General features: G+C 58.5%; 299 protein-coding genes, 2 tRNA genes, 1 other RNA gene and 7 pseudogenes (1 of these 309 only partly in view). 133 read left to right on the top strand and 176 right to left on the bottom strand.

The features are described from left to right. From FS804_RS11040 to FS804_RS11065, 6 genes are all read right to left on the bottom strand, one after another. Window positions 1–340: the 5' end (the start) of an ABC transporter substrate-binding protein gene (locus FS804_RS11040; RefSeq protein ID WP_144576624.1), read on the bottom strand. 599 nt of this gene lie to the left of the window's left edge; 340 of the gene's 939 nt are visible here — the first part of the coding sequence; it begins with the start codon at window positions 338–340; its stop codon lies beyond the left edge, outside the window. A gap of 23 nt (window positions 341–363) precedes the next feature. After that, window positions 364–2,175 (bottom strand): amino acid ABC transporter permease/ATP-binding protein, encoded by a 1,812-nt coding sequence (locus FS804_RS25420; protein ID WP_144576625.1) that lies wholly within the window; start codon window positions 2,173–2,175, stop codon window positions 364–366. A 13-nt stretch (window positions 2,176–2,188) separates the two neighbouring features. Continuing rightward, complete coding sequence (locus tag FS804_RS11050) at window positions 2,189–2,734, bottom strand: GNAT family N-acetyltransferase (RefSeq protein WP_144576626.1); 546 nt, start codon at window positions 2,732–2,734, stop codon at window positions 2,189–2,191. 21 nt (window positions 2,735–2,755) lie between these two features. After that, window positions 2,756–3,943, bottom strand: a complete 1,188-nt coding sequence (locus tag FS804_RS11055; RefSeq protein WP_144576627.1) for a M20 aminoacylase family protein — start codon at window positions 3,941–3,943, stop codon at window positions 2,756–2,758. 82 nt (window positions 3,944–4,025) lie between these two features. Beyond that, window positions 4,026–5,366, bottom strand: coding sequence for an LLM class flavin-dependent oxidoreductase (locus FS804_RS11060; protein WP_144576628.1), 1,341 nt, complete (start codon window positions 5,364–5,366; stop codon window positions 4,026–4,028). Window positions 5,367–5,388: 22 nt separating this feature from the next. After that, the gene (locus FS804_RS11065; protein ID WP_144576629.1) at window positions 5,389–6,390 is read right to left on the bottom strand and encodes an LLM class flavin-dependent oxidoreductase; all 1,002 of its coding nucleotides are present in this window, start codon (window positions 6,388–6,390) and stop codon (window positions 5,389–5,391) included. A 299-nt stretch (window positions 6,391–6,689) separates the two neighbouring features. Between FS804_RS11065 and FS804_RS11070 the strand changes: the two genes are divergently transcribed. Continuing rightward, on the top strand, window positions 6,690–7,139 hold the full coding sequence (locus FS804_RS11070) for an Rrf2 family transcriptional regulator (RefSeq protein WP_144576630.1): 450 nt from the start codon (window positions 6,690–6,692) through the stop codon (window positions 7,137–7,139). 29 nt (window positions 7,140–7,168) lie between these two features. Here FS804_RS11070 and FS804_RS11075 read toward each other — a convergent pair whose 3' ends face one another. The 4 genes from FS804_RS11075 to FS804_RS11090 form a co-directional block, all read right to left on the bottom strand. Then, window positions 7,169–8,122, bottom strand: a complete 954-nt coding sequence (locus FS804_RS11075; protein WP_144576631.1) for an acyl-CoA dehydrogenase family protein — start codon at window positions 8,120–8,122, stop codon at window positions 7,169–7,171. A 47-nt stretch (window positions 8,123–8,169) separates the two neighbouring features. Next, the gene (locus FS804_RS11080) at window positions 8,170–8,715 is read right to left on the bottom strand and encodes a flavin reductase family protein (protein ID WP_063950462.1); all 546 of its coding nucleotides are present in this window, start codon (window positions 8,713–8,715) and stop codon (window positions 8,170–8,172) included. 144 nt (window positions 8,716–8,859) lie between these two features. Further along, window positions 8,860–10,029, bottom strand: coding sequence for an FMNH2-dependent alkanesulfonate monooxygenase (gene ssuD, locus FS804_RS11085; protein WP_144576632.1), 1,170 nt, complete (start codon window positions 10,027–10,029; stop codon window positions 8,860–8,862). A 212-nt stretch (window positions 10,030–10,241) separates the two neighbouring features. Next, complete coding sequence (locus FS804_RS11090; RefSeq protein WP_144576633.1) at window positions 10,242–10,859, bottom strand: alpha/beta hydrolase; 618 nt, start codon at window positions 10,857–10,859, stop codon at window positions 10,242–10,244. 370 nt (window positions 10,860–11,229) lie between these two features. Here FS804_RS11090 and FS804_RS11095 point away from each other — a divergent pair, with 370 nt between their 5' ends. Further along, window positions 11,230–12,300 carry an LLM class flavin-dependent oxidoreductase gene (locus FS804_RS11095; protein WP_144576634.1) on the top strand — a complete coding sequence of 357 codons (1,071 nt, stop codon included), beginning with the start codon at window positions 11,230–11,232 and terminating at the stop codon, window positions 12,298–12,300. Between the two features lie 5 nt (window positions 12,301–12,305). Here FS804_RS11095 and FS804_RS11100 read toward each other — a convergent pair whose 3' ends face one another. Both FS804_RS11100 and FS804_RS11105 read right to left on the bottom strand, forming a co-directional pair. Then, complete coding sequence (locus FS804_RS11100; protein WP_144576635.1) at window positions 12,306–13,328, bottom strand: LLM class flavin-dependent oxidoreductase; 1,023 nt, start codon at window positions 13,326–13,328, stop codon at window positions 12,306–12,308. 509 nt (window positions 13,329–13,837) lie between these two features. Beyond that, the gene (locus tag FS804_RS11105) at window positions 13,838–14,824 is read right to left on the bottom strand and encodes a GlxA family transcriptional regulator (RefSeq protein WP_144576636.1); all 987 of its coding nucleotides are present in this window, start codon (window positions 14,822–14,824) and stop codon (window positions 13,838–13,840) included. Window positions 14,825–14,953: 129 nt separating this feature from the next. Between FS804_RS11105 and FS804_RS11110 the strand changes: the two genes are divergently transcribed. The 7 genes from FS804_RS11110 to FS804_RS11140 all read left to right on the top strand — a co-directional run bounded on the left by FS804_RS11110 (window position 14,954) and on the right by FS804_RS11140 (window position 19,745). Beyond that, complete coding sequence (locus FS804_RS11110; RefSeq protein WP_144576637.1) at window positions 14,954–15,781, top strand: alpha/beta fold hydrolase; 828 nt, start codon at window positions 14,954–14,956, stop codon at window positions 15,779–15,781. 25 nt (window positions 15,782–15,806) lie between these two features. Further along, window positions 15,807–16,598: an SDR family oxidoreductase gene (locus tag FS804_RS11115; RefSeq protein WP_144576638.1), complete on the top strand. Its 792-nt coding sequence runs from the start codon at window positions 15,807–15,809 to the stop codon at window positions 16,596–16,598. 12 nt (window positions 16,599–16,610) lie between these two features. Continuing rightward, on the top strand, window positions 16,611–17,096 hold the full coding sequence (locus FS804_RS11120) for a hypothetical protein (protein WP_144576639.1): 486 nt from the start codon (window positions 16,611–16,613) through the stop codon (window positions 17,094–17,096). Between the two features lie 165 nt (window positions 17,097–17,261). Further along, entirely contained in the window at window positions 17,262–18,557 is a 1,296-nt protein-coding gene (gene blh, locus FS804_RS11125) for a bifunctional sulfur transferase/dioxygenase Blh (protein WP_144576640.1), read from the top strand. Next, a complete protein-coding gene (gene bigR, locus FS804_RS11130; protein WP_144576641.1) occupies window positions 18,551–18,907 on the top strand; it encodes a sulfite-sensing transcriptional repressor BigR in 357 nt (118 codons plus the stop codon). The genes blh and bigR overlap by 7 nt, the downstream gene beginning before the upstream one ends. After that, on the top strand, window positions 18,904–19,311 hold the full coding sequence (locus FS804_RS11135; RefSeq protein WP_144576642.1) for a YeeE/YedE family protein: 408 nt from the start codon (window positions 18,904–18,906) through the stop codon (window positions 19,309–19,311). The genes bigR and FS804_RS11135 overlap by 4 nt, the downstream gene beginning before the upstream one ends. Continuing rightward, window positions 19,308–19,745 carry a YeeE/YedE family protein gene (locus FS804_RS11140; RefSeq protein WP_144576643.1) on the top strand — a complete coding sequence of 146 codons (438 nt, stop codon included), beginning with the start codon at window positions 19,308–19,310 and terminating at the stop codon, window positions 19,743–19,745. The genes FS804_RS11135 and FS804_RS11140 overlap by 4 nt, the downstream gene beginning before the upstream one ends. Before the next feature lie 73 nt (window positions 19,746–19,818). Here FS804_RS11140 and gpmI read toward each other — a convergent pair whose 3' ends face one another. From gpmI to FS804_RS11170, 5 genes are all read right to left on the bottom strand, one after another. Beyond that, window positions 19,819–21,336, bottom strand: coding sequence for a 2,3-bisphosphoglycerate-independent phosphoglycerate mutase (gene gpmI / locus FS804_RS11145; protein WP_144576644.1), 1,518 nt, complete (start codon window positions 21,334–21,336; stop codon window positions 19,819–19,821). Between the two features lie 240 nt (window positions 21,337–21,576). Beyond that, window positions 21,577–22,872 (bottom strand): dihydrolipoamide acetyltransferase family protein, encoded by a 1,296-nt coding sequence (locus tag FS804_RS11155; protein WP_144576645.1) that lies wholly within the window; start codon window positions 22,870–22,872, stop codon window positions 21,577–21,579. A gap of 2 nt (window positions 22,873–22,874) precedes the next feature. After that, window positions 22,875–23,888 carry an alpha-ketoacid dehydrogenase subunit beta gene (locus tag FS804_RS11160; RefSeq protein WP_144576646.1) on the bottom strand — a complete coding sequence of 338 codons (1,014 nt, stop codon included), beginning with the start codon at window positions 23,886–23,888 and terminating at the stop codon, window positions 22,875–22,877. 3 nt (window positions 23,889–23,891) lie between these two features. Continuing rightward, window positions 23,892–25,130 (bottom strand): 3-methyl-2-oxobutanoate dehydrogenase (2-methylpropanoyl-transferring) subunit alpha, encoded by a 1,239-nt coding sequence (locus tag FS804_RS11165; protein WP_144576647.1) that lies wholly within the window; start codon window positions 25,128–25,130, stop codon window positions 23,892–23,894. A gap of 44 nt (window positions 25,131–25,174) precedes the next feature. After that, window positions 25,175–26,302, bottom strand: coding sequence for an acyl-CoA dehydrogenase family protein (locus FS804_RS11170; protein WP_144576648.1), 1,128 nt, complete (start codon window positions 26,300–26,302; stop codon window positions 25,175–25,177). 302 nt (window positions 26,303–26,604) lie between these two features. Here FS804_RS11170 and FS804_RS11175 point away from each other — a divergent pair, with 302 nt between their 5' ends. From FS804_RS11175 to panB, 8 genes are all read left to right on the top strand, one after another. After that, entirely contained in the window at window positions 26,605–27,078 is a 474-nt protein-coding gene (locus FS804_RS11175; protein ID WP_004445535.1) for an Lrp/AsnC family transcriptional regulator, read from the top strand. A 78-nt stretch (window positions 27,079–27,156) separates the two neighbouring features. Next, a complete protein-coding gene (locus FS804_RS11180) occupies window positions 27,157–28,329 on the top strand; it encodes an isovaleryl-CoA dehydrogenase (RefSeq protein WP_144576649.1) in 1,173 nt (390 codons plus the stop codon). 9 nt (window positions 28,330–28,338) lie between these two features. Continuing rightward, window positions 28,339–29,940, top strand: coding sequence for a carboxyl transferase domain-containing protein (locus FS804_RS11185; protein WP_144576650.1), 1,602 nt, complete (start codon window positions 28,339–28,341; stop codon window positions 29,938–29,940). A gap of 7 nt (window positions 29,941–29,947) precedes the next feature. Further along, window positions 29,948–31,939: an acetyl/propionyl/methylcrotonyl-CoA carboxylase subunit alpha gene (locus FS804_RS11190; protein WP_144576651.1), complete on the top strand. Its 1,992-nt coding sequence runs from the start codon at window positions 29,948–29,950 to the stop codon at window positions 31,937–31,939. 1 nt (window position 31,940) lies between these two features. Beyond that, entirely contained in the window at window positions 31,941–32,867 is a 927-nt protein-coding gene (locus FS804_RS11195; protein WP_144576652.1) for a hydroxymethylglutaryl-CoA lyase, read from the top strand. After that, window positions 32,857–33,627, top strand: coding sequence for an enoyl-CoA hydratase-related protein (locus FS804_RS11200; protein WP_144576653.1), 771 nt, complete (start codon window positions 32,857–32,859; stop codon window positions 33,625–33,627). The genes FS804_RS11195 and FS804_RS11200 overlap by 11 nt, the downstream gene beginning before the upstream one ends. Window positions 33,628–33,772: 145 nt before the next feature. Then, window positions 33,773–34,651 carry a pantoate--beta-alanine ligase gene (gene panC, locus FS804_RS11205; RefSeq protein WP_144576654.1) on the top strand — a complete coding sequence of 293 codons (879 nt, stop codon included), beginning with the start codon at window positions 33,773–33,775 and terminating at the stop codon, window positions 34,649–34,651. Beyond that, window positions 34,648–35,487, top strand: a complete 840-nt coding sequence (gene panB, locus FS804_RS11210) for a 3-methyl-2-oxobutanoate hydroxymethyltransferase (protein ID WP_144576655.1) — start codon at window positions 34,648–34,650, stop codon at window positions 35,485–35,487. The genes panC and panB overlap by 4 nt, the downstream gene beginning before the upstream one ends. Before the next feature lie 679 nt (window positions 35,488–36,166). On the opposite strand, the gene FS804_RS11215 is transcribed toward panB, so the two are convergent. From FS804_RS11215 to ruvC, 24 genes are all read right to left on the bottom strand, one after another. After that, a tRNA-Met gene (locus tag FS804_RS11215) sits at window positions 36,167–36,243 on the bottom strand. Between the two features lie 135 nt (window positions 36,244–36,378). After that, window positions 36,379–37,575 (bottom strand): tRNA 2-thiouridine(34) synthase MnmA, encoded by a 1,197-nt coding sequence (mnmA, locus tag FS804_RS11220; RefSeq protein ID WP_144576656.1) that lies wholly within the window; start codon window positions 37,573–37,575, stop codon window positions 36,379–36,381. Window positions 37,576–37,766: 191 nt separating this feature from the next. Continuing rightward, the gene (locus FS804_RS11225) at window positions 37,767–38,957 is read right to left on the bottom strand and encodes an OpgC family protein (RefSeq protein ID WP_063950396.1); all 1,191 of its coding nucleotides are present in this window, start codon (window positions 38,955–38,957) and stop codon (window positions 37,767–37,769) included. Window positions 38,958–39,386: 429 nt separating this feature from the next. Beyond that, window positions 39,387–40,469 (bottom strand): Tim44 domain-containing protein, encoded by a 1,083-nt coding sequence (locus FS804_RS11230; RefSeq protein ID WP_144576657.1) that lies wholly within the window; start codon window positions 40,467–40,469, stop codon window positions 39,387–39,389. A gap of 221 nt (window positions 40,470–40,690) precedes the next feature. Further along, window positions 40,691–42,286 carry a phosphoglycerate dehydrogenase gene (gene serA / locus FS804_RS11235; protein ID WP_144576658.1) on the bottom strand — a complete coding sequence of 532 codons (1,596 nt, stop codon included), beginning with the start codon at window positions 42,284–42,286 and terminating at the stop codon, window positions 40,691–40,693. An 85-nt stretch (window positions 42,287–42,371) separates the two neighbouring features. Further along, window positions 42,372–43,550 carry a phosphoserine transaminase gene (locus FS804_RS11240; protein WP_144576659.1) on the bottom strand — a complete coding sequence of 393 codons (1,179 nt, stop codon included), beginning with the start codon at window positions 43,548–43,550 and terminating at the stop codon, window positions 42,372–42,374. Between the two features lie 213 nt (window positions 43,551–43,763). Further along, window positions 43,764–44,609, bottom strand: coding sequence for an outer membrane protein (locus tag FS804_RS11245; protein ID WP_144576660.1), 846 nt, complete (start codon window positions 44,607–44,609; stop codon window positions 43,764–43,766). Between the two features lie 183 nt (window positions 44,610–44,792). Beyond that, window positions 44,793–46,145, bottom strand: coding sequence for a phosphoglucosamine mutase (glmM, locus tag FS804_RS11250; protein ID WP_144576661.1), 1,353 nt, complete (start codon window positions 46,143–46,145; stop codon window positions 44,793–44,795). 188 nt (window positions 46,146–46,333) lie between these two features. Next, complete coding sequence (ftsH, locus tag FS804_RS11255; RefSeq protein ID WP_144576662.1) at window positions 46,334–48,298, bottom strand: ATP-dependent zinc metalloprotease FtsH; 1,965 nt, start codon at window positions 48,296–48,298, stop codon at window positions 46,334–46,336. A 154-nt stretch (window positions 48,299–48,452) separates the two neighbouring features. Further along, complete coding sequence (gene tilS / locus FS804_RS11260; RefSeq protein ID WP_144576946.1) at window positions 48,453–49,787, bottom strand: tRNA lysidine(34) synthetase TilS; 1,335 nt, start codon at window positions 49,785–49,787, stop codon at window positions 48,453–48,455. Between the two features lie 27 nt (window positions 49,788–49,814). Beyond that, entirely contained in the window at window positions 49,815–50,822 is a 1,008-nt protein-coding gene (ybgF, locus tag FS804_RS11265) for a tol-pal system protein YbgF (protein ID WP_186376769.1), read from the bottom strand. Between the two features lie 157 nt (window positions 50,823–50,979). Then, complete coding sequence (pal, locus tag FS804_RS11270; RefSeq protein ID WP_063950387.1) at window positions 50,980–51,513, bottom strand: peptidoglycan-associated lipoprotein Pal; 534 nt, start codon at window positions 51,511–51,513, stop codon at window positions 50,980–50,982. A 210-nt stretch (window positions 51,514–51,723) separates the two neighbouring features. Continuing rightward, entirely contained in the window at window positions 51,724–53,031 is a 1,308-nt protein-coding gene (gene tolB, locus FS804_RS11275) for a Tol-Pal system beta propeller repeat protein TolB (RefSeq protein WP_063950523.1), read from the bottom strand. A 20-nt stretch (window positions 53,032–53,051) separates the two neighbouring features. Beyond that, window positions 53,052–54,221 (bottom strand): TonB C-terminal domain-containing protein, encoded by a 1,170-nt coding sequence (locus tag FS804_RS11280; protein WP_144576663.1) that lies wholly within the window; start codon window positions 54,219–54,221, stop codon window positions 53,052–53,054. A gap of 9 nt (window positions 54,222–54,230) precedes the next feature. Continuing rightward, window positions 54,231–54,692, bottom strand: coding sequence for a protein TolR (gene tolR, locus FS804_RS11285; RefSeq protein WP_003506238.1), 462 nt, complete (start codon window positions 54,690–54,692; stop codon window positions 54,231–54,233). Between the two features lie 59 nt (window positions 54,693–54,751). Continuing rightward, window positions 54,752–55,471 (bottom strand): protein TolQ, encoded by a 720-nt coding sequence (gene tolQ, locus FS804_RS11290; RefSeq protein WP_063950385.1) that lies wholly within the window; start codon window positions 55,469–55,471, stop codon window positions 54,752–54,754. A 261-nt stretch (window positions 55,472–55,732) separates the two neighbouring features. Further along, on the bottom strand, window positions 55,733–56,173 hold the full coding sequence (gene ybgC, locus FS804_RS11295) for a tol-pal system-associated acyl-CoA thioesterase (RefSeq protein WP_063950384.1): 441 nt from the start codon (window positions 56,171–56,173) through the stop codon (window positions 55,733–55,735). After that, window positions 56,170–56,706, bottom strand: coding sequence for an NUDIX hydrolase (locus tag FS804_RS11300; protein WP_144576664.1), 537 nt, complete (start codon window positions 56,704–56,706; stop codon window positions 56,170–56,172). Before FS804_RS11300 ends, ybgC begins: the two co-directional genes overlap by 4 nt. Continuing rightward, window positions 56,703–57,227, bottom strand: coding sequence for an NUDIX hydrolase (locus FS804_RS11305; protein WP_144576665.1), 525 nt, complete (start codon window positions 57,225–57,227; stop codon window positions 56,703–56,705). Before FS804_RS11305 ends, FS804_RS11300 begins: the two co-directional genes overlap by 4 nt. Further along, window positions 57,217–57,804, bottom strand: coding sequence for a DinB family protein (locus FS804_RS11310; protein WP_144576666.1), 588 nt, complete (start codon window positions 57,802–57,804; stop codon window positions 57,217–57,219). The genes FS804_RS11305 and FS804_RS11310 overlap by 11 nt, the downstream gene beginning before the upstream one ends. A 36-nt stretch (window positions 57,805–57,840) precedes the next feature. Continuing rightward, window positions 57,841–58,059: a DUF2945 domain-containing protein gene (locus FS804_RS11315; protein WP_063950522.1), complete on the bottom strand. Its 219-nt coding sequence runs from the start codon at window positions 58,057–58,059 to the stop codon at window positions 57,841–57,843. Window positions 58,060–58,111: 52 nt separating this feature from the next. Further along, a complete protein-coding gene (gene ruvB / locus FS804_RS11320; protein WP_063950380.1) occupies window positions 58,112–59,152 on the bottom strand; it encodes a Holliday junction branch migration DNA helicase RuvB in 1,041 nt (346 codons plus the stop codon). Between the two features lie 82 nt (window positions 59,153–59,234). After that, window positions 59,235–59,852 carry a Holliday junction branch migration protein RuvA gene (ruvA, locus tag FS804_RS11325; protein ID WP_063950379.1) on the bottom strand — a complete coding sequence of 206 codons (618 nt, stop codon included), beginning with the start codon at window positions 59,850–59,852 and terminating at the stop codon, window positions 59,235–59,237. Between the two features lie 27 nt (window positions 59,853–59,879). Further along, entirely contained in the window at window positions 59,880–60,392 is a 513-nt protein-coding gene (gene ruvC / locus FS804_RS11330) for a crossover junction endodeoxyribonuclease RuvC (RefSeq protein ID WP_144576667.1), read from the bottom strand. A 247-nt stretch (window positions 60,393–60,639) separates the two neighbouring features. Here ruvC and FS804_RS11335 point away from each other — a divergent pair, with 247 nt between their 5' ends. Beyond that, a complete protein-coding gene (locus tag FS804_RS11335) occupies window positions 60,640–62,949 on the top strand; it encodes a methyl-accepting chemotaxis protein (protein WP_144576668.1) in 2,310 nt (769 codons plus the stop codon). A gap of 141 nt (window positions 62,950–63,090) precedes the next feature. After that, window positions 63,091–64,092 (top strand): LLM class flavin-dependent oxidoreductase, encoded by a 1,002-nt coding sequence (locus tag FS804_RS11340; RefSeq protein WP_063950376.1) that lies wholly within the window; start codon window positions 63,091–63,093, stop codon window positions 64,090–64,092. Between the two features lie 52 nt (window positions 64,093–64,144). Here the strand turns inward: FS804_RS11340 and FS804_RS11345 are convergent, their stop codons facing one another. Further along, a complete protein-coding gene (locus FS804_RS11345) occupies window positions 64,145–64,891 on the bottom strand; it encodes a YebC/PmpR family DNA-binding transcriptional regulator (RefSeq protein WP_063950375.1) in 747 nt (248 codons plus the stop codon). A 195-nt stretch (window positions 64,892–65,086) separates the two neighbouring features. On the opposite strand from FS804_RS11345, the gene FS804_RS11350 reads away from it, so the two are divergent. Beyond that, window positions 65,087–65,590 carry a pyridoxamine 5'-phosphate oxidase family protein gene (locus FS804_RS11350; RefSeq protein WP_063950374.1) on the top strand — a complete coding sequence of 168 codons (504 nt, stop codon included), beginning with the start codon at window positions 65,087–65,089 and terminating at the stop codon, window positions 65,588–65,590. A 35-nt stretch (window positions 65,591–65,625) separates the two neighbouring features. Here FS804_RS11350 and FS804_RS11355 read toward each other — a convergent pair whose 3' ends face one another. The 7 genes from FS804_RS11355 to FS804_RS11390 form a co-directional block, all read right to left on the bottom strand. Next, a complete protein-coding gene (locus FS804_RS11355; protein ID WP_144576669.1) occupies window positions 65,626–66,468 on the bottom strand; it encodes an MBL fold metallo-hydrolase in 843 nt (280 codons plus the stop codon). 111 nt (window positions 66,469–66,579) lie between these two features. Beyond that, a complete protein-coding gene (locus FS804_RS11360; protein ID WP_063950372.1) occupies window positions 66,580–67,404 on the bottom strand; it encodes a TIGR00282 family metallophosphoesterase in 825 nt (274 codons plus the stop codon). Window positions 67,405–67,476: 72 nt separating this feature from the next. After that, window positions 67,477–68,094, bottom strand: coding sequence for a 5-formyltetrahydrofolate cyclo-ligase (locus tag FS804_RS11365; protein WP_144576670.1), 618 nt, complete (start codon window positions 68,092–68,094; stop codon window positions 67,477–67,479). Then, entirely contained in the window at window positions 68,094–69,356 is a 1,263-nt protein-coding gene (locus tag FS804_RS11370) for a hemolysin family protein (protein WP_063950370.1), read from the bottom strand. Before FS804_RS11370 ends, FS804_RS11365 begins: the two co-directional genes overlap by 1 nt. 227 nt (window positions 69,357–69,583) lie before the next feature. After that, window positions 69,584–69,742: non-coding RNA, 6S RNA (gene ssrS / locus FS804_RS11380), on the bottom strand. 77 nt (window positions 69,743–69,819) lie between these two features. Then, complete coding sequence (locus FS804_RS11385) at window positions 69,820–70,197, bottom strand: cell division protein ZapA (RefSeq protein ID WP_063950369.1); 378 nt, start codon at window positions 70,195–70,197, stop codon at window positions 69,820–69,822. Between the two features lie 10 nt (window positions 70,198–70,207). Then, window positions 70,208–70,480, bottom strand: a complete 273-nt coding sequence (locus FS804_RS11390; RefSeq protein WP_046799912.1) for a DUF4164 domain-containing protein — start codon at window positions 70,478–70,480, stop codon at window positions 70,208–70,210. A 324-nt stretch (window positions 70,481–70,804) separates the two neighbouring features. Between FS804_RS11390 and tkt the strand changes: the two genes are divergently transcribed. The 5 genes from tkt (at window position 70,805) to FS804_RS11415 (ending at window position 78,530) form a co-directional block, all read left to right on the top strand. After that, complete coding sequence (tkt, locus tag FS804_RS11395; RefSeq protein ID WP_144576671.1) at window positions 70,805–72,787, top strand: transketolase; 1,983 nt, start codon at window positions 70,805–70,807, stop codon at window positions 72,785–72,787. Between the two features lie 62 nt (window positions 72,788–72,849). Then, window positions 72,850–73,860 carry a type I glyceraldehyde-3-phosphate dehydrogenase gene (gap, locus tag FS804_RS11400; protein WP_144576672.1) on the top strand — a complete coding sequence of 337 codons (1,011 nt, stop codon included), beginning with the start codon at window positions 72,850–72,852 and terminating at the stop codon, window positions 73,858–73,860. A gap of 318 nt (window positions 73,861–74,178) precedes the next feature. Further along, the gene (locus tag FS804_RS11405; RefSeq protein WP_144576673.1) at window positions 74,179–76,044 is read left to right on the top strand and encodes a potassium/proton antiporter; all 1,866 of its coding nucleotides are present in this window, start codon (window positions 74,179–74,181) and stop codon (window positions 76,042–76,044) included. A 67-nt stretch (window positions 76,045–76,111) separates the two neighbouring features. Next, on the top strand, window positions 76,112–77,314 hold the full coding sequence (gene pgk / locus FS804_RS11410; RefSeq protein WP_144576674.1) for a phosphoglycerate kinase: 1,203 nt from the start codon (window positions 76,112–76,114) through the stop codon (window positions 77,312–77,314). A 190-nt stretch (window positions 77,315–77,504) separates the two neighbouring features. Beyond that, window positions 77,505–78,530: a class I fructose-bisphosphate aldolase gene (locus FS804_RS11415; protein WP_144576675.1), complete on the top strand. Its 1,026-nt coding sequence runs from the start codon at window positions 77,505–77,507 to the stop codon at window positions 78,528–78,530. An 82-nt stretch (window positions 78,531–78,612) separates the two neighbouring features. Here FS804_RS11415 and FS804_RS24945 read toward each other — a convergent pair whose 3' ends face one another. Beyond that, on the bottom strand, window positions 78,613–78,768 hold the full coding sequence (locus FS804_RS24945; protein ID WP_172801642.1) for a hypothetical protein: 156 nt from the start codon (window positions 78,766–78,768) through the stop codon (window positions 78,613–78,615). Window positions 78,769–78,904: 136 nt separating this feature from the next. Here FS804_RS24945 and FS804_RS11420 point away from each other — a divergent pair, with 136 nt between their 5' ends. The 3 genes from FS804_RS11420 to FS804_RS11430 all read left to right on the top strand — a co-directional run bounded on the left by FS804_RS11420 (window position 78,905) and on the right by FS804_RS11430 (window position 81,298). Beyond that, window positions 78,905–80,194: an MFS transporter gene (locus FS804_RS11420; protein WP_144576676.1), complete on the top strand. Its 1,290-nt coding sequence runs from the start codon at window positions 78,905–78,907 to the stop codon at window positions 80,192–80,194. Continuing rightward, window positions 80,191–80,382, top strand: coding sequence for a DUF1192 domain-containing protein (locus FS804_RS11425; RefSeq protein ID WP_063950364.1), 192 nt, complete (start codon window positions 80,191–80,193; stop codon window positions 80,380–80,382). Before FS804_RS11420 ends, FS804_RS11425 begins: the two co-directional genes overlap by 4 nt. A 400-nt stretch (window positions 80,383–80,782) precedes the next feature. Beyond that, complete coding sequence (locus tag FS804_RS11430) at window positions 80,783–81,298, top strand: DUF1465 family protein (protein WP_063950363.1); 516 nt, start codon at window positions 80,783–80,785, stop codon at window positions 81,296–81,298. A 150-nt stretch (window positions 81,299–81,448) separates the two neighbouring features. Here the strand turns inward: FS804_RS11430 and rpmE are convergent, their stop codons facing one another. Beyond that, a complete protein-coding gene (gene rpmE / locus FS804_RS11435; RefSeq protein ID WP_003497640.1) occupies window positions 81,449–81,670 on the bottom strand; it encodes a 50S ribosomal protein L31 in 222 nt (73 codons plus the stop codon). 258 nt (window positions 81,671–81,928) lie between these two features. On the opposite strand from rpmE, the gene FS804_RS11440 reads away from it, so the two are divergent. Beyond that, complete coding sequence (locus FS804_RS11440; RefSeq protein WP_144576677.1) at window positions 81,929–83,728, top strand: ABC transporter transmembrane domain-containing protein; 1,800 nt, start codon at window positions 81,929–81,931, stop codon at window positions 83,726–83,728. Window positions 83,729–83,730: 2 nt separating this feature from the next. On the opposite strand, the gene FS804_RS11445 is transcribed toward FS804_RS11440, so the two are convergent. From FS804_RS11445 to FS804_RS11470, 6 genes are all read right to left on the bottom strand, one after another. Next, window positions 83,731–85,374 carry an FAD-binding dehydrogenase gene (locus tag FS804_RS11445; protein WP_144576678.1) on the bottom strand — a complete coding sequence of 548 codons (1,644 nt, stop codon included), beginning with the start codon at window positions 85,372–85,374 and terminating at the stop codon, window positions 83,731–83,733. 87 nt (window positions 85,375–85,461) lie between these two features. Continuing rightward, complete coding sequence (locus FS804_RS11450; RefSeq protein WP_144576679.1) at window positions 85,462–86,493, bottom strand: peptidoglycan -binding protein; 1,032 nt, start codon at window positions 86,491–86,493, stop codon at window positions 85,462–85,464. A gap of 2 nt (window positions 86,494–86,495) precedes the next feature. Continuing rightward, window positions 86,496–87,515 carry a flagellar motor protein MotA gene (locus tag FS804_RS11455; protein ID WP_144576680.1) on the bottom strand — a complete coding sequence of 340 codons (1,020 nt, stop codon included), beginning with the start codon at window positions 87,513–87,515 and terminating at the stop codon, window positions 86,496–86,498. Between the two features lie 200 nt (window positions 87,516–87,715). After that, window positions 87,716–88,516, bottom strand: coding sequence for an inositol monophosphatase family protein (locus FS804_RS11460; RefSeq protein ID WP_063950519.1), 801 nt, complete (start codon window positions 88,514–88,516; stop codon window positions 87,716–87,718). Between the two features lie 152 nt (window positions 88,517–88,668). Then, complete coding sequence (locus FS804_RS11465) at window positions 88,669–89,769, bottom strand: tetratricopeptide repeat protein (RefSeq protein WP_186376770.1); 1,101 nt, start codon at window positions 89,767–89,769, stop codon at window positions 88,669–88,671. Window positions 89,770–89,777: 8 nt separating this feature from the next. Beyond that, window positions 89,778–90,431 (bottom strand): thiamine phosphate synthase, encoded by a 654-nt coding sequence (locus tag FS804_RS11470; protein ID WP_144576682.1) that lies wholly within the window; start codon window positions 90,429–90,431, stop codon window positions 89,778–89,780. Between the two features lie 104 nt (window positions 90,432–90,535). Here FS804_RS11470 and FS804_RS11475 point away from each other — a divergent pair, with 104 nt between their 5' ends. Next, window positions 90,536–91,300, top strand: a complete 765-nt coding sequence (locus FS804_RS11475; protein ID WP_144576683.1) for a sulfite exporter TauE/SafE family protein — start codon at window positions 90,536–90,538, stop codon at window positions 91,298–91,300. A 99-nt stretch (window positions 91,301–91,399) separates the two neighbouring features. Here FS804_RS11475 and FS804_RS11480 read toward each other — a convergent pair whose 3' ends face one another. Continuing rightward, window positions 91,400–91,576, bottom strand: coding sequence for a YdcH family protein (locus FS804_RS11480; protein ID WP_006314700.1), 177 nt, complete (start codon window positions 91,574–91,576; stop codon window positions 91,400–91,402). Between the two features lie 233 nt (window positions 91,577–91,809). Here FS804_RS11480 and FS804_RS11485 point away from each other — a divergent pair, with 233 nt between their 5' ends. The 6 genes from FS804_RS11485 (at window position 91,810) to FS804_RS11510 (ending at window position 95,220) form a co-directional block, all read left to right on the top strand. Continuing rightward, window positions 91,810–92,013 carry a YdcH family protein gene (locus FS804_RS11485; RefSeq protein WP_003497661.1) on the top strand — a complete coding sequence of 68 codons (204 nt, stop codon included), beginning with the start codon at window positions 91,810–91,812 and terminating at the stop codon, window positions 92,011–92,013. A 47-nt stretch (window positions 92,014–92,060) separates the two neighbouring features. Continuing rightward, window positions 92,061–92,528, top strand: coding sequence for a 5-(carboxyamino)imidazole ribonucleotide mutase (gene purE / locus FS804_RS11490; RefSeq protein ID WP_186376786.1), 468 nt, complete (start codon window positions 92,061–92,063; stop codon window positions 92,526–92,528). Between the two features lie 11 nt (window positions 92,529–92,539). After that, window positions 92,540–93,616 carry a 5-(carboxyamino)imidazole ribonucleotide synthase gene (locus FS804_RS11495; protein ID WP_144576950.1) on the top strand — a complete coding sequence of 359 codons (1,077 nt, stop codon included), beginning with the start codon at window positions 92,540–92,542 and terminating at the stop codon, window positions 93,614–93,616. Between the two features lie 146 nt (window positions 93,617–93,762). Then, window positions 93,763–93,888, top strand: coding sequence for a type B 50S ribosomal protein L36 (gene ykgO / locus FS804_RS11500; protein ID WP_003497670.1), 126 nt, complete (start codon window positions 93,763–93,765; stop codon window positions 93,886–93,888). Between the two features lie 100 nt (window positions 93,889–93,988). Next, window positions 93,989–94,609: a tetratricopeptide repeat protein gene (locus FS804_RS11505; protein WP_144576685.1), complete on the top strand. Its 621-nt coding sequence runs from the start codon at window positions 93,989–93,991 to the stop codon at window positions 94,607–94,609. Window positions 94,610–94,650: 41 nt separating this feature from the next. Beyond that, the gene (locus FS804_RS11510) at window positions 94,651–95,220 is read left to right on the top strand and encodes a hypothetical protein (RefSeq protein ID WP_144576686.1); all 570 of its coding nucleotides are present in this window, start codon (window positions 94,651–94,653) and stop codon (window positions 95,218–95,220) included. 48 nt (window positions 95,221–95,268) lie between these two features. Here FS804_RS11510 and FS804_RS11515 read toward each other — a convergent pair whose 3' ends face one another. The 3 genes from FS804_RS11515 to FS804_RS11525 all read right to left on the bottom strand — a co-directional run bounded on the left by FS804_RS11515 (window position 95,269) and on the right by FS804_RS11525 (window position 96,785). Further along, window positions 95,269–95,523 (bottom strand): DUF2312 domain-containing protein, encoded by a 255-nt coding sequence (locus tag FS804_RS11515; RefSeq protein ID WP_035222733.1) that lies wholly within the window; start codon window positions 95,521–95,523, stop codon window positions 95,269–95,271. A 153-nt stretch (window positions 95,524–95,676) separates the two neighbouring features. Further along, window positions 95,677–95,982, bottom strand: coding sequence for a DUF1244 domain-containing protein (locus tag FS804_RS11520; RefSeq protein ID WP_063950354.1), 306 nt, complete (start codon window positions 95,980–95,982; stop codon window positions 95,677–95,679). Between the two features lie 14 nt (window positions 95,983–95,996). Further along, entirely contained in the window at window positions 95,997–96,785 is a 789-nt protein-coding gene (locus FS804_RS11525; protein WP_144576687.1) for an N-formylglutamate amidohydrolase, read from the bottom strand. A gap of 194 nt (window positions 96,786–96,979) precedes the next feature. Between FS804_RS11525 and FS804_RS11530 the strand changes: the two genes are divergently transcribed. Further along, a complete protein-coding gene (locus FS804_RS11530) occupies window positions 96,980–97,462 on the top strand; it encodes a DUF1036 domain-containing protein (RefSeq protein ID WP_144576688.1) in 483 nt (160 codons plus the stop codon). Beyond that, the gene (gene pyk, locus FS804_RS11535) at window positions 97,462–98,901 is read left to right on the top strand and encodes a pyruvate kinase (protein WP_063950351.1); all 1,440 of its coding nucleotides are present in this window, start codon (window positions 97,462–97,464) and stop codon (window positions 98,899–98,901) included. The genes FS804_RS11530 and pyk overlap by 1 nt, the downstream gene beginning before the upstream one ends. A gap of 78 nt (window positions 98,902–98,979) precedes the next feature. Here the strand turns inward: pyk and FS804_RS11540 are convergent, their stop codons facing one another. Together FS804_RS11540 and FS804_RS11545 are read right to left on the bottom strand one after the other, a co-directional pair. Next, window positions 98,980–100,884 carry a DUF882 domain-containing protein gene (locus FS804_RS11540; RefSeq protein ID WP_186376771.1) on the bottom strand — a complete coding sequence of 635 codons (1,905 nt, stop codon included), beginning with the start codon at window positions 100,882–100,884 and terminating at the stop codon, window positions 98,980–98,982. 176 nt (window positions 100,885–101,060) lie between these two features. Beyond that, window positions 101,061–102,608 carry a sigma-54 dependent transcriptional regulator gene (locus FS804_RS11545; protein ID WP_144576689.1) on the bottom strand — a complete coding sequence of 516 codons (1,548 nt, stop codon included), beginning with the start codon at window positions 102,606–102,608 and terminating at the stop codon, window positions 101,061–101,063. A gap of 169 nt (window positions 102,609–102,777) precedes the next feature. On the opposite strand from FS804_RS11545, the gene FS804_RS11550 reads away from it, so the two are divergent. Both FS804_RS11550 and FS804_RS11555 read left to right on the top strand, forming a co-directional pair. Further along, window positions 102,778–104,628: a M3 family oligoendopeptidase gene (locus tag FS804_RS11550; protein ID WP_144576690.1), complete on the top strand. Its 1,851-nt coding sequence runs from the start codon at window positions 102,778–102,780 to the stop codon at window positions 104,626–104,628. 99 nt (window positions 104,629–104,727) lie between these two features. After that, complete coding sequence (locus FS804_RS11555) at window positions 104,728–105,363, top strand: aminotransferase class IV family protein (protein WP_144576691.1); 636 nt, start codon at window positions 104,728–104,730, stop codon at window positions 105,361–105,363. On the opposite strand, the gene FS804_RS11560 is transcribed toward FS804_RS11555, so the two are convergent. Then, window positions 105,360–106,268: a GGDEF domain-containing protein gene (locus FS804_RS11560; protein ID WP_144576692.1), complete on the bottom strand. Its 909-nt coding sequence runs from the start codon at window positions 106,266–106,268 to the stop codon at window positions 105,360–105,362. The two genes, FS804_RS11555 and FS804_RS11560, sit on opposite strands and share 4 nt — an antisense overlap. A gap of 258 nt (window positions 106,269–106,526) precedes the next feature. Here FS804_RS11560 and FS804_RS11565 point away from each other — a divergent pair, with 258 nt between their 5' ends. From FS804_RS11565 to FS804_RS11590, 6 genes are all read left to right on the top strand, one after another. After that, window positions 106,527–107,972 carry a homospermidine synthase gene (locus tag FS804_RS11565; RefSeq protein WP_144576693.1) on the top strand — a complete coding sequence of 482 codons (1,446 nt, stop codon included), beginning with the start codon at window positions 106,527–106,529 and terminating at the stop codon, window positions 107,970–107,972. A 149-nt stretch (window positions 107,973–108,121) separates the two neighbouring features. Further along, entirely contained in the window at window positions 108,122–108,499 is a 378-nt protein-coding gene (omp10, locus tag FS804_RS11570; RefSeq protein WP_063950516.1) for an outer membrane lipoprotein Omp10, read from the top strand. Between the two features lie 218 nt (window positions 108,500–108,717). Next, window positions 108,718–110,643, top strand: a complete 1,926-nt coding sequence (locus tag FS804_RS11575; protein WP_144576694.1) for a 5'-nucleotidase C-terminal domain-containing protein — start codon at window positions 108,718–108,720, stop codon at window positions 110,641–110,643. Window positions 110,644–110,989: 346 nt separating this feature from the next. Continuing rightward, the gene (gene hemH, locus FS804_RS11580; RefSeq protein ID WP_144576695.1) at window positions 110,990–112,024 is read left to right on the top strand and encodes a ferrochelatase; all 1,035 of its coding nucleotides are present in this window, start codon (window positions 110,990–110,992) and stop codon (window positions 112,022–112,024) included. A 57-nt stretch (window positions 112,025–112,081) separates the two neighbouring features. Further along, window positions 112,082–113,134: an SPFH domain-containing protein gene (locus FS804_RS11585; RefSeq protein ID WP_144576696.1), complete on the top strand. Its 1,053-nt coding sequence runs from the start codon at window positions 112,082–112,084 to the stop codon at window positions 113,132–113,134. 2 nt (window positions 113,135–113,136) lie between these two features. After that, a complete protein-coding gene (locus FS804_RS11590) occupies window positions 113,137–113,601 on the top strand; it encodes an NfeD family protein (RefSeq protein ID WP_144576697.1) in 465 nt (154 codons plus the stop codon). Between the two features lie 71 nt (window positions 113,602–113,672). Here the strand turns inward: FS804_RS11590 and FS804_RS11595 are convergent, their stop codons facing one another. Next, window positions 113,673–114,668 (bottom strand): SIS domain-containing protein, encoded by a 996-nt coding sequence (locus tag FS804_RS11595; RefSeq protein WP_144576698.1) that lies wholly within the window; start codon window positions 114,666–114,668, stop codon window positions 113,673–113,675. 110 nt (window positions 114,669–114,778) lie between these two features. Then, window positions 114,779–115,144, bottom strand: coding sequence for a PAS domain-containing protein (locus FS804_RS11600; RefSeq protein WP_144576699.1), 366 nt, complete (start codon window positions 115,142–115,144; stop codon window positions 114,779–114,781). Window positions 115,145–115,556: 412 nt separating this feature from the next. On the opposite strand from FS804_RS11600, the gene uppP reads away from it, so the two are divergent. After that, window positions 115,557–117,050: a polysaccharide biosynthesis protein UppP gene (uppP, locus tag FS804_RS11610; protein ID WP_144576700.1), complete on the top strand. Its 1,494-nt coding sequence runs from the start codon at window positions 115,557–115,559 to the stop codon at window positions 117,048–117,050. 56 nt (window positions 117,051–117,106) lie between these two features. Here uppP and galU read toward each other — a convergent pair whose 3' ends face one another. Next, on the bottom strand, window positions 117,107–117,994 hold the full coding sequence (gene galU, locus FS804_RS11615; RefSeq protein WP_144576701.1) for a UTP--glucose-1-phosphate uridylyltransferase GalU: 888 nt from the start codon (window positions 117,992–117,994) through the stop codon (window positions 117,107–117,109). Window positions 117,995–118,189: 195 nt separating this feature from the next. Here galU and FS804_RS11620 point away from each other — a divergent pair, with 195 nt between their 5' ends. From FS804_RS11620 to FS804_RS11635, 4 genes are all read left to right on the top strand, one after another. Continuing rightward, window positions 118,190–119,413 (top strand): lytic murein transglycosylase, encoded by a 1,224-nt coding sequence (locus FS804_RS11620; RefSeq protein WP_144576702.1) that lies wholly within the window; start codon window positions 118,190–118,192, stop codon window positions 119,411–119,413. A 66-nt stretch (window positions 119,414–119,479) separates the two neighbouring features. Further along, a complete protein-coding gene (locus tag FS804_RS11625; protein WP_144576703.1) occupies window positions 119,480–120,715 on the top strand; it encodes an SGNH family hydrolase in 1,236 nt (411 codons plus the stop codon). A gap of 244 nt (window positions 120,716–120,959) precedes the next feature. After that, on the top strand, window positions 120,960–121,634 hold the full coding sequence (locus FS804_RS11630) for a response regulator transcription factor (protein WP_144576704.1): 675 nt from the start codon (window positions 120,960–120,962) through the stop codon (window positions 121,632–121,634). After that, complete coding sequence (locus FS804_RS11635) at window positions 121,631–122,986, top strand: HAMP domain-containing sensor histidine kinase (RefSeq protein ID WP_144576705.1); 1,356 nt, start codon at window positions 121,631–121,633, stop codon at window positions 122,984–122,986. Before FS804_RS11630 ends, FS804_RS11635 begins: the two co-directional genes overlap by 4 nt. 72 nt (window positions 122,987–123,058) lie before the next feature. Here FS804_RS11635 and FS804_RS11640 read toward each other — a convergent pair whose 3' ends face one another. Together FS804_RS11640 and gltB are read right to left on the bottom strand one after the other, a co-directional pair. Then, window positions 123,059–124,513 carry a glutamate synthase subunit beta gene (locus tag FS804_RS11640; RefSeq protein WP_144576706.1) on the bottom strand — a complete coding sequence of 485 codons (1,455 nt, stop codon included), beginning with the start codon at window positions 124,511–124,513 and terminating at the stop codon, window positions 123,059–123,061. A gap of 172 nt (window positions 124,514–124,685) precedes the next feature. Beyond that, window positions 124,686–129,353 carry a glutamate synthase large subunit gene (gene gltB / locus FS804_RS11645; protein ID WP_233282599.1) on the bottom strand — a complete coding sequence of 1,556 codons (4,668 nt, stop codon included), beginning with the start codon at window positions 129,351–129,353 and terminating at the stop codon, window positions 124,686–124,688. Window positions 129,354–129,800: 447 nt separating this feature from the next. On the opposite strand from gltB, the gene FS804_RS11650 reads away from it, so the two are divergent. Further along, a complete protein-coding gene (locus tag FS804_RS11650) occupies window positions 129,801–130,853 on the top strand; it encodes a low specificity L-threonine aldolase (RefSeq protein WP_144576708.1) in 1,053 nt (350 codons plus the stop codon). Window positions 130,854–130,883: 30 nt separating this feature from the next. Here the strand turns inward: FS804_RS11650 and FS804_RS11655 are convergent, their stop codons facing one another. The 9 genes from FS804_RS11655 to FS804_RS11690 all read right to left on the bottom strand — a co-directional run bounded on the left by FS804_RS11655 (window position 130,884) and on the right by FS804_RS11690 (window position 141,816). Next, window positions 130,884–131,573, bottom strand: a complete 690-nt coding sequence (locus tag FS804_RS11655; protein ID WP_144576709.1) for a response regulator transcription factor — start codon at window positions 131,571–131,573, stop codon at window positions 130,884–130,886. A 57-nt stretch (window positions 131,574–131,630) separates the two neighbouring features. Beyond that, window positions 131,631–134,333 carry a sensor histidine kinase KdpD gene (locus FS804_RS11660; RefSeq protein WP_144576710.1) on the bottom strand — a complete coding sequence of 901 codons (2,703 nt, stop codon included), beginning with the start codon at window positions 134,331–134,333 and terminating at the stop codon, window positions 131,631–131,633. A 54-nt stretch (window positions 134,334–134,387) separates the two neighbouring features. Next, window positions 134,388–134,954, bottom strand: coding sequence for a potassium-transporting ATPase subunit KdpC (gene kdpC, locus FS804_RS11665; RefSeq protein ID WP_144576711.1), 567 nt, complete (start codon window positions 134,952–134,954; stop codon window positions 134,388–134,390). A 12-nt stretch (window positions 134,955–134,966) separates the two neighbouring features. Beyond that, window positions 134,967–137,051, bottom strand: coding sequence for a potassium-transporting ATPase subunit KdpB (kdpB, locus tag FS804_RS11670; RefSeq protein ID WP_144576712.1), 2,085 nt, complete (start codon window positions 137,049–137,051; stop codon window positions 134,967–134,969). Window positions 137,052–137,095: 44 nt separating this feature from the next. Then, window positions 137,096–137,257: a hypothetical protein gene (locus FS804_RS24950; RefSeq protein ID WP_186376772.1), complete on the bottom strand. Its 162-nt coding sequence runs from the start codon at window positions 137,255–137,257 to the stop codon at window positions 137,096–137,098. 9 nt (window positions 137,258–137,266) lie between these two features. After that, window positions 137,267–138,970 (bottom strand): potassium-transporting ATPase subunit KdpA, encoded by a 1,704-nt coding sequence (kdpA, locus tag FS804_RS11675; RefSeq protein ID WP_144576713.1) that lies wholly within the window; start codon window positions 138,968–138,970, stop codon window positions 137,267–137,269. Between the two features lie 33 nt (window positions 138,971–139,003). Then, a complete protein-coding gene (gene kdpF, locus FS804_RS11680) occupies window positions 139,004–139,093 on the bottom strand; it encodes a K(+)-transporting ATPase subunit F (protein WP_063950325.1) in 90 nt (29 codons plus the stop codon). A gap of 330 nt (window positions 139,094–139,423) precedes the next feature. Next, the gene (locus FS804_RS11685) at window positions 139,424–140,362 is read right to left on the bottom strand and encodes an asparaginase (protein WP_144576714.1); all 939 of its coding nucleotides are present in this window, start codon (window positions 140,360–140,362) and stop codon (window positions 139,424–139,426) included. Further along, complete coding sequence (locus FS804_RS11690) at window positions 140,359–141,816, bottom strand: amino acid permease (protein WP_144576715.1); 1,458 nt, start codon at window positions 141,814–141,816, stop codon at window positions 140,359–140,361. Before FS804_RS11690 ends, FS804_RS11685 begins: the two co-directional genes overlap by 4 nt. 268 nt (window positions 141,817–142,084) lie before the next feature. Here FS804_RS11690 and FS804_RS11695 point away from each other — a divergent pair, with 268 nt between their 5' ends. Then, window positions 142,085–143,515 carry an aspartate ammonia-lyase gene (locus FS804_RS11695; protein ID WP_236734441.1) on the top strand — a complete coding sequence of 477 codons (1,431 nt, stop codon included), beginning with the start codon at window positions 142,085–142,087 and terminating at the stop codon, window positions 143,513–143,515. Here the strand turns inward: FS804_RS11695 and FS804_RS11700 are convergent. From FS804_RS11700 to FS804_RS11715, 4 genes are all read right to left on the bottom strand, one after another. Continuing rightward, on the bottom strand, window positions 143,484–144,200 hold the full coding sequence (locus tag FS804_RS11700) for a FadR/GntR family transcriptional regulator (RefSeq protein ID WP_063950321.1): 717 nt from the start codon (window positions 144,198–144,200) through the stop codon (window positions 143,484–143,486). The two genes, FS804_RS11695 and FS804_RS11700, sit on opposite strands and share 32 nt — an antisense overlap. Before the next feature lie 193 nt (window positions 144,201–144,393). Further along, on the bottom strand, window positions 144,394–147,465 hold the full coding sequence (locus FS804_RS11705) for an efflux RND transporter permease subunit (protein ID WP_144576716.1): 3,072 nt from the start codon (window positions 147,463–147,465) through the stop codon (window positions 144,394–144,396). Further along, window positions 147,462–148,547, bottom strand: a complete 1,086-nt coding sequence (locus tag FS804_RS11710; protein ID WP_144576717.1) for an efflux RND transporter periplasmic adaptor subunit — start codon at window positions 148,545–148,547, stop codon at window positions 147,462–147,464. The genes FS804_RS11705 and FS804_RS11710 overlap by 4 nt, the downstream gene beginning before the upstream one ends. Beyond that, a complete protein-coding gene (locus tag FS804_RS11715; RefSeq protein ID WP_144576718.1) occupies window positions 148,547–149,623 on the bottom strand; it encodes an efflux RND transporter periplasmic adaptor subunit in 1,077 nt (358 codons plus the stop codon). Before FS804_RS11715 ends, FS804_RS11710 begins: the two co-directional genes overlap by 1 nt. 294 nt (window positions 149,624–149,917) lie before the next feature. Between FS804_RS11715 and FS804_RS11720 the strand changes: the two genes are divergently transcribed. Further along, the gene (locus FS804_RS11720; protein ID WP_144576719.1) at window positions 149,918–150,532 is read left to right on the top strand and encodes a TetR/AcrR family transcriptional regulator; all 615 of its coding nucleotides are present in this window, start codon (window positions 149,918–149,920) and stop codon (window positions 150,530–150,532) included. A gap of 40 nt (window positions 150,533–150,572) precedes the next feature. Here the strand turns inward: FS804_RS11720 and rutF are convergent, their stop codons facing one another. The 7 genes from rutF to FS804_RS11755 form a co-directional block, all read right to left on the bottom strand. Further along, complete coding sequence (gene rutF, locus FS804_RS11725) at window positions 150,573–151,097, bottom strand: NADH-dependent FMN reductase RutF (protein WP_144576720.1); 525 nt, start codon at window positions 151,095–151,097, stop codon at window positions 150,573–150,575. A 26-nt stretch (window positions 151,098–151,123) separates the two neighbouring features. Beyond that, on the bottom strand, window positions 151,124–151,714 hold the full coding sequence (locus tag FS804_RS11730; protein ID WP_144576721.1) for a malonic semialdehyde reductase: 591 nt from the start codon (window positions 151,712–151,714) through the stop codon (window positions 151,124–151,126). Window positions 151,715–151,731: 17 nt separating this feature from the next. Further along, window positions 151,732–152,523, bottom strand: a complete 792-nt coding sequence (gene rutD / locus FS804_RS11735; protein WP_186376773.1) for a pyrimidine utilization protein D — start codon at window positions 152,521–152,523, stop codon at window positions 151,732–151,734. An 11-nt stretch (window positions 152,524–152,534) separates the two neighbouring features. Beyond that, on the bottom strand, window positions 152,535–152,921 hold the full coding sequence (gene rutC, locus FS804_RS11740; RefSeq protein ID WP_003492069.1) for a pyrimidine utilization protein C: 387 nt from the start codon (window positions 152,919–152,921) through the stop codon (window positions 152,535–152,537). Between the two features lie 23 nt (window positions 152,922–152,944). Next, window positions 152,945–153,685: a pyrimidine utilization protein B gene (gene rutB, locus FS804_RS11745; RefSeq protein ID WP_144576722.1), complete on the bottom strand. Its 741-nt coding sequence runs from the start codon at window positions 153,683–153,685 to the stop codon at window positions 152,945–152,947. Next, a complete protein-coding gene (gene rutA / locus FS804_RS11750) occupies window positions 153,682–154,773 on the bottom strand; it encodes a pyrimidine utilization protein A (RefSeq protein WP_144576723.1) in 1,092 nt (363 codons plus the stop codon). The genes rutB and rutA overlap by 4 nt, the downstream gene beginning before the upstream one ends. 459 nt (window positions 154,774–155,232) lie before the next feature. Continuing rightward, window positions 155,233–155,844, bottom strand: a complete 612-nt coding sequence (locus FS804_RS11755; RefSeq protein WP_144576724.1) for a biliverdin-producing heme oxygenase — start codon at window positions 155,842–155,844, stop codon at window positions 155,233–155,235. Between the two features lie 305 nt (window positions 155,845–156,149). Between FS804_RS11755 and FS804_RS11760 the strand changes: the two genes are divergently transcribed. The 9 genes from FS804_RS11760 (at window position 156,150) to FS804_RS11800 (ending at window position 165,025) form a co-directional block, all read left to right on the top strand. Then, window positions 156,150–157,034, top strand: a complete 885-nt coding sequence (locus tag FS804_RS11760) for a dihydrodipicolinate synthase family protein (protein ID WP_144576725.1) — start codon at window positions 156,150–156,152, stop codon at window positions 157,032–157,034. Window positions 157,035–157,054: 20 nt separating this feature from the next. Beyond that, a complete protein-coding gene (locus FS804_RS11765; RefSeq protein ID WP_144576726.1) occupies window positions 157,055–157,711 on the top strand; it encodes a GntR family transcriptional regulator in 657 nt (218 codons plus the stop codon). 52 nt (window positions 157,712–157,763) lie between these two features. Beyond that, the gene (locus tag FS804_RS11770; RefSeq protein ID WP_144576727.1) at window positions 157,764–159,092 is read left to right on the top strand and encodes an ABC transporter substrate-binding protein; all 1,329 of its coding nucleotides are present in this window, start codon (window positions 157,764–157,766) and stop codon (window positions 159,090–159,092) included. Continuing rightward, window positions 159,092–160,030, top strand: a complete 939-nt coding sequence (locus FS804_RS11775; RefSeq protein ID WP_144576728.1) for a carbohydrate ABC transporter permease — start codon at window positions 159,092–159,094, stop codon at window positions 160,028–160,030. Before FS804_RS11770 ends, FS804_RS11775 begins: the two co-directional genes overlap by 1 nt. Window positions 160,031–160,044: 14 nt before the next feature. Then, window positions 160,045–160,866 carry a carbohydrate ABC transporter permease gene (locus FS804_RS11780; protein WP_169538611.1) on the top strand — a complete coding sequence of 274 codons (822 nt, stop codon included), beginning with the start codon at window positions 160,045–160,047 and terminating at the stop codon, window positions 160,864–160,866. Window positions 160,867–160,898: 32 nt separating this feature from the next. Continuing rightward, window positions 160,899–161,957, top strand: coding sequence for an ABC transporter ATP-binding protein (locus tag FS804_RS11785; RefSeq protein ID WP_144576729.1), 1,059 nt, complete (start codon window positions 160,899–160,901; stop codon window positions 161,955–161,957). A gap of 20 nt (window positions 161,958–161,977) precedes the next feature. Continuing rightward, a complete protein-coding gene (locus FS804_RS11790) occupies window positions 161,978–162,937 on the top strand; it encodes a sugar kinase (protein ID WP_144576730.1) in 960 nt (319 codons plus the stop codon). Window positions 162,938–163,080: 143 nt separating this feature from the next. Then, window positions 163,081–164,139, top strand: a complete 1,059-nt coding sequence (locus FS804_RS11795) for a P1 family peptidase (RefSeq protein ID WP_144576731.1) — start codon at window positions 163,081–163,083, stop codon at window positions 164,137–164,139. Window positions 164,140–164,158: 19 nt separating this feature from the next. Further along, window positions 164,159–165,025, top strand: coding sequence for a D-amino-acid transaminase (locus tag FS804_RS11800; protein WP_144576732.1), 867 nt, complete (start codon window positions 164,159–164,161; stop codon window positions 165,023–165,025). 7 nt (window positions 165,026–165,032) lie between these two features. Here the strand turns inward: FS804_RS11800 and FS804_RS11805 are convergent, their stop codons facing one another. From FS804_RS11805 to FS804_RS11835, 7 genes are all read right to left on the bottom strand, one after another. Then, entirely contained in the window at window positions 165,033–165,929 is an 897-nt protein-coding gene (locus tag FS804_RS11805) for a LysR substrate-binding domain-containing protein (RefSeq protein ID WP_144576733.1), read from the bottom strand. Window positions 165,930–166,057: 128 nt separating this feature from the next. Next, entirely contained in the window at window positions 166,058–167,569 is a 1,512-nt protein-coding gene (locus FS804_RS11810) for a serine hydrolase (protein ID WP_144576734.1), read from the bottom strand. A 226-nt stretch (window positions 167,570–167,795) separates the two neighbouring features. Then, complete coding sequence (locus tag FS804_RS11815) at window positions 167,796–168,536, bottom strand: ABC transporter ATP-binding protein (protein WP_022556864.1); 741 nt, start codon at window positions 168,534–168,536, stop codon at window positions 167,796–167,798. Next, on the bottom strand, window positions 168,533–169,363 hold the full coding sequence (locus tag FS804_RS11820; RefSeq protein WP_144576735.1) for an ABC transporter ATP-binding protein: 831 nt from the start codon (window positions 169,361–169,363) through the stop codon (window positions 168,533–168,535). Before FS804_RS11820 ends, FS804_RS11815 begins: the two co-directional genes overlap by 4 nt. Window positions 169,364–169,366: 3 nt before the next feature. After that, window positions 169,367–170,269, bottom strand: a complete 903-nt coding sequence (gene nikC / locus FS804_RS11825) for a nickel transporter permease (protein WP_004433196.1) — start codon at window positions 170,267–170,269, stop codon at window positions 169,367–169,369. Then, window positions 170,266–171,279: an ABC transporter permease gene (locus tag FS804_RS11830; protein WP_186376787.1), complete on the bottom strand. Its 1,014-nt coding sequence runs from the start codon at window positions 171,277–171,279 to the stop codon at window positions 170,266–170,268. The genes nikC and FS804_RS11830 overlap by 4 nt, the downstream gene beginning before the upstream one ends. A 2-nt stretch (window positions 171,280–171,281) precedes the next feature. Further along, window positions 171,282–172,877 carry an ABC transporter substrate-binding protein gene (locus FS804_RS11835; RefSeq protein ID WP_144576737.1) on the bottom strand — a complete coding sequence of 532 codons (1,596 nt, stop codon included), beginning with the start codon at window positions 172,875–172,877 and terminating at the stop codon, window positions 171,282–171,284. 229 nt (window positions 172,878–173,106) lie between these two features. On the opposite strand from FS804_RS11835, the gene FS804_RS11840 reads away from it, so the two are divergent. Then, window positions 173,107–174,147 (top strand): dipeptidase, encoded by a 1,041-nt coding sequence (locus tag FS804_RS11840; RefSeq protein ID WP_144576738.1) that lies wholly within the window; start codon window positions 173,107–173,109, stop codon window positions 174,145–174,147. Window positions 174,148–174,202: 55 nt separating this feature from the next. Here FS804_RS11840 and FS804_RS11845 read toward each other — a convergent pair whose 3' ends face one another. Continuing rightward, a complete protein-coding gene (locus tag FS804_RS11845; protein WP_063950295.1) occupies window positions 174,203–174,496 on the bottom strand; it encodes a hypothetical protein in 294 nt (97 codons plus the stop codon). 277 nt (window positions 174,497–174,773) lie between these two features. On the opposite strand from FS804_RS11845, the gene mprF reads away from it, so the two are divergent. The 3 genes from mprF (at window position 174,774) to FS804_RS11860 (ending at window position 180,229) form a co-directional block, all read left to right on the top strand. After that, entirely contained in the window at window positions 174,774–177,374 is a 2,601-nt protein-coding gene (gene mprF, locus FS804_RS11850) for a bifunctional lysylphosphatidylglycerol flippase/synthetase MprF (RefSeq protein ID WP_144576739.1), read from the top strand. Next, window positions 177,371–178,741 (top strand): lysyl-phosphatidylglycerol hydrolase AcvB, encoded by a 1,371-nt coding sequence (gene acvB, locus FS804_RS11855; RefSeq protein ID WP_144576740.1) that lies wholly within the window; start codon window positions 177,371–177,373, stop codon window positions 178,739–178,741. The genes mprF and acvB overlap by 4 nt, the downstream gene beginning before the upstream one ends. 159 nt (window positions 178,742–178,900) lie before the next feature. Next, window positions 178,901–180,229, top strand: a complete 1,329-nt coding sequence (locus tag FS804_RS11860; RefSeq protein ID WP_144576741.1) for a telomere resolvase — start codon at window positions 178,901–178,903, stop codon at window positions 180,227–180,229. Between the two features lie 46 nt (window positions 180,230–180,275). Here the strand turns inward: FS804_RS11860 and FS804_RS11865 are convergent, their stop codons facing one another. The 7 genes from FS804_RS11865 to graD form a co-directional block, all read right to left on the bottom strand. Next, window positions 180,276–181,562 carry an aromatic acid/H+ symport family MFS transporter gene (locus FS804_RS11865; RefSeq protein WP_186376774.1) on the bottom strand — a complete coding sequence of 429 codons (1,287 nt, stop codon included), beginning with the start codon at window positions 181,560–181,562 and terminating at the stop codon, window positions 180,276–180,278. A 220-nt stretch (window positions 181,563–181,782) separates the two neighbouring features. Continuing rightward, complete coding sequence (locus FS804_RS11870) at window positions 181,783–182,121, bottom strand: YciI family protein (protein ID WP_144576743.1); 339 nt, start codon at window positions 182,119–182,121, stop codon at window positions 181,783–181,785. Next, window positions 182,114–183,004 (bottom strand): hydroxyquinol 1,2-dioxygenase, encoded by an 891-nt coding sequence (gene graB, locus FS804_RS11875; protein ID WP_144576744.1) that lies wholly within the window; start codon window positions 183,002–183,004, stop codon window positions 182,114–182,116. Before graB ends, FS804_RS11870 begins: the two co-directional genes overlap by 8 nt. A 12-nt stretch (window positions 183,005–183,016) precedes the next feature. After that, window positions 183,017–184,072 carry a maleylacetate reductase gene (locus tag FS804_RS11880; RefSeq protein ID WP_144576745.1) on the bottom strand — a complete coding sequence of 352 codons (1,056 nt, stop codon included), beginning with the start codon at window positions 184,070–184,072 and terminating at the stop codon, window positions 183,017–183,019. Window positions 184,073–184,075: 3 nt separating this feature from the next. Beyond that, complete coding sequence (gene tsdA, locus FS804_RS11885) at window positions 184,076–185,059, bottom strand: gamma-resorcylate decarboxylase (RefSeq protein ID WP_144576746.1); 984 nt, start codon at window positions 185,057–185,059, stop codon at window positions 184,076–184,078. Window positions 185,060–185,105: 46 nt separating this feature from the next. Beyond that, complete coding sequence (graA, locus tag FS804_RS11890; protein ID WP_144576747.1) at window positions 185,106–186,335, bottom strand: FADH(2)-dependent resorcinol hydroxylase oxygenase component; 1,230 nt, start codon at window positions 186,333–186,335, stop codon at window positions 185,106–185,108. A gap of 37 nt (window positions 186,336–186,372) precedes the next feature. After that, a complete protein-coding gene (gene graD / locus FS804_RS11895) occupies window positions 186,373–186,912 on the bottom strand; it encodes an FADH(2)-dependent resorcinol hydroxylase reductase component (RefSeq protein WP_144576748.1) in 540 nt (179 codons plus the stop codon). Between the two features lie 202 nt (window positions 186,913–187,114). Between graD and FS804_RS11900 the strand changes: the two genes are divergently transcribed. Both FS804_RS11900 and FS804_RS11905 read left to right on the top strand, forming a co-directional pair. Beyond that, window positions 187,115–187,546 (top strand): MarR family winged helix-turn-helix transcriptional regulator, encoded by a 432-nt coding sequence (locus FS804_RS11900; RefSeq protein ID WP_063950514.1) that lies wholly within the window; start codon window positions 187,115–187,117, stop codon window positions 187,544–187,546. Between the two features lie 132 nt (window positions 187,547–187,678). Continuing rightward, window positions 187,679–188,068, top strand: coding sequence for a hypothetical protein (locus FS804_RS11905; protein WP_186376775.1), 390 nt, complete (start codon window positions 187,679–187,681; stop codon window positions 188,066–188,068). Between the two features lie 114 nt (window positions 188,069–188,182). Here FS804_RS11905 and FS804_RS11910 read toward each other — a convergent pair whose 3' ends face one another. The 4 genes from FS804_RS11910 to FS804_RS11925 form a co-directional block, all read right to left on the bottom strand. After that, a complete protein-coding gene (locus FS804_RS11910) occupies window positions 188,183–188,809 on the bottom strand; it encodes an outer membrane protein (protein WP_144576750.1) in 627 nt (208 codons plus the stop codon). Between the two features lie 239 nt (window positions 188,810–189,048). Further along, window positions 189,049–190,446, bottom strand: a complete 1,398-nt coding sequence (locus tag FS804_RS11915) for a HAMP domain-containing sensor histidine kinase (RefSeq protein ID WP_186376776.1) — start codon at window positions 190,444–190,446, stop codon at window positions 189,049–189,051. A gap of 35 nt (window positions 190,447–190,481) precedes the next feature. Beyond that, window positions 190,482–191,156, bottom strand: coding sequence for a response regulator transcription factor (locus FS804_RS11920; RefSeq protein ID WP_144576752.1), 675 nt, complete (start codon window positions 191,154–191,156; stop codon window positions 190,482–190,484). A 170-nt stretch (window positions 191,157–191,326) separates the two neighbouring features. Then, window positions 191,327–191,959 (bottom strand): TetR/AcrR family transcriptional regulator, encoded by a 633-nt coding sequence (locus FS804_RS11925; protein ID WP_063950281.1) that lies wholly within the window; start codon window positions 191,957–191,959, stop codon window positions 191,327–191,329. A gap of 141 nt (window positions 191,960–192,100) precedes the next feature. Here FS804_RS11925 and FS804_RS11930 point away from each other — a divergent pair, with 141 nt between their 5' ends. Beyond that, window positions 192,101–194,137, top strand: coding sequence for an NADH:flavin oxidoreductase (locus tag FS804_RS11930; RefSeq protein ID WP_144576753.1), 2,037 nt, complete (start codon window positions 192,101–192,103; stop codon window positions 194,135–194,137). Between the two features lie 158 nt (window positions 194,138–194,295). On the opposite strand, the gene FS804_RS11935 is transcribed toward FS804_RS11930, so the two are convergent. Then, window positions 194,296–194,370, bottom strand: a tRNA-Val gene (locus FS804_RS11935). A gap of 81 nt (window positions 194,371–194,451) precedes the next feature. Further along, the gene (gene cpdR / locus FS804_RS11940) at window positions 194,452–194,814 is read right to left on the bottom strand and encodes a cell cycle two-component system response regulator CpdR (protein ID WP_003497910.1); all 363 of its coding nucleotides are present in this window, start codon (window positions 194,812–194,814) and stop codon (window positions 194,452–194,454) included. A 181-nt stretch (window positions 194,815–194,995) separates the two neighbouring features. Here cpdR and FS804_RS11945 point away from each other — a divergent pair, with 181 nt between their 5' ends. After that, the gene (locus FS804_RS11945) at window positions 194,996–195,880 is read left to right on the top strand and encodes an N-formylglutamate amidohydrolase (RefSeq protein ID WP_144576754.1); all 885 of its coding nucleotides are present in this window, start codon (window positions 194,996–194,998) and stop codon (window positions 195,878–195,880) included. A 312-nt stretch (window positions 195,881–196,192) separates the two neighbouring features. Further along, entirely contained in the window at window positions 196,193–196,969 is a 777-nt protein-coding gene (gene hisN, locus FS804_RS11950) for a histidinol-phosphatase (protein WP_144576755.1), read from the top strand. Window positions 196,970–196,990: 21 nt separating this feature from the next. Here the strand turns inward: hisN and FS804_RS11955 are convergent, their stop codons facing one another. Further along, complete coding sequence (locus tag FS804_RS11955) at window positions 196,991–197,932, bottom strand: alpha/beta fold hydrolase (protein ID WP_144576756.1); 942 nt, start codon at window positions 197,930–197,932, stop codon at window positions 196,991–196,993. Beyond that, a complete protein-coding gene (locus tag FS804_RS11960) occupies window positions 197,904–198,149 on the bottom strand; it encodes a hypothetical protein (protein ID WP_144576757.1) in 246 nt (81 codons plus the stop codon). Before FS804_RS11960 ends, FS804_RS11955 begins: the two co-directional genes overlap by 29 nt. Window positions 198,150–198,310: 161 nt before the next feature. Here FS804_RS11960 and hspL point away from each other — a divergent pair, with 161 nt between their 5' ends. Beyond that, window positions 198,311–198,793: a heat shock protein HspL gene (gene hspL, locus FS804_RS11965; RefSeq protein WP_063950275.1), complete on the top strand. Its 483-nt coding sequence runs from the start codon at window positions 198,311–198,313 to the stop codon at window positions 198,791–198,793. A gap of 62 nt (window positions 198,794–198,855) precedes the next feature. On the opposite strand, the gene FS804_RS11970 is transcribed toward hspL, so the two are convergent. Next, on the bottom strand, window positions 198,856–199,875 hold the full coding sequence (locus tag FS804_RS11970) for a bile acid:sodium symporter family protein (protein ID WP_144576758.1): 1,020 nt from the start codon (window positions 199,873–199,875) through the stop codon (window positions 198,856–198,858). 98 nt (window positions 199,876–199,973) lie between these two features. Here FS804_RS11970 and FS804_RS11975 point away from each other — a divergent pair, with 98 nt between their 5' ends. After that, window positions 199,974–200,834, top strand: a complete 861-nt coding sequence (locus FS804_RS11975) for a LysR family transcriptional regulator (protein WP_144576759.1) — start codon at window positions 199,974–199,976, stop codon at window positions 200,832–200,834. Window positions 200,835–200,840: 6 nt separating this feature from the next. On the opposite strand, the gene glpK is transcribed toward FS804_RS11975, so the two are convergent. From glpK to FS804_RS12075, 19 genes are all read right to left on the bottom strand, one after another. Continuing rightward, entirely contained in the window at window positions 200,841–202,340 is a 1,500-nt protein-coding gene (glpK, locus tag FS804_RS11980; protein ID WP_144576760.1) for a glycerol kinase GlpK, read from the bottom strand. 70 nt (window positions 202,341–202,410) lie between these two features. After that, window positions 202,411–204,132 carry an ABC transporter substrate-binding protein gene (locus FS804_RS11985; RefSeq protein ID WP_063950270.1) on the bottom strand — a complete coding sequence of 574 codons (1,722 nt, stop codon included), beginning with the start codon at window positions 204,130–204,132 and terminating at the stop codon, window positions 202,411–202,413. 74 nt (window positions 204,133–204,206) lie between these two features. Next, a complete protein-coding gene (locus FS804_RS11990; RefSeq protein WP_063950269.1) occupies window positions 204,207–204,500 on the bottom strand; it encodes a DUF2160 domain-containing protein in 294 nt (97 codons plus the stop codon). Between the two features lie 2 nt (window positions 204,501–204,502). Beyond that, window positions 204,503–205,417: a carbohydrate ABC transporter permease gene (locus tag FS804_RS11995; RefSeq protein WP_144576761.1), complete on the bottom strand. Its 915-nt coding sequence runs from the start codon at window positions 205,415–205,417 to the stop codon at window positions 204,503–204,505. 1 nt (window position 205,418) lies between these two features. Beyond that, complete coding sequence (locus FS804_RS12000) at window positions 205,419–206,285, bottom strand: carbohydrate ABC transporter permease (protein WP_144576762.1); 867 nt, start codon at window positions 206,283–206,285, stop codon at window positions 205,419–205,421. A gap of 2 nt (window positions 206,286–206,287) precedes the next feature. After that, on the bottom strand, window positions 206,288–207,358 hold the full coding sequence (locus tag FS804_RS12005) for an ABC transporter ATP-binding protein (protein ID WP_144576763.1): 1,071 nt from the start codon (window positions 207,356–207,358) through the stop codon (window positions 206,288–206,290). A 13-nt stretch (window positions 207,359–207,371) separates the two neighbouring features. Beyond that, window positions 207,372–208,442: an ABC transporter ATP-binding protein gene (locus FS804_RS12010; protein WP_144576764.1), complete on the bottom strand. Its 1,071-nt coding sequence runs from the start codon at window positions 208,440–208,442 to the stop codon at window positions 207,372–207,374. A gap of 37 nt (window positions 208,443–208,479) precedes the next feature. Continuing rightward, window positions 208,480–210,003, bottom strand: coding sequence for a glycerol-3-phosphate dehydrogenase (locus FS804_RS12015; RefSeq protein WP_144576765.1), 1,524 nt, complete (start codon window positions 210,001–210,003; stop codon window positions 208,480–208,482). A 107-nt stretch (window positions 210,004–210,110) separates the two neighbouring features. Then, window positions 210,111–210,884 carry a DeoR/GlpR family DNA-binding transcription regulator gene (locus FS804_RS12020; RefSeq protein ID WP_063950263.1) on the bottom strand — a complete coding sequence of 258 codons (774 nt, stop codon included), beginning with the start codon at window positions 210,882–210,884 and terminating at the stop codon, window positions 210,111–210,113. 118 nt (window positions 210,885–211,002) lie between these two features. Continuing rightward, complete coding sequence (gene cysG / locus FS804_RS12025) at window positions 211,003–212,481, bottom strand: siroheme synthase CysG (RefSeq protein ID WP_186376777.1); 1,479 nt, start codon at window positions 212,479–212,481, stop codon at window positions 211,003–211,005. After that, window positions 212,453–215,101 (bottom strand): nitrate reductase, encoded by a 2,649-nt coding sequence (locus tag FS804_RS12030; RefSeq protein WP_144576766.1) that lies wholly within the window; start codon window positions 215,099–215,101, stop codon window positions 212,453–212,455. Before FS804_RS12030 ends, cysG begins: the two co-directional genes overlap by 29 nt. Window positions 215,102–215,321: 220 nt before the next feature. Continuing rightward, entirely contained in the window at window positions 215,322–215,657 is a 336-nt protein-coding gene (nirD, locus tag FS804_RS12040; RefSeq protein WP_144576767.1) for a nitrite reductase small subunit NirD, read from the bottom strand. Window positions 215,658–215,662: 5 nt separating this feature from the next. Beyond that, entirely contained in the window at window positions 215,663–218,110 is a 2,448-nt protein-coding gene (gene nirB, locus FS804_RS12045) for a nitrite reductase large subunit NirB (protein ID WP_144576768.1), read from the bottom strand. 5 nt (window positions 218,111–218,115) lie between these two features. Then, entirely contained in the window at window positions 218,116–218,913 is a 798-nt protein-coding gene (locus FS804_RS12050) for an ABC transporter ATP-binding protein (protein ID WP_144576769.1), read from the bottom strand. Between the two features lie 13 nt (window positions 218,914–218,926). Then, window positions 218,927–219,820 (bottom strand): nitrate ABC transporter permease, encoded by an 894-nt coding sequence (gene ntrB / locus FS804_RS12055; RefSeq protein ID WP_144576770.1) that lies wholly within the window; start codon window positions 219,818–219,820, stop codon window positions 218,927–218,929. Between the two features lie 113 nt (window positions 219,821–219,933). After that, the gene (locus tag FS804_RS12060) at window positions 219,934–221,226 is read right to left on the bottom strand and encodes a CmpA/NrtA family ABC transporter substrate-binding protein (protein WP_144576771.1); all 1,293 of its coding nucleotides are present in this window, start codon (window positions 221,224–221,226) and stop codon (window positions 219,934–219,936) included. Window positions 221,227–221,604: 378 nt separating this feature from the next. After that, on the bottom strand, window positions 221,605–222,888 hold the full coding sequence (locus FS804_RS12065; protein ID WP_144576772.1) for a CmpA/NrtA family ABC transporter substrate-binding protein: 1,284 nt from the start codon (window positions 222,886–222,888) through the stop codon (window positions 221,605–221,607). Window positions 222,889–222,924: 36 nt separating this feature from the next. Beyond that, a complete protein-coding gene (locus tag FS804_RS12070; protein WP_063950510.1) occupies window positions 222,925–223,512 on the bottom strand; it encodes an ANTAR domain-containing response regulator in 588 nt (195 codons plus the stop codon). A 100-nt stretch (window positions 223,513–223,612) separates the two neighbouring features. Further along, window positions 223,613–224,278 (bottom strand): GntR family transcriptional regulator, encoded by a 666-nt coding sequence (locus tag FS804_RS12075; RefSeq protein WP_063950255.1) that lies wholly within the window; start codon window positions 224,276–224,278, stop codon window positions 223,613–223,615. A 266-nt stretch (window positions 224,279–224,544) separates the two neighbouring features. Between FS804_RS12075 and FS804_RS12080 the strand changes: the two genes are divergently transcribed. From FS804_RS12080 to amyA, 6 genes are all read left to right on the top strand, one after another. Beyond that, the gene (locus tag FS804_RS12080) at window positions 224,545–225,786 is read left to right on the top strand and encodes an NRAMP family divalent metal transporter (protein WP_063950254.1); all 1,242 of its coding nucleotides are present in this window, start codon (window positions 224,545–224,547) and stop codon (window positions 225,784–225,786) included. A gap of 26 nt (window positions 225,787–225,812) precedes the next feature. Continuing rightward, window positions 225,813–226,580 (top strand): LamB/YcsF family protein, encoded by a 768-nt coding sequence (locus FS804_RS12085; RefSeq protein WP_144576773.1) that lies wholly within the window; start codon window positions 225,813–225,815, stop codon window positions 226,578–226,580. 12 nt (window positions 226,581–226,592) lie between these two features. Further along, window positions 226,593–227,402 carry a putative hydro-lyase gene (locus tag FS804_RS12090; protein WP_144576774.1) on the top strand — a complete coding sequence of 270 codons (810 nt, stop codon included), beginning with the start codon at window positions 226,593–226,595 and terminating at the stop codon, window positions 227,400–227,402. 7 nt (window positions 227,403–227,409) lie between these two features. Then, entirely contained in the window at window positions 227,410–228,999 is a 1,590-nt protein-coding gene (locus tag FS804_RS12095; RefSeq protein ID WP_144576775.1) for a 5-oxoprolinase/urea amidolyase family protein, read from the top strand. 17 nt (window positions 229,000–229,016) lie between these two features. Continuing rightward, entirely contained in the window at window positions 229,017–230,747 is a 1,731-nt protein-coding gene (locus tag FS804_RS12100) for a biotin carboxylase N-terminal domain-containing protein (RefSeq protein ID WP_144576776.1), read from the top strand. A gap of 110 nt (window positions 230,748–230,857) precedes the next feature. Further along, on the top strand, window positions 230,858–232,345 hold the full coding sequence (gene amyA, locus FS804_RS12105) for an alpha-amylase (RefSeq protein ID WP_144576777.1): 1,488 nt from the start codon (window positions 230,858–230,860) through the stop codon (window positions 232,343–232,345). A 29-nt stretch (window positions 232,346–232,374) separates the two neighbouring features. Here the strand turns inward: amyA and soxR are convergent, their stop codons facing one another. Continuing rightward, window positions 232,375–232,830, bottom strand: coding sequence for a redox-sensitive transcriptional activator SoxR (gene soxR / locus FS804_RS12110; RefSeq protein ID WP_144576778.1), 456 nt, complete (start codon window positions 232,828–232,830; stop codon window positions 232,375–232,377). Between the two features lie 372 nt (window positions 232,831–233,202). Between soxR and asnB the strand changes: the two genes are divergently transcribed. The 3 genes from asnB (at window position 233,203) to nadE (ending at window position 236,524) form a co-directional block, all read left to right on the top strand. After that, window positions 233,203–235,188, top strand: a complete 1,986-nt coding sequence (gene asnB / locus FS804_RS12115) for an asparagine synthase (glutamine-hydrolyzing) (RefSeq protein ID WP_144576779.1) — start codon at window positions 233,203–233,205, stop codon at window positions 235,186–235,188. Continuing rightward, on the top strand, window positions 235,185–235,445 hold the full coding sequence (locus FS804_RS12120; protein WP_063950246.1) for an acyl carrier protein: 261 nt from the start codon (window positions 235,185–235,187) through the stop codon (window positions 235,443–235,445). Before asnB ends, FS804_RS12120 begins: the two co-directional genes overlap by 4 nt. An 83-nt stretch (window positions 235,446–235,528) precedes the next feature. Then, window positions 235,529–236,524, top strand: a complete 996-nt coding sequence (nadE, locus tag FS804_RS12125; RefSeq protein WP_144576780.1) for an NAD(+) synthase — start codon at window positions 235,529–235,531, stop codon at window positions 236,522–236,524. Between the two features lie 12 nt (window positions 236,525–236,536). On the opposite strand, the gene FS804_RS12130 is transcribed toward nadE, so the two are convergent. The 4 genes from FS804_RS12130 to FS804_RS12145 form a co-directional block, all read right to left on the bottom strand. Then, window positions 236,537–237,292, bottom strand: coding sequence for a hypothetical protein (locus FS804_RS12130; RefSeq protein ID WP_144576781.1), 756 nt, complete (start codon window positions 237,290–237,292; stop codon window positions 236,537–236,539). Between the two features lie 368 nt (window positions 237,293–237,660). Then, window positions 237,661–238,329, bottom strand: a complete 669-nt coding sequence (locus FS804_RS12135; RefSeq protein WP_144576782.1) for a HemK/PrmC family methyltransferase — start codon at window positions 238,327–238,329, stop codon at window positions 237,661–237,663. Window positions 238,330–238,761: 432 nt separating this feature from the next. Next, window positions 238,762–241,005 carry a polysaccharide deacetylase family protein gene (locus FS804_RS12140; protein ID WP_144576783.1) on the bottom strand — a complete coding sequence of 748 codons (2,244 nt, stop codon included), beginning with the start codon at window positions 241,003–241,005 and terminating at the stop codon, window positions 238,762–238,764. A 145-nt stretch (window positions 241,006–241,150) separates the two neighbouring features. Beyond that, window positions 241,151–241,540, bottom strand: coding sequence for an acyl-CoA thioesterase (locus tag FS804_RS12145; protein WP_144576784.1), 390 nt, complete (start codon window positions 241,538–241,540; stop codon window positions 241,151–241,153). A gap of 173 nt (window positions 241,541–241,713) precedes the next feature. Between FS804_RS12145 and FS804_RS12150 the strand changes: the two genes are divergently transcribed. The 16 genes from FS804_RS12150 (at window position 241,714) to FS804_RS12225 (ending at window position 259,038) form a co-directional block, all read left to right on the top strand. Then, entirely contained in the window at window positions 241,714–241,908 is a 195-nt protein-coding gene (locus FS804_RS12150; protein ID WP_063950240.1) for a hypothetical protein, read from the top strand. A 286-nt stretch (window positions 241,909–242,194) separates the two neighbouring features. Next, complete coding sequence (locus tag FS804_RS12155) at window positions 242,195–243,790, top strand: peptide ABC transporter substrate-binding protein (RefSeq protein ID WP_144576785.1); 1,596 nt, start codon at window positions 242,195–242,197, stop codon at window positions 243,788–243,790. A 52-nt stretch (window positions 243,791–243,842) separates the two neighbouring features. Continuing rightward, window positions 243,843–244,766, top strand: a complete 924-nt coding sequence (gene oppB / locus FS804_RS12160; protein ID WP_063950509.1) for an oligopeptide ABC transporter permease OppB — start codon at window positions 243,843–243,845, stop codon at window positions 244,764–244,766. Next, window positions 244,759–245,889, top strand: a complete 1,131-nt coding sequence (locus FS804_RS12165; RefSeq protein WP_144576786.1) for an ABC transporter permease — start codon at window positions 244,759–244,761, stop codon at window positions 245,887–245,889. Before oppB ends, FS804_RS12165 begins: the two co-directional genes overlap by 8 nt. 1 nt (window position 245,890) lies before the next feature. After that, complete coding sequence (locus tag FS804_RS12170; protein ID WP_186376778.1) at window positions 245,891–247,501, top strand: ABC transporter ATP-binding protein; 1,611 nt, start codon at window positions 245,891–245,893, stop codon at window positions 247,499–247,501. A gap of 677 nt (window positions 247,502–248,178) precedes the next feature. Continuing rightward, window positions 248,179–248,568 carry a hypothetical protein gene (locus tag FS804_RS12175; protein WP_144576787.1) on the top strand — a complete coding sequence of 130 codons (390 nt, stop codon included), beginning with the start codon at window positions 248,179–248,181 and terminating at the stop codon, window positions 248,566–248,568. Window positions 248,569–248,642: 74 nt separating this feature from the next. Next, window positions 248,643–249,683: an ABC transporter substrate-binding protein gene (locus FS804_RS12180; RefSeq protein WP_144576788.1), complete on the top strand. Its 1,041-nt coding sequence runs from the start codon at window positions 248,643–248,645 to the stop codon at window positions 249,681–249,683. A gap of 10 nt (window positions 249,684–249,693) precedes the next feature. Continuing rightward, window positions 249,694–250,578 carry an ABC transporter permease gene (locus FS804_RS12185; protein WP_144576789.1) on the top strand — a complete coding sequence of 295 codons (885 nt, stop codon included), beginning with the start codon at window positions 249,694–249,696 and terminating at the stop codon, window positions 250,576–250,578. 9 nt (window positions 250,579–250,587) lie between these two features. Continuing rightward, window positions 250,588–251,391, top strand: a complete 804-nt coding sequence (locus FS804_RS12190) for an ABC transporter permease (RefSeq protein WP_127757384.1) — start codon at window positions 250,588–250,590, stop codon at window positions 251,389–251,391. Next, window positions 251,388–252,467 (top strand): ABC transporter ATP-binding protein, encoded by a 1,080-nt coding sequence (locus tag FS804_RS12195; protein WP_186376779.1) that lies wholly within the window; start codon window positions 251,388–251,390, stop codon window positions 252,465–252,467. The genes FS804_RS12190 and FS804_RS12195 overlap by 4 nt, the downstream gene beginning before the upstream one ends. Before the next feature lie 110 nt (window positions 252,468–252,577). Beyond that, on the top strand, window positions 252,578–253,444 hold the full coding sequence (locus tag FS804_RS12200; RefSeq protein ID WP_144576790.1) for a TauD/TfdA family dioxygenase: 867 nt from the start codon (window positions 252,578–252,580) through the stop codon (window positions 253,442–253,444). Window positions 253,445–253,476: 32 nt separating this feature from the next. After that, the gene (locus FS804_RS12205; RefSeq protein ID WP_144576791.1) at window positions 253,477–254,127 is read left to right on the top strand and encodes an RraA family protein; all 651 of its coding nucleotides are present in this window, start codon (window positions 253,477–253,479) and stop codon (window positions 254,125–254,127) included. Then, a complete protein-coding gene (locus tag FS804_RS12210) occupies window positions 254,124–255,077 on the top strand; it encodes a carbon-nitrogen hydrolase family protein (protein ID WP_144576792.1) in 954 nt (317 codons plus the stop codon). The genes FS804_RS12205 and FS804_RS12210 overlap by 4 nt, the downstream gene beginning before the upstream one ends. Window positions 255,078–255,093: 16 nt before the next feature. Beyond that, window positions 255,094–256,467, top strand: coding sequence for an MmgE/PrpD family protein (locus FS804_RS12215; RefSeq protein WP_144576793.1), 1,374 nt, complete (start codon window positions 255,094–255,096; stop codon window positions 256,465–256,467). A 121-nt stretch (window positions 256,468–256,588) separates the two neighbouring features. Then, window positions 256,589–257,686, top strand: coding sequence for an ornithine cyclodeaminase (locus FS804_RS12220; RefSeq protein ID WP_144576794.1), 1,098 nt, complete (start codon window positions 256,589–256,591; stop codon window positions 257,684–257,686). Window positions 257,687–257,697: 11 nt separating this feature from the next. Then, window positions 257,698–259,038, top strand: coding sequence for an MmgE/PrpD family protein (locus FS804_RS12225; protein WP_144576795.1), 1,341 nt, complete (start codon window positions 257,698–257,700; stop codon window positions 259,036–259,038). On the opposite strand, the gene FS804_RS12230 is transcribed toward FS804_RS12225, so the two are convergent. Continuing rightward, window positions 259,039–260,439, bottom strand: coding sequence for an amidohydrolase family protein (locus FS804_RS12230; RefSeq protein ID WP_144576797.1), 1,401 nt, complete (start codon window positions 260,437–260,439; stop codon window positions 259,039–259,041). It lies immediately after the preceding gene. After that, entirely contained in the window at window positions 260,429–261,163 is a 735-nt protein-coding gene (locus FS804_RS12235; protein WP_144576798.1) for a response regulator transcription factor, read from the bottom strand. Before FS804_RS12235 ends, FS804_RS12230 begins: the two co-directional genes overlap by 11 nt. Before the next feature lie 781 nt (window positions 261,164–261,944). On the opposite strand from FS804_RS12235, the gene FS804_RS12240 reads away from it, so the two are divergent. The 4 genes from FS804_RS12240 (at window position 261,945) to FS804_RS12255 (ending at window position 265,303) form a co-directional block, all read left to right on the top strand. Then, the gene (locus FS804_RS12240) at window positions 261,945–262,664 is read left to right on the top strand and encodes a LuxR family transcriptional regulator (RefSeq protein ID WP_144576962.1); all 720 of its coding nucleotides are present in this window, start codon (window positions 261,945–261,947) and stop codon (window positions 262,662–262,664) included. Between the two features lie 158 nt (window positions 262,665–262,822). Further along, entirely contained in the window at window positions 262,823–263,587 is a 765-nt protein-coding gene (locus FS804_RS12245) for an acyl-homoserine-lactone synthase (RefSeq protein WP_144576800.1), read from the top strand. Beyond that, window positions 263,584–264,294 (top strand): autoinducer binding domain-containing protein, encoded by a 711-nt coding sequence (locus FS804_RS12250; protein ID WP_144576802.1) that lies wholly within the window; start codon window positions 263,584–263,586, stop codon window positions 264,292–264,294. Before FS804_RS12245 ends, FS804_RS12250 begins: the two co-directional genes overlap by 4 nt. A gap of 583 nt (window positions 264,295–264,877) precedes the next feature. Beyond that, the gene (locus FS804_RS12255; protein WP_144576804.1) at window positions 264,878–265,303 is read left to right on the top strand and encodes a hypothetical protein; all 426 of its coding nucleotides are present in this window, start codon (window positions 264,878–264,880) and stop codon (window positions 265,301–265,303) included. 945 nt (window positions 265,304–266,248) lie between these two features. Here the strand turns inward: FS804_RS12255 and FS804_RS25160 are convergent. Continuing rightward, window positions 266,249–266,455 (bottom strand): annotated as a pseudogene (locus FS804_RS25160) (nucleotidyltransferase); the annotation flags it as partial. A gap of 234 nt (window positions 266,456–266,689) precedes the next feature. Here FS804_RS25160 and FS804_RS12265 point away from each other — a divergent pair. After that, window positions 266,690–267,610, top strand: coding sequence for a LysR family transcriptional regulator (locus FS804_RS12265; RefSeq protein WP_144576805.1), 921 nt, complete (start codon window positions 266,690–266,692; stop codon window positions 267,608–267,610). Between the two features lie 261 nt (window positions 267,611–267,871). Here FS804_RS12265 and FS804_RS12270 read toward each other — a convergent pair. Together FS804_RS12270 and FS804_RS12275 are read right to left on the bottom strand one after the other, a co-directional pair. Further along, window positions 267,872–268,377 (bottom strand): annotated as a pseudogene (locus tag FS804_RS12270) (transposase); the annotation flags it as partial. Between the two features lie 200 nt (window positions 268,378–268,577). Beyond that, window positions 268,578–269,598 (bottom strand): annotated as a pseudogene (locus tag FS804_RS12275) (IS110 family transposase). Between the two features lie 729 nt (window positions 269,599–270,327). Here FS804_RS12275 and FS804_RS12280 point away from each other — a divergent pair. Further along, on the top strand, window positions 270,328–271,068 hold the full coding sequence (locus tag FS804_RS12280) for a hypothetical protein (RefSeq protein ID WP_144576807.1): 741 nt from the start codon (window positions 270,328–270,330) through the stop codon (window positions 271,066–271,068). 215 nt (window positions 271,069–271,283) lie between these two features. Here the strand turns inward: FS804_RS12280 and FS804_RS12285 are convergent, their stop codons facing one another. Further along, window positions 271,284–273,095 carry an ABC transporter ATP-binding protein/permease gene (locus FS804_RS12285; RefSeq protein WP_144576809.1) on the bottom strand — a complete coding sequence of 604 codons (1,812 nt, stop codon included), beginning with the start codon at window positions 273,093–273,095 and terminating at the stop codon, window positions 271,284–271,286. A gap of 292 nt (window positions 273,096–273,387) precedes the next feature. Between FS804_RS12285 and FS804_RS12295 the strand changes: the two genes are divergently transcribed. From FS804_RS12295 to glgX, 8 genes are all read left to right on the top strand, one after another. Further along, window positions 273,388–276,714 carry a DUF2126 domain-containing protein gene (locus FS804_RS12295; protein WP_144576810.1) on the top strand — a complete coding sequence of 1,109 codons (3,327 nt, stop codon included), beginning with the start codon at window positions 273,388–273,390 and terminating at the stop codon, window positions 276,712–276,714. A gap of 1 nt (window position 276,715) precedes the next feature. Beyond that, window positions 276,716–279,121, top strand: coding sequence for a circularly permuted type 2 ATP-grasp protein (locus FS804_RS12300; protein WP_063950233.1), 2,406 nt, complete (start codon window positions 276,716–276,718; stop codon window positions 279,119–279,121). Window positions 279,122–279,124: 3 nt separating this feature from the next. Next, complete coding sequence (locus FS804_RS12305; RefSeq protein WP_063950232.1) at window positions 279,125–280,003, top strand: transglutaminase family protein; 879 nt, start codon at window positions 279,125–279,127, stop codon at window positions 280,001–280,003. A 167-nt stretch (window positions 280,004–280,170) separates the two neighbouring features. Next, complete coding sequence (locus FS804_RS12310) at window positions 280,171–281,409, top strand: TadE/TadG family type IV pilus assembly protein (RefSeq protein ID WP_144576811.1); 1,239 nt, start codon at window positions 280,171–280,173, stop codon at window positions 281,407–281,409. A gap of 121 nt (window positions 281,410–281,530) precedes the next feature. Continuing rightward, a complete protein-coding gene (locus FS804_RS12315; RefSeq protein ID WP_144576812.1) occupies window positions 281,531–283,153 on the top strand; it encodes an ABC-F family ATP-binding cassette domain-containing protein in 1,623 nt (540 codons plus the stop codon). Window positions 283,154–283,502: 349 nt separating this feature from the next. Beyond that, window positions 283,503–283,769, top strand: a complete 267-nt coding sequence (locus FS804_RS12320) for a SemiSWEET family sugar transporter (protein ID WP_144576814.1) — start codon at window positions 283,503–283,505, stop codon at window positions 283,767–283,769. A gap of 110 nt (window positions 283,770–283,879) precedes the next feature. After that, entirely contained in the window at window positions 283,880–284,089 is a 210-nt protein-coding gene (locus FS804_RS12325; protein WP_144576815.1) for a DUF2934 domain-containing protein, read from the top strand. Window positions 284,090–284,219: 130 nt separating this feature from the next. Beyond that, window positions 284,220–286,295: a glycogen debranching protein GlgX gene (glgX, locus tag FS804_RS12330; RefSeq protein WP_144576816.1), complete on the top strand. Its 2,076-nt coding sequence runs from the start codon at window positions 284,220–284,222 to the stop codon at window positions 286,293–286,295. Between the two features lie 146 nt (window positions 286,296–286,441). Here glgX and FS804_RS12335 read toward each other — a convergent pair whose 3' ends face one another. The 6 genes from FS804_RS12335 to FS804_RS12360 form a co-directional block, all read right to left on the bottom strand. Then, complete coding sequence (locus tag FS804_RS12335; protein WP_144576818.1) at window positions 286,442–288,751, bottom strand: GAF domain-containing protein; 2,310 nt, start codon at window positions 288,749–288,751, stop codon at window positions 286,442–286,444. 26 nt (window positions 288,752–288,777) lie between these two features. Further along, window positions 288,778–289,203 (bottom strand): response regulator, encoded by a 426-nt coding sequence (locus tag FS804_RS12340; RefSeq protein WP_063950225.1) that lies wholly within the window; start codon window positions 289,201–289,203, stop codon window positions 288,778–288,780. A gap of 11 nt (window positions 289,204–289,214) precedes the next feature. Then, the gene (locus FS804_RS12345; protein WP_144576820.1) at window positions 289,215–290,324 is read right to left on the bottom strand and encodes a PAS domain-containing protein; all 1,110 of its coding nucleotides are present in this window, start codon (window positions 290,322–290,324) and stop codon (window positions 289,215–289,217) included. 73 nt (window positions 290,325–290,397) lie between these two features. Beyond that, window positions 290,398–291,465, bottom strand: a complete 1,068-nt coding sequence (locus tag FS804_RS12350) for a lipocalin-like domain-containing protein (protein WP_144576822.1) — start codon at window positions 291,463–291,465, stop codon at window positions 290,398–290,400. Then, window positions 291,455–293,863, bottom strand: coding sequence for an ABC transporter permease (locus FS804_RS12355; protein WP_144576824.1), 2,409 nt, complete (start codon window positions 293,861–293,863; stop codon window positions 291,455–291,457). Before FS804_RS12355 ends, FS804_RS12350 begins: the two co-directional genes overlap by 11 nt. Further along, a complete protein-coding gene (locus FS804_RS12360; protein WP_144576826.1) occupies window positions 293,860–294,519 on the bottom strand; it encodes an ABC transporter ATP-binding protein in 660 nt (219 codons plus the stop codon). The genes FS804_RS12355 and FS804_RS12360 overlap by 4 nt, the downstream gene beginning before the upstream one ends. 327 nt (window positions 294,520–294,846) lie before the next feature. Here FS804_RS12360 and FS804_RS12365 point away from each other — a divergent pair, with 327 nt between their 5' ends. Further along, window positions 294,847–296,007 (top strand): glucoamylase family protein, encoded by a 1,161-nt coding sequence (locus FS804_RS12365; RefSeq protein ID WP_144576838.1) that lies wholly within the window; start codon window positions 294,847–294,849, stop codon window positions 296,005–296,007. A 164-nt stretch (window positions 296,008–296,171) separates the two neighbouring features. On the opposite strand, the gene FS804_RS12370 is transcribed toward FS804_RS12365, so the two are convergent. Both FS804_RS12370 and FS804_RS12375 read right to left on the bottom strand, forming a co-directional pair. Then, entirely contained in the window at window positions 296,172–296,471 is a 300-nt protein-coding gene (locus FS804_RS12370) for a DUF982 domain-containing protein (protein ID WP_144576840.1), read from the bottom strand. Between the two features lie 70 nt (window positions 296,472–296,541). Further along, entirely contained in the window at window positions 296,542–297,018 is a 477-nt protein-coding gene (locus FS804_RS12375) for an Hsp20 family protein (protein ID WP_144576843.1), read from the bottom strand. Window positions 297,019–297,337: 319 nt separating this feature from the next. Here FS804_RS12375 and FS804_RS12380 point away from each other — a divergent pair, with 319 nt between their 5' ends. Beyond that, on the top strand, window positions 297,338–298,198 hold the full coding sequence (locus FS804_RS12380; protein ID WP_144576845.1) for an alpha/beta fold hydrolase: 861 nt from the start codon (window positions 297,338–297,340) through the stop codon (window positions 298,196–298,198). A 122-nt stretch (window positions 298,199–298,320) separates the two neighbouring features. Here the strand turns inward: FS804_RS12380 and FS804_RS12385 are convergent, their stop codons facing one another. The 3 genes from FS804_RS12385 to FS804_RS12395 all read right to left on the bottom strand — a co-directional run bounded on the left by FS804_RS12385 (window position 298,321) and on the right by FS804_RS12395 (window position 300,655). Beyond that, window positions 298,321–299,169, bottom strand: a complete 849-nt coding sequence (locus FS804_RS12385; protein WP_186376781.1) for a GGDEF domain-containing protein — start codon at window positions 299,167–299,169, stop codon at window positions 298,321–298,323. Window positions 299,170–299,486: 317 nt separating this feature from the next. Beyond that, window positions 299,487–300,083, bottom strand: coding sequence for a hypothetical protein (locus tag FS804_RS12390; RefSeq protein WP_246665875.1), 597 nt, complete (start codon window positions 300,081–300,083; stop codon window positions 299,487–299,489). 68 nt (window positions 300,084–300,151) lie between these two features. Next, a complete protein-coding gene (locus FS804_RS12395) occupies window positions 300,152–300,655 on the bottom strand; it encodes a PAS domain-containing protein (RefSeq protein ID WP_144576849.1) in 504 nt (167 codons plus the stop codon). A gap of 189 nt (window positions 300,656–300,844) precedes the next feature. On the opposite strand from FS804_RS12395, the gene FS804_RS12400 reads away from it, so the two are divergent. Next, window positions 300,845–301,174, top strand: coding sequence for a helix-turn-helix transcriptional regulator (locus FS804_RS12400; RefSeq protein ID WP_144576851.1), 330 nt, complete (start codon window positions 300,845–300,847; stop codon window positions 301,172–301,174). 21 nt (window positions 301,175–301,195) lie between these two features. On the opposite strand, the gene FS804_RS12405 is transcribed toward FS804_RS12400, so the two are convergent. From FS804_RS12405 to FS804_RS12415, 3 genes are all read right to left on the bottom strand, one after another. Continuing rightward, window positions 301,196–302,812: a GMC oxidoreductase gene (locus tag FS804_RS12405; RefSeq protein ID WP_144576853.1), complete on the bottom strand. Its 1,617-nt coding sequence runs from the start codon at window positions 302,810–302,812 to the stop codon at window positions 301,196–301,198. 152 nt (window positions 302,813–302,964) lie between these two features. Continuing rightward, window positions 302,965–303,663, bottom strand: a complete 699-nt coding sequence (locus tag FS804_RS12410) for an anti-sigma factor domain-containing protein (protein ID WP_144576855.1) — start codon at window positions 303,661–303,663, stop codon at window positions 302,965–302,967. Beyond that, entirely contained in the window at window positions 303,660–304,205 is a 546-nt protein-coding gene (locus tag FS804_RS12415) for a sigma-70 family RNA polymerase sigma factor (protein ID WP_063950506.1), read from the bottom strand. The genes FS804_RS12410 and FS804_RS12415 overlap by 4 nt, the downstream gene beginning before the upstream one ends. A 186-nt stretch (window positions 304,206–304,391) precedes the next feature. Here FS804_RS12415 and FS804_RS12420 point away from each other — a divergent pair, with 186 nt between their 5' ends. Continuing rightward, window positions 304,392–305,180, top strand: a complete 789-nt coding sequence (locus FS804_RS12420) for a DUF4394 domain-containing protein (RefSeq protein WP_144576857.1) — start codon at window positions 304,392–304,394, stop codon at window positions 305,178–305,180. An 81-nt stretch (window positions 305,181–305,261) separates the two neighbouring features. Here the strand turns inward: FS804_RS12420 and FS804_RS12425 are convergent, their stop codons facing one another. The 4 genes from FS804_RS12425 to FS804_RS12440 all read right to left on the bottom strand — a co-directional run bounded on the left by FS804_RS12425 (window position 305,262) and on the right by FS804_RS12440 (window position 308,303). Then, a complete protein-coding gene (locus FS804_RS12425) occupies window positions 305,262–305,819 on the bottom strand; it encodes a fasciclin domain-containing protein (RefSeq protein WP_144576859.1) in 558 nt (185 codons plus the stop codon). A 153-nt stretch (window positions 305,820–305,972) separates the two neighbouring features. Further along, entirely contained in the window at window positions 305,973–306,674 is a 702-nt protein-coding gene (locus FS804_RS12430; RefSeq protein ID WP_186376782.1) for an SDR family oxidoreductase, read from the bottom strand. A gap of 12 nt (window positions 306,675–306,686) precedes the next feature. After that, on the bottom strand, window positions 306,687–307,217 hold the full coding sequence (locus tag FS804_RS12435) for a lipocalin family protein (RefSeq protein WP_144576861.1): 531 nt from the start codon (window positions 307,215–307,217) through the stop codon (window positions 306,687–306,689). 153 nt (window positions 307,218–307,370) lie between these two features. Further along, window positions 307,371–308,303, bottom strand: a complete 933-nt coding sequence (locus tag FS804_RS12440) for an AraC family transcriptional regulator (RefSeq protein ID WP_144576863.1) — start codon at window positions 308,301–308,303, stop codon at window positions 307,371–307,373. A gap of 135 nt (window positions 308,304–308,438) precedes the next feature. On the opposite strand from FS804_RS12440, the gene FS804_RS12445 reads away from it, so the two are divergent. The 7 genes from FS804_RS12445 to FS804_RS12475 all read left to right on the top strand — a co-directional run bounded on the left by FS804_RS12445 (window position 308,439) and on the right by FS804_RS12475 (window position 314,328). Further along, entirely contained in the window at window positions 308,439–309,689 is a 1,251-nt protein-coding gene (locus tag FS804_RS12445; RefSeq protein ID WP_144576865.1) for a sugar ABC transporter substrate-binding protein, read from the top strand. A gap of 67 nt (window positions 309,690–309,756) precedes the next feature. Continuing rightward, on the top strand, window positions 309,757–310,620 hold the full coding sequence (locus tag FS804_RS12450; protein ID WP_144576867.1) for a carbohydrate ABC transporter permease: 864 nt from the start codon (window positions 309,757–309,759) through the stop codon (window positions 310,618–310,620). Then, window positions 310,617–311,429, top strand: a complete 813-nt coding sequence (locus FS804_RS12455) for a carbohydrate ABC transporter permease (RefSeq protein ID WP_144576869.1) — start codon at window positions 310,617–310,619, stop codon at window positions 311,427–311,429. The genes FS804_RS12450 and FS804_RS12455 overlap by 4 nt, the downstream gene beginning before the upstream one ends. Before the next feature lie 13 nt (window positions 311,430–311,442). Further along, window positions 311,443–312,489 (top strand): NAD(P)-dependent alcohol dehydrogenase, encoded by a 1,047-nt coding sequence (locus FS804_RS12460; protein ID WP_144576871.1) that lies wholly within the window; start codon window positions 311,443–311,445, stop codon window positions 312,487–312,489. Further along, complete coding sequence (locus FS804_RS12465) at window positions 312,489–313,538, top strand: ABC transporter ATP-binding protein (RefSeq protein WP_144576873.1); 1,050 nt, start codon at window positions 312,489–312,491, stop codon at window positions 313,536–313,538. The genes FS804_RS12460 and FS804_RS12465 overlap by 1 nt, the downstream gene beginning before the upstream one ends. Window positions 313,539–313,686: 148 nt before the next feature. After that, window positions 313,687–313,887 (top strand): hypothetical protein, encoded by a 201-nt coding sequence (locus FS804_RS12470; RefSeq protein ID WP_063950202.1) that lies wholly within the window; start codon window positions 313,687–313,689, stop codon window positions 313,885–313,887. A 207-nt stretch (window positions 313,888–314,094) separates the two neighbouring features. Next, window positions 314,095–314,328, top strand: a complete 234-nt coding sequence (locus FS804_RS12475) for a hypothetical protein (RefSeq protein WP_144576875.1) — start codon at window positions 314,095–314,097, stop codon at window positions 314,326–314,328. On the opposite strand, the gene FS804_RS12480 is transcribed toward FS804_RS12475, so the two are convergent. Continuing rightward, window positions 314,322–314,687: a hypothetical protein gene (locus FS804_RS12480; RefSeq protein ID WP_144576877.1), complete on the bottom strand. Its 366-nt coding sequence runs from the start codon at window positions 314,685–314,687 to the stop codon at window positions 314,322–314,324. The genes FS804_RS12475 and FS804_RS12480 overlap by 7 nt on opposite strands. A gap of 251 nt (window positions 314,688–314,938) precedes the next feature. On the opposite strand from FS804_RS12480, the gene FS804_RS12485 reads away from it, so the two are divergent. Continuing rightward, window positions 314,939–315,175 (top strand): hypothetical protein, encoded by a 237-nt coding sequence (locus FS804_RS12485; RefSeq protein WP_063950200.1) that lies wholly within the window; start codon window positions 314,939–314,941, stop codon window positions 315,173–315,175. Between the two features lie 108 nt (window positions 315,176–315,283). On the opposite strand, the pseudogene FS804_RS12490 reads toward FS804_RS12485, so the two are convergent. From FS804_RS12490 to FS804_RS12500, 3 genes and pseudogenes are all read right to left on the bottom strand, one after another. Continuing rightward, window positions 315,284–315,988 (bottom strand): annotated as a pseudogene (locus FS804_RS12490) (zinc-binding dehydrogenase); the annotation flags it as partial. Window positions 315,989–316,255: 267 nt separating this feature from the next. Further along, complete coding sequence (locus FS804_RS12495) at window positions 316,256–316,480, bottom strand: hypothetical protein (protein WP_144576881.1); 225 nt, start codon at window positions 316,478–316,480, stop codon at window positions 316,256–316,258. 33 nt (window positions 316,481–316,513) lie between these two features. Then, window positions 316,514–316,846: a DUF982 domain-containing protein gene (locus tag FS804_RS12500; protein WP_144576883.1), complete on the bottom strand. Its 333-nt coding sequence runs from the start codon at window positions 316,844–316,846 to the stop codon at window positions 316,514–316,516. A gap of 460 nt (window positions 316,847–317,306) precedes the next feature. On the opposite strand from FS804_RS12500, the gene FS804_RS12505 reads away from it, so the two are divergent. Then, window positions 317,307–317,666 carry a hypothetical protein gene (locus FS804_RS12505; RefSeq protein WP_144576885.1) on the top strand — a complete coding sequence of 120 codons (360 nt, stop codon included), beginning with the start codon at window positions 317,307–317,309 and terminating at the stop codon, window positions 317,664–317,666. Between the two features lie 135 nt (window positions 317,667–317,801). On the opposite strand, the gene FS804_RS12510 is transcribed toward FS804_RS12505, so the two are convergent. The 3 genes from FS804_RS12510 to FS804_RS12520 form a co-directional block, all read right to left on the bottom strand. Next, complete coding sequence (locus FS804_RS12510) at window positions 317,802–318,014, bottom strand: hypothetical protein (protein WP_144576886.1); 213 nt, start codon at window positions 318,012–318,014, stop codon at window positions 317,802–317,804. Window positions 318,015–318,160: 146 nt separating this feature from the next. Continuing rightward, window positions 318,161–318,817, bottom strand: coding sequence for a class I SAM-dependent methyltransferase (locus FS804_RS12515; RefSeq protein ID WP_144576888.1), 657 nt, complete (start codon window positions 318,815–318,817; stop codon window positions 318,161–318,163). Window positions 318,818–318,826: 9 nt separating this feature from the next. Next, the gene (locus tag FS804_RS12520; protein ID WP_144576890.1) at window positions 318,827–319,084 is read right to left on the bottom strand and encodes a hypothetical protein; all 258 of its coding nucleotides are present in this window, start codon (window positions 319,082–319,084) and stop codon (window positions 318,827–318,829) included. A 428-nt stretch (window positions 319,085–319,512) separates the two neighbouring features. On the opposite strand from FS804_RS12520, the gene FS804_RS12530 reads away from it, so the two are divergent. Then, window positions 319,513–320,373, top strand: coding sequence for a cytochrome c (locus FS804_RS12530; RefSeq protein WP_246665876.1), 861 nt, complete (start codon window positions 319,513–319,515; stop codon window positions 320,371–320,373). 2 nt (window positions 320,374–320,375) lie between these two features. Here the strand turns inward: FS804_RS12530 and FS804_RS12535 are convergent. Continuing rightward, a pseudogene (locus FS804_RS12535) lies at window positions 320,376–320,788 on the bottom strand (cytochrome c family protein). A gap of 70 nt (window positions 320,789–320,858) precedes the next feature. Between FS804_RS12535 and FS804_RS25375 the strand changes: the two are divergent. Then, window positions 320,859–321,395 (top strand): transposase, encoded by a 537-nt coding sequence (locus tag FS804_RS25375; RefSeq protein WP_210244449.1) that lies wholly within the window; start codon window positions 320,859–320,861, stop codon window positions 321,393–321,395. Between the two features lie 86 nt (window positions 321,396–321,481). Here the strand turns inward: FS804_RS25375 and FS804_RS12545 are convergent, their stop codons facing one another. Beyond that, the gene (locus tag FS804_RS12545; RefSeq protein ID WP_246665882.1) at window positions 321,482–323,053 is read right to left on the bottom strand and encodes a sulfatase; all 1,572 of its coding nucleotides are present in this window, start codon (window positions 323,051–323,053) and stop codon (window positions 321,482–321,484) included. Between the two features lie 140 nt (window positions 323,054–323,193). Here FS804_RS12545 and FS804_RS12550 point away from each other — a divergent pair, with 140 nt between their 5' ends. Then, window positions 323,194–324,090 carry a lysylphosphatidylglycerol synthase transmembrane domain-containing protein gene (locus FS804_RS12550; RefSeq protein WP_246665877.1) on the top strand — a complete coding sequence of 299 codons (897 nt, stop codon included), beginning with the start codon at window positions 323,194–323,196 and terminating at the stop codon, window positions 324,088–324,090. 124 nt (window positions 324,091–324,214) lie between these two features. Here the strand turns inward: FS804_RS12550 and FS804_RS12555 are convergent, their stop codons facing one another. Beyond that, complete coding sequence (locus FS804_RS12555; RefSeq protein ID WP_144576898.1) at window positions 324,215–324,979, bottom strand: CDP-alcohol phosphatidyltransferase family protein; 765 nt, start codon at window positions 324,977–324,979, stop codon at window positions 324,215–324,217. Window positions 324,980–324,998: 19 nt separating this feature from the next. Continuing rightward, window positions 324,999–326,105, bottom strand: a complete 1,107-nt coding sequence (gene ribA / locus FS804_RS12560) for a GTP cyclohydrolase II RibA (protein ID WP_144576900.1) — start codon at window positions 326,103–326,105, stop codon at window positions 324,999–325,001. A 153-nt stretch (window positions 326,106–326,258) separates the two neighbouring features. Between ribA and FS804_RS12565 the strand changes: the two genes are divergently transcribed. The 4 genes from FS804_RS12565 to FS804_RS12580 all read left to right on the top strand — a co-directional run bounded on the left by FS804_RS12565 (window position 326,259) and on the right by FS804_RS12580 (window position 329,509). After that, window positions 326,259–327,260 carry a zinc-binding alcohol dehydrogenase gene (locus FS804_RS12565; RefSeq protein WP_144576902.1) on the top strand — a complete coding sequence of 334 codons (1,002 nt, stop codon included), beginning with the start codon at window positions 326,259–326,261 and terminating at the stop codon, window positions 327,258–327,260. Window positions 327,261–327,273: 13 nt separating this feature from the next. Beyond that, window positions 327,274–327,672, top strand: a complete 399-nt coding sequence (locus tag FS804_RS12570; protein ID WP_144576904.1) for a 6-carboxytetrahydropterin synthase — start codon at window positions 327,274–327,276, stop codon at window positions 327,670–327,672. Window positions 327,673–327,920: 248 nt separating this feature from the next. Beyond that, entirely contained in the window at window positions 327,921–328,715 is a 795-nt protein-coding gene (locus FS804_RS12575; protein ID WP_246665878.1) for a glycosyltransferase family 4 protein, read from the top strand. Next, window positions 328,712–329,509, top strand: a complete 798-nt coding sequence (locus FS804_RS12580) for a class I SAM-dependent methyltransferase (RefSeq protein ID WP_144576908.1) — start codon at window positions 328,712–328,714, stop codon at window positions 329,507–329,509. The genes FS804_RS12575 and FS804_RS12580 overlap by 4 nt, the downstream gene beginning before the upstream one ends. On the opposite strand, the gene FS804_RS12585 is transcribed toward FS804_RS12580, so the two are convergent. The 4 genes and pseudogenes from FS804_RS12585 to FS804_RS12600 all read right to left on the bottom strand — a co-directional run bounded on the left by FS804_RS12585 (window position 329,438) and on the right by FS804_RS12600 (window position 333,017). Beyond that, complete coding sequence (locus FS804_RS12585; protein WP_144576910.1) at window positions 329,438–330,271, bottom strand: RibD family protein; 834 nt, start codon at window positions 330,269–330,271, stop codon at window positions 329,438–329,440. The two genes, FS804_RS12580 and FS804_RS12585, sit on opposite strands and share 72 nt — an antisense overlap. Before the next feature lie 12 nt (window positions 330,272–330,283). Then, entirely contained in the window at window positions 330,284–330,817 is a 534-nt protein-coding gene (locus FS804_RS12590; protein ID WP_144576912.1) for a cytochrome b, read from the bottom strand. Window positions 330,818–331,623: 806 nt separating this feature from the next. Next, window positions 331,624–331,809, bottom strand: a pseudogene (locus tag FS804_RS12595) (DUF992 domain-containing protein); the annotation flags it as partial. 125 nt (window positions 331,810–331,934) lie between these two features. After that, a pseudogene (locus tag FS804_RS12600) lies at window positions 331,935–333,017 on the bottom strand (IS3 family transposase). Window positions 333,018–333,247: the final 230 nt, after the last annotated feature.

Here is a 333,247-nt window from a genome sequence, read left to right on the forward strand (position 1 = left end):
CCGCCCAGGCAATCGGAACAAGCTGCAGCTCAAGCCCGAGACTATCTGCGACCAGCTGGGCGATATCCGGCTCCACACCGATAGGCGTCTTGGTGTCACTCGCATAATCCACAAGCGGCAGACGGAAGGGGACGGTCGCAACCGTCAGCTTTCCATCAGCGACAAATTTGTGGCCGGCAGGCAGAAGTTTGGTCGCCTCTTCTACCTTTTCGGCCCGTACTCGGCCCTTCTGCTCAGGCGACAGGTCTACCTCCTGCGCATTGGCGACCGGGACGAGGGAAGCGGTGGCGGTGAAAAGACCTGCCGCGAACAGCGACAATAGTTTCGATGAAAATGCCATGTGAGTGTTTCCCTGGTTTTTGATTAGAGAACTTTCGCGAGGAACGCGGCAGTGCGCGGATGGTCCGGCTTATTGAAAACCTTCTCCGGCGTGCCGATTTCGAGGATGCGACCCCGTTCCATGAAGACGACCCTGTCGGAGACCTCCCGGGCAAAGCCGATTTCATGGGTGACGATGATGAGCGTTACGCCGGAGCGCGACAGCTCCTTGATGACATCAAGCACCTCGTTCACGAGCTCAGGATCGAGCGCGGATGTCGGTTCATCAAAGAGCAGCACCTTTGGTCGCAGGGCGAGCGCGCGGGCAATGGCCACACGCTGCTGCTGCCCGCCCGAAAGCTGGCGGGGATATGCGCCTGCCTTTTCAGCCAGACCCACGCGGGCGAGAAGATCGCGCGCCTCGGCCTCGGCCTGTTCTTTAGAAATGCCGCGAACTGCGACCGGCGCTTCAACGATGTTTTCAAGTGCGGTGAGATGGGGGAAGAGGTTGAAGCTCTGGAACACCATGCCCACCTCGACGCGGCGTTTCAAAATGTCCTTTTCTTTCAGCTCGTAAAGCGTGTCGCCTTTCTGCCGATAACCGACCAGCTCACCATCGATCGCGATGAAGCCATCATCGACCCGCTCCAGATGGTTGATCGAGCGCAGCAGCGTCGACTTACCCGAACCAGACTGGCCGAGGATCGTGGTGACACTACCGGCGGGAATGGAAAGGCTGACATCGTCAAGTACCTTCAGCGTGCCGAAAGATTTGGAAACGCCGTGGATGCTGACCGAGCCGCCGCGGTTGCCAGGATGGAAATGGGCAGCGCGTACCGGCACCGTCTGCTCAGTCTTCGCAACAGCGGGCTCCGCCGCATCAGGTGCCGTCTTGCGCGGCAGGAAGGTGCGAACGATCGTGGCGAAGGGTGATGGCGGCGGATTGCGCAGCGCCCCGCGTGAGAAATGCCGCTCGATATGGTGCTGGACAATGGAAAGCGCCGTCAGGATCACCAGGTACCAGACGGTGGCGACCATCAAGAGCGGTATCACTTCCAGATTTCGCCGGTAGATGATCTGGATCGTGTAGAACAGCTCCGGCATGGCGAGGATATAGACCTGCGACGTGCCCTTGGCGAGGCCGATGATGTCGTTGAAGGCCGTGGGCAGTATCGAGCGCATGGCCTGCGGCAGAACAATCCGGGACGCCTGTCGGCGGCGGGGAAGGCCCAGTGCGGCGGCGGCTTCGAGCTGTCCCTGATCGACCGACAGGATGCCGCCACGCACAATTTCCGAGGCAAAGGCGGCCTGATTGAGGGTAAGACCAAGGACCGCGGCCGCAAAAGGCGTCATCAGCTGCGTGGTGTTCCAGCTGAAGAAATTGATACCGGTATAGGGCACGCCGATCGTGACAGTCTCGTAGAGATAACCGAGATTGTTAAGGATCAGTAGAAGCACGATCAGTGGGATCGACCGGAAAATCCAGATATAGGTCCAGGAAACGGCTACCAGCAATGGTGAACGGGAAACGCGGGCAAGCGCCAGCAACGTTCCGAGCAGGAAACCAAACAGAGCGCCAAGAGCAGTCAGCAGCAATGTCCGGCCGAGCCCGACCAAAACCGGCTCAGCAAAGAACCATTCGGCGAACACGTTCCAGCCCCAGCGCGGATTGCCAAAAACAGAATGCAGGACGGCCGCGATGACAAGAACAGAGAAAACTGTGCCCACCGTCCGTAGCGGGTAACGCGCCGGCACGATGCGGAAATGGGAATAGCCGCTTTTGGCCAACCCGCTCTCGACAGGAGGGGCCTTCGGGTCGTTCAACCCAACATGCGGAAAATCAGAAGCTATGGTCATCAGAACGGGCCTTTCACGGATGGGCCGGAGAAAGTTGCGTCTGGCCCCCCAATAGCGGCGTTCGATCCAGAACTGTGCCGGACAGCCATTTTTCGAAGGGCAGCGATTTGATCGTCTCGGGATCGGCGGTCGTGTCGAATAGAGCCCGATAGCCGTTGGTAAGGTAGAGACCCACCGCCTCCGGCTGGCGGAACCCGGTTGTCAGGTAGACGCGGGCATAACCCTGCCGCGCCGCCTGCTCTTCAAGTTCCCGCAAAACGAGTTTCGCGAGCCCCTGTCGGCGATAAGCGGAATGGGTCCAGACACGTTTGAATTCTGCGGTTTCATCGTCGTGACGCATGAAGGCACCACCGGCGATCGGCTTGCCATCCCGCAGGAGCAGCAGGAAATTCCCCGAAGGCGGGCTGAAGGCCTCCGGCGGATATTTGTTCAGTTCCGCCTTGGCGCCTTCCGCGTTGAAAAAGGTGCCGTAACGGCTGTCGTATTCGAACAGCAACTCCTCCAGAAGTGGGGTTGCGAGCGGATCTTTGACCGAGGTGTAGAGAAAACTGTCGCTCATGTCCTTATCCTCAATTTTGCATCAGGAGAGGTATGCTTCGGCCAGGCGCACCCAGAAGCGCGCGGCCGGCGCGATGACCGCGTCATTGAAATCGTAGTGAGGGCTGTGCAACGGTGCGCTTTCGCCATTGCCGACGAAGAGGTAGGAACCCGGCCGCTCCTGCAGCATGAAGGCGAAATCCTCGCTCGCTGTGCGCGGCTGGAACGTTTCGGCAGTCTGCGCGGACGGGAAATGCCTTCTGGCGACCTCACGGGCGAAGACCGTCTCCTGGGCGTGATTGATGACCGGCGGGAAACCACGGGAGTATGAGACATCAGCCCTTGCGCCGAAACTTTCCGCCTGCGCTCTGGCCAGCGCCGGAAGACGCTCCTCCAGCCTGTCGCGCACGGCGGGCGAAAAAGCCCGGGCGGTGATCTGCAGCTCGACACTCTCGGGAATGACGTTGGAGGCGGTTCCGCCATGGATGGAGCCGACCGTCAGCACCGCCATCTCGCGCGGATCGACATTGCGCGAAACGATGCTTTGCAGGGCGGTAATGAAGCTTGCCGAGGCAAGAACCGGATCGACCGTCTCATGAGGCGACGCTCCATGCCCGCCCCTGCCGATGATCTGCACCTTTGCCTTGTCGACGGAGGCCATCGCAGGACCTTCGACGAAGCCGAACTGCCCGGTTTCCACACCAGGCCAATTGTGCAGGCCAAAGACGGCATCGACGGGAAAGCGCTCGAACAGCCGATCCTTGATCATCGCCCTTGCTCCGGCTCCGATCTCTTCGGCAGGCTGGAAGATCAGGGTCAAAGTCCCTGAGAAATTCGATGTTTCGGCAAGATAGCGAGCGGCAGCAAGCAAGATCGTCGTATGGCCATCGTGGCCGCAGGCGTGCATGATGCCAGGTGTTCCACTGGCATAGGCAAGGCCGGTCTCTTCATGGATCGGCAACGCATCGATATCGGCGCGGATGCCGAGGCGTTTTTCACCATGGCCACGTCTGAGCGTGGCGACGACGCCATGGCCGCCGACACCTTCCGTCACCTCATATCCGAAAGACAGGAGATAACGGGCGATGAGCGCCGCCGTGCGCGTCTCCGTCAGCGAAAGCTCCGGGTGCCGGTGAAGATCGTGCCGGATGGCGATGCTTTCCTCGATGAAGGCAAGGATTCCCCGTTCGGCGTCGTCCTGCGGACGCGCGCCGTCAATGCGGATATTCATGGTTCTGTCTCCTGCGCAGCGTTTTTTTCGCCGCGCCTTGAAATCTGTGCCGGGCTGCGATCACCGCCGCCCGGCCGCAACCTTATGCGATGGCCTTTTCCGTGTTGCTTTCGCCGCTGGAATAGACACTTTCCTTGAAAGGAAGGCCGAGGTGATCGCGCAGCGTCGCGCCTTCCAGATGCGGATCGAAATATCCGCGGCCTTGCAGCACCGGGATGACGAGGCGGACAAAATCGTCAAGCCCTTCGGCGATCACCGGAAAGCCGAGGATAAATCCATCGGCGGCGTCATGCTCCACCCAGCGGATGATTTCATCCGCCACTTTGTCTGGCGTGCCAATAAAGCCTTCGCGCGGAGTGGCGGCTTCCAGCGCCGCCTCGCGCAACGTCTGGTTCTTTTCCTTCGCCCGGCGCTTGATGCGGTCCGTCGTCGAGCGAAAGCTGTTCTTGCCGATGTCCCCAAGTTCGGGAAATGGCTCATCCAGCGGATAAACACTGAAATCATGATGATCAAAGAAGCGCCCGAGATAGGCGAGCGCATCCTCAATGGTGATGAGGTCGCGGATCACCTCATATTTCGCCTCCGCTTCCTCCTGCGTCTCGCCGACGATGGGCCCGATGCCGGGAAAAATCTTGACGTCGGCAGCCGACCTGCCCTGCGCGACAGCACTCTGCTTCACGCGCTTGAGGAAGGTCTGGTTTTCCTCTAGTGACGCAGAATTGGTAAAGACGGCATCGGCGTGTTTCCCCGCGAGGCCGATACCGGCATCGGATGAACCGGCCTGAAACACCACTGGCTGGCCCTGCGCCGAGCGCTGGATGTTGAGCGGCCCCTCCACCTGGAAGAACCGACCTTTGTGGCTGAGGGTGCGGAGTTTGGCGCGATCGAAAAACTGCCCGGTCTCGCGGTTGCGCACGAAGGCGTCATCGTCCCAGCTATCCCAGAGACCCTTGACCACTTCGAGATATTCATCGGCAATCTCGTACCGCAACGCGTGTTCCGGATGATTGCGGCTATAGTTCTTCGCCGTGCCTTCAAGCGGTGTCGTCACCGCATTCCACCCGGCGCGACCGCCGCTCAGAAGGTCGAGAGAAGCGAACTGACGGGCAATGGTGAAGGGATCGCTGTAGGAAGTCGATACCGTGCCCGCGAGACCGATCTTCGATGTGACGGCGGCGAGCGCCGAGAGGATCGTGAGCGGCTCGAACCGGTTGAGGAAATGCGGGATCGACTTCTCATTGATGTAGAGCCCGTCCGCCACGAAAGCGAAGGCGATTCCGGCCGCTTCCGCCTTCAGGGCGCTCCTTCTGAAAAACTCGAAATTGACGCTGGCGTCCACCGGGCTCTTGGGGTGTCGCCAGGCGTTCATGTGCCCGCCTGGACCCTGAAGCATGATGCCGAAACGGATTTTCTTTTTCGTCATATCATAGGTTCCTGAAAGAAAATCACGCCGCCCGTGACAGGCGGTGCGTGGCCAAAAGTTCGATCGAGGCGAGCCTTTGATCGGCCCCGACGTGAGGCGGCTCGATGATGAATTCTTCAATCCCGTGCTCTTCAGAGAGGGCGCGAAGCGCCTTGTGGATGCCCTCAGGGCCGCCGTGCAGGATGTTAGGCTTGCGCTCTTCGATGCGGTAATCAGCGTCGCCCAATTGGCGGGCAAATTCCTCCGCCTGCTCGCGGCGGCCGAGATTGAAAGCCCTGCCGTCGCTCAAGAATACCCGATAGATGCGCTGACCCTCGACCTGTCTTGCCGCATGAGCTGGGTCGCTGGCGGCAAACACGGAGAGAGCAACGATTGGCGCCCGGCCACCGCTTTCCGCGCGAAAAGCCGAAAGGCTGCGACGGAGGACGTCGGTATCGCCATTCAGATGACCGGCAAAGACGAAATTCCAGCCCTTTGAGGCGGCAAGTCTCGCGCTCTCGGGACTTGCACCCAACAAAAACCGCTCAACCGCCACTGGCGGCACCGGGGTCGCCTGTAAGCCGGCCTGTGCATGTCCTTGAGGTGCTGCGCCCGACAAAAATGTCGTAAGCTCGCCGAAAGCGGCCTCAAAATCCGGCTTGCGGTCAGGATCGTAAGCCTGCTGGAGGGCCGACGTCGCCAGCGGCAACCCGCCCGGTGTCTTGCCGACACCAAGATCAACCCGGCCCGGCGCCAGCGACGAGAGCACGTTGAATACCTCTGCAACCTTATAGGGGCTGTAATGCTGCAGCATCACGCCACCCGAGCCGACGCGGATGCGGGAGGTCTTCGCGAGGACCCATGCGACAAGCGCCTCTGGTGCAGAGCCGGCAAGCTCGGGCGAATTGTGATGCTCAGCCACCCAGAAACGCTTGTAACCCAGCTCCTCTGCCCGTCTGGCGAGGTTGATTGTGTCGCGGAACGCGCTCGCGGCGTCCTCTCCTGTCGGGACCGGGCTTTTATCCAGCAAACTGAGCGTATACATCGTCACCTCGCGCTTTTGATGGATACTTTGTCTACCGATTTTATAGACTAATAAAGGATGTTCGTTCCACGTTGCGGGGTGATCAGAGAAAATCTTGTTTCTGGATGTCCTTTTCCGCATCGCGGCCGGTGAGCGTGCAACCGCTGGACCAAAAAAGTTAAAAACAGCTTTTGCGGTCGCTTTCGACACCAAACCCATTGGAACAGGCTTGCGCGCAAAATCGCTTAAAACTACTTAGTAACTAAGGAATAACGGTAGCCGTCATGCGGAGCGTGGCGGAACACTTCTCGGATCAGGCAATGTTGACCAAAAAAGGCAAATACGGATTGAAGGCCCTTGTCGACTTGGCGCGTTTGCCGCAGGGCGAAACCGCCTTCGTGACCGAAATTGCGGCTCGCAATAACATTCCGAAGAAATTCCTGGACACCATTCTGCTCGAACTGCGCAACACCGGCATTCTGCGATCCAAAAAGGGCCCGAATGGTGGCTACTCATTGTCCAAGACGCCATCTGAGATCATGATCGGCCAGGTCATCCGCACGCTCGATGGACCGCTCGCCCCCATTCGCTGCGCAAGCAGAACGGCCTTCGAAGCATGTGACGACTGTGACGACCCAGAAACCTGTCAGGTGAGGGTCTCGATGACGGATGTGCGGGACGCCATTGCAACCATATTGGACAACATGACGCTCGCCCAATTCGTAGCAAAGGGCGGGCACGAACCGTCGGTGCTTCCAGCCATCAAATAGAACGACGAGAAGCCTCAATCTCGCTCAGGCTAAAGATGCGCCTGCAAATGGCTGAGATCGTCGTTCAGGGAAGCGATCAGCCCTGCCTCGCTGCGCCCCTCGACAAGCCCGAGACGCGCCATCAAAATTTCAAGCGCAATGGCGTTGTTGCGGACGGAGCGATTTGTCACATTCTCCGCTCCAACCTGGGCGGCATCGATGTTGCCCGCCAGACTCGTCATCTGCGCCTTCAAGAGTTCGATGGCGAGAAATATTTCCCCAAGCATGGGTCGCGCGGCACCCTCATCCGCCAGTCGGTCGATCAGGAGCGCCTCAAGCTCACGCTGCTTCTGCCCGAGGACTACCGCGGCCTTCAAAAGTGTTGCAACGGAAGCGGCGAGGCTGCCTGCATCCTGCGCAAGAACGGCGACATGATCGGCGAGCAGCCCGTGTCGTAAGGACTTGCGGTGATGACGCATGACGACAAGACGCTGCTGACCCGCCTTGTTGACGGCCGGAACGACGATCCAGTGGGCCTCACCCGTTATTGACCCCGCGACCTCATCTGGAAGCGTCAGGGCGTCATCATCGTCGTTGACTTCGACCGCCGCATCCGGGTGCGACGCGAATTGTGCTGAGGCGAATGTCTCGCCCCTATCAAGACGGGAAAAAAGGGACTTGCGCTGTTCCTCACTCCCTGCATTCCGGATGAATTCAAGCGCAGTAAAATGTTCAACGAGGTCATGCGCAGCAGCCGTATCGGCCTTGGAGATGATGGCGATCGCTTGCGACAAAACATCGTTGGTTGTATCCGCCCCGCCAAATTCCTCTGGGACCGAAAGAGAAAGAAGGCCTGAACGCGCGATCCGAGCACGGATCTGCGCGCCGCTTTCGAAGACGCAGTGCGATGCAATCGACCGGGCAACGCCGAGAACATCGACGTCCGCGCCGAGGCGTGGAGGAACGAAACGACGTGTTTCGCCAAGAGGCGTGACAGATCCCATGCTCAACTCCCCTAAAAACGACTGAGCGACAGCGACCGACGATCGCGTCAGTCTACTGAATGATATCGCCCGTTCTGGTAAAGCAGCGAGTGACCGGAGCCGATGCGGATCGCCTCCACCTTGCCGATGACGATGACATGGCTATGGCGCTCGATCGCTTCTTCGATGGTGCAATCGATTGCAGCAACGGCATCTTCGAGGATCGGCGCACCGCTTGCTAGCCTTGTCCATTCCGCGCCACGATATCGCTCGGTTCCCTTTAGCCCGCCAATTCCCGCGAATTGATTGGCCACGAACTGATGGGGGGTGCCGACGATGTTGACGGCAAAATGGCCGAACCGCTCCACCACAGGCCATGTGGACGATGAACGGTTGAGCGCAACAAGAATCCGCGGCGGATCGACTGACAGCGCCGTTGCCGACGTTACCGTAGCGCCCGTACGCGCATCGCCCTCGCCCGCCGTAATAACGCTGACGCCGCCTCCGAGCGTTCTCAGGGCTGCCTTCAGGCTGTCGGCATCGGCTGCCCTGCCCGCCACCGGCTCCCGAAGATTGATGAATTGTTGATCCTTGGCCGCATATTGCAATGTCATCACATGGCTCCCGAAACAGCTGAATTCTCTACAGCTAACAGCCGGGAAGGGGACAGAAATAGACATCATTTTCCATAATACTATTAGTCTATAGAAATAATGTTTTTTAAGCCTGCGTCACGCCTTCCGCCACTCTGAAACCGCTCAGGACCCCGAGACAAGCTTCACATTACCGCCGTGGCCGCCGCCACCGAACGCCTGCTTGGCGCCAAAGGAAGATCGGATTTCATTTCGCGGTCCCGCAAGGCCGATCTCCGGAAACAGAAGTTCAGAGATGCGATAGGCTTCTTCCAGGTGCGGATAGCCGGAAGCAATGACCGTATCGATGCCGAGTTCCTGATATTCCTTAAGCCGCGCTGCCACCGTCTTTGGTGATCCGACCAGCGCGGTACCCGCGCCAGACCGCACGAGGCCAATCCCCGCCCACAAGTTGGGAGACACTTCCAGCTTGTCGCGCCGACCATTGTGAAGCGCCTGCATCCTCGCCTGCCCGACGGAATCCGATGCCTTGGAGAAAACCTCCTGAGCGGAGGCGATCGTCTCGTCGGAAAGCTTTGAAATCAGCTTGTCCGCATCGGCCCAGGCTTCCTCGTCAGTCTCACGCACGATGAAATGCAAACGGATACCGAAGGTCACCTTCCGTCCCCTCTTGGCGGCGGCAGCGCGCACCTTGGCGATTTTCTCCGCCACCTGCGCCGGCGGCTCGCCCCAGGTCAGGTACTTATCGGCAAGACCAGCCGAAAACTCGATGCCGGCATCGGAAGAGCCGCCGAAATAAAGCGGCGGGCGCGGCTCCTGCACCGGCGGCAGGCCAAGCTTTGCGTCGATCGCCTTGATGTAGTTTCCATCGAGGTGTGCCTTGCCGGTCTCGATCAGCGAATTGAACACCTGGAAGAACTCGTCGGCGTGATCGTAACGCTCATCATGTGGCAGGAAAATGCCGTCACCGGCCAGTTCCTGCGCGCTGCCGCCGACCACGATGTTGAGCAGCAGTCGGCCGTGGGAAACGCGATCGAGCGTGGAGGCAAGCCGCGCATAATAGGCAGGTGATGCCACGCCCGGGCGAATGGCGACGAGGAACTTCAGTTTTTCGGTGTAAGCGGCAAGATTAGCCGCCAGGATGAAGGATTCCTCACATGCAACGCCAGTAGGAATAAGGACGCCGGAATAACCAAGCCGGTCGGCGGCCTGCGCAATTTCACGGAAATAGCCAGGGTCAGAAGGGCGCGACAGATCGTCCGAGCCGAGATAGCTGCCATCGCCTGACGAGGGTATGAACCATAAAAAATCGAGAGGGGTATCGCGCGTGCTCATTGACTGGTCCTTTGCAAAATGCCCTCGGGCAATGCGACGTGTTGAGAAAAGGGTAGCCACTTACCCGTCGTATTGAAGAAATGTCTTTCCAATTTCGAACGGCGGAAGAGAGTTTCTCACCTATGCCGCTGCTGCCCTGAAGAAAGAATTGAGCTCTTTTTCTGGCGCCGAAAACACCGGATAGAGCCCGAACGTGCCCCAAAAAACCCGTTTCAGGACGCTCCAACGTCAGCCGGCAAATTCTCGCCCTGTCCCACCGTTCTTGAGAACGGCCGGGGCCTCGGCGTTGTCGCCTCCACGCTCGTCTTCAATCGCTCAAAAAGAGCATAACCTTCAGGCCACCGCCCATGGCCGCTTGCGATGTTGATATGCCCGGCCGCACCAAGACTGGTAACATTGCTGCCCCACAGTCGCGCGGTCTGCGCAAGCTGCTCGCCATTCATATATGGATCGTTCGTGCTACCCACGATAAGGCTTGGGAAGGTGAGCCGCCGTCTCGGAAAAACGCCAAAGCGGACGATGCAGGGATGCATCGTCTCAACGCGATCGAGATGGGCAGGCGCAACGAGAAGCGCTCCCTTGATCTTGGTGGCGAAGGGCCGTGAAGCCGCGTTCGCCACCAGCAGGCAACCAAGGCTATGGGCAACGATGTATGCCTTGTCCACCGTTGCCAGCGTTGTCTCCAGACGGTCTATCCAGTCTTCAAGAACAGGGCACTGCCAATCGTCCTGTTCGACCAGCGTGGCCTCGGGATTATCCCGGAGCCAGTGCCGTTGCCAATGCCCCTCATTCGAGCCGTTCAAGCCGGGAACAATCAAGGTCGTACACATGCCTGCTCCATGGATGTGAATGATGTCGCGAGCATCGCGAACTTTTCGCTGAAAGTACACGACGACAGTACTCAACTTGCTTCACGTCCCGAAAAAATGATCTAGAAATTATGGATAAAGCATAATTAGATTTTTTCAGAGGCGACGCATCCCCAACATATCGGAAAATATTACTCATAATTTGTATATAGAAAATATATGCAATATGGACCTCCTCGACAGAAAGCTTTTCCTCTACAGCGCTACAAAAGAAATATCGCGTTGTCGCGGCAGGACCGCCGGTTTGCCATTCTGATCACTGAGAGGACCGCGCGTTCGAACCGTGGCACGTGGGCTTATGGTCATGAAATGGTAAGTCGGGCGAATGGATATGAGCAGAACGGGCGAATTTCTCTGGTACATTCCCAACGACGTCACGCCCGGCCATCGCGGCGACGCCGTCAGCGAAAATCACAACAGCCTGGATACATTAACGAACCATGCCATCGCTCTGGAGGCACACGGGTGGAAGGGCGCTCTACTCGGCACGGGCTGGGGGCGACCGGATACCTTCACGGTCGCGGCGGCGCTTGCGGCCCGCACCACCACCTTCGAGCCGCTGATAGCCATCCGCCCCGGCTACTGGAAGCCTGCCAATCTTGCATCCGCTGCCGCCACGCTTGATCAGCTCTCGGGCGGAAGAGTGCGGATCAACGTCGTCTCCGGCCGGGACGAACTTGCGGCCTACGGCGACGAAGAGGGCGATCAGGCGCAACGCTATGCGCGTACGAAGGAATTCATGCGTCTGGTGCGGCGGCTTTGGACCGAGGAATCCGTTACCTTCAATGGTGACCATTTTCGAGTAAAGAACTCCACCGTCCTACCCCGCATCGCTCCACGCAACGACCGGCCGCACCCGAAACTTTATTTCGGCGGCGCCTCGGATGCGGCTGAGCAGGTTGCCGCAACCGAGGCCGACGTGCAGCTTTTCTGGGGGGAACCCCTTGCTGGCGTGCGCGAGCGGATCGAAAGGCTGAGGCACCTCAGCGCAGCACTCGGTCGGGATCTCCCGCCGCTGCAGTTCGGACTGCGTATTACCACACTGGTGCGGGAAACAACGGCGCAGGCGTGGCGGGATGCAGAAGCGAAAGTTGCCGAGATGGCCGCCAGCAACGGCGTCCGCTGGAACGACCACCTGCAGGCAATAGCGGTCGGCCAACGCCGCCTGCTGGAACTCCACCATCAAGGCGACGTGCTTGATGATAATCTTTACACGGCCCCGGGGAAATTCGGCGGCGGTGGCGCCGCAACGACGTGGCTGGTCGGTTCGGCGGAAGATGTCGCCGCATCGCTTAAAAAATACCAGGCGCTGGGCGTCAGCCATTTCATCCTTTCGGATACGCCCTATCTGAAGGAAATAAAGCGGCAGGGCGACGCCCTCCTGCCGCTTCTGCGGGACTGAGAGCGTCAGCCCGCTATCTTCAAGGGCGAGGTATTTTTATTGAGCTGTGGCAGGATCGACGCGAAGTCAGATAGGATCTGACGATAGTCCTCAGACTGGAACTCGTAAGGCAACTCCAGGCGGAACTCCGAGACATGCGGCAAGACCGGATCGCGCGAGAGAGTTTCCAGGATCTTTTCGGTAGAGCCGACGATATCGGGCAGGAAAAGCGTGCGGCGTGCACCATGTGGTGCGCGCGTGCGCTTGTCGCGCTCCGCAACGAACTCCGCGTACCGGCGCCGGGTCGCGGGGCTGGCGCTGTCGGTCGGCAGGATAACACGGCCGAGAGCGACACGCGGCGGGCGCTCATGGGCCCATTCTCGCCTGAAGCGGGAAAGGAGAGCAGCCTGGGCCGTCAGAAAATCGTCGGTGTCTTCACCACTAACGATATTTCCAGTCAGGAGATTAAACCCGGCCTTGCCGGCCCAGCGGGCGGAATTCTGGGATCCGCCGCCATACCACAGCCGGTCTGTTAGCCCCTCGGCAAAGGGCCGCAGACGCGGGACCTGCGCACCGGCCGCATTACCCGCCTCCGTATCGCTGGACAAGGGTTGCGACCTGAGCGCCGCGGCAAGCTTTTCGGCGCGGGCGTGGCTGTAATCCGCCTCGGGAGCGTCGTCTACATAGTCCGAGATGAGATGTGCGAACGGCGGCGGACCAACCGACACCCCAACATTCAGCCGACCACGCGAGAGAACATCAACTGTGGCCAGATCTTCGGCCAGTCGAAACGGGTTCTCATAACCCAGCTGAATGACGGCGGCGCCTAGTCCAATCCGTTTCGTACGCTGCGACGCGGCTGCAAGAAAGGTGGCCGCCGAGGATACGCCTCGCTCCAAGTGACGCTGCCGAACCCAGGCGCTATGAAATCCGAGCGCCTCGCCAACCTCGAAAAGCCCCAGTGTTTCCTCGATCCCCCGCCCCGGATCGTCGTCCAGATAATTGCCGGGCACGAGAAAGGCGAAGTGTGAAATATGGGAAAGTGGCATGGCGATGCATCCGAGTACGAGTGTAAATCTTCTGGGCGACACAGAGGCGGCCTCCTTGTAGCGGGACAACCTCGAATACGCCGACTAGTCTCCAAGCTTGCATCACGGCGCCCCCACTGGCGCGGCATGTTTGTTTATACTCCTCGCAACCGTTGAAAGATCGTTGCGCGATTTAATAGTCTACTAAAATTATCGATTACTGGCCGTCAGCCGGTGAACTCCGATATACGTCACCCGTTCAGGCCGGCCGTGTCGCTGCGCCTGAAAAGGCCTTTATTCCTCGCTCCACAGGAGGTTCGGATGCTCGCGAAAGCTTCCGACTTTCTGGTTGTCCCATAGGGTGCCCGGCTCTCAGGCTGTCGGCCTGCTACGGGCATCCGGGCCCTTTGGCTCGATCGTATCTGCGGCGGCGCCCTTCATGCCTCGCAGGCTCCCTCGCCTTCTATCGGCGGGCGCCCGCTTAGCCGTCAGGCTTCGCTACCCCAAACGAAAACCTTCGACGAGGACAGTCAGGCGGCAGCCATGGTGGAACTGCTTGAAAAGCGGTTTCGATATTCTCCCGGCGAAAGGCCGAGGACACGGTGGAAGACGCGGCGGAAGGCGGCGGCATCCTCATATCCGACTGACCATGCGATCTGGTCCACGGAACGACGGGTGAACTCCAGCAATTCCCGCGCCTTGCCAACCCGCAGGTGCTGTACGTATTCGATTGGTTTCATGCCCGTCGCAGCCTTGAAGCGACGCAGGAAAGTGCGCTCCTCCAGCCCGGCATGGGTCGCCATGTCGCTAACGCTTGTCGCGCGCCCGGCGCGGGCCTGCAACCAGTGCTGCACCTTCAGGATCGGTTCGTCGCCATGCGTCAGTCTCGGGGCGAAGCTGCTATAATGGCGCTGTTCCCGCCCGGCAGGATCGATCAGCAGGAACTTGCCCGTCTCGATCATCACCGAGGGGCCCAGCAGCCGGTCGACGATGCGCAGGCCCAGATCGGTCCATGCCATCAGCCCGCCGGCCGTGATGATATCACCGTCCTCGATGACGACCTTGTCTATGTCGAGACGAATATCGGGAAAGCGCTCCCGAAAGAGCTCCGCAAAAAACCAGTGCGTCGTGGCGGGACGGCCTGACAGCAGCCCGGTCGCAGCGAGAAGAAACGAACCGCCGCAACTGGCCGCCAGCGTGGCACCCTGGGCGTGGCGATCAAGCAACCAGCGGGCGTAAGGCTCGGCTTCGTCAATCTCAGCAGGTCCGGTCAACCTGCCGGGAACCACCAAGATATCGGGATGCCCCGCTTGTCCCGGATGGGTGTCATGACAGCGTGAAAACTCGCCGTCGTCATCCATGCTCCAGTGGCTGACCCGCAATCTCGGCCCGCCGCGATCCTGCGAAAAAACCGATGCGATCGCAAAAAGATCGGTGATGCCGTGAACCATGGCGACCTGACAGTCCCGATAGAGGACCAGCCCCACCTCCAGCGCGCTTCCCGAGATCCCCGCCATGCCCCTCACCCCCGTTTTGTCAATTTTGGCCCGCTTTCTGTCAGAAGCGCCAATCCAGTGCCCGCCGCCCAAAGAGTATCTCTATTCCCACGGGACGCAAGCAAGCTCCCTGCAACAGGAGAGAGAGCGATGACAACGATAACCACCAGAGACGGAACACATATTTTCTATAAAGACTGGGGCACCAGGCACGGCCAGCCCATCATCTTCTCCCATGGCTGGCCGCTCAGCGCCGACACCTGGGATGCGCAGATGGTGTTTTTCGCCAACAACGGGTTCCGCACCATCGCCCACGACCGCCGCAGCCACGGGCGTTCCGACCAAGTCTGGCACAACAATAACATGGATCAATATGCCGATGACCTGTCCGAGCTGATCGAGCAGCTTGACCTTCACGACATTATTCTCGCCGGTCATTCCACGGGCGGTGGCGAAGTTACCCGTTATGTGGGCCGGCACGGTACGGCTCGCATCGCAAAAATTGCCCTCATCGGCGCCGTACCACCACTGATGCTGAAGACGGAGAGCAATCCCATCGGCCTGCCGATCGATGTTTTCGACGGCATTCGCAAGGGCACCTACGATAATCGCAGCCAGTTCTTCAAAGACCTGACCATCCCCTTCTACGGCTACAACCGGGAAGGCGCCGTGATTTCGGAAGGCATTCGCGAGGAATTCTGGCGTCAGGGCATGATGGGCGGGCTGAAGGGTCAACTCGACAGCATCCGCGCCTTTTCGGAAAGCGATTTTAATCAGGACCTGAAGGCCTTCGACAAACCCACGCTGGTTCTGCACGGCGATGACGACCAGATCGTACCGGTCGGTGCTTCCGCCCTTTCGACCGTCAAGATCGTCAAACATGCGGTTCTCAAAATCTATGAGGGCGCCGATCATGGCCTCACCCAGACCCACCAGGATCGGTTCAACGCCGATCTGCTTGCCTTCATCCAGGACTGAAACCACGCACACAGGAGACACGGACATGTCGCAGAATACATTTCTCATTACCGGCGCATCCGATGGCATCGGCGCCGTCTATGCCGAACGTCTGGCAAAACGCGGCCATGATCTCGTTCTCGTGGCGCGGCGCGCCGAAAAACTGAAGGCACTCGCCGCGCAGCTGGAAAAGGATCACCCCATTGTTGTCGAGGTTCTTTCCGCCGATCTGTCACGCGCAGAGGACCTAGAAAGGGTCGAAAGACGGCTGCGCGAAGATCATGACATCACCGGCCTCGTCAACAATGCCGGCATAGCCGGGGACGGAGCGATTACGGCGCTGGACCCGGCCTATGTAACGACGATGATCAACCTCAACATTCTCGCCGTGACCCGCCTTGCGGCCGCCATCGCCCCCCGCCTTGCCGACAGCGGAAACGGCACGATCATCAACATCACCTCCGTCACGGCGCTGATGCCCGCGGCATTCACCGCAGTCTATCCTGCCACGAAAGCCTTCGTGCTGGCCTTCACCGAGGCGATGCAGGCGCAGCTCTCACCTTCGGGCGTGCGGGTGCAGGCGGTCCTGCCCGGCATCACCCGCACCGCGATCTGGGAAGAGGAACGGCTCGACGCCATTCCGGCCTCCATGGTCATGGATGTTTACGAGATGGTGGATGCCGCCCTTGCCGGTCTCGATCTCGGCGAAACGCTGACTATTCCATCGCTGCCGGATACGACCGATCTCGACAATTTCCTCGCTGCGCGTGCAGCGCTGCGGCCCAACCTGTCACATGCACGTGCCGCCAGCCGGTATCACGCCATAAAATCCGAATAGAGGAGGCGTGCCATGATCCTCGGCCTCACCATTCCCCAATTCACGGCATTGCACATCGGTTTAAGCTTGATCGGCATTGCTGCCGGGCTGGTTGCCCTGCCAGCTTACGCGGCGGGGCGGTGGATGCCGCGAGTGACAGCAATTTTCCTCATCACCACGTTCGCCACGACGCTTACCGGCTTCCTGTTTCCAATCGGTAATTTCACACCTGCCCTGGGGGTCGGCATCGTCTCGACGATCGTCATGGCTGTCGTGCTGATTGCGCTCTACGGATACGGCCTGAGGGGCAAGGCAAGGATCATCTACTCGATCACCGCCACGATCAGCCTTTACCTCAATATGTTCGTGCTGATCGTCCAGGCCTTTTTAAAGGTAGAAAGCCTGAACGCGCTGGCGCCGAACGGCAATGAGCCTCCGTTTCTCATTGCCCAGACGGTTCTGCTGGTTGCTGCCATCCTTCTTGGCTGGAGGGCAACGCGCCGCAGGCTTGCCGTTTGAGTAGGACGCGTCCCCAGCGAGCTGCCAGACCAGTACCCTGCGCCTGCTTTCAGGCACAGGGTACATTTTTCAATAAATACGCCCTCAGAAAAACATCAGCGCCGATTGCCACACTACAATATACATTATATGATAATATATATCGTATCACTGTAGGAGAGGCAGATGAAAGCCGTGAAGATCAATGAACGCCTGACCGTGGCGGACCAGCCAATGATCGCCGAATTCCAATCGCTCTCCGCACAGGGCTTTAAGACCATCATCAATGCACGACCGGATGGAGAAGAGCCTGCCCAACCGGGTAACGCGCAGGAGAGAACGGCCGCTCAGGCCGCCGGCATGGATTACGGCTTCATCCCAGTCACGGGTCCGACCATCACCGAAGCAGATATCCGCGCCTTTCAAAAGAAAATGGCGGAAGCGGAAGGTCCGGTTTTTGCCCACTGCAAGGGCGGCACGCGTGCGCTCACACTCCATGTGCTCGGAGAAGCACTCGACGGGCGCATCGAGCGAGACGCCATCGAAGCCTTTGGCAATGCGCATGGCTTTGACCTGTCGGGAGCGATCCGCTGGCTTGATCGCCGCGCGGCAGCGGCACCGCATGTCAAAGCCTTTTTCGATCCGCGCACGTCGAGCGTTCAATATGTCGTTTCCGACCCCAAGACGAGGCGATGTGCGATTATCGATCCAGTCTTAGACTTCGATGAGAAGTCCGGCGCGACAGGAACCATGAATGCCGACGCCATTCTGGCCTATGTCGAAAGCGAGAACCTCACGGTGGAATGGATTCTCGATACCCATCCGCATGCCGATCATTTTTCTGCCGCTTATTATCTGAAGGGAAAGACCGGCGCGCCGACGGCGATAGGCGCAAAGGTCAAACATGTGCAGAAGCTCTGGCAGGAGAAATATAACTGGCCGGACTTTAAAACCGACGGGTCACAATGGGACCACCTGTTTGAAGCTGGCGAGAGCTTCCGTATCGGCTCTCTTGAGGCGCGGGTCCTCTTCTCCCCCGGCCATACGCTTGCCTCCGTCAGCTATGTGGTGGGCAATGCAGCTTTCGTGCACGATACGCTCTTCATGCCCGATTCAGGCACCGCGCGTGCGGATTTTCCGGGCGGTAGCGCAAGACAGCTCTGGGCCTCGATTCAGGATATTCTCTCGCTACCAGATGAGACGCGGCTTTTCACCGGCCATGACTATCAACCCGGCGGCCGCTCTCCAAAATGGGAAAGCACGGTTGGCGAACAAAAGCGCAGCAATCCGCATATTGCCGGTATGACGGAAGATGGCTTTGTCCGCCTAAGGGAAGCGCGGGACAAGACTTTACCGATGCCGAAACTTATTCTCCATGCCCTCCAGGTGAATATTTGCGGCGGCCGCCTGCCCGAGCCGGAGGCGAACGGCGTCCGCTATCTGAAGCTCCCGCTCGACGTGCTTGGGGGCAGCGCATGGTAGAGAAAGCCACAGCCAACAAGCCGCACCATAGTGGTGAAATTCCCCTCGCCGCGATGGAGGAAAGGGCGGGCGAAGTCGCATTGCTCTTGAAAACGCTCGCTCATCCCGCCCGGCTGATGCTCGCCTGCACGCTGGCGCAAGGGGAGTTTTCGGTCGGTGAACTGGAGACCAAACTGGACATCCGCCAACCGACACTCTCCCAGCAGTTAGGCGTCCTTCGCGAAGCTGGGGTGGTCGAGACGCGACGCGACGCCAAGCAGATATTCTACAGACTGACGCAGGAGAAAGCGGCCCAATTGATCGAGGCCTTGTACGCCATCTTCTGCGCGCCGGGCGAGGAAACCCAATGAGCCCTTACTGGCATCCTCTTCTCGGCGGCATGCTGCTCGGTCTTGCCTGCGTTCTGCTTTTTCTCTTTAACGGTCGTATCGCCGGGATCAGCGGTATCATCGGAAAGACGCTGAGCAGGGAGCGGCGCCTCGCGGACCTCAGCTTTCTCGCCGGCTTGCTGACCGGACCATATATCCATGCCGCCGCCTTCGGTCGGCTGCCCGCCATCACCATCCTTGCACCCTTGCCGCTTGTTATCATTGCCGGACTGCTGGTGGGTTTTGGCACGCGAATGGGCTCCGGCTGCACATCGGGCCACGGCATCATGGGGCTGGCGCGCTTTTCCCGACGCTCTATCGCGGCAACGGCGACTTTCCTGATTGCGGGGATGTTTGCGGCGACAATGGTGGGGGCGCTGTCATGAGAAATCCCGCCTTGGCGCGTGTTGCCCTTGCATTGGCCGCAGGAGCGCTGTTCGGCTTCGGCCTTTCGCTGTCGGGCATGATCGATCCAGCCCGCGTTTCGGGTTTTCTCGATGTAGCAAGCGGCCACTGGGACCCGAGCCTGATGTTCGTTCTCGCGGGCGCTGTGATGGTGGCCGTGCCGGGTGAGCTGATCAGCAGGCACCTTGCCAAGCCTATCCTCGCCGAGGATTTCGGCGTGCCGGCAAAGAGCCGCATCGACCGACCGCTGCTGATAGGTTCGGCCATGTTCGCCATCAGTTGGGGGCTTGCCGGTTTTTGCCCCGGCCCGGCCATGTCGGCTTTTGGCCTTGGGCTTACGCCGGTCGCGTTTTTCGTCACTGCCATGATTGCCGGCATGCTGGTCCACGACCGGCTCTACGCAACCCGCTCATAGCGCAATACACGTGCGGCCGACGCGGAAAGGATCATCGCGCGGCGCTCGAAGGCCCCCGCGCGATGGAATACGATCAAAGATCGATCAAGCTCTTGCCTGTCATTTCCGGCGGCAGAGGCTGGTTCATGAGTTGCAGCAGGGTGGGCGCGACATCAGCGAGAATACCGTCGTGCACCCTTGCCCCATCGGGACCTCCAAAAAGGATCACCGGCACAGGATTGGTGGTGTGGGCCGTGTGCGGGCCGCCCGTGACCGGATCGATCATGGTTTCGCAATTGCCGTGATCGGCAATGACCAGCATCGCGCCACCCACTTTTTCAAGTGCGGCAACGACTTCGCCAAGACCGCGGTCCACGGCTTCACACGCCTTGATCGCGGCCTGAAGATCACCTGTGTGGCCGACCATGTCAGGGTTGGCATAATTGGTGACGATCAGATCATAACCCTTGCCGATTGCCTCCACAAATTTCTCGGTTACCTCGGCCGCACTCATCTCTGGCTGAAGATCGTAGGTCGCAACCTTGGGTGACTTCGGCATGAAGCGGTCTTCACCGATTTCCGGCTCCTCCTTGCCGCCGTTCAGGAAGAAGGTGACATGAGGATACTTCTCCGTTTCGGCGAGGCGAAACTGCGTGAGGCCCTGCCTGGCCACCCATGCACCCAACGTATTGACGATGTCCCGCTTCGGATAAGCCGTGGTCATGAACGTGCTGTGACGCGTGGAATATTCCACCATGCCAAGCAGCGCGGAAAGCACTGGCTTTTCGCGCGGAAAACCGTCGAATTCATCGGCACCGATCGCAAGCAGGATTTCACGCGCCCGGTCGGCACGGAAATTGAGGCAGAACAGACCATCGCCTGCCTTGAAGCCCTTATAGCCATCAATCACCGTCGGCAAGATAAATTCGTCGGTAATGCCGTTCGCATAGCTCTGCGAGACGGCGCTTACGGCATCCCGCGCATGTTCGCCCTTGCCAAGAACCATGGCGTCATAGGCTTTCTCGACACGCTCCCAGCGATTGTCGCGATCCATCGCATAATAACGGCCGATCACCGTGCCGATGGTTGCCCCCTGCGGCAGGCTCGCTACGAGCGCGGCGACGAAATCTTCTGCCGACTGCGGTGCGACATCGCGACCATCGGTGATGGCATGCACCACGACGTTCAGACCGTGACTGACCATCAGCTTCACCGCCGCCTGGCCGTGCAGGATATGACCATGGACGCCGCCATCGGAAACCACGCACATCAGATGCGCCACACCGCCAGCAGCCTTGACCCTGGCGGCGAAATCGATCATCGCCGCGTTGCGGAAAAAGCTGCCATCCTCAATCGCCAGATCGATCTGACCGAGATCCATGGCGACGATACGGCCAGCGCCGATATTGGTATGACCCACTTCCGAATTGCCCATCTGCCCCGTCGGTAGGCCGACCTTCGGACCGAAGGTTGTCAGCGTCGCATTCGGGCAAGTGGCGAAAAGCCGGTCCATGGTTGGCGTGTTTGCCAGAAAGGGCGCATTGCCGGACGTAACCTCGCTCAGCCCCCAGCCGTCGAGAATGGTCAGAACAACGGGTTTGGGAGTGCGCATGGGAGGACCTTCTTCTTCATTCGGTTGCCGGCGGAGAGCGGACCGCAGGGCACCGGAGCGCCCTCGTCCGCCACTATGTTCATGATGAGAAAACATGCTTCTCGTTCTTCTCTTCTATACCCGAAGATGACGAACGCAAGCCTATACCGACAGCGAAACAGCGGCATGACGACCGAAAAAGGGTCGGCCCAATCCGGCTCTCTCAACCCCTGGCGCAGGAATGAGAGAGCGTAAAGACGGTCACTCAATGAAAATCAGTGCCGGCTTCTCCAGCAACGCCTTCATCGCCTGAATGAAGACGGCTGCGTCCCACCCGTCCACGACACGATGATCGAAGCTGGACGACAGGTTCATGATCTTGCGCGGCACAAAGCGGGCCCCATCCCAGACCGGCCGGGTCATGATCTTGTTGACACCAATGATTGCCACCTCGGGATGGTTGATGATGGGCGTCGAAACGACTCCGCCTAACGCCCCAAGCGAGCTGATGGTTATCGTGGAGCCCATCAACTCTTCCCGATGTGCCGTGCCGGTGCGGGCGGCTTCGGCAACGCGGGCAACTTCCTCCGCACAGTGCCAAAGGCCGAGCGTTTCCGCATGGCGAACGACCGGAACCGTCAGGCCCGCCGGCGTTTGCGTGGCGATGCCAATATGGACCGCCTCGTAGTGGCTGACGACCCCTTTCTCGTCGTCAAAGGTGGCATTCATGCCGGGATGATCGGCAACGGCTTTCACCAGAGCGCGCATTAAAAACGGCAGGATCGTCAGTTTCGGCTGCCCGGAACGGCGGTTGCCGTTCATCGTGGCGCGAAGATCCTCGAGATCCGTGACGTCGATCTCTTCGACATAGGTAATGTGGGGAATGCGGGACGCCGACAGCACCATCTTCTCGGCAATCTTGCGGCGCAGACCCGTCAGTTTCACATCCTCGACGGCGCTGTCATGCGACGCGGTGGTTGAAGGACGTTCCGGCCGGCCACGCGCCGTCAGATATCCATCGAGATCGCTATGGGTAATGTGCCCATCCGGTCCCGTTCCCTTAACCTTTGCGAGATCGATATCGAGATCGTCGGCGCGCTGGCGCACGGCGGGGGCTGCGAGCGGTTTATGATGCGGCTCGGCAGCGCTTTCCGGTGAAGGTTCGCTGATGTCCCGGGCTGGATGGTGTGCTTCAACGGGTGGCGGAGCTTCGGTCATATCGGCTGGCGCTTCCGCCTCCGCGATAACGACCGGCGCTTCGGCAGCGGCTTCGCGATCAATGGCGTCCGCTTCGCGATCAATGGCAGCCGCTGCAGCATCCGTCTCGATGCGCAGGAGCGGCGCCTTCACCGGTACAGTGTTCCCGACAGTGACGGCGAGCCAGGTGACGACCCCCGCCACCGGCGATGGGATTTCCACGGTCGCCTTATCCGTCATGACGGCCGCAAGCACCATGTCTTCATGGACGATATCTCCCGGCTTGACGTTCCACTCGACCAGTTCGGCTTCTGCAACACCTTCACCCACATCGGGCATTGTGAGGGTAAATTCCGCCATAATCAGGCCTCCATGACATCGACGAGGGCGCGCCCGACACGGGCCGGACCCGGAAAATAGTCCCATTCCTGGGCATGCGGATAAGGCGTATCCCAGCCGGCGACACGCACGACGGGCGCCTCCAGATGATAAAAACAATGCTCCTGCACAAGCGACACGACCTCGGCGCCGAAGCCGGAAGTCAGCGTCGCCTCATGCACCATCACACAACGGCCGGTCTTGGAGACAGATTTCACAATGGTGTCGAGATCGAGCGGCAACAGGCTGCGAAGGTCGATAATCTCGGCATCGACCCCGGTCTCTTCCGCCGCCGCCAGTGCCACATGCACCATGGTGCCATAAGCGATGACGGTGACGGCGTCTCCGGGGCGGCGGATTTCCGCCTTTCCGATGGGGACCGTATAATGACCTTCCGGCACCTCCCCCATTTCGTGTTTGGACCATGGCGTTACCGGCCGGTCGTGATGGCCATCGAAGGGACCGTTATAAAGCCGCTTTGGCTCGAGAAACATCACCGGGTCCGGGTCTTCGATGGAGGCGATCAGCAGCCCCTTGGCGTCATAGGGATTGGAGGGGACGACGACTTTCAGCCCGCAGACATGGGTGAAAAGCGCCTCCGGACTCTGGCTATGCGTCTGCCCGCCGAAAATGCCGCCGCCGGTCGGCATACGAAGAACGATCGGGCAGGTAAAATCGCCGTTTGAGCGATAACGGATACGCGCTGCTTCCTGGGTGATCTGGTCGTAAGCGGGATACATGTAATCGGCAAACTGGATTTCGACACAGGGCCGCAATCCATAAGCGGCCATACCGATGGCGGTGCCGACGATGCCCGACTCACTGATCGGCGCATCGAAACAGCGGGTTTTACCGTATTTCTGCTGCAGCCCCTGCGTGGCGCGGAAAACGCCCCCGAAATACCCCACATCCTCACCAAAAACCACGATATCGTCGCTGCGTTCCATGGACACATCCATGGCGCTGCGGACGGCCTCAATCATCGTCATTCTTGCCATGTCTTACCATCCTGCCTTCTGGCGCTGGCGGACGAGATGCGGCGGCATCTCCTCGTAAACGCCCTCGAAAATATCCTTTTTCGGCGGTTTCTTGCCTTCATGCAGCGTGCCGTAGCTTTCCGCCTCGCGTTGCGCTTCAAGCACTTCATCAGCGATTTCTGCCTCCGCCTGCCGGTGCCGTTCCTCCGACCAGACGCCCCGCAGGATGAGATGTTTCTTCAATCTCAGAACCGGGTCGCCTAAGGGCCATGCCTCGGACTCGGTCTTGGGGCGGTAAGCGCTCGGATCGTCAGAGGTGGAATGCGCGCCGACGCGATAGGTCACATATTCGATCAGCGTTGGGCCGAGATTGCGCCGCGCCCGCTCCGCGGCCCAGCGCGCCACGGCATAAACGGCAAGATAGTCGTTGCCATCCACCCGGAGTGCAGGAATGCCGAAGCCCAGCCCGCGCGCTGCAAAGGTGCCCGAACCGCCGCGTGCGATGCCCTGAAAGGTGGAAATGGCCCATTGATTGTTGACGATATTGAGGATGACCGGAGCCTTGTAAGTGGAGGCGAACACCAACGCCGAATGGAAATCCGACTCCGCCGTCGAACCGTCACCAATCCAGGCGGCCGCGATCTTGGTGTCGCCCTTGATGGCCGACGCCATCGCCCAGCCTACCGCCTGCACATATTGCGTGGCGAGATTGCCGGACACGGTGAAGAAACCATGTTCTTTCGAGGAATAAAGCACCGGTAGTTGCCGCCCGTGCAGCGGGTCGAGTTCGTTGGAATAGATCTGGTTCATCATGGTGACGAGCGGATAGTCGTCAGCGATCAGCAGCCCCGCCTGCCGATAGGTCGGGAAGTTCATGTCGCCCTTCGAAAGAGCTTTGCGGAAGGCGCAGCTGACTGCCTCTTCGCCCAGATGCTGCATGTAAAAAGAAGTCTTGCCCTGCCGCTGCGCCATCAGCATGCGCGCATCAAAAGCCCTGAGCCGCATCATGTTTTTCAGGCCGACCAGCAGGTCGTCGTCCGAAAGCAGGCCGGCCCAAGGTCCGACAGCCTCGCCCTGGTGATTGAGGACGCGGATGATGGAATAGGCCAGATCGCGCATGCTCTCAGGCGCTGCATCCACCTCCGGGCGCGGCACGGAGCCGGCTCTCGGTATCTTTACATTGGAGAAATCCGGCTGGTCGCCTGGCCGCACCGCAGGTTCGGGAACATGCAGGCTGAGACGTGGCGTTTCTGATATGTCCATTCTACTCCTCCCGTCGCAGTCTCCTCCAGACCACGAAACAACGCTCAAAGGTTCCGCGCGATCACCATGCGTTGGACATCGCTCGTCCCCTCGTAAATCTGGCAGATGCGCACATCGCGATAGATCCGCTCCACCGGATAATCCGCCATGTAGCCGTAACCGCCGTGAATCTGGATGGCGTCGGAGCAGACACGCTCGGCCATCTCCGACGCGAAGAGCTTGGCCATCGATGCCTGCGAAAGACAGGGCTCGCCCGCCTCCTTCAACGCCGCCGCGTGCAGCACCAGCTGTCTAGCGGCCTCAATGCGCGTCGCCATGTCCGCAAGGCGGAACGCCACCGCCTGATGTTCGATAATCGCCTGTCCGAAGGCTCTGCGCTCGCGGGCATAATCCCGCGCCGCCTCAAACGCCGCCTGCGCCATGCCGACGGCCTGTGCGGCGATGCCGATACGGCCACCTTCCAGATTGGCAAGCGCGATGCGGTAGCCCTGCCCTTCTTCACCGAGCCGGAAATCGGCCGGTATGGCCATGTCGGTAAAGGCGATCTGGCAGGTATCGGACGAGTGAAGCCCGAGTTTTTCCTCCACCCGGATCACCTCGTAACCCGGCGTATCCGTCGGCACGATAAAGGCGGTGATACCCTTCTTGCCCGCGGCTGCATCCGTAACGGCAAAAACAATGACGACATCGCCGTTTTTGCCAGATGTGATGAATTGCTTCGCCCCATCAAGAATATAGCGATCACCATCGTGCCGCGCTTTGGTCTTGAGATTTGCGGCATCGGAGCCAGCCTGCGGTTCGGTCAGCGCAAAGCCGCCGATCCATTCGCCGGAGGCAAGCTTCGGCAAGAAACGCTGCTTCTGGTCCTCGGTTCCGAATTTGAGGATCGGCACGCATCCCACGGAATTATGGACGCTCATGATGGTGGAACAGGCACCGTCCCCCGCAGCGATTTCTTCCAGCGCCAGCGCGTAAGCGACAGCACCGGTTTCCGCCCCGCCATACGCTTCGGACACCAGCATGCCGAGGAAGCCGAGCTCGCCCATCGCTTTCAATTCTTCCTTGGGGAAACGGCTTTCCCGGTCACGGGACGCGGCGCCAGGCGCAAGCTTTTCCCGCGCGAAGTCGCGGGCCATGTCCCTGATCTGCTGCTGGGATTCAGTGAGCATCATCGCCGCCTCCCGCCAAAAAGCAGAAGCGCATTAGGCGCGTCGCCAGCTGGAATTGGTCGCGAGGGCTGCCCATGAAAGCACGGGCGGCCCCCTCGATCACGACAGGGTCATGCACAGCCAAATTCACCTCCCTTGGCCAACCCTGACGTGAGGAGCCGGCCCGCCGCAAATCTCCTCCAGACCGCGACTGATATGAACGCTATCACTATCTCGAATTCATTTCAAAGCTATTTTGATTGACAGTTTTCTGATTGGCGATATCTTTGATCCAACAAATAGATATATCATAGAGCAAATGATCCATGATTGAGCTTGACAGTTTCGACCAGAAGATTCTGCATGTTCTCGGCGATGACGGGCGGGTCAGCTGGCGGGATCTTGCGGCTCGGATCGGCCTATCCTTCACGCCGACGCTTCGGCGCGTGCGCAAGCTGGAAGAAGAAGGGATCATTCGCGGCTATACCGCCGTGTTTGACGAGAACCGGCTGCTCGGCAATATGGGTGTCTTCATCTCCGTCACGCTCGAACGCCAGATCAAGGAAGCATTGACGACCTTCGAGCACCATGTCGCTTCCATTCCGGAAGTCGTGGGTGGCTATCAGACGAGCGGCAGTTCCGATTATCTGATCCACGCCATGGTGCGGGATTTGCCCCATTACCAGCAGCTTCTGGATTTCCTGACCACGGTTCCGGGCGTGTCGCGCATCCAGTCCAACTTCGCCATCAAGACATTCGTGCGCCGTTCCGCCGCTTTCACCGGGGGTGACACGCCATAATCGCAGGGCTGCCGGCGCGGAGGAGGTGCCGGTAGCTGACAGAAGGGACGGTAAATACTGTCCGGAGGAGGAGACGCGATGAGTTTGAACCTCGCCGCCATTTTCGATGCCGATCTCGGCCCGGAAATCGCAGCATTGCGCGATAGCGCAAGTGCATTCGCAGACGATAAAATCGCCCCGCTGGCGGCAGAGATCGACAGGGACGACCGCTTCCCGCGTCAGCTCTGGCCACAAATGGGCGAGCTTGGCCTGCACGGCATCACCGTTTCGGAAGAATTCGGCGGCGCCGACATGGGCTATCTCGCCCATTGCGTGGCGATGGAGGAAATAAGCCGGGCTTCCGCTTCCATCGGCCTCTCCTATGGTGCTCATTCCAATCTCTGTATCAACCAGATCCATCGGTGGGGCACACAGGAGCAGAAAAGGAAATATCTGCCGAAGCTGGTCTCGGGGGAACATGTCGGTTCGCTTGCCATGAGCGAGACGGAGGCCGGTTCGGATGTCGTCTCCATGCGGCTCAAGGCAGAACGAAAGGGCGACCGCTATGTGCTGAACGGCGCGAAGATGTGGATCACCAACGGCCACGAAGCCGATACGCTGGTGGTCTACGCCAAGACCGACATGTCCGCCGGCCCCCGCGGCATCACGGCCTTCCTGATCGAAAAGGGCTTCAAGGGGTTTCGCCCGGCCCAGAAACTCGACAAGCTCGGCATGCGCGGTTCCCCCACCTCGGAACTCGTATTCGAGGATTGCGAGGTGCCGGAGGAAAACATTCTCGGACGCCTCAATGATGGCGTGACGGTGCTGATGAGCGGGCTGGATTACGAGCGCGCCGTGCTGGCGGCAGGTCCAGTCGGCATCATGCAGGCAGCCATCGATCTGGTGCTGCCCTATACCCGCGAGCGCAAGCAGTTCGGCAAGCCGATCGGCGAGTTCCAGCTGGTACAGGGCAAGCTCGCCGATATTTATTCGGCCATGAACGCGTCGCGCGCCTATGTCTATGCGGTTGCCCGGGCCTGCGACAATGGCCGCATCACGAGGCAAGATGCGGCCGGCGCGATCCTCTTCGCCGCCGAGCGGGCGACACAGGTGGCGCTGGATGCGATCCAGCTTCTCGGCGGCTCTGGTTATGTCAACGAAAGCCCGGCAGGACGGCTGCTGCGTGATGCCAAGCTTTATGAAATTGGCGCAGGCACCAGCGAAATCCGCCGGATGCTGATCGGCCGCGAGCTAGTCAAGGGAAACGGGTGAGAAGACGCGATGAAGCTTAAATCCACTCTCAACCGCGACCCTGCCTTCGCTGCCAATGTCGATTTCATGTCGGGCCTGGTGGATGACTTGCGCCAACAGGTCGAGAAAATTTCAAAGGGCGGCGGTGAGAAGGCCCGTGAGCGGCACCTTTCGCGCGGCAAATTATTAGCGCGTGACCGCATCGATGCGCTGCTCGATCCCGGCAGCCCATTCCTCGAGTTCTCGCAATTTGCCGCTCACGAGGTCTATGACGAACCCGTTCCCGCCGCCGGCATCGTTACCGGTATCGGCCGGGTCTCGGGACGAGAATGCGTGATCGTCGCCAATGATGCGACGGTAAAAGGCGGCACCTATTATCCGCTGACGGTGAAAAAACACCTGCGCGCGCAGGAAATCGCGGCCGAAAACTGCCTTCCCTGCATTTACCTCGTGGATTCCGGCGGCGCAAACCTACCCAATCAAGACGAAGTCTTTCCCGACCGCGATCATTTCGGGCGCATCTTTTATAATCAGGCCAATATGTCAGCCGCTGGCATCGCCCAGATCGCGGTGGTGATGGGCAGTTGCACGGCAGGCGGGGCCTACGTACCTGCCATGAGCGACCAGTCCGTCATCGTCAAAAACCAGGGCACGATTTTTCTCGGCGGGCCGCCGCTGGTCAAGGCAGCGACCGGCGAGGTGGTGAGTGCGGAAGAGCTGGGCGGCGCGGACGTGCATTCCCGTCAATCCGGCGTGACCGATCATTATGCCCGCGACGACCGCCACGCGCTGGCGCTGACCCGGCGCATCGTCTCGACCCTCAACCGTCGCAAGCAGGTAGAGCTCGATGTCCGCGAACCGGTGGAGCCGCTTTATCCGGCAGACGGGCTTTACGGCATCGTGCCAGCCGATACGCGCAAGCCCTTCGAAGTGCGGGAGATCATCGCCCGTCTCGTTGACGGATCGGAATTTAACGAGTTCAAGGCGCTCTACGGCACGACGCTGGTCTGCGGTTTTGCTCATATCCATGGCTATCCCGTCGGCGTTATCGCCAATAACGGCATCCTGTTCTCAGAGTCCGCACTGAAGGGTGCGCATTTCATCGAGCTCTGCTGCCAACGCGGCATTCCGCTGGTCTTCCTGCAGAACATCACCGGCTTCATGGTGGGCAAGGCCTACGAGGCAGGCGGCATCGCCAAGGATGGCGCCAAGCTCGTCACCGCTGTTGCTTCCGCCAGAGTGCCGAAATTTACCGTCATCATCGGCGGCTCCTTCGGTGCCGGCAATTACGGCATGTGCGGCCGCGCCTATTCGCCGCGCTTCCTGTGGATGTGGCCGAATGCCCGGATTTCCGTGATGGGCGGCGAGCAGGCAGCGTCCGTCTTGGCGCAAATCCGCCGCGACGGCATCGAGGCCGATGGCCGCCACTGGTCGAAGGAAGGTGAAGAGGCGTTCAAGCAGCCGATACGCGAAAAATACGAGCGGGAGGGCCATCCCTATTATGCCAGTGCGCGGCTTTGGGACGACGGTATCATCGACCCGAAAGATACCCGCCTCGTCCTCGGCCTCGGTCTGTCCGCCGCGCTCAATGCACCGGTTGAACCAACCCGTTTCGGCATATTCAGGATGTGAGGCGACGATGTTTTCGAAAGTACTCATCGCCAATAGGGGCGAGATCGCCTGCCGCATCATTCGCACCGCCGCCCGAATGGGCATTCGTACCGTCGCCGTTTATTCCGATGCCGATCGCGACGCCATGCATGTGGCGTTGGCCGATGAGGCTGTCGCCATCGGCGCTGCTCCTGCACGGGCCTCCTATCTCGACGGCGAAAAAATAATCGCCGCAGCAAAGGCAAGCGGTGCAGAGGCGGTCCACCCGGGTTACGGCTTTCTTTCCGAGAATGCCAATTTCGCGGAAGCCTGTGACGCCGCCGGGCTCATTTTCATCGGTCCTTCGCCGCAGGCGATCCGCGCGATGGGCGGTAAAAGTGAGGCCAAGGCGCTCATGGCAGAGGCGGGTGTCCCCGTCGTTCCAGGCTATCACGGCACAGACCAATCCGTGCACCAGCTGCAAAGCGAGGCGCAGACGATTGGCTATCCGGTATTGCTTAAGGCTTCCGCCGGCGGCGGCGGCAAGGGCATGCGGGTTGTCCGGAACGAGCGCGACTTTACGGCAGAACTTTCTGGCGCAAAGCGCGAGGCGCTGGCTGCCTTTAGCGATGACCGAATGCTGATCGAGAAATACCTTGAACGACCGCGCCATGTGGAAGTCCAGGTCTTTGCCGATGCACATGGTAATTGCGTTTCTCTCTTCGAACGCGATTGCTCTATCCAGCGCCGGCACCAAAAGGTGATAGAAGAAGCCCCTGCCCCCGGATTGTCCGACAGGCTGCGTCAACGCATGTACGACGCTGCTGTAGCCGCTGCCCGCGCAATTGATTATCGGGGCGCGGGAACGATCGAATTCCTGCTCGATCCCTCCGGCGAGTTCTACTTCATGGAGATGAATACGAGGCTTCAGGTCGAACATCCGGTGACGGAATACATTACCGGGCTCGATCTGGTGGAGTGGCAGATAAGAGTGGCGAATGGGGAGGCCTTGCCGGAAAGCTGGGCCAATCTCGGCATAAATGGCCATGCCATCGAGGCACGGATTTATGCCGAGGACCCCTCCCATGATTTCCTGCCGTCCATTGGCACCGTCAGCCATCTCGTTTTCCCCGATCAAGGGCCTCATGTGAGGGTAGATAGCGGTATCCGCGCCGGTGACGCCATTACCGTGCATTACGACCCGATGATTGCCAAGCTCATCGTCTGGGACGAAGACCGCCCATCCGCGGTGCGGCGTCTCCGACTTGCACTTGAAAAGCTGGCGATTTCGGGTGTGAGCAGCAATGCCGCATTCCTCACGCGTCTTGCAGGACTGGAGGCTTTCGCCAGTGCCGATCTCGATACGGGCTTCATTGCCCGCAACGAGCCGGCTCTTTTTGCTCCGCCCGCGACAGGCGACAATGAGATTGCAATGGCCGCGCTTGGCCTGCTGCTTTCACGGCACAAACAAGGGAAATCCTCCTCAGAGTCAGATTCCCATAGTCCGTGGAAAGCCACATCGGCATTTCGCCTTAATGCACCAGCGCGGGAAACGCTCTCTTTCTCGTTCGATAACAAGCCGATACAAGTTATTGCCATCGATGAGAAAGGCGGCTTTTCATTTGCCATCGACGGACGGACCATCGATGCCCGCGGCAGCCTTTCAGACGAAGGCAGACTTCAGGCGAGCTTGGACGGACGGAAAAAACAGGGACATTTCTTTGAGGGGGGCGGCAGTTTCGTACTTGTTCTCGATGGTGAGCATTATCGTATCGCTCAGCCTGATCCCGTCGATATGGAAGAGGCCAGCACTCATATGGGAGGTCTGGAAGCCCCCATGCCTGGCGTTATCCGGGCCATTCTGAGCGAGGACGGCGCCGTGGTGGAGGCCGGCGAGGCGCTTGTCGTGATGGAGGCCATGAAGATGGAGCACACCATCCGCGCACCGGCCAGGGGGACTGTGACGGCGATCAATTGTGCTGAGGGCGATATGGTGACGGCAGGCGCGGTTCTGGTCGATTTCGAGCCGGAGGAGACGTGAGGTGAGCTGGCCGCGAGCAGTAAAGATCGTCGAAGTCGGTGCGCGCGATGGTTTACAGAACGAAAGCGCCGAGGTTCCGACCGCTGTCAAGATCGAGCTGATCGAGCGGTTGGCCGACGCGGGATTGAAAGCGGTGGAGGCCGGCGCTTTCGTATCGGCAAAAAAAGTGCCGCAGATGGCCGACTCGAAGGAGGTGTTTCAAAGACTTAAACGGCTTCCTGGCACCTCCTATCCGGCGCTCGTGCCGAATATGAAAGGCTTCGAGGCCGCCGCTGAAGCCGGTGCAAAAGAGATCGCCGTTTTCGTCTCTGCATCCGAAGGGTTCAGCCAGCACAATATCGGCTGCTCGCGCGCGGAGAGTCTGGCGCGTTTAAAGGATGTCGCTGCGGCCGCGCAACGCCTCGATATTACCATGCGTGGCTACGTTTCCTGCATAGCCGGCTGCCCATACGACGGCACGGTGGCGCCGGATGAGGTGGCAGCTATGGCGGAATCTCTTATAGAGCTCGGTTGTTACGAAGTCTCGCTCGGCGATACGATCGGTATCGGGACAGCGGCGCAGGTTCGCGGCATCATCGAACGCGTATCAACACGCATTCCACGCGAAAAAATCGCCATGCATTTCCACGATACCTACGGGCAGGGTATCGCCAACGTCCTGACCTCGCTGGAACAGGGCATAAACGTGTTTGACAGCTCCGTTGCGGGACTGGGCGGCTGCCCTTTCGCGCCAGGTGCCACCGGCAACGTCGCGACGGAAGATGTTGTTTACCTGCTTCAGGGACTTGGCGTCGAAACCGGCATCGATCTGATGACGGTTGCGAAAACGGGGGACTGGATCAGCCGTAGCCTCGGAAGGCAAAATGCCGCGCGGGCCGGCAAGGCGCTGCTTGCATCGGAGAGAAAGGGTGACGCGCATGGTGGCTGAACTGCTGAGCGAAAGGCGCAAGGATGTGCTGTGGCTGACGCTCAATCGGCCGGAAGTGCACAATGCACTCAATGCGGCCATGACCGAGGGGCTTTGTGTCGCCATCCGTGCGGCGTCAAGCGATAGCGGCTTGCGCGCCGTGGTCATAACGGGCGCTGGAGACCGCAGCTTTTGCTCCGGCGCCGATCTCAAGGAAAGCGCGGGTGGCATGTTTCTGTCGCGGGATGGCGCCAACCCGATCGCCGAGGTGATCCGCGCTATAGAAGTGTGCGACAAGATTGTCATTGCCCGCATCAATGGTCGGGTACTGGCCGGTGGACTGGGGCTCGTCGCCGCCTGCGATCTGGCTTATGCCGCTAATAACGCGGAATTCGGTCTGCCGGAAGTTCGCGTCGGCCTTTTCCCGGCGATGGTGGCGGCGAAGCTTCTGACGAAGATTTCGCCGGCCGACCTTCAGGAGATGGCCTATCTCGGTACACCAATCAACGCTGTGGAAGCCGAACGGATTGGCATCATCAACCGTACCGTGCCATTCGCCGAGCTCGACAGCCTCGTCGATGACGTTCTTGCGCGGCTGCGCCAGAATGCGCCAGGCGCCATATCCGCCGGAAAAGCCGCATTGCTTGAGATGCGCACCATGCTCCCCGGCGAGCGTCTGGCTTTCGCAGAAGGCATCATCGCAACGATAAGCAAAAGCAACGAGGCTGAAGAGGGGCGCGCGGCCTTTGCCGAGAAACGAAAGCCGTTCTGGGTGGCGTGAGGCACGCTGAACGCCTGCGGGATTTTTCCAACGCTTCGGTGGTGTAATGGATATAATCCCTGACCGCGCGTTGACCCGGTTCAGCAAATCGCGTTCTATCCAGCACCTTTCACCGGACGGTGGTCTGGGGAGCCGGAGGAGACCAATGCAGCTTGTAACAACCGTCGCCGAATTGCGGGATGCCACCGCTGCCTTACGCCGCGCGGGCAAAACCATTGGCTTCGTGCCGACCATGGGCTTTCTCCATATCGGCCATCTCGCCCTCGTGGCCAAAGCGAAGGCGGAAAACGACGCCACCGTCACCTCGATTTTTGTTAATCCACTGCAATTCGGCGCGAATGAGGACCTGGCACGCTACCCAAGAAGTCTCGAGCGAGACCGGGAGCTACTGGAACGGGCTGGCGTCGATATTCTCTTTGCCCCGGATGTGAGCGAAATGTATCCACGCCCCATGGCCACAGTTGTTGATGTCCCAGAACTTGGCAGTCAGCTGGAAGGTGCTGTACGCCCCGGCCATTTCGCGGGCGTTGCGACTGTTGTGACCAAGCTTTTCAATCTCGTTCAGCCGGACGCCGCCTATTTCGGTGAGAAGGACTATCAGCAGGTGGCATTGATCCGCCGCATGGTCGAAGACCTCGCCCAGCCGGTGAGGGTCGTGCCCGTTGCCACCGTGCGGGAGGCTGACGGGCTCGCCTGTTCCTCACGCAATGTCTATCTCAGCCCCACGGAGCGGGCCGCCGCCGTCATCGTGCCACGCGCGCTCGCCGAAGCGGAACGGCTTTATGACGAAGGTTTGGACGACCCAGCCGCATTCGAAGCGGCCATTGGAAAATTCATTGCTACCGAGCCGCTTGCGCAGGCAGAGGTCGTTGCGGCGCGCGATCCAGATACGCTTGCGCCCGTGACCTCCGTTCAGGCCGGGCCTGTTCTGGTTGCGCTTTTCGTGCGTGTCGGCAGCACGCGGCTTCTCGACAATCGCGTCCTCGGGCGCGTCCGGGCCGATCAACCGGAGGCAGCAACATGAGCGCCCATGCGAAACACAAGCGGCTGACGACGGCTTCCATCCGGCAGATGAAAGGTGAAGCACGGATTGTGTGCCTGACCGCCTACACGACCCCGATTGCACGTCTGCTCGACCCGCACTGTGATCTGCTGCTGGTGGGCGATTCCCTCGGCATGGTGCTTTACGGTATGGATACGACTGTCGGCGTTACGATGGACATGATGATCGCCCACGGACGCGCCGTCATGCGCGGCGTCGAAAATGCCTGCGTCATCGTTGATCTTCCCTTCGGCACCTATCAGGAATCCAAGGAACAGGCTTTCCGCAACGCCGTGCGGCTGATGCAGGAAACCGGTTGCGACGGCGTGAAACTGGAGGGCGGCGAGGAAATGGCCGAAACCGTCGCCTTTCTGGTGGCGCGTGGCATCCCAGTGTTTGGCCATGTCGGGCTGATGCCGCAACAGGTCCACACCGCAGGCGGGTTCCGTTCGCTCGGACACTCGGATGCCGAAACCCAGAAAATCTGGCGCGATGCCATTGCCATAGACCAGGCAGGCGCCTTCGCCATCGTGATCGAAGGCACGGTCGAACCTCTGGCGCGCGAACTGACCGAAAAACTCGCCGCACCGACAATCGGCATCGGCGCCTCCCCCGCATGCGACGGTCAGGTTCTGGTCTCGGACGACATGCTCGGCCTGTTTTCCGACTTCAAACCGAAATTTGTAAAACGGTATGCAAACCTCGGATCAACCGTCTCAGAAGCAGCGGCAACTTACGCCGATGAGGTTCGTTCCGGCGCGTTTCCTGGGCCCGAGCATACGTTTCAGGTGCGGCCAAGGCCCTCGTCGAAGCAATAGCCCGGGAGAATCGGGATCATGTTCCAAGCCGTCAGGAAGGATGCCAGCAGCTGGTCTGCGGTAATGGACGTCTGCTCCGACAGCGAATAAATTGACTTTGCATCAAAGATTTTTTGCATCTTTGGAATGCAGCTGTGAAGCAAGAGGTCTGTGCCCGCACGCTTACCGCTTCGACCATTCCACATTGATGAGAGTTCGAAGCCTGCCCTCCACAAAGGGCAAATCATCTCGCTTCCGCCTCCGTGGGACACGATTCGCGATCTGCTTTATTCGCTAATCGAGCTAAGGAACTGAGACTTCCCGTCGTGAGGTCCTGCCTTCAAAGCTTTTAATCCGCACCAAATAATGCATGGCGAAAGGTCGGACTACGGAAACGCGGTAAACAATCTAAAGGCATCGTCGTTTCTAGTGTTTTAGGCTTGCACCTACCGCTGAACTTGGAAAGCCATGCCTGCCAAAATGATCACTTCATGATTTTCCGAAACCCGGAATTAGCGCCCTAATGCATTCATTTGATCGGGTTGAATTTGCAAGATACAGGTATTGGGCACAGGGATAGCGCTTTTGACAAGTACTCCGGAAATGTCAAAATTCCGATTTGCCGTGTCAAAATTTCGAAATCGCGCTATCGGGTATAGTGGGATACAATGCTCAAAACAGAAAGTCGAAATTAAAAAAATGGTAGCGGGAGAGGGACTTGAACCCCCGACACGCGGATTATGATTCCGCTGCTCTAACCACCTGAGCTACCCCGCCACAGGGAAAACGTAACAGTCATTTGACTGTCCGCTCCATCAGGATGAGCGGCTTATAAGGTGCCGCTCCCTAAAGTGTCAAGCGCAAGATGCGCAAATAATTCGCTTTCCGCATTGTTGCGAAAAGCGAATGGTTTCAGGCGGCAACCGGCTTTTCGAGAAGAGCCTTCAGCGATGCCTCGGCTTCCGCCGAGCGCTCGGAGCGCTCGATGAAGCCGCCGCCGTAAACGCGGGCATCGGCACCTGGGGCGGAATAGAGAACGCAGGCCTGACCGGGCGCGACGCCCGCCTCACCCGTCATCAGATCCACATAGATTCCGTTTTCATCGGCGTGCAGCACCGCTTCTGTCGGCGGGCGGGTGGAGCGCACCTTGGCGTAACAGGCAAACCCCTTCCCGGCATCCTCGGTCAACTCACCGTCACCCAGCCAGTTCATGTCACGGAGATAGACGCGGTGGGTCTCCAGGGCCTCACGCGGGCCAACGATGACCCGGCGGCCACGCGCATCGAGATGCACCACATAGAGTGGCTCACCTGTCGCCACACCGATGCCCCGGCGCTGACCAATCGTATAATGCACGATGCCGTCGTGGCGGCCGAGCACACGGCCGTCCAGATGGACGATATCGCCCGCAAGCGCCGCATTCGGCTTCAGCTTGTTGATGATATCGGTGTATTTGCCCTGCGGCACAAAACAGATGTCCTGACTGTCGGCTTTCTTGGCAACGACAAGTCCCATATCCTCGGCGAGCGCCCGGGTCTCGGCCTTGGAGAGACCGCCGAGCGGAAAACGCAGATAATCGATCTGTTCCTGCGTGGTCGCAAACAGGAACCAGCTCTGGTCGCGGTCGCTATCGATCGGCCGATAGAGCGCCCGCCGTCCCGGCTGGCCGGGAACCGGGTTGGGGCGCGAGCGGATGTAGTGGCCGGTCGCCAGCGCATCGGCGCCAAGTTCCTGCGCCGTTGCGAGCAGATCCGCGAATTTGACCGTCTGGTTGCAGGCAACGCAGGGTATTGGCGTTTCACCCATCGCGTAGGCCTCTGCAAAGGGATTGATCACGGTTTCGCGGAACCGCGCCTCATAATCCAGCACGTAATGCGGAATGCCAAGGGTTTCGCAGACCCTGCGCGCGTCATCGATATCCTGCCCGGCGCAACAGGAACCCGCGCGGTGCACCGCCGCACCATGATCATAGAGCTGCAGCGTTATGCCGAGGACATCATAGCCCTCGCGTTTGAGGATTCCAGCAACTACGGAAGAATCGACGCCACCGGACATGGCGACAACGATCCGGGTATCTTCCGGCCTCTTGTCAAAATCGAGCGTGTTCACGTTTTTTTCCCATCGTCAGTCATAACGGGGGTAAAGGCCCCGCCGCCTGTCGGTCATCCACAGCGAGCATATTGACCGTCATTTTGGACTGCCTGCCTGCGGATTTAAGGGCTGCATATAGAAAGGAATGGCCTCGCACGCAAGTACGGGGCGGAAAACCGTCCCGTACTGTCGCGAACTCTGAGACGACCCTACGCGCCTGCCGTCTTCTGACCGCTGCTGCCGAACCACTTGTCGCGTTCCCTCCACAGCGCCGGCAGGGCCAGCAATCCAATAGCGGTAAAGGCGATGAGCGTTTTGTTGAGCTGAGAGAGCTCCGCCGTGCGGCCATCCAGATAGTAGACGGCGTAGACGATAGCCACATGCCAGACGTAGACCTGAAGCGAGTGGCGGCCGAGCAGCTGCAGGAACTTCAGTGACAGGACCCAGATCACACCTTCGGCGATCGAACGCACGATCGGCCGGTGATGGTACGGACCTGCAATAACAAGCCATGTCACCCCTACGCCGACGGCGAGGAAGTTGATGAGGTAAACCGGGCCGAAGTCGGCACGGATTTCCATGGTCGAAAACTTGCCCATCATGAATTCGGGCATCAGGCCCCAGGCCGTGGCAATGCGCAGCGGCATGAAGAACAGGCAGATGAGAAGAGCAGCCTTCGGCAGCCACGTATGCTCCGGTGAGAAAATCTTCTTCCATGGAATGCGGTTCTGTGCGGTCATCGCGCCCATCACCAGCGCCGAATAAAACACAAGCTGCCAGCCAAGCAGATTGAAGCTCACGCGGATACCTTGCTCATCCGCACCTTTGACAAGTTCGTTCAGCGGCGTCGTCACGATCTGCTGCAGGCCGAGCTGCCCGGCCATCCAGACCAGCAACGAGCCAGCCATGACATAGGCCCACTTGCCATCAAGGCAAAGCTTTACAAGGATCGGCGCAAACAGCATGTAGACGATATATTGCGGCAGAATATCCATGAAGGTCGGCTGGAAAAGGAATGTCGCAATCGCTGCGAGACGCAGCGGATCGTCAAATGACGTCATGCCAAGCCAGTTGTACCAGATGTAAGGCGCATGGGGGATGACCATGCGGAAAAACAGGACCGCGATGACAAGACCCATCGCGTAGCGATAAAGCTCCATGGCCCTGTTCCAGATCATCTGCTTGCCGGCATCATAGCCGTATTTCATCATTTTTCGGGCATAGACCATGCCGATCAGCAGACCAGACAGGAACACGAAGCCCTGCGCATCCTCGACGAATGCGAATTGTCGGTGATTGATTTCCACCAGCCAGAAGCCGCCGGCAAACACCAGATGGTTGATCATCATGAAGACGAGGAAGTAACCACGCATCCCGTCGATCAGGTCGAAGCGTTTCATTTCGATAGCTCTCCGTTCTCGCGGGCCGTGCATTGCCCGGCCACCCAGCCCGGCCTGCGAGACGCCGGGAATTGGATTGTCAACGCGGATTTTCTGCTGAAGTTCCCTGCCCAAAGCGGTTTAGGACTATCGCGAAAATTCACATTGGCGTGTACAGAGCGTGGTTAGAATGTCGGGACTGAATGGCCGATGAATGAAAAAAGGCGATTCCGTGGAGGAATGAGCCATTGCGCGGGTGATATGCCTCGACTTTCAGGGTGTAAAGCCTTGCATAGCAACGCGAGACGAAAAACGGCCGTCAATCGCCCGGCGAGATGTCGTCAGTAAGATTTTGCCGCGCTTTCTCCTGTGAGGAAGGCGGTCCCCCGACAGAAAAATGCCCGGAGCAATTGAACCCCGGGCTTCTCGAATCATGCGTGACAAAAATTATCAGGCGGCGGCCTGAATCGCAGCGACCTGCCAATTATCATTTCCTGGACGGCGAACGAAGGTCCACATCTCGATCGCTTCGGACGGATGCGTCTCATCGCCCTCGATCACCTTGCCGGAATTGCGATCCCGCATCACGTCAATAGCGGAATAACGCATCGCAACGGTTGCATAATCCTGTCCTTCCTCGTGCCACGCCTCGGCTACATCGCCCTGAAGCAGGGTCACGTCACGCACGTCGTTCTTCACGCCGCTCGTCGCGTTGTCGCTCAGTTCCTCGGCGAGATAGGACATGGCTTCCGGCGTCGTCAGTTTGCGCAACGTGCCGTAGTCTTCGGCAGCATAGGCGGCCTGAACATCCTCCAGCATCTTCTGGAAGGTTTCGAGATCGCTCTGGGTAATCCCGATTTCATCGCCTTCGGACATGGCGTTGGCATGCGCTACAGGCTTGGCCGTCGCAATCGCCGCCGTGGCCGTCGCCGCGCCGGCGGTTGTGCCAGCCAGGGCTCCGATTTTCGGGATCTTGAAGGACGATGCTGCCGAGCCAGACTGGGGACCACCGTTGAAGGAGGAGCGCGCGTTATCAGCGCGCTGAGAATTGCCTGCAGAACCATAGGCCGGCTGGCCCTGACGGCGCGAGGCGAAGAAGCGCATGGCGAGCATGACGAGCAAGCCAATCAATGCCACCTGCAACAACATGCCGAAGAAGCCAGCCATGCCGCCGAAGCCGCCGCCAAGGAGCATGCCGAACAGGCCGCCCATGAGCAGACCGCCCATCAAACCACCCATCATGCCGCCAAACAGGCCGCGGCTCTGCTGCGGAGCCTGGGCGCCTGGACGGGCAGGCTGAGCCGTGCTCGGTGCAGCCTGATTGGTGTTGGGCGTCATGCTACGATTGATCGGCGCGGTCTGGCCGGGTGCCGTGCTGGTCGAAGGGGGTGCGGAGTAGGTCCGCGTTCCACGGCTGCCGAATCCGCCGCTGGCGCGGCGCGCCTCTGCCATGTCAACCGCAACGAAAGACACCGCGATACCAAGCGCGGCGACTGCAAACAAACCCTTGAAGCGCCGAAAGGCAGCAAACATCGTTATCTCCTGTTGGCCACCCTCCCATGAGCGGCATCTCGCCAGCTGATATAGCAACTCACGATAATCATTTTTAGACCGCCCGGCTTAAATTTTTTGTGATATGCAACCACCGCGCGATCCAGATTGCAAAAGCCGCAACAGCAACAACGGGAAAAACAAAAACCGGCACAGGGTTTCCCCCGCACCGGTTCGATTGTCCCCTTGGGAGGAACGATAGATCAGTCGACGTTAAACGTCAGCGGTTTGACCTGGCGGATCGCCGGGTTGGCGCGCAGCTTGTCCAGCACCTCTTCGGAAACCGGGCCGTCAACGTAAAGCAGGGCGATGGCGTCGCCGCCTTCCTTTTCACGGCCGAGCTGGAAGTTCGCGATGTTGACGCCAGCTTCGCCGAGTGTGGTGCCCATGAAGCCGATCATGCCGGGAACGTCCGTATTGGTGATGTAGATCATGTGCGCGCCAACATCGGCGTCCATATTGATGTTCTTGATCTGGATGAAGCGTGGCTTGCCGTCCGAAAAAACCGTGCCGGCAACCGAGCGGATCTGGTTTTCCGTCTTCACCGTCAGCTTGATGTAGCCATCGTAAACGCCGGTCTTGTCGCGCTTGACTTCGGACAGGATGATGCCCTTTTCTTTGATCATGACAGGCGCCGAAACCATGTTGACATCCGCAACCTGGCTGCGAATGAGGCCGGCCAGCAACGCGCTGGTCAACGCCTTGGTGTTCATGTTGGCGGTTGCGCCATCGTAAAGGATTTCGATTTCCTTGGTTGCGCTTTCCTGCACCTGACCAACGAAAGAACCGAGAACATCCGCCAGACGAATGAAGGGCTTCAGACGCGGTGCTTCATCAGCCGTGATCGACGGCATGTTGATGGCGTTGGAGACCGCACCCTTGACGAGGTAGTCCGACATCTGCTCGGCAACCTGAAGAGCGACATTCTCCTGAGCTTCGGTGGTCGACGCGCCAAGATGCGGCGTGCAGACGACGTTCGGCAAGCCGAAGAGCGGGCTCTCGGTGGCGGGCTCGACTTCGAACACGTCAAAACCGGCACCAGCGACATGGCCGGACTTGATGGCTTCGGCAAGAGCTGCCTCATCCACCAGACCGCCACGGGCGCAGTTGACGATACGAACGCCCTTCTTGGTCTTGGCAAGGTTCTCGGCATTGAGGATGCCGCGCGTCTTGTCCGTCATCGGTACATGCAGGGTGATGAAATCGGCCTGCGCCAGGAGCTCGTCCAGCTCAACCTTGGTGACGCCCATCTCCTGCGCGCGCTCCGGCGAAAGGAAGGGGTCGTAGGCCAGAACATGCATCTTGAGGCCAAGCGCACGCGAGCAGACGATGGAGCCGATATTGCCGGCACCGATGACGCCGAGCGTCTTGCCGGTGATCTCTACACCCATGAACTTCGACTTTTCCCACTTGCCGGCCTGCGTGGAGCTATCGGCTGCCGGAAGCTGGCGCGCGACGGCAAACATCAAAGCGATGGCGTGTTCCGCCGTCGTGATGGAGTTCCCGAAGGGCGTGTTCATGACGATGATACCGCGGCGCGAGGCGGCGGGAATATCGACGTTATCGACGCCGATGCCTGCACGGCCGATGACCTTGAGGTTCGTCGCAGCCTCGATCAGCTTTTCGGTCGCCTTGGTGGCGGAACGGATAGCAAGGCCATCATAATTGCCGATGATTTCGGCGAGCTTGTCCTTGTCCTTGCCGAGCTTCGGCTGGAAATCGACTTCGACGCCACGATCACGGAAAATCTGGACGGCGGTTTCCGACAGTTCGTCGGATACGAGTACGCGAGGTGCCATGGTTCACGGGCTCCTTGGAGGAAGGGATGGAAATGTGCGAATGGGGAATGCGCGGCCCTGCGGTGATGCAGGGCCGGTATCAAAATCAGGCTGCGGCCTTGGAAAGCGTTGCCTTCTGCGTCTCATATGCCCAGGCGAGCCAGGGCATGACGGCTTCCATATCCGCCGTCTCGATGGTCGCGCCGGCCCAGATGCGCAAACCGGACGGTGCGTCACGGTAAGCGCCGATATCGAGGGCGACATTCTCCTTTTCGAGCAAGGCGACGATGCCCTTGGCAAAATCTGCCTGCGCGGCCGCATCCAGCGCCTGTACCTCGGGATCAACGATCTTGAGGCAGACGGACGTGTTGGAGCGGGTTTCCGGCTTCACGGCCAGATTGGCAATCCAGTCGTTCTTCTCGATGAAATCGTAGATAACCTTGGCATTGGCGTCAGCACGGCCGATCAGCGCGTTGAGGCCACCGAGGTTCTTTGCCCAGAGCAGCGCGTCAATGTAATCTTCAACGCAGAGCATGGACGGCGTGTTGATGGTTTCGCCGGTAAAGATGCCTTCGATCAGCTTGCCGCCGGAGACCATGCGGAAGATTTTCGGCAGCGGCCAGGCAGGGGCATAGCTCAGCAGACGCTCAACGGCGCGCGGCGATAGGATGATGACGCCATGACCGCCCTCGCCGCCCAGAACCTTCTGCCAGGAGAAGGTGACGACGTCGAGTTTCGCAAAGTCCATGTCCTGCGCGAAGGCCGCGGAGGTGGCGTCGCAGATGGTCAGGCCCTTTCGGTCGGCGGGAATGAAATCGGCGTTGGGAACACGAACGCCCGAGGTCGTGCCGTTCCATGTAAAGACCACGTCACGGTCGAAATCGACGTCGGCAAGGTTCGGCAGCAGGCCATAATCGGCCTCGAACTTGCGAACGTCCTTCAGCTTCAGCTGCTTGACGACGTCGGTGACCCAGCCGGCGCCGAAGCTTTCCCAGGCCAGCATATCGACGCCACGTTCACCGAGCAGCGACCAGAGCGCCATTTCTACGGCGCCGGTGTCGGATGCGGGAACGATGCCGATACGATAATTGGCGGGAACATTAAGAATTTCACGGGTGAGATCGATGGCCTGCTTCAGCTTGGCTTTGCCGACCTTGGCGCGATGCGAGCGACCGAGCGGTGCGTAGGAGAGAGCATCTAGCGACCAACCGGGGCGCTTCGAGCAGGGACCAGAGGAAAAATGCGTATTGCCCGGACGAACGTCCGGCTTCACGATATCTGTCATTTAACTACCCTTTCAGATAGGCGCCTCTCGTTAGGGAGAGGTGTCCTGGCGCCGTTGCTATTCCTGTCGCCGGTTCCAGTCAAGCGGATAATTTCGCTGCGCAAAAGAATCTTGGCCAATATGCGTCATGCGCGGCATCAGATGCCGGTAAAACAAAACCGCCCGTAACCCGAAGGGTGCGGACGGTCTGAAACTACCAGCGGTGCGTGACGTTTATTTATAAACGGCAGGCTGCAGCGGAATATCGGCAGGCGGCATGTATTGTGCCGTATCGCAGCCGTTGAAGACATAACGACCGCCGAGACGCACTTCATGCGAATAGAGGCCCTTGTCGCGGCCGGGGCCGCCATTGTTCTCATAGGCGAACATTTCGCCCTTGTTGATGTGGCGGAAACGATAGCCGACATCGGCCTTCAGGTTACAGGTCACGTCGATCGACGCACCAGCCATGAGGGCATAAGCGAAACGCCACTTGCCACTGCCGCCGTGCTCCGTCGTCTCGTCGCAGTAACCCGACCCGTCGGTCGCGCAGGAGGTGTTACGAAGCTTGTCCCACTTGACGTAGGCAGCACCGACGCCGCCGCCAACGTAAGGCGTGACGCGACCATAGGTGCCGAGATCGACATAGGCATTAGCCATCAGCGTGTAGGCGCGCAACGCGGCCAGATCGGTAGAAACGCAGGGAGCGCCATTGCCACAGAACCCGCGGGTGGAGCCCCGGAAGTCCGCCTTGCCCATATAGTCGAAGGTCAGATCGCTGCGGAAATAGTTGTTGAACTGGTAACCGACACCCGCACCGATATTGTAGCTGTCCTTGATTTTCGCGGTTTCGAAATCCGCGAGATAGCCACCAGGTCCACCCTGATAATAATTGGCGCCACGAAGCTTGTTGAAGGAATAACCGATGTCGCCGCGCAGGTACCAGCCGCTTGCCTGAGTGACGGACACCTCGGGGGCATCGACATAGGCAGGTGCGGGCTCGGCTTGATAAAGATCGGCAGCGATGGCGCTTGTACCGGTCAGCAGGACGGCCAGAAATCCGGCCAGGACGTTTTTCATGACTTCCACTCCAGAAGAGGCACGTGCGGTTCGGCAGCAGATGCCAGTGAACTGTTCAGTCATGGAGATTGACGTAAAATGGTTAAGTCCCGATTAACCACGATGATTCACTATGTTTATTAGATAAACCTCAAAGAAAAAGCCGGCCTCCGGGGCCGGCTTTTTACATTCAATCCAGATCAGTTACGCCGCAGAGCGTGCGTTGGTGATGACGACGACGAGATCATTGACGATCTGCTCCACCTTGGCGCTGTCGTCCCCTTCCGCCATGACACGGATGAGCGGCTCGGTGCCGGAAGGACGGATAACCAAGCGCCCGTTACTGGCCAATGCACTTTCGGCATCCGCAATGGCCTGCTGCACCACAGGATTTTCGAGCGGCTTGCCACCGGAGATACGGACATTCTTCAGAAGCTGCGGCACAGGCTCGAACTTGCGGCAGACCTCGCTGACAGTGCGGCCCGAGCGCTTGACCTTCGCCAGAACCTGCAGGGCGGCGACAAGGCCATCCCCCGTCGTGCCGTAGTCCGACAACACGATATGACCCGACTGCTCGCCACCGACGTTGAAATTGTGGTTGCGCATATGCTCAACAACGTACCGGTCACCGACCTTTGTGCGCGCAAGCGTCAGTCCCTGATCGCCGAGGAATCGCTCAAGGCCAAGATTGGACATGACAGTTGCAACGATGCCGCCGCCGCGAAGCATGTTGTCGGCCGCCCAGCTATCGGCGATCGTTGCCATCAACTGGTCGCCGTCGACGATTTCGCCGCGTTCGTCGACGATAATAACGCGATCCGCATCGCCATCGAGCGCAATGCCGATATCGGCCCGCACCTCGTGGACCTTCTTCTGAAGGGTTTCCGGGTGAGTGGAGCCACATTCGAGGTTGATGTTGATACCATTCGGCTCGTTGCCGATGGTGACAACCTCGGCACCAAGCTCCCACAGAGCGGCAGGCGCTACCTTGTAGGCCGCACCATTCGCACAGTCGATGGCAATCCGAAGACCGCTCAGCGTGACGTCACGTGGCAGGGTGCGTTTGACGAATTCAATATAGCGATAGATATCGCCATCCACACGCTTCGCCCGGCCGATCTCAGATGGCTTGGCAAGCTGGGCGTAAATATCCTTGTCGAGGAGGTCTTCGATCTCCAGTTCGAGCTCGTCAGAAAGCTTGTAGCCGTCGGGCCCGAAGAGCTTGATGCCATTGTCAGAGAACGGATTATGGGATGCGGAGATCATCACACCGATATCGGCCCGCAGCGAGCGCGTCAGCATTGCGACGGCCGGCGTCGGGATCGGTCCGAGCAGAAACACGTCCAGTCCTGCCGCCGTAAAGCCCGCGACCAGCGCATTCTCAAGCATATATCCGGAAAGCCGGGTATCCTTACCGATGACCACGCGATGGCGATGATGACCACGGCGGAAAATCGTTCCAACGGCAATGCCCACCCGCATCGCCAGATCAGGCGTCATCGGGAAGACGTTCGATTGTCCGCGGATACCATCGGTTCCGAAATAACGGCGTGCCATTTGAACTCCAAATCTCTCAGGCTTGCCGGCAAAGACAAAAACAACCGGCAGCGTTTTTGGCTAGATGCCACAAACGAGAATAAACAGCACGTAAATTACCACGAAAATGGCTTATATCTTGTTACCAGAATGAAAAGGCCACCCGGAAATCCGGATGGCCTTTTACAATAGCAAATCTGCTGGAGCTGTTAGCGCGGCTGCGGCTCCATGCCACCCTCCGCCTCACCGTCGCCTTTGGCCTCGCCGTCACCCTTGGCCTCGCTCGGGCCGTCCTTCTTGGTGCCAGCCTTTGGCACTGCCGAGCCACGGCTACCGGGCGAATCATCGCCCAGATCGCGCGCGGGCTTCTCGCCCTTCAAGAGGGCCTTGATTTCGTCGCCCGTCAGGGTCTCGTATTCAAGCAGACCTTCTGCAATCGCCACGAAGCCATCGTGGTTTTCCGTCAGGATGCGCCGCGCTTCGGCGTAAGCCTCATCGATCAGGCGACGAACTTCGGTGTCGATCGTCTGAGCAGTGGCTTCAGAAACGTTCTTCGACTGAGACACGGAGTGGCCGAGGAAGACTTCCTGCTGGTTTTCACCGTAGGACACCTGGCCAAGAGCGTCGGAGAAGCCCCACTGCGTGACCATGGCGCGGGCAAGCTTGGTCGCCTGCTCGATGTCCGAGGACGCGCCCGAGGTAATGTTCTCCTTGCCGAAAGTCAGCTCTTCGGCAACGCGGCCACCCATCATGATCACGAGACGCGATACCATCCACTTGTAGCTCATGGAATAGCGGTCGCCTTCTGGCAACTGCATCACCATGCCAAGAGCGCGACCGCGCGGAATGATCGTCGCCTTGTGCAACGGATCGGCAACGGCAACTTTCAGCGCGGTGATGGCGTGACCGGCTTCGTGGTAGGCGGTCAGCTTCTTTTCGGCCTCGGTCATGGCGGAGGAGCGGCGCTCCGCGCCCATCATGATCTTGTCCTTGGCGTCTTCGAACTCCTGCATGGTAACCACGCGCTTGTTGCGACGGGCGGCCATCAGGGCAGCTTCGTTGACGAGGTTCATCAAGTCCGCACCGGAAAAACCGGGAGTGCCGCGGGCGAGAACCTTGAGGTCGACATTCGGCGCCAGCGGCACGTTGCGGATATGCACCTTGAGGATGCGTTCACGCCCGACGATGTCAGGGTTCGGCACGACAACCTGACGGTCGAAACGGCCGGGACGCAGAAGTGCGGGGTCAAGAACGTCAGGACGGTTGGTCGCCGCGATGAGGATGATGCCCTCATTCGCCTCGAAGCCGTCCATCTCGACGAGAAGCTGGTTCAGCGTCTGTTCGCGTTCGTCGTTACCGCCACCCAGGCCGGCACCACGATGGCGGCCAACGGCGTCAATTTCGTCGATGAAGATGATGCAGGGCGCATTCTTCTTGGCCTGCTCGAACATGTCGCGTACGCGGCTTGCGCCGACGCCGACGAACATTTCAACGAAGTCCGAGCCTGAAATGGTGAAGAACGGAACGTTTGCCTCACCCGCGACGGAGCGCGCAAGAAGCGTCTTACCAGTGCCCGGAGGACCGACAAGCAGCACGCCGCGCGGAATCTTGCCGCCAAGGCGCTGAAACTTCTGCGGGTCACGCAGGAATTCTACGATTTCCTCAAGATCCTGCTTGGCTTCGTCCACGCCAGCCACGTCGTCAAATGTGACGCGTCCGTGCGCTTCCGTCAGCAGCTTTGCCTTGGATTTACCAAAGCCCATCGCGCCCCGCGAGCCGCCCTGCATTTGCCGCATGAAAAACAGCCAGACGCCGAGGATGAGGAACATCGGCAAAAGTGTGCCGAGGTAGCTCAGGAAGCCGGAGGAGCCGTCACTTTCCGGACGCGCCACGATGGTGACGTTCTTGCTCTGCAAGCGCTCCATCAGGCTGTCGTCAATGACGGGGGAATAGGTCTGAAAGGCCGTGCCGTTTTCAGTATAGGTTCCGAGAACCCGGTTACCAGTGACGGTCACGTCACGAACTCGCCCGGAGTCCACATCACGAAGGAACTGGGAATAAGGGATTTCCCGCGAGCCAGTCTGCGTCGGCGATGTCTGGAACATACTGAACAACGCGATCAGCAACAGGGCGATCACGGCCCACAAGGCGAAATTTCTGAAATTTGGGTTCATCGAACTCCCCGAACTCACACGGACAAACCTGCTGCCCGCCATTATGTGCCCCTAACATAAGGACGACATATGCCCTTGCCAAGGCAAAGCGCACTTTCTGATGCGTTTTGGTGTAAAAACTCTTCCAAGGCAATTCACGAAAAAGAGGCCGGATTTAAACCGGTGGCTGTGGATAGGCAGGTCGCCCGAATAACGCAGCGATTGCATTTGCCAGTTCGAGGTCGAAACGCGGCAGGAAAAGGTCGAAAGGCGCAAGTCTCGGTGCGATGCTGACGGCATCAGGCGGCAGCGTCACACCAACCTCAGCTGCGGCAATTTGCGGCAGCCCCGCCACAGCCTGTTTCAGGACGCTTGATGGCGCCGTGGCAAAAGGCCCTACCAACCGAGCGGCATCGCCAGCGCTGCCCGCTTTGACAAGCACCGAAACGGGCGATCCATTCTTCACGGCGAAGCGGTCATCCCAAACCGCTGTCTTTTGCGAACCGACCAAAAGCTGCGGAAGGTTTCGTTGCTCGCGTAGCAGATAAAGGGCGTCGCGCCGTCGATCCAGAAGCACACGCCCCACCGTCATCCGTCCGGCGTCGCCCTCTCGCAGAAACTCCAGGACACGCTCCATGCTGCCTGCAGCCGGGAAAAACGCTCTGCCGCCCAGAGTGGCAATCAGGGCTGCCAGCCCGTGGCGAAACTCCGGGCGATCGGGATCTACGTCTTCATTGGCGATTCTGGCCAGTGCCGCATGCAAGATTTGGGCGCGATCCGCCAGAAATGCGGCCGTTTTCCGAGCAAGGACCTGTCGTTTGAGGGACAGCTCAAAATCGATTGGTGAGGGAGACCCGGAGAGGCTGTTGCGGACCCGCACGCGTTCATATCGTACGTTTTCATTGCTGGGGTCGTCGAGCCAAGTCTGCGCACGGGACAGGACATAGTCACGGATCGCCTGCCTCTCACAACGGAGGAAGGGCCGCATGACCCAGCATTGACCCTCGTATAAAACCGCATCTGCCATACCGGAAAGGCCGACAGCCTCGCTGCCGCCATTGCGGGCGGCACGCATCGCCACGGTTTCCCGCTGGTCGCCCAGCGTATGCCCGGTCACCACAAAATCAGCGCGGGTTTGCCGGAACACCTCCGCGACCAGACGGTAGCGGGCCAATCGCGACGCCTCGGAAATGCCGGAGGCGGGTTTGGCGCCCTCCCATCGGCGGATCATGTGGGGAACTGAAAGCTCAGCGCAAAGTTTCGCGACCCTTTCGGCCTCATAAGCCGATTCGGCTCTCAACGCATGGTCGACAGTGACGGCGGAAAGCTGGAGGCGCTCCCGCCCTGTTTCCGCCTGTACCTGACACAGCGCCAGCAACAGGCCTGTTGAATCGCTGCCGCCGGAGATTGCAACGAGGATGTGGGTGGGCTTGCCTAGATTTTCGACAAAGGACCGTGCCGCGGTGAGCGGCGAAACCGGCGCGTCCGGCTGGGTGCCATCATCAGGCATAGACATACCCGCCCTCGCAGGGGAAAATCAGCAGCTGAGACGCTTCTGTTCGCTGGCAACCTTGCTCAGCACGGTCTTCGACGCGTTGGGGTAGCGCTTCGGCACCTCTCGCAGGGTCGCGCAGGCCGTTTCGGTATTGTCGAGAGCCGCAAGCGACATGCCGAGCTTCATCAACATTTCGGGAGCCTTTGGCGATTTGCCGTAAGCCTGGTGGCCGTTCAGGAAAGTCTTGGCAGCTTCGTTGAACTTGCCTTGAGAATATTGCGCTTCACCCAGCCAGAAGCTGGCATCCGCAGCCTTTGAACCCTTCGGATACCCCTGAAGGTACTGCTGAAAGCCCTGTTCTGCCAACTTGTAATCACCGGACAGCACATGGCCATAGGCCGCCTGATAGATGTCGCCCTCGCTCGTCAGCGCGGCGGTATTGACCGGGTCCGTTTTACGCGGGGTGTTGCCCGTCGTCACACCCGGGAGGCTGCCGGAAGAATTGTTCGCGCCCGAGTTAAGCGTACCACCGATCGGCATCCCCTTCGAGTCGAGTTCGATCGAACCCAAAGTCGTCTCGCCCGGCGCGGCGGTCGGAGCATTGGAGGGAGCAGACGGAGAAACGGAAGCGCCACCCTGGGGTGGCGTTTCGATGATTGTTGCAACGTCGTCGGTCGGAGGTGTCGCCGGACTGACCGGGCTTGCTTCCGCCTTCTTTTTCGGCGCTGCTGCGGGACTTGCACCCTTGCCGCCTTCCAGTTCCTGGAAGCGGAATTCATTGTCTTCCTGCGCCTTGCGGATGGTTTCCTGCATCTGCAGAAGCTGGAAGCTCATTTCTTCGATACGGCCGTTGAGCTGCCGGATCTGCTCTTCAAGCTGCTGAACGCGATAGGCTTCATTGGCCTGAACCCGGATGACCGGGGGCTGCTGTTGAGAGTTGATCGTGCCGAAGCTACCCCCCGCACCGAACAGCGGACCCGAAACGGCAGTGCCGCTCAAGCCGGTGCAGGCTGCAAGCCCCAGCATTCCCGCCACGACAAGTTTCTTCATCTCATTCGTCCTGCCTTAACTGATTTGCATCGGAATGATGCAACCCGGATTTTTTCCATATCAACCGAAAAAGCAACTTAACTTCGGCCAAACTATGAAAAAATAAAAGGCGGCCCGAAGACCGCCCTTCATTCACGTTCACAATAACGTCAGACGATTACATGCCGGCGCCGCCGAGAACCGTCACAGCGCGACGGTTCTGCGACCAGCAGGAGATGTCGTCGCAGACAGCGACCGGACGTTCCTTGCCGTAGGAGATCGTCTTCATGCGGTTTGCCGGTACGCCCTGAGAGATCAGGAAGTCACGGGTCGCTGCGGCACGGCGGGCACCGAGCGCAAGGTTGTATTCACGCGTGCCGCGCTCGTCGGCATGACCTTCAACAGTGATGGCGTATTTCGGATAACGAGCCAACCACTGCGCCTGGCGCTGAAGGGTCTGCTGCGCGTCGGCGCGGATCGAGGTGGAGTCGGTGTCGAAGAAGATGCGGTCGCCGACATTGACCGTGAAGTCCTGCTGGGATCCCGGCGTTGCGGAGCCCGCGCCACCAAGGCCGAGCTCACCGGCGCTGTTCGGCATGTTCTTCTTGTTCGCGCAGCCAGCGAGAGCAAGTGCGAGCGTCATGGCGATGACAGCCGGGTTACGGGCCAGTTTCTGCATGGGGCTGAGTGCCGAAGTTTGTGTACGGCTCATCGCCGGTCTCTCCTTAGGATTTCAATAACGTTGCCGGACACTAACTGATCGCGGTTAACGGCCGACAAACGCTTATGGTTAACAGAAAGGAAATGTCCCACTTTTTTGCTCCCTCACAACACTTTGCGGCAAGAAAGAGGCACGGTTCCCTATGGTATCAATTAAAACACGATGGCGCCGGTTCAGACCGGCGCCATTGTGGCAGTCATATCAGTCCAGAAGCGGCGACCATGCCGGGTCCGAAGCGAATGTTGGCGTCTTGATGAGCTGTTCGTTATAGCCCGTCAGGTCGATCGAATAGAGCTGCGGGCCACCGGCGCCGGCGTTCTGACGGAAGAACATCAGCACGCGGCCGTTCGGCGCCCAAGTCGGGCCTTCATTGTGGAAACCGCTCGTCAGGATGCGTTCTCCCGAACCGTCGGTCTTCATGACACCGATCGAGAACTTGCCACCCGACTGCTTGGTAAAGGCAATCAGATCGCCGCGCGGAGACCATACCGGCGTGGAATAGGAACCATCGCCGAAGGAAATGCGCTGCTGGCCGGAGCCATCGGCATTCATGACGTAAATCTGCTGGCGGCCACCACGGTCACTTTCAAAGGCGACGCGCTGGCCGTCAGGCGAATAGGACGGAGCCGTATCGATCGCCGACGTATTGGTCAGGCGTGTCGTGGTGCGCGAGCGCAGATCCATAGTGTAGATATTGGCGTTGCCGTCCTGCTGAAGGCTCATGATGACCTTCTGGCCGTCAGGCGAGAAGCGCGGCGAGAACGTCATGCCTGGGAAGTTGCCAACGACTTCACGCTGTCCGGTTTCCAGCTGCAGAAGATAAACGCGCGGCTGCTGGCCTTCAAAGGACATGTAGGTGACTTCCTGGCGGCTCGGCGAAAAACGCGGTGTCAGGACGATGTCGTTCGAGTTAGTCAGGTTGCGGACGTTGAAACCGTCCTGGTCCATGATCGACAGCTGCCGCTTGCGGGCCGTCTTCGGACCGCTCTCGGAAACAAAAACGACGCGGGTATCGAAGTACCCCTTTTCACCGGTGATACGCTCGTAGATAGCGTCAGCAATGATGTGGGCCACACGGCGCCAGTTTTCCGGCTGGGTGAAGAACTGCTGGCCGGTCATCTGCTGGCCGGCGAAAGTGTCCCAGAGGCGGAACTCAGCCCGCAGGCGGCCATCGCTTTCACGCGTGACGCGTCCGGTCACGAGAGCCTGGGCATTGATGACTTTCCAGTCCTCGAAACGCGGCTGCTGATCCGGGTTGCTGATCTTTTCGATGAACGCATTCTTGTTGACCGGGGAAAAAAGGCCGGAGCGCTGCAGGTCAGCAGCGATAACCGCAGAAACCTGCGCGCCGATGCCGTCGCTCGACATGAAGTCGGTGATGGCGATGGGTAATGGCTCGACATTACCCTTGTTGATGTTGATTTCCACGCGGGCAAAAGCTGGTGCGGAAAAAACCGACATGATGGCTGCGACAGCGAGCACCAGCCGGATCGGCGAAAATATCTTCATGTTGCCAGGCCTTTCAGCATTCATAGCAATTCACTGGGATCGAAGTTCACGACGACTTCGCTCCATGCATCGTATTTTTCGGCAGGAAGGTTTGTGAACGGAGCAGAACGCATGATGGCGCGATACGCTCCGCCGGAAAGTGCACGGCGTGTTCCTTCAGAACCGCCGGTTGCCTCGATCTCGGGCCGGCCAATAATGGTGCCGTCACGATCGAGCTTCATGGTGACCCGTACGCGCACATCGGAAGCATCCGCCATACCGGGAATAATCTGCCAGTTCTTCTGGATCGCGCCGCGGAGCGCATCCATTTCCGTCTGGCTGAGCGTCGAACCGCCGGTCGATTTTTTGCCGCCGAGGGCTGCCGTCTGCGTCGAGCGCTTCGCACCGCCGCCTGAAGGCGCCTGTTTGTTCAACAGCGCGGCAATATCATCAGCGTTGAAATCGCTTTCTTTCGATGAAGCGGATTTCGCCGTTTCCTGTTTCTTCTCACCGGGTTTCTTATCCGAAGGCTTGTCCGTAGACTTGGCCTGATCGGGCTTCTTCTCAGCCGGTTTTTCGGCTGGTTTCTGCTCGGCGGGCTTCGTCTCGGCCTGCTTGGGCTCCTCCGGCTTTGGCGGCTCAGGCCGGGAATTCGGGCGGGGAACGTTCTGCGGCACGGGGATTTCGGCCGGCTCTTGCGTTGCCGGCGGCGGCTCTTCCGCTTTCGTCTCCTGCGGTGGCGGCTCGTTTTTTGGCTGCGGTGTGATCTCAGGCTTAGTTTGCGGCAAGGCGGCCATTTCCTGCGGCTTCGGAGCCGAGGTTTCTTCCTTGACGATTTCCTTCACCTCGTTCGCCTTGGTATCGACAACCGGCTGGGGCTTCTCCTGCTTGGGTGGAGCGGCGGCACTGATATTATCGTTAGGCTTGGCAGTCGGCGTCGGCGGCGCTTCGATATCGGCGGTGTTGTTGCCAATATTCTGCGCGTTTTCGATGATATCCGGACGAGTCGTGGGAACCGGTGCGGATTTTTCCGCCTTGGGTGCATTCTTGTCACCCTGTTGAATCTGAGTCAGTTCCTCAATCGGCACCAGCTCCACCGGCAGGGCCTCAGCCTGCGACACGTCGAGCGGTTCCGGCGAGCCCAGGGAGACAAGGGCGAAAGCCAGAAGCGACGCATGCACGATCGCGGATGTGGTAAGGCTGCCCTTCATTGCTTTACGTCAATTGTCCTGTTTCTGCTGGGTCACAAGGCCGATATTTTTGAAGCCGGCCGCCTGGATACGCGCCATCACATCCGCGACCACGCCATAGGCGGCAACGGAATCCGCGCGCACGAAAATGCGTTCATTGTAGCCCGTCGTGGCGATTGCCTGCAGCTTGTCCGCCACTTCGGCCGCCTGAATTTCTGTTTCCTGCAAATGAATCTGGCCATTGGCATTCACGGAAATCGTGATCGGCTGCGTGTCCGAATTCAAGGCATTGGCTGAGGTTTGCGGCAGATCGATCGGCACGCCCACCGTCATCATCGGCGCAGCGACCATGAAAATGATAAGCAGCACGAGCATGACGTCGACGAGCGGCGTCACGTTGATTTCGCTGATTGCGCCGCCTTTGCGCCGCCCGCCGCGCCCACCACGGCGTCCACCGGACCCGCCGCCGCTGCCACCTGCTGACATACCCATTTCATCTACTCCATTTTGCCCGACGGCAAATCATTCAACGGCGTTTCAGTTGTGGCCGCTTATTGGGCGGCCTGCCGTGTCTGAAGTTTTTCGTCGATCTGGCGCGACAGGATCGCGGAGAATTCATCGGCAAAGCCTTCCATACGCGCAGAAAGCTTGTGCGCGTCGGCCGTAAACTTGTTGTAGGCGATAACCGCGGGAATAGCCGCGACAAGGCCGATAGCCGTTGCCAGCAGCGCTTCCGCGATGCCGGGCGCCACAACGGCAAGGTTGGTGGACTTCGAACCGGCAATCGCCTGGAACGAGGTCATGATACCGACCACCGTGCCGAAAAGTCCGATAAACGGACCAGCCGAACCGATGGTCGCGAGCGAACCGAGGCGCGCCTCGTATTGTTCGCCTTCACGTGCAATCGTCACATCCATCGCCCGGTCGATACGCATCTGCAAACCAATGGGCGAACGCGCGCCGCGCTCGAATGATTTCTTCCATTCGCGCATAGCGGAAACGAAGATCGCGGCGAGGCCGCCATTCTGACGTTCCGCCAGCGTGCGATAGAGTTCCTCGAGCGACTGCCCCGACCAGAACACCTGCTCGAACTGGTCGAACTGGCGCTTTGCCTTGCCGAAAGTCACATATTTGTCGAAGACGATCGCCCACGTCCAGACCGAGGCGGCGATCAGTCCGATCATTACGAGCTTCACGATGAGGCCCGCCTGCATAAACAGTGCCCAGAGACTTACATCGTGCGTCGCCGCTGCCAAACCTGCCTGTTCCATAAAAATCCAATCCCCGAATCCAAACGCCCGGTACGGGACCGGGCGATTCAAACGCGTGTTAACGCTCGAAGCTATGCGACGGCAGTCGCCAACCCCTTTGCCATACCCCGATACTTGCCAGTGAGCCTTACTCGCCAATAAATTTGGTGAAAGGAAGGCGTGCACCGCACAAATGCCGGTCGCTAAAGTAAGACACCATTATGGTTAAAGGAGTGTTACGACCGCGCCACACCGGATTGATTTACTGGTTGAACAGCTCAATTACTTCAGGAATTTTTCTGCAACCGTCTCCGGCAAACGCCTTGGCCGACCGCTGGCATTGATGACAGCGATGATGACCTTGGCGGCGACAAGAAGCGTTTCGCCGCGCCGAATTTCCTGATTGAGCACCATTTTCGCGCCACCGGCCTTCTCGGTAATCGTCGTGATCGTCAGGACGTCATCCATCCGCGCAGGGCTTTTGAAATCGATCTCCATGCGGTGAACCACGAAGACGAGGCCCTCCTCATCGGCGGTCAGAAGCGCGCTTTGTTCGCAGCCGAGGCAACGCAGATAATCGGTCCGGCCACGCTCGAGAAAATGCAGGTAACGCGCGTGATAAACGAGGCCGGAAAAATCCGTGTCCTCATAATAGACGCGTTGCATCAGGCGGTGACCATGGTCAATCAGTTCACCCGAAAGTGAAACCAAAAGCTCGTTCATACTGTCTCCTTGGGATTTTCAGCAGCGCCAGCGCGGCCTTCGCGAACGATCAGATGCTCGTGCCGCGAGGGCAGCGCCTCTATCCGCTCTGCGATGAAGCGCGGGCGGAGGTCGTTCTCGATCAAGGCGGAAATGCGCGCGGGGAGCCAACGAAATTCGACTTCGATGCCATCCACCACACGATGGACTATATCGTTGTCATGGAACGGCAGGGGATGATCCAGCGAGACGAGATAATAAAACCCCAGCTCATGGGCCGAATAAACGTCATAGGCAAAAAAGTTTTCCGCCGACCATAAAAGGCGCTCCACCGAACACGCCCGATCAAGCTCCTCGCCGATCTCACGGACGATGGTCTGCTCGGAGCTTTCGCCGATTTCGGCACGACCTCCGGGCAGAGCCCAATAGTCGTCCTTCACGCCACGCTGTACCAAAAGATGTTCATTCTGGAAAATGAGGGCCGCCACACGCATGCTGAAGAGCTGCGGTTTGCGATCCAACCGGATCATATGGCGTTCGGGGGCAGAGGTCATTTATCGTCCAGATCGCCGTCATCCCACACGAGATGCCTGGTGGTCTTCGGCAGGTTCTCAATTTCATCGGCGATGAAATAAGGCGGAATATCAAGCTCGGTCAATGCCTTCCTGGTTGCAGCCACCCAGCGAAACTCAAGCTCGTTATCGCCGTCCTGGACCCGGTGGATGATGTCGGTGCGATGAAAGTTGAGCCCCTCCGGCAAGTCCATCAGGTAATAGAACCCGAGCTCATGCCAATCCTTGCCTTCGTAGTGGAAGAAATTCTCGACCGCCCAGAGAAGGCGTCCAACCTTTGCCTCAACGCCAAGCTCTTCCACCATCTCGCGCGCCAGCGTTTCTGCGGAGCGTTCGCCCATTTCAGCGCGGCCGCCTGGAAAGGTCCAGAATTTCTCATGCGTCGCGCGGTGCACCAGCACGTTGCCGTGGCGAAATGCAAGTCCCGCGACACGCATCTGGAAGATGCGTTTCGGCTTGAACTTGATGCGGATGCGGGTGTCCTGCTTGTTATCATGCGTCATGGTTGGGCCTGCGGGCTGGAAACATCAAATCGGTTTCCGTCCACCCTAGCGCATCCATTTCCGCTTTTCTCGCTCCTGCATCATCGCCCACAATGAATTCATCCAGTTGGGGCGGCTTGACCGACGTGCCCGCCAACATCGCATGTGCCTGGCCACGATGATGGGTCTGATGCTGGAAGAGGTGGGAGAGAACATCATCGCAGCGATCCTGCTGCACACGCGCGCCCCGATGTATATCAACGATCCCGGCAAGGCCGTCTTCATCGAGATCATCGACAAAGGCAATCAACGCTTTATCCAGCTGCGTCTGCGCTTCGTGTAACTCAGCAACCGTCGGGTAGGGCTCGCTCACCACGAAGGCTGCGTGTCCAAGCGTACCTCCCTGGAGAGCATCGATATAAAACCGGTCAACGATGAGAATGTGATTGAGCGTTGCCCTGAGGGTCGGGAAGAAACTGACGCGCTGCGCGACGAACGCATCCTCAGACAGCTGACGGCAGGCCTGATGCAGCCTGAAATTTGCAAGACGGTTGTTGCGGGCAAGTTTGCGGAAAACTCGCAGCGGATCGTAAGGCATCAGCTTCCCCTTTCTGACGCCTCCCCTGCGGCGCCTTCAACCGGCGTGTTCCAGCTCCGACTTGCTTTTCAGAACCTTCGCGCCATCGTCCTGCTCGATGAGATAGGCAGGTTCGTCCTTGCTTGCCTTGCGCTTAATCTTGGCGCCGGAAATCGTTTTCTCGACATCTTCAGTGAAGGTCTCGATGATTTTTCCTTCCGCTGTGCCCTTGCCCCATTTCCAGCGCACTTTCGTACCCTTGCGATATGCCGACATGATCCTCTCCGTGCCAAAGACGGTCAAATGCAACGGCGGCGGGCTTGTTCCCTCAATCGTCTTCCAGCGTCAGACGGAATTGCGCCGCCTCAAGATCCTTCGGCGGCTGCATCCCGAGATGTTTCCACGCCGTCCCCGTCAAAACGCGCCCACGCGGCGTACGCTGGATGAAGCCCTGCTGAATCATATAAGGCTCGATAATGTCCTCAATGGCATCGCGCGGCTCCGAAAGGCCCGCAGCGATGGTTTCGATGCCCACGGGGCCGCCGCCGAAATTAACGGCGATCATGGTAAGGTACCGCATATCAAGCTGATCGAGCCCCATATTGTCGACCAGAAGCCGCGTCAAAGCCTCGTCTGCAATCTCGCGGGTGACGGCCTGCGCCCTTGCCACCTCCGCAAAATCGCGGACGCGGCGCAACAGCCGACCGGCAATGCGTGGCGTTCCCCGCGCGCGTCGTGCCACTTCGCGCGCGCCCTCGTCGGTCATGTTCAGGCCCATCAGCCGCGCCCCACGCCGGACAATCAGTTCCAACTCGTCCACGGTGTAAAAGGCCAATCGAACGGGGATACCAAATCTGTCGCGCAGCGGCGTGGTCAACAGGCCGAGACGGGTGGTAGCGGCGACAAGCGTGAACTTGGAGAGATCGATCTTCACCGACCGCGCCGCAGGCCCCTCGCCAATAATGAGATCGAGCTGAAAATCTTCCATGGCGGGATAAAGGATTTCCTCCACCGCCGGATTGAGACGATGGATTTCATCGATGAAGAGAACGTCGCGCTCCTCAAGATTGGTGAGAAGCGCCGCGAGATCCCCCGCTTTGGCAATGACAGGGCCGGATGTAGACTTGAAATTGACGCCGAGCTCCTTTGCCATGATCTGTGCCAGCGTTGTCTTGCCAAGGCCGGGCGGGCCGACGAAGAGCACATGATCAAGCGCCTCGCCCCGATTCTTGGCCGCCTCGATGAACACTTTCAGATTGGCGCGAGCCTCTGCCTGGCCCGTAAAATCGTCCAGCGACTGCGGGCGCAGCGTGGTGTCGATATCCTCGCCGCGCTTCTCCGGGGTGATCAGTCTCTCCGCATCGCTCATTCAGGGCATTCCATTGTTCTAGTCGAATTCCTCAGGTGTCGCCGCTATAGCATGACTATCGCGACAACGCGCTTCACGAAATTTACCGCGAAAGCTCCTTGAGACCGAGCCGGATGAGCTTGGCGCTATCGCCGCCCTCCCCGCCATTTTTGAGCGCAGCGGCAACCGCGTTGGCAGCCTGGTCACGAGAGTAACCAAGATTTGTCAGCGCTGATACGGCATCCGCGACCGGCGCGGAAGCGACACCTTCTCCAAGCTCCTGCTTGAGCCCGATGGAGGCGGAAGCGTCTCCCGCAAAGGCCGGGGCCTTGTTGCGCAACTCGGTCACGAGGCGCACGGCCACCTTCGGCCCGACCCCCGGTGCACGCGAGATCATGGTTTTGTCTTGCAGGGCTATTGCATTGGCAAGTTCGGAAGGCGACAGCGTGGAAAGAACGGCCAGCGCCACCTTCGAGCCCACGCCCTGCACGCTTTGCAACAGATTAAACCACTCCCGCTCCAGCGCCGAGAGAAAGCCGAAGAGCTTCAGCTGGTCTTCACGCACATAGGTTTCGATGAAGAGCACCACAGCCTCCCCGACAGAGCCGATTTTCGACAAAGTGCGCGCCGAACAATAGGCGACGTAACAGACGCCATGCACATCCACCAGCACGTAATCCGCCCCGATTTCCTCGATGCTGCCTTTCAGTTTTCCGATCATGATGCCGCCCGCTCACTAAAAATGAAATTAACCGGCTGCCAGAAGCCGCCGCATCCTGTCACCACCGCGATTGTGCGCGTGGCAGATGGCGATGGCGAGCGCGTCCGCCGCATCGTTACCCTTGAATTCGGCCTTCGGCATCAGGATTTTCAGCATCATATGAATTTGCTGCTTTTCCCCATGCCCGACGCCGATCACAGCTTTCTTGACCGCATTGGGCGCATACTCGAAGACAGGCAACCCGGCGCGCGCCGGCACGAGCATGGCAATGCCCCGCGCCTGACCGAGTTTCAGCGTCGCAACCGCGTCCTTGTTCACAAAGGTCTGCTCCACCGCAGCCTCATCCGGCCGGTAGCTGTGTACCACTTCAGCCAGCCCATCATGCAACTGGCAGAGCCGGGAGGCGAGGTCCATATCACCATCCGACGTCACCGTACCGGAGGCGACAAATCTGAGGCTGTTGCCGAGGGTGTCGATGACACCCCAGCCGGTGCGCCGTAGCCCGGGGTCGATGCCGATGATCCGAATCGTGTTTTGCATGAGCTACCTTATCTTTCTGGCCCCGACCCTGCCAGCGATAAGTGAACAAAACGACAACATTCATTATATTTGCAGTGCAGCATTTACCACTGCTTAAGCCGCGTACCGCATTGTTCGCCCACAAAAACAAAATGGGGAGCTGCGGCCATGACGAGCCGCGGCGCAATATGTTCGCCAAATCAGCCGTCCAATGGCGCCCGTCATCCGAGGCGCGGGAACTGATCCGGCATTGGGGGCTGCATCGGCCATGCTCAACCGTTTTCATTCTATATCGACCAAAGTCCTGATTATTTTTTTAGCGCTGATGGCGATCTCGACCGGGACGCTCACGCTTCTCGGCTACCAGAGCAGCAGCCACGTTCTCGAAGAGCAGGCATCGAAGTCCATGGAAAGCGTTCTCGTCTTCCGCGGCGACATGCTTCAGGAGCGCCTCGAGCAGCTGAAAACCCAGGCGGATTCCATCGCCAAGATCGAATCCCTGCAAATGGCGGTCGTCTCCATGCGAAGCGGCTGGGGCACGGTTCAGAAAAACTCTGGTGACGCCAAGGCGGAGCTTCAGCGCGTTTTCGTCAAGGAAAACCCCTTCAGCGAGAAGGAAAAGCTGATCAAGCCGGAAAACCCGAGCGGCTTTTATTATTCAACCCATGAAAAGACCCAGACGGACATAGCCGGTTATCTCAAGGGGACTCCGTTCAGCGACGTGCTCTTCATCGATCCGGCCGGCACTGTCTATTACTCTTATCTTAAGGGGGCGGCCTTCGGGGAGACCGTCAATAACGGCGTCTGGGCGGAAAGCGGTCTTGGCGCCGCGTTCGCGCGGGGTGCTGCGAATGCCCAAAAGGCCGTAGACGATGTAGCTCAGACGAGCTTCTCCGGCCTTCGGATCGATGCGGCAACAAACGAGGCGGGCATCTATTTCGGTGTTCCCGTGGTCAAGTTCGGCGCCTTCAAGGGCATCGTTCTTTTCCGCGTGAAGGAGGATGTCTTCAGCCAAATCCTGACGAAGGGTGTCTCGGCGGGCAGCTCCGAGCAATCCGCAATCATTTCTGCCGATGGCAAGGTTCTCGGTGTGGAGGGCAGCAAACTCGTCAGCCTTGATCCGGCGATTTATGGATTTCACGGGCAGGCCCTTAACGCTGTGGGCATGACAGTCGCCACGATCGAACGCGCCGATGGCGAGGCAAACGCCTATGCCCGACCTTTTTCCTTTGCGGGGGAAAAATATCTTGCAGTGGAAAGCATGCTGCGCAGCGAATTGAATGCCGGGTCGATCTCGATTGCCGGGACGCTCGCTGTCATCGGTCTTTGCGTTCTGGCTGCAATGTGCGCGGCAACCGCCTTCTTCGCCCGGCGTCTTTTCGCGCCACTCGAAAAGCTTGCAGGCCTGACCGGCGAAGTAGCGGCAGGCCGTCTCGATGCGGAAATCGGAAATCAGGACCGCAAGGACGAGATCGGCCGCATGGCGCGGGCGCTGGGCAGTTTCCGTGAGAAGCTCATTCTCCAGCGGGAGATGGAAGAAACCGCTTCGCGCACACGAGAGGAAGCCGAAACGGCGCGTCGCGCGCATCTGGCGGAACGGGAGGCAGAGGCCGGGACTCTGCAGATGGTCGTCCATTCCTTGGATGAGGGGCTTGACCGGTTGGCGAATGGCAATCTGGCTTATCGCATAGAGACCGTTTTTCCGGCTGATCTTGAGAGCCTGCGCCACAACTTCAACACAGCCCTCGCCCGTCTGAGCGAGACCATGGAAGCCATTGGCGGCAATTCCGCTGCCGTGCGCGGCGGCTCGGAGGAAATGCGCGTGGGGGCCGATCAACTTGCGGAGCGCACCGAAAGACAGGCGGCTTCCATCACCGAGACGGCCAGCGCCATCAAGGCGATTACCGAGGCCGTCCGTGACCAGATCGAGCGCGCCGAACAGGCCACGCGCATTGCGCGCGACGCCAGTGCGGAGGCAACTGCATCGAGCCGCGTGATGGAACAGACGATCGCCGCCATGGAAGCCATCCAGACGTCGTCGCGCCAGATCAACCAGATCATCGGCGTCATCGACGAAATCGCTTTCCAGACAAATCTTCTGGCGCTCAACGCCGGCGTTGAAGCGGCGCGCGCAGGAGAAGCCGGCAAGGGGTTCGCAGTGGTCGCGCAGGAAGTCCGCGAGTTGGCGCAGCGGTCTGCCGCCGCGGCAAAGGAAATCACCAGCCTTCTCAAACGCTCCACCGACGAGGTTTCCGCCGGCGTCACGCTGGTGGAAAAGGCCGGCGCATCACTCACCGGCATCGGCAAGCACGTGCAGACCATCAGCGCACGTATCGAAGAGATCATGGAATCCACACGCGAGGAAGCGCACACGCTGTCGGAAATCAACAGCACCGTGGCAAGCCTCGACACCATGACCCAGCAGAATGCGGCAATGGTGGAAGAAACGACGGCAGCCATTCACAGCCTTGCTTCCGAGGCAGGTGAAATGGATGGCAGGCTCGGGCAGTTCGTGCTGCCTTCCACTTCTGACGCAGCAATGGCGAGAGGCGGCAGTCAACTCAGGCGCGCCGGCTAAGACAGAGCCGCCGGCAAAAAATCGGGGCCCCTTCGGAGGCCCCATTTTTTTTGAATCATCCTTCAATTCTGCGCGACCTGTCTGGTAAATGTCGCCAACCGCCTTACATCCGCAGCAACGACTTATTGCAGGAGTGTCGGCATGATCCCTTTTTCCATTCTCGACCTGTCGCCGATTGGCGAAGGCGAGAGCGTCAGTGCGGCGCTTGAAAATTCCCGCCGCATGGCGATCAAGGCAGAAGACCACGGCTACAATCGCATCTGGCTTGCTGAACACCACGGCATGCCAGGCATTGCCAGCGCCGCGACCTCGCTTGTCATCGCCCATGTCGGCGCGGCCACGAAACACATCCGTGTCGGCTCGGGCGGCATCATGCTGCCCAACCATTCGCCGCTCGTCATCGCGGAGCAGTTCGGTACACTCGCCGCGCTGCTGCCCGGCCGCGTCGATCTGGGTCTCGGTCGTGCCCCCGGGACCGATATGCGCACGGCAAGGGCGTTGCGCCGTAACCTTGATGCGGGCGCTGAAAATTTCCCACACGACATTGTCGAGTTGCAGCGTTACCTCGGCCCACCGCAGGCCGATCAGGCCATCCTCGCAGTCCCCGGCATGAACTCGAACGTTCCGATATGGCTGCTGGGCTCGAGCATCTACAGTGCGCATCTCGCCGCAGCACTCGGCCTGCCCTATTCCTTCGCATCGCATTTCGCGCCCGATATGCTCATGGAAGCGATCCATATCTATCGCGAGCGTTTCCAGCCTTCAGAGGTTCTGGACAAGCCTTATGTGATGGTCGGCGTGATGGGCGTCGGGGCCGATACGGACGAGGAAGCGCAGCATCTGTTCACCTCGTCGCAGCAGCAATTCGTGAACCTGCGCCGCAACGTTCGAACGCAGTTTCCAAAGCCGGTGGACAGCATGGACGACTACTGGAACGAGATGGAGCGTTTCTCGGTCGAGCACACGCTGCGTTTCGCGGCCGTTGGCTCTCCCCAGACGATCAAGCGTCATCTCGACGGCTTCCTTGCGGAAACGCAGGCGGATGAGCTGATAGTGTCGATGCCGATCCATGATATCGAGAAGCGGCTGCGCTCCGTGGAGATCTTTGCCGACGTGCGAACCTCCATAAAGAAGGCCGCCTAAACAAAGTCCCCGGAGCGGATCGCTACCGGGGCTTTTCGTCAGCCACGAAAGGTCAAGCTGAAAGCTTGGCCATGACTTCTTCTGAGACTTCGAAGTTCGAATAGACATTCTGGACATCGTCATCGTCTTCGAGATTGTCGATAAGCTTCATCAAAGACTGCGCCTTTTCTTCATCGACCGGCACCGTGTTCTGCGGCTTCCAGATGGCCTTGACGCTTTCGGCTTCGCCAAGCACCCCTTCCAGCGCCTTGGAGACTTCGTTCATCGCCTCGAATCCACAGATGATGGTGTGGCCGTCTTCAGACGATTCCACGTCGTCGGCGCCGGCTTCAATAGCGGCTTCCATGACCTTGTCGGCATCGCCGACTTCCGCCTTGTAAGTGATTTCGCCTACGCGGTCGAAGGAGAACGAAACCGAACCTGTTTCGCCCAGCGCGCCCCCAGCCTTGGTGAAGATGGAGCGGACGTTGGACGCGGTGCGGTTACGATTATCGGTCAAAGCCTCAACGATGACAGCGACACCGCCCGGGCCATAGCCCTCATACCGGACTTCATCATAGTTCTCGCCTTCGGCACCTGAGGCCTTTTTGATGGCGCGCTCGATGTTGTCCTTCGGCATGGACTGGGCCTTGGCGTTCTGGATGGCCAGACGCAGGCGCGGGTTCATATTCGGGTCGGGCATGCCCGTCTTGGCAGCAACGGTGATTTCACGCGCAAGCTTGGAAAACATTTTGGACCGCACGGAGTCCTGCTTGCCCTTGCGGTGCATGATGTTCTTGAACTGTGAATGACCAGCCATGGATAACCTGATTGTCGAAATTTGGAGATTGCCGGCCTTATAAGTGCGATAAGCGCATCGTTCAAGCCCGCAGGCGCTTTCTCTTAGCGTAACAATTGAAGGAACTGAATTAATCGCTTCTCGTTCTGATGGAGAACCGGCAGAGAAGAGCGCCAATTCTCTCCGCCGAGGGATCAAACCGGAAGGAGAGAACATATGGTCAGTCTGACTGAAGCAAGAGAAGCCCCGGCCCGCCAGCTCTGGGACGAAATCAATTCCGTTCATGCCGGCATGCTTGGCCTGGAGGGCCTGCACAGTCACATGCAGCCAATGGCACCCCACGCTGACCCAAAGACGAACACGATCTGGTTTTTCTCCAAGAGAGATACGGACCTCGTAAAATCCCTGAAGTCCGGCTCTCGAGCCCATTTCTGCGTCATTGGCAAGGACCATGATTATCACGCGTGCCTGTCAGGCGTTCTCGAAGTCCGTGACGATAAAGCAAAGCTCGATGAATACTGGAATTCCGTCACGGCCGCCTGGTACGAGCACGGCAAGAGCGATCCAGATCTGGTGATGTTGGCGCTTCACGTCGACGACGCCGATATCTGGGCCTCCACCGACAGCAAGCTCAAGTTCGGCTGGGAAATCGCAAAAGCCAACATGTCGGATGAAAAAATGCCCGACGTGGGCGTGCGCCAGCACCTCACCTTCGCCTGATCACAGCTCCCCCGGCCTTCCTCGCCCGCCACCAGTTACATGCCTTTTGGCACCAGTATCTGAGGCTGGCGGGGAAGGTTTCTCATTGATACGCGAATGACAGAATCGCCTGCATAGGCAATCTGGAAATTCCCTGCAAACATGCCAAGGAATTGCTCGAGCGGCGGGCCGGTTCGGTGCATCGGCAGAATGAGCGCGGAGCGCAGGCGCTTAACCACCCGGCTCATGCTATCCGCCCCCATGGTCAACCCGCCGTCAACCGGCACCATCAGCACATCCAGCCGCCCGATTTCCGCATAATGCGTGTCCGTCAGTTCGTGATGCAGATGGCCGAGATGGCCGATGCAAAGTCCGGCAACTTCGAAGATGAAGATGGAGTTGCCATTCTCCTGGAACGTTTCGTAATCGCCCCATCGGTTGCGAATATCGGTTGCAACATTACGAATATAAACATCGCCGACCAGTACCTTGTGATCTGCCTTCTCGCCGGGCGCTTCGCCCCAGCCGTGCAGGACATATTGGATTGCCGGGTCCGGATTAAGCGTGAAGTGGGTGGAATGAGCCCTGTTCATCGTCACCACAGTCGGCGTGACGGGTGGCCGAAAGACACCGTTATAATCCGTCGCGATGGTGACCCCGCCGGGACTCTCGATGAGGTAGGTGGAGTGACCGATGAAGCTTATCTTCACCTCTTCCTTCGCTGTCGCCTGCGCCAATTGAATATCAGGGGACTTGAAGCTTGCGAAGGTAACGTCGGGAATGTTGCTGGCGATCGCCTGGCATTGGCTGACAGGTGGTCTGCTGGCCGTTTGCGAGAAGGCGCCAGCCGTTGACGCGATCAGCCCGGATATTGCAAGCATTAGCACGCGCAGCATCATGCCACCCCCTTAACTTGCGAAGTTTAGGAAGATGCGGCAGGTTTTGCGGAGCGTCCAGCGACAACAGCGTGGGAACGTCTGCCCTCGCGTCATTGTGAACGCTTCAGGGGTTCAAACCCAGAAAGACGGGATAGTTTCCGAAAGCCTCGGGCCAAGACGCAGGGGCGCAATCTTTTCGGCGAGACCGGTGCGGTCGGATATTTCAACACCAACGCCGCAAATCGTCGCTGGGCCACTCGCGGCTTCGAAGCGTCCTTTCGGCATTTTGGAGATGAAGCGGTTGATCGGCTCCTCTTTCTCCATCCCGAGTGAGGAATCGTAGTCGCCGCACATGCCGGCATCGGACATGTAGGCCGTCCCGCCGTTCAGGATCTGTGCGTCGGCCGTCGGCACATGAGTGTGGGTGCCGACGACAAAACTCGCCCGACCATCCACAAAATGACCGAAGCACTGCTTCTCGCTGGTCGCCTCGGCATGGAAGTCGAAGATGATGGCGTCGGCCTGCTCTTTAAGCGGGCAGGCAGCAAGAATGGTCTCGGCGGATTTGAAGGGATCGTCCAGTTCCGGATGCATGAAGACCCGCCCCATGATGTTGGCGACGAGCACGCGTGCGCCGTTGCGGGCGTAAAACAGGCCGGAACCCTTGCCCGGCGTACCGTCGGGATAATTGGCCGGCCGTAGAAACTGGTCGTGCCGCTCGCTGAAGGAGACAGCTTCCTTCTGGTCCCAGACATGGTTACCAGTGGTTACGACATCTGCACCGGCGTTGATTGTCTCGAGATAGATGTCTTCGGTGATTCCAAACCCGCCGGCCGCGTTCTCACCGTTGACGATGACAAAATCCAGCTTCAAATCGGAAATTAGACCCGGCAATCGTTCCCAGACGGCCGTACGACCGGTCTTGCCAACCATATCTCCGAGAAAAAGCAGCCTCATTCACCCGCCCCGATCTTGCGCATGTTTCGATGTTTCGTCCCCTCTAGCGGGTAATCGATCTTTTAAAAAGTGCTAAACCGCGTTTTGCCCGCTACACGGAACCGACGACGGGACAGAGATCCAATGCAGACCGCTTTCGGTCAGGACGGCATGAAGCGGGACATCATGCGGCTCGGCGGGGATGGAGGCCGCTTCCTGGCAGTCGAACGCCACACCAACGAGAACAGGGTTTTTACCCTTTTCGTAAAGGCGGGCAATGGCGCGGTCATAATGCCCCGCTCCATAGCCGACCCGCTGGCCCTGGCCATCGAACACGGAGAGTGGCACGAGCAGCATATCGGGATCCAGAACGTGCGCGTCCTCGCCCGGGCCCGTCGTGCCGAAGCCGGTCTTCACCAGCGGCGTGTCCCCATCGAAAGCGCGGAAAACAATCGTCTCCCGATCCAGCACGACTGGAAGCACCAGACGCGCACCACGCCCACGCAACGCTTCCATCAGGGGACGGATATCAGCTTCGGAGCGGATCGGCATGAAACCGGAAATCACCGTGCCCGGCGCAAATGGCAGGCCGGTAGCACCGTGTTCTGTTATGGAAAGACTTTTCTGCTGCCGTTCCAAAGGCGTCAACGTGTCACGCGCGGCGAGTTTTTCGCCGCGCAACCGTGCTTTTTCGCCAGTGTCGCCGAGCATCAGGCGGCCCGGCTCACAAGAACCTTGTCAATGCGGTGCCCATCGAGGTCGATAACCTCGAAACGCCAGCCATTCCGCGTCACGTGTTCGCCAAGCTCTGGCAGACGACGGAATTCATCGAGAACCAGACCGGCGACGGTTTCGAACTCGGCATCCTCGGCAATCTGGAAACCCATGCGGTCGGCGAATTCATCCGCAGGCATCCAGCCGGCAACCAGGAACGAACCATCCTCGCGCTCGACCATGGCAGGCTCTTCATCGTCCTCTTCCTGGAAGGCACCGGTAATAGCCTCCAGAACGTCGCCGGAACTGATGATGCCTTCGAAATGGCCGTACTCGTCGTAAACCAGCACCATATGCACGGTGGAACGACGCAGGGACTGGATGACGTCGACCGCACTTGTCAGGTCGGAAACAACGGGAACCTCACGAAGCAGTTCGCGGATATTGAGTTCCTTGCCGGAAGCGAGGGCATCGAAGGCATCCTTGGCAAAAAGCACACCGAGGATCTCGTCCGAAGCGCCGTTTCGCACCGGCAGGCGCGAGCGCTGGGTCTGGCGCAACTGTTCGCGGATTTCGTCCGCCGTGTCTTCGATATCGACCACCTCCACATCGCGACGCGGCGTCATCAGTCCGCGCGCATTGCGGTCGGCAAGGCGCATGACGCTGGTAATCATGGCCGATTCCTCGGTTTCGATCACGCCAGCGCTGTGGGCCTCGGCCAGAACGGTTCGAATTTCATCGTCCGTGACAGACGCATTGGACTCGCCGCTGTGGCCAAGCAGGGCAAGGACCGCCTTGCCCGACCGGTCGAGCAGCCACACCAGCGGCGCGCCGATCTTCGAAAGCAACAACATGGTGGGAGCGACGCGCGCGGCGACCTTTTCGGGATCACGCAGCGCAATCTGCTTCGGAACGAGTTCCCCGACGATGAGCGACAGATAGGTGATGGCGACGACCACCGAACCGACGCCAAGCGCATCGGCGGCACGGTCCGGCACGCCCTGTTCCACCAGCCAGGCAGTGAACCGGGCGCCGAGGGTTGCGCCTGAAAATGCGCCGGACAGCACGCCGACCAACGTGATGCCGATCTGAACGGTGGAAAGAAAGCGTCCCGGATTTTCGGAAAGCGTGAGCGCCAGCGTGGCGCCTTTGCTGCCTTGAGCGGCAAGCACTTTAAGCCTCGCCGGTCTGGAGGAGACAACGGCAAGCTCGGACATGGCGAGCACACCGTTCAATACGGTGAGCAGGACCACGATCATAATTTCAGTAAACAAGTTTAGCTCTTTGGGCTGTTGAACGGCACGTCGCGGTTGTGACCGCAGCGCCCCTTTTTAAAGGGCATGACAGACATACCAATCCGGATAATAGGGAATTGTTCCGCCATTGCAATGACGACACAATAAAAAAGCCGCCTCCGGCAGCCATGAAAAATCACTGTCGACTATATCAGAAATGGAAAAAGCAACGGTTTGATCCGAAGCCTGAAGTGCGTTCCACGGCGACCGATGGAGAGTTACGATCCTGGGTGCCTACAAAAGTAGGTGGGCACCGTGTGTCCAGCCCCACGGGACTGGCCAGGGACAGCTCCCTTTGGATCGAGTATGGCCCCAGGGATTGTGGTTCCTGTCGGGAAGCGCAGAACGCAACCAAGATATAGGACGGATCAGCGAAAACCGCCAGAGGCGGGAAGCGAAATTTTACCGTAACAGAAGCATCAAACAGTCAGTGCGTCGCCGGCTTTGGCCGCGCCAGCAGTTTTTCGGTGATACCGTTCAGGCGGTCCGCCAGGTCGCCGATGGCAAGCGCCACCAGTTCATCCGATTTGGCCTTGTGCTCGGCCATGCCGTCACGGTTGCGCGAAAGGGATGCCACCTCGCCTTCAAGCTTCTCGATCTTGCGATTGAGCTCGGAAAGCTCGTCCATCACCATGATGCCGGCCATGACAGTCAAACGCAGATCGCCAATCTCCCCGAACTGGCTCTTGAGATGCCCGACATACCGGTCGAAACGGGTGGCGAGATCGGTCAGGTGTTCCTCCTGCCCTGCCTCGCAGGCCATACGATAGGCCTTGCCGTCGATCATAACTGTGACTTGCGCCATGAGCCCGCTCCTATCGATCCAGCACCGCGCGGATCGTTTCCATCGCCGTTACCAGCCGACGGGAAACCTCGCGATTGACTTCTTCAAGACGGTTGGCGCGAAACTCGGCCTGATCAAGCTCCTGCGCAAGTCTCGCTCGATCGACATGGACCCGTTTGACCTCATTGTCGATTTCGCCCGTCTCCCGCTGCCGCTCGATACGCATATCGATGGCATTTTCGAGATTTGTGATGGCAGCATTCAGCTCCGTCAGCGCAGATTGCACGGTCTTCTCAGCCGACATTGTTTTTTCCAACTCGCACGTCACCGGCCGAATCGTCCGGTTTCAGGCCACTTAAACGCTCACGAGGTTATTACCCGATTTACCATCCCGTCAATCAAACCAGTGCATTGTGGCGTTTTGCTCTGTGGATGAACGAAGAAACCAGGCTGGGTGGTACACCAAATCCGTTCCAGCCCCCGCTCTGCGAAACGATTTTTATCGACCGCAGAACCGCAATTGCCCGTCGATTTATTGACTTGCCTGCCTCACCTGCTATGGATCAACCCGCTTTTTGGATAGTTGCGTAAAACTATCTCCTTTCACCCGGAAACAGACGGAAAAGCCATGATTTCTCGCGACAAACACAACCGGATGGCCAATGCGATCCGCTTTCTTGCCATGGATGCAGTGGAGAAGGCCAATTCCGGCCATCCCGGTCTGCCGATGGGCGCCGCTGATGTCGCCACCGTTCTCTTCACCCGCTACCTGAAATTCGATCCGAAGGCGCCGCATTGGCCGGATCGCGACCGCTTCGTGCTGTCGGCGGGCCATGGCTCGATGCTTCTTTACTCGCTGCTCTATTTGACGGGCTACGAGGACATGACGATCGACGAAATCAAGCGCTTCCGTCAGTTCGGCTCCAAGACCGCCGGCCATCCCGAATATGGCCATGCGACCGGCATTGAAACGACGACCGGCCCGCTCGGCCAGGGCATCGCCAACGCTGTTGGCATGGCGATCGCCGAGCGCAAGCTCGAAGAAGAATTCGGCTCCGACCTGCAGAGCCACTTCACCTACGTCCTGTGCGGCGACGGCTGCCTGATGGAGGGCATCAGCCACGAGGCGATTGCGCTTGCCGGCCACCTGAAGCTGAACAAGCTCGTCCTCTTCTGGGATGACAACAACATCACCATTGACGGTGAAGTTGGTCTTTCCGACAGCACCGACCAGATCGCCCGCTTCCAGGCCGTTCACTGGAACACGATCCGCGTTGACGGCCATGATCCCGACGCGATTGCCGCTGCCATCGAGGCCGCGCATAAATCCGATCGTCCGACCTTTATCGCATGCAAGACCGTCATCGGTTTCGGCGCGCCGAACAAACAGGGTACCCATAAGGTCCACGGCAACCCGCTCGGCGCAGAAGAAATCGCTGCGGCCCGCAAGAGCCTGAACTGGGAAGCCGAAGCATTCGTCATTCCGGAAGACGTGCTGGATGCGTGGCGTCTTGCCGGTCTGCGCTCCACCAAGACACGCCAGGACTGGGAAGCCCGCCTCGAAGCGACTGAGACGGCCAAGAAGGCCGAGTTCAAGCGTCGCTTCGCCGGCGACCTGACGGGCAACTTCGACAGCTCGATCGACGCTTTTAAAAAGAAGATCATCGAGAACAACCCGACCGTTGCAACCCGCAAGGCCTCGGAAGACTCACTCGAAGTCATCAACGGCGTGCTTCCGGAAATGATCGGCGGTTCTGCCGACCTGACGCCGTCCAACAACACCAAGACCAGCCAGATGAAGTCCATCACGCCGACGGACTTCTCCGGCCGTTACCTTCATTACGGCATCCGCGAGCACGGCATGGCCGCTGCCATGAACGGCATCGCCCTGCATGGCGGCCTCATCCCCTATGCCGGCGGCTTCCTGATCTTCTCGGATTACTGCCGTCCGTCGATCCGTCTGGCTGCCCTCATGGGCATCCGTGTCGTCCACGTTCTGACGCATGATTCCATCGGCGTTGGCGAAGACGGCCCCACCCACCAGCCGGTGGAACAGATCGCAGCGCTTCGCGCCATTCCGAACCTGCTCGTCTTCCGCCCGGCAGATGAGACCGAGACGGCAGAATGCTGGCAGCTGGCGCTGGAACAGAAGCATCGCCCGTCAGCGCTGGCACTCACCCGCCAGAATCTCGCTCCGTCGCGCAAGGAATATGAAGAAAAGAACCTCTCTGCTTACGGCGCGTACGAACTCGTTTCCGCCAGCGATGCCAAGGTTTCGATCTTCGCTTCCGGTTCGGAAGTCGAAGTGGCTCTGAAGGCTGCCGCAACGCTGAAGGACAAGGGCGTATCCGCCCGCGTGGTTTCCGTTCCCTGCTTCGAACTCTTCAAGGAACAGCCGGAAACCTATCGCAACGCCATCATCGGCAAGGCTCCGGTCAAGATCGCGGTGGAAGCCGCCATCCGCCAGGGTTGGGATTACTTCATCGGTAACGATGGCGCTTTCGTCGGCATGCATTCCTTTGGTGCATCGGCCCCGGCAAAGGATCTCTTCAAGCACTTCGGCATCACGGCGGAAGCCGTTGTCGCCGCCGTCGAGGCAAAACTTGCGTGAGGGCTTCGAGAGCCCTTACCACTCAGCAAAGACCACGCCCATTTTTGTTCGGGAGACTGTAAATGACTGTAAAAGTTGCCATTAACGGCTTCGGCCGCATCGGCCGCAATGTTCTGCGCGCCATCGTCGAATCCGGCCGCACCGATATCGAAGTCGTTGCCATCAACGACCTCGGCCCGGTTGAAACCAACGCACACCTGCTGCGATACGATTCGATCCATGGCAAGTTCCCGGCCGAGGTAAAGGTCGAAGGCGACACGATCATCGTTGGCGGCGGCAAGCCGATCAAGGTCACCGCCGTTCGCGATCCGGCAACGCTGCCGCACAAGGAACTCGGCGTCGACATCGCCCTCGAGTGCACCGGCATCTTCACCGCCCGCGACAAGGCCGCTGCCCACCTGACGGCCGGCGCCAAGCGCGTCATCGTCTCGGCACCGGCTGACGGCGCCGACCTGACGGTCGTTTTCGGCGTCAACGACGACCAGCTGACGAAGGACCACCTTGTCATTTCCAATGCGTCCTGCACCACCAACTGCCTGGTGCCGGTCGTGAAGGTTCTCGATGACGTCGTTGGCATCGATCATGGCTTCATGACCACGATCCACTCCTACACGGGCGACCAGCCGACGCTCGACACCATGCACAAGGATCTGTACCGCGCTCGCGCCGCAGCCCTGTCCATGATCCCGACTTCGACCGGTGCTGCCAAGGCCGTTGGTCTGGTTCTGCCGCACCTTAAGGGCAAGCTGGACGGCACGTCGATCCGCGTTCCGACCCCCAACGTTTCGGTCGTGGACTTCAAGTTCATTGCCAAGCGCGCCACCACGGTCGGTGAAATCAACGAAGCGATCAAGTCCGCCGCCAACGGCAAGCTGAAGGGCATCCTCGGCTACACGGACGAGCCGCTGGTTTCGCGCGACTTCAACCACGACAGCCATTCGTCGATCTTCGCCAACGACCAGACCAAGGTCATGGAAGGCAATTTCGTGCGCGTTCTGTCCTGGTACGACAACGAGTGGGGCTTCTCCAACCGTATGTCGGACACGGCCGTCGCCTTCGCGAAGACAATCTAACGAATAATCTTCAATCAATGCAGGTCCGGCGGGAGCAATCCTGCCGGATTTTTTATTTCCGGATTTTTCCTCTCAAGTGCCGCCAAGTTTTCAAGTTCCTGCCTTTGTCTGGTCCATTTTGAAACGGACAAGGGACGCAGGGATAACGGTCGTGCGCAATGCACTTCGGCCCTGCCGTATCTTTCGATACACCCCGCCTTGCGTTACCTTTCAACGCCGCCGAACAAGCGCTGACAGATCGCAACCCGTGGCGCATTGACTGCGAACGTGCAGAGCAATCATTGCAGCGGCCAGCGCGGCGTGAAAGAGGCGGTGGACGTGGAATCATTTTATCTTCTGTTGCTGGTGGCAACTGTTCTTGTCCTCGTCGCTGCCTTCTCGAGCCTGATCGCCTACCGTTTCGGTGCGCCGCTGCTGCTGCTCTTCCTTGTGATTGGACTCGCGGCGGGTGTGGACGGTCTCGGTATTGAATTCACCAACAACCCTCTCGCTTATATGCTCGGTTCGCTGGTGCTCGCCGTCATCCTGTTCGACTCCGGGTTTGGCACGTCGATCCAGTCTTTCCGACTTTCCGCGGCGCCGGCAATGGCGCTTGCTACGGTCGGCGTCATTTTGACATCCGTCTTCTTTGCAGGCGCGGCCGCCCTGCTGCTCGGGCTCTCCTGGCTCGAAGGCCTGCTGCTTGGCGCTATCGTCGCCTCAACCGATGCGGCAGCGGTCTTCTTCCTACTGCGCATCGGCGGTATCCACATTCGCGACCAGGTGCGCTCGACGCTGGAAGTCGAATCCGGCACCAACGATCCGATGGCCATCTTCCTAACAGTCGCCCTGGTCGAGATCATCGCCAAAGGACAGGGCCTCTCCGGTATCGACAGCGGTTTTCTGCTGCTTTTTGTTGAGGAAATGGGGCTCGGCGTTATCTTCGGCGTGCTGGGCGGCCTCATGATCGCCACCGTCGTCAACCGTTTCGCCGCCGACCGCGGACTGGCGCCGATATTCGTGCTAGCCCTGGCGCTCCTCGTGTTTTCCTTCACCGGCACGATTGGCGGCAGCGGCTTTCTGGCGGTCTATGTCGCCGGCATCGTCGCCGGCAATCGCAGGATCTTTGCCAAGGAAACCATCCGTCGCTTCCACGAGGGGCTGACATGGCTTGCTCAGATCATCATGTTCCTGATGCTCGGCCTGCTTGCGACGCCGTCGCAATTTCCAGCAATCGCGATTCCAGCCATCCTGCTGGCGCTGTTCCTGATCTTCGTCGCCCGTCCGCTCGCCGTTTGGCTGAGCCTCATGCCTTTCAACTACACGCAACAGGAAACATCCTTCGTCGCCTGGGTCGGCTTGCGCGGAGCGGTCTCGATCCTGCTTGCCATCATGCCAATTCTTGGCGGGCTTGATGATGCGCAGATCTATTTCAATGCCGCCTTCATCATCGTGCTGGTATCGCTTCTCGTGCAGGGCTGGACCATCAAGCCGGTGGCGACACGGCTGGGGCTTATCGTGCCTCCACGCATGGGGGAAGTGGACAAGCTGGAGGTAGACCTTCCCGGCACGGCCAATCACGAACTGATTTCCTATCGCGTCGCCAGAGGCAGCGCCATCATGCAGGGCGAGCGCATTCCGCGCTGGGCGATGCCTTCACTCGTCGTGCGCGACGGCAAGTCGATCCGCTACCAATATGCCGGGCGGCTGCGTGAAAACGACCTCGTTTATCTCTTCATAGCGCCTGGTTACTCCCGGCTGATCGACCGGCTGTTTGCCAGCGCTCTGCCCGTTGCAGATGACGATGCCGATTTCTTCGGCACATTCGCGATCTCGCCCACCCGCCCGGCAAAGGAACTGGACGCAGCCTATGGTCCCGGTTTGCTGTCGCCTACCGAGCAGGCGATGAGCGTCGCAGAATTGATCGAGGCACGCCTTGCCGGCAAAGCTGATTACGCCGATCGGGTCCGTCTTGGCTCCATCGTTCTGATTGTGCGGGCGCTGGACGAACATGAGGCGATCACCGGCGTCGGAATTTCGCTTGAACCGGTTGAGCCGGCAACCAGCCTCCCGATCTTCATCAGCTTCTCGGAAATCCTCAATCGCGTTCGGGAATACGTGGCGCGCAGGCGCCAGCCACGCCTTCAGGACCACCAGGAGAACGTGCCTGCGCCTCCCAATACCGTGAGAGAAAATGAGGGTTGACCGACTTGCGTCGGCATTCAGGCATAGTATGTTCCCTGCCGAACTCGCAACAAATCAGGATCGACCCATGCCCGCTTTTAAGACCCTCGACGACCTCAACGACATTGCCGGAAAGCGCGTTCTTGTACGCGTTGATCTCAACGTGCCGGTCGCAGATGGCAAGGTGACGGACGCGACCCGTATCGAGCGGGTCGCGCCGACTATCCTGGAGCTGTCTTCAAAGGGTGCCAAAGTCATCCTGCTCGCCCACTTTGGCCGTCCAAAGGGCGAGCCGGTCGCCGAGATGTCGCTCTCGCAGATCGTGCCTGCCGTTGAAGACGTGCTGGACCATGCCGTTTCCTTCGCCAGCGACTGCGTCGGCGCACCGGCGGCAGACGCCGTTGCAAAAATGAATGACGGCGACATCCTGCTTCTGGAAAACACCCGTTTTCATAAGGGCGAAGAGAAGAACGATCCCGCTTTCGTCGAGGCGCTCGCAGCAAATGGCGATATCTATGTCAACGACGCCTTTTCCGCGGCCCACCGCGCCCATGCCTCGACCGAGGGGCTGGCGCGTCATCTGCCTGCCTATGCCGGCCGCACTATGCAGGCCGAACTCGAGGCGTTGGAAAAAGGCCTCGGCCAGCCCGTTCGCCCGGTGGTTGCCATCGTCGGCGGCGCCAAGGTTTCGAGCAAGATCGATCTCTTGATGAACCTCGTCAAAAAGGTCGATGCCCTCGTGATCGGCGGCGGCATGGCCAACACGTTCCTCGCGGCGCGCGGGACGAATGTCGGCAAGTCTCTCTGCGAGCATGATCTGGCCGAAACCGCAAAACATATCATGATCGAAGCGGCGACGGCCGGCTGCGCCATCGTGCTGCCGGAAGATGGCGTTGTCGCGCGCGAGTTCAAGGCGGGTGCCGCTAACGAAACCGTCGATATCAACGCTATTCCGGCCGATGCCATGGTTCTCGATGTGGGCCCAAAATCCGTTGAAAGCATCAATGCCTGGATTTCCCGCGCCGAAACCCTCGTCTGGAACGGCCCGCTCGGCGCATTCGAAATCGAGCCCTTCGATGCAGCAACCGTGGCTGCGGCGAAACATGCAGCCGAATGCACCAAAGCCGGCAAGCTCATCTCCGTCGCCGGTGGAGGCGATACCGTCGCTGCGTTGAACCATGCGGGGGTATCGGACGATTTCTCCTACATCTCGACCGCCGGCGGCGCGTTCCTGGAATGGATGGAAGGCAAGGAACTGCCGGGCGTTGCCATACTGACCGCCGCCAAGTAAACTTATCTCACTTGCCTGACACGAGGCCGGACAAGCCATGCTTGTCCGGCCTTGTCTTTTGGTAAGTGCACGCGGAGGAAAAGTTTCAAACGATTGAAATCATTTCAATCGTTTCAATGAGTTAGCGTGCCATTTCCCTGCCCTGGAACTTCTGTTATCGGGAATTTATTGTGCCTTGGGAGAATAGCAAATGACCGAACGTCTCGAAGACATCGCAATCAAAATGGTCGCCGACGGCAAAGGCCTGCTCGCCGCCGACGAATCCACGGGAACGATCAAGAAGCGTTTCGACAGCATCAACCTGGAATCGACCGAAACCTCGCGCCGCGACTATCGCGAGATGCTGTTCCGCTCCGAAGACGCCATGAAGAAATACATCTCCGGCGTTATCCTTTACGAAGAGACCCTGTTCCAGAAGGCCGCCGACGGCACGCCGTTCGTTGACATCATCAAGGCCGCGGGCAGCCTGCCGGGCATCAAGGTGGATATCGGTGCCAAGCCGATGGCCTTCCACCCGCATGAATTCATTACCGAAGGCCTTGATGGTCTTTACGAGCGCCTGCGCAAGTATCACGAAGCCGGCGCGCGTTTCGCCAAGTGGCGCGGCGTCATCACCATCGGTGAGCAGCGTCCGAGCTGGGGTTCGATCAAGGCCAACTCCCAGTCTCTCGCCCGTTATGCCGCGCTCTGCCAGCAGGCGGATATCGTTCCGATCGTGGAGCCTGAAGTGCTGATGGATGGCGAACCGGGCACGCATGACATCGACCGCTGTGCAGAAGTCACGCAATGGGTTCTCCAGACCGTCTTTGCAGACCTGTTCGACGCCCGCGTCAACCTTGAAGGCATGATCCTGAAGCCGAACATGATCATCGACGGCAAAAAGGCCCGCAAGGCTTCGGTTGAAGAAGTGGCGGAAAAGACCGTCAAGGTGCTGAAAGCAACCGTGCCGTCAGCCGTTCCGGGCATTGCCTTCCTTTCCGGCGGCCAATCATCGGAAGAAGCGACGGCGCACCTCTCCGCCATGAATGCCGGTTACGACCTGCCGTGGTCGCTCACCTATTCATATGGCCGCGCCCTTCAGGATACCGCTCTCAAGACCTGGGGCGGCAAGCAGGAGAACGTCGCTGCCGGCCAGCGTGCCTTCACGCATCGCGCCGCCATGAACAGCCTCGCCGCCAAGGGCAGCTGGAAACAGGAACTCGAAAAGGCAGCCTGAGGCTTCCCCCGCAGACATACCATAAAAGAAGCCGCCTCCCGGGGCGGCTTTTTCTTTAGAGTGATATGGCGTCAATGAAGGCCTAGGGCCGCAAGAGTAGCGTCGCCGACCAGATGACAAAAGCGGCAACCGCAATCTTCCAGCAATCACCCCTTTTCTTGAGGCCCGGCAGGCCCAGAGGCCGAATGATCTGAACCAGCATGGCCAGCAGTAAAAAAAGGCCGATCGCCTTCGTCATTTATTGAGCCTTTTCTTTATTTCTGCATCGTCACAGGCTGGACATTTTTACCGTTCACCAGAAGAGTGCAACTCATTCGGGTGACCCCGGTTGATTGGCTTGTCGGCTGTCCGTACGAACGCATGAGAGTGACTTTATGAGCAGAAATCTTCTACCTGTATTCGCTCTTTTATCCAGCACTCTGTTTCTTTTTCTCGGTAACGGCCTTCAGGGTCTCATCCTGCCGGTGCGCGGTTCGGCGGAGGGTTATTCCAACGAAATCCTCGGTTTCCTCGGCACGTCCTGGGCGGCGGGCTTTGTCATCGGTTGCTTCGTCGCCCCGGCCATCGTTCGCCGCGCGGGACATGTGCGGGCGTTCGCCTCTTTTGTCGCACTGGTGTGCCTGACAGTCCTGATGACCGGCCTGATCGTCGATGACATCTGGTGGATCACGTTGCGCGCGCTTACCGGCTTCTGCACCGCTGGCACCTCCATGATCATTGAGAGTTGGCTGAACGAACGCGCGACCAATGAGAGCCGCGGCATGATCTTTTCGCTTTACATTGCCATCACCCTGCTCGGCGTCGTCGCGGGTCAGATGATCGTGCCGATGGGCGATGTCAGTAATACGTCGCTGTTCATGATATGCGGCATCATCTATTGCATCGCCATTTTGCCGGCCACACTTTCGAAGGCCGCCAGCCCCCAGCCATTGCAAAAGGTCAAGCTGGATCTGCCCGCTCTTTACCGCAACTCACCCGTCTCCTTCGTCGGCATCCTGATGATCGGCATCGCCAACGGTGCGTACGGCACGCTGGGCGCCGTCTTCGGCGCCAGGGCCGGTCTCGATCCGACCATGATCGCCATCATGGTTTCGGTCACGATCTTCGTCGGCGCGCTCGCACAATTTCCGGCCGGACGCCTTTCCGACAGGATTGACCGGCGTTATGTCCTGGCGGGCCTCGCCGGTCTCGGCGCGGTTGCCGGTCTCTCCGTTGCTGCGGTCCAACCGCACAACGTTTATGTGCTCATCCCGATGATTGCCATTTATGGCGCCGCAGCAAATGCGCTCTATCCCATTGCCGTCGCCCATGCCAATGACTTTGCGGCGTCACAGGATTTCGTTAAGGTGTCGGGCGGCCTGCTTCTGCTTTACGGCATTGGCACAATCATCGGGCCGACGCTCGGCGGTGCGGTCATGACCTATTCCGGACCCTACGCCCTCTTCTTTGTCACCGGCCTCGCTCACATCTTGATCACCGCCTACGCCATCATCAGAAGCCGCAGGCGTGCCGCTCTTTCGACCGACGAAAAAGACAATTTCTCAACGATGATGCCGACAACACCCTCGCCGCTGGTGACGCCGGAAAGTATTGCGCTCGATCCCCGCGCACCGCAATATCCAGAGGAAGGGGACGGCCATGTTGAAAAAGGAGCAGGCATATGAGCCTCTTTGATGATGATCGTCCGCAGAAGCCGCGAGCACACGAGATCGGCAGCGATCTCAGCCTTCTATCGGTGGATGAATTGAGCAATCGCATCGAAATTCTGCAGGCAGAGATTGCCCGACTCGAAGACGAGAAAAAGAAGAAGTCTGCCGGCAGGGAGGCGGCGGAGAACCTGTTTCGCTCGTGACGAGTCGTCTGCAACTTCGCCAGCAGGAAGCTCAAGTTGGATTTCTACGGAACCAAGATTAATCAGACTAGTGATTTCGGTGCAGTCTTTCGTTTACCATTAACCAAAAATTAAGCTTTCTGAGAGATTACTATACATGTCCAGTTCTTCTGGACCTCAGGCATCTTCTCCATACGGCGAATTGGTCTGATTTTTCTCCCTGTTTTACCTTGAGAGCCGCTTTCGCGGCTCTTTTTTTGCCGTGCAACCTATTTGGTAAAACTGTGGGTATTAACCCTTCTTTAATAATTGCCTTGCGCATTTCAGGTAAAGATACGATCCTGAAAACACTAAAGGCCGGAACAAAATATCCGGATCGTCGTTGCCTGACAGTGTGGTGCGTGAGCAGGGATTTAAAGAAATGTCAGAACAGGTTTTAAATACCATAAGCTTTGCGGGTCGCGCGGCTGCTTCCAACCAGTTCAAGACCCTCTATACCGAAGGCATGACGTTGGTCGAGGAAACGGCCAGCTATCTCGACGGTGCAGGCCGCACCGCTTCCAAGGTTCTGCCACGTATGGCGTCGGTTCTTTACGCTGCAGAATCGATGCGTCTTACAACGCGGCTGATGCAGATGGCATCGTGGCTTCTTCTGCAGCGCGCCGTCAACAATGGCGAAATGACGCGCGACCAGGTTCTGAGTGAAAAGAACAAGGTACGCCTCGACAGCTTCAATGTTGACCGGAATGCGCCAGGCTGGAACGACCTGCCGGAATCCTTCCGTGATCTGATCGAACGTTCGCTGCGCCTGCAGAACCGGGTTGCCCTGCTTGACCGCGAAATCTATCGCCCGTCCGAAGCAGCCAAGGTGCCGGACAACGAGAACAGCGTCCAGGCACAGCTCAACCTTCTACGCACGGCTTTCACGATCAACTGATAAAAAGACATTATCCAGATGCTTTGAAAAGCAGGTCTCTCCAGACCTGCTTTTTTTGTTTTCAGGTCTTTTCTGATCGAAATGTCCAGATTTCGGCAACAAAAAAGCCCGGTTAAACCGGGCTTTTTCAAACGATCTGTTCGCAAGGGATCAGAGGCCGAGGCCGCCGAATCGCTTGTTAAACTTGGAAACGCGACCACCGCGGTCCATAAGCTGCTGGTTGCCGCCCGTCCATGCCGGATGGGACTTGGGATCGATTTCAAGGTTCATGACGGCGCCTTCCGAACCCCAGGTAGAGCGGGTTTCGTATTCGGTGCCATCGGTCATGACCACCTTGATCGTGTGATAATCGGGATGGATATCAGCCTTCATGACAATCTTCCTGGTTAAGTGACGTGCGGTCCATTTGCCGCAATTGCGTCAACTGAGCCAATTCAATAAATGAAGCCATAGTCCAGATGGGCTATGGCTTCCCAATTTGATGCGGAGCCTATACATGAAGGTCGCCGAGATAACAAGAGCCTGCTATCCCCTTGTGAAGGGAGATGGCCGCAGGGACAGGATTTTTAACCCCGGAGGGAAAAACCCGTCCAATATGACGCTCGAAAGGCGTAATGAGGAGCACACAGCGTGGCAGACAATGAAGCGCAGAAAGCGGCAAAACAAAGAAGCCTGAAGCCGCTTCTCAGCCTCTTTCCCTATCTCAGGCGGTATCGCGGGCTTGTGGCTGCAGCGCTTTTTGCGCTTGTGCTGTCCTCCGCGACGACCCTGGCCCTGCCGCTCGCCGTACGACGAATTATCGATCACGGTTTCCAGACACCCGATGGCGGCATGATCAACAGCTATTTCGCCATGCTCCTGGCAATCGCCGTCATCCTCGCGCTCGCCAGCGCCATGCGCTACTACTACGTCATGACGATTGGTGAGAGGGTCGTTGCCGATCTTCGTCATGATGTCTTTGCGCATCTCACGACCCTCTCGCAGCAGTTCTTCGATGCCAACAGGTCCGGTGAGCTGACGTCGCGGTTGACGGCAGACACGGTGCAGATTCGATCGGCGTTCGGCTCGTCGGCATCCGTTGCCCTTCGCAACATCATCATGTGCTGTGGTGCTGTGGTGATGATGATCTATACCAGCCCCGGCCTCTCCGGGCTTGCGCTCCTTGCCATCCCCTTCATTGTTTTTCCGCTGATCGCCTTCGGACGATCGGTCCGCGCCCGCTCGCGCACGACGCAGGATACGTTGGCGAATTCCGCCGCCTATGCGTCCGAAACGATTGCAGCAAGCCGGACCGTGCAATCCTTCAACGCCGAGGCACTGGCAAATGCCCGTTACGGCGCCTCCGTGGAAGCCGCCTACAAGGGCGCTCGCGCTGCGATCGGCGCGCGTTCGATTCTCACCGCGGTCGCCATTACACTCGTCTTTGGCAGCGTGGTTGGTATTCTCTGGTACGGCGCGCAGAGCGTCCTCTCAGGAAGCATGACCGCGGGCACCCTCGGGCAGTTCGTCCTTTATTCGGTTATCGCCGCCAGCGGTCTTGGTCAGCTGTCAGAGGTCTGGGGGGAACTGGCACAGGCGGGAGGTGCAGCCGAACGCCTTTCCGAACTGCTGACTGAGCGCTCGCCAGTCGCCGAGCCTGCGGCACCCCTCACCATGCCGCAGCCGCCACGCGGGGAGGCACAATTCGAAAATGTCGATTTCAGCTATCCGCTCGCAACCGGACGGGCAATCGTCTCCGGCCTTTCCTTCAAGGTCAGCACCGGCGAAACCGTTGCGATCGTCGGGCCATCAGGTGCAGGCAAAAGCACCGTCTTTTCCCTATTGATGCGCTTCTACGATCCGCAGCACGGTCGTATCACCGTTGATGGCATCGACATCCGTGATGTCACCCTTGCCGATCTGCGCGCGCGTCTTTCAATCGTGCCCCAGGATGTGGCGATATTCGCCTCATCCATCCACGACAATATCGCCTTTGGAAAACCTGACGCAACCCGTGAGGAAGTACGGGCCGCCGCGATTGCCGCGCAGGCCGACAGCTTCATCGAACGCATGACCGACGGATATGATACCCAGGTCGGCGAACGTGGCGTGACCCTTTCCGGCGGCCAGCGCCAGCGTATCGCCATAGCCCGCGCCATCCTGCGCAATGCGCCGATCCTGCTTCTGGACGAGGCCACCTCGGCACTCGATGCAGAAAGCGAAACGCTGGTACAGAAGGCGCTTGACGAGCTGATGAAGACCCGCACCACCATCGTCATCGCCCATCGCCTCGCCACCGTGCTGAAGGCCGACCGCATTCTGGTGATGGACGAAGGCCGTATCATTGAGGAAGGCACGCATCAGAGCCTCATTCGCCAGAACGGCCTTTATGCGCGGCTTGCCAGGCTGCAATTCCAGACCGGGCCTGAGGATCTGCGCGCGCAGGCGTAACCTCAACACATGACGCTGCGCCCCGCAACGCGGCCCGAAAACAGGCAGCCGCCAAGGAATGTGCCTTCCAGCGCATTGTAGCCATGCATGCCGCCGCCGCCGAAACCTGCCGCTTCGCCGGCAGCATAGAGACCCGGTACCGGCTGGCCCGCAACATCCAGCACCCGCGCTTCGAGGTCGGTGTGCAGTCCACCAAGCGTCTTGCGCGTCAGCACATGCAGTCGCACGGCAATCAGCGGGCCCATTGCCGGGTCGAGCAGCCGGTGCGGCTTGGCCGTTCGCATCAGGCGGTCACCGAGGTAACGTCGGGCACCATGGATCGCCGTCACCTGCGCATCCTTGCCGAAGCCGTTTTCGATCTCCCGGTCACGGGCTTCAATCTGTCGGCGGATGTGATCAGTGTCGAGCCTATTGCCGCCGATGGCATTCATTCCCGCCACCAGCTCTTCCAGCGTTTCGCGAACGACAAAGTCTTCGCCCCGCTCCATGAACGCCCGCACCGGCCCCGGCGGCTCCTTGCCAAGCCGTTTCAGCAGCAGCCGCACATCCTTGCCCGTTAGATCGGGATTTTGCTCGGAGCCTGAGAGCGCGAATTCCTTCTTGATGATCGCCTTGGTCAAAATGAACCAGCTGTGGCTGCTGCCACGGTGTCCCAGCATCTTCAGCGTGCCAAGCGTATCGAAGCCCGGCATGGCGGGAGCATCAAGCCGGTTGCCATCCGCATCGCACCAGAAGGATGATGGGCCGGGGAGAATTCGGATGCCGTGGTTCGGCCAGATCGGATCATGATTTTTCACCCCCTCGGTATAGTGCCACATGCGATCCCGATTGATGACGGCGCCGCCCGCGAGCTCGGTGATACCGATCATGCGGCCATCCACATGTGCAGGCACACCGCACACCATCTCTTCGGGTGGACTGCCAAGCCGCTCGACCGGCCAATTGCGCCGTACCAGTTCCTGATTGCCGCCGATGCCACCAGAACTGACGATGACTGCAGCGGCAGAAAGGCGGAAATCTCCCTCGGCATTGCGGCTGCTTTTTTGGCCACGAAGAACCGGATCAGCGACAAGCACGACCCCGGAAACGCCCGTTATGCGGCCATCCGTCAATTCCAGACGATCAACCTGATGGCGAAAGCGAATACTCAATCGACCGCTCGCCGCCATTGTCCTCGCTTTCTTCACGAAGGGTGCCAGGACACCGGGACCGGTGCCCCACGTGACATGAAAACGCGGCACGGAATTGCCGTGACCATCCGCCAGAGAACCGCCGCGCTCGGCCCAACCCACAATGGGAAACCAGCGCATGCCCATGCGATGCAGCCACGCGCGTTTTTCACCGGCGGCGAAATCAAGATAGGCCTCCGCCCAACGTTGCGGCCAATGATCCTCAGGGCGATCAAAACCGGCCGACCCAAACCAGTCCTGCCGCGCAAGATCGAGGCTGTCGCGAACGCGCATCCGCCGCTGCTCCGGACTATCAACGAAGAACAAACCGCCGAGCGACCAAAAGGCCTGCCCCCCAAGGTTCTGCTCGCCCTCCTGATCCAACACGCAAACGCGGAAACCACGCTCAGCCGCCTCGGTTGCCGCCACCAGCCCGGATAGCCCCGCCCCAACAACGATCACATCGTAACGTTCCATCAGCCCCTCCCAGATATGACGGAATTACTTTTACGCGAACGTAAGTTCAGTTTCGCCGGAAGGCAATCGCCATGGCGGAATCGCGATTCAGCGCTCAGTCAGCTTGAGTTCGATCCGGCGGTTCTGCTGACGTGCTTCAGGCGAATCACCTTCCGCGATCGGCTGATTTTCGCCAAAGCCGGCAGCAACCAGCCGGTTCGCCGGAACACCCCTGGAGATCAGGAATTTTACGACCGATGTCGCACGCGCGGAGGAAAGCTCCCAATTGTCCCGGTAACGGCCTGATCCAGACAGCTGAACATTATCCGTATGGCCATCGACGCGCAGAACCCAGTTGATCTCGGCCGGAATTTCCTTGGAGAGGTCGAGCAGCGCCGTGGCGAGCTTAGCCATCTCCGCCTGCCCTTCCGGATTGAGTTCATTCCCCCCCGAGGGAAAGAGAACTTCCGACTGGAAGACGAATCGGTCGCCGACAATGCGAATGTTTTCGCGATCCGACAGGATTTCACGCAGACGCCCGAAGAAGTCAGAGCGATAACGGTTCAGTTCCTGCACGCGCTGGGCAAGAGCCACGTTCAGGCGTCGGCCGAGATCGGCGATCTTGACTTGAGACGACGCATCCTTGGCCTCCGACGCCTGCAACGCCGCTTCGACCGAGGCGATCTGCGCTCTCAGTGCCGCGATCTGCTGGTTCAGCAATTCAATCTGTGCCGAGGCGCGGGAATTGGCCTGCCGCTGTTCGTCCAGCTCGCCTGTCAGACTGCCAATGCGGGCGTTGGCGCTCGCATTGCTGCCAGAGCCGGCATCGAGCAACGCCTGGAGGCGCGAACGCTCATTTTCGGACGCTGCGAGCGTGGACTGCAGGCTCGCCAGCGCATCCTCGACATCTTGCTTGTTACCTTTTTCCATCGCCAGAAGTTCGGTCAACTCGGCAATCTGGCTGTTGAGGCGGGTCAACACCTCGTCCTTGCCGGTAATTTCACGCGACAACACGAACTGCGCCAGCACAAAGACTGTCAGCAAAAACATGATGGCCATCAGCAGCGTCGAGAGCGCATCGACGAAACCCGGCCAGTAATCTACGCCCCTCTCGCGGCGGCGGTTGCGCGCGAGCGCCATGGCTACTCGCTCCCGTTATCGTGCCGGGTGCGTCCGGGGGGGTTTGACTCGCCATCGATCCGCGCCGACAGCCTGTCGAGCGTGCGGCGGAGCGATTTCGATTCCTCTTGCTGTGCCTCGATCCAGTCACGCAACATCTGCTGTTCGCTACGCATGTTCTTCACAAGACCCTGGATACCTTCGGCAAGGCTGGTCATGGCCGCCAGCGAACGCTCGGTGCTGACAACCGCGCCGGGTTCACCCTTGAACTCCCTCGGGCCTTCAGCGGAGGTATCTGTTACTGACGAGAGCCAATTTTCGAGTTGCGTGTAGAATCGGTTCTGAGCCCGGCCCGCCTGAAGATCAAGGAAACCGAGAATGAGCGAGCCGGAAAGGCCCAGCAGCGATGAGGAAAATGCGGTTCCCATGCCGGACAGGGGCGCGGTGAGACCAGCCTTGAGGGAGCCGAGAATATCATTGCTGTCACCCGCGCTCGGGTCGAGTGACTGAATGACGTTGCTGATGGCGCCGATTGTCCCGATCAGCCCCCAGAAGGTGCCGAGCAGACCCAGAAATACCAGGAGGCCGACAAGGTAGCGCGAGGTGTCGCGTGATTCATCGAGTCGCGTCGCAATGGAATCAAGGATCGTCCGCTGCGTGACTGTGGAAAGCCGGGTTTCTCCGCGCTTGCCGATCAGCGTGCTCATTGGCGCCAGCAGTTTCGGCGCGCGGCCCACCTTGTCGACACTACCGGCGGCGCGGAAGGCGTTGAACCAGCTGACTTCGGAGCGCAGGCTCATCGTCTGGGTAAAAACCAAGATGATGCCGATGACAAGCACGCCAAGAATGAAGCCGTTAAGACCGGGATTGGTCATGAAGGCCGTGTGTGCCTGCCTGTAAAGAATGGCCGCCAGAAAGCCTACAAGGACCAGAAACAGAACCATCGTCCAGAGAAACGGCGTGGGACTGGACAGCTTGTGGCTATATTCCTGTGTGGTCACCGGTTTCTCGACACCAAGATCGAGCCGCTCCGAATCCGCCATAACGTTCGCATTCCCTATGGTCACCTATCCAGCGGAAAGCTATTTGAAAATTGCGACGATTTGAAGCGAAAAGCCCGTCTTTCGTCACAGGCATTTCATGAAAAAAAGCCGGGCGCGGGTAACGCGAACCAAAAACGCCCGGCGATGGCCCGCCGGGCGTCCCAAACCTGAAGAAATCAAGGAGTTTCCGTTAAAATCAATCAACGGCCGGGAATGGGCCGATTTGCGACTTCAACGAGCGCCTTGTGGATATATTCATTACCGGCAGCCACAGTCCCGCTTCCGAAGATATCAGAGCCGCCCTTGATGTCGGAGGCAAAGCCGCCGGCTTCGCGAATCAGCACCAGACCGGCAGCCATGTCCCATGGCGAGAGGTCGGCCTCCCAGTAACCGTCGAGACGGCCTGCTGCGACATAGGCGAGATCGAGCGACGCAGCACCCATACGGCGGATGCCGGCAGCCTCGCCCATGACATGGCGAAGTTCCACCAGGAACTTGCCGTGGTTACCGCGACCGAGATGCGGCACGCCACAGCCGATGACGCAATCCGTCAGGGCCTTGCGCGCGGCAACGCGGATGCGGCGATCATTAAGGAATGCGCCACCGCCACGCTCGGCAGTGTAGAGTTCATCGGTCGCCGGGTTGAAGATCACGCCAGCGACAATCTCGCCGTTACGCTCCAGCGCGATGGAAACTGCGAAATGCGGAATGCCGTGCAGGAAATTAGTGGTGCCATCAAGCGGATCGACGATCCAGCGATGCGCGCCGTCTGTGCCCTTTTCCTCGCCGCCTTCCTCACCCAGGAAGTCATAGGTCGGGCGAGCCTTCATCAGCTCTTCGCGCACGATCTTTTCAGCTTTGAGGTCTGCCTGGGAGACGAAATCGCTCGGTCCCTTGACCGAAACCTGAAGGTTCTGCACTTCACCGAAGTCACGCGACAAAGACTTACCCGCCTTGATGGCGGCCTGAACCATGACATTGAGAAGGGCTGAACGGGCCATCGATGTTGTTTCCTGGAAAGCTTGCGAACCGACCGGAAGCTCGCCGGGCCGGCACGTCATTATTTTCTTGAATTGAAAGTTTGCGGTTCAAGACCACAAAACGCGCGGAAATTCAAGGTAAAAAGCCCGAACGCTGTGTCGCAACGGCAGCATCAGCTCGGGCGGAAACGATTTGCCGCCTCAATCGCCTTTTTCTGCTGCTCGTCGGTGATGCCGAGATAGAAGTCTTCCAGCTTCGGATCCTTCAGGCCCGCACGGCGGGAAAGCACGTACCATTTGGCAGCCTCGATGGGGTCCGGCCGAGTGCCAAGCGCCTGTACGTAAAGATGCGCGACCTTATTTTGCGCCACGATATTGCCGCGCTGCGCCGCGCCATAAAGCCAGCGGAAGCCCTCATCCAGATTGCGTTCACCGCCGAAACCATTGACCAGCCAGATGCCGAGATCGACCTGAGCGGTGTCATATCCAGCCTTTGCCGCGCGCATCAGCCAGTCGCGTGCCTTGGCTTTCTTATCCGCAGGCACGTCTTTCACTGACCAGTAGATCTGCGATACCGCATATTGAGCGTCTGCGATCCCCTGCTCGGCGGATTTTTCATAAAACGGCAAGGCCATCAGCAGACCCTTGGCGCCCGGATTTTCCGAAACCAGAATCTGGCCCCAGTTGAACTGGGCAGAGGCGTTGCCGGCTTCCGCCGCCCGCCGCATGTAATCGTCAGCCTTTGCCTTGTCGCGCGTGACGAACTTGCCCTCCATCAGGATCAGCGCAAATTTGAACATGGCAACGGGATCGCCGCCCTCTGCCGCCTGCTGGTACCAGAAGGCAGCGGTTTTCTCGTCGCGCGCGATGCCAAGGCCGCGCGACATCATTTCGGCAACCAGTGTCTGGGCGGCTGCGTCGCCACTCTGCGCGCGGGTCAGCGCCTTGTCGAGCGCCTGAACATATTCGCCACGCTGAAAATGGCCATAGGCCTCATCCACCCGGCCCTTGAATTCCTTCTCTGGCGGCAGTGCCGGTAACTCAGCGCCCATCCGCTGATAGACATTCACACCCGCGGAGGGCTGCAGGTCCTTCTGTTCTTCGGATTGCACCCGGCCCTGCCGGGTCGGCTGCGCCTCATTTTCCAGCTGGCGGGAAAGCGCGTTGCTTTCGCTCTGAGGCCCGGACTGGGCAAACACGCCACCCGCCGGCCCGCCGAAAGCGAGCGCCAGCAGCGAAACGGAAAGGCAGCGTGGAAGCGAGCGCATGATCATGGCCTGTATCAACCGTCAAACCGTGGCGCTTTTTCGTCAAGCAGGGCGTTGATTTCGGAAACCGCCTGGGCCGCACCGTCGGCATTGTCAAAAACGGCGCTGCGCATCGCCACAAACTCTACACCGGTTTCTGCCACGGCAACAGCCGTGGACAGATCGGTCCCGCCCATGACAATGGCAGGAATTTCGATCATCGACGCCCACCACTCGCCAAGCGCCAGATTTTTCGGGTGTGCCTCAGGCTTGATATCGCCCTCCAGCTTTCCGAAAAACACGTAGTCAGGGTTGGCTTCGCCCTGCTCAAGCGCTTTGTGACGATCATCCGCATTGCCGCCGCCGACGATCAACTTCGGCGTGAATTTTTCCACGGCCTCCGCAAGCGCCTCGCCATTGCCGATAACATGCAGCCCGTCCGCCTTCACCCGGCCGGCAACACGGCTATCGCCGGCGATAAGCGCTGCTGCACCGGCCTTCTGCACGACGGGCACGATCAGTTCGGCACGTTTCTGGAAAGCAGCGTCATCCAGACCATATTGCGGAATGATAACGGATGCGACGTCGCCGCCCCGCAACGCCTCCTCCACCGCGGTCGCCTGCTTTTGCGCATCGTCCATTTGCGGAACGATGAGGACAAGGCGGCAACGATCTTCAACTGGGGTCATCGGTTCGTCCATTTCAGACAGAAGACGCTTGCTGCGCAATCTGCACTCGTTTTCATATGACAAATCCGATAAACCGGACCGGCGAAAGGATCAACCGTCCATCCATGCTGACCGATTTTCATTTTTATCTCGTCGCCATTCCCGCAGTCGTCCTCGTCGGCCTTTCCAAAGGAGGTCTTGGCGGCGCATTGGCGCTCATGGGCGTGCCTTTGATGGCGCTTGCCGTTTCACCCGTGCAGGCAGCGGCAATCTTCCTGCCGATCCTGATCGTCATGGATCTCGTGGCGCTGTGGGCCTGGCGGCATCATAACCACCGGGAAACGCTGCTCATCATGCTCCCAGGCGCTATCGCCGGAATCGCGCTCGGCTGGGCGACGTCGAGCCTCGTATCCGCCGACGCCATGCGCCTCGTCGTCGCCTCGGTCACGATCCTGTTCGTGCTGCGGTATTTCCATGAGAGCTTCAAAAGCCGCAATGGCCAGGAAATTCCTGCCAAGCCGCAAAGACCTGCGGCTGCCACACTCTGGTCCTCTCTCTCCGGCTATGCCAGTTTCGTGGCCCATGCGGGGGGACCGCCCTTTCAGATTTACTTGCTGCCGCTGAAGCTCGACCCGAAGACCTATACCGGCATGAGCGTGCGCTTCTTCGCCATCATGAACGCAATCAAGCTCATTCCCTATTTTGCGCTCGGCGCACTTGATGCCACCAACCTCAAGACATCGGCGAGCCTGCTGCCGGTTGCGATGCTGGCGACGCTAGCCGGCGCACGGGTCGTCAAATATCTGAAACCGTCGGTCTTTTACCCGCTGATGTATTCCATGGCGCTGATTGCGGCGCTGAAGCTGTTATGGGACGGGCTGCCATTGTAAACCGCGCAATAAAAAGCCCTGGAAGCCGGTTGGGCCGCCAGGGCTTGAAGGCTCAGACCACCGACCCTTCGTTCATCGAGGATCGGTGGTCCGGCAAAATTAATGCCTTGTTGAGGCCTTGAGCCTCTGGAGTTCATCCTTCAGGCGCAGTTTTCGACGTTTAAGGTCCGCGATCTCTTTATCGTCAGACGACGGGGAAGCAAGAATACTTTCGAGCTCCTCCTCCAGAGCACCGTGTTTCTTTTCGAGCGATGCAATATGAGCCTGAATGGTCATGCGGCACGTCCTTCCTTTTTGAACCTACCTCCAGCTCTCCATCGCTGGAGTTTCAGGTTTACGACGGCAATGTGACACGGATCGCGCCGCTTGTCGAAGGCGAAATGAAGGCAATAAGTGGGCAATTTGGTCGCAAGGGATAACTTCCCGTTACCGCGATTTGATGATAGAGGCTCGTTTACGATCAGAGACACGCCGGAGCCGATCCGGCGGCATAAAATGGGGATGACGAGATGCCCGATCAGGACCAGGCGGACATCAGGCTCACGCTGGCGCGGCTGCGCCAGGAGCATGAGGATTACGACGCGGCGATCAACGCGATGATCCAGACCAGCTGCGATGCGCTGAGAATCCAGCGCATGAAGAAGAAAAAGCTGGCCGTCAAGGACAAGATGACCCAGCTTGAAGACCAGGTCATTCCCGATATCATCGCCTGAGCCGGAGAGATTACGTGACAGCAGAAACGCCCCCCGTCGCCATCATCATGGGCAGCCAGTCCGACTGGGAGACCATGAAGAACGCTGCCGACACGCTGGATGCGCTCGACATAGAATACGAAGCCCGTATCATTTCCGCCCACCGCACGCCCGACCGGCTTTATGACTTCGCCAATGGCGCGAAGGACGAAGGCTTCAAGGTCATCATCGCGGGTGCGGGCGGCGCCGCCCATCTGCCGGGCATGACCGCAGCCATGACCCCGCTGCCTGTCTTTGGTGTTCCGGTTCAGTCCAAGACCATGTCCGGTCAGGACAGCCTCTATTCCATCGTACAGATGCCCGCCGGCATCCCCGTAGGCACACTTGCCATCGGCAAAGCTGGCGCGATCAATTCCGCACTTCTTGCCGCAGCAGTGCTTGCGCTCAGCGATGAAGATCTGGCCGACCGGCTGGATGCCTGGCGCGCGCGCCAATCGGCCGCCGTCGCGGAATATCCCATGGACAGCGCCCAGTGACGACAGACGCCATGGCAAAGACCACCAATCTCACCATCGGCATCATCGGCGGCGGGCAACTTGGCCGCATGCTGGCGATGGCCGCCGCACGTCTCAACCACCGTACCATCGTGCTGGAGCCGCAGGCGGATTGTCCGGCAGCGCAAGTCTGCAACGATCAGATCGTTGCGGCATATGATGACGCGACGGCGCTTGCGGAACTCGCAAGCCGTTGCGATGTCGTCACTTACGAATTCGAAAATGTCCCGGTTACAGCGGCCGAAAAACTCAGCCTCTCCGTGCCGGTCCACCCGCCTGCAAAAGCGCTCAGCGCCTCGCAGGATCGGTTGACGGAGAAGCGCTTCCTCAACAACTGCGGCATTCCCACCGCCGAATTCCGCGCCGTGGATAGCCAGGAAGAACTGGAAGCAGCCTTGGCCGCCTTCGGTGGAAAAGGCGTGCTGAAGACTCGCCGCATGGGTTATGACGGCAAGGGGCAGCGTCTTTTCCGGGGCGGCGAAGACGCCGCAGGCGCCTTTGCGGCGCTCGGCGGCGTGCCGCTGATCCTGGAAAGCTTCGTAGCCTTCGAGCGGGAAATCTCTTTGATCGCCGCCCGTTTCCAGGACGGCACCGTCACCTGTTACGATCCGGCTGAGAACATCCATCTGAACGGCATCCTGCACACGTCGACCGTTCCGGCGGCACTGTCGGATGCCGCGAAGGCTCTCGCCGTTCAATCGGCGGAAAAGCTTCTTGCCGCGCTCGATTATGTGGGTGTCATCGGCATTGAGTTCTTTGTGCTGCCTGACGGTTCGCTGGTTGCCAATGAAATGGCGCCGCGCGTCCATAATACCGGCCACTGGACGGAGGCGGCCTGTGTGATCTCCCAGTTCGAGCAGCACATTCGTGCCGTGTCGGGCCTTCACCCCGGCAGCACGGAACGCCATTCCGACTGCATCATGACCAACCTGATCGGCGACGACATCAACGACGTGCCGACATGGCTGTCGAAAAAAGACTGTCTCGTGCATCTCTACGGCAAGACAGAAGCACGGCCAGGCCGCAAGATGGGCCATGTGACGCAGCTTCTGCACACAGGAAAAGCCTAGTCTTTTAAGGCAAAGACACGGGCAAGTGTTGACAGGCAGGGCTCAAACAGGTATCTGCCTGCCAACCGAAAAGAGCGCGCCCCGTTGCGCGCTTTTGATTGTTTGAATAGCACGGCCCAAACCGTGCAAAACTGCGGACCAGTAAAATGAAGATCAAGAATTCGCTTAAAGCGCTTAAGGCCCGTCATCGCGATAACCGCCTGGTTCGCCGCAAGGGCCGCGTCTACATCATCAACAAGCAGAACCCGCGCTTCAAGGCTCGTCAGGGCTGATTGACCGCGACTGCGGTTCGCGACGATGTCGTGGATCACTTTGTTGACAGTTCAGAAGTTTGCATTTGATATTGGGCGCAGCCGGGTTAAGCTTTAACCCATGCGCCCAAATCGTTTTTGCACCGCTGTTATTCTTGCTCAGGGCTTTCTGCTCTCAAGCCTTGCCTTTGCGGGAACGGCTGCTGTTGCCCATGCGGCAGACGGAAAACCAGCCACTACTGCCGAATCGGCGCCATCTCCGGCAAAGACCATCGACACGCTTTTCGCGTCGCTGAAAAAAGAACGAAATGCGGTCAAGGCGCGCAGCATCGCCAACCAGATCGCCGCCGAATGGAATGATTCTGGCAGCGCGACGATCAATCTCCTGATGCAATGGGCAGGTGAAGCTGCCGACGAAAACCGCAACGCCGCCGCTTACGATTTTCTCGACCAGGTTGTTTTGCTTGATCCCGACTATGTGCAGGCGCCCTATCGCCGCGCCATGGTTCATTTCGCCGATGGCGACACCCGCAAGGCGATGGCGGACATCAACCTGACGCTGGAAAAAGAGCCTCGCTACTTCCCTGCGCTCGCAAGCCTCGCCAATATTCTCGAAGCGTCAGGGCGAGACGAACTGGCGCTAAAAGCATGGGAACGGTATCTGGCGCTTTATCCCGCGGACAAGGACGCCCGCAAGGAAGCTGTCGACCTTTCAGAAAAGCTCGCGGGCACGCGCGGTTAATGTTCGCTGTTTTTATTTATGTGATTTAGCAGGGCCGTGTTTTGAAAGATCGGGACGAGTTCGAGGCAGCAAAGAGGCTATTAAACTCTATCGGAGACAAGCCGAGTTTCGACATTAGCGAATTTATCGACCGCATTTCGGTGACTGAGGATTGGGGGAAATTGGTCGTAGCCCATATCTACCTGGACCACATTATTACCGAAGTTTTGACCACGCACCTCAATCATCCGGAGGCTTACTTTAGTGGTCACAGATCATTTTCTGAAAAACTCAGCCTATGTCAGGCGATGGGCTATTTTCGCGATAGATTTGGAGACGTTCTAAAAGCCATAAATAAGTCGCGGAATAGATTTGCACACGAACTTGTATTCCACGTGTCTGACGAGGAGAAGCGCAACTTATTTCGCACCTTCACGACGGAGCGCCCGATATCTGAAGTCACAAAGCCCGATGGCTTTGGGGAGTTTTTGTTTACAGTCGTCATATTTGCGGAGATTTCACGTTCGGCAGAAGAGCGACAAGCCGAATTGTCAAAAGAGCGCGAGGCCGTAAGCAAAAAAATTCTGGAGCTCCTTATCGCCAACAAAGACATGTTGGGGAATGAAGTTTAGCTGTAGGGCGCAACAAGTACGCCCTACAAAAAAGGTGACAAGGCTCAATTATTCCATGCCGAGTGCAGCCATGTAGGTCTGCAGAATCGTCTCCTCCTCGATACGCTCATTCGCATCCTTTTTGCGCAAGCGGATAATTGTACGGATCGCCTTCGTGTCGTAGCCGCGACCTTTAGCCTCACCTATCACGTCCTTGATATCACCCTGGATGGCGGCTTTTTCTTCTTCCAGACGCTCAATGCGTTCAATAATCTGACGCAGTTCTGCGGCGGCGACGGTTTCGGTGGTGCTGGTTTCGTCCATCGTATATTCCTTTATTGGCGGCCCGCATGCGAGCGCTGTGTTCATTTCAACCAGACGAGGCCCTCGCCGGTCGCTGCCAGCCGGCAGCAAAATTCAGGCCTGTGAACTGCCCATTGTAAGGCGTTCCGTCAAGTCGTTTCCGTTAGCGAAGGCTTATTCCTTGGGCCGGTTCTGCTCGAAAGCGACTTTCTGGTCGCCGCTCGCTTCGCCCTGGTATTTGTCTTTCCAATCCTCGTAAGGCATGCCGTAGACGATTTCGCGGGATTGATCCTTGCTGAGCGGAACGCCAGCCTCCTCGGCGGCTTCACGGTACCAGTTGGAAAGACAGTTGCGGCAGAAGCCTGCGAGGTTCATCAGGTCGATGTTCTGTACGTCGTGGCGTTCACGGAGATGTTTGACGAGGCGTCGGAAGGCGGCCGCCTCGAACTCAATCTGCCCGTTTTCGTTTTCGGTCGTCATGGCGAACTCCTCGTTCAATAGGGGCCGGTTCTGGAGGCAAACTGCTGATACTCGTGCAAAACGGGATCGTCGTTCATTGCGGCGAAAATGGGAGCGAGCCGGTCAGACCACTCGCCAATCCCCTGCTCGTCCGCGATCAAGTCCTGCCGCACCTCAAGAAGCGCATGCGGTATGCCCTTCATCATGCAATGGCGGTACATGGTGTCGCCCTTGAGCGCGCCGTCATATGGTTCATTGTCGCCCACGAGAATGTCGCCAGTGGCGCGCAGATGCGCCAGAAGCGGATCGACCGCACGGTGATCGGTATCCCACAGAACGGCTGCATGCCACGGCCGCGGCGTTTCTTTCCAAAAAGGTGTGTAGGAGTGCAGCGACAGCACAAGCGGCGCTTCTTCAGACGCTTTCGCCACACCGGTCAACACACGATCCACGGCATCGTGATAGGGGCGATGAAAAACCTCGATCCGTCTCTGCCACTCCTCGTCGGAGATCGGATGGTTACCGGGAATGATCGCGCCATCGGAAATTTTCATGATGAGGGTTGGGTCGTCCTCGCCGCGATTCGGATCGATCAGCAGTCGAGAGAACCGTCCGAGCACGGCCGGAACCCCGAGCCGCGTCGCAAGGGAGCGGGTCAACCCCTCGATGCCGATATCAAATGCGATATGGCGATGAAAAGCGGTTTGCGGAAGGCCAAGATTGCCGTAGTGTGCCGGCAGGAGGTTCATGGCATGGTCCGCCAGAAGAACCATGCCTTTGTCATAATCGCCTTCTATGATTTCATAGGGTATGAAGTCGTTCATCGATGATTTTCTGGGGCAGGATTGAGGAGAGAAACTTGATGGCATGGCTTGAGGCCGGGCGCAAGTTCGGGCGGCATAACAGCCATCTACCTTACCGCACTCACGATCCCACGAACAATATAATCGATTAAACTCGCGTTGACTTTCTTGGGCGGCCACGCCAAGAAGTGTGTTCATTATAACATGGAATCCGGATGGAAGCCGTGACTCAGTCATCTCTCGCTCTTCCTCGCCACATCAGGCATATCACCCGTCTTATCTTCGCAGCGGCATTGTTTCTGACCCCGCTCATGATAGCAGCGCCCGCCCATGCGGATTTCCGCGTGTGCAACAGCACGCAGAACCTTGTGGGCGTCGCCATCGGCTATCGTGCAAAGGACGGCTGGGTCAGCGAAGGCTGGTGGCAGGTCCCCTCCTCGACATGCGCTACGCTGATCGAGGGTGAGCTGCAGTCACGTTATTATTATCTCTATGCCGAAGATGCCGCCCATGGCGGCCGCTGGACCGGTGACGTCAACATGTGCGTTGCAGAAAACGAGTTCAAGATCACCGGCGTGGACGATTGTTATGCCCGCAGCTTCCAGAGAATGGGTTTCAAGGAATATGACACGGGCAGACAGGGAAGCTGGATGGTCCAGCTTTCCGATACGCCAGGCACACAGGGAAATCAAAACTGATGAAGCGCAACCGGAAAGTCAAAATTCTTGCAACGCTCGGCCCGGCCTCTTCCGAAGAGGCAATGATCGAGAAGCTGCATCTTGCTGGCGCCGATCTTTTCCGGATCAACATGAGCCATGCGAGCCACGACGTGATGCGGACGCTGATCCAGCGCATCCGCTCCGTCGAAAGCCGCAATGGCCGCCCCATTGGCATTCTGGCCGACCTGCAAGGTCCCAAGCTGCGCGTCGGAAAATTTGCGGAAGGCAAGGTAGAGCTCGTTCCCGGCCAGACCTTTACGCTGGATAACAATGAAGCACCCGGCGACAACACGCGCGTTTTCCTGCCGCACCCTGAAATTCTCGAAGCCGTCAAGCCGGGCCATCGCCTGTTGATCGATGACGGCAAGCTGCATCTGCGCGCCGAAAAGAGCGACGGCAAGAGCATCGTGACGACAGTGGTTTCCGGCACCCGCATTTCGGATCGCAAGGGTATCAGCCTGCCTGACACCCTGCTGGGCGTTGGCGTTCTCACCGACAAGGATCGTGTTGACCTCGATGCCGTTCTTGAAACGGGCGAAGTCGACTGGGTTGCGCTTTCCTTTGTCCAACGTCCGGAAGACCTGGCTGAAGTTCGCAAGATCGCTCGCGGTCGCGTTGGTCTGATGTCCAAGATCGAAAAGCCCCAGGCTATCGAGCGCATCGAGGAGATCATCGAGCTTTCCGACGCATTGATGGTCGCCCGCGGCGACCTTGGCGTTGAAATGCCGCTGGAAGCCGTTCCGGGCATTCAGAAACAGTTGACCCGCGCCTGCCGTCGCGCTGGCAAGCCGGTTGTCGTTGCCACGCAGATGCTGGAATCCATGATCACGGCACCGGTGCCCACCCGCGCTGAAGTGTCCGACGTTGCCACCGCCGTCTTCGAAGGTGCGGATGCGATCATGCTCTCTGCCGAGTCCGCATCGGGCGATTATCCGGTCGAGGCGGTGTCCACCATGGCCTCGATTGCGAGCACCGTCGAACAGGACCCGCATTATTCCAACATCATCTACGCGCAGCGCGCCCAGCCGGAGCCGACAGGCGCCGACGCCATCTCGCTTGCCGCCCGCCAGATCGCCGAGACGCTGAAACTTGCCGCGATCGTCACCTACACCTCATCAGGCACGACGGGCCTGCGCGCTTCGCGTGAACGGCCGCAAGTTCCGATCATCGCGCTGTCGCCGATCATCCAGACGGCGCGCCGCCTGTCTGTCGTCTGGGGACTGCATTGCGTCGTGACCGGCGATGCCAGCGATCTCGACGACATGGTCAACCGCGCTTGTCGCATCGTTGTTTCCGAGGGTTTCGGCAAGCCGGGCGATCGCATCATCATTTCGGCCGGCGTGCCGCTGGGCACCCCCGGTGCGACCAACATGGTGCGTATCGCTTACATCGGCTCGGACGGCCAGAGCGGCGTCTGACAGACCATCGTCAAGCAACAAAAAACCCGCCGTCGCCGGCGGGTTTTTTGTTGGCCATTCGGCCATAGATAAACGTGCTCAGTGCATCTTTACAGGTGTGCTGAAGCGGCTGGACTCGATTGCAACGGCACCGGGCTTGAAGCTCGCCGACGTCGCTGATGCCGACCGATCGTTGCTCAGCATGCGGTTTGCGACGACACGTGGAGCCTTGACGGAGCGACCGGTCGTGCCCTTGTTCTGGTTAAGGGCCCAGTCCGAGATCAAGTCCTGCGTCAGGCGCCCGCCACCAACCATCGCCTGCTGGGACACGGCGGCATCCTGCTTGCTGGGACGCGAACCCTTGGTGGGCAGACCGGCGCTGAGACCGCCATTGAGGGACGGCTTCAGATCAAATGCATCACCGAAACCAGCCTGCGGTTCAGCCTTGGCCGTTTCTGCAGGAGCAACGGTGACCTTGTGATTAACGGCAGCAGGGAAGGGCGCGGCCGTCGGCGCAGCTGCTGACTGGACCTGCGACCGGGCAGCCTGTCCGCTCTGCTCAAGAGCGGCAACGACCGTCGGCGACAGCGTATCCTCGTTTGCTTCCGCAAGATCGTCCTCGCCTTCAGCGTCAGCGTTGGCTGCCGCCAGCAGGGCTTCTGCAACGGCCGGACGGTTTGCCGGGACAGGAACCGACGCAAGTTCGCCGGATGCAGCCGGTGTCGCACCGTCGGCAGAAGCGGTCAGGACTGAGCCCTCCGCATCACCCTTCATGGCGCGTGGGCCGAGAAGCGTGGGTACTGGCACGGAAACCTGAGCCAGGTCAGCAAACTGCTGGCGTTCGGCCGGCGCCGATGTCGGCGTCGGTGTGGTCGCCGCCTGCAGGGCATCCTGCGCGGCATTGCGGGCCGGTGAATAAAGCGCGGTCGCAAGCCCGGTATTGCCGGGCGGCGGGTTACCGAATGCCGGACGGGCGGTCGGCAGCGGTGCCTCGCTCACGCCCGGAAGCGGCTGGGCAGAAGCAACGGCGATCGTGGGTTCAGGCTCGGGAGCCGTCTGCGGCGGCGCGGCCGGGCGAGCAACCGCCGGACGTTCGGCGGGCTCGGGTGCTGCGATGCTATCGGGATCTTCATCCTCGTCACCGCCACCAAAGAGAGCCTGCAGCAGCGTCTTGCGTTTACCGCCTCCGGAAGATGCCGGGCCGGCGCCTGCACTGGAAGCGACCTGAATGGAAGACGAACTGACGCGCTTCTTATAATCCGCCATCGCCTGCTCATAACCGGGAAGCGGCTTTCCATCGGACGGAAGATGCAGCGTGTTGCCGTTCGGGAAAATGCGAACCAGTTCCTGACGGCTCATGCGTGGCCAGGCGCGAACGCCGCCGACATCCATGTGCACGAAAGGCGACCCCGAGGTTGGATAGAAGCCGACGCCGCCGATCTGCATCTGCATGCCAATCTCGCGAAGGCGGGAAAGTTTGACGCCAGGGATATAAAAGTCCATGGCCTTGCCGAGCATGTGCTGGCTTTTTTCCGCAACACCCTTGGTGCGCGTGCGCAGCAGACCATTCGTCTCCGGCGAGCGGAAAGCCGATACGACGTTGATGTAATCGGTAGCGCCGCTGCGGCGATAGACTTCCCAGACGAGATCGAAGAGACGCGGGTCCATCCGCGTCGGCTGATTTCGCCGCCAGTCACGCAGGAACCGGTTCAGCTCCTGCAGACCCTTCTGGTCGTACTTGCCATTGCGCTTGAAGGTGATGACCGCCTTCTCACGTGTATGGATGTAATACAGTTTAAGGCTGCGCGTTTCGGCGGCGGCTTCCGTCGCCGAAACTCCTACAAATGGCATTGCGGCAAGCATCAGGCAGGCAAAGGTGACAGCGCGCGCCGACAGCTTCGTGCATATATCCTTGATCAAGCCGCGCGCGATCTTTGTCGACGGCGCGTTATTCCGATGCAGATATGGCAATTCGATCCCCGCCTGGAAGACAATTTCTGTCACATTGCCTCAAATGAACGTCAAATACGGTGACACGATGGCAAAATTGCCACACACATGCAACCTTCCTCTATATAGTGAATCAGCCACTAACAAGAGGTTTATAGACGGTAAGCGGATATCCTTGCTCAGAAGTTAACGAATTTCACGATCTGCGATGGAATAAGTCGCTCAGCCCTTCATGCGGCGTCGCGAAGCGGATCATCAGGATCGATGCCATAATCCTTCAGTTTGCGGTACAGTGTCGAGCGGCCGATGCCGAGCTTTCTGGCAACCTGGCTCATCTGCCCGCGATAAAAGCGTAGAGCAAAACGGATGAGTTCTTCTTCGATCTCAGCCAGTTTGCGGATATTGCCCGAATCGTCGGTGCTGGAGATCAGGTTCCCACCCCGATAGATGGTGGTGGAAATATCCGAGGCGTCCTCGATCACCAGGTGGTTCTCGGCGGCCGGCGTCGGAGGCGGCGAATAGGCCGCCAGCTTCAGAGACGCACCGGAAGGCGACGGCGCGAGGCCATCAGCATCATTCCCGGTCGCAAATTCCGGCAGTTGCAGCGCGATCTGCGGGAAGTCGGAGTCCGCCAGATCCCCACCCTGCGACAGCACGACGGCGCGAAAAACGGCGTTCTCCAGCTGGCGGATATTACCCGGCCAGTCATAGGCCGTGAGCAGGGCTAGCGCGCTCGCATCAAGTCCAACCGGATTGGGCAACTTCTGTTCCGCCGAAAAGCGCTCGGCGAAGACCCGTGCAAGATGCGGAATGTCTTCCTTGCGACGGCGCAGTGCCGGAATGGTTATTGGGAAAACGTTGAGGCGGTAATAGAGGTCCTCACGGAAACGACCTTCCTTCACCTCTTCGATAAGGTTCTTGTTGGTGGCGGAGATCAGCCGCACATTCACCTTCTGAACCCGCGCTGAACCGACGGTTTCGATTTCGCCCTGCTGGACGGCGCGGAGCAGCTTTACCTGCACATCAAGCGGGAGATCACCGATCTCATCAAGGAACAGCGTGCCGCCATCCGCCTCCATGAACTTGCCGATGTGTTTTTCCGTCGCGCCCGTAAAGGCACCCTTTTCATGACCGAAGAGAATGCTTTCCACCAGATTATGGGGAATGGCACCGCAATTGACGGTGATGAATGGCTTGTTTGCCCTATCGCCAGCCGACTGGATGGCGCGCGCGACCATTTCCTTGCCGACGCCGGATTCGCCCTCCAGCACCACGGGGATGCTGGACTGGGCGGCACGCTGCGCCAGTTCGATGACCCTCAGCATGGCCGGGCTTGCTGAAACGATATCGGTAAAATTCACAGCATTGCTCCGTCCGCGCCTTCCCGTGCGGGCCTTTGCCTCTCTCCTGTCAAGCTTGAGCGCATTGGAGATGGCGGCGCCGATCCTTTCCGGCGAAACCGGTTTAACGACAAAATCGAAGGCGCCTGCGCGCATGGCCTGCACAACGGTATCGATGCCGCCCTGCCCCGTCTGGACGATCACGGGAACATCCGTTCCGAGTTCGCCGACAGCTTTCAGAAAGGCAAGCCCGCCCATTTCAGGCATCATGAGGTCGAGGACGATGACGTTGATCTCGCCGCTATATTGCTTGAGCAGTTCGAGCCCCGCCTTGCCGTTTTCGGCGAGCAAGGCGAGGTGCCCATAACGTTCCACCGCATTTTTGAGCAGGCGGCGCTGGACGGGATCATCGTCTATCACGAGAACATGCGCGGTCATTTTTAGCTCCGGTTTCCGGTTTATGGACCTGCTTCATGCGGTCCCTTATGCCGCACTCTGGCACGGGAGACTTGAACATCCAGTTTTGAGAATTGCTTGCATTTTATCCATTGCCGCGAGAAACAAGGTCCCCATATGCTTCGCACGCATAATCAGAAGGACACGTTCCATGACCCTCAACCGCCCCGCTTCGCACCCCGTCTTCTCGCTTGCCGAAACGTCCGGCCCTGCACTCGGCGACCTTCCAGGCTGGAAACTCTCGGATCTCTATCCGTCGGGAGATTCGCCGGAATATAAGGGCGATCTTGAGAAAGCGGCGTCGATGGCGGCGGCTTTCGAGAAGAAATGGAAGGGCAAGCTTGAAGCGGCCGCAAAGTCCTCCGGTGGAGATGGTATTGGCGCGGCCCTTAAAGAATATGAAGCACTCGACGATCTTATCGGCCGTATCGGTTCTTTTGCGGGCCTCACCTATTTCTCCGATACATCCAACCCTGCGAACGGCAAGCTCTACGGCGATGCCCAGGCGAAGCTGACGGATATCTCGGCCCATCTCCTGTTTTTTACCCTCGAGCTCAACCGCATCGATGATGCAGTCATGGATGCGTGCATGAAGAACGATCCTGACGCTGGACATTATCGTCCGTGGCTGGTCGATCTTCGCAAGGACAAGCCGCACCAGCTGGACGACCAGTTGGAACAGCTTTTCCTTGAAAAATCGATGACCAGTGCAGCAGCCTTCAACCGCCTGTTCGACGAGACCATGGCCGATCTGCGTTTTGACATCGACGGCGCGAGCCTTCCACTCGAAGTGACGCTCAACATGCTTCAGGAGCCTGAGCCGGAGACCCGAAAGAAAGCGGCGGAAGCGCTGAGCGCCACCTTCAAAAACAATCTGCGGGTCTTCACCCTCATCACCAATACGCTTGCCAAGGACAAGGATATTTCCGATCGCTGGCGCAAGTTCGAGGATATCGCCGACAGCCGCCATCTTGCCAACCGCGTCGAACGCGAGGTGGTCGATGCATTGGCCGCCGCCGTAAAGAACGCCTATCCGCGCCTTTCGCATCGTTATTACGCCATGAAGGCGAAATGGCTCGGCATGGAACAGATGAACTACTGGGATCGCAACGCGCCGCTTCCCGATACGTCCAACACGATCATTCCCTGGGATGAAGCGAAGGACACCGTACTTTCCGCCTACGGCAATTTCGCCCCTGAGATGGCCGATATTGCGCGCAGATTCTTCGATGAACAGTGGATCGACGCCCCCGCCCGCCCCGGTAAGGCGCCGGGCGCTTTCGCCCATCCGACCGTACCTTCCGCCCATCCTTATGTGCTGGTCAATTACCTCGGCAAACCGCGTGACGTGATGACGCTCGCCCACGAACTGGGCCACGGCGTGCACCAGGTCTTGGCCGGCGAACAGGGCGCGCTGATGTGCTCAACGCCGCTGACGCTCGCTGAAACCGCGTCGGTCTTTGGGGAAATGCTGACCTTCCGCAAGCTACTCGACGATACGAAAGATGTCCGCGAACGCAAGGCCATGCTCGCGCGCAAGGTCGAGGACATGATCAACACGGTCGTGCGACAGATTGCTTTCTACGAATTCGAAAGGAAACTGCACACCGCCCGAAAAGAGGGCGAGCTGACCTCGGAGCAGATCGGCGAATTGTGGCTCTCCGTTCAGGCGGAAAGCCTGGGCCCGGCGATCCGCATTTCAGAAGGTTATGAGACATGGTGGACCTATATCCCCCATTTCATCCACTCGCCTTTCTATGTTTATGCCTATGCCTTCGGCGATTGCCTGGTCAACTCGCTCTACGCGGTCTACCAAAACGCCGAGACCGGCTTCCAGGAGAAGTATTTCGAGCTTCTGAAGGCCGGCGGCACCAAGCATCATTCGGAGCTTCTGAAACCCTTCGGCCTCGATGCAACCGATCCGTCCTTCTGGGACAAGGGACTTTCCATGATCGAAGGACTGATTGACGAACTGGAAGCGCTGGATAAGGAACAGGCTTAATCTCCTCCGCCGGCAAAGCTATCCTACTTCGGACAAGCTTTGTCGGTTCATACTGCCGGCAGAGATTCCAGTGAACAACCCAGGCGACGAGCAAAGGCCATGAAACGCAAACCCGCCGATCTGACCCTGAGGGAAACGCTGCGCTGGGAACCGCAGACCGGCTTTCAGCGCATTGACCAGCATATGCGCCGACTATTGCGTTCCGCCGATGCGCTTGGTTTCCGTGCACCTGTCAATGCCGTCCAGCTAATGGAAAAGAAGGTGGGCGGCGAGAAGCCTCTCTGCGTGAAACTGGTCATGAACTACAAGGGCGAACTCGACATAGAGACCGCCGACTTCAAACCCTTGCAGCCGGCCACAGTGTGGCGGGTACGCATTGCGCGACAGACCAGGCTCGACTCCTCCGACACCTTCTATCGCCACAAATCGTCCCGGCGGGAGCCCTATGACGCAGCCCGCGCCGAATTCTCGGCTGACGAGGCGGATGAGGTGTTGTTGCTGAACGAGCGCGGCGAATTGTGCGAGGGATCATCAACGAGCATCTTCGTGGAAATGCCTGAGGGACCGATGCTGACGCCACCGCTGGATAGCGGCATTCTGCCGGGTGTGCTGCGCGCGGAACTCATCCGTGAACGCAAAGCACGCGGGCAGACCCTCAAACCCGACGAGATGACCGGCCGGAAGCTTTTCGTTGGCAATTCGTTGTATGGACTGATTGCAGCGGAGCTGATTTAGACGGTGACCGCCAGAAGCCGGTCACGGCCTTTTTCCTTCGCCGCGTAAAGGGCATGATCGGCGCGCATGAAAATATCGTCCGCGCTTTCCCCGATGCGGTAGGCCGTCAGGCCGGCCGAGCAGCTGTAGGAAAAATCCGGGAATGCAGAGAGAGGTCTGGAAAGGCGGACTCTCTGCAATAGTCGCTCCACAATCTCCCGGCCATCGGCGACCGAACTGCGTGGCAGGATGAGCATGAACTCCTCACCGCCGATCCTGCCGAAACAATCCACGCGGCGGATGACGGAATGAGCGACAGCAACAAAATCCCGCAACACCGCATCACCGCATTTATGACCGAAGCGGTCGTTGATCTGCTTGAAAAAATCGATGTCGAACGTGCAGAGGCAGAACGGCGCTTCAAGCCCTTTGGCGACCTGATCTACCTGCATGGCAAGCTTTGTAAAGACGAACCGGCGGTTTGCCGTTCCCGTCAACTCGTCGGTCTGTGAGGCCCGCACGGCCAGATCCCTGTCCTGCCGCAGCGCGCGATAACCCTGACGCAATTCGGTGACGTCGCTCGCGACGCATAGCATCCACCCATCCTGCTGTACCGTCTCGGTCATCCAGAACCAGCGACCGTCATAAAGATCCATTTCGAAGGCGCGATATGGCAGCTTGCCGCGACGGGACTGCGCCGAAAGCAGCCATCCCTCGAAATCATTTTTGCGGATCACGACGCCGGTGCGCAGCCGGTGGTTCAGCCGCATGATGTCCGCCCAGCTCGGGAAATCGTCAGCGGCCAGATGAAAGCTTTCCCGAAATGACGGATTGGCATGGCGCAAGTGGTCGCCGGAGTCATAAAGAGCGATCAGAACGGGCGTTTCATTCTGAAGCGCCGTGGCGCGCCCTAACAGATCATTCAACAGGTAGCTCTCCTGCGATGGCGAAAACTTCTTTTCACCATCTGACCAAAGCCCCTCCAAACCTGTGGACCCACGGACGAAAAGAAGAGCTCCACTATAAACGAACTTTCTTAAATTCGTAGTGGGAGAAATGGTGAAAAGATCGCGAGGATGGATCGTGCCGCGACCATCGTCATATGTCCGTCATCCAGCTCCCCTTTATTGTGGCACGCTTTTATGATCTAGCTTACTTATTGGCTAAAAAAGGAAAATTGACGAATGACGGATGCAGGCTACCCGATTTACGGCAATATTGACGGACCCATCATCATGATCGGCTTCGGCTCCATCGGGCGCGGTACTCTTCCGTTGATCGAACGTCATTTCAATTTCGACAGGGCCCGGCTCGTCGTTATCGATCCGCGGGAGGACATCGCCCCCTTTCTGGCCGAGAGAAACATTCGCCACATCAAGACCCATCTCACCAAGCAGAATTACAAGGACGTTCTCAAGCCGCTTCTGAAAGGCGTGCAGGGACAGGGCTTCTGCGTTAATCTTTCGGTCGATGCCGCGTCTGTCGATCTGATGCGGATATGTCGTAAGCACGGCATGCTCTATATCGACACCGTGGTGGAGCCATGGCCCGGTTTTTACTTCAATGGAGATGCCGACAACGCCTCCAGAACGAATTACTCCCTTCGGGAAACCATGCTGAAGGAAAAGGCGCGCAAACCTGGTGGTACGACGGCCGTTTCCACCTGCGGCGCCAACCCGGGCATGGTGTCATGGTTCGTAAAACAGGCCCTCGTCAATCTCGCGAGCGATGCCGGCCTTGATATCGAAGAACCACAGCCTGATGACCGACAAGGCTGGGCGACGCTGATGAAACAGCTTGGCGTCAAAGGTGTGCATGTGGCCGAGCGCGATACGCAAAGGGCGAAAGAACCGAAGCCATTCGGGGCGTTCTGGAACACATGGTCCGTCGAAGGCTTCATCGCAGAAGGTTTCCAGCCAGCCGAACTTGGTTGGGGCACCCATGAAAACTGGATGCCGAAGAACGCCAAAAAGCAGAAGAAGGGAAACAAGGCGGCGATCTATCTTGATCAGCCCGGCGCCAATACGCGGGTGCGCACCTGGTGCCCGGGCCTCGGGCCGCAATACGGTTTTCTCGTCACGCACAACGAGGCGATCTCGATCTCCGACTACTTCACCGTCCGCAACGATGAAGGCGACGTCACCTACCGACCGACCTGCCACTATGCCTACCATCCCTGCAACGACGCCATCCTGTCCCTGCACGAGCTGTTCGGCAATGGCGGCAACCCGCAGCCGATCCAACACGTACTGGCCGAGGATGAGCTTGTCGACGGTGCCGACGAATTGGGCGTCCTGCTCTATGGTCATGACAAGAACGCCTATTGGTACGGCTCGCGCCTCACGCTTCAGGAGGCGCGTTCGCTTGCCCCGAACCAGAATGCAACCGGATTGCAGGTGAGTTCCGCCGTGTTGGCCGGCATGGTCTGGGCAATTGAAAATCCGGAAGCCGGTATCGTTGAAGCCGACGAAATGGATTACCGCCGCTGCCTTGAGGTGCAACGTCCCTATCTCGGACCCGTTGAGGGGCATTACACCGACTGGACGCCGATCGACGGACGTCCGGGACTATTTCCTGACAATATCGATACGTCCGATCCCTGGCAGTTCCGCAATATCCTCGTCCGCTGACGCGGAAGAGTCTCATATTTGCCACGCTGGGGCTTTCGTCAATGCCATCGGGAACCGGTGGAAGCAAACAACGTTGCCTTGAAATGAAAAACGCTTCACGGCATGGTCGAAGCATAGAAAGTTTCATCGAATCGCAGGAGAACAGGCTCATGAACTTCAAGACAAGCGCTGCTTTGCTTTCAGCCGCCATCGCGGTGTCTTCATGCGTCGCGCCAGGTCCCTCCTCCCAGCAGACATCGATGGCGCCTTCGCTTTCCCGCGGCCCAGCCGTGGACGGTCGATGGATCGACCGCAACGGCATCGTATCGACGTTCCAGAACGGCGCCTTCTCCACCCGTTCCACCGACACCAATACGCTTCTCGCCTCCGGCACTTACGTGACGATTTCGCCGACGCTTTACGAAATCAACATGACGTCGCTGGTGCGTAACACGCAGTCGCGTGTCAACTGCGCCCTCGTATCGCCGTCGCAATTGAACTGCACGACTGACAGCAACAGCCAGTTCTCGCTCACCCGCCAGGGCTGATTACCTGGCCGATTCAACGCGATGTCTTTTTCAAGCGCACGCCTTCGGGCGTGCGTTTTTGTTTGTTTTACACCTGTCATAATTTCGCTTGCGGCAACTGTCGCTAAATGAAAACATTCTGCTTTCGAATGACTGACATGTTTTCGGATTAAAGAATACACCCGGTCGGGGGGTGATCAGCCGGCCTGGACTTCCGCTTTGAACAGGAGAGAGGGACGATGAAGAAAATTTTCGGAATGGGCATGCTGAGCGTTTCGGTGATCACGCTTTCAGCGGGAGCCGCGCTGGCAGATTACGAGCTCAACATTCTTCACATCAACGATTTTCACTCCCGTATCGAATCGATCAACAAATTCGACTCGACCTGCTCGGCGGAAGAAGAGGGCAAGAACGAGTGCTTCGGCGGCGCCGCGCGCCTGCTGACCGCAATCAACCAGACGCGCGATGCGCTAAAGGGTGAAGGCAAGAATGTTCTGCTTCTGAATGCCGGCGACAATTTCCAGGGATCGCTTTTCTACACCACCTACAAAGGCACCGTTGAAGCGGAAATGCTGAACGCCATGAAGTTCGACGCCATGACCGTCGGCAATCATGAGTTCGACGACAGTGAAGACGGCCTTGCCGGCTTCCTCGACAAGGTCCAGTTCCCGGTCGTGACCGCCAACGTTGTCGCCACCGCCGCGTCGAAAATTGGCGACCGCGTCAAGCCCTCCCTCGTGATTGACGTCGGCGGACAGAAGATCGGTATCGTCGGTGCCGTCGCCAACGACACCGCGGAACTGGCAACGCCCGGTCCCAACATCACGATCGCTGAGGATGTCGCGAAAATCAGCGAGCAGGTTCAGAAGCTGAAGCAGGAGGGCGTCAACAAGATCATCGCGCTCACCCATGTCGGTTACCCGCGCGATCTCGAATTCATCGCCAAAATTCCCGATGTCGACGTCGTCGTAGGCGGCCATTCGCATACGCTTCTGTCGAACACCGATCAAAAGGCTGAAGGCCCCTATCCGACGCTCGTCGACAACCCGGGTGGCTACAAGGTTCCCGTTGTGCAGGCAGGGCAGTACAGCAAGTATCTCGGCGACCTCAAAGTCGTCTTCGATGACAACGGCGTCGTGAAGGAGAGCAAGGGCGACCCGATCCTTGTCAATTCTTCTTTCAAGCCTGATGAAGCCACGCTGAAGCGCATCGATGAGCTGAAGGCGCCGATCGAGGCTCTGAAAGCCAAGGTCGTTGGCACCTCCGAAGGCCCGATCGAAGGGGACCGCAAGATTTGCCGTGTGAAGGAATGCTCCATGGGCAATCTGGTCGCGGATGCGACACTTGCCCGCGTCAAGGATCAGGGCGTCACCATTGCTTTTGCCAATAGTGGCGGCCTGCGCTCCTCCATCGATGGCGGCGATGTCTCTATGGGTGAAGTGCTGACGGTTCTGCCGTTCCAGAACACCGTCGCAACCTTCCAGCTGAAGGGCGAAGATATTCGCGCCGCCCTTGAAAATGGCGTCAGCCAGATCGACGACGGTGCGGGCCGCTTCATGCAGGTCTCAGGCATGAAATATTCCTTCGACCGTTCCAAGCCGGCCGGCAGTCGTATCGTTTCGGTCGAGGTCAAGGAGGGTGACGCTTTCGTGCCTCTCGATCCCGCCAAGACCTACATTGTCGCAGCCAATAACTACGTCCGTACCGGCGGCGATGGCTTCAAGGTCTTTGCGACCAACGCCATCAACGCCTATGACTTCGGCCCTAACCTCGAAGAGGCGGTTGCAGCCTATATTACCGCCAATAGCCCCTATAAGCCCTATACGGACGGTCGCATCAGCGAAGTGACCCCCGCCGGTTACGTCGCTCCGGCAAAGCCTGCGGCACCGGCGCCTGCGACAACTGCACCCGCCACTACCGCTGCTCCGGCACCTGCTGCCCCCACTGCGACTGCGCCCGCAACAACCGCGCCAGTAGCCCCGACACCTGCTGCAGCCGCTGCCGCGGCCAGCAAATACGTCGTTGAAAAGGGCGATTCCCTCTGGAAGATTGCAGCGGAAAAATACGGTGATGGCGCTCTATGGGGCAAAATTGCCAAGGCAAATACGCTGAAACATCCGAACCATATCGAGATCGGCGAAGAGCTGGAATTGCCCGCTCAATAACTCGCACGCTAACAGCAGGGCAATTTGCCGCATATAGAAGCCGGCCCTTGAAGATCGGGGCCGGTTTTCTATTTTTCTATTTAAAGCAACGGCTTAAGGATAAATTGTTGACGGCTGGCAGCCTGCGGCTGCGCCATTGCCGGAAATAGCATGTCACAGTGGTTTAATCCTGAAAATTTTCGTCTAGAACACATGAACAAAACTACTGTCGGAGCGTATAGCTCGGACATTTTCGGCCAAACCGTGTCACGGTCTGGTTCAGGCACAAACAGACGATGGAGCGTTAGCCTTATCCTTGGGCGAAATAACTCCTGACATCAGCAGTTCGAGTTTCAGGGTATCATTCATGGCGACAGACCTATCCCCCCTCCCCGCAAACCATCCTCGCGTAACCTTCGGCAAGGTGGGCGTGTTGCTCGTCAATCTCGGCACCCCCGACGGTACGGACTATTGGCCGATGCGCCGTTATCTGGCGGAATTCTTGAGCGACAAACGCGTGATAGAATGGTCCCGTCTTTATTGGTATCCGATCCTTTACGGCATCGTGCTCAACAAGCGCCCGCAGAAGGTCGGCAAGGCCTACCAGGAAATCTGGAACCAGGAGCGCAACGAAAGCTATCTGCGCACCTATACCCGCAGCCAGGGCGAGCTGATGGCCGAGGCGCTTAAGGATTTGCCCAATGTCGTGGTCGACTGGGCGATGCGATACGGGCAGCCATCGATTGCCTCCAAGATCGACGCGCTGAAAGAAAAGGGATGCGAAAAGATCCTGCTTTTCCCACTCTATCCGCAATATGCGGCCTCAACCACGGCAACGGTGAACGACAAGGCTTTTGAGCATCTGATGAAGCTGCGCTGGCAGCCAGCCATCCGCACCGTGCCGCCGTACCATGACGATCCCGCCTACATCGAAGCGCTTGCGGCCTCCGTCAACAACCATCTGGCAACGCTGGAGTGGGAGCCGGAGATGCTGATCACCTCCTTCCATGGCATTCCGCAATCCTATTTCAAAAAGGGCGATCCCTATTATTGTCACTGCCAGAAAACCGCCCGTCTCCTGCGCCAGGCGCTGGGTCGAACCGACAAGAACTTCATGATTACCTTCCAGTCCCGTTTCGGGCCGGAAGAATGGCTGCAGCCCTACACCGACAAGACGATGGAGAAGCTGGCCTCGGAGGGCATCAAGCGCATCGCCGTCATGAATCCAGGTTTCGTATCAGATTGTCTTGAGACGCTGGAGGAGATTGCCGGTGAAGCCGGGGAAATTTTCCTGCATCATGGCGGTGAGAAATTTACCCATATACCATGTCTGAACGATAGCGCCGAGGGCATGAACGTTCTCGAAGAGGTTGTAAGACGGGAGTTGCAAGGCTGGGTGTAATCTTGCCATAAGGCTGTTGGGATAAAACCCGGACGTTCTGATCGTAGGAGGAAAGTGATGATTGCATTGGGCGGTTTCGACATCGTCGTCATAGCGGCGGTTGTTCTGGTTATTCTGGTGCTGTTTGCCGGCATCAAGACCGTGCCGCAGGGGCATCGTTACACCGTTGAACGCTTCGGTCGCTACACGCGCACGCTTGAGCCCGGTCTCAATCTCATCGTACCGTTCTTTGAAAGCATCGGTTCGAAGATGAACGTCATGGAGCAGGTTCTCCATATCCCGACACAGGAAGTCATCACCCGTGACAATGCCAGTGTTTCTGCCGATGCTGTCACCTTCTATCAGGTCTTGAACGCCGCGCAGGCCGCTTACCAGATTTCCAATCTGGAAATGGCGATCGAAAACCTGACAATGACAAATATTCGCTCGGTGATGGGCTCGATGGACCTCGACGAGTTGCTGTCGAACCGTGATGCCATCAATGATCGGCTGCTGCGTGTCGTCGATGAGGCGGTTGGGCCATGGGGTATCAAGGTCACTCGCATCGAGATCAAGGACATCGCGCCGCCCAAGGACCTCGTTGATTCCATGGCGCGACAGATGAAGGCTGAACGCGAGAAGCGCGCGCAGGTGCTGGAAGCGGAAGGCGCCCGCAACGCGCAAATTCTTCGCGCAGAAGGTGCAAAACAATCTGCTATTCTGGAGGCGGAAGGCCAGCGCGAAGCAGCGTTCCGCGATGCCGAAGCCCGAGAGCGCCTGGCCGAAGCCGAAGCTAACGCCACCCGCATGGTCTCGGAAGCCATCGCCGCCGGTAATGTCCATGCCATCAACTATTTCGTCGCCCAGAAATACACCGAAGCGCTAGCCGAGATCGGCACGGCCAAGAATTCCAAGATTGTGCTGATGCCGATGGAAGCCTCGGCGCTGATCGGCTCGCTCGGCGGCATCGGCACGATTGCGAAAGAAGTGTTCGGTAACAACGGCGATTCGCCGAGCACGCCCACCGCAGCCCCTGCATCGTCCCGCTCCGTGCCACCAACCCGGGCTTCCGGCCAGAGCATCAATGTCGCTATCCCGGGTAATCCCTTCGGCTCTTCATCGGAGAAATAACGATGCTGCAACGGCTTGCGACAGAGCTAGGCCCCTGGAGCTGGTGGATCTTCGGCTTCGCGCTACTGGCAGCAGAGCTCATCGCCCCGGGCGTCTTTCTGATCTGGATTGGACTTGCCGCTCTGGTGATCGGCGCGTTGTCGCTGGTCCTTTGGGATGTCACTGTGTGGGCCTGGCAGTTGCAGCTGGTGCTGTTTGCAGCACTCTCCGTCATTTTTGCCCTGCTTGGCCGGAAATATTTCGGCCGGAACCGCGATACAAGCGACGAGCCATTCCTCAACCAGCGCGAAGCGAGTCTTGTCGGCCGCACTGCCACCTTGCAGGAGCCGATCGTTGAGGGTCGCGGACGCATCAGACTTGATGATACCTGGTGGCCGGTGGATGGCGAAGACCTGCCAGCTGGAACCCGCGTCAGGATTGCGTCGGCTCGCGGGCGCACACTGACGATCGAGCCGATCGACCGATAAGTCCGGCACCCGGTCGCCAGCATCGACGACCGACTTCTGGACGGCGATCGATGCAGCTGTCAGCAAAATTATTAAGCGACGCCGATCCGCAGGAGATCGTGGAAATGCACCAGTCCAATCGGCCGATTGTCGTCGTCAACGACGATGAGGGCGCCGATGTGGAATTTTTCCAGCGTCGCCAGCGCACTGGTGGCCAACACCGACTTTTTGACCGTTTTCGGGCTGCGGGTCATGATATCGTCGACAACCAGTTCGGCGAGGTTACGCGACAGGTTGCGCGCCATATCGCCCTCGGTGATGATGCCGCACAGACGCCCCTCCTCATCCAGAACGCCGACGCAACCAAAATGCTTGCGCGAGAGAACGCCAACCGCTTCCGGCATCACCGTTCCCTTTCCGACCAATGGCAGGCGATCGCCGGTATGCATGATATCGGCGACCAGCGTGAGGCTGGCACCCAGCTTGCCGCCGGGATGGAACACCTTGAAGTCACCCGCAGTGAAATTGCGCGCTTCCAGCAGAGCCACGGCAAGAGCATCCCCCAGCGCGAGCTGCATCAATGTGGACGTGGTTGGCGCAAGTCCAAGCGGACAGGCCTCCTGCTCATTGGGAACGAGCAGCACGATATCGGAGGCTTGCGCCAGCGATGATTTTTCCGAACAGGTGAGCGCAATTAGCGGAATGGAAAACCGGCGCGAGTAATTGATGATGCTGCGCAGTTCCGCACTCTCACCACCTTTGGAAATAGCCAGCACCACATCGTCGCCGCCGATCATACCAAGGTCGCCGTGATTGGCTTCCGCCGCATGCACAAAAAAGGCGGGCGTGCCTGTGGAAGCAAACGTCGCGGCAAGCTTTGCGCCAATATGGCCGCTCTTGCCAACTCCGGTGATGATGAGGCGACCATTGGATTCGCCGATGGTCTCGATCGCTTTGCAGAAGGGCTCGGAGAGGCCGTTCTTCAAGGCATCCTCAAGGGCGGCAAGGCCAGCCCGCTCCATCGAGATCGTCCGCAGGGCGGATTCAATGGCGTTGTCTTCAACCAGTTTGACGGCGCGCGTAATCATGCCCGACTGTTACTCTTTAAGCCGGAATAAGTCCACTCTTCGCCCCGCGCGCCGCATTTTAGAACGCGTCTCGGGGCAAGTATTCAACAGTTTCGGTAGCGCTCGTTCCCTCAGTGATGCGGCTCCGGGGGGGATATCTCCTCCATCGTCCCGAGCCGCTTGAACGGAATGTTGTCTTCATCGACCAGATATCGTCCAAGTGTCCTTACCCACGAAACAGACCCATCGGTGCGGCGCACCGCATATTCCTGATCATAAAAACTCGCATTCTTTAACGTGGTCAGCGCCGTTTCGATCACCCGGTTCCGGTGATCGAGGTCCACTTTCTCCAGCACCTGAAAAATGCTGATGCCAAGCATCCCCTGTTTTACAGGAATTCCGAAGAGTTCAGCGCAAATTGCGTCCAGATAGAAACGGTCATTGGTGATATCCCAACAATAAAAACCAACTTGCTTGATGTTCAAAACGGGCTTCATGAAACGACGTTGTCACACTAAATAAATTCAATACGATTTTTGACCGCTTTAAAATCGATCATCGTAATCATACGGCAAACGCGTGCCAAAATGAAACGTTTTAATCTTCGCATATTAGAAATATTTAGCAATTTGGGTGCGGACCCCGCGGCGATCATCGTCGATCTTTCGATCGGCAGGCTTGCGAGAAAATTGGCTCTATTTTCGCCTCTGCCGGATGGATGAAAATTCAGTGATCTTTATCAACTGTTAACCATAAAAAACCTATTGTTAAAGCGATGTTAAAACTTGCGTCGCCTGTCTGGTCACTGGTTTCTTCACGTCATGTCATCGGCCTGTCTCCCGTCAGGTCTGGTGAGATGCCCTGTTTGCCTTTGATCTGACGTCGGCCGGATCCGCCGGGTGAGAAGGAATGAATGTGAAGGGCACCGCCACACGTCTGCCGACGTCGCGGAAAGCAGCGACCCTGCTGCTCGCCTGTACTTTTTTTTGCCCGCTGGAGAGCGCTTTGGCGCAGACGGCGACACCTGCCGGTCCAACGCTGCGGCAGGCGACGTCTGCCGATAATGCAACGGCCTCGCCAATGCCAAGCACAGTTGACGCGGTGGCCACCGGCGCAGTCCAGCCGACGCCGACGCCCTCGCCCCCACCCCAGCTCTGGCGCCCCTCGAACAATCCGGGCGACCCGATTTACGAGCAGCAGGACGAGGCGGGCCAGCCCTTTGCTGACGCGGAAAACCCCTACGAGCCGACGGTGGATGGCGGTGAAAACCCGCGCATTCCTGCCGTGCCAGGACAAACGCCGGGAATTCGCGTCGGAACATTCGTGCTTCGGCCAGCAATCAGTCAGACGATCAACACGGAAAGGCAGACCAATACGGGTGGCCCTTCCAGACGCAATTATCTGACGACCGGCATACGCGGCACGCTCACCAGCGACTGGTCCCGCCACGCGCTTACGGTCACGGGCGACGGTGCCTGGGAAAGAAACTTCGGCAGCGACAAGGATGGCGAAGAACCTCGGGCGAAGATCGATGCGGATCTGCGTCTGGACCTCGGCGGACAGACGACCGCTAATCTCAAGGCCGGCTATGAATTCAGCCGCGAGGACACGACGGACCCGAATGCCCTGACCGGGGCAGCCGTCCAGGGCGGCGAGCACCGCTTCACGACCGGAGCATCGATCGAGCGGGATTTTGGCAAGCTTCGCGGTCTCGCGGCGCTCGATCTTTCCCGTACCGTTTACACGGATGCAAAAGGCATAGACGGCCGCCCGATCAGCCTCAGCGACCGTGACCAGAATGGCGCCAATCTGCGCGGTCGTATCGGCTATGAACTGTCGCCGGCGCTCATCCCCTTCCTTGAACTGAACGTGGGGACGACGAAATACGATAGGCGCCTCGACAATTCCGGCTATGCCCGTTCTTCCAATTCCTATGGTGCAAAAGTGGGTGCCGAGGTCGATTTGGGCGAGAAAACGCGGGGCGAAGCCGCCATCGGTTATCTGCGCAAGCAATATGATGATGACCGCCTCGATGCGATCGACGCCCTGACGCTGGATGGCACTCTCAACTGGTCACCCCAGCGCGGGACAAACGTCAATCTCGGTTTGCGCACGACGATCGAGGATTTTGCCGGCGGCCCTCAGGGTGGCTGGGTGTCCTATCGGCTTGATGCCGGCCTGACCCACGAGCTGCGCAACAACCTCGTCGCGCGGCTGACCGGGCAGGTGGTTCATCGCAAATTCCGTGCTTCCGAGGATGCCGTGGAATATACCGCCGGGGCCGGCCTGACTTGGGGTATCAACCGTTACCTCGACCTTACCGCTGATGTCAGCTACCAGTGGACCCCTGTCTATGACAGCAACGATCTGCGTGTCGGCGCCGGTCTGGTGCTCAAACGATAGATTTCCGGAAAAAGAAATCCCGGCGCGAAGGCCGGGATTGTCTTGGCTTTTATGGACTATTTCAGACCGTCGATCAGGGCCTTGATCGGCTCTTCAATTGTGGGCCTGATGTCACCGCGTTCCAGGGCAAAGGCGACGTTGGCGAGGATAAAGCCATCCTTGGCGCCACAGTCGAAGGTCTGGCCGCGGAAATGGTAGCCTGCGAACTCCTGCGACTTGGCGAGCGTCAGCATGCCGTCGGTCAGCTGGATTTCGTTACCTGCACCACGTTCCTGATTTTCAAGAATGTCGAAAATCTCCGGCTGAAGAATATAGCGGCCGTTGATATAGAAATTTGACGGCGCTGTCCCCTTCGCAGGCTTTTCGACCATTTCGGTGATTTTGAAGCCTTCGCCGACGGTCTCGCCAACACCGACGATGCCATATTTATGTGTCTGGTCAGGCGCACACTCCTGCACCGCGATCACGTTGCCCTGAGTCTGGTCGTAAAGCTCGACCATGCCCTTCAGGCAGCTTTTCTGCGAATGCATGATCATGTCAGGCAGGAGCACGGCAAACGGCTCGTCGCCAACGATATCGCGCGCGCACCATACAGCGTGGCCAAGACCGAGCGGCACCTGCTGGCGCGTAAAGCTCGCCGTGCCCGCCTTCGGCAGTAGACCAGCCAGCAATGTCAGTTCGGCATTCTTGTTGCGCTCGCGCAGCATCTGTTCGAGCTCAAACTGGATGTCGAAATAATCCTCGATCACCGCCTTGCCGCGGCCGGTAACGAATACAAAATGCTCGATGCCTGCTTCCGCCGCCTCATCAACGACGTACTGGATAACGGGCTTGTCGACGACGGTGAGCATTTCTTTCGGAACTGCCTTGGTGGCAGGCAGAAAACGCGTGCCGAGACCTGCGACCGGGAATACGGCCTTCCGAATTTTCTTATGTTCTACCACGTATCCCTCCTGAGAGATAAATCTTGATCACAATCCCCGCACGCTGTTGTTATTTCAAAAACAACAACGTTTTGTAAAGGGTGACGCTACCATCTATTAATGGTAAAGAATTTGTTGACGATCTTTTGTTATCCATGACGACGCCCGATGCGTTTTCGCAATCGAAATGACATTCGAGAGAACGAAAGACAGACGATGACAAAGATGATCCTTTCAGATGTCCGCAAATTCGGCTGCATGGTGTTTGCCGGCCTGGCAATCTCGCTGGCGCCTGTCTCGGCCAAAGCCGATCAGGGATTCCGTCAGTGGATCAACCAGTTCTATGCAACAGCCGCGAAAGAAGGCATTAGCAAGGCGACCTATCAGAAGGCCTTTGCCGGCGTCAGCGAGCCGGATCCCGACGCGCTTCGCAAGGCAACCTTCCAGCCGGAATTCACCACGCAGATCTGGGATTATCTTGACTCACGCGTCAATCCGTACACTGTGCGGATAGGCCGCGAGATGAAGATGAAACACGCGGCGACGCTTAACTGGATCGAGCGCAACTTCAACGTCGACAAACACATCATCCTCGCCATCTGGTCGATGGAGTCCAACTACGGCGCTGTTCTCGAAAAGCCGGAGCGGCTGCACAACATCCCGCAGGCGCTTGCAACGCTCGCCTATTCCGATCCCAAGCGCGCCAAATTCGCGCGCACCCAGCTGATCGCTGCGCTCAAGATTCTTCAAGCTGGCGATGTCACGCCCAAGCAACTGACGGGTTCGTGGGCGGGAGCCATGGGTCACACACAGTTCATTCCCACAAGCTACCTGCTCTATGCGGTTGATGCTGACGGTAATGGCAAGCGTGATATCTGGCATTCCGTGCCGGACGCGCTGGCGACGGCCGCCAACCTCCTTGCAAAGAACGGCTGGGAGCCGGGCCGCACCTGGGGTTACGAGACGGCGGTCCCGCGGGGCGGCGCCCGTTATGAAGGGCAGACGAAAACCATTGCAGAGTGGGCAAAACTTGGCTTCACCCGGCCGAACGGCAAAAGCTTCACGCGTGGTACGGACCGCGCGATGCTGAAACTGCAGGGCGGTGCCAACGGTCCGGGTTTCCTGATGATGAAGAACTTCTTCACCATCAAAAAATACAACGCATCCGACAGCTACGCTCTGGCCGTGGGCCTGCTGGCCGACGAGATTGCCGGTTATGGCGGCATGCAGCAGAAGTGGCCACGCCCGGACGGCACGCTGGATATCAGAGAAAAATTCGAGCTTCAGACCCGCATGAAGGAACTCGGCTATTATGATGGCGAAGTCGACGGAAACTTCGGCTCCGGCTCGAAAGCCGCCATCAGCGCTATCCAGTCGCGTATGGGTATGGAAACCGATGGCCAGCCGTCACAGCGTCTGCTGAGGGCTCTGCGCAACTGATAATGTCCCGGCACATTCGGCGGCACCCGAAATTCCGCCGCCGAAATATCCGGAAGGGTTGATGTGATGAGTGCGAAACCTGCGGCAAACCATGGAAGAACCGGCTGGCGTTTCTGCGCTGTCCTTCTTGGCGCGGTGCTTGCGCTGCCGCTTGCTCCCGCCGAAAGCATCGCGCAGGAGCAGCGGCGCACCCTGTTTGAGATGCTGTTCGGCAAGCCGGTGGGCCGCGACGGCGGGTCAAACCGCGAATACCAGCGCCGCAGCCGCCGCGATTTTCCATCTGCCCCGCCAACGAGATCGGTCACCCGGCCGCAACCAACCAAGAAAACACCGTCGGTTGTGCAGATGCGCACCGCAAAGCCGGAGCCTGCCGCCAAGCTCGAAAATGCGCGGCGCGTATTGGTCATCGGCGACTTCCTTGCCGGTGGCATGGGAGAAGAGCTGGTCAACGCGTTCGCCAACTCGCCGGCGATTGTCGTCGACGTGCGCGCCAACGGCTCTTCAGGTCTTGTTCGCACCGATTATTACGACTGGTTCAAGACCCTTCCGCAATTCATTACCGAGACGAATCCGGCAACCATCGTCATCATGATGGGGTCCAATGATCGCCAGCAGATGCAGATCGGCGATAGCAAGGAAAAATTCGGTACCGAAATCTGGTTCAAGGAATATGAACGACGCATCGACGAACTGCTGACGCTCGCAGGACGTCCAAAGGTTCCTGTGCTCTGGGTGGGACTGCCCGCCTTCCAGTCGCCGTCGCTCTCCGCTGATCTGGTCGGCTTCAACCGGCTCTATCGCAACCACGTTGAAAAATATGGCGGGGAATTCGTTGACGTCTGGGATGGCTTCGTGGATGAGGCAGGAAAATTCGTCGTCACCGGCTATGACATGAACGGTCAGCAAGCCCGCCTTCGTGAAGCTGATGGCATTGGCATGACACAGGCCGGCAAACGCAAGCTTGCCTTTTATGTCGAAAAGTTCGTGCGCCGTCACCTTGATGGCGCGGGCCCTGATCTGGTCAAACTCGACGGCAGCAATCTGCCAGCCCTCACCTCCCTGCCCGCACTCGGCATCGATGCCGGCCAGGTGCGTACCCAGCCGATCAGCCTCACCGATCCTGCTCTTGATGGGGGCGACAAATTGCTTGGCGATGTCCCTCCCTCTCCCACTCCGGCTCGCGTTTCCGTCGTGGAATCGCCACGCGAGAGGCTGACCAAACGCGGCGAGATGGCCGATGCGCCTGCAGGCCGCATCGATGACTATCGCGTGGTCACAGACACCACACAAGCGAAACAGTAAGCGCCATCTCCATCGAGCCGAGTCTCACCGGCGTAATGTTGATGCAACCCATCAATGACAGTCTTGACTAAGCTTTGCAGGAATGCTGGGTGATCGTCTATTAATTGCGATCATACTTTCTGCCTGGCGATATTTATTTCAAGCTAACGCGTCTGATGCACTGAGCATCGATGACGCAGTCCTTCTTATTCTGCGCGCGTGCCATTCCCCCGAGAAGTCACGCCTGTTAATGCCGAGATCGTTCATGCGCCTGCTTCTTGTAGAAGACGAACGCGAAATGGCGGCAGCGCTGTCAGCTGCGCTCCATCGGTTCGATATTATCGTGGATTCCGTCGGCACGCTCGATCTTGCCCGTCACGCCATCATGGACGGCGTTCACAACCTGGTCATTCTGGATCGGCAGTTGCCGGATGGTGATGGCCTTGACCTCATCGAGGATCTGCGTCTCCTGCCCGCCACGCCACCCGTCATCGTGCTGACGGCGCAGGGCGCGCTTGCGGACCGGATCAATGGCCTCAATCTTGGCGCGGACGATTATCTGGCCAAGCCTTTCGCCGTCGAGGAACTGCTTGCCCGTATTCGCGCCCTGATGCGCCGGCCAGCCGGCCCCGTGACGATGACGGCGAAACTGGGCAGCCTGGAATTCTGCTTCGAAACCCGCGAAGTGCGCATCAAAGGCGAATTCCTTCCCCTGACCAGACGGGAGCTGCTGATCCTCGAAGCATTGCTCCGACGACAGGGAAGAACGGTGCTGCGTCCGACGCTCGAGGAGGCAGTCTACAATTTCGACGATGAAATCCAGTCCAATGCACTCGATTCCCATATCTCCCGCCTACGCCGCAAACTGGCGGCCGCGGATGCGGGTGTCGAGGTTCACGGCATCAGGGGCGTTGGTTACCTTATGCGGGCAATCCCATGAAACCGGCCAAAAGAAAATCACTCAAACGCCGTCTGACCATTCAACTGCTGCTGTTCCAGATCGGCAGCATCATCATCGTCACGGTCGCATTCTTCGTCTACATGATGTCCGATGGAACCGGAAGTGCCCTTCTCAGCTCTGAGGCGGCACAAATAACAGCAAACGCTCTCATTCGCGGGCCAGATGGAAAAATCGTGCTCAGGGAGACACCTGAATATATAAAACTGCGTAGGGAGACTCCGGATTTCTGGTTTGTTGCGCTGACGGAAAATGACGATATTGTCCAGGGTGGGCAGGTGCCCGAAGCTTTCAGCAATATGGGCCAAACGCTGAACGACGTTAGAATCTCCAATATTCGCGACGCGGGGATGTCCTATTCGTATTTCGCCGTTTTGTACGTCGCGATCGTACGCCGGGTATCTGGTCCAGCTGGAGAATTTGCGATGATTGGACACGGCGGTCCGTTCAGCATGACCCTCCCGATCCTGCTATTCTCCAACATCCTTATCCTGCCGATTCTCGCTCTTGTTTCAATTGCGACGATCGCAGCAATTCCCTGGATCATCGGCCGGGAATTTCGCGCGCTCTCCGCCATTGCCCGAACGGCGGAGGCCATCGATATTGACAAACGGGGATACCGATTGCCGGATGGCAATATTCCAAGGGAGGTTCAGCCACTCGTGCATGCCGTCAACGGCGCATTGCAGCGGCTGGATGACGGCTATGAGAGGCACAAGCGTTTCATTCTCGATGCAGCCCACGAGTTGCGAACCCCCGTCGCCATTCTCCAGACCCGGGTTGAGACCCTACTGGAAGGCCCGGCCCGCAGCAGAATATTGTCGGATGCCAGCCGCATTGCCGTGCTGGCCGAACAATTGCTCGATCTGCAACGACTCGGCGGGCAGAAAGCACCGCTTGTTCCGCTTGATATCGTCGCCCTGTGCAGGTCTGTTGTCGCGGATATGGCCCCGCTTGCAATTTCCCAAGGTTATAATCTTTCTTTCGAGCCGGAAGAAGAGCCAATCCTCGCGCTTGCGGATTATGCCTCACTGCAGCGCGCCTTGATGAACATCGTGCAGAACGCCATCGAACATGGCGGCAGCCGGGGTACCATCACCATAAAGATCGCCTCAAACCGGGTGATCGAGATAGCCGATGAAGGCAATGGAATTCCGGAGGCGGAACGGGAGCTTGTTTTCGATGCATTTCACCGGCTGAAACCAAAGGATCACGGCACCGGCCTTGGGCTCAGTCTGGTGCAGGAAATCGTCCGTTATCACAACGGCGAGATCAGCATCAGCGATTCCTCCACCGGCGGCGCCTGCTTCCGCATCACGCTTCCCTTTTGCTGATCGCACGGCAATCAAACGAAAAGGCCTGTCGCTTCTGCAACAGGCCTTTCCATCTTTATCGATTTCGCGGGCTCAGCGCGGCAGAACCGTGGCGCCCATCAGCGCCTCATCGATTGCGCGGGCTGCCTGCCGGCCTTCGCGGATCGCCCAGACCACCAGCGACTGACCACGGCGAACGTCACCCGCAGCCCAGAGCTTGTCGACCGACGTTCTGTAGTCCGTCTCGTTGGCGACCACATTGGTGGAACCACGCCGGTCCGTGTTGAGCGTCAACTTGCCTTCCATTTCCTTCAGCACGCTATCCGTGAAGGGACCGGAAAAACCAATGGCGATGAAGGCGAGATCGGCTTTGATAATGAACTCGGTACCGGCGATTGGCTTGCGGCGTTCATCCACCTGACAGCACTTCACACCGGTCAGAACGCCGTCTTCGCCGACGAATTCCAGTGTGGCGACCTGGAACTCGCGCACCGCGCCTTCCGCCTGCGACGAGGACGTGCGCATCTTGGTCGCCCAGAAGGGCCAAACCGCAAGCTTATCTTCCTTTTCCGGCGGCATCGGGCGGATGTCGAGCTGTGTGACCTTCACGGCGCCCTGACGGAACGCCGTACCCACGCAGTCCGACGCCGTATCACCGCCGCCGACGACGACAACATGCTTGCCACCGGCGAGGATAGGATCGGCCGGCCAGCCGATGCTATCGATGTTTTCACGGCCAACGCGACGGTTTTGCTGCACGAGATATGGCATGGCATCGTGCACACCATGCAGGTCCGCCCCGCCGATGCCGGCTGGACGCGGGGTTTCAGAGCCGCCGCAGTAAAGAACCGCATCATGGTCGGCCAGAAGCGACTGAACGGTCACGTCGACGCCGACATTAACACCGCAATGGAAGGTAACGCCCTCGCCCTTGATCTGCTCGACCCGCCGATCAATGAAGTTCTTTTCCATCTTGAAATCAGGGATACCGTAACGAAGCAGGCCGCCGGGCTTTGATTCCCGCTCATAGACATGCACCTCGTGACCGGCGCGGCCAAGCTGCTGTGCCGCCGCCATGCCCGAAGGGCCGGAGCCGATGATGGCGACCTTTTTGCCGGTGTGGATCGTCGCCGGCTTCGGCACGATGAAGCCCAGTTCATAAGCCTTGTCGGCGATGGCCTGCTCGACCGTCTTGATGGCGACCGGCGTGTCTTCGAGGTTCAGCGTGCAGGCTTCCTCGCAGGGTGCTGGGCAGACGCGGCCGGTGAATTCAGGGAAGTTGTTGGTGGAATGGAGGTTGCGGATCGCCTCCTCCCAGTTGTTATTGTAAACCAGATCGTTCCAGTCGGGGATCTGGTTGTGCACGGGACAGCCGGTCGGGCCATGGCAATAGGGAATGCCGCAATCCATGCAGCGCGCCGCCTGCTTCTGCACCTCGGCATCCGACATCGGAATGGTGAATTCGCGGAAATGGCGGATACGATCGGATGCAGGCTGATACTTGCCCACCTGCCGGTCGATCTCGAGAAAACCTGTAACCTTGCCCACGTTTATGTCCTCACATCAAAGCGGAGCGCCTGTCGGGCCCCAGTACCAGGTGGCGAAACCTAAAGCCGCCCCCAGCACGATGAACTCAAATCCGGTCTCGCCGCTCGAGCATTAGATCGCCGTGGGAACGGCGACCGCGAGACCAGCTGGTGTAGTGTCCTCACGTGGCGGCTTACTCCGCCGCCACGCCCATGCGCATGCGCTCCATTTCCTCAAGCGCACGACGGTATTCAACCGGCATGACCTTGCGGAATTTCGGACGGAACTCGCTCCAGCGATCCAGTATATCCTTGGCACGCGACGAATTCGTGTAATGGAAGTGGTTGGAGATCAGCTGGTAAAGGCGCTCCTCGTCGTGACGCGTCATGTCCTCGGAGACGTCAACGCGTCCCTTGTGCATGAGATCGCCGCCGTGATGATGCAGCTTTTCCAGCATGTCGTCTTCTTCCGGAACCGGCTCCAGCTCGACCATGGCCATGTTGCAACGAGTGGCAAAGTCGCCCTTTTCATCGAGAACATAAGCCACGCCACCGGACATGCCGGCCGCGAAGTTACGGCCCGTTTCCCCGAGAACCACCACTATACCGCCAGTCATATATTCGCAGCCGTGGTCGCCCACGCCTTCGACAACAGCGACCGCACCGGAGTTACGCACGGCGAAGCGCTCGCCTGCCACGCCACGGAAATAGCACTCGCCGGTAATCGCACCATAGAGAACCGTGTTGCCAACGATGATCGAGTTTTCCGCGACGATCCGGGTATTTTCCGGTGGGCGCACGATAATGCGACCACCCGACAGACCTTTGCCGACATAGTCGTTGCCATCCCCCACGAGATCGAAGGTGATGCCGCGGGCAAGAAACGCGCCGAAGGACTGACCCGCCGTGCCGCGCAACGTCACGTGGATCGTGTCGTCCTTCAGACCCTTATGGCCCCAGCGCTTCGCCAGCGCACCCGACAGCATGGCGCCGGCCGACCGGTCTACGTTCTTGATAGGTACTTCGAAGACCACGGGTTCGCGGTTTTCCAGCGACGGCTGCGACTTCTCGATCAGCTTGCGGTCGAGAATGTCGTCGATCGGGTGCTTCTGGCGTTCGGTCCAGAAGGTCGCTTCCTTCGGAGCCTCGACCTTGTGGAAGATGCGGCTGAAATCCAGCCCCTTAGCCTTCCAGTGCGCCAGCATCTCATCCTTCTCAAGCAGTTCGGAAGCGCCGATGATCTCGTCCAGCTTGGTTACGCCAAGCGAAGCAAGGATTTCGCGCACTTCTTCGGCCACGAAGAAGAAGTAGTTGATGACGTGTTCCGGCGTGCCCTTGAAGCGCTTGCGCAGGACCGGGTCCTGAGTAGCGACGCCCACTGGGCACGTATTGAGGTGGCATTTGCGCATCATGATGCAGCCCGCCGCAATCAGCGGCGCGGTGGCAAAACCGAATTCATCCGCACCGAGCAGCGCGCCGATGATGACGTCGCGGCCGGTCTTCAGACCGCCATCCACCTGCAGGGCAACGCGCGAGCGAAGACCGTTCAGCACCAGCGTCTGCTGGGTTTCGGCAAGGCCGATTTCCCACGGAGAGCCCGCGTGCTTAAGCGACGTCAGCGGCGATGCACCGGTACCGCCATCGAAACCGGAGACGGTGATATGATCGGCGCGGGCCTTGGCCACGCCGGCCGCAACCGTTCCAACGCCCACTTCCGATACCAGCTTAACCGAAACATCGGCTTCCGGATTGACGTTCTTGAGGTCGTAGATCAGCTGCGCCAGATCTTCGATCGAGTAGATATCGTGGTGCGGCGGCGGCGAGATCAGGCCGACGCCCGGGGTGGAATGACGGGTCTTAGCAACCGTCGCATCCACCTTGTGGCCAGGCAGCTGTCCGCCTTCGCCGGGCTTTGCACCCTGCGCGACCTTGATCTGCAGCATATCGGCGTTGACGAGATATTCCGTCGTCACGCCGAAACGACCGGACGCGATCTGCTTGATGGCCGAGCGTTCCGGGTTTGGCTTGCCATTGAGCAGCGGCAGATAGCGGTCGGATTCTTCACCGCCCTCGCCCGTGTTGGACTTGCCGCCGATCTGGTTCATGGCAATCGCAAGCGTCGTATGCGCCTCGCGGCTGATCGAGCCGAAGGACATGGCGCCCGTCGAGAAGCGCTTGACGATGTCAGCCGCAGGCTCGACCTCATCAATGGACACCGGCTTGCGGCCGAGCGCTTCCGCCGACTTGATGTTGAACAGGCCGCGGATGGTGTTCATGCGCAGCGCCGTCTCATTCACCATGGCGGCGAATTCGCGGTAGCGATCCTGGCTGTTGCCACGCACAGCGTGCTGCAGCGAAGCGACGGCATCCGGCGTCCAGGCGTGGCTTTCGCCGCGCATGCGATAAGCATATTCGCCGCCGATATCGAGCGTGTTCGCGAGGATCGGGTCCTTGCCGAATGCTGCGGTATGGCGCGCCACGGTTTCCTCGGCGATCTCCGTCAGACCAACGCCCTCGATCGAGGTCGCAGTGCCGAAGAAATACTTCTCGACGAATTCCGAGGAGAGGCCGATGGCGTCGAAGATTTGCGCGCCGCAATAGGACTGGTAGGTGGAAATGCCCATTTTGGACATGACCTTGAGGATGCCTTTGCCCACCGCCTTGATGTAGCGATAGACCACTTCGTCATCGGAGACTTCCTTCGGGAAAGCGCCGTGCTTGTGCATGTCGAGCAGCGTATCGAAGGCGAGGTAGGGGTTGATCGCCTCCGCGCCATAACCGGCAAGCAGGCAGAAATGGTGGACTTCGCGCGGCTCACCGGTTTCCACGACGAGACCGACCGAGGTGCGCAGGCCCTTGCGGATCAGATGATGATGCACGGCGGCCGTCGCCAGCAGCGCCGGGATCGCAATGCGATCCGGTCCAAGCTGACGGTCGGAGAGAACGATGATGTTGTAACCGCCGCGAACAGCCGATTCCGCGCGCTCGCACAGGCGTTCGAGCATTTCAGGCATGCCCTCGGCACCGCGCTCCACATCATAGGTGAAGTCGAGCGTCTTGGTGTCGAAGCGGTCCTCCGTGTGGCCGATGGAGCGGATCTTTTCCAGGTCGCCATTGGTCAGAATCGGCTGGCGCACTTCCAGACGCTTAGCGCGGGCGGCACCTTCGTGGTCGAGAATGTTCGGCCGCGGACCAATAAAGGACACGAGGCTCATGACGAGCTCTTCGCGGATCGGATCGATCGGCGGGTTCGTCACCTGGGCGAAGTTCTGCTTGAAATAGGTGTAGAGCAGCTTCGACTTTTCCGACATGGCCGAAATCGGCGTATCGGTGCCCATGGAGCCAATGGCTTCCTGACCCGTCGTCGCCATCGGCGACATCAGAAGCTTCGTATCTTCGCTGGTGTAACCGAAGGCCTGCTGGCGGTCGAGCAGCGACACGTCGCGGCGCAACGCGCGCGGTTCAACCGGCTTCAGCTCTTCAAGAATGAGCTGCGTGCGGTCGAGCCAGGTGCGGTAAGGATGCTTCGCGGCAAGCTCGTGCTTCACTTCCTCGTCGGAAACGATCGAACCCTTTTCCATATCGATCAGCAGCATCTTGCCGGGCTGCAGACGCCACTTCTTGACAATCCGCTCCTCCGGGACCGGCAGGGTGCCTGCCTCGGATGCCATGATGATACGGTCGTCATCGGTGACGAGGTAACGCGCCGGGCGCAGGCCATTACGGTCGAGCGTCGCGCCGATCTGCTTGCCGTCGGTAAAGGCAACGGCAGCAGGACCGTCCCACGGCTCCATCAGGGCTGCATGATATTCGTAGAATGCCTTGCGTTCGGCAGACATGGACTGGTTGCCAGCCCACGCTTCAGGGATCAGCATCATCACGGCATGGGCCATGGAATAACCGCCGCGCACGAGGAACTCGAGCGCGTTATCGAAGCAGGCCGTATCCGACTGGCCTTCATAAGAAATCGGCCAGAGCTTGGAAATGTCATCGCCGAACAATTCGGACGAAACGGAAGCCTGACGCGCCGCCATCCAATTGACGTTACCGCGCAGCGTGTTGATTTCGCCATTATGGGCGACCATGCGATAGGGGTGCGCCAGCTTCCAGGACGGAAAGGTGTTGGTCGAGAAACGCTGATGCACGAGCGCCACGGCCGATTCGAAACGCGGATCGGCCAGGTCCTTGTAATAGGCGCCAACCTGATAGGCGAGGAACATGCCCTTGTAGACGATGGTCGAGGAGGAGAGGGAAACGGGATAGAAATCCTGCGTTTCCTTGCCGCCGCCTTCGTCATAGATGCGGTTAGACAGAACCTTGCGGATCAGGAACAGCTTGCGCTCGAAATCGGCATTGGTCGCGGCGTCGCGCCCAGCACCGATGAAAACCTGAACATGGTGCGGCTCGGTGGCAGCAATATCGGGCGCCTTCGACAGCGAGGAATTATCGACCGGTACGTCACGGAAACCGAGGAACTGCTGCCCCTCTTCGCCGATCACGTCGACAATCACCTTCTTGTAGTGCTCGATGCGCGAGGGATCACGCGGCATGAAGATGTGACCGACGGCGTATTCCCCTGCCTTCGGCAAGGTCACGCCTTGGCCCGCCATCTCTTCGCGGAAGAAACGGTCCGGGATCTGCACCAGAATGCCCGCGCCATCGCCCATCAGCGGGTCGGCGCCGACAGCGCCGCGGTGGGTCAGGTTTTCGAGGATGAAGAGGCCATCCTTGACGATCTGGTGCGACTTCTGGCCCTTCATATGCGCAACGAAGCCGACGCCGCAGGCGTCATGCTCGTTGGCCGGATCGTAAAGACCCTGCTTTTCCGGCAAACCACCCGCGAAACGCGCTTTCGCAGACATGGGCGCAGCGGCGGCCACGGAGGGACAGTCGTTGGTCAGGATTGCGGCGGCGCTTGCCGCCTGCTGCTCGATTTTCATTTTTGTCCCTCCTGCAAAATCACTTGCACGGTTTCATGCGAAGATCCGGCACCTTAAGAATTTTGCTGACCGCAAAAACCATCTGGACCGGCTGGATCAAATTTAGGACAGCAAGACTGTCTCAATTCCCGGTGATTTTGGCAGAATTGGTCGCCTTTAGCAAGTGTCCGAATCCAATTAGCGGGCACCCTGGCATTCAGCGAAGTTTCGATACTGACCTATTGCGTGAAACATTGTTACCTGGAATACCTTCTTGCCATTGCTTTCATTGCCGGATTTGCCAATCGCGGTCAGAGGTCATAGAACTTTTTCTGAGCGTAGCCTCACACGTCCAGACACAGACCCTCAGCCATCGGAAAGCCTTCGCAGATGTTTTTTGCTTCAGATAATTGGGCTGGCGCCCACCCGGCCGTCAATGAGCGGCTGTCTCGGGAATCGACACGTTTTGCCGCCGCCTATGGCACCAGCGAACTCGATCTCTCGATCGAAAGGCGCTTCAACGAAATCTTCGAACGCGAGGTTGCGGTGTTTTTTGTCGCGACCGGTACGGCGGCCAATTCTCTGTCGCTTGCCAGCATCGCCCGCGCCGGCGGCCTGACGTTCTGCCATTCGGAAGCCCATGTGATCGAGGATGAATGCGGCGCGCCGGATTTCTTTTCCGGCATGCGCATGGTCGCTGTTGAGGGGCCGAATGGTAAGATGTTGCCGGAAAACCTGATCGAGCGCATTGCCCGATATCCGCAGGATGCCGTTCACCACGGCCGCGCCGCCGCCATCACCATGACGCAGGCGACCGAAGCGGGCACCGTCTACACGCTCGACGAAATAGACGCCATTTCCAAGATCGCCAAGGAAAACGGCCTGCCGCTGCACATGGATGGCGCGCGGTTTGCCAATGCACTTACCGCTTTGGGTACCTCGCCGGCCGAAATGACCTGGAAACGCGGCGTTGACGTGCTGTCCTTTGGCGGCACGAAGAATGGCTGCTGGTGCGCGGAAGCAATCGTCTTTTTCGATCCCTCGCTCGCGCGGGATTTCTCGTTCCTGCGCAAACGCACGGCCCAGCTGTTTTCGAAGTCACGTTTCATCGCCGCGCAGTTTGAAGCTTATCTGCAGGACGACCTCTGGCTCGGTCTTGCAAGCCACGCCAACACCATGGCCAACCGGCTGCGCGCTGGCTTTGGCTCTCTGAACAGCGCGCGTCTCGCCTGGCCGACCCAGGCCAACGAGGTTTTCGCCATTCTTCCGAAAGCAGCCGCTGAAGCCGCAACTGAAAAAGGCGCGAAATTCTATGACTGGCTGGAGCCGCGAGACATGCCGGAAAAGGTCAGCAAGGACGAAGTCCTGATACGCATGGTAACGAGCTTTGCGACGACAGAAGCCGATGTGGACGAATTCCTGTCCATCTGCGCCTCCGTCTAAGACAGAGGAGGGCGTTGCTGTGCGACGCCCTCAAACCTCCTGCAACCGGTAGCCGACCCCGGTTTCCGTCAGGATATAGCGCGGCTGATCCGGAGTTTTTTCGATCTTCTGGCGTAGCTGTCGGACATAGACCCGCAGATATTGCACATCGGTCAATTCGTCCCACACATGTTCAAGCAGAAATCGGTGGGTCAGGACCTTGCCCGCGTGCTGGACGAGGACCCGCAGGATGTCATATTCCTTCGGCGAGAGTTTCACCTCCCGGCCCTCAACCTTCACAATGCGCCTCACCAAATCGACAGAGAGGTCACCGGTCTGAAACACGGGCTTCTCCCCCTGGCTTTGCAACCGATGACGCAGGGCAACCCGGATGCGGGCGACGAGTTCGTTCATGCCAAAAGGTTTGGAAACATAGTCATCGGCGCCAAGCTCCAGTGCCCTGACGATACCCGCCTCGTCCGTGCGGCTGGAAAGAATGATGACAGGCAGGGCAAGCCCCTCGCGACGCCATTTCGCAAGGAGATCGTGGCCCGACATATCCGGCAGGCCGAGGTCCAGAACGATCAGATCGGGCTGGTCCTGCTCCACCAGTTGCATGGCCACCTTCGCATTCATCGCCTCGCTCACCGCGTAATCCTGGCTCGACAGGCCCACGCGCAATAGCTTGCGAATGGGCGGTTCATCGTCGACGATCAAAATACGAACGGCGGAATTGGTCATTCCGATCTCCTTCAGCGGCCGAATGCGGCATCACCGTTTCTTATCAGCAATCGCGCCTTAATCATGGTCTATCATCGGGGCATCTGGAGGAACCGGCAGACTGACCGTAAACTGAGCGCCCGCCCGACCCGATCTGTTTTCCGCCCTTATCGAGCCGCCCATGGCCTCGATAAACCCCTTGCAGATGGAGAGGCCAAGCCCGGTTCCCGCCTGCACGTGATCCGTCTTCCGTACCCGGTAAAAACTGTCAAACACCCGCTCCAGATCGTCAGGCGGAATGCCCGGTCCGGCATCGGCGACAGCGAGGAAGATCGTTTTCCCCTGCCGCCAGCTGCGGATTTCAATTTGTGTATTTTCGGGCGCATATTTGGCGGCATTGTCGATAAGATTGAACAGCACCTGCTCGAACAGCACAGGATCGACTTTCAGCATCGGCAAGTCGGAGGGAATATCCAGAACAATTTCATGCCTCACGATAATTTTCGCCGCACGGGAAATTGCGGTGCCAACCATATCGCCGACAAAGTGCAGACCAAAATTCGGCTCCATCGCACCGGAACCGATCCGGGTCATGTCGAGAAGGTTGGAGATGAACCGGTTGAGCCGCTCGGATTCTTCGATGATCGTCGAGAGTAGCTCCCCGCGCGCGTCCGGCGGGATATCGTCGGCGAAATCCTTCAGCGTTCCGGCCGAGCCGAGGATTGCCGCGAGCGGCGTTTTGAGGTCGTGGGAAATGGAGGTCAGGAGTGCGGTGCGCAGCCGGTCGGTCTCCGCCGCTAACCTTGCCCGATCGACATCGGACACAAGTTGTATCCGCTCGATGGCGAGTGCCGCCTGATCGGCCAAGGCATCAAACAGCCGTTGCTGCTCAGGCGTCAGCAGCGGTCCGACGCGGTCATCGTCCAGCCCCACCACACCGACCGCACCGCTGCCGGTCCGCAAGGGGAGATAAAGCCGTTTGGCGCCAGGCAGTGTGTCAGCCCCACGGCCCGCGGCCTTGTTATGCTCCCAGGCCCACTGCGCGGCGGCAATATCGGCATCGACAAGTGTATCATCGGGCGGGTAGCCGGCCTTGACCGCGATCGTGTTGTTTTCCGGCAGAAGCAGAATGATGCGCACCCTCAGCATCGAGGCCATCTGGAACGCTGCGGCCCACAGGACGTCGTCCAACGTGGCCGTTACCGAAAGCTTCTTTGAAAACAGATACAGGTCTTCCGTGGTCCTGGCCCTCGCTCGCGCGGCGGCGGCCTGTCGCTGTACCGCTGCGGTGAGGTTCGAGGCGACCAGCGCCACACCGAAATAAAACAGCAGCGCCACCACGCTTTCGGGATCGCGAACGGTGAGCGTGTAACGCGGTTCGAGAAAAAAGAAATTGAAGGAAAAAGCGCCGAGAAGGGAGGCGTATATGGCGGGTCCCAAGCCGCCGCGGACGGCAGCCGCCAGCACCGCCATAAGGAATACCAGCGCCAGATTTCTCACATCGAGCGTCTGGTCGAGAACGATGCCTGCGACAATTGCCAAACCGACGAACAGCGTACTTGTCAGATATGGCCAGAGCGAGCGGTGCAATGGCGGCGATGCCGCCTTGGCGGCCTGCGCCGGCTTTTCTGTGGACTTATCGCCGGAAATCACATGCACGCTGATATCGCCCGCATGGTCGATCAGATCATGTGTCAGCGAACGCTGGAATAATCGCTGCCACCACGATTTTCGGGGGCGACCGATGATGATGTGAGTGAAGTTATTGGCATTGGCGTAAGACAGGATCTCGCGGGTCAGATCAAGCGCCGGCAACGTCACCGTCTCGCCGCCAAGCTGCTGCGCAAGGCGCATGGTGGAAGCCAACCGATCCTTATCGGCGTCAGACATTTGCTGGGAGCGCGGCGTATCGAGGTGCAGAGCCGTCCACGGCGCCCGCAGGCGATCCGCCTGCCTTCGGGCATATCGCACCAGCCCCGGGCCGTTGCCGCCGTGATCCAGGCAAACGAGGACCCTGTCTCCCGCCGCCCAGGGGCCGGAGATGGCGTGGGACTGCATGTGGTTGAGCAATTGCTCATCCACTCGCTGCGCGGTGCGCCGCAGCGCCAGTTCGCGCAACGCCGTCAGGTTGCCGCGTGAGAAATAATTTTCGATGGCCCTGCGCGCGGTACGCGGCAGATAGACCTTGCCATCCTGCAAACGCTTGATCAGATCGTCAGGCGTGATGTCGATGATCTCGACATCGTCCGCCCGGTCGATGATGCTGTCGGGCACGGTTTCACGAACACGGATGCGGGTGATCTGCGCGACGATGTCGTTCAGGCTTTCAACATGCTGGATATTCAGCGTTGTGTAGACATCTATCCCCTGCGCCAGAATCTCCTGAACATCCATGTAGCGCTTTGGATGACGGCTGCCAGTCGCATTGGTGTGGGCCAGTTCATCGACCAGAACAAGGGAGGGCCTGCGGGCAAGGATCGCATCCAGATCCATCTCCTCCAGTACCTGTCCGCGATATTCAATACGCCTGCGCGGAACAACGGACAGCCCGTCGACCAGCGCCTCGGTGTCTTTACGACCGTGGGTTTCGACGACACCGATGATCGTGTCGACGCCGTCCGCAAGCTTCGCCCGGCCGGACATCAACATCTCATAGGTCTTGCCGACGCCGGGTGCTGCGCCCAGAAAAATCTTCAGCCGGCCTCGCGCCTCACGCCTGGCGCTCTCCAGAAGCGCATCGGGCGACGGTCGGCTCGGGATATTGCTGATATCGTCAGGCATTTAACCACCAGTGGTCGAGGCTATGGCTTGCGGACAAGCCATAGCCATTTCAATTCATGAGCCGGCTGCGTCAAGCTCCATATTCAGCGCGAGCACATTCACCACGGGCTCTCCCACGAAACCAAGCTCCGGCCCTTCGACATGACGCTCGACGATCGCCCGCAGGGCTGCCTCATCCACGCCCCTGGCCTTTGCAACCCGGGGAATCTGGAAATAGGCAGCCTCTGGTGAAACATGCGGATCAAGGCCGCTGCCCGACGCCGTCACCAGATCGGCCGGAACCTCGGCCGCCGGGTTTTCGCCTTTTGCGGCCTCATAATCTTTCTTCACCCTGTCGATGAGTTTGCCGCTCGTCGGACCGAGGTTGGAGCCGGATGAAGACGCGGCATTGTAGCCATCACCTGCAGCCGATGGCCTGCCATGGAAATATTTCTCACTGGCAAAGGCCTGCCCGATCAATTGCGAACCCACAACCGCACCATTCTTTTCGATTAGGCTGCCATTTGCCTGAAAGGGGAAGATCGCCTGAGCGAGACCCGTCATGCCCAGAGGATAGGCCAGGCCGGTGATGGCGGTGGTGGCGAGGATGAGCACCAGTGCGGGACGAAGCTGCTTGAACATTGTCTTTACTCCTCAGGCGAGACCGAGCGCCGTGACGGCGAGGTCGATGAGCTTGATGCCGATGAAGGGGACGATGATGCCGCCAAGCCCGTAGATGACCAGATTGCGCGACAGGAGTGCGCCTGCGCCGATCGGACGGTATTTGACACCCTTCAAGGATAGCGGGATGAGCGCGATGATGATCAGCGCGTTGAAGATGATGGCCGACAGAATGGCGCTTTGCGGCGTCGAAAGCCCCATCACGTTGAGCACGCCAAGCTGCGGATAAAGCGCCAGAAACATCGCCGGGATGATGGCGAAATATTTGGCGATATCGTTGGCAATGGAGAAGGTCGTCAGAGCGCCGCGCGTCATCAGCAACTGCTTGCCGATTTCAACGATCTCGATGAGCTTTGTCGGATCGCTGTCGAGATCGACCATATTGCCCGCTTCACGCGCCGCCACCGTGCCAGTGTTCATGGCAACCCCGACATCTGCCTGCGCCAGCGCCGGCGCATCGTTCGTGCCGTCGCCGCACATGGCCACCAGCTTGCCCTTGGCCTGTTCCTCGCGGATGAGGTCCAGCTTGTTTTCCGGTGTCGCCTGGGCGAGGAAATCGTCGACACCGGCTTCCGCTGCGATGGCGGCAGCCGTCATCGGATTGTCGCCAGTGATCATGACCGTGCGGATGCCCATGCGGCGAAGCTCCGCGAAACGCTCGCGAATGCCACCCTTGACGATATCCTTCAGTTGCACGACGCCGAGCAGCTTGCCGTCGCGCACCACGGCAAGCGGTGTGCCGCCAGCCTTGGCGATATCTTCCGCTATCACGCGGATTGCCCGCGTGGCATCCGTTTCGGTTTTGAGGGCGAGCGCCGAATTGCCATGTTGCAGAGTGCCGCCATCGACATAGGCAAGAACCGCATCAACCGCGCCCTTTCGAATAGAGGCACCTTCGAAGTCCACGCCGCTCATGCGGGTCTGGGCGGTGAAGGGCACGAAGCTGGCGTGCAGCTTCTGCATGTCACGGGCACGGATACCGTATTTTTCCTTGGCCAGCACCACGATGGAGCGACCTTCCGGGGTTTCGTCGGCGAGCGAGGCGAGCTGCGCAGCATCGGCAAGCTCCTGTTCGGAAACGCCGGGGATGGGGCGGAATTCGGTCGCCTGCCGGTTGCCAAGCGTGATGGTGCCGGTCTTATCGAGCAGCAGCGTATCGACGTCACCCGCCGCCTCGACGGCACGGCCGGACATGGCGAGAACGTTGAAACGCACCAGCCTATCCATGCCGGCAATGCCGATGGCGGAGAGAAGTGCACCGATGGTGGTCGGGATGAGTGTCACGAACAGTGCCACCAGCACGATGATCGGGATGGAACCGCCGGCATAGGCCGCGAAACTCGGTATGGTCGCGGTGGCGAGAACGAAGATCAGCGTCATGCCCGCAAGCAGGATGTTGAGCGCGATCTCGTTCGGTGTCTTCTGGCGCTCGGCGCCTTCGACCAGCGAAATCATCCGGTCGAGGAAGGTAGAGCCGGCAGCAGCAGTGATGCGAACGCGGATCCAGTCCGACAACACCTGCGTGCCGCCGGTAACCGCTGAACGATCGCCGCCGGATTCGCGGATGACGGGTGCGGATTCGCCCGTGATGGCGGCCTCATTGACGGAGGCGACGCCTTCGATAACCTCGCCGTCGGAGGGAATGATATCGCCTGCCTCGACGAGAACGACATCGTTCACCTTCAAACTGGTGCCGGCCACCATCTTATATTGACTGCGGTCGTCACCGCTCAGCAGCTTCGCCTGGGTTTCGGTGCGCGTCCGGCGCAGCGAATCCGCCTGCGCCTTGCCGCGTCCTTCGGCAACGGCTTCCGCGAAATTGGCAAACAACACGGTGAACCAGAGCCAAAGGTTGATCTGGAACGAAAATCCGAGATTGGCGCCACCGGTGATGAGATCACGGATGAATAGCACCGTCGTCAGCACCGACACCGTCGCCACCACGAACATGACCGGATTACGCGCAAGCGTGCGCGGATTGAGTTTTTTGAATGCGTCGGCAATGGCCGGCACGAGAATGCGAGAATCAAGAATGCTCGCTTGTTTGGACTGGCTCATGAAGAGGCTCCAGCGTTTGAAACAGGGCGATCGATGAGGGTCGATCAGCCCGTGATAACTTCGAGCGCGACAACGGCGGCGAACAGAGCCGCCATCATCGCAAGAATGAGATTGGAGGCGCACCAGCCGCCCGGCGTGGCGTTCCCTTTAACGGGAGCGCCTTTGCGAGCGGAGACGCGGTCACGTGGGGACATGTCGTCAGTCATGGCATCACCTCAGAACAGCTGGCCTGCCGCCATCACCAGATGTTCGGCAACGGGGCCAAGCGCGAGTGCCGGCAGGAAGGTAAGGCCGCCGACAACCAGGATGGTACCAACAAGCAGGCCAACGAAGAGCGGTCCATCCGTGGGGAAGGTGCCGGCCGAGGCCGGAACCGTCTTCTTGGCGACCAGTGAGCCGGCAATGGCCAGAGCTGGAATGATCACCAGAAAGCGCCCCATCAACATGCCAAAGCCAAGCGTAATGTTGTACCAGCTGGTATTGCCGCTAAGCCCCCCGAAAGCCGAGCCATTATTGGCGGCCGCCGACGTATAGGCGTAGAGGATTTCAGAAAAGCCGTGCGGACCCGCCGTTCCTATCGACGCCACGGCCGAAGGCAGGACGGTGGCAATGGCCGTAAAAATTAGCATGGCGAGCGGCAGGCAAAGAATGGCCAGAACCGCCATCTTCATTTCCTTGGCCTCGATCTTCTTGCCCAGATATTCCGGCGTCCGTCCGACCATTAGCCCCGCCACGAAGATGGCAATGACGATGAAGAGCAGAATGCCGTAGAAACCCGCGCCCACGCCACCGACGATCACTTCGCCCAGCTGCATATTGATAAGCGGGATAAGACCACCCAGCGCCGTGAAGCTCCCATGCATGGCATTGACCGCGCCACATGATGCCGCCGTGGTAATCACCGCAAAGAGCGACGAGAGCGCCACGCCGAAACGGACCTCCTTGCCCTCCATGTTACCGCCGACAAGACCGAAGCCGTGCATCAGCGGGTTTCCGGCCGCTTCCGCCCAATAGGTGACGGCAACGCCGGCGACGAACAGCACACCCATGGCGGCGAGGATTGCCCAGCCCTGACGCTGATTGCCGACCATGCGACCGAAGACATTGGTAAAGGCCGCGCCGATCGCGAAGATCGACACCATCTGGATCATGTTGGAAATGGCGTCCGGGTTCTCGAAGGGATGCGCGGAATTGGCATTAAAGAAACCGCCGCCATTGGTGCCCAGCATCTTGATCGCCAACTGCGACGCCACGGGGCCAACGGCAATCGTCTGCTGCGCGCCTTCCAGCGTCTGCGCCGTGACGTAAGGCCCAAGCGTCTGCGGCACGCCGAGCGAGACATAAACCAGCGTCAGCACGATGCAGAGCGGCAGCAGCACATAAAGCGTAGAGCGGACCATATCCACCCAGAAATTACCGATCGCCTTGCCGGATGCCCGCGAAAAAGCGCGGATCAGACCAATGGCGATTGCCATGCCGGTTGCGGCGGAAACGAAGTTCTGCACTGTAAAACCGGCCATCTGGGTCAGGTAGGACATGGTGCTTTCGCCACCATAGTTCTGCCAGTTGGTATTCGTGACAAAGCTGACCGCCGTGTTAAAGGACAGCTCCGGCCCCACGGCCGGCATTGACTGCGGATTATAGGGTAGAACCGCCTGAAAGCGCATTAGCGCATAAAGCAGGGCAAAACCGAGAAGGTTGAAGAGAAGCATGGAGAAGGCGTAGGTCGTCCAGTGCTGCTCCTCACGCTCGCTTGTTCCAGCAAGCGCATAAAGGCCGCGCTCGACGGGTACGAGAACCGGCGACAGCACGGTCCGCTCGCCATTGAAGACGCGCGCCATATAGAAGCCGAGCGGCTTCACCAGCGCAAAGATGATCCCGCAGAAAAGCAGGACCTGAAACCATCCATTGAGGGTCATGGTATTTAACTTTCAATAGCCGCCGCTTCCCGATCAGAAGCGTTCGGGGCGAATGAGAGCGTAGGTGAGATAGGCGGCGATAAAGACCGTAACGGCGCCGCTCAGGATATAATCGAGGGTCATCGCAGCCTCCGTCTAAAGCCGGTCACAGGCGCGCGTATAGGCAAAGCAGATGGCGAAAAACACCGTGGCTGCGCCGACAAGAACAAGATCCATCATCGATGGGACTCCTTTTTAATCGAGGAGCCGGACAGGAAGAAAAGCGCCGTCATGTGGGACGTCGCTTTTCAATCTTTCTGGCTGGAAAGGGAACACCATCCCTTCCCGCACAGAAGATGCACCCGAACCGCATAAAGGTTCGAGACGGCCGCAAAGGGAATAAAATAGGAATCCTATAGGAATTTTCGAAGCCGGCCGGAGCGGGCAACGGGTCACGTCTTCACGAAAGAGCGGTCACGCGAAAGCGGAAATAATGTCCTCTGGCGCACTTTCGCTTGCCAGCAACGCCGCGAGCAGAATGCGGGCCTGGCCAGGACGAAGCGTGGACGAATGCACGGCACCCGCCGCGACGAGATCGTGGCCGCCGCCGCCGCCGCCATAACTCGCGACCAGCAGGCCTTCAGGGACACGGCTAGAAACCACGACCGGAACACCGCGATCTGCGCAGCGCTTCACCGCTTCAGCAATATGCGGATTGGCGTTGCCGGAACCGAGGGCGGCGAGGACGATGCCCTTTGCGCCGGCCTGTAGGCTCGCATCGATGTGGGTGGCTTCGCAGCCGGGATGGATGGCGACAATATCGACGCGTTGGCTGGCAACGGAGGCGGTAAGATGGAGCGCCCCATCGGTAACCAGCGGCCGGGCGGAGCGGAAGGCGTCCGCAGCGTCAGCGCTCAACTTATAAAGTCCCCACGCCGGCAACGAGCGACCACCAAAAGAAAGAAGCACACCCTTCGTGGCGTTCTGTTCATCGAGCGCCATCTCTATGGCGCGGCCGAGGTTCGCCGGTCCGTCGGCCTCATCATGGTCTGCGGTAAACTGCGCGCCGGTGAAGATGACAGGCTTGGTGAGGACATGTTGCAGATGCACAAGCAGGGACGTTTCCTCCATGGCATCGGTTCCATGCAGAACGACGACCCCCGCCACGGCGGGATCGTCAAGTTCGGCACCGACCGCATCGCTGATGCACTGCATGTCGGTCAGTGTCAGGCTGGAGGAATCCTTTGCCATCAGATCGATCGGCTTCAGCCGGGCGTTGACCTGCGGCACAAGCGCCAGCAGATCGTCACCGGAGAGGCTGGGCGTGCTGGCGCCATCGGCGCCTCGCCTGCTCGCAATCGTACCACCGGTGGCGATCACCGCCACCAGTGGAATTGATCCCTGCCCGATCAATGCGACGCTCCTGTGCCTGCCTGTTCGCCTGCAAGACGGTGGATGCGATCACGCAGGAGGTACCAGCCGATCACCAGTGCAGGAATGATGACAATCAGCGAGGCAATGGTCCAAGAGCCGACAGGATAATCAAACGCCATCAGCACAAGAACACCAAAAAGGAAGATGAGCGTGAGGATGCCGGTATAGGGAGCGCCGAACATGCGGAAATCCGGACGCGCAAGCTCGCCACGCTGCGACAGTTGCCAGAGTTTGAGCTGGCAAAGCACGATGACGGCCCAGGCGCAGATAATGCCGAGCGCCGACAGGTTGAGTGCGATTTCAAACGCGGCAGAGGGAACAACGGCGTTGAGCGCGACGCCGAACACGGTCACGACGGCGGTCACCGCGATGCCACCATAGGGCACGCCATTCTTGTTCATCTTGGCCAGCGCTGCCGGGGCCGAGCCTGAGACAGCCATGGAGTGAAGGATGCGGCCGGTGGAATAGAGCCCGGCATTGAGCGAGGAGAGAACCGCAGTCAGAACAACGAGGTTCATGATGACGTCTGCGCCCTGCACGCCGATGGAGCCGAAGAAGGTCACGAACGGGCTCTCACCGGCCTTGTAGGCCGTGTAGGGCAGAAGCAGCGTGAACAACAGCACCGAGCCAACGTAAAACACGACGAGGCGCAGGACGACGGCGCGGATCGCACGCGGCATGACCTTGCGCGGGTCTTCGGTTTCGCCTGCTGCCGTACCGATCAACTCGATCGAGGCATAAGCAAAGACCACACCCTGGATGATGACGAAGGCAGGAAGAATACCGTTCGGGAAGAAGCCGCCATTGTCCGTGATGAGGCTGAAGCCGGTGACATGACCCTCGATAGGCGTACCGAAAATGACGAAATAAACGCCGACAACGAGGAAGATGGCAAGCGCCAGGACCTTGATAAGGCTGAACCAGAACTCCAGTTCGCCGAACACCTTCACCGACAGCATGTTCATCGCCAGCACGACGACCAGCGCCGTCATCGCGAATACCCACTGATCGATGCCCGCAAGCCACGGTACGTATTGCTTGAAGAAATTCATGTAGAGCGCGACGGCGGTGACATCGGCCACCGAGGTCATGGCCCAGTTCAGCCAATACATCCAGCCGGCCGCAAAGGCCATCTTCTCGCCGTAGAACTCGCGTGCATAGGACACGAAGGAGCCGGAGCTCGGGCGGTGCATGATAAGCTCGCCAAGCGCACGCAGCACCAGAAACGCGAAAAAGCCGCAGAGCGCATAAACGAAAACCAGCGCCGGACCGGCCTGTGCGAGACGTCCACCCGCGCCCAGAAAAAGGCCCGTTCCGATGGCGCCGCCGATGGCGATCATCTGGATCTGGCGCGGCTTCAGGGCTTTATGGTAACCGAGGTCCTCTTCAACGAAGACCTCACGTTCGGCGGGCGCCGTTTTTCCAGAATGCATGGATTTATCCTCCCGATAAAATGCTTGTAATCGGCAATAAGCCGGAAATCAAAGTGGAACTGGCGTCGTCCCCAATGCTGGAAATGTGGCCAGCGAATGCGTGCAATCAGTAAAGCTGCATGACAGATTTTTGACCTCATAATTGCATGTCATGGCTTTCGTCAAGAGCGACGGACGATGTTGACCTTCCCCCGCCCTGGGAATATGGTGGATTAATCTGTATGACAGCTTTACAGATTTTGCAACGCTTAAGCCGGTGGAGGACATTGTGAGCGTGACGCGCAAGGAGCATGATTTGCTCGGGTCGAAAGAAATTCCTGCAGAAGTCTATTGGGGCGTGCACACGGCGCGTGCCGTGGAAAACTTCAAGATCACCGGGGTGACCATTGGCCACAATCCTTATCTCGTCAGGGGACTGGCCTACGTGAAGGAGGCGGCCGCACGCGCAAATCACGAACTAGGCCTGCTGGACAAGGAGCGCATGGAAGCGATCGCCGAAGCCTGCCGCGAAATTCGCGCGGGTTCTCTTCACGAGCAATTCGTTGTGGATGAAATCCAGGGCGGCGCCGGCACCTCGACCAACATGAACGCCAATGAGGTCATCGCCAACCGCGCACTCGAACTGCTTGGGCACGAGAAGGGCGATTATACTCATCTGCATCCAAACGATCACGTCAATCTCAGTCAGTCCACCAACGATGCCTATCCGACAGCCGTCAATGTCGGCCTGATCGAATCAATCGACGACCTCGCCGCCTCGATGGGCGTGCTGAAGGAGGCGTTCGACCGCAAGGCGCAGGAATTTGCCGGCTTCATCAAGATCGGCCGCACCCAATTGCAGGACGCCGTGCCGATGACGCTCGGTCAGGAATTCCGCACCTTCGTTGTGATGCTGGGAGAGGATCAGGCACGCCTCATCGAATCGGCAGCCCTTCTACACGAGATCAATCTTGGCGCTACGGCCATCGGTACCGGGCTCAACGCACCGCGCGGTTATGCCGAGCTTGCCTGCCGCCATCTGGCGGAACTGACCGGGCGGCCGCTGGTGACGGCTGCCGACCTCATCGAAGCCACCCAGGACCCCGGCGCCTTCGTGCACCTTTCCGGCGTGCTGAAACGCGTCGCGGTCAAGCTCTCCAAAACCTGCAACGACCTTCGCCTGCTTTCGTCAGGCCCGCGCGCCGGGATTGGCGAAATCACCCTGCCCTCCGTCCAGGCGGGCTCCAGCATCATGCCGGGCAAGATCAATCCGGTCATTCCCGAAGTGGTGAACCAGGTGGCCTATGCCGTCATCGGCAACGACATCACCATCACGATGGCGGCGGAAGCGGGACAGCTGCAACTGAACGCTTTTGAACCCATCATGGTGCGCGCGCTATCCCAGAGCATCAGCCAACTCAGCGCCGCCTGCCGTACGCTGGCAGAAAAATGCGTAGACGGCATTGTCGCCAATCCGGCAATCATGGCGCAGCGCGTGGAGGAATCGATCGGTCTCGCCACGGCGCTCAACCCGCTGATCGGTTATTATGCGGCAACCGATGTCGCCAAGGAGGCCCTTGCGAGTGGTCGCACCGTGCCGCAGGTAGTTCTGGAGCGTGGCTATCTCACGGAGGCGCAGTTGCAGCAGGCGCTGAGCCCGCGACACCTTGCCAACCTGCCAACGCTGGTCACGGCTGGCGAAGCCGATCTTCGCCAATGATGGTGGTCACAACCTGCTTCACCTGACCAAGGTGGAGTTCCATTGCCTCCCGCGCCTCGGGCGCTGAACCCCGCCGGATTGCCTCGACAATCCGGCGGTGCTCGAAATTCGAAGCGACGCGGCGACCGGCCATCAGGTTCACCATTCCCGATTGTTGGGCGACGGCTTCGCGGGCATCCGACACCACCTTCGCAAAGAGACGGTTGGCAGAGGCTTCCGCGATGGCACAGTGAAACTGGCCGTCCAGCAGCACCCAGGGATGCGGCCTCTCCTCGGTTTCCATGCGGCTACAGAGATCGAGCAAGACCTGCAATTGCGCATCCGTGCGCCTCAAGGCAGCCCAACCTGCGGCCGGGACTTCGATGAACGGGCGCGCTTCAATCAGATCGCGCGCGGAATAAGCGCCGTAATTCAATTCCGAGGGTGGCGCCAGCGTCATGACGTAGGTGCCGCTGCCGGTGCGCGTTTGCGTCAGGCCCAGCGTCTGGAGAGATCGCAATGCCTCACGGATGATCGGACGGCTGACGCCATAGCGCGTTGCGAGATGGGCTTCCGAGGGCAGGCGCGTGCCGACCCCAAGCTGGCCAGACGTGATGGCGGAACGGATATCTTCGAAGACCGCTTCTGCGGCGTTCTTGCGGTTGATCGGCTGCGCGTCTGCAAGCCAATCCGTCAATCCGCCCATATAAACATCCTCCACATTCTCGATATGTCCGCACCATTACGCCAGCGAGACCGTCCAAACGCGAAAGGTCGGCTGCCGCTCTCGCTGCTAAGCCGACCTTCCTATCATTATCCGGCCTGCCGGAACAACGAGGGTTGATATTTTTGTTGGGGCGAGCGCCGGGGCATCACCGCCCCCCAAACCAGAGGCGAAATTATGCCGTGACTTTAGATGCCTCCGGTTTTTCATCTTCACGCGGGATCCGGAACCACGCGACATAGAGCGCCGGAAGGAAGAGCAGCGTCAGCGCCGTGCCCACCACAATGCCGCCCATCATCGCATAGGCCATCGGCCCCCAGAAGATTTCCCGTGATATGGGAATGAGCGCAAGCGTTGCCGCTGCCGCCGTCAACATAATTGGCCGCATGCGGTGCTCGGTCGCTTCGATGACGGCATGCCATGCCGAGACGCCCTCGCTCCTCAAATGCTCGATCTGCACCACCAGAATGACCGAGTTACGAATGAGGATGCCGATCAACGCCAGGACCCCGAGAATGGCAACGAAGCCCATCGGCGCATTGGAGACGAGCAACGCCACCACGACGCCGATCAATGCCGTGGGCGCGACGGCGAAGACGAGGAACAGGCGGCTGAAGCTCTGAAGCTGAACCATCAGGATTGTCGCCATCGCAAACAGCATCAAAGGCACCACGGCAACGATCGGAGCCTGCGAATCCGCGCTGGACTCCACCGAGCCGCCGATTTCGAGCTTGTAACCGACAGGAAGTGTCTTTTCGAACGCTTCGAGCTTTGGCTTCAACTGTTCCACGATCGTGGCGGGTTGTGTCGGGCCAATAATGGCTGCCTTGACGGTAACGGTCGGAATCCTGTCACGACGCCAGATTGTCGGTTGCTCCAGCTCATAGCGGAAGTTTGCAATTGCGGAGAGTGGTACTGCCTTTCCATTTGTCGCCGGCAGTTGCAGGTTCTGCAACGTCTCGATCGAACCGCGCTCCGCCAGCTGCGCGCGCGCCACGACGTTCACGAGATAGATGTCATCCCTGACCTGGGTGACGGTGGAGCCCTCGACAATGCTGTTCATAGCATTGGCGATATCTTCCGACGAGACGCCGAGCTGGCGGGCCTTGTCCTGGATGACATCCACCTTCACCACACGCGTCGGCTCGTTCCAATCCATCACGAGGTTGGAAAGCAACTGGTGGTCTCCGACGATGCCGGACAATTGCTGGCCAAGTTCGCGGACCTTCTGAATATCAGGACCGCTCAGCCGATATTGAACCGGTTTCCCGACGGGGGGGCCGATATCAAGCAATTTCACGAAGGCATCCGTACCGGCAAATGTTCGGTTGAGATACTCCTGCAGGTCCGCGCGGACCTTGTCGCGCACATCCAACCCCTTGGTAACAATCACCGTCTGACCGAAGGTCACGTCAGGGGTCTGAACGTCGAAGGACAAGATAAAGCGCGGGGCGCCTTCGCCGACATAGGTTGTCCAATGGTCGACATCAGGATTGTTGGCGAGCATGTCCTGCTCGAACTGCGCCATCTGGCGGTTGGTTTCCGCAATCGAACTGTTCTGCGGCAGGTTCCAGTCGACGATCAGTTCGACGCGGTCGGATGAGGGGAAGAACTGCTGCTGGACCAAACTCATGCCCGCGATGGAAAGACCAAACAATGCAATGGTCATGATGATCGTGACCCAGCGCCAGCGCAGCGCCCGGCCAAGAAGCCATGAAAAAGCAGAAGCGAAGCGACCTTTCTTTTCATGGTGGGATTTCATTGTCTTCGGAAGGATTGTCACGCCGAGAAGCGGCGTGAAGAGAACCGCGACGATCCACGACACGATGAGCGAAACGGCAATCACCACGAACAGCGTGAAGGTGAATTCACCCGCGGCGCTATTGTTGAGGCCGACGGGAATAAAGCCCGCGACAGTGACCAGCGTTCCCGTCAGCATCGGAAAAGCGGTCGACGTGTAAACGTAGGTTGCGGCTTTCCTGAGATCGTCTCCGACCTCCAGCCGCGCCACCATCATCTCGACGGCGATCATCGCGTCATCAACAAGCAGACCAAGCGCGATGATGAGTGCACCAAGCGAAATACGTTGCAGCGAAATGCCCGTGTATTCCATGTAGACGAAGGTAATGGCCAGCACGAGTGGAATGGAGACGGCAACCACCATGCCGGCCCTGAGGCCAAGGCTGATAAAGCTGATGACGAGGACGATGGCGATGGCTTCAAAGAGCGCCGAGGTGAAGCCGGAGACCGCTTCATCGACCACGGCCGGCTGATCGGACACGCGGTGCACGTCGACACCAACAGGCAAATCCGAAACGACACGCTTCATCTGCGCATCCAGCGCTTCCCCAAAATGGAGAAGGTTCGCGCCGGTCTTCATGCCGATAGCAAGGCCGATTGCCGGCTGGCCGTTGAAGCGGAACAGCGAGGATGGCGGGTCGACATAACCACGCCGGATCGTCGCCACTTCTGTCAGCGGGAAGAAGCGGTTGTTGACCCGCAGATTGATGGAGCGAAGGCTTTCCTCGGAGGTGAATTGCCCGCTCACCCGCAACGCCACACGCTCTGGCCCGGCATTGACGAAGCCGGATTGCGTGACCGCGTTCTGGGATTGCAGCGTGTTGATGATCGACTGCTGGTCGATGCCGAGCGCCGCGATCTGCCGCGTGGAAAACTCCAGATAAATCGCCTCGTCCTGCGCGCCAATGACATCGACCTTACCGATATTGTCGACCGTCAGTACCTTGGCACGGGCATCCTCTACCAGATCACGCAATTGGCGCTGGCTGAGACCGTCGCTGGTGAAGGCATAGATATTGCCATAGACATCGCCGAAACGGTCGTTGAAAAACGGGCCGACCACGCCAGAGGGAAATTCACCCTTGATGTCGCCGATCATGTTGCGAACACGCACCCAGGTCGGCTCGACATTACGCGCCTTGGTTTCCGGCACCAACTCCACAAAGATCGTCGTGCGTCCGGCCATCGTCTGGCTGCGCACATAGTCGAGATTGTCGAGTTCCTCGAGCTTCTTCTCGATTCTGTCGGTGACCTGCTTGGCCACCTCCTCCGCGGAAGCGCCGGGCCATTGCGCGCTGATCACCATGGTTTTGATGGTGAAGTTTGGATCTTCCTCGCGGCCTAGATTGAGGTAGGAGAAAACGCCGGCGAGAACGAAGACCAGCATGAAATACCAGACAAGCGAACGGTGTTCGAGCGCCCAGTCGGAAAGGTTGAATTTCTTCACTGACGGACCTCCTGATCGATCCTGATGGCCTGTCCATCCTTGAGTTTGTGGACACCGGCGCTGGCGACGCGCTCGCCCGGCTTGATGCCGCCGGTGACGCGCACGCTTCCACTCTCTGCGGGATCGCCCTCAATCGTGACGGGCCTGAACGTCACTGTCGCCGTATCGACATTGACGATCCAGACGCCCCAGCCGTTGTCGGTTTTCAAAAGGGACGATGAGGGCAGCATGATGCGGGGTTCGGATGCAACAACGACGGAGGCCGTGACCACGGAGCCCAAGCGGAAGGCTGATGGTGCATCCTGAAGGCTGATCTTCGTGCGACGTGTCCTTGTCGCCGTTTCGGCTTCCGGCGCAATTTCGCGCACGACACCGGTGGTGCGAATTTTTGGATCAAGTTGCAGGGCGATATCGAAGACGGAGCCGATCTCCAGTCGCTGGGCTGCAAATTGTGGAACGTCGACCACCACATCGCGCACCTCCGGGCGGGCGATGGTCACGACAGTCTGACCGGCGGAGACGACCTGGCCAATCTCACCTGCCGTTGCCGTGACCACGCCGTCGAATTCAGCACGTAATTGCGCATAACCCAGCTGTTCCTCGGCCTTATCGAGATTGGCCCGGGCCTTGGCGACGGCGGCATTGGCAGTGCGGGTCGCCTGTTCGGCTTCTTCCAACGCCGCTTCCGTGCCGCTTCGGGCTTCGGCCAGCACGCGCTGGCGCTGTTCTGTCGTGACCGCATTGGCGAGTTGCGCTTCCGTATTGGAAAGATCGGACTGAGCACTCTTCACCGCAAGCTCAAGGGCAAGCGGATCGATCGAGGCCACGACATCGCCTTTCTTGACCAGATCGGCGACATCGACGTTGCGGGCGATGATGCGTCCCAGAACACGGAAACCGAGATTTGTCTGGATGCGCGGTTCAACCGTACCGGTCAGCCGCAGCGCATCCGCTGGCTTCTCTTCCACGACGACGGAAAGTACCGGACGCGGTGGCTCAGCGGCGGCTTCCTGCTGTTCCTGGCAGGAGGAAACGGCAATTACCACGGCTCCCAACAACAAGCTTTTGTATATCCTGAACATTATTGTGCTTGCCCCTTTTCATAGGCGACCTTTTCACCAGCGCGGAGGAACTTGGTCCCAACGGTGACGACGAGATCGCCGGGATTAAGCCCCTCAGCGACGACAAACTGGCCGGTCTCGTAATCGGCGACCTCAACACGCCGCATATCAACCTCCTGCGACCGCGGATCGACCACCCAGACGGCTGGAGAACCCTCTTGCGACGTCATCGCAGACCATGGCAGCTCGATCGCGTCGACCTGTTTGAAGCGGAAATGACCGGAGACGGGAGCACCGAGCGGCATTGTCATGTCACCATTCAGCCCGACCTTGACCCTTATCGTGCCATTGTCGGGGTCGATCGTCGGCGAAATCTCCCGCACCGGCGCCTCAATCGTGCGGGCAGGATCCGAGAGAAGACTGACATCGACGAGATTGTTGATATCGCGCTCTAGGAACAGGGATTCATAGACATCGAAAACCGCATCGCGCGGCCCGTCATGCGCCAGCGTGAAGACGAGCTGGGCTGCCTGCGCCACTTGACCCACTTCGACGTTGCGCGCCGTAATCACACCGTCTGCATCGGCTCGAAGCTCAGTATACGACAGCGCATCCCGCGCCGTATCCAACTGCGCCTGTGCAGATCTGACGGCACCCTGCGCCGTGAGCAGAGTTTCCTGGGCCTTGTCCACCGCCGAACGCGATGTCACCTGCGTCTTGAAGAGGCTTTGTTGCCGATCGAAGGCCAATTTAGCCTGCGTCTGCTGCGCCTCGGCAGATTGGAGGTTGGCAAGCGCGACGTCGAGATCAGCCTTTTGTTCTTCAGGATCGATACGGGCCAGCAATTGCCCTGTCTTGACCCTGGTACCGACATCCACAAGGCGCTCGATTATCTTGCCACTGACCCGGAAAGACAGATCCGTCTGAACCCGCGCCCTCACTTCGCCCGTGATAAGGCTACCGCGATCCACGGGCTTCTTTTCAGCCACAACCACGTCCACCGTGCGCAGTGGTTTTTTGGAAGGCGGCTCTTCGTTGCTGCAGGCCGAGAGGGCGAAAATGCCGCCGAGCGCCGCCGCGATGAGAATGGTTTTCATGGTGACCTCTTGATCTTCGCATCGTCCTATAATATTTGACTAACCGAATAGTCAATGAAATTCTTGTACCGTAGATCGGTTGTCTGCACACCATCAAACCGGACCTCCGAAGGACTCTCCTGTTCGCCCCGCACACGCCCGCGAGTGCGTCAGCACCCGTCCTTAATGGTGTCGAATGAGCAGCTTGGCAAAAATCCATTCCGGTTTTTACGCCGGTGCTGTAGGCACTGATCTCTCATTTCCGCCAATGCGACGGACAGAAGGGCACGCGCCAAAACATAGGAATCCCGGGCCATGGCAAAAGCAAAACTGACACGCGCTGAACAGAAGATACAACGTCCGTTGCAAATTCTCGATGCCGCATTCGAGGAATTCACCAAAACAGGATTTGCCGCCACCCGGGTGGAGGACATCGCTGAACGCGTGGGTGTCACGAAAGGAACTGTCTACGTCTATTTCGAAACGAAGGAGGCACTCTTCGAGGCCATGGTTCGGCATGCGTCTCAGCCATTCCAGCAGGCCTTCAACGCCTACTCACAAACCTCTGATGACCCTGTCGAAGCGCTTCGACTGCTTTTGGAATTTCTGTTCGACGCGCTTGTCGACAACAAGAAAATGCGGGAGCTGTTCCGCCTGATCCTCGCCGAGGGGGCGAAATTTCCGGACCTCATCGACCAGCATCATGATACGATGATGGAGCCGGTTTTCCAGCGCATCAACGCCATCCTGGAGGATGGCGTGGCAAAAAAAAGATTCCGGGCCAATCCGCCCGAACTCTGCAAGGTCGTGGCGTCGCCTATGGTCGGGACTTTAGTCTTTCGGCTGATTTTTAACGACCGGCGTAGCCTCGACCGACAGGCAGTTCTTAATATTCACCTTGAATTGATCATGCGCGGGTTGCTCGCATAGGTCTTGTCTGGTCAGGGCAAGACCCGAACCGATCAGCGCTTCACAGCATGCGATAGCGCCGGTTGAAATACATCAACGCTTCGTCGCCATCGTTGATCTTCATATCAACGACATCACAGATCAGAATATCATGTGTGCCGCCGTCATGGGCCTCGCGGATACGGCAATCGAAAGAGACAAGCGCGTCCTTGAGAACCGGCGCGCCGGTTTCAAGCAAGCCCCAGCTGCCAGCAGCAAAGCGTTCCTCCGCCGGCGTCTTGCCGCCGAAAAGCGTGCTCAGCACCTCGTGATGCGCAGCAAGCGTATTGACGCAGACAACCGCGTTAGCTTTTACCACCTTATAAGCGGATGAATTGCGGTTGAGGCAGACGAGAAGCGTGGGCGGATTGTCGGAAACGCTGCAAACGGCAGTCGCGGCAAATCCCGCGCGGCCTGCAGCCCCGTCAGTGGTCACGATATTGACCGCCGCACCAAGCCGCGCCATCGCATTTCTGTAATCCTGGCTGCGCTGCTCTGCAGTCTTCGTCTCCATACCCGCTTCCCTTTCAAGAGACATCATCTGCATCTAACCCATCCTTTCTTAACAGCCTATCAAGCCAGCACGCAGGCATCGTCAAAGGCAAGACGCGGCAGACGCCCGAAAAGCTTCGACGGATCACCATGGCCAAGATTGATCAGGAAATTGGATTTCCACGTCGTGCCGGCAAAAAAAGCCGCATCCACCTTGCCCTTGTCGAAACCGGACATGGCACCAGTATCCAGCCCCAACGCGCGGGCGGCGAGGATCAGATATCCGGCCTGAAGCGTTGCGTTGCGAAAGGCTGTTTCTTCGGACACGGCAGGGCTGGTTGTAAACCAAGAACGCGCATCCGCATGGGGAAACAGCTCCGGCAGCTTTTCATAAAATTCGCCATCGATCGCTGCGATGACGGTCACGGGAGCCGCCATCGTCTTTTCGAGATTACCCGAAGAGAGTGCCGGCCGCAGCTTTTCCTTCGCTGCGGCGCTGCGCACGAAAACGAAACGCGCTGGAGAGCAATTGGCCGACGTCGGTCCCATCTTGACCAGGTCGTAAAGCGCTTTCAGCGTTTCATCGCTGACCGGATCGTCCGTCCAGCCATTGTGGGTGCGTGCTTCGGTAAAAAGTGCTGCGAGTGCTGCATCATCGAGTGCTTTCGTCATCGTGCTTTAAATTCCTGTCAGATTGTCGCGTCGGCGGGCAAAAGGAACTGCAGCAGCCGCGTATTTAAAAGGTCGGGCTCGGTAATATTGACCGCGTGAGCCCCGAAATCGAAAAGGCAAAGCTCGCTTTGCGGCAAACCGTCGGCAAGACGCAACGAGCGCGTATAGGGCACCAGAAGATCGTCCTTCGTCGCCACCACCAGCACCGGATTCCCTATCTCGCCAAGCCGTGTGTCCACATCGAAGGTCCGAAGCGCGGCGATACGCCGGAGCACATTTTCCTTGCCCTGAAAATGCGCGACGCCATGCGCATCGTCCCGCGCCAGCCGCTCCTGATTGTCCGACATCCACGCCGCCGGATAAAGGAACAGCGGTTGCGCTTTGACAAAAGCCTCGACACCGGATTTCTCCAAAAGCTCGATCCGCACGTCAAAGCAGCGCCCGGAATGCGGATCGGCCTTGCTCCACGCGTTGATCAGCACCAGCCGGTCGATAAGGCTGGGCCGGCGCAGCGCGATATCGAGGCCGATCAGGCCACCGAGGGCATGTCCCATGAGGTGGAATTTTTCGAGGTTCAGGGCCGAGACAATTTCCAGCACATCATCTGCCATGGCGGAAATGCCGCCATCCTCCGGCACCTCGCCGCCGGTCCTGCCGGTGCCGCGATGATCATAGGTGACGACCCGGAAATGGCCGGAAAGAGCCTCGATCTGCGGTACCCAATAGGCACCGGATCCGCCAAGGCCCGAGGACAGCAGGATAGTGGTTGCCTCGGCATCGGTGCGACCATGAACCTCGAAATGCATCATCTGCTTTTCGCCTATTTGCCGATATGGGCGACGGTGGCGATTTCCACCAGCGCATCGGGTTTCACGAGGCCGCACTGGATGCAATAGCGCGCTGGCTTGTCGCCGGGGAAATATTCGGCATAGACCGTGTTGACGGCCTGATAATTGGCCCAGTCGGTGATGAAGATGTGGTTCATGGTCACATCCTCCATCGTGCCGCCCGCGGTTTCGATGACCGACTTGATGGTTTCCAGAACATGGCGGGTCTGCGCGCTGGCATCGCCCACATGCACGACATTGTTGTCCTTGTCGAAGGGCAGCGTGCCGGACACGTAAACCACGCCATCGGCAAGGGTGCCTGGCGAGAAGGGAGCGATGGGTTTGCTGGTACCCGCAGGCACGACGATCTTTTTCGGCATTTCGTTCTCCTCTTATGTTGAAATCAAGCGCTGACGGGTGCGGCCTGCGAAATGACGCCGCAGAAATCATTGACGGTGGCGACCCAGCCGAAAAATTTCTCGACATTATAGACCGTCGCCTGCTGGATATAGTCCGGCCCCAGATGATGCGTGGCATCCTCCAGCATCACCCCGAAATATTCGAGGTGGAAGGCATCGCGCAGCGAGCTTTCCACGCAGACATTGGTGGCGATGCCGACGAAGACCAGATTGCGGATGCCACGCGCGCGCAGCACGCTATCCATATTGGTGTTGAAGAAACCGCTGTAACGCGTTTTCGGCACGAGAATATCGCCGGGCTGCGGTTGCAGCTCATCGACAATGGCGTAGTCCCATGTGCCCTTGGCGAGCAGCTGGCCCTGCAGTTCCGGCCTTTTGCGCATGGTCTTCAGCGCATTGGACTTGTGCCAGTTGGGCGAACCAGGCCCGCCGGCCTCGACATAGTCCTTGTCCCAGCCATTCTGGAAATAGATGACCTGAACGCCTGCCGCCCGCGCCGCATTCAAAGTCTTCTTGATGTTGGCGATGGTCCCCTTCGCCCCTGATATATCGAAACCGGCAAGATCGACATAACCGCCCTCGGTTGAGTAGGCGTTCTGCATATCGACCACAACAACGGCGGTCTCGCTGGGTTTCAGTGTGATCGGCTCCGGCCTTGCAGGCAGCGTGACGCTTTGCGAGCGAGTTTCCGGGCCCTTGTAACCCGCCACGACGGCTTCGCTCATTCCGCTGCCTCCAGTGCCGCTTGAACATGCGCGCGGCTCTTCATCAGCGGCTGCACATATTTCCCGAATTTCTCGACCCCTTCGAGGAAATCATCGAAGGTCAGCATCACGCCGCCCGTTCCCGGCACCTCGCTCATTTCATCCAGCATTGCCGCCACTTCCTCATAAGAGCCGATTAAGGTTCCCATATTGATATTGACCGCAGATACGGGGTTGGACATATGCCGGACATTGGTGTCGGAGCCGGATTTGGTATCGACGGCGCTTTGTAGACCAAGCCATTTGATTGCGTCCTGATCCGCGCCAGCCTTGTAATGCTCCCACTTCGCCCAGGCATCCTCGGATTTTTCCTCGGCGAGCACCATCGTCAGCACAACAGATTTAACCTCGCGGCCGCTCTTTTCCGTTGCCGCCAGCAGGCGCTCGTTAGTGGGCGCAAAGGCCTTCGGCGTATTGACGCCCACGCCAAAGCAGAAGCTGTAATCCGCGAATTTGGCCGAAAACGCCATGCCGGAATTGGAAGAACCGGCGCAGATGAGCTTCACATCACCCTGCGGCACCGGCTTCATGCGGCAATCGTCCATCTGGAAGAACTTGCCCTTGAAATCCGACTGCCCTTCCGTCAGCAGCTCTTTCAGCACAGTCGTATATTCGCCGAGATATTCGTAACGATCGCCGAAATAATCGTCACCCGGCCAGAGGCCCATCTGGCTATATTCCGGCCGCTGCCAGCCGGTGATCAGGTTGATGCCGAAACGGCCACCGGAAATGGAATCGATCGTGGTTGCCATGCGCGCAACGATAGCCGGCGGCATGACCAGCGTGGCGGCGGTGCCGAACAGCTTGATCTTGGAGGTGACGGCGGCCAGCCCCGCCATCAGCGTGAAGGATTCCAGATTGTAATCCCAGAACTCGGTCTTGCCGCCGAAGCCACGCAGCTTGATCATCGACAGCGCAAAGTCGAAACCATATTGCTCGGCCTTTAGCGTGATCGCTTTGTTGAGATCGAAGCTCGGCTTGTATTGCGGCGCGTTTTCGGAAAGAAGCCATCCATTGTTCCCGATCGGGATAAAAACACCAACTTCCATTTTACTGTTCCCTTTTTGACGTCAGGTGCCTCCTGACTTGACAAAAGAGTAGCAGGTTCTGTGCCAGACCAAATAAAATAATTTTATCAAATGGATAAAATTTCGAGAGAGATTGAGCCCTGACCGAAAGGCAAATTTTTTATCATTTGGTAAAAATACTTGCCTGTTTATTCAGCATATATTGAGGGCGATACGTCGAAGGTGGGCGACCTTCACGGCAATCGCAGACCGATCTAAAAATTCGAAGGCTCTCCTCCGTTATGCCGGACCCGATCCGGCATCCAGCCACGGCGCGTCTGCGCGGTAAATAGAATCTTTTGCGATCAAGGACTTGATCGCACTGGACCCGGATCAAGTCCGTGGTGACGGCGGTAGGGAGTTAAGACTCAATCAAATGCGCACGCGCGAGGGGGCATTTCTGCCCGATGAGGACAACGACCGCGCAGTTATGCCAAAACCTCAATCCATCCGCTGCTGGGCATAGGCATGCACTGCCCGGAATGCCGCCTCGGCACCCGCGATAACCCGCTCTTCCTCTTCAACGGTCAGCGAAATGTCATCCAGTGCGGCAGTGAAAGTGCGCCAGTGCAGGCCGCGTCCTTCCGGTGCGCCGGCCAGATGCCGCGCACCGAATTCTTCACCAAGGCCGAGCTTGGCAGCGTCTTTCAGCAGGAACGCGGCACCGAGATTGGAGCCCTCCACGACATAGAGCCAGCCCATCGCCTGCGGCAGATCGAATGGCGTTTCATCGGTGAAACGGGCAGCCCCGGTTTCCGGAATGGCAAGGCCGAGATCGGCAAGGTCCTGCTCGATCATGGCGAGACGACGGCGCCCTTTCAGGTCGGGAAGCAGGCCGTCAAGCGTTTCATTTGCGAAGAAGACATCGAGATCGCGATGGAAAAGATACTGCGTTTCCACGAATTTGCCGAAGTTCTCCCGGCTCTCGAACGGCTTGGCAGCCATGATGAAGCTATCAAGACCACCATGCGCGTCGCGCGTCGCCGCCTTCAGGCGCTTGACGCGGCTCTGTTCGATCTGGTCCACAGGCGCTGCCTTCCCCGCAATGGTCATGATTATCGTCCCTTTATCCCTATATTCAGACTGCCTGATAAAAATCTTTACTCCAACAGTCAAATTTTATTTTCGCACATCTCCTGACCTCGCGCAAAGGCAACGGGAGGGACAGACGCGGCAAAATCGACGATTGTGTAAACCACGAAAATCCTTCTGGACATGCCCGGCCAGAGCAAAGCCCCCAGATCTTCACAGCAAATTTGCAGCGCCAAAAAATCCGAACAATCGCCATGCAATTACCTCTTTACAACTAACATGTCAGTATGCCATCAATTCGTAGTCACCTTGGAGGAGCATTTTAATTGACCCAGAAATTCGGCCTTTCGGCAGCCCTGACAACCCCTTTCACAACGGACGGAACGGTCGATATCGATGCCATGATCGCCCATGCCCGCCGTTGCCTGTCCAACGGCTGCGACAGCGTGACACTCTTCGGCACGACAGGTGAAGGGTGCTCGGTTGGGAGCCGCGAGCGGCAGGTCATTCTCTCACGCTTCGTCGAAGCAGGCATTGCCCCGTCGAGCATCGTCACCGGCGTTCTGGTGGATTCCATCGAAGACGCGGCCGATCAGTCGGCCGAAGCGCTGAAAGCGGGCGCCCGCAATATTCTGCTCGCGCCACCCTCCTATTTCAAGAATGTCAGCGATGACGGCCTGTTTGCCTGGTTCTCGGCGGTGTTCGCCAAGATCGGCAAAGATGCGCGGGACATTCTCGTTTACAACATACCGTCCGTAACCATGGTGACGTTGTCGGTCGAGTTGGTCGGACGGCTGAAGGCGGCGTTTCCGGGCATCGTCACCGGCGTCAAGGATTCCTCCGGCAACTGGAGCCACACCGAGCGTTTGCTGAAAGAACACGGTGACCTCGCCATCTTGATCGGCGATGAGCGCGATCTGGCGAAAGGCGTGCGCCTCGGCGGTCAAGGTGCGATATCAGGCGTTGCGAACTTCCTCACACAGGAAGTGCGCGCCATGGCCGTTGATGGCAAGGACGACCCACGCATTGTCGATCTTGTTGTGGAACTTCTGAAATTCCCGGTTACACCAGCCGTCAAGGTGCTGGTATCACACACGACGGGGGAAGCGATCTGGTCGGATGTGCGCGCGCCCCTCGTCGCCATTTCGGCTGAAGGCCGGCGGCAGATCGAAGGTGCATTCGACGCGCTGTTTCGCAAACAGGCCGCCTGAACGGAGCTAAAAGGTTGAGCATGGACGATACTGGCGAACAGACATTGCGGGAACGGGCGTATGAGAGCTTTACGCATCACCTTCTCTCGCGTGATGTTCGTCCGGGGCAATTCATCTCGCAGCGCCGCCTTGTGGAGCTGACGGGTCTGCCGCTCGGTGCAATCCGGGAGGCAATTCCGCGGCTGGAGGCGGAAGGTCTGATCAAGACCGTGCCGCAGCGGGGATTGCAGGTCGCCCACATCGACATCAACCTCATCCGCGAAGCGTTTCAGTTCCGCATCTTCCTCGAAAAGGAAGCCGTGGCGCTGTTCACCCGTTCTGCCTCAGACGCAGCTATTGCCAAACTGTTGAAACAGCACCGTGATGTCGCCGAAGCGGCTGAAAACGGTGGAGAGTCGCCCGAACTGGAGCAGCACGCGCAACAGGTGGACTGGGGCATGCACGATGCTTTCATCGATGCGCTCGGCAATTCGATCATCTCGAATGCCTACCGGGTCAATTCCATCAAGATGCGCCTCATCAATCAGGAGCGCTTTCGCATCGCCGGTCATGTGAAGTCGGTGATGAAAGAACATCTCGCCATTCTCGAAGCCATCGAGAGGCGATCCGCAGAAGACGCCGTGGAGCGGCTGACCGCCCATATCCGCAACGCAAGGGACAGGGCGCTGGCGGTATAAAATGTAGCAAGCCGGGGTGAGGAGAATTCCGGCACAAGGAGGAGAACTGGACATGACGAATTGGTTGCTCAACCCGACGCGCCGCGGGTTTCTTGCCGGTACGGCCGCGCTTGGCAGCAGCGCGGTGCTTGGCATTCGACCGGCATCGGCGGCGGTGAACTGGAAAAAACACGCCGGCACGACGCTTGAGGTCAACCTCGTCAAAAGCCCGCGCAGCGAAACGCTGATCAAATATCTCGGCGAATTCGAGGAGCTGACCGGCATCAAGGTCAATGCCGAAGCAACGCCGGAACAGCAGCAGCGTCAGAAGGTGGTCATCGAACTTTCCTCGGGCAAGCCGAGCTTCGATGTGGTGCATCTGAGCTACCACGTGCAGAAGCGCCAGTTCGAAAAAGGCAAGTGGCTGGCCGATATCAGCGGCTTCCTGAAAGACCCCTCGCTGACCGATCCGTCGCTCGTTGAGAAAGACTTTGCCGAGGCCGGGATGCTGTTCGCCAAGGACAGCGACGGCGTGCTGCGTTCGCTGCCCTTCTCGGTGGATTACTGGATCGTCTACTGGAACAAGGAGCTCTTCGAAGCCAAGGGGCTGAAATACCCTGAAACTTTCGAGGAACTGGTAACGGCGGCGGAAAAGATCACCGATCCCTCCACCAACACCTATGGTTTCGTGGCGCGTGGCCTCAAGAACGCCAATACACCGGTCTGGACCTCGCTGATGCTCGGATACGGCGCAAAGCCGATCGTCGATGGCAAGGTCAACACTGAATCCAAGGAGGCGGTTGAAGCGGCAAAGCTCTATCAGCGCCTGATGACGAAAGCCGCCCCTCCCGGCGTTTCCGGCTTCAACTGGGCGGAAGCACAGTCGGCATTCCTGCAGGGCAAGATCGGCATGTGGTTCGATGGCGTCGGTTTTGCGCCGCCGATCGAGAACCCGGAAAAATCCCGTGTCGTCGGCAAGGTCGGTTATGGCGTCATGCCGAAGGGCCCGGCAAGCCAGGCAGCGGGCACGTTCGGTGATGGCCTCGGCGTCGTCGAAGCCAGCAGCAAGAAGGAAGCCGCCTACCTCTTCTGCCAATGGGCGATTTCGCATGAAATGGGTGCGCGACTGCTGCAGGCGGGTGCAGGCGTTCCGTTCCGCCAGTCCATCCTCGAAGACCAGAAGGTCCGCGAGGGCGTCAAGATGCCGGCCGCCTGGCTGGACGCGGTCGTCGGTTCCGGCAAGGTCTCGCAGCTTGCGCTTCCCGTCATCATTCCGGTGACGGAATTCCGCGACATCTACGGCGTCGGCCTCACCAATATGATCGGCGGCGCGGATCCAGCAGCCGAACTCAAGAAGGCGACGGAACAGTTCACACCCGTTCTGGCGCGTAGCGAGGGATAATGGCCTCCGTGAGCATCGAAAACACCAAGACAGGCGTCAGCCGCAAAGAAGGGAGCAGGCCGGCAAGGCTTGCTCCCAACTACTGGCCCTTCGTCGTACCGGCACTTGTCGTCATTTCAGCGGTTATCGTTTTTCCATGGGTCTTCACCCTCTGGATGAGCGCGCATCGCTGGACGCTCGGGCAGGAGCAGAGCTTTATCGGTTTCGAGAACTACGTCAGGCTCGCCAGCGACGCAAGATTCTGGGAATCGCTGTGGCATACGCTCGTTTATACCGTGCTGTCGGTCGTTGCCCCGCTGTTTCTCGGAACATTGGCGGCGCTGGTTTTCGATGCGCAGTTTCCGCTGCGTGGTTTTCTGCGCGGCGTCTTTGTCATGCCGATGATGGCGACCCCGGTCGCCATCGCGCTGGTCTGGACAATGATGTTCCACCCGCAACTTGGCGTTTTGAACTATCTCCTGTCTTTCATCGGCATTGGCCCGCTGGAGTGGATCTATAATCAGTCGACGGTCATTCCCTCGCTGGTCCTTGTCGAAACCTGGCAATGGACGCCGCTCGTCATGCTGATCGTGCTCGGCGGTCTCGCCGCCGTTCCGCGCGAACCCTATGAGAGCGCCGAGATCGACGGCGCCAATGCCTGGCAGAAGTTCCGTTATCTCACCATGCCAATGATCGCGCCGTTCCTGATGATCGCCGTCATCATCCGCTCCATCGATGCCGTCAAGAGCTTCGACATCATCTATGCGATGACCCAGGGCGGACCCGGCACCGCATCGGAAACCATCAACATCTACCTCTACAATACGGCGTTTGCTTATTACGACATCGGTTACGGCTCGGCCATGGCAGTCGTCTTCTTCATCATCATCGTGGCGCTTTCCTTCGTGCTTCTGATGGTGCGCCAGCGGTCGCAATGGAACGAGATGGAGGATCGCTGATGTCCGCAAAAATCCTGAAACGCAGAAATCTCGACCGGCTCGGCCTGTTCTTCGTGGCGCTGGTGATGATTTCGCCGGTCATCCTGTTCTTCATCTGGATGATCTCGCTGTCGCTGAAATATGAAATCGACAACGGCGCTTATCCACCGATCCTCATTCCTGAACGTTTCGCCTGGTCGAACTATGTGAAGGTGTTCGAAGAGAACAATTTCTTCCTCTATTTCTGGAATTCGGTTCTCGTGACAGGGGCGGCCACCATTCTGGCGCTCGTCATCGGCGTTCCCGCCGGCTACGGCATTGCAAGGCTGAAGGCGGAAAAATCCGCCGTCGTGATCATGATCGCCCGCATGACGCCCGGTCTCTCCTTCCTCATTCCGCTGTTCCTGCTGTTCCAATGGCTGAACCTGCTCGGCACGCTCTGGCCGCAAATCATCATCCATCTTGTCGTGACGGTGCCGATCGTCGTCTGGATCATGATCGGTTATTTCGAGACGACGCCGAAGGAGTTGGAAGAGGCCGCAAGCATCGACGGCGCATCTTCCTGGCAGGTGTTCCGGCTGGTGGCGCTGCCGATTGCCAAGCCGGGCATCGTCGTCTCCTTCATCCTCGCGGTCATCTTTTCGTGGAACAACTTCGTCTTCGGCATCGTGCTGGCCAGCCGTGAAACGCGCACCCTGCCGGTCGCGGTCTACAACATGCTCTCCTTCGAACAGGTGAGCTGGGGTCCGCTGGCCGCAGCCGCGTTGATTGTGACGCTGCCAGTGCTGCTGCTCACCATGTTCGCACAGAAACAGATCGTGGCGGGCCTTACCGCCGGCGCCGTCAAGGGCGGCTGAACCATCAAACAAAGAAATACGGGAACCTGCACATGGCACCGGTCAATATTCAAAACGTCCAGAAGCGCTTTGGCGCGGTCAACGTCATCCACGGCATCGATATCGACATCAAGGATGGCGAATTTGTCGTGCTCGTCGGCCCTTCCGGCTGCGGGAAATCCACCCTGCTGCGCATGATTGCAGGGCTGGAAGAGCTGAGCGATGGCGAAATCCACATCGGGCCACGCGAGGTCAGCCACCTGCCCGCCCGCGACCGCGATATCGCCATGGTCTTCCAGAACTACGCGCTTTATCCGCATATGACAGTCAAGGACAATATGGGCTTTGCGCTGAAACTGAAGAAGATGAGCCCGGAGGAAACCAAGGCCAAGGTGGACCGGGCGGCCGCCATTCTGGGGCTGGAAAAACTGCTCGACCGTTATCCGCGCCAGCTCTCTGGCGGTCAGCGCCAGCGTGTCGCCATGGGCCGCGCTTTGGTGCGCGACCCGCAGGTCTTCCTGTTCGATGAGCCGCTTTCCAACCTAGACGCCAAGCTGCGCGTGCAGATGCGCGGCGAGATCAAGGCCATGCATCAGCGCATCGGCACGACAACCATTTACGTCACCCACGACCAGGTGGAAGCCATGACCATGGCCGACAAGATCGTGGTGCTGCATGATGGCGTCATCGAGCAGATCGGCGCGCCGCTGGAGCTTTACGACAACCCCGCCAACCTCTTCGTTGCCGGCTTCATCGGCTCGCCCGCCATGAACTTCATTCGCGGCCGGGTGGAGGAAGGTGTGTTCCGCACGGCGAAGGGCCTCAGCTTGCCGCTGCCCGCCCATGCCGATATCGGCAAGCTGGGCGGTCGCGATCTCGTCTACGGCGTTCGGCCGGAGCATATCCGCGCTGCCGAGACCGGCATCGAAGGCCGGGTGGAACTGGTCGAAGGCACCGGCTCGGAAATCTATGCCAAGCTGAATTGCAAGGGTGACGATATCGCCTGCCTGTTCCGCGAGCGCCTCAATGTCCGCTTCGGCGATACGATCCACATTGCCATCGATCCGGCAACGGTGCATCTGTTCGACAAGGACAGCGGCAAGCGCATCTGAACACGGCAGGAGCGAAGAGAATGGTGAGGGAACCGGCCAGCAAGCATGTGCTCTGCGTGGGTGCCGCCGTGCTGGACACCCTGTTTCGTGTGCATGACATGCCAAAGGGGGAAGGCAAGGTCCTGCCCTATGAGATGCTGCAGATCGCCGAAGGCATGGCGTCAAGTGCTGCCTATGCCGTGCATCGCATGGGCGGGCGCGCCAGCCTCTGGGGCGCTGTTGGTGACGACGAAACCGGAAGCCGTATCCTTCGCGATCTCAACGAAAGCGGCATCAACACGAGCGGCACGACGGTCGCAGCCGGCGCACGCTCGGCCCTGTCAACGATCATCATCGATAACAGGGGAGAACGGCTGATCGTGCCGTTCTACGATCAGCGGCTGCACGAGAAGAAGCGGTCCTGTACTCCGGAGGATATTGCCCCCTTTGATGCCGTTCTGGTTGATGTTCGCTGGCCGGAGCTGGCGCTGGATGTGCTGAATGTGGCACGCACGCTGGGCAAACCCGCCATTCTGGACGGCGACGTTGCACCCGTCGAAATCCTCGAGAAGCTTGCGCCAGCCGCGAGCCATATCGTCTTTTCCGAACCCGCCGCCGCCCGGCTGACAGGGCTTGAAACGATGAAAGACATGCTGCCGGTGCTGCATGCCCGCTATCCGCAGACCTTCCTCGCCGTCACCGCCGGTCCGCAAGGCTGCTGGTGGACGGAAGCCGGTGATCCCACGGTGCATTTCCAGTCAACGATGCAGGTCGAAGCAGTGGACACGCTGGCGGCGGGCGATATCTTCCACGGCACGTTTGCACTTGCGATGGCGGAACGCATGGAAAGCCGCGCCGCCATCCGCCTCTCCTCCGTTGCTGCCGCGCTCAAATGCACAGTCTTTGGTGGCCGGGCCGGCGCACCGACGCGCGAAGAGACGGAAGACGCGATGCGGCAATGGCTAGAGCGTGAAGGCGAACCCGCGCTACGCGCCTCCTGAGGGCATCCAATGCCCGCATGAAACTATTCCATTTTTGCGATGCCGTTTCCCGGCGAACTAGGCTAACGTCAAGTCAGAGCAAAGCTTTTTGCAAGCCGCGCTCGTTTTACATTTAGCCTGCATTCCGCAAAAGTGATCACCCGATGCATCAGACGACCCGCCCGAGACTGCGCGATATCGGTTTCCGGCCCGGCCATTTCGAAACCGGCCCGCTCAACGCCATCACCGATGTCGCGGGCGTAGCCGTTGGCCATTCGACCGTCATCGAAGGAGACAAAATACGCACCGGCGCAACCGCGATCCTGCCGCATGGCGGCAATCTGTTTCAGGACAAGGTGCCCGCTGCCTTCGCCGCCTATAACGGCTTCGGCAAGTTTGCCGGCTCGACCCAGATCGAGGAACTCGGCGAACTCGAAACACCCATCATCCTCACCAATACGCTGGCGACAGGCCGGGCCATCGAAGCGATCAACCACCATACTCTGGCACAGCCGGGTAATGAAAAGGTCGTCTCTATCAATGCCGTCGTCGGCGAGACCAACGATTCCCGCCTGAACGACATCCGCGCCGGCCGCCCGACCATTGAAGAAATTTCGGCCGCGCTAAAAAACGCCACTACAGGCCCAGTCGCCGAGGGCAGCATTGGCGCCGGAACCGGCACGGTGGCCTTCGGTATGAAGGGCGGTATCGGCACCGCCTCCCGTCTGGTCGCCATTTCCGGTGAGACCTACACGCTCGGCATTCTCGTACAGTCCAATTACGGCGGGCATCTGCTGGTCTGCGGCAAGCCCTATGTCAGCCCTGATCATAAGGACAAGGATGGCTCGATCGTCATCATTATCGCCACCGATGCGCCGCTCTCTTCCCGCAATCTGAAGCGCTTGGCGGCTAGAAGCTTCGGCGGACTTGCCCGCACGGGTGCCGCGCTCAGCAATGGCTCCGGCGATTATGCGCTGGCATTTTCCACCGATGAGCGGCTTCGCCGCACGCCGGCGCGCCGCAAGGCCGTGACGGACTACCCTGAGCTCTCCAACGATGCGATTTCACCGCTTTTCGAAGCCGCGATAGAGGCAACGGAGGAAGCGATCCTCAATTCGCTCTGCACAGCAACCACGACCACGGGCTTCAATGCCGGCACCGGCAAGGTGTCCACGGTCGAGGCCATTTCCATCGACGCCCTTAAAACCCTTCTTTCAGCCTGACCTTCCAGACGGAGTTTCCATGACCAGCCCATCCGGCCGCATCGTTTACGTCAACGGCGAATTTCTGCCCGAAGCGGACGCCCGCCTTTCCATCTTCGACCGCGGTTTTCTGTTCGGCGACGGTATTTACGAAGTCACCTCGGTTCTGGAAGGCAAGCTGATCGACAGCGATCTGCATATGGCCCGGCTGGAACGCAGCGCCCGCGAAATCGACGTCGCCCTGCCGGTCACGACGAAGGACATCGTTGAGGCCGAGCGCCGCCTGATCGCCGACAACAATCTCGTTGAAGGCATGATCTATCTGCAGCTGACGCGTGGCGCCGAGGACCGCAACTTCCTGTTCTCCGCCGATCTGAAACCGACGCTGGTCATGTTCACCCAGGCCAAAAAGCTGCTTGGCACCCCCGTCGAGGAGGCCGGCGTCTCCGTAAAGTCGGTTCCCGACCAGCGCTGGGCACGCCGCGACATCAAGAGCGTCTGCCTGCTGCCGCAGGTCATGGCGAAGCGTATCGCCAAGGCCGAAGGCTGTGACGAGGCGTGGATGATCGAGGACGGGTTCGTGACCGAAGGCGCGTCCTCCACCGCTTACATCGTCACTGCAGACAAGAAAATCATCACCCGCGGTAACAGCAACAAGACTCTGCCCGGCTGCACACGCCTTGCTGCTCTGCAACTGGCCAAGGAGGCCGGCTTCACGCTGGAAGAACGGCCCTTCACGCTGGAGGAAGCCATGAACGCCGATGAGGCCTGCCTGACGAGCGCGTCCAACTTCGTGGTTTCTGTCACGAAGATCGACGGCAAGCCGGTAGGCAACGGCAAGCCCGGCCCGATGGTAAGCCGCCTGCGCGAACTCTATCTCGAAAACGCCCGCCGCACGGCGATTTAAGCAGGTATCAACCTTCGAGAACCGCCCAGATGCGCTCGACAACGGGCCGGCGGTTCTCTTTGGAACGGTAGAGCCTGATATCGACGGAAATGTCGAAACTCGGATCGGCTGCGCGCACCAGCCCGCCGCTATCCATCTCCTGCCGCATCAGGCTTTCGGGCACCCAGGCCACACCCCAGCCGGCCATCGCCATGGCTTTCAGCCCCACCGACATGCTGCCCTCATGCACCCGCTCGAATTTGGGCAGCCGCGCGCTCAGGAGATCGCGCAATAACGGCCCGAAGAACGACGCTTTTTCATAATCCAGATAGGCGAAGGGTTTTTTCGCATCCTGCTGAAGCGCGTGCAGCGGTGAACCGTCTTTTGCGGGCGCTGAAACGGGAATGATCTTTTCCGCACCCAGCACCCGAAACTCGAAAAGCTGCGCATCGAGCAGCATCGGCACTTCGTGATGGGCATAGGTCAGCAGGAAATCGCTCTGCCCGTCCACCAGCGAATTGAGGTTTTCCTCCATGCTGCCGGAGTCGGGCCGCAGGACGGAAAACAGCGGGCCCGCCTTTTCGTTCACCCGTTTCAACCAATCGGGAAAGAAGGTGAAAGACAATGTATGCAACGCCGTCAGCCGCACGGTCTTCGCGTCCTCACCGTCTTCCTGCAACAGGGTGCGCCGTGCATGATAAAGCTGCTTCAAGGTCTCCTGCGCCACCGGCACGAACTTCACGCCCGCCTCGGTCAGCCGCGACGGATAGGACGCGCGGTCGACCAGCGTCGCGCCAACCCAGGCCTCCAACTGCTTGATACGCCGGCTGAAGGCGGATTGCGTCACATGCCGCTCATCGGCGGCCTTCGAAAAATTGAGCGTTCCGGCCAGCGCCAGGAAATCCTCGAGCCATTTGACTTCCACGGCTCACACTCCCAACAAAAAATCTTTCCGGTTATTCAGAAACGTCTTTATTAGGTGCAATGAGGCGTGAATGAAACCCTCCTGTAAGACGCAGACCTGCGACCAAATTGCCGGATCGGCCGGACGACCTATCGGCTGCGATAATATTCGATCATCCGCGCCCGGCTGGAGACCAGTTCGATCCGGTCGTTGCTGAGACGGTTGAGGCAGACCCGCTTCGTCCACGGCCCGTCAATCAGCGTGAAGAGGAAACGGCCATTGCCGAGCGCCTTCAAGGGCATGCTGCGACGCGTCGGGCCGATGCCCATCGTCAGCGACGGACCGCTGATGATAAATTCCGCGCCCTCATCCGAACGCCATGTTCCCGAAAGATCATTCGGCACCGTATGTTCTCCGACAGGCAGGAAACGGCGGGGGGCATGACCGGCCTCGCCGACAACGGCATCGCAATCTAACCTGAGACGCATCGGAGAAGATGCGGAGCGGGAAGAAACCCAGCCATCGACATCTTCATAGAGCGTGTCGTCGCCATCGATGAAGGTGGAGGTGCTGCCCTTGATTTCCAGCCACCACGGACCGCTTTCGGTCACATAAAGGCCTTCCGGCAGGCTGGCGGCCGGCTTGGGCAAAGGCAGGCCGGTCAAGGCCGCCATGCTTTCCAGCGCGATTTTGAAACCGTTGGTATCCTCGCGGTTCGAGACCACAACGAATCCCGTGCCATTTTCAGGGTCGAGCAGGAAATAGGTCTTGTAGCCCGGATGCGAACCGCCGTGACCGACGAAGCGCCTGTCTCCCAGATGCGACCAGCGCAGACCGAGGCCATATTCGCTCATCCGCCCGTCGGCGAGCGACCGCTCAGCCGAAAGCCTGCCGAGAACACCCGCAAAGCTGCCCTCGCCCCGCATCAGACCCTGCAACCAACGGGTCAGCGCATCGGCACTGCCTGCGAGGCTGCCGGATGCGGAGATATGCAGGCCGGCGGCGGAAAGCTGCCAGTTGTCTTCAGCCTTCCAGTAACCCGGCACCAGCCCGTTGACCGGATCGTTCCAGACGTCAGGCGCTTTCAGAAACACGTCGAACGGCGCAGCAATATACCGCTGCACGAAATCGTCGAAACGGAACCCATGGCGCTCCAGCGCCGCTTCCACCAGACGGTAACCGGTATTGGAATAGGACACTTCGCTGCCTGCATCGAAATTGAGCCGCGTCAGCCGGGACAGGTATTCGAGAAGCGGTCCGGCCTTCGTTTCGGTATAGACGGAAAGGCCAAGCAACGAGAGGCACTCGCGCATATCCGGCAGGCCGCCGCTCATATCCAGCGCCTGCCCAACCGTGACATCGCGCAGCGGCGATTGCAGCTCCGGCAGATGTTTGCCGAGCGGATCATCGAGACCGATCAGATCCGCATGGGCCAGAACCATCGCGCAGAAAACGTGTTTCGTGACGGAGGCATACCGCACCACGCTCTGCGGCGTGAAGGGCGCAAAAGTCGAAAGGCTCTCGACGCCGCCGGCATGGGCAAAACGAATACCGTCGAGATCGAAGCCGATCACTGCCCCGCCCGGCTCGTTGCCTGTCCATTGCGAGACGAAGGCCTCTGAAAGGGTTGACGCGGCGTTCCAGTCGAGTTGCTGTGACATTGTTCGATCTCGTCTTTCGGCTCAGTTATGGATGGACAAGCCTCGACGTTGCGGCTCGTTTCTTCTCCCCACCGGGGAGAAGGTGGCCCGAAGGGTCGGATGAGGGGGCACCGTTGCCGGATTTCGGAGAGCTTGCCCCCTCATCCCGCTGCCGCGACCTTCTCCCCTCGGGGAGAAGAAATGCGCGGTGCCCGCTCGATCAACAGGAAGACGTTCGACCCAGCCCTCAGGCCGGCTCCTCTAGCCGGATACTCAAGCTACGCAACTCTTCCGTATGCGGATGTTTCGTCCGTCCCTCGCGCAGATCACCCGCGCTCAGTTGTTCCACCATCTCGCCATTCAGCATCACGCCCACCTGCGGGCAAAGATGCGCAATGACAGCCAGATTGTGGCTCACAAGAATATAGGTGAGGTTGCGCGCCGCACGAAGGTCCTGCAACAGGTTCAGGATTTCCGCCTGCACCGAGACATCCAGCGCCGAAGTCGGCTCATCAAGGAGCAGCACCTGCGGGTCGGCGATCAGCGCCCGCGCAATCGCCACGCGCTGGCGCTGGCCACCGGAAAGCTGATGCGGGAAACGGAAACGGACCGCCTGCGGCAGCGCCACGTCGGACAAAGCCTGCTGAATGCGCTTTTCGATATTGTCCATGCCGTGCACCAGAGGCAATTCGCTGAGAATACGGTCGATGGTCTGGCGCGGATGCAGTGAGCCATAGGGGTCCTGAAACACCATCTGCACCTGCCGGAAGAATTCCGGCGTACGACGCAGAGGGGCATCCTTGCCGGCAAAGGCGATGCGGCCTTCCCAGCTTTCGTTGAGCCCGGCCATGGCGCGCAGGATGGTGGATTTGCCCGAGCCGCTTTCGCCGACGATGCCGAAGCTGCCGCCCTTCTCCACCGAAAAGGAAACGCCCTTCACTACTTCGCGGTCACCGAACTTGATACGGAGGTTTTCGACGTCGATCATTGGCTGGACCACGCTGCATCACGGTTGAGAACGGGAAGACGCTCGCGCGGATGCGTCAGCGAGGGAATGCAGTTCAGAAGTCCCTTTGTATAGGGATGTTCGGCTTTCAGCAGTTCGGAAGCCTTCAGCTCCTCCATCACCCGGCCGGAATACATGACGGCGACGCGGTCGCAGAAATGCGAAACGAGCGGCAGGTCGTGGCTGATGAGGATGAGGCCCATGCCACGCTCCGACACCAGCTCCTCGATCAGCCGCAGGATTTCCGCCTGCACCGTGGCGTCGAGCGCACTCGTCGGCTCGTCGGCGATCAGCAATTCCGGATCGGGGGCGAGCATCATGGCGATCATGACGCGCTGGCCCATGCCGCCGGAAACCTCATGCGCATAGGAAGAGGCGACCTGACGCGGATTGCGGATTTTCACCTGATCGAGCAGGGCGATGGCCGCTTCCATGGCGGCACGCTTGCTGCCGCCCTTGTGGGTGCGCCAGGCTTCAGCCACCTGCGCGCCGATGGTCTTTACCGGGTTCAGCGAATATTTCGGGTCCTGCAGGATGAAGCCCGCCCGCTTGCCGCGGATCTGGCGCATCTGCCTTTCGCTGGCGGACAACACGTCGATGCCGTCGAATGCGAGCTTGTCGGCGCGGATATCGGCATTGGAGGGCAGAAGCTTCATCAGCGCACGCGCCGTCAGGCTCTTGCCCGAACCGGACTCGCCGACGATGCCAAGCTTCTCAGTGCCGAGCTTCATGGACACACCGCGCACCGCCTCGAAACGGCTGGTGCGGGTCTGGAAAGCGATCTTCAGATTTTCGATTTCGACCAGCATGGCTCAATGTCCCTTCGGGTCGAGAACGTCGCGCAGGCCATCGCCGAGGAAGTTGAAGGCGAGCGAAACGAGGAAGATGGCGATGCCGGGAATGGTGGCGACCCACCATTGTTCGAAGATGAAGCGCTTGGCCGTCGCAATCATCGCGCCCCATTCCGGCGAAGGCGGCTGCGCGCCCATGCCGAGGAAGCCGAGGCTGGCGGCGGTGATGATGATCGAGCTCATGTCGAGCGTGATGCGCACGATGAGGCTCGGCACGCAGAGTGGCGCAATGTGACGTGCAATGATGCGCCAGGCGGAAGCACCAGTCAGCCGGTAGGCTGCGACGAAGTCGCTGCCGCGCACCGTCATCGTTTCGGCGCGCGCCAGACGCGCATAAGGCGGCCATGCGGTGAGCGCGATGGCGAGAATGGCGCTTTCGACACCCGGCTTCAGCGCCGCGACGAAGGCGAGCGCCAGAATGAGACGCGGGAAGGCCAGGAACACATCCGTCACCCGCATCAACACCGTATCGACGATACCGCCGAAATAACCGGCGATACAGCCGATGGCGAGCCCGATGGGTGCCACGAGAACGACGACAGCAATGACCATGCCGAGCGTGACACGGCCGCCATAGAGAATGCGCGAGAGAATGTCGCGGCCCAGCTCATCCGTGCCGAACCAGTGTTCGGCGCTCGGAAACGCCAGGCGATTGCCGAGGTTCTGCGTCGCCGGGTCGTAGGGCGCAAGCAGCGGCGCCAGCAGCGACAGCGCAATGAAGAGAACGATGATCGTAAGCCCGATCACCGCCAGCGGGTTGGACTTGAGATTGAGCCAGATGCGATACCGGTTGCCCCAGGCAGCCTGTGTTCGCGAATGCGGCGTTTCATCCAGCGCCCAGTTTCTGAAATTAGCTAACATCATCGAACGCGAGGATCCATAACTCTGTAAAGCACGTCTGCGAGCAGGTTGAGGGCGACATAGATGAAGCCGATCAACAGGGTTGCTCCGACGACGGGGTTCATGTCCGCGTTCATGAGCGAGACGGTGAGGTATTGACCAAGGCCCGGCCAGCTGAAGACGGTTTCCGTCACCACCGCACCTTCGAGAAGGCCGGCATAGGTGAGCGCGAGAACCGTGACGAGCTGCACGGCGACCGTCGGGAAGGCGTGTCCCCAGATCACGGTCATAGCCGAAAGCCCCTTGGCGCGGGCGGTGATGACATATTCACCCTTCAGCGCGTCGATCATAAAGGCGCGCGTCATGCGGGTAATATAGGCCATGCTGAAATAGGCGAGAATGCAGACGGGCTGCACCATATGGGCGATGGCGTCGTAAAAGGCGTCCCAGTCGCCCGCAAGCAGCGTATCGACCGTCATCAGGCCGGTAACCTGCGTGATCATGCCGTCATAGATGATGTCCTGCCGGCCCGGTCCCGGCGCGACGCCAAGCGTGGCGTAAAAGACCAGCAGCGAAATCAGCGCCAGCATGAAGACAGGCACGGAGTGACCGGCGAGGCAGACGACGCGGATGACCTGATCGGTGAGCTTGCCCTGCCTCACGGCGGCCCAGACACCAAGCGGAATGCCAATCAGTGCAGCGAGGATAAGCGCTGCGGTGGCAAGCTCGAATGTGGCGGGGAAAACGCGCTTGATATCGATCCAGACCGGATTGCGGGTCAGGATCGAATTGCCGAAATCGCCATGCAGAACCTGCGAGACATAATGGAAGAACTGCACGACCAGCGGCTGGTCGAGACCCATTTCGGCCCGGACCCGCACGATGACGTCTTCAGGCGCATTATCGCCAACCGCCGCGATGACGGGATCGACCGGCATGACGCGCCCGATCATGAAGGTGATGATCATCAAACCGAACAGCGTCAGGAGGACGCTGCTCAGTATCGACGATATGCTTTTAACGCGCTTGTTCAATGTCACGCTTTCTTCGCATCGTGGTAGGAATTGCCCTCGGAGAGCACGCCGAGTTCGAAACCGGAAACGCCTTTGCGGAAGGCGGCCGTCTTCGTGGTCTGGAACATGAACACGAAGGGGCTGTTTTCCATGTGCTCGCGCTGCAGGGCTTCATAAAGCTCCACGCGCTTTGCAGGATCCTTCTCGTCACGCGCGGCTTCCGCCTTGGCGGCAAAGTCGTCGTTCTTGAAGCGCGAACGCCACAGGAAGGGCTTCGACTTGGCGTCGTCGCCATTGTCCTTGTTGATGTTGAAGACATCGGCGTTGGAATGCGGATCGAAATAATCCGTGCCCCATGCGGAGAGCGCCATCTGGTGTTCGCGGGCGCGCATCTTGGTCAGGACCTGGCGGTTTTCGGCCGATTGCAGGCGCACCTTGATGCCGATATCGGCAAGGTTTGCCTGGATAGCCTGCGCCAGATCCGGATAAGGCTGGGCGGAATAATGGTCCATGCTAATCTCGAAACCATCGGCAAGGCCGGCTTGGGCCATCAATGCCTTGGCCTTTTCGACATCGCGCTGGAATGGAATGTCGTTGACGGCGCCGGGGAAGCCCTTCGGCTCGAAACTCTGGTGGATTTCGTGCGTCAGCGGCACGATGTTTTCCTGCATGCCCTTATAATCCAGCGCCCACTTGATCGCCTGCCACACCTGCGGCTTCGCAAGGTTCACATTGCCCTGGTTGAGCGAAATCAAGACCAGCGAGGCAATGGACTTACGCTCCAGCTCGATGTTGGCGTCGTCCTTGACGGTGCGCAGCTGCTCCGACGTCAGGTCGCGGGCAATGTCGATATCGCCCTTCTGCAGCATCAGAAGCTGGGAAGACGGATCGGTAACGTGACGCAGGATGACGCGCTTGATATTGCCCTTATAGGGACCATTCGGGTTGACTGTCAGCGCGACGCTTTCGCTCGGCTTCCAGGCCTGAAGCATGAAATCGCCCGAACCGGCGCTATTCTTCTGCAGCCAGCCATTGCCGAGGTCTTCACCGGAAGCATTGGCAAGAACGGCTTTCTTTTCGACGACCGCGCCGATATTGGCGGAGAGGCAATAGAGCAGGAAGGAGATGGCGGTCGGCTTTGCCGTCGTCAGCTTTACCGTCTTGTCGTCGGCGGCAACAATGGTCGTTTCGGCGTTTTCAGGCGTGAAGCCGAACTGGCCGATGATGAAGGCCGGGCTCTTGTTCATCTTGATGGCGCGCTGCAGCGAGAACGCAACGTCTTCCGCCGTCACTTTCGCGCCGCTCGCGAACGTCGCATCGTCACCGATCACGAAGGTAAACACCTTGCTATCGGCATCGGCTTCCCAGGATTTGGCGATAACCGGATCGACCTTGGTTGAATCCTCACGGTTGGCGCGCACCAGCTTCTGATACATGTTGGAGATGATTTCACCGCCCACGGCTTCGAAACCCTCATGCGGGTCAAGGCTCGTCATATTGTCAAGCTGCTGGGCAACGACCAGAATGTCCTTCGGTGTCGCGGCAAATGCCGGAATGCGCGCATAGGACAGGAACGGAACGGCAGCGCCGGCAATCAACAGGTTGCGTCTTGAAATCATCGAAAATCCCCTTTCGGACCTTATTTTTCGGAAAATGGTGGGTTTGCCCCAATCCAGTCGTTTTTTTTATGTTTCCCGCGATTACCATGAGCCAACGAGGCACGACCAATTCCAAATTTGGCAGAGCCTATGCACGGATTGCATTTGCTCCCGGCTTGACCTTTCCTCTACCAATTCCGAAAACTCTCCCGCAGGCGCGTCCGCGCAACCCCGTTTCCGAAGGATGACCATGACCGATCTAAAAACCGTACCCGTCTTCGACGGTCACAACGATGTACTTCTGCGGTTATGGAAATCGGGCAACGCCTCCCCCGAAACACTTCTGATCGAAGGCGACACCGTCGGCCATATCGATCTGCCCCGTGCAAAAAAAGGCGGCCTCGCCGGCGGCCTCTGCGCCATGTACGTGCCGTCGCCAAGCATGGAAAAGGATGCCAACGGTGATTTCCCGACACCGGCAGAAGCCGATGCGCTGAAAGCCACGCTTGGCATGGCGGCCCTGCTGTTCCGCGCCGAGAAACAATCCAATGGTGCGCTGAAAGTCTGCCGCACGGCCGCCGATATCCGCAGCGCCATGGCCAGAGGCGCATTCGCCTCCGTCTTCCATATCGAGGGCGCGGAAGCCATCGGCGCCGATCTGGATGCGCTGTACGTTCTGCACGAGGCGGGTCTGCGCACGCTCGGACCGGTCTGGAGCCGCCCGAACATCTTCGCTTATGGCGTTCCCTTCCGTTTCCCCTCGACACCGGATATCGGCCCCGGCCTCACCGATGCAGGCAAGCGGCTGGTGAAGACCTGCAACGAGCTGAAGATCATGGTCGATCTGTCACACATGAACGAACAGGGTTTCTGGGATATCGCCAGGATTTCAGACGCACCGCTGGTGGCATCGCACTCCAACGCTTACGCAATCTGCAATCACAGCCGCAACCTGACGGATCGTCAGCTGGACGCCATCCGCGATACGGGTGGCCTCGCTGGCATCAACTTTGGTGTCTTGTTCCTGCGCCAGGACGGCGTGAAGAACCCGGATACCGACCTCAACGAACTCGTCCGCCATGTGGACTATATCGTCAACCGCATCGGGATAGACCACGTCGCACTCGGTTCGGATTTTGATGGCACCACTATTCCCGCCGCCATGAAGGATGCGGGCGACCTGCCGTTGCTGGTCGAAGCCCTGCGCAAGGGTGGTTATGACGATGAGGCACTGGCCAAAATCTGCCACGGCAACTGGATTGGCGTATTGGAAAGAACCTGGGGCGCTTAACGCTTCCAGTTTTGCACTCCGGCGCTATGCGCCGGAGGTCTAGAGCGGCGAGGTCTCAGACCTTGGCCGCTTTTTTCTTGCCCGTGGCACGAAACGCAAAAAGTCCGGCAATAAGACCGATCAGCGCCCATTTCATCGGCAGTACGTCTGCTGTCTCGCTGCGGATCGGCCGCACCGTCACGGTACCCGGACGCGATTCATAGCCCGTCTGACCTTTCGCCTGCGCCTCGGCGATCTGTTGTGGCGAAACCACCCACTCGGCCCCACGCATCTTATCAAACGTCATGTAACCGCCTCCCGCCACGAGGGCGACGACGAGCGCGATCGCTATTCTAGTCGGCATGTTCATATGCATCTCCTTCCATCGAAAGGAGCGTGTAGTTGCATTAAATGCCACCACCAAGCAACCGCCGCGTTTAATTTATTGATGTTTTAGCAGGAGACGATACTTCCACATTTTCAAGTTGCATTCCGGCTGTTAAATTTGTCAAAATCTGGCGACAACCTGCACAAACTTCACATCGACACGTCACGCAATTCTGCTAAGCAAATTTCCTCAACCGAAACGAATTAGCGACACAATCCTGTGGTTCGCCAACCAACGGGACCGGCGCTGGAAAAAGTAGATGGCAGACAAGAGCGAAGTTATAGAGACGGATATTACAGAATCCCCGGTTGAAAGCTTTTTCGCCAGAAACCGGCCCTATCTGACGGCCATTGCCATAACGCTCATCTTCGTGATGATGACGTTTGCGATTTACCGTCTCACATCGGAAGTGCGATATGACGACGTGATAGCCGCTCTTCTTGGCACGTCGTTTTCCGCCGTCCTGCTGGCAATCGTCTTTACCGCACTAAGCTTCCTCGCACTGATCTTCTACGATGCGAATGCCATCGAATATGTCGGCAAGAAAGTCCGTTTTCCATCGATGGCGGTCACGGCCTTCGCGGCCTATGCCATCGGCAATACGGCCGGCTTCGGTCCGCTGAGCGGCGGCGCCATCCGCTTTCGCGCCTATTCCCGACTCGGTCTTTCGCCGGGTGATATCGCCCGTGTCATCGCTTTCGTCACGCTTTCTTTCGGCCTCGGGCTGCTCTCGGTCAGCGCGATCTCCACCTTCATCGTCGCGCCGCGCATCGCCTCGATTATCAACGTCGATCCCGCCGTTCTGCGTGGCGTTTCGCTCGCGATCATCGCCGTGCTCGTGACCACGGCCTATATCGGACGCAACGGCAAGGTCATCAAGCTCGGAAAGTGGCGGCTGCGCCTGCCCGATAGCCGAACCTGGTCACAGCAGTTTCTTGTCTCCGCGTTCGACATCGCCGCTTCAGCCTCCGTGCTCTATGTGCTTTTGCCGGAAACCCATCTCGGTTGGCCGACCTTCTTCGCCATTTACGCCACGGCCGTCGGTCTCGGCGTTCTCAGCCATGTGCCCGCAGGCCTCGGTGTTTTCGAAACCGTCATGGTGGCGGGGCTCGGCAATGCAATCAGCGTCGATCAGCTGCTCGGAAGCCTCGTTCTTTACCGCGTCATCTACCATGTGCTGCCGCTGGTGGTCGCGATTCTGGTCATGATCGTTTCCGAGACGAAACAGTTCGCGGCCAAACCCGTTGTGTCGGATATCAGCCAGCTTGCCGTCAGGCTCGCTCCACCGCTGCTTTCCACCTTCGCCCTCATCCTCGGCACCATGCTGATCTTTTCGAGCGTGACGCCGACGCCGGACAGCAATCTCGATTTCCTCTCGAATTTCGTGCCATTGCCCATCATCGAAGGCGCACACTTCCTGACGAGCATTCTCGGCCTCGGCCTTGTCGTCGCCTCCCGCGGCCTCGGGCAGAGACTGGACGGCGCGTGGTGGATCGCACTCGTTGCGGCCTCCCTCGCCCTTATCCTCTCCATCCTCAAGGCCATCGCTGTCTTTGAAGCGATCTTCCTCGGCCTCTTCATCGTGGCACTCGCCTTCAACATGCGTAGCTTCAACCGTCACGCCTCACTGGTAAAACAGGCGCTCGGTCCGAGCTGGATCGCCGCGATGATGGTGATCATTGCGGGCGCGGCAACCATTCTGCTCTTCGTCTACCGCGATACGGATTACAGCCACACGCTGTGGTGGGAATTCGAGTTTTCGGAAGAAGCGCCGCGCGGCTTGCGCGCCCTTCTCGGCCTCGTCCTTGCCTCTTCCACCATTGCCATTTTCAGCCTTATGCGCCCCGTCCGTTTCCGCCCGGATGCCGTCGAGGCGGACGATATTGCCAAGGCGACGGAGATCGTCATGACGCAGGACGCCGCGGACGCCAATCTGGTGCGCATGGGCGACAAGCATGTAATGTTTTCGGAAACCGGCAATGCCTTCATCATGTATGGCATTCAAGGCCGCTCGTGGATCGCCTTTGCCGATCCTGTCGGTGACGAGGAGGATTTCCCCGATCTCGTCTGGCAATTCGTGGAATCTGCCCGCGGAGCCGGTGCCCGTGCGGCCTTCTATCAAATATCGCCCTCGCTTCTGTCCCATTGTGCCGATGCGGGCCTGCGCGCCTTCAAGCTTGGGGAGCTCGCCCTTGTCGATCTCACCACGTTCGAGCTTAAAGGCGGCAAGCTCGCGACGCTTCGCCAGTCTCTGAGCCGTGGTGCGCGCGACGGACTGAGCTTCGAATTGATCGAAAAGGCCGATGTTCCAGCCGTTCTCGATGATCTGAAGCAGGTCTCGGACGGTTGGCTCGAGCATCACAATACCCGCGAAAAACGCTTCTCGCTCGGTGCTTTCGAACCCGCCTACATTCTTTCCCAGCCGGTCGCGGTCTTGCGCAAGGACGGCAATATCACCGCTTTCGCCAATCTCATGGTGACGGACACCAAAAAGGAAGCGACCATCGATCTCATGCGGTTTGCGCCCGACGCGCCGCGCGGCGCGATGGACTTCCTGTTCGTCAGCATCATGCAGCATCTCAAGGAAACGGGCTACCAGAGCTTCAACCTCGGCATGGCCCCGATGTCCGGCATGTCGAAGCGTGATGCCGCACCCGTCTGGGACCGTATCGGCAGCACGCTGTTCGAACACGGCGAACGTTTCTACAACTTCAAGGGACTTCGCGCCTTCAAGGCAAAGTTCCACCCGAAATGGGAACCGCGTTACCTTGCCGTGCAGAACGGCGCAGACGCCGCTCTGGCGCTGATGGATGCGACGGTTCTGATTAGCGGCGGCGTCAGAGGAGTGATCGGCAAATGATAAAAAGCAACCTGATGGGGGCATTCATTGCCGCCTCGACGTTACTCTCCTCGTCGGCCGCCTTTTCCCAGGATAAGCCGGCTTACGAAACGGGCATGATCCCGGCCGACCACATCATGGTGCCCGATGGGGATATTCAGGCCAGCATCTTCCTGATCTCCGATGCCAATGGCTGGACGGATGGCGACGAGACCCGCGCCAAGGCGCTCGTCGAAAAAGGCGCCGCCGTCGTCGGCATCGACTTCAAGGAATATCTGAAGGCGCTCGAGGCCGACGATGACGAGTGCATCTACATGATCTCGGACATCGAATCGCTGTCGCAGCAGATCCAGCGTACCGCCGGCACAGGCAGTTATCGCCAGCCGATCGTCACGGGCATCGGCAAGGGCGGCACGCTTGCGCTCGCCATGATCGCGCAAAGCCCGGTTTCCACCGTCCGCGAGGCCGTGGCGGTGGACCCGAAGGCGGGCCTGCCCCTGGAAAAAATTCTCTGCACCCCGGCAACCAAGGACAAGGTGGATGGTGAAACCGTCTATGGCCTCACAGATGGTCCGCTTCCGGCACCGGTCAGCGTCATCTTCACCCCTGACGCCGACCAGAAAGGGCGCGACCACGTCAATGCGCTTGTAAAACTGCATTCCGACATCGACGTCACCGACGTTACCGACAAAGCGGACGAGGTGCTGACCCAGACTCTTTCCGACAAGGTCGATGCGGCCGGAGACAGCGACAACCCGCTCGGGCTTCCAATCACCGTTCTGGAAGCGAAACCTGTGATGGACACCATGGCTGTGATCTATTCCGGCGATGGCGGCTGGCGCGACCTGGACGAGGAGGTCGGCAGCGCCCTTCAGAAACAGGGCGTGCCGGTCATCGGCGTCGATGCCCTGCGGTATTTCTGGAAGGAGAAAGAACCAAAGGAAGTGGCGAGTGATCTTGCCCGCATTATCGAGACCTATCGCAAGGAATGGAAAGTTCGCAATGTCGTGCTGATCGGTTACTCCTTCGGCGCCGACATCATTCCCGCCACCTACAACCTCCTGCCCGACCGGGTGAAATCTTCCGTTGCTCAGCTTTCGCTGCTCGGCCTTTCCAACGAAGTGGATTTCGAAATCTCCGTTCAGGGATGGCTGGGCGTGGCTGGCGAAGGCAAAGGCGGCAAGACCGTCGATGACATCGCCAAGATCGATCCCAAGCTGGTGCAATGCGTTTATGGCACCGAGGAAGAGGATGAAGACCCGTGCCCCGGCCTCAAGGCAAAGGGTGTCGAAACCATCGGCATCGAAGGCGGGCACCATTTCGACGAGGATTACGAGGCGCTTGCCAAACGCATCGTCACCTCGCTGAAAACCAGGCTGGCGAAATAATCCGCTAGTTCCCGCTGGCAGTGAAGCTTGCGGAATCGATCAAACTATTATTCAAAAGAAACCGGCCTGCGGCGAATGTTCATCACATTCCCGCAACCGTTCTGTCGTTGATCGCCAACCATGGATTTACATTTCCGGACCGGTTCAGGGAGCCGCCCCATGCTCGCCGCAAAACGAAAAACAAAAACACCGGTCCTCGTGGAACGCATCTATCAATTCGTCAGCCAGGTCAAAGAGGCGATGAAAAGCGACGACGCTTCGCGAAACAGGAAAATCCGCGATCTCTGGGATGCCGAAGTCCGCTATCATTTCGACAATGGCCGCACCGAAAAGACACTCGAACTTTACATCATGAAATATCGCAATGCGCTGAAGGCCGAGTTCGGCCCGAAGAGCACCCCGCTTGCCATCTGCAACATGAAGAAGCTGCGGGAGCGGTTGAACACCTACATCGCCCGCGGCGATTACCCAAAGACCGGCGTGGCGACATCGATTGTCGAAAAAATCGAGCGGGCGGAATTCAACACTGCCGGCCGCAAACCCACTGTTCTCCTTCGCATCGCCGATTTCATTGCCGCGATGAATGGCATGGGCGCGAAGCAGGACATGCAGGCCTTGTGGGACGCCGAAATCGCCATGATGAAGGGCCGGGCCCAGACGACGATCATTTCCTACATCACCAAATATAGGAACGCGATCCGCGAAGCCTTCGGCGACGACCATCCGATGCTCAAGATCGCTACCGGTGATGCCGCAATGTATGACGAGGCACGCCGGGTCAAGATGGAGAAGATCGCCAGAAAACACGGCGCGCTGATCACCTTCGAGAACTACGAGCAGGTTTTAAAGATTTGCGCCGACAAACTCCTGTCGGCCGATCCCCTGATGATCGGCATCGGCCTGATCGGTATGACAGGGCGCCGCCCGTATGAGGTCTTCACTCAGGCGGAATTTTTACCTGCACCCTATGGCAAGGGTGTTTCGAAATGGAGCATTCTCTTCAACGGTCAGGCGAAGACGAAGCAAGGCGAGGGGACGAAATTCGGGGTGACATACGAAATTCCGGTGCTTGCCCGATCGGAAACCATTCTGGCAGCCTATAAGCGCCTGCGTGAAAGCGGGCAGGGAAAATTGTGGTATGGCATGTCGATCGACGATTTTTCGTCAGAAACACGCCTGCTGCTGCGCGACACGGTTTTTAACCTCTTCGAGGATATCTGGCCAAAGGAAGAGCTCCCCAAGCCCTATGGTCTCAGACACCTCTATGCGGAAGTCGCCTATCACAATTTCGCGCCGCCGCACGTCACCAAGAACAGCTATTTCGCCGCTATCCTCGGCCATAACAATAACGACCTCGAGACCTCGCTGTCCTATATGACCTACACGCTGCCGGAAGATCGCGACGACGCGTTGGCGCGCTTGAAACGGACCAATGAGCGGACATTACAGCAGATGGCGACGATCGCGCCGGTATCCCGTCGGGGATGAGCGGCCAGCCGCGGATTTTCAGTCCCGCGGCCGGCAGTTCTATTCGTCAAGACCGCGCGTCGCCGGACGTGCGGTAAAGCAGGGTCAAAACGGTGAGCATCAACCCAACGAGCGCGACCGAGCCGAAAATGTAGAAATTCCACTCCGGCGCCAGCCCCCTTTGCAACACCAGCCCGCCGATCATCGGTCCGGCAATCCCGCCAAGCCGCCCGACCGCCAGCGAGAAGCCGAGACCCGTGCCGCGAATATGGACAGGATAAAGCCGTCCGACCAGGACATTGGCCAGTATCTGGGTTCCGATGGTGCCGGCACCCGCAAGGGCGACGAGGGCATAAAGAAGCGGACCCTTGTTGACAGTCAGGGCGAAGATCGATGCGGCGCCGATGGCAAACAGGATTGCCACCACCACCTTGACGTTGCCCTTGTCTGCAAAGCGTCCGCCAATAAGGATGCCGATTGCGGCGCCGACATTGAGCATGACGGCGAAGCTGAGCGCCGAGCTGATGTCATAACCCATCTTGTTCATGATGGTAGGCAGCCAGTTGACCATGCCGAAGGTGAGCAGCAGCGAGCAGAAGTGAATGCCCCATGCATTCAGCGTCGAGGCCAGTCTGCCTTCCGAGAACAGCGCACCGACGCCACCCTTCTGCATTTTTGCGTGCGGCACGATGCGTTGCAGACCATAACTGTCGCAGATGCCGTCAGCCTCCGCCTGCCGGCCTTTACTCGCCAGCCACTCCGGCGATTCCGGCAGGAACCGCATGAAGATCGGCAGCAGGATCAGCGGCAGGCCGCCGATCAGCATCAACGGTCGCCAGCCATAACTTTCCAGAAGCAGCATGCCCATGACGCCGGAAATGATGCCGCCGATAAGGTAACCCAGGAAGGACAGGGAATTGGCCTGCGCCCTGCGCTGCGGCGGCGAAAATTCCAGCACGAGCGCGGTCACCGTGGGTAACAATGCGCCAAGGCCAAGACCAGCGAAGAATCGGGTGATTTCGAAGGCCAAAAAATTCGGCGTCGTGGCTGAGGCAATCATCATCGCCGAAAAACCGGCGAGGCTGAGAAGCACCACCTTCCGCCGGCCGATGCGATCGGCCATGGTGCCGGCAAACAGTGCGCCGAGCAGCATGCCGACCAGCGTCAGGGCGGCCGCGCGCCCGACCATGGCCGGGTTGAGGGCCCAGGCGCCTTCTTTGAGCAGCGCCGGTGCGACCGCGCCATAAACGACCAGATCGTAGCCGTCGAACATGATCATGAGGCCGCATGTCGCGATGACGCCGGCCGGGTTCTTCGTCCGCACGGAAGCGGCGCTCAGATAATTCGTGGACATATTCCTCCCTTTCACGCATGAACGCGCCATCCGGTATGGATCAGCGTCTCCCCGTCCCTGCATTATCCTGCGTGAGTGCCCCGCCGGCTCCACCCTGATATGTGCCCTGCTCCTGTCAAGCCACACGTCGCCGATATCACTCACTGTCGATTAAATGTTGCATCTGCAAAAATTGCAAATGAAATACTGATAAATGCCAATCGCCGTGCGACGGCTGAAATCAGCGGGATTCCAGCCCGGAAATCGTTGACAGCGTCGGCGTCCACTTCAAAATGCGCATGCGATTATAGACCCCCTGAACAACGAAAGGATCGGCGTCGCTGAAGGCGATAACGTCCTCGAGAGAATGCGCCTCGGCGATGACGAGCGCAGCGGCCGGACCACCGTCACCAGCGCTCATCGGCCCCGACGCCAGGATACGAAACCCCTCTGGCTTCCCTTCGCCATTGCGCAAATGGGCCTTGTGCGCCTCCATCTGCGCCGCCCGCTGCTCAGCGGCGCCGGCATCGCTTTCGGCAAAGCGCACGTAGAGCCTTGGTAGATCGCTCCGTTCACTCATGGGCAAGCACGAAATCGTGGTTCACGGACCAGAACCAGTCACCGACAAAACCCAACTCCCGTGCCTTCCCCCGATCCTCGACCCGCTCGAAATTCGCCAGCAGGCTTTCCTTCACGCCGAACACTGCGTCAGAGCGGATGTACGGATCGTCGGGATCGAAAATATGGGTCACGAGCGTGGTGAAGCTTTCGGCCGAAACAATGTAGTGCAGATGCGCCGGCCGGTACGGATGCCGCCCCATCGCCCGCAACAGCCGCCCCACCGGGCCATCATCCGGTATCGGGTAATATTTGGGCTTCGCCGCTCGGAACCAGTATCGCCCGTCTTCGCCGGTAACAAAGACGCCGCGGAGGTTGAAATCGGGCTGGATACCCTTTTGCTGCACGTCATAAAAGCCCTCGTCATTGGCCTGCCAGACATCGATGCGCGCGCCCGCGACCGGCGCGCCTTCGGTATCGAGAATGCGGCCGGCGACGACCATATCCTCGCCCTTACCGTCAAGACAGATATTGGCGCCCATCGGCATTTCCGGCGCATCGGCCACATGGAAGGGACCAAGAACGGTGGATTCGGATGCGCCGCTCGGCTTGCGGTGGTTGATGGCATCGACCAGCATGGAAACACCGAGAATATCGGAAAACAGGATCCATTCCTGCCGCCACTCGTTACAGATCTGGCCCACTTCGGTAAGGAAATGAACGGCCTTCATCCACTCCTCCTCGGTCGGCTCGATTTCCTTCACCGCCTCATGCAGCTTGCGGGTCACGACCGCCATGATCTCCTTGAGCCGCGGATCGTCACAATCGCGCATGCGGGCAATCACGGTTTCGGCGGAGCGCTCCTCGACGAAATAGCCGTCGTCACTGGTCATCTTCATATCCATAGTCTCCTCCCGTCAGTCCGGCCGCGAGCCCTCGAAGGCGCGCTGCAGCAGGTCCCGGATCGCGTTTTTTTCAATCGCCCGCGGGCACCAATAAGGATTGGCCGTCGCAAGCTCGGCCATGGGGTCGAGATCGTCAGCCCCAACGCCAAGGGCCGCCAGGCTTGAAGGCGCGCCGAGCCGCGCGGCAAAATCGTAAAGCCCCGGTCCGGCCCGGCCGCCAACCAGTGCAGCCAATGGCGCGAGCAGATCCGGCGCGGCTTCCTCCACATAGGCGATGGTATGCGGCAGAAGCACGGCATGCGTTTCCGCGTGCGGCAGATCGAGACTGCCGCCGAGCGTGTGGCAAAGCTTGTGATGCAGCGACATGCCGACCGCACCCAGCACCGTGCCGCAAAGCCAAGCGCCATAAAGTGCCGTCTCGCGCGCGTCGATATCGTGCGGCGCTTCCCGAATGACCGGAAGCGCATCGATCATTGCCCGCAGCCCGTCCACCGCCATCAGGCTGGCAATGGGGTTACGATCCCGAGCATAAAGCGCTTCCGCCGCATGTGCCATGGCGTTGAGACCACTCGTCATGCTGATCGAGACCGGCAATCCAAGTGTCAGTTCAGCATCATAGATCACCACTTCCGGCAGGATTTCCGGCCCGCGTATAGTGGTTTTTACGCCGTTTTCCGTCTGGCCAAGAATGGGCGTCACCTCGGAACCAGCATAGGTGGTCGGGATCACGATCTGCGGCGCTTCCGTGCGTAGCGCAACGGCCTTGCCGAGACCGGTGGTGGAACCGCCTCCCAACGCCACAACGCAATCCGCACCGGCAGCGCGATAGGCATCGACCGCATCCCTCGTCACCTCGACCGGCGTATGCATGGTCGCATTGGAAAAGACCCCAGCAGCAAATGGGCCGAGACGGGCGGAAAGAGCCTCGGCGTCTCCCTTTTGCTGCGGTGTGGAAAGCACCAACGCTCGCTTGAGGCCGAGACGGCGGATCTCCTCCACCACATCCGCCAGGCTGCCCGCCCCGAAAACGATGCGGGCAGGTGCGGCCGTGTAGACGAACGGCTCCATGGCTCAGGCCGCGTCGAGCTTGAACAGGCGGCGCGCATTGGTACGACCGATCTTCACTCGATCCGCCTCCGCGATACTTGTCGCATGGAACCAGTCGGAGGCATGGTCGATATTCTCGAAGGGCCAGTCGGTGGAGAACAGAATGCGATCGGCACCGATTTCCAGAATGGCATCGATCAGCGTCTGGGTGCGGAAATTGCCCGATGTGGTAATGTGGAAATTTTCGTTGAAGTAATCCACGAAACGGCGCTTAGCCGGATAACGCGGCGGCAGCTTCACCCAGGCATTCCGATGGTCGATACGCCACATCATGTAGGGCAGGCCCTCGCCCATATGGCCGAGAATGATGTTAAGGCGCGGATGCTCATCGAACAGGCCTGATGCCATGAGGCGGAGCGCATGGACAGCTGTTTCCTGTGCAAAGGCCCAGGTGGGGCCGAGCAGCCAGGGATGGCCGTCATAGATACGCGAATCCTGCGGCAGCGGGTTGCGCGGATGCAGGTAGAAAGGCACGTCGAGCTTCTCGACCTCGCCCCAGAAGGGACGATATTGCGGCAGGTCGTAATAAAGCGGGGTCTGGCCATCCCCCTCCTGGCTGAATCCGTTGACGAGCGCGCCGACGAAACCAAGATCGTTGACGCAGCGCTGCAATTCCTGCGTCGCCGCATCGGGGTCCTGCAAAGGCAGGGCGGCGAAGGCGAGGAAGCGATCTGGCCGCTTGGCGCATTCTTCCGCAAGCACGTCATTGGCGCGGCGTGCGATCTCGATCGCCTTGCTCTTGTCGGGAATGGCCTGCACCGCCGGGGCATTCAGCGACAGGATCATGGTCTCGATGCCATGCGCATCCATCAGCTTCAGGCGCGTATCCTGAATGTCGAGCAGGCGGTGCTGCAGTTCCTTCCAGTAGTCGCCGGGCACGAAACCGGCCGAATCCTGAAGTGTTTCCGGGATTGCGAAATGCTCCTCGAGAGCGACCTTGCCTTGCATGTAGTTTCCTCCGAATTGCGCTGTTGGTTTGCCGCCTGAATGGCGGTCAATATTGGCCCTTGGGTTCGAGGCCGAGCATGCTCTGGCCGATCATGGTGCCGACGGCATCCCAGTTCATGCTGATGTGGCGGCCAACCGCATTGGCATCCCGCCAGGCGCGCTGCACCGGGTTCGCCAGATCGAGCCCGACGCCGCCGGTGGAGTCATTCAGCGCCTGTACCGCACGCAACGAGAGAGACACAGCAAAGGACTGGCCACGGCGGCTCAGAAGGCGATCGTCCACGGTAAACTCCGAGCGACCCTCGATGCGGGACTGTGCCAGCGCCTGAGCGCGCGAGACGTCGCGCAGCAAGATTTCGCAGGCTGCGTCAACACTCGCCGCCGCTTCCGCGACGCGCAGCTGGATGGTCGGGAATTCGGCCATGCGGTTATTGCCGCCCGCCACCGCGCCGCGCGTAACCCGGCCACCGACATGATCGACATAGGCGGCAAGCGCCCCCTTGGCAGCGCCGACGCCGGCCGCCGCGAGACAGGAGGGGATGCCGGTCAGAAGCGGCATGTTGAACAGGCCCTCATGCGCGTAATAGCGCCCACCCGGCGTGTGCCCGCTGGTTGCGTCCGGAAAGGTGAGAACCCGGTGTTCGGGTACAAAGACGTCATCGAGAACCAGCGTCTTGGAACCGGTGCCGGCCAGCCCAACCACATGCCAGGTGTCTTCGATCACATATTCGCTGGCGGGAACGAGCAGAAAGGCGGGAACCGGCTTTCCTTCGCCTTTCGGTGGCAGAATGGCGGCGCAGAGAGACCATTGTGCGTTTTCGCAGCCGGAGGCGAAGGCCCATTTGCCGCTGAGGCGATAGCCGCCATCGGCAGCCTCCGCCATCTTCACCGGCGCATAGGAACCGCACAGCAGAGCATCGGGATTTTCACCCCAGACATCGGCCTGCGCCTGTTCCGGAAACATCGCCAGCAGCCATTGATGGGCGGACAGCAGGCCGGCGACCCAGCCCGTCGATGCACAGGCCGCCGAAAGCTCTATATTGGCTTCCACCAACTCGGCAAAATCGCCACCCTTGCCGTTAAAGGCGCGGGGCTTGACGACATCGAAATAACCGATGCCACGCAGCGCCTCTATATGGCTCGCAGGCACGCGCCGCGCCTCCTCCGTCCGCCTCGCGCTGGAGCGGAAAAGATCGGCTATGCCGACAACGCGGCTGGCGAGGCGGACATGCGGGTTCGTTTGCACCGGCTGCGGCGCATGGCTCATATCGTTCATGATTGTCTCCTTGCGGGAATGCTCTGACCGCGGAAATTCAGGCGGGTTCGTGCGCGGGGCTTGCCGCGCAATATTGGGCGTTTTCGTAAAGCAGCGGCCGCGTCGTCTCACTGACATCGGCCGAGACCACCTGTCCGATGAAGACCGTATGGGTTCCATAGGGCATGGCCGCAACCCGGCGGCAGGCGATGGCGGCATGGGCCGTGGGCAAATAAAGGACGCCATTCTCGTGGCGCTGCCAACTGCCGTCACGGAAACGCTCCTCCGGCGGCAGCTTGCCGCTGAAGCCATCCGAAAGCGCGATCTGGTCCTGCGTCAGCACGCTGACGATGAAATCGGGCCGGCACAGCAGCAATTCATGCAGAAGGGTACGATTGTTCAGACAGACCAGCAGAGACGGCGGCTCCATCGAAACCGAGGTGACGGCCGTGACCGTCATGCCATGATCGCGGTGATCACCGGCGGCGCAGGCGGTGATAACAGTTACAGTTGCCGGAAAACGCCGCATCGTCGAACGGAAATTCTGGCCGACGCCTTCAGGCGCAAGACTGCTCAGGCCAAACAATGCTGATGTCATGAGATCCTCCCAAATCCTGTGTCTTGTTTATTTTCATTTGCAACATTTGTCAATGCAAATGTTTTCCGTCATTTTTATCGCCAGAGGGCCTGCTCTGCCCGGCGTTGTAGCGCGACACTATTGAAACCGATGGATTGTGCCGGTACAGCCGATAGGCGCACATCTGCGTCTGCGCGCATGGTTCTCAAACAGGGATTTGCTTGTGTCTTATCAGTTCACCGACTCGGTACCCTACCTGCTCAACTGGGTGGGCGTTCGACTGGGCGAGCGCTTTTCCGTGAGACTGACGTCCTACGACATCACGCTGCCCATGTACCGCGTGCTGGCGACGCTCCGACAACAGGAAAGCAAAACGCTGACCGAGCTTTCGGACATGGTGTCGGTGGAAATTTCCACCCTGTCGCGACTGGTAGGGCTGATGGTGCGGCGCAATCTCGTCAGCCGCGAGCGGCCGGCCGACAACGCCCGCATCGTGCGTATCACCCTGACGACAAAAGGCGAGGAACTTGCCGACGAGCTCATGCCTATCGCGGCCATGTTTGAAAAAACCGCGATCGAGGGCCTCGACCCGGCCGAGGTGAAGCTTTTCAAGAGCATCCTGCGCCATATCGGCCTGAATATCGCCGGTCTCTGAGAGCGGCGTCAGGGCGCTCAATCGCTGGAGGCGGAGCCAGCAAGCCAGAGCTCTCCAGGCCCAGGGCATGCAATGTTTCTGCAATGGCGGATTCCTATTCTTGCGAAACCTTACGCGGATGAAAGGAATCCCATGACCAAGCGATCGTCAGTAACCATCCGGTCTGCAATATTGGCCGTCGCCAGCACATCCGCGCTGCTTACCGCCTGCGCCTCGACGACCATGAAGAGTTACATCGGCGCGCCCATCACCAATGTGATGCTGGATTATGGACCGCCGGACAACATCTACAGCCTTGGCCCGGGCCAGCAGGCCTACCAATGGCGAAAAAACAAGACACAGGTCTTTCCCGGATCCTCGAACGGCGAAATGCGCACAACGAGTCAGGGCGAGCGGTATGAAGTCTCCGAAACGCCCGGCTATGTAGAGCGCATTGATTGTTTTTACACGTTCTACACCCGCAGCTCAGGCAGCGACTGGTATGTCACGGACTTCAGGCAGCCATCTCTAGAATGCGAGTGAATGTCTACGACTTTCAGGCCGCGGCTTGCCGCATAATTTCCGTTGGTCGGCCACCGCTTCCGCGTTGGACCCGGCGGCTTTCCGTTCTCCCTGTTCGCCTTCATTTTGAGCCGATCAGAAGCGATAGTTCACGCCGGCCTTCAAGACGTGATCGCTGATATCGGTCTTCGACCTGCCACTCGCCGTGGTCGTCGCCACATCTCCCGTATTCACATAATTATACTCGAACTTTGCCGAAAGACCGCCGCCGAAACTCTGCTCTACACCTGCACCCAGGAGATAGCCCTGTTTCCACCGATCAGGCCCGGTCACACCGTTGCCATCCTTGAACCTTGTGGTGATCAGGCCCGCGGTTCCATAAAGAAGCGTTTGATCCAGAGCCACACCTGCCTTCAGTTTGGCCGCACCCCGGAAACGCTCACGCAACCGGCCGTTCGGCACACGGGCATCGTTTCCGAGATAGGAGCCTTCCACTTCCGCACCGACGACACCAGAGCCGAACTGGAAATTGTACCCCGCCTGAACGCCACCCGTCAGGCCACGGCCGCTGGCCAGTGGACTGAACTTCGGAGAGGCGACACCGCCATGGGCACCGACATAGGCCCCGCTCCATGAGAAAGCCGGCTGATTGCCGTAGTCGAAGGATTGCTGATTGTAGTTGGTGAGATCGGCGGAATAAGCGTTGCCCGCGACCGCGACGGCGATAGTGACGGCGGCAAGTGATTTCTTGATGATCGACATGAATGACTCCAGACGAAACCGCTGCGCCAAGGCCTGGCGCCCGCAGGGTTTCAGTTCGCGTTGAAGAACCGGAAACCGGTTCCCATTCGTCTCCTGCGCCCAATCGGCATGACATGCCGATGAGCTCAGCAGATAAGGGCATCTTCCCCACGAGAATTACGCCTGCATTGCACGCGACCAATTTGACTATAAATAATTGATTTATTTAATATAGTTAGAGGATTTTATTTAACTGTATCTTAACCATTGTCGGACGCGACCGCTCTTGGAACGACCGAAAGGACTTCCAACCGAACGCAGAAGCCGGGGTTCAAATCAAGGAACAGAACACGGCCACGATGAAGCTCGGCGGCCTTCTGGACCAGATTTAACCCAAGGCCTGCGCCCGGCGAATTTGTGTTGATGCGATGAAAGGGCTCGAAGACCTGACCGCGCTCCGCAACGGGTATGCCTGGCCCTTCATCACAGACCTCGATAGCCCCGGCCGCGTCAATCCGAATTGTGATTGCACCCTTGCCGCCGGCATGATCGATCGCATTGCGAACGAGGTTGACGACCGCCATCTCGATGATCGACGCCTGCATGGTAAAAATGGCGGGACCCGCGCTCGGCTCGAAATCGAAATCGTAACCGGCGTCCAGCGCAATCGGGGCAAGGTCGGTCGCGATGCGCTCGACAAGTTGATTGAGATCGCACGGCTCCGCCGGCAGTTCGACAGCGCCCACCGCCTGCATTTCCAGCAGCTGATGCGCAACGCGGGTGAGGCGATCGATATCCGCCCGGATCTGACGGCTCAGCGCGTTATCCGGCAAAAGATCGGCTCTGGTCCGCACGATCGCAATAGGCGTCCTCAGTTCATGTGCCGCATCGGCAAGAAAACGGTTGCGGCGATTATAGCCGTCATCAAGCCGCGACAGCGCAATGTTGAAGGCATCCACCAGCGGAATGAGTTCAACGGGAACCTTCGACCGGTCGATCCGCTCTGACCGGTTGTCGAAATCGATGGACTCAGCCTGCCTAACCGTATCCATCAGCCCACCGAGAGAACGGCCGACTGCCCTCGGCGTCACCAGCAGTGTCGCGATACCCGTCAAAATCAGCATCGGCACAACAGCGATGAGAATGATGAAGCCCAGAGCGGGCAGCACCTTGAACCAGCGGATCGAGCCATTGGCATCCTTTTCCAGATCCAGCTGGACATTGATCCAGATGCTGAGGCCGTCATTCGGCATTCCATCCTCAGTACCCGCAATGAACTGGAGGCGGCCTGCCGCGGTATCGCGGTTCTCGACAGTGGCACGCAACGTCCCGGCCGCATCCAGACGCGCACGATCAAAGCTCAAGGGAAAGATAGCGGAAAGGGCCGGTGGCGGGACAGCGCCAAATTGCAGGACGACGCCGTTGGCGTCGCGCACGACGAACCAGAGGTTTGGATAGCGCCGCTTCAGCTCCGTCAGTTCAGGCGTCGCTGGCAGTTGCGGCCTGCCTTGCCCATCCTTCGTCGCACTCTCAGCGACTATCCGGGCTGCCTCTTCATTCGCACCTTCAAGACGTGGATCGATGATCCAGATCCAACCGATGAGGAGGATGACGAAGAGGATTAGCAGGGAGGCCTGTAACGCGAAAAGCCGCTTCATCAGCCCCCACCGCAGGGATCGATTGCGCGCCGTCTTCATGTCTTCAACCGGATGAGATACCCGATATTACGCACGGCTCTTATTTCCACCGTGGCCCCAGCCTGCAGCAATTTCTTCCTGATGCGGGAAATATGCGCATCGAGGGCATTGGACTCGATTTCGTCATCGAGCGTATAGACCGCGTCGATCAGGTTCGACCGCGTGACGATGCGGTTCGGTCGCCGCATCAGCGCTTCGAGAACGAGGTATTCGCGACGCCGCAATTCGATGATGGAGTTACCGATGCTCACTTCATTGCTGCGCGGATCAAGGCAGAGATTTCCGAACTGGGCGCATCTTTCAGACAGCGAGGGTCCGCGTCTGTGGAGAGCCCTGAGGCGCGCGAGCAATTCTTCGATGGCGAAGGGTTTGGCAAGATAATCGTCGGCACCGGCATCGAGGCCATCGACACGATGATCGACACTGCCGAGTGCAGTGAGCACAAGGATCGGTACGGACTGCCTGCTCTTGCGCAGCGAAGCCACCAGGTTCAGCCCTTCCCCATCAGGAAGACGGCGATCAAGCACAAGCACATCATAGGAGCCGTCCCTCGCCAACGCGTCCGCATCGCTGATTGTGCTGACATGGTCGGCGAGGACGTCGCGGCGGCGTAGCGCTTCCAGAAGCGCGCGTGCCATTTCCGGTTCATCCTCCAGAAGCAAGATTCGCAATGACGTTTCCCCGATGGACTTATGCCATCCCCTCCACTCATCCGTGAATGTTACAGCAACATTGCAGGATCATCGTCAGACAATCGATATCCTACCGCATGCCGACCAAAAGCCGATGGCGGAGCGGGTGGCAAGACCTGGAAATCATCAGAGGCGCTGAGACTTCCACATCACCTGACGGGCTTGTAGCCGTGCCTCGCGTGAAACCGGTCAAGCTCGCGCGGCTGCGGCTGTTCGCCGGTGTAGATGGCAATGTAATCCGGAATTCGTTGCATGCGTACCGAGATATCTTCTTCGGATTGCATGGAAATATAGCCGATCTGCACCAGATAGGTGGTGCGTGCGCGCACATCCGCCGTGCTTTCGCTGTGGCCGAACCGGACGAACATGCGGGAGAGTGCCCCCATTCTTGCCTCATCGGCCTTACGGACCTCCGCGAGAATTTCGTCGGATTGAAGAGCCCAGCTTCTTACCGCAAATTCAAATCGGCTATCAAACAGCGATGGATCGAGCCAGCAATCGAACACATTCAGCATGGCCTCCGCCAGTGTCTCCGCGTAGGCCTCCGACTGCCGGAGGATGCTGCCGGTATTTTTTTCCCGCCAGCGGGCGACGAGCGCAGCCAGTAATTCCTCCCGGTCCTTAAAGAACCAGTAAAAGCTTGTGCGGGACAAGTTGAGCTTTTTCGCCAGGGGCAGGATTTTCACGGAGTCGACCCCGGATTCCAGCAACGCCTGATAGGCGGCGCCTAGCCACCCCTCCTGCGAACCGCGCCAGCCGTTTTCGTTTATTGTCGCTTCCATGACAGGTTTCTAGCAAACTGGCCTCTGCGCGACAAGAAAAAGTACACCGACGTCAAATATATATTCACACATGTTTTGTAAATTGACATGGGTGTACATTCGCATTTAGCCTCGCTCGGAATATTCTCTTTGGAGCAGGTCATGTCGAGCGATCCCCTTCTGCAGCCCTATCAGCTGAAACACCTCACCTTGCGCAATCGCATCATCGTCACCTCGCACGAACCCGCCTATCCGGAAGACGGCATGCCGAAGGGTCGCTATCGCGCCTACACGGTAGAGCGCGCCAAAGGTGGTGTCGCGTTGACAATGACGGCGGGTTCCGCGGCCGTGTCGAAGGACAGCCCGCCCGTCTTCAACAATCTGCTCGCCTACAAGGATGAGATCGTTCCCTGGGTCCGGGACATGACCGACGCCGTGCATGAACAGGGTGCTGCGATCATGATCCAGTTGACCCATCTTGGACGACGTACCCGCTGGGACAAAGGCGACTGGCTGCCGATCCTTGCGCCGTCGCATCATCGCGAAGCGGCGCACCGGGCATTTCCGAAGAAGATAGAGGATTGGGACATCGAGCGTATCATCAAGGATTTCGCCGATGCCGCCGAGCGGATGAAGGCTGGCGGGATGGATGGGGTGGAGCTGGAGGCCTATGGTCATCTCATCGACCAGTTCGTCTCGCCGTTGACGAATGAGCTCGATGGCCCATATGGCGGCCCGCTTGAAAACCGGATGCGCTTCTGTCTCGATGTTTTCAGGGCAATGCGCGAACGCGTGGGCGACGATTTCATTCTCGGTGTCCGCTATACAGCCGACGAATGTCTTGAGGGCGGCACGGAAAAGGCTGACGGAATCGAAATCGCCAGACGGCTGAAGAACAGCGGACTGATCGATTATCTCAATGTCATCAGAGGCCATATAGACACCGATCCCGGCCTGACCGATGTCATTCCTATCCAGGGCATGGCCAATGCGCCGCATCTCGATTTCGCCGGCGAAATCCGCGCCGCGACAAATTTTCCGACTTTTCACGCCGCCAAGATCCAGGACGTCGCGACCGCCCGTCACGCCATCGCGTCCGGCAAGCTGGACATGGTGGGCATGACGCGCGCCCACATGACCGACCCGCATATCGTGCGAAAGATCATGCAGAAACGCGAGGACGATATCCGGCCCTGTGTGGGCGCGAATTATTGTCTCGACCGGATCTATCAGGGTGGCCTTGCCTTCTGCATCCACAATGCGGCAACAGGCCGTGAGGAGACCATGCCGCACGAGATATCAAAGGCGGCAGAACGCCGAAAAGTGGTGATCGTCGGTGCCGGGCCGGCAGGGCTGGAGGCCGCGCGTGTCTGCGCCGAACGGGGGCATGAGGTAGTCGTTTTCGAGGCTGCCAACAATGCAGGGGGGCAGATCCGCCTGACCGCGCAGAGCGAGCGGCGTCGGGAAATGATCAGCATCATCGACTGGCGTATGGCCCAATGCGAGAGGCTAGGGGTCACTTTTAATTTCAACAGCTGGGCAGAAGCGGACACGGTGCTTTCCGAAAAACCCGACGTCGTCATTATTGCGACAGGCGGATTGCCACATACGGACGTCCTGTCCGAAGGCAACGACCTTGTCGTCTCTGCATGGGATATCATCTCGGGAGACGTGAAGCCGGGCACGAACGTGCTGGTTTACGACGACGCCGGCGACCACGCCGGACTACAGGCCGCAGAATTTCTCGCAAAAGCCGGGGCAAAGGTGGAAATCATGACGCCGGACCGCGCTTTCGCGCCGGAGGTCATGGCCATGAACCTCGTTCCCTATATGCGCTCCCTGCAAAAGCTGGACGTCACCTTCACCGTAACCTATCGGCTGGAAGCGGCCGAGAAGCAAGGTAACCAGCTTATCGCCCATATCGGCAGCGACTATGGTGGCGTGATGAAATCAAGGATGGTGGACCAGATCGTCATCAATCACGGCACCGTTCCGCTGGATGACCTCTATTTTGAACTCAAGCCTGGTTCAAAGAACCTTGGCGAAGTTTCATACGACGACCTGCTTGCGGGGAAGTCCCAGAAGGTGGAGCGCAACCCTAAAGGCACATACCAGCTCTTCCGCATCGGCGACGCCGTCGCTGCGCGCAACACGCATGCGGCAATCTACGATGCATTGCGCCTGGCCAAGGATATTTGAGGCGGATCGGCGCGGCGCGAGAGGTGGAGATGGAGAAGGTTGGCCCGATGAGGACTGCCTACCAATCCACCGCGGCGCCGTTCGACTCATGGCTCGAGCCCACCAAGCAAAAAGGCCCTGCGATTTATCGCAAGGCCTTGATACATAAAGAATTCGGATGGTGGGCGTGACAGGGATTGAACCTGTGACCCCTACGATGTCAACGTAGTGCTCTCCCGCTGAGCTACACGCCCTCCGTTGCGGCGGATAGACCACAAAACCGGTTCATGCGTCAACTGCTTTTTTTCGGTTTTGTGAAGGTTTTTTGAGAGGCCTTACGCCACAAGGAGTTTGTTCACCTCATCCACGAGATCGCGCAGATGGAACGGCTTGGAAAGCACCTTGGCATCCTTCGGAGCCTTCGAATCAGCGTTCAGCGCAACGGCTGCAAAGCCGGTGATGAACATGACTTTCAGGTCAGGATCGAGTTCGGTCGCGCGACGTGCGAGCTCGATGCCATCCATTTCAGGCATCACGATGTCGGTCAGCAGTAACGAAAATGGCTCTTCGCGAAGCCGGTCATAGGCGCTGGCGCCATTGTCGAAGGAAGAAACCTTGTAACCGGCTTTTTCCAGCGCTTTCACGAGGAAGCGGCGCATATCGTTGTCGTCTTCAGCGAGAAGAATTTTCTGATTCATCATAAGTGACCGTAACTGCTCAATGTTTGGAATACCCTAGCCCGATTATAGGATTTTCACGGTAAATATCCTGTGAACGCGTGAATCGGTATAGCGCTGTTTGGGCGATAGTATGGACTTGCCGCACCGTAACTGGCAACATGAACCTCCTGATAGTTTACGACATGGTAAATGGCACTGAATGGACTGGGTGACGGGTGAATATGAGCTGTTTGAAGTAACGGAACCTGCCGTCCAGACCCTGCCATTTGTCTATAATTCACCCCATAGCGGCCGCTGCTATCCCATCTCCTTCCTCGAGTCGGCACGGCTCGATTCGCACGACATCCGTCGCTCCGAAGATCATTTCGTCGATGAGCTCTTTGAGGCGGCGCCAGAAATTGGCGCACCGCTTCTGAAAGCCAACTTCCCGCGCGCCTATCTCGACGTCAATCGCGAGCCTTACGAACTCGATCCGCGCATGTTCGACGGCACGCTGCCGCCCTATGCCAATATCGGCTCCATGCGCGTCGCCGGTGGCCTTGGGACGGTGCCTCGCATCGTCGCCGAAAACATGGATATTTACGCGCACCGCCTGCCTGTCGAGGAGGCGCTTTCGCGGATCGAGACGATCTATAAACCTTATCATGCCTGCCTGCGCCGCCTGTTATCGCGCACCCATGCCCATTTCGGCATGGCGGTCCTGATCGATTGTCATTCCATGCCCGGTAATATCCATGTCGCCGGTTCCAACCTCAAGCCGGACGTGATCATCGGCGACCGCTATGGAACCAGCGCGTCGCAGGAGGTCTCCCGCGCGGCCCTGCATTTCCTGAAGGAGCTGGGCTTCGTCGCCACCTGCAACAAGCCCTATGCCGGCGGCTTCATCACCGAGCATTATGGCCGGCCGATCCGTTCGCTGCATGCGTTACAGATCGAAGTCAATCGTGGCCTTTATGTCGATGAAAAAACGCTTTTGAAAAAACCCGATTTCCCCGTCATCCAGGCATCGCTGGAAATCTTCATGCGCCAACTCGGCGCGTTTGTTTCGGAATATGCGATCGAGACGTCTCTCGCCGCCGAATAACTCACCAGCTAACAAACTGTTTCAGGCCCCGCCTCTCTCGTCCGGTTCCCAAACCGGGCAAAAAAACCGCGCCTTGGCGCGGTCAAGTCTAGGGAGGAAACACCCAAGGAGGGTATTTACAGTCAAAGACTGTAGGATGAAGCTACGCCGCCCATGCCTAATTGTCAATCATTTTATTATTTGCCTATTTATTGACCTTTTGCTGAAAATTTAGAAACCGTGCGGTCCGAAGCATTCGGGTGGACGGCAGATGACATTCCGGTTTAAGGATGAGGCACCAAACTGATTACTCTTCCAGCGACGAGGTTTAGCATGCTGCCCGATCGGGATTTCTTCTTTAAACTTGCCGATGCCGCCAGCGCCGAAACGCTTCCTCGCTTTCGCACGGGCATAGCCGTCACGAACAAGGAGGATGGTGGCTATGATCCGGTGACGGAGGGCGATCAGGCAGCAGAAACCGCCATTCGTGCGCTTATCGAGCAGCGTTTTCCGCAGCACGGCATCCTTGGAGAAGAACACGGCAATGTCGGTCTCGACCGCGACCACATCTGGGTCATAGACCCGATCGACGGCACACGCGCGTTTATTTCGGGCGTGCCGGTCTGGGGCACGCTGATCGGGTTCCAGTCGGGTGGTCGCGCAAGAATGGGCATGATGGACCAACCCTTTACCAAAGAACGCTATTTCGCCGATGGCGAGGCTGCCTGGTATTTCGGACCGGATGGCGAACGAAAGATACGCACGCGCGATTGTACCTCACTTTCGGATGCCGTTCTGTTCACCACGACGCCGCACATCTTTACCGAGGAAGAAAAGCCCGTTTACGAGAAAGTCCAGGACCAGGTTCGGCTTTTCCGTTACGGCGTGGATTGTTACGCCTACTGCCTCCTCGCCGCCGGTCACGTCGATCTCGTGATCGAATCTGGCCTGAAGCCCTATGACGTCGGCGCCTTGATACCTGTCATCGAACAGGCCGGTGGCATCATGACCACGTGGGACGGGGGACGTCCGGAAAATGGCGGACGCATCGTGGCGGCTGGCTCAAAAGCGGTGCACGAACAGGCGCTCGCCATTCTCTCAAAACTCTGAGGCAGCCCGCTTAAGCGGCCATCACTCCGGCGCGAAAAACGCGTCGATGGCCGCCAGCGCCTGTTTGCGGAAAACGTCACGCTCATGCAGCAATTCGTGGCGCGCACCGGTGATCGGAAGAAGCTGCGCTGCCCGGAAATTGCGTGAGAGTTCCTCCTGCGCCTTATAGGGCGTGATTGTGTCCAGCATGGGCGCCAGAACGAGCGTCGGCACCATGATGTTTGTGAGGTGCTCCTGACGCGTTACACGCCGCATCGTCTTCAGCGCCTCGTAGACCCAGCGTGCCGTGGGCGCGCCGATGAATAGTTCGGGAAACTGCCGGTGCAGGGTCAGATTCCTGGAAAAACGCGTGGCGTCTGAGGTGAGCGGGTTGCCGTCAAAGTCGCGCTCCCGCTGGTCCCTTCCGAGTTGAATTCGACCCAGTCCAAGGAGGCTGAACGTCGTTGCAACCAGCTTGATGACCCATGAAGGGACGGACTGCTGGCTGTCGAGCTCGATGAAGGGCGAACACAAGGCCAGGCGGTCGATACGATTGGCCAAGCCGGGAGCGGCAGCAAGGGCCGCAAGCGCGCCGGTGGAGTGGGCGATCATGAAGAAGGGCAGCCGCGTATCCGGCAGCACAACCTGCTCAAGAAACAGGCTAATATCGCGCGTATAGTCCGAAAATCGCCGTACATGCCCGACACCCGGCTTGTTCAGGAGCCGTTCCGATCCGCCCTGCCCCCTTGTATCGAAGGTCGCGACCCAGAAGCCCATGGCCGTCAAGTCGGCGACAGTCTCGAAATATTTCTCGATACATTCGTTCCGGCCGTGAAGCAGTACCACCGTTCCGCGGGCAAGGGAGCGGCTGGAACGGAAGATCGCATATCGAAGCTGTTTGCCGCCATGTCCGGTAAAATATCCGACGGTATGGTTGCCGGGAACCGGGTTGTCTTCACTGGCGCGCAAGGTGGCTTCGATCATCGGTCTTTTCCGGCTTTTCTGCCCTTTCGGGATAGGTCGGCGGCGCGGGAAGGTCAAAGAAAAAATTGCCGGAACCGTCGGTTAAAGCAGTCGCGGTTCCGGCCAGTATGACAGAAGAAGAAGGGACGTTATTGCTTCTGCCGACGGAGCATGCCTCCGATGACCGCAGTTTTATGGCGCTCAAACTGAACGATCCCGGAACCGGATGTTCAGCCATGGTTCATATTGCTTTCGTCTTTTCACGCCTCTTGACGCCGCGTGTCAGCATTCCCATCTCATTCGTGCGGTCGCCAGATCGGGACCGCGCCAAATGTCCAACCATTGCCAGAACGGGGTGGTGGACCTAACCGCAAACAGTCGCTTCTTAAGGAGGACACCATGCGCCACGTTGATTTTTCCCCTCTCTATCGCTCCACCGTCGGCTTCGACCGTCTTTTTTCGATGCTTGACGGCCTTGGCCAGCCCGAGCAGGCTCAGTCCTATCCGCCCTATAATATCGAACGGACAGGCGAAAATACCTATCGCATCACCATGGCGGTTGCCGGTTTCGATGAAACCGAACTTAGCATTGAATCCCGCGCCAATGCGCTGACAGTGAAGGCCGAAAAGGCCACGGACGACAAAACGACTGAAGGCGAGTTCCTGTATCGCGGCATCGCGACCCGCGCTTTTGAACGCCGCTTCCAGCTTGCAGATCACGTCGAAGTGCAGACCGCTTCCCTGAAGAACGGGCTGCTTCACATCGACCTCGTTCGCAATATTCCGGAAGCCATGAAGCCGCGCCGCATCGCGATCTCGTCCGACAGCGCCGATGCGCCGAAGACGATCGAAGCTCAGGTTACCCCGGCTCAGGTCAACTAAGGATTCCGACAGGCAAGACGGACGGCCCCCTCGCGGGGCCGTTTTTGTTATGGGAGAGCGCTTTATCGAGCGGAGGCGACCGAGCCTTCTGCTGCAGCCGCTTCGGCTACCGCCGCCTTTTCATGCGCCTTACGGGCGTAACGCTGGGCGAGAACCGCGCAGACCATCAACTGGATCTGGTGGAACAGCATGATCGGCAGAACTATCGCGCCGATGCTCTGCCCTGCGAAGATTGCGCCCGCCATCGGCACGCCGCTCGCAAGGCTCTTCTTCGAACCGCAGAAGGTGATGGTGATTTCATCCGCCTTATCGAAACCAAGCAGACGGCTGCCGAACATTGTCGCGCAGAGAACCAACGCCAGAAGCACAATGTTGATGAGGACGACGACGCCGATATCCCTGATGGAAAACGTGTGCCAGATACCCTCGATGACCGCATCGGAAAACGCCAGATAGACCACCATCAGGATCGAACCGCGATCGACAGGTGACAGAAGCTTCTTGCGCGCCCGGATCCAGTCGCCGATCCAGGGCTGCAGCACCTGGCCGGCGATGAAGGGCAGAAGCAATTGCAGGAAGATTTGCAGGAACGCGTCCAGCGAAAATCCACCGCCGTGGCCCCCGACCGAAAACAACAGACCGACGAGGAGTGGCGTCAGGAACATGCCGAAAATGTTCGATGCCGAGGCCGAACAGATTGCCGCCGGCACGTTTCCGCCCGCCATTGACGTGAAGGCGATCGAAGACTGCACGGTGGATGGCAGCACGCAGAGAAACAGTACGCCCATATAGAGCGGTGCCGGAAGGATGCTTTCGGGAATGAAGCCGATCGCCACACCGAGAAGCGGGAAAAGGCCGAAGGTGACGAGCAGAATCGCCAGATGCAGGCGCCAGTGCAGAATGCCCGCAATGACCACATCGCGCGAAAGGCGCGCGCCATGCAGGAAGAACAGCAGGGCGATGGCAAGTTTCGTCGCAAGCCCGAAATATTCAGCCGGCTCGCCACTGATCGGCAGAATGGAAGCCAGAATTACGGTGGCCACCAGCATCATGGTGAAACGGTCGGGTAAGAAGCGGGTCATGGGACGTCTTTCCGGCATTGGTTTTGCTTGAAACGCCCGCCACTATCCATCATCATGATTTCGGATGCAAAGACTAACAGTTATCATGATTTGAGATAATGCTGAACCTTCAACATCTTGCCAGCTTCGTCATGTTGCAGCAAACCGGCAGTTTCACCCTCGCCGCCGAACGGCTCGGCATTGGGCAATCTACCGTCAGCCAGCATATTCAAAGGCTTGAGGCATCGCTTGGCCGGCGACTGATCGCACGCAACACGCATCAGGTGAAGCTGACTGGCGAGGGTGAGGCATTGCTTGGTTACGCCCGCAACATGCTCGAAATCGACAGCAAAGTGTCGTCGCTCTTCACCGAAAGTCGTCTGCGTGGGCGGCTACGGCTTGGCGTGTCAGAGGATTTCGTCGCGAGCCGGCTCACGGCCATCCTGGAGGAATTCATCCGCCTTTATCCCCTTGTGGATCTGGAGCTGACGGTTTCGCTGAGTGGGGTGCTTTACCAGATGCAGGATAATGGTGAGCTGGATGTGGTACTGGCAAAACGCCGCCTGGGCGACAAGCTTGGCCATTTCCTTTACCGTGAACCACTCGTCTGGCTGGCGCGTGACCCCGAACGCATGCTGAACCAGCCGGATGCCCTGCCGTTGATCGCCTTCCCGCCGCCGAGCATTACCAGAAAGGCCGCACAGGAAGCGTTGGACCGGGCCGGACTCTCCTGGCGAATCGTCTGCACCTGCGGCAGCCTGAGCGGACTTACTGCTGCGGCAAGGGCGGGCATGGGTATTCTGGTGCAGCCACGCAGCATGGCACCGTCCGGTCTTAAGGAGATTACCGCCGGCGTGCTACCCATCCTTGAGGATGTCGAATTTGTGCTTCAGCCGAGCAAGGGCGTCGATGCGAAGCTGGTGCGCGCCCTTTCCGACCTCGTGTCGAGCAAGAGCATCGCACCCGGCAGCTTCGTCTAACGCGCCTTAATTGTTCCGGTTTGACAGGCAGCGGCCGACGCTGTCACGCCAACCGGCGATCGCGTTTTTCCGCTCCCCATCGTCCATCTCGGGGCTGAAGCGGCGGTCGCGTCGCCAATGGTCAGCGAAAGCCTTGCGGTCCGGCCAGATGCCTGCGCGTGAGGCCGCAAGCCAAGCGGCACCCAGGATGGTCGTCTCCAGAAAGACAGGTCTATCGACGGGCGCAGCGAGAATATCCGCCAGCCGCTGCATGGTCCAATCGGAGGCGACCATGCCGCCATCGACCCTCAGCACCGTTTTGCCATTGTCACCCGCCCAGTCCTTGCGCATGGCATCCAGCAGATCAAACGTCTGATAGGCGACGCTTTCCAGCGCCGCGCGGGCAAATTCCGCCGGCCCGGTGCCCCGCGTCAGGCCGAAAATCGCACCGCGCGCTTCGGCATCCCAATAGGGCGCGCCAAGACCGGTGAAGGCCGGCACGAGATAGACCCGCTGCTTGGGATCGGCTTTTTCGGCAAGCGCGCTGACTTCAGATGCAATAGAGATGAACCCAAGCTCGTCACGCAGCCACTGCACGGCGGCACCGGCAATAAAGATCGAGCCTTCCAGCGCATAGGTCGTCACGCCGTCGAGGCGATAGGCAATGGTCGTCAGCAACCGGTTTGTCGAGGCGACCCGGTCGGTGCCGGTGTTAAGGAGCGCGAAACAGCCGGTGCCATAGGTGGATTTCATCATGCCCGGCTCAAAGCAGGCATTGCCGATCACGGCCGCCTGCTGATCGCCGGCCACACCCAGGATCGGAATTTCCGCACCCAGCAGCGACTTGTCCGTCACACCAAAATCGGCGGCGCAATCCAGCACTTCCGGCAGCATGGCGCGCGGAATATCCAGGATCGACAGCAACTCGTCATCCCAGGCATTGTCTTCGATATTATAGATCAACGTGCGCGAAGCATTGGTGGCGTCGGTCACATGGCGACGACCGCCGGTGAGGCGATAGATCAGAAAGCTGTCAACGGTGCCGAAGCAGATGTCGCCCTTCACGGCTTTTTCACGAAGGCCGCTGACGCTATCGAGAAGCCATTTCAGCTTGGTACCGGAGAAATAAGGGTCAAGCAGCAGCCCGGTCTTTCTTGAAAAGAGCGGCTCCAGTCCGCGGCGTTTCAGATCCTCGCAGATGGGCGCGGCGCGCCGATCCTGCCAGACCACGGCCCGGTGCACGGCCTCGCCGGTATTGCGGTCCCACAGCACCGTCGTTTCGCGCTGGTTGGTGATGCCTATTGCCGCAATATCGGAGGCGGCAATGCCGGCATCTGCAAGCGCCAGCCGGATGGTTTCGAGCACGCTTTTCCAGATATCCTCGGCATCATGTTCGACCCAGCCGGAGGCAGGGAAATGCTGCGGAAATTCTCGCTGGCCGACACCGATGACCCGCATGTCGCGATCAAAGACCATCGACCTCGTCGATGTCGTGCCCTGATCGATCGCCAGAATATAACCGCCCATTATGTAACTCCCTTTCAAACGCAATGACGGGGCGGCAGAGCCGCCCCGGTTTCAAGATTTTAGGCAGACATTACTTCTGCCAGCTTTTGACCAGTTCGTCGTAGTTGACGGTGACCGGCTTTTCCTTTTCGTTGGCAATCTTCAGTTGCGGCGCCAGATTGCCCTTCGAAACGGCGTCCTTGTTCCAGTATTCAATATCATGCTCTTCCGCCAGCTTAGGGCCGATATCGCCCTGCACGCCGGCACGTTCGAGACGGCCCATGACCTTTTCCTGCTCGGCGCAGAGCGAGTCCATCGCTGCCTGTGCGGTTTTGGCACCCGACGACGCATCGCCGATTGCCTGCCACCACAGCTGCGCCAGCTTTGGATAGTCAGGAACGTTCGTCCCCGTCGGCGACCATTGGACGCGGGCCGGCGAGCGATAGAACTCGACGAGACCACCGAGCTTGGAGGCACGGTCCGAGAAGCTCTTGTGATGGATGGTGCTGTCACGAATGAAGGTGAGACCGACGTGGCTCTTCTTCACATCCACGGTTTTCGAGGTCACGAACTGCGCATAAAGCCATGCGGCCTTGGCTCGGTCGTCAGGCGTGGATTTCATCAGCGTCCAGGAACCCACATCCTGATAGCCAAGCTTCATGCCGTCCTTCCAGTAGACGCCATGTGGCGAGGGTGCGACACGCCATTTCGGCGACCCGTCCTCGTTCACGACAGGCAAGCCCGGCTTGGCCATATCGGCCGTGAACGCCGTGTACCAGAAGATCTGCTGGGCAATGTTGCCCTGTGCAGGCACCGGTCCTGACTCGGAGAAGGTCATGCCCTGTGCTTCCGGCGGCGCATATTTCTTCAGCCACTCAAGATATTTCTCGATGGAATAGACCGAGGCCGGGCCATTGGTATCGCCGCCGCGCGCTACGCAGGAACCGACCGGCTGCGACTTGTCATTGACCTTGATGCCCCATTCATCGACCGGCAGGCCGTTTGGCAGGCCCTTGTCGCCGTTGCCAGCCATGGAAAGCCAGGCATCGGTGAAACGCCAGCCAAGCGAGGGGTCCTTCTTGCCGTAGTCCATATGGCCAAAGACCTTCTTGCCGCCGACATCGCGGCCGGTGAAGAATTCGGCGATGTCCTCATAGGCCGACCAGTTGACGGGAACGCCGAGGTCGTAGCCGTACTTGGCCTTGAAGTCCGCCTTGTTCTTGTCGTCGTTGAACCAGTCGTAACGGAACCAGTAGAGGTTCGCGAATTGCTGGTCAGGAAGCTGGTAGAGCTTCTTGTCCGGCGCCGTCGTGAACGCGCTGCCGATGAAGTCCTTGAGGTCGAGACCGGGATTGGTGACGTCCTTGCCTTCATTGGCCATGAAGTCGGTCAGGTTGCGGACCTGCTGGTAACGCCAATGGGTGCCGATGAGATCGCTGTCGTTGACCCAGCCATCGTAGAGGTTCTGGCCGGTTTGCATCTGGGTCTGGATCTTTTCGACAACGTCACCTTCCTGGATGAGGTCGTGCGTCACCTTGATGCCGGTAATGGCGGTAAAGGCCGGCGCCAGAACCTTTGATTCATACTCGTGGGTGGTGAGAGATTCGGAAACCACCTTGATCTCCATGCCCGCGAAAGGCTTCGCGGCATCGATGAACCATTGCACTTCCTTTTCCTGCTCCGCACGGGAAAGCGCCGACATGTCGCCGATTTCCTTGTCCAGAAACTGCTTTGCTTCCTCCATTCCGGCAAAAGCCGAACCTGTCATTGCCAGCAGCATGGCTGCCGTCGTCGTCATCAGATGCCGTCGCATGTCATTCCCTCCCAAAGGTTGCGATTGCATGAAGTCTGCAAGTGCGGTTTTCCTCGTCCGCACCATTTCCTGCTCTATACAAAACGGAAAACGCCGATGGCGTAGACCAGAGACAGAGCGAGAGCCCACCACAGGTTCGGGCCGACCAGCCCGAGCCATGCGAGATGAATAAACGCGCTGCCAAGCAGCGAGATGAACAGCCTGTCACCACGCGTCGTCTCGAAGCGCAACAGACCGAAGCGGGGATTGCCGCCGGGCGACAAACGTTCCCAGAGCCACATGCCGACCAGCAGGACGGCGATGGTGCAGAAGAAGGCCGCCGTCTGCCAGGTCCATGCCATCCAGGTGAAATCGGGCATCTTCGTCATGGTCAAACCCTCCCCAGCGCGAAGCCCTTGGCGATGTAATTGCGCACGAACCAGATCACCAACGCGCCCGGTATCAACGTCAGCACACCGGCGGCTGCAAGAAGCCCCCAGTCCATGCCGGCGGCGGAAACGGTGCGTGTCATCGTCGCGGCAATCGGTTTTGCGTCCGTCGTCGTCAGGGTACGGGCGATCAGAAGCTCGACCCACGAGAACATGAAGCTGAAGAAGCAGGCGACGCCGATGCCGGAAGCGATGAGCGGCATGAAAATCTTCACGAAGAATTTCGGGAAGGAATAACCGTCAATATAAGCGGTCTCGTCGATTTCCTTCGGCACACCGGACATGAAACCTTCGAGGATCCACACCGCCAACGGGACGTTGAACAGGCAATGCGCGAGCGCCACGGCAATGTGGGTGTCGATCAGTCCGAATGCAGAGTAAAGCTGGAAGAACGGCAGCGCAAAGACGGCGGGCGGCGCCATGCGGTTGGTCAAAAGCCAGAAGAACAGGTGTTTGTCGCCGAGAAAACGGTAGCGCGAAAAGGCATAGGCTGCTGGCAGCGCGACAGCGACGGAGATCACCATGTTCATGACGACATAGGTGATCGAGTTGATATACCCGGAATACCAGGATGAATCGTTGAAGATCGTCCGATAGTTCTGCAGCGTCGGCTCGTGCGGATAGAGCGTCATGGATGAGACGATTTCCGCATTCGTCTTGAAGCTCATATTGATAAGCCAATAGATCGGGATGAGCAGAAGCAGAATATAAACCGTCGGCACCAGCCAGGAAAAGCGTGATGGTCCATGGTGGCGGCGTGACCGCGCTGTCGCGGCGAAGCTCGGCCGCACCGACACCGCGGAGCCTGCATTCAGGCCATTACGTTCCACCCCGGTCGTGACATTGGAAGCGCTCATCTCAGGTCTCCGCGTCGTGGCTGGTCATCACGGTGTAGAACACCCAGGACAACAGCAGGATTATGAGGAAGTAGATCAGCGACATGGCTGCTGCCGGGCCGAGATCGAACTGGCCGAGCGCCACCTTGACGAGATCGATGGACAGGAAGGTTGTGGAATTGCCCGGGCCGCCCCCGGTGACGACGAAAGGCTCGGTATAGATCATGAAACTGTCCATGAAGCGCAGCAGGAAGGCAATAAGCAGGACCCGCTTCATCTTCGGCAGCTGGAGGAACCGGAACACCGCGAAACGCGACGCGCCGTCGATCCTTGCCGCCTGATAATAGGCGTCCGGAATGGAAACGAGGCTGGCATAACACAAGAGCACGACAAGGCTCGTCCAGTGCCAGACATCCATGATGACGACGGTAATCCATGCGTCGACGGGATCGTTGACATAGTTATAGTCAAGCCCGAGTTGATTGGCATAATAACCGAGGAGCCCGATATCGCTGCGGCCGAAAACCTGCCAGATCGTGCCGACGACGTTCCACGGGACCAGCAGCGGCAACGCCATGGTGACGAGGCAGATAGGCACGCCGATGCCGGACTTCGGCATTTTGAGCGCAATAAAGATGCCGAGCGGGATTTCAATGGCCAGGATGATGCCGGAGAATAGCAGGTTGCGCCCCAGCGCATCCCAGAAACGATCAGAGGCAAGAATTTCCTCGAACCATTGGGTTCCTGCCCAGAAAAATTGGTTATTGCCGAAAGTGTCCTGTACCGAATAATTCACGACGGTCATCAGCGGAATGACGGCGGAGAAGGCGACCAGCACCAGCACCGGCAGCACCATGAACCATGCCTTGTTGTTCCAGCTTTTTTCCATGGTCAGGCCCCCATCTTCACACGCCAGGAATCAGCGAAAACGCCGATGGCGGCCGGATCGAAGCGCACACCCGCCTCCGCCGGGATTTCCTCGTCCTCGGCAACGACAATCGCCAGTTTCTGGCCGGCAAAGCGGGCACGGACGATCTTCTGGCGGCCGATATCCTCGACCTTGTCGATGCTGATCGGCATGCCGCCGCGCTCCAGCCGGACGAATTCCGGGCGGATGCCGATTTCGATGCGCTGCGCTCCATCAACTTTTGGCGCACCTGCCAGCGGCACACCAAGACCGCCGACCACAGCCGTCGTCCCCTCAATATGGGCTGGCAGCACGTTCATGCCCGGCGAGCCGATGAAATAACCGACGAATGTATGCCCCGGCCGTTCGAATAGCTCGGCCGGCGTGCCGATCTGAACGATCTGCCCATCATACATGACCACCACCTTGTCGGCGAAGGTCAGCGCTTCGGTCTGGTCGTGCGTGACGTAGACCATGGTGAAACCCGATTGCCGGTGTAGCCGTTTCAACTGTGAGCGCAGCACCCATTTCATATGCGGATCGATGACCGTTAGCGGCTCATCGAACAGGATTGCGTTGACGTCGGAGCGTACGAGGCCACGCGCCAATGAAATCTTCTGCTTCTGGTCCGCCGTCAATCCGCGGGCCCTGCGTTTGGCCATGCCGGAAAGGTCGGTCATCTCGAGGATTTCCCGAACGCGGCGCTCCACTTCGGCTTCCGGCACATGCCGGTTGCGCAGCGGAAAAGCCAGATTGTCGTAAACCGTCATCGTGTCGTAAACGACCGGAAACTGGAACACCTGCGCGATGTTGCGGTCTTCAGTTGCAAAATCCGTCACGTCTGTTCCGTCGAAAGCGATGCGGCCTTCGGATGGGCGCAGGAGGCCGGAAATGATGTTGAGCAACGTGGTCTTGCCGCAGCCGGAGGGGCCGAGAAGTGCATAGGCACCGCCATCTTCCCATTCGTGATGGACTTCCTTCAGGGCATAATCGCCTGCAGCCTGCGCCTTGGCGTTATAGGCGTGGCGGATGTGATCGAGGGTGATGCGTGCCATGACCGATCTCCCCTTACGCCGCTTCGCCAATGGCGCGGCCATTCGCGTCAAAGGCCATCAGGTGTTTTGTATCGAGAAACAGCTCAATGTCCCTGTCCGGCTCGATGTCGTGGATGCCGTGCGCCAGCATGACCCATCGCCTGCCGGAAAACTCCACATGCACGAAGCTTTCCGACCCCGCGATTTCCGAAATCAGCGTGCGCGCCCTTATGGATTGCCGCGCTTCGCCCTTCGCCTGCGGGAAAAGATGATGTGGCTGGAAAGCGATGGTCAAAGGTCCATCCGGCACGGTGGCAAGATGCGCCGGCACGGCAACCACCGTCTGGTCGGCGCGCGTAAAAGCGTTACCCGCCTTGATGACCTCAATGGTGTTGAGCGGCGGATCGGCAAAAATTTCCGCGGTCACGATATCAACCGGCTGCCGGTAAACCTCGATCGTACGGCTGAACTGCGTCACTCTTCCTTCGTTAAGCGTTGCGGTATTGCCGCCCAGAAGCAGCGCCTCTGAAGGCTCCGTGGTGGCGTAAACAAAGATCGCGCCCGACTCCGCGAAGATACGCGGCAGTTCCTCGCGCAACTCTTCGCGCAGCTTGTAATCGAGATTGGCGAGCGGCTCATCGAGCAGCACCAGATTGGCGTTTTTGACGATGGCGCGGGCGAGTGCCGTGCGCTGCTGCTGGCCGCCGGAAAGACTGAGCGGTGTGCGGTCCAGATAAGGCGTGAGCCGCAGAAGTTCGGCGGCCTTCTTCACCTCCCGGTCGATTGTCGACTGATCCTTGCCGGCAACGCGCATCGGCGAGGCAATGTTTTCGTAAACGCTCAGCGCCGGATAGTTGATGAACTGCTGGTAGACCATCGCGACGTTGCGCTTCTGCACCGGCCAGCCGGTTACATCCTCTCCATTGAAGAGGATCGACCCGCTACTTGGCTTGTCCAGCCCCGCCATCAGTCGCATCAGCGACGTCTTGCCCGAAAGCGTCGGTCCGAGCAGAACGTTCAGGCTTCCGCGCTGCAACGTCAGATCGGTCGGGTGAATATGATAGTCACCCCCCACCATTTTCGAGACGTTTCGCAATTCAAGCATGGTGATCCAAAGCCTCCTCCGCTTTTCGATCGGATCGTCAGATTGCCTTCAAGCGTCCACCTGCAATGTCATCGATATAATCCTCCAGAGCACGCACCTCGTCGGCGCTCAAGAACAGCCCCTGCTTGGTGCGGCGCCACAGGATATCCTCCGCCGTCGCCGCCCATTCCCGCGCCATCAGCCAGCGAACCTCGACCTCGTAGAGCGTACCGCCGAAGTGCCGCCCCAGCGCAGAGGTGTCCGTCGCAGAACCGAGCATCAAAACTGCATCGGTACCGTAGCAGCGCACCAGCCGCTCGGCATGACGCTGATCGAGAAAGGGATAACGGGATCGTAATGCGGACACTTGCGCCGCGTATTCCTCCACGCCGAAGTTACCCCCCGGCAGATGGGAGCCTGCCGTCCATGGAACACCCTTTTCACCCAGCGCATCGCTGATTTTTTCAAGAGCATGTTCGGCAAGCCGCCGGTATGTCGTAAGCTTGCCGCCAAAGACGTTGAGCAGCGGTGCTTCGCCTTCCGTCCCCTCGGTTTTCAGCACGTAGTCGCGGGTTGCTTCCTGCGCCTTGGAAGCACCATCATCAAAGAGCGGGCGCACGCCGGAATAGGTCCAGACTATATCCTCCGCCTTCACCGGCTCAGCAAAATATTCACTCGCCGCATTGCAGAGATAGCTGATTTCCTCGTCGCTGATCTTAACGGACCGAGGATCGGCGGTATAGTCGCGATCCGTGGTGCCGATCAGGGTGAAATCCTGCTCATAAGGAATGGCGAAAATGATACGGCCGTCCGGGTTCTGAAAGAAATAGGCGCGCGGATCAGAAAACTTTTTGCGAACGATGATATGGCTGCCCTGCACGAGGCGGACATTGTGGACGTTGTTTTTACCGAACGTCCGCGACAGCACCTGGTCGACCCAGGGGCCGGCGGCGTTCACCAGCATACGCGACTTGTAGGACTCCGTTTCTCCACCTGCATTTTTTGTTTCAATCCGCCAGAACGCGCCTTCCCGCCGGGCGGAAACCACTTGCGTACGGTTGAGGATCAGGGCGCCTCGATCAGCGGCATCGCGGGCGTTCAACACGACAAGACGGGCATCATCCACCCATCCATCGGAATATTCGAAAGCGCGGGCAAAAATCGGCTTCAGCGGTTTTCCAGCTGGGTCACGGCGAAGGTCGAGCGAGCGGGTCGCGGGCAGGAGCTTGCGGCCACCAAGATGGTCGTAAAGGAAAAGCCCCAGGCGCACGAGCCAGGCGGGACGAACACCACCTTTCTGAAACGGCAGCACGAAGCGCATGGGCCAGATAATGTGCGGCGCCATGGCCCACAGAACCTCGCGTTCCATGAGCGCTTCGCGCACCAGACGGAATTCGTAATGTTCGAGATAACGCAGGCCGCCATGGATCAGCTTCGTGGCAGCCGAAGACGTACCGGAGGCAAAGTCGTTCATTTCCGCAAGCGCAACGGAATATCCGCGCCCGACAGCGTCTCGCGCGATGCCGCAGCCATTGATGCCGCCGCCGATCACGAAAATATCGTGGATTGCCTCGTCAGACATCGCCCCTCCCGTGCTTTCATCGATGCTCTCCCCATCGATATTTTGAAAGCAAGACCATCTAATTCGAAGATAAAACGAATGTCAAACGAAATTCCATGGTCGCTAGATCAGCCGTCCTGCGCCTCGGTTTCGATCAGGCGGACATCGTGATCTGCGCAGATGCTGCGGATGGAATCGACCGGACAATGGTCCGTAATAAATGTGTGGACCTGAGAGAGATGGCCAATCCGCACCGGGGCGGTGCGCTCGAATTTCAGTGAATCCGATACGAGAATCACATGACGGGCATTGGAGATGATCGCCTGCGCGACCTTGACCTCGCGGAAGTCGAAATCCAGTAAAGCCCCGTCTTCATCGATAGCTGAAACGCCGATCACGGCAAAATCGACCTTGAACTGGCGAATGAAATCCACTGCTGCTTCCCCGACGATACCTCCATCGGAACCACGCACGACGCCACCGGCAATCACCACTTCGATGCCCGGGAACACCCGTAACCTGTTAGCAACATTGATATTATTGGTGATCACCATCAGTTCGTGATGGTCAGCAAGGGCTTCGCCCACCGCCTCCGTGGTCGTGCCGATATTGATGAAAAGCGACGAGTTGTTGGGGATGAGCGCTGCGGCGGCAGCGCCAATGGCCTGCTTTTCAATAGAAGCAATCGCCCGACGCGCTTCATATTTGACGTTTTCGTTGCCGCTCGGGAAAAGCGCGCCGCCATGAATGCGGGTCAGCACGCGCGTATCGCAGAGATCGTTGAGGTCCTTACGGATCGTCTGGGGTGTCACCGAAAACCGCGCCGCCAGCTCGTCAACCAGCACCCGCCCATTCGCTTTTGCCAGCGCAACGATTTCATCCTGACGCGGTGTAAGCAGCATTTCACCCTCCCTCCTCTTTCAATTTTTTCGTTTTATTGAAGAGCGAAGGAAAAACCAATGTCAAGGTACGGTTGAGCGCCGGAGGCGCCTGCTTTTACCGGAACGGCCGAAAATCCCTTTAGCCAGCTATTCGTATTGGAGCGGCATCCGCCGTCTTTGCGTGTTCAGCCGCAGGCGCCGTACGTGCGGTATGAAACGTATCACCGATGCCGATAAGAACAGGCTCATTCACGCCTAATCCCGTCACGCCCTCTGCCAGTTGCGCAAGCGAACCGCACCAGCGTTTCTCGTTGTGACGACTGACGGAAACCATCACCACCACCGGCGTCGAGGCGGGCATTCCGTTGGCAATCAATGATGCCTGAATATCCGCCGCGGTTCGTCCGCCCATGTAGAAAATAGTTGTTACTGACGGGTTCGAAAGGGACGGCCAGTCGATATTGTCCGGCAGTTTTCCCTGTCGTGAATGGCCGGTGACGAAGCGGACCGACTGGGCGTGATCGCGATGCGTCAAAGAAACGCCGAGGCGTGAGGCCATGGCGCTTGCGGCGGTGATGCCGGGCACGACCTCGACGGGGATGTTTTCCGCTTCCAGCGCGGCGATTTCCTCACCGGCGCGCCCGAAAATCATCGGATCGCCTGACTTCAGTCGCACGACTCTCTTGCCGGCCTTGGCAAGCCTGATCATCATGTCGTTGATGTCTTCCTGTTTACAGCTTTCCCGGCCGCCGCGCTTGCCGACCAGCATGCGCTTGGCCTCCCGCCGCGCCAGTTCCAGCACCTCCGCCGAGACGAGATCATCGAACAGGATGACGTCGGCCGCCTGCAGGGCGCGCACCGCTTTCAGGGTTAAAAGCTCGGCATCGCCCGGCCCCGCGCCCACAAGCGTAACCGACCCGACGGTGGCCGCCGTCCCAGCAGCTTGTGTCCCGAGATCGGCGAGCAAGCGCTCCTCACTGTCGTCATCAAGACGCTCTGTGAAGGCCCTATCGACGAATTTTTCCCAGAACGAACACCGCGCGCTGCCAGGCGAGAGCCGCATGTTGACATGCTCGCGGATAGACGCCGCAAGTGCCGCCCAGTCCTTCAGGGAGCGCGGCAGCAATGTCTCGATCCGGCGACGAATGGCCTGCGCCAGGATGGGGGCTGCCCCATCGGTGGAAATCGACACCACGACCGGTGAGCGATTGACGATCGACCCAAACTGGAACTGGCAGAATTCCGGCTTGTCGATGATGTTGACGGGAACGCCTGCCGCGCGCGCCGCCCGGTAAAACCGCCCGGCCTCGCTCAGGGTCTCGCAATCCGCCAGCGCCAGTTCCGCGCCCGCCAAACCGTCTTCGTTCCAGCAACAGTCGTGCCATGTCAGCCTCGAGCTCTTTGCCATCAGCGAGATCAGGCATTGCGAAAGCTCGCGCTCCTCGCAATAAAGATGAAGTTCTGCGCCGCAGGCGAGCAGCAGTTCCGCCTTCCACGCGGCGGCATCCGATCCGCCAGCCAGCACAACGCGCTTGTTCTCTAGCCCCCAAAAAATGGGCAACGTCGCGAGCTTTTCCATGCGGGCCGGTTCATTCCGCCGCGGTTTTAAGGCATCCATCGATGATCCCCCTGATCTCGGCGCGGCAGGAGCCGCAATTGGTTCCGGCGTTCAGCGTCTTGCCGATGGCTTCGACGCTGCGGCAACCATCACGTATGGCTGCCGTGATCTGGTTCAGTCCGACATTGAAGCAGGAGCAGACGGTAGCACCCGGATCGGCACGACCGGCACCGGGACGGCCGGCGACCAGCGCAAAACGCAGGCGCAAATCCTCGTGGCGCTCGTTCAACTGCGATATCGCCCAGCTGCGGGCAACGGCCACCGGCTCTCTGGCGATAAACAGCGCCGCCAGAAGAGTGTCGCCGTCAAAGAAAGCCAGGCGCAGATCGCCGGTCTGCCGGTCGCTATATCCCAGCGGCTCGACCCGCGTTTCGATGCCGAAAACCCGCCGCGCCCAGAGCGTCCAGTCTTGCGGCACTTCAGCGAAGGCCAGCTCCAGGCGATAGCCGCCATCCGCCTTGGCAATCGCCCAATAGGCGCAATCGTGCGCAACGGGCCGGGTGCGGGAAATGGCGAAACCATAAGCTTTTGCTTCGTAACGCCTTGCCCGAACGCCCACATTCTTCGAAGCAGGCTGACCGGAATGCGGGTCCGTTACCGGCGCGACCACCACATCGATCCGCGCCTTCGAGGCGAACTGATCGTTCCAATGCATTGGCACGAAGACCGAGCCGCGCGCCTGTCTTTCGCTCACCAGCGCCCGCAGCAGCACCCTGCCATGCGGGCTTTCCAGTTCCACCAGATCGGCGCTTTTTATGCCCAGCGCCTGCGCATCGCGCGGGTGAAGTTCGGCGAACGGCTCGGCGATATGGGCGGTGAGGCGGGTGCTTTTGCCGGTGCGCGTCATCGTGTGCCATTGGTCGCGGATGCGGCCGGTATTCAGCGTCAGCGGAAAATCCGCCGATGTCCTGTCTGTCTGCGGCAAGGCAGTGGCGATGAGCCTTGCCCGGCCATCTTCATGATAAAACCGGCCGTTCGCGAAAAAGCGCGTCACCTCGGCCTTGCCGGCCTCGGCTTTTGGCCATTGGAAGGGTGTCATCCCGTCGTAGCCATCCCGGTCGATCCCGCCGATATCGAAATCGCGGCTTCCGGCATTTTCGAAAGCGGAAAGAGCGGCATGTTCGGCAAAAATTTCCGATGGCTGATGAAAAGCGAAGGCGGCGCCGAAGCCCATGCGCCGGCCCACTTCCGCCATCTGCCACCAGTCCGCTTTCGCTTCGCCCGGCGCATCGAGAAAACCGCGCTGGCGGGAAATGCGCCGCTCGGAATTGGTGACAGTGCCGTCCTTTTCACCCCAGCCAAGCGATGGCAAAAGCACATGCGCATGGCGGGCCGTATCGGTACTCGCCATGACATCGGACACCACGACGAAAGGACAGGCCTTGATGGCCGCCTCGACGGCGCCGGCATCCGGCATGGAAACCACCGGATTGGTGGCCATGATCCACAGCGCCTTGATGCGGCCGTCGGCCACCGCCCGGAACATGTCCACCGCCTTCAGTCCGGGTTTTTCCGCAATGGCGGGCGAGGCCCAGAAGCGCTGCACACGATCCCGGTCTTCGGCACTTTCGATGGCCATATGGGCGGCCAGCATGTTGGCCAGCCCGCCGACTTCGCGCCCACCCATGGCGTTCGGCTGGCCGGTCAGCGAAAAGGGACCCATGCCCGGCCTGCCGATGCGGCCGGTGGCAAGGTGGCAATTGATGATAGCGTTGACCTTGTCTGTGCCGCTTTGTGACTGGTTGACGCCCTGGCTGTAGCAGGTGACGGTTTTTTCGGTGCGTTCGAACAATTCGTAAAAGGAAATCAGTTCGGCAATCGCCAAGCCGGTGGCTTCGGCGATCTCCGGCAGGCTATGCTCGCTTGCTGCCTGCATCGCTGCATCAAAGCCGAGCGTGTGATTTTCCACATAACCGCGATCGATTGCAGGACTATCGGAAAGATGCGCCAGCAAGCCGGTGAACAGCGCCACATCTCCATCCGGGCGGATGGCGAGATGCATATCGGCAATATCGGCGCTCATCGTCCGACGCGGATCGATGACAACGACTTTCATGTCCGGCTGCGCCGCCTTTGCCGCCGCAAGCCTTTGGTAAAGCACTGGATGGCACCAGCCGAGATTGGAACCGGTGAGGATCACCAGATCGGCAAGCTCCATATCCTCATAGGTGCCCGGCACCGTATCGGCCCCAAAAGCGCGGCGGTGGCCGGCGACGGAGGACGACATGCAAAGCCTTGAATTGGTATCAATATTGGCCGAGCCGATGAATCCCTTCATCAGCTTGTTGGCGAGATAATAATCCTCGGTCAGCAATTGGCCGGAGACGTAAAAGGCGACCGAATCCGGGCCGTGTTCGGCGATGGCTTGAGAAAACCGGGAAGCGACGAGATCGAGTGCCTTGTCCCATGCGGCCGGTTTTCCGTGAATTTCAGGATGAAGAAGGCGGCCGTCGAGATCGATGGTTTCGGCCAGAGCCGAGCCTTTGGAACACAGGCGGCCGAAATTGGCGGGGTGATCCGGATCGCCTTTGACGGAAACGACGCCGGAATCATTGACGGTGGCGATGACGCCGCAGCCGACGCCGCAATAGGGACAGGTGGTTTTGGTTTCAGCGGGCATGGGACCGCCCTCTCGGTGCGAAGCGATTACCCCCCTCTGCCCTGCCGGGCATCTTCCCCTCAAGGGGGGAGATCGACACGCCGCAGGCTTTCCGCTTGATCTCCATAGTCGGTGACGCAAAATTTAGTGCGAAGTTCGTGCGACAATTAACCTCCCCCCTTGAGGGGGAGATGTCCGGCAGGACAGAGGGGGGTATCTTCGCCATCGCCACCATCGCCATTCACTCCGCCGCAATCATCAAAGCTTCAAGCGCGATGGAGACCCGTCCACCCATATTCCGCACCGGAATCGTCCTTACCTCGCCCTCATCAGCCCCCAGCGCCTTGCCGGTCTCCAGCGAAATAACCCAATTGTGCAAGGGACACGTCACTGAAGCCCCATGCACGATGCCCTGGGAGAGCGGCCCGCCCTTATGCGGGCAATGGTCCTCAATCGCGAAGACCTGATCTTCCGCCGTGCGGAACACGGCGATCTTGCCCATCGGCGTTTTTACGCAACGCGCGCCGCGCAGGGGAATGTCGGAGATATCGCCAATATCGATCCAGTTACTGTCCATCGTTCTCACTCCGCCGCCTGATTGAAACCGATCGCCGCCATGGGCCTGAATTCGTGCTTGTCGTGGCCGGATACGCGTTCCGACCAGGGATCGACCTGCGCGAATTTTTGGCTGAAGACGAAGCGGTCGAAATAGGCCTTGCGCTTTTCCGCATCGTCCATGATCTGGCGGCGGATTTCGTCGTAACCGATCCGCTTGGCCCATTTGTAGATGCGCTCGAGATAGCGGGCCTGTTCGCGATACATCTGCGTCAGCGCGACGATATGTTCCAGCGCCTCGTCCTCGGTATGGACGAGACCGAGCACTTCCGTGCCCTTGATATCGAGACCGGCGGCGCCGGCGAAATGGATCTCGAAACCGGAATCGACGCAGATGACGCCGATATCCTTGCAGGTGGCCTCCGCGCAGTTGCGCGGACAGCCGGAAACGGCGAGCTTCAGCTTGGCGGGCGTCCACGAGCCCCACATGAATTTTTCGATGCGGATGCCGAGCCCGGTCGAATCCTGCGTGCCGAAGCGGCACCATTGCTGACCGACGCAGGTTTTTACCGTTCGCAAGCCCTTGGCGTAGGCCTGACCGGAAATGAAGCCGGCCTTGCCGAGATCGGCCCAGACGCCGGGCAGATCCTCCTTCTCGATGCCGAGAAGGTCGATACGCTGGCCGCCCGTCACCTTCACCATCGGAATATCGAACTTGTCGACCACATCGGCAATCGCCCGAAGCTCGGAGGAAGAGGTGACGCCGCCCCACATGCGCGGCACGACGGAATAGGTGCCGTCCTTCTGGATATTGGCGTGAACGCGCTCATTGATGTAGCGCGACTGGTAATCATCGGCGTATTCGTCCGGGAAGTCGCAGACGAGGTAATAATTGAGCGCCGGCCGGCACTTGGCGCAGCCGCAGGAGGTTTTCCATTCCAATTCCTGCATCACGGCGGGAATGGTCTTCAGACCCTTGGCCTTGATAAGCAGGCGCACATCGTCATGGCCAAGATCGGTACATTTGCACATGGGCTGCACGGCGGCGGGATTGTAGCCGTCGCCGAGCGTTATCGTCATCAGCTGCTCGACAAGACCGGTGCAATTGCCGCAGGAGGCGGACGCCTTGGTGTGGGCGCGCACATCGTCGAGCGACGTCAGCCCCTTGGACGTGATTGCCGAGGTGATCTTGCCCTTGCAGACGCCGTTGCAGCCGCAGATTTCCGCATCATCCGGCAAGGCTGCAACGGCCGCCATAGGGTCCAGCGGCGACCCTCCCTGATAGGCCTGACCGAAGATCAGGGTTTCTCGCATGGCGGAAATATCGGTCGATTTCTTCATCAGGTCGAAGAACCACGATCCGTCCGCCGTCTCGCCGTAAAGCACCGCGCCGATGATGCGGTTTTCCTTGAGGATCAGGCGCTTGTAGACACCGGCCGTGGCGTCGCGCAGCACGATTTCCTCGCGGTCTTCGCCTTCGGCAAAATCGCCGGCGGAAAACAGGTTGATGCCGGTGACCTTCAGTTTCGTGTTGGTGACGGAGCCGTGGTATTCGGCCGAGCCGCCGCAGAGACGGTCGGCCAGTACCCGTGCCGATTCGTAAAGCGGTGCAACCAGCCCGTAGCACATGCCGCGATGCTCGGCGCATTCGCCGAGCGCGTAGATCGAAGCGTCCGAGGTCATCATGCCGTCATCGACGACGATGCCGCGATTGACGGCGAGACCAGCGTCCTTGGCAAGACTGGAAGCCGGGCGAATGCCGACCGCCATCACGACCATGTCGCCCTTGATGATCCGGCCGTCCTCCAGCTCGATGCCTTCGACCTTTTCCTCACCGAGAATGCATTTGGTGTTGGCCTTGGTGATGATGTCGATGCCGCGCTCGGTGAGCGCCTTTTCCAACAGATAGGCCGCTGCCGGATCGAGCTGGCGCTCCATGATCGTCGGCATCAGATGAATGACAGTCACATCCATGCCCTGGCGCTTGAGACCATAGGCGGCTTCCAGCCCGAGAAGGCCGGCGCCGATGACGATGGCACGGCCTTTTCCCTTGGCGATTTCGAGCATCTTCGTCACATCGTCGAGATCGCGGTAGGCGAGCACGCCCGGAAGCTGATGGCCGGGGACGGGGATGATGAAGGGCAGGGAACCGGTGGCGATCACCAGTCTGTCGTAGGAAACCGTGATGCCGTTTTCGCTGGTGACGGTCTTTTTGTCCCGGTCGATGCCCGTCACTTTGGCACCCTTGTGCAAGGTGACGTTATTGGCCGCATACCAGCCGTCATCATGGATGACGATGTCCTCGTAGCTCTTTTCGCCCGAGAGGACCGGCGAGAGCATGATGCGATCGTAATTGACGCGCGGTTCGGCGTTGAAAATGGTGACGTCGTAAAGGCCGGGTGCGGTTTCGAACAGGTTTTCCAGCATGCGCCCCGGCGCCATGCCATTGCCGATGATGACGAGTTTTTGCGTCATGATTGTTACTCCGCAGCTTCGACGAAGCGGTGACGTTCGTAAAGGAACTTCAGCACGGCCTCGCGGCATTTGAGGTAGGTCTTGTCGGATGCAAGCTCGATGCGGTCGCGCGGGCGGGCGAGCGGCACGTCCAGCACCTCGCCGATATGGGCGGCGGGACCATTGGTCATCATCACGATGCGATCGGAGAGCAGCACCGCCTCATCGACATCGTGGGTGATCATGACCATGGTGTTGCCGAGCCGGGCGTGGATTTCCATCACGGCGTCCTGAAGATGGGCGCGGGTCAGCGCGTCGAGCGCCCCGAAAGGCTCGTCGAGCAGCAGGATCTTCGGTTCCATGGCGAGCGCCCGGGCGATGCCGACGCGCTGCTTCATGCCGCCGGAAATTTCCGAGGGTTTCTTGTCCCTGGCATGTGCCATCTGCACGAGATCGAGATTACGCATGACCCAGTCATGCCGTTCGGCACGTGTTTTTGTCCTGCTGAACACCTTGTCTACGGCGAGATTGACGTTTTCATAGACCGAAAGCCACGGCAGCAGGCTGTGGTTCTGGAACACCACGGCGCGCTCCGGCCCGGGCTCGTTGACCTCACGGTTTTCGAGCAGAACGGCACCGGCCGAAACCTTCGTCAGCCCGGCGATGAGGTTGAGCATCGTGGATTTGCCGCAGCCGGAGTGGCCGATGACCGAAACGAATTCGCCTTTTTCGATGGTGAGGTTGATGCCTTTCAGCACCTCGGCGCGGGAGCCGCCCTTGTCGAAATATTTGTCGATATGATCGAGCTTCAGATAAGCGTTCATAATCGTCGCCCTCTCAATTCGCCGCAGCGCCGCGGGTGATGACCTTGCCGAGCGCCGCCACCAACTTGTCGAGCACGAAGCCGACGACGCCGATATAGGCGAGCGCCACGATGATGTCGGGCAGACGCGAGGAATTCCACGCATCCCAGATGAAGAAACCGATGCCGACACCGCCGGTCAGCATTTCCGCGGCGACGATCGCCAGCCATGAAAGGCCGACACCGATGCGCAGGCCGGTGAAGATGTAAGGGGCGGCCGATGGCAGCATGATCTTGAAGAAGAATTCGAACTGGTTCAGCCGCAGCACCTGCGCGACGTTGCGATAGTCCTGCGGAATGTTGCGCACGCCGACCGCCGTATTGATGATGACCGGCCAGACGGAGGTGATGAAGATCACGAAAATCGCCGATGGATTGCTGTCCTGAAATGCGGCAAGCGACAGCGGCAGCCAGGCGAGCGGCGGCACGGTGCGCAGCACCTGGAAGATCGGATCGAGACCGCGCATCGCCCAGACCGACTGGCCGATCACAGCCCCGAGGATGATGCCCGCGATAGCGGCAAGGCCGAAACCGTAAGCCACCCGCTCAAGCGAGACGAGGACACGCAGGCCAAGGCCGATATCCTGCGAACCATTCTGGAAAAACGGCGAGACAATGAGATCGTAGCTCTCTTCGAAGACCTGGCTCGGCGGCGGCAGGGAGGCGCCGGGGGCGGAACAGAGCAATTGCCAGACCCCGAGCAGAATGGCGAGGACGACGAAGGGCGGGACGATGTTGCGGGCCGCGATCGCACCCCAGTTGCGCAGATCGATGCGCGGCAACTGCTTCGGCGCGAGCGCCACGACATTTGCCTTGCGTACTGCCGGCTGCTGCGGCTCTTCCTTGAATTTTCGCGCTAATGCGGACATGGGCATTTCCTCTTGATTGCGGTTGCGGTCTGGGCTCGCCCTTCATCCGGTCTTCAGTCTCGGCCGCCGAAAGGCGGGCACTGGCGGATGAAGGGCGATGCCCGGTCTCCTCCTCAGGAGGCCGCCTTGATGGAAAGGCTTTCGAGATAGGCGGACGGATTTTCCGGGTCGAAGACCTTGCCGTCGAAGAAGGTTTCCTTGCCGCGCGAGGTGGAGGCGGGAAGATCGGCAACGCCGAGGTCCTTGGCCGCCGCGCGCCAGATATCCTCGCGGTTCACCTTCGCAACGAGCGCTTTCACGTCCGTGTCGGGCGCGAATTTTCCCCAGCGGATGTTTTCGGTGATGAACCAGCTGTCATGGCTGTGGAACGGATAGGAGGCATGGTCCTGCCAGAACTTCATCTGCAGGCCGGTATTTTCCATGACGCGGCCGTTGCCGTAATTGATATTGCCCTTGAGGCGGCCGAGAACATCCTTCGGCGGCACGTTGAACCATTGGCGCTTGCCGAGGATGGCGGACATCTCCTCCTTGTTGGCCATCTCGTCGCACCATGCTTGAGCTTCCATGACCGCCATCAGCACGGCCTTGGCGGCGTTGGGGTTCTTTTCCACCCAGTCGGCGCGCATGCCGAGCGCCTTTTCCGGATGGCCCTTCCAGAGTTCGCCTGTCGTACAGGCAGTAAAGCCGATGCCCTGATTGACCAGCTGCTCGTTCCACGGCTCGCCCACACAGAAGACGTCCATGTTGCCGACCTTCATGTTGGCGACCATCTGCGGCGGCGGAACGACGATGGTGGAGACGTCCTTGTCCGGATCGATGCCGCCGGCGGCGAGCCAATAGCGGATCCAGAGATCATGGGTGCCGCCGGGGAAGGTCATGGCCGCCTTGATTTCCTTGCCTTCGGCCTTCTTCTTCTCGAAAACCGCCTTCAGCTTGGAGGCATCCAGCTGAACGCCGGTCTCGGCATATTCCCTGGCGACGGAGATGCCCTGGCTGTCGAGATTGAGGCGCGCGAGGATGGTCATCGGCACGGGCACATTGTTCTGCGTCACCTTGCCGGTATGCATGAGATAGGGCATCGGCGTCAGGATATGCGCGCCGTCGATGCCGTTCGAGGCGCCTCCGAGCACCAGATTATCACGCGTCGCACCCCAGGAAGCCTGCTTTAGAACCTCGACCTCGGGCATGCCATGTTTGGCGAACAGGCCCTTTTCCGCCGCGATGACGAGCGGCGCGGCATCGGTGAGCGCGATAAAGCCGATTTTCGCGCCTTTCACTTCCGGCTCAGCGGTTGCCGCGAAAGCACCGGAGGGAAAGGCCACTCGTAAGGCGCTGACGAGGGCTGCCGCGGCTGTCGTCTGAAGTATCGTGCGGCGGCTGACATCGCCGGAGAATATCTTTTTCATTCGCATGTTCCCCTTATTGGGCCACCTCTGCGGGTGACGCTTTCGCTTGCGAAAAAACCTGAAAACAAAAAAACGCCGCTCGGTGTTTGCGCCTTGGAACGGGAGGTGTTCCGGGCAGCAAAACCTTGCGACGTCTATGTCTTTGAAAGCGCCTATGCCGCGCCCTGCTCGCTCCGATCGCCGTTGATCGGTGCAAACAATAGGAGGCAAGAGGCGTGCCAGTTTACAAAATTAAGTTTAAATAATTGAAAGTATAGGTTTATTTATCGAGGTCAACCGCATGATTAAATTTTAATCAGCGACATTCTTGTCTTTACTTTGTGCAAATTGGAGGAATGCGCGCTTGAAATTTGCGCAGATGGAACGGCGAAAGACCGATCATGCCTCGCCCGGAGTGGCGGAAACGGGTGCAAATGTGCGCACGGCAAAGCTGTTCACATAACTGGCTATATCGGCAGGATCGAACACGACGCCATCCACGAAACGGTCTCCCTCGTCTTGCCCCTCGATGCGGATGTCGGCATCGTCGGGCGCTTTCCCGTCACCTAAAGCCGCCCGATAAATATCCGGTCGATAGGCAGAGAGAGCGGCGTTGACACCGGCCTCAGACAATTCCGCCTGCCCCCAGCGGACCATCTGGCTGTAAATCCACAGGGCCTGGCTTTGGCGCGGATAATTGGCGTGGTCGCCATGGAAGGTGAAATATTTGTCGATGACCCGACGGTTGCCCTGGCTGTCGATGCTGAATTCGCCCGCTAGCACGCGGCGAATAATGCTTTGCGGCGCGCCGATATAACGCGGATCGGCGAGCGCACCACTCAGCGCGTCGTGATTATCTGCGCTATCACACCAGCTTGCGGCGGCATCGAGCGCCGTCAATAGCCTCCCCACCGTTTCCGGCTGGCTTTCCGCCCATTCCGGCCGCATGGCGATGACTTTTTCGGGAGCGGAGGGCCACAAATCCTGCTTGGCAGCCACGATCCGGCCGACACCACGCTCGGCAGCGACAATGTTCCATGGCGCACCGACACAGAAGCCATCGATGGCGCCCGCCGCCAGCGCATCCGAGGTCATGGGCGGCGGCACCACCACAAGCTTCACATCATGATCGGGATGGATGCCGCCAGCCGCAAGCCAGTAGCGAAACTCGTAATTATGCGATGAAAACGGATAGGTCATGCCAAGCGTCGGCGGCGCTTCACCGCGCGCTCGTCTGTCATCGAGTACCGTCTTCAAAGCCCTGGCATTGTCGAGTGCACCTGCCGTCTCGGAAAGCCCCGTCAGCGCTTTCATGCGCTCGAACAGCCGGGTCGACAGCGTAATCGCGTTCCCACCACGCCCGAGCGAGAACGGCGTGATTGTCGGCGATGGGTTGGAGCCCAGTCCGAGCATGGAGGCAACGGGCATCGGCGACAGCATATGGGCGATGTCGAATTGCCGGAACGCCAACCGGTCACGCACATTCGCCCAGGAAACGTCTTTCACGAGATCGAGCGTCAGGCCTTCGCGTTCGGCGAAACCGAATTCGGACGCAGCAATGAGAACGGACGCATCGACAAGAGGAATAAAACCTGCCCGCAGGATTTTTTGCCGGTCGCTGCCGACCATTGCCGGTGAACCAGGGGCTTGCGTTCCGCCGCCATTTGATTCCGTTGCCGCCATTTCACGCACTCCTTGACTGTCCGGCCGGCAGGTTCGTCACATCAACAGACCCGCCGCGGTGACCACGCTTTGCGCGATCTCGGAAATCTTCTTCTTCTCGTTCATCGCCGTTTGCCGTAGAAGTGCAAAAGCCTGTTCCTCGGAAAGGCCGCGCATCTTCATCAATATGCCCTTCGCCCGCTCCACGACCTTGCGTTCCTCCAGCGCCGATTTTGCATCGGCAAGTTCCCGCTGCAGGCGGCTGAAGGCATTGAACCGGCTGACGGCCATATCGAGAATGGGCTTGACCCGCTCCTTCTTTAGCCCGTCGACCACATATGCCGACACCCCGGCCTCGACGGCCGCCTCGATGGAGGCCGTATCGGAACGATCGACAAACATGGCGATGGGGCGGCTTACCGTGCGGGTCAGCTGGAAAAGATGCTCCATCATATCACGGTTGGGATTTTCAAGATCAATGAAGATGACATCGGGCTGCAGCGTCTCGATGGTGCGAGCGACCCCGTTCACCTCATGGATGACGGTGACGCGCTGATATCCAGCTTCGCGTAGCCCCTCCTCGATGATGGAGGCGCGGATCGCGTTTTCGTCAATGACAAGAATGGTGAGGTCGCGAAGCGTCATGGCAGCATTGATGACGCAGCGCAGCAAACTTGGCAATCGCCTCGATCTGCAAAAGTGGGACGGTACGGCAAGGAACGTTTCTAAACCTGCCGCCCGCACCTCAAGAGGCGTGTTCGACGGCGCGTTCGAGCGCCTTCAGTACCGTGCGCTCGGAAAGATTGAGATAGATATCCATCTCGTCGCCCGCCTCTTTCGCCTTGCCTTCCTCCATCAGCGACAGGATTTTGCTGTTCATGTCGACAAAGGGAGAATGAAGCTGTTCGGGATCTTTCAGGAGGCCGAAACATAGCCTCAGTTCCGCAGCGATACGCTCGTAAAAGTCGCTGATCCGGGCACTGTCGAGGAGATCGACCACGGCGGCGTGAAATTTCATGTTGGCGCTGCCCACGCCCAGCCAATCGGCGGCCTCGCGCTTGATTTTGGCGTCCTCGACCGCTGCGCGCATCGTCTTGATCGCCGCATGCTTGTGCCAGGCCTGGCGCAGGGCCCCACACTCAACCATGCGCCGCACCCGGTAAATGTCGATGACCGAAGACATGGTGGGCACGGCAACAAAGACGCCACGATTGGCTTCATGACGCAGCAGCCCATCCTTCGTCAAAAGGCGGAATGCTTCGCGCAGCGAGTTGCGGGAGACATCAAAACGTTCACTGAAGGCCGCCTCTGAAAGGCGCTGCCCCGGCGCCAGCTCACCAGATATCAGCAGGGTGCGAATACCCTTGGCCAATCGATCCGCAAGCGGCAGACCTTCTATCGTTTCCGTCATGGCGCTCCTTTCTGAAGAGCAATGCAGCATCGGGAATTCCGTGACAGGCATGTTCAGACACGGCTATGTTCTGCCCATAGCACAAAGCATTAGCAAAGCACGAAAAAAACGTGGTGAATTCATGCGCATAACGTCCAACAAATAGACAAAATGAGAGAACGATTATTATTTATTGTTGAACAATATTGACAATTTCACAGAACACGACAAACTCTTGCCATAAAGCATCCGCGAGGGGCGGATAGCGATAGGAGCGGAGAAAATCCATGGAGCAGAAAAAGCTCACCCCGACTGCCGATCTAAAAATGTCAAAACGAGCTTCGCTTCTGGGAGCGATCTTCCTGATGGCGACCTCCGCCATCGGTCCGGGCTTCATCACGCAAACGGCGACATTCACCACGCAGCTGGGCGCTGCCTTCGCCTTCGGCATTCTTGCGTCCATCCTCATCGACTTCGTTGTTCAGCTCAACATCTGGCGCATTGTTACGTTGACGCGTATGCGCGCATCCGACATCGCCAATGCCGCCATTCCCGGTTCCGGTTATCTCCTGGCCATCCTCGTCATTGTTGGCGGCTTGTTTTTCAACATCGGCAACATTGGCGGCACCGGACTTGGCCTAAACGCCATTTTCGGGCTTGATCCGAAAATCGGTGGCGCCATCAGTGCCGTTTTCTCCATCGCCATTTTCGTTTCCAAGCGGGCGGGCCTTGCCGTCGACCGTTTCATCATCTTCGCCGGCATCCTGATGATCGTGCTCACGCTCTACGTGGCCTTCGTTTCCGCTCCGCCGGTGGGCGACGCTTTCCGCCAGACCTTCCTGCCAGACACGATCAATTTCGCCACCATCACCACCATCGTCGGCGGCACTGTTGGCGGCTACATCACCTATTCCGGCGCACATCGGCTGCTGGACCGCGGCATGGTCGGCATCGAAAACCTGCCGGCCGTCAATCGGGCCGCTTTGACCGGCATCGCCGTCACCGGCGTCATGCGCTATGTGCTGTTCCTCGCCATTCTCGGCGTCGTCGCCAGCGGTGTCATCATCGACACCTCCAGTCAGGCCGCCAACCCTGCCGCACAGGCTTTTCGTTCGGCCGCAGGAGATCTTGGCTTCCGGCTTTTCGGCATCATCTTCTGGGCCGCAGCCATCACCAGCGTCATCGGCGCGGCCTATACCTCCGTTTCATTCCTGCCAGTCTTCAAGCAGGACATGACGGAACGCGCCCGCAACATGGCAACGGTCGTTTTCATCGCCGTCTCGCTCGTTTGCTACCTGCTGATCACGACCCCGCCCGCCGCCATGCTGGTCTTCGTCGGTGGCCTGAACGGTCTCATTCTGCCCATCGGCCTCAGCATCTTCCTGTTTGCCGCATGGAAACGTGAAGACCTGATGGGTGGCCACCGCTACTCGCGTGTTCTTCTGGTGCTCGGCGTTCTGACTTGCGCATTGACATGGTACATGGGCTACAAGTCTGCTGGCACCATCTTCGGCCTGCTCGGCCTGTAAGCAAGAAATCAAAAAGGGAGGCAAACATGGCCGCTATCGATCTCAACAGCGATCTTGGCGAAAGTTACGGCGCATGGCGCATGGGGGATGACGAGGCAATGCTCGCTATTGTTTCCAGCGCCAACATCGCCTGCGGATTTCACGCCGGTGACCCGGCCGGTATCTACCGCACCGTCAAGGCCGCTGCCGAAAAGGGCGTGGTCGTTGGCGCCCATGTCTCCTATCCGGACCGCGTCGGCTTCGGCCGCCGTGATCTGGACGCCACCTCGGAAGAACTGATCGCCGATGTCATCTACCAGATCGGCGCGCTGAAAGGCGTTGCCGCCGCGGCCGGCACCACGGTTCGTTACGTCAAGCCGCATGGCGCGCTTTACAATCGCATCGCCAATGATACGAAACAGGGGCAGGCCGTGATCGACGGCATCAAGGCCATCGATCCTTCACTGGTGCTGATGGGCCTGGCCAACGCGCCCATTCTCGATCTCGCCCGCAAATCCGGTCTTGCCGTCGTTGCCGAAGCCTTTGCCGACCGCGCCTATACGCCTCAGGGCCAACTCGTCTCCCGCCGCGAAGCCGGGGCCGTGCTGCATGACGCGACAAAAATCGCCGACCGCATGGTACAGCTTGCCCGCGAAGGCACGTTGGAGGCAATCGATGGCAGCGTCATAAAAATCGAGGCGCAATCCATCTGCGTGCATGGTGACAGCCCCGGTGCGGTCGCGATCGCCCAGGAAATCCGCCGTCGCTTCGAGGCTGATAGCATCGATATCCGTTCCTTCGCATCCGATCGCTGAAAGGGGTAGTCGATGACGATACCAACATCCTATCTCAACCATACGGATGCCGAGATAGCACGAAAGGCCCGTGCGACCTATCGCGACGGCCTTGTCGCCCCCACCTCAGGCATTGCACCCGGCTTCACGCAGGCGAACATGATCGTACTGCCGCGTGACTGGGCTTTCGATTTTCTGCTTTATGCGCAGCGCAATCCAAAACCCTGCCCGGTCCTTGATGTTTCCGATCCCGGCTCGCCGACCACGCTTCTGGCTCCCGGTGCCGACCTCAGAACAAACCTGCCGCTGTACCGCATCTGGCGGGATGGCAAGCTTGCCGAGGAAACGGCCGACGCAACCGCCGCCTGGGCGGAGCGCGACGATCTCGTTGCCTTTCTGATCGGCTGCAGCTTCACTTTCGAGACGCCGATGGTGGAAGCGGGCATCGAAATCCGCCACATGACCGACAAGAGCAACGTTCCGATGTATCTGACCAACCGACCCTGCCGCCCCGCCGGTCGGCTGAAGGGCAATATGGTCGTTTCCATGCGGCCTATCCCGGCATCGCGCGTGGCCGATGCTGCCACGATTTCCGGGCGTTTTCCGGCTGTGCATGGCGCGCCGGTACATGTCGGCGCACCGGAGGAGATCGGCATTTCCGATCTTGCAAAACCTGATTTCGGCGATGCCGTACGGATCGAACCCGGTGAGGTGCCGGTGTTCTGGGCCTGCGGCGTGACCCCACAGGCCGCCGTGATGGCATCCGGTGTTCCCTTTGCCATTACCCATGCGCCTGGCCACATGTTCATCACAGACATTCCCGACACCGCCTATCACGCGTGAGGATATGATGCGTTTTCTCCCCGTCAGCCTCACTACGATTCTTGTCGAACTCGCCGATCTCGATGAAACGCTGGCGCTGTTCGCCTCGCTTCAGAGTGATCCGGTCGAGGGCATCGAAGAGACGGTGCCGGCTGCCCGTACCCTGATGATCCGTTTCCGCCCCGAAAAGATCGGCGCGCAGATGCTGGCCGCGCAGCTTGCAAGCCGCGATCTCTCGGCAAAGGTCGCGCCTTCCGACAATCTTGTGGAGATTCCCGTCCATTATGATGGTGAAGACCTCGCCGACGTTGCCGACCTAACCGGCCTGAGCATCGAAGAGGTTATCCGCCGGCACACCGAAAGCGAATTCACCGTCGCCTTCTGCGGCTTCGCTCCCGGTTTTGGTTATCTGGTCGGAGGTGATCCCGCGCTGCATGTCCCGCGCCGGCAAAGCCCGCGCACCCGCATTCCGGCCGGCTCAGTAGCATTGGCCGGTGCCTTTAGCGGCGTCTACCCGCAAAACAGCCCCGGCGGCTGGCAAATCATCGGCACGACGCCGGTGAAGATGTGGGACATTGACCGCGATCCGGGCGCGCTCTTCCAGCCGGGCTACCGTGTGCGTTTCTTCGACATGGACAAGACCAATCGAACGGTCGATATCCCAGCTCCGGCACCGGACAGGAAATTACCAAAAAATGACCGCCCGCATTTCGAGGTGCTTGCCGCGCCGATGCCAGCCATCTTTCAGGACCTCGGCCGTTTCGGCCAGACCGGGCAGGGTGTCTCCGCGTCAGGCGCGCTGGATCGCGGTGCGTTCAATGCCGCAAATCGCATCGTCGGCAATCCGGTCAACACGGCCTGTCTCGAACTCACGCTCGGGGGTTTTTCTTTCAAAAGTGCAAGCCGCGCCGTTATCGGCATAACCGGCGCCCCCTGCCCCATCACCATAACGGCGGCAGATCGCAGTTTCGTGGCAGAGACCTATGCACCAGTTTCCCTTGAGGCCGGTGACGTGGTGACCTTCGGCCAACCGCCTAAGGGCATGCGCTGTTATCTTGCCGTGCGTGGCGGGTTCGATATCGAGCCGGTTCTCGGCAGTTTTGCAACCGATACTCTGGCTGTCGTCGGCCCCGATCCCGTGGGTGCCGGTGCCATCCTGTCGCTTAAGGGCGAAAAGTCAGGTCTATCCAGCGTATCGATCAACGAGGCTCCGGCTTTCGAGCCGCCGGCAACGGGCGAGATCGTGACACTGGACGTCGTCCTCGGGCCCCGAACCGACTGGTTTACGCAAGAGGGTATCGAGACGCTGACCGGCCAACTCTGGCAGGTCACCCCGCAATCGAACCGCGTCGGCATTCGCCTTTCCGGCGAGGTGGCGGTGGAACGCAAGGACAGCGCCGAATTGCCGAGCGAAGGCACGGCAACGGGCGCGATCCAGATTCCCCATAGCGGCCAGCCGGTTCTTTTCCTTGCCGATCACCCCCTGACCGGTGGTTATCCCGTCATCGGCGCAGTGGCCGAATATCATCTCGATCTTGCCGGGCAGATCCCGGTCAACGCCAAAATCAAATTCCGCCCGATCGGCCCCTTTGCCGAAATCGCAGCGAAAAACACATAGTTCGGAGGAGAAAAGCGATGAAAAAAGTGCTGATTGCCAATCGCGGCGAGATCGCGGTGCGCATCATCCGCGCCTGTCGCGATTACGGCCTGGAATCGGTCGCCGTTTATGCCGACCCCGATCAGGACGCGCTTTTCGTCCGGCTGGCGGATGAGGCCTACGCACTGGACGGCGTGCGTCCCGCCGAGACCTATCTCGACATTACCAAGCTGATCGCGATTGCCAAACGTGCCGGCGCGGACGCCGTGCACCCCGGTTACGGCTTTCTGTCCGAACGCGCGGAGTTTGCCCAGGCCGTCATCGATGCCGGCCTGATCTGGATCGGTCCCGACCCTCATGTCATCGAGGCGTTAGGCGATAAGGTCGAGGCACGGCGCATCGCCACGGGCGTTGGTGCGCCGCTGGTCGCCGGCAGTGACGGCCCCGTCTCTTCCGCCGCGGAAGTCATCGCCTTTGCCGAACAGCACGGCCTGCCGGTCGCTATCAAGGCTGCCCATGGCGGTGGCGGGCGCGGCCTGAAGGTCGCGTGGAAGATGGAAGAGATCGCCGATCTCTACGAATCCGCGGTGCGCGAGGCGACTGCCGCCTTTGGCCGTGGGGAATGTTTTCTTGAACGTTTCCTCGATCGGCCGCGCCATATCGAAGCGCAGGTTCTGGCCGACAAACACGGCAATGTGCTTGTCCTTGGCACCCGCGATTGCTCGCTGCAACGACGGAACCAGAAACTGATCGAAGAGGCGCCTGCCCCGTTCCTGTCCGATGAACAGCGGCAGAAAATCCACGCGGCCGCAAAGGCGATCTGCGCTGCCGCTGGTTATTCCGGCGCCGGCACCGTTGAATTCCTGCTCGGCGTCGATGGCACGATTTCCTTCCTTGAGGTCAATACGCGCCTGCAGGTGGAACATCCCGTCACCGAGGAAACCACCGGCATCGATCTCGTTATCGAACAGTTCCGTATTGCGGAAGGCCAGAAGCTGCGTGTCCTCGAAACACCCGAACCACGCGGCCATTCGATGGAATTCCGCATTAATGCCGAAGACCCTGGCCGCGGTTTCCTGCCGACGCCCGGCTCAATCTCGGTTTTCGATGCCCCCTCCGGCCCCGGCATTCGCATGGATAGCGGCGTCGTGAGCGGCTCCAGCGTGCCTGGTGTGTTCGACTCGCTGATGGCGAAACTCATCGTGACAGGTGTCGACCGCGATCAGGTTTTGCGCCGTGCCCGCCGCGCGCTGAAAGAATTCCGCATCGAGGGTATCGCGACCGTTCTGCCGTTCCATCGCGCCGCAATCGAGACGGACGACTTCATCGGCACGGATGGGTTCAAGGTTCACACCCGCTGGATCGAAACCGATTTCGCCGCCATGCCCGACGCCATGGAGCGCCCGGCACCGACCGACGACCCGTCGATGACCCGCACCTATCTCGAAATCGACGGCAAGCGTGTTTCGGTTGGGCTGCCAAACATTCTACTCTCCGGCCTCGGCGCCGTTAGCGGAGGCAATGCAACCACGTCTGCGGCCGCGACCAAGGAAAAGGAGGGTGAAATCAATGCCCCCGTTTCCGGTACCCTGCAATCCTTCAAGATAAAAGACGGTGACACTGTCTCAAAAGGCGATCTTTTGGCGGTCATGGAAGCCATGAAGATGGAGACGCAGATTGTCGCCACCAAGGCCGGCAAGGTTCGCCTCATCGGCAAGGAGGGCGACTATCTGCAGGCGGGAGCGGCGGTGCTCGAAATAGCCGGCTAATATATGCCGGCGCGTCGGCCTCCCAATCCCAGATCGCCCGGCACCGGCGGCGGAACCCTTTCGTCACCGGGCCGTTTATGGCGCGACCTGCTAACCATTGTGAGGGACATATGGCCGGACGCACCTTGCTTCAATTCTTCCACTGGTATTACCCGGACGGAGGCAAATTATGGAGCGAGGTTGCAGAGAAGGCCGAAATCCTTGCCAAAATGGGTGTCACAGACGTCTGGCTGCCGCCCGCCTACAAGGGCGCAGCCGGCGGCTATTCGGTTGGATATGACACCTACGATCTCTTTGACCTCGGCGAATTCGACCAGAAAGGCACCGTTGCCACGAAGTATGGTGACCGCGGCGCCCTTGAGCATGCTGCAAAGACACTGAAAGAGAATGGCATGCGTGTCATTCATGACGTCGTCCTCAATCACAAAATGGGTGCGGATGAAAAAGAAAACGTCCGTCTTCGCCGCGTCAATCCCGATGATCGTACCGAAATCGACGATGAGGACTTCCCCGCCCTCGCCTATACGCGCTTCACCTTTCCCGGCCGGGGCGGCACACACTCCAAGTTCATCTGGGATCACAGGTGTTTCAGCGGCGTCGATCACATCGAGGAACCGACAGAGAACGGCGTCTTCCGCCTCGTCAACGAATATGGCGACGGTGAGTGGAACGAGGAAGTCGATCAGGAGAACGGTAATTTCGACTATCTCATGGGCGCTGACGTCGAATTTCGCAACAAGGCCGTTTATGAGGAGTTGAAATATTGGGGCCGTTGGCTCTCCGAGCAGGTTGAAGTGGATGGCTTTCGCCTCGACGCTGCCAAACATATCCCGGCCTGGTTCTTCCGCGACTGGGTGGGGCATATGCGTGAGGCGATCAACCCCGATCTTTTCGTCGTAGCAGAATATTGGCACCCAGACCTGGAGGCGTTGAAAAGCTATCTTGAACTCGTCGACAAGCAGCTGATGCTTTTCGACGTCGCTCTTCATCATAGCTTCCATGAGGCTTCGAAACAGGGTGGCGATTTTGACATGCGCAGCATCTTCAATGGCTCACTCGTCGCCGCCTTCCCCGACCATGCTGTCACGCTGGTCGATAATCACGATACCCAGCCGCTGCAAGCGCTCGAAGCGCCGGTGGAACCCTGGTTCAAACCTCTTGCCTACGCGATCATTCTGCTGCGGGAAAATGGCGTTCCCTGCGTCTTCTATCCAGACCTGTTTGGCGCGAGTTATACCGACACCGGCAACGATGGCAGCGAATACACGATCGCTATGCCTGCGATTGAATGCCTGCCGAAGCTGATCGAAGCCCGCAGCCGTTTTGCCAACGGTCCACAGACGGACATTTTTGACGATGCGGACTGCGTCGCCTTTGTGCGACATGGCACGGCGGACGCGCCGGGATGCATTGTGGTGATGTCAAATGGCAAACCGGGGGAAAAACAGGCCGATCTCGGCCCCGAACGAGCGGGAACTGTCTGGCGCGACTATCTTGGCCACCGTGAGGAGCAGATCACCCTGGACGAAAACGGCAGCGGTGTCTTCCCAACCAATGGCGGCAGCGTCAGTGTCTGGGTTCCCGCCGACCTCTCGTAAGTTCCAACGGCCTTGGCAGAGATAGATGCTTATTCGATGGAAACAAGGCGGCGCGGTCCAGCGCCGTCATCGGCCAGTACATCATTCGGGTTACGCAGGGGACAATCCTCAAGCGAAAGGCATCCGCACCCAATGCAGCCTGTCAGCTGATCACGCAGCATGACAAGGTTGTTTATGCGGGTCTGGAGCATTTCCCGCCAGGACTGCGAAAATCTGCGCCAGTCCGCCGTCGATACCACCCGGTCCTGGGGCAGATCGGCCATCGCATCCCTGATGACGCTGAGCTGGATGCCGGCGCGTTGCGCGATCCGGATAATGGCAATACGCCGCAAGACCGCGCGATGGTAGCGCCGCTGATTACCAGCGGTCCGCCACCCCTCGATGAGGCCCTTCGCCTCATAGAAATGAATTGTAGACACGGCAATGCCGCTGCGCCGCGCAACATCTCCGACCGACAGACTGTGTTTAAAGAGAGTGCTTTCCATTCCTGCTCCTGCTTCCAGATCGTTGTCGCTGATAGATGCGACAAACGATCGAAGAGCAGCCGGTATAATTCCTCAACCAAGGTTGAGGTCAATAGAGCAGTGTGCCGAAAAGAGGCTTGACTGGCTACGATCCGATCTGTGTTTGACGACAGGTTTACAGTTACCACTTTTGCAATAGGATCAAATCTCTACCCTCTGATTGAGCGGATCGAACGCCCCATCTTTATGTTTGGGCCTTTCGGTTGTTTCAGCGCATCGATGAAATCGAAGCTGCAATTTAACCGGCCGTAAGCCTTTCCTTGCCATAGTGTTCGAATTTCAAGCGGAAATACTTTATTCTGGAAAATAAATCGCGGGTTTTGTGGGTTATTGATGTGCGGTTTTGCGGGTTTTTTTGGGAACGTTCGTGAGCCGGCGCGGCTGCTTTCCGCGATGGCTGACGCCGTTTCCCACCGTGGGCCGGATGATCGTGGTCATTTCATCGGCTCTTCGACTGGGACCGCCCCTCAAGCAGGATTGGCGCATGTCCGCCTGTCCATCGTTGGCCTCGATGATAGCCACCAGCCGATGATCTCCCCCGACGGCAAGCTTGTGATTGCTTTCAACGGCGAGATTTTCAATCACGTCGAACTCCGGAAGGACCTGATCGCACGGGGCCATGTCTTCCGCACATCAGGCGATACCGAAGTCCTGCTTCAGCTTTATGATCGCCTGGGTGAGAAGTGCCTATCGCTGCTTAACGGCGACTTTTCATTCGCTATCTGGGACGGTCGGCGCAATCGCGTGTTTCTTGCTCGCGATCGGATGGGCGTTCGCCCTCTGTTTTACATGCGCCACGCGGGAACCCTCTATTTTGCATCAGAGATTAAAGCCCTGCTGACGGTGCCCGGCTTTCAGGCTGCACTCGATCCTCTGGCGCTCGATCAGATCTTCACATTATGGTCGCCCATCGGTCCAAGAACTGCCTTTGCCGGCGTTTCTGTAATTGAACCCGGCACATCTATGGTGGCAAATCCCGACGGAGAGCACTTATCGTCCTATTGGCATCTCGATTTCCCGGATGCGGCGGATGCACGTGCCGACGAAGCCGGCGATACGAAGAGCACGGAAGAGCTGCGGTACCTCCTCGGTGACGCGACGCGTCTGCGTTTGCGCGCCGACGTTCCGGTGGGCGCATGTCTTTCGGGTGGCCTTGATTCGTCTATCGTCTCAGCACTTGCAGCCGAGCATTCTCCGCACGGCCTGAGAACATTCTCGGTGGCCTTCCAATCCCCTGAGTTTGACGAAAGTGCGTTTCAACAGGAGATGGCGCGCCATCTCAATGTGCATCAAGCGACGACCCTGTGCACGAATGACGATATCTCGTATCTCTTTCCCGAGGTCATTCGATTGGCGGAGACGCCGCTCATCCGCACCGCACCGGCACCAATGTTGAAGCTGTCGTCCCTCATCCGTCAAAACGGCATTAAGGTCGTGCTGACGGGCGAAGGCGCAGACGAAGTTTTTGCCGGCTACGATATTTTCAGGGAAGCCCACGTGCGACGGTTCTGTGCGAGACAGCCAGGGTCACCAAAGCGCCCTGCTCTCTTTCGCAAGCTCTATCCCTATATGCCGGCTCTGCACAAACAAACCCCTGAGAGCCTCGCCGCATTTTTTGGTGTCCACGCAACGTCGCTTGAAGACCCGCTTTTTTCGCATCGTCCGCGTCTCAACAACACCGCTGCGGCAAAAATGTTCTTCTCTGCTGACCTCAAGGAGACCCTTCGCGGCTACGATGCAGCCTACGACATGATTGGTTGCCTGCCCGAACGCTTCAGACGGTGGCATCCCCTGCATCAGGCGCAATATCTGGAAACGCGGTTCCTCCTGCCCGGTTACATCCTGTCGAGCCAGGGAGATCGTATGTCGATGGGCAATGGCGTTGAAGGGCGTTATCCGTTCCTTGACCACCGCGTCGTTGAATTTGCCTCGACGTTGCCGCCACAATCTAAACTGCGGGGTCTTCGGGAAAAACATATCCTACGCGAGGCACTGGGGCATCGCCTGCCGCAATCTATTGTGGAGCGCGCAAAACAACCCTATCGTGCACCAGACAGCCGTTCTTTCGTCGGTCAGGAAACGGCTGGCTATGTCGAAGAGGTATTCGACACGACGCGGCTCGCGGATCACGGACTTTTTAATCCGCTGGCCGTTAATAAGCTGGTCGAGAAATGCAGGAATTCGCATGCACCCGGCTTCCGATCAGACACGGCTTTCGTTGGCATTCTGTCAACCGGGCTATGGTTGGACGCCTTTACCAAACCGAAAAATATAATGGATGCCGCGAAAGCGGACGATATTTTGGAGACATTGGCATGACTGGAACAACATCTCTCGCAGTTCGCACATTCATTCTGGAAAACTTCCTGTTCGGAGACGAAGCCGCTCTCCCAGCAGACAACCAGTCCCTTATTGCCGGCGGCATCATTGATTCCACCGGCGTTCTGGAGCTGGTTGCATTTATCGAGGACGGCTTCGGCGTTCGTGTCGATGACGCCGATATTACGCCGACCAATCTGGACTCGGTCGATGCGATCGTCTCCTTCCTGCAACGCAAGGCGCAGCTTGCGGCCTAAGCGTGGAAGTCCCGGCACCTCGGTGGGAATTGCGCGCTTTTTGATCGAAGCGGCGCGTCGGAGCATTTGGAAAGGCGACGACTTTGGACGTTGAGAGGAAACCGCTATCCTTCGGTCCTCATGTCTTCGATCTTGATGTCGAGGCTGAGACCCTTCGCATCGTGGAGGCGCTCCGAGGGCAACTCCGCAGCCAGCGCAAACGGGGGCTGGTCCTCGGCCTGTCCGGCGGCATCGATTCGAGCGTCTGTGCGGCTCTGGCGGTTAAAGCCGTAGGACAGAGTAACGTCTGCGCGATTTTCATGCCTGAAGCGGATTCCGGTCCGGACAGCCTTCATCTTGGCAAGGCCGTCGCGACAAGGTTCGATCTTGAAGGCATCGTCGAAAATATCGGGCCGACATTGCTTGCCATGGGTTGCTATGAGCGCCGCGATGCATTTATCCGCGAGATCGTGCCGGATTACGGTGTTGGATGGGCCTCCAAAGTGGTGATCTCCAGCGCCTTGCAAGGCGGTTTCAGTCTCTCTTATCTGGTCGTGGCGGATCCTAAGGGAAAACAATCCAAGCATCGAATTCCGCACGCCGCCTATCTGGGCATTGTCGCAGCCTCCAATATGAAGCAGCGAACCCGCAAGCAGATCGAATATTACCACGCCGATCGTCTGAACTTTGCTGTTCTCGGGACCCCGAACCGGCTGGAATACGATCAGGGATTCTTCGTGAAGAACGGCGATGGCGCGGCCGATGTCAAACCCATCGCCCACCTCTACAAGAGCCAGGTCTATGCGCTGGCGCGGCATCTGGGCGTGCCGGACGACGTCCTCTCACGACCGCCGACCACCGACACCTACTCTCTGCCGCAGACCCAGGAGGAGTTCTTTTTTTCGCTGTCGTGGGATCGTATGGATCTGTGCCTATACGGCTTAAACCATGACATCCCGCATCATGAAATTGGTGCGGCCGCGCAGCTCACACCGCAAGAGGTCGAGCACGTGCTCGCGGACATCGTGGCAAAACGGCGCGCAACGCGCTACCTGCACCAACGCCCGCATTTGGTGGAGGACATCAGGGAAATCGGCTGAGGATAACCCATTTCAGGCTACGCCGCCGCCGAAAAAACGGTTCCATGTCTCTCCTGCCAGGCCATTGATGAAGCCACGGCCATCAAGAAAAGGCTCCGCGAGGGTTGGATCCTTTGCGTGGATGACGCTGGCCGACAGATTAGTAAACAGCATGGAGCGTCCAGGCGCCACTTTAAGAAGCGCGGGAATGCTGCGTCCGCGCAGGCCCGCCGCGCCTCGTCGAAACGCATCGGCGAATAAATGGTCGAGAATGAGACCGTAGTCCGACGTCGTCGATGCGATCTGCAAAACACGCGCAATAGCGTCCGGCTTCGTGTGATACAGAAAGCCGCCTAAAATCGCTCCATCCTTTCGACGCACGATGCCGATGACGGGCTCGCCATATACCGGTTTTTCCAAAGAAGCGTTCAACACATGCTCAAGATAGCCGTTGCTCCAGTCAGGACGCGCTGCAAATGAATTGCCAAGACGGCGGACGAGGGCGGCGAAGGCTGCAATGTCGCCAACCTCGGTAAAGACATTTGCGTTGATTGGCTCCGGAATGAAACCGGTCAGTCCCGATGACGTGCGACGCCTCTGCAAAAGCCCGTCCGCGTAACCGGCAACGGCGCCAACGGCTTTGAGAAACGGCAGGCGGTGTGAGCCAGCGGCAAGTGCGAAGCTGGCGGGCCGCAAAATGCGAAACCACTCGAGGCTTTGTTGACCGATCACGCCGCCGCGTAGCTTCTCCCACATTGTCTTGGTGACGGTGCTGGCGGTTTCACTCAAGGAAATATCCTGTGCCCCGGCCAGAAATCCCTTTAGCAGACGCGCCCCCGCCAGCGGATCTCTGCCTTGCCGTTCCGTCATGAGTGCGCCACAAAACGCAGCCCTGACGCTGCGGACCCCGGTCTCGAACGCTGCGTCATCGATGAGGTAGGGTACCGTATGGACACCGATAAAGCCGGAGACACGTCCGTTTTCAGTGACATGGACGAGCGAAGGAATATCTGCATCCCGGAAAGGTCCATCGAAATAAAATTCCCCAAGATAATTCCTGATAGATGCGGTCGTCCGGCTTCGTCTTCGAAGGAATGTTGCGTGATATAGGTCTGCGACATCCTCAAGGTCGCGCTCTTCGAGGGGGCGGACCGCACTCACGGGTTGTGACCCACGAAACGGGCGACAGCCACCCTTGGATTTCCATCATCGTCCAAAGCGAACTTTACTAGCTCGAATACGCCAGATCTTGAAAGAAGCGAGCGTACCTGGCGATCCTGGCCCAATCCGAATTCAAACAACAGATATCCCCCTTCTCGTAGATAAATTGGTGCTTCCTTAACCAGCCGTTGCTGGATGGAAATGCCGTAGGGGCCACCATCGAAGGCTTCGCGCGGCTCGTTGACAAGCAGGTGCGCGCTTTCGCCCAACAGCTTTCCGGTCGAAATATAGGGCGGGTTGCAGACGACCATCGTGCATCGGCCTTCGGGACCCTGATGCGCCAGTGCGGAGAATAGATCGCCCTGCAGGACTGTAACTCTGGCCGCAAAGCCGAGCCGCTCGACGTTTAAACGTGCCACGCGCACCGCATCGTCGGTTAGATCCGCGGCAAGGACCGTGGCATCAGGTGACGCCGCGGCCAAGGCGCAGGCGAGATTACCCGAGCCGCAACACATATCGATCAGAAGATGTTTTCTTTCGTGAAATTCTCCGAGGATCAATATAGACGTCCGCGCCAGCAATTCGGTCTCGACGCGCGGCGCAAGCACAGTGGTATCGACAATAAAGTCCAGACCCATGAAGTAAGGTTTATTCTCCGAAGCCATGGATATCCCGCCAAACAAGGCAGATATTAAGCCTCTTAATGGTTACCAATTCACCCCTCATTCAGGCGCCACTCAATATATGGATCTTGCGCTCAAACCCAGCGCAGCGAAATAAATATCATCCCGCCAAAAATTATTGTCGAGCCTCTAAAAATAATTCTTCCCTAGACGCTCTAGCACACATTTCGTGGGGCAACTTTTGGACCGTCCGTTCGGATCTCGGAAGCCGAAGCAACGCCACGGGAGGCAAAATGCAAAGTGTGCTGCGCCACGCAAACGAGCTCCCTCAATCAAGCACAATTTCGCTATACGCCGTCTACTCACCTCGATCACGCCGACGAGGAGCGCTTATAGTGAGCCGGCCAGCGGCTGGGAGCGATGAAATGGAGCCCAGCAGGAAGCTAACGCGGTCCTACGTCAAACGTACATGCATCAGAGGAACCGGAAAGGCAGCCCGGATATCAGCGCTTTGACGAAGCGCTTTTTTTGGAAGCGTCCGTTGAGCGAAACGCGGGACAACTGTGTCGGCCTCTCAAGGTTTTGGCGGCTGATAGTGCCGGCCTGCGTAGTCACAGCCACGGGATATCCAGCGTCGTAAACCGCCTTTGCTTCGCGCGCTCCCGCGGCCGTCACCCAGCCATAGGGGTAGGAGAACGACCGCGGCCTTTGCCCGGAATAGGACTCCACCCGCCGTGTCGACTCGGCGATCTCGTAAGCGAGCCGCTCCGCATCGATCTTGCACATATTCACATGTGTCATGGTATGCGCGCCGAGATGAACCAGGGGGTCTTTGGAAAGCATCCCGAGTTCAACGGCATCCATGACCAACTCGTCCACGATGGCGAGCGGGTCAATGCCGTGTCGGCTTGCCGCGTGGTCAATTCTTTTGACCGCCTCGTCCTCCTCTGACTTCTGGACGAAATCTTCCAGGCGCGTGAACGCTTCCGCTTTCTGCGACGGGCTCACGCACGGCACCTGCTCCGGCCCCATTCCGAAATCGAATTCGAAGGATGTGGCTTTCTCCGTCAGGGCGGCTGCTGTTTCCCACCACAGGCTGCGCGTTCGCTCGACAAAACCCGGCGTAATGAAAATCGTATAGGGCACCGCATATTTGCGGAAAATCGGCGCCGCAAATTGGGAATTGTTGCGATAACCATCATCCAGCGTGAAGGCGCAAAACGATCTGGTGTCTCGGGGGTCGGCCAGCAAAGCCGGCAGATCGTGGAGATGAACGGGCACAAGACCCGATTCAAGCGCTGCCTGAATAGCCTCTTCCAGGAATTCGGGTGTGACAGACAGTTGAACATTTGGTGCGAAGGCGGAGATGGCCGCGCCCGGCCGCACGTGGTGAAGTGTGAAAATCACCCCACGTCCGCCAAAGGATGGAAATGCTGACCGCACGGGCCGTAGAGCGCTTAACTCCAACCCCGCTCTTATCATCGCATATCTCGCGATTTGCCTGAGGGGCGGAACAAGACCAATCTTCGTCGTCGTCGTCGCTATTTGCGGAAGAATTCGTTTTTTGAGGACCCGCCAGACCGTCAGCGGCAGATCGATCAAACCCGGCATGGGATCGTTGAGGGCAAATGCGGCCCAGCTGCGGATTTTGATCAAGGAAGCGAAATAGTCTGTCATCCTCGCCTGTCCCCGGCGGGCCAGTGTGAAAGCCGCGACCGTGTCGCGGATGAGATAAGACCACGAAACGCCCTGCCGCGCAGTGGCAGATTGGTTCGTCGACGCCTCATTGGCAACCCGCCACAACAGCGCGCCAAGATCAACGCCAGCAGCTCGGCATAGGCCGAACCACGACCATGGCCGCGGGTTGACGTCGAGGAGTTTAAGTTCGCCGTCGCGGCTGTCGAATTTAAACTCAACCTCGACCAGCCCGCTATGGCGAGCCAATCGCAGTATCTTCCGGGCCGCATCGACCGCCTGCCGGTTATCTATGACCTCGACTCGGGTGCTCGTATAGCCGAAATTGACCGGATATTGCCTGGCGCGCCGAGCGGTAAATTCCGCGACCGGCTCTCCATCTAGCCATAGTGCCGCATAGGAAAACTGGCTTTCTCCGCCGCCGGGAATGAGTTGCTGTACGACGACGTTGCTAGCGCCAATTTCCGCGCTCGCATCGGCGAAAGCCGATCTCAGCGTCCGACGATCATCCGCGCGGACCACTTTCGCGCGCGCGATTACTGTATCTCCACCGCCCATGTTCGGTTTGAGAATGATGGGAAAGGCCACGTCGAGCGCCTCGATATCGGCAGCCGATGCCAGCGCGTAGGTGCGCGGAATGCTGACACCAAGCTCCAGCGCGCGCTGATAAAGAAGCGGTTTCTCGCAGAGCCACTTCAGTTCCGCCCAATTCGGCAGGATGATCCGATAGAGGGCCGAAAGCTCGTCACGATGCTGGGAAACGAGTTGAACCTCACCATCTCCGGACGGGACAAGCAGATATCCCTTCAAACCATGCGTCTCGGCCAGTTGGTTCAGGAAGAGAGCTGCGCCGGCATCGTGCGGGCCCGCCCATCGAATTGTCTTGCGCACGAAACGCGACCAGCGCGGCAAAGGGGAATCGTGGGTGAGGTAAACAACCGGCACATCAAGGGCACCGAGGCTGCGGGCAAGCGCAAGTGTGCCGTGAGCACCGCCTACGATAACAACACCTGGAATGGTCAAAGCCTGGTCCCCATCCTATTCCATGTCTTGATCGCAAAAATTGATAAATAAATTGGATATTTCTAAAGTATCGGCCTATGGAAATTGAACGGAGGGAAGGCCAACTCCCCCTCCCCTGCGGCGCCCTCTTCAACGGATCTGATCGTCATGCCTCTTTGCGCACAGGGCGTGGTTCACCCTTGTCATCCACGGCAACCATGATGAAAACGGCTTCCGTCACCTTATCGCGAGAATCCTGATAGTGCCTGCGGGTCCAGGCCTCGATCTTAAGCGTGATGGATGTGCGCCCGATTTTCTCAATCCTGCTGTAGACACACAGTGTGTCGCCGATCTTGACCGGCTTTTTGAAAATGATCTCGTTGACTGCCACGGTAACGGTGCGTCCGCCAGCCACGTCGTTGGCACGCACGAAAGCCGCAAGGTCCATCTGCGACATTACCCAGCCGCCGAAAATGTCGCCGGCCGGATTGGCGTCGGCTGGCATTGCAAGCGTTCTCAGTGTCAGTTCCATATCGGCGGGCGGTTGCTGGTCCATTTGCCAAGTCCTTTCATAAACCTCCCGCTGCCGGACTTAAACCAGCCGCCCCTGATCCGCCAATAGCCGATTTTTCGCAGCTGCCCTTCCAAAACAGCAAGGAATATCAGGCCATCGTAAGTTTCGGTTAACCATGATGAGGCACGATTCCAGCGAAACATGGGGGCGTGCGAATGGCCTATGACTGGAGTGGAAACAACACGATACAACAGCGCTACGACCGTATCGTCCTGGCGGTCGCGAGTGTGATTGCCGTCAGCCTCGCAACAGGCACGATTGCCCTGCAATCACAGCCGAAGCCTGACGCGCCGGTTCACATTGTCAAGCAGCAACGCCTCGCGTCGGACACATGGCACTTGCGCCTCTGATCCGTTCGATCTGACTTCCCGGGTCTGTCGAAAGACTCCACTGCAAAAGCCAGAGCCTCAGCAAGAACAACTGGCTCTTCAAAAGTTGTGGAGTACGGCTTTGCTTCCCCGTGTGTTTGCCAAGAAGCTGAAATACCGGAAAATGCTGATTTCCCGTGGCAATAACCATATCCCTTGAGCGAAGCGCTCCGCGCAATTCCCAGAACAAATCACAATTTATTGTGGTTGCACTTCGTCGCGATTTGGACTTGGTTAGCGGCTCAAAAAACTCACGGGGAAAGAAACAATGTCGATCACAACCAAGACTCGCGCCGCACTTCTGGTGGGAACGCTTCTTTTTGGTGCAAGCTCCGCGCTCGCAGAAACGGTCCTGCACCGTGGCAATGCCGGCGAACCACAAACGCTCGATCAGGCACAGACGTCCATTAACATCGAAGCCTTTATCGTCAAGGACCTCTATGAAGGTCTGACGATCTATGATGCAGCCGGAAAGATCATTCCGGGTACGGCGGAAAGCTGGACGCTGTCTGATGATGGTACCGTCTACACGTTCAAACTGCGCGCCGATGCGAAGTGGTCGGACGGTACGCCCGTGACGGCAGAAGATTTTGTTTTCTCCTACCAGCGTGTCGAAGACCCGAAAACCGCAGCGAAATACGCCAATATCCTCTACCCGATCAAAAACGCCGAAAAGATCAATAAGGGCGAAACAGCCGTCGACCAGCTCGGCGTAAAAGCGGTGGATGACAAGACGCTTGAGATCACGCTTGAGCGGCCGACGCCGTTCTTCCTGGAGCTCCTGGCCCATCAGACGGCTCTGCCCATATCCAAGGCGAGCTTCGAAAAGAACGGCACGAATTTCGTGAAGCCTGGTGTGATGGTCTCGAACGGCGCTTACAAGCTCGAAGCCCATGTTCCGAACGACAGCCTGACGGTTGTCAAGAACACCAATTTCTGGGACGCTGCCAATACCAAGATCGATAAGGTAATCTTCTACCCCGTCGACGATCAGGCCGCCTCCGTTCGCCGTTTCGAGGCGAAGGAAATGGACCTCGCGTACAATTTCTCCGCTGACCAGATCGACCGTCTGCGCAAATCCTATGGCGACCAGGTGCATGTTTCACCGACGCTTGCGACCTACTACTACACCTTCGATACGCGCGAAGCGCCTTACGACGATGTCCGCGTACGCCGGGCGCTATCCATGGCTGTCGACCGCGACTTCCTCGCCAAGGAAATCTACAGCGGCTCGCAGGTTCCGGCCTATTCGATGGTTCCCCCGGGTATGGATTCCTACGGTGAACCCGCCAAGGCCGACTTCGCGACCCTGTCGCAGCTCGACCGCGAGGACGAAGCGCTCAAGCTCATGAAGGAGGCCGGTTACGGTGAAGGCGGCAAGCCGCTTTCCGTCGAAATCCGCTACAACACCAACCCCAACCATGAACGCGTCGCGACGGCGATCGCCGACATGTGGAAGAACACGTTCGGCGCGAAGGTGTCGCTGGTGAACCTCGACGTCGCTTCGCACTATGGCTATCTGCAGGAAGGCGGAAAGTTCAACGTGGCGCGGGCCGGCTGGGTCGCCGATTATGCGGATGCGGAAAACTTCCTTGCGCTCTCCATCTCGTCCAACAAGACCTTCAACTACTCGAAGTTCAACAATGCCGAATACGACGCATTGATGAAGAAGTCCTATGAGGAAAAAGATCCGGCAGCTCGCTCCAAGCTGCTGCATGAGGCAGAAACCATTCTCATGAAGGAACAGCCGGTGGCACCGCTTCTGACGCAGGCCGATCTCTGGCTGGTTTCCAACCGCGTCAAGGGATGGGTGGACAATGCTGCGAACGAACACCTCAGCCGCTTCCTGAGCGTTTCCGAATAAGCAGCGCTGGCACGGTGGCAGACACCACCGTGCCATGCCGGAGCCCGAAAACATGATCTCGTTTATTCTGCGCCGTTTGGCGAGCGCCGTGCCGACGTTGTTCATCGTCGTCACGATTTCGTTTTTCCTGATGCGTTTTGCGCCGGGTGGCCCCTTCAATCTTGAACGTCCCCTGCCGCCGCAGACGATGGAAAACCTGATGCGGACCTATCATCTCGATGAGCCATTGTGGCGCCAGTATCTCATCTATCTCGGCAATGCCGTCACCGGCGATTTTGGCCCGAGCTACATCTACAAGGACAACACCGTCGCGCAGCTGATCGGCAAGGGCCTGCCCTATTCGCTCGAACTGGGTTGTTATGCCCTGTTACTGGCGCTGGTGGGCGGTGTGCTTGCCGGCACGCTCGCGGCACTCAGGCAAAACAGCGCCTTCGATTTCTCGATCATGTCTATCTCGACGGTCGGCGTGACCGTACCGAACTTCGTTGTCGCGCCGGTTCTCACGCTTGTATTTGCCGTGCTGCTTGGGCTTCTTCCGGCAGGCAGTTGGGGCGACGGATCGTTGCGCTATCTCATTCTGCCAATGATCGCGCTCGCCTTGCCGCAGCTTGCAGTCATTGCGCGCCTGACGCGCGGCGCAATGATCGAGGCGTTGCGTATGGACCATATCCGCACGGCCAAGGCCTATGGGCTTCCCGCGCGCAGCGTCGTCGTTTTCCACGCCATGCGCGCGGCAATGCTGCCGGTCGTTTCCTATCTCGCCCCCTGTGCGGCAGCCCTGCTGACGGGCTCCGCGGTCATCGAGACGATCTTCACCATTCCCGGTGTCGGCCGCTACTTCGTTCTCGGCGCCATCAACCGTGACTATACGCTGGTGATGGGAACCGTCGTTCTCGTTGCCATCTTCGTCATAATATTCAATCTCGTGGTCGATATTCTCTACGGCCTGCTTGATCCGAGGGTCAGACATGACTGATATCCCCGGCACGAACGCCCATACGCAACAAGTCAAAAGCCGCAGCCTGTTCCAGCTGGCAGCCCTGCGTTTCAGACGCAACAAGGCGGCCATGGCTGGCTCCGTCATGCTGCTCCTGATCACTCTGTTTTCGTTTATCGGGCCACATTTTCTGACGCACACCTATGATCAGGTATTTTCGTCCTATGTCTCGGTGGCACCGAGTCTGGAGCCGCGCCCGGATGTGAACAACCTTCAGGGCGTGATGGAGGGTGTGGCAAGCCGCGCCCGCGTCGAGCTGAAGGAATTTTCCGTTGAGGGCCAGACATTTACGGCGACCATCACCTCCAGCAGCGCAATCGATCCGCGTGCCACACGCTATTTCGACCGCGCCAACGAATTCGAAAATACCAAGGTGATTGCGACCGAAGATGACGGCCGCACGCTAAAGCTGGAAGGCGATGTCAACCGCGAATACTTCTTCTTCGGCACTGATTCGAATGGCCGGGACATGCTGGCACGCGTCATGCTGGGCGGACAGATTTCGATTGCCGTCGGTGTGCTGGCGAGCCTCGTTTCGCTGGGAATCGGCGTGGTCTACGGTGCAACAGCGGGCTATATCGGCGGGCGCGTCGACAATGTGATGATGCGCTTCGTCGAAATCCTCTATTCGCTACCCTTCGTTTTTCTGGTTGTGGTTCTGGTGGTCTTTTTTGGCCGCAGCTTCATCTTGATCTTCCTCGTCATCGGGGCGGTGGAGTGGCTGGATATGGCGCGTATCGTGCGCGGACAGACACTTGCCCTGAAACGGCGGGAATTTGTAAGCGCGGCACAAGCTCTGGGTTTGAGCGACTGGCAGATCATCCGCCGTCACATCATCCCCAATACAATCGGACCCGTGGTCGTGTTCGTTACGGTCGTCGTGCCCAAGGTCATTCTTCTGGAAAGCTTCCTGTCTTTCCTAGGTCTCGGCGTTCAGGCACCATTGACAAGCTGGGGCGCACTGATCTCCGAAGGTGCCAATAATATCCAGTCGGCTCCCTGGCTTCTGATATTTCCGGCGATCTTCTTCGTGCTGACCCTGTTTTCGCTGAATTTCGTCGGCGATGGGTTGCGTGACGCACTCGATCCCAAGGATCGTTGACATGAATACGACAACAGAAACTATTCTCGCCGTTCGCGACCTCAAGGTGGATTTCACCACGCCGGATGGCACTGTCCATGCCGTCAAGGGCATCGACCTTGACGTCAAGCAGGGAGAAACGCTCGCCGTCGTCGGGGAGTCCGGCTCGGGCAAAAGCCAGACCATGATGGGCATCATGGGGTTGCTTGCATCCAATGGCGAGATCAGCGGCTCTGCGAAATATCGCGGTCGCGAACTGCTTGGATTGCCTGTCGGCGAACTGAACAAGATCCGCGGCGCGAAAATCACGATGATCTTTCAGGAGCCGATGACCTCGCTCGATCCTCTCTACCGGATCGGCGCGCAGATTGCCGAACCGATCATTCATCACCGGGGCGGCACTAAAAACGAGGCGCGGGCGCGCGTTCTCGAGCTGCTCAAGCTCGTCGGAATTCCAGAACCCGAGCGGCGGATCGATAGCTATCCGCACGAGCTTTCCGGTGGTCAGCGCCAGCGCGTCATGATCGCCATGGCGCTCGCGAACGAGCCGGACATCCTGATTGCGGATGAGCCGACAACCGCCCTCGACGTCACGATCCAGGCCCAGATCCTTGATCTTTTGAAGTCGCTGCAGCAGCGTTTCGGGATGGCCATCGTCCTGATCACCCATGATCTCGGTGTCGTCCGCCACTTCGCAGATCGCGTCGCTGTCATGCGCCGAGGGGAAATTGTGGAGGCCGGGACAACGGAGGATATCTTCGAGCGCCCGAAGGCTGATTACACGCGGATACTTCTCGATGCTGAACCCCGTGGGCACAAGCCCGCAGTCAGCCAAGAAGCTCCGATTGTGCTTTCCGGCCAGAACGTGACGATAGACTACACAATTCCGGGCGGCTTTCTGTCGAAATCGAGCAAGTTCCGGGCCGTTGATGGCGTGAACGTCAACCTTCATCAGGGACAGACGATCGGCATCGTCGGCGAATCCGGGTCAGGCAAATCCACGCTCGGTCGTGCGCTCCTGCGCCTGATCCAGGCGGATGGCCGGATTTTTTTCGGGAAGCAGGACATTACCGGATTGGATCGAAAGGCCATGCGGCCGCTGCGGCGGCATCTGCAGCTGGTGTTTCAGGACCCGTATGGTTCACTTTCCCCGCGACAGACGGTGGGCGAGATCATCACCGAGGGTCTCTTCGTGCACGATCAGGGCCTCAGCCGCGCGGAACGGGAGAGGCGCGCGATCGAGGCGCTGAAGGAAGTCGGCCTCGACCCCGCGGCGCGCAACCGCTACCCCCACGAATTTTCCGGGGGACAACGCCAACGCATCGCCATTGCCCGCGCTATCATTCTGAAGCCCGAGGTCATCATTCTTGACGAACCCACGTCGGCGCTGGACCGATCCGTTCAGGGGCAGGTCATTGACCTGCTGCGCGACCTACAGAAGGCGCATGGCCTTTCTTACATCTTCATCAGCCACGATCTGTCCGTTATCAAGGCTATTTCAGATTACGTCATCGTCATGCGGAACGGAAAGATTGTCGAGGAGGGGGAGACAAACGCTATCTTCAACCGGCCGTCGGCTGAATACACCAGAACACTTATCAAATCCGCTTTTTCACCCGCCGTCGTGCCGTAGATAAAAAATGGAGCGCACGCAGATCGCAGCGCACCTGCTCCGCCCGTGCGAAACCAGTTGCTTTAGGGCAGGTGCTCATTAGACTGTGACGTCCAAGACGCGGGCGGCTGGTGCATATCGAGGTTAACATCTCCTTGGTCGCTCAATAGTGAGGCACAGGGGTCGCCACTTGCCGGAGCCTGCACGACCGTTGAGCGGTCGAAGCGCTCGTCTGGGCCCAGTATCGAACGTCGCGCACTATCGAGGAGCGCTGATTTCGCACAAACGTCAGGGCGCCTCGCTATTGCGGACGTGCGACCTGACGATCACGCACCACTCCCTTAGGAGCACAGGAGCCCATTATTAAAGGCCTGTCGCTGGTCGTTATCTGTTTACTCCTTCTTCGATTGTTTGATGACGTGGAAACGCCAGGAAAGACCGGCAGTCGGACCATGCAAACTTCCGCCCTCATCAGCCGTTGAACGACACTCGACCGACCAGAGACGATCGTCTTCCTCACTCGATGATCAATCGCAAGTATGTTGCCTGACATAAACTGGCTTCACCCAAGCGTCGAATTGATCTATCCTGTTGGCCGACATGACAGTCGATGTGCATCCGGACGGCGAGGGTCGCCAAGGCAATGTCCGGCCACAAGCGACTTCGAAACTCGGCCGGACTCTCAATGGAGAGTCGTCATGTCGGAACAATCTGCTGCATTACCGTCCCTGCCCTTTGCGCCCGTCGATGTTTGCGACGGAATCCATGCTGCTGTCGCCTTCGAGGTGCTGCGCGATCAATACTGCCTGCAGGCCGCGACAATCGCGGCGTGGTGCGCCATCGAAGCGCGCACCCAAGGTGATGAGCACCGCTACCGTTTCTGGTTCGGGGTGTTTTGCGACCTTCGCAAGGCCTCGCCTATCTTTTCTCTCGTGCTACCCACAGCCTCCAAACTGCGGCCGTTCTTCCCTGAAGGAACCGATTTCCTGCCTGCAAACGGCAGAGACGGCGATGTTGATCGCCTGCTTCACTCCAACAATATCGGTAGCGCTATTATTCGTCAAATTCAATCAATCATCGAAAACTAATATTGGAACTGGGAAGCAATTCTTTCGCAAAGTCTCCGAAACGCCAGTCAAGCAGACAAACGTGAGGGTGAACGATGAAATGGAAAATCCTGTATGTTACATTAAGTGTAACAGTGACTATGGCCGACAAGGCGAGTTCCGAGCAGTTGATCGTCAACAGCTACGGCGGACCGTACGAAGACATTATTCGCAGCCGGATCATTGAACCCTTCGAAAAAGAGTTCAATGTGAAGGTTATTTATGACGCCGTGGGGTCCGCGTCGCAAGATTACGCGAAAATCAAGGCGACACGCGGCCGGCCAGGCTTTGACGTGGTCGTCATGACTGCCTCTCAGTCGCTCGACGGGTGTCGCGATAACCTTCTCGAAAAGTTCTCAACCGAAACCGTACCGAACATCGCGAAACTGAATCCGGAGATCAGCGGCATCGCCGGAGCCTGCGGAGCCGTCCACGAGGTCCAGTATCTTTCTCTTCTCTGGCGCAAGGACAAGCTTGCGAAAGCGCCCGTCTCCTGGTCGGCGTTCTTTGATGAAGAACTAAAGGGAAAGGTGATCCTTCCAACTTTCCAGAACATCATGGCGGCATATCTCATGCAGATCATGTCCGTCGCGAATGGCGGCGATATCATGGACAACGTTGACCCAGGTTTCGAGGCCATGGGCAGGCTCGCCGGCCAATCGATGGGCTTCGAGCAGTCCTCGTCGATTATGGAAAATTACATCAAGGAGGGCGAGGTCTGGGCCATGCCGTTCTGGAACGGGCGTGCACAGCTCCTCGTCGATAGCGGCCTGCCGGTTGACTATGTGAGGCCGGCGGAAGGGACCATCCCCCTCGTCGCGACCTTGAATGTGCCGGTTGGTGCTCGAAACAAGGAGTTGGCATACAGGTTCGTCAATTTCTTTCTTGAAAAATCGAGCCAGGAAGCGTGGGTGACCGGCTATAACGTCGGCAGCGCCCGCACCGATATCGAGGTTCCCGACGCCGTCCGCGCGCGTCAAATCACCACCGACGCAGATCTGAAGACACTTCTTCTTCCTGACCTTTCAGAACTTGCAGCCAAGTTGCCCGAATGGGGTGCGCGCTGGGAGCGTGAAGTGATCGCGGTAGCGCGATAAGGGGGCGATCATGACAACAATCGAACTCCAGTCGCCAATCAAACCAAGCCGCCATCGGGGATTTACACTCAGGCCCTATGCCTCGCTGGTTCCCCCTTCAACCGTCCTTTTGCTCTTCTTCGCTCTGCCAATGGGTATGATGATCGGAATGAGTTTCCATGGGAGCGACGGCCAGGAGTGGACTATTGCCAATTATCAAAGGTTCTTTGCTGACGATTTGATGATGGCGGGTCTCGGGCGAACGATGCTGATGTCGGGACTCGTCGCGATTTGCGTCACTGTCATGGCGTATCCGCTTGCTTATTATCTGGCTCGTGCGACGTCCCGATGGCGCATGGTTGTCTTCGCCCTTGCAATTGCCCCGGAACTCGCCGGTGTTGTCCTGCGCACCTATGGATGGCTCGTGATCCTGGAGGACCGGGGTTTTGTAAACTCGATGCTCCTGTGGGCGGGATTGATCTCCGAACCGCTGCCGTTGTCGAGAAGCATGTTTGGCGTCGTCGCCGGTCTGACGCATGTCGTTCTACCTTTCGGCGTCCTCTCCCTGACGACAAGCCTGCAAGGCATCAACCCCAATCTTGAAAAGGCCGCGCAGGTTCTGGGGGCTTCCCGGCCAGCCGTGCTGCGCCACATTGTTCTGCCGCTTTCCGTTCCGGGGATCGTCAGTTCCCTGCTTATTGCCTTCACAATGGCGGCCAGCGCTTACGCGACACCAGCGCTGCTTGGCGGCGCGGGTTTCAAGGTTCTGGCAACGATGGTCTACGAGCAGGTGCTTTTCTACATCGACTGGCCGTTCGCTGCCGTGATGGCGAATGTGCTGCTTGTGGCAATGCTCATTGCTGTCTTCATCGGCTCGCGCATTGAGGCGCGGCTCCACAATAAACTGCATCTGTAGGAGACGGTCGTGAACAGGTTTTTATCGATGACGTTCAGGATCTCGCTTGGACTCATCCTCGCATTCATCACGCTGCCGCTGCTGGTCGTGCTTGTGGCTTCCGTCAGTCCGACGGCGAGGATTGTCTTTACGCCATCGCTCTGGACGACAAAATGGTACGGCGCCCTCATGTCCAGTCGCTGGATTGACCCATTTTTGCTGAGTGTCGAACTCGCATTGATCGTCACGGTTCTCAGCGGGCTATTTGGGCTGCTCGCTGCTTTTGCCGTCGCCTACGAGAAGTGCCCCGGCCATGCTGCAATCATGTCCTTCCTGTTGTCTCCCCTCTCCGTGCCGCAGATCGTCAAGGGGGTAGCACTCGTCCTGTTCCTGTCGTCGACCGGATTTTACACTCTCCTTGGCACGCCGGGCCTGATCATGGCCCACGTCATCCTCACCCTGCCATTCGTGGTGAGGATGATCGCAGGAGCGATGTTTAATGTCGACAAGAGGCTTGACCTTGCCGCCCGTGTTTTAGGCGCAAACAGGCTGCAGCGGATCCGCTACATCCTGCTGCCCTTGATCAAACCAGGTCTGTTTTCAGGAATGACGTTCGCCTTCATTCTCTCCTTCAACAACATTCCCTTGTCGGTCTTCCTTGTCCGGCCTGGCGAGACGACACTGCCCATCACGGTCATCAATCATCTTGAATACAGCCTCGACCCGGTGTTGGCGGCGGTCAACGTCGCCTCCCTCCTTTTTATTCTTGCAGCCGTCTTCCTGTTTGAGCGGATCGGCGGTTTTTCGACACAGATACATGGTGGAAGCAAATGAGCACAATGGACATAGAACTGATCGCGGTTTCCAAGAGCTATGGAGCCAATCGGGTCGTCGACAATATCGATCTTTCCATTCCGGCCGGAGAATTCGTCAGTATTCTGGGGCCGTCCGGATGCGGAAAGACAACCACGCTGAACATGATCGCCGGCTTTTCCGATCCTTCCGGCGGAGACATCCGGATCAGGGGACGGAGCCAGTTGGGTGTTCCGCCGGAGAAGCGCGGAATTGGACTGGTTTTTCAGAACTACGCCCTCTTCCCGCACATGACGGTCGCCGAGAATGTCGCCTTCGGCCTCAAGATGAAGGGTACTCCGCGCGCCGAGACCGAGACCGAGGTCCGATCGGCACTGAGACGCGTGCATCTTGAGGGGTTTGAACAGAGGTATCCGAAAGAACTGTCCGGCGGCCAGCAACAAAGGACGGCGCTTGCCCGGGCGATCGCGCCCAAACCATCCCTTCTTCTTCTCGATGAACCTCTGTCCAATCTCGACCTCAAACTGCGCGAGGCCATGCGTATCGAGCTCAAGGAGATACAGGAAGAGCTCGGCATGACCTTCATCTATGTTACCCACGATCAGGACGAAGCGATGGCCATGTCCGATCGCATCGTGGTCATGCATGGCGGCCTCGTGGCCCAGGAGGGCAAGCCCGATGATATCTATGATCATCCGCGATCGCGTTTCGTTGCCGACTTTATCGGAAAGTCGAATCTTCTGCCGGTTGCGTCCTTGAGAGCGGAAGGGGGATCGACAACTGTCGTGCTCGAAGACGGTCTTACCCTGACGGCGGCGGCGCCAGAAAATCCGGGCTCCGTCCACTACTGTTGCCTGCGTCCCGAGGCCGTTCGTCTCACGCCTGTGGGAGAGGAAGTGCCCTCGCCGGTCAACAGGATCGACGGGAACCTGACCCGGATCGTCAATCTCGGCGCCTACCGGGAATGCTTTGTTACCCTGCCAAATGGGACAGTACTCAAGTCGCTTATCCGCTCGACGAGACTGCCGGACTTGAGCGTTGGGCAATCGGTCGTTCTCTCCATCGGTCCCGACGCGGTGCAGCTTCTCGATAGCTAGGATTGATCGTGCACCCATATCAATGGACTAAAATTGATATTGGAGACGGAGTGATCGGTCGCGTTACTCTTCCCTTGCAGAGAAAAACTATCCAAGGAAGGAACAGACATATGCTCAATACTCGAAGGATTTCAGCGGTCCAGGACGGAAGCAACGTTTGTGCGGATATCGTTGGCTTCGACTTCAACGACTATGACGAGCAGGACATTGCAGAGATTCGTAAATACTGGCTCCACTATGGCGTGCTTCGCTTCCAGAGTGCCAATATAACAGACCAGCAGCAAGTCGACTTTTCCCGTCATTTCGGGGAGTTCGTCATCCACCCCAAGCAATTGCAGGAAGGCGGGCATCCCACGCACAAGGAAATACTGGTGATCGCCAACACCATAAAGGATGGCAAGCCATCGGGGGCCATGGGCAACAGCGAGGCGACCTGGCACACTGACACCTGGTTCTACGAACGTCCGCCCGCCGGCGCCATTCTGCGAGCCGTCGAAGTGCCGGCGGAAGGCGGAGACACCTATTTTCTCTCCACCTATCAGGCTTACGACACCTTGCCTGATGACGTGCGAAAGGAAATCGACGGTCGGCAGATATTCTTCCAGAATGTCTACGACAAGACCGGCAAGCTTCGGCTTGGCAAGCGCGAGCCGAGGACCAGCGATTTCCGTGAGTGGAGTGGTATAGTCCACCCGCTGGTGCGAACCCATGCCGAAACGGGGCGCAAAGCGCTTTATCTTGGAGGAACGGCTGAGGGTGCCTGGATTGTCGGCATGCCGCTTGATGAAAGCGACGATCTGCTGACGCGCCTTTGGCGCCATACGACGGATACGAAGGAGGTTTTTGTCCAGAAATGGACGAAAGGCGACATCATGATGTGGGACAATCGCTGCACCATGCATCGTCGGGATTCCTTCGATCCGAACACGATCCGGATCATGCACCGGACCACGACCGCCGGCGAACGCCCGGTCTGATCATTTCTGACGCCAGCAAAGCGACCTGATTCATGGAACAGTATCGGACAAAACCGGGAGAGCCCCCTCTCCCAACGGACCTCTGCGCCCTGCTGCGCGATGTTGAGACCGCAACCATCGGACATACCGAACATCTCGGCTTTCTCAGCACGAGCATCCGCCCGGTCTGCTCCGCGAAGGTCACCGGTCAAGCCCTTACCGTCGCGGCCCCGGGCCGCGACGGAGTTGTGATCTACAGGGCGATCGACCTTCTCCAGCCCGGCGACGTTCTCGTCATCTCGAGGATCGACGGGGATGACATCGCATGTGTCGGCGGCGGTGTCGCGACGGCGGCAAAGGCGCGCGGCGCCGCTGCCATCATTGTCGACGGCCCGTGCACTGACGTCGAGGAAATTGTCGCATCGGGTCTGCCCGTCTGGTGTCGCGGCGTTTCGGCAAAAACCACGAACCGGACATTCCGGATTGGTGGTTCCATCAACGTTCCCGTCGCTTGCGGCGGCACGGCGGTCCTTCCCGGTTTCGCGGTGCTCGCAGACAACTCCGGCATCTTCGTCGCAGACCGTTCACTGATGCGCAGCCTGGGTGAGGCTGCGCTGAAGCGTCAGGAACGGTCCGCGCGGCTGCGAGCCCATCTTGCGGCAGGCCATTCAATCTTCACGTATGATGAGGCGCACGCCCAATGAAAATATCGCTCATTCAAATGAACTCCCAGCCGGACCGCCGGGCAAATCTGCGTCAGGCGCAGGCTCTGATGCTCAAGGCCGTCAAGGAGGAAGTGCCGGATCTTATCGTCCTGCCGGAACATTTCGACTGGTCAGGCGGTACGGCCGCGGAAAAACTCGCGGCGGCAGACTATATGCCTGGCGGTGCGGCTTACCGGATGGCACAGGAATTTGCCTGCCGGCACGGATTATGGCTCCACGCAGGCAGCATGCTTGAGCGTGTTCCCGGGGAAGAGCGTATATACAACACCACCGTTGTGTTCGATCCCGACGGGAAGGAGGCTGGCCGCTACCGAAAGATTCATCTTTTCGACATTGTGGCGCCCGACGGCAAAGCCTATCGCGAGTCCGCCACAGTCGCACCGGGGCACGACCTGCTCGTCTATGAAGCTTGCGGCCTCCGGATCGGCGCCGCAATCTGCTACGACCTTCGGTTTTCCCGGCTGTTCGATCAACTTGCCGAAAACAAGGTCGATCTTGTCATTCTGCCGGCTGCCTTCACGATGCAGACCGGAAAGGATCACTGGGAGGTCCTGTGCAGGGCACGCGCCATCGAGTTCCAGGTCTATTTCGCCGCGTGCGGCCAATGGGGCGGTTACCTCGCGGCCGGTGGCGAGACCCGGCAGTGTTTCGGCAACTCGCTGGTTTGCGATCCCTGGGGGCAAGTGATCGCCCGCGCCTCGGACGGGATGGGCATTGCGACAGCACGGTTGGACAGCCAGCGAATACATGATGTGCGTCGGCTTATTCCGATGGCGCGCCATCGTCACCAGTTTCCGGCCGCAGCATCCCGGGCATGTCCCGCTGAAACGGCGGGGCTAGCAGCTCAACATTTGGCAGTCGATCATGCTGCCTGCGATGGGCTATGTTCGACTTGCCGCAGCAAGACAGGCCTGCCTGCCTCTTTTTGATAGTGGAGAGAGCATCATGAATGCCCCCGCAACGCTGACCCTTGCGGACTACCTCGTGAATACGACTTTCGAGAACCTTCCGTCCGACGTGGTAGAGAAAGCTAAGCTCTGCCTGATGGACTCGCTCGGGTGCTTTTTTGGCGGTCATCAAACCCCGGTCGCGTCGGGCCTGGAACGGCTTTTGGCGGATATCGCCGGAGGCTCCACCTCGGCGCCCTTTCCGGATCCCGCCTGGCAGGCATTTCATTACGCGACTTTGGCCAACGCCCTCGACCTCGATGACATCTACTGGAAGGGCCATCCGGGGGCGACAGTGATTGCTGCCGCGCTCGCAGTTGCCAACCGCTCGGGCTCTACGGGGCGCGACCTGATTGCTGCAATCGTCGCCGGATATGAGGTAGGGTGCCGTATTGGTATGTCGATCGTCAACGACACGCCGCGTAAGACAGTCCATGGCCACGGCACCTGGCAAATATTCGGCGCAGCCGCCGCATCGGCGAAACTGCTGAAACTCGATCGTCGGCAAGCGGCCCATGCCTTTGCCATCGCAGCTGTCAATGCCCCTGTCGCTTCAGTCATGAAGACGGTTTACGGGACCACACCGACAATGGCGAAGAACAATTTTGCGACCGCGGCAATGGGCGGTGTTAATGCAGCGTTTCTTGCGCGTGCCGGATTTGAGGGACCGCTCGACGTTTTCGAAGGAGACACCGGGTTCTGGCGGATGGCGGGCGCCGACGGCGCCGACCTGTCGCGGCTGAAGATCGGTCCCGATATGCGCTACGAGATACGAGACATCGGCTTCAAGGCGTTCAGCTGCTGCAGGATCATTCAGAGCAGCGTCGAAGCTGCTGTTGAGGCTTTCGCCGTCGGAGCGATTGAAGAGACCGGTCATGACGTCCGGGAGATCGAGGTCTTCGCGTCGGAGATTGTCTGCCGTCCTCCATTCAATGATCCCGAACCCCGCGATATCTGGGCAGCACAGTTCAGCGCACCGTTTGCAATCGCGATGGGCGTGCTCAGGCATGCGGCCGGTCCGGGATGGTTCGCACCATCGCGTTTTGCAGAACAAACAGTGCGCGAGCTGACGGCAAAAATCCGGCTCTTTCCTCTGAGGTCGGCCGATCGAGCGCATCACCACCACGCGGCAAGGGTTTGTCTTCACCTGCTCGGCGGTCGGGTCGTGGAGACCGCCGTCGAGGTTGCAAAGGGCGATGCTGCCAATCCGCTTGCGCCTTCATTCCTGGAGGAGAAGTTTTTGCGCCTGTCGGCGGGGCACTTAACCGGAAACGCAAGGCTGGAAATGCTGCAGTTCCTTAAACAGCTGCAGTTGAAAGATGACCTGCGGTTTCTGCTGGATGCGATCCGTGTACCAGGATGCTCATGTTAATCTGCAGACAGTCCCATGTAACCGCAATGCATATTGTTGCATAAAAGATAGCTAATCTTGGCTTTATTTCCCGCTGATTCCTGCTGAAATCATCTCGTTCGATGTTCGAGAAGGATCACGCATGAGCCGAGGATTTATCAGTCCAAGCCTGTCAGACATACCGTGTTACTCCGCGACCGCGATCGCCAGGGATGGAGCTCTGCTTGATGGAAAGATCGTCCATGCGGTCGCCGGGAAAGCATGGGACGACATTGCCCTTGGCTCCGCGTACGGCACGAAATCGGTGCTTTCCATCCCGCCCGGGGAGACTGACGGGCACCCCTTGATCAAGGAGGCAGGTTTGCTGGAGGAGCGCCTCGGCTGGAAGCTGTCCTGCCTTTCAAGCGTCAACAGCCGCTACGGGGCAGTGAAGATCGTTGGCGCAAACGCCCTCAATCGGCAGCTTGGTCTTCCACGCTCGCGGTCCACAATTGTCCTTATGGACAAGTTTACCCTCGTTCCTCTGTGCCTGCTGGATGGAACCGACATCTCCGCCGCCCGGACGGCGAGTTATGCGACGCTTGTTCTTGAGCGATTGCTGGCGCCCCGTCGGGATATGTCAGTCTTCCTGTTTGGCGCCGGGCCAATTGCCGAGAAGATTATCCTGGCGCTCGATCGATGCCATGGGGAGAGGGTGCGCGAGGTCCTTGTCCGTAGCCGGACAGGTGATTCTGCCATACGGCTCGCGGGATCGCTCGGAGAGAAGGTGACCTTCGACATCAATCCTGTTTTGGACAACCGCGATCTCGGTCGATGCGATTTTGTGATTACGGCATCGAACGCCAAAGCGCCCGTTTTTGAGGCCAGCGAGATCGGCGACGCTGCCGTGCTTCATCTCGGTGGAGATGAGACCCCGCCCGCACATCTGGAGCGGGCGCTGCGGTGCGGTCGCGTTCTATGTGACGACGTGGCAATGGTGTCGCGCCGTGGTTCCCAAAGCCTAGCGCTTCACTTCTCGCGAAAGGGGACGACGCTGGAGCAATTGGGATCCTTGCTCGGTATCGGCTCAATCACGACGATCCTGGATCCGTCGGAAATCGGGAAGGAAAAACCTGTCCACATCACCTGTGTGGGCCTTCCCATGCTGGACCTTTATGTGGCCGCCCATGTCTATGAGGCTTTGTCTGGCGTCACAAATGATAACGCCAGCGGAGCGCCGGTTGCAGAAGCAACCCAGTGAGAGATGCTCCCATGTATTTGACGACGCTTCTCGCCGAATGCATTGCCGACCGCGTTTTCCATGGCGCGCCGGTAGAGGTCAGGAACAAGGCGCTGGCCTGTCTGTTCGATGCCATGGTGTGCGCCCTCGCCGGAAAAAATGCCACGGGATCGACCAGCGCCAGACTCGTTGCAGCCCGAATTTTCGGCCCAGGACGCGCACCGCTGTGGTTTTCGGACGACCGCTTATCGACCGTCGGTGCCGCCTTTGCCAATTCTGCTTCTGTATGCGCCCTTGATTTCGATGATGGCCATCGCGCGGCGCGTGGACATCCAGGTGCTGCGGTTATCCCTGCTGTTCTCGCCGCCTGCGCGGAGAGCGCAGCTGACCCGGAGGACTTCGTCGCCGCAATTGTCGCCGGCTACGAGATCGCCATCCGGATCGCCGCCGCACAAAATCCTGACAACATAAAAAGCCGCCAGAGCGGGCTTTGGGCCGGCTACGGCGCTGTCGCTGCAGCCGGAAGTATCCTCAACACAAGCCGGGATCGCCTCGCCCAAGCCCTGGCGATCAACGGTGTTTGGGCTCCCAATCAGGCCGCAAACGGAAGTTCCGGCTATTCGAAGCTCACCGGAAATCAGGCGAAAGAAGGAATCCCGTGGAGCGTTGTTACTGGCCTTACCGCACTCGAATTGGCCGAAGAGGGGTTTACTGGTCCGGCAGACATTCTCGATTACGCATCTCATTTCAATGGGGAGCGTATCAGGAGCGGACTTGGTCTGACCTGGGAAATACTGGGAACCTATTTCAAGCCGTATTCATGCTGCCGCTATATCCATCCGGCCATCGATGCAACGCTGGACCTGATGCGAAGCCGGAGACTCGAGCCGAAAGACGTGCTGTTAATTGAAGTCCACACATTCCAATGGGCTCAGCGGCTGCAAAACAGCGTCATGCCGAAAACTCTTGTTGAGGCGCAGTACAGTTTGCCGTTTTGTCTGGCCGCAGCGGTCCGCCGCGGCGCCTCCGCGCTCGCACCCATCAATGAGCAGCTTCTCGAAGACGGGGACATCTGCTCCCTTGCTGGCGCCGTCACCTTGACGGTCGATGACCGGATCGACCATAAATTTCCGGCAGAAACCTTGGCGAGGGTGACGTTGACCACTCCTTCAGGCGAAATTACGTCCACCACCGCGACGCCACGTGGGGATGTGGGCCGACCGATGCTTTGGGACGAGCTCGAGAGGAAGTTTCATGAGGTCTGCAGCGGGAAATTGACTGCGGCGCGCGAGGAGGCTTTCGACAGGGCGATTGATCATCTCAAATTCGGCGATCCTCTGCCGTTCCTGCAAGAGATTTCGGCCGACCTGTGATTATCGGCTCACTCTCCCGACCGCCGAAGTGCTCCAACCCTTCCCACCAATCGCTCCATTCCAGACCACAACCTTGCCATGGATGATGACATGGCGGACGCGTCCCAGATTAACGTGATCGACGATCACGAGATCCGCGCGCCTGCCCTTCTCGATCAGACCGCGATCGCCTGCCAGTTGAGGAAAGGCGCGTGCAACGTTGCCGGTGGCCAAAGCGACAGCTGCAGCCGGTGGCATCTGCTTTTTGCGAACAATGCGCTGGATTGCCACGAGGATGCTGTCCCAATGCCCGCCGGCATAGTCCGTCGAAATCGTATCGACGCATCCCGCCTCGATTAGAGCGTCGAAATTCGCCGGATTATTCCGCCAGCGTGTCTGGATGCTGTCGAGCGTCGAAACATCGATGGTGACGCCGCGCTTTCGCAGTTCGCGCGCGAACGATACGGATTCATCCGGCAGAAACATGGGATGGTTCGAGTGACCCGCGACGATGTTTGCGCTCGGGAATTTTTCGGCGACTTCGATCAGACGTTCGACCGACGGCGCCGAATTATGAAAAATCGCCGGGAAGCCCACACGCGCGGCTTCTCGGGCCACTTCCTCAAAGCCTCTGAGCGCGAGAGCGACGGACGGCATCACGGAAGCAAGAATGACCTGACGGCAGGCTTGCGCGCTGCAGACATCGGACAGACCAGCTTCGTCGAGAATCGCCTGCAATTGCCCATCGGTGACTCCATCCTCGACTCTAAGGTAACGGCCGACCACCGCATTTCGCAACTGACGTGAAACCAGAGGTGAGACGTCCCGTCCCGTCGCCCGCTTCATCGCCTCGGGAATGAAGCGATATTCCTGCGCGCCGCCGCCCAACGTCTGTCCCCCGCCGACCTCGCCGAGCGCTTTTGCTCCCTGAAACAAAGCATCATCGATCGATGCGTGTCGATGCCGTGCGGTGAGGCCGGCGCCGTCAATTGCGAGTGCCGCTTCGATATTAGACGGCGTGTGAGCTGAGGAGATGTGGACATCTAGCGGATGTGCATCGCCCGCAAACGCCTCCTCTGGCAACGCCAGACCGCATACATTCAATAACGTTGTCGTCCCCTCGAGGAGATGCCTGTTCCGATTCCAGAGAATTACCCCCCTGTCAACAGGAGATGACCCGCTTGGCATTGATGGGCCGCTAATGCAGCCATGGGCATGCGCGTTGATCACGCCGGGAATGACCGTGTAGCCGTGGGCGTCGATGACGTCGACCCCGACAGGATCGACGGATATGTTCCCTGGCTGGACAAAAACAATTCTACCCTCACCGATACCGATGGACGCATTTTCGTGAAACGTGGTTCCGTCTCCCGTTATCACCGAAGCACCAAGGATGATCCTGTCGAGCCGATTATGGGGCATCGCGATCGCCCCCCAAACTGGCCGGAGCCTCACGCGCAGGAGATTCCAGGATATATCCGACACCGCGGACGGTGCGGATCAAATCGGGAAGCCCATTCTGGTTCAGTCTCCTTCGCAGTCGGCCTATGTGAACGTTCAGGGTGCGCTCCTCGACGTGATGCAGCCCGGGCCACACCGCGCTCACGAGTTCCTCACGATGGCAAATCTCGGTCGGCCGCTCCATCAGGAAGGACAAGACAGCAAATTCCAGTGGTCCCAGATGAATGTATTGACCGCCTCTTGAGACGCGATGATGCTCAAAATCAATCTCGATGCCGCCATAGGATAACTGACCTGTACGCGCTCGAAGCGGTGTCCGGCTGAGCGTAGACTTGCGCAGGTATTCGAGCAGCTTGACCGGCGCAAAAGGCCGGACAAAACACTCATCGGCGCCAGCGCGCTGCATGTCCACGTATTGCCCCTCGGCACCCGCACCGATGATTGCGAGCACAGGGACGGCCGCAGTGCGATGATTTCCCTTGGTCCTCGCGCACACCTCAACGGCGGGAAAGGGACCAGGCCGGCAGTCAAGGAGGACGGCTCTGACCTTGGGATCGTCGGCAAGATGGGACATCTCTTCAACGCCTCTGGCCATCAGAACCTGATAGCCCTCAACTTGCAGAATATGCGACAGGAGGAGAAAGAAGTCCGCGTCTATCGAACCGATCAGGATCAATTTTTTCATCAAATGTCCTCTACGCTGGCTGCAAGCCCTGAGAGCAGGGAGATTATTCCCCGACTTGAACCACCCTTTCTACGATCAATGCACCAATTTCCCGCAATTTTGTTTCAAAATCGACTACTAGAAGTAGTAGTCGTCAAACGCGGCGCATTGTGACATGTTTTGAATTTCGCTTTTGGTATCGGAGGAGACGGTGGCTGCCGGCACAGGTTGGCAGTTCACAAGAAAAGCATTGTAAGGGCGGACATTTGGCTAGATCGAAGAGGAAAGAGATCGGGAAGGTCGTTGGACTAGCTTCCTATCCAATGGATGGCGACAAAATCGCAAGCATGACGTCGTTATCCCTGAAATATCGTCGCATCATCCTGCCAGAGAGAAACGCCTCCGCAGGGCGACGCTTTATGCCGCCGAACCAGATTCCCCTACCAACCGGACACAGCACACTGATTGCTACGCCCTCGCTAGAGCACGGTTGGATGTTTTACCGTCGGCATCGGAAGGTTGCTCCTGTCAGACCATGTCGGTCGACCGGAGCGACTACTGAGAGACCGGCCATGGCGACCGAGCGCTAGACTTACCGAATTGCGCAGCTATGCAGGTATCGGTTTCGAAGCGACCATCCCGCCAAAGTCGCACCGATAGCGGCACGATAGGTCGAGACGAGCAACAGCCCGCCATGGCTTCTGCCGTCAAAACGCTGGCGGGTTGTCGTTTAACGACAATGGGGAACGATGCTTCTGATCTGCGCCGTGAAATTTTCCCACACACCGGAAAGGGTTACCGCATGAAAACAGTATCTGCGACTCTCGCTAGAGCTATCGAGACAATCACAGATGCCCCCACAGTCTACGAGGCTCTTTTATCTGTTCAGGAAATCTACGATGTAGATTTCGTCACCTACCACCTAACCGCAACAGTGATCACTGATCTTGATGCACCGTTTGTTCAGTCCACCTATAGTCCGGAATGGATCGCACGGTATTTTCTGAAACGATATGTCCAGGTTGACCCTGTCGTGCAACAGGGCTTTTTGCGGCAACTTCCATTCGACTGGCGTGAATTCGAGATGGCGCCCGAAATTGCAGCATTCTTTGATGATGCCTGGCAACATGGCGTCGGAGAGTTCGGTTACTCAATCCCCGTTACGGACAGGGTCGGCCGGCGCGCGATTTTTTCCCTCAGCGCGGTAGGTACCGTGAAGAAGTGGGACCGACTGGTTGCAGACAACCGATCAGACTGGATCGAACTCGCATATCAGATCCACATGAAGGCGATCAGCGAGATCCACAAGGGAGGAGACCCCGTTCCGGGCCTTAGCGCGCGTGAACGGGAGTGCCTGTCGTGGGTGGCACGCGGAAAGGATCATAAGGACATCGCGCTGATCCTCGGCATTTCCGAGCACACTGCACGAAGCTACCTTAAGTCAGGACGGCTAAAACTTGGATGCGCGACTATTTCCTCCGCCGCGGTCCAGGCGATGAAGTTCAGGCTGATCACTATCTGATGTTGCAGCAGGAGCCTAGCCCTTTCACTCTATCGCATAAACAGCCATAGACATTTAACTTTCGGCGCAATACCTCAATTGTTTGTGCCCATGCGTGGCGATGGGCAGCCCGGAATTTACGTGCAATTTGTGTCCGACAGATGATCGGAGATCGGCTCGTGTTCCTTCTTATCCAACCCCATCAATATGACCGGTACGGAGGCTTGCTGGAGCAATCGTTCCGATTGCGGAAACGGGTTTTTCACGATTGCCTTGGCTGGCAGGTCGATGTGCCTCACGGCCTTGAACGGGACGCTTATGACGGGCTGGGCGCTGTCTACCTGGTCTGGTGTGACGAGGACGAGCATCATCTCTATGGCGCGGTGCGGCTCATGCCAACAACAGGACCGACATTGCTGCGGGATGTGTTCAGTCGAACGTTGGCAGGAAAGGATATGGTGTCCCCAGTCGCATGGGAAGGCACGCGAATGTGTCTCGATGTCGACCTCCTTAAAAAGTCACAACCGGCGCTCAGCCCATCAAGGGCGTTTGGGCTCCTTTTGCTGGCGTTGTTTGAATGCGCCTTCGCCCACGGCATCAAAACACTCGTGTCGAATTACGAGCCGCCAATGGAGAGGGTATACCGGCGAGCGGGATTGAGAGTGAAGGAGATTGGCCGTGCCGATGGTTACGGCCGGCTCCCGGTGTGTTGCGGCGTGTTCGCGGTCTCAGCCGAAACGCTTCACCAAATGCGGAAAGTCCTTCGCGTTGCGCAACCTCTGTACAGGCGCATTCTGCCCGACCGGACGGAAGCGACGGACTGGCAAACGCCTCGACGCGCGGATCCTATCAAGCCTCTCAGAAGAACGAAGAACCTCTGGACCTGCAATGCAACTCACAGTCAGACGTGCAACTCCCGGGCGGGGCGAAAAGACCTGGGATGAAAATCTGGCTGCGCAAATTAATCGATACGACGTCCATGATGAAAACCAGCCAGGCGACGGCCGAACTGCTGGATCATCTGACCCGTGAGCTTGGGTTTGACTACTATCACGCGGTGACCGTCCGTCACCCCGGATTGGGAAACGCCATCTTGTCCAATGCCCCGGAGGAGTGGCTGGACAGATATGCGCAGGAACGTTTTGAACAAATCGACCCAATCCTCATTCGAGCCCGAGAAATAATGGCGCCATTTGTCGTTGATATTGAGAATGAGGGAAGAGGCGCACGCGGACAGCTTCAGGCATTCTATTCTAGTGCCGACCTAGCGGGCGTAAGGGCCGGCATATGCATGCCCGTGACAGCACCATTCAGCGAATTGTTCACCCTCTCACTTTTCACCGGTGATGTTACCGTGCCCCACAAATACCAACTGCAGCCCGTTCTGAGTGCAAACGCTGTCGCGCTACTCCATAAGCACATCGAAGCAACCGAGGCGGCGTCGACCAGAGCACCGCCCATCGAATTGACGGCGCGGCAGTCAATCGTCCTTAAATGGGCGGCTGAAGGAAAAACGACCCAGGAGATAGCGCTGCTTGAGAACATGACGCACCACACTGTCAATTTTCATATGAAGAACATTCGGCGGAAACTTAAGACCGTAACGCTCCCGCAGACGACGGCAATGGCCACAAAGTTGAAACTGATCTAAAAACCACGAGGTCGTCGACATTCGTCCACTATAACAACCTAAGCAGCGTTCGCTGAATCAACTCCACCGAAATCGATCAGTCGGCCGATAGCATAGCCGACATTTTTCCGCGCCGTGCTCAATTTTGCCAATGCACAAGATGAGGACGATCGTCGGTTCGCCCTTAGGTGCCGAAACTTAAGAAATTGTGTGTTTTGCTATGTACTATTTTTTCCTGCCGGGCTGTAAGAAGGTCTGCTATTCTGCGTTACGTCGGCTATGAGCCGCGTCTTCCCGCGCAATCAAATCGTGCACTACGGGGCTTTGCAAGGTAGATCAAAAGCAGCCACCAACAGGCCGCTTGTTGGTTGCAATTCTGATTGTAAGCACCGAACGGCGGTCTCCAAAGGGTTGACTTCCTGCACCGGCGCTGGCGCAATGGTGCCTAGGGGGCAAGCCATGAAATGACGGTTGAGGAGACTTTGGCCTCATTGGTCGAGGCGGTAAAGGGTTTCCTCAAGCAGGTAGAACTCGCCTATGCTAACAACGACGAGACGGCGCTATTGAGCGTCCTTTACGCTCAGATGTTTGGCCGATATGCGGGGTGGTACGTGAACGCGGATGGGACAAGCGCGAGCAAGACGGCAAATGGATGGACGCGACTGGCAAGGCCGACAGCGATCTGGTGACAAGAATTCAGCCGGACGTCGTCGCTCATATAGTCGGGAAGCGCAAAAACCTTCTGGTCGTGGAAAAGAAGCGCTCCGCTAACCGAAGCCGAAAAGCTTTGGCCCGCGATATCCTTACCCAACAGGAAGGGGATTACGGATGTGCGGTTGGCGTTCACCTTATCGTAGACATAACTAGGAGCGTCATCACCGGATGCAACGCCTACATCAACGGCGCGATAGACGACCACTCGACAGGATGGCTAATGGGAGCGACTTCCATAGATCCCGTGTTTGCGGCTCTGCGCGTGATTGGCCAAATGCATCTGCAAAATCATAGCCTCTTGACGGAGGCGCCGTAAGAGCGAGTTTCCGCATCGATTAGCGCCCTAAGTTTCACTTTGGGGTAGATAATTGTCTCCCATTGACTGAATGCTCGATGTTCAAAGCGGGCCTGAAAGCAGGTTTAGCGGTGCGAAGGTCACAAGCCCGTATTTTATTAGGTTCGTTTCCTGGCGGGGTGTAAGAGACGACAAGATACCCGGAGAGGTTATAGATTCGATTGGTTTGACCAACTGGCCGCCAAGAGCCGGTTGACCTTGTCCGGTCGGTCGAGCCAGACGGCTGGATTCACCCCGCCGCTGGACCAAAACCGGGAAGCACTTCACGACTGTCTGGTTTCCATGCAGTGGATGGCATGCCCAGGGTCAGCGCGCAGCTGGTTGGCGGTCAAACTCAAGCACCAAATGAAAGACCAAGTCTTCAACCTGCGGAGGAGACTTCGAATGAGTGCATGATATCCGGCAGAAACGCTTGGGTTCGCCGCCTTAAGGGAGCGAATGATGGAAGGTGGGTATGACGGGAGTAGCGGCGGCCATGCCGGCGTCAGTTTCATCTGACCGCACGCTACGATCATCGGTCACAGTGTAAGCCACCATCCCGCCACAAGCTCGTCGGTGTATGGCTCCTTCGGGTCAGAGAACCGTCCGAGGCCGTGAAGAAAGAGATACTGGTCGGAAATATCTCTGTCCTTAACCAAATACCTTGGCCTCCGTTCTCAGTTCCACGTCACCAAGGCCCGCTTCGATATAAAACGAAATCCGTGGGTTTGGCTTTTCGACCTATCCCGGTCTTCTGTCTGCGCGGAACATCTTTATGAAACTCAAGACTGTCGATATCTGCAACCTCCGGGCCGAGTGTCGTCCGCCTCAGCATTGGGCCGCACTTAGCATTTTCCATTTCGCCGCGGAGAGCTTCGGAAAGCGCTGTGTCCTCAGGCACCCAATAGCCGCCTGCACTCGGCCTCGGCGAAACGTAATTGACGTGTGCGGCTCATCGACCCACGCACCGGGGGCATAGGAGCCGAACAGGACAATTTGATAAATCCGTCCGTGCTTCTTGGCCTCGGACTTCGAACGCTCGACGATGCCAGCGAACTCTTCATGGATGATTCGGACGACCTTTTCCAGTTCACGCTGCTTTGTCTGTGGAAGATGTCCGATATCCGTTTTGATGGTCTCATCATCGATTCTTTCGGGTAGATATTCTCGCCGCTATCGGCAGACTATTGCTACTCCACATGTAACCCAAACGCGACTGCATTATGCGGCGCTTCACCGCCCTCAGCAAGCATTAATAGTGATACCTTATCAATGTTGCATCTGGACCTTGGCAACCGAGCCTTTTATCTTTCCTGTAATCGAGGCCTGCCTCGACCCTAATTATGCTGCTAGGCGAAAGGGTTTGGAATGGATTTGCGCCAAATGAGCACATTCGTTGCTGTCGCGGAAGAACTGCATTTCGGGCGCGCCTCTATCCGGTTAAACCTCGCCCAGCCCGCCGTCACGGCCCAGGTACAGGCGATCGAGAAGGAGCTTGGTGTTCCCCTTCTCATTCGTTCCACTCGTCGGGTTCAGCTCACCGCCGCAGGTTCGGTTTTTTATGAGCGCTGCGTTCAACTGCTTCGCGATGTAGACGAAACTTGTGCCGTCACACAAGCGGTGGCGGGCAAGGCTGCGAGCAAGATCACCATCGGCACCATCCATCCGGCAACCTTCGGTGTTCTGCCTGACTTTCTTGCCCGAATTGGCCGACGCTATCCGGATATCCGCATTCATATCCGCAATGGCACAACAGAGTCCATCGTGCGGGACATCGAGCGCGGACAGGTCAATATCGGTTTCGTCCGGCCTTTGGACAATAACGGTGCATTGCGATGGCAGGCGATAACGGAAGAGCGTTATTTACTCGCCGTGGCCAAGGATAATGCTCTCGCCCAAGCCCAGACCGTCACACTAAACGATCTTCGCCGCCAGAAGATTATTTCCTTTTCGCGTTCGAACCTGTCCTACACCGAGCGGTACTTTCTGGAGACTTTTCGCGAGCATGAACTTTCCGACCGCATCGTCTATACCTGCGACGACACGCTTTCTCTGATCGCGCTCGTTTCCGCAGGTGTCGGTGTCGGGTTCGTTCCGGAATGGGCGGCAAACCTGCCGAATAGGAACTTCTGTTTGAAGGCAGTGGAGGAGATTGATCTGCGCATCGACCTTGGATTGGCCTGGAGCAATCAGGACCCAACGGCCAATCGTGATGACATCATTGAGATCGGCCGCCAGCTAGCAGCCAACATTGCGAAAGGGCCCGCTCGTAAGCAATATCGCAATTGAACGTCCGATACTGCATGGCGACGGTCCTACGGTTTCTCGTTTGGAGTAAAGTTGTGATCGCCCCGAAACAAGCCCCCCTTGTCGTGTGCGACGACCAAGCAGCAAGTCTGTCGCACGCTGCAGCCCTGCCTCCGTTCATTGCCAAGACCATTCCTTGGACAAAGGGCCTGCGAAGAATCGAGACCGACGGCAGGACCCGCTCGGAAGAGGTGGGAGGACCTGCTGTTTCCAGCCATCCTGACCTTTGATCCACCAGCCTGCGGCGGGCAGAAGCTCTGCATCGTCGACCTTGTGGTATGGCCCACGCGCCATTGTTTTGCCTTTCAGCCGCTCGATGAGGTTTGAACGGGAGACGCCCAGCGTGTCTGCGACGGCCTTCGTCGCGAACCGTCCTTCGGCAACAAGATCGGCCGCGATATCCGTTTTTTTGAGTTCGCTTTGGATAGGGCTTCGCGGAGGATTTCAACCTCCATCGTCTTGCGACCGAGCATGCGCTCCAGCTCGCGGACACGATCCTCCAGCTTCTTCACTTCGGAATTGCCGACAACTGGCTCGTCAGAATCCACGGCTGCAGCACCTCCCTCGCTCAAGTGCCTGCGCCGCCGATAAAGCAGATCGGGCGCGACGCCATGACAGCGAGCGGTCGAAGATACCGTCTCCCCAGGTTCGAAACTCTGCTCAATGATTGTCAACTTTTGCTCGGTTGTCCAACGCCTGCGGCGGACATCACCCGTCAGCAATTCAAAGTGTCGATACTCGTTAGACATAAGCCTGATGGGGTTGTCTAATCGCAGCCGGGGCGTCAATAGGAAATTTTGTCGATGCATCGCGCTGCCGGGTGCAGGACGAGCCTTCAATGTGGACGACGCATTCAACTGAGACAGTGATGCAACCCCATCAACGGAATGGCTCGGCTCACGTCCCGGCAGGGACACTTTTCGCGCTCAGTTGTGAGCGCTACTTGATACTATGCCGTCACTCCCGCAGTTGGATTGAAGAACTCTCCGGTTTTCAGCATCGTGTGCATGATGACCGCAAGCTTTCGTGCGACCGCCACAGCAGCTCTTTTGAAGCCGATCCTTTCTCGCAGTTGAAGCCCCATGTTCGCAATGAACTCTGCACGGAGCGGCGCGTAAGAATTACCGCAGCCGCTTCGTACAGGAGCCCGCGCAAGTGGCGTCTCCTCTTCGAGATATGTGTCCATCATAATCGCTTCACCGGATTAATAGCGGCGCGCGGTGAGGCTGATCCATGCACCCACGGATCGTGACTTCCTGAAGTTTTCCGGCTCTTCAATGGCGGTAGCGAAAGATGTCGCAGTGATTGCTCCCACGCCCGGGATGGACATCAGGATGCGGCAGGCCTGGCTTTGACGGGCATCCGCGACCAACTGGCGTCCAAGGTCTGCGGCGCGAGCGCGGAGACCTTTCCAGGCATCAAGAAGCGGTAGCACGATATGGGCGAGATCATCATCGCTAGGAAGAAGATTTCGAACGTTCTTCTCGAACACGCTTCCTTTACCGGCCGGAACGACCAGGCCGAACGTCTTCATGATGCCGCGGATCTGGTTGGAGAGTTCGGTCGTCATAGGACCAAACGGGTGCGGGCCGCGACGAGCGTGCGCGCTAACATGCTGTCGAACCCCTTTACGCGAACCTCGCGAAAGAATCCCACCTCCGCCAGGTGGGCCAGCCCATCAGCGTCATTGGCATCCGTTTTATTCGTCGCCATGTCGAGCGCTGCTTTGGCGTGTCTTGCATCAATGCAGATGATAGGAAGGTTTTTGGCTCGAAGCGCGTGATAGAACCACACGGAGAGCGGCCCTGTTTCAAACACCACGCGTATCACCGCGGGTGCTCGTTTGCGGATCAACTCGGCAATGATATGAGGATCTGATGCGCATTTCCGCACCAGACACGCACCCCATCCCGACGGATGGCAAGTGCTGTCTCTTTCATAGATACATCGAGGCCGATATACTCTTCCATGGCTGTTCTCCGTTGATGCTGGGCCCGGCGTCCAGTCGAGAGCCCGTACTTCATCTTATCGGGGAACAGCCGCCATCCAAGATCAGGATCTGATCGAGAGGGGCATCGTTCCCGCGATTACCCCATGTGGACGCCTCCTTCGCCACCCTTGTGGAAGTGTGGCAGTATTCAAAGTGTTCACCACCAGGAGGTTGACTCAATGACGCAGGTAGTTCTCATCGGCTTGGATGTAGCCAAGCATGTTTTCCAACTGCATGCAGTGGCTCAGACGGACGTGTTGTTTTCCGCCGACAGGTCCGGCGGCCTCAGCTAGTGAAGTTTTTTATGTCGATCCCACCATGCATGGTCGCGATGGAAGCTTGTGGGACCGCGCCGTGTTGGGGCCGGCAACTGGAAGAGCTTGGCCATGAAGTATCCCTTATACTGCCGGTTCACGTCAGGCATTTCGTGAAGAGACAGAAGAACGATGCTGCTGACGCCGAGGCCATCGCGGAGGCCGCGCAGCAACCCGACATGCGCCGAGCGCCTGCTTTAGGCGCTTTGCCACCACGATGCTCTCTGGGGAGATTACCTGGATACGCAGCGACGTCATATCTGGCGTTTCCACGCGGAGAACCCCCACCTCATCCAGCAATATGACGACCTTCTTTTTGAACTTTTATCCCTCCACCCGTGAAACATCGCTCATGGTCTGGCCGCATGTCGGGTATCCGGGCTGAGAGGGCTGATATGAAAACGATAAATGAAACCGAAAATCCCGGAGCAGATCATGCAGATGCGGTTGAGCTAGCAGACCATTTGCGATCTTCAACGCGGCTGCGCAGCCACCTGAAAATAGCGGCCGGCGTGATGCTAATAATCGCAACAGGCGGAAGTCTCGCGCTCCTTTCACCAGGCGGCAATGCGGTGGCCGGAGCGAACGACAAACAGCAGCCTCGGGCTGTTCAAAATCAGCCGCAGGAAAAGAAACCTGGTGTCCAGCCGCAAAGGTCGGCCGATCCGGCGCCGGGGTCGGTGCAGGCCGGGGCCGGGCAACCGGCCGAAGGCATCTTTTCCGAGAATGCAACCAAAATTGGTGCGACCACCTGTGCCGGTTTCTACGGTGCCCTCGGCAAGGACATCACGCTCGGCACTACCTTTGCCGTTCAGACGCAAACGGCAGGGAGCGACCCCGCGGAACACGCCACCCTCGGCCTCATCGGCATGAACTTCAACAATCCGAATGACTATGCCGGCCCCGGAAGCGGCGTCGTTCTGGCGGTTCCCACGGCGAAAGGCTGCGAGGGGAACATGGTGAAAATCGTGCCGTTCCCGCAAAGTTGCGTCGTCGCCCAGTCAAGTCTTCCAGAGGGCAGCAACAAGCAGACCCCGATTATGGGCATGGATGTGTTCGGACTGCCAGGCGGCAGCCAGGCGATGTTCATGCCCTCAACGGGCGGCTGCGTCATCGTGACAGTTGCCCGACGCTGAGAGTCAACGCGACCACATCGTGCGGGTCATTCACCGCACGATGTTTCTCGAGGGCCCACCAGGCGGGCGTCACGCATTGCGTCCGAGCACCACAAAAGCGATGATATGCGGCATTCCTGGTTATCCGGTTTCACCAGACATGCATTTAACAGGGCCCGCCGCAACGTGTGTTCATTTAACACTGCGCTGAAAATCAGTGCGGCACGCCCCGCCCTTCATTCCAGCTGAGTGTTATCGACATTGGCGAGATTCTCCTTCGGCATGGCATGATCGAGATGGGCGACGTCAGGCGTCAGGGTCGACAGAAACGTCTCGGACCGGCCGATATAGATGATCGCCGCACCCTCGATGCCGTTCAGGACCTCCGCCAGTGTATCCTGCGTCTGCTTTTCCAGCCCTTCCAGCAAATCGTCGATCACAATGAATTTCGGTTTCAAAAGCAGCGCATTGGCGATGCGGATACCGGCCTGTTCGTCCGAGTCGAGTTTCTTGTCCCAGCGGATATTCTCATCGAGACGCGCGGTCATTTCCGCAAGCCCGCATGCGGTGAGTGCTGCGACATACTCCGCATCCGCATAACGCTGCGGTGCGCGTGGATAGGCAAGGATTTCGCGAAGTGTTCCCGCTGGAAGGTAGCCATGCTGGGCAATGAAAAGCGTGTCCGATTGTTCTGGCATTTCGATCCTGCCCTGCCCCCAGGGCCACAGGCCAGCCATGGCTGCGAACAGGAGGCGCCGGTTGACGCCCTGCTCACCATTGACCATCAGCCGCTGGCCGGGGCCGATCTCGACCTCCGCCTCGCGCAGGCGGAACCCGCGCTCAAGATCCTGTCCGCCCGCCTCCCGGCAGATCGTCACCGACCGCAGACGGATTTTTTCATGCTCCGCGTTGCGGTCGAGATCGATCGTGAGGCCGTGCTGCTCGACGCTATCCATTTGAATGAGAGCGTTGCGAAAGACCGAAACGCGCTGCAACGTCGCCTTCCAGCTGGCGATCGGGCCGAAATTATCGATATACCAGCGCAGCGCCGTGTTGACCTGGTTGAACGCTCCAACGGCCATCATCAGCCCGCCGAAGGTGAGGTTGCCGGAAAAATAGACCGGTGCCGCAATCAAAATTGGCGCGACCACCGCCAGCCAGCCATAACCTGCGGAGACCCATGTCAGATGCGTCAAGGCCATGGCAAGCCCGCGAATGACGCCGAGCACGGCGTCGATATCGATGCCGATGCGGCGTCTCTCGTTTTTCTCACCTCGAGCGAGCGCGATCGCCGCGAGATTTTCGCTTGCCCTCATCAACGAAAAGCGCAGCTCCGCTTCCTTTGAGTAACGCTCGGCATTCAACCCCACCAGCCGATACCCGACGAGATTGCTGAGAAGCGAGGCCGACCCTGCATAAAGGATCGCCGCCCAGACCATATAGCCCGGTATCGCGTAGGTATCGCCACTGATCGTGATTGCAAAGCCCGCCGAAAGTGACCAGAGGACACCGATGAAGCTGACGAGCAGTATCGTTGCATTGACGAGGCCGATGGAAAGGGCTGTGCTGCTTTCCGCAAGATTGCGGACGTCGTCATGCAGGCGCTGATCCGGGTTGATGGAAATCGTGCCAAAGCTGGCGAGCCGGGCCGCGCGACCCGGCTTCAGCCACTGGTCCACCATATCCTTGGCGAGACCCTCGCGCATGTTGAGAGCCGTCATCTGGTTGAGCCAGGTCTGGATGACATTGAGCAGCAATAGTAGCCCGGCAATGATGGCGAAAACTTCGAGCTGATGAAGGAAGGCATCGAGATCGCGCCGCTCAAGTGCGTTATAAAAGGGCGCGTTCCATTCATTGAGCCTGATCTGCCCGTAGGCAGTGAGCAATATCACCGTCAGCAGAGCCACCGATAACAGGATTAGCCGCGTGCGCACCGGCGACGTCCAGAAGGCACGGCCCATCATGCGCAGCTGTGCTGGAAAATCGAGATCGAAACCCGAAAGATTAGCCGCGCCTTTGCGCTGATCGTCGGTTACCGATGTTGCCATTCATTCCATTCCGAAACGCCAATCGGCAAAGAAAGCGGGTCGCGATTCTGCGCCTTGCGATGCCAAGCAATAACATGCCGTTCACCCTTGTCCACAATCGCGGCAAAATCTGAACGGCAGTGACTAAAAAGCCGGGGCAATTCTTTGTGCGGGGAAGTACCGCCATCCAAAGCGAACAATGCGATTGCCCCCGGAAATGATCCTTGCTTTCTCTTCCTGCATTGCACAAAATCCCGTTAATTTCAGAGGGGCGGACAACCGCATAAACCGGAAAACCGGGCAAGGCAGATTAATGGCGATCAAAGCGAGCATCTATCATCTGACGCATTATAAATACGATAACCCGGTCCGCCTTGGACCACAGATTATAAGACTGAAGCCCGCCTCGCATTCCCGAACCCGCGTCATCAGCCATTCGCTCAAGGTTTCGCCTACAAACCACTTCGTGAACCTTCAGCAAGACCCCTACGGCAATTACCTCGCCCGCTTCGTTTTTCCCGAGCCGGCGACGGAGTTCAAGATCGAGGTCGATCTTGTCGCCGATATGACGGTTTATAATCCGTTCGACTTTTTTGTAGAGGAAGAGGCGACCAAGTGGCCCTTCGATTATCCGCAGGAACTGCGGGACGATCTTTCCATTTACATGAAGCCGGAGCCAGCGGGCCCTTTGCTCTCCGCCTTCATGGCCACCGTCGACCGCACACCTGGGCAACCAACCGTAGATATGGTTGTCGGCCTCAATGCCCGGCTGCAGCAGGAAATTGGGTACGTGATCCGCATGGAACCCGGCGTCCAGACGCCCGAGGAGACGCTCGCCTCCGGCAAGGGTTCGTGTCGCGACACAAGCTGGCTGCTGGTGCAGGTTCTGCGGCACCTTGGGCTCGCGGCACGCTTCGTGTCGGGATATCTCATTCAGCTGACGCCTGATCTCAAGGCCCTCGATGGCCCCTCCGGGACCGAAGTCGATTTTACCGATCTGCACGCCTGGGCCGAAGTCTATATGCCCGGTGCCGGCTGGATCGGCCTCGACCCGACCTCCGGGCTGCTGACGGGAGAGAGCCATATTCCACTCGCGGCAACGCCACATTACCGCAATGCGGCACCGATCTCGGGTGGATATTTCGGCCACGCCAATACCGAATTCGCCTTCGACATGCAGGTTCGGCGGGTTGCGGAAACGCCGCGCATCACGAAACCGTTCTCCGATGAGAGCTGGGACGATCTTAATGCTCTTGGCCATAGGGTGGATGAGGTTCTCAACAGCCATGATGTCCGGTTGACAATGGGCGGCGAGCCGACGTTCGTATCCATCGATGATTTCGAGTCCGACGAATGGAATACCGGCGCGGTGGGGCCGACAAAACGTGAGAAAGCAGACATCCTGATCCGCCGTCTGCGGGAACGCTTCGCACCGGGCGGCTTTTTGCATTATGGACAGGGAAAATGGTATCCCGGCGAAAGCCTGCCGCGCTGGACTTTCTCGCTTTACTGGCGAAAAGACGGTCTCCCCATCTGGCAAAATCCTGATCTGATCGCCAATGAGGGCGCAGACACGGGCGTTGGTGCCGACGATGCGCAGAAACTACTAGGCGGCATCGCAACACAGCTCGGCATCGAAGGCGATATGGTGTTGCCCGCCTATGAGGATCCAGCCGAATGGATCATCAAAGAAGGAAGCCTTCCCGACAATGTCGATCCGTCCAATTCCAAGTTGAAAGACCCGGAAGAACGAAACCGCCTCGCCCGCGTCTTCGAGCGCGGACTGACGACGCCAACGGGCTATATCCTTCCTGTTCAGGCGTGGAACGCGGGGGCTGGCGGCAAGCGCTGGATCAGCGAGAAGTGGAAGACCCGTCGCGGCAAGATATTCCTTGTTCCCGGCGACAGCCCCGTGGGTTATCGCCTCCCGCTCGGCACCCTGCCCTACGTGCCGCCATCTGCTTATCCCTACATCCATGAGGCCGATCCTTCTATTCCCCGCGGTCCGCTTCCCGATGCCTTCAAGCCATCCGGCCGCCCCATGCCGGAAGCGTCTTTCCAGGCAAGCGAGGTTTCGGGGCAGGAGCGGATCGAACAGACGCTCGGCGAGATTGGCGGTGCGGTGCGGACGGCCCTTTCCGTCGAGCCGCGCGATGGCCGGCTCTGCGTCTTCATGCCGCCGGTCGAGCGCATCGAAGATTATCTGGAGCTGATAGCCGCCGCAGAAGCAGCCGCTGCCGAGCAAGGATTGCCCGTGCACATCGAAGGATATGCGCCGCCCCATGACGAGCGCATCAACGTCATCCGGGTCGCGCCCGATCCCGGTGTCATCGAGGTCAACATCCATCCCGCTTCGAGCTGGAAGGATTGCGTCGACATCACCACCGCAGTCTATGAGGAGGCGCGCCAGTCGCGTCTCGGTGCCGACAAGTTCATGATCGACGGTCGTCACACCGGCACAGGCGGCGGCAACCACGTGGTGGTTGGGGGCGCGAGCCCCAATGACAGCCCGTTCCTGCGCCGTCCCGATCTTCTCAAAAGCCTCGTGCTCCACTGGCAGCGGCATCCGTCACTCTCCTATCTTTTCTCAGGCCTGTTCATCGGCCCGACGAGTCAGGCGCCGCGCATCGACGAGGCCCGGCACGACAGCCTTTATGAGCTGGAAATAGCGTTGGCGCAGGTGCCCCCACCCGGTGAAGGGGTGCCACCGCTGCCATGGCTGGTCGATCGCCTGTTCCGCAACCTGCTGACGGATGTGACAGGCAATACCCACCGCGCTGAAATCTGCATCGACAAGCTGTTCTCGCCAGATGGGCCGACCGGTCGTCTCGGGCTGGTGGAATTTCGCGGCTTTGAAATGCCGCCCAATGCCCGCATGTCGCTTGCCCAGCAATTGCTGGTGCGTGCCCTTATTGCCCGTTTCTGGAAAAATCCGGCCGCCGGCAAATTCGTGCGCTGGGGCACGGCGCTCGCTGATCGCTTCATGCTGCCGCATTATATCTGGGCCGACTTTCTGGATGTGCTGGCTGACCTCCGTGAAAACGGATTCGACGTGAAACCTGAATGGTTCACGGCCCAGCAGGAATTCCGTTTCCCGTTCTTTGGTGAAGTAGAATACGAGGGCGCGAAACTCGAATTGCGCCAGGCGCTGGAGCCGTGGCATGTCATGGGCGAACAGGGCGCCATTGGCGGCACCGTGCGTTTCGTCGACAGCTCCGTCGAGCGGCTGCAGGTGCGGCTGGAAACCTCCAATCCCGCCCGTTACACCGTGGCCTGCAACGGCCGCGCCGTCCCGCTGACGCCCACGGAAAATCGTAGCGTTTCGGTGGCCGGCGTCCGCTTCAAGGCCTGGCAGCCCGCCTCCGGTCTGCACCCGGTTTTGCCGGTCAATTCACCCTTGACCTTTGACATTTATGATGCATGGTCCAGGCGATCGATCGGCGGATGCATCTACCATGTTGCTCATCCGGGCGGGCGCAATTACGAGACCTTTCCCGTCAACGGCAACGAGGCGGAGGCACGCCGCCTCGCCCGTTTCGAACCATGGGGACATACGGCAGGGCAATATCCGTTGCAGGCGGAAACCGTGTCGCCAGAATTTCCGCTGACGCTTGATCTGCGCCGGCCTTACGGAGTGTAAATTGTCCAAAGCCCCGGCAACGGATCGCAAGTTGAAGACGGGCCCGCAACCGAGCGGGCTTGACTATTTCCCGCTGCCGGGTGTGGCCGATGAAATGCTCGATACCAACGGCAGGGTTAGGCCGGTATGGAGGACCCTGCTCGAGGCACTGTCGCGCATGTCGGAGCGGGAACTGCATGAGCGTTTTGCCCGCACCGACCGCTATCTGCGCGACGCCGGGGTATTCTATCGCGATTACGGCAAGGGCAGCGGTGAGAGAAACTGGCCGATTTCCCACATTCCGGTCCTGATCGACGACCGGGAATGGGCTGTGCTTTCGGAAGGCTTAAAGCAGCGCGCCGATCTCCTGGAGGCGATGGTCGCTGACTTCTATGGCGAGAACCGGCTGGTCAAGGAAGGCTATGTGCCACCGGCGCTGATTGCCTCCAATCCGGAATATCTGCGCCCCATGGTTGGCGTGAAGCCAGCGAGCGGCCACTACCTGCATTTCTGCTCTTTCGAAATCGGCCGGGGGCCGGACGGAAATTGGTGGGTGCTGGCCGACCGGACGCAGGCGCCCTCAGGGGCCGGCTTCGCGCTGGAAAACCGAGTGGCGACAACCCGCGCCCTGTCCGATATCTACGCGGAAAGCCATGTGCATCGCCTCGCCTCGTTTTTTGGGGCCTTCCGTGATGCCCTGCAGTCGCACCGGAAACACCCTGACGACCGCATCGCGGTGTTGACCCCCGGCCCCGCCAACGAGACCTATTTCGAACATGCCTATATAGCCCGTTATCTCGGCTTCATGTTGCTGGAAGGCGAGGACCTGACGGTCGTTAACGGTCGCGTCATGGTCAGAACTGTGGCCGGACTGAAGCCCATTGGCGTGCTGTGGCGACGTCTCGATGCCTCCTATTCCGATCCTCTCGAGCTCAACCAGCACTCCCATATCGGCACGCCGGGCATGGTCCAGGCGCTGCGCAATGAAGCGCTGACGATCGTTAATGCGCTCGGCAGCGGCATTCTGGAAACGCGGGCGCTGCTTGCCTTCATGCCGCGCATCTGCCGCCACCTTCTCGGGGAGGAGCTAAAACTTCCATCCATCGCCACCTGGTGGTGCGGACAGGAAGCCGAGCGTCGCCATGTTGCCTCCAATATTGAAGGCATGGTCATTGGCCCCGCTTATTCGCGGTTGCCTTTTTTTGATGATAACGGCCAATCCGTACTCGGCTCCTCATTGCGTGAAACAGCCAAGGAATCGATCAGCGACTGGCTTGCTTCCGACGGCCACAGGCTGGTGGGCCAGGAAGTGGTGAAGCTTTCGACCACACCTGCCTATGTCGACAACAAGCTTGTCCCGCGTCCGATGAGCCTTCGCGTCTTTGCCGCCCGTACGCAGGAGGGCTGGCAGATCATGCCCGGTGGCTTTGCCCGCATCGGCAGCGGCGACGATGTCTCCGCCATCGCCATGCAGTCGGGTGGAAGTGCCGCTGACGTCTGGATCGTCAGCGACCAGCCGGTTGAGCGCACATCGCTGCTGCCAGCGGAAGAGAGTTTCACCCGCAATATGCCGGGAAGCCTGCCGAGCCGCGCCGCCGACAACCTCTTCTGGCTTGGCCGCTATATCGAACGCTCGGAAGGCGTGCTGCGTATCCTGCGCGCATGGCACGGGCGCTTCGCGGAATCCGCCGATCCGCGCCAGCCGCTGCTTGCCCATGTGACGCGTTATCTCGAAGCGCTCGACGTCGAGATGAATGATGCGGTGCCGGAAAGTCTGCTCAACAACATCAACAGCGCTCTTTATTCGGCCAGCAATATTCGCGACCGCTTTTCACCGGATGGCTGGCTGGCGCTGAACGATCTCGCCAAGACCGCGCGGCGTTTCCACGCCAAGGTGGCGCCCGGCGACGACGCCACCCATGCGATGACGATCCTGCTGCGCAAGCTCGCCGGTTTTGCGGGCCTTGTGCACGAAAACATGTATCGCTTCACGGGCTGGCGTTTCCTCTCGATTGGCCGTTATCTCGAGCGCGGGCTGCATATGACGCGGCTTCTCGGCCACATGGCCGGTCCCGACGCTCCGGATGGTTCTTACGACATGCTGCTTGAGATCGGCGACAGCGTGATGACCCATCGCCGGCGTTACAACGTCAACACGGCCGGTCTGACCGTCACCGATCTTCTGGCGCTTGATCCGCTCAATCCGCGCTCGATATTGTTCCAGCTGAATGAAATCCGCACCGAGGTGGAGCAGCTTCCGAACGCTTTCGTCAATGGTCAGATGTCTCCCTTCTATCGGGAGGCAATGCGTTTGCATTCCGGACTGGCGGTCATGACACCTGAGACCATGAACGGCGCGATATATCGTCAGCTTGAGACCGATATGGAACATCTCTCCGATGTTCTGGCTCGGACCTACCTCGGATAACCGATGCTTTACGACCTTTCCCTGCATATGGGTTATACCTACGACACGCCAGCCCACGGCGCACGCCACATCATTCGTATCCTGCCGCTCTCGATACCGGGTCGGCAAAGGCTGGTCGCCGGATCCATCGATGTTTTGCCGACGCCGGAAGAGCGTGTCGTCTTCGAGGACTTCTTCCATCAGTCTGCAACATCAGTGCATCTTCGTGCGCCGCATGAGAAGCTCGACATTCGCATGCAGGCGCGCGTGATGGTGGAGCCAATCGCACTGACCGCGGATTTTTCGCCGGAGCTTTCGCGCCTGCCACAGGAACTGGCGGATGTATGGTCGCTGGATTTCCAGTCACCCCACCATCTCGTCGGTGCAAGCCCTAGAATTGGAACGGATGCGGCGATCTCCGCCTATGCACGGGACATGGTGGAACCCGGAATGACCATTCGCGAAATCGCTCTTTCGCTCTGCAAGCATATCCACAAGGACTTCACGTATGATGGCGAGGCAACGACGGTGGACACAACACCATCGGAAGCCTTCAAGCTCAAGCGCGGCGTGTGCCAGGATTTTTCGCACATCATGATCATGGCGCTGCGCAGCCTCGGTATTCCTGCCGGTTACGTCAGCGGTTTCCTGCGCACCATTCCGCCGCCTGGCAAAGAGCGGCTGGAAGGCGCGGATGCCATGCATGCCTGGGTGCGCATCTGGTGCGGTGAAGCAACAGGCTATCTGGAACTGGACCCAACGAATGATATTGCCGCGGGAAGCGACCATATCGTCGTCGGCTACGGCCGGGACTATTCCGATGTCGCTCCCGTCATCGGCGTCTTGAAGAGCTACGGTAACCAGCGGATAAAACAGGCGGTCGATGTCGTTCCCGTCCAATAACGATACGATCTGTATTATTGCGGACAACGCCTCAAGCAATTCTTGAAAATACTTCAAAATCTGCACCAATTTGAACGCTGCGTAAAATTGAAGCGGTCATGTTAGCGTATTTTACATCGTTTGCGGCTTTCCTGCGCTCAGTCGAATATTCTAATAGTGAGCACCCGATGACCGTCCTGCCGTGCAGAAGCCTCAAGCGCCGTTTCCTTGCAGATACGAGCGGAAATTTTGGCATGTTGACGGCTATATTGCTTCCGGTCCTGCTGGGCGTTGCAGGCGCCGGCTTGGAACTCGCAAATGTTATGCAGGCGAAAGCGAACCTGCAGAATACAGCAGATTCCGCCGCACTTGCCGCCGCAACGGAAGCGCGTCTGCGGGAGGGCAAACTGACCGACGAACAGATAAAGGAAATCGCCAAAGCCTTCATCGCCGGCCAGATGGACCAGAGCCTGACCGAGGAGCAGAAAAAGGAACTGGACGAGAATTCTCTCACCAATGTCGGGACAACCGAAAATGCTCGCGGCAAGACCTTCATCATTGAAACCAAGATAAACCAGAAAATCCAGCTTAACCCGCTGCTCGGTCTGATCGGGGCGCACACGATCGACGTTTCCGTAACGGGTACGGCAAAGAGTACCGTTAACAAAGGCGCGCCGATCTCCATGTATCTGGCGCTCGATCGTTCCGGTTCCATGTCGTTCAAGACGGACACAGTCGACACCAAAAAAACGTCCTGCCAGAACTACACTGCTGACAACTGGATCAAATATCCCAATCTTGCCAAGTCATCGCCGTGCTACGTCAACAAGGCCACCTCGCTGAAAACCGCAGTCGCGTTCCTTGTCGCAACGTTGAACAAGGCCGATCCGACCTACACGGCGAACGGCGGCTCGGAACTCGTCCGCACGGGCGCGTCTGTCTATACGCACGAGACCTATGCTGCCCAGCCCCTCAGCTGGGGGACGAACAGCGTCGTCACCTACGTCGACAAGCAGATCCCGGAATTCCCCACCGGCGGCACGGATGCCCGCAGCAGCCTGACCGCCGCCTACAACGCGCTTAAAACATCCAACCCCGCCGAAGCGAAAGCACACAAAGACAAGGGCAGTGAATCCTTCGAGCGCTATATCGTTCTCATGACCGATGGCGAGATGACGGGAAACAGTGCGTCGTGGAATTCCAGCATTGACCAGTCCGTGCGGACCACCTGCGAAACCGCGAAGAAGGACGGGATCAAAATTTTTACCGTCGCCTTCATGGCTCCCGACAAGGGCAAGGCGCTGCTGCAATATTGCGCTTCAAGTGCGGACAATTATTATGCGCCGGAAAACATGGAGCAGATCGTGACCGCGTTTGGCGAAATCGCCCGCAAGGCCGCCGGCAGTATCGCCACGCTGACAAATTGAAGGGGCTCGCGATCTCCCCGGATGAGGTTTATACCGTGCATGGCTGTCAGAACCTGCACGGCAGGTGACAGCGGCAGCGGCCCATGGCATAGGAGGGCCGCTCCCATTCACAGGCCCTGTCATGATCCGCATCGAAAATATCAGCAAGTCGAACAGCCATCGCATTCTCTATATCGAAGCCTCCGCCGCGCTCAATCGCGGCGAGAAGATCGGCCTCGTCGGCCCGAACGGCGCCGGCAAGACCACGCTGTTCCGGATGATAACGGGGGAAGAGCAGCCCGACGAAGGCCAGGTCGTTGTCGAGAAGGGCATGACGGTTGGCTATTTCGATCAGGACGTCGGCGAAATGTCCGGTAGGTCTGCCGTTGCCGAGGTCATGGAGGGGGCAGGTCCCGTCAGCGCCGTGGCCGCCGAACTGCGGGAGCTGGAAGCCGCGATGTCCGATCCTGACAGGATGGACGAGATGGACGCGATCATCGAGCGCTATGGCGAGGTGCAGGCGCGGTACGAGGAACTTGACGGCTATGCGCTCGAAGGCCGAGCGCGGGAAGTTCTTGCCGGACTGAGCTTCACCCAGGACATGATGGACGGTGACGTTTCCAAGCTATCAGGCGGATGGAAGATGCGCGTGGCGCTTGCCCGCATTCTGCTCATGCGCCCCGACGTGATGTTGCTCGACGAACCGTCGAACCATCTGGACCTTGAGAGCCTCATCTGGCTTGAGGACTTTCTGAAAAATTACGATGGCGCTTTGCTCATGACCTCGCATGACCGCGAATTCATGAACCGCATCGTTACAAAGATCATCGAAATCGATGCTGGTAACCTCACCACCTATTCCGGTGACTACGGTTTTTACGAGCAGCAGCGCGCCCAGAACGAAAAGCAGCAACAGGCACAGTTCGAGCGCCAGCAGGCGATGCTTGCCAAAGAAATCAAGTTCATCGAGCGTTTCAAGGCCCGCGCCTCGCACGCCTCGCAGGTGCAAAGCCGCGTGAAGAAGCTTGAGAAGATCGACCGTGTAGAGCCGCCGAAACGGCGACAGACGGTGGCATTCGAATTCGCGCCTGCACCGCGCTCAGGGGAGGATGTCGTCGCGCTGAAGAAGGTCAACAAGACCTATGGCAACCGCACGATCTATGACGACCTCGACTTCATGGTTCGCCGCAAGGAGCGCTGGTGCATCATGGGTGTGAATGGCGCCGGGAAATCGACATTGCTGAAAATGGTGACGGGAACGGCAGAACCGGATTCCGGCAATGTTACCCTCGGCGCCAGCGTCAAGCTGGGTTATTTCGCGCAGCACGCCATGGATGTCCTTGACGGTGACAGCACCATCCTCGAATGGCTGGAGGAACGGTTTCCCAAAGCCGGTCAAGCACCGCTGCGTGCCCTTGCCGGCTGCTTCGGCTTTTCTGGCGATGATGTCGAGAAGCGCTGCCGCGTTCTGTCCGGCGGCGAAAAAGCGCGCCTCGTCATGGCCGCCATGCTGTTCGACCCACCGAATTTCCTCGTGCTGGACGAGCCAACCAACCACCTTGATCTCGACACCAAGGAAATGCTGATCAAGGCACTGTCCGACTATGAAGGCACGATGCTTTTCGTATCGCACGACCGCCACTTCCTGGCCGCGCTTTCAAACCGCGTGCTGGAGCTGACACCTGAAGGCATCCATCAGTACGGCGGCGGCTACACCGAATATGTCGAGAGCACGGGACAGGAAGCACCAGGTCTGCGCAGCTGAGCTCAGGAACGTCAATCACGATTAGACGGAGTAGTCTCTGCGGAGCGTAGACAAAAAGAACGTAGGCGCCCGGCGGCATGGCTTTTTGATGTCCGCCGCCAAGGGCCATGATTTCATCGCTGAGTGACTGGTGCTGAATCCCCATCCGGCGCCGCGTAGCTCGAGATCAGACCAAACTGCCGTTTAAATCGGGCAAATGGTCCGCAAGTTCCCTAACCCGCGTATATAAAGGCTTGGAACCACGACTGGCCACCGCGGTTCGCACTATTGCTGTGCTCGAGCCGTCGTCCTGCGAAGGTGCTGATGGTTAGAAACGATTCTTGGTGGACTGCGCAGGAAAGGAACAGTGATGGATGCTGGTTTGATCGTTGGTTATCTCGCCTCGTTTTGCTCGGTTTCCAGTTTCATACCGCAGGTCTGGAAGGTGGTGAGAACAGGCGACACGGCAGCTATTTCGGCGCGCATATATTTCCTGACCGTGACGGGATTTGCGCTTTGGGCGACATTCGGTTTTCTGCGCAGCGAATGGCCGATCATTCTAACGAATTCCATCTGTTTCTGTCTCTCCGGCATCGTCCTGTTTAAAAAGCGACAGGCACAACGTCAGCACCGCTAAGATTTTTGCATTTGGCGATCTGGCGCGCGCTCGTGTGCCATGGCGGAACTTTCCTTTCGGGCTGAGGTTGGACAGGACGACATTTTCTCGAACCTTCAAGGGAGAACGACATGGGTACGGATCGCGAGGAATGGATTTCGAAACGCGCTTATGAACTATGGGAACAGGCGGGCCGCCCTGATGGGCAGGATGAAGAGCAGTGGCACGCCGCGAGCGCGGAATGGGAGGAGGAGTTCGGACCCACCGAAACCCCGCCACAGGACGACACCTCGTTGAAAAGCATTGATGCGGAGCGCACTGAAACGTCGCTCGCGCCTTAAGCGCGAATAATCTTCGCGACAGGGAGGAACCGTTCGGCTGCGCGGAGGTTGTTTGCGTGGCGGAAAACGAGTTCGTCTTTCCTCCAGATGCCACGACTTCCTTTCCCCGTCGAACTTTTCAGAGGCAATAATGATCAGCAGAAATTCCCGTATCGTCGCCGGTGACTATCGTCAACTCGGCGCGACAGCGGACGATAAGGGTGTGAATTTCGCGCTGTTCAGCGCGCATGCGGAGCGGGTGGAACTCTGCTTATATTCGGAAGACGGATCTCAGGAGGTCGATCGCTTCGATCTTCCAGAATATACGAATGAGATCTGGCACGGCTATGTGCCGGGACTGAAGCCAGGCGCACTTTATGGCTACCGTGTTCATGGTCCTTTCGACCCCGAAAAAGGTCACCGCTTCAATCCGAACAAATTACTTTTGGACCCCTATGCCAGAGAGCTCGTGGGCGATATTGCGTGGCAACAGGCCCAGTTCGCTTACGTTATCGGCAGCGAGGACAAGGATCTTTCGTTCGACGAGACCGATAGCGCGCAATTCGTCCCAAAAGCCCGAATCGTCGGATCGACAGACAAGCGTCCTCGTGCAACCCGCCCCGAAATTCCTTGGTCCAAGACAATATTTTACGAAACCCATGTCAAAGGCTTCACGCAGTTGCACTCGGCCGTTCCGCAAGAGCTTCGCGGGACTTTCGAGGGCCTCGGTCATAAAAATATCGTCGACTATGTCAAAGGCCTTGGCATCACCTCCATCGAGCTGTTGCCCGTGCACTGGTTCCCGGACGACGCCCACCTGTTGGACAAGGGGCTGAAGAACTTCTGGGGATATAACACGCTGGCTTTCTTCGCGCCGGCCAACCGATATTTTGGACCTCGCGGCATAGATGGTTTCCGCGACATGGTTCGTGCATTTCACGATGCCGGTATCGAAGTCATTCTCGATGTCGTCTACAACCATACGGCCGAAGGCAATGAGATGGGGCCGACGCTCTCCTTCCGGGGCATCGACAACTTTTCCTATTATCGCACGATGCCGGATCAGGCCCGGTATTACATCAATGATACCGGCACCGGAAACACCGTGAATACATCCCACCCCAGGGTTTTGCAGATGATCACGGACTCTCTGCGCTATTGGGCGCAGGAGATGGAAATAGATGGCTTTCGGTTTGATCTTGGAACAATTCTCGGGCGCGAGCCTGAAGGTTTTGACCAGCGCAGCGGCTTCTTCGATGCGGTTGGCCAGGATCCGGTTCTGTCGCGTCTGAAGCTGGTCGGTGAGCCCTGGGACATTGGCCCCGGCGGATACCAGGTAGGCGGGTTTCCTCCCGGCTGGGCCGAATGGAATGACAAATACCGCGACACCGTGCGCGACTACTGGCGGGATAAAGACGGTACCACGCCGGATTTTGCCGCACGAATTCTTGGTTCCGGTGACGTATACGACAAGCGCGGCCGCCGGCCCTGGTCGGGCGTCAACTTCCTGACGGCCCACGATGGCTTCACCCTCAACGATCTTGTCTCGTACAACGACAAACACAATGAGGCCAACGGGGAAGACAACAAGGACGGTCATGGCGACAACCGCAGTTTCAATTTTGGCGTCGAGGGCCCTACGGACGATGAGACAATCATCGCTCTTCGCGATCGCCAAAAGCGTAACTTCCTGGCGACGTTGTTCCTGTCCCACGGAACGCCCATGCTGCTGGCAGGCGACGAATTCGGCCGTAGCCAGATGGGCAACAATAACGGCTATTGTCAGGATAGCGAACTCAGTTGGGTCCACTGGGACAATCTGCCTGAAAGCGCCGACCAACTCCGTAATTTCGTCCGCAAACTGATCGCATTGCGCCATTCCCATTCGATCCTGAGGCGCGACGACTGGCGTGATGGCATGGTCATTACCTGGTACAATCCCGCCGCGACCGAACAGACGGAGGAACAGTGGGCTGATCCCGGCGCGACCACGATCGGTCTACGGGTTTCCCGTGATCATGACGAGGAAGAGGGCTGGGACGACATTCTCATCCTCTTCAATCCACATGACGGGCACGTGCCGTTCGCCTTGCCCGAGGTTGAGGGCGGCTGGTTTGAAGTACTGACCACCGCCGATCCTCTCCTGGAAGAGCGGGAGGTGGGGGATTCTCCATATGATCTGGTCGAACGCAGTCTGGTCCTGCTTCGCTCCGGGAAGCACCGCTGACGTGGATGGCCGGCGCCATTGAGCCCTGCTCCGGCCGATATGAAAAGCAGATAGCCCCAGAGGTCGCCGACACCTGGGGCTGATACCCTTCGAGTTCACGCAAACCAAAGAGCCTCGCTTATCGCGGGCGCTGTTTATCGAAAATGCTATTGTCCCAGCTGTGAAACCAGCGCCTGCATGGTCACGCGCAGTCCGTCAGGATCGTAATTGACCTCGACGCCTCCGGTTCCCAGGAGGCCCATACGGATCAGCTTCGATCCGAACCCTTTGCCCGACGGCAGTACCACCGGGGGACCATCCTGTTCGTCCCACTCGACAACGAGCGTGCTGTCCCCACCGACGGGTTCGACCCTCCACGTCACGATGACCTTTCCAGCGTCGCTCGACCAGGCGCCATATTTCAGGGCGTTGGTGCCGAGCTCGTGCATGAGAAGCCCAAGGCTGAGCGCAGTCCGCGGACCGATCTCAAGGTCGGAACCTGAAAGACGGTAACGATCCGGAAGGGAAAGTTGCCGAAGCACGGAATCGATCACGGTCATCATGCGCGCTGATGACCAGTCGTGATTGAGCAGGACTTCATGCGCTTTCGAAAGTGCATGAAGCCGGCTGAAAAAGGCTTCCACGGGCGCCCTGTCGGTGACGGGCCGAAGGGTCTGGGTCGCGATTGCCTGAACCATCGCCATCGTGTTTTTCAGCCGATGGCTTATCTCATGGTTGAGAACCTGTTGCTCCTGTTCCGCACGGATCCGCGATATTGCTTCGCGGGTTCGATCGGCAATCGTCCGCACAAAATCCCGTTCTTCTGGAGAAAATTCGTGCGGCTTTTCGTAGTGCACAAACATGACGCCGACAAAAGCGCCCCGTTCAAGGATCGGCACGTTAACAAGGACGGAAATGCCCAGCGAGTTCAAAAGCTCCGCTGACCCCGATGTTCTCGGATCGGCAGCGACGTCAGCTATGATCACCAGTTCGCCACGCTTCAAGTCTTCGATATAGGAACCGTAATCACGAAAATGATGGCGGCCGGCAACGGTGAACATCCCGGCCGCGCGCCAGTCAGGCAGCATCTCCACAGTCTCGGCGATGGGATCGACGATGCCATAACCCGCCCGCGTTGCCCCTTGCAGATTTCGAGCCATAATTTCCGCGGCTGCGAAAGCGACGTCGGCGACCGAGTCGAGTTCGCGGATCTTTTCCCCCAGTTCGAGAAAAGCGAGCTGCCTGTCCTCCGAGAGCTTTTGTGCTGTCGCGTTTCTCGCAACCTTGATGAAGCCGGAAAGATGGGAGGAGTAATGATTGGGCATCGGGCGTATGGTGCCATCGAGAAAGACCCGCGTACCATCGGCGGTGAGATGCCATCGGCGATCAAGTGCAACACCCTCGCGACCCGCCGTGTCGATCTCAAGCTGCGGAATATTCGCCGTCCGATCTTCCTGCGTAAAAATATCTTCGAACGGTCTGCCAAGCATCTGCGCTTCCGACCAACCGAAAGTCTCCTCGGCACCGCCAAACCAGCTGGTGATGCGGTGGTTCTCATCGAGCGTCAGGATGATGTAATCCTTGGCCCCTTCGACGATCAGTCGCAGTTTCGTCTCGCTGTTGCGTAACGCCTCCACCGCCTGCATGCGATCGGTAACGTCGACGAAGATGATGACGAATTTATCGTTGCCGGTCGCCTGCACGTAGCCGTCGAACCAGCGATCCAGGGAGCGGATCTTGCGTGTGAAACGCTTGCTTTGCCTGGTCTCCATCGCTTCGGCGACATCGGAAATCCATTCTTTCTCAAAGTCTGGGAAGACATCGCGCATCGTTTGGCCGGGGACATTATCTCCGGGTAAGCCGAGAAGAACACTCCAGGCCGGATTGATTGTTTCAAACCGCCAGTCGATGATCGATCCTTCGAGATCGCGGATCACGGAGCCGACGACGATGCCCTCTTCCAGCTGTCGAAACAGTGTTTCCCATCGACGCTCGGAGAGGAAGGTGGCAATCTGATTGGAAGCGACACGCCCGATCCGGCTCAGCTGTTCCAGCTCACTCTCGGTCCAGCTTCGCGGCTCTCCGTCGATTGCCGCGAGCGCACCGATGACCAGACCATCCGGCATGGTGACCGGAACGCCCATATATGAAATCACGCCGAGATCGGCGATGGCCAAATTATCCCTGACGAGATGGTGGAGTGTCGCGTCGCCGATGATGAGAGGTATCTTGTCGCGCACCACGTGCTGGCAGAAAGAATGCGTCAGCGGCGTCTCTGCCGCTTCGGCCCATTTTTCCGGAAGGCCGAGATGGGCGATGAAGACCTGCCGATGCTCATCGAGAATGGAAATCAGTGCTACCGGACATTTCAGCCCGGATTTCACAACCTCGATAATATCCTGGAATTCGGATTGGCCCTGAACATCAAGCAAACCAGAATTGCGAACGGCTTCGATGCGTTCAGATGGCGAGTTCAAGGGCAAATCCTATTTACGACGGCGTCTTACACCGACAATGCAGCGAGCAAGTTTGGCGACAACACAAGACTTGGCGGTGCGGTAACCGACTGGTGCTCGCCGTTCACGATGGTGTCGATGAATTCAAGTGCATTTTGCAACCCGTTCATAGTGTAAGGTTTTTCGATCGCGCCAAGGGCCCCCGCGAAATCCTCTGGGATGCGCTTCAGGTTTCCGGAAACGAAAACATAGGGAATTGAACGGGACGCAAGGTGCCGGCCGACATCGATACCAGTTGGACCGTCCAGCAATTGAATATCCACAAAGGCGAATTGTGGAGAGGTTTTTTCGATCAATGAAAGAGCTTGCTTGCTGTCAGCGGCGACGCCCACGATCTCGTGCCCGGCCTCTTCCACTTCACTCTCAAGCTCCATGGCCAGTAAAGCCTCATCTTCAACAATCAAGATCTTCACGAGATATCCTTTCAGTCTTTTACAGAAAGCGTGACCTGGACGTCCGTCCGGCTATTATCGACGGTCCTCACCATCGTTGCACGCAACTGTTTTAGTGATGCTTCCAGCATCTTTTTGCTGAAGGCGGCTTGTTCGCTATCGACGTCAACCGGAACAACGATATCAACGACCCGAATGAGGAAGTGGCCGTTGAGCCGTTTCACTTCCAGATGCAGTTCGCCACCGCCATCATTCAGTCCACGGCCAATCGCGTCTCCAATCAGCTCGTTGATGATCAACGCCAAAGGCGATGCCTTGGTTGCTGGAACCACGACCTCGTGGAGGTCCGTCGTGAGAGTGATGTCGCTCCGTTTCAAGGCACCGATCTTGTCCAGCATCAGGGTATTGGCGAAATCCGCCACATCGAAATGGCCCACATCCTCATCGTTCAGAAGTTTGCGCTGAACGGTGCTCAGCGCTTCGACGCGGTTCAGCACGGACATCAGTGTCCGCTCGACGACCTCGTTGTCTGTCATTCGCGCCTGAAGCTTGACGATGGAGGCGATCGTCAAAAGATTGTTTTTGACGCGGTGATCGACTTCATGGACGAGCGCCGTTTTTGCGCGCAGTGCCTCGGTCAGATCGGCTGTCCTCAGCGCCACCTCTTCCTCGGCAATGTGCCGCGCACGGGCGAGCTCTGCCTCCTTGCTTTTGATGTTGGTGAAATCGAGCTGCGATGCGAAAAAGTAGATGACCGCTCCGGACACGTCGCGCACAGGACTGACGAAAAGCGCGTTCCAGAACTCCGAGCCATCTTTTCGGTAGTTCAGGATATCGATGGCGAGATCCCGTTCCGAAGCGATCGCGTCGCGCAGCTTGTTGACCGCCTCCGGGTCTGTCTTCGGTCCCTGAAGAAGGCGGCAGTTGCGCCCAATCAGCTCCTCCATCCCATAGCCGGTCAGGTTGCAGAAGGCGCGGTTGCAGAAAATGATTGGATTGTCGGGCTGCCGAGGGTCGGTGATGAGCATCGGCATGCGGGTGGCTTTAAAAGCCGCCGCAAAAGGATCTTCTGAAGCATGGCCTGAAACAAGACGCTCTCCGGCGTCTCTAGCGTCCTGCCGGGAGTGTGGGTCGTCTTTCATTCAGCGTCCTGAGGATTATACGCCGAGGAAATGTGTCATCTTCAATTTTGTTCCGACCGTTTAAGAAAAAATCTCAGTAGCCGGTCATTTCCAGATAGCCACTCCCCGAGGTGGTCCCTGTGAAACTGATAGGCCCCTCCCAATAGGGCGTCGAGGTCGCCATCCAGGCCTGTTCATTAAGAGCGGTCGTGTTGATGTCGAGACTGCGGCTCGGTATCTTCAGGTTCCATTCCACAGGTATGGCCCTGCCGTTGACACTTGCGGTTCGCAAGGGTGAAAGCTGCACATCTGCGGGATCAATGGCTGCGGTCGTGCCGTCCGCCGACACCCAATTGGCAGAAACATATCCTTGCCTGTCGTCCCGCAGGCGAAACGCCATAACCTTTTCACCCGTCGCAAGATGGAGGGAGAACCAGTCCCACCCCGTCTGATTTGACGCCAGCGGCTGGGACGACCACTCCCGGTCGAGCCAAGCCCTGCCATTCACCTCGCGTGATCGGCCATCAAGGATGACCGTCCCGCGCACCTCGTAAAATGGCTGGGAATAATAATAGCTTGCCTGGCCTGCCGCCGATTTGACCGAAAAGCCCTTTTCGCCCTGCAAGACCAGAGGTCCTTTCGCGATAAGCCTTAACTGATACTGGAAACCGTCGCCTTTGGCATTCAGATCAATCTTGTCGAGAGGATCGGCAAGTTCACTCGTCGTCGCTTTCATCTGCCAGTTGTCGATCCAGGCGTCGAACGGCTCAGCTTCGACGCCTGCCTGTCCAACACCGCCGCGCGCCAATCTTTCAGCCACGCAATGACGGCTTGCGGTCGTCACTGCCGCATGGCCCAGCCATATTTGCGGATCGGCCCATCCGCCACGCTTACCAGGTTGAAGCGCCGACCGGAAAAGCGTCCATTGCGCACCGAGTTCTTCACCATCGGATGTGCGCAGATTAGCTGTGACGTACCACCACTCGATCCTGAAATCGGGATGCGCCGCATGGTCCTGCGGGAACACCAGCGGCACGCCTCTCCTCGGAACGCTAAAACCCTCCGCGTTCGACCCGAGACCGGCAAAACCCTGCCCGACTGCCGCGCCGGGCATCAGAACAAGAGAAGCGCAAAGAAAAGCGATGATGGGATTAGCGTTCATTGGCAAAGACCCTCAGAAGGTCGGCAGGAGCCGTTCTCGCCAGCCGCCGGATCGGAATGAGAACCGAGATGACGGCGGCGAGCAGCGCGACAACGGCCAGTCTAAGCCATTCCAGCGGGAAGAGCATCATCGGCAGGCGCCAGCCGAATGCTTCGACGTTGATGATCACCAGGAGAACCCACGCCAATACTAGCCCGACGGGAATTGCCGCGAGGAAAGTGATGAACCACAAGGCAAGCGTCCGGAGAAGTTCTAGCCACGCCAGATCGCGACGACGAAGCCCGAGCGCCCAGACAGGAGCCAGCTGTGGCAACCGGAGCGACGAAAGCGTCAAAAGGCTCGAAAACATCGCAAAGCCAGCGACGGCAAGCGTCAGGACGTTGAGCGCACCCGTCACGGCAAAGGTCTGCTCGAAAATGGCCGTCGACTGCCGCTTGAGAGAAGCCTGGTCAACGATATTGCTTTCAGGCAGCCCGAACTCGTCCATCAGCCGCTGCCGGAAGGCGGACGTCTCCTCCGGGGCGATGCGGAGCCCGTAGCGCAGCTTCTCAACGTCGGGATAATGTTCAACAAGGGCTTTGATACCGATGATGACCTGGCCGGTCGGATTGCCGTAATCCGAAAACACACCGACGACGGTGGCGCTCCAGCCGCCCGGCAGGGCGATTTTCTGTCCGAGCGATGCCTTGCCGGACCGCCAGAACTGCTCGTTGACAAGCGCTCCCTGCCCACTCGCAACCTCGTCCCAGGTCGCTTTGGTACCTTGGATCAACGGCCAGTGGTCCCTATAGGTGGCGTCATCGGCGACACCAAAAATCTGCACCTTTTCTCCCGAAATTTCGCCCTGAGTACTCCAGATCGGTAGAACCGCTTTTGTATGATCAGGGAACCATTGACGCAATCGGTCCGCCTCACTCTCATCCCTTGCCGTTACATAAACTTCCGCCGCGAGCCGCTGGTCCAGCCAACCGACAAACGTTTCGCGAAAGCTCGAAACCATGGTTCCCACGCCAATATTGGCCGACAATGCCAACAGCAATGCCATCAACGCGAGCGACAGTCCCGGCAATTGCTGCCGTGTGTCGGCAAAGAACCATTTTGCCAACACATGTCGGGATGTCTGCTCACATGTTTTCAGGGCAACAGCCAGTGACGGTGGGAGGGTAAGAGCCGCGCCCAGCAGGAATGCCGCCAGCACGGCAAAGCCGGCAACGAGACCCTTGCCCCACCAGATCAGCAGGATAGAAAGCGCAAGAAGAACTGCGCCTGCTATGGCCTGAAGCACAAGCCCCTTGAAGGAGGCCATTGCCCAAGCCCTGCTTTGCGCCGGTGACAGGATCGGCATCTTCCAGACACGCCAGAGATGTTGAAGGGAAGAAAGCCAGGTGCCGACCAGCGCCATGCCAAGGCCTGCCAGCCACCATTCCGGCCTGATGGAAAGCGAACCCACAACGCTTGCCCCGTAGAGACCGCCGAGCGTCGCTGCCACGCCAGGCAGAAGCGCCGAGGCAATCACGTAACCCAGCACAACGCCGAAAGCGCCCGAAACGAGCGCAAAGAGCGTGACTTCGATAAAGAGCATGGCCGTGAGGGATGTCAGCGAGACGCCGAGCGATCTCATCGTCCTGAAGGTGCCACGCCGCTGCTCAAACGACAGGCCGGTCGCGGAATAAACGATGAAAAGACCCACAACGAAAGCAAGAAACCCAAATGCGGCAAGGTTGAGATGAAAGCTGTCGGTGAGCCGCGCGACATCCGGCCGCCCACCTGCTTCTCTAATCCTCAGCTCGGGCGCGACGGTCGCAATCGCCTGCAATTTCTGCCCTTCTCCCGCGGAAACGACAATTCGGCTGAGGCGGCCATTGCGTTCAAGGAGACGGTCCGCGGTGGCGATGTCGACAAAGGCAGCACCGTCAGGGATATTTTCCGCCGGTCTCACCGCAAGGCCTGAAGTTTCTTTCAGGCTACCGGCTGTTTCCGGCGACACGATCATGACGCCGGGCGGCGTCATGAATTCGATCAGTCCAGATCGATCGTTGGCGGGCAGAAGCGTACCGTCCGACGGCATCGTCAACGGATCAATTCCGATAAGCCTGATACGCGTCATCCCAAACCGGTGTTGACCCTCAATGACTGGAGAGACATCGAAACCTGCACGCCGAAGTTTTGCGTAAGTCTGCGACGCTATCATGCCCCCGTCCTTTGCCACCAACTGATCCAGCTGGTTTTGAGACAAAACGGAGGCAGCCCGGTCATAACTCGCCCGCGCCTCGGCATTGATGGCCTGCACGGCGGCCCAGAGAGCTGTCGCGAGCGCCACGCCCATCACGAGCGTCATCAGCTGAACAGGTCGGTAGCGCCAATGCGAAAGCAGCGCGTTGAAGGCGGATAGGTTCATTGCGAAACCTTCCCGCCGCTTAAGGTGATCCGCCGATCAAGCTTCGCGGCAAGCCGGCTCGAATGGGTGACGAGCAGAAGTGCTATATTGGCCGACTTCGTCAGCCGAAGCATGATGTCGATGACGACATCCGCGGTCGCCTCGTCCAGATTGCCGGTTGGCTCGTCGGCGAGGATCAGTGCCGGCCGTGCCGCAAGGGTTCGTGCGATTGCAACCCGTTGCTGTTGCCCGCCCGAGAGCTGCTCTGGGTAGCGCCTCAGCAGCGTTGCAATTCCGAGCGCTTCGACCAGCGTCTTTTCCCACGTCGGATCATGGCGGCCCGCAAGCTTTGCATGGAAAGAAACATTGGAGCCAACATCAAGGCTCGGTATCAGATTGAACTGCTGAAAAATCAGACCGACATCATCTCGGCGAAATTGCGCCCGGCCCCTGTCGTCAAGATCGGTGATCTTGCGGCCGCTTACCATGATGGTGCCGCTGTCGGGAAGATCAAGGCCGCCAGCAAGATGGAGAAGCGTGCTTTTGCCGCTGCCGGATTCTCCTGTCAGGGCAAGGCTTTCACCGGCATCGAGCGATAGCCCGACACCATTGAGCACCGGAATGACACCTTCAGCCGTTTCATAGGTCTTTTTGACGTCGGAGATGAAGAGGATCATGCGGCTTCGGTTTCCCAACTCGTGTTCTGCTCGGTGACATGCGTACGGTCATCAACCAAGCTTACCCTGCGATGTTCCCGCTACGCGATGTCGAAGCGTGATGGATTTTGCCAAGCGACCGTAATTCAGCCCTGCATGTCTGCACATTTGGAATCAATAGCCGAGTCGGTTAAGCCTGTGTGCGGATCTGCTTCCGATTGTGCTGCGGATCACCCGAGGTTGGAAGTGACAGACGAATTTTCTGCTCAGCTTGATGGCTTGCATCACAGCACTTTTGATTATTTCTGGTCCGGCAGCCATCGCGAAAGCGGACTTCCGAGGGATCGAATGAGTTCGGACGGAGAGCCGATCCATGAGGTTACCTCCATATCCGGTGTCGGCTTCGGATTTCTGGCGCTGATCGTCGGTGTACACCGTTCGTGGATCACGCGGCAGGAGGGAATTGATCGGGCAAATCGAATGCTTCGCTCTCTTCTTGCGATGAAACGATTTCACGGCGCCTTTCCGCATTTTGTGCAGACATCAGGAGGCAAGACCATTCCGTTTGCAAAGTTCGACGATGGCGGAGACCTCGTTGAAACGGCGCTTCTGGTCCAGGCGCTGATCTGCACACGCGAATTCTTCGGCGAGCCGACGCCAAGCGCAATCGGTCTGCGCCAGTCCGTAGCCGCCATCGTTGACACGGTGGAATGGGACTGGTTCACACAGGGCAAGCCCGGCCCGCTCTTCTGGCATTGGAGCCCCCGGTTCGGCTGGGCGAAGAACCTGCCGATCGTGGGGTGGAACGAGGCTCTGGTCTGTTATGTTCTTGCCGCGGGATCGGCGAAACATTCGATCGATCCCGCATCTTACCATATCGGATGGGCGCGCAACGGCGACATCAGGAATGGTGCATCCTATCTGGGTGTCCGGCTGCCGCTCGGACAGCCATTCGGAGGTCCGCTTTTCCTGTCGCATTACTCCTTCTGCACGATCGATCCGCACGGATTGCGGGATGCCTATTGCCAGGATTATGTCGAGCAGGCGCATGCTCATAGTGTCATCAACTATCGCTATTGCAGCAATCGCTATGCGCCTGCTGACGGATGGGGGCTTTCCGCTTGCGATGGCCCCAAAGGATATATCGTCAATTCGCCGACGGAAGATCACGGCATCATTGCAACGACGGCTGCTCTCTCAAGCATGCCGTTTCTCCCGGCACGATCAAAACAGGCGGCGATGTCCTTTCTGCAATGGCGGGAAGGCAGGCTAATGGGTCGTTTCGGCCTGATGGATTCCTTTGAGCCATCGACTGGATGGGTTTCAAAAACCCATCTCGCGATCAATCAGGGCCCGGTCGTGGCGATGATGGAAAACTATCGCAGCGGCCTGATATGGGATTTGTTCATGAACGCGGCTGAGGTGAGGAGCGGCCTTACAAGGCTCGGTTTCCAGACGGAGAGGTATTCAAACGGAGCCGACATGCAGGAAACGCAGCAATCACCATAAGTCACCTCGCCTCGCTTGACCCTATCAGCTGCTGACCGGGTGCCGGCTCGCTTCAACTCGGCGCAACGCCGCGCATATCTCGCAATCTGAAGTAAGAAGCCAGCCCGCGGGCGCTCGAACCGCGCGCCCTGTTATAATCTCGTTGACGGGCGTCGAGGGTTGCCTCAGGCGAGGCGTGGATCCTTATCCCGGCGCGAACCAGTCGAGGCGATAAAGTTCGTCTCCGGCGCCAATAAATCATGTTTTTGCGCGAAGGCGGCAAACAGCCCTCTGGCAGTTTCCGCTTCGATCTCACCGCGCAGTGCTGCTCCGCACGCCTTGAGCGCGACCGAATGTGCGCTGTCTCTAAGCGCTGTCGGCCATTCTACGAGGTGTCGGTAAGCATCGATGACGCTGCGCACCTGGGCGGGATAGCCGAGACCAACAAGAATTGAAACAGGTTCTCTGAACATATCGGGTTTCATTGCTTCCTCCTTCCAAACCCGTGATGTCGAAGGCGCCGCGGCCACGGCGCCCTCATTGAAAGCTATAAGCTTACGCGGCTTTTTTTGCTTCGATCTGCGCAGGAGACGATGTCGAGCCAAGCGCGGGCGCGGTCTCGATGGTTATCCTCCGCGGCTTCATTTCCTCGGGAACCTCACGGACGAGATTGACGGACAAAAGACCGTTTTTCAAATCTGCTCCGCTGACCCTGACATGATCGGCAAGCTCGAAACGATGCTCGAATGACCGGCCGGCAATGCCGCGATGCAGATAGGCCTCTGCGGCCGTCTCCTGCTTTTTGCCGGTGACTGTCAGCAGATTGGATTGAAAGGTAATGTCGAGATCGTCCTGCGCAAAGCCGGCAACCGCGATTGCAATCCGGTAGCTGTCATCGCCCGTCTTGACGATGTCGTAGGGCGGCCAGTCGCTGACCGAGCGGGCGCGCTGCGCGTTTTCGAGAAGATTGAACACCCGGTCGAAACCGACGCTGGACCGGAAAAGGGGGGAATAGTCAAAAGATGTTGCCATAGCCATATCCTCCTTGAAGCAACATGGGTACGGAGCGCCAAAGATGGCGCTTCCAGCAGTGCCAGCCCTGTCATGAGCGGCCGGCGCGTATCGATTTGGTTTTGGACGCCGCGAATTCAAGAGCCGCCTTTAAAAAATTTCGAGGGCGGCGGTCGATTAGAGCGTGAAGGTTCAGCAGGTGGCGTTTCTCATCCCCGAACACGCCCAAATGCGTCGTTCAGGGAAAGCCCCCTGGCGTTTTCCACGTCTCATACAACTGGACATCTCTCGGAACCGGCAATCACGAAGATCGTTCAGCATCTTATTCAAGGGAGTGCGCATGTTCGAAGATTTCAAGCTTGAAATGATCAGGTTGCCGGAGACAATGCTTCGTGTGCGACATGGCGGAAGTGGCCCACCTGTTCTTCTGCTGCACGGACATCCCAGGACTCACACCACCTGGCACAAGGTCGCTCCTATTCTTGCGAAGAATTACACGGTAATTTGCCCAGATCTGAGGGGGTTTGGAAAGTCCGGCAAGCCGGCTGACCCCTATGATTATGAAGCGTCTTCCAAACGGGCCAAGGCCCGTGACTGTGTCGCACTCATGGAGCACCTGGGCTTCGACCGATTCTTCCTGGCAGGTCATGACAGAGGCAGCTACACCGCGTTCCGCACGGCCATGGATCACCAGGAAAGGGTGAAAAAGCTGGCCATCCTGGATGGGATTCCGATCCTGGAAGCATTGGAACGATGTGACTTTCGTTTTGCCTCACGATGGTGGCACTGGTTCTTTTTCGCGCAACATGGCAAACCCGAGCAGGCCATCCTCGCTGATCCCCTGACATGGTACGGTGGCAACGAAGCGTCCTTGGGGCGCGAGAACTTTGCGGATTTCTGTTCGGCGATCCGGGATCCGTCGACGGTTCAGGGTATGCTTGGCGACTATCGGGCCGGTGTCCGGGTCGACCACCTCCACGACCGCGATGATCGGAACACCGGAAAAAAGCTGACTTGCCCGCTCCACGTGTTGTGGTCGATGCAGGACGACCTTGAAGAACTATATGGAGATATTCGGGCAATATGGCAGCCTTGGTCAACACATCCGGTTTCAGGGCAAGGAATAGACAGCGGGCACCACATGGCGGAAGAGGCACCTTCAGAACTGGCGCAGGCCCTCACTTCGTTCTTCGAGGCATGAAGCGAGGGTCAAATGCTGCTAATACTGTCAACGGAGAGCCGTACCTCCGTCGCCATAGGAGAAAGAGGTCGACGTTGACACCGACTGTCCGTCGCACGGCTTTCTATCTCAGTCACCTCAAGTCATTTTGACTGGGCGCTCTTCACGAGATTTCTACCGCCGTGTTTAGCCTGGTAAAGCGCGGCATCCGCCCTCAGAAGGAGTTCCTGGAGCCTCTCGTTCTGTCGAGCTTCAGCGACACCGAAACTGCAGGTGATGCGCCCTTTTGCCAGTGGCTCGACAACACATTCGGCGACGGCGTTACGGAGCCGTTCAGCCACGATCAGTGCCGACGCCATGTCAGCCCTGGGCAACACGATGCAAAATTCTTCGCCGCCGATCCTTGCCGCATAATCATAGGGGCGCAAGTGATCCTTGACGGCCTCGGCAACCGCCATCAGCGCCTTGTCGCCGGTCTCGTGTCCATATTCATCATTGATCCGCTTGAAGTGGTCCAGATCGAAGAGGATGATGGAAACCGCGTCATCCGATCGGCTGGCCTGGGCCTGAATAACCGGCATGCGTTCCATCAGCGCCCTGCGGTTTCCGAGCCCCGTGAGAAAGTCCGTGCTTGCTTGATGCTTGAGCTTCCTTGTCAAGTCCTCGACCTCCAGCAGCATGGACCGCGCAATATCGGTAACGGTGCCGATTTCATCAGCGGCAGACGCTGGCAGGGTCAGGATCGTTTTGTCGTCGGGATAGCGTTTCAAAGCCGATGCAAGCCGGTTAAGTGGACTGATAAGTCGCCAGATCGCGTAAAGACACAGAACCGTTCCGACCAATGTCGCGCTGAGGACAAGACCGAAAATCGACAGGGCGCTTGGTTGGAAGCCGAGCGACAAAAAGGTAACGAGCGCAATGAGCGGCACGTGGACGCTGACGAAGCAGACAAGAAAAATCTTCGCAACGATGGACGATTTGATTTTATTCAAGCGATCCTCGAACATCAATTTGGCTATCTATCAGTTGCCTCTTATTTAGGTAAATTGCGCGCACCGGCCCATTCTGCTTTTCGATGGGCAATATTTTGGAGGTGGAGATGTCCGTATATGTCACCATAAAGCGGCTGCACCTCCTCTTCCGGCATCGCTGATCGCGTTCCGCGTGCCAGGCCGCTATCATGAAAGAAAAAACTCCCTGACTGGAACGTGGGGCAAGGACCGCCGGCACGGCCCGAGCAAGTCTTGGGAACCAAATCAGTCAATAGATGCAGGGTCCTATGGACGGGGCGCCTCATAGGCCACGACCGTTAAGGACATGTATCCGGCAATCCACTCAGTCCCTGTGTCATATGCTTGAACTGCGGCTTTTCGCCGTTGCCTGGAAAGTGCAGGACATAAAGACTGTCGAAATCATCGCCTGACCATTTGGGGATATCATCAGGGTCTCCGCCTTCAGCCTCCATCAACGCCCTTGCGACTTTGACCAGTTTCTTGTGCTCCCATGCGACCAAGGTAACCCGGTCTGGGTGTTCGGTAGGGTCCAAAGCGGTCACCAATTCTTTGACGTCCTCGTAGCCTATCGACGTTTCCACCGGCAGGCCGTTTGCAATCGCTGTTGGCTCGATTGTCGCCAGCGGTCGGACATAGGCATAGCTCTTACCAACATCTTCTTTTTGCCGGGATGGATCGGGCGCAATGATGCGGTCAGGCTTGCCGAACAATCGGGTGAGAACTGCCGGCAGAGCCAAGGACCTGTTCAAGCCCCGGCAATTTAGCTGGCCCAATCCATTTGACGGCTTTTCTCCGTGCCGAATAAAGACGATAACGTGATCGTCCTTGCGGACCTGTTCCGCCGCAACGATGGCACCAGCGCCAGAGATGAAGACGCTTGCCAAAAGCAGCATCAGTAGGTTTCGCGTAGTGATGGAGCCTTCGACGCCCGCATGGAATTTTAATATTCTTGAGGTGCGTGTCATGAGCCAGATACGAGTGCCAGGGCCGACTTAAGATAGCGCGCAGCAAGATCGTCACCGTTTCGGTTTGCAATCTCATAGGCTGCACGACAATGCGCTTCAAGCGCACTGGAGCCAAATGTAACGTCCGGCATGACGGCATCCATGACAGCCCCGGTGAACACCGACGGCTCGCCGTTGCTGTCCCTCAGACATCGCCCATAGGCGACAAGGCATTTTCGCCCGCCATTTTTGAGCTGCACGGCGTAAGATGATGCGGATGTATTACCAGAAATTATTGCTTCATGAGTATTACGGGCAATCATCGCCCTATCCTCCTCAACGATCCTTGAGAGGATGGTCTCGACAGGCATGCCCTTAACTAAATCCTCAAGTGGTATCTCGTAGAGCGACGCGAATACCGCATCGGCAAAAAGAAGGTTGTCGGCAAGAACCCAGCTGAAGAACCCGATGGAATCGCTCAAACCGCCGACATATTTGATGTCATCGTTGAAGTCGCGCATCTCTTTTCCATTGCTGTCAGTTGAACCTATGACGGCACTAAATGCATAACTTGCCCGCCTTAAGTTTGTTGCATAGTATGGGAAAGCTCAGAGTTGAGGGCAAAGCGCAGCTTGGCATATCTGATCGCTACTTGTCCCAAGTTGATCAAATGAGGTCAGGACAAGGTTGAACAGTTCCGGATCGGTACCATGTACTCAAATTCTTCCAAGGCCAGATTGTTATCCAATCTCTCAAACGAGGTGAGGCTGGAGATTTTGTCGATCATCTGCGACAATGAAAGCTCGGTTGGCAATCTGGCCGAGCGACTGAATATGAGCCAGTCGGCTATCTCACAGCACCTTGCCAAGCTTCGCCGCGATGGACTAGTCGCGACGCGCAAGGACGGCCAGACGGTTTATTACATCTGCCGAAATCCCGGCGTTCAACGCGTCCTTGATATGCTGAGCGAGATCTTCAGCCCCAGTTTTGAAAAAAAGAACGGCTATCCCCTGGCGCATCCTCGCAAGAGCCGCATCTAGGCGCCGCAGGCACCTGTCATTTCAGGACTTGGCCCACTCGATAGAATGGACAGTTCTGATTGATTCAGCGAGGTGGTCCGCCAGGCGCATGGCAAGGGCCACTGCCGGCATTGTCGGGTTTGCGTGGCCACCAGTCGAAAAGACGCAACTGCCGGCGACGTAGAGGTTATCGGCGTTGTAAACCTTGCAGTCGCTGTCCACCACCCCGTTCTCAGGCGATGCAGCCATTCTGGTCAAGCCGATCTGGTGGAACCCGTCATAAGCCTGGTCGCGCAGCGCTTGCCTGCGCTCCTCCTCAGCATGGAGATAGTCTAGCCGCCCGAGCTCATTTTTTCTTAGCCATTGGTCGAGGAACACATGAGATCGTTCGATCGACTCAAGGTCTTCTTCGCGAACACGATAATCAATGGTCACCGCAGCGCGGTGATGCTCGCCCTTCGACGGAGATGGCGTCACGGCACTTGCCGGATCCGGGGCCTGTTCAGCGTGATAGCGCAGGAGGTATCGCCGGGCCGGGTTGACTAGCGGCGCTTTCCGATTGCGGCGACGGAGTTGCCTTACGGTGTCGCGCAGGTCATTGAGCGCCCGCAATGATGGAACGAGATTGCGCAGATGATCGCGATAACGAACGTCCCTGCGCAAAAACGACCCGGCAGCTTTTCCGTTTGCCAGGAACCGGTATAGCCCGGTCAGTTGCAAGATGAGAAACAACGCGGAAAATCCTGCCGAATGATGCAGGGCATTTGAAATCGACACGGTATCGAGCCAGAAGACGCAGTTGAGCAAACCAAGCCGATGCTGCACATACTCAGAGAGTTGCAGTCGCCGTCGAAAAACACTGCCCTTTGGCGTCTTTTTGAACGACAGCGCATCGACAACGGCATCATCATGAAACTCTATCATGGCGATATAGCCGGTCAGATGTCCCTGATAGTAGGCGCCAAGCGTGCGTGAAAGCCTGCCGGGATATGCCCTGTTCAGCTGTTGCAATAGGCGGGCGTTTCCAACGCCGCCGGCTGCAAGGACCAACTTGGTGACGGGAACCCGTAGTCTCCCCTGCAGACCTTCGAGATGGAGGTGGCTTGCAGCGCCCGAAGCGTCGAGCTCGATCGAGGTCGCCGAAGTGTCGGGAAGAAAGTGGATGAGTTGCGAACCTTCGATTTTCTCGCGATATATGTTTGCGAGCTCAGGCTTCGAACTCCACCATTCCATGGAATCGGCATGCACTTCGCCGAGTGGTAAAGGGTTGCTTGTCACAACCGGACCCGGGCCTTCAACATTCAGAAAATCGAGGGCGTCGTCATAATACCGACCGACAGCATGGTGCGGGATAGGCCAACCCGAGTTTGGGACATGAGGCCGTTCGATAAAATCGATGTCGTCAAACCCAACACAACGCCCGCCCCAAAGCGATGAAGTCCCGCCGAGACCACTAGCCATCGAGGAGGCCCGAGGGGCGTGGTGGTGGTTGGTTGCGTTCACCACTCGACCGCCGTTATCGTGTTGTCCCGCCTCGACCAGAAGAACGCCGATACCCTGTTTCTCCAGGCGAAATGCAGTGGCTAGTCCCACCGGCCCAGCACCAACGATGCAAACCTGAAACGGTAATGATGTCACGTCCTGCGCACGCGTGATCATGGAGCCTGACTTCCCGGTATCATCCCTACACTAAAGGGACAGGGGGCACGAGTTGCAACGACCAGATTTTACCACTCACTTCAGGCGAGCGGCCACAAGCCGTTCAACATCCGGGCAACATCGAGATCACATGTCACACTTTGCGGACAGTCCTATCGTGGCATCCGGGCAAATCCCTTTGCAAGAATTGGCCCGGTGGGTTTGCCGGTTGGCGAGCCACCCGCCTGCTCGAGCGTGATTTCGTAAAGCTGGTCGGTTCGGGGGGCAGGAAGTGGAGGCCCTTCCAGCTGCGCGGAACGCACGCCCTCGAGCAAACCGAGCGAAACGGGACCAACCTCCTTCGAGGGCAACGTCCATAGCTGGATCGTCTTGTCGTGCGGCACCGCAAAATCGGCCAGCATCCGCACCGTTGCCCTCTCGTTTCCGAAATCCTCAACGACAGCCTGCACCTGACCTCTTTCGTCAAGGAGAACCGCGATCACGAGGGGATCGGAAGGCCGCGCTAGGCTGAAGGCGAGACCGATGGCGAGCAGCAGGCTTGCGGCGATAGCTGAGAGAGCGACGCCACGCCAGCTATTGTTATCATTTGCGGACCTGGGCGACGCGTCCTGGGCGGGAGCGCTTTGCTGAACCAGGCGGGCTTCGATTTCTTCCCATAAGCCTTCGGTATTTGCAGCAGGTTCAACCGCGGTATCAAGGGGAAGAAATCGCTCCCGGCTTCTGGACACCTCCGCGCGCAGGGCAGCATCATGCACCAGTTCAGCCTCGATTGCTCCGACGTCCTTTTCATCCAGCAAGCCAAGAACGTAATCATCGGCAAGATCGGCACTGTCTTTTCGGTCAATTGTCATGCCATGCACTCCCGCAGGGCGATGAGGCCACGCCTTATCCAGGACTTTGTCGTTCCGAGCGGAATGGATAGCCTGCCGGCGATCTCACCGTGAGAGTATCCCCCGACATAGGCCATCAAGATTCCCTGACGTTTCGTCTCGTCGAGGTTGCCGAGACATTCATAGAGCCGTGAGTTCCGATCCAGTTGCTGCCATGCGGCGATCACCTGTGTTGCGGCTTCACTATCCCGAAGCATGTCGACGTCCTCAACGGTCAGTTCGCGGCGCGTATCGCGGATAAGGTTGAGGGCGCGGTTGCGGACGATCGCGTAAATCCATCCCCGCGCAGATCCCTGATCGGCGCGATATTGATGCGCATGGGTCCAAATTCGCACAAAGCTTTCCTGAACAACCTCTTCGGCCAGCTCGCGCCGCCTGACGATGCGCTGGGCTACCGCGACGAGCCGCCCGGCCTCGCGATCGAATATCAACCGCAACGCATTTTTATCGCCTTTCGCGCAGGCAGCGAGCGCCCTGTCGAGATCGTTCGGCACGGAGCCCATCTGCATCCTATTCCTTTCCACGTGGTCGGGTGAACGGCGACCGCTGCATCATACCCATCAGACAAGTTAATGGATGCATCTTAAAATAATTTTTCCCGCCTGCATCCAACTGCGCGGGCTGCCGTGTCCTGAAACCGGAGGCGTTCGAACGACGCCTTCAGAATGGTTCAACAACGGGAGAAGCACATGCATATTATCCGCCTCGGTCTCATCGCATCCATGGCCCTCGCGGCATCGGCAGGTTTTGCCGTAGCGGCGCCGGTCCTTGGTCTCACAGGAGACAAGACCCTCGTCATGTTCGATACGCAAAAACCTTCGGTTACGAAGTCCATGGAGGTGACCGGCGTCGAAAAGCTCGTCGGCATCGACTTCCGCCCGGGCAACAAGACCGTCGTTGGTGTGACATCGGATCATCGTATCGTCACAATCGACCTCGAGACCGGCGCTGCCACCGAGGTCGCGAAGATGGACAAGACGCTCACCCTTTCCGATGCACCTGTTGTCGTCGACTTCAATCCCGCTGCAGACCGTCTTCGTTTCATGACGGGCACGACGAACCACCGCGTTCACCCTGACACCGGGGCAGTCACGGTGGATGGTTCACTCGCTTATGAGGATGGCGACATGCATAAGGGTGAAACGCCGAATATCGTTGCTGCGGCTTACACGAACTCGATCGGCAAGCCCGAGAAAACCGCGATGTACAATATCGACGCCACAATCGGGGCGCTGATCCAGCAGACAAAGCCAAATGATGGAACGTTGAAGTCGATCGGCAAGCTCGGCCTGAAGGAAACACCCGCAAGCTATGCATTCGATATCCACGGAGAGGAAGGCGGCAAGAACACTGCCTTTCTGGCCGCGGGTAATACGCTTTACACCGTCAATCTGGACACGGGTGCTGCGACTGAAATTGGTGCGATTTCCGGCGCTGACGGCCGGATTCGCGACATCGCCATCCTGCCTGCAACCTGAGACACTGTTGCGGCAACAACGCGAGATGACAAAGGGCTGGCTCCGAAACCGGAGCCAGCCCTGTTTATCAAGGGTTTACCGTCACATCTTAGGAAGCAGGACCTTGTCGATAACGTGAATGACGCCGTTCGACTGTTTCACGTCGGCGATTGTCACATGGGCTACACCGCCAGTCTCGTCGGTGAGGGTGATCTTACCTTTGCTCTCCTTGGCTTTCAGAATACACCCGCCCACTGTCTTCACGTCGTGGGTGCCTTTGTCGTCCTTGATCATCTTTGCAATAGCCTTTGACATGGCGTCAGCCGCAACGACGTGACACGTGAGAACCTTGGTCAGCTGTGCCTTGTTCTCAGGCTTCAAGAGATTGTCGACGGTGCCCTTGGGCAGGGCCGCAAAAGCTTCGTTCGTTGGTGCAAAAACCGTGAAGGGACCCTTGCCCTGCAACGTTTCCACCAGGCCGGCGGCCTTGACGGCTGCGACAAGCGTCGTGTGGTCTTTTGAATTCGCGGCGTTTTCAACGATGTTTTTGTTTTCATACATCGCGGCGCCACCGACTTTCGGATTAGCGGCGAAAGCGCCAGTCGAGATGGCAGAAACGATTGTGGCAAGCGCAAGCTTCTGTATTGCAGACCGGATCATCGTAACGTCCTCTTGTTCAATTGCCCCGACGCGGATTGCGCGCCTCCTCGGGCTAACACTCCTTCATTGGAGCGAGACAAAAGACGAAAGGACTGACAGAAAAGTTTCAGGAAATGATGACCCGCCGTTAAAATCGTTTTGCGGGACCGAAAACTACCACTCGATTCTTGAGCCGTCATAGGCAAAGAACTGACCGGTCTGCTCTGGCGTGAGGGCGTCTATCGTCTGGAGGAGGCGCGCGGCAGACTCTTCCGGCTCGAACCGATCCTTTCCCTTTGAAAACGGCTGCGACAAATCGGTCGCGACCGTTCCGGGATGAAGTGCCACGACAATAGACCGTGGATTGGTGCGCCCGATCTCGATTGCTGCCGTTCTTATGATTTGGTTCTGGGCCGCCTTGGATGCCCTGTAGGAAATCCACCCGCCCAATCGGTTGTCTCCGATCGAGCCGACGCGTGCGGACAGAGAGGCAAAAACGCATTTTTCTTCGCGCTTCAAAAGCGGCGCGAAATGTTTCAGCAGCAGGGCTGGTCCGATAGCATTCACGGCAAACTGTTTGGCCATCTGCAAAGGGTCGATTGCCTTGATCGACTTTTCAGGGCCAACACCGTCAATGGTCAAGGCGCCGGTGGCGTTGAAAATCAGATCGAAGGACCCGCGCTGGTCTCCGAGACGGCTCGCGGCCGCGGCGACGCTCGCCTCATCGGTAATGTCCAGATCGTCCTTGCTACGCGAGAGCGGCAGGGCAACCGCGCAGCAAGCATCGGCTTCAAGGAGGGACATCAAGGCCCCTCCGACGCCGCCGGATGCGCCTATCACGATCGCCCTGTAGCCGTCCGCTAGGGAATGCAGCATCGATATACCCTTTCAGCGTTGAGCGGGAAACTCAAGCTTGCTGACGTCATAACCCAGCGCGCGCGTTTTCGCGATCATTCCTTGGAGCTTGGCTTTGGAGGGTATGCCACGCGCATAAATCCACACGTCGTCAGTGGAGGGGTTGGCGCTGATGAACCAGGATTTGTCCGGGGATTTGTACAGAACCCAATAGTTAAACGTGATGAGAAGCGGATAACGCACCCGCATCCTGGCATTCGCGGCGCCAAAATCCTCGATCTTGCCGACACCCTTGATGGTTTTCAGTCGGCCCTGCGGAGAGCCGACCCGGCAGCCGTCTTCCACCAGGACCTCGTTTGCAGCGCTACCCTGCCGGTAGGTCGAGTAGCCGGCGACGCAGCCGTCCGTCAGCAGCATGGGCATGCGGCCGATCTCAAGCCACGTACCGCGGTAGTGATCAATCCCCACCGGAACCGGCTTCGGGCTGGCGGCGACGGCGGATTGGGCCGATAGCGTAACTGCGAACGTTAACGCTCCCGCCAACATTTTGATACGCGTCTGCATGAACTCCTCCTTTTGATGGCGTCGATAGGCCCAGGTATCCGCCCGCCGTCGCGTTATACCCCGACAGCGATCAAGGACGAACGCTGGCGCCATAGAACGCATCGGCGTCAAAAAGCGTTGCACATGCGGGCCCAATCAGGTCAGCGACAAACCCTATTTCGCTGACGGTCCCGCGATGACGGATTTCGCCCTGATGCGCGCCGCCTTTCTGTAAGCCCTGGGGGTAAGCCCCATCTCCAGTCGAAAGTAACGATTGAAGTTCGACAGGTTGTTGAAGCCCGCCTCGAAACAGATATCGGTAATTGATGTCTCCGTCTCGGCAAGCAGGGTTCGCGCCCGCCAGACGCGAACCGATCGGCTATAGTCGGAGAAGTTCATGCCGGTCAGGCGTCGGAAGGCGCGGGAGAATGCCGAGGGCTCGAAGCCAACCAGTTCGGCCACTTCCTGCATCTGGGCGGCCGGGTTCGATTGGAGGATCTGGATCGCCTGATCGATCCTGCGATGCCTGCGGTCAGACACCTGGTTATAAACGGATATGAAATGTTCGCTTGCGAGCAAGCGTTTGTCGGCGGCTGCCTCGATGTCTTCGAGAATTTCCAGAAAAAGCCCAAGCCCGCCGCGGTGTCCCACCGCGTGCAATTTTAGGATTTTGGCACCGATCAGGAGAGCGTCTTCGCCCAGAACCTCGATGCCACGCTGTGCCAGAGGTTTAAGCCGGTGAAGGACATCAAACTCCGGACAGACCGCGCGGATACCGATCAGCGCACCCGCGTCAAACTGCAGAACCATGTCTCGACCGGGCAACGGGGGCGCGCCCGGCGTAATCCAGTTATGGGGAAGGTTCGTCCCCGTGAGCACCAGATGCCCCGGGCGGAACGGCCCGATGTAATCCCCTACATAGGCAAAGCCTGTAGCATCAGGAATGAAGTGGATTTCCCATTCTGGGTGGTAGTTCCAGATGCAGATCGGATTGGGGTAGTCGTCCCTGCGGATCAGATAGGACGCCCCTCCTGGCAGAACGATCTGCTCGCGTGTGGCGGAGAAGGTCTCGGAGACCGATTGCGGAAAGTCCGATGCAATACGCATTCATCTGCTCATGTTATGGCGCACAAATGTCAAGATAATACCAGTTCTGTGATTGACGCCAACTAGTTTACGCGTCTCGCTTGCGCAAATCTGGCCCGGTCGATGGCACGGGAGTTGCCACCAAGGGAGGACATCATGACACTGAACGCACTCCGCGCCGGCTGCGCGGTTATCGCCATCTTTGCCGCATCCAACGCATTTGCCGCCGCACAATGTACCAGCGACGTGCGTGTCCTGGCGCAGCCACGCGACGGACTGACACTTCTCGAAAAATACGTCGATGAGTTCGAAGAACTCTCGGGCGCTGGTTTCGAGATCAGCTATCTCAACGAGAACGATCGCCGCGCAAAGTCACAGGCTGACGCCGCGACGGTCGGGAGCTTTAACGTCTATTACGTCGACGAGGCCAATCTTGCCCTTTTTGCCTCGTCAAAGTGGATCGTTCCGCTCGAAGGCTTTTACCCGGCAGAATACGATTACAAAGATTTCGACGCCGGCATGCGCGCTGCTGCGACCTATGATGGCAAGGAGTGGTTCGCACCGGTACAGGGCGGCGGCGACCTGATGGTCTATCGCACCGATCTGCTGGAGAAGGCAGGCATCGCCCCGCCGAAGACTTGGGACGACTATTTCGCCGCGGTGAAGAAGCTGCATGATCCGGCAAATGGTGTTTACGGCACCGCCCTGCGCGGACAGCGCGGTTCAGGCGCCAATGTCTGGCGCTGGATGCCCTTCTTCAAGGCAAATGGCGGCGAGTGGTTCAAGGATGGCAAGCCGGCCTTCAATTCGGATGCAGCTGTAAAGGCGACCGAAACCTACCTCGAACTGTTCAAATACTCCGCACCGGGCACCCAAACGGGCTCCTGGGATGAGTCCACCGGCGCTTTCCGCTCCGGCAAGGTGGCGATCATCATCGAATCTGCGCCACTCGGTGGCATGTCGGTCGATAAGGCGCAGAGCCAGGTTGCAGACAAGGTCGCCTTCTCGGTTCCACCGTCGCCGCTGCCGGGCGCTGGTTACGCCCATGGTTTTGCAATCGCTTCCAAGGCCAACAAGACCGACGAGGATAAGGCCTGCGCCGGCCTCTTCGTTGCCTGGGCGACATCCAAGGAACAGGAGGCACGCCGCCTCGCCGCCGGTCAGCCGGGGGAGTTGACGCGCACAAGCACCTATCAGAGCCCGGAATATGCCAAGACCTTCGGCCAGAATCTTGCCGATGCGATGGCCGCGACCGGCGAAAAGACCACCGTTACCTTCTGGCAGGATGCACGCTGGCAGGAACTGGGCAACCAGTGGGGTATCATGCTCGAAGAGCTGATCACCGGCAGCCGCACGGATATCAAGGCGACGCTCAACGAACTTGAAGCTTTCGCCGCAAAACTCTGACGCCTCCCAAGCCGCCTGACGGGCGCGTCTGGTGACGCGCCCCCTTTTTCCCACCCGAGGATCTGCCATGCGCCGCGGCCGCTCGCTGCCTTACGTCTTTCTTGGACCCACTCTGGGCATCCTGATCGTTCTGGCGCTCGTGCCGACGGTCTACGCCATCAATATCTCCCTGCAAAACCGCACGCTGTCTGCGCCCGACGCGGACTATGTCTGGTTTGCCAATTATCTGGCGCTATTCTCAGATTCCCGTTTCCTGAATGCGCTATGGGTGTCCTTCAAGTGGGAGGTCATCAGCGTTTCATTGACCATGGTTACCGGGCTTGCACTCGGGATTGCGATGTTCGAGGCCGCAAGCCCGCGCATGCGCAACGTGCTCTGCGTGCTCTTTATCATTCCTGTTCTTTTGCCACGCGTCTGCGCCGCTTTCGTCTGGAAGTTCGCCTTCCATCCGCTCTACGGCGCTTTAACATGGCCGGTCAGAGAACTCACCGGCATCACGCCCGATATCCTGTCGACGCCGCTTGGCGCACTCCTTGCCGTTGCCTTTGTAGACGTCTGGCAGTGGGGCCTTTTCTTCGCCGTGATCATCCTGAAGCTTCTGGAATCCCTGCCGCCCCAGCCGCTGGAAGCCGCACGCATCGATAAGGCGACCCGCTTCGAAATTCACCGCTTTGTCACGCTGCCGATGCTAAAGGCACCCTTGATCAGCCTGCTGCTTGTCAAGGCGATCGAAAGCCTGCGCTCCTTCGACCTCGTCTATGTCATGACCCGCGGTGGTCCCGGCATCTCGACCGAGACGCTGGACATGTACGCCTATTCCCAGGGCTTTATCGAAGCCGGCAAGATTTCGTACGCCTCCTCCATGGCCGTCATCATGATGGTCCTGACCATCGTGACCTTTACCTTCACCTGGAAGAGGCTGAATCGATGAAGATTTCCACCTTCCTGCTCAGGCTCTTGCTGGTCCTTGCCGCCGCGCTCGTCGTGCTGCCGCTGCTATGGACGCTGCTTAACGCCTTCAAGACGAATGCCGACCTGCTGGTATCGACCCCGAAGCTCGTCTTCCAGCCTGTTCTCGAGAATATGAGTTACGTGCTGAACCGCCGATCGGTCGCACGCGCGCTCACAAATTCCTTGATCATCTGCTCGAGCGCGGTCGTCCTGGGGGCTGTCCTCGGTGTGCCCGCCGCCTATGTGATCGCCCGGTTCAAGAACAGGATCACGGCGGAAGCGCAGTTCTTCGTGCTGTCGCTCCGCTTCCTGCCGCCCGTTGCAATCGCCATTCCCATGCTGGTCATCTGGCTCGGCCTCGATCTCTACGACACGCGACTGTCCCTGATCGTGACCTATCTCATCGTCACGGCGTCGATCACCATCTGGCTTTCCGTCCCGGCTTTCGAGCGCGTCAGCCTCCATGTCGAAGAAGCTGCCAGGGTGGACGGACTTGGCCCTTATGCGACCTTCTTCCGCATCGCCCTGCCAATTGCCCGTTTCCAGGTCTTTGGTGCCATCGCCTTCTCCTTTGTCCTCGTCTGGAACGAGTTCCTTCTCGCCATGATGTTGACGACCTCGAAGGCAAAGACCCTGCCGATCATCGCGTCCGAAATGTCGCAGCTTGGCATGAACGTTCCCTGGGGCATTCTCAACGCCGCCGTGGTGCTTCTATCGCTGCCGCCGCTGATCCTGCTCGGCGTGCTTGCCGGTGGCCTCAATGCTGCATTCTCCAAAAAAACTGATTAAGGTTGACTGACCCATGAAAGCACTTGTCCTCGAACGTGTCGGCGAACTTTCCCTGCGCGACATCGAAATTTCCCAGGAAATGGGGCCGGATGACGTTCGCATTCGTCTCCATACTGTCGGCGTCTGCGGCAGCGACGTGCATTATTACACTCATGGACGCATCGGTGACTTCGTCGTCAACGAGCCCATGGTTCTCGGTCACGAGGCGGCCGGCACCGTCATCGAGACCGGTGCCAATGTCACCCATCTGAAGCCGGGCGACCGGGTTTGCATGGAACCGGGTATTCCCGATCCGAAATCGCGCGCCTCCCGCCTCGGCCTCTACAACGTCGATCCTGCCGTCACTTTCTGGGCGACGCCACCCGTCCACGGCGTTCTGTGCCCCGAGACAGTTCATCCCGCAAGCTTCACCTATAAACTGCCGGATAATGTCTCCTTTGCCGAAGGCGCTATGGTCGAACCATTTGCGGTTGGGATGCAGGCGGCCGCCCGGGCGAAGATAACGCCCGGCGATACGGCAGTTGTGACCGGCTGCGGCACGATCGGCATCATGGTGGCCCTGGCCGCTCTCGCCGGCGGCTGCTCGCGGGTCCTGATTTCGGATATTTCCGCCACAAAGCTGAAGCTTGCCGAAAGCTATGGCGGCATCACGGGGGTCAATCTAAAAGAGGTCGATCTCGTTCAGACCGTCAATGAAGCAACCGAAGGTTGGGGAGCGGACATCGTTTTCGAATGCTCGGGCGCGCCGGCTGCGGTCCGCGATCTCTTCAAGGTCGTGCGTCCGGGCGGAACGGTCGTCATCGTCGGCCTGCCGCCGGAACCGGTCGCCGTTGACCTTGCAGCGGCCTGCTTCCGTGAATGCCGTATCGAGACCGTTTTCCGCTATGCGAATGTGTTTGATCGTGCGCTGGCGCTGATTGCCGCGGGCAAGGTTGATCTGAAGCCGCTGGTTTCCGGCACCTACGCTTTCGATCAGTCGATCGCAGCTTTCGAGCGGGCGGCCGAAGGCAGGCCTGAAGACGTGAAGTTGCAGATCATCCTGGATGGGGAGACGCATTGATGGCCACCGTCGAGTGCCGGGGAATCCGGAAAGTCTATGGCTCGCTTGAGGTGATGCGCGATTTCGACCTGAAGATCGACGATCACGAATTCGTCGTCTTTCTCGGTCCATCCGGCTGCGGGAAATCCACGATGCTGCGGATGATCGCCGGGCTTGAGGAAATTTCCGGCGGTGATCTTCTCATTGGTGGCGCGCGGATGAACGACCGCGACCCGGGCGACCGGGGCATCGCCATGGTGTTTCAGAACTATGCGCTCTACCCTCACATGAGTGTGCGCGACAATATTACCTTTGGTCTTGAGAGGGCCGGCATCGTCAAGGCCGCAATCGATCAGCGTCTGACGCCTGTGGTTGATGCGCTTGGCCTTGGCGTCTATCTCTCGCGTAAGCCCACCGAACTATCTGGCGGCCAGCAGCAGCGTGTGGCGATTGCCCGCGCCATGATCAAGACGCCAGAGGTCTTCCTGTTCGATGAACCGCTTTCGAACCTCGACGCCAAGCTGCGCGGTAGTCTGCGTGTTGAGATCGCACGGCTCCACACGGACCTGAGAACGACGAGCATCTACGTCACTCACGATCAGCTCGAAGCCATGACGCTTGCCGACCGTATCGTGCTCATGAAAGATGGTAGGATCGAGCAGATGGGCACGCCCGAAGAGATTTACCAGACACCCCGAACCATATTTGCCGCAGGCTTCATCGGCACGCCGAACATGAATTTCCTGCAATTGCAGATGACGGCTGAGGGCGTCGGCGACGATCTCGTCACGTTTGCAGCCCCGGCGGGTCTGCGCTCTGGTGAGGTCACCGTCGGGATCAGGCCGGGATCATTCCGCCTGAACCACGATGCCAAGGCGTTTCGCGGAACCGTTGAGCGCAATGAGTTCCACGGTGAGACACGTTTGATCTGCCTCAAAAACGACCGGCACGAGATCAACATTTCCGTTCCGGCGGAGGTCAGACCAGCCGTAGGCGAGGTGCTCGGGGTCGACGTGGCCGCGTCGGATATTCACGTCTTTGATCCCGCCACAGGTTTACGGTTGAACTGACGCCTGTTAGGCCGGTTTCTCAGCGTCTCGGTCCCCGGACAAACCCCAAGAACGCTTACACGCTGCGTCTGCTCTGCAGTGTTTTAAGACCAGAGGATATCGGAACCGGGAGGTTATTTGATGGTTCGTCCTTCAAAAGGAGACCATGATGCGTGACCTGAACAAGAACACGGTTGGCAAGCCTGATGACCCGAAAGCCACCCGCGGATCGACGTGGCGGCCGAGAGCCCGGGATGAGGACATCATCACGAACGGGGACGAGGGTGCCCCGCCGGTCCCTATCGGCCAACCCGGCGACAGGGAGAAAGAAGCCGGTAACGCAGCGCCGGGGTCTGACGAAAAAATTTAGGATGTCAAAGCCGCGACGGAAGAGTTCGCACTCCCCACATATTGGGGTGGACTCTGCGCCGACCAATGTTATCCTTTAGATATTGCCACCAACCGAATTCGTAGGCGGTGGCAACTGAGGGTCACTATGTGCTCCCGCCTGCTGATCGGGAGAGCCATTGTGTCCTCTTACAATAATCTCGACAATTGTCTTTTACGGCGCACATTGATGCGCTGGGCCGTACGTTTTACCTCGCACGAAGGGCTGCGGGTGAAACTGGTAGAAGATACCATCAATCACACATTGCGACGCTTCCCCGTGCGAAATGACGAGCTTGCGATCGATGTTGAGTTGTTCGCAACGGTGCGGCGGGTTTTCCTGCGCGAATTTAGTATCCCTTCCACCCGCACCGACAATCTTCCCGCTCGGCCTGAAGCAGGCACGATGAAAAACGGTCAGTGAAGCGTTGACGACGCTCCCGGCGGGCCGAACAGCGCGTCGGCAATTTTTCGAAGCTGTTTTCTGCCATCGCTGAGGACGTACCCTGCGCGGTTTGCGGACATGGGAGAAGAAAAGACGAAGGGTAGCCCCATCGCCTCGAAAAGCGTCGTTAGTTGCAGAATCGTTCCAACGTCGACGTTGATATCGATGATGACGGCGTCGGCGTCTCCCGCTTCCAGTGTCCGCAGTACTGCCCGCAACGAAGGGACGGGACCGAGGACAGTCGCTCCGGCGGCCGCAATCTGCGCACGGCACGCCGCCGTCAGCACCTTGCGCTGCTCAACCACCATCAGCCTCTTGCCTCTGAAGACACGTAGCACGGTAATGTCCTTTTTATGCCGGCAGCCGCTCCATGGCGGCAAGCAGGAGACAATCACTTCCTTTGTCCCATGCGTTATGTCCTGCATCGTTACGCCAGCTAAACCGGCTATCCTTGCACCGCAACATAACCGAACAGCAACAGACAGGTTCCAGTCTGATTTATCGGCGAAGCTTTTTTTGGGCTCCGGCAATGGAACCAAGACCGCGAGAGCAGGTTGAATGAAAATCCATGAAAACGGGATAGTTTGCAATGCCGCGGTATTATTTCCACATCAGAGATGCTGAAGGTCTCTCTGTGGATACAGAAGGTGCAATGCTTTCGAACGACGAAAGGGCCTGCATCGAGGCACTGCAGGCCGCCAGGGAAATGCTTGCCGAGAAAATTCTGAAAAACGAAATTGTCGATGGCGCTGAGTTCGAGGTCGTGAGGGGCGATGGCGTTCTGGTCGCAAAAATCCCGCTAAAATCTGTTGTCCGGTTCGAGTAAGGAGATTTCTGATGGAACGTCGGCGTTCATTGCCGACCATGACATCCTGCCTTCTCCCGACGCCCCTTGAATGGAAAGGCTCCGCTCTGCGCAGAGTCGTCCGCTGGGTCACGGATAGAGGATAAGGGCCTTCAAAAACTCCCCCGGACGATCCCTTGTGTCGTTGAGTGCCTTATCGAGGTCTCGTAGCGGGTAGCTGTGGATGTATAGCCTCGTTGGGTCGAGTGCGCCGGAGACCACGGCTGCCTCCGCATTTTTCATGCCAGTGATATAGATTTGTGGATCCCGTTCATGGGCATTGATGACGTCCAACCCCCGCCAGTTCCACGATTGCATGTTGACCTGCCGTGGGCCGTCCTGATGATAGCCCGCAATGATCAGGCGGCCGCGCTCGGCAACGAGTTCTCCTGCGAGTTCAAGCGGCCATTGCTGGCCGACGGCTTCAATGACCCGGTCGCAGAACCTGCCGCCGGTCAATTCCTTGACGCGTTCGATGATTCTCCAGTGGTCGTCCATCTCGATGACCTCCGCTGCACCAATCGCGCGTGCCAGGGCCAGCGAAAAAGAACGTCGTGATATGGCGATGACCCGCGCACCTTCTCGGGCAGCAAGTTGGGTCAGCAGTGCTCCAAGGAACCCGACGCCCACCACTGCAACGGTCTGGCCGGCCTGGATCTGACACCGTTCGAAGATATTCATGGCGCAGCCCAGCGGCTCACCCGGAAAGGGCTGGCCATCAAGTTCCGATGGCAAGCGAACCACCATATCGGCCTCGGCAATATCATGCGTGGCATAGGCGTGATAGCTTAAGGCGCGACCCTCTCGCCGACTTTTAAATGGGGGTGACGTCGCCCAGAGAAAGGCCGTTTTTGATGAGCCGCCGAACGGCTCCTTAAGACCGGGGAGGGATCAACGCCCAATTATCCAAGCGATGACGCCGCCCGCGACAATCAGCATGATAATAAGACCAATAGACGCGCCGGGCCTTCGTTAGTGTTCCTGTCGGCACCGACAATGGCCCAATAAAGCGACTTTTCGTCAGTTCGTTCACTCATCTCATACTCCTCTTCAGCTCTGGTATCACGAGACCCGACCCGGATGCGTTCCCAGGAGGAAGGACAAAGCGATGACGATTGCGAGGGCAAAAATGACCAGCACATAACCGATCATTCTTTTCCAAGTCCTGTTCCGCCCGCGAAAGGCGCCATCATCGATACCGACAGGCGAAAATGTCGAATCCAGCTTTTCGCTGACGGTGCGGTTCAGGTCCTCCTCCGGCCTGATACGTTCTCGTGGCTCCGGCATCGCAACCTCCTGCTTTTTTTGTGGCGACGACGCCTACTGGCGACCCGCTCCCAATGAAGGATGTTCATCATCCTCCGGCCCGGCAAAAAGAGGCAATTGCTCCTTATCGGAACCGGACTGAAATTGGTGTGGAATACCGGCCTCCAGACAGGCGGCGATCAAATCTTCGCGCGCAACGGCCGCGGGCCCGTTCCTGAACAATGCCAAACGACAGCTTCTGAGCGCCCGGCCATAGTGGATGCCCGTCTTGTTCGGCCAGTGTTGTTCAAGCAACTGCACGGCGTCATCGACACCGGAGAGCGTGAAGCGGCGGGTTCCCACAAGGAGACCGATTAAATAGGCGCCTAGATGCGGAACGGTTGCCATTTAATTCTCCATCAACGCGAGTGGCTAAATACAGTGAACGCCGCCCGTCCCGGAATTTCTTCACGCGCCGGCGATTTCGCTACGTCGTTCGTGCAAGCCGAGAGGAAATTACGCGGCCCTTCGACTTTCTGGTTCGCGAACGCAAGCTTGGTGAGCTTTTGTCCGTTGCGCCATCCTCATCCAGATTGGCTGTCGAGGGTCTTTTGAGTAGCCATTGGGGATCTCCGTGTTTGAACATGGCCCCGAACCTTGGCAGTCCTGTTTTGTTCCTGTCAAAATACAAAGCGGAATTGAAATATACCCGCTGCTGAAACTCGCCGTGCACTAGCTTCGTATATACCAGACGAAGTCTGCGCAGCCTCGCAGATATTTGATGAAGCCCGATGGGCCTTTATGGCTCGCCGCGCGTATACGCCTTCATGAAACGAGGCGTCGCTGGCGAGCACGCAGGGAGTATTGCATGCGAAGCACAGGACGCTTCACCATCCTTGTCATTGGCGAGGTCGACGATCTCACATCCGAGATCAAGAGGGCATGGGCAGCGGCCCACATCGACCTGCTTGGGCCTTACACCGCAGATGCAATAATCAATGGTCAAACGCTGTCATATACGGCCGCGATAATCGACGTTCGTTACGACGCCGAAATCATGCTTCGCCTGACACAGGAACTGGAAGAAAGAGGCACGCCCTTTCTCTTCTATGTGTCACAAACGCTTGCTCGGCAGGAGGCTGGCCCCTACGTCCTTTCCGCCCATCCGCAGGATATCAGGAATATTGTCTCTGGTTTGACCGCGCAACAAGGCGGCACCTTCCACTAGAGCTCTTTCGGCTACCTAGATGACCCAAAATGCTCTTCTCTTCGTTTTATGCATTTCGCACGAAAAACCGGCGCCAGAGGTTTGCCGGGACGTACCCGGGATCTGACCGATCTGCTGGCCCGCATGCCGGTCGCTTTAAAGAAATTGCTCCTGCTTCCAACGCTTATAGGGTGCAAGCGCCTGACCAGGAAAACGGTTTTCGATTTCACTAGCTGTCAACTCAACCTGGGCGGCGACCTCATCTAGACCTTCTTCTTCGCTCCTGATTTCAAGCCCTCGCATTTTCTGAAACAGTTCGTCGTCGGTCGCAACGCGAAAGAATTCGGCAAGGTCGGTCTCGTCTGTCATTGTAAGTCCCGGAGTTATTGCGGTTAAGGCAGAAAGCTGAACAAGCACCGCCTCTCATCATCGACAAACGGCGATAGAACTCGTTTGTTCCTTCAGCATTCGATCTCCGGGAACAGCTGCTTTTGCATGAGCATCACAGCCTCGCCTCAACGCCTTTCGCGACCGATGCGAAGAAGACGGAAATACCCGGTCGGGCGAATTTTTCTGTTTTCGATCATCTGAAAAGACGGGTTCTTTTGCAGCCATCTTTCGATCTCTTCGATGTGAAAGGCAGAACTCAAACCGATTTGTTGCGCTAGCGGCGACACCAATTGCTCGACCCGACGCACCGCGCCCGCACTATCTGTGATCTTGCTGACGATCACGATTTCCCCCTTTGGTCGAAGCACGCGCGCGCATTCGGAAAGCAGACGATCTGTATCCGGTATCAGCGGCATGACAAAGGGAAGCGAGATCACGTGAAAAGAATTGTCGTCGAAGGATAGATCGCAGGCATCCATGACATGAAGGGCCTTGACGTGCGGCATCGATCCAAGCGCGACTTTCTGTTTCGCTCTCAAAAGCATGTCCTGCGACAGATCGATACCGGTTACGGTAGTTGTCGGCGGATAGAGTGGAAGCACGAGGCCAGTTCCCACGCCGATTTCGAGAACGTCGCCTGCGACGTTGCCCGCACATCGCGCCAGCTCAACCTGCGCGGGCCTTAGGAAATAGCCATAGACCCGGTCATAAATCGGCGCCCAGAAGCGGTAAGCCTTTCGCTGCTGTTCGCGTTTTGCATCGATTGCGTCTGTTGCCTGCAAGTCTTTGCCTCAGCGTGAAACGAATTTGTTAAAGCGCCTTTCGCCCTTGGACGTCTTGTCCTGATGAAGGAACGCCAGTTTTCTTTCTTCGAAGATTTCAAAAAACTCGTACCAGGAAATCTCTGTCAGGTCCTCTTCCGGTTTGCCGAAATCAATCCGCAGGATACCTCCGTCACCGGAGACGTCCACCTTGGCGGGCCGACCGTCGCGTTCCTCGACCCATTTCCTTATTACTTCATGGTCGGTGGTTGTCGCTGCTTCCGTCATCATTCTCATCCTTGTCACTGCCGCCGTACCGTTCTTTGCGCATGCGGTCGGCGTTTTCCTTTGCTTTCTGCCGGTCCTCCCGGCTGACATCCCCGTCTGCAGATCGGGCGTCGTCGCTACCGGGTTCTGGCCTCACGTTATCTCTGTCTCTTTCCATTGCCTGCCCCTTGCAAAAACCCACTCATGGGCTTCGGTTCACAACCCAACCCAGCAGCTGCCAAGATGTTCCAGCCAGGGCAGGTTTGCGCGCTACTGGGATAGCAAGAAACCGGGAATGTTCACGAAAGTTCGATACAAGAAGATCGCGCGGCCCCACGGTCGCCCTTGAGGATGGACATGATCGATGATGATCCCCCATGTTGCCGTTTCCCATTCGTTGCTGCGGTTTCGCCTGGTACTCGTTGGGGGCCTGCATCGCAGGAGTTGTCTTGACGGCCTTCTGGTTTTTGACCGCTCCTAAAACACTCTTTGATCAGGCCGATCCCCGCCTTTCCGCGGGCGATCCACAGGTCGGAAGACCGGTGTTCCTTGCTGGAAGCTGCGGGTCGTGTCACGCGACACCGGGTCAGGCAAATCCTCTTCTTCTCGGCGGCGGCATGACGCTCGCTTCCCCCTTCGGTGTGTTTCGGCCACCCAATATTTCTCCCAACGTCAAGGATGGTATCGGCTCGTGGTCGGCGGCTGATCTCGCCAACGCATTGATTGCAGGCGTTTCTCCCGCCAGCCGTCACTATTATCCTGCTTTTCCCTATACGAGCTATACAGGTCTGGACGTGCGGGATGTCGCAGACCTCTATGCCTACTTAAGGACCTTGCCGGCGGTTTCCGGCCGCCCACCGCCGCACGACCTCCCGTTCTTTGCGCGCATCCGACGTTTGATCGGGCTCTGGAAGCTCTTCTTTTTCGCCAGGGAACGCCAAGCGCCGAATGTTGCCGGTGACGCCGTCTTCAATCGCGGCGCCTACCTTGTCGAGGCTGTCACGCATTGCGCTGAATGTCATTCCACGCGCAATGTTCTCGGAGCAATCAAACCCACAACGCGCTATGCTGGCGGCCCGGATGCGGAGGGAACAGGCTTCGTGCCAAATATCACAGCACGCCGCCTGTCCGGTTGGACGCAAGCCGATGTCTCGGAGATGCTCGCAACGGGCAAGACCCCGCAAGGCGGGCACGTTGGCTCCGCAATGGTGGATGTCATCGCCAATCTCTCGCAACTCCCTCAGGCCGACCGCGACGCCATCGCGCGGTACATCAAATCCCTGCCCCCGGTCGATACCCCGCATCCGTAAGGTCATCTGGCATAAAGGTAGGCAGCAACATGCCGCGCCTCGGTTTCAGTTATCCCGGTCACGGGCATCGCCGTTGGCTTGGAAAAATCCGTTGGAGACACGATCCAACGGACGAGATTGTCCGGGGTGTTGTTGAGACCGTCACCAATATAGACCCGTTACAGAACCATGCTCAGTTCGCCGCCCACTTTACCGTCGGCGCCCGCAACGCCGGGAATCGTATGGCACCCGCTACAGCCGTAGCGGCGAAAAATTGCGGGCGCGAGCGTTTCATCCCGCCAGTCATCGCTGTCGCGACCTCACTTCTCTGCGACCCGTCCTTGACGATGGCGACGGCGACGCCGGTGAGAACCGCGGTTGTCAAAACCGCAGAAATGACGAGGCCAGCTTTAAACGGCAGGAGCGTGACTGTCATAACCACCTCGCTTGCTGGAGCGTGAAATCCACGCTGCCATCATCATGAGTGCCGCTCCCGCATATCCCACATGATCGTCCAGGAGAGGAACCGGCGAGAGAAACTCGCCAGCAACCGGGATGAACGGCAAGCCGTATGGATCAAGGAGACGCTGACTTTCCTGACGGACCAGCGCCAGGCCGTCGTCGAAGCCATGGAGGACTGCCTCAGGAAGGACCATCATCTCGCGGCCATGGCTGACGTGCTTATGTCGCTCAAGGGCATAGGCCTGAGAACAGCTTGCTTCCTGATCGCGGGATTGCCGGAACTCGGCTTGATGGACAAGGGGCAGATCGCCAAGCTTGTCGGCGTGGCGCCGATCAACCGCGATAGCGGGCAGATGCGCGGCAAGCGGATGATCGCAGGCGGGCGAAAGCAGGTGCGCGACGCCCTCTATATCGCCGCCCTGCCGGCCATTCGCTTCGACCCCGTTATGAAGGCATTGTTCCAGCGTCTCAAAGAAAAGGGCAAGTCAGGAAAGGTTGCCCTCGTCGCCGTCATGAGAAAAATGATCATCATCCTAAATGCACGAATGAGAGAGCACAGAGCAACGGTGCTTGACCGATAACACCGTTGCTTTTTTATTGTCCAATTTTCAGTTCAATCCCAATTAATCTCCCCAAGCACGGCATCGCTATTTAATTGGTCCTGAGCCTAGTGGCTAAGCGTATCAATCAATATCTTGCGAAGCTCGCTCATCGGCCACTGCTGTGTCGTGTTCGTAGGTATCATTCCTGCAGTAAATCCGCGATCGAGAAACCGCGTAAGAAGCTCTGAATCGTCTGTAACGATATGTACCGGCACTGATCTTGAGGCTCCGGGCCCGGTAATGATAGATGCGGGCTGATGATCCCCGAGTATCACATAGAGCGCACTCTTCCCTTGGCGTTCCATGAAGCTTCCTAATGTCTCGAGCGAATAATCGATTGTTTGAGTGTACTGTGCGCGCACGCGCTCAGGATTGGCCCAAACAACGGAAGGAGAGGCGCCGCTTCTTGCCTGAATATTGAAGTTCGAACCATCGCCGATATCGTTCCAGTCAACAAGTCTTGGTACGGGCGTCCACGGTGCGTGGCTGGAAATAAGGGCGATCTCCGCCATTACTTTTTCTGCACGGCCATGTGCCGGCCTCACTACAAGTCGATCAAAAGCGGATAATGTATACTGATCAGGCATTGTCACCCAGTTGAACGGCTCTCCGCGATATCCAAGATCCGAGGCAGCGAGAACTTGGTCGTAGCCGAAATGACCTGCCTCAGGCCAGGCCATGGTAATGGCAGGCATGACCGCAACCGTGTGCCAGCCAGCCTGCGAAAACAGGCGGTTCAAGCTCGGCTGATCGCTGATCATGAGGCGATCGTAACGCGCCTGACTGTCCACCCAAAGGCCGGAAAGCAATGTGCCGTGAGCCAGCCAACTCAGCCCACCGACGGTGGGCGATGCCAACCAGCCGCTGGCTGCATGAAGCCCACTCGCCTCGATCTGGCGCTGGATGCTCACGAGACGGGGTAAGATCACATCAGAATATCGTGGATCCTCAACCGCGGATCGACCATAGGATTCCACGAAGACAAGGATTACGTCCTTGCCCTTTACAACATTGAAAAGACCTTTCCCGTCCTTTGGGCCGTGGGAAGCCTGGAGTTGTTTTTCGAACCCTCTCATGTCTTCAATCGAGCGGGCGACAAGGCTAAGCCTTCCGGCGAGATATGTGGGGGTCTGCAAATCAACCTTCGCCTTATCAATAAGCATAAGGCTACCACCGACAGCGATTAAACCCGCAAAAAGCCCAAGCAGCAGCTGCCGCACACCTCCACGGGCTTCAGCCATCTGGCGCAGCGACGTCAGAAAAATGGCGACGGTCAGCAAGATCAGGACAACGCCCCCGATGAGAGCGACTAGGGCAGAGAGTGTTCCTATTGCGTTGGATATCAGGTTCCAGCCGTTCGCCAGCATCGTTACATCGAGATAAGGGTTGAACGGCCGCTGAAACGCCGCCTGTACGCCGATATCCGCCAGTTTTAAGAAAAGAACCAAAAAAACCAGAAAGCTGCTGAAAACGATAAGATAACGCCTCAAACAACCGCTGGTCATCAGCATGAGAATGGCGACAAATGGCCATTCCAGCGGCAAGCGACCAAATGCCTCTGGAACCAACGCATCAGGGTGATCAGGCAGGCTGAAAACAAAAAAGGCGATGATAGAGAAAAACCATGCTCCGACCACGGCTTTCAAGTTAATATGTCCTAAATCTGCCCGGCCTATTCTTACCATCGCAAACCGCTCCTATTGACAGCGGGCATGAATTTATCGGAAAGACAGATAAAATACAGGGCCCTACCCGCTTGTATAAACTGCGAATACTGGTGTCCGTTATCGCCCTGGCGATCTTTGCTGCCGTTACTTTTCAAGCGGATCTGACGGCGGTCAGGCAAGCGCTTTCCCGAATTTCCTGGATAGCGATCATTTTCAGCCTCGTGCTGGTGCAAGTGCAAATCGTGGTGTCCGCGCTGCGGTGGCGGTTTACCTCTGCGCGACTTGGTCATAACATCACGCCTTTCAGGGCAATAGGCGAATACTATATCGCCACCCTCCTGAACCAGGTTCTGCCCGGTGGCATGGGTGGCGATGCTATCAGAGCCTGGAGGATGCGCGGCATTGCGCCAGGCGGATGGAAACAACCTGCCAAGGCGGTGATCTTTGAAAGACTTTCCGGTCAGGTAGCCCTTGCGTTCATCGCTGTGATCGGGTTGTCGGTATGGCCCTTTGTAATGAACACAGATCTTGGCAGCCACACCCGACGTCACATCGTTATCGCGGTAGTGGTTATCGCGTTAATCCTGCTGATCATCGTATGGTTCAAAAGGCGGGAGGTAACGGATAGCGCCTTTCGTGCAGATATTATCAATGTCTTTGTCCGGCACAACGCATGGCTCCTTCAGGCATCGATGAGCGCTATCATTCTTTTCGCATATATCGCGACATTCTTTATCGCAGCACAGGCAACGGGCTCGAATCTGCCATGGGTCGCGGGCATCACGATCATTCCCTTCTGTCTACTGGCAATGCTGATACCAACCGGATTTGGCGGCTGGGGCACGCGCGAGGCAGCCGCCATGGCGCTTTGGCCAGCGCTCGGTCTGTCCTCTGTCGATGGCCTCGCTTCAAGCATCACCTATGGTTGGCTATGTCTCGCCGGCTCAGCGCCTGGTATGGTCTTCCTGGCGCTCGCCGCGGTGAAGAACCGGGCTGGCAAGGAGTGACGCGGACCCGATTTAGGCGAAACCAGGCGATCCCTTGCGTCCCTGATCCAAGGACGTTAGAACGCCTGCTCCAACCTTGGAGATCGCCCGGCCTCAACATGCCCCGGCAAGGTAGCGAGCGCGATCATGCGGCCACTCGATTGCGCAGTAGAAATACGATGTCGATGGCGAAAGATACAGTCAGCATGGCAAGAGAGAGGGCTGCAAGATAGTTCGATACCGGAATGTCGACGGCAGGGACCAGGATCAGACACAGGGTTGATACCTGTGTAACGCAAACGGCCTTACGCCTGAAGGATGAAGGCAGGTCGGCGCCCAGCGCCGCGATGAACCAGCTTGCGGCCACAAAAGCATAGCGCATAAGGCCGATCAGGAGCACCCAGGCGCCAGCTTTCTGAAGCGTGGCTGCCGCCACTGAAAGGATAAGAATGAGAAATGCGTCCACTTCCATGTCGAAGCGTGCCCCGAGTTTGGATTCCTGTCGATATTTGCGGGCGAGATAGCCATCCATACCGTCAAGGGAAAGAGCAAGAACGACAACCCCAACCAGTATCCAAAGGATCGCGTCGGCCTGGTGAAGAGTTTCAAAGCAGAGTACCGTTGCAGCCGTGAGGCTGACGAGTGAGGCTCGAAATGCCGTCACGAAATTGGCATAGCCGAAGTCGCGGTGAGGATGGCTCGGCAGGAAATAGATCACGAAGCCGAAGATGAAGGACAGGGTCAGTGTTGCGGCTGCGACATAGTCCCAGCCAAGGGAAAGTTCCCAGCGCACAAGCATGGCCGTGGCGGTCGTTCCGAGCAAAAGACACGCCATATTGGCGAGTGTATTTCGAATGAGTGACCTGCGATCATCCACTCTGCTCAGTCCATCACCACCGGTAATAGCCATACAGTCCTCCCCACAGACGTCATTCCGCCGCAATCAGTGCTTCGAGGTCCAAGAGATGTCCGGCGCGGAGTGTCTTGGTTCGCAGATAATTCTGGTTTTCAGTCGTTACGGTTCCCAATACAGGGGACCGCGCGTCAACCTCTATACCACCTGCTTTCAGGGCGCTGATCTTCGTCGGATTATTCGTAAAGACCGCAACTTTCCCGATGTTCAGGTGCCGAAGCATAGCAACCGCCGCTTCGTAACGGCGATGGTCTGCGTCGAGCCCAAGTTCTGCATCGGCGTCGATCGTATCAAGCCCAAGATGCTGATAGCCGTAGGCGCGCATTTTAGCGCCGATCCCCGTCCCGCGTCCCTCCTGATCAAGATAAAGCAGGACGCCACCTCCGGCCTGCTTCAGCAACGCAAGTCCGTTGCGGAGCTGATCGCCACAGTCGCATTTCAGCGAGCCGCAGAGATCGCCAGTGATGCAAGAGGAATGGATGCGGATCGGAACGGTGTGCGACACGTCGGGCGTGCCGATGACGATTGCCACCTGATCCTTCTGGGCAAGACCGCCGCGAAAAACCACGAATTTCGAGTCTCCAAGTTCCTTGAGCGGAACTCGGGTCGTGACAACTTTATCGAAACGCTGTCGGGCGACATCCGCCCCCTTCAGATCGGCCGCAGACAATTGACAGCATCCCGAGAAATCTGTGCTCGCCGCAGAAGCATCCGCCAGTACCATTGCCGGAAGAAGTAGCGCTATGCGCGCCAACTCGGCCGCGTGAGACGCCAGCTCATCAGCCTCGACCCACTTTGACGGTTGATCCGCGCCGAGACCGTACGACAGCCGGGAGGCATGTTCAAAGCTGACACCTGCTAACGGTGCAAGAATATCGCCTCGGGCGGATATAGAGAGGCGGCTGGCCCGTGGCGCTGTCAGGAGAAGCAAATGTCGATTTTCGGTCGCCGCTGCGAATTGATCATAAACAGATGGGCCGACCGCATCCAACGCCAGTATCGCCAATTTACGGCTATCGGAAGACATTACGATCGGTCGACCATATCGCAGTTCAGACACGGCACGCTCAACTCGGATCCCCGGCGTATCGAACAGAAAATTCGGCTCTGCAGAATTGGACATCTTGAATGCTCTCCCTAGACGTTTTTATTGTTACGAAGGAAATCTTGAACGAGTTTCGGCGGGCTCGAAAAAATTATTTGAAGCTGTCCGCGGAACAAAACGCGCAGCTCGGTAATACGCTCCATTCGATATTGATTAATCAGGATCACTCTTTTGGCATCTGCTGACGGCACGCAAGATCTCTCCGCATCACTCACGTCCCGGGCGCTCTGGATTGAGGGCAAAGGGCGTTGCGGAGTGAGGGAGGGAACCCTGAGATCGCTGGCGGAGAATGAGGTGCTTGTTAGAAGCCTCTATAGCGGCATTAGTCGCGGAACCGAATCGATCATCTTTGATGGTGCGGTACCGCAAAGCGAATTCGAGCGCATGCGTGGACCTCACATGAGTGGCGAGTTTCCATTTCCGGTGAAGTACGGATATTCCAGCGTCGGTCTTGTCGAAGCAGGATCAGCGGCGCTGATTGGCGAAATCGTCTTCTGCCTTCACCCTCATCAGGATCTCTTCGTCACGACAAAAGATATGGTTTTCCCGCTACCCAGGCACCTCCCACCGGAACGGGCCGTACTGGCAGCAAATATGGAAACTGCTCTGAACATCGTTTGGGACGCGCTGATTCAGCCTGGGGACCGCGTGGCGGTCTTGGGCGGCGGTCTCGTTGGAACGCTTGCCGCCAGCCTCTCCAGCCGAATAGCAGGGACGGAAACGTTGCTGGTGGACACCAATGCCGCGCGAGGCGGACTTGCGTACGCCATGCAAATTCCCTTCGTAGAAGCTGAAAAGCTCGAGGGTGAGTTCGACGTGCTCATCAATGCTTCGGCTTCCGATACCGCTCTGGCAAACGCGATCGATCACGCAGGCATGGAAGCGCGCGTTGTGGAAGCGAGCTGGTACGGTGACAAGACCGTGTCTGTGCCCCTCGGTGGCGCTTTTCATTCCAAGCGTCTCTCATTGATTAGTTCGCAGGTAGGATCCATACCTGCATCTCGCAGCCGCCGCTGGACCTTCGGAAGGCGATTGGGGAAGGCTCTGGAGCTATTAAAGGACGACCGCCTTGATCACTTGATTACCGGCGAGACGGCATTTGCTGATCTAGCTGACGACTACCCACGTATCCTGTCATCCAGCAATACGCTCTGCCACCGCATCCGCTACTAACGAAAGAGAAATCATGTTCGCAGTTGAAGTCCGGGATCACATCATGATCGCCCACAGCCTCCCCCGCCCGGTCTTCGGTCCGGCCCAGGGTATGCACGGCGCAACATTCGTCGTGGACGCAGCCTTTTTCACCAAGGACGTGGACGAGGACGGTCTGGCAGTCGATATCGGCGCGGCGACCACCGTTCTCGCGCAAGTGCTGAAACCTCTGAACTATCAGAACCTGGATGAACTCGATGTTTTCAAAGGCAGGGTCAGTACGACGGAGGTCATCGCTAGATATATTTTTGATGAGCTTGCGGCGGCGGTCGCAGCAAAGCACCTCGGACCCGGAAGCTACCGGATCTCTCGCATCAAAGTGACTTTACATGAATCTCACGCGGCGCGCGGATGGTATGAGGCAGACCTTTGAAAGCAAGCCTCACCTTCGCTTACCCAGGAAACCTTGGACTGAGGACAGGAGGGTACGGTTATGACCGGGAAATCATCAAGGGTTTGAGACAACTTGACTGGGATGTCGACCTGCTCCCGCTTGGAGACGGTTTTCCATCGCCCGCCGATCAAACCTTGAGAGACGCCGAGAGACAGCTTTCCGCTCTTCAGGACGGTGAACTCGTTCTGATTGACGGCCTCGCCTTCGGTGTCATGGATACCTGGGCGATGCGCGAGGCTGAACGTCTCAGAATCGTCGCTCTGGTTCACCATCCGCTGGCACTCGAGACCGGGCTGAACGAGGAATTACGTGCACTGCTGCGACAAAGCGAAAGGGCAGCGTTGACCGCAACACGGCATGTCATCGTGACCTCGACCATGACTGCTGCCGAACTTACGGAAAATTTCAGCGTTCCGCCTCACAAGATAACCGTAGCTGTACCTGGAACGGCTAGGCCATCTGAACGGCGAAAGGTGGATAACGACATTCTGCAAATTTTGTCCGTAGGCTCGCTTACCAGGCGCAAAGGACATGACATACTGATCGCTGCGCTTGCCATGGTTCTTGATCTTCCTTGGCAGACCACGATCATCGGAAATCCCCGTTTGGACTGTGCCATCGCGGATGCACTTGCAGAGCAAATCAAAGAACTGAAGCTTTCCGATCGCGTTACCCTGGCCGGCGAGTCCGATGATCTAGCCTCGGCTTACGAAAAAGCTGATATCTTTGCACTTGCTAGCCGTTACGAGGGTTACGGCATGGTCTTTGCAGAAGCCCTTTCGTACGGCCTGCCGATAATTGCCTGCAAGGCAGGAGCGGTGCCGGACGTTGTTCCCAGCGACGCCGGTATCCTGGTTCCTGTGGACGATGTTGACGCAACGGCATCCGCACTGAGGTCATTGTTGAGCGATCCCCAGGCGCGCGTTCGTCGCTCGGAAGCCGCAACACGCGCCGGAAAATTGCTGCCCGGATGGGCGGACACGTCGCAAATCATATCGCAAACATTGAAGGCGTTGGCATGAGCGGCTTTGACAAGGAATGGCTGAAACTTCGGGAACCTGCAGACCGCGCGGCTAGAGCGCAGCCGATGCTTGAAAGAGTACGCCAGTATCTGGACGCGCTTCCACAGCCGAATATCATTATGGACATAGGGTGCGGCACAGGATCAACCTATCGCACGCTCTCACCCATACTTCCTACAGCCAGTTGGAGGCTTGTCGATTATGAGACCGCCCTGCTGGAGGAGGCGCAGCGTGAGATCGGTACCGGTGAAAATATTGAGTTCCATTGCCATGATCTGAACCGTCTCGATGAAACGCTTATGGATGGGGTCACAATGGTCACCGCGTCGGCCCTGTTCGACCTGTGTTCAGCCGATTTTTGCGGCCGGTTCGTGGAGCGACTGGCCCGCAGACAGATCGGACTATATGCTGCTCTCAACTATGATGGTCTCATGGAATGGTCGATTAAGCACCCGCTGGATGCGCAGGTGGCTGGAGACTTCAACCGGCATCAGCAATCAGACAAGGGGTTTGGCCCAGCCCTCGGACCGGAAGCCTCCGCTCATCTCTCCACTCTATGCGAAGCATCAGGATTCCGGGTCGGTACCGCCGAAAGCCGCTGGTACCTCGGCCCTTCATCAACCGAACTGCAGAAAGAATTTCTGTCAGGGCTGGTACGGCCAGTCTGCGAAATTGGCAACGTCGATGACGCCGAGCTCAACGAGTGGCTCGAATTTCGACTTTCAAAAATTGGCGTGAATGGCAGCCTCTGCATCGTCGGGCACACGGACTTCCTTGCTCTTCCACGTCATTGAAGAAGCACCCGCCTTGAGGAGGCAGTCAAAAAGCACGTCGCTTCCCAGCGCATAGATATCCGCCGCAGGCCGATGGGCGTGGCAGAGTTCCCCGATCGGCGTCAAGGATATGCCGCATGGCCCGGACCCTATGATTAAGGGCGCTATGGCAACGTGAAGATGATCGACTAGGTTGGCGTCGATGAAACGGGCAATTGTTTTTGCGCCCCCCTCCACGAGTACACGCTTCAATCCGCGCTCCGCGAGACAGTCGAGGACATCATGTGGATCCAGGCCACGCGGACCGCGTTTCAGCCTTATGACATCGGCGGGATAGTCTGAGTTCCGCGCATCGTCGCCCTGAATGAGGATAACCGGCGCTCCGCCATCATGAAACAGGCCTTCCTGTCCGGTCAATTCGCTTCGACAGTCGATGACGACCCTTGTAGGATTGGGGCCCTTAACTTTACGCACTGAAAGTCGTGGATTGTCATTCCGTACGGTTCCAACACCAACGATCACCGCATCGACAAGGGCACGGCAACGGTGGAGGTGGACAAGTCCATCCGGTCCGGAAATGTCCCGAGCATCACCGCTTGGCGTCGCGACACGGCCGTCAAGGGACTGGCCGACTTGCGCAAGGACAAAACGGTCCCTTGCCGAAGCAATAGGGCCGTATAGCGAGAAGGCCGGACAGGCCTCTCTTCTGCGAAGCGCGTCTTTTCCTTCGCGGATGGAAAGGAGCCGCGTCCAAAGCCTGTCAGTTACATTGAGGTTTCGCATCGATGTCCCTGTCTAGAGAATTCGGTAAAGCGTGGAGTCTCGGCGGATCAGATGATGGAAGATCACTGCCAGTATATGTAACGCTAACAGCGCCAAAACGATCCATGCGCTCCACTCGTGGATCGTTGATAAAACTGGCGCGATCTCCGGCGATTTATCCAGCGGGCTCCAGATCGGAATTATCCCAAACCATCGCAGGGGAAAACCGTGTGCGTTGGTGGCTAAAAATCCAGAGACGGGCATGATGATCAAAAACGCGTATAGCAGGCCATGAACTGTGTGTGCCGCGATGCGCTCCAACACGCTGCCGGATATTGGAGGAGAGGGCTGATAAAACTTGGCGCCAGTCCTGAGCAACATGAACCAGAGCAACAGAAAGCCAAGGCTTTCGTGCACGAGATAGAAATCGAGCTTTACAGCATCCTTTGCAAAGCCGATCATCAGCCCCATAGGCCAGGTTACAAACACAAGCATCGCCACGATCCAATGGAGGATCCTGGCAGTTCGGCTGTATCTCGCAACTTCCGCCTCGGAATGAGAGCTCATCTCTTTCCCCGTACATCGTATTGAAAATACTGTAGTTCTTAGCTTGCAAGATGAACGGCAACTCGGACTTGAGCCAATTGGGACTCGCCATGTCACAGCGATCAACTCATCGCTTGAAATACGCCATTCCCTGTACGTATCTCAGGAGGTTCACTCGAATTACTGTCCGCCAAGTCCGATAGTGCCACCGTTTCCCGTTATCTCGAAAAGAAGTTGCGACCGCATAAAGCAAGCTGCCAAGAAGAGCTCCGTCCCCGCATCCCTTAACAACTTGCTCCCAAACAGCGCTTTTGATGCCCGGACGATTGGCAGCACCACGCGCTCGAATAGCGACGATCGACGGATAACAACCAAGATTGCCAGATAAGAGACCTGAGATCAACTTCGCCAACGAGATGGCTAGGAATGGCTAAAATGACTCAGTCATACGGACGATCCAAACAACCGTCGCCGAGACAGAAGCAATGAAATAGTTCGTGGGCGGCTCTCCACTCATCCCACTATGCGACCCGGAATATACGCTTAATGTAGCAGCATCCAATTCGATTCCGCTCAACGTGAATCCGACCATGCATCTCTACCGCGCATTCTTTTTCGTCTAGCCCTAAGGCGTAGTCGGCAAGCAAAATCGCCGAGCTCAAAACTGCCGTCATGCTGAACGGTTATCCTGAGTCTACTCGAAAGCCCTGGAGCTCCAATCAATCGAGCCACTCCGATGGCGCAATACGAAGCGCGCCGCAATGACTATGGCGCGCTTGCTGTCGAGTTACCCTTATTTTATCCAAGGAATATGTCTGAGTGGCGAGTTAGCCTGCATGTTTTAATTGAAGGTGCGACACACCGGCTGCAACATTGACCCCGGTGCCAATTTCGGCACTGATAGGCTGCAGTGCGAAGTTCTTGGAATTGCCGCCGATCAGAGCATTGGCGCCAACACCGACACCAACCGACGCGCCTGCCGAGGCGCTGACATAGTCGCCACTTAGAGTGACCTTGCCCCGTTGAAATAATCCATTTTGAAGTAAGCTCTGGCCCATTTTGAAGTGCACCCCGAATTTGGGCCAGCGGGAGCTGGAATTTTCCGGGGGGTTTTGGCTCAGTTCGGCGGGGGTGCCGATTAGCCGTTCATAAGCGAAATCGGCACTTTGTTGCCTATCGCGCTGTGTGGCCGGAACTCGTTATAGTCTCTATGCCAATCCTCCATCTTTGCCCGCGCGTCGTCAAGGGTCATGAACCAGTGAGCGTTCAGGCACTCGGCGCGGAACTTGCCATTAAAACTCTCGATGTAGCTGTTGTCGGTCGGCTTGCCTGGCCGGGAGAAGTCGAGCACGACACCCTTGTGATAGGCCCAAAAAGATCAAGGTCTCGAGAGATGAACTCGCTGCCGTTATCGACGCGAATGGTCGTCGGATATCCGACCTGCCGGCAGACCCGCTCCAGTGTCTGAACGACATCCTCCCCCTTGTAACTGAAGCGGGCATCGACTGCCGGCGAGAAGCGCGAGTAAGCGTCGACGACCGTCAGAACCCTGATCTTGCGACCAGTGGCCAGTTGGTCATGAACGAAATCCATCGCCCAAACATGGTTGGAAAGGGTCGGCTCCGTGCGGTCAGCCCGCAGCTTCGCCTTGACCCGGCGCTTGGGAACCTTGTTGCGGAGCTGGAGGTCCATCTCCTTGTAAAGACGATAGATTCGCTTCGGGTTCACAGACCAGCCTTCACGCTTGATAAGGATATGCACACGCCTGTAGCCGTAGCGTATCCGCGTCTGGCAGATGTCCTTGATCTTCAGCTTTAACTCGGCCTGCTCGCCACGCCTGGACTTGTAGACATAGAGCGACCGGTCGACTTTCAACACCGAGCATGCACGCCGGATCGAAACCTTCCAGTCCGCCTTGATCGTGTCGACAAGCTTGCGCTTGCGGGCAGGCCTCAAAGCCTTTTTTTGAAAGCACATCCTGCAGCATGGCCTTGTCCAGCGACAGGTCGGCAACAATCCGCTTCAGCTTGGCATTCTCTTCCTCAAGCTGTCGCAGCCGCTTCATCTCCGAGGGCATCAAGCCCGCGTATTTTTTGCGCCAATTGTAAAACGTCGCGTCCGAAATTCCTGCCTTGCGGCAGACCTCGCAGATCGGCGTGCCATCCTCTGCCTGCTTCAACACGAATGCGATCTGCGCTTCCGAAAACTTCGAGCCCTTCATCGAATTCTCCTCTTCTTCCCACCAGGGATCATAAGTGGAAAATTCCAGTTCTAAATGGCCTAATTTATTGGGGGCACGTCATTCATGGGCCCGAACGCAAAAAGCCGCCCAGTTGGTACGGCTGACGCGCGCGATTTGGTATCCCCATTTGATTTGGTTGCGGGGGCAGGATTTGAACCTGCGGCCTTCAGGTTATGAGCCTGACGAGCTACCGGGCTGCTCCACCCCGC

The sequence above is a fragment of the Agrobacterium sp. DE0009 genome, from assembly GCF_007680755.1.
Taxonomy (GTDB): domain Bacteria; phylum Pseudomonadota; class Alphaproteobacteria; order Rhizobiales; family Rhizobiaceae; genus Agrobacterium; species Agrobacterium tumefaciens_B.

Coding starts and splice junctions, on each gene's coding strand:
- pal (WP_063950387.1), bottom strand. CDS start 51,513: ATGAGCCGTACACAAACTTCGGCACTCAGCCCCATGCAGAAACTGGCC.
- FS804_RS12460 (WP_144576871.1), top strand. CDS start 311,443: ATGAAAGCACTTGTCCTCGAACGTGTCGGCGAACTTTCCCTGCGCGAC.
- FS804_RS12320 (WP_144576814.1), top strand. CDS start 283,503: ATGGATGCTGGTTTGATCGTTGGTTATCTCGCCTCGTTTTGCTCGGTT.
- FS804_RS11495 (WP_144576950.1), top strand. CDS start 92,540: ATGGCAAAGACCACCAATCTCACCATCGGCATCATCGGCGGCGGGCAA.
- kdpC (WP_144576711.1), bottom strand. CDS start 134,954: ATGTTCAAGCAGCTTCGTCCCGCACTGGTGCTCATCCTCGCCACCACC.
- FS804_RS11370 (WP_063950370.1), bottom strand. CDS start 69,356: ATGATCGTGGTCCTGCTCACCGTATTGAACGGTGTGCTCGCCATGTCC.
- FS804_RS11420 (WP_144576676.1), top strand. CDS start 78,905: ATGAGCAGAAATCTTCTACCTGTATTCGCTCTTTTATCCAGCACTCTG.
- FS804_RS11160 (WP_144576646.1), bottom strand. CDS start 23,888: ATGGCAAGAATGACGATGATTGAGGCCGTCCGCAGCGCCATGGATGTG.
- FS804_RS11600 (WP_144576699.1), bottom strand. CDS start 115,144: ATGAAGCCCGTTTTGAACATCAAGCAAGTTGGTTTTTATTGTTGGGAT.
- FS804_RS11415 (WP_144576675.1), top strand. CDS start 77,505: ATGACCGAACGTCTCGAAGACATCGCAATCAAAATGGTCGCCGACGGC.
- FS804_RS12135 (WP_144576782.1), bottom strand. CDS start 238,329: ATGGCTTCGGAGAATAAACCTTACTTCATGGGTCTGGACTTTATTGTC.
- FS804_RS11655 (WP_144576709.1), bottom strand. CDS start 131,573: ATGACCAATTCCGCCGTTCGTATTTTGATCGTCGACGATGAACCGCCC.
- acvB (WP_144576740.1), top strand. CDS start 177,371: ATGATAAAAAGCAACCTGATGGGGGCATTCATTGCCGCCTCGACGTTA.
- FS804_RS12265 (WP_144576805.1), top strand. CDS start 266,690: ATGGATTTGCGCCAAATGAGCACATTCGTTGCTGTCGCGGAAGAACTG.
- FS804_RS11390 (WP_046799912.1), bottom strand. CDS start 70,480: ATGTCGGCTGAGAAGACCGTGCAATCTGCGCTGACGGAGCTGAATGCT.
- FS804_RS12070 (WP_063950510.1), bottom strand. CDS start 223,512: ATGACGCTTCGCGACCTCACCATTCTTGTCATTGACGAAAACGCGATC.
- cysG (WP_186376777.1), bottom strand. CDS start 212,481: ATGGATGCCTTAAAACCGCGGCGGAATGAACCGGCCCGCATGGAAAAG.
- FS804_RS11070 (WP_144576630.1), top strand. CDS start 6,690: ATGTTGACCAAAAAAGGCAAATACGGATTGAAGGCCCTTGTCGACTTG.
- pyk (WP_063950351.1), top strand. CDS start 97,462: ATGAAGCGCAACCGGAAAGTCAAAATTCTTGCAACGCTCGGCCCGGCC.
- FS804_RS11355 (WP_144576669.1), bottom strand. CDS start 66,468: ATGATGCTGCGCGTGCTAATGCTTGCAATATCCGGGCTGATCGCGTCA.
- FS804_RS11190 (WP_144576651.1), top strand. CDS start 29,948: ATGTTTTCGAAAGTACTCATCGCCAATAGGGGCGAGATCGCCTGCCGC.
- FS804_RS12450 (WP_144576867.1), top strand. CDS start 309,757: ATGCGCCGCGGCCGCTCGCTGCCTTACGTCTTTCTTGGACCCACTCTG.
- FS804_RS12005 (WP_144576763.1), bottom strand. CDS start 207,358: ATGGCACGCATCACCCTCGATCACATCCGCCACGCCTATAACGCCAAG.
- FS804_RS11925 (WP_063950281.1), bottom strand. CDS start 191,959: ATGGAAGCGACAATAAACGAAAACGGCTGGCGCGGTTCGCAGGAGGGG.
- FS804_RS12165 (WP_144576786.1), top strand. CDS start 244,759: ATGACTGATATCCCCGGCACGAACGCCCATACGCAACAAGTCAAAAGC.
- FS804_RS24950 (WP_186376772.1), bottom strand. CDS start 137,257: ATGACTGACGACATGTCCCCACGTGACCGCGTCTCCGCTCGCAAAGGC.
- tolR (WP_003506238.1), bottom strand. CDS start 54,692: ATGGGTATGTCAGCAGGTGGCAGCGGCGGCGGGTCCGGTGGACGCCGT.
- graB (WP_144576744.1), bottom strand. CDS start 183,004: ATGGATATGAAGATGACCAGTGACGACGGCTATTTCGTCGAGGAGCGC.
- FS804_RS11585 (WP_144576696.1), top strand. CDS start 112,082: ATGATTGCATTGGGCGGTTTCGACATCGTCGTCATAGCGGCGGTTGTT.
- FS804_RS12360 (WP_144576826.1), bottom strand. CDS start 294,519: ATGATCCTCTTCATCTCCGACGTCAAAAAGACCTATGAAACGGCTGAA.
- graA (WP_144576747.1), bottom strand. CDS start 186,335: ATGAACGATATGAGCCATGCGCCGCAGCCGGTGCAAACGAACCCGCAT.
- panC (WP_144576654.1), top strand. CDS start 33,773: ATGCAGCTTGTAACAACCGTCGCCGAATTGCGGGATGCCACCGCTGCC.
- FS804_RS11425 (WP_063950364.1), top strand. CDS start 80,191: ATGAGCCTCTTTGATGATGATCGTCCGCAGAAGCCGCGAGCACACGAG.
- oppB (WP_063950509.1), top strand. CDS start 243,843: ATGATCTCGTTTATTCTGCGCCGTTTGGCGAGCGCCGTGCCGACGTTG.
- FS804_RS12510 (WP_144576886.1), bottom strand. CDS start 318,014: ATGACAGACGAGACCGACCTTGCCGAATTCTTTCGCGTTGCGACCGAC.
- FS804_RS12150 (WP_063950240.1), top strand. CDS start 241,714: ATGGCCTATGACTGGAGTGGAAACAACACGATACAACAGCGCTACGAC.
- FS804_RS24945 (WP_172801642.1), bottom strand. CDS start 78,768: ATGACGAAGGCGATCGGCCTTTTTTTACTGCTGGCCATGCTGGTTCAG.
- ykgO (WP_003497670.1), top strand. CDS start 93,763: ATGAAGATCAAGAATTCGCTTAAAGCGCTTAAGGCCCGTCATCGCGAT.
- FS804_RS11795 (WP_144576731.1), top strand. CDS start 163,081: ATGCATCAGACGACCCGCCCGAGACTGCGCGATATCGGTTTCCGGCCC.
- FS804_RS11960 (WP_144576757.1), bottom strand. CDS start 198,149: ATGGCTGAACATCCGGTTCCGGGATCGTTCAGTTTGAGCGCCATAAAA.
- FS804_RS12100 (WP_144576776.1), top strand. CDS start 229,017: ATGAAAAAAGTGCTGATTGCCAATCGCGGCGAGATCGCGGTGCGCATC.
- FS804_RS12085 (WP_144576773.1), top strand. CDS start 225,813: ATGGCCGCTATCGATCTCAACAGCGATCTTGGCGAAAGTTACGGCGCA.
- FS804_RS12585 (WP_144576910.1), bottom strand. CDS start 330,271: ATGCGAAACCTCAATGTAACTGACAGGCTTTGGACGCGGCTCCTTTCC.
- FS804_RS11115 (WP_144576638.1), top strand. CDS start 15,807: ATGTCGCAGAATACATTTCTCATTACCGGCGCATCCGATGGCATCGGC.
- gltB (WP_233282599.1), bottom strand. CDS start 129,353: ATGTCTGCGAAAGCGCGTTTCGCGGGTGGTTTGCCGGAAAAGCAGGGT.
- FS804_RS11565 (WP_144576693.1), top strand. CDS start 106,527: ATGACGGATGCAGGCTACCCGATTTACGGCAATATTGACGGACCCATC.
- nirB (WP_144576768.1), bottom strand. CDS start 218,110: ATGACGCAAAAACTCGTCATCATCGGCAATGGCATGGCGCCGGGGCGC.
- ruvC (WP_144576667.1), bottom strand. CDS start 60,392: ATGCAAAACACGATTCGGATCATCGGCATCGACCCCGGGCTACGGCGC.
- FS804_RS11915 (WP_186376776.1), bottom strand. CDS start 190,446: ATGAAGCGGCTTTTCGCGTTACAGGCCTCCCTGCTAATCCTCTTCGTC.
- FS804_RS12000 (WP_144576762.1), bottom strand. CDS start 206,285: ATGGAAAAAAGCTGGAACAACAAGGCATGGTTCATGGTGCTGCCGGTG.
- FS804_RS12315 (WP_144576812.1), top strand. CDS start 281,531: ATGATCCGCATCGAAAATATCAGCAAGTCGAACAGCCATCGCATTCTC.
- FS804_RS11620 (WP_144576702.1), top strand. CDS start 118,190: ATGACAAAGATGATCCTTTCAGATGTCCGCAAATTCGGCTGCATGGTG.
- FS804_RS11240 (WP_144576659.1), bottom strand. CDS start 43,550: ATGACAGATATCGTGAAGCCGGACGTTCGTCCGGGCAATACGCATTTT.
- FS804_RS12310 (WP_144576811.1), top strand. CDS start 280,171: ATGACCGTCCTGCCGTGCAGAAGCCTCAAGCGCCGTTTCCTTGCAGAT.
- nikC (WP_004433196.1), bottom strand. CDS start 170,269: ATGATGTTAGCTAATTTCAGAAACTGGGCGCTGGATGAAACGCCGCAT.
- FS804_RS12210 (WP_144576792.1), top strand. CDS start 254,124: ATGAAAATATCGCTCATTCAAATGAACTCCCAGCCGGACCGCCGGGCA.
- FS804_RS11200 (WP_144576653.1), top strand. CDS start 32,857: ATGGTGGCTGAACTGCTGAGCGAAAGGCGCAAGGATGTGCTGTGGCTG.
- FS804_RS12475 (WP_144576875.1), top strand. CDS start 314,095: ATGCGCTGGGCCGTACGTTTTACCTCGCACGAAGGGCTGCGGGTGAAA.
- FS804_RS12580 (WP_144576908.1), top strand. CDS start 328,712: ATGAGCGGCTTTGACAAGGAATGGCTGAAACTTCGGGAACCTGCAGAC.
- hemH (WP_144576695.1), top strand. CDS start 110,990: ATGGCGACAGACCTATCCCCCCTCCCCGCAAACCATCCTCGCGTAACC.
- FS804_RS11865 (WP_186376774.1), bottom strand. CDS start 181,562: ATGTCCACGAATTATCTGAGCGCCGCTTCCGTGCGGACGAAGAACCCG.
- FS804_RS11140 (WP_144576643.1), top strand. CDS start 19,308: ATGAGAAATCCCGCCTTGGCGCGTGTTGCCCTTGCATTGGCCGCAGGA.
- FS804_RS11975 (WP_144576759.1), top strand. CDS start 199,974: ATGCTGAACCTTCAACATCTTGCCAGCTTCGTCATGTTGCAGCAAACC.
- FS804_RS11165 (WP_144576647.1), bottom strand. CDS start 25,130: ATGGACATATCAGAAACGCCACGTCTCAGCCTGCATGTTCCCGAACCT.
- FS804_RS11245 (WP_144576660.1), bottom strand. CDS start 44,609: ATGAAAAACGTCCTGGCCGGATTTCTGGCCGTCCTGCTGACCGGTACA.
- FS804_RS12590 (WP_144576912.1), bottom strand. CDS start 330,817: ATGAGCTCTCATTCCGAGGCGGAAGTTGCGAGATACAGCCGAACTGCC.
- FS804_RS11280 (WP_144576663.1), bottom strand. CDS start 54,221: ATGAAGGGCAGCCTTACCACATCCGCGATCGTGCATGCGTCGCTTCTG.
- FS804_RS12425 (WP_144576859.1), bottom strand. CDS start 305,819: ATGATCCGGTCTGCAATACAGAAGCTTGCGCTTGCCACAATCGTTTCT.
- FS804_RS12430 (WP_186376782.1), bottom strand. CDS start 306,674: ATGCTGCATTCCCTAGCGGACGGCTACAGGGCGATCGTGATAGGCGCA.
- FS804_RS12195 (WP_186376779.1), top strand. CDS start 251,388: ATGAGCACAATGGACATAGAACTGATCGCGGTTTCCAAGAGCTATGGA.
- FS804_RS11230 (WP_144576657.1), bottom strand. CDS start 40,469: ATGTTTGCTGCCTTTCGGCGCTTCAAGGGTTTGTTTGCAGTCGCCGCG.
- FS804_RS11310 (WP_144576666.1), bottom strand. CDS start 57,804: ATGCCTTACGATCCGCTGCGAGTTTTCCGCAAACTTGCCCGCAACAAC.
- hspL (WP_063950275.1), top strand. CDS start 198,311: ATGCGCCACGTTGATTTTTCCCCTCTCTATCGCTCCACCGTCGGCTTC.
- FS804_RS11630 (WP_144576704.1), top strand. CDS start 120,960: ATGCGCCTGCTTCTTGTAGAAGACGAACGCGAAATGGCGGCAGCGCTG.
- FS804_RS12365 (WP_144576838.1), top strand. CDS start 294,847: ATGAGTTCGGACGGAGAGCCGATCCATGAGGTTACCTCCATATCCGGT.
- FS804_RS11625 (WP_144576703.1), top strand. CDS start 119,480: ATGAGTGCGAAACCTGCGGCAAACCATGGAAGAACCGGCTGGCGTTTC.
- FS804_RS12240 (WP_144576962.1), top strand. CDS start 261,945: ATGAAAACAGTATCTGCGACTCTCGCTAGAGCTATCGAGACAATCACA.
- FS804_RS12470 (WP_063950202.1), top strand. CDS start 313,687: ATGCGTGACCTGAACAAGAACACGGTTGGCAAGCCTGATGACCCGAAA.
- FS804_RS11450 (WP_144576679.1), bottom strand. CDS start 86,493: ATGGCGCTCGCGCGCAACCGCCGCCGCGAGAGGGGCGTAGATTACTGG.
- FS804_RS11660 (WP_144576710.1), bottom strand. CDS start 134,333: ATGCCTGACGATATCAGCAATATCCCGAGCCGACCGTCGCCCGATGCG.
- FS804_RS11480 (WP_006314700.1), bottom strand. CDS start 91,576: ATGACCATTCAGGCTCATATTGCATCGCTCGAAAAGAAACACGGTGCT.
- gpmI (WP_144576644.1), bottom strand. CDS start 21,336: ATGCGCACTCCCAAACCCGTTGTTCTGACCATTCTCGACGGCTGGGGG.
- kdpA (WP_144576713.1), bottom strand. CDS start 138,970: ATGACCCTCAATGGATGGTTTCAGGTCCTGCTTTTCTGCGGGATCATC.
- FS804_RS11955 (WP_144576756.1), bottom strand. CDS start 197,932: ATGATCGAAGCCACCTTGCGCGCCAGTGAAGACAACCCGGTTCCCGGC.
- soxR (WP_144576778.1), bottom strand. CDS start 232,830: ATGGAAAGCACTCTCTTTAAACACAGTCTGTCGGTCGGAGATGTTGCG.
- FS804_RS12180 (WP_144576788.1), top strand. CDS start 248,643: ATGAAATGGAAAATCCTGTATGTTACATTAAGTGTAACAGTGACTATG.
- FS804_RS11555 (WP_144576691.1), top strand. CDS start 104,728: ATGAAACGCAAACCCGCCGATCTGACCCTGAGGGAAACGCTGCGCTGG.
- FS804_RS11315 (WP_063950522.1), bottom strand. CDS start 58,059: ATGTCGGCATATCGCAAGGGTACGAAAGTGCGCTGGAAATGGGGCAAG.
- FS804_RS12175 (WP_144576787.1), top strand. CDS start 248,179: ATGTCGGAACAATCTGCTGCATTACCGTCCCTGCCCTTTGCGCCCGTC.
- FS804_RS11720 (WP_144576719.1), top strand. CDS start 149,918: ATGGCAAAAGCAAAACTGACACGCGCTGAACAGAAGATACAACGTCCG.
- FS804_RS12215 (WP_144576793.1), top strand. CDS start 255,094: ATGAATGCCCCCGCAACGCTGACCCTTGCGGACTACCTCGTGAATACG.
- FS804_RS12380 (WP_144576845.1), top strand. CDS start 297,338: ATGTTCGAAGATTTCAAGCTTGAAATGATCAGGTTGCCGGAGACAATG.
- ruvB (WP_063950380.1), bottom strand. CDS start 59,152: ATGAGCGATGCGGAGAGACTGATCACCCCGGAGAAGCGCGGCGAGGAT.
- FS804_RS12080 (WP_063950254.1), top strand. CDS start 224,545: ATGGAGCAGAAAAAGCTCACCCCGACTGCCGATCTAAAAATGTCAAAA.
- asnB (WP_144576779.1), top strand. CDS start 233,203: ATGTGCGGTTTTGCGGGTTTTTTTGGGAACGTTCGTGAGCCGGCGCGG.
- FS804_RS12505 (WP_144576885.1), top strand. CDS start 317,307: ATGCGAAGCACAGGACGCTTCACCATCCTTGTCATTGGCGAGGTCGAC.
- FS804_RS12520 (WP_144576890.1), bottom strand. CDS start 319,084: ATGACGGAAGCAGCGACAACCACCGACCATGAAGTAATAAGGAAATGG.
- FS804_RS12185 (WP_144576789.1), top strand. CDS start 249,694: ATGACAACAATCGAACTCCAGTCGCCAATCAAACCAAGCCGCCATCGG.
- rutD (WP_186376773.1), bottom strand. CDS start 152,523: ATGATGCATTTCGAGGTTCATGGTCGCACCGATGCCGAGGCAACCACT.
- FS804_RS11110 (WP_144576637.1), top strand. CDS start 14,954: ATGACAACGATAACCACCAGAGACGGAACACATATTTTCTATAAAGAC.
- FS804_RS12435 (WP_144576861.1), bottom strand. CDS start 307,217: ATGCAGACGCGTATCAAAATGTTGGCGGGAGCGTTAACGTTCGCAGTT.
- FS804_RS12355 (WP_144576824.1), bottom strand. CDS start 293,863: ATGAACCTATCCGCCTTCAACGCGCTGCTTTCGCATTGGCGCTACCGA.
- FS804_RS11690 (WP_144576715.1), bottom strand. CDS start 141,816: ATGCATTCTGGAAAAACGGCGCCCGCCGAACGTGAGGTCTTCGTTGAA.
- glmM (WP_144576661.1), bottom strand. CDS start 46,145: ATGGCACGCCGTTATTTCGGAACCGATGGTATCCGCGGACAATCGAAC.
- ruvA (WP_063950379.1), bottom strand. CDS start 59,852: ATGATCGGAAAACTGAAAGGCAGCATCGAGGAAATCGGGGCGGATTAC.
- FS804_RS12220 (WP_144576794.1), top strand. CDS start 256,589: ATGAGCCGAGGATTTATCAGTCCAAGCCTGTCAGACATACCGTGTTAC.
- FS804_RS11105 (WP_144576636.1), bottom strand. CDS start 14,824: ATGGCGGGGATCTCGGGAAGCGCGCTGGAGGTGGGGCTGGTCCTCTAT.
- FS804_RS11845 (WP_063950295.1), bottom strand. CDS start 174,496: ATGAACATGCCGACTAGAATAGCGATCGCGCTCGTCGTCGCCCTCGTG.
- FS804_RS11550 (WP_144576690.1), top strand. CDS start 102,778: ATGACCCTCAACCGCCCCGCTTCGCACCCCGTCTTCTCGCTTGCCGAA.
- FS804_RS11870 (WP_144576743.1), bottom strand. CDS start 182,121: ATGAGTGAACGGAGCGATCTACCAAGGCTCTACGTGCGCTTTGCCGAA.
- FS804_RS12305 (WP_063950232.1), top strand. CDS start 279,125: ATGCTTTACGACCTTTCCCTGCATATGGGTTATACCTACGACACGCCA.
- FS804_RS11175 (WP_004445535.1), top strand. CDS start 26,605: ATGATTGAGCTTGACAGTTTCGACCAGAAGATTCTGCATGTTCTCGGC.
- FS804_RS12420 (WP_144576857.1), top strand. CDS start 304,392: ATGCATATTATCCGCCTCGGTCTCATCGCATCCATGGCCCTCGCGGCA.
- nirD (WP_144576767.1), bottom strand. CDS start 215,657: ATGGACAGTAACTGGATCGATATTGGCGATATCTCCGACATTCCCCTG.
- FS804_RS11800 (WP_144576732.1), top strand. CDS start 164,159: ATGACCAGCCCATCCGGCCGCATCGTTTACGTCAACGGCGAATTTCTG.
- FS804_RS11530 (WP_144576688.1), top strand. CDS start 96,980: ATGGAAGCCGTGACTCAGTCATCTCTCGCTCTTCCTCGCCACATCAGG.
- gap (WP_144576672.1), top strand. CDS start 72,850: ATGACTGTAAAAGTTGCCATTAACGGCTTCGGCCGCATCGGCCGCAAT.
- FS804_RS11340 (WP_063950376.1), top strand. CDS start 63,091: ATGATCCCTTTTTCCATTCTCGACCTGTCGCCGATTGGCGAAGGCGAG.
- FS804_RS11090 (WP_144576633.1), bottom strand. CDS start 10,859: ATGTGTACGACCTTGATTGTTCCCGGCTTGAACGGCTCGAATGAGGGG.
- FS804_RS11700 (WP_063950321.1), bottom strand. CDS start 144,200: ATGGGCGGATTGACGGATTGGCTTGCAGACGCGCAGCCGATCAACCGC.
- FS804_RS11945 (WP_144576754.1), top strand. CDS start 194,996: ATGGACTGGGTGACGGGTGAATATGAGCTGTTTGAAGTAACGGAACCT.
- FS804_RS11710 (WP_144576717.1), bottom strand. CDS start 148,547: ATGTTCAGGATATACAAAAGCTTGTTGTTGGGAGCCGTGGTAATTGCC.
- glgX (WP_144576816.1), top strand. CDS start 284,220: ATGATCAGCAGAAATTCCCGTATCGTCGCCGGTGACTATCGTCAACTC.
- rutB (WP_144576722.1), bottom strand. CDS start 153,685: ATGAGCGAAGCCGTCGTGGCGGGTTACAAGGGCCCGGAAACTCGCTCG.
- FS804_RS12375 (WP_144576843.1), bottom strand. CDS start 297,018: ATGGCAACATCTTTTGACTATTCCCCCCTTTTCCGGTCCAGCGTCGGT.
- FS804_RS11590 (WP_144576697.1), top strand. CDS start 113,137: ATGCTGCAACGGCTTGCGACAGAGCTAGGCCCCTGGAGCTGGTGGATC.
- FS804_RS11910 (WP_144576750.1), bottom strand. CDS start 188,809: ATGTCGATCATCAAGAAATCACTTGCCGCCGTCACTATCGCCGTCGCG.
- serA (WP_144576658.1), bottom strand. CDS start 42,286: ATGGCACCTCGCGTACTCGTATCCGACGAACTGTCGGAAACCGCCGTC.
- rutA (WP_144576723.1), bottom strand. CDS start 154,773: ATGGAAGTTGGTGTTTTTATCCCGATCGGGAACAATGGATGGCTTCTT.
- FS804_RS12285 (WP_144576809.1), bottom strand. CDS start 273,095: ATGGCAACATCGGTAACCGACGATCAGCGCAAAGGCGCGGCTAATCTT.
- FS804_RS11095 (WP_144576634.1), top strand. CDS start 11,230: ATGAGCAGAACGGGCGAATTTCTCTGGTACATTCCCAACGACGTCACG.
- FS804_RS12500 (WP_144576883.1), bottom strand. CDS start 316,846: ATGGCAACCGTTCCGCATCTAGGCGCCTATTTAATCGGTCTCCTTGTG.
- FS804_RS12030 (WP_144576766.1), bottom strand. CDS start 215,101: ATGCCCGCTGAAACCAAAACCACCTGTCCCTATTGCGGCGTCGGCTGC.
- FS804_RS12015 (WP_144576765.1), bottom strand. CDS start 210,003: ATGTCTGACGAGGCAATCCACGATATTTTCGTGATCGGCGGCGGCATC.
- FS804_RS12155 (WP_144576785.1), top strand. CDS start 242,195: ATGTCGATCACAACCAAGACTCGCGCCGCACTTCTGGTGGGAACGCTT.
- rutF (WP_144576720.1), bottom strand. CDS start 151,097: ATGCAGATGATGTCTCTTGAAAGGGAAGCGGGTATGGAGACGAAGACT.
- uppP (WP_144576700.1), top strand. CDS start 115,557: ATGAATGTGAAGGGCACCGCCACACGTCTGCCGACGTCGCGGAAAGCA.
- FS804_RS12145 (WP_144576784.1), bottom strand. CDS start 241,540: ATGGACCAGCAACCGCCCGCCGATATGGAACTGACACTGAGAACGCTT.
- FS804_RS11475 (WP_144576683.1), top strand. CDS start 90,536: ATGCTGACCGATTTTCATTTTTATCTCGTCGCCATTCCCGCAGTCGTC.
- FS804_RS11060 (WP_144576628.1), bottom strand. CDS start 5,366: ATGACGAAAAAGAAAATCCGTTTCGGCATCATGCTTCAGGGTCCAGGC.
- tsdA (WP_144576746.1), bottom strand. CDS start 185,059: ATGCAAGGCAAGGTCGCTCTCGAGGAGCATTTCGCAATCCCGGAAACA.
- FS804_RS11075 (WP_144576631.1), bottom strand. CDS start 8,122: ATGGGATCTGTCACGCCTCTTGGCGAAACACGTCGTTTCGTTCCTCCA.
- FS804_RS11990 (WP_063950269.1), bottom strand. CDS start 204,500: ATGACGAAGATGCCCGATTTCACCTGGATGGCATGGACCTGGCAGACG.
- FS804_RS11995 (WP_144576761.1), bottom strand. CDS start 205,417: ATGAGCGCTTCCAATGTCACGACCGGGGTGGAACGTAATGGCCTGAAT.
- FS804_RS11455 (WP_144576680.1), bottom strand. CDS start 87,515: ATGGCGGATTCGGAGCGGCTCGATCTTGGTGTCGAGAAACCGGTGACC.
- FS804_RS12405 (WP_144576853.1), bottom strand. CDS start 302,812: ATGATCACGCGTGCGCAGGACGTGACATCATTACCGTTTCAGGTTTGC.
- FS804_RS11775 (WP_144576728.1), top strand. CDS start 159,092: ATGGCCTCCGTGAGCATCGAAAACACCAAGACAGGCGTCAGCCGCAAA.
- FS804_RS12345 (WP_144576820.1), bottom strand. CDS start 290,324: ATGAAAGACGACCCACACTCCCGGCAGGACGCTAGAGACGCCGGAGAG.
- tolQ (WP_063950385.1), bottom strand. CDS start 55,471: ATGGAACAGGCAGGTTTGGCAGCGGCGACGCACGATGTAAGTCTCTGG.
- FS804_RS12325 (WP_144576815.1), top strand. CDS start 283,880: ATGGGTACGGATCGCGAGGAATGGATTTCGAAACGCGCTTATGAACTA.
- FS804_RS25420 (WP_144576625.1), bottom strand. CDS start 2,175: ATGACCATAGCTTCTGATTTTCCGCATGTTGGGTTGAACGACCCGAAG.
- rutC (WP_003492069.1), bottom strand. CDS start 152,921: ATGCCGAAAAAGATCGTCGTGCCTGCGGGTACCAGCAAACCCATCGCT.
- FS804_RS12200 (WP_144576790.1), top strand. CDS start 252,578: ATGCTCAATACTCGAAGGATTTCAGCGGTCCAGGACGGAAGCAACGTT.
- FS804_RS11785 (WP_144576729.1), top strand. CDS start 160,899: ATGGCACCGGTCAATATTCAAAACGTCCAGAAGCGCTTTGGCGCGGTC.
- tolB (WP_063950523.1), bottom strand. CDS start 53,031: ATGAAGATATTTTCGCCGATCCGGCTGGTGCTCGCTGTCGCAGCCATC.
- FS804_RS11515 (WP_035222733.1), bottom strand. CDS start 95,523: ATGGACGAAACCAGCACCACCGAAACCGTCGCCGCCGCAGAACTGCGT.
- FS804_RS11730 (WP_144576721.1), bottom strand. CDS start 151,714: ATGACGAAAGCACTCGATGATGCAGCACTCGCAGCACTTTTTACCGAA.
- FS804_RS11635 (WP_144576705.1), top strand. CDS start 121,631: ATGAAACCGGCCAAAAGAAAATCACTCAAACGCCGTCTGACCATTCAA.
- FS804_RS11445 (WP_144576678.1), bottom strand. CDS start 85,374: ATGGAACGTTACGATGTGATCGTTGTTGGGGCGGGGCTATCCGGGCTG.
- pgk (WP_144576674.1), top strand. CDS start 76,112: ATGCCCGCTTTTAAGACCCTCGACGACCTCAACGACATTGCCGGAAAG.
- FS804_RS12445 (WP_144576865.1), top strand. CDS start 308,439: ATGACACTGAACGCACTCCGCGCCGGCTGCGCGGTTATCGCCATCTTT.
- FS804_RS11065 (WP_144576629.1), bottom strand. CDS start 6,390: ATGTATACGCTCAGTTTGCTGGATAAAAGCCCGGTCCCGACAGGAGAG.
- FS804_RS11755 (WP_144576724.1), bottom strand. CDS start 155,844: ATGACCATTGCGGGGAAGGCAGCGCCTGTGGACCAGATCGAACAGAGC.
- hisN (WP_144576755.1), top strand. CDS start 196,193: ATGCTGCCCGATCGGGATTTCTTCTTTAAACTTGCCGATGCCGCCAGC.
- FS804_RS12120 (WP_063950246.1), top strand. CDS start 235,185: ATGACTGGAACAACATCTCTCGCAGTTCGCACATTCATTCTGGAAAAC.
- FS804_RS12020 (WP_063950263.1), bottom strand. CDS start 210,884: ATGCTGCTTACACCGCGTCAGGATGAAATCGTTGCGCTGGCAAAAGCG.
- FS804_RS12465 (WP_144576873.1), top strand. CDS start 312,489: ATGGCCACCGTCGAGTGCCGGGGAATCCGGAAAGTCTATGGCTCGCTT.
- FS804_RS12170 (WP_186376778.1), top strand. CDS start 245,891: ATGAATACGACAACAGAAACTATTCTCGCCGTTCGCGACCTCAAGGTG.
- FS804_RS11345 (WP_063950375.1), bottom strand. CDS start 64,891: ATGGCTGGTCATTCACAGTTCAAGAACATCATGCACCGCAAGGGCAAG.
- FS804_RS11985 (WP_063950270.1), bottom strand. CDS start 204,132: ATGCGACGGCATCTGATGACGACGACGGCAGCCATGCTGCTGGCAATG.
- FS804_RS11485 (WP_003497661.1), top strand. CDS start 91,810: ATGCCCGATCAGGACCAGGCGGACATCAGGCTCACGCTGGCGCGGCTG.
- FS804_RS12415 (WP_063950506.1), bottom strand. CDS start 304,205: ATGGGCTCCGTGCCGAACGATCTCGACAGGGCGCTCGCTGCCTGCGCG.
- FS804_RS11880 (WP_144576745.1), bottom strand. CDS start 184,072: ATGGAGCCGTTCGTCTACACGGCCGCACCTGCCCGCATCGTTTTCGGG.
- FS804_RS11790 (WP_144576730.1), top strand. CDS start 161,978: ATGGTGAGGGAACCGGCCAGCAAGCATGTGCTCTGCGTGGGTGCCGCC.
- FS804_RS12295 (WP_144576810.1), top strand. CDS start 273,388: ATGGCGATCAAAGCGAGCATCTATCATCTGACGCATTATAAATACGAT.
- FS804_RS11365 (WP_144576670.1), bottom strand. CDS start 68,094: ATGCTCGGCGACACTGGCGAAAAAGCACGGTTGCGCGGCGAAAAACTC.
- panB (WP_144576655.1), top strand. CDS start 34,648: ATGAGCGCCCATGCGAAACACAAGCGGCTGACGACGGCTTCCATCCGG.
- kdpB (WP_144576712.1), bottom strand. CDS start 137,051: ATGAGCCAGTCCAAACAAGCGAGCATTCTTGATTCTCGCATTCTCGTG.
- FS804_RS11840 (WP_144576738.1), top strand. CDS start 173,107: ATGACCGATCTAAAAACCGTACCCGTCTTCGACGGTCACAACGATGTA.
- FS804_RS12205 (WP_144576791.1), top strand. CDS start 253,477: ATGGAACAGTATCGGACAAAACCGGGAGAGCCCCCTCTCCCAACGGAC.
- purE (WP_186376786.1), top strand. CDS start 92,061: ATGGGCAGCCAGTCCGACTGGGAGACCATGAAGAACGCTGCCGACACG.
- FS804_RS12010 (WP_144576764.1), bottom strand. CDS start 208,442: ATGCTTGAATTGCGAAACGTCTCGAAAATGGTGGGGGGTGACTATCAT.
- FS804_RS11810 (WP_144576734.1), bottom strand. CDS start 167,569: ATGTCACAGCAACTCGACTGGAACGCCGCGTCAACCCTTTCAGAGGCC.
- FS804_RS11300 (WP_144576664.1), bottom strand. CDS start 56,706: ATGACCTCTGCCCCCGAACGCCATATGATCCGGTTGGATCGCAAACCG.
- FS804_RS12065 (WP_144576772.1), bottom strand. CDS start 222,888: ATGGCGGCAACGGAATCAAATGGCGGCGGAACGCAAGCCCCTGGTTCA.
- FS804_RS11155 (WP_144576645.1), bottom strand. CDS start 22,872: ATGGCGGAATTTACCCTCACAATGCCCGATGTGGGTGAAGGTGTTGCA.
- FS804_RS12555 (WP_144576898.1), bottom strand. CDS start 324,979: ATGGCTATTACCGGTGGTGATGGACTGAGCAGAGTGGATGATCGCAGG.
- glpK (WP_144576760.1), bottom strand. CDS start 202,340: ATGGGCGGTTATATTCTGGCGATCGATCAGGGCACGACATCGACGAGG.
- FS804_RS11860 (WP_144576741.1), top strand. CDS start 178,901: ATGCTCGCCGCAAAACGAAAAACAAAAACACCGGTCCTCGTGGAACGC.
- ybgF (WP_186376769.1), bottom strand. CDS start 50,822: ATGAAGAAACTTGTCGTGGCGGGAATGCTGGGGCTTGCAGCCTGCACC.
- FS804_RS11080 (WP_063950462.1), bottom strand. CDS start 8,715: ATGACATTGCAATATGCGGCCAAGGATCAACAATTCATCAATCTTCGG.
- FS804_RS11970 (WP_144576758.1), bottom strand. CDS start 199,875: ATGACCCGCTTCTTACCCGACCGTTTCACCATGATGCTGGTGGCCACC.
- FS804_RS11055 (WP_144576627.1), bottom strand. CDS start 3,943: ATGAATATCCGCATTGACGGCGCGCGTCCGCAGGACGACGCCGAACGG.
- FS804_RS12575 (WP_246665878.1), top strand. CDS start 327,921: ATGCGCGAGGCTGAACGTCTCAGAATCGTCGCTCTGGTTCACCATCCG.
- FS804_RS12350 (WP_144576822.1), bottom strand. CDS start 291,465: ATGAACGCTAATCCCATCATCGCTTTTCTTTGCGCTTCTCTTGTTCTG.
- FS804_RS11930 (WP_144576753.1), top strand. CDS start 192,101: ATGTCGAGCGATCCCCTTCTGCAGCCCTATCAGCTGAAACACCTCACC.
- ribA (WP_144576900.1), bottom strand. CDS start 326,105: ATGTCCAATTCTGCAGAGCCGAATTTTCTGTTCGATACGCCGGGGATC.
- ybgC (WP_063950384.1), bottom strand. CDS start 56,173: ATGAACGAGCTTTTGGTTTCACTTTCGGGTGAACTGATTGACCATGGT.
- FS804_RS12230 (WP_144576797.1), bottom strand. CDS start 260,439: ATGCCCCATAATCGGCTCGACAGGATCATCCTTGGTGCTTCGGTGATA.
- FS804_RS12570 (WP_144576904.1), top strand. CDS start 327,274: ATGTTCGCAGTTGAAGTCCGGGATCACATCATGATCGCCCACAGCCTC.
- FS804_RS12060 (WP_144576771.1), bottom strand. CDS start 221,226: ATGAAAAAGATATTCTCCGGCGATGTCAGCCGCCGCACGATACTTCAG.
- blh (WP_144576640.1), top strand. CDS start 17,262: ATGAAAGCCGTGAAGATCAATGAACGCCTGACCGTGGCGGACCAGCCA.
- omp10 (WP_063950516.1), top strand. CDS start 108,122: ATGAACTTCAAGACAAGCGCTGCTTTGCTTTCAGCCGCCATCGCGGTG.
- FS804_RS12485 (WP_063950200.1), top strand. CDS start 314,939: ATGCCGCGGTATTATTTCCACATCAGAGATGCTGAAGGTCTCTCTGTG.
- FS804_RS11305 (WP_144576665.1), bottom strand. CDS start 57,227: ATGACGCATGATAACAAGCAGGACACCCGCATCCGCATCAAGTTCAAG.
- tkt (WP_144576671.1), top strand. CDS start 70,805: ATGATTTCTCGCGACAAACACAACCGGATGGCCAATGCGATCCGCTTT.
- FS804_RS11460 (WP_063950519.1), bottom strand. CDS start 88,516: ATGGCCCGTTCAGCCCTTCTCAATGTCATGGTTCAGGCCGCCATCAAG.
- FS804_RS11650 (WP_144576708.1), top strand. CDS start 129,801: ATGTTTTTTGCTTCAGATAATTGGGCTGGCGCCCACCCGGCCGTCAAT.
- FS804_RS12235 (WP_144576798.1), bottom strand. CDS start 261,163: ATGAAAAAATTGATCCTGATCGGTTCGATAGACGCGGACTTCTTTCTC.
- FS804_RS11465 (WP_186376770.1), bottom strand. CDS start 89,769: ATGATCATGCGCTCGCTTCCACGCTGCCTTTCCGTTTCGCTGCTGGCG.
- FS804_RS11575 (WP_144576694.1), top strand. CDS start 108,718: ATGAAGAAAATTTTCGGAATGGGCATGCTGAGCGTTTCGGTGATCACG.
- FS804_RS11120 (WP_144576639.1), top strand. CDS start 16,611: ATGATCCTCGGCCTCACCATTCCCCAATTCACGGCATTGCACATCGGT.
- FS804_RS11470 (WP_144576682.1), bottom strand. CDS start 90,431: ATGACCCCAGTTGAAGATCGTTGCCGCCTTGTCCTCATCGTTCCGCAA.
- FS804_RS11185 (WP_144576650.1), top strand. CDS start 28,339: ATGAAGCTTAAATCCACTCTCAACCGCGACCCTGCCTTCGCTGCCAAT.
- FS804_RS11815 (WP_022556864.1), bottom strand. CDS start 168,536: ATGATCGACGTCGAAAACCTCCGTATCAAGTTCGGTGACCGCGAAGTA.
- FS804_RS12090 (WP_144576774.1), top strand. CDS start 226,593: ATGACGATACCAACATCCTATCTCAACCATACGGATGCCGAGATAGCA.
- FS804_RS12250 (WP_144576802.1), top strand. CDS start 263,584: ATGAAAATCTGGCTGCGCAAATTAATCGATACGACGTCCATGATGAAA.
- FS804_RS25375 (WP_210244449.1), top strand. CDS start 320,859: ATGATCGTCCAGGAGAGGAACCGGCGAGAGAAACTCGCCAGCAACCGG.
- ftsH (WP_144576662.1), bottom strand. CDS start 48,298: ATGAACCCAAATTTCAGAAATTTCGCCTTGTGGGCCGTGATCGCCCTG.
- FS804_RS11545 (WP_144576689.1), bottom strand. CDS start 102,608: ATGACCGCGCATGTTCTCGTGATAGACGATGATCCCGTCCAGCGCCGC.
- FS804_RS11170 (WP_144576648.1), bottom strand. CDS start 26,302: ATGATGCTCACTGAATCCCAGCAGCAGATCAGGGACATGGCCCGCGAC.
- FS804_RS12050 (WP_144576769.1), bottom strand. CDS start 218,913: ATGAACGCTTATCTGAAGCTCGATCATATCGACAAATATTTCGACAAG.
- FS804_RS12225 (WP_144576795.1), top strand. CDS start 257,698: ATGTATTTGACGACGCTTCTCGCCGAATGCATTGCCGACCGCGTTTTC.
- FS804_RS11770 (WP_144576727.1), top strand. CDS start 157,764: ATGACGAATTGGTTGCTCAACCCGACGCGCCGCGGGTTTCTTGCCGGT.
- FS804_RS11100 (WP_144576635.1), bottom strand. CDS start 13,328: ATGCCACTTTCCCATATTTCACACTTCGCCTTTCTCGTGCCCGGCAAT.
- FS804_RS11335 (WP_144576668.1), top strand. CDS start 60,640: ATGCTCAACCGTTTTCATTCTATATCGACCAAAGTCCTGATTATTTTT.
- FS804_RS11050 (WP_144576626.1), bottom strand. CDS start 2,734: ATGAGCGACAGTTTTCTCTACACCTCGGTCAAAGATCCGCTCGCAACC.
- FS804_RS11525 (WP_144576687.1), bottom strand. CDS start 96,785: ATGAACGACTTCATACCCTATGAAATCATAGAAGGCGATTATGACAAA.
- rpmE (WP_003497640.1), bottom strand. CDS start 81,670: ATGAAGGCTGATATCCATCCCGATTATCACACGATCAAGGTGGTCATG.
- FS804_RS12075 (WP_063950255.1), bottom strand. CDS start 224,278: ATGACGGAAACGATAGAAGGTCTGCCGCTTGCGGATCGATTGGCCAAG.
- FS804_RS11225 (WP_063950396.1), bottom strand. CDS start 38,957: ATGAAACGCTTCGACCTGATCGACGGGATGCGTGGTTACTTCCTCGTC.
- FS804_RS11350 (WP_063950374.1), top strand. CDS start 65,087: ATGGTCAGTCTGACTGAAGCAAGAGAAGCCCCGGCCCGCCAGCTCTGG.
- FS804_RS12400 (WP_144576851.1), top strand. CDS start 300,845: ATGTACTCAAATTCTTCCAAGGCCAGATTGTTATCCAATCTCTCAAAC.
- FS804_RS12095 (WP_144576775.1), top strand. CDS start 227,410: ATGCGTTTTCTCCCCGTCAGCCTCACTACGATTCTTGTCGAACTCGCC.
- FS804_RS11820 (WP_144576735.1), bottom strand. CDS start 169,363: ATGCTGGTCGAAATCGAAAATCTGAAGATCGCTTTCCAGACCCGCACC.
- ssuD (WP_144576632.1), bottom strand. CDS start 10,029: ATGAGCACGCGCGATACCCCTCTCGATTTTTTATGGTTCATACCCTCG.
- FS804_RS12455 (WP_144576869.1), top strand. CDS start 310,617: ATGAAGATTTCCACCTTCCTGCTCAGGCTCTTGCTGGTCCTTGCCGCC.
- bigR (WP_144576641.1), top strand. CDS start 18,551: ATGGTAGAGAAAGCCACAGCCAACAAGCCGCACCATAGTGGTGAAATT.
- FS804_RS12390 (WP_246665875.1), bottom strand. CDS start 300,083: ATGCTGCTTTTGGCAAGCGTCTTCATCTCTGGCGCTGGTGCCATCGTT.
- FS804_RS11430 (WP_063950363.1), top strand. CDS start 80,783: ATGTCAGAACAGGTTTTAAATACCATAAGCTTTGCGGGTCGCGCGGCT.
- amyA (WP_144576777.1), top strand. CDS start 230,858: ATGGCCGGACGCACCTTGCTTCAATTCTTCCACTGGTATTACCCGGAC.
- FS804_RS11505 (WP_144576685.1), top strand. CDS start 93,989: ATGCGCCCAAATCGTTTTTGCACCGCTGTTATTCTTGCTCAGGGCTTT.
- FS804_RS11520 (WP_063950354.1), bottom strand. CDS start 95,982: ATGACGACCGAAAACGAAAACGGGCAGATTGAGTTCGAGGCGGCCGCC.
- FS804_RS11765 (WP_144576726.1), top strand. CDS start 157,055: ATGGACGATACTGGCGAACAGACATTGCGGGAACGGGCGTATGAGAGC.
- FS804_RS12440 (WP_144576863.1), bottom strand. CDS start 308,303: ATGCGTATTGCATCGGACTTTCCGCAATCGGTCTCCGAGACCTTCTCC.
- mprF (WP_144576739.1), top strand. CDS start 174,774: ATGGCAGACAAGAGCGAAGTTATAGAGACGGATATTACAGAATCCCCG.
- FS804_RS11905 (WP_186376775.1), top strand. CDS start 187,679: ATGACCAAGCGATCGTCAGTAACCATCCGGTCTGCAATATTGGCCGTC.
- tilS (WP_144576946.1), bottom strand. CDS start 49,787: ATGCCTGATGATGGCACCCAGCCGGACGCGCCGGTTTCGCCGCTCACC.
- FS804_RS12410 (WP_144576855.1), bottom strand. CDS start 303,663: ATGACAATTGACCGAAAAGACAGTGCCGATCTTGCCGATGATTACGTT.
- FS804_RS12395 (WP_144576849.1), bottom strand. CDS start 300,655: ATGCGCGACTTCAACGATGACATCAAATATGTCGGCGGTTTGAGCGAT.
- graD (WP_144576748.1), bottom strand. CDS start 186,912: ATGACATCAGCATTGTTTGGCCTGAGCAGTCTTGCGCCTGAAGGCGTC.
- FS804_RS11715 (WP_144576718.1), bottom strand. CDS start 149,623: ATGAAAACCATTCTCATCGCGGCGGCGCTCGGCGGCATTTTCGCCCTC.
- FS804_RS12495 (WP_144576881.1), bottom strand. CDS start 316,480: ATGCCGGAGCCACGAGAACGTATCAGGCCGGAGGAGGACCTGAACCGC.
- FS804_RS11135 (WP_144576642.1), top strand. CDS start 18,904: ATGAGCCCTTACTGGCATCCTCTTCTCGGCGGCATGCTGCTCGGTCTT.
- FS804_RS11180 (WP_144576649.1), top strand. CDS start 27,157: ATGAGTTTGAACCTCGCCGCCATTTTCGATGCCGATCTCGGCCCGGAA.
- cpdR (WP_003497910.1), bottom strand. CDS start 194,814: ATGAATCAGAAAATTCTTCTCGCTGAAGACGACAACGATATGCGCCGC.
- FS804_RS12370 (WP_144576840.1), bottom strand. CDS start 296,471: ATGAAACCCGATATGTTCAGAGAACCTGTTTCAATTCTTGTTGGTCTC.
- kdpF (WP_063950325.1), bottom strand. CDS start 139,093: ATGACCCTCGATTATATCCTGAGCGGCGCCGTTACGGTCTTTATCGCC.
- FS804_RS11835 (WP_144576737.1), bottom strand. CDS start 172,877: ATGATTTCAAGACGCAACCTGTTGATTGCCGGCGCTGCCGTTCCGTTC.
- FS804_RS12280 (WP_144576807.1), top strand. CDS start 270,328: ATGAAAACGATAAATGAAACCGAAAATCCCGGAGCAGATCATGCAGAT.
- ntrB (WP_144576770.1), bottom strand. CDS start 219,820: ATGTCCGCATTAGCGCGAAAATTCAAGGAAGAGCCGCAGCAGCCGGCA.
- FS804_RS11360 (WP_063950372.1), bottom strand. CDS start 67,404: ATGAGGCTGCTTTTTCTCGGAGATATGGTTGGCAAGACCGGTCGTACG.
- FS804_RS11385 (WP_063950369.1), bottom strand. CDS start 70,197: ATGGCGCAAGTCACAGTTATGATCGACGGCAAGGCCTATCGTATGGCC.
- FS804_RS11595 (WP_144576698.1), bottom strand. CDS start 114,668: ATGATTACGCGCGCCGTCAAACTGGTTGAAGACAACGCCATTGAATCC.